We start from the raw sequence: 461373 nt of genomic DNA on the forward strand, positions 1-461373 counted from the left end.
AGGGACGGGCGATCAACATCCACCACAGCTTCCTGCCGAGCTTCAAGGGCGCCAAGCCGTACCACCAGGCGTACGAGCGCGGGGTCAAGCTCATCGGCGCCACGGCCCACTACGTGACCGCCGACCTCGACGAGGGCCCGATCATCGAGCAGGACGTCACCCGGGTCGCTCACCAGCAGGACCCGGCCTCGCTCGTGCAGGCGGGCCGCGACGTCGAGACCCGTGTGCTCTCGCGGGCCGTAGGCCTGCACGCCGAGCAGCGCGTCCTGCTCAACGGCTCCCGGACCGTCGTCTTCCCCTGAGCTGAAGGGCTGCGACGGCGCCGCGCCCACATCGTGAGAATCGGCGCCTGCATGCCCCTGTGTCGCTATAGTCGAGTAATCTACTCGGGATTAGTAACTCACTGGCTACAGCGCACAAGGCGCACGTCGAAAGGCACGACATGTTCACTCGGAAGCGGGCAACCCGCCTGATCGCCGCAACCACCGCGCTCGCCGCCGCGCTGGGGCTGTCGGCGTGCGGTGGCGCCGACGCCGACAGCTCCAGCACAACGCTGTCGCTGGTCGGCTTCGCGGTCCCCAAGGCGGGCAACAACGCCGCCCAGAAGGAGTTTGGGAAGACCGACGAGGGCAAGGGTGTCGTCTGGAAGGAGTCGTACGGCGCGTCCGGCGACCAGAGCCGCGCCGTCGCCGGCGGGCTGAAGGCCGACTACGTGCACTTCTCCGTCACACCGGACGTGACACGCCTGGTCGAGGCGGGACTGGTCGAGGACACCTGGGACGACGGCGAGCACAAGGGCATCGTGACGGACTCCGTCGTCGTGCTCGTGGTGCGCGAGGGCAACCCCAAGAACATCCAGACCTGGGACGACCTCGTGAAGCCGGGCGTCTCCATCGTCACCCCCAACCCGGGCTCGTCCGGCGCTGCACGGTGGAACATCCTCGCCGGGTGGCAGCAGGCTGCGGCAGACGGCGGCGACGCCGCCGGCACGGCGTACCTGACGAAGTTCTTCAAGAACGTCGCAGCGCTCCCGGGCTCGGGCCGCGACGCCACCGCAGCCTTCCAGGCCGGCACCGGCGACGTCCTCATCTCGTACGAGAACGAGGCGATCCTGGCCCGCCAGCAGGGCGAGAAGTTCGACTACGTCGTCCCGGACGAGACGCTGCTGATCGAGAACCCCGGCGCCGTCACCAAGAAGGCCGACCCGAAGGCGAAGGCGTTCCTCGACTTCGTGCTCAGCGAGGAGGGCCAGGAGCTGTACGTCTCGAAGGGCTTCCGTCCGATCAGCCCCGACGTGAAGGTCGGCAAGGTCAAGGGCGCGAACGATCCGTCGGACCCGTTCCCGACGCCGTCCAAGCTCTTCACCATCGACGGTGACCTCGGCGGCTGGGAAGCCATCAACACCAAGTTCTTCGACGAGAAGAACGGCGTCGTCACCAAGATCCAGCAGGAGACGGGCAAGTCGTGACCACGTCCACCCTCACGCGGGTCCGGCGCCGGGGTCCCCGGCGCCGGGCCCGCGCGGCCACGGCCCTGACCCCCGCAGCGGGGTTGGGGCTGGGCGTCGCGCTGATCTGGTTCAGCATCCTCGTGATGCTGCCCCTGTCGGCCGTCGTCCTCACCACGACGGAGGGTGGCTGGACCACCTTCGTCGAGACGATCCAGCAACCGCAGACGTGGGCCGCGATCAAGCTCACCGTCGGCGAGGCCGTCCTGGTGACCGTGACGAACGTCGTCTTCGGCACGCTCATCGCCTGGGTCCTCGTCCGAGACCACTTCTGGGGCAAGGGGATCCTCGAGGTCGTCATCGACATCCCGTTCGCCCTGCCGACCATCGTGGCGGGGTTGGTGCTCCTGAGCCTCTACGGTCCCGGCAGCCCGATCGGGATCGACGTCGCCAACACCCGCGTCGCCGTCTTCCTGGCACTGCTGTTCGTCACCACGCCGTTCGTGGTCCGGACGGTGCAGCCGGTCCTGCTCGAGCTCGACCCGGAGACCGAGCAGGCCGCCGCGTCGCTCGGCGCGAGCCGGCTCACGACCTTCCGCAAGGTCCTCCTCCCGGCGCTGACGCCGGCCATCACCGCCGGTGCGGCGCTGTCGTTCGCCCGCGCCATCAGCGAGTACGGCTCCCTGGTGCTGCTGTCGGGCAACCTCCCCATGCGCACGGAGGTCACCTCGGTACGCATCCTGACCTACATCGAGAACGGCAACATGGCGGCCGCCGCCTCCGTCGCGTCGCTGCTTCTCCTCGTGGCTCTCTTCGCGATCATCGCCCTGGACGTCATCGCACGGAGGGTGGCCCGACGATGAACGAGCGCGGTCCCGTCCGTTACGTCCTGCGCGCGATCGTCCTCGTCTATCTGACGCTGCTGATCGTGTGGCCGGTCTTCCTCGTCGGCAAGAACGCGTTCGCCGAGGGGACCGGGGCGTTCGTGGACGCCCTCACCGAGCCGACCACCGTCGACGCGTTCGAGCTGACGCTGGTCGTCGCCGCCTGGGCGGTCGTCATCAACACCGTCTTCGGCGTCCTCATCTCGGTGCTGCTCGTCCGCTACACCTTCCCCGGCCGCCGTATCCTCTCCGCGCTCATCGACCTGCCGCTCTCGGTCTCCCCGGTCGTCGTGGGGCTCGCCCTGCTGCTGGCCTACGGGGGCACCAACGGCTGGTTCGGACCGACGCTCGAGAGCTCCGGCCTCCAGGTCATCTATGCGACTCCAGGGATCATCATGGCGACGGCGTTCGTGTCGCTCCCGCTGGTGATCCGCGAGGTCGTCCCGGTGCTCACCGAGATCGGCACCGAGCAGGAGCAGGCCGCCGTCAGCCTCGGGGCCAACGCCTGGCAGACGTTCCGCCGCATCACGCTCCCGGCGATCCGCTGGGCGCTCGTGTACGGCGTCGTCCTCAGCCTCGCTCGGTCGCTCGGCGAGTTCGGGGCGGTCAAGATCGTCTCCGGCAACATCGTCGGGCAGACCCAGACCGCGACCCTCGTGGTCGAGGAGCGCTACCAGAACTTCGAGCAGACGGCCGCGTACGCCGCCTCGTTCGTGCTGGCCGCTGCCGCGGTGCTCGCCCTCATCGTCGTCACGCTCCTGCGACCGGGGCACGCCGCGGCGCCCACCATTCGGGCGTCCGCCGAGGTCGCCACCCCCCTCACCACCGAGAAGGACCCAGCATGAGCATCGAGATCGCAGGGGTCGGCCGCCGCTTCGGCGACTTCGTGGCCCTCGAGGACATCAATCTGTCGGTCCCCGCCGGGCAGCTCACCGCCCTGCTCGGGCCCAGCGGCGGCGGGAAGTCCACGCTGCTGCGGATCATCGCCGGCCTGGAGAACGCCGACAGCGGCACGGTCACGATCGAGGGCAACGACGCCACGCGACTCCCGGCCCGCAAGCGCAACGTCGGCTTCGTCTTCCAGCACTACGCCGCGTTCAAGCACATGACGGTCGCTCGCAACGTCGCGTTCGGGCTCGAGATCCGCAAGCAGCCCAAGGACCAGGTCGCCGAGCGGGTCCGCGAGATGCTCCGCCTCGTGCACCTCGAGCAGTTCGCCGACCGCTACCCGGCCCAGCTGTCGGGCGGTCAGCGCCAGCGCATGGCGCTCGCCCGTGCGCTCGCCATCGAGCCGAGCGTGCTGCTGCTCGACGAGCCGTTCGGCGCGCTGGACGCGAAGGTCCGCAAGGAGCTGCGCGACTGGCTGCGCCGCCTCCACGACGAGGTCCACGTGACGACGGTGTTCGTCACGCACGACCAGGAGGAGGCTCTGGAGGTCGCCGACCAGATCGTCGTCATCAACCAGGGCCGGATCGAGCAGATCGGGACGCCGGACGAGCTGTACGACCAGCCGGCGTCGGACTTCGTCCTGTCCTTCCTCGGCCCGGTGACAACCCTCGACGGGCGGCTCGTACGGCCGCACGACATCGAGGTCGCCGCAGGACCCGTGCCGGACTCCGTCGTCGGCACCATCACGCGGTGGACGCGGATCGGCTACGAGGTGCGGCTCGAGGTCACACCGACGAGCGGCGGCGACCCGGTCCAGGTCCAGCTCACCCGCAACGACGCGCTCCAGCGTGGGCTCGCCGAGGGGTCGACCGTCTGGCTCCGTGAGGTCGCGCCGGTCAACGGCGCCCACTCCCCCGTACCCGCGTGAGCTCCGGCGTCGGGCCCACTCTCGCGGGGGCCCGACGCCGAGGCAGCGCGGGTACGGCGGCGCCGGCTCAGTGCGAGAGCGACAGGGAGAGCCGCTCGCCGCGATACAGCCAGGCCGAGGCGACCAGGATGATCAGTCCGGCGAGCGAGAGACCCACGCCGACCCACGCGGTGGCGAGGTATCCCAGGCCGGCCGCGATCGCCGCGCCACCGAGCCAGGCGCCGAGCGCGTTCGCGGCATTGAGCGCTGAGTGGTTGAGCGCGGCGCCGAGCATCTTGGCGCTGCCCGAGACCTCCATCAGGCGCATCTGCAGCAGCAGACCGAGTGCTGCGGCGGCCGTGGACAGGAGGAAGACGCCTCCGAGCAGGAGGATCCCGTGCTGCGCGGTGTAGGCGAACAGCGCCAGCAGCAACGCCATCGCCACGAGCGTCGCGCACAGCCACGCGAACAACGCGTGGTCGGCGAGGCGGCCACCGATCTCGGTGCCCAGGATCGACCCGATGCCGTAGACGAGGAGCACCCACGGCACGAACCCCGCACTGAGGCGGGTGACGTCGGTCGTGATGGGGGCGATGTAGCTGTAGACGGCGAAGAGGCCGCCGAAGCCGACGGCTCCGACCCCGGCGGTCAGGAGCACCTGGGGCTGCCGCAGCGCCCGCAGCTCGCGGCGCACCGTCGCGGAGGTGTCACGCTGCTGCTGCGGGACGAAGGCCCCGATGAAGCCCATCGTGACCACGGCGAGGCCGACGACCACCCAGTAGGCCGAGCGCCACCCGAGCAGCTGTCCCAGGAACGTGCTCGCCGGGACGCCGATCAGGTTCGCCGCCGCGAGTCCCATCATCACCGACGCGACCGCACGGCCGCGCCGCTGCGGCGAGACCATCGAGGCGGCGATCAGCGAGGCCACTCCGAAGTAGGCGCCGTGCGGGAGGCCGGCGAGGAACCGTGCGGCGAGCAGGGTCTCGTACGACGGCGCGATCGCGGTCAGCAGGTTGCCGAGCGCGAGGGCGGCCACGAGCCCGATCGCGAGTGCCTGCTTGGGCAGCCGCGCGGTCATGGAGACGATGACCGGGGCACCGACGACCACGCCCACCGCGTACGCGGAGATGACGTGACCGGCGCTGGGGATGGACACCCCCATCCCGGAGGCGATCTCGGGCAGCAGACCCATCGTGACGTACTCGGTGGTCCCGATGGCGAAGCCGCCCAGCGCCAGCGCGAGCAGGGCGAGGAGCAGGCGGGGACGACGATCGCGCCGCTCACGCAGGACGCGCGGCGTGCGGGTACGACCAGGTGGGGAGGCGGTGAGCTGCATCCCTTCCAGAATAAGTTCGGGGAGAAAACAATTCCCGAGGTCAGGGCGTGAGGTCGCTCACTCGCTCGCGGGAGGGCTCAGAAGTCCCAGGCCGACAACACCGCGACCACCACGACGAAGGCCGCCACGAAGGCGGTCGTCCGCAGGAGGCCGGCGATGCCGCGCCGCACGGTTTCCGGTGCCATCACCACAGCATACGGCAGATCGAAGGATAAAGTTCGGATCACCGAAATCTTCTCGCCGCTACGCTGAGGCGCGTGATCGTGACCGCCCTCTCCACCGCCCACCAGGACTATCTGAAGACCATCTGGGCGATGACGGAGTGGGATGCCGAGCCGGTGACGTCCAAGGCGCTCGGCGCCAAGCTGGGCCAGCCGCCGTCGACCGTCTCGGAGACCGTGCGCCGTCTCACCGAGCGCGGACTCCTGCGCCACGCGCCGTACGGGACGATCGAGCTCAGCGAGGCCGGTCGTGCCGCGGCCGTGCAGATGGTGCGTCGCCACCGCCTCCTCGAGACCTTCCTCGTCGACTACCTCGACTACGCGTGGGACGAGGTCCACGACGAGGCGGAGATCCTCGAGCACGCCGTGTCGGACGCCTTCGTCGAACGCCTCGACGACAGGCTCGGCCGGCCCGTCCGGGACCCGCACGGTGACCCGATCCCCTCACGTGACGGGTCCGTCCCCGGACTGGGTGCCGTACGCCTGAGCGAGAGGCACGATCCGGCGACGTTCGTCGTCGCCCGCGTCTCCGACGCAGATCCCGACCTCCTGCGCCACCTCACCGGGCTCGGCGTCGTGCTCGACAGTCCCCTGGTGCTCGTGGAGCGGCGAGACTTCGCGGGGACGCTCGCTGTCGAGATCGGCGGCATCGCCACCGAGCTGGGACTGCGCGCCGCCGAGGCGATCTGGGTGCTGCCGGCCGACTGACGACCGGCGTGCCACGACCCGGGGTGCACACCGGGCGCAGGGCGAGCACAATGCGAGACGGGACTGTCAGGGGGACGTCCCGCCCACGAGGGGGGATCCATGACGCCCGATCTACGTGCTCGTCTCGGAGCCGAGGTGCTCGGCTCGTTCTGGTTGGTGCTCGGCGGTTGTGGCGCCGCCGTCCTCGGAGCGGTCTTCGTGACACCCGAGGTCGGCAACCTGGGCATCGGACACCTCGGCGTCGCGTTCGCGTTCGGCCTGACCGTCCTGACGGGCGCGTACGCCGTCGGCCACATCTCGGGGGCCCACTTCAATCCCGCGGTCACCGTCGGCCTCGCCGTGGCACGGCGCTTCCCGTGGCGTGACGTGGGTCCATACGCCGCCGCGCAGATCGTCGGCGCGTCGATCGCTGGAGCCGTCCTGCTCGCCATCGCCCGTGGGGTGGAGGGCTTCTCCGCGGTCGACAGCGGCTTCGCGACCAACGGGTACGGCGACAGGTCGCCCGGCGGGTACGCCCTGTGGTCCTGCCTGGTGTGCGAGATCGTGATGACGGCGATGTTCGTCTACATCATCCTCGGCGTGACCTCGAAGCGTGCCCCCGTCGGGTTCGCGCCGCTGGCGATCGGCCTCGGCCTGACGCTGATCCACCTGATCTCCATCCCGGTCACGAACACCTCGGTCAACCCGGCCAGGTCGCTCGGCGTGGCGTGGTTCGCCGGGGCGGACGCCCTGGCGCAGGTGTGGCTGTTCATCCTCGCGCCGTTGATCGGCGCGGCCATCGCCGGAGCCACGTTCGTCTTCATCACCGGCGTCGACCGGTCCGACGTCGACGTGGTCGGAGACTCCGACTCCTGACCTCTCTCCGCACAGCGAGCCGGGCCCGCACCCCTGACAGCAGGGAAGGGCCCCGCCTTGCTAGCGTCAGGAGCACGTACGTGCCTGTACGCCCCGCCCTTGCAAGGAGATGTCGTGAGCGCAACACCCGTGAAGGTCGCCGTCACCGGCGCCGCCGGTCAGATCGGCTACAGCCTGCTCTTCCGGATCGCCGCCGGCGATCTACTCGGCCCGGACACCCCGGTCCAGCTTCGTCTGCTCGAGATCACGCCCGCTCTCAAGGCGCTGGAGGGCGTCGTGATGGAGCTCGACGACTGCGCGTTCCCGCTGCTCGACTCCGTCGAGATCGGCGACGACGCCAACACGATCTTCGACGGCGCGAACCTCGCCCTCCTCGTCGGCGCCCGTCCGCGGGCCAAGGGCATGGAGCGGGGCGACCTCCTCGAGGCCAACGGCGCGATCTTCACCGCGCAGGGCAAGGCGCTCAACGACCACGCCGCCGACGACATCCGGATCGGCGTGACCGGCAACCCGGCCAACACCAACGCGCTCATCGCCAAGACCAACGCGCCGGACATCCCCGCCGAGCGCTTCTCTGCGCTCACCCGCCTGGACCACAACCGCGCGATCTCGCAGCTCGCCGCGAAGACCGGCGCAAAGGTCACCGACATCTCCAAGATGACGATCTGGGGCAACCACTCGGCCACCCAGTACCCAGACCTCTTCCACGCCCAGATCGCCGGCAAGAACGCCGCCGAGGTCGTCGGCGACCAGGCGTGGATCGAGAACGACTTCATCCCGACCGTCGCCAAGCGCGGCGCTGCGATCATCGAGGCCCGCGGTGCGTCCTCGGCGGCGTCGGCGGCGTCGGCGACGATCGACGCGGCGCGCGACTGGCTGCAGGGCTCGGCCGAGGGCGACTGGGTCTCGATGGCCGTCTCGTCCGACGGCTCCTACGGTGTCCCCGAGGGTCTCATCTCGTCGTTCCCCGTCGTGACTCGCAACGGTGACTGGGAGATCGTCCAGGGCCTCGACATCGACGACTTCTCGCGGGCCAAGATCGACGCCTCGGTCGCCGAGCTCGCCGAGGAGCGCGAGGCCGTCACCAAGCTCGGCCTCATCTGAGCGCAGGCACGATCTGCGAAAGCCCCGACCTCCGGCCCGTACGGGCTGGGGTCGGGGCTTTCGTCGTCCCGTCAGCGCGGTCTGCCGGCGGCCCTGTCGTCGCGGCGGCGCTTGAGGAAGATCATCGGCAGGAAGAATGCGGCGAGCGCCGTCACCAGCCACACGATCAGTGCCGCAAGAACCCAGGTCGTGACCCCGGAGATCGACAGTCCGTCGGTCGCCACCCGGGCGATGATCAGCGCGACCAGGGTCGAGACCAGCCCGATGCCGCCGAGGAAGGCCGGCGCGTTGCGCGCCGCGACCGTCGTGACGAACGGCGACAAGATCACCTGAGCGAGGGTGAACACCACGACCGCCGTCGCGAATCCGCTCGCCTCGACGTCCATGCCGGGCAGCGCCCAGGTCGCGACGAGGATGCCGACCGCGCTCGACCCCAGCGCGATGGCGGCGTTGATGAGCAGCCGGATCATGGCCGCAGCCTAGCGGCGACCGACCTCGCGTCGAGGTTTCGTGCTCAGGAGCCGATCCCGGGGGGTACGACGAAGGCGAGCGTGACGAGCCCGGATCCCAGGAACAGCATCCACGCGGTGTCGAAGACCCGGCCCCGCACCCGAAGGAGCCCGGTGCGGGGCTCGGGGAGGACGGCGCGCACGGCGCCACCGAGGACGAGCGCGCCGCCGAGCAGGATGATGCCCTGCCGCCACGCTCCGAAGGCCACGAGAGCCAGACCCACGACGACGGCCACGACCAGCGCGGCGTACATCTGCGTGCCCGCTGTGAGACCCTCCCGTCGGCTCATGCCACGCCGGCTGCGCGTTCGGAGGCCTCCACCACGTTCTGGAGGAGCATCGCCCGGGTCATCGGTCCGACACCGCCGGGGTTGGGCGAGACCCATCCGGCCACCTCGGCGACGCCCGCGTCGACGTCACCGGCGATCTTGCCCTCCGCGTCACGGCTCACGCCGACGTCCAGCACCGCCGCCCCCGGCTTGACCATGTCGGCGGTGACGATCGACGGCACACCCGCCGCCGCGACGACGATGTCGGCGCGCCGCACCTCGGCGGCGAGGTCGCGGGTGCCGGTGTGGCACAACGTGACGGTGGCGTTCTCGGAGCGTCGCGTCAGCAGGAGCCCGAGCGGGCGTCCGACGGTGACGCCGCGTCCGACCACGACGACGTGGGCGCCGGCGATCTCGACGCCACCCCAGCGCAGGAGCTCCACGATCCCGCGTGGCGTGCAGGGGAGCGGGGCGGGCTCGTTGAGCACCAGCCACCCGAGGTTGGTCGGCTGGAGCCCGTCGGCGTCCTTCGCCGGATCGATCCGTCCGATGACGGCGTTCTCGTCGATGCCCTTGGGCAGCGGCAGCTGCACGATGTATCCCGTGCACGCGGGGTCGGCGTTGAGCGTGTCGACCGCGGCGAGCACCTCGGCCTGCGTGGCGGTCGCGGGCAGGTCGACCCGGATGGACTCGATGCCCACCTGCAGGGAGTCCCGGTGCTTGCCGGCGACGTAGATCTGGCTGCCGGGGTCGTCTCCGACCAGCAGCGTGCCCAGCCCCGGTCGTACACCGCGCTTCGCGAGGGCGGTGACCCGCTCGGTGAGGTCGGCCTTGATCGCCGAGGCCGCTGCTTTGCCGTCGAGAATCTGTGCGCTCACCCGAGAAGTCTCGCATGCAAGACTTCGTGCGGGCCCCCTCGCCTCGGAACCCTCGGAGTCGGGCCGCACGCGCTCTGACGCACGGCCCGACGCGTCAGTGGAAGAAGTGGCGCGACCCGGTGACGTACATGGTGATCCCGGCGGCGTTCGCCGCCGCGACCACCTCCTCGTCACGGACCGAGCCGCCTGGCTGCACCACCGCACGGACCCCGCCGCCGATGAGGACCTGCAGCCCGTCCGCGAACGGGAAGAACGCATCCGAGGCAGCGACCGCGCCGCTCGCCCGCTGCTCACCGGCGCGCTCGACGGCGAGCCTGCAGGAGTCGACACGGTTCACCTGGCCCATCCCGACGCCGACGGCCGCACGGTCCTTCGCGAGCAGGATGGCGTTGGACTTCACCGTGCGGCACGCCTTCCACGCGAACGCCAGGTCGGCGAGCGTCGCGTCGTCGGCGGGCTCACCCGCGACGAGGGTCCAGGCCGCCGGGTCGTCGCCGGGTGCGTCGACGTGGTCGCGGGCCTGCATCAGCGCACCGCCCGAGATCAGACGCAGCTCGATCCGCTGAGCGTGCTCGTCCAGCGGGGCGACCAGGATGCGGATGTTCTTCTTGCGGGTCAGCACCTCGACCGCGCGCGGCTCGAACTCGGGCGCCACGATGACCTCGGTGAACACCTCGGCGACCTTCTCGGCCATCTCGACCGTCACCGGCCGGTTCGCCGCGATCACGCCCCCGTACGCGGACAGGGGGTCGGTCGCGTGGGCCTTCGTGTACGCGTCGAGCACGTCGTCGCCGACCGCGATGCCACACGGGTTGGCGTGCTTGATGATCGCGACCGCGGGCTCGTCGAAGTCGTTCGCGGCCCTGCGCGCCGCATCGGCGTCGACGTAGTTGTTGTAAGACATCTCCTTGCCGTGGAGCTGGGTCGCGTTCGCGATCCCCGGCCGCTCACCGTGATAGAGCGCCGCAGCCTGGTGCGGGTTCTCGCCGTAGCGCAGCACCGTCGAGAGCCCCCAGTCGCCACCGATCCACGCCGGGAACTGCTGCTCGGGCTGCGGCGCGTAGACGTTCTCGAACCACGACGCGACCGCGATGTCGTACGACGCGGTGTGGGTGAACGCCTCGGCGGCCAGCCGCGCGCGCTGGGCCAGCGTGAACCCCCCGCCGCGGACGGCGTCGAGCAGGGCGTCGTAGCGTCGCGGATCGACCACGACGGCGACCGACGGGTGGTTCTTGGCCGCCGCGCGGACCATCGACGGGCCGCCGATGTCGATCTGCTCCACCACGTCGTCAGGCGCGGCGCCCGAGGCCACCGTCTGCCGGAAGGGGTAGAGGTTGCTGACCACCAGGTCGAACGGCTCGATCTCGAGGTCGGTGAGCTGCTCGACGTGGCTGTCGAGCCGGAGGTCGGCGAGGATTCCCGCGTGGAGGCGCGGGTGCAGCGTCTTGACCCGGCCGTCGAGGGTCTCGGGGAAGCCGGTCACCTCTTCGACCCGCCTCACCGGCACGCCTGCCTCGGCGATGCGCTCGGCCGTCGACCCGGTCGAGACGATCTCGACCCCCTCGGCATGGAGGCTGCTGGCGAGCGCCTCGAGCCCCGTCTTGTCATAGACCGAGATCAGGGCCCGCTTGATCGCGCGCCTGCCGTCGTCCTGACGTGCGCCGTACGCGTCATCGCTCATCCGATGGTGACCTTTCTTCCGGCGATGGTCCAGCCTCCGCGGACCATCGCTCCGACGGCGTCGACGAGCTGACGACGCTCTGCTTCCTTGATCCGCTCGGTGAGCGTGTCTTCGGTGTCCTCGTCGAGGACCGGGACGGCGACCTGGGCGATGATCGGCCCGGTGTCGACGCCGTCGTCGACGAAGAACAGGGTGGCGCCCGCGACCTTGACCCCGTACGCGAGGGCGTCGCGCGGTCCGTGGATCCCCACGAAGCTCGGCAGCAGCGAGTTGTGGGTGTTGACGTAGCGATCGGCGAAGGCGGCGAGGAACTGCGCGCCCACCAGCTTGAGGAAGCCCGCCGACACGACGAGGTCAGGCTCGTACGAAGCCACGCTCGCGGTCAGGGCGGCGTCCCAGGCAGCCCGTTCCTCGTGGTCGCGGAGCCGGTGGACGAACGTGGCCGCACCGGCACGCTCCGCGCGGGCGAGCCCTTCGATCCCGTCGCGGTCGGCGCCCACCGCGACGACCTCGGCACCGTAGGCCGGGTCGCGGGATGCGTCGATCAGGGCCTGCAGGTTGCTGCCGGACCCGGAGACCAGCACGACGAGCCGTGCCGGACGGTCAGTCGACGGGGGTGGAGTCCGGCGTGTCTGGGACCGCGGAGGCGGCGTCGTCTGCTCCACGGCGCCCACGATAGTGCGCCGCGGCCGCGCCGACCGCGCCACCCACGGCGAGGACGACGATCGACAGCGGCACCGCGAGGCCGACGTCGGGACCGGTGTGGCCCAGCCGTCCGGGTCCGATGGCGCCGCCGGACAGGAGCAGGCCGACCGCGACGGCCGAGCCGGCGAGCGCACCCGACCCGGCACCCGCGGTGAGGACTGTACGAAGGGTGCCGACCCTCGCCCCGTCCGGTCGCGGGGCCACGGTGGAGTATCCGGCGACCGCACCGGCCAGCAGGGGCACCACGGCGAGGACCACCAGCCATTCCGGACGCGGACCGACCGGCGGCAGCGCAGCCAGGACCGGCAGGGCGGGAACGGCTCCCAGACCGCTGGAGGTGAGCGTCACCGAGGTGCCCGTACCCACGGCGTACCCGGGGCCGAGGAGGGCAGCGGCGTTCCACAGGACGAGGTTGGGCAGGACGAGCACACACACGAGGAGCAGCCCCACGCCGCCGAGGACACCAGGGTTCAAGCCGCTCCAGAGTGCGCCTGCGGCATCGAGGCGCACCACGAGGCCGCCGAGGACGAGCAGCGCCGCCACGGCGAGCACGACGGCCGCGCCGAGCATCGCGCCCCGCAGCGCAGCCCGCCCGAGCACGGGCAGCGCCAAGTACTGGCGACGGGCGACTCCCGTCCCCTGGGCACACCCGGTCGTCCCGCACAGCGCGCCCAGGAGGAAGCCCGCGAACGCGGCCCGCAGCGGCTCGACCTGCACCGCCGCCAAGGCCGACCACCACGCCACGAGGACGAGCACCACCGCGTACGCCGTCCCGCACGCCAGGCCGGCGATCACCGCCTCCCGCACCGAGGACGACACCCCGTACGCGGCGGCGAGCCGCGACACCGCGCCGTGCAGGAGCACCACGACGAGGGCGAGGAGGCCCAGAGGGATCGCGTTGATCACCGTGCTCCCGACCGCGACGCCCGTCCCGTGGGCGGCGAGCCAGCCGATCGCGCCGCCGCGCAGCGCTCCTCCGGCCGTCCCTCCCTCGCCGGAGAGCCAGACCACGACGGTCAGGCCACCGCAGAGCAGGAGGCCGATGGCTGCGGCGAGGAGGGCGCCGGTCGCGCCGGCCGCCCAACCAGGCCGCCCGACGCCGACGAGGCGTCCACGAACAGGGCCCGGTGCTGATCTCAAGGTCTCGGTCATCATCACCATCGTCCCTGTAGCCTGGGTCGCCGGGACGGAGGCACGCCGGACGCGCTGCCAGGGGGACCGCCCAAAAGACCGAGCACCTCACCCCGACGTTGGGAGATCCGAGTCATGCCGAAGGTGGAAGAGTTCGACACCTTCTACGACTCCACCAGCCGCTACGTGACCCACCTCACGTACGCCGAGAGCGGTGACCGCACGCTCACCGAAGAGGCGGTCGCCGAGGCGTACGGGAAGGCGTGGCAGAGCTGGGGCAAGCAGCGGACCCGCGACCCTCTCGCGTTCGTGCGCGGCGAGGCGTTCCGCCACGCACGCGTGGCCCGCGGCACCCGGCCGTGGCGCCGCCGGAACGAGGACGACAGCGACGTCGCCCTGATCGAGGCGCTGCAGGGACTCGGCAACCGCACCCGTCGGCTCATCATCCTCCAGACCCTGGGCGAGCTCGACCTGTCCTCCGCTGCTCGCGACCTCGCGATGACCGACACTGACGCCGTCACCGAGACCCAGCAGGCGGTCACCGAGCTCGAGCAGGCCCTGGGCCAGAGCATCGGGCAGGTCGAGAGCCGCCTCCTCGGACTGTCGGAGATCTCCGAGCGCATCCCCCTCCAACGCCCCGCCAGCATCCGCGGCAAGGCGCGCAAGCGCAGCCGCCGCCGCACCCTCGGCTCCGTCGCGGCGGCGACCGCGGCGGTGGTGGCCGCCGGGTTCGCCGTCGCACCGACCGCTCCTCTGAGCCCCGCCCACGCGCAGGAGCGCAACCGCGTCGGCGAGCGCATGGTCGAGCCGGCGCGACCCGGTGACGCGGTCACAGCGCGCTCGCTGCTCAACGCGATCGAGGTCGGCCGGATCAACCCCAAGCGCGACTGGACCACGGTCACGACGGTCGCGGACGAGTCGGCGGTGGACGACGAGGGTGAAGCCTCGGCGGAGCCCGCCGGCGAGGACGTCCGTGACACGAGTGACGACCCGCTGACCTCCTGCGCCCCGCGACGCTTCGCCACCGACCGGCCCGCCAAGACCTATCTCCGTGAGTTCGAGGCGTACGGCCAGCCGGAGCAGGCGGTGCACGTCCTCGAGGTCGCGCGCGACACCCAAGGTGCGCAGCAGGCGTTCAAGCGTCGGCTCCAGTGGTACGCCGACTGCGCGGTGCCGCGGGTCCAGATCACCTCCAGCAGCGCGACCGTGGCCGGGGCGGCGTCGCCGGTGACGATCCTGCGGCTCCAGGAGCTCACGTCTCCCACCAGGACGCTCACCATCGGTCTGATGCAGACCGGCGTCGTCAACACGATGCTGATGCACCGCGCCGACGGCTCGGCCGCTCCGTCGATGGCGGCGTTCGGCCAGACGCTCGTCGAGGGCATGCGGCTCGCGTGCGCCGCGTCGGGCGGTCCCTGCACGACGTCGACGAAGGTCGTCGGGGCACCGCTCCCCCGGACGTCGTCCAACCCCGGCTTCCTCGCCGCCGTCGACCTGCCTCCGGTGGGTGCCCAGTCGCAGCCGTGGGCGGGCACCGAGCCCAAGGCACCCAGCGACAACCCCGCCGCCACCATGTGCGACCGCGCCAACTTCCTCACGCGCGGCGTCGTCAAGGCGCGTGGTCGGATGTACGTCGTCCCGAACGACAAGGCTGCGCCGCGAACCTTCGGTATCGGCCAGTCGATCGCCACCTTCCGGACGCCGGCTCGAGCACGCGCCTTCGTCAAGAGCCTCGAGAAGCGCATCGCGAAGTGCGAGGACCGCAACCAGGCGGCCACGATCTCCGCCGGCAAGCCGATCCGTGGCGCCGGCTACACCGGCAAGACCTGGCGGATGTCGTTCGAGACCGGCCGCAAGTCGGTGATCAGCTATCGCCTCGCGCTCGTCGTCCGGGGCGCCACGGTCACCGAGGTCGCGCAGTCGGGCAACAAGCGGGCCGACCTGAGCGCCGGGCAGTTCTCCCAGATTGCCGATCGCGCCGGCCAGCGCCTCGCCCACTGGCGCTGACCGGCGTCGAGCCGCGTCCCCGCTAGGCCATGGCGGGCACGGGGTCGGCGATGGCCGCGTCCACGAGATCCTGGTCGACAGCCGTGGCGGCCAGCAGTCCCGCCGAGATGGCCGTGACGACCGAGGCCAGCGGCATCGGCAACGAGGCGAGGTGCGCGAGGTCACCGGCGGCATAGATCCCGTCGCGACTCGTGCGACCCAGCTCGTCGGTCCGGATGCAGCCCGACGGCAGCATGTCCAGGCCCAGCTGCTCGGCGAACGGCGCGGCCTGGGCGAAGGAACCCGTGGTGACGAACATCCCGCCGATCTCCTCGGCCGGCCCGTCGGCGAACGACACCACCGCCCCGTCGCCGCGACGCTGGACGCCGGAGATCGGCTCCTCCCGCACGTGCACCCCGTTCCTCGCGAGGAGCTCACGGGTCTCCCCCTCGAGGTCCTCGCCGTCGGCGAGCACCGTGATGCGGTCGGCGATCCGCGCGAGCAGCATGCTCACACGGCCTGCGTGGGGACCGCTTCCGAGGATGGCGACGTGGCGCCCCTTGAGCTCGTACCCGTGGCAGTAGGGGCACTGGGCGACGATGTCGCCCCACAGCTCCGCCAGCCCTGGGGTGTCGGGCAGCGTGTCACGCAGCCCGGTGGCGAGGATGACGTTCTTCGCGCGCACGCGCAGCGGGCCACCGTCGGGCGCGGCATCCACGCGAACGCTAAAGACATCTCCCTCGGGGACGACCTCCGTCACCTTCGCCTCGCACGTCTCCACCGTGTCGTACGCGGCGAGCTCCGCGCGAGCCGCCGTACGGAAGTCCTCGGGCGAGGTCCCGTCGCGGGTGACGGCGTTGTGCATGTGCCGCGCCGAGGCGTTGCGGTACTCGCTGGAGTCGAACGCGACCACGTCACGCCGCATCCTGCCCAACGTCAACGCGGCCTGGAGTCCTGCCGGGCCTCCGCCGATCACGACGGCGTCGTAGGTCTTGTCCGGTGCGATGGTCATGGTGTCCTCTCATGCTCTGGGTTGATTGAGGTACCCAGCATGTGACTTCATGTCAACATGAAGTCAACCTCCGACGAAGTGACATGGTCCGTGGGCGACCTGGCGGCCAGGTTCGACCTCCCGACGAACGTCCTCCGGCACTGGGAGTCGGTCGGCCTGCTCGCGCCAGGCCGAGACGCGGGCGGCCGACGCCGTTATGACGACAGCGACGTCGTCCGTGTCGCCGTCATCCTCCGCAGCAAGGCCGCGGGCATGTCTCTCGACCAGATCCGAGCACTCCTGGACGGGCAGTCCGCCGGACGGCACAGCGTCCTCGAGGCGCACATCGCCGATCTGGACCGGCGGATGGCCGAGATGGTCCGGTCCCGCGAGATGACCGCCCACGCGCTGGAGTGCCGGGCGCACGACATCACCTCGTGCCCGAACTTCCGGTCCACCCTCGACGACGTCCTCCAGGGCGGCGAGTGGAACGCCGAGGGCCCGGACCACACGTGATGCCGTACGCAGAGGCGCCCCGACCGGAAACCCGGTCGGGGCGCCTCGTACGTGCCGCGCTGGCGCGGCCGTCGGGCCTGCGTCAGAGAGCCTTGAGGATCTCGCGCATGAGCTCGGCGGTCTCGGACGGCGTCTTGCCGACCTTGACACCGGCGGCCTCGAGGGCCTCCTTCTTGGCCTCGGCGGTGCCCGAGGAGCCCGAGACGATGGCGCCGGCGTGGCCCATCGTCTTGCCCTCCGGGGCAGTGAAGCCTGCCACGTAGCCGACGACCGGCTTGGTGACGTGCTCCTTGATGTACGCCGCGGCCCGCTCCTCGGCGTCGCCACCGATCTCGCCGATCATCACGATCGCCAGGGTCTCGGGGTCGTTCTCGAACGCCTCGAGCGCGTCGATGTGCGTCGTCCCGACGATCGGGTCGCCGCCGATGCCGATGGCGGTCGAGAAGCCGTGGTCCGACAGCTCGTACATCATCTGGTACGTCAGCGTGCCCGACTTCGACACGAGGCCGACCGGGCCCTTGCCCGCGATCGTGTGCGGAGTGATGCCGGCCAGCGACTCGCCCGGCGTGATGATGCCCGGGCAGTTCGGCCCGATCATCCGGGTCTGCTTGCCCTCGAGGTACGACCAGACCTCGGCCGTGTCCTGGACCGGCACACCCTCGGTGATGACGACCAGCAGACCGATGCCCGCGTCGATCGCCTCGACGCAGGCGTCCTTGGTGAAGGCCGGCGGCACGAACACGACCGACACGTCGGCGCCGGTCTCGGCCATCGCCTCCTTGACGGTCCCGAAGACGGGCAGCTCGACCTCAGCGCCGCCCTTCTTGTGGGTCACCGTGGTGCCCGCCTTGCGGGCGTTCACACCTCCGACGATGTTCGACCCGGCGTCGATCATCAGCGCGGTGTGCTTGGCACCCATCCCGCCGGTGATGCCCTGGACGATGATCTTGGAGTCTTTGTTCAGGTAGATCGACATGTCCTCGACCCCTCTCAGGCGTTCGCCAGCTCGGCGGCCTTGTCGGCCGCGCCGTCCATGGTGTCGACCAGGGTGACCAGCGGGTGGTTGCGCTGGTCGAGGATCTGCCGACCGAGCTCGACGTTGTTGCCGTCGAGGCGGACGACGAGCGGCTTGGTCGCCGCGTCGCCGAGCAGATCGAGTGCACCCACGATGCCGTTGGCGACCTCGTCACAGGCGGTGATGCCGCCGAAGACGTTGACGAACACCGACCGGACGTCGGGGTCGCCGAGGATCACGTCGAGACCGTTCGCCATCACCTCGGCGTTCGCGCCGCCGCCGATGTCGAGGAAGTTCGCGGGCTTCACGCCGCCGTGCTTCTCACCGGCGTACGCGACGACGTCCAGGGTCGACATGACCAGGCCCGCACCGTTGCCGATGATCCCCACCTGGCCGTCGAGCTTGACGTAGTTGAGGTTGAGCGCCTTGGCCTTCGCCTCGAGCGGGTTCTCCGCGCTCTTGTCGACGAAGGTCTCATGATCGGGGTGGCGGAAGTCGGCGTTGTCGTCGAGCGAGACCTTGCCGTCGAGCGCCTCGAGCTTGTCGCCGGCCAGACGCGCGAGCGGGTTGACCTCGACCAGAGTGGCGTCCTCCTCGACGAAGACCTTCCACAGCGCCTCGATCAGCGTCACGGCCTGCTCGAAGATCGGCTCGGGGAAGGCTGCCTCGGTCGCGATCGCGCGGGCCGTCGCCTCGTCGATGCCGGTGCCCGGGTCGATCGGGATCTGCTTGACGGCGTCGGGGTTGGTCTTCGCGACCTCTTCGATCTCGACACCACCCTCGACCGACGCGATGCAGAGGTACTGCCGGTTGGCGCGGTCGAGCAGGAAGGAGAAGTAGTACTCGTCCTCGATGCTGGCGGCGGGCGCGACCAGGACCCGGTTGACCGTCAGGCCCTTGATCTCCATGCCGAGGATGTCGCTGGCGCGGTCGAAGGCCTCCTGCGGCGTCTTGGCGAGCTTGACGCCGCCGGCCTTTCCGCGGCCACCGGCCTTGACCTGGGCCTTGACGACGACTGCGCCACCCAGGTCTTCGGCGCCCTTGCGCGCCTCTTCAGGGGTGTTCGCCACGACGCCGAGCGTCACGGGAACCCCATGCTTGGCGAAGAGCTCCTTCGCTTGGTACTCCATCAGATCCACGGTGATGCCGTCCTTTTGGTACAGGTGCGCTGCCGTACAACCTTCGCGACTTTAGCCCCGTGAGCCTCGTCACAACCGGACGGGGTGCGCGGACTAGGATCCGCGCATGGCAGGTGACAGCGCTCCTCTCAGTGTGCCTTCTGCCGGCGTGACGCTCGCCGTGCACCGGTCGGGCACCCGTACGGGACCCACCGTTGTCCTCTTGCACGGCTACCCCGACGACCACCACGTCTGGGACCGGGTGGTTCCCCTGCTCGACGATCACGACGTCGTGACCTACGACTCCCGCGGCGCCGGCGAGTCCTCGGCACCGAGCGCCCGAGCGGGTTATCGGGTGGAGCGGCTGGTCGACGACCTCGTCGCCGTCCTCGACGCCGTCCGCCCCGACGGCGGCGCCGTCCATCTCGTCGGTCACGACTGGGGCTCGGTGCAGCTGTGGGCCGCGGTGTTCGCCGCGGGCGACGACCCCCGACTTCACGGACGGATCGCGTCGTTCGTGTCCATCAGCGGGCCGGACCTGCGGCTGTACGGCGCGTACCTCCGTACCTCCGCGCGCGAACACCGCTGGCGGCGCCTCGCGGGACAGCTCGCGAAGTCGTCCTACATCCTCGCGTTCCAGGTGCCCGTCATCCCCGAGCTCGTCGTACGCGCGGCACCAGATCGAGTGCGACAGGCACTGGCGCGCTCGCAAGGGCTCGAGGAGGACCACTGGCCGGACTCGTTCGGGACGACGGCGGCCAACGGGCTCAACCTCTATCGCGCCAACGCCTTCCGGTCGGCGTCGTCACCGCTCCCCGAGCCGACGGACATCCCGGTGACGCTGGTGATCCCGGTTGAGGACGACTTCCTCTCGCCGTCCTTGTACGACGGGCTGTCGCACTACGTACGGCACCTGTCCCGGCACGAGGTCAGCGCCGGTCACTGGGTGCCCTGGACCCGGCCGGAGGCGGTCGCCTCCACGGTGCGGGAGACGGTGTCGGCAGCGCCCGGCACGAACTGAGATCGAGGTCATAGACGGGCCGTCCCTCCCCCGCCACGACAGGGATCCAGAGGCTGACCTTGACCAGTCGCCCAAGATGCAGGACAGTGGTCCGGTTGTCACTCTTCGGTAACGGGGGCGCTTCCGTTAGGGTCAACATCCAGGCAGTCCACAGTGGAGGTTGAGTACGTGACGTCGCGCCCCGCGCCCAAGCGCCGCGCCGAGAAGCCCAAGAGGGGCATCTCGCGACCGTCAGACTCCACCACCCCCAACGCCTCCGCCGCCACGAGCGGACGCAGGGTCGCAGGCCGTACGGCCTCCCCCGCCGGCGAGGCGACGCGATCTCCCCAGATCCACCCGACGCCGCTTCCCGCGTCGGCCGTCGAGACCACGCTCATCCGGACCGAGATCACCGCGGTCCGCACCGAGGTCGCCTCCCAGGCGGAGGTCAGCCGCCCGCAGCCTGCGCTTCCTCAGCTCCCGAGCGCGATCGACTCCTCTGCCGGCTCGTCCGCGACGCCCCCCGCGCGTGACCAACCTTCCGCACCGGGCCGCCGGGCCCGGCGTTCCGAGCCCGAGGTCGCGCAGAGCGCCCCGCGTGAGAGCGCCCCGCGTGAGAGCGCCCCGACCGGCTCCACTACTGCGTCGTCCTACCGCGGCAAGCGCGCCGCAGAGCTCCCCCCGATCCCGGCCGAGTCCACGGCCACGATCGATGCGGTCTCCGAGCACACCACGATCACCGAGCGACGCTCCGGCGAGATGCGCACCGCTCGCCGTGCCACTCCTCCTGGCTCCCGCTCCGCCCACACGCGCACCCGTCGCTTCCCCGGGCTCCCGACGCCGGCTGTGATCGGTGCCGCCGCCCTGGTGGTTGCCGGTTTCGGCGCGGTGGCCATGTCGTCGGCCAAGCCGCCGGTCATGGAGACCGCCGACTTCAAGGCGCTGTCCGCCGACGTCTCGGGTGGCGCGGCCGCCAAGCGGTACGACCCCAACAACGTCGACGTGACCCGTGACTTCGACCGGGCGTTGATCGCCAAGCAGGCGGAGCAGCAGGCCGCTCAGCGCAGCACCGCTCTCTCGCAGCTGGCCGACAAGACAGAGGCCCGCTCGCAGGAGATCAAGAAGAAGCAGTGGGTCCTCCCGCTGACGGGCTACCGCCTGACCGCACGCTTCGGCCAGTCCAGCTCGCTCTGGTCGACGACCCACACCGGGCTCGACTTCGCGGCCCCCTCAGGCACGCCGCTGGTCGCGATCGCCCGCGGCACGGTGACCAGCACCGGCTTCGACGGGGCGTACGGCAACAAGACCGTGCTGACCCTCGAGGACGGCACCCAGATCTGGTACTGCCACCAGTCGTCGGTCAAGGCCAGCGTGGGCGACTCGGTCGCGCCGGGCAACGTGATCGGCTATGTCGGCTCGACCGGCAACGTGACAGGCCCGCACCTCCACCTCGAGGTCCGGCCCACCCCGGACACGCCGGTCGACCCGATGACCGCCCTGCGCGAACACAACGTCTTCCCCTAACCCGTCGCGGGTCAGTGTCTGGCCTTCGCGGGTCAGTGTCTGGCCTTCGCGGGTCACTCTCTAATCGCTCGCGGGTCACCCTCTAGGCCTCGCGGGTCACTCGCCCTACCGCTGGCGGGATCACCTCCCCGATCGGTACGGCGGGCGGGGCCGGGCGCCAGAAAGTGAACCACGGAGTCGAGAAAGCGACCCGCGGGCAGCAGGGAGTGACCCGCGAGTGCCAGAAAGTGACCCGCGGGCGGCAGGAAGTGACCCGCGAGCGCCAGAAGGTGACCCGGGGTCAGATCTTCTCGACGGGGGCGTAGCGCAGCAGGAGCCGCTTGACGCCCTCGGACCCGAAGTCCACCGACGCCACGGCACGGTCACCCGCACCCTCGACCGCCACCACCGTCCCCAGACCGAACGTGTCGTGTGAGACACGGTCGCCCGGTGACAGGTTCGGAACGTCACGCTTGGCCTTGCTCGCCTTGTCAGCCGTCGCCGAACGCAACGGGGCCGCGGAGGTCCGGCGCGGCAGGTAGCCGCCGGACCACGTGGTCGTGTCGGCCTGGGTGCGCTTCCAGTCGACGAGGTCCTCGGGGATCTCGTCGAGGAAGCGCGACGGCGGGTTGTGCGAGGGCGCGCCCCAGGCGGAGCGTACGAGCGCCCGGGTGACGTAGAGCCGCTGCTCGGCCCGGGTGAGCCCGACGTAGGCGATCCGGCGCTCCTCCTCGAGCTCCTTGGGATCACCCAACGACCGCATGTGCGGGAAGATCGACTCCTCGAGCCCGGTCAGGAACACGACTGGGAACTCCAGCCCCTTGGCCGTGTGCAGCGTCATCAAGGTGACCATGCCGTCGCCGGAGTCCGGGATCGAGTCGGCGTCGGCGACGAGCGAGACGCGCTCGAGGAACGCGGCCACGGAACCCGGCTGCAGGACGTCGTCGTCGGCGGTCTCTGCGTCACCGTCTCCCGCATCGGCGGTGAGCGTCGCGGCGTCGGAGACGAACTCGCGCGCGACGGCCACCAGCTCGGAGAGGTTCTCGACGCGAGCCTCGTCCTGCGGATCGGTGCTGTTCTCGAGCTCATCGAGGTAGCCGGAGCGGGCCAGCGTCGCCTCGAGAACCACGTCGACCGGCTCGCCCGACGCCGCCATCTCCTGCAGGCCGGTGATCGTCTCGACGAAGCCGGCGATCTGCTTGAGCGACCGCGTCGCGATGCCGGGTGCCTCCTCCGCACGCTGCAACGCCTCCCAGAACGTGATGCGGAGACGGTCGGCGTACGCCCCGACCACGGCCTCTGCCCGGTCTCCGATGCCGCGCTTGGGGGTGTTGAGGATGCGACGCAGCGAGACCGCGTCGGCCGGGTTGACCAGCACCCGGAGGTAGGCGATCGCGTCCTTGATCTCCTTGCGCTCGTAGAAGCGCACCCCGCCGACGACCCGGTAGGGCAGGCCGACGCGGATGAAGACCTCCTCGAACACGCGCGACTGTGCGTTGGTCCGATAGAAGACGGCGACATCGCTGGGCTTGGCCAGCCCTTCGTCGGTCAGCCTGTCCACCTCGTCGGCGACGAACTGCGCCTCGGCGTGCTCGTCGTCGGCGACGTAGCCGATGATGGCCTCGCCCTTGCCCTGCGCGGACCACAGGTTCTTTTTCTTGCGGCCCTCGTTGCGGGAGATGACGGCATTGGCCGCGTCGAGGATCGACTGCGTCGAGCGGTAGTTCTGCTCGAGCATGATCGTCGTCGCTGTCGGGAAGTCGGCCTCGAACTCGAGGATGTTGCGGATGTTGGCCCCGCGGAAGGCGTAGATCGACTGATCGGAGTCGCCCACCACCAGCAGGTCGGAGTCGGGCTCGGTGCACAGCTCGCGGATGAGGACGTACTGGGCGTGGTTGGTGTCCTGGTACTCGTCGACGAGCACATGACGGAACCGGCGCCGATAGACGTCGGCGACGTCGGGGAACGCCTGGAACAGGTGAACCGTGGTCATGATGAGGTCGTCGAAGTCCATGGCGTTGGACGCCCGTAGACGCTCTTGGTAGGCCACGTAGGCCGTGGCGTAGGCGCGCTCGGTGTCGTTGTGCGCCTTGGATGACGCCTGCTCGTGGTCGACGAGCTCGTTCTTGAGGTTGGAGACCCAGTTGAGCACTCCACGCGGCGGGAACCGCTTGGGGTCGAGCTCGAGGTCTCGGCAGACCTGGGTCATGAGGCGCTTGGAGTCGGCCGCGTCGTAGATCGTGAACGTCGACGAGTAGCCGAAGCGCTGGGCCTCCTTGCGGAGGATGCGTACGCAGGCCGAGTGGAACGTCGACACCCACATCAGCCGCGCGCGCCCGCCGACGAGGTCGGCGACGCGCTCGCGCATCTCGGCAGCGGCCTTGTTGGTGAAGGTGATCGCGAGGATCGACCCCGGGTGGACGTGGTGCTGCGAGATCATCCAGGCGATGCGCCGCGTCAGGACACGGGTCTTGCCCGAGCCTGCGCCGGCGACGACCAGGAGCGGGCCGCCCGCGTGGGTGACGGCCGCGCGCTGGGGGTCGTTGAGCCCCTCGAGCAGCGCGTCTGCCTTCGCCGCGCGGCGCGCCTCGATCTCCTCGTCGCTCGGACCGTCGTGGCCGCCTCCGCCAGGGCTGCCGAGAGCGGGGGTCGTACGGGCGTCGCCGGGTCGCGAGCCGCCCGGCAGGCGGTCTGAGGGCACGGGAAACGGGAGGCTCATCGTGCTCCCCAGCCTACGGGGACCGACGGACATGATCGCGCCGGGCGTACTGGAACAAGCTGACCCACTGTTCACCAGTGGCGGCCTACTCTTGACAAGGGGGGTCACTGCGAGCTAAGGAGGCGCCGACGTGCGCATCGTCATTGATCCCGACGTGGGTGAACCCCCGTACGAGCAGGTACGCCGCCAGATCGCGTCGCAGGCAGCCGACGGCACGCTGGGTCCGGGGGCACGTATCCCGACAGTGCGTGCGCTCGCCCACGATCTCGGCCTCGCGGTGAACACCGTGGCGAAGGCCTACCGCGCACTGGAGGCCGAAGGCGTCGTCGAGACGCTGGGGCGCCGCGGGACGTTCGTCCGTACGTCGGTGATGACAGCCGACGTCTCACGTGCCGCTGCCGCGGCGGCCGACGCCTACGTCAGCGAGCTTCGCCGCCTGGGCCTGGCTCGCACCGAAGGCGTCAGGATGGTCGAGGACCGCTGGCTCTGACGCCCACCGAGTCTGCGCTCAGGCACCCACGTAGTCCGCGAGGTGCTTGCCGGTGAGGGTCGACCGGTCGACGACGAGATCAGCGGGGGTGCCCTCGAAGACGACCCTGCCTCCGTCGTGGCCTGCTCCCGGACCGAGATCGATGATCCAGTCCGCGTGGGCCATCACGGCCTGGTGGTGCTCGATGACCACCACCGACCTCCCGGAGTCCACCAGCCGGTCGAGCAGCGCGAGCAGTTGCTCGACGTCGGCGAGGTGGAGACCGGTGGTCGGCTCGTCGAGGACGTAGACGTCCCCCTTCTCGGCCATCTGCGCCGCCAGCTTGAGCCGTTGCCGCTCTCCGCCCGACAGGGTCGTCAGCGGCTGCCCGAGGCTGAGGTAGCCGAGCCCGACGTCGACCAGCCGGTGGAGGATCTTGTGCGCAGCCGGTGTCCGTGCGTCACCGTCGCTGAAGAACGCCTCGGCATCGGTCACCGACATCGCCAGCACCTCGGCGATGTTGCGGCCACCGAAGGTGTACTCGAGGACCGATCCCTGGAAGCGCCGGCCCTCGCACTCCTCGCAGGTCGACTCGACGGTCGCCATCACCCCGAGCTCGGTGAAGATCACTCCTGCGCCCTTGCAGGCCGGGCACGCACCCTCCGAGTTGGAGCTGAACAGTGCCGGCTTCACGCCGTTGGCCTTGGCGAAGGCCTTGCGGATCGGCTCCAGCAGACCCGTGTACGTCGCGGGGTTGCTGCGTCGCGAACCCTTGATGGCGCCCTGGTCGACGACGACCACGCCGTCGCGCTCGGCGATCGAGCCGTGGATCAGCGAGCTCTTGCCCGAGCCGGCGACGCCGGTGACGACGCACAGCACGCCCAGCGGCACGTCGACGTCCACGTCTTGCAGGTTGTGCATCGACGCGCCACGGATCTCGAGCGCCGCGGTGGACGTGCGGACCTCCTCCTTGAGCCTCGCGCGGTCGTCGAGGTGGCGCCCGGTGGTCGTGTCGCTCTCCCGGAGACCCTCGATGGTGCCCTCGTAGCAGATCGTGCCCCCGTCGGCCCCCGCGCCGGGACCGAGATCGACCACGTGGTCGGCGATCGCGATCGTCTCGGGCTTGTGCTCGACGACGAGCACGGTGTTGCCCTTGTCGCGCAGCTGGAGGAGCAGCTGGTTCATCCGCTCGATGTCGTGCGGGTGGAGCCCGATGGTGGGCTCGTCGAAGACGTACGTGACGTCGGTGAGGGACGAGCCGAGGTGGCGGATCATCTTGGTCCGCTGCGCCTCGCCGCCCGACAGCGTGCCGGCGGGACGCTCGAGGCTCAGGTATCCCAGGCCGATCTCCTGGAACGCGACGAGCAGGTGCTGGAGGCCGCGGACGAGGGGGGCGACTCCCGGCTCGTCGAGGTCGCGCATCCACGCCGCGAGGTCGCTGATCTGCATCCGGCAGAGGTCGGCGATGTTCTTGCCCCGGATCGTCGAGGAGAGCGCTTCCTTGCTCAGCCGGGTGCCGTCGCAGTCGGGGCAGGTGGTGAACGTGATCGCGCGCTCCACGAATCGACGCACGTGCGGCTGCATGGCGTCGACGTCCTTCGAGAGCATCGACTTCTGGATCTTGGGGATCAGGCCCTCGTACGTGAGGTTGATGCCTTCGACCTTGATCTTGGTCGGCTCCGCGTAGAGGAGCTGCTGGAGCTCCTTCTTGGTGAATTTCGCGATCGGCTTGTCCATCGGGATCCCGGCGCCGCTGAAGATGCGGCCGTACCAGCCGTCCATGCTGTATCCCGGGACGGTCAGCGCGCCCTCCTCAAGACTCTTCGACTCGTCGTACAACGCGGTCAGGTCGAAGTCGCTGGTCACTCCCATCCCCTCGCAGCGCGCACACATGCCGCCCTGGTAGACCGCACCGCGGACGACCGTCTTCTCCTCCTTGCCGCCCTTCTCGGTCTTCATCACGCCGCTCGCCGTACGGGTCGGGACGTTGAAGGCGAAGGCCGTCGGCGGCCCGATGTGCGGCGTGCCGATCCTGCTGAAGAGGATCCGCAGCATCGCGTTGGCGTCGGTGGCGGTGCCGACCGTGGAGCGCGGGTTCGCCCCCATGCGCTCCTGATCGACGATGATCGCCGTGGTGAGCCCTTCCAGATGGTCCACCTCGGGACGCGCGAGCGACGGCATGAAGCCCTGGACGAACGCCGAGTACGTCTCGTTGATCATCCGCTGAGACTCCGCGGCGATCGTGGCGAAGACCAGCGAGCTCTTGCCGGAGCCGGAGACCCCGGTGAACGCTGTGAGTCGGCGCTTGGGGATCTCGATGCTCACGTCTTTGAGGTTGTTCTCGCGCGCGCCCTGCACGCGGATCAGGTCGTGGCGGTCCGCCGCGTGGTCGGAGTCGGCCTGGGGAGGAGGAGCGGGGTGGCGGGCGGTGTCCATGGCCGCCACGCTAGCGGCGAGCGAGCTCCCGTCGCTTCTTCATTCCTGACCTCCGAGCGGGCCGTCAGCGCGGCGTCTCCGTGTGCCCATCGTCGTGCGGCTCATCCTTGTGCTCCCGCCACGGGCGCTCGAACGGCAACCGCCAGGCGTTCGGCGCGATCAGCTGGTGGATCGCGTTCGGCCCCCACGAACCCGGCGGGTAGACCCTGACCGGCGACGGGTGGTCGATGAGCTGTTGCGAGAGACCCCACAGCTGCTCGATGCCGTCGGCGGTTGTAAACAGCGTGTGGTCGCCGCGCATCGCGTCGTAGATGAGCCGCTCGTACGCCTCGAGGGCCGACACCGCGCCGGGGTCCTCGTGGAACGAGAACTGCATCGAGTACTTGTCCATCCGCATGCCGTGCCCGGGCTTCTTGCCGTAGAACGACAGCGACAGCCGCGCGCGGTCCGCGAGGTCGAACGTCAGGTGGTCCGGGCCCTGCGCACCCACACCCGACCCCTCGGGGAACATGCTCTTGGGCGGCTCCCGGAACGCGATCGAGATGATCCGCGCGCCTTCGGCGAGCTTCTTGCCCGTACGGAGGTAGAACGGCACTCCCGCCCACCGCCAGTTGTCGATCCAGCACCGCAGCGCGATGAACGTCTCCGTCTCGGAGTCGTCCGACACGGCCGGCTCCTCGCGGTAGCCCGCGTACTGGCCGCGGACGACGTCGGCGGGCTCGATGGGCAGCATCGACCGGAAGACCTTGTTCTTCTCCTCGGTGATCGCGTGCGGGGTGAGTGCCGTCGGCGGCTCCATGGCGACGAAGCCGAGCACCTGGAAGAGGTGGGTCACGACCATGTCCCGATAGGCGCCGGTCTCCTCGTAGAACCCGATCCGCCCACCGAGCCCCAGTGTCTCCGGCACGTCGATCTGGACGTGTTCGATGTGGTTGCGGTTCCAGATCGGCTCGAACAGGCCGTTGGCGAAGCGGAACGCCAGGATGTTCTGCGCCGCCTCCTTGCCGAGGAAGTGGTCGATACGAAAGATCTGGTCCTCGCGGAACACCTCGTGGAGCGCCGCGTTCAGACGCCGGGCCGACGCGAGGTCGGTGCCGAAGGGCTTCTCCATGATGATCCGCGAGCGCGGCGCCAGGCCGGCCTCGTCGATCTCGTGCACGACCGACAGCGCGGCCTTGGGCGGAACGCTCAGGTAGTGCAGGACCTGCGGCTCGCCGCTGACCTCGGACTCGGCCTTGCGAACGACGGCGGCAAGCCCGTCTGCGCCCTCGTCACCAGGCGCCCAGCGGAGCATGCCGGCGAACTCGGCCCATGCCTCGTCGGTGGGTGCCGGCGTGCTGAACTCGTCGACCGCGTCACGCGTCAGCGTGCGGAACTTGTCGAGGTCCATGTCGTCGAGCGACGTGCCGACGATCCGGGCGTCCTGGAGCAGGCCGGCCTGCCAGAGGTGGAGCAACCCTGGAAGCAGCTTGCGCCGTGCCAGGTCCCCCGTCGCCCCGAACAGAACAATGACGTACGACTGCGACTCCATGCGCCTCAGCGTAGTGCGCGCCCGCGGATCTCGATGGTGGAGCGACCGCAACGAGGGGCGACCGGGGAGTCTCGTGACCGCCGTCACAGCCAAGCGGGGTTGCCGACCAACCTACGGTTGCGTAGGTTGTTGGTGCACGGCCGTTCACTGAACCCTCGGAGGCCCCATGGGAATCGTCCGCAAGGCGCTCGCCTCGCGTCCGATCGCTGCCCTGACCTCGCCCCACACCATCGACCACTATCTCGACCAGATCCACCCCATGCTTGTGGTGCAGCACGTCCGCGCCCGGGTCGTCGAGGTGATCCACGAGACCGGTGTCGCCAGCACGGTCGTGCTCCGACCCAACGGCGTCTGGGAGGGCTTCGCGCCCGGGCAGCACGTCGAGTTCGGCGTGGAGGTCGACGGCAAGCGCCGCGTGCGCGTCTTCTCGGTCTCCAGCTCGGCCCGCCGCAAGGACGGGCTCTTCAGCGTCTCCGTCAAGGCGCACCCGGACGGCTACGTCTCCCAGTACCTGCATCACGAGCTGGCCCCGGGGACCCTGGTGCACCTGTCTCAGGCCGCCGGCGAGTTCGTGCTGCCCGAGACCGTCCCAGAGGACCTGCTGCTGCTCTCCGGCGGCAGCGGGATCACACCCGTCATGTCGATGCTGCGGACGCTCCGCGACGACGGCCACACGGGACGCGTCACCTTCCTCCACTACGCCCGCAGCCGCGAGGACGAGATGTTCTCCGCCGAGCTCGACGAGCTCGCCGCCACGTACGACGCGGTGCGCGTGGTCCGCGTCTACACCCGTGTCCCCGAGCCCGACGCCGAGCTGACCGGGCGGTTCGACCTCGTCCATCTCAAGCATCTCGACGTCGACCCCACCACCACTCTCACCTACGTGTGCGGGCCTGCCGGGCTCATCGCGTCGGTGCGGGACGCGTACGACGAGATCGGCGCCGCAGCGCAGCTGCGCCAGGAATACTTCAAGGTCCCGACGGTCGATCTCTCCGCAGCAGACGCGACCGGGACCCTCACCTTCGACGACAGCGGCATCGACGCCGCCAACTCCGGCGCGACCATCCTCGAGCAGGCCGAGAAGGCCGGGCTCACGCCCGACTTCGGCTGCCGCATGGGCGTCTGCAACACCTGCGCCATCAAGAAGAACCACGGTGCCGTCCGCCATGTCATCTCGGGCGAGGTCACCGCCAACACCGACGAGACCGTCAAGATCTGCGTCCAGGTCCCCGTCGGCGACGTCAACGTCGCCCTCTGAGAGGTAACCCATGTCCCACTACCGCAAGAAGCGCGCCCCGATCGAGCCGCTCAGCGCCAGCAACCACAACCAGGCGCCCGTCCCCCTCGTCGGCGAGGACGCCTCGACCCGCGCCACCATCGGGCTGGACCTGATGACGTACGAGCAGCTCGAGGAGTTCGGCAAGGAGCTCGACAAGGTGCGCCAGCGCGTCCTGGACGACCTCGGCCAGAAGGACGCCGACTACATCCGCCGCGTGATCAAGGCACAGCGCGTGTGCGACGTCGTCGGCCGCGTCGGCGTCTTCATGCCGTTCTTCCCGCCCGCCTTCGTCGGCGGCATCGCGAGCCTCGGCATCTCCAAGATCCTCGAGAACATGGAGATCGGGCACAACGTGATGCACGGCCAGTACGACTGGATGAACGACCCGGTCGTCGACGGCAAGAAGTACGAGTGGGACAACGTGGCGCCGGCCCAGGACTGGAAGCACGGCCACAACTACATCCACCACACCTACACCAACATCCACGGCATGGACCGGGACATCGGCTACAACCTGTTCCGGATCGACGACGAGCAGCCTTGGTACCCGAGCCACCGGTTCAACCTGCCGCTGGCGTCGCTCCTCATGCTCTTCTTCGAGTGGGGCGTGATGTACCACGGCATCGAGCTGGACGAGTACCTCGGTGGCCGCATGAGCAAGGCTGAGTTCACCGCCCGCAAGAAGCGTGCGCTTCAGAAGGTGCGTCGTCAGGTCGTCAAGGACTACGTCGCCTTCCCGCTCGCCTCGGTCGCGCTCGTGCCGTTCACCGCCTGGTGGGTCCCGCTGGCCGTGCTCGGCGGCAACGTCGCCGCCAACATCATCCGCAACGTGTGGACGTTCATCATCATCTTCTGCGGGCACTTCCCCGCCGAGGTGGAGACGTTCACCGAGGAGGAGGCCCAGAACGAGACGCGCGGCCAGTGGTACCTCCGCCAGCTGCTCGGCTCGGCGAACATCACCGGCTCCAAGCTCTTCCACGTGATGTCGGGCAACCTGTCCTACCAGATCGAGCACCACCTCTTCCCCGACATCCCGGCACGCCGCTATCCCGAGGTCGCGAAGGACGTGCGCCGACTCGTCGAGAAGTACAACCTGCACTACAACACCGGTCGTCTCTCGAAGCAGATCGGCAGCGTCGCCCGTCAGCTCGCCGCGCTCGGCAAGAAGCCGTCCGACCCGTACAAGGTCGGCAACTCGCCGGAGTCGAAGGCGCTACGTCGCGAGAAGCGCGAGGCCGAGAAGGCCGCACGCGAGGCGCTGGCAACGGCCGCCTGACCGTACGGATCGTACCGAGCGACGATGCGTTCCGACCACACGCTGGTCGGAACGCATCGTCGTCTCAGGCGACGTCTCGTACGACGACGTCGGGACGGAGGTCGAGGCGGCGGAGCAGCTGCGCGTTGAGGGCGACGACCACCGTGGACGCCGACATCAGGATCGCTCCGACCGACATCGGGAGCACGAACCCGACCGGCGCCAGGACACCCGCGGCGAGCGGCACCGAGATCAGGTTGTAGCCCGCGGCCCACCAGAGGTTCTGCTTCATCTTGCGGTACGTCGCCCGCGACAGCGCGATCACCGAGAGGACCGAGCGCGGGTCTGAGCTCGCCAGGATGACGCCGGCAGAGGCGATCGCGACGTCGGTGCCGGCGCCGATCGCGATCCCGACGTCGGCCTGGGCGAGTGCCGGTGCGTCGTTGACGCCGTCGCCGACCATCGCGACCTTGAGTCCCTCTCCTTGCAGCTCGGAGACTTTGGCAGCCTTGTCCTCGGGGCGGACACCGGCGTAGACACGGTCGATGCCCAGCTCGTCGGCGACCGCCCGCGCCACCGCCTCGGCGTCACCGGTGATCATCACGACCTGCACCCCGATCGCGTGCAGGGCGTCCACGGCCTGCCGCGACTCCTCGCGCACCTCGTCAGCGAGCGCGAGCGCACCGGCCACCTCTCCGTCGACGAGGACGTGGAGGATGATCGCGCCCCTCGTCCGCCACGCCTCGGCCACACCGAGCTCGCGCCCGCCTTCCTGCTCGAGGAGCGCAGGCCCTCCGACCTGCACCCGCCTGCCGTCGACCACCGCGGTCACGCCCACGGCCGGCGACGAGCTGAACCCGCCCGAGACGCCCACCGTCAGACCCCGGGCGCGAGCAGCGGCCGTGATCGCCCTCGCGAGCGGGTGCTCGCTGTCGGACTCCGCCGCGGCGGCGAGCGCGAGCACCTCGTCCGGGCTGCGCCCGCCGGTGGTCTCGACGGCCGTCACGGTGGGCTCGCCCTTGGTCAGGGTGCCGGTCTTGTCGAACAGCACCGCGTCGACGGTGCGCATGCTCTCGAGGGCGAGCCGGTCCTTGACGAGGACGCCGCCGCGGGCCGCGCGCTCGGTCGCGATGGACACGACCAGCGGGATGGCGAGCCCGAGGGCGTGCGGACAGGCGATGACCAGGACCGTGATGGTGCGGACGACCGCCTCGTCGGGCTCACCGATCAGTGACCACACCAGTGCCGTGATCAGAGCAGCACCCAGCGCGAACCAGAACAGCCACGCGGCAGCGGTGTCGGCGAGGCGTTGGGCTCGCGACGACGAGCTCTGCGCCTCGGTGACCAGCCGTTGGATGCCCGCGAGCGCGGTCTGGTCGCCGACGGCGGTGACCTCGATCCGCAGACCGGAGTCGGTGGCAACCGTCCCCGCGACCACGGGATCCCCGACGCCGCGCGGGACCGGCCGCGACTCCCCCGTCACCATCGACTCGTCGATGTCGGCGGCGCCCTCCACGATGCGTCCGTCCGCGGGGACGCTGCCACCGGGGCGTACGACGACCAGGTCGCCGACCCGCAACCGGGATGGCGCGACGGTCACGATCTGGTCGCCCTCGACACGCTCTGCCTCGTCCGGCAGGAGCGCCGCCAGCGAGTCGAGCGCGGAGGTCGTCTGCGCGAGCGAGCGCATCTCGATCCAGTGACCGAGCAGCATGATGACGATCAGCAGCGCGAGCTCCCACCAGAAGTCAAGCTGGTGGTGGAGGATCCCGAGACTCGCACCCCACGACGACACGAACGCGACGGTGATCGCGAGCCCGATGAGCAGCATCATGCCCGGCTGGCGTGCACGGATCTCGCTCACGGCGCCGCTCAGGAACGGCTGGCCGCCCCAGGCGTACATCACGGTGCCGATCAGCGGAGAGACCCAGCCGACCCAGGTCGCGTCAGGAAGGTCGTAGCCGACGATGTCCGCGAACATGCCGGAGAAGCCCACGACGGGCACGGCGATGACGAGCATGATCCAGAACAGACGACGGAACTGACCGACGTGGTCGCCGTGGCCCGCGTGCCCCTCGCCCGCCATCTCGTGACCCTCGTGGCCCGCCATGTCCGGGTCGTGGGCGTGACCTGCGTGTCTGCCGTGCACGTGTTCCGTGGGCATCCCCGGCCCGTGGTGATGACCGCTCATGCCACCGACAGTATACCCCTAGGGGGTATCTGCCAACCGGCCGAGAACCAACGTGGCCACCCGCTCGAGCTCGGGAGTGAGCGCGCTCTCCGGGACCGTCACCTGCTGGTCGCCGTACGTGAACGTGTAGGTGAACCGGTCGGCGCCCCGCGGATCGGCGTCGCGGATGGGCAGCGCCGTGAAGTTGACCTGCTGGAGAATCGACGCCACTTCGGCCCCGAGAGGCCCCTCGTCGGCGTCGACCGCGGCCTCGCGCACCACGCCGGTGAAGCCGCCCGTGCGCGACACCACGATCCGCCCCGAGCGACGGGCCGGAGCGCCCGCATCCGCGGCATCGAGACCCGGGGTGACACCGACCTCCTCCCACGCCGCGCTCACGGCGTCGGCCTCCTCCTCGCCGTAGAGGTCCCCCGCCGCGGCGACCGTCGCGGCAGCGAACTCGCCGAACCCGCTGTCACGTCCGACCGCATCCCCGGTCAGCGCGGCGTACCAGATCCTCCCGGTGCGCTCCCACGTGTAGCCGCCCAGGCGCAGCGCCGCGAGGGTGAACGCCTTGTTGGGGATGCCGGAGTTGATGTGCACGCCACCGTTGTCGGCCGTGGTCTCGACGTAGTCGCGCATGGACCCGACCTGCGGGTCCCTGCCCAGCAGCGGGTCGTCGTACGCCGTGCCGGGCTCGCGCATCGAGCGGAGCGCGACGGCGTTGATGCTCGGCTTGAAGAGGCCCTCGCCGATCAACCAGTCGGCCTGCTCGGCGGTCTGGTCGAACTGGCGCTGGAGCGCCATGGCCGCGAAGCAGTCGGACACCGACTCGTTGAGCGCACCGGACTGACCCGAGTAGCGCAGGTCCGCGGTGAACTGCGTGACGCCGTGGGTGAACTCGTGGAAGAGCACGTCAGGCGGTTTGGTGAACCGCTCGAACACCTCGCCGTCCCCGTCGCCGAACACCAGCTGGTCACCGTCCCAGAAGGCGTTGTCGTAGGCCCGCCCGAAGTGGACCGTGACGGTGACGGTGCTGCCGGCGTCATCGATGCCACTGCGTCCGTAGACGGTGGAGAACAGCTCGTGCACGATGCCGGTGCTGTCGTACGCCTCGTCGACCGCCTGGTCGCCCGTCGGCGGGTCGGCGTCACCGCGGACCTTGTCGCCCGGCAGGCTCGTCCCACCCCCGGCGCTGTAGATCGTCTTGGTCCCGTCCGCGTCGGGCGGCTGCGCGACCGACGGTGACGTCGTCGCGCGCCGCTCCCTCAGCCGCTCGTCGAGCCCGCGGGTGCGGCCGAACCAGTCGGCGGCGTGGCCGTGGCCGACATCGGCGAGCCGGTCGAGGAGGTACGGCGGCACGAACTGGCATCCCATGCGTCCTGTCTACCGTGCGGCACCGACACCGGCGACACGGTCGAGCACCGCCCAAGGGCGCTGTCCGGGGCGCCTCAGATCAGGCGGCGGTCGTTGGCCCACCGGGTGAGCTCGTGACGGCTCGACAGCTGGAGCTTGCGCAGCACGGACGACACGTGGGTCTCGACGGTCTTCACGGAGATGAAGAGCTCCTTGGCGACCTCCTTGTAGGCGTAGCCACGGGCGATCAGGCGCATCACCTCACGTTCGCGCTCGGTGAGCCGGTCGAGGTCGGAGTCGACCTGCGCGACCTCGATCGTCCCCGCGAACGCGTCGAGCACGAATCCCGCCAGCCGCGGCGAGAAGACCGCGTCGCCACCGGCCACCCGACGGATCGCGTCCACCAGCTCGTCGCCCGTGATGTTCTTGGTGACGTAGCCCCGGGCGCCCGCGCGGATCACCCCGATGACGTCCTCGGCGGCGTCGCTCACCGACAGGGCGAGGAACTTCGTGTCCGGGTAGCGGGTCGCGACCCGGCGGAGGACCTCCGCACCGCCGCCTCCCGGGAGGTGGACGTCGAGCAGGACCACGTCGGGACGGTACGACTCCACCGCACGCACCGCCTCGTCGACGTCCCCGGCCTCCGCCACGATCCGGACCGTGCTGCCGAGCTCGGCCCGCACACCCGTCCGGAACATCGCGTGGTCGTCGACGAGCAGGACGCCGAGGTCCCTCAAGCCGCCGGTCTGCGTCGGGGTGCTCACGCGTCTCCTCCTCCGTCCGCGCCGTTGCGCGCAGCCTCGTGTGCGCCGTTGGGCGCCTTGTCTCGTACGAGGGGCAGCGCGAGTCGAACCTCCGTGCCCTCCCCTGGTCCTGAGCGTACGACGGCCGTGCCGCCGTGCCTGTGCATGCGCGCCACCAACGAGCGGCGGATGCCCAACCGGTCCTCCGGGATCGCCGACGGCTCGAACCCGACGCCGCGATCGCGCACGAAGACCTCCGCCGCCGCACTCCCGACCTCGACGTAGACGTCGATTCGGTCGGCACCGGAGTGCTTCGCCGCGTTCGTCATGGCCTCGCGCGCAGCCGCACGCAGCGCCTCCACGTCGACGTCCGGATCGAGGTCACCGACCCCGACGACCTCGATCGGCACCCGATAGGTCGTCTCGATCTCGGCGGCGTCGGCGACCAGGCCGGCCCGTAGCGTGGAGCCGTCGTCGCCGGCCGGCTCGCCGTACAGCCAGTCGCGCAGCTCCCGCTCCTGACGCCGGGCGAGCGTCGCGACCTGCGCCGGGTCGTTCGCGTTCTTCTGCAGCAGCGCCAGGGTCTGAAGGACGGAGTCGTGGAGGTGGGCCGCCACGTCGGCCCGCTCCTGCGACCGCACGCGCTCGCGTCGCTCGGCGGCGAGATCACTGACCAGGCGTACGATCCACGGCCCGAGCAGCAGGCCGGCGCCGGCGACGGCGACGACCAGCGCCGCGAGCAGCTGGGCGGCCGACCCCAGACCGCCCCCGAGCTGCGCCACGAACACGCCGTAGGCGATGAGCACCAGCAGGGCGCCGGCCGCCATCCTCAGCACGGCGGCCCATCCCGACGTCACCCTGACCCAGCGGCGCAACAACCGGTCGTCGGCCTGGCGCCAGATGAGCGCGAAGCCGGCGATCGCCAGGACAGCGGGGAAGACGAGGCTCGAGACCCTGTCGCTGCCCAGGACGAACCACGCCACGCCGACACCGAGCACGACGAGCGCGGTGGTCTGCAGGGTCATCCTGTTCGACGGCGGTGTCGCCTCGTCCTCGTCGAGCCGCAGCCCGCGGCGGGTCGCACTGGCCAGCCCGGGCGAGCCATCGGCGCTCCCCAGCGGGACGAAGACCCAGAAGGCGACGTACGCCAGGACGCCGGCGAGCTGGAACAGCGTGCCCACGACGAACGCGAGCCGCACCCACAGGACAGGGACGCCGAGGTGGTCGGCGAGTCCCTGCGCCACCCCGCCGAGAACGCGGGGGCTCGCGGATCGAGAGAGCCGTCTCACCGGTGTCGCACTGAGGGTCACGCTGTCGATCGTCACACGCGGGGCTGGTCTCGGACCAGCCGGATCGACCCCTGAGCGACCCTGGGGCGGTGTGGCGCGGACCGGGTGCGGACCAGGGGTCTCACCCATACTCCAAGTGACAGAAGCCGAGCAGGATGGAGCCATGGACGACACGACCTCACGCCCCGAGGACCCGGTGACACCACCGGCGAGCCTCGGGACCGGCTCGAGCACCGCGCCCGAGGGCACGGCCCGACCACCGACCACCGGTTCGCTGACCGACATCCGGCGCACCGAGAGCGGACGCATGGTGGCCGGGGTGTGCGCGGGCATCGGGCGGACGCTCGGGATCGACCCGGTCATCCCGCGCATCCTGTTCGCGGTCTTCACCCTCGTGGGGTTCGGTGGTGTCATCGCCTACGTCGCCTCATGGATCCTGATTCCGGACGAGCGGACGGGCGAGAGCTATCTCAAGCGATGGTTGGGACTGGGCGACAGCGAGCCCCAAATCCGTCTCGTCGGTCTCGGGGCCGCGGGGCTGATCGCGGTCACGTGGACCTGGGGCTGGGGATGGCAGATCGGCCCGCTGTGGGTCGCGGCGCTGGTCGTCATCGCGTGGGTCGGCTACCGCGAGTACCAGGAGCGGCGGGACTCCGGCACCTCCTCGGTCACGCCGCCGCCGAACGTGCCGCCTCCGCCGGCGCCCTCGTACGCTCCTCCGCCGTGGGCGCCGACCGCTCCGGCGCCGGTGACCGCGACGCCCTTCGCGCCGACCGGAGCCCCGTCGTACGCCGCCGTGCCTCCTGTGCCGCCGGGACCACCCGGACCAGCGTGGGGTTCCGCTCCTCAACCCGCCCCGGTGAAGCCGCCCAAGCGGCCGAACCCGCGGCACGACCGCGGGACGCTGACCGTCATCACCCTCTCGGCGATGCTCATCGTCACCGGTGTCACGCTCGTCGCCACCCAGGGCGACCTCGCGCCGTCGGTCTACGCCGCGGCGGCGACGGGCACACTCGCGCTGGGCATGCTGATCGGCACGGTGTTCGGCAACGCTCGTCCGTTGATCCTGCCGGCCATCCTCGCCGTCATGGTCCTCGCTGTCTCCACCGTCATCCCACGCCTGGACGCCGGCCGGATCGAGACCGTGCCGACCAGCGCGGCGGACCTGAGGTCCGGCTACGCGGTCGGGACGGGCGAGGTCGTGGTGGACCTGCGGCAGGTCTCCGACCCCGCGGCCCTGGACGGGCGCCGGCTCGAGCTGGAGGTCGGTCTGGGTGGCGTCAGGGTGTACGTCCCCGCCACCCTCGACATCGACCTCGACGCCTCCGTCGGCGCCGGCTCGATCACAGCCCTCGGCTACCAGCGCGGCGGCGTGCAGACGTCGCTGGACGTGCGCGACGACACCTCGCTCCCCGACCTCATCCTCAGCATCGACGTCTCCCTCGGTGACGTGGAGGTGATCCGCTCATGAAGCGTCATCCGTTGGACGCCGTCACCCTCGTCGCGCTCGCGTTCGTGCTCGTCGCGGGCGCCCTGTGGGGCATGTGGTACGCAGGTTGGGAGCCGGCCACCCTCGCGGTGGCGGCCCCCCTGCTCCTTGTCGCCCTCGGCACGGTCGGGCTCGTCGCGACGCTGATCGCCGCGCGCCAGGCGGGTCGGCGGCAGCGCGAGCAGCGCACCGCGGTGGCGCCACCGACGACTCTGGACCCCACGCCGGGCGCTGCCGAGCAGCCGGACGACGACGACCCGGCCGAGAACACCGACACCGTCCCTGCCGACACACTCACCTTGGAGGACCTCACGCGGTCCTCCGACGACCGAGAGGACCCCCGATGAACCGTTCCAAGCAGCTCGCCCGCACGACCCACGACAAGTGGATCGGAGGAGTGTGCGGAGGACTGGCCCGCTATCTGGGCGTCGACCCGACCGTCGTCCGGCTGGGGTTCGTCGTCCTGACGCTGCTCGGACTGGGATCCATGATCCTCGTCTACCTCGTCGCCTGGCTCCTCATGCCCGCCGACGCCTGAGCCACCACCACCCCCTGAGGGGCGCGCGGGTCGGGAGGACGGTGGCGGGCCCTCACCGCGAGCGCGGGCGCTCGAACAGCCGCGACATCACGATCGCGCTGCGTGTCCGCTCGACCCGCGCGTGCTCCCGCATCCGCTCCACGACCTGCTCGATCTCGGTCATGCTCGTCGCCATCACGTGCACGATCGCGTCGGCGTGGCCGGCCACCGTCCACGCGCCGACGATCTGCGGGATGGCCGCGAGGTTGCGCTTGAGCTCGGCCACGGAGACGTTGCCGTCGTAGTAGATCTCGACGTACGCCTCGGTGGTCCAGCCCAGCGCCGCCGGGTCGGTGAGGGCGGTGAACCCGGTGATCTGGCCGCGGGCCCGCATCAGGTCGACCCGACGCTTGACCGCGGGCGCCGACAGCCCGACACCTGACCCGATCTCGGCGTAGGTCGCCCGCCCGTCGCGCATCAGGTGCCCGATGATCTCCCGGTCGACAGCGTCCATCGGTCGGGCCTCCTCGGTGTCGCGCGCGCCCTCGTGCCGCCCAGCCTAGAGCCCGCGGCGCAGTCACGGCCCCTACCCGCCCTCACAGGCACCCCACGTGGTCGCTAGCTCTGCCAGGACTTCCACAGGGCCGCATACGACCCTCCGCGGGCTACCAGCTCGTCGTGGCTGCCGAGCTCGGTGATCGCGCCGTCCTCGACGACGGCGACGCGGTCGGCATCGTGCGCGGTGTAGAGGCGGTGCGCGATGGCGACCACGGTGCGTCCCTCGAGCACCGCGCTCAACGAGCGCTCGAGGGCGCGGGCAGCGCGCGGGTCGATCAGCGACGTGGCCTCGTCGAGCACGAGCGTGTGGGGATCGGTCAGGACGACGCGCGCCAGCGCCAGGTGCTGCGCCTGGGCGTCGGTGAGCCGGTGCCCACCGGATCCGACCATCGTGTCGAGGCCGTGCGGCAGCTGCGCGACCCAGTCGCGCGCACCGACGGCGTCCAACGCCGCCCACAGCCGGTCGTCGGCGGCCGTACCCCCGTCCTCCAGGGCAAGCTGGAGGTTGTCACGCACGGTGCCGACAAAGACGTGGTGCTCCTGCGTCAGCAGCGCCACCCGGCGCCGGAGGTCGTCGAGCTCGAGCTCGGTGACCCCCACCCCGCCGACCGTGACCGCGCCGCTCGTCGGACCCTGGATGCCCGCGATCAGGCGGCCGATCGTCGACTTCCCCGCGCCCGACGGGCCCACGACGGCGAGCCGCTCGCCCGCCGCCAGCTCGAGGTCCACCCCGTGGAGCACCTCTCGGCCCTCGATGTAGGAGAACCGGACGTCGTCGAGCTCGATCTCCTCGCCTGCAGGGGTGCGACCGGTCGGAACCCGGTCGTCCGGGACCTCCGCCACGCCCAGCAGGCGCGCGAGCGACGTCGCACCCACCTGGAGGGTGTCCATCCAGCTGATGATGCGGTCGACCGGGTCGATGAGGAACCGGACGTACAGGACCGCCGCCGTCATCTGGGCCAGCGTGATCGACCCCTGCGCCATCAGCCATCCCCCGACGAGCAGGGTCGCGACGACGGGCACCAGATAGCCGATCTCGACCGCGGGGAAGAACACCGAGCGGAGGTTGCGGGTGTAGGACTCGGCCGCGTACGACTCCGCGATGTCGGCGTCGATGCGTTCGCTGCGCTGCGCGCCCAGCCCGAGGGCCTCGACGGTGCGAGCACCCTCGACGGTCTCGGCGAGCGTGGTGTTGATCCGCGAGTACGAGGCGTGCTCGCGGATGTAGCCGGCGCGCGCACGCGCGAGGTACCAGCGGGAGGCCATCCAGATGACGGGCACGCCCAGCACGAGCGGGACGGCGACCCAGCCGCCGACGAGCAGCGCTGCGACGATCGTGCACGCCGCCGTCACGAGAGCGACGACGGTCTCCGGCACCGCGAAGCGCACGGACCATCCGAGCGTGTCGACGTCACGCGACGTCCGGGTGAGGAGGTCGCCCGTCCCGGCGCTCTCGACGACACCGATCGGCAGGCCGAGCGCCTCGTCGACGAAGTCCTCGCGCAGCCGGGCCAGGACGGTCTCGCCGAAGACGGCCGAGCGCAGTCGCGCCCACCGGGTGAGCACGGTCTGCGCCAGCAGGCACACCGCGACGAAGATCGCGATCCGGTCGATGGTGCCGTAGCCGCCCTTGTCGGTCGCGGCCTCGACGAGGTCGCCGATCAACCACGGCACCACGAGGCCGGCGCCGGCTGCCGCACCGTGCAGCACGACGATCACGACGAGGTCGCGGCGGTGGTCGCGACCGATCCGGCGCAGGTAGGAGCGGAAGACTCGGCTGCCGGCGATGGGCAGGGCATCATGCAACGTCCTCGGCCTCCTCTCGGGTCACGACCTGGCGGTAGGCACGGTCGGTGGACATCAGGTGGTGGTGCTGGCCCCTCGCGACGACGCGCCCTCCGGTGAGGAACACGACCTCGTCGGCGACGTCGAGGACGAGCGGGCTGCTCGTGACGACGACCGTGGTCCGTCCGGCGCGGTGGCGTCTCAGCCGCTGGGCGATTCGCGCCTCGGTGTGCGAGTCCACCGCCGAGGTGGGCTCCACGAGGACGAGCACGTCGGCGTCGGTCAGCAGTGCTCGTGCGAGCACGATGCGCTGGCGCTGACCGCCGGACAGGGACCGCCCGCGCTCGGCCAGCTCACCGTCGAGCCCGTCGTCCAGCGCCTCCAGGACGTCGTCGGCCGAGGCGGTCGTCAGGGCGTGCGCGACCTCCTCGTCCGAGGTCGCACGGCCGGCGTCCAGGGCGTCTCGGAGGCGCCCGCTGAAGAGGGCGGACGCGGTGTCGCTGACGACGACCCGGCGCCGGAGCTCGTCCCGACCGACCGCACCCAGCGGCACGTCGCCGTAGGTGACGGCGTCGGCGTCGTCGCGTCCCGGCTGGACGTAGCCTCCGAGCCGGTCCGCCAGCGCCACGGCGTCTCGCGGGTCGTCGCTGACGACGGCGGTCAAGAGGCCCTTGCTCGCCACGAACGAGGTCGAAGCGTCGACAAGGTCGCCGTCGGGCGGGCTGACCGGGTCAGCGGGGTCGGAGACGCTCGGGACGATGCGGAGGATGCGGATGACGTGCCGCGCCGAGACGTGGCCGCGGATGATCTTGTTGGCGGCCTCGGTGAAGGTACGCAACGGCAGCAGCAGGAACGTCGCGTAGCCGTAGAAGGCCACGAGGTCGCCCGTACTGATCTCCCCGGACGCGGCGTAGCGCGCGCCGAGCCAGACGACGAGCACCACGAACGCCCCGGGGAGCAGGACCTGGAGCGCGTCGAGCACCGACTGCACCCGCGCCACCTGGACGCCGGCTCTGCGGACGTCCTGCGACGCGGCGCGGTAGCGGCGGTCGAACATCGCCTCCCCGCCGATCCCGCGAAGCACCCGCAGGCCGGCGACGATGTCGCTGGCGAGCGTGTTGAGCTCCCCCTGGAGAGCACGGGCGTGCTGGTTGCGTCGGTTCAGACGGCGCAGCAGCGGGCCGGTGGCGAGCATCAGGACCGGGACACCGATCAGCACCACGAGGCCCAACGTCGTCGATGAGCGGAGCAGGATCACCGCGACGACGAGATAAGCGACGATCGCGCCGGCGAAGCGACCCGCGACGTCCACGTAGTTGCCGAGGTTCGCGAGGTCGGTCGCACCCACGGAGACGACCTCGCCGTGAGCGACCCGGCGGTTCAGCTCCGAACCGAGCCGGCCGGAGTGCCCGCTGACCAGCTGGACGTTGCGGTAGGCCGCATCCAGCCACATCTGGACCGAGAGCCGGTGACGGATGATCCCGGCGGCCGCCCCGATCGCACCCACGAGCAGCAGGAGCGCTGACCAGAGCACCAGACCCCGCCCGAACCCGTGCTCCACCACCGCGTCGATCGCCGCGCCGATGACGGCGGGCACCGACGCCTGGGCGACCATCCAGGTGATCCCGAACGTGACCGCGCCGACGAGCGTCCAGCCCTGGACACGCAGGATCCACGCCATGTAGCGGGCCGCCGAACGGAGGTCCGGTGTGCCTGGGTCGTCCAGCGGGAGGCTCTTCACAACGGTCAAGCCTAAGCACCGTGTCGGAGGCGCCGCGATCGAATATCGACCGTCCGGACGGTATGTGATCCTGGTCTCCTCAGCGAAGCAACGAGTCGCCGGTAAAGTGTGTGTCGGTGTGCCGGGAAGTCTGGTCGGCGTCGTCTCGACCACCCCAGAAGGAGCACCGTTGTCCCAGAACACCGTCCTCGGTCGCGGCTCATGGCCTGAGGCCTCGCGCATCGCCGCGCTGCTACGGCAGGAGACCGTCGGCGGCTTCCTCCTGATCGGCGCCGCCGCGGTCGCGATCGTGCTCGCCAACAGCGGACTCGGCGACGCCTACACGACGCTGCGTGACACCCGGATCGGCCCCGAGTCGCTGCACCTGGACCTGAGCCTCGGCACGTGGGCGGCCGACGGCTTGCTGGCCATCTTCTTCTTCGTCGCCGGGCTCGAGCTCAAGCGCGAGCTCGTCGCCGGCGACCTGCGCGACCCGCGTCGAGCGGCGATCCCGATCCTCGCTGCCGTCGGTGGCATGGTCGTGCCGGCACTGATCTTCGTGGCCGTCAACCTCAGCACGGGGGGCACGGCGCTGCGCGGCTGGGCGATCCCCACGGCGACGGACATCGCGTTCGCCCTGGCCGTCCTGGCCGTCCTGGGGTCCTTCCTGCCGACGGCGCTGCGGACCTTCCTGCTCACCCTCGCCATCGTCGACGACCTGCTGGCGATCGTCATCATCGCGTTCTTCTACACCGACCAGCTCGCGGTGGGGTGGTTCGCCGCCGCCCTCGTGCCGATCGGGATCTTCGCGGTGCTGGTGCAGCGACGGGTGCGCTCGGGCTGGATCCTCATCCCCCTCGCGCTGCTCGCGTGGGGCCTCGTCCACGCCTCAGGGGTGCACGCCACGGTCGCGGGCGTCATCCTCGGATTCACCGTGCCGGTGGCGCGCAGAAAGGCAGCGGGCGGCCCGGAGGCCGGCCCAGGGCTCGCCGAGCACTTCGAGCACGTCTGGCGACCGATCTCGGCAGGCATCGCCGTGCCGATCTTCGCGTTCTTCGCCGCCGGTGTCGACGTCGGCGGAGTCAGCGGGCTCCTCGACGCCAACCGCAGCACGATCACGTACGGAATCGTCCTCGGCCTGGTGGTCGGCAAGACGCTCGGCATCGTGGGGGCCACCTGGCTGATGGCGAGGTTCACGCACGCACGCCTCGACCCGTCGCTCGGGTGGATCGACGTCGTCGGCGTCGGGATGCTCGGAGGGATCGGGTTCACCGTCTCTCTGCTGATCGGCGACCTCGCATACGGTCTCGCCTCGACGTACGACGAGTACGTGAAGATCGGGGTGCTCGAGGGCTCTGTCCTCGCCGCGCTGCTCGCCACGGTCGTGCTGCGGCTGCGCAACCTCCGCTACCGTCGGATCAGTGAGGACGAGGCGCGTGACGACGACCGTGACGGCGTGCCCGACGTCTACCAGCGCGACGACGAGGCGTAGTCGCCGTTGCCCGAGGACGCGCGGTCGTTAAGCGATTGACCGCCCCTCCGACCGGGGACACACTCGCCAGATGCTGCCCGTGATCCATCCCGTCCTGCCGCCTTCCTCCGCCACCTCCCCCGAGGCCTGGGCGCTGCTGGGGGTCGAGCGTGTGCGGGTGGCGAGCGACGACGCGCTTCACGGCCACCACGACCTGACGCCGGGCTTCGCCCAGATGGCGTCGATCCTGGCCGACCGCACGTACCGCCCACAGCACCGGATCGTGGCCGTCTGCGACGACCTCCGTACGCCGGAGTCCGTGGTCGGCCACGCGTCGGTCCGGCTGCCCCAGGTCGGCGAGACCGACGTCGTGCACCTCGACCTCGGGGTCGACCCCGCCTGGCGTCGGCGCGGGATCGGGACGGCGCTCGCCGCCGTCCTCGCAGAGAGGGTCCGGGAGACGGGACGCACGGTGGTCAAGGCCGAGACGTCGTACGGACGGGTCATCGACACCGGCGCCGAGACGCTGGCCGCGACGACGGGCGTGGGCAGCGTCCCCGCCGACGATCCTGCGACCCGCTTCGCCGTCCGGTACGGGTTCACGCTCGAGCAGGTGGAGCGGCAGTCCACGCTCCCGTTGCCGGTCGGCCACGAGCACCTGGCCGGTCTGTCCCGGACGGCGGCCGCGGCCGCCGGCGACGCCTACCGCCTCCACACGTGGGTCGACGAGATCCCCGAGGCGTGGGAGGTCCAGTACGCCCGGCTCCTGACGCGCATGTCGACGGCCACACCGTCCGGCGGGATGGAGCAGGTGGAGGATCCCTGGGACGTCGCACGGCTCCGCGAGGCGACGGCACGACGGCAGGCGACCGGGGACCTGGCGCTCGTCGTCGCGGCCGAGCACGTCCCGACGGGGGAGCTCGCCGCCTACACCGTCGTCGAGTTCACCGACTCACGACCCGAGTCGGTGATCCAGGACGACACGCTTGTGCTGCCGGAGCACCGCGGACACCGCCTCGGGATGCTGGTCAAGTGCCGTCTGCTGGAGACGCTGGCGTCCGTACGCCCGCAGGCGCGGCGCATCCACACGTGGAACGCCGAGGAGAACACGCACATGCTGGCCATCAACGTCGCGCTCGGCTACCGCCCGGCCAGCGTCAGCGGGCAGTGGCAGCTCCGGCTGACGGACTCCTAGCGCTGGTTGTCGATCTCGGGGGATCCTGTTCGTTGTCCGGGTGAGGGCCCCGACCCGCGGGGCCGACCGAAGGAGAGACCGATGAGCGAGCGCTACCTCTTCATCCTGTTCGACGACGAGGCCACGTGGGCCGAGGCGTCCCCCGAGGAGTGGGAACGCGAGATGGCTGCCCACGACCGATTCTCCAAGGCGGTCGCGGCCGCCGGTGGTGTCGACCACGGGGGCGAGGCGCTGCAGCCGACGACGACCGCGACGACCGTGCGCAACGGGCCCGAGCCGGTCGTCACCGACGGACCGTTCGTCGAGTCGAAGGAGGCGTTCGGCGGCTACTACCTGATCGAGTGCGACGGGCTCGACACCGCGCTCGCGCTCGCGAAGCAGTGCCCCAGCGCGGTCGTCGAGGTGCGGCCGATCCTCGATCTCGGCGGGGAGTGACGGCCCACGTCGCCTGAGACGACACCCGTGACGGTCGACGAGGCCGTCGCCGCGCTGCACCGGGAGCACTGGGGCCGCGTGGTGGCGGCCACGGTCCGCACCGCCGGCGACATCGACACCGCCGAGGACTGCGCACAGCACGCGTTCGAGCGGGCGCTGCAGACCTGGGTGCGCGTCCCGTCGAGCCCGGTCGGGTGGCTCGTCCGGACCGCACGCAACCACGCGCTCGACCTGCACCGCCGGACGGGATCGCTGCGGCAGCGGATGCCCGACCTCGCGCTGCGAGAGGAGTCGCGCCACGCCGACGCCGCGGCCGCCCGCTGGAACGACGAGCTCCTCCGTCTCGTCTTCACGTGCTGCCACCCGTCGCTGTCCGAGGCCGACCGGGTGCTGCTGACGCTGCGGGTGGTCTGCGGGATCCCCACACCGACCGCGGCCTCCCTCCTCCTGATCCGTCCGTCGACCGCGGCGGCTCGGATCACGCGAGCGAAGCGCAAGATCACCGCGGCCGGGATCCGGTACGCCGTCCCGGCCGCGAACGACCTTCCCGAGCGGCTCGGCGCCGTGCTCGAGGTCGTCCACCTGGTGGCCACCGCGGCGCACGAACGACCGCGCGACCCGCAGACCGACGCGCTCGAGGTGGCGTCACGCTCGCTCGCGACGAGCCTCGGCGAGATCTTCCCCGACGAGCCGGAGGTCCTGGGGTTGCTGGGCCTGGTGCTGTTCACGCAGGCGCGCACGTGGGCCCGTCGCGAGGCCGACGTGGTCCTCCTGGACGGTCAGGACCGCGGATCGTGGGACGTGCGGCTGATGGCGGGTGGCCGGGAGGCGACCACCCGAGCGATCGAGCGGGCACTGGCTCGCGACGGCCGTGCAGGGCGGTACGCGCTCCAGGCGGCCATCGCCGGCGTGCACGCCGACGCGGCCAGCGTCGACACGACCGACTGGCCCGCCCTGCTGCGGCTGTACGACCGGCTGGTCGAGGAGTGGCCGACCCCGGTCGTCCGCCTCAACCGCGCGGTCGCGGTGTCGTACGTCGAGGGTCCCGAGGCCGCGCTCACGGCGCTCGAGCCTGTCATCGGCGACCCGAGCCTGCGCGAGTACGCCTACCTCCCCGCCGTGCAGGCGCGACTGCTCGCCGACGTCGGGCGACGCGAGGAGGCGGCCGACGCCTACCGCCGTGCAATCGCGGTCGCCGGCGACGATGGCCAGCGTCGGTTGCTCACGTCACGCCTGGACGCGCTCAGACCCTGACGCCGACGTCGTGGAGGTGGTGCGCGGCATCGTGGAGGAAATAGCGTGAGAAGGTCGTGATCGTGAACGACGCCCCGTCGCTCCGCCGACCCGTACGCGTCCACTGGTCCGCCGGGACCGCGTCGAAGGCCGCAGCCACGAGCGCCGCCTCGCGGGCGAGCTGCTCGGACACGGCGCCGGGGTCCTGCTCGGAGTACCTTTCGGCGTTCGCGGTCGCGTCCTGGTCCCAGTTCGGATAGGTCGGGCCGTCCTCGTCGAGCATCAGGCCGAGGCGGTGGCGGTACAGCGCGAAGACGTCACGGACGTGGCAGGCGTACTCCAACGGCGACCAGGTGCTCGCGTCCGGCCGGTCGCGCACGTCGGGGCGCTCGAGCACCGCCGGCCATCGTGCGGCGAGCGCACGCACGTGCGCGCCGACCTCGCCGTCGCTGATCGCGGCCGGATCGAAACCGCACTCCGGGCACACCTTCCGCGCCGTCCAGGTCCAGTCCTTCGTGTCGGGGACGATGGCCACGGCTCACTCCCACTCGATCGTGCCGGGCGGCTTGCTGGTGATGTCGACGACCACCCGGTTGACCTCGCGGACCTCGTTGGTGATCCGGGTGGAGATGCGCTCGAGGAGCTCGTACGGGAGACGACTCCAGTCGGCCGTCATCGCGTCCTCGCTGCTCACGGGACGCAGCACGACCGGGTGTCCGTACGTCCGTCCGTCGCCCTGGACCCCGACCGAGCGGACGTCGGCCAGCAGCACCACCGGGAACTGCCACACGTCGCGGTCGAGACCGGCGGCGGTGAGCTCCTCCCGGGCGATGGCATCGGCCTCGCGCACGATCTCGAGACGCTCCTCGTCGACGGCGCCCACGATCCGGATCGCGAGCCCCGGCCCCGGGAACGGGTGGCGCCAGACCATCGCCGGCGGCAGACCGAGCTGCTCGCCGACCTGCCGGACCTCGTCCTTGAACAGCGTGCGCAGCGGCTCGATCAGGCTGAACTCGAGGTCCTCGGGGAGGCCACCGACGTTGTGGTGACTCTTGATGTTGGCGGCGCCCTCGCCCCCGCCGGACTCGACCACGTCCGGATAGAGCGTGCCCTGCACGAGGAACCTGACCGGCGTGCCAGGGGTCTCGAGGATCTCGCGCTCGGCGGCCTCGAAGGTCCGGATGAACTCGCGGCCGATGATCTTGCGCTTCTCCTCGGGGTCGGTGACGCCCGTGAGGTGGCCGAGGAACTGCTCGCGGGCGTCGACGACCTTGAGGTTGACGTCGGTCGCGTCCACGTAGTCGCGGACCACCTGGTCTCGCTCGCCCTTGCGGAGGAGCCCGTGGTCGACGAAGACACAGGTGAGCTGGTCACCGATCGCGCGCTGCACGAGTGCGGCGGCGACCGACGAGTCCACACCGCCGGACAACGCGCAGATGACGCGGGCGTCGCCGACCTGCTCCCGGATCCGGTCCACCTGCTCGTCGACGATGTTGACCATGGTCCAGGTCTGCCGACAACCGGCGATCTGGACCAGGAAGCGCTCCAGCACCTGCTGACCATGCTCGGTGTGCAGGACCTCGGGATGCCACTGCACCCCGGCCAGCCCACGGTCGACGTCCTCGAACGCCGCGACGGCCGCGCGGGGTGACGACGCGGTGACCGCGAAGCCCTCCGGCGCGGCGACGACCTCGTCCCCGTGCGACATCCACGCCCGGAGCTGGTCGGGCAGCCCGGCCAGGAGCACACCGTGATCACCGACCGTGACGTCGGTGCGGCCGTACTCACGCTGGCCGGTGCTCGCGACCGTCCCTCCGAGGACCTGGGCCATCGCCTGGAAGCCGTAGCAGATGCCGAAGACCGCGGTGCCCGTGCCGAAGAGCGCCGGGTCCAGGCGCGGCGCGCCCTCCTCGTACACCGACGACGGGCCCCCCGAGAGGATGATCGCCTTCGGCTTCTTGGCGAGCATGTCCTCGACCGGCATCGTGTGGGGCACGATCTCGGAGTAGACCTTCGCCTCCCGCACGCGTCGGGCGATCAGCTGCGCGTACTGGGCGCCGAAGTCGACGACGAGGACCAGGTCGTGCTCAGGAATCTCGGTCACACCTCGATCCTATCGAGCGCCGTCAGCTAGCTGACGCCGACGATGGGAAGACGCAGCGCCGCAGGGGCGTCGACCGGCACGACGGGGTTCTTCGGCGCCACGGGCTCGAGGCGCGCGTAGGGCTCGCCCGTCGCCGGACGCGGGTCCGGCTGGTCCCTGTTGGGCCAGAACGCCATCGCCCGCTCGGCCTGGGCCGTGATCGTCAGCGACGGGTTCACGCCCAGGTTCGCCGAGATCGCGGCGCCGTCGACGACGTGGAGGCCGTCGTAGCCGTACAGCCGGTGGTACGGGTCGATCACCCCGGTGGCCGGGGAGTCGCCGATCACGCAGCCCCCGATGAAGTGCGCGGTGAGCGGGATGTTGAACGGCTCACCGATCGTGCCTCCGGGCCAGCCGTCGATCTTGTCGGCCGTACGGCGCACGGCCTCGTTGGCCTTCGGGATCCACGAGGGGTTCGGGTCGCCCGCCCCCTGGGCCGAGGTCAGCCGCAGGCGTCCGGTGATCCGGCTCCGCTTCATGGAGGTCGTGATCGAGTTGTCGAGCGACTGCATGGCCAGCAGGATGATCACCCGCTCCGACCAGTGCTTGAAGTCGTACAGCTCCCTGACGTTGCGCTTCTGCGCCCACAGCTCCTTGAGCCAGGCCTGCCAGCGCGGCCTCTCCCCGTCGCCGTCGGTGAGCACCGTCTGGAGCAGCGACATCGCGTTGGAGCCCTTGCCGAAACGGACCGGCTCGATGTGGGTGACCTCGTCGGGGTGGAACGAGGAGGTGATCGCGACGCCGGTGGAGTAGTCCACGTCCCGGCTGCCGGCGATCGCCCCGAGCAGCGACTCCGAGTTGGTCCGGGTGAGGACCCCGAGCCTCGACGAGATCCGCGGGAGGACGCCTCGGCTGCGCATCCTGTGCAGGAGCTTCTGGGTGCCCAGCGAGCCGGCGGCGAACACGACCTGGTCTGCGGTGAAGCGGCGGGCGACCTTGCGGCGCCGGTCCGTACGCCGCGTGTCGACCGTGTAGCCGCCACCGGGGCGCGGGCGGACCTCCGTCACGGTGGTCAGCTCGTGGACGCGCGCGCCGGCCTGCTCGGCGAGATAGAGGTAGTTCTTGACCAGCGTGTTCTTGGCGTTGTGGCGGCACCCCGTCATGCACTCGCCGCACTGGATGCATCCGGCCCGATCAGGGCCTGCACCACCGAAATAGGGGTCGGCGACGGTCTCACCGGGGCCCCCGAAGAAGACGCCGACCGGTGTGGGGTGGAACGTGTCGGCGGCGCCCATCTCCTCGGCGACCTCCCGCATGACCTCGTCGGCAGGAGAGGTGACCGGGTACGTCGTCACACCGAGCATCCGCTTGGCCTGGTCGTAGAAGGGCGCGAGCTCCGCCTTCCAGTCGGTGATGTGACCCCAGGCAGGGTCGCGATAGAAGGGCTCGAACGGCTCGTAGAGGGTGTTGGCGTAGACCAGCGAGCCGCCGCCGACACCCGCGCCGGACATGATCATCACGTCCTTCAGGAGGTTGATGCGCTGGATGCCGTAGCAGCCGACCTCGGGCGCGAAGAGGTAGCGCCGGAGGTTCCACGAGTTGTCCGCGAAGTCCTCGTCGCGGAACCGCGCCCCGGCCTCGAGGACCCCGACGCGGTAGCCCTTCTCGGTCAGTCGCAGTGCGGTCACGCTCCCGCCGAACCCCGAGCCGATCACCAGGACGTCGTAGTGCTGCGGTGCGGTGTCGTTCACAGCGTCAGCGTAAGACCGCGTTCACGCTATTGCTACCCCTGGGTAACGAATATGTCATCGCGGATGTCGTATCCCCTCCGACGCGGCGTGACGGTCGGTGTCAGGCCCGGCCGGCCTTCTTCAGGACGCGCAGCGCCGCGGTGATCGTCGTCTGGAAGGCCGCATCGCTCACCATCCGGGGAGCCGAGAGGGGCAGCAGCCGCTGGTTGGCGACCGCCTGCGTCTCGGTGTAGCGGAGGATCCCCTCCGCACCGTGCCGACGGCCGATGCCCGACTCCCGCATCCCGCCCATCGGCGCCTCCAGCGAGGCGAAGGTGGCGGCGAACCCCTCGTTGATGTTCACGCTGCCTGCCTTGATCCGGCGAGCAAGCTCGCGACCCCGCGCGACGTCACGTGTGTAGATCGCGGCGTTGAGGCCGTACGACCCGGCGTTGGCGCGGTCGATGGCCTCACCCTCGCTGCCGAAGCGGTAGAGCGAGACGACCGGGCCGAAGGTCTCGTCGGCGAAGCAGTCCATCGCCGGGCTCACACCCTCGAGCAGCGTGGGCTCGTAGAAGTACGGACCGACCTCGGGGCGCGGCCTCCCGCCGGTGAGGACGCGGGCTCCCTTGGACACGGCGTCGGCGACGTGGGCGGACACCGTGTCCAGCTGCCGCTGCGAGACCAGCGAGCCCATGTCTCCGTCGTAGTCCAGCGACGCCGACATCGTCATGCGGCCGATCCGCTTGACGAGCTTGGCGACGAAACGGTCATAGACCGCGTCCGCGACGAACAACCGCTCGACCGACACGCAGAGCTGGCCGGCGGAGGAGAAGCACGCACGGACCGCGCCCTCGACGGCGCGGTCGAGGTTGGCATCGGCGAGGACCAGCATCGGGTTCTTGCCACCCAGCTCGAGCGAGGTCGAGACGAGCCGCTCGGCCGCCTGCGCCGCGACACGCCTGCCGGTCGCGGTCGAACCGGTGAAGCAGACGTGGTCCGCCCGCTCGACGATCGCGCCGCCGATCACGGGGCCGGGCCCGTTGACGACCTGCCACAGGCTCGCGGGGAAGCCGACCTCGCGGAACAGCTCGATCGCGGCCAAGGCGGAGAGAGGTGTCTGGCCGTCGGGCTTGTGGACCACCGCGTTGCCTGCCGCGACGGCAGGGATCCCGTCCGAGATCGCCAGCGTGAGCGGATAGTTCCAGGGAGAGATGATCCCGACGACGCCCTTGGGGACCCGGTTGATCCGCGTCTGGGTGAAGAGCGGGTAGACCCCGGGGACGCGACGCGTCGTGAGGTGCCGCGCGAGGGTGCGACCGTAGTAGCGAGCGGTGAGCGCCACGTGCAGGACCTCGTCGAAGGCGTGCTTGCGCGCCTTCCCCGACTCCCACTGCACGAGGTCCATGAGGTCGTCGGCGTGGTCGAGAACCGCGTCATGGAGGTCGAGGAGCAGCGCCGACCGGTGGGACAGGTCGGTCCGCGACCACGGGTCCTGCGCCGCCCGGGCAGCCGCGAACGCGTCCTCGACGTCACCGGTGTCCGAGACGGGGAGCGTAGCGATCGGCTGCCCGGTGAAGGGCGCGTACGTCGTCTCCGCCTCGCCCGACGTGGCGCGCAGCCCTGCGGTCAGACGACGGACGAGGGCCGGGTCGACGGCGAACGCGGCTGTCGCGTCGTGCTCGGGGTCGGCGGGGAGGCGCCCGTGCTCCGGAGCGCTGGGGTCGCGTCGTGACATGCGGTCACTGTAGAGGGGGCACCACACCAGTGCTACCCCCCGGTAACGAGTCCGCCACCGGCAGTGTCACGAACGCCGGGCGTCGGCGCTACTGGACGACGACCTCGACCCGCTGGAACTCCTTGAGCTCGGTGTAGCCGGTCGTCGCCATCGCCCGGCGGAGCGCGCCGACGAGGTTCATCGTGCCGTCCGGCGCGGTCGACGGCCCGAAGAGCACCGACTCGAACGAGCCGACGGTGCCGAGGTTGATGCGCTGGCCGCGCGGCAGGTCGGGGTGCCACGCCTCGGCGCCCCAGTGGAACCCGCGTCCGGGCGCCTCGGCCGCCCGCGCGAACGGCGAGCCCACCATGACCGCGTCCGCTCCGCAGGCGATCGCCTTCGCAAGGTCGCCGCTGTGGCCGACCGAGCCGTCGGCGATGACGTGCACGTAGCGGCCGCCCGACTCGTCGAGGTAGTCACGTCGTGCCGCGGCGACGTCGGCGAGCGCGCTCGCCATCGGCACGGCGACTCCGAGCACCTGGCGGGTGGTGTGCGTCGCTCCCCCGCCGAAGCCGACCAGGACCCCCGCGGCGCCGGTGCGCATCAGGTGGAGGGCGGCCTGGTGCGTGGCGCAGCCGCCGACGACGACCGGCACGTCGAGCTCGTAGATGAACTCCTTGAGGTTGAGCGGCTCGGTCTGCCCCGAGACGTGCTCGGCCGACACCGTGGTCCCCCGGATGACGAACAGGTCGACGCCCGAGTCGACGACCGTCTGCGCGAACTGCTTGGTCCGCTGGGGCGAGAGCGCACCGGCGACGGTCACGCCGGCATCGCGGATCTGCTTCAGCCGCTCGTGGATCAGCTCGGCCTTGATCGGCTCCTGGTAGATGCGCTGGAGCCGGACCGTCGCCTCACGCGACTCGAGGTGGGAGACCTCCTCGAGCAGCGGCAGCGGGTCGTCGTAGCGAGTCCAGAGCCCCTCGAGGTCGATGACGCCCAGACCACCGAGCTTGCCGAGCATGATCGCCGTCTCCGGCGACATCACGGAGTCCATCGGCGCGGCGACCACGGGGATCTCGAACCGGTAGGCGTCGATCTGCCAGGCCGTCGAGACCTCCTCGGGATCACGAGTCCGGCGACTCGGGACGATCGCGATGTCGTCGAACGCGTATGCCCTGCGGCCGCGCTTGGCGGCGCCGATCTCGATGTCCATCCCCGCATTCTAGTGAGGCGGGGCGAACACCGAGGACTGCGTCACAGCCTGGCGTAGTTCGGGGCCTCGACGGTCATCTGGATGTCGTGGGGGTGACTCTCCTTGAGACCCGCTGACGTGATCCGGACGAACTGCCCGCGGTCCTGCAGCTCCGGGACGGTGTGGGCACCGACGTAGAACATCGACTGGTGAAGCCCGCCGACGAGCTGGCGTACGACAGCGCCGAGCTGGCCGCGGTAGGCCACCTGGCCCTCGATGCCCTCGGGGACGAGCTGGTCGTCGGAGGTGACGTCGGCCTGGAAGTAGCGGTCCTTGGAGTAGGACTTCTTGCCCCGCGACGACATCGCGCCCAGCGACCCCATGCCGCGGTAGCTCTTGTACTGCTTGCCGTTGACGAAGATGAGCGAGCCGGGGCTCTCCTCCGTACCGGCCAGGAGCGAGCCCACCATCACCGTGTCCGCACCGGCCACGAGAGCCTTGGCGATGTCGCCGGAGTACTGGAGGCCACCGTCACCGATCAACGGCACTCCCGCCGGCTTGGTGGCGCGGGACGCCTCGTAGATGGCGGTCACCTGCGGCACGCCGACGCCGGCCACGACACGTGTCGTGCAGATGGAGCCGGGTCCGACACCGACCTTGACGGCGTCGACGCCGGCGTCGACGAGCGCCTTCGCGCCGGCGTACGTCGCGATGTTGCCGCCGATGATCTGGACGTGCGAGGTCGCGGGATCACGCTTGAGGCGCTGGATCATGTCCAGCAGCGCCTGGGCGTGGCCGTGGGCGGTGTCGACGACGAGGACGTCGACACCGGCCTCGATCAGCGCGGTCGCGCGATCCCAGGCGTCACCGAAGAAGCCGACCGCGGCACCGACCAGCAGCCTGCCCTGCGCGTCCTTGCTGGCGTCGGGGAACTGCTCGGACTTCACGAAGTCCTTCACCGTGATGAGGCCGCGCAGGTGGCCGCCCTCGTCGACGAGCGGGAGGCGCTCCTTCTTGTGGGAGCGGAGCAGCTCAGCTGCCGCCTCGCGGTCGATGCCGACCGGGCCGGTGATGAGCGGCATCGGCGTCATGACCTCGCCGACCGTCTTGTGGGACCACTCCGCCAGGGGGACGAAGCGCAGGTCGCGGTTGGTGACGATGCCGAGGAGCGTGTCGTCGGCATCGACGACCGGGAGGCCGGAGACGCGGTACTGGCCACAGATCTCGTCGAGCTCCTCCAGCGTCGCCTTCTCGGTGATGGTGATCGGGTTGGGGATGACGCCGGTCTGCGTGCGCTTGACGAGGTCGACCTGGTAGGCCTGGTCCTCCACGGACAGGTTGCGGTGCAGGATGCCGATGCCACCCTCGCGCGCCATCGCGATGGCCATGCGCGCCTCGGTCACGGTGTCCATCGCCGCGGAGATCAAGGGGATGCGGAGAGAGATGTCTCGGGTCAACCGCGACGTGGTGTCGACCTCGCTCGGGACGACGTCGGTCTCGCCAGGGAGCAGCAGGACGTCGTCGTAGGTGAGGCCCAGCGGTGCGAACTTCTCCGGCACACCCGCGGCGTTGAGATCCATGACGTCCTTCCCTCGAGCATCCGACGTCCCCATCCTACGAGGACCCCTGTCGACACATCCAACGACGGATGGGCGCAGCTGCTTCCACGGCCGCGTGCGGCGGCCGTCACGTCCGGCGAGGACCGTCGAGGAGCGTCAGCGCACGACGTACGACGGGCGCCACGACGACGACCTGTCGGCCCACTGGTCGCCCGAACGATCACGGTCCCGGTCGCGGTCCCCGTCACGATCACCGTCCCAGGCGCCGCCGCGATCACGGTCCCAGGCGCCGTCACGGTCACGGTCCCAGTCCCGATCACGGGTCCCGTCGTCGGCGGGAGCGGGCGCGGTCGTCACCACCCCTGGGACGGGCGACGGCGCAGGAGTCGCCGGCTGCTCGGCCCGGGGCGAGTCCGCACGGCTCCGTCCGTCCCGCGCGGGAACGGGGTGAGATGCCTCGCCCTTGTGAGCAGACGAGAGCGCCTCGGCGCCGGAACGCCCGGTGTGCACTTCTGAACCTGTGACCGCCGGCGCCGACAGGTTGGGGCGCTCATGCCTCTTGGCCGTCCGCGGTGTCGCGACCTCCTCACCCAGCCCGACCGCGCGTCCGACGACGTAGGTGAGCGGCGCAACGGGGCTGCCGGCGACCGCCTGGCTGACGCCCATGGCGAGCAGGACGACGACGCCCACACCAAGCTCGGTGGCGCGGCGGACGCCCGGCGCGGGTCGAGTCGCGCGACCGCGGTGGGCGCGGCGGCGGTCGACCGGGCGCACGCGACGGGCACCCACAGGCCCCACCCGCCAGCCGGCCCGGCCCGGCGCCCTCGACACGGCGGTCAGCCGGTCAGCGGCGGGGTCCCCGGCGCCGGGGAGCGCGGCCATGACGTCGGTGCGCCAAGCGGCCAGTCCGTCGAGGAGGGGGTCGCCCGTGGCCCGACCGGCGATCAGGTCGTCGAGGAGACGGTCGTCGTGCGCGACCGGATCGACGCCGGTCACGCCGAGACCTCCCCGCGCGTCACCTGGCGGTTGCGGTGGAGGTCGCGCAGCCGCTGAAGGGCACGGTGCTGCGCGATCCGTACGGCGCCGGGCGTCATCCCCATCGCGGTGCCCACCTCGTTGGCGGTCAGTCCCATCGCGACCCGGAGGACGAGCACCTCGTGCAGTCGGCCCGGAAGGCAGTCGAGCAGGTCGAGGACATCTTGGGACTCGAGGCGTCCGAGCACCTCGCTCTCGGCCGAGGCGACGCCCGAGTCCGGGACGACGTCGACGAGAACCTGGCGCGAGCGGTAGGCGCTGCGCTGGGCGTCGGCCACCTTGCGGCTGCCGATGGCGTACACGAACGCCTCGAAGGGAAGACCCTGGTGCTCGAAGGTGGGGAGTGCCTGGAAGACGGCGATGCAGATCTCCTGGGCGACGTCCTCGGCCAGCTGCGCACCGTCGCGGTATCCGCCGAGGCGGGCACGGCAGTAGCGGTGCGACACGGTGCGCACGTCGCGCATGAGGGCATCCATGACGTCGGCATCATCGAGGGCTCGCAGCGCCAGCTCGGCGAGGTCTGGCTCACCGGAGGGTGGGCGGGGAAGCATCCGGGGATCCTTCGGGGGCTCAGGAGCATCAGGACGGGTCAGCACCGGTGGTGCCACGCCCACCGTCCCACGTCGCCGGGCGACACGCCAGACCGGATGCACAACGACGAAGGCCCGCCCCTCACGGGACGGGCCTTCGTCGTGGGAGTGCGCTCGGATCAGCTCTCGTCGTCGGCCGGCTTCTCGACCACCAGCGTCTCGGTGGTGAGCAGCATGGCGGCGATGGAGCCCGCGTTGGCCAGCGCGGAGCGCGTGACCTTGACCGGGTCGAGGACGCCCTGGGCGACCAGGTCGCCGTACTCGCCGGTCGCGGCGTTGTAGCCCTGGCCGCTCTCGCGGACCTTGGCGACCACGACGTAGCCGTTCTCGCCACCGTTCTCGGCGATCCAGCGCAGCGGCTCGACGGCCGACTTGCGGACGATCGCGACGCCGACGGCCTCGTCACCGGTGAGCCCGAGGTCGTCCTCGAGCACCGACACGGCGGTCACGAGAGCGGAGCCGCCACCGGCGACGATGCCCTCCTCGATCGCCGCACGGGTCGCCGAGACGGCGTCCTCGATGCGGTGCTTCTTCTCCTTGAGCTCGACCTCGGTCGCGGCACCCACCTGGATGACGCAGACGCCGCCGGCGAGCTTCGCGAGGCGCTCCTGAAGCTTCTCGCGGTCCCAGTCGGAGTCGGTCGAGTCGATCTCGGCCTTGATCTGGTTGACGCGGGCGGAGACCTCGTCGTCCTTGCCGGCACCGTCGATGATCGTGGTGTCGTCCTTGGTGACGACGACGCGACGCGCCGTGCCGAGGTCGTCGAGCCCGATCTGGTCGAGCTTCAGGCCGAGGTCGGGGGTGACGACCTGGGCGCCGGTGAGGACCGCGATGTCCTGCAGCATCGCCTTGCGGCGATCACCGAACGCCGGCGCCTTGACGGCGACCGAGGTGAACGTGCCGCGGATCTTGTTGACGACCAGCGTCGAGAGCGCCTCGCCGTCGACGTCCTCGGCGATGATCAGGAGCGACTTGCCCGCCTGGACGACCTTCTCCAGCAGCGGGAGGAGGTCGGCGACGGACGAGATCTTGCCCTGGTTCACGAGGATGTACGGCTCGTCGAGGACGGCCTCCATCCGCTCGGTGTCGGTCACCATGTAGGGCGAGAGGTAGCCCTTGTCGAACTGCATGCCCTCGGTGAACTCGAGGCCGGTGCCCATCGTGTTGGACTCCTCGACGGTGATGACACCGTCCTTGCCGACCTTGTCGAAGGCGTCGGCGATCAGGCCACCGATGTGGGCGTCACGCGCCGAGATGTTGGCGACGTGCGACATGTCCTGCTTGTCGTCGACGTCACGGGCCAGCTCGAGGAGCCGCTCTGAGACAGCGGCGACGGCCTTGTCGATGCCGCGCTTGAGGGCGATCGGGTTGGTGCCCGCCGCCACGGCGCGCAGGCCCTCGTGGACCATCGCCTGAGCGAGCACGGTCGCCGTGGTGGTGCCGTCACCGGCGATGTCGTTGGTCTTGGTGGCAACTTCCTTGGCGAGCTGGGCGCCGAGGTTCTCGAACGGGTCGTCGAGCTCGATCTCACGGGCGACGGTCACGCCGTCGTTCGTGATCGTCGGCGCACCCCACTTGGAGTCGAGGACGACGTAGCGACCCTTGGGGCCGAGCGTCACCTTCACGGTGTCGGCCAGAATGTCGACGCCACGCTCGAGTGACCGACGAGCAGTCTCGTCGAACTCAAGAATCTTGGGCATGGGGATCCTTCTCTGTGGTGTCGGACCCGTCGAGACACCGCGGGCCCATGTGCTGCGGACGAGTGCTTTCGCCCCAGCGGTCTCGGACCGCCGGGGCGAGCACGTCGCTACTTCTCGATGACCGCGAGGACGTCGCGCGCCGACAGGATGAGGAACTCCTCGCCGTCGTACTTCACCTCGGTGCCGCCGTACTTGCTGAAGACGACGACGTCGCCGACCTTGACGTCGACGGGGATGCGCTCGTCGCCGTCCTCGTTGAAGCGGCCCGGGCCCACGGCCAGGACGGAGCCCTCGGTGGGCTTCTCCTTGGCGGTGTCCGGGATGACCAGGCCCGAGGCGGTGGTCTGCTCCGCCTCGAGAATCTTGACGACGATACGGTCCTCGAGCGGCTTGATGGTGACCGACACTTGTCGACCTCCCCTTTCGTGTTACCCCGTGAGCGGGCGTTCGCCCGTACGACGGGACTGGGACTGTGGGTCCTTCGAGGTGCTCGCACGCACGCCGTCGCGGGAGCCGTACGCGGTGCACCGTTAGCACCCAGGATACGAGAGTGCTAACTCCAACCTAGAGCCGGGTTAGCACTCGGTCAAGCAGAGTGCCAGCGCCCGTGAGCCCGGCCTCCGGGCCCGTGCTGCGAGACTTGCCCCCATGGAGGTCGAGACGTTCGAACGACTCCTCGACGCCGAGGGACAGCAGGTCCTCCGCGAGGCCGAGGCCACGTACGGGAGCGTCGACGAGCTGACACTGGTCACCCGGCTGCGCCGGCAGGGCCACTCCCCCGAGCTGGTCGCGGCGGCGACGAGTCAAGTGGCGCTGCGGCGCCGGGCGGCCACCAAGCTCGGCGCCGACGCCGCGAACATGTACTTCACCCCGGACGCGCTCGAGCAGGCGACGCGCCTGCGGGTCGCCGCTCATCGCGCCGAGCGGCTGAGCGCCACCGGCGCCCGCACGCTGGTCGACCTGGGGTGCGGGATCGGCGCCGACCTCGCGGCGTTCGCCCGCGCGGGACTGTCGGTCCACGGCGTGGAGCGCGATCCGCTCCGGGCCGCGATGGCGCGGGCGAACCTCGCTGCCCTGCGGCTCGACGGCACCGTCGGCGTCGCGGACCTGACGGCGGTCGACCTGACCCCGTACGACGCGGCGTTCGTCGATCCGGCACGGCGGGACGGGCGCGGTCGGACGTTCGACCTCGACGCGTTCAGCCCTCCGTGGTCGTTCGTGGTGGGGGTGCTCGCCGATCGCGGCCTGGCCAAGGTGCTCCCGGGCATCGCCCACGATCTGGTTCCCGACGGTGTCGAGGCGGAGTGGGTCAGCGACCGTGGGGACCTCGTCGAAGCCTGCCTCTGGGGACCCGCGTACGCCGGGGCGACGCGGCGGGCCACCGTCATCGGGACCCACGCCACGGCCACGCTGACCGACGCGGACGCGCCCACCGAGGTCCACGTCGCCGCCCCGGGTGACTGGCTCTACGAGCCCGACGACGCGGTGATCCGCGCAGGTCTCGTGACCGCGGTCGCTGTCCTCACCGACGGCTGGCTCGTGGATCCGCACATCGCCTACGTCTCGAGCGCCACGCACGTGGCGACGCCGTACGCCCGGGCCTTCCGTGTCCTGGAGGAGCTCCCGTACCGGGAGAAGCAGCTGCGGGCGGCGTTGCGCGAGCGCGACGTCGGCACGCTGACCGTCAAGAAGCGGGGCGTCTCGGTGGTCCCTGAGGTGCTGGTCAGACGGTTGCGGCTGGCCGGCTCGGAGACCGCCACCGTCGTCCTCACCCGCGTGGCGGGAGAGGGCCGGGCCTACCTCGTCGAGCCGGTCCTCCGCACAGACGCACCGGTGGCGGGACCCTGAGGTCCCGCCACCGGCGTTCGTGCTTCAGTGCCGCTCAGCGGCTCCTGCTCAGCGACCCAGGTGACCCAGGATCTTGCAGGCGAGCCACTTGAGCCACTTGATGGGCTCGCGCAGCGGGTTGGGCATCGGACCGCACTTGTCGGCCGGCGGCTGCGTGACCTTGGTGACGGTCACGGTGACAGTGCCGGTCGCCTCCGCCTGGCCGTCGGAGACGGTGTAGGTGAAGGTGTCGGTGCCGGAGAATCCGGCCCTCGGGGTGTAGGTGACGTTGGCGCCCGTACCCGTCACGGTGCCGTTGGCCGGCGTGCCGTAGGTGTAGGTCAGGGTGTCGCCGTCGGCGTCCGCACCGCGCAGCGCGATGTTGACGGCCCTGTCCTGGTTGGTCGTCGCCGTCACGTTGCCCGCGGTGGGCGGCGTGTTCGGCGGGATGACGACCTCGTTGACCGTCACGGTGACCGTGCCGGTGGCCTCCTCCTCGCCGTCGGAGACGGTGTAGGTGAAGGTGTCGGTGCCGAAGAAGCCGGCGTTCGGGGTGTAGGTGACGTCGGCGCCCGTACCCGTCACGGTGCCGTTGGCCGGCGTCCCGTAGGTGTAGGTCAGGGTGTCGCCCTCGTCGGCATCAGCGCCCTCGAGCGTGATGTCGACCGCCTCGTCCTGGTTGGTCTCCGCCGTCACGTCGCCCGCTGTGGGCGGCGTGTTGTCCGGCGGGTCGATGACCTCGGTGACCGTCACGGTGACCGTTCCGGTCGCGGTGCCGCCGTTGCCGTCGTCCACGGTGTAGGTGAAGGTGTCGGTGCCGAAGAAGCCCTCGTTGGGCGTGTAGGTGACGTCGGCGCCCTCACCGGTCACGGTGCCGTTGGCCGGCGTCCCGTAGGTGTAGGTCAGGGTGTCGCCCTCGTCGGCATCAGCGCCCTCGAGCGTGATGTCGACCGCCGAGCCCTCCCTGGTCTCCGCCGTCACGTTGCCCGCGGTCGGCGGGACGTTCGTCGGCGGGTCGGCAGTGACGGACACGGTGATCGTCGCGGTGTCGGTGCCGCCGTTGCCGTCGTCCACCGTGAAGGTGAACGTGTCGTCGCCGGCGAAGCCCTCGTCCGACGTGTAGGTGACGTTCGGGCCCTCGCCGGACACCGTGCCGTTCTCGGGCTGGGTGTAGGTGTAGGTCAGCTCGTCGTCGTCGGGGTCAGAAGCCGACAGGGTGATGTCCACCGGGTCGCCACTCTGGACCGCCGCCGTGCCGTCGTTCGCCGTCGGCGCCTGGTTGGGCGGCTCGCCGACGTTGACGGTGACCGTCCCGGTAGCCGTCGCCTCACCGTCGGAGACGGTGTAGGTGAAGGTGTCGGTGCCGGAGAAGCCCTCGTCGGGCGTGTAGGTGACGTCGGCGCCCTCACCGGTCACGGTGCCGTTGGCCGGCTCTCCGTAGGTGTAGGTCAGCTCGTCGCCCTCGTCGGCATCGGCACCCGCGAGCGTGATGTCGACCGGCGCACCGAAGTCCGTGGAGGCCGTCACGTTGCCCGCGGTGGGCGGCGTGTTCGGCGGCGGATCCGCCTCGATCCCGAACGAGCCGAAGGTGTCGTCGCTGGCAGCGGGCAAGGTGCACGCCATCGTGACGGCGCCCTCGCCGCCCACCAGCTCACCGGCGGCGTTGCGCAGCGATGCGATGACGTTGAACGCCCGCGGCATGTGGATGGTGCCCGTGGTCGGCAGCTCGAGGCCGGGGTACTCCGCCGTCGTGGGGACCGGGATCGCGGGCACGTCGCCCTCGGTCGGGATCTGCCACGGCGGGGTCGACGTCGCCGGGACGGGTGACCACGGCGCGGCGAGGTTGGCGATCGGGTACACGAACGGGTCGGTGATCCCCGGAACCGTGATGTTGATGCTCGCGTCGTTGGAGAAGCCGCTGGCCGATCGCGCACCGAGCAGGCCGTACGTCGCCGAGCGCAGCGGCTCAGGCAGCGTCAACGTGATCTGGGTCTTGCGAGCCGGGATCGTGTCGCCGGGTGCGACAACATCCGGGATCACCACCCTGGCGTTGACACCCACGGAGAAGTCACCGAGCGCGAGCCCTGCCGCGACGACGTTGCACGTGTAGGTGAAGTCCTTGTTGAGCTCGACGTCGTCCGCACTGGCCGGCGCCGCCCCGAGAGCCGTCGCGCTCACGGCGATGCCGGCGACCAAGGCCCCGGATGCTGCGAGCGACAACGGCCTTCGGGCCGTTGGATTTCTGAAAATGGACAAGATGATCCCCTCCAGATCGACGGTCCGCCCTTGTAAGCGTCCGTTTGTCCGATACCCAGTAACTGAGTGTTACGGTTCAGTAACCTACGCAGGTGTAACCACAAGTTGCAATAGGTGGGACGCAAGAAATGTGTTCTTGCCCACATCGAGGGGAGGGCCGGGCCCGTTCAGGCGACGATCTGCGTGACCGGCATCGAGGAGTCCGCGGCCAGGTCGAGCGAGCTCGGCGCGGCGCCCTTGGCGACCAGGGCCGAGCCGAGCGCCGCCACCATCGCGCCGTTGTCGGTGCAGAGCACCGGCGGCGGGATCCGTACGTCGATCCCGGCCGCCTCGGCGCGCTCCAGCACGTAGTGGCGCAGGCGGCCGTTGGCCGCGACACCCCCGCCGAGGACCAGGTGCTCGGCCCCGTGATCGACGCACGCGCGGACCGTCTTGGCAGAGAGGACGTCGCACACCGCGTCCTGGAAGGAGGCCGCGACGTCGGGGACCGAGATCGACCGGCCCATGCGCTCCTCGTGCCCGACGTGCCGCGCGACCGCGCTCTTGAGGCCCGAGAACGAGAAGTCATAGCGGTGCTTGTCCATGTCGCGTCCACCGGTCAGGCCGCGAGGGAACGCGATCGCCGTGGGGTCGCCGTCGCGGGCGGCGCGGTCGATCTCCGGACCACCGGGATACGGAAGGCCCAGCAGACGGGCGACCTTGTCGAAGGCCTCCCCCGCGGCGTCGTCGATCGTCTCGCCGAGCATCCGGACCGAGCTGGTCACGTCGTCGACGAGCAGGAGGTTGGTGTGGCCGCCGGAGACGAGCAGGGCGGCGGTCGGCTCCGGGAGCTCACCGTGCTTGAGCCGATCGACGCAGACGTGGGCGACCAGGTGGTTGATGCCGTACAGCGGCTTGTCGTAGGCGATCGCGAGCGCCTTCGCGGCGGCGATCCCGACGAGGAGCGCGCCGGTCAGTCCGGGCCCGCTGGTGACGGCGATCGCGTCGACGTCGGCGACGGAGACGCCCGCGTCGGCCTGGGCCTTCTCGAGCATCGGGACGAACGCCTCGAGGTGCGCGCGGCTCGCGACCTCCGGGACCACTCCACCAAAGCGGACGTGCTCCTCGACGCTGGAGGCGACGGCGTTGGCGAGAAGCTCGGTCCCGCGGACGATGCCGACCCCGGTCTCGTCGCAGGACGACTCGATCCCCAGGACGAGAGGGCCGTCGGCGTGGGTGGTCGCAGTGCTCACGTCCCCATGGTGCCAGGGTGGGGTCATGGACCGTACGGACACTCCATCCACCGTCGACGAGCGCACCACAGCGCTCACCCTCCTCCGCTACGTCAGGGAGACCGCCCTCGCGAAGGCCGAGGGCCTCCCCGAGGACCTCGCGCACGCCACACCGCTGGCTACCTCGCCGCTGATGTCGATCGCCAACGTGATCAACCACCTGCGCTGGAACGAGCACTACTGGGTCGAGGTGGTCGTCGCGGGCGGCGAGGACCGTGCCCCCTGGTCGGACGAGCACCCCGACGGCGAGTTCGAGATCGCCGCACAGATGACGCTGGACGACATCCTCACCGGCTACCGCCAGCAGATCGCCGCCTGCGACGCGATCCTCGCCGAGCGCGACCTGGACGACCTGACGGCGAAGCCGCGGCGCGACTTCCAGCCGAACGTACGCTGGGTCGTCGCGCACCTCGTCGAGGAGACCGCGCGCCACAACGGGCATCTCGACATCTTGCGGGAGCTCGCCGACGGAGAGGTGGGTGACTGAATGCGGATGCGTCCGCTGGGCCGAAGCGGCCTGATGGTGTCAGTGGTCGGGATCGGGTGCAACGCGTTCGGGTCGCGCGTCGACGAAGCCGGTACGAAGGAGGTCGTGCACGCGGCCGTCGACGCCGGCGTCACGCTCTTCGACACCGCCGACACCTACGGGACCGGCGCGAGCGAGGTCCTGCTCGGACGGGCGTTGGGTGCTCGGCGTGGGGACGTCGTCCTCGCCACCAAAGGCGGCATGGACATGGGCGGCGCCAACGGTCCCGACTGGGGCGCCCGCGCGTCGCGCCGCTATCTGCGCCGTGCGCTCGAGGCGAGCCTCACCCGCCTCGGGACCGACTACGTCGACCTCTACCAGCTCCACACGCCCGACCGCGTCACGCCGGTCGAGGAGACGCTGAGCGTCATGGACGACTTCGTGCGGGAGGGCAAGGTCCGCTACGCCGGGTGCTCGAACTTCACGGCGTGGGAGCTGGTGGACGCCGACTGGACCGCGCGCACGGCGGGGACCACGGCCTTCGTGTCGGCCCAGAACGAGTACTCGCTGTACAACCGCGCGGCCGAGGCCGAGCTGGTCCCGGCGTGCGAGGCGCTCGACGTCGGCCTGCTGCCGTACTTCCCCCTCGCGTACGGTCTTCTGACCGGCAAGTACGCCCGCGGCCAGGCCGCTCCCGAAGGCTCGCGTCTCGCGGCCGACAACCAGGCCGCACGCCTGGCTAACGCCGACTGGGACCGCGTCGAGGCACTCGAGGCGTACGCCCGCGACCGTGGCCGGAGCATGCTGGAGGTCGCGATCGGAGGACTCGCGGCCCAGCCCGCCGTCGCGAGCGTCATCGCCGGCGTCACGCGGGTCGAGCAGGTCCACGCCAACGTCGCCGCCGCGGAGTGGGAGCCGACCGACGACGACCTCGAGGCGCTGGACGCGACCCGGCGCCCGCCGAGCGCTGGTCCTATACGTCGTTCGCGCCTCGGCCGGAGGCGCGACGTCGGTAGCGTGACCACCATGGCGGCAGAGACGGCGGACGTACGCTCACGCTTCCCCGTGGACGACGACGCGCTCAGCGCTCTGCACGCGCGCGCGTTCGGCACCCGAGGATCCACGACCTCGTCCTGGAGCCGGCGGCTGGCGCGTCACAGCATCGCCTGGGTCGGCGCCTTCGACGGCCCCCGCCTCGTGGGTTTCGTGCACGCGGTGGGGGACGGGGGCGCGCATGCCTTCCTTCTCGACACCGTCGTGGATCCCTCGTGGCAGCGGCGCGGGATCGGCCTCGCGATCGTCGACCGGATCCAGGACGACGTCGCCGCGGCGGGAGTCACCTGGCTGCACGTCGACTTCGAGCCGCACCTCGCCGGCTTCTACGCCGCGTGCGGCTTTCGCGACACGTCCGCGGGCCTGATGCGACTCGGTCAGCCAGCGGCCTTCTGAGCCTTCTCGGCCTTCCGTGCCGCGCGAGCCGCACGCTCCTCGGCATCGAGGCGCGCCGCCTCCTCGAGCGTGGGCGCGGAACCCCCGAGCCGCGCCGGCGCCCACCACTGACCCTCGAGGGGCTCGGGGTAGGCCGCGATCGCCTCGTCGAGGAGCCTCTCGAGGGACTCTTTGAGGGCCTTCGTCTCGGCAACGGGATCTGCACCGGTGGGGTGCTGGGGCTCGCCGACGTTGATGACGATCGGCAGGCCCCACGGGAGCGAGGGCTTGTGGCCCTTGGTCGTGATGCGCTGCGTCCCGAAGAGCACCATCGGGATCAGCGGCACGCCCGCCTGCGCGGCGATGCGCGCAGCGCCGGACTTGACCTCCTTGATCTCGAACGACTGGCTGATGGTGGCCTCGGGGAAGATCCCGACGAGCTCACCACGACGGCAGTAGTCGACGGCCGCCTCCAGGGACTCCGCACCCGACGAGCGGTCGACCGGGATGTGGTGCATCGATCGGAGGACCGGGCCACCGACCGGGTGGTCGAAGGCCTCCTTCTTGGCCATGAAGCGCACCAGCCGGCCGCGACGCGCGGCGGGGAAGCCGTCGAGCACGAAGTCGGCGTACCCGACGTGGTTGGACGCGATGACGGCCCCGCCCTCGCGGGGGATGTTCTCGGTGCCCAGCATCTGGATCTTCCAGCCGCGCAGCTTGAAGAGGGTCTTGGCCGTCGCCACGACGGGCGGGTACGTGATGTCGCGCATCCCGCAACCCTACCGACCTACGGTCGCGTAGGTTAGTGGTGGCTCGGATGCGGCGCCTCGTCCCGGATCAGCTGCGCCACCAGCTCCGGCTCCTCGAGGCCGGGCAGGTGCGCCACCGCCGGCAGGACACGACCCGGGCCCTGGCCGATGCGACGAGCGGTCTCCTCGTAGAACGGGAGGTCGCACGGCAGGTCGTGCTCACCCCACGTGGTCAGCACCGGCACGGTCAGCTCGCTGAGCCGCGTCCAGGCGTCGAGCCCCGCGTCTCCCGCCGACTCGGGAGCGGCGACGTCGAGGATGGTTCGATTCATGGCCTCGAACAGCGTCCGAGGTGGGCCGCCGACCCTCCCCTCGGCCGTCCCCGGGCCGTCGAGCCACAGGTGCGTGAGCGCACGGATCCGAGCGTCGACACTCAGGGACGGATCATCAGCGCGGTCGATGAGGGGGCCTGAGGCTGGATCTGGTTGCCAGTCGAACGGAGTGTCCTCGTCGGTCATGCCCGACACGCCGGCGCCGACGAGCAAGACCCCTGTGACGCGATCCGGGTGCAGCAGGGCCGCGTCGAGCGCGACGGCCCCGCCCATGGAGTTGCCGACGAGGAAGACCTGCTCGAGCGCCAGGTCGTCGAGGACCTCGATCAGGTCCGCCACGTGCGTGAAGGTCGAGGTCGGATCGGCGGCGGGACTCGCCCCGTAGCCCCGTCTGTCGTAAGCGACGACATCGAGACCGTCGTCGACGAGCGCGTCCGCCACCGCTGCCCACGATCGACTGTCCGCCACACCGGCATGCAGGAGCACGACGGCGGGGCCCTCCGCCGGCCAACGGGTCACGGCCAGTCGTCCACCGTCTGCGGTCGAGAGCACGTGCTGCTGCCTATCCATGACGCCCGAACGTACCGGAGGAGGGGCGCCTCAGCGATCCCTCAGCGACCCTCGGCGTAGGCGTCGATCTCCACCTCGACGAGATGGTCGGGATGCATCAGCCGGTTGACCTCGAGCATCGTCGACACCGGCGGCGTGGAGCCGAAGAGCTCCCGGTGGGCGCGGCCCACCTCGTCGGCATCGGTGATGTCGATGACGTACATGCGGGTCCGCACCACGTGCTGGGCGTCGAGCCCGCACTTGCGCAGCGAGTCCATCGCGATCCCGAACGCCACCATGGTCTGCACGTACGGGTCGTTGACCCCGATCACGGTCCCGTTGACGGTCGCCGTGGTGCCGGCGATCGCGACGTGCGGTCCGTACGAGACCGCGCGCACGTATCCGTACCGTTCCTCCCACGGTGTTCCCGACGGCAGCCGGTACATCAGCCATCCCTTCGGGGCACCACGCGGCGTTCCATGACGACGGCGTCCGCGCCCGAGCGGTAGTAGTTCGGCCTCGTCGCGATCGCGGCGAAGCCCCCTGCCTCGTACAGCCCGGTCGCCGCGACGTTGTCGGATGCCACCTCGAGCAGCACCCGCTCCACGCCTCGTCGCTCGGACTCCCCCAGCAGCGCCGCCAGAAGCCGGCGCCCTACCCCCGTCCTGCGCCGCCCGGGCAGCACCGCGATCCGGACCACGTCCGCGGTGTCCCCGGCGACGACCAGGCTGCCGTAGCCGATCACGGCGCCGGCTTCCTCGGCCACGACCACGTGCCGGCTCGCGCCGTCGAGCTCGTCGGCGACCTGCTCCTTCGACCACGCCTCACGACCGAACGCAGCGTCCTCCAGCGAGGTCAACGCGTCCAGGTCGCCTGGCATCCCAGGGCGGATCACGCCGACGCGCGCTTGCGCTGGACCGCCGGAGCGGCATCGGGACGCCGCAGGTAGAGCGGCTCGGTGCCCACCTCGACCGCCGTCCCCGCTGCCACCATGCCGGCGAGCACCCCGGCATCGGGGTCGGCGGGTCCGTCGACGCGAGCGAGGACCTCGGCGTACAGGTCCGCTCCTCGTCCGAGCACCGGCATCGTCGACGGCAGGCGTGCCGCGAGGTCGGCGGGCCGCATCACGTCGGCATCACCGACGCGCTCACCGCGCGGCGTGTACTCCGCCCAGTAGACCTCCTTGCGACGGGCGTCAGTGGCGACGACGAACGCGTCCTCGACCGCACCTGCGGCGACCGCCTCGGCGGCGATGACGTCGAGCGAACAGACACCGTGCAGCCGCGCGTGCAGCGACACCGCCAACGTCCGCGCCGTCACCACACCGACCCGCAGGCCGGTGAACGGCCCGGGCCCGACGCCGACGGCGACATCGGTCACGTCGCGGCGGTCGACGCCCGCCCGAGCGAGGACGGCGGCGATCGCCGGCGCCAGCATCTCGCCGTGACTCATCGCGCCGGGGCGCGAGTCGGAGGCGAGCACAGTGGTCCCGTCGTGGAGGGCGACCGAGGTCGCCGGTGCGGCGGTGTCGAGGGCGAGGATCAGCATCGGGGCACAGGTTACGCCAGGCGTGGTGACGCTCACAGTGGTCTCGGCTCTTCGAGACCGCGGGCCTGCGCCGAGTGCGCGACCGCGCCGGGACCGAGCAGCGTCGACCGCAGCGGGACCCTCGCCCACCGCACCCCGTGCGGCTTGACCGTGACGAGGCGTACGTCGTGGTCGTCGACGTCCGCACGCTCGGGCGCCTCGGCGCCCAGCGGGTCGAGGACCGTCGCCGCGCGCCGCTCCAGCCGTACCTCGAGCCAGGAGTCGCTGAGGTCCTCGGCCATCCCTGCGCCCCACTCGACGACGGTCACCGAGTCCTCCGTGGCGGTGTCGAGGTCGAGGTCGTCGAGCTCGAGCGCACCGCCGAGCCGATAGGCGTCGACGTGGACGAGCGGTGGGCCCCCGGCCAGGTTCGGATGCGTACGGGCGAGGACGAAGGTCGGTGACGTGACCGGACCGCGCACGCCGAGGCCCTCCCCGATCCCCTGGGTGAGCGTGGTCTTGCCCGCACCGAGACCGCCGGACATCACCACGACGTCACCCGCCTGCAGCAACGAGGCGAGCCGGACTCCGAAGGCGTGCGCGTCCTCGGCGGTGGGGAGCTCGCGCGCGAGCCACAGCGTCTTGCCGAACTCGATCGTCGTGCCGTGCTGCCGGACCGGGAAGTAGCGTCGGCGCGTCCAGAACGTGACGTTCTCCGGGAGCTCCTCGCGCACGTCGAGCCAGACGCCGTCCAGACCGCGCTCCTCGGCGGTGTCCTCGGCGACGCCGACCATCGCCGAGGCGACGCCGCGGTCCTGGTGGTCCGGGTCGACCGACACACGACGGAAGCCGAGCAGGCCCGGCCGCGACGTGTCGTAGAGCATGGCGCCGATCGGCTTGCCCCGGCGCTCGACGAGCAGTCCGCCACCCTCGGCGAGGGCCTCACGGACCGACTCCACGCTCTCGGTCAACGCGGTCGACGGCGGGTCGAGCACGGGCCGGGCGCCGAACGAACGACGGATCACCGCGAGCACGTCGGCAGCACGCTCCGGCGGGGCGTCGAAGACGTTCAGGGCGTGGAAGTTGGGCAGCGTGGAGCCGGTCATGCGGGCCAGCCCTCCCCGCTCCGTACGGCCGGCTCGGCCGATCCCCACAGCCCTTCGATGGCAGCGGTGACCTCCTCGTGGCGCTCGAGCATCATCATGTGGCCGGCACCCTCGTACGCGATGAGCTCGGACCCGTCGATCATCTCTGCCAGCCGGCGCGAGTGGCGGAACGGCGTCAGCCGGTCCTTGGTCCCGCCCATGACGAGCGTGCGTCGCCCCGGCAGCACGTCGAGGGCGTCGTACAGGTCCAGGTCGACGAAGTTGCCGGCGAAGTCCCACAGTGCCCGGTCCCGGGACCGGGCGATCATCTCGTCCGTCATGTCGGCGTACTTGGCAGACGACGTCGGTCCGATGGCGAAGGCGCGGGTGACGGGGTACGAGTCGAGGCGGCGGGCCGCCGCCACGAGCGGCCCGAGGCGCGGGAGCCACGGGTGCAGGAGGGCCAGCGGGTCCTTGGGACGGACCAGGTCGCCGGCGCTGGTGCCCATGAGGACGACACCGACGACGCGGTCCCGGACGACGTCGCCGTACTGGGCGGCGAACGACATCACGGTCATCGCGCCCATCGAGTGACCCACGAGGATCAGGGGACCCTCCGGCGCGACGGCGTCGATCACGGACTTGAGGTCGTCGCCGAGCTGGTCGAGCGTGCAGCTCTCCGGCGACCCGTCTCCTGAGCTGCCGTGCTCACGCTGGTCCCAGAGCACCATCCGCGCCTGCCCGCGCAGCGCGGCGCGCTGGTAGTGCCAGCAGTCCAGGTCGAGGACCCAGCCGTGGCAGAAGACGATGGTGGGCCGGTCGCCCGCCTCCAGGTCGTCGGGCTCCTCTACCTCGACGTGGAGAGGGACGCCGTCGGTCGCGGGCACGGTCACCGCCGGGACGTGCAGCGTCCCGAACTCCATCGCGTCACCTCGGCGGGAGCGACGACGCACCCGCTGGCGGTCGGTCGCGACGCGGGCGGCAGCAGCCGTGGCACCGGCCGCCGCGACCGTCCCTGCGGCCACCGCCGCGTACGCCCCCACCTTGCGCCAGTCCATGCGTTGCTCCTCCTCTGTGGCAGCGACGACCGACTCCGAGCGGCGTCGCGGCACGTCAGTGTGCCGGTCGCGGGGAGCCTGCGTAGCGCCGGACGATCCTGCCTCCAAGCCTAGTGACGACCTCGTAGCCGATCGTGCCCGCCGCCACCGCCCAGTCCTCGGCGAGCGGCTCGCCCCGGTCTCCGGGGCCGAACAGGACGACCTCGTCACCGCGCTGCGCCTCGAGGTCGCCGAGGTCGAGCACGATCTGGTCCATGCAGACCCGGCCGGCGATCCTCACGCGGTGGCCGCCGACCCAGGCCGCCGCCTTGCTGGACGCGGCCCGCAGGATGCCGTCGCCGTAGCCCAGCGGGACGAGACCGAGCGTCGTCTCGCGCTTCGTGACGAAGGTGTGCCCGTACGACACGCCGGTGCCTGGCGGCACCCGGCGGACCAGGGAGAGCGCGGTCCGCAGCGTCATGACGGGCGTCAGACCCAGGTCGGCAGGCGCTCCGATCGCCGGGCCAGGGCTCAGTCCGTACGAGGCGATGCCGACGCGCACCAGGTCGTGGTGGGTGCTCGGCCGTGTCAGCGTCGCCGCGGAGTTCGCGAGATGGCGCAGCTGCGGCTCCACTCCGAGCGACGCCAGCTCGGCGACCGCGGCGGCGAACGCATGCTCCTGGGCACCGTTGACCGGGCTCGCCGGCTCGTCGGCGCAGGCCAGGTGCGAGAAGATCCCGACGATCTCGAGCCGTCCCGAGCGTTGGGCGTCGCGGGCCGCCTCGAACAGCGCGGTCAGCTCCTCGCCGCGTACGCCACCCCTGGCCATGCCGGTGTCGACCTTGAGGTGCACACGGGGTCGCTCCGTGGCGCCCGCCTCGAGGACGGCATCGAGCTGGGAGACCGATCCGGCGGCGACATCGACCCGGGCGTCGATCGCCGGAGCGAGGTCCGCCCCCGCCGGCGAGAGCCAGGCCAGCACGGGTCCGGTGTCACCGCCTCGCCGCAGGACCAACGCCTCCTCGACCGTGGCGACGCCGAGCCACTCCGCACCGGCTTCGCGAGCCGCGCCCGCGATCTCGACCGCGCCGTGCCCGTACGCATCCGCCTTGACCACCGCCATCTGGAGGGCGTCAGGCGCCGCCGTACGGAGGACCGCGAGGTTGCCCCGGTAGGCGTCGAGGTCGACGACCGCCTCCGCCGGGGCGGTCACCGGTCCCTCCAGTCGCGTACCTGCGACTCGTCGAGGAGGCCGTTGCGCCACGCCGTGATCACCGCGGGAACGGCGTCGGCGACCTGCCCGGCGGTCACCGGGCCGCCGGCCGACGCAGTGACCGCCGCGACACCGTGCACGAAGGCCGCGAGCGAGCCCGCGTCTCGGGGGTGCGCCCCCGCGGCGAGGAACGACCCGGCAAGGCCGGCGAGGACGTCGCCGGCACCGGCGGTGGCCAGCCACGGCGTCCCGGTGAGGTTCACCCGCGTGGGTGAGCCCGGGTAGGCGACGAGGGTGCGTGCGCCCTTGAGCAGCACGGTCGCGCCCCAGCGCTCCGCCGCGCGGGTCGCGTGTCCGAGCGGGTCGGCCTCGACCGCCGACCGCTCGACGTCGAGCATCCGTGCGAGCTCACCGGCGTGCGGGGTCAGGAGGGCCGGGACGGCGAGGCGGTCGGGGAGGTGCTGGAGCGCGTCCGCGTCGACCACGACCGGGACCTCGTCCTCGAGCGCCATCCGCAGCCGCTCGGACGCGTCGTCACCTCCGCCCGAGCCGACGACCCACGCCTGGACGCGGCCGCGCTCGGCCGCGTCGGTGTGGGCGACGACCTCCGGGCACCGGTCGACCACCCGGGCGGCCAGCGCCGGCTCGCCGACGAACCGCACCATCCCCGCGACACCGGCCAGCGCGCCGCGGACGCACAGCTGCGCGGCGCCGGCGTACGCCGACGACCCGGCAGCGACACCGACGACGCCGCGCGCGTACTTCTGCGTCGGCGAGGTCCGCCGCTGGTCCAGGGTCGGGGCGAGGACGGCCATCAGCAGCCGGTTGTCGGAGGCCTCCAGCGCCTCGACGGACGGCGCCGGGAGGTAGGGGCCGAGGCCGATGTCGACCAGCCGGGGCAGCGCTCCGTGCACGGCCCAGCGCGCCGCGGGGTCCACCAGCAGCGCGTTCTTGTAGGTCCCGAAGGTGCACGTCGCGTCGGCGGCGAGGAACGACTCCGGCACGGTGGCGCCGTCCACGTCGACACCGCTCGGCACGTCGACCGCGATGACGAACGGCCGCTCGGCCTCCAGGATCGCCCGCCAGCCGTCGACGGGCGGCCGGAGCCCCGGCGAGCCGCCGATCCCGACGACACCGTCGACGACCACCGTGAAGCCCGTCGGCGAGTCGACCAGGCGACACCCCGCAGCCTGCGCGGCACGTGCCCCGTCGACGTGCACCCGGGCCGGGTCGGCGAACGCGACCGCGACGATGCGCTCACCCGCCAGCTCGGCGGCGGCGTACAACGCGTCTCCGCCGTTGTCTCCGGTGCCGACCAGGAAGACGACGGGTCTCGGTCCGGGAGCGACCTCCCGGACGTACGCCGCGAGGCCGGCCGCCGCCCAGCGCATGAGCGAGCCCGGTGGGACTCGCGCCATGAGGGCGGCCTCGGCGGCGCGGACGTCGGCGACGGTGTGTGCGTGCAGCATGTCAACCCTCTCCCACGACGAACGCGGTGGCGACCGGCCCGTCGTGGGCGATCGACAGGTGCCACCGAACCACACCGAGCTCCGCGGCGCGAGCGCCGGCAGCGCCGGTCACCGTCAGCGTCGGTCGTCCGGACGCGGAACGCCCGACCTCGGCGTCGTGCCAGGAGAGCCCGCTTGGCGAGCCCAGCGCCTTGGCCAGCGCCTCCTTGGCGGCGAAGCGCCCCGCGAGCACCACCGGCGCACCGGTCCGCTCGCCGGGTGCGAAGAGCCGCTCACGCAGCGCCGGAGTCTGCTCCAGCGCGGCGACGAATCGCTCGACGTCGACCACGTCGACGCCGATCCCGACGATCACTCGACCGTGACGGACTTCGCCAGGTTGCGCGGCTGGTCGACGTCGTGGCCGAGCAGCGTGGCGAGCTCGGCGGCGAAGATCTGCAGCGGGACGACGGCCAGCACCGGCTGCAGCAGCGTCGGCGCCTTCGGGAGCCGGATGAGGACGTCGGCGTACGGGTCGACCGACGTGTCGCCGTCCTCGACCAGCACCACCGTCCGCGCACCGCGCGCCCGGATCTCCTGGATGTTGCTGATGACCTTGTCGTGGAGCTGGTCGCGGCCCTTGGGCGGCACCACGACGAAGACCGGCAGCCCTGGCTCGATCACGGCGATCGGGCCGTGCTTGAGCTCGCCTGCCGCGAAGCCCTCGGCGTGGAGGTACGCGAGCTCCTTGAGCTTGAGGGCGCCCTCGAGCGCGACCGGGTAGCCCACGTGGCGCCCCAGGAACAGGAACGTGCGCTGGCCGGCGAGCTCGCGGGCGAGGTCGCGGACCACGTCGGCCCGCTCGAGGACGGCCTCGATCCCGGCGGGGAGCTTCTCCAGCTCCGCGACCGTCGAGGCGATCTCGTCGCCGAACTTGGTGCCGCGGACCTGCGCGAGATAGAGGCCGAGGACGTAGCAGGCGATCAGCTGGGTGAGGAAGCCCTTGGTGGAGGCCACCGCGATCTCGGGGCCGGCATGGGTGTAGATGACGGCGTCGGACTCGCGCGGGATGGTCGACCCGTTGGTGTTGCAGATGGCGAGGACCTTCGAGCCCTGCTGCCGTGCGTGCCGGATCGCCTGGAGGGTGTCGGCGGTCTCGCCCGACTGGCTGATCGCGATCACGAGGGTCGACTGGCCGACGATCGGGTCGCGGTAGCGGAACTCCGATGCGAGCTCGACCTCGCACGGGATCCGCGTCCAGTGCTCGATCGCGTACTTGGCAACCATCCCGGCGTACGACGCCGTCCCGCACCCGATGATCAGGATCCGGTCGACGTGACGGAGCTCGTCGTCGGACAGGCGCATCTCGTCGAGGATCAGGCGCCCCTGGGAGTCGTGGCGACCGAGGAGGGTGTCGGCGACCGCCTTGGGCTGCTCGTCGATCTCCTTGAGCATGAACCAGTCGTAGCCGCCCTTCTCGGCGGCGGAGATGTCCCAGTCGACGTGGTACTCGGTGACCTTCGACGGGGCACCCTCGAAGTCGATGACGTCGATGCCCTCGCGGGTGATGGTCACGACCTGGTCCTGCCCGAGCTCGACGGCGTCTCGGGTGTAGTCGATGAACGCGGAGACGTCGGAGGCCAGGAAGTTCTCGCCGTCTCCTCGGCCGGCCACCAGCGGCGAGTTGCGGCGGGCTCCGACCACGCGGTCGGGGTCGGCGCCGTCGGCGACGACCAGGGTGAACGCGCCCTCGAGGCGCAGGCACACCCGGCGCACCGCCTCGGTGAGGTCGACGGCTCCCTTGAGCAGCTCGCGGTCGACCAGGTGGGTGACCGTCTCGGTGTCGGTCTCGGACTGCAGCTCGACGCCCTCCGCCTCGAGCTCGGCCCGCAGCTCCGCGAAGTTCTCGATGATGCCGTTGTGGACCACGGCGACCCGGTGGTCCTCGGAGACGTGCGGGTGCGCGTTGCGGTCGCTCGGCGGCCCGTGCGTGGCCCAACGGGTGTGCCCGATGCCGGTGGTCGACTCCGGCAACGGGTGCTCGGCGAGCTCCGCGTCCAGGTTGGCCAGCTTGCCGACCTTCTTCGCGGAGACGATCGAACCGTCCCTCACGAGCGCGACGCCGGTCGAGTCGTAGCCCCGGTACTCGAGACGGCGCAGACCCCCGAGGACGACGTCCAAGGCGGACCGTTCACCGACATAACCCACGATTCCACACATGAGCAACAGGGTACCGACCCCGCTGACGAGGTCGGCCGCCACAATGGGGTCCATGTCGCTCACGCAGCCGGGTTCCGGGGACACCTCGCCGTACGTCGAGCTCGAGCGCGGCGCGTGGGCCGCCCTCGCGGGCGAGGCGCCGCAGCCGCTGTCGCAGCGCGAGATCGACGAGGTCCGAGGCCTCGGGGATGAGCTGGATCTCGAGGAGGTCCGCAAGGTCTACGTGCCGCTGACGCAGCTGATCAGCATGCGCATCGGCTACGCGGGCGAGCTCTACCGGTCCACCGAGGCGTTCCTGCGCCGCCCGCAGCCGCAGCGCACGCCGTACGTGATCGGCATCGCGGGATCGGTCGCGGTCGGCAAGTCGACGACCGCCCGGCTGCTGCGCGAGCTGCTCGCCAAGAGCCCGGGCCACAGCAACGTGTCGCTCGTCACCACCGACGGGTTCCTGCTCCCCAACGCCGAGCTGGAGCGCCGCGGTCTGCTCGAGCGCAAGGGGTTCCCCGAGTCGTACGACCGCAAGGCCCTGCTGCGCTTCGTCATGGCCGTCAAGTCCGGGCGTGAGACGGTCGAGGCCCCGGTCTACTCGCACCTCTCGTACGACGTCACCGACGAGGTCGTCACGCTGAACCGGCCCGACGTGGTCCTCATCGAGGGCCTCAACGTCCTGCAGCCCGCGCGAGTCCGGGGCGACGGCCGACCGGGGCTCGCGATCAGCGACTTCTTCGACTTCTCGGTGTACGTCGACGCGGCCCGCAAGGACATCCGCCGGTGGTACATCGAGCGCTTCCTGCGCCTGCGCGAGACCGCGTTCCGCGACCCCGACTCGTACTTCGTGCGCTACGGCGCTCTGGACGCCGAGCAGGCGACCGCGCAGGCCTCGCTGCTGTGGGACTCGATCAACGGCCCGAACCTCAAGGAGAACATCGAGCCGACCCGCGGGCGCGCCACGCTGGTGCTGCGCAAGGACGCCGACCACTCCGTGCGATGGGTCCGTCTGCGCAAGCTCTGACCCGCACCTCGCGCTGTGATGGCACTCACCCCTAGGGTGTGCGCCATGGACTCCGCGCTCAGCACGGTCGGGCTTCCGATCGCCCTCGGCATCATCATGCTCGGTCTCGGCCTCTCGCTGACCCTCGACGACTTCCGGCGCGTCGGCCGGCACCCCCGTGCCGTCGTGGTCGCGCTGGCCTGCCAGCTCCTCCTGCTCCCCGCAGTGTGCTTCGGCCTCGTCCTGCTCTTCGACCTCCCTCCGCTGCTCGCGATCGGCATGATGCTCCTCGCCGCATCGCCGGGCGGCACCAGCGCCAACCTCTACAGCCACCTCTTCCGCGGAGACGTCGCGCTCAACGTGACGCTGACCGCGATCAACTCGATCATCGCGATCGTCTCGCTGCCTCTGATCACGAACCTCGCCATCGCCTACTTCGACACCGACAGCTCGGTCTCGCTGCAGTTCACCAAGGTCCTGGAGGTCTTCGCGATCGTTCTCCTCCCGGTCGCTCTCGGCATGGCGATCCGTTCGGCACGGCCCGCTTTCGCCGCGCGGATGGACAAGCCCGTCAGGATCGCCTCGGCCGTGATCCTCGGCGTCCTCGTGCTCGGGATCCTCATCGACCAGCGTGACAACGTCGTGGAGTACGCCGCGCAGGTCGGCGCCGTCGCCACCCTCTTCTGCGTGGTGAGCCTCGCGGTCGGCTACCTCGTCCCCCGGTGGGCGGGCGTGACCGAGCGCCAGGCCGTCGCGTCGTCGTTCGAGATCGGCGTCCACAACGCGACGCTGGCGATCTACGTCGCGGTCGAGATCCTCGACGAGACGGAGATCTCGATCCCGGGCGCGGTCTACGGCCTGATCATGTTCTTCATCGCGGCCGCCTGGGGACTCGTGCTCACGCGCTACCTGGTCCGTACCGACGAGCGCGTCCCCGCCGACGCCTGAGGGTCAGACGTCGCACCGGAACTCGCCGGTCATCGACGCCAGCCGGAAGCCCATCGCCTCGTTGACGGCGATCATGGGCGCGTTGTCGGCCGCGTTCCACGTGTGCAGGAGCTCACGCGGCGCCAGGTCGTCGGCCGCGGCGAGGAGGTTGCGCACCTTCATCGCGAGTCCGAGGCGGTGCCCGCGGTGCTCGGGCAGCACGAGGGTGTCCCACTGGTAGGCGTTCACCGGGTCCGAGCCCGGCACGACGATCTGGCTGTGCCCCGCCAGCACGCCGTCCGGGGCGACCGCCACGGTCGTCCACAGGACCCTCCCCTGGGCTGCGAGCTCGGCCTCCTCCTGGCGCACCCGCTCGGGCGGGAAGTCCTCCGCCTCCCACCCCATGTCACCCGCGGGCGCCTCGACCGCCATCACGCTGCGCATCGCCGCGTACGGGACCACGAGGTCGTCCGGCACGGGTCCGCGCCAGGTGCGCAGCTCGTACCCCGCGTGGTGACCGGCGGCCTTCTCGGCCAGCCGAGGGAGCTCGTCGCGGTCCGGAGGCAGGTCGAGGACGCGTTGCGCCTCGATGAGACCGAGCCGGAACCCGTGCGCACGAAGCAGCTCGGCGTCCGGGCCCTCGTCGTCGCCAGGCGGCCACTTCGCCGAGCACTCCAGCCGCCTGCGGCCGAGCAGCCGTACCCGGTCCTTGAGGTGCTCGATGAAGGGACCGACCGATCCGCGGTGCTCGGGGGCGGTCGCCAACGCCACCCACGCCGTCTCCAGGTTGTCGCGCAGCGGGACCTCCAGCTGGCAGGTCGCGACGACCTCACCGTCGTCGAGGCGGGCCCACAGGAACGCCCGTGCCGTCCACGGGTCGTCCGTCCGCGCCGCCACCGTCAGCTCCGGCAGCGTCCAGGCCGTGCCGTACGGCTGCGTCGCGGCGACGCGTACCTCGTGCTCGTGGAACGCGGCCAGCCCGGCGTCGTCGGCGGGGTCGAGCTCCTCGATCTGCATGCCGTCACGGTAGGTCGGGACAGCCCCAGGCCGCACCCGGGTTTCGCCCGAGCGTCCCGCCTCGTCCGCGATGTGTGCAGCTGGTCAAGGAATCCGGGCGAGATTCTTGGACGAACCGCACACACCGCGGACGGGACGGGGCCGCACGGGACGGGACCGGACGCGACGAGTCGGGGATGGGTCAGAGGGCGAGCGCGGAGCCGACGACGGTCGCCAGGCGCTGCGCGACGGTCTCGGCATGGCTGGCGGTGCTCGCCTCGACCATCACGCGTACGAGCGGCTCGGTGCCCGAGGGGCGCAGCAGGACTCGACCCGTCCCGCCCAGCTCGTCGGTAGCCTCGGCGACGGCCGCCGCCACGACGGGATCGGTGCCGGCACGGCCCTTGTCGACGCCGGAGACGTTGACGAGCACCTGCGGGAGCCGGTGCATCACCGCACCGAGGTCGGCGAGCGAGCGGCCCGTGCCGACCATCCGGCTGGACACCGCGAGAGCGGTGAGGACACCGTCGCCGGTGGTCGCGTGGTCGCTCATGATGACGTGCCCCGACTGCTCGCCGCCCAGGTTGAACCCCCGGCCGCGCATCGCCTCGAGCACGTAGCGGTCTCCCACGGCAGTCTGCACGACCGTCACGCCCGCGGCCTCCATCGCCTGGACGAAGCCGAGATTGGACATGACCGTCGCCACGACCGTGTCGTCGACGAGACGGCCGTCCTCCTTCAGCGCGAGCGCGAGGATGGCGAGGATCTGGTCACCGTCGACGAGCACACCGTCGGCCGACACCGCGAGGCATCGGTCGGCGTCTCCGTCGAAGGCGAACCCCGCGTCGGCGCCGGTCTCGAGCACCACTCGCTGCAGGTCCTCCGGGTGCGTGGACCCGCACCCGGCGTTGATGTTGAGACCGTCGGGCTCGGCGTGGATGGCGATGACCTCGGCCCCGAGCTCGCGGAACGCCGCCGGCCCCACCTCGCAGGCCGCGCCGTTCGCGCAGTCGAGCACGACGCGCATCCCGTCGAGGCGTCGGTCGACCGCGCCGACCAGGTGCCGCTCGTACGTGCGCAGAGCGGTCGGGCTGTCGCCGATCCGGCCCACCGCGGCTCCGGTCGGACGCTTCCAGGGCTGCTGGAGGGTGCGCTCGATCGCGTCCTCGATGGCGTCGTCGAGCTTGAGCCCGCCGCGGGCCAGGAACTTGATGCCGTTGTCGGGCATCGGGTTGTGGCTCGCGGAGATCATCACGCCCATGTCGGCGGCGAGCGCCGACGTCAGGTACGCCGTACCAGGTGTGGGGACGACACCGAGACGGTGCACGTCCACCCCCGCAGACGCGAGACCCGCGACCACCGCGGCCTCGAGAAACTCTCCCGAGGCGCGAGGATCGCGGGCCACGACTGCGGTCGGCCGTTGGTCGGCGAAAGCTCCGGCCTCCCCCAGCACGTGGGCTGCTGCCACGGCGAGGTCGACCGCGAGCTCTGCCGTGAGATCTTCGTTCGCGATCCCACGGACGCCGTCGGTTCCGAAGATCCGACCCACGGCTCGGCCGTCAGCGCTTGCTGTACTGAGGCGCCTTGCGGGCCTTCTTGAGGCCGGCCTTCTTGCGCTCCTTGGCGCGGGCGTCACGCGTGAGGAGCCCGTCCTTCTTGAGCGTCGCGCGGTTCGACTCCTCGTCGACGGCGTTCAGCGCACGGGCGACGCCGAGACGGAGGGCGCCGGCCTGGCCGGTCATGCCACCGCCGGAGACGCGGGCGACGACGTCGAAGCTCTCGCCGAGACCGGTTGCGGCGAAGGCCTCCTTGGCAATCTGCTGGTGCAGCTTGTTGGGGAGGTACTCCTCGAGCGACTTGCCGTTGACGGTCCACGAGCCGGTGCCGGGAACGATACGGACGCGAGCGACGGCCTCCTTGCGGCGACCGGTCGCCGCCGAGGGGGCGATGATCGACGAGCGGGCCGCCGACTCCGCGCTCGGGACGCTCTCCGAGGTGTACGAGACACCCTCGGTGTTGGCCGTGAACTCGTCGGTCGTTTCGACGGTCTCGGTGCTGGACTCAGCCACGTTGATCCTCACTGCTTCCTGGGCCTACTGGGCGATCTGGGTGATCTCGAAGGTCTGCGGCTGCTGAGCGGCGTGCGGGTGCTCGGGGCCGGCGTAGACCTTCAGCTTGCTCATGAGCGATCGGCCGAGGCGGTTCTTGGGCATCATGCCCCAGACGGCCTTCTCGACGGCCTTGCGCGCGTCCTTCTCGAGCAGGTCGCCGTAGGCGATCTGCTTGAGGCCACCCGGGTATCCGCTGTGGCGGTACGCGAGCTTGTCCTGGCGCTTGTTGCCGGAGAGGGCGACCTTCTCCGCGTTGACGATGATGACGAAGTCACCGTTGTCAATGTGGGGGGCGAACGTCGGCTTGTGCTTGCCGCGAAGCAGGGTCGCGGTCTGGACGGCGAGACGCCCAAGCACCACGTCAGATGCGTCGATGACGTGCCACTTGCGGTCGACGTCACCAGGCTTCGGGCTGTACGTGCGCACGCTAGATCTACCTTCGTATGGATGGGGTCTGACGATGCGCCGAGATGGACGCAGCAAGGCCGCGGCGGATCAAGGCACAACGACGTACAACGATAACGTGCCGGGGCGGGCTCGGTCAAAACGGGCTGCCCACGGGGTGCGTCGTACGCCTGACGCACCGATTTGATGATACCCCCGGCGGCCAAGGGAGCCGGAGGCGGTGGGCCTCGGCGTCCCGGACAGCGGACCCCCGGATTCACGTTCCACTGCAGGAGGCAATAAGTTGGAGTGGGTCCGAACACCCCAGGGGACCCCTGACTCGAGCGGCGCATCGACCCAGCGTGCGCACGCCACGGCACAAGGAGACCTCCTCGTGACAGACGCCACGCCTTCGGCTGACGGCCAGACCCTGACCGTCCGCGACGACCGGACGGGCAAGGACTACGTGCTCCCGATCGTCGACGGGACCATCCGCGCGAGCGACCTCGGCAAGATCCGGGTCAACGACGACGAGCCCGGCATCGCGTCGTACGACCCCGGGTTCACCAACACCGCCTCGACCCGCTCGGCCGTCACGTTCATCGACGGCGAGAAGGGCATCCTCGAGTACCGCGGCTACCCCATCGAGCAGCTCGCGGAGAAGTCGAACTTCCTCGAGGTCGCCTACCTGCTCATCCACGGCGACCTGCCCTCCAAGGAGCAGTACGACGCCTGGGTGCACGAGATCACCTTCCACACCTTCGTGCACGAGAACATCAAGTCGCTCATGCAGGGCTTCCGCTACGACGCCCACCCGATGGGCATGCTGCTGTCGGCGGTGGGCGGTCTCTCGACCTTCTACCCCGAGGCCCGCAACATCCAGGACCCCGAGGTCCGGCACCTGCAGATCGTCCGGATGATCGCCAAGATGCCGACGCTCGGCGCCTGGTCGTTCCGGCACGCGCAGGGCAAGCCCTACGTCTACCCCGACAACGACCTCTCGTACGCCGAGAACTTCCTCGCGATGCTCTTCAAGATGAGCGAGCCGAAGTACGAGGCGGACCCGCGGCTGGCCAAGGCGCTCGAGGTCCTCTTCATCCTGCACGCCGATCACGAGCAGAACGCCTCGACCAACGCGGTCCGGTCGGTCGGCTCCACCCAGGTCGACCCGTACTCCGCCGTCTCGGCCGGCATCGCGGCTCTCTACGGCCCGCTTCACGGCGGCGCCAACGAGGCGGTCCTGCGGATGCTCAAGCGGATCAAGACGAAGGACAACGTCCCGGCGTTCATCGAGGGCGTCAAGGCCGGCAACGAACGCCTGATGGGCTTCGGCCACCGCGTCTACAAGAACTACGACCCGCGCGCCACGATCATCAAGAAGGCGTGCGACGACGTCTTCGAGGTGACGGGCGTCAACCCCTACCTGGAGGTCGCGCAGGAGCTCGAGAAGATCGCGCTCGAGGACGAGTACTTCGTCAAGCGCAAGCTCTATCCCAACGTCGACTTCTACTCCGGCCTCATCTACGAGGCGCTGCAGTTCCCGCCGGAGATGTTCACGGTGATGTTCGCCATCCCGCGTACGGCCGGCTGGCTCGCGCAGTGGGTGGAGCTGGTGGACGACAAGGAGCAGAAGATCGCCCGGCCGAAGCAGATCTACACCGGCGAACGCGGGCTCACCTTCCCCTCGAGCACCGAGCGCTGGGGCTGAGCAGCACCCACGTCACCCGACGGGCCCGTCCACACCGTGGGCGGGCCCGTCGCCGTCTCCGGGCCCCCTACAGTGGCCGCAGCCGCCACGAGAGGAACACCCCGATGCCCGCTCCCGCCACGCCTCCGTTCACCAGCCGTCAGCTCCTGCTGCGGGAGCGCCCGAAGGGTTACCCCGACGAGAACACGTGGGAGACGGTGACGACGGAGGTCCCCGCGCCCGGCCCCGGAGAGATCGTCGTACGGGTCGACCACGTCTCGCTCGACCCGGCGATGCGCGGGTGGCTGAACGACGTCCGGTCGTACATCCCTCCGGTGGGCCTCGGCGAGGTCATGCGTGCCGGAGCGACCGGCACGGTCGTGGCTTCGAAGCACCCCGACTTCGAGGTGGGCGACGCGGTCATGGGGATGTTCGGCGTGACCGAGTACGCCCTCTCCGACGGCCGCGGCGTCACCACGATCGACCTGTCCGTCGCGGGAGCCCCGACGTGGCTCGGCGCACTAGGTCTGCCCGGGATGACCGCGTACTTCGGTCTCACCGACGTCGGCCGCCTCCAGCCGGGCGAGACGGTTCTCGTCTCGGGTGCCGCCGGGGCCGTGGGCAGCGTCGCGGGCCAGATCGCCAAGGCGATGGGCTGCACGGTGGTCGGCATCGCCGGTGGCCCCGACAAGTGCGCGTGGCTGACGTCGATCGGCTTCGACGCCGCCATCGACTACAAGGACGAGAACGTCCTCGAGCGTCTGCGGGAGGTGGCGCCCCAGGGAGTGGACGTCTTCTTCGACAACGTCGGCGGTGACATCCTGGACGCCGGCCTCGCCAACCTCCGCCGTCACGCGCGGGTGGTCCTCTGCGGCGCGATCTCGGCGTACAACGCGACGTCCCTGCCCGCCGGCCCACGCCGGTACCTGTCGCTGCTGGTCTTCCGGGCGTCCATGACCGGCTTCGTCGTCTTCGACTACGAGGACCGTTATCCGGAGGCGATCGACACGATCGCCTCCTGGATCTCCGACGGCTCGGTGGTCGCCCGCGAGACTGTGGTCGAGGGCGGTGTGGAGGCGTTCCACGAGACGTGGCTCGGACTCTTCGAGGGCTCCAACACGGGCAAGCTCGTCCTCGCGCTCACCGGGGACGGACGGGGTGTCACGGCCGTTTGACGCGATCGGTAGGTTGAGCAGGTGCGTTGGAGACTGGACCTGGCCTACGACGGTGGCGCTTACCGCGGCTGGGCCTCGCAACCCGGCCTTCCGTCGGTGCAGCAGACCATCGAGGACGCGCTGACGCTGGTGCTCCGGCTCGACCGGCCCGCGAGGCTGACCGTCGCCGGCCGTACGGACACCGGCGTCCACGCACGCGGTCAGGTCGCTCACGTCGACCTTCCCGACGAGCTCGAGATGGACGAGGCGCACCTGCTCCGCCGTCTCGACCGCGTGCTCCCCGACGACATCGTGGTGCGGGCCGCACGGGTCGCGCCCGACGGGTTCGACGCACGCTTCTCCGCGCTGCGCCGGCGCTACGTCTACCGGATCTGGGACGGCGTGACCGGCCCCGACCCGCTCCACCGCAACCACGTCGTCCACCACCACCGTCCGCTCGACGTGTCGCTGATGAACGACGCCGCGGTCGGCGTGCTGGGCGAGCAGGACTTCGCCGCGTTCTGCCGTCGGCGGGAGGGGGCGAGCACCATCCGCAGCCTCATGCAGCTCACCACCCGGCGCACCGACTCGTCGATCGTCGAGACGACGGTGGTCGCTGACGCCTTCTGCCACTCGATGGTCCGGTCGCTGATGGGCGCGCTCACGGCGGTCGGCGAAGGCCGCCACGAGCCGGCGTGGATGGTGCGGGTGCTCAAGGCACGGACCCGGGACTCGCGGGTGAAGGTGATGCCGTCGCTCGGGCTCACGCTCGAGGAGGTCGTCTACCCGGCGGAGTCCCGGCTCGCCGCCCGCGCACAGGAGACGCGTACCTTCCGAGGTCCGCTCGAGAGCCCCGAGGATGACTGAGCACTACTTCGACAGCGATCCGACCGGCCCCGAGGGTCGGCGCGACGTGACGGCGGAGATCTGGGGTCGCAGCCTCACGTTCACGACGGCCGCCGGCGTCTTCGCGCGAGGGGGTCTCGACAAGGCGACGGCGGTGCTGCTGAGCAGCTCGGAGCCGCCCCGTGAGGCGCGGACGGTGCTGGACCTCGGGTGCGGCTGGGGTCCGATCGCGGTCGCGGTCGCGGTCACGGTGCCGGCCGCCACGGTGCACGCGGTCGACACCAACGCTCGCGCGCGCGATCTCACCCGGTCCAACGCCGAGCGTGCCGGAGTCGGGTCGCGGGTCGTCGTGGCGGCGCCGGACGAGGTCCCTGCGTCCCTGGTCTTCGACGAGATCTGGTCGAACCCTCCGATCCGGATCGGCAAGGCCGCGCTGCACGAGCTCCTCCTGCAGTGGCTCCCCCGGCTCGCACCTGATGGCGTCGCCCGCCTGGTGGTGGGCAAGAACCTCGGTGCCGACTCGCTCCAGCGGTGGCTGACCGACCAGGGCTGGCCCACCGAGAGGGTCGCCAGCGCGAAGGGCTTCCGCGTCCTGCACGTACGCCGGGGGTGACGGCGCCTCAGGCGACCGTGCCCGCGTGCCGGCGAAGCTCCCGGCGGGCCAGGGTGCGCTTGTGGACCTCGTCCGGCCCGTCGGCGATGCGCAGCGTCCGCAGGTGGGCGTAGAACGACGCAAGAGGGACGTCCTCGGTGACCCCCGCCGCGCCGTGGACCTGGATCGCACGATCGACGATCTTGAGCGCCATGTTCGGGGCGTCGACCTTGATCGCGGCGATCTCGGTACGGGCGGCCCTGTTGCCCGACTCGTCCATCACGTAGGCCGCCTTGAGCGTGAGGAGGCGACTCTTCTCGATCTCGATCCGCGCCTCCGCGATCCAGTCCTGGATGTTCGACCGTTCGGCGACGGGGGCCCCGAAGGTCTCCCGTGCCAGTGCGCGGGTGCACATCAGCTCGAGTGCTCGCTCGGCCATCCCGATCGCCCGCATGCAGTGGTGGATCCGGCCGGGACCGAGACGTGCCTGGCTGATCGCGAACCCCTCGCCCTCTCCGGCCAGCACGTCGGCGGCCGGGACCCGGACGTCCTCGAAGACGAGCTCGGCGTGACCCTCTCGGTCCTGGTAGCCGAAGACCGGGAGGTTGCGCAGCACCGTGATCCCAGGTGCGTCGAGGGGGACGACCATCATCGACTGCTGACGGTGGGTCGCCGCCGTCGGATCGGTCTTGCCCATCACGATCAGGACCCGGCAGTTGCGGTGCATCGCGTTGGAGGCGAACCACTTGCGGCCGTTGAGGACGTACTCGTCGCCGTCGCGCTCCATCCGCATCTCGACGTTGGTGGCGTCGGAGCTGGCGACGGCAGGCTCCGTCATGGCGAAGGCGGACCGGATGGTGCCGTCGAGGAGGGGCCGCAGGTAGGTCTTCTTGTGCTCCTCGCTCCCGAACAGCGTCAGGACCTCCATGTTGCCGGTGTCGGGCGCCGCGCAGTTGCAGGCCTCCGGCGCGAGGTGCGGGCTCCTGCCCATGATCTCGGCGAGCGGCGCGTACTCGAAGTTGGAGAGTCCGGGTCCCCACTCGGGGTGCGGGTGGAAGAGGTTCCACAACCCGCGGCGCTGGGCCTCCGCCTTGAGGTCCTCGATGACCTGCGGGTGGTGGTGGGGATCACCGGCCTCGCGCATCTGGGCGGCATAGACGGCCTCTGCCGGATAGACGTGGCTGTCCATGAAGGCCAGGAGCTCCTCCTGATATCTGGCGCTGCGCTCGGTGGTCTCGAACAGGGACATGCGTCCTCCTGGTTGGTCAGGGTCGGGGGTCGAGCAGCTGGGCCTGGTAGCGCCGCATCCCGCGGATCCATCGGTCGTAGTCGGCGCTCTTCTGGCGGTACATCGCGAGCACCTGAGGGTGCGGGAGGATCAGGAACTCCTCGGCACGGACGGCACGGACCACGTCGTCGGCGACGGTGTCCGGATCGAGGACCTCGCCGGCCGAGGTCACCGCGCGGGTGGCCGCCTCGCCGAGGCGGTCACCGGACCGCTCCCCCGCACGCAGCAACGCCGTCTCGACGCCCATGGGGCAGAGGCAGCTGACACCGATGCCCCGGTCGCCGTAGGTGACCGACAGCCACTCGGCGAACCCGACTGCGGCGTGCTTGGTCACCGCGTACGCCGCGGAGCCGATCTGCGTGAGCAGCCCCGCCGCCGACGCCGTGCTGACGAAGTAGCCTCGTCCGCGCTCGAGCCAGCGCGGGACCAGCAAATCGGCGGCACGCACGTGAGCGCGCAGGTTGACGTCCAGGGCCACGTCCCACGCCGCCTCACCGCCGAGGCCGTGCCCACCGGAGACGCCTGCGTTCGCGGCGTAGAGGTCAACCGGACCGTAGGCCTCCTCGGCACGCGCCAGGAGCTCGTCGATCTGAGCGGGGTCGGCGACGTCGGCAGCGTGGGCGATCGCGGACCCGGGGCGTACGGCCTCGACCTCTGCAGCGGCCGCCTCCGCGGCGGCGCTGTCCAGGTCGGCCACGACGACGCGCGCGCCCTCGGCCGCGAAGCGTCGAGCCAGTGCGCTGCCGATCCCTCCGCCGCCACCTGTGACGACAGCGACCGCACCGTGCAGCTCCATCCGGTCCTCCTCCGTCGGGGGCTTCTGTATACTTGAATCCGATCTCAACTTCAAGTCGAAGCTGTCGGCCGGGGCGTCGGCACGGAAGGACGGGGATGACGCGACCGATCCCGGTCGACGGCGACGCGACCGACGGCACGACCCGCGAGCCACCGCGTACGGCGCGTGGAGCTCGGACGCGGGCCGCCCTCGTCGCGGCGGCGCGACGGGTCTTCGAGCGCGACGGCTACCTCGAGGCCCGCCTCGCCGACATCACGACAGAGGCCGGGACTGCTGCGGGGTCGTTCTACACGTACTTCACCGGCAAGGAGGAGATCTTCGCCGCGGTGCTCGAGGAGGTGAAGGAGGAGATGCTCCATCCTGACCTCCGCGACGTCTCCCGCACCGAGGACCCTGTGGCCGTGATCGCCGCCGCCAACCGCGCCTATCTCGAGTCGTACCAGCGCAACGCGCAGCTGATGCGGCTCCTGGAGCAGGTCTCGACCATCGACGACCGGTTCGCCGACGTACGGCGGCAGCGCGCGCGGGCCTTCACCGCGCGCAACGCCCGCAGCGTCCGCGCGCTCCAGGAGCGCGGCCTCGCCGATCCCGAGCTCGATGCCGACCTGGCGGCCGCCGCGCTGTCGTCGATGGTGTCGCGGACCGCGTACAACGCCTTCGTGGTGGGAGCAGAGCGTGACGTCGAGAGGCTCGCGCACACGTTGACCCGGCTCTGGGTCAACGCGCTGGGGATCCCCGAGCGTCTTCGGGCGGCCGGACCGCACCCCTGATCCCGCGCCGCGGGCCTGTGGACGACGCAGGCGGGGCGTGGTCGAGATCGGGCAGGCTGCTCGCATGACGGACACCCATGCATCCCTTCACGACCCGATCCGAGGCCAGGCCGACCTCCGTGCCCGGTGGAGCACGCTGGTGGGCGAGCTCGGCTTCTCCCGCCGAGCCCTCTGGTTCGCGTTCGTGGACCCTGACCGCCGCATGCACCCGCGTCTGGCCGAGGTCGCCGACGTCCCGCCGGCGGCCGAGCCGGAGCAGGTCACCGAGATCGTCGGGGCGATCAAGCAGGTCGTGGACGAGCTCGAGCCGGGGACGACGGTCGCCTTCCTGCTCAGCCGGCCGGGACCCGGCGGCATGAACGACGCAGATCGGACCTGGGCTCGTGCGCTCGCCACGTCGGCGCGCTACCTGCGTGTGCCGGTCGAGACGACACACCTGGCCACCGACACCGAGCTCGTCGCCTTCGCGCCGGACGACCTCGCGGCGTGAGGACCTCTCAGGCGGTCCCGATCAGCGTCCCGGCGACCGCAGCCGGGGTGAGATAGAGCAGCGGGAACGGCAGGTGCGCGTAGGCGCCGGCCCGTACGACGGTGACGATCGCGCCGAGGAAGTAGACGACGAGACCTCCGGCAGCCAGCACGCCGATGGGCGGGACGACCAGCCCCACCAGGAGGCCGAGCGCGCCGAGGAGCTTGGCGGTGGCCAGCCAGGGCCACCAGGACCTCGGCACGCCGTAGTCGGCGAAGTTGTCGACGACCCAGCCCTGGCGCGTGTAGGTGGCGACGGCGGAGAAGCCGACCCAGGCGGCTGCGAGGATGACGACGGCGGTCGAGACGATGCCCATGAGAAGTCCTCTCGTGACAGGACCACGCCGGTGAGCGTGGCCACTCTACGAGACAGACACGCCCCGGCGCCTCGGTGTGACAGCCGGTCCCCGGTGTGACAGACGGCGCTGCCGCCGGTCGCCGGCGATCCCCTCAGCCCTCCAGTCGCCCCAGGTCCACCCGTGACAGACGGTGCGGGTCGGCCAGGACGTCGATCGCGACGATCCGACCGCCCGTGACCGTGAACGCCATGACCACCTGGAGCCGGCCGCGCGGAGCGACCACGACGCCGGGGACCCCGTTGACGAGGACACGGCGGGTGAACGGAGAGAGGCGACTGGTCGCGGCGGCCTGCCCGGCGACCTCCTCGGCGCCGTGGAGCACGACGGTGGACTGCGGCCGACCGCTTCCGCCGTCCGAGCGCAGGATGACGTCCGGGTGCAGAACGGCGATCAAGCCGTCGAGATCCCCCTCTCGCGATGCGGCGAAGAAGGCGTCGACCACCTCCCGCTGGCGCGCCAGGTCGGGATCCGGCGCTGGCGCCTGCCCCTGGACCCGACGCCGCGCCCGGCTCGCGAGCTGGCGAGTGGCTTCCGGGCTGCGGTCGAGGACGGCGGCGATCTCGGCGAAGGCGACCCCGAACACGTCGTGCAGGACGAAGGCGACGCGCTCAGCCGGGCTGAGTCCCTCCAGCACCACCAGCAGCGCCAGTCCGACGCCCTCGGCGAGCAGCGCCGAGTCCTCCGGCCCCGGACCCGAGTCGGGACTGACGATGGGGTCGGGCACATGGACCAAGGACTGCTCACGCCGGCTCCGCCGTGTCCGCAGCGCGTTCAGGCAGACCCGCGCGACGACCGTCCTCAGCCAGGCCGCCGGGTTCTCCACGTCACCGGCCTCGGCCCGACTGACCCGCAGCCACGCCTCCTGCAGCGCGTCGTCGGCGTCGTCGGCGGACCCGAGCATCCGGAAGGCGATCGACCTCAGCCGGGATCGGTCCTCCTCGAACCGTGCGAGGAGCTCATCGTGGTCGTTCGCGCTCATCCCTCTCCTCGTAGGTCCTGCCCCCATGACACACGGCGGAGCCCGGACGTGACAGCTCAGCGGTCGCGCAGGACCCGACCCTCGTCCCAGACCGGCTCGTCGCTCTCGTAGACGTCACCGTCGGCGCCGAACACGAGGAACCGGTCGAACCGCCGCGCGAACCACCGGTCGTGGGTCACCGCGAGGACCGTCCCGTCGAACGCCTCGAGCCCGTCCTCCAACGCCTCGGCCGACTCGACGTCGAGGTTGTCGGTCGGCTCGTCGAGCAGCAGGAGGGTCGCTCCCGACAGCTCCAGGAGCAAGATCTGGAACCGCGCCTGCTGACCGCCCGACAAAGAGTCGAACGCCTGCTCGGCGGAGCGGGCCAGCCCGTAGCGGTCGAGCTTGCGCGCGGCCTCCTCCCGACCCATCCCTCGCCGACCGATCCCGCGCGCATCGACGTCGCCACGGTGCAGGATCTCGAGCAGGGTGCGACCGACCAGCTCGGGATGGTGGTGGGTCTGCACGAACCACCCGGGCCGGACCCTCGCCCCGAGCTTGGCGAGCCCGCGGTGCGCGACCGGCTCGACCACCTGGTCCCCGACCGGCTCGTGCTCCACGTCCGGCCGGGTGCCTCCGGCGGCGAGCAGGCGGAGGAAGTGCGACTTGCCCGACCCGTTGGAGCCGAGGACCGCGACGCGCTCGCCGTACCAGACCTCGAGGTCGAACGGACGCATGAGTCCGGTGAGCTCCAGGCTCTCGGCGACGACCGCCCGCTTGCCCGTACGGCCTCCGGTGAGCCGCATGACGACGTTCTGGTCGTGGGGCACCACCTCGGGCGGGCCCGCCTCCTCGAACCTGCGCAGCCGCGTCTGCGCCGCCCGGTAGCGCGCGGCCATGTCGGAGTTGTAGGCGGCCTTGGTCTTGTACATGATCACCAGCTCGCGGAGCTTCTGGTGCTCCTCGTCCCACCGCCGGTGCTGCTCCTCCAGCTTCGCGAACCGAGCGGCGCGGGCCTCGTGGTACGTCGCGAAGCCGCCGGGGTGGGTCCAGGCCGTGCTTCCGGTGGCACCGACCTCGAGGGTGACCACCCGCGTGGCGGTGTTGGCCAGCAGGGCTCGGTCGTGGCTGACGTACAGCACAGTCTTCTGCGTGGCGGTGAGCTGCTCCTCGAGCCACTGCTTGCCGGGCACGTCGAGATAGTTGTCGGGCTCGTCGAGCAGGAGCACCTCGTCGGGGCCGCGGAGGAGGCCCTCGAGCACCAGCCGCTTCTGCTCTCCGCCCGACATCGTGGAGAGGTCCCGCCACATCGCCCGCTCGTAGGAGATCCCCAGCGCGGCCGTGCAGCACGCGTCCCAGGTGACCTCGAGGTCGTAGCCGCCCGCGTCCCCGTACTCCGCCAGAGCGGTGGCGTAGCGCAGCTGTGTCGGCTCGTCGTCGCGCTCCATCAGGACGAGCTCGACCTCGTCCACCCGCGCGGCCGCTGCCCGAATGCGAGGCGGAGCGATCGAGAGGAGCAGCTCGCGCACCGTCTCGAGGTGGGAGCCGTCGGGGTGACGTGTCACCATCTGCCTCATCACGCCGAGGCCGCCGCTGCGGCTGACCGACCCACCGTGCGGCGAGATCTCACCGGTGATGATCCTCAGCAGCGTGGTCTTCCCCGCGCCGTTGGCGCCGACGAGGGCGACGATCGCGCCGTCGCCGACGCGGAAGCTGACGTCGTCCAGCAGCACCCTCCCGTCGGGGAGGTCGTACCGGATCCCGGACAGCTCTGCGTGGCCCACAGCCCTAGTCTCCGCCCTCGGTCAACGCCGTTTCGACGCGCCCCGTCCCACCTGACGAGGAGCTGGCGAGAAGCGGTCCCGCGCACCCTCGTCATCGAGTACGATCCGGCGAGCGGTTCCCCGACGTACGGGCGGGCCAGACCCGACGTACGGAGCAGGCGTGACCGTCTTCCTGATCCTCGGCCTCGCCGGCCTCGCGCTTCTCGCCGTCTCGCTCGTCGTCGGCGAAGTGCTCGACGGAGCTCTCGACGTGCTGCCCGGGGACGCCTTCTCGACCGCCGTCGTCGGCGGCTTCGTCTCCGCCTTCGGGTTCGGGGCTGCCGCCGCGGACGGCGCCGGTGTCCCCCTCCTGCCCGCTCTGCTCGCCGGCGGCGGGTGCGGTGTCGTCGTCGCGTGGTCCGCGGCCTGGTTGACCGGCCTGGTCCGCGGTGGGAGCAGCGACGCCACTCCCTCGACCGGCGACAGCATCGGCCGCAGCGGGCGGGTGGTGTCCGGCATCCCCGACGACGGTTACGGCACGGTCCGCGTCGCGGTCGGCGGGCACGTGCTCCAGCTCAACGCCCGTGCCGACAGAGCCCTCGACGCCGGCACCGAGGTGCACGTGACCGGCGTCCTCTCCCCCACTGCCGTCAGGGTCGCCCCGGTGTGGGACGACCTCCCCTGATCCCCACCCGAAAGGCTCCCCCGTGCTGATCCCTATCGCCGGCATCGCCGTCCTCGTCCTCCTGCTCCTCTTCCTGGTCACGAGCCGCTACAAGGTCGCCGGGCCCAACCAGGCCTTCATCGTCACCGGCCGCAAGGGCAAGGCGGTCCTCAACCCGGAGACCGGCGCCCTCACCACCGACCTGTCAGGCCAGAAGGTGATCCTCGGCGGCGGCACCTTCGTCGTCCCGTTCGTGCAGAAGCTCGCGACGATGGACCTCTCGAGCCGTCGCATCTCGGTGCAGATCCGTGGTGCGGTGTCGGGACAGGGCATCAAGCTGAACGTCGAGGGTGTCGCGATCGTCAAGGTGGGCGGCAACGCCGACCAGATCCGGCTCGCGGCCCAGCGCTTCCAGTCGCAGCAGGCCGACATCGAGCCCTTCACGCAGGAGGTCCTCGCCGGCGCGCTCCGCTCCATCGTCGGCGGTCTGACGGTCGAGCAGATCATCCGCGACCGGGCCGCGTTCGCCCAGCGCGTGGCCGACGAGTCCGAGAACTCCCTGACCGGCCAGGGTCTGATCCTCGACACGTTCCAGATCCAGGACGTCACCGACGACGGCAGCTATCTCGCCGACCTCGGCCGCCCCGAAGCCGCCCGTAACCGGCAGACCGCGGCGATCGCCGAGGCCGCGGCTCGCCAGGCCGCGGAGCAGGCGAGCCTGAAGGCCGAGGAGGAGATCGCCATCGCGCAGCGCACGCTGGCGCTCAAGCAGGCGGAGATCAAGGCCGAGACCGACGCTGCCTCCGCAAACGCGGCGTCGGCCGGTCCGCTGGCCCAGGCCGATCGTGACCAGGCCGTGCTCGTCGAGCAGGAGAAGGTCGCCGTCAGGCAGGCAGCCCTGACCGAGCGGCAGCTGGAGACGCAGGTCCGCAAGCCGGCCGATGCGGCCCGGTACAAGGTCGAGCAGGAGGCCGAGGCGCGCCGCTCCTCGGACATCGCGGCGGCAGAGGCCCGCAAAGCCGCCACCATCGCCGCCGCGGAGGCCAAGGCGGAGGAGGCGCGTCTGACCGGTGAGGGGGAGAAGTCACGCCGTACGGCCATCGCGGAGGCCGAGGCGATCGAGGGCGCTCGTCGTGGTGAGGCCGAGAAGGCCCGACGCGTGGCGGAGGCCGAGGCCACCCGCGCCGAGGGTGAGGCTCAGGCCTCCGCCACGCTCGCCGTCGGCCACGCCGAGGCCGAGGCGATGGACAAGCGCGCGGCGGCGTTCGCAAGCTACAACGACGCGGCGGTCCTCCAGATGCTCATCGAGGTGCTCCCGCAGATCGCCAAGGAGGTCGCGGCACCGATCAGTGCGATCGACCAGCTCACGGTGATCTCGACCGAGGGCGCCGGGGCTCTGCCGAGGCAGGTCAACGACAACATCGTCCAGACCTTGCAGATGCTCAAGACCTCGACCGGGCTCGACCTCGAGAGCCTCCTCCACCGGTCGGTGGACAGGGCCGCGAACGGCATGGGCGTCACCACCGGCAAGAACGGCGACAGCTGAGCCGTCCCGGCCGTCAGGGTCGGCGACGCAGCCGGTAGAAGCGGGGCGTCGTCGACCGGAGCGGTCGCGGCATCCCCGACACGTCGGCCAGGCAGCTGCCGGTGAGCTCCCACGCGGGGAGCGCCCGGGCCAGATCGCGCTCGTCGGCCCCTCTCGGCAGGAGGGGTCGGCGGCCGGGGGCGAAGGCCAGCAGCAGGAACGAGGCGGTCGGTGACGCGACCGCCGTCATCGCGGTCCCGTACGCCGCGCGGGCCTCGTCACCGAGTCCGTGGAAGCAGCCGATGTCCACGAAGAGCTCGACCGGGCCTGGGAGCTCGACGTCGACCAGCGCCGTGACGTCCGCGCAGACGAAGCGGGCGTGCTCGGCGCCGTCCCGGGCCCGGGCACGATCGATGGCCCTCTGCACGTCGTCGACGCCCACCGCGGTCCACCCACGGCGTCCGAGCTCGATCGTGTGGCTCCCGCTGCCGCAGCCGACGTCGAGGGCGCACCCCCAAGGCTGCGGGCGCGACTCCTCCTCGGTGAGCAGCCCGGCCAGCTGGTCGGCGCCTCCGTCACCCGCGGCCTCCCACGGCCTGACCCCGCACCGGTACGCGATCTGGTATCCCCTCGACATCCGACTCCCCCACTTTCGTTCTAGTGCGACTAGAACTAATCTCCTCTAGAGTGGACCCGATGAGCGAGCACGTCAAGCGGTCTCCCGGATCCCGTCCGTACGACGCATCTCGGCGTCGTCAGCGCGCCGACGAGAACCGCCTCGCGATGCTGCGGTCCGCGCACCGGATGTTCGTCGAGCGCGGCTACGCCCGCACGACGATGGCGGCGATCGCCGCCGACGCCGGGGTGAGCACGGACCTCGTCTACAAGACCTTCGGCACCAAGCACCGCCTCGTCGTCGAGGTGCTCAACTACGACGCCACCAGCGAGGTCGACAGTCCGCCCGTGCTGGAGCAGGCGCGCCCCCAGGAGGTCAGGGCAGAGAAGGACCAGCGCACCCAGATCAGGATGTTCGCTGACGACATCGCCCAACGCACACGCCGGGTCCGACCCATCGACGACGTCATCCGGTCCGCGGGCGAGGTCGACCCAGACCTCGCCACGCAACGGGCCCAGGATCAACGCACGCGCCTGAGCAACCTCCAGGCGCTCGTCGGATGGGTGGCTGCCAACGGCGCGCTCCGAGAAGGCCTGGAGGAGGAGGACGCCGCGGCCACCGTGTGGGCTCTGACCGGCCCTGACATGCACAGGCTCCTCGTCGATGAGCTCGGCTGGGAGCACCAGCGCTATGCGGACTGGATCAGGGACACGCTGACCGCTGTGCTGCTCCCGCCCCCTGCCGACCGCACGACCTAGCCCAGCGCCTCCGCCAAGAGCTCCAGGGTCCGCTCACGAGGGACGGAACGACGCGGATCGGCGCCCTGCCTCGCGGAGGCCACCGGGTGCACCATCACCTCGTCCACCTCGAACTCCGCTGCCAGGGCCTGCAGTCGCTGGGCCGCCTGCTCGGGGTCGCCGACGATGTTGCGCGCCAGGCCGTCCTGCACCATCGCCTCCTGCGGCGGGGTGAGAGGGGACTTCTCGGCGTCCTCGACGAGATCGAGAGCGGCGAGGGGAGCGCCCGTCATCAGCCGTGCCATCGACTGCAGGTTCGGGAGCGCGAGCGCCACGGCCTCGTCGTACGTCTCGGCGACGACGGCGTTGACGGTCAAGAAGGTCGTCGGCTCAGGTGTGCGCTCGCTCGGGCGGAACTCCGCACGGTAGGTCGCCAGGGCCTCTGCGGTGCCCTTGCCCGAGAAGTGGTGGGCGAACACGTAGGGAAGGCCCTTGGCGGCGGCGAGGTGGGCGGAGTACATCGACGAGCCGAGCAACCACTGTCGCGGAACCGAGGTCGCGGCCGGCGTCGCCTTCAGGAGGTACTGCCGTCCCTGGAGCGGCACGCGGACGCCCACCTGGGAGTCCATCAGCGCCATGACGTCGTCGAGGTACTGGGGGAACTGCTCGATGTCGGTGTTGTCGCGACCCGCGGCGCCACGGAGCATCCAGGACGTGACCTGGTCCGAGCCCGGCGCGCGCCCGATGCCCAGGTCGATACGTCCAGGATGGGCCGCCTCGAGGAGCGCGAACTGCTCGGCTACGGCGAGCGGGGCGTGGTTCGGAAGCATCACACCTCCGGAGCCGACGCGGATGCGCTCCGTCTGGGCAGCGACGTGGGCGATCAGCACCGGCGGCGACGACGCCGCGACAGCCGGCATGTTGTGGTGCTCCGCGAGCCAGTAGCGCGTGTAGCCGAGATTGTCGGCAGCCTGCGCCAGCGCCACGGTGGCGGCGAGAGCGTCTCCGGTCGACTGGTCGGTGCGGACGGGGACGAGGTCGAGGACCGAGAGCTTGAGCGGCATACCTGGTTCCAACGCCGACGGAGGCGTCGCTCATTCCCTCGCGTACGGCTTGCCTGCGACGTCCTACCGGGCGGCGGACGTGGACCGTCCCCGCCACCACTGCCAGATCAGGGTCACGATCAGCGCGCTGACGAACGAGCCGACCAGACCCGAGACGAAGGCCATCGGCCAGTCGATGCCGCACGCACCGCGGCCGAGGATGAGCTGGGCGACCGCGCCCTGGAGTGCACGAAGGCCGGCCCCCGCTCCTCTCGGAGCAGGTGCCGGCCTGCGTGCGTGCTCGACCGGTGAAGGTCAGGCCTTCTCGGTGGTGCCTTCGGCGTCGGTGCCCTCGGCGTCGGTGCCCTCGACCTCGTCGGCCGAAGCCTCGGGAGCCTCGTCGGCCGGCGCCTCGTCGGCAGCGGCGATCTGGTCCTCGACCTCGTCGGCGTTGTCGGCGACCGGGGCGGTCTCTGCCTTCGTGGACTTCTTGGGCGTCTTCGTCGTGACGGAGAAGTCCTTCTCCTCCACGAGCTCGATCACGGCCATGGGGGCGTTGTCGCCCTTGCGCGGCCCGATCTTGGTGATGCGCGTGTAGCCGCCGGGGCGCGTCGTGTACTTCGGCGCGACCTCGGTGAAGAGCACGTGCAGGATCTGCTTGTCACGGATCACCTTGACGACCTGGCGCCGGTTGGCGACCGTGTCGACCTTGGCGCGCGTGATCAGCGACTCCGCGTACGGACGAAGGCGTCGGGCCTTCGCCTCGGTGGTGGTGATGCGGCCGTGCTCGAACAGGCTCTGTGCGAGATTGGCGAGGATGAGGCGCTGGTGCGCCGGGCTCCCGCCGAACCGCGGACCCTTGGTGGGCGTGGGCATTGCTGTGTCTCCTGGGATGTCGTGCGGAGATCAGTGCTGAGCGTCGGCTCAGTACTGCTCGTCCTCCGCGAAGCTCTCGTCGTCGTCGTAGCTGTCGACCACCGCGGACGGGTCGAACCCGGCAGGGCTGTCCTTGAGGCCCAGGCCCATCTCTGCGAGCTTGGCCTTCACCTCGTCGATGGACTTCGAACCGAAGTTGCGGATGTCCAGCAGGTCCTGCTCGCTGCGCGAGATGAGCTCACCCACGGTGTGGATGCCCTCGCGCTTGAGGCAGTTGTACGAGCGCACCGTGAGGTGGAGGTCCTCCACCGGGAGCGCCAGGTCGGCGGCGAGCGCCTCGTCGACGGGCGACGGGCCGATGTCGATGCCCTCGGCCTCGACGTTCAGCTCGCGGGCGAGACCGAACAGCTCGACGAGCGTCTTGCCGGCCGACGCCATGGCGTCGCGCGGCAGGATCGAGCGCTTGGTCTCCACGTCGATGATGAGCTTGTCGAAGTCGGTGCGCTGCTCGACACGAGTCGCCTCGACCTTGTACGTGACCTTGAGGACCGGGCTGTAGATCGAGTCGATCGGCATGCGCCCGATCTCCTCGTCGCCGGTCTTGTTCTGGACTGCCGACACGTAACCGCGTCCGCGCTCGACCACCAGCTCCACCTCGATCTTGCCCTTGTCGTTCAGGGTCGCGATCTTGAGGTCCGGGTTGTGCACCTCGACGCCGGCCGGAGGCGCGATGTCGGCTGCGGTGACGTCGCCGGGGCCCTGCTTGCGCAGGTACATGACGACGGGCTCGTCGTGCTCCGAGCTGACCACGATGTTCTTGAGGTTGAGGATGATCTCGGTGACGTCCTCGGTCACGCCGGGGATCGTCGAGAACTCGTGCAGGACACCGTCGATCTTGATCGAGGTGACTGCTGCACCCGGGATCGACGACAGGAGCGTACGGCGCAGCGAGTTGCCGAGGGTGTAGCCGAAGCCGGGCTCGAGGGGCTCGATGACGAACCGCGAACGGAACTCGTCGACGACGTCCTCTGACAGGGTGGGCCGCTGTGCAATGAGCATTTTCTGGTTTCCTTTCCGCGTCGCCCGCTATTTGACGGACACGGTCTGTGGAGGTGGTGGGGCTGCCCGGGACCGGCCCGGGCAGCCGTGTGAGCGGATCAGATCTTGGAGTAGTACTCCACGATCAGCTGCTCGGAGATCGGCACGACGATCTGCTCGCGCACCGGCGGCTGGTGGACCAGGATGCGGCCCTTCTCCGGGACGGCGGTGAGCCATCCCGGAACCGTGGTGGCGTCGAACGTCTCGCGGGCCACGATGAACGGCGTGGTCTCGAGCGACTTCGGCCGCACGTCGATGATGTCGTGCTTGCTGACCTGGAACGACGGGATGTCGGTCTTGTGGCCGTTGACCAGGAAGTGGCCGTGGGTCACGAGCTGGCGAGCGTGACGTCGGGTCCGCGCGAAACCGGCGCGGTACACGACGTTGTCGAGACGGCACTCGAGGATCTGGAGGAGGTTGTCGCCGGTCTTGCCCGGACGACGGTTTGCCTCCTCGTAGTAGTTGCGGAACTGCCGCTCGAGCACGCCGTAGGTGTAACGCGCCTTCTGCTTCTCCTGAAGCTGGGTGCGGTACTCGCTCTCCTTGACACGGGCGCGGCCGTGCTGGCCGGGCGGGTACGGACGACGCTCGAACGCGGCGTCACCGCCGACGAGGTCCACGCCCAGGCGGCGAGACTTCTTGGTCAGGGGTCCGGTGTAACGGGCCATCTGTGTTCTCCTCTCCGATCCGGGCGATCAGACGCGGCGGCGCTTGGGAGGCCGCACGCCGTTGTGGGGGCTGGGGGTGACGTCCTGGATGGTGCCGACCTCGAGGCCGACCGCACCCAGCGAACGGATCGCCGTCTCGCGGCCCGAACCGGGGCCCTTCACGAAGACGTCGATCTTCTTCATCCCGTGCTCCATCGCCCGACGCCCGGCGGCCTCGGCGGCCATCTGCGCGGCGTACGGAGTGGACTTGCGCGAGCCCTTGAAGCCGACGGTGCCGGCCGAGGCCCACGAGATCACCGCTCCGGTGGGATCGGTGATCGTGACGATCGTGTTGTTGAACGTGCTCTTGATGTGGGCCTGGCCCGCGGCGACGTTCTTCTTCTCCTTGCGGCGCACCTTCTTGGCGCCTGTGCCCTTCGGAGGCATTACTTACCCTTCTTCTTTGCGCCGGAAACGGTGCGCTTCGGACCCTTGCGGGTGCGAGCGTTCGTCTTGGTCCGCTGCCCGCGCACGGGGAGCCCGGCGCGGTGGCGGCGGCCCTGGTAGCTGCCGATCTCGATCTTGCGACGGATGTCGGCGGCCACTTCGCGGCGAAGGTCGCCCTCGACCTGGAACTGACCCTCGATCGCGTCACGGAGCGAGACCAGCTGGTCCTCGCTCAGCTCGTGGACGCGCAGGTCGGGGCTGATGCCGGTCTGCTCGAGCAGCTGCTGACTGCGGGTACGGCCGATGCCGTAGATGTAGGTGAGACCGATCACCACGCGCTTGTCGCGCGGGAGATCGACACCGATGAGGCGTGCCATCAGGCGGTTTCCTTCCACTGCGGAGGTGTGGTCGTGACGCGTCCTGGCTGCCTCAGCCAGGCCCCGGCCTCCGGTCCGGGGGAAGCACCTCGTCGTCGACGGGGTGAGCGGTCACGTGTGGGTGGCGGGCTGGTCAGCCCTGCCGCTGCTTGTGGCGCGGGTTCTCGCAGATCACCATGACACGGCCATGGCGACGGATGACCTTGCACTTCTCGCAGATCGGCTTGACGCTCGGTTGAACCTTCATCGAGCTCTCTTATCTTGAACGGACGGATGGTTGCGCGGCGCGCGACGACGACGCCCTCGCGGGCGGCTCCCGGTGCGGGTCACTTGTACCGGTAGACGATCCGGCCTCGGGTGAGGTCGTACGGGGACAGCTCCACCACTACGCGGTCCTCGGGGAGGATCCGGATGTAGTGCTGGCGCATCTTGCCGCTGATATGGGCTAGAACCTTGTGGCCATTGGTCAGCTCGACCCGGAACATCGCGTTCGGCAGGGCCTCGATGACCGAGCCCTCGAGCTCGATGACGCCTTCCTTCTTCGGCATGTCCTCCGCAATCTGTCGCACGTCTCTCGGATCGGCCGAAGGCATGCGGATACGCAGACCTCGGCCGACTGTCCATAGTACGGTGCTCCGTGGCGGTCGGACAAATCAGCCCCCCTCGACGAGAGGAAGGGCGCCGTCAGTCGCTCTCGGGGCCGCCGTACGGGACGCCCAGCTCGGCGAGCCGGGCCTTGCCGCCGTCGAGGGCGCTGAGCACCCAGGCGCCGGTGTCGGTGAGCGTGAACGTGTGCTCGAAGTGGGCCGACCACCCGCTGTCGTCGGTCACGACGGTCCAGTCGTCCTCGAGCGTCGTCGTGTCGATCGTGCCTTCGGTCAGCATCGGCTCCACCGCGAGGACCAGCCCCTTGACCAGCTTGGCGCCGTGGCCCGGTCGGCCGAAGTTGGGGACGTTGGGCGGCATGTGCATGGCCGTGCCGATCCCGTGACCGACGTAGTCCTCGACGATCCCGTACGACGCACCGGCGGGTTGGCTGCGGACGTACGTCTCGACCGCGTGGCCGATGTCGCTGACCCTGCCGCCGAGCCGTGCCGCGGCGATGCCGCGCCACAAGGACTCCTCGCACACGCGCATCAGCTCGCGCCGGCTCGCCGAGACCTCCCCCACCGCGACGGTGACCGCCGCGTCGGAGTGCCAGCCGTCGAGCACGCACCCGCAGTCGATCGAGACGAGGTCGCCCTCCTCGATCACGCGGCCGCCCGGGATGCCGTGGACGACCTCGTCGTTGACCGACGTGCAGATCGTCGCCGGAAAGCCGTGGTAGCCCTTGAAGTTCGGCTTGGCCCCACGGCTGTGGATGTGCTCCTCCGCGATCGCGTCGAGGTCGGCCGTGGTCATGCCCGGCCGGACCGACTCACGCAGGAGCGCGAGCGTCTCGCCCACGATCACGCCCGCCCGCCGCATCACGGCGACCTGGTCAGGCGTCTTGATCTCCAGGCCGCTGCCGAACAGACCCATGGCTCCTTAGTCCTGCGGCAGGGCGTCGAGGATGCGGCCCTGGACCTCGTCCACGGCGCCGAGCCCGTCGACCCGCACCAGCAGACCGCGGTCGGCGTAGAGGGCGAGCAGCGGCGACGTCTGCGCCTCGTACACCTCTTGGCGGTGCCGGACGACGTCCTCGGTGTCGTCGGTGCGGCCCGAGGTCTCCGCGCGCTTCAGCAGGCGCGCGATGAGCTCCTCACGCTCCACCACCAGCTCGACGACGGCATCGAGCTTCTCTCCCAGTTCGGCCAGGATCCCGTCGAGCGTGTGGACCTGGTCGACCGTCCGCGGATAGCCGTCGAGGAGGAAGCCGGCGTGCGCGTCGTCCCACGTGAGCCGGTCGCGCACCATCGCGTTGGTGACCTCGTCGGGGACGTACTCGCCCTTGTCCATGTACGTCTTCGCCACGACGCCGAGCTCCGTGCCCTCGGAGACGTTCGCGCGGAAGATGTCGCCCGTCGAGATCTGCGGGATCCCGAGCTTTTCCGCGAGGAGAGTCGCCTGGGTGCCCTTGCCTGCCCCCGGAGGACCCATGAACAAGAGACGCATCACTTGAGGAACCCTTCGTAGTTGCGCTGCTGCAGCTGGCTCTCGATCTGCTTCACCGTGTCGAGACCGACGCCGACGATGATCAGGAGCGTCGTGCCACCGAACGGGAAGTTCTGGTTGGCGTCGACGAGCAGGAAGGCCAGGAGCGGGATGAGCGCGACGAGACCGAGGTACAGCGAGCCGGGGAAGGTGATGCGCGAGAGCACGTAGCCGAGGTACTGCTCGGTCGGACGTCCGGCACGGATGCCGGGGATGAAGCCGCCGTACTTCTTCATGTTGTCGGCGACCTCCTTCGGGTTGAAGGTGATCGACACGTAGAAGTACGTGAAGAACACGATCAGCAGGAAGAAGGTGAGCATGTAGACCGGGTGGTCGCCGCGGACGAAGTTGTCGTTGATCCAGTTCGCCCAGCCCTTGCCCTGGTTGAACTGTGCGGCCAGCGCCGGGAGATAGAGCAGGCTCGAGGCGAAGATGACCGGGATGACGCCGGCCTGGTTGACCTTCAGCGGGATGTAGGTCGACGAGCCGCCGAACATCTTGCGTCCGACCATCCGGCGGGCGTACTGCACCGGGATCCGGCGCTGGGCCTGCTCGATGAAGATGACGGCCGCCATGACGGCGAGACCGACGGCGACCACGACGGCGAAGACGCCCCAGCCGCGCTGCTCCTTGATGAGCCACATCGTGCCCGGGAAGGTCGCGACGATCTGGGTGAAGATCAGCAGCGACATGCCGTTGCCGACACCACGGTCGCTGATGAGCTCGCCGAACCACATGATCATCGCCGTACCGGCGACCATGACCAGGACGATCAGCAGGAAGAGACCGACCGAGTCGGTGTCGGTCAGGAGGTCGCGGTTGCACTGGTTGCCGAAGAGGGCTCCGGAACGGGCCATCGCGACGATGCCGGCGCCCTGGAGGACCGCGAGACCCAGGGTGAGGTAGCGGGTGTACTGGGTGATCTTGGCCTGGCCGGACTGACCCTCCTTCTTGAGGGTCTCCAGCCGTGGGATCACCACCGTCAACAGCTGAAGGATGATGCTCGCGGTGATGTAGGGCATGATGCCCAGCGCGAACACGGTCAGCTGGAGGAGAGCTCCACCCGAGAAGACGTTGAGCAGGTTGAACAGGCTGTTGGCGTTCTCACCTGAGGTAGCAGCGTTGAGGCAGAACTGAACGTTCTCCACGTCCACTCCCGGAGCGGGGAGGACGGATCCCATCCGGAACAGCACGAGGATGAACAAGACGAACAAGATCTTCTTGCGTAGATCAGGCGTCTTGAACGCGTTGACGAAAGCGCTGAGCACCGGGTCCTCCTATGGACAACGGCGACGGTGTCCCGTGCGGGTGGAGTGCGGAATGGGGGCCTTGAAGCGAAACATGGCGACTCTAACAGTCGCTCGGTGAGCGACTGTCAGAGACCGCCATGTCCCATACGACTCGGTACGACTCAGCGCTCGGTGACCGAGCCGCCAGCCGCTTCGATCTTGCTCTTGGCCGACGCCGAGAACTTGTCGGCAGTCACCTGGACCGCGACGTCGATCTCGCCGTTGCCCAGGATCTTGACGGGCTGGCCCTTGCGGACCGCACCCTTGTCGACGAGTGCGGCGACGTCCACCGTGCCGCCCTCGGGGAAGAGCTCGCCGAGGCGGGTCAGGTTCACGACCTGGTACGCCACCTTGAACGGGCTCTTGAACCCACCCAGCTTCGGGAGGCGCATGTGGATCGGGACCTGGCCGCCCTCGAAGCCGACGGGCACCTGGTAGCGGGCACTCGTGCCCTTGGTGCCGCGGCCCGCGGTCTTGCCCTTGCTTCCCTCACCGCGACCCACACGGGTCTTCGCGGTCTTCGCGCCCGGTGCGGGGCGGAGGTGGTGCAGCTTGAGCGTCATGTCAGTTCCTCCCCTCAGTCCACATTCTTGACGTCGACGAGGTGAGGAACCGTTGCGATCATCCCGCGGATCTCGGGACGGTCCTCCTTGACGACGACGTCGCCGATGCGCTTGAGACCGAGCGTGCGCAAGGTCTGGCGCTGGTTGTTCGTACGCCCGATGCCCGAGCGCACCTGGGTCACCTGCAGCTTCGACATCATGCACCTGCCTGGGCCGGCGTCGACGGCTCACGCTCGGCCTTGAGCATCGCCGCCGGTGCGACGTGCTCGACCGGCAGGCCGCGGCGAGCCGCCACGTCCGCCGGGGACTCGAGCTCACGCAGCGCCTGAATGGTCGCGTGCACGATGTTGATGGCGTTCGACGAGCCGAGCGACTTGCTCAGCACGTCGTGGATGCCTGCGGCCTCGAGCACGGCGCGGACCGGACCACCGGCGATGACGCCGGTACCGGGAGCGGCCGGGCGCAGCATGACCACGCCGGCTGCCCGCTCACCCTGCACGGGGTGCGGGATGGTGCCCTGGATGCGCGGCACGCGGAAGAAGGACTTCTTTGCCTCCTCGACACCCTTCTGGATGGCAGTCGGCACCTCCTTCGCCTTGCCGTAGCCGACACCGACCATGCCGTCGCCGTCACCGACGACGACCAGGGCCGTGAAGCTGAACCGACGTCCGCCCTTGACGACCTTGGCCACGCGGTTGATGCCGACGACCTTCTCGATGTATGCGGTCTTGTCCGCCGAACCGCGATCGCGGCCCCGACGGTCCCCGCCGCCACTGCGGCGCTGGGCTCCGCTCATTCGACTGTCCTCTTCTCTCGTCTGGCTCAGAAGGCCAGGCCGCCCTCGCGGGCGCCCTCGGCCAGGGCGGAAACGCGCCCCTGGTACTTGTTTCCTGCGCGGTCGAACACGACCGCTTCGACCCCGGCGACCTTCGCGCGGTCGGCGATCAGCTCACCGACGCGACGGGCCTTGGCGGTCTTGTCTCCGTCGAGCGAGCGCAGCTCGGCCTCCATCGACGAGGCCGACGCAAGCGTACGGCCCTCCAGGTCGTTGACAACCTGAGCGACGATGTGACGGCTGGAGCGCGTGATCACCAGACGCGGACGATCCTGCGTCCCGGCGACCCGCTTGCGACCCCGCACCTGACGGCGACGACGACCAGCGACGCGCGCAGCCTCGTGCTTGCGGTGCTTGAGAGCGATAGCCATTACTTTCCAGCCTTCCCAGCCTTGCGGCGAACCTGCTCGCCGGCGTATCGCACGCCCTTGCCCTTGTAGGGCTCGGGCTTGCGCAGCTTGCGGATGTTGGCCGCAACCTCACCGACCTGCTGCTTGTCGATCCCGGTGATCGTGAGCTTCGTCGGCGACTCGACCGTGAAGGTCACGCCCTCCGGTGCCTGGAAGGCGACCGGGTGGCTGAAGCCGAGGTTGAGCTCGATCGCGGCCGGGCCCTTGGCCAGGACGCGGTATCCGACGCCGACGAGCTCGAGCTTCTTCTCGTAGCCCGTCGTGACGCCGATGACCATGTTGTTGATCAGGGTGCGTGTGAGGCCGTGGAGCGAGCGGTTCTGCCGCTCGTCGTTCGGACGCTCGACCGAGATCGCGCCGTCCTCAGCCTTGCTCGCGGTGATCGGTGCGGCCACCGTGTGCGCCAGCGTGCCCTTCGGGCCCTTGACCGTGACGACCTGCCCGTCGATCGCGATGTCGACACCGGAAGGAACCGTCACCGGCTGCTTGCCAATACGTGACATGTGTTTTCTCCTCCCGTCACCAGACGTAGGCGAGGACTTCGCCCCCGACGCCCTTGAACTTGGCCTGCTTGTCGGTCAGAAGGCCCTGGCTCGTGGAGATGATCGCCACGCCCAGTCCTCCGAGAACCTTCGGCAGGTTGGTCGACTTCGCGTAGACCCGCAGACCCGGCTTGCTGATGCGCCGGATGCCGGCGATCGCACGCTCGCGGTGCTGGCCGTACTTGAGGGTCACCGTGAGCGTCTTGCCCACGACGTCCCCGGTCGGCTCGGCCACGGAGAAGCCCGTGATGTAGCCCTCTTGCTTCAGGATCTCCGCGACGCCGGCCTTGAGCTTGCTGTAAGGCATGCTCACCTCGTCGTGGAACGCCTGGTTGCCGTTGCGGACACGCGTCAGCATGTCCGCGATCGGATCAGTCATCGTCATGAGTGTGTTTCCACTTTCCTGCCACGGTTTCCGCGCTGTCGGCGCGGACCTGCGGCGTTCAGGGTCGAGTCGGGATTACCAGCTGCTCTTCGTGATGCCCGGGAGCTCACCGCGGTGAGCCATGGTCCGCAGGCAGATCCGGCACAGGCCGAACTTGCGATAGACGGACTTCGGGCGTCCACAGCGCTGGCAGCGGGTGTAGGCGCGCACGGCGTACTTCGGCTTGCGCGCGGCCTTAACCTTCAGCGAGGTCTTCGCCATGGTCAGTTCTCCTTGAACGGGAAGCCGAGCTTGGTGAGGAGCGCGCGCCCCTCCTCGTCGTTGGTCGCCGAGGTGACGATGGTGATGTCCATGCCACGGGTCCGGTCGATCTTGTCCTGATCGATCTCGTGGAACATGACCTGCTCCGTGAGACCGAACGTGTAGTTGCCGCGTCCGTCGAACTGCTTGGGCGAGAGCCCGCGGAAGTCGCGGATACGCGGGAGGGCGATCGACAGCAGCCGATCGAGGAACTCCCACATGCGGTCGCCGCGCAGCGTGACGTGCGCACCGATCGGCATGCCCTCGCGCAGCTTGAACTGCGCGATGGACTTGCGGGCACGGGTGACCTGCGGCTTCTGGCCGGTGATCGCGGCCAGGTCGCGGATCGCGCCCTCGATCAGCTTGGAGTCACGAGCTGCCTCGCCGACGCCCATGTTGACGACGATCTTGGTCAGACCCGGGACCTGCATGACGTTCTCGAACGAGAACTCCTCGCGCAGCGCGGGGAGGATCTCCTCGCGGTAGCGCGTCTTCACGCGCGGGATGACCTTCTCTGTGGTCTCGGCGCTCATCAGATCTCCTCTCCGGTGCGCTTGGCGACGCGCACGCTGCGGTGCGCGCTGTAGGTGGAGCCGTCAGGGCGCTTCTTGGTGACCTCGTCGCGACGGTTGCCGATACGGGTGGTGACCTTCTCGCCGTCGACCTCGACCAGGAGCGCCACGTTGGACACGTGGATCGGAGCCTCCTTGGTCACGATCGAGCTGGTCGTGCCCGGCTGCAGCGCCTTCTGGTGCCGCTTGATCCGGTTCACGCCCTCGACGATCACGCGATCGACCTCGGGGAGCACGGCGATGACCTTGCCCTCGACGCCGCGGTCCTTGCCGGACAGCACGCGGACCTGGTCACCCTTCTTGATGCTCAGGCTCTTCTTCTTGGCAGTCATCACAGCACCTCCGGGGCAAGCGAGATGATGCGCATGAACCGCTTGTCGCGCAGCTCACGGCCCACGGGGCCGAAGATGCGCGTTCCACGGGGCTCACCATCATTCTTCAAGATGACTGCGGCGTTCTCGTCGAACCGGATGTAGGAGCCGTCCGGACGACGGCGCTCCTTCGCGGTGCGGACGACGACAGCCTTCACGACGTCGCCCTTCTTGACGTTCCCGCCCGGGATCGCGTCCTTGACGGTGGCGACGATGGTGTCGCCGATCCCTGCGTATCGACGACCGGAACCGCCGAGCACGCGGATGCACAAGATCTCCTTGGCACCGGTGTTGTCGGCGACCTTGAGTCGCGACTCCTGCTGGATCATCGGTTATCTCCTGTTGTCTCGCCGGTTCTCACGGGGTCTCCGCGAGCCTGACGGAACGAGTGGTTACTTGGCCTTCTCGAGGATCTCGACGAGGCGCCAACGCTTGGTCGACGACAGCGGACGGGTCTCTGCGACCAGTACGCGGTCGCCGATGCCAGCCTCGTTCGCCTCGTCGTGCGCCTTGAGCTTGCTCGTGCGGCGCATGACCTTGCCGTACAGAGCGTGCTTGACGTGGTCCTCGACGCTGACGACGACGGTCTTGTCCATCTTGTCGCTCACGACGAGGCCCTCGCGCACCTTGCGGCGGTTGCGCTCGCCTGCGGTGTTGTTGCTCATGCCTCTTCACTTTCGATGATGCCGAGCTCGCGCTCACGGACGACGGTGTAGATGCGCGCGATGTCCTTGCGCACCGTACGGAGCCGGGCGTTGTTCTCGAGCTGGCCGGTCGCGGCCTGGAAGCGCAGGTTGAACAGCTCTTCCTTGGCCTCGCCCAGCTTGTCGGCCAGGTCCTCGGCGCTCAGCGCGCGGAGGTCAGCGGTGGTGGTGGCGTTCGCCATCAGAGATCACCTGCCTCGCGGGTCACGATCTTGCACTTCATCGGGAGCTTGTGCATCGCACGTCGCAGCGCCTCACGGGCCACCGGCTCGGTCACGCCCGACAGCTCGAACATGACGCGGCCGGCCTTGACGTTGGCGATCCACCACTCCGGCGAACCCTTTCCGGAACCCATGCGGGTCTCGGCAGGCTTCTTGGTCAGCGGACGGTCGGGGTAGATGTTGATCCACACCTTGCCGCCACGCTTGATGTGACGGGTCATGGCGATACGAGCCGACTCGATCTGCCGGTTGGTCACGTAGTGACCCTCGATCGCCTGGATGCCGAAGTCACCGAACGCCAGCGACGTGCCGCCCTTGGCGGCGCCACGACGCTTGGGGTGGTGCTGCTTGCGGTGCTTGACCCTGCGCGGGATCAGCATGGTTCAGCTCTCCGTTCCGTTCGCTGCTTCCGCGGGAGCGGTAGCAGCCTCAGTGCTCGCGGGAGCCGGCTCTGCAGCCTGCTCCTGACGTGCGGGGCGCTCTGCGCGCTGTCCCTCACGTGCCGGGCGACGAGCGCCACCACGACCCGGACGCTGACGCCCACCGGGGGCGGCGGCGCGGGCAGCGGCCTGAGCCTCGCGCTCGGCACGGGTGCCGGCGACCTCGCCCTTGTAGATCCAGACCTTCACGCCGATGCGGCCGAAGGTCGTACGCGCCTCGTAGAAGCCGTAGTCGACGTCGGCACGGAGCGTGTGCAGGGGCACGCGGCCCTCGCGGTAGAACTCCGAGCGCGACATCTCCGCGCCGCCGAGACGGCCGGAGCACTGGATGCGGACACCCTTGGCACCGGCGCGCATGGTCGTCTGCAGTGCCTTGCGCATGGCGCGACGGAACTGCACACGGCCGGCGAGCTGCTCGGCAACACCCTGGGCGACCAGCTGCGCATCGAGCTCGGGGTTCTTGACCTCGAGGATGTTGAGCTGGATCTGCTTGCCCGTGAGCTTCTCGAGATCGCCGCGGATGCGGTCGGCCTCGGCGCCGCGGCGTCCGATCACGATGCCCGGACGCGCCGTGTGGATGTCCACGCGGACACGGTCACGAGTGCGCTCGATCTCGACCCGGCTGATGCCGGCGCGGTCCATGCCCTTGGTGAGCAGGCGACGGATCTTGATGTCCTCGCCGACGTAGCCCTTGTACAGCTTGTCGGCGTACCAGCGGCTCTTGTGGTCGGTGGAGATACCGAGACGGAAGCCGTGCGGGTTGATCTTCTGTCCCACTAGCGGTTCCCACCCTTCTTGTTGGCCTTGTGTGTTCGACTCAGCGCGGCGACAGCGTCACGAGGCTGCACGACGACGGTGATGTGGCTGGTGCGCTTGAGGATGCGGTTGGCCGCACCACGGGCGCGGGGGCGCCAGCGCTTCATCGTCGGGCCCTCGTCGACCCGGACGGCCGAGATGACCAGCGTCGAACGGTCGAGGCCTTCGGTGGTCTCGGCGTTCGCGACGGCGCTCGCGACCAGCTTGTAGACGTCCTGCGCCGCACCCTGCGGGGCGAACCGCAGCAGGGCCAGTGCATCGTCCACGTCGAGGCCGCGGACCATGTCGACGACCCGGCGCGCCTTCTGCGGCGTGACGCGGACGAAGCGTGCGACCGCGAAAGCACCGGGCTCGTCGCCGAGCAGGCTCTCGCGTCGGGCGCTGAGGCCCTTACGCTCCAATGTGCTCATCTGAACTCTTCCCTTGGTTGTCGCCCGCGTCAGCGGCGGCGGCTCTTTCGGTCGTCCTTGACGTGTCCGCGGAAGGTACGCGTCGGCGCGAACTCGCCCAGCTTGTGGCCGACCATCGCGTCGGTGACGAACACCGGGACGTGCTTGCGCCCGTCGTGGACGGCGATGGTGTGACCGATGAAGGACGGGAGAATCATGGAGCGACGCGACCACGTCTTGATGACGGTGTGCGTGTCGGCCTCGTTCTGAGTCTCGACCTTCTTCAGCAGGTGGCCGTCGACGAACGGTCCCTTCTTCAAACTGCGTGGCATGTCAGGCTCTTCCTCAGCGCTTTCCGGACTTGCGGCGACGGACGATCAGCTTGTCGCTGGGCTTCTTCTTGCGGGTACGGCCCTCAGGCTGGCCCCACGGCGACACCGGGTTGCGGCCACCCGAGGTCTTGCCCTCGCCACCACCGTGCGGGTGGTCGATCGGGTTCATCGCGACACCGCGGACGGTCGGGCGCTTGCCCTTCCAGCGGTTGCGGCCGGCCTTGCCCCAGTTGATGTTGGACTGCTCGGCGTTGCCGACCTCGCCGATGCTGGCGCGGCAGCGGACGTCGACGTAGCGCATCTCGCCCGAGGGGAGACGCAGCTGCGCGCGGTTGCCCTCACGGGCGACGAGCTGCACCTTGGCGCCGGCCGAGCGGCCCATCTTGGCGCCACCCCCGGGACGGAGCTCGATCGCGTGGATCGTGGTGCCGACCGGGATGTTGCGCAGCGGCAGGTTGTTGCCGGGCTTGATGTCGGCGCCGGGACCGGCCTCGACCGTCATGCCCTGCTTCAGACCCTCCGGCGCGATGATGTAGCGCTTCTCGCCGTCGATGTAGTGGAGCAGCGCGATGCGCGCGGTGCGGTTGGGGTCGTACTCGATGTGAGCGACCTTGGCCGGCACGCCGTCCTTGTCGTATCGCTTGAAGTCGATGATGCGGTAGGCACGCTTGTGACCGCCGCCCTGGTGCCGGGTGGTGATCCGGCCCTGGTTGTTGCGTCCGCCCTTCTTGGGCAGCGGACGCGTCAGCGACTTCTCGGGCGTCGTGCGCGTGATCTCACTGAAGTCGGCCACCGAGGAGCCGCGACGGCCCGGGGTGGTCGGCTTGTACTTACGGATTGCCATACGTACTCAGTCCTCGTTCGTTCAGGCGCCAGGCGCAGCGAAGATGTCGATGCTCTGACCCGGAGCGACGCTCACGATCGCGCGCTTGACATCGGCGCGCTTGCCGGTGCCGTTGCGGGTACGACGCGTCTTGCCCTTGCGGTTCTGGGTGTTCACCGCGGTGACCGTGACGCCGAAGATCTTCTCCACGGCGATCTTGATCTCGGTCTTGTTGGCATCCGGACGGACGATGAACGTGTACTTGTTCTCGTCGAGCAGCCCGTAGCTCTTCTCGCTCACGACCGGCCCGAGCAGGATGTCGCGCGGGTCCTTGTGCAGCGTGCTCACTTGTCACCGTCCTTCGCGGTAGCGACCTCGCTCAGCTTGACGGTCTCGGCGTCCCCGTTGGAGCGGAGCGCGACGAAGGCGTCGAACGCGGCCTTGGTGAAGACCACGTCGTCGCTGAGCAGGACGTCGTACGTGTTGAGCTGGTCGAGCCCGATCAGGTGGGTGCCGGCGACGTTGCGCAGGCTCTTCACCGTGGTCTGGTCGGTGCTCTCCACCACGACCAGCACACGCGGACGTGCGGTGATCTCGCGGAGCGTCGCCAGAGCGGCCCTCGTCGACGGCGCCTCGCCGCCCACGAGCGACTCGACGACGTGCAGACGGCCGTTGCGTGCCCGGTCGGAGAGGGCGCCACGGAGAGCGGCTGCCTTCATCTTCTTGGGGGTGCGCTGGTCGTAGCTGCGCGGCGTCGGTCCGTGGACCACGCCACCACCGGTGAACTGAGGTGCGCGGATCGAGCCCTGACGGGCGCGGCCGGTGCCCTTCTGGCGGTACGGCTTCCTGCCGCCGCCGGACACCTCGCCACGCGACTTGGTGTCGTGGGTGCCCTGGCGCGCTGCTGCGAGCTGGGCGACGACCACCTGGTGGATCAGGGGGATGTTGACCTGGACGTCGAAGATGTCCCGGGGGAGATCGACGTCGATGACGTTGGCGGTCACTTGACGGCTCCCTTCTTGGCGCCGGTGCGGATCATGACGATGCCGCCCTTGGGGCCGGGAACCGCACCCTTGATGAGGATGAGGCCCTTGTCGGCGTCGATGGCGTGCACCGTGAGGCTCTGCGCCGTGACACGATCGGTGCCCATGTGGCCTGCCATGCGCAGACCCTTGAACACGCGACCCGGCGTGGCGCAGCCGCCGATCGATCCCGGCTTGCGGTGGTTGCGGTGGGCACCGTGCGAGGCGCCGACACCGTGGAAGCCGTGGCGCTTCATGACGCCCGCGAAGCCCTTGCCCTTGCTGGTGCCCGTCACGTCGACGAAGTCACCGGCGGCGAAGATCTCAGGGGTGACTGCCTGCCCGACCTGGTAGTCCCCGATCGCCTCGGTGCGGATCTCCGCGAGGTGACGGCGGGGCGTGACGCTGGCCTTGTCGAAGTGACCGGCCTGCGGCTTGTTCACCTTGCGCGGGTCGATCTCGCCGAAGCCGATCTGGACGGCGCTGTAGCCGTCGGTCTCGGCGGTGCGGATCTGCGTGACGACGTTGGTGTCGGCAGCGATCACGGTGACCGGAACCACGCGGTTGTTCTCGTCCCACGTCTGGGTCATCCCGAGCTTGCGCCCGAGCAGCCCGACGGGTGCCTTCTGGTTGCTCATCAGCGATCGTTCCTCAGAGCTTGATCTCGATGTCGACGCCCGCAGGAAGGTCGAGGCGCATCAGCGAGTCGACGGTCTTCGGCGTGGGGTCGATGATGTCGATGAGGCGCTTGTGGGTGCGCATCTCGAAGTGTTCGCGGCTGTCCTTGTACTTGTGCGGCGAACGAATGACGCAGTAGACGTTCTTTTCCGTCGGCAGAGGCACCGGGCCAGCGACCGTGGCACCCGTACGCGTGACGGTGTCCACGATCTTGCGCGCCGAGGTGTCAATCACCTCGTGGTCATAGGCCTTGAGCCTGATGCGGATCTTCTGTCCCGCCATGCTCTCGCTTCGTCCTTCTCTTCGTACTGCCTCGGACTCTCCACCCCGGGATCGAGGAAGAGCGCTGCTCCCCTCCGACCCCCGAGGTCGGGCGTGTCGCGGGCTGTAGCGCGCGCGAGTCTTCACACCTCTGGAGTTGGATGGTTGGGCCCCGGACGCCGCCCACCCCGTGCGGGATGTGCCTGCTCTTCCTCGGACCAGGCGCACCAGCGCCGTTCACACCGGAGTGGAACGGCAAGGCGCGCCGAAGCAACTTTCCAAGTCTGACAGACACCACCCCTGATTGCCAAATCGGAGCAGGATCCGTCGCACTTGGACCAACTCTCACGGTAGCGAACACCACCAAACGGTCTGCCGTCGGGCGTCGCCGGCGGCCTCTGCCGTACGGGCTCGGCCGCGCGCTGTCAGCGGTGCGTGTGCTGCTCCGTGGCCGCATGGCCGGCCGACTCCAGCTGGAAGGTGGAGTGGTCCACGTCGAAGTGGTCGGAGAGACACCCCCGCAGCTCGTCGAGCACCCCGTGCCCCGCGTCGTGCTCGAGGACCTCGTCGGCGACCACGACGTGGGCCGACATGACCGGCATCCCCGAGGTGATCGTCCAGACGTGCAGGTCGTGGACGTCGAGGACCCCCCGAGCCTCCCGCATGTGAGCCCTGAGGTCGTCGAGGTCGAAGTCGCGCGGCGTCGACTCCAGGAGGACGTCGGCGACCTCGCGCAGCAGCCCGACGGCGCGCGGGAGGATCAGCGCGGCGATCGCCAACGAGGCGATCGGGTCGGCGGCGTCCCAGCCGGTCACCATGATCACGACGGCCGCCACGATCACCGCCACGGAGCCGACCGCGTCGCCGAGGACCTCCAGGTAGGCGCCCTTGACGTTGAGACTCTCCTGGGAGCCCTTGCGCAGCAGGAGGAGCCCGACCACGTTCACCGCGAGCCCGAGCACGCCCGCCGCCAGCATCCACGGCGAGTCGACATGGGGAGCGTCGTCCAGGCGGCGTACGGCCGAGACCACGACGACCGCGCACAGCGCCAGCAGCACCAGGCCGTTGACGCCCGCGGCGAGGATCTCCGAGCGGTGGTTGCCGAACGTCCGACGCGGGCTGCCGGCACGTTGCGCGACCGTCACGGCAGCGAGGGCCATCGCGAGCCCGAAGGTGTCGCTGAGCATGTGGCCGGCGTCGGCCAGCAGGGCCAGGCTCCCGGTCAGGAGAGCGGCCACGACCTCGACGACGAGGACCAGCACGGTGAGGCCCAGCACGAACGCCAGACGCGGACGGTGCTGGGCGGACGGCGTGCCGTGCGCATGGTCGTGTCCCACGCCCTCACGATACGTCGCCCGGTCCGTGGCGCGCCGTGACGCACGCCATGGGCAGAGAACAGACGACGAGGCCCCGTCCAGCTCGTCGAGCTGGGCGGGGCCTCGTCCAGAGACCGTCCCGGGGTTGCCCCGGGCTCAGATCACTTGTTGATCTTGGTGACGCGACCTGCGCCGACCGTACGACCACCCTCGCGGATCGCGAAGCGGAGACCGTCCTCCATCGCGATCGGCTGGATCAGCTGCACCGACATCTCGGTGTTGTCGCCCGGCATGACCATCTCGGTGCCCTCAGGCAGCGTGACGACGCCGGTGACGTCCGTGGTGCGGAAGTAGAACTGCGGGCGGTAGTTGTTGAAGAACGGCGTGTGACGGCCGCCCTCCTCCTTGCTCAGGATGTAGACCTGCGCCTCGAACTCCGTGTGGGGAGTCGTGGTGCCCGGAGCGATGACGACCATGCCGCGCTCGACGTCCTCGCGCTTCGTGCCACGAAGCAGGAGGCCGACGTTCTCGCCCGCCTGGCCCTCGTCGAGAAGCTTGCGGAACATCTCGATGCCCGTGACCGTGGAGGTCTGCTTCGTCTCGCGGATGCCGACGATGTCGACGGTGTCGTTGAGCTTGACGATGCCGCGCTCGATACGACCCGTGATGACGGTGCCACGACCGGTGATCGTGAAGACGTCCTCGACCGGCATGAGGAACGGCTTGTCCGTCTCACGCTCCGGCTGGGGGATGTACTCGTCGACAGCGTTCATGAGCTCGATGATCGACTCGCCCCACTTGGCGTCGCCGTTGAGCGCCGGGAAGGCCGCAACGCGGACGACCGGTGCGTTGTCACCGTCGAACTCCTGCTCGCTGAGCAGCTCGCGGACCTCGAGCTCGACGAGCTCGATGAGCTCCTCGTCGTCGACCATGTCGCACTTGTTGAGCGCCACGACCATCGCCGGCACGCCGACCTGGCGCGCGAGCAGGACGTGCTCACGCGTCTGGGGCATCGGGCCGTCGGTGGCGGCGACCACGAGGATCGCGCCGTCCATCTGTGCCGCACCCGTGATCATGTTCTTCACGTAGTCGGCGTGACCCGGGCAGTCGACGTGCGCGTAGTGACGGTTCTCGGTCTGGTACTCAACGTGAGCGATCGAGATCGTGATACCGCGCTGGCGCTCCTCAGGAGCCTTGTCGATCTGATCGAAGGCCGAGGCCTCGTTCAGGTCCGGGTACTTGTCATGCAGCACCTTGGTAATCGCCGCCGTGAGCGTCGTCTTACCGTGGTCGATGTGACCGATGGTGCCGATGTTCATGTGCGGCTTAGTCCGCTCGAACTTCGCCTTAGCCACTGAGGCTCCTCCTCGATTGAATGATGCTTTTGCGCCGTGCGGTTGAGCTGATCGAAGCCTAGGTCAGGCCCGCGATCACTCGCCCCTGGCCTTCTTGATGATCTCTTCTGCGACGTTCTTGGGAACCTCGGCGTAGGAGTCGAACTCCATGGAGTACGACGCCTGCCCCGACGTCTTCGACCGGAGGTCTCCGACGTACCCGAACATCTCGGAGAGCGGAACGAGTGCGTCCACGACCCGGTCACCGGAACGTTCCGACATCTGCTGGATCTGGCCACGGCGAGAGTTGATGTCGCCGATGACCTCGCCCAGGTAGGACTCAGGGGTGGTGACCTCGACCTTGAACATCGGCTCGAGGAGCACCGGGTCTGCCTTGCGTGCCGCTTCCTTGAACGCCATGGAACCGGCGATCTTGAAGGCGAGCTCGGACGAGTCGACGTCGTGGTACTGACCGTCGGTCAGCGTCACCTTGACGTCGACCATGGGGTAGCCGGCGAGCACGCCGAACTCCATGGCTTCCTGCGCGCCCTCGTCGACGGCGGGGATGTACTCCCGCGGGACGCGCCCACCGGTGATCTCGTTCGAGAACTCGTAGCCGCCCTCTCCACCAGCCAACGGGCCCGTGGGCTCGATGCTGATGAGGACCTTGGCGAACTGACCCGAACCACCGGTCTGCTTCTTGTGGGTGTACGAGACCTTCTCGACCTTGCGCTTGATGGTCTCGCGGTACGCGACCTGCGGCTTGCCGACGTTGGCCTCGACGCGGAACTCGCGCTTCATGCGGTCCACGAGGATGTCGAGGTGCAGCTCGCCCATGCCGGCGATGATGGTCTGCCCGGTCTCCTCGTCGGTGTGGACCGTGAACGTCGGGTCCTCCTCGGCGAGACGCTGGATCGCGACGCCGAGCTTCTCCTGGTCGCTCTTGGTCTTCGGCTCGATGGCGACCTGGATCACCGGAGCCGGGAAGGTCATCGACTCGAGCACGATCGGGTTGCTCGGCTCGGAGAGCGTCTCGCCCGTGGTGGTGTCCTTCAGACCCATCACGGCGACGATCTGGCCGGCGCCGACCGACGCGATCTCCTCACGCTTGTTGGCGTGCATCTGGTAGATCTTGCCGATCCGCTCCTTGCGGCCCTTGACGGAGTTGAGCACCTGCGTGCCCGCCGTCAGGCGACCGGAGTAGAGACGGATGTAGGTCAGCTTGCCGAGGTGGGGGTCGGCCGCGATCTTGAACGCGAGGGCCGAGAAGGGCTCCTCCTCGGTCGGCTGGCGCGTGAGCTCGGTCTCCTCGTCGCCGGCCTTGTGGCCCGCCACGGAGCCGACGTCGACCGGCGAGGGGAGGTAGTCGACGACCGCGTCGAGCAGGGGCTGGACGCCCTTGTTCTTGAACGCGGTGCCGCACAGGACCGGGACGATCTTGTCGGCCAGCGTGGCGCGACGGATCGCCGCCTTCAGCGTGTCGACGTCGATGTCCTCGCCCTCGAGGTACATCTCCATCAGGTCGTCGTCAGCGGTCGCGACCGTGTCGAGCAGCTTCTCTCGGTACTCGGCGGCCTTGTCGGCGAGCTCGGCCGGGATCTCCTCGACCGTGTAGTCCTCACCGATCTCGGTCTCGCCGCGCCACGTGAGCGCACGCATGCCGACGAGGTCGACGACGCCCAGGAAATCGGCCTCGGCGCCGATCGGGAGCTGCAGCACCGCCGGGTTGGCGTTGAGGCGCTCGACGATCGTGTCGACGCAGTAGAAGAAATCTGCGCCGGTGCGGTCGAGCTTGTTGACGAAGCACATCCGCGGCACGTGGTACTTGTTGGCCTGACGCCAGACGGTCTGCGACTGCGGCTCCACGCCGGCGACGCCGTCGAAGACCGCGACCGCGCCGTCGAGGACGCGCAGGGACCGCTCCACCTCGACGGTGAAGTCGACGTGACCGGGGGTGTCGATGATGTTGATCTGGTGGTTCTTCCACCAGCAGGTCGTCGCGGCCGACGTGATCGTGATGCCGCGCTCCTGCTCCTGCTCCATCCAGTCCATCGTGGCTGCGCCCTCGTGGACCTCACCGATCTTGTACGTGATGCCGGTGTAGAAGAGGATGCGCTCGGTCGTCGTCGTCTTGCCCGCGTCGATGTGCGCCATGATGCCGATGTTGCGCACCGTGGCGAGGTTGGTGGTGATGTCTACGGCCACCTTGGCTGACTTCCCTTGCTGTCGTGAGTCGATTCCGGAGATGGGTGCCGCCGGCCCGTGACGGGCCTACGGCACGCCGTCACCAGCGGTAGTGGGCGAAGGCCTTGTTGGCCTCGGCCATCTTGTGCGTGTCCTCACGCTTCTTGACTGCGCCGCCCAGACCGTTCGAGGCGTCGAGCAGCTCGTTCATCAGGCGCTCGGCCATGGTCTTCTCGCGACGCTCGCTGGCGAACCGGACGAGCCAGCGAAGAGCGAGGGTGTTGGCGCGTGAGGCGCGGACCTCGATCGGGACCTGGTAGGTCGCACCGCCGACACGGCGGGACTTGACCTCGAGGGTCGGCTTGACGTTGTCGAGCGCGCGCTTCAGCGTGATGACCGGGTCGGTGCCGGACTTCTCACGCGAGCCTTCGAGCGCGCTGTAGACGATGCGCTGGGCGACCTGCTTCTTGCCGTCCTCGAGGACCTTGTTGATCAGCTGCGTGACCAGGGGGCTCGAGTAGACCGGATCGGCCTCGGTGGGACGCTTCGGTGCTGGACCCTTGCGCGGCATCAGCTCTTCTCCTTCTTCGCGCCGTAGCGGCTGCGAGCCTGCTTGCGGCTCTTGACACCCTGGGTGTCCAGCGCGCCGCGGATGATCTTGTATCGCACACCCGGGAGGTCCTTCACACGGCCACCGCGAACGAGCACGATCGAGTGCTCCTGCAGGTTGTGACCCTCACCGGGAATGTAGGCCGTGACCTCGATGCCGCTGCTCAGCCGGACGCGAGCAACCTTGCGCAGCGCAGAGTTCGGCTTCTTCGGCGTCGTCGTGTACACGCGGGTGCACACTCCGCGACGCTGGGGCGAACCCTTCAGGGCGGGCGTCTTGGTCTTCGCCACCTTGTCCTGACGGCCCTTGCGGACCAACTGCTGGATCGTTGGCACTACATGCTTCTTTCTTCTGTCCGGCTCTGTCTCTGTAGCTCTCTTCGTCCCCGCCGCAGGCGTCGTCCGGCGGCGCGCTCGGGGCGTGCCGCCACCGCGTCGTGCGATGGTAGGTGTTGCTGCTCGCGGTCCTGCACCTCGTCCGCACGGCCCGGCTGCGAGGCCAGGTCGCGCGACTCGACCGACGGTGCGGCGACACGCGAATCAGTGCACACGGACACGAGTCCACGGCACAATGTCCAAGACTACCGGGTGCCTCGTGAGGGGTCAAAACGGGTTCGGGGGGCGCCCTCACCACGGCCCTCGCGCGAGGGGTGGCGGTCCAGCAGCTCGGCCAGGTGGAGGGCCTGGACGCCGGCGAGATCGTCCAGCTGGGTCCGGCACGAGAACCCGTCCGCCAGCACGACGCTCCCCTCGGGCGCCTCGCGTACGGCGGGGAGCAGCTGGTGCTCCGCGACGGCCACCGACACGTCGTAGTGACCGCGCTCGACCCCGAAGTTGCCCGCCAGACCGCAGCATCCCCCGAGCCGGGTCACCGTAGCCCCGGCTCCCTGCAGCAGCGCCGCGTCGGCCTGCCAGCCGAGAACCGAGGCGTGGTGGCAGTGCGGCTGCGCGACGATCGTCACGTCGCTCAGGTCGGGCGCGACCCATCCGGGGGTCCGGGCGAGGAGCTCGGCGAGGGTGAACACTCCCCCGGCCACCTCGACGGCGCGGGGGTCGTCGGTCAGCTCGACGGCGTCCGAGCGCAGCACGGCGAGGCAGGACGGCTCGAGGCCCACGACGGGGGTGCCGAGCGCGACGTACGGGTGCAGCGCAGCCACCGTGCGCTCGACGTTGCGGCGGGCACCGTCGAGCTGACCGGTGGAGATCCACGTGAGCCCGCAGCACACCGACTCGTCGAGCAGCCGGACCCGGTAGCCCGCCGCCTCGAGCACGCGGACAGCGGCCTGCCCGGGCGCGGTGTGGAAGTAGTTGGTGAACGAGTCGGCCCAGATCAGCACCTCAGGACGGTCCGCCCCGGAGGTGTCGTGCAGCGCGGCGGCATCGCTCCCCCGGGTCGCCGTGCCCTCCCCGCGACTCCAGCGACGGAGCGTGGTCGAGGCGAAGCGCGGGATGCTGCGCCGGGGGTCGACGCCCGCCAGCCACAGCGCGAGCGGCCGCAGGCCCGGGGTCCGGAGCAGGGCGTTCACCAGCCTCGCCACCGGCGAGGACAGGCGCGCCCAGAGCGGAAGCAGGCCCAGGGCGTAGTGGCTGCGCGGCCGGAGACGACGTCGGTAGGTCTGGTGGAGCACCTCCGCCTTGTAGGTCGCCATGTCGATCCCGGTCGGGCAGTCCCTGGCACACCCCTTGCAGGAGAGGCAGAGGTCGAGCGCCTCGTGCACCGCCGGATCCTTCCAGCCCTTGTCGACCACCCGGCCGTCGACCATCTCCTGGAGCACCCGCGCCCGGCCCCGGGTCGAGTCCTTCTCATTGCGTGTCGCCACGAACGACGGGCACATCACCCCGCCCGCCGCCGTGTTGTCGGCGATGCACTTGCCGACGCCGGTGCAGCGGTGGACCGCGGCGCCGAAGTCGCCGTCGTCGTGGACGAGCCGGAGCGCGAGGCGGTCGCGGACTCGGCCGACGCCGGTGCCGCGGAGGTCGGCGTCGAGCGGGGCGGGATCGACCAGCACACCGGGGTTGAGGAGGTCGTCGGGGTCGAAGGCCGCCTTGACCCGCCCGAAGAGCGACAGCGACTCCGGCGTGTACATCAGCGGCAGGAGCTCGGACCGAGCCCGTCCGTCTCCGTGCTCACCGGACAACGAGCCGCCATGTCGCGCGACCAGCGCGGCGGCGTCGAGCAGGAAGGCGCGGAACACCCTCGTGCCCTCGTGTTCGGGCGCGGCGAACGGGAAGTCGATGCGGACGTGGACGCATCCGTCACCGAAGTGGCCGTACGGCACACCGTCCAGGTCGTACTGGCGCAGCAGGGCCTCGAACTCGCGCAGATAGGCACCCAGCCGCGCGGGCGGGACCGCGGCGTCCTCCCAGCCGGCATAGGCCGGACGTGAGAGCGACCGTGCCGCGAGGCCGGCCCCCTCCTCCCTGATGCGCCACAGGGCGGCCTGCTCGGCGACGTCGGTGACCAGCCGCGTCGAACGGGTGCCGACACCGGCGGCGACGGCCGCGGCACGCGCCTCGAGCTCGCCCGGCGAGCCTCCGGACAGCTCGACGAACATCCATCCGGAGCCGGCCGGCAGCTCGGGGACGGACGCGGGACCGCGCTGGGCACGGACGACGTCGACGATCCGGGCGTCGAGGCCCTCGCAGGCGGTCGGGTCGTGCGGGAGGATCGCCAGCACGTCGTCGGCAGCGTCGGCCATCGTCGGGTAGCCCAGGAGCAGCAGGACACGGTACGGCGGATCGGAGACCAGGTCGACGGTCGCACCGAGGGTGACGGCGAGCGTGCCCTCGGTGCCGGCGAGGAAGGTCGCCACGTCGAACCCGTTCTCGGGCAGGAGGTGCTCCATGGAGTACCCCGACACCTGCCGCCCGAACCGCCCGAACTCGGTCCGGATCGTCGCGAGGTCGGCACCGACCACGGCGCGGAGGGCTTCCAGCGTCGGCGACGAGCCGGAGCCGCTCGAGGCGGAACCGGCCACGGGCCGGACGAGCGAGAGCCGCTCACCGCTCGCCGTGACGACGTCGAGCGCGGCGACGGTGTCGGCCGAGCGTCCGTACGCGAGGGCGCGGGACCCGCACGCGTTGTTGCCGATCATCCCGGCGATGGTGCACCGGGTGTGCGTGGACGGGTCGGGCCCGTAGCGCAGCCCTGCCCGCGCTGCCTCCCGCTGCAGCGCGGCATGGACGGTGCCGGGCTCGACCCGGGCCGTACGGGCCTCGCGATCGATCTCGAGGACACGGTTGAGGTGGCGCGTGAAGTCCATCACGATCCCCGGGCCGACCGCGTTGCCGGCGATCGACGTCCCGGCACCGCGCGAGGTGAGCGGCACCCCCGACGCACGGGCGACGTCGACGACCGCAAGGACCTCGTCGGTGGTGCGCGGCCGCACGACGACCTGGGGGACGACACGGTAGAGCGAGGCGTCGGTGCTGTAGAGCGCGCGTGCCAGGGCGGAGTCGTCGACGTCGCCGACCCCCGCGCGACGCAGAGCCGTGGCGGTGTCGAGGCCGAGCGTGGCCGCATCGACCGAGGAGGTCGTCACCACAGGCTGATCGACCGCTCGAAGATGCCCGCCACCGCCTCCTCGTCCACCGGCTTGGGCGCGGTGGCGAGGAGCCGCTGCTGCTTCATCGTCCCCTCGACGAGAGCGGGGACGTCGCCCTTGTCGAAGCCGACGGCGCCGATGCCTGCGGGGATGCCGATGTCGCGCATCAGGCGGACGAGCACCTGCGGCAGGAGGTCGGCGAGGTCGGACGGCCGGGCGGCGCCGGGCTCGAGGAGCTCGGCCGCGCGCACGTGCCGCTCGGGCGCGGCGTCGAAGGTGTAGCGGAACGCCTCGGGAGCGGTGAGCGAGACCGCCATGCCGTGCGGCACCATCGCCTCGTCCTGCGGGTAGCCCGAGGGACGGAAGTCCTTCACCTGGCCGGCGATCGGGTAGGCGTTGGCGTGCGGGATATGGACCCCGGCGTTGCCGAACCCCATGCCTGCGAACGTCGCGGCCAGCGCCATCTGCTCGCGGGCGTCGACGTCACCGCCGTCGTGCACCGCCGCGCGGAAGGACGACGCGAGCAGGCTCATCGACTTCTCGGCCCACACGTCGGAGATGGGGTTCGCTCCGCAGTACGGGACGCGCTCCGAGGCGGCCTTGCGCTCGTAGGAGGTGAACGGACGTGCGGTGTAGCTCTCGAGCGCGTGGCAGAGGATGTCCATCCCGCTGGCCGCAGTGACCTCCGGCGGCTGGGACAGCGTCAGCTGGGGGTCGATGATCGCCAGCTCCGGCCTCAGCCGCGGATGGCTGATGCCCGTCTTCACGTGCTGCGACAGGACGTCGAGCACGCAGATCGTGGTGCTCTCGCTCCCGGTGCCGGTCGTCGTCGGGAGCGCGATCAACGGGAGGAGGGCCTTGGCCGGCGCCCGGCCTGCTCCCACCGGCACGTTGATGTAGTCCATCAGCTCACCGTCGTTGGTCGTGAGCAGGTTGACCGCCTTGGCGGTGTCGATGCTCGAGCCTCCTCCGAGGGCAACCACGGCGTCGAAGGGACCGTGCGAGCGTGCGAAGTCGATCGCATCGGAGAGGCTCGCGTCGGTCGGCTCGACGTGCGAGTCGGCGTAGACGACCAGCTCCACGCCGTCGGCCGCGACCTGCTCGACGACCCGGTCGGGGACACCGGTCGCCTCGAGGCCGCGGTCGGTGACCAGCAGCGCTCGACGCACACCGAGCGACGCGAGCTCGTAGCCGAGCTCCGCGCTCGCGCCGGACCCGATCTTCAGTCTCGGGGACCCGTAGGTGAAGACAGTCTCGGGACGGGTCGGCTGGGCGAACGGCATCCGGGCTCCTGAAGGTCACGACGGCCCACAGGCGCGTCTGTACGCGTGTTGCGTAGATGACAATACGGCGTCACGGGCACTTGTCGGGCACCTGACCACGTTGCTCTAGGGTGTTCGGGGGCTTGATCTGGAGGTGGACGGATGAACCGGTCGACAGTGGCCGCTGCGCTCGCAGCGACCCTGGTCCTCGGCCTTGGCGCGTGCAGCCCGCTCGCGCCGGCACGACCCGACCCCTCTGCGACCACCCACACCAGCCTCAAGGTGGACGTGGCCCAGCACGAGAGCTTCTCCGGCACGCCCATCGTCTACTCCTTCACCGTTCCCGACGGGGCGACCCAGCTCGGACCGCTCGTGCGTCAACGAAGCCCTGAGCTGCTCGCCGCGTACGAGCCGGTCCTGGCCGAGGCTGAGCGTCGTCAGGCACTCGAGGCGGCCGCCGACGCCGTCGAGAACCAGGGCGAGACGACACCGACACCGACCGAGCCCCCCAACCCGCTCCCCACCGACGACAGCTTCGCGATCCTCTCGGAGCCGCCGGAGCCCGACACGACGACGGCGCTGCTGAGGATCGACGGCGACCCCGGCGAGGTGTTCAGCAACGTGCTCGCCCAGGTGGCCGAGGCCATGCCCGCGCTCGAGCTCGACCCTGACGCGTGGTCGCGATTCTGCACCGCGTCAGACGGCGTCTACACCGGCTGCTCGTTCGACGTGACGGGGCGCACCACCGAGGACGTCGGGGTCCGGGTCTCGGTGACCATCGACCCGGGCAACCTGCGGACGCAGCAGTCCCCCGCCGGCGCCCAGGGCAAACCGGTGATGACGTACACCGTCGTGGCCACCGATCCCCCCGACATGCGGCCGGCGTGGGAGGCGCTCGACGAGGAGACCGACACCCCGGCCGAGGGCGAGCCGCAGGTCCTGCCCGCTCCGGAGAAGGTTCCGGCGACGACCGCGCCTCTGCCGCCGGCCCCGCAGGTGGAGGGCACGTGGCCGAAGCTCCCGGTCTCGCGCCCGGTTGCCACCGGCGGCGACCTCATCACCCCGCAGTGGAAGCTGCGCGACGACTCGGCGCTGCTCCTCTCGGGCGACCGGCCCGCCTTCGCCAGCATCCTCGTCGAGCGCGGCGCCAACGCCGACGCGATCGCACGCAGCTATGTGCTGGCCTACAGCACGGCCGGCGACCCCGTCCAGGACGTCATCGAGGACCGCACCGAGATCAGCACCACCTACCGCGCCGTGACGCCGAAGAACGGCCCGACCGTCTCAGCGACGTTCACCCAGGCCGGACGCGGCAACTACATCGCGCTCTTCTACGCCCCGCCCTCGCGCGGCTGAGCGGCCGGGCTCGTCTGGGCGTTCCGCCGGGCGGCGGAACGCCCACTCCATCCGTGGGGCGAGCAGCGGCCCGACGGCACGCGCGACGCGTTCCGACATCAGCGCGGTGCCCAGGAGGGCCGCGCCGACGAGGACGATCGGCACGCAGTACGGGCCCAGCTCGGCCAGAAGGTCGAACGCGCCGACGTGGGCCAGGGCGATGATCACGAACCCGTGGAGGAAGTACGCGTTCATCGTGCGGCGGCCGAGGCCGGTCGTGACGTCGACGCGCCGCGGGATGACCGACAGGACCGCGGCGGTCAGGGCGAACCCGACCACGAGCAGGCCCGCGCGCGTCGTCAGGCCGCCCAGGGCGTCGGCCTCGAGGGGCGACTCGGCGTAGGCGTCACGCCAGTAGAGCCACGAGACGTACCAGCCCTCGTGACGCAGCTGGCACCAGGCGAACGTGCCGGCCAGGGCGAGCGCCGACACGACACGGACCAGCGGACGGCGGAGGAACGCGAAGTGCGCCGGCCGCAGGTACATCCCCGCCACGTAGAACGGCAGCAGACCGAGGATGCGGTGGATCGAGACGACGTTGCTCACCTGCCACAGTCCGGCCACCAGGCTCACGGCGATCGCGACCAGCACCGGCGCCCGCACCACCTGCCAGAGCGGGGTCGACAGTCGCCAGGCGACCAGGGCGATGAGGAACCAGGTGGACCACGCCGGGTCGAGCAGGTTGATGTCGAGGGGCTTGCCGTCCAGCACCGCGCGGAACCCGTCGAGACCGATGTTGAGGACGATGTAGGGGACGACGAGTGTCGTGACGAGCGCTCGCGTCTGCTTGGGCGAGCCTTCGTAGCGTCGCGAGACGTAGCCCGAGACGAGCACGAACGCGGGCATGTGGAAGGCGTAGATCCAGGCGTAGGTGCCCCGGGCGGCAGGGACGTCGAGGAGGTACTGCAACGCGTGCCCGGCGACCACCAGGAGCATCACCCAGTAGCGGGCGTTGTCGAGAAGAGGATCGCGCGCCGCCGGTCGGGCCGCTGCGTCGACGGAGCTGTCGGCGTCTGCTCGGGGCTGCATCAGCGTCGTAGACATCTGGCACGACGTAACCACCCGCTCCTTAACGCATCCTGAGAGGGCCCGAGAACACGCGGCGAACGGTGCACGACGTGCGAGGGCCCCCGGGAGCAGATGCTCCCGGGGGCCCTCGTCAGGACCTCGTCGATCAGCCGGAGAAGCTGCCGAAGTCGAAGTCGTCCAGCGCGACGGACTGGCCCCCGGTGTTGCCGAAGTCGTAGTCGTACGACTCGTACCCGGTCACCGCGTACGCCGCCTGGCGCGCCTCCTCGGTGGGCTCCACCCGAACGTTGCGGTACCGCTCGAGGCCGGTGCCCGCCGGGATCAGCTTGCCGATGATGATGTTCTCCTTCAGGCCACGGAGCTGGTCCGACTTGCCCTGGATCGCCGCCTCCGTGAGGACACGGGTCGTCTCCTGGAAAGACGCGGCACTCAGCCACGACTCGACCGCGAGGGAGGCCTTCGTGATGCCCATCAGCACCGGACGGCCGGATGCAGGCTGCCCGCCCTCGGCCACCACGCGACGGTTGGCCTCCTCGAACGTCGCACGGTCGTGCAGGTCACCCGGCAGCAGCTTGGTCTCGCCCTGGTCGATGACCGTGACGCGACGCAGCATCTGCCGCACGATGATCTCGATGTGCTTGTCGTGGATGGCCACGCCCTGGCTGCGGTAGACCTCCTGGACCTCGTCGACCAGGTGCTCCTGAGCCCGGCGGACGCCGAGGATGCGCAGAACCTCCTGCGGATCCGGCGTGCCGTGCGTCAGCTGCTGCCCAACCTCCACCTCGTCGCCGTCGGCGATGAGGAGACGCGAGCGCTTGGACACCGGGTACTCGTGCGGCTCAGACCCGTCGTGCGGGACGACGACGAGCTTGCGAGCCTTGTCGCTGTCGTCGATCGTCACGCGTCCGGCGGCGTCCGAGATCGGCGCGCGGCCCTTGGGCTGACGCGCCTCGAAGAGCTCGACGACACGCGGCAGACCGTGCGTGATGTCGTCACCGGCCACACCACCGGTGTGGAAGGTACGCATCGTCAGCTGGGTGCCGGGCTCACCGATCGACTGGGCCGCGATGGTGCCGACGGCCTCGCCGATGTCGACGAGCTTGCCGGTCGCCAGCGAACGGCCGTAGCACTTGGCGCAGGTGCCGGTCTTGGCGTCGCAGGTCAGCACCGTACGGACCTTGATCTCCTCGATCCCGGCCGCGACGAGCCGTGCGATCTCGGGGTCTCCGAGGTCGCCGGCGGCCTCGACAAGGACCTCACCCGTCTCCGGGTGGGTGATCTCGGTCGCCGCGTTGCGGGCGTACGCCGAGGTCTCGACGTTCTCCGCCAGCACGAGCCGGCCGTCAGGCAGACGGTCCGCGATCCGCTTGGGCAGACCACGCTCGGTGCCGCAGTCCTCCTCGCGGATGATGACGTCCTGGCTGACGTCGACCAGGCGACGCGTCAGGTAGCCGGAGTCCGCCGTACGGAGCGCGGTGTCGGCCAGGCCCTTGCGCGCGCCGTGGGTCGCGATGAAGTACTCGACGACCGACAGACCCTCGCGGTAGTTCGCCTTGATCGGGCGCGGGATGATCTCGCCCTTCGGGTTGGCCACCAGGCCTCGCATCGCGGCGATCTGACGCATCTGCATCATGTTGCCGCGAGCGCCCGACTGGATCATCATCCAGATCGGGTTGTCCTCGGTGAAGGTCTTCTCCATCTCGGCGGAGACCTCGTTGGTGGCCTGGGTCCAGATCTCGATGAGCTCGCTGCGACGCTCGTCGTCGGTGATCAGACCGCGCTGGAACTGCTTCTGGACCTTGGCGTCCTGATCCTCGTAGATGGCGAGGATCTCCTGCTTGCGGCTCGGGGTGACGACGTCCTCGATCGAGATCGTGACGCCGGACCGCGTGGCCCAGTGGAAGCCGGTGTCCTTCAGCGCGTCCAGGGACGCGGCGACCTCGACCTTGCTGTAGCGCTCGGCGAGGTCGTTGACGATCACACCGAGCTGCTTCTTGCCGACCTGGTAGTTCACGTAGGCGTAGTCGACCGGGAGCGCCTCGTTGAAGAGGACACGTCCGAGCGTGGTCTCCAGCGTCAGGGCGTCGCCGCGGCTCCAGCCCTCCGGGACCTCGACGTCGGCCGGGGGCACGACCTCGGGGAAGCGGATCTTGATCTTGCTCTGGAGCGCGATCTCGCCACGGTCGAACGCCATCCTCGCCTCGGACGCCGAGGAGAACGCGCGACCCTCGCCCGGCTGTCCGTCACGCTCGAGCGTGAGGAAGTACAGCCCGATGACCATGTCCTGCGTCGGCATGGTGACCGGACGACCGTCGGCGGGCTTGAGGATGTTGTTGGTCGACAGCATGAGGACGCGTGCCTCAGCCTGCGCCTCGGCCGACAGCGGGAGGTGGACGGCCATCTGGTCACCGTCGAAGTCGGCGTTGAAGGCCGAGCAGACGAGCGGGTGGATCTGGATGGCCTTGCCCTCGATGAGCTGCGGCTCGAACGCCTGGATGCCCAGCCGGTGCAGGGTGGGTGCACGGTTGAGCAGCACCGGGTGCTCGGAGATGACCTCTTCGAGGACGTCCCACACCTCGGCGCGCGCGCCGCGCTCGACCATGCGCTTGGCCGACTTGATGTTCTGCGCGTGGTTCAGGTCGACCAGACGCTTCATCACGAACGGCTTGAACAGCTCGATCGCCATCTGCTTGGGCAGACCGCACTGGTGCAGCTTGAGCTGCGGGCCGACGACGATGACCGAACGGCCCGAGTAGTCGACGCGCTTGCCGAGCAGGTTCTGGCGGAAGCGACCCTGCTTGCCCTTGAGCATGTCGGAGATCGACTTGAGCGGGCGGTTGCCCGGTCCGGTGACCGGCCGTCCACGACGGCCGTTGTCGAACAGCGAGTCGACGGCCTCCTGGAGCATCCGCTTCTCGTTGTTGACGATGATCTCCGGCGCGCCGAGGTCGAGCAGACGCTTGAGCCGGTTGTTGCGGTTGATGACGCGACGGTAGAGGTCGTTCAGGTCGCTGGTGGCGAAGCGGCCACCGTCGAGCTGGACCATCGGCCGCAGCTCCGGCGGGATCACCGGGACCGCGTCGAGGACCATGCCGGCGGGCCGGTTGTCTCCCGACATGAAGGCCGAGACGACCTTGAGGCGCTTGAGGGCTCGCGTCTTGCGCTGGCCCTTGCCGGTCGCGATGGTCTCCTTGAGGCTCACAGCCTCCGCCGCGAGGTCGAAGTCCTGGAGGCGCTTCTGGATCGCCTGCGCGCCCATGTAGCCCTCGAAGTACTTGCCGAAGCGGTAGGTCATCTCGCGGTAGAGCAGCTCGTCGCCCTCGAGGTCCTGGACCTTGAGGCTCTTGAAGCGGCTCCAGACCTCGTCCAGACGATCGATCTCGCGCTGGGCGCGGTCACGGATCTGCTTGACCTCGCGCTCGGCGGCGTCCTTGACCTTGCGCTTGGCGTCGGCCTTGGCGCCCTCGGCCTCCAGCGCACCGAGGTCCTCCTCGAACTTCGCCATGCGCTGCTCGATGTTGTTGTCGCGACGCGACTCGAGGTTCTTGCGCTCGACGTCGATCTTGGCCTCGAGCGAGGGCAGGTCGCGGTGACGCGCGTCCTCGTCGACGTGCGTGATCATGTACGCGGCGAAGTAGATGACCTTCTCGAGGTCCTTCGGCGCGAGGTCGAGGAGGTAGCCCAGCCGGCTGGGAACTCCCTTGAAGTACCAGATGTGGGTGACGGGAGCGGCGAGCTCGATGTGTCCCATGCGCTCACGACGCACCTTGGAGCGGGTCACCTCGACGCCGCAGCGCTCGCAGATGATGCCCTTGAAGCGGACACGCTTGTACTTGCCGCAGTAGCACTCCCAGTCCCGCGTGGGACCGAAGATCTTCTCGCAGAACAGACCGTCGCGCTCGGGCTTGAGCGTGCGGTAGTTGATCGTCTCGGGCTTCTTCACCTCACCGTGGGACCACCCACGGATCTCGTCGGCGGTGGCAAGGCCGATCTTGAGCTGATCGAAGAAGTTCACGTCGAGCACGTTGTCTTCTTTCCTTCGTGATGAAAAATCTGTGGACGAGGCCGGAGGCGGGGCGCGGACTCAGAGAGTGCCGCGCCCCGGCGACTCAGACCTCCTCGACGCTGGCGGGCTCGCGGCGCGAGAGGTCGATCCCGAGCTCTTCAGCAGCCCGGAACACGTCCTCCTCAGCGTCACGCATCTCCACCGCGGTGCCGTCGGACGAGAGGACCTCGACGTTCAGGCACAACGACTGCATCTCCTTGACGAGAACCTTGAACGACTCCGGGATGCCTGGCTCGGGGACGTTCTCGCCCTTGACGATCGCCTCGTAGACCTTCACACGTCCGAGGATGTCGTCCGACTTGATGGTCAGGAGCTCCTGCAGGGCGTAGGCCGCGCCGTACGCCTCGAGGGCCCACACCTCCATCTCGCCGAACCGCTGTCCACCGAACTGCGCCTTACCGCCGAGCGGCTGCTGCGTGATCATCGAGTACGGACCCGTCGACCGTGCGTGGATCTTGTCGTCGACGAGGTGGTGCAGCTTCAGGATGTACATGTAGCCGACCGAGATCGGTGCCGGGAACGGCTCACCCGTACGTCCGTCGAACAGCATCGCCTTGCCGTCACGGCCGACCATCCGCTCGCCGTCACGGTTCGGGAGGGTCGAGGCCAGGAGTCCCTGGATCTCGTCCTCGCGCGCACCGTCGAACACCGGGGTGGCGACGTTGGAGTCCATCGGCGAACGGTCTGCGCCGATGGAGCGCAGGCGCTCGGCCCACTCGCCCTTGCTCTCACCGATGTCCCAGCCGGTCTTCGCGACCCACCCGAGGTGGGTCTCGAGAACCTGACCGACGTTCATCCGGCCTGGCACGCCGAGCGGGTTGAGGATGATGTCGACGGCGGTGCCGTCGGGCAAGAACGGCATGTCCTCGACCGGGAGGATCTTGGAGATGACGCCCTTGTTGCCGTGGCGGCCGGCGAGCTTGTCACCGTCGGAGATCTTGCGCTTCTGCGCCACGTAGACGCGGACCAGCTGGTTCACGCCCGGGGGCAGCTCGTCGCCCTCCTCACGGTCGAAGACGCGGACGCCGATGACCGTGCCGGACTCGCCGTGCGGCACCTTGAGGGAGGTGTCGCGGACCTCGCGCGCCTTCTCGCCGAAGATCGCACGGAGCAGACGCTCCTCCGGGGTGAGCTCGGTCTCGCCCTTGGGCGTGACCTTGCCGACGAGGATGTCGCCGTTGGAGACCTCCGCGCCGATCCGGATGATGCCGCGCTCGTCGAGGTCGGCGAGCATCTCGTCGCTGACGTTCGGGATGTCGCGGGTGATCTCCTCCGGGCCCAGCTTGGTGTCACGCGCGTCGACCTCGTGCTCCTCGATGTGGATCGAGGTCAGCACGTCGTCCTGGACGACACGCTGCGAGAGGATGATCGCGTCCTCGTAGTTGTGGCCCTGCCACGGCATGAACGCCACGAGGAGGTTGGAGCCGAGCGCCATCTCGCCCTCGTCGGTGCAGGGACCGTCGGCGATCGGCGAGCCCTTCTCGAGGCGGTCGCCCTCCTTGACCAGCGGACGCTGGTTGATGCAGGTGCCCTGGTTGGAGCGGGTGAACTTCGACAGCCGGTAGGTCTTGTAGATGCCGTCGTCCTGCATGACCTCGACGAAGTCCGCGCTGACCTCGGTCACGACGCCCGGGGCCTTGGCCACCGTCACGTCACCGGCGTCGACGGCGGCACGGAACTCCATGCCGGTGCCGACGAGCGGCGCGTCGTTGCGGATCAGCGGGACCGACTGGCGCTGCATGTTGGAGCCCATGAGCGCGCGGTTGGCGTCGTCGTGCTCGAGGAACGGGATGAGCGCCGTCGCGACCGACACCATCTGGCGCGGCGAGACGTCCATGTAGTCGACCTCGTCGGCCGGGACGAGCTCGGCCTCGCCACCACGCTGGCGGACGAGCACGCGATCCTCGGCGAAGGTGCCGTCCTCGTTCAGGCGCGAGTTGGCCTGGGCGATGACGTAGCGGTCCTCGTCGCTCGCGGTGAGGTACTCGATCTCCTCGGTGACGCGGATGCCGTCGACCTTGCGGTACGGGGTCTCGACGAACCCGAACGAGTTGATGCGACCGTACGACGCCAGCGAACCGATCAGACCGATGTTGGGACCCTCGGGGGTCTCGATCGGGCACATGCGGCCGTAGTGCGACGGGTGGACGTCACGGACCTCGTAGCCGGCGCGCTCACGAGACAGACCACCCGGGCCGAGGGCCGAGAGACGACGCTTGTGCGTCAGGCCCGCGAGCGGGTTGTTCTGGTCCATGAACTGGCTCAGCTGCGACGTGCCGAAGAACTCCTTCAGCGCCGCCACGACGGGGCGGATGTTGATCAGGGTCTGGGGCGTGATGGCCTCGACGTCCTGAGTCGTCATCCGCTCGCGGACGACCCGCTCCATGCGGGCGAGACCCGTACGGAGCTGGTTCTGGATGAGCTCGCCGACGCTGCGCAGGCGGCGGTTGCCGAAGTGGTCGATGTCGTCGGCCTCGACGAACGTCGAGCCGGCCGGCATCTCGAGCTCGGTCTCGCCGGCGTGCAGCGCGACGATGTACTTGATCACCGAGACGATGTCCTCGATGGTCAGCGTCTGCTGGTCGAAGGCCTCGTCGGTGCCGAGCTTCTTGTTGATCTTGTAGCGACCGACCTTGGCGAGGTCGTAGCGCTTGGGGTTGAAGTAGTAGTTGTCCAGCAGCTGCTGGGCGGCCTCGGTCGTCGGCGGCTCGCCCGGGCGCAGCTTGCGGTAGATGTCGAGCAGCGCGTCGCTCTGGCCGGACGTGTTGTCCTTCTCCAGGGTGGCGCGGATCGAGTCGTACTGGCCGAACTGCTCGAGGATCTCCGCCTCGGACATGCCGAGGGCCTTGAGCAGGACCGTCACGCTCTGCTTGCGCTTGCGGTCGAGGCGGACGCCGACCTGGTCGCGCTTGTCGATCTCGAACTCGAGCCAGGCGCCGCGCGACGGGATCACCTTGGCGGTGTAGATGTCCTTGTCGGACGTCTTGTCGGGCGTGCGCTCGAAGTAGACGCCCGGCGAGCGGACGAGCTGGGACACGACGACCCGCTCGGTGCCGTTGATGATGAAGGTGCCCTTGTCCGTCATCAGGGGGAAGTCACCCATGAAGACGGTCTGGCTCTTGATCTCGCCGGTCTCGTTGTTCATGAACTCGGCGGTGACGAAGAGAGGCGCGGCGTACGTGACGTCACGGTCCTTGCAGTCCTCGACCGAGTTCTTGGGCGGCTCGAAGCGGTGGTCACGGAACGACAGCGACATCGTCTCGGAGAAGTCCTCGATCGGAGAGATCTCCTCGAAGATCTCCTCCAGACCGGACTTCCGGGAGACGTCGTTGCGACCGGCGGCAAGCTGCTCCTCGACCGAGGCCTTCCAGCCCTCGTCCCCGATCAGCCAGGAGAAGCTGGACGTCTGGAGCGACAGCAGCTCCGGCACCTCGAGGGGCTCAGAGATCTTGGCGAAGGAGACACGACGGGGGTTGGTTTTGGCGGAGGTGGCGGCAGTGCGCGAGGAAGCCAAGAGGGGTCCTTCCAAAGGCTCGCAGTTCCCGGTTGCGGCACCGTCCGGACCCATGCCGAACGGCCCCCGTCAAGGGGCTGTGGGCAGGAGGTAGGAGGCGCAAAGAAACAGTCTAGACGCCACAGTGGGCAGATTTCAACCCAGGGTGTCAAGCCTTTGCCGTCGATGATGAACGCATCCGGCGCTCAGGTCAAGCAGCGCGAGCATTTCGGTGTGGACGCGTCGCGCTCCGGGACTGCTCCCCCGGCGTCCTCGACCGACTGCTCGAACAGTGTGTCACCCTTGATGTGATCTGTGTTACCACGGGTCCGAGACGCCAGGAGGAGCCCGCCGTGCCCGCCGACCTCGCACCGCCGCGCCGCGAGCGCCCGGAGCTGAAGCCGACCCCCCACCTGCGGCCCGGCCGGCTGCTCGCGGGCTTCTTGACACTCGTCCTCGTGGTGGGCGGCGGATGGTTCGCCTGGAAGTACGTCGGGACCAACATCGTCGCCAAGCAGCGCCAGGGCGAGATGGCCGTCGCACTGGCCGACGACTGGTCGGGCAACCGCGGGGGCGACGCCACGACGGACACCGTCCGGATCGGCGAGGCGATGGCCGTGATGCGGATCCCGCGGTTCGGCTCCGACTTCGAGGTCCCCGTGGTCGAGGGCGTCGACGACTCAGCCCTGACCTCCGGGGTCGGTCACTTCCCCGACACCCAGCGCCCCGGGCAGCTGGGCAACTTCGCCGTCGCCGGCCACCGCATCACGAACGGGCAGCCCTTCAAGGACTTCCCCGACCTCCGGGCGGGTGACAAGGTCGTCGTCGAGACCCGGACGCACGTCTACACCTACGTCCTGGAGGGGTCCGGCACCGACACGATCGTGGACTTCAGCGACATCTGGGTGGTGCAGCCCGTGCCCGAGAAGGCCCGGCGCACCAAGAGCCAGCGGTCCCGCGCGAAGCCGACCCGAGCGATCATCACGCTGACCACGTGCTCGGAGATCTTCCACACCGACAACCGGTCGGTCGCCTTCGGCCGGTTGGTCGACTCCCGCCACGTCTGAGGTCCGGACGGGGTGAGATCGCCCCGGCTCAGGGCCTACGTCGTCGTCATCTCCGCGACCAGCCAGTCGCCGTCGACCTTCTGCATCCTCACCACGACCGACAGCGCGGCGGGCGATCCGGGCTTCCCGTCGAGCGTGCGGGACTGGTCGACGAACGCGAGCACGCGGACGCGCGAGTCCGAGCACTCCTGACCGCACTCGAGCGGGGCGATCGCACGCACCGTCGCCGTCACGTCGATCTTGCGCTGCTTGGCCGCCGAGGCGACCTGCGGTGCCAGCTGCTCGTACTCCTTGGCGAAGTCCGAGGTCATCCGCTCGGTGGCGGCCTCGAGGTCCTCGGTCACCGTCGCGTGCCGATAGCTGAGCGTCGACTCGAGCGCGGACGACGCCGCCGAGGTGGCCTTCTCGGCGGCGTCCACCCGTGCCTCGGCGTCGCCCTCGGTCTGGCGGACCGCCAGCGTCGCCACGACCGCGAAGGCCACCGCCGCGACGGCGAGCACGGCCAGGGTGGCGAGGACGATCCGGGCACGTCGTGACAGCGGGGCCCGTGGGGTCCGCGGCGCGCGTGGACGGGCCTCGGGAGCCGCCTCGACGGCGTCGCTACCACCCTCCTCGACGGACGGCTCGGGGCCCTCCACCGGCTCGTCGTGCTCGTCACCGGGCGTGGCGGGACGTCGCCGCTCCCCCGCGATCCGAGGCCGTCGGTTGCTCATGACCCGCTCCCCTGCGTCGGCGTCGGCGTCGGTGCGGCACCCGGGGCCGGCGTCGCGGCCGTCTCCACCGTCACGTTGGTGAAGCTGTCGACCAACCAGCGGTCTCCCTCACGGACCAGCGCGACACGCCAGCGGAGCCGAGGCTGACCCACCTGGACGTCCTTCGGCTCGGTCTCCACCGTGATCGCGGCGAGCACCTCGGCGCTGTCGTCGTCGATGCTCTCGATCGCCACCTGCTCGACGTTGCCCTTCGACACGATCCCCGTGTCGGCGAACTGTCCGAGCAGGTCCTTGGTCGACGCCTCGAACTGCACGGCGAGATCGTCGGTCAGCAGCGGCTTCACGCGAGCGACGTACGGGTCGAGGTCCTTGACGTCGTAGGAGTTGACGCTGGTCGCGAACTTCTCCGTCGCCGCCCGGACGTCCTGGCGGGCGGCCGCGTCGGCGTACGCCGGGATCTGCGGACCCCGCACGAGCGCGACGACGCCGACCACCACCCCGGCGACCACCACCGCCGCGAGCGCCACAGCGAGCAGGCGGGTGCGGGTCAGCGTGCGACCGCCGGTCCGAGCAGCATCCACTTCCAGGACTCCTTCCCGAGGTCCGGGGCGTCAGGGATCGTCGTCGTGCCGCCGACGTCCACCTGACCCGTCGCCACATCGTACGTACCGAGAACCTCGCTCTCGTCACGTGTCACCCCCGCGGGGCTCGTGCCCCCCTTGGCGGCGGCCGCGGACCGCGGCTGCGGCTCGGCGCACGCGAACGCACGCTGCCACGCCGTCGGGGTGCGGTCGAACGGCGTCCGCTGGCGCGACCGGGGCAGGTAGCCGGTCTCGCACGGGGCGTTCTCCGGCTGCAGCGAGAGGCTCATGCGCGCGGCGTACTGGCCGGTGCGCGAGTCCTTGGCGATGATCGAGAAGGCGCTCTCGACGCCGTACGGGGCGATGACGAGGACCCCACGGATCCCGTCGAGGCGTCCGCGCACCACGGTGTTGAGCCGGATCGCGTCACTGAGCAGCGACGCGATGTCGTCGGCGTTCTCGCTGAGGACGGTCCGGAGCGTGGCCGCGGTCGGGGCGCCCGTGTCGAGAACGGTGCGCAGGTCCTGGTCCGAGGTCCGCATGGCGGTCGAGAGGTCGCGCAGGTTCGTGGCGAACGCGCGGATGTCGTCCTGGCCGTCGACCTGGGTCTGGAGCACCGTGGTCGACTCGCGAATCAGGTCGGCGGTCATCGCGTACTTCTGGTCGGCCTTGGTGATGAACGAGCTCGTCGCGTCGATGGTGGTGCGGATGTCCTTGCCCGACCCCTCGAAGGCCGCCCCCAGCTCGGTGATGACGGTGCTGAGGTCGTCGGCGTCGACGGACGACAGCAGCCCGCTCACGTCGGTGATCAAGGTGCGGGTGTCGACCGGGACGCGGGTGCGCTCACGGGCGACCACGTCGTCCTCGCCGAGGAACGGCCCGGCGGCCCCCTCGGGCTGGAAGTCGAGGTACTGCTCGCCGACGGCGGACTTGTTGGCGACGACGACCGCGGTGTCAGCGGGGATCCGAGGCGCGTCCTCGTCGATCCGCACCTCCACGTCGACACCGTCAGCGGTCAGCCACATCTCCTTGACCCGGCCGACGCTCACGCCGCGGTACGTCACGTCGGCACCGGTGAAGATGCCGCCCGACTCGGCCATCTGGACGGTGACGGAATAGCCGCTGCCGCCGATCAGCCGGTCGAGCCGGGCATAGGTCGCCCCGACGTAGGCGATGCCCACGAGCGTGATCACGAGGAAGAGCACGAGCTGCACGCGTACGCGACGGGTGATCACGGCGCCACCACCGTCCGCGCCATCACGCCTGCGACGTCGTCACTGCGCAGGGCCGCCTTGAGCGACGCCCGCTCGGCCTCGGTCATGAGGCCGATGGTCTTCGTGAAGTCGGTGGTGAAGTCGAGGGACACGTTGGTGTAGTCGCCCATCTGGTACGCCGCCGCCTGCTCGGGGTTGTCTCCCAGCAGGCTGTCGGGGAACGGGAACGTCGGCAGCACCTCGAGCGAGCTGATCAGCGCGTCCCCTGCGGAGGCGAGGTTGTCCAGCACCGGGTTGAGCGCCTTCAGGTCTGCGACGACGGACTGCTTGGACTTGACGATGACCTCGGTGCCGACGCCGCTCAGCGTGTTGAGCGCTCCCAGCATGCGCACCAGGTTGGCCCGCTGCGCGTTCACGGTCTGGAGCGCTGCCGGCAGGTCGTCGAGGGCGTCGTCGATCGCGGACTGCTGAGTCCTGGTCGCCTTCGCGAGCGCGTCGATCTGCTCGATGGCGACGACGATCTCCTTCTTGGAGGCCTCGGCCGTGCCGACGAACTCGTCGAGGCGACGCAGGAGCGTGCGCATGTTGGCCTCTCTCCCGGTCGTGGCCGCGTTGAGCTCGCGGGCGATGACCTGGATCTTGTCCACCGCCCCGCCGTTGAGGACGAGCGAGAGTGCGCCGAGGACCTGCTCGACCTCGGGGGTGTGGCCCGAGCGCACCAGCGGGATGCGGTCACCCTCGGACAACCGGCCCTGCGCGCCCGAGGGAGGCGGGGCGAGCGACACGAACTTCTCGCCCAGGATGCTGGTCTGGCGGATCGCGGCGAGGGCATTGTCGGGGAGCTCGACGTCGCCGTTGACCTTCATCGTGACGACGGCCTGCCACCCGTCGAGCGCCACGTCGGTCACCCGGCCGACGGAGACGTCGTTGACCTTCACCGCGCTCTGCGGCACGAGGTCGAGGACGTCCTCGAACTCCACGACGACGGTGTACGGGTCGTCACCCAGGTCGGCGCCACCGGGGAGGGGAAGGTCTCCGACGCTGCCGCGTCCGCATCCTGCCGTCAGCACCAGAGCAGCCGCGAGCACCACCGCCGCCCTCGCGCGTCCGAACGTCTCACGCATCACGCCACCCCCATCAGAGCCACGAGACCGGCGTCGTCCGAGGCGTCCGCCCCACCGGCGTCGCCGGGTGCCGGCGGCTCGGCGGCCGGGGACGCGGCTCCGTCGGAGCTCGTACGCCTCGCCTGGTCGGCGAGCCACCACACCAGCTGATCAGAGAGGGCGTAGCACGTCGTCCTGTACTTCGGGTTCTGGTTGGAGGCCAGACCGCAGTAAGCCCCGACGTACACCGCTTCGGTGAGCGTGCGGTACCTGCCGTCGTCCTTGCGCAGGATGGTGGCGCGGGTGTCGAGGGTGCCCGTGGTCGGGTTGTAGGCCGTCGCCAGGTTGGACAGCGCCTTGGGCCCGCGGTCCAGGAGTGCGGCAAGGTTCTTGCGCTGGTCGGCGAGCGACTCGGTGACGTCGGCGAGCCCGTCGACGTTCTTGCGGAGGCTCGCACGGTTCTCGGCCACGTACGACTGGACCGTGCCAAGGGCCGCCGCCAGCTCTCGCAGGGCCGCCTGGAGGTCGTCGCGCTCCCCCGCCAGCACCGTCGACACGTCGGCGAGACTCGAGTTGAACGACCGCACCGAGGCGTCGTTCTGCTCGAGCGCCGAGACGAAGCGCTCGATCTTCTCCATCGACGAGAAGAGCTCGTCCTTGGACCCGTCGGCCGTCGTCGTCACCTTGGCGAGTGCGGCGATGCTGCGGCGGATCTCCTCGCCCCGGCCGTCGAGGTTGTCAGCCGACGTCTCCAGGAGCGTGCTCAGGGCTCCGTCGGCGTTCGCTCCCTGCGGACCGAGCGCCTTCGCCACCCGGTCGAGCGCCTCGTAGCTCTCGTCGAGCTCGGTCGGAGTGGCCGAGCGCTCCTGGTCGAGGTGAGCGCCGTCGGCGAGCTTGGGGCCGCCGGCGTACGCCGGCGTGAGCTGGACGAAGCGGTCCCCGACCACCGAGGGCGACACGATCACCGCGGTGACGTCGGCGGGCACCGCGTAGTCGGCGTCCCACGAGATCTTGACCCGGACGGTCGACCCGCGCGGCGTGATGGACTCGACCGTCCCGACGTCGACCCCGAGGATGCGCACGGTCGACCCCTCGTAGAGGGAGACGGTCCGGTCGAAGTCGACGGTCGCCGTCTGCTTCTCCGACCGTGGCAGCAGGATCACGACCAGGGCCGCGACGAGTGCGAGGACGAGCACCGCCGCGACGCCCTCGACGACGCGACGGGAGACCCGGGGGGCGCGCGTGACGTCGGCGCTCACAGTCCGTCCTCCAGTCCGAGGATGCTCAGCAGGTTGTAGAGGAACCCGTCGAGCCACGGTCCGTTGCCTCCGTTGCTCGCCACCATGGAGTAGAACGCCGGCAGCTGCTCGAGGGCCGACTCGATGTTCTTCTCGTTGGCCTTCAGGACCTTCACCACGCCGGCGAGACGGTCGAGCGCCGGCTTGAGGTCGGCCTTCGTGTCCGCGACGAGCTTCTGGATCTCGTCGGACATGCGGGTGACGCCGACCAGGACGTCGTGGATGGCCTGCCGGCGCTGGGTGAGCGCCTCGAACAGCACTCCCCCGTCCTCGAACAGCGACACGACCTCGGAGTTGCGGTCGGCGAGCACACCGGAGATGCCGTCGATGTTCTTGAGCAACGTCTTGATCTCGGCGTCCCGAGCGGCGAGGTTCTCCGACAGCGCGGTGACACCCCGGACCGCCTTCTGGAACTCCTCCGGCGTCTTCGACGTGACCTCTCCGAGGGTGCGCATCGCGTACGCCAGCTGGTCGGTGTCGATCTGCTGGGTCGTCTCGCTGAGGTCGGAGAACGCCTGGACGATGTCGTACGGAGGGGTCGTCCGCGAGGCGGGGATGACGCTCCCCGGCTCGAGGGTGCCGCCCCCTGCGGGCTCGAGGCTGACGTACATCGTCCCGAGCAGCGTCTTGATCCGGACCGATGCGCCTGTCGCCTTCCCGAGGCGGTCGCGCTCGTCCTTGATCCGGAACGACACGCGCACCTTGTCGCCCTCCAGCTCGAGGTCGTCGACCTCCCCGACCAGCACACCAGCCATCCGGACGTCGTCACCCTTCTTCAGGCCGCCGACCTCGGTGAACTCGGCGGCGTACGTCGGCCCGCTGCCGACCAGCGGCAGCTTGCTCGCCTGGCTGGCCACCACGAGGAACAGGGCGATCACGAGCACGCTCACCGCACCGACGACGGCGGCGTTGCGCTCGCGGAACGGCTTCATCGCACGCATCGGCTCACCCCTGGTCCCGTCACGGTCACGCGCCTGGTGGTCTTGAACGGGCGGGCGTTCTCCCACCCCGGCACCCCGCTCAACGACGGCAGCTTGCCGTCGATGCCGACGTCGCAGACGTAGAAGTTGAAGAACGAGCCGTACTGGCCGGTCCTGCCGATCCGGTCGATCTTGATCGGAAGGATCTGGAGGGTGCTGTCGAGGGCCTGGCGTGCACGCTTGGTGCCGATCTGTGCGGTGAGGTCCCGCAGGTGCGAGATGTCGGCGGTGAGGTCGGGCCTCACCGCGGTGAGGAGCCCGGCCGTCTCGTTGGTCAGCGACGCGATGTCGTCGAGCGAGCCGGTGAGGACCCCCCGGTCGTCCTTCAGCCCGGTGATGAGCTGCTGCAGGGTCGAGATCGTGCTGGACAGCTCGGCGTCGCGGGCGTTGAACGACTTGAGCACCGTCGTCAGGTTGGTGATCACCGACCCGATCAGGTCGTCACGGTCGGCGAGGGTCTGGGTCAGCGACGCGGTGTGACCGAGCAGCGACTCGACGGTGCCGCTCTCGCCCTGGAAGACCTGGATGAGCTCGTACGCCAGCTGGTTCGTGTCGTCGGGCGACAGCGCCTGGAAGAGCGGCTTGAAGCCGGCGAAGAGGACGGTGAGGTCGAGCGCGGGCTGCGTCCTCGACATCGGGATCGTGTCACCCGGCTCGAGGCGCCGGCTCGTCCCCTCGGCGCCCTCGGTGAGCGAGAGGTAGCGCTGGCCGATCATGTTGCGGTAGCGCAGCGTCGCCAGGGTGCTCTCTGTCAGGGTCACGTCGGAGTCGACGCTGAAGGTGACCTCGGCAGTCGCGTCGGAGTCGACCCGCACACCGACGACGTTGCCCACGCGCACCCCGGCGATCCGGACGTCGTCGCCCTCGACGAGGCTCGTGACGTCGGCGAAGACCGCCTTGTACTCCTTGGTGTCGAGGAACGAGACGTTGCCGATCACGACGGCGAGGATCCCGGTGAGCGTCCCGGTGACCACGAGGAACAGCAGCAGGCGGACGAGCGCTCCGCTGGTCTTGCGGTCGAGCCGGGGGTCGAGCGTACGGCGGCGTCGGCGGCGACTCATCCGAACGTCACCTCCGCCCCACGCAGCACCGGTCCGACCAGCGCCTGCGCGACGTCGGGCACGTCCTCGGCCGCCACACCCAGCGCCGGCGCGAGCACGGCATCGATCTGCTGCTCCTCGGCCTGCGAGCCGGCGGGGCTCACCCTGGCGGGTGCCACCAGCGGGGCGGCCTTGCCGAGCGGGCCGTCGATGCCCAGCTGGCGGAGCAGGGCGTTGCTCATGCCCGGAGCGGGCCGGGAGCCGTCGTACGGGGTCGAGGGCAGGGTCGAGCACGTCGGGTCGAGCGCACTCCCGCCCCCGCTGACCGGCGGGAGGTCGGCGGCGTCACGGCGGTCGTACGCCCGCGGCGAGCGCGCCGCGAACTCGACCGTGACGTGGGCCCGGTTGTCTCGGAACGCCGAGTCGATGCGCGGCTTGAGCCGGTCGACCCCCTTCAGCACGCAGCCGATGGTCGGGGCATAGTCGGCCAGCAGCTCGAGCGTCGGACGGGACTGACGCGCGAGCGTGATGAGGTCGTCGCCGGTCCGGTCGAGGAATGCGTCGGCGGTGGTCGCGAACGCTGCCGTCTCGACGAAGAGCGCCTGCAGCTGCGCCTTGCGGCCGGTCAGCGTGTTGCCGGTGACGACCGCGTTGCGCAGCGTCTGCCCGACCTCGGGCATCACGTCGGCGTAGGTCTGCGCCGTCTCGCCGAGGAGCGTGATGTCCTCGACGATCCGCGGGGCGAGCGGGGTGATCTTCTGGAGGTAGGCCTCGAGGGTCTCGAGGGATGCGCCGATCGCCTCCCCCTGGCCGTCCAACGCCTCGGCCACCGCGTTGAGCGTGTAGGAGAGGTCGGCCGGGTTGAGCGCGGTGAGGATCGGGTCCAGGTCCACCAGGAGAGTCTCGACCTCGGCCGGCAGGTCGGCCTGCGCGATGACGTCGCCGGACTCGATCGGGGTACCGGCCGAGGCCGCCACCGGTTGCAGGTCGACGAACTTCTCGCCGAACAGCGTCTTCGGCACGATGAGCGCCTCTACGTCGGAGGGGATGAGGGGCTGGTAGTCGGGGTCGATCATCAGGTGGATCGTGGCGCGTCCGGTGTCGGAGGTGATGTCGGAGACCCGGCCCACGATGACTCCGCGGAGCTTGACGTCGGCGTTGCGGTTGAGCTGCAGGCCGACGCTCTCGCTGCGGATGGTCACCGGGACGTCGCCGGAGAACTGCTTGGTGAACACCGCGTACGTCGCGTAGACCGCAAGGATCAGCAGCGCGAGCATGACGACACCCAGCGCGCGGAGGGCGCCCGGACGGTCGAGAGCAGGGGTGCGCGCCATCAGCCGGCCAGCCTCACGGTCGTCGTCGTCCCCCAGATGGCCATCGACATCATCAGGTCCACGACGTTGATCATGACGATGGACGTGCGCACCGCCCGGCCCACGGCGACGCCGACGCCGACGGGGCCGCCCGACGCGTAGTAGCCGTAGTAGCAGTGGATCAGGATGACGACGACGGCGAACACGATCACCTTCACGAACGACCACAGCACGTCCTCCGGAGGGAGGAAGAGCGTGAAGTAGTGGTCGTACGTCCCCGTGCTCTGGCCGTAGATCACCGTCACGGTCAGCCGGGTCGCGAAGTACGACGCCAGCAGGCCGACGACGTAGAGCGGGACGATCGCGACCAGACCGGCGATCACCCGCGTCGTCACGAGGTACGGCAGGGACGGCACGGCCATCACCTCGAGGGCGTCGACCTCCTCGGAGATGCGCATCGCGCCGAGCTGGGCGGTGAACCCGCAGCCGACGGTGGCCGCGAGCGCGATGCCCGCGACCAGCGGAGCGATCTCGCGGGTGTTGAAGTAGGCGGAGAAGAAGCCGGAGAACGCGCTGGTGCCGAGCTGGTCGAGGGCGGTGAACCCCTGGAGGCCGACCTCCGTGCCGGTGAAGAACGACATCGCGCTGATGACACCCACGGTGCCGCCGATGACGGCGAGCGCCCCGCGGCCGAACGTGACCTCCGAGAGGATGCGGAGGATCTCCCGCGGATAGTGCACGACCGTCCGCGGGACCCAGGCGATCACCCGCAGATAGAAGGCGAGGTGCCGCCCGAGCGCGTCCAGCCCTCCGAGGGGTCGCTGGTAGATCGCTCTCACGTCGGCCATGTCACAACGCCTTGGCCGGGACGAGCTGGAAGTAGAGCGCGCTCATCACGAAGTTCGCCATGAAGAGGAGCAGGAAGGTCACGACGACGGACTCCATCACGGCCTGCCCGACGCCTTGGGGGCCTCCGTCGGCGTTCATGCCCTTGTAGGCGGCGACGATCGCCGCGATGAAGCCGAACACGAGCGCCTTCGCCAAGCCCTGCCACAGGTCGGCGGTCTGGGCGAGCGCCGTGAAGGACGCGAGGTAGGCACCGGGCGTGCCGCCCTGGAGGACGACGTTGAAGACGTAGCCGCCGACCACGCCGACCACGCTGACCAGGCCGTTGAGGAAGACGGCGATCAGCATGCACGCGAGGACGCGCGGCACGACGAGCCGCTGGATCGGGTCGATGCCGAGCACCATCATCGCGTCGAGCTCTTCGCGGATCTTGCGCGCGCCGAGGTCCGCAGCGATCGCGGAGCCGCCGGCACCTGCGACCAGCAGCGCGGTCGCGATGGGTCCCGCCTCCCGGACCACGGCGAGGACGGCGGCGGAGCCGGTGAACGACTGGGCGCCGAACTGCTGGATGAGGCTGCCGGCCTGGAGCGCGATCACCGCACCGAACGGGATGGCGACCAGCGCCGTCGGGATGATCGTCACCGAGGCGATGAACCACGCCTGCTGGATGAACTCGCGCACCTGGAACGGCCGGCGGAAGACGCTGACCACGACGTCCGCCCCGAACGCGAAGAGCTTGCCTGCAGTCGCCAGCGGCGCCGTGATGACGGTTGCGGCACTCACACCGCACCGCCGGACCGGACCGGCTGCTGCACGCCGACCGCTCCGAGGGACGTCGCGTCGTCGAGGAAGGAGCCCGGCGGCGGCGTGACGCCGTGGGTGGCGCACCACGCGCCCGGCGGCGCCTGGGTCGGCCGCGGCCGGCCGTCGGACGGCAGCATCTGGAGCGGGATCGGGGGCAGCGGCGGAAGGGTGCTGTGGTCCTCCAGCGCCAGCTCGTCGGCGTCCTTCTCCTCGCTCATGCCGATGGGGCCGATGGTCTGGGCGTTGAGGAACTGACGCACCGCCGGCTCCTCGCTGGAGAGCAGCATCTCGCGCGGCCCGAACATCGCCAGGTGCCGGTGGAACAGCAAGCCGATGTTGTCCGGCACGGTGCGCGCCGTGTTGATGTCGTGGGTGACGATCAGGAACGTCGCCTCGATCTGGGCGTTGAGATCGACGATCAGCTGGTTGATGAAGGCCGTACGGACCGGGTCGAGACCGGAGTCGGGCTCGTCGAAGAGCACGATCTCCGGCTCGAGCACGAGGGCACGGGCGAGTCCGGCGCGCTTGCGCATGCCGCCCGAGATCTCGCCGGGGAGCTTGTCCTCGGCACCGACCAGGCCCACCATCGTCATCTTCTCCATGACGATCTCCCGGATCTCGCTCTCCGACTTGCGCGTGTGCTCGCGCAGCGGGAAGGCGACGTTGTCGAACAACGTCATGGACCCGAACATCGCGCCGTCCTGGAAGAGGACGCCGAACAGCTTGCGGATGTCGTAGAGGTCCCGCTCGGTGCACGTCGCGATGTCGGTGCCCTCGATGAAGATGTGGCCCTCGTCGGGCTTGAGGAGGCCGATGAGGGCCTTCAAGAAGACGGACTTGCCGGTGCCTGACGGTCCGAGCATGACGCTGATCTGCCCAGCGGGCAGGGTCAGCGAGACATCACGCCAGATCGTCTGCTTGCCGAAGGACTTCGTCAGGCCTTCGACGCGTACCTCGACTCCCATCGGAGCTCCTTCGGGGGGACGGGCTCCTCGACCGGCGAGGGGCCACAAAGGATCAGCAGGGGGACGTCAGGCCTTGGCGCGACGACGAGTGCGGACGGCGAGGGCGAGGCGACCTGCCGCGGCGATGCCGAGGAGGGCGATCAGGCCGACGCCGACCGGCGAACCCGTCGCGGGGAGCGCCGTGGTCGTGTACGGGGCGACGCCGGGATCGCCGTCGCCGCTCCCGGATCCGCCGGAGCCACCAGATCCGCCGGAGTCGTTGCCGGGGGCGTTCGCGGGCGGGTTGATCACCGGCGGGTCCTGGCCGGCGCCACCACCGCCGCCCGCGCCACCGCCGCCCGCGCCACCGTCGTCGCCGCCACCGTTGCCGCCGCCACCGGGCGTCCCACCGGTTCTCGGCAGCGGGCAGTCGGTCTGCTCGCAGCCCTCGCCGACGGGGATGGTGCCGATCACTCGGGCAGCCGCGGTGTCCTCGTTGCGGGTGCACGTCAGCTCGGTCTCGCTGATCGCGCCGATGACGGGCGGGTTGAGCTTGGCATTGAGCGTGAAGACCTTGGGCATCTGGACGTAGATCAGACCGTTCGAGCCCTCCGGGAAGTCAGGGACGGTGATCTGGTCGACGGTGCCCTTGGCCGGGATCAGCAGCTGGCCCGACGCCGGCACGGGAACCATCGGCGAGCTGAGGCCGCGAACCTGGGGCTCCAGCGTGTCGACGAGCTTGCCGCCGGCGGCGACACCCTGGAGCAGGACTGTGGACGTCGCCGCACCGCCGACCGTGGTCACCTCCATCTTCTCGCGGATACGGGTCACCAGCGCGGGAGGAAGGATGAGGTCGAGCTCAGCGGCCGTGGCGGGGATCGTGTCGCCCGACTGGACCGCGTCCGGGAGCGTGGTGCGCGCATTCACCAGGAACCGCTGCGGGCCGCCGAGAGAGGTGTTGATGATCTCGTTGTCGGACTCGCAGGTGTAGGCGACCTGGTTGACCGAGGCCGGCTGGGCGGCCGCGACGGGGGCCAGGGCGAGCATCGCCCCTCCCACCAGCGCTGCGGCGGCCATGAGCGCGGTCCCTCGACGTGCGGCGGCGCTGACGCGCATCCGGATCTCCTCCCAGAAGCGACCGTGTGGTCTCCGGGAGCAGCGGTGCTACTCCCGGGTAATAACCGTGACTGTAACCAGAAGTTGCATTGTGACACAACCCACAGAACCCGAACTGAGACCCTCCAGGTCGTGACCCAGGTCACGTCATGGGACCGACGTTACTCCCTGCCGAGCCCGGGATGTCGCACCTGCCCCAGGACGCGCGAACGGGCGCCCACCCCACAGGGGGGTGGACGCCCGTTCGACGAGCCTGGAGGACGTGCCTCCGTGCGCTGAGCGCAGCCTCAGAGAGCTGAGGTCACTTCAGCGTGACAGTGGCGCCGGCGCCCTCGAGGGACTCCTTGGCCTTGTCGGCGGCCTCCTTGTTGACACCCTCGAGGATCGCCTTCGGCGCACCCTCGACGAGGTCCTTGGCCTCCTTGAGACCGAGGCTCGTGAGCGCACGGACCTCCTTGATGACCTGGATCTTCTTGTCGCCGGCCGACTCGAGGACGACGTCGAACTCGTCCTTCTCCTCGACAGCGGCAGCCTCGCCGGCGCCGCCGGCGGCAGGAGCCGCGGCGACCGCGACCGGAGCGGCAGCGGTGACGTCGAAGGTGTCCTCGAACTGCTTCACGAACTCGCTGAGCTCAAGAAGGGTCATCTCCTTGAAGGCGTCGAGCAGGTCCTCGGTGCTGAGCTTCGCCATGGTTGGCGTCCTTCCTGTTGGGGACCCCGAGGGGGGGTCGGATACGTGATCGGGCCCTAGCCCTCGGAGCCCTCGGCCGCGGCCGGGGCTTCTTCGGTCTCGGCCGGAGCCGAGGGTGCGGGAGTCTCCTGCTCGACCTTGGTCTGCAGGGCTCCCACAGCACGCGCCGCCTGGGCGAGCGGTGCCTGGAACAGTGCGGCGGCCTTCGAGAGGTTCGCCTTCATGCCGCCCGCGAGTCGACCGAGGAGAACCTCGCGCGACTCGAGATCGGCAAGCTTCGTGATCTCGGCAGAGTCGAGCGCCTTCCCCTCGAGGAAGCCGCCCTTGATGACGAGCTTGTCGTTCGCCTTGGCGAAGTCACGCAGACCCTTGGCGACCTCGACCGGATCACCCTTGATGAAGGCGATGGCGGTCGGGCCGTTGAGCAGGTGGTCGACACCGTCGACACCGGCGTCGCGGGCCGCGATCTTGGTCAGCGTGTTCTTGGACACGGCGTAGTTGACGTTCTCACCGAGCGAGCGCCGCAGGTCCTGCAGCTGCTTCACGGTGAGACCGCGGTACTCGGTCAGCACAGCGCCGTTGGAGCTGCGGAACTCGTCCGCCAGCTCGGCAACCGCTGCGGCCTTGTCCGGTCGCGCCATGGTTCTCCTTCGTGTCGTACCCGCCGTGCGGCAGGCACCTGGTTCGTACGAAGGCCACCGGCGCAGCGAGCCCGGAAACGACGAACGCCCCGGCGCAGGGCACGGGGCGTGGCGCACGGTAGTGCGTCTCACTCGGTGAAACCTGCGCGGGCCGCCCGCGTGAGCGGGACCTTCGATCCGTGACACTCCCTTGCGGGCGAGTCGCGGACGACCGGCGGTCTTCGGCAACGTCCAGACTACGTGACCGAACCGCGCAGCACCAAATCGCCGGGTCAGCCGCCGAGCATCGACGACGCGTCTGTGACCTGGTCGGCCGGCGGTGCGGTGACCTCGACCTTCTTGCCCCAGTCGCTGAAGGTGATCTCGCTCTTGATCTGAGCGACGTCGAAGACGACCTTGCGCGGGAGGTCGTCCGGGCCGACCCAGTACTGGTAGGTGATCTCGTCGGGCAGCCTGGCGGCCGCCGAACCCTGGAGCTCGGTGATCTTGGAGGTGTCGAGCACCGCGTCGTAGCGCTTGGTCTCGACGCCGTCGATCATCTCGGTCTCGCCGGTGTCCTTGAGATCCTTCATGGCGCCCTTGAGCTTCTGGAGGCTCGCCGTCGGGTCCATCGACTCGCGCATCTGGTCGAAGGACCCGCCGACGGCGCCGGAGACGTCGTCGATGCCGATCTTCATCCACTTGCCGTCGGCCATCCCCTCGGCCTTGGTGTAGAGGGTGCCGTCGACCATGATGATCTTCATCGACTCCCCCGACATGTCCATCGACATGTCCATCGCGCTCTTGCGGGGGTCGCTCGCCGTCTTGACGTCCGCCTCGGCCTTCATCGTCTGACGGCCCCTGCTCATCGTCATCGTCAGCCGCGTCGTCTGGGCCTTCAGCTGGGCACCGGTGATCTCTTCGGCGAAGTTGCTCGTCGTGAGGACGGTGGCGCCGTCTCCCGCGCCGCCACCCGTCGACGACTCAGCGGCACCGGAGCCGCCGCCACCGTCGGCGGCCACGTCGGCGCTGCTTCCGCAGCCGGCGGTCAGGGCGAGAGCGAGGGCCGCGAGTGCGGTCGTCAGGGTTCGCGTGCGCATGCGTCCACGGTACCCCGCGGGACGATCATCCCGTCTTTCCTCTCCACCGGCCCTGGGAGGACGGGGAATGCAGCAGACGCCGCCTCCCTCAGGGAAGCGGCGCCTGCGGCGTCGTGCGTACGGCCTAGGAGGCCGTCACTCCTCGTCGGAGACGATGTTGCGGGTGCGGTTCGGGTCGATCGGGACGCCCGGGCCCATCGTCGTCGAGACGGTGACCTTCTTGAGGTAGCGCCCCTTCGAGCTGGCCGGCTTGAGCCGCAGGACCTCGTCGAGCGCGGCGGCGTAGTTCTCGGCCAGCGCGGTGGTGCTGAACGAGGCCTTGCCGATCACGAAGTGGAGGTTGGAGTGGCGGTCGATGCGGAACTCGATCTTGCCGCCCTTGATGTCCGAGACGGCCTTGGCGACGTTGGGCGTCACGGTGCCGGTCTTGGGGTTGGGCATCAGGTTGCGGGGGCCGAGCACACGACCCAGGCGACCGACCTTGCCCATCATGTCCGGCGTCGCGACGACGGCGTCGAAGTCGAGCCAGCCGCCCTGGATCTTCTCGACGAGGTCGTCGGAGCCCACGTAGTCGGCACCCGCCTCGCGAGCCGCGTCGGCGTTGGCGCCGGTCGCGAACACGAGGACGCGAGCGGTCTTGCCGGTGCCGTTGGGCAGGTTGACCGTGCCGCGGACCATCTGGTCGGCCTTGCGGGGATCGACGCCGAGGCGCATCGACACGTCGACGGTCGAGTCGAAGTTCTTCGACCCTGACTGCTTCACGAGCTCCATCGCCTCGAGCGGGGCGTACAGCGCGTCCTTGTCGATCTTCTTGGCGGCGTTCTCGTACGCCTTGCTGTGCTGAGACATTCTGGTTCTTCTCTCTCTACCAGTCGTGGTCGTCGGGCCCAGCTGGCCCTGCCACAGTTCGGTCGGTCGGGACGACGAGTCAGTCGACGGTGACGCCCATGGAGCGAGCGGTGCCGGCGATGATCTCCATCGCGGCGTCGATGTCGTTCGCGTTGAGGTCGGGCAGCTTGGTCTGGGCGATCTCGCGGACCTGGTCCTTGGAGATCGAGCCGACCTTGTCCGTGTGCGGGACGGACGAGCCCTTCTGCAGGCCCGCGGCCTTCTTGATCATCTCCGCAGCCGGCGGCGTCTTGGTGACGAAGGTGAACGACCGGTCCTCGTAGATCGTGATCTCGACCGGGACGATGTTGCCGCGCATGGACTCCGTCGCGGCGTTGTACGCCTTGCAGAACTCCATGATGTTGACGCCGTGCGGACCGAGCGCGGTACCGACCGGCGGGGCCGGCGTGGCGGCGCCGGCCTGGAGCTGCACCTTGACGAGGGCAGCGATCTTCTTCTTCGGAGGCATATCTCTTTTCCTTCTCGTGGTAACGGTGGGCCTGCCTCGGCCCTCCCACTGGTGGTGCTCGGGAGCACCCGTTCGAGCGGACCGGGCGCTCAGACCCGTTCGATCTGGGCGAAGCTGAGCTCGACCGGGGTCTCCCGACCGAAGATCTCGACGAGCGCCCGAACTCGCTGGGCGTCGACGTTCATCTCCGTGATCGTGGCGTGCAGGGTCGCGAACGGACCGTCCACGACCATGACCGAGTCGCCGACCGCGAAGTCGGTGAACTCGACCTTCGGCGCCTGCGCCTGCGCCGACGACGAGGCCGCTGCCGGCTGCTCGACCGCGGCCTGCGCCTCGATGGCGGGAGCGAGCATGCTCTCCACCTCGGCGAGGGTCAGCGGCACAGGCTGGTGGGCGTTGCCCACGAAGCCGGTGACGGACGGCGTGTTGCGGACCGTCGACCAGGACTCGTCGGTGAGGTCCATGCGGACCAGGACGTAGCCGGGGAGGACGGTGCGCTTGACCAGCTTGCGCTGGCCGTTCTTGATCTCGGCGACCTCTTCGGTCGGCACGACGATCTCGAAGATGTAGTCCTCCATGTGCATGGAGGTCGTGCGGTTCTCGAGGTTCGACTTCACCCTGTTCTCCATGCCGGAGTAGGTGTGAACGACGTACCAGTCGCCGAACTGGCTGTGGAGCTTCTCGCGGAACTCCGCGAGGGGGTCTGACGCGACGGCCTCGAGCTCGGGCTCGCCGTCGGTCTCCGCCTCGATGTCGGCGGCGTCCGCGGCCGCCGCGGCAGCCGCCTCCTCGTCGAGCGTGGCGTCGGCGATCAGCGCCTCTGCCTCCGGATCGACGGTGGCGCCCCGCTCGATCGCGGCGTCGGCGGCCAGGCCCTCGGTCACGTCCTCACCCTGGGCGAGGTAGGCGCCGTCGGTCGACGTCTCGGCGATCTGGTCCTCGACCTCGGGATCGATCGACGCCTCGCCCTCGAACTCGGCCTCCGCAGCCTCGGCCGGGCCCGGAATCTCGGGCTCGCCCTCGTCCTCCGAGCGGACGGCGAAGGGCTCGAAGGTCTGAGGGATGTCGGCCTCAAGCGCGTCGACGGCCGCGTCCATACCCTCCTGGATCTCCTGATCCTCGAGGTCGTTCTCGTCGAAGCTGAGCGGCGAGCGTGCGTCCTCGCCGATGAGGTCGCGGAGCTCGTCGCCCTCGTTCTCGTCGTAAGGCTGGGTCACAGCGCCTCTTTCCTCGTATCTTCTCGGCCCACGGATTCACGGCCCAGGGGCCACATCGACCCGTAGGTCAGACGAAGACCCAGAACATCAGCTTGCCGAAGCCGTAGTCCAGGCCCGCCACGATGGCCATCATGACGAGCACGAAGAAGAGCACGACGACAAAGTAGTTGGCGACCTGAGAACGGGTCGGCCAGACGACCTTGCGGAGCTCCGCGACGACCTGTCGGTAGAAGGTCACCGGAGACGTGCGGCCGGAGCGGGTGCTCTCGGACGACGCACTCGACGTCTCACTCATGTGACCGTTTCCCTTCGATCGTGGTGCCCGTCATCGGTCCGCCGTCGGGACGGACCGGGCGATTGTTGCAGGGCAGGAGGGACTTGAACCCCCAACCTTCGGTTTTGGAGACCGATGCTCTGCCAGTTGAGCTACTGCCCTTCGATGATCGCTCCCACCGCGCAGCCTTGCACTCCTGCAGCGACCGGAGGGCATGACAACACAGTGGAAACATCCACCGGTCGTCAAGTGTACGGGGTCGCCCGGCGTCGAGTCGAACCGGCTGGCACGATGACCGCATGGCCCTCGCCGACCGGACACCAGACGGGCGGGACTGACCCCGTGCCACGCTCGATCGACCGCCTCCCCAAGGCCCACCTCCACCTCCACTTCACCGGCTCCATGCGCCACCGGACGCTGGTCGAGCTCGCCGAGCGCGACGGTGTACGCCTCCCGGCCGCGCTGGTCGAGGAGTGGCCTCCGCGGCTGCGCGCGACCGACGAGAAGGGCTGGTTCCGCTTCCAGCGCCTGTACGACACGGCACGGTCGGTGCTGCGGACCCCCGACGACGTACGCCGGCTGGTGCACGAGGTCGCCGAGGACGACGCGGCCGAGGGCTCGGTGTGGACGGAGATCCAGGTGGACCCCTCCGGCTACGCGACGCTCTTCGGCGGGATCACCGCGTTCACCGACCTCGTGCTCGCCTCGGTCGAGGAGGCCAGCGCCACGTACGGCATCGGGATGGCCGTGGTCATCGCGTCGAACCGCACCCGGCACCCGCTCGACGCACGCACGCTGGCGAGGCTGGCGGGACAGTACGCGGGACGCGGCGTCGTCGGCTTCGGCCTCTCCAACGACGAGCGTCGGGGCGACACCGCGGCGTTCGCGCCGGCGTTCGCCATCGCGCGGCGCGCAGGACTGCGCAGCATGCCCCACGGCGGCGAGCTGCGCGGCGCGGCGAGCGTGACCGCCGTGCTGGAACACCTCCACCCCGACCGGATCGGGCACGGCGTGCGGTGCGTGGAGGACCCTGCGGTGCTGGCGGCCGTGGCCGAGGCGGGCATCACGCTGGAGGTGTGCCCGTCGTCCAACGTTGCTCTCGGCGTCTACGACACCTTCGAGGAGGTGCCGGTGCGTACGCTGATGCAGGCCGGTGTGGGTGTCGCTCTCGGCGCCGACGACCCGCTGCTCTTCGGATCCCGTCTGGCCGGCCAGTACGCCGCGCTCCGGGCGGCGCAGGACTTCAGCGACGAGGAGCTGGCCGAGCTCGCCCGCATGTCGCTGCGGGGTTCGTACGCCCCCGCGGGGCTCCGCGACCAGGCCCTGGCCGCGATCGACGCCTGGCTCGCCGCTCCCACGGACCAGCCCTGAGGGCGTTCGCGGCGTCCGGAGCCGGCGCCGCTCAGAGCTCGGCGCCGACGAGCACGGGCTCGTTCTGGAGGCGGACGCCGAACGCGTCCTCGACCCCGTCGCGGATCTCGCGAGCCAGCGCCAGCAGCTCGTAGCCCGTGGCGCCCCCGCGGTTGGTGAGCGCCAGCGTGTGCTTGCCCGAGACGCGTGCCGCGGTGGTGCCGTAGCCCTTGCCGAAGCCGGCGTGCTCGATCAGCCACGCGGCGCTGGTCTTGACCTGGCCGTCGGGCTGGGCGAAGCGCGGGGCGCCCGCCGGCAACGACGCGGCTTCCTCGGCCGAGAGCACCGGGTTGGTGAAGAACGACCCGGCGCTCCACGTGTCGTGGTCGTCGGGATCGAGCACCATGCCCTTGGCGGCGCGCAGCGCGAGGACGGCCTCGCGGACGTCGCGCAGCGGCACCCGCTCGCCCACCTCGACGCCGAGGGCCCGAGCCAGCTCCGCGTACCGCACCGGTCCGGCCAACGACCCCAGACGGAGCTGGAAGGTCACGTCGAGGACGACGAAGCGGTGAGGGTCCTGCTTGAAGCGGCTCGTGCGGTAGCCGAAGCCGCAGTCGTCGGCCGCGCAGGTGACGACCCGCTGCTCGACGCGGTCGTACGTCCGGACCCGGGCGATGGTCTGCGAGACCTCCTGCCCGTACGCGCCGACGTTCTGGATCGGTGTCGCGCCGACCCTTCCGGGGATGCCGGAGAGCGTCTCGACACCGACCCACTCCTCGGCGACCGCGTGGGCCACGAAGTCGTCCCACACCTCACCGGCCGCGACGGTCAAGGTCGCTCCGCTGCAGGGGTCGACGTCGGCCTCCAGGCCCTGGGTGCGCACGAGCACGACCGTGCCGTCGAAGCCCTCGTCGGCGACCACGACGTTGCTCCCGCCGCCGAGCAGCAGGACGGGCTCGCCGGCCTCGTCGAGGTCGTGCACGGTGTCGACGAGATCGTCGACGCTGGTCACCTCGACGATGTCGCGGGCCGGCCCACCGATCCGCAGCGTCGTCAGTGGGGCGAGGACGTTCAGGTCACGCATCGAGAGGGCTCCCAACATGACACCGGGGTCCGCGCCGAGAAGGCGGGACCCCAGTGGAGTGTGTGACGTGCGACGTCGCAGGCGAAGGTCAGCGGGTCTCGCGGTGGACCGTGTGACGACGCTCGTGCGGGCAGAACTTCTTGAGGTCGAGGCGATCGGGATCGTTGCGACGGTTCTTCTTGGTGATGTAGTTGCGTCGCTTGCACTCGGTGCACGCCAAGGTGATCTTGGGACGGATGTCAGAGCTCTTGCTGGCCACGAGTCTGCCTCTTCTTCGGTGGAACTGCTTCTGTCGTCTGTTCTGTAGCGGGGGCGGGACTCGAACCCGCGACACCACGATTATGAGCCGTGTGCTCTAACCACCTGAGCTACCCCGCCATACGTCCGCCCGCACCCTGCCGGGACCGAGCGGAGGGAGCGGGTGAGACTCAGAGCCCCTTTACGGAATCGAACCGTAGACCTTCTCCTTACCATGGAGACGCTCTGCCGACTGAGCTAAAGGGGCGATCGGCGAACCGGATGAAAAGATACACGGCCGCGCGCCGGAACCGAAATCCGGGGGTCCCCTCCATGACCTGAGTCGTCCCGGTGCGTGAGTTCGGTCACGTCGACGTTGGTGCGGCCTGGGACGATGGAGGCATGTTCCGGGCACGTACGGCCGCGCTGGTTGCCGCCTCGCTGGCACTCGCGGCGTGCACGGCGAGCGGCGGCTCCCCACGCGAGGACGAGGGTACGAGCGGCACCCGCACCACGAGCTCACCGTCGCCGGCCGCGCGCGGCACGACCGTCCCTGGCGCCGACTGGGCTCGGACGGACGCGGCCGCCGCGGGCTTCGACGGGGCCGCCCTGCGGGCGCTCGACCGACGACTCGAGGCCGACGGCACGTCGTGCTTCGTGGTCACCCGCGACGGGGAGGTCGTGCACGAGGCGTACTTCGGCGACAGCACCGCCGACTCCATGGGGCCCACGTTCTCCGTGACGAAGTCCTTCACGTCGTTGCTGGTCGGGATCGCGGCGGACGAGGGGTTGCTCGACCTCGACGACCGGGCGTCGGACTACGTCTCCGAGTGGAAGGGAACGCCCGCCGCGCGCGTGACGGTCCGCGACCTCCTCGCCAACGTCTCCGGCCGCCACTGGGACTTCGTGAGCGACTACCAGCAGCTGGCGCTCGCGGCCCGCGACAAGACGGCGTACGCGATCGGGCTCACCCAGGACGCGCGGCCCGGAAGGGTCTGGCGCTACAACAACGCGGCGATCCAGACCCTGGACGAGGTCCTGACGAAGGCGACGGGGACGAAGCCCGCCGCGTACGCGAGAGAGAAGCTGCTCGACCCGCTCACGATGTCGAGGACCTTCTGGGGCGAGGACCCCTCGGGCAACACCACCATGTTCTCGGGCGTGAACGCCTCCTGCCTGGACCTCGCCCGCCTCGGGCTCCTGACGATGCGCGACGGCCGGTGGGGCGCGACCCAGGTGGTCTCGGGGGACTACGTGGGGCAGGCGACGGGCAGGTCCTCCTCGCCGCTCAACGCGGCGTACGGGCTGCTGTGGTGGGTCAACCGCAAGGGACCCGTGCTCGGTGCGCTGACGGCCACCGATCCCGGCGCGGACCGCCAGGGAGGGGCGGCGACCCGCAAGGGCGGGCGCCTGGCTCCGGGAGCACCCGCCGACGCCTTCTGGGCGCTCGGGCTCGGCAAGCAGGTCGTGGCCGTCGTCCCGTCCGAGCGGATCGTCGCCGTACGGATGGGAGCCGCACCGCAGGACCCGGACGCGCTGACGCCCGGCGCGTTCACCTCCGACGTGCTCGCCGCCCTGCGCTGAGGCGTCCGCCTCACCAGGGCTGGATGCCGTCCTCGTCACGGAAGGTGCCGGTCGGGCCGCTGTCGGGCAGCGTCGCCAGCGCGAGGAAGACCGCCGCACCCTGCTCGGGCGTACGGGTCCCCTGGTGGCCGTTGAGGTCGGTCGCGACGAAGCCCGGGCACCCCGCGTTGACCAGGATCCCGGTGCCGGCGAGCTCCTTGGCGTACTGGACCGTCACGGCGTTGAGGTAGGACTTGGTCGGCGAGTAGACCGCCGAGACCGGGCCGACCGCGGCGGCTTGCGCGGTCTGCAGAGTGAGGGAGCCGACCGTGCTCGACACGTTGACGATGCGTGGCGACGTCGCCCGACGCAGCATCGGCAGCACCGCGTTGGTGACCCGGATGACGCCGACCACGTTGGTGTCGACCACCGACAGCACCTGCTCGGCGCTGACCTTGCTGGGATCCTGCGGCATGCCCCCGGTGATGGCGGCGTTGTTGACGAGTACGTCGAGCCCACCTCGCGCTTGAAGCTGCGCAGCCGCGGCCGCGACGCTGACATCGTCGGTCACGTCGAGGGGGACGCCGAACACGTCGAGCCCGTCAGCCCGAAGCTTGTCCACGGCGTCGGCGCGCCGGACCGCGTCCCGTGCGCCGACGCCGACGCGGAACCCGAGGCGGGCCAGACCCGCGGCGATCTCGTAGCCGATCCCCTTGTTGGCGCCGGTGACCAGCGCTGTTCTCTTGTTCTCGTTGCTGTTCTCGTTGCTGTTCTCGTTGCTGTTCTCTGGCATGCCTCGATCGTGTGCTCGCGACGTCGTCGATATCCAAGACCGATCCGGTCGGGGCCGATACTGCCGCGGTATGACGCCTGGTGAGCCGCGTAATCTCGACGAGGTGGAAACCCGTGAGCTTCGCTACTTCATCGCCGTCGCCGAGGAGTCGCACGTCGGTCGGGCGGCCACCCGCCTCGGGATGGCGCAGCCGCCGCTGTCGCGCGCGATCGCCCGGCTCGAGCGACGCCTGGGCGCCGACCTCTTCGTCCGTACGCCGCGCGGGGTGACCCTCACGAGCGCCGGGGAGACCCTGCTGCTCGAGGGCCGGGCCGCGCTGGCAGCCGTCGAGGCAGCGGAGCGACGCACCCGCCGAACCGTCGAGGCGAACGGCCGGGCCCCGGTGGTGCTCACCGCCAAGGCAGGCGCGTCGAGCGAGCTGATGGCCAAGCTGCTCGATGCCTACGCCGCCGAGCCCGGTGCCGTCGACGTCGACGTGGTGCTGAGCCCACCGGGGCATCAAAGCCTCATGCTGCGCGACGGGCGCGCCGATGTCGCGATCCTGCACCGACCGTTCGACGACGTGAGCGGGTTCGACGTGGACACGCTCACGGTCGAGGAGCAGGTGCTCGTCCTGCCGGCCGGCCACCCCACGAGCGCCCAGAACTCCATGACCGTCGCCGAGGCCGGCTCCATCGCCGACCTCCCGCTGCCGCGCTGGCCCGATCTCCGCGGCACCTACCCCGCCGGTCCCGGCCCTGAACTCCGCGACCTGACGCAGGTTCTGCAGCTGGTGCGGCTGGGCCGCACCGCGATCATGCTGCCCGAGTCGGCCACCGCCGGTCTCCACGACGGACTGGCTGTCGTCCCGGTCTCGGACGCCCCTCAGGTCACGACCGTCATCGCGTGGCCGCCTCACAGAACATCATCGGGCGTGGCGGGTCTGGTGCGCGCGGCGGCGCGCCTGTGAGCTGCCCGTCGTCCACCGATGTCGAGGCACGGGAACGACTCAGGCCCCCGCCTGAGGCGGGGGCCTGGGTGCCCGTGAGGGTGGCAGGTAGAGGATTCGAACCTCTGTAGGCAATGCCGGCTGATTTACAGTCAGCTCCCTTTGGCCGCTCGGGCAACCTGCCGGGGTTCGTTACTCTGTCCGAGCAACAGCACGACTTTAACGCAGCACTCCTGCGCGCCCGAAACCGGGTGACCGGGACCCCGACGGAGAGGATCACCATGGCCGCGGACTCGTCGTTCGACATCGTGAGCAAGCTCGACCACGCCGAGATCGACAACGCGATCAACCAGGCCGCGCGCGAGATCGCGACCCGATACGACTTCAAGAACACCGGGGCCTCGATCGAGAAGAGCGGGCCGACAGGTCTCGTCATCAAGGCGAACGCCGACGAGCGCGCCCTCGCCGTCCTCGACGTCCTCAAGGACAAGCTCGTCAAGCGCGGCGTGTCGCTCAAGACGCTGGAGGCCGGCGACCCCAAGCAGTCCGGCAAGGAGTCGGTGATCAACGGCACCTTCTCCGAGGGCATCAGCCAGGAGCAGGCCAAGAAGGTGTCCAAGCTGATCCGCGACGAGGGCCCGAAGGGCGTCAAGGTGCAGATCCAGGGCGAGGAGCTCCGCGTCACGAGCAAGAAGCGCGACGACCTCCAGGAGGTCATCGCGCTGGTCAAGGGCGCCGACCTCGACTTCGCCGTGCAGTTCGTCAACTACCGCTAGGTGGCTCGTGCCGGAGCCTGGCAGCCTGTCTGGTCAGGTGGTCGCGCTCCGGCACGTTCGTCGAGGCCGCCGCAGCCTCCGCGTAGAGCCTCGCCGCGGCCGTACGGTCTCCGGCGCGCTCGTGCAGCCAGGCCGCCACCGCCGCTCGCCGAGGAACCTCGGCCGGCACGGGATCCAGCGCACGGAGTCCCTCGGCGGGGCCCTGGACCTCCCCGACGGCGACCGCGCGGTTCATCGCGACCACCGGTGAGGTGGTGTGCTCGAGGAGCTCGTCGTACCACTGGAGGATCTGGGGCCAGTCGGTCTCGTCGGCGGCCGCGGCGTCGCAGTGGAGCGCGGCGATCGCCGCCTGCGCCTGGTACTCGCCGACCTGCTGACGGGCGAGGGCGGTCTGGAGGATGTCGACCCCTTCGGCGATCCGCCGCGTGTCCCACCGCGAGCGGTCCTGCTCGGCGAGCGGCACGATCGAGCCGTCCACGGCCCACCGCGCGTCGCGACGCGCATGGTGCAGCAGCATCAGCGCGAGCAGGCCGGCCACCTCCGGGTCGTCGGTCGCCCGCGCCAGCATCCTCGTGAGCCGGATCGCCTCGGCAGCCAGGTCCACCGCGCCGGTGTAGCCCTCGTTGAAGATCAGGTAGAGGACCTTCAGCACGGCGCGCAGGTCACCGCTCGGCCCGACTCCCTCCTTGGCGACCGTCCGCTTGGCCCGGCTGATCCGCTGCGCCATCGTCGCCTCGGGCACGAGGTACGCCTCGGCGATCTGCCGCGTGGTGAGCCCGCCGACCGCCCGCAGGGTGAGCGCCACCGCGGAGGCCGGCGAGAGTGACGGATGGCAGCAGAGGAAGAGCAGGCGCAGCGTGTCGTCGGTCTGCTCGGTCGGCCCCGGCGGCCGGTGGTCGACCACCCGCTCCTCCCGCGCGCGACGTGCCGACGCCGCTCGGGCCGCGTCGAGATACTTGCGCCACGCGACGGTCACCAGCCAGCCGCGCGGGTCATCGGGCCACTCCCCCGGCCAGCGGCGTACGGCCTCGATCATCGCCTCCTGCACCGCGTCCTCCCCCGACGCGAAGTCAGCGCCGCGTCGGAGGAGGACACCGAGCACCTGCGGCATCAGGTCCCGAAGAAGCCGGTCCACGACATGCCGTCCGATGAGCCGCGGCGTGCTCAGTCGGTGACCATGGGGGGCATCTCGAGGAAGGGCCGGACCTCGATCCACTCGTTGATCGGCTCCCCGCGGGGACCCGGGGCCGACGAGAGGAAGGCTGCTGCCTCGTGAGCCCGCTCGACCGAATCGACGTCGATGACCATCCAGCCGGCGATGAGGTCCTTGCTCTCGGCGAACGGTCCGTCGGTCACCGGCGGACGTCCCTCTCCGCCGTGGCGGACGAACGTGCCCTCGGGCGACAGCGCCTGACCGTCGACGTACTCGCCACGCTCACGGAGCGTGTCGGCCACGTGCTCCATGAACGCGACGTGCGCCGACACCTCGTCCGGCGTCCACTGGTCCATGGGCGCGAACTCGTGCTCCGGCTTCGGTCCGCCCCGGTAGTGCTTGAGCAGCAGGTACTTCGCCATCGTCGTCTCCCTGTTTCCATTCAACCGCGGCAGCGTTCTCGCTGCCGTCACTCCAGGGACGGAGCCGGCACGCGCTTCTCGACATGATCGCCGAGACCGGGTCAGGGAAGCGGGCCGAGAAGCAGCGTCGGAGCGACGGAGGTGGCGACGAGCGCGACGACGCCGACCACCACCACGGCGTACGCGATCGCCGTCCCCCGACCTTCGCGGACGGTGGCGCCGGACGCGGCGACCTCGCTCCGCAGCACCCGGCTCGCCGGCGCGAACGCGACCACGGCCAGCCGGAGGTAGTAGACGAGCCCCAACGCGACGTTGACGGCCATGACCGCGGCCAGCCACCCGTACCCGCTCACGATCACCGGCTGGAGCACGACGTACTTGGCGACCAGCCCGATCACCGCCGGCGGGAAGCCCGCCAGCGCGAGCAGGCCCATCAGCAGGGCCACCCCGAGAAGAGGATCACGCCGGGCGACCCCGGTGTAGTGGGCGTACGAGGTGCCGCCGAGCCGGCGTACGCCGACCGCCGCGACGGCGAAGACGGTGAGGTTGGCGACGGCGTAGACCGCGAGGTAGCGCAGCGGTGCCGTGAGCACGAGGTCCGAGCCGACGGCGACCGCGACCAGCGGTGCGAGGACGAACCCGCCCTGCGCGACGGACGACCACGCCAGCATCCCGACGATGTCGCGCTGCGCGAGCGCACCGAGGTTGCCGATCGTCATCGACAGCGCCGCCACGACGGCGATGAAGAGGTCCCACCGCGGCTGGAGGGCCACGAACGGATAGGCGAGCACCACGAGCAGAGCGGCGAGCGCGCCGCCCTTGGACACCACCGAGAGGAACGCCGCCACGGGCACCGTCGCGCCCCGGTAGGCGTCGGGGATCCACAGGTGGAAGGGGACGGCGCCGACCTTGAACACCAGGCCGATCAGCACCAGGACCACGACGGCGGTGACGACCCGCAGCGGTGCGCGCTCGGCCTGGAGACCGACCAGCACGCCCTCGTAGGTGAGGGTGCCGGTGAGCCCGTAGAGCAGCGACAGGCCCATGAGCGTCACCGCGGTCGCGGTGGCCGACGCGAGGAAGAACGTCCAGGCCGAGGAGACCGCCTCACGCCGGTCGCGCTGCATGGCGACCAGCGCGATCGATGGGAGAGAGAGGAGCTCCAGCGCCACGACGAGCGTGACGAAGTCGCTCGCCGACGCCAGGGTCAGCGCCCCCGCCGTCGCACAGAGCATGAGGAAGACCGACTCGCCCGCCGGCATCATGGCGTCGTCCTCCAGGACCTGCGCGAGGACCACGACCGCAAGGGCGGACAGCAGGATCACCCACGAGAACCCGGCGACGATCGGCCCCGTCGACCCGGTCGACGCCAACCACGAGCCGGCCGCGGCCAGCGACGCCACGGCGATCGTCCCGGCGCGTCGCCATCGGCCGCCCGGCCAGAACGCATCGACGACCAGCGCCACGATCGCCCCGGCGGCGACCAGCAGCGGCACTCCCGCCGACGACCAGTCGATGAGCTGTGAGCCGGTCATCGGACGCCTCCCAGGATGGCCGGGATGCTCGGCTCGACGACACCCATCACGATCCCGGGTGCGAGCCCGAGCAGCAGCACCGCCACCACCAGGACCGCCGCGATCCCCCGCTCGGACCCGTCGAGGTCGAGGTCGTGCTCGTGCGGCGTCGGCACGCCCTGGAGCGTACGGCGGACTATCCGTAGGAAGTAGGCGGAGGTGAGCAGGACGCCGAGCAGCGCGCCGACGAGGAGGACGGCCGCCAGTGCCGGCCCCAGCCCGGCATCACCGGCACCGGCGGAGGCCTGGTACGCCCCGCGCAGCGCCATCATCTCGCCCCAGAACCCGGCGAGACCGGGGAGACCGAGGCTGGCGAAGCAGGCGAAGCCCAGGACCACCGCAAGCGCCGGCATCCGGGCGTACAGGCCGCGCCCGAGCACCGCGATCTCCGCCGTCCCGAAGCGCCGCTTGAGGGATCCGGCGTTGAAGAACAGCAGCCCGGTCACGAGCCCGTGCGCCACGCTCGCGAACACCGCGGCGGCGACGCCGATCTCGGTCAGCGTCGCGATGCCGAGGACCACGAAGCCCATGTGCCCGACGCTGGAATAGGCGATCAGCCGCTTGAGGTCGGTCTGGCGCAGGCAGGCGAGGGCGGCGACGACGATGCCGACGACCCCGAGAGCGCCCAGCCACGGCGCCAGGTCGCGCGCGGGTCCGGGCAGGACGGAGACGAGGACACGCAGCAGCCCGTACGTCCCGAGCTTGAGGAAGACGGCCGCCAGCAGGACCGAGCCCACGGTCGGCGCCTTGGCGTGGGCGTCGGGGAGCCACAGGTGCAGCGGCCAGATCGGCGTCTTGACCGCGAGCCCCAGCGCGATCGTGCAGGCGGCGAACAGCGCCCACCCACCGTCGAGGACGTCGCCCCGCTCGGCCAGCTCCGGGATCTGCAGGGTGCCGGTCAGCGCCCAGACGGTCACGAAGCCGACGAGCATGAACGCCGAGCCGACGACCGTGTAGAGGAGGAACCGCGTCGCCGCGGTCCGGCGCCCGACCGGGTCGTGCGGGTCGCCCCAGCGGGCGATGACGAACCACATCGGGATCAGCGCGAGCTCGAAGAACACGAAGAACAGCAGGAGGTCGAGCGCCGCGAAGACGCCGACGGCCGCCGTCAGCACCACCATCACCAGGCCGACCAGACCGGGTGTCGCGTTGTCCCCCGCCGGCGGGTCGTCGACCAGCGCCCAGCACACCAGCGCCGAGATCAACGCCGTCATCAGCAGGAGAGGGAACGAGATGCCGTCCATCCCGAGGTGCAGGTGGATCCCCAGCGCACGGACCCAGACGAGGTCGATCTCGGCGGCGTAGCCGTCGCCGTCGTGGCCGATCCAGGTCACGAGGAGCAGCACCGCGACGACCAGCGACGTGGCGGTGCCGACGCGGGCGGCGACCAGGTCGGTGACCAGGCTCCGCGCGACGACCAGCAGGAGGGCCGCGACCGCGGGGACGGCGAGGGCGACCACCAGGCCGTTCATCGGACCACCACCAGCAGGGTCGCGAGGAGCACGCCGACGGCGAGCACGGTGACGTAGATCTGCGCGTTGCCCGTCTGGGTCCGGGTCAACACGCGGGAGAGCAGCACGCTCAGCCAGGCCACGGCCCGCGGGTAGAAGCCGATGACGTCACGGTCGGTGGCCACGACCAGGTCGCCCGCCTCTCGAGCGGCGACCCCCGCACCGTCGTAGCCGACGTCCCACCCGAGCTCTCGCGTGAACGCCGGCCTGGCCGGTCCGATCAGGTCGGCAGGGTCCCGCCCCGCGGCGAGCGCCTGGTACGCGAGCCACCCTGCCCCCGCGACGACCAGCGTGGTCACGAGACCCATGAGCAGGTCGAACGGCATCGCAAGACTCAGCAGCAGCGTCGCCGCCGCGAGGAGCACCAGAGGCCCGACCATGAGGGGCGGCGCCTCCCGGAGTGCTTGCGCGCGGGCCGCCCCAGCGCCGGTGACCGTCGCGCCGTCGCCTCCCATGAACGTCATCCACCAGGCGCGGAAGGCGTACACGACCGTCACCGCCGCCGTCACCAGCCCGACCGCCAGCACCACGGCCGCGACCCCCGCCGACACCGGAGACTCGTGGCCCACGGCGTGCCAGGCCGACTCGAGCACGGCGTCCTTGCTGAAGAACCCGACCGTCGGCACGACGCCGGCGAGCGCGGCGAAGCCGATCGTCCCCGTGGCGAACGTCCACGGCATGGCCCCGCGCAGTCCGCCCATGTCGCGCAGCGCCGTCGAGCCGATCACGTGGGCCACCGAGCCCGCGACGAGGAAGAGCAGCGCCTTGAACGCGCCGTGGGACAGCAGGTGGTCGATGCCGGCGTCGTAGCCGCCGACGGCGAGGGCGGCGAACATGTAGGCCAGCTGGCTCACCGTCGACCACGCGAGCACCCGCTTGAGGTCGCCCGAGGTCAGCGCCAGCAGCGCGGCGAGGAGCATCGTGACGCACGCGACCACCGCGAGGACCGTCATCGTCACCGCCGACTCCGCCATCACCGGGTACAGCCGGGCGACGAGGAAGACACCGGCCGCGACCATGGTCGCGGCATGGATGAGCGCGCTGATCGGCGTCGGGCCCGGCATCGCGTCGGCCAACCACGTGTGCAGCGGGAACTGGGCCGACTTGCCGACCACGGCGACGACGATCAGGAGTCCGATCGCGGTCAGGCCCGCAGGGGCGTCCGACGACGCCATCGCTGCGAGGACCTCGCTGATCTCGTACGTGCCGAAGGTGTGCCCGATCGCGAAGATGCCGACCAGCAGACCGAGGTCGCCGACGCGGGTGAGCAGGAACGCCTTCACCGCACCGGCCCGGGCGGGCGCGAGCTCCCAGTGGTGGCTGATCAGCAGGTACGAGCAGAGGCCCATGACCTCCCACCCGACGAGGAGCAGCCACAGGTTGTCGGCGACCACCACGGTCCCCATGGCAACGAGGAACAGCTGGATGATCGTCGTGTACGAGCGGTAGCGGGGGTCTCCGGCGAGATAGGCCACCGAGTAGACCTGCACCATCAGGCCGACCCCGGCCGCGAGCAGCAGCATCACGGCGCTCAGGTGGTCGACGTAGAACGTCACCGAAACTCCGAGCAGGTCACCGCCGTCGACCAGGGTCGTCCGCTCGCCGGCCGGCGAGCCGTACGGTCCGGTGCGATCACCCAGACGCGGGAATGCCACGATCGCGGCACAGAGCGCGAGAACCGCAGTGATCGCGACCGCCGACGACGAGTAGCGACGGGTCACAGCTCGTCACCGCCCTCGGCGAGCATGCTGGCCGGTGGCTCCTGAGCGTCGATGTCGGCGTTGCCGACCGCCCGGAAGAGCGCGAGGACGATCGCCAGCCCAAGACCGATCTCGGCGGCGGCCAGCGCGATCACGAAGAGGGTCAGCGACTGTCCCGTGTGCAGCGTGTCGGCCCACCAGGTGTCGAACGCCACGAGGTTGAGGCTGACCGCGTTGAGCATCAGCTCCACCCCGAGCAGGACCATGACGGCGTGCCGCCGGGCGAGGACGGCATAGATCCCGAGACCGAAGAGACCGCAGGAGACGGTCAGGGGCAGCATCAGCGACATCAGCGCGCCCCCTTGCGCGTCAGCACGATCGCGCCGACGAGCGCGGCGAGGAGCACCACCGACAGCACCTCGAACGGAAGCACCCAGGTCCGGAAGAGGGCGTCGCCGAGCCGCTCGGCCGTGCCGATCCGGATCTCGTCCTCGTCGATCACCTCACCGCCGAAGCCCGCCCACACGACGGCCCCGAGCCCGACCGTGACCGCCCCCGCGACCACGGCGGCCAGCGGCTGGTTGCGGGTCGCCGTCGCCGAGCCCGGACCTGAGGGCGCCCGCGTGAGCATCAGGGCGAACAGCAGCAGCACGACCACCGAGCCGATGTAGATCAGCACCTGCACCCAGGCGACCAGCTCGGCCGCCAGCAGGATGTAGAGGCCGGCGATCGCCCCGAGGGTCACCACGAGCCACAGCGCCGCGTGCACGATCTGGTCGCTGGTGACCACGAGGAACGCCGACACGAGGGTCACCACGCCCAGGGCGGCGAACACCACCGTCACCGCGGTCATGCGCCAGGCTCGGCTTCGCGCTCTGCCACCTTGTCCGCCTCGAGCCTCGCGGCCTCACGGTGGGCCGCCTTCTCCGCCACACCGATCTCCTTGGGCTGCTCCGCCGCAGGGTCGAGCGGCTGCGGCGGCGGGACGGTCCACATCCACTCGCGCAGTCGCTCCTTGTCGTGCGTCAGGTCACGGATGTCGAGCTCGGCGTACTCGAACTCGGGCGACCAGTGCAGCGCGTCGAAGGGGCAGACCTCGACGCAGATGCCGCAGTACATGCAGAGCGAGTAGTCGATGTCGAACCGGTCGAGCACGTTGAACGAGCGCTCACGCCCGCCCTCGTTGACCGGAGGCGCCGTCTCCTTGTGCGAGTCGATGTAGATGCACCACGCCGGGCACTCGCGGGCGCAGAGCATGCACGAGGTGCAGTTCTCCTCCTGCAGCGCGATCACCCCTCGGCTGCGGGGCGGCAGGGCAGGGAGCACGTCGGGGTACTGCTGGGTGACCGCCCGTCGGGTCAGGTTGTGCCACGTCACCCTCAGGCCCCGCACGAGGCCGCTCCCCGTCACCGCACGTCGCACGCCGCTCATGCCAGGACCACCACCGTCGTCAGAGCGAGCTGCCCGAGGGCGAGCGGGACCAGGATCTTCCACGCCAGCGCATTGAGCTGGTCCTCACGCATCCGCGGCCACGCGACCCGGAACCACACCACGAGGAATGCCACCACCATCGTCTTGAGAAGGACCCACAACCAGCCGAGCTCGTCCGAGGACGGTCCTCGCCACCCGCCGAGGAACAGGGTCGCCGTGAGCGCGGAGAGCACGACGATCCCGGCGTACTCGGCGAGCAGGAACATCGCGAACCGCATGCCTCCGTACTCGGTGTAGGGCCCGAGGACGAGCTCCGCGTCGGCGATCGGCATGTCGAACGGCGGCCGCTGGAGCTCGGCGAGCCCCGCGACGACGAAGACCACCAGAGCCGGCAGCTGCCACAGCAGCCAGGACCACTCCCAGGCCTGGGCGATGCCGACGAGCGACAGGGAGCCGGCCATCATCGCCGCCGACACCGCCGCGAGCACCATCGGGAGCTCATAGCTCATCAGCTGGGAGGCGGTCCGGAGCCCACCGAGCAGGGAGTACTTGTTGGCGCTCGCCCAGCCGCCCATGAGGGTGCCGAGCACGCCGATGCTCATCACCGCGAGGGCGAAGAAGAGGCCCAGGTCGAGGTCGGCTCCCACCGCGCTCGGCCCGAGCGGGATCACGAACAGCACCACCAGGTACGGGACGAGCGCGACACCGGGTGCCAGCGCGAACACCGGTCGGTCTGCGGCGCTCGGGGTCACCTCCTCCTTCTGGACGAACTTCACACCGTCGGCGACCAGCTGGGCCCATCCGTGGAAGCCACCGGCGTACATCGGTCCGACCCGCGACTGCATGTGCGCCATCGTCTTGTGCTCGAGCTGCCCGACCGCCAGCGGGAGCACGAGGAACGCAGCGAGCACGACCACGCACCGCAGCGCCACGTCGAGGACCTCAGCCATCGGTGCCACCGTCCTCGGCCGCCGGCGGAGGTGTCGCTCGGCGGGACCGGCGTGGGCGGGAAGCACCGGCCGCCGGGCCTGCGGTCGCGTGAGCGAGGGGATCGGGCGTCGGGGTGCCCGGCGGCCTCGGCCCCCACTGCTCGGGGTCCGGCACACCGGGAGGACGGGTCCGGCGACGCCCTGGCGACGACTCGGCCGCCGACACGTCGTGGTCGGACTCGCCGGGCTCCTTGGCGCCCGGCCACGGCTTGACCACCCGGGAGGCGAGCACGAACTCCTTGCGCAACGGGTGGCCCTCGAAGGCGTCAGGCAGCAGGAGCGTCTCGAGGGCGACACCGTCACGGAAGTCGATGCCGAACATCTCGTGGGTCTCGCGCTCGTGCCAGGCGGCACCGGCGTACGCGCCGACCAGGGAGTCGAGGACCGGGTCCGCGCGCGGCACGGTGGTCTGGACCAGGACGTCCCTCACCGCCGTGCGGCCGACACCGGGCGACAGCGCCACCAGGTGGCACACCACCCGCAGGCCGCCGGCGAGCTCGGGCTCGTCCGCGTACGGGCTCGGGCCACCCGCCTCGTCGACCGCGCTGAGCCAGTCGAAGTAGTGGCACCCCGCGCGGTCTCGCAGCGCGAGCACGATCGATCGCCACCACCCCGAGGGGACGGTCAGCGCGAGCCCCCCGAGCTCCTCGGTGGCGGTGACGCGGTCACCGCCGATCACCCGGCCGAGGTCGAGCACGTCGGAGGTCCAGGTCATCGGCGACTAGCCGTCCTGCTCAGGCGTGACCGGCGGCCGCAGCAGCGACGAGAGCGAGCGGCGCAGTCCTGTCCGGCCGTAGCGCTGCGCGAGGTCTTCGCCGGCGATCTTGTCCTGAAGGGTGACGATCCCCTGGAGGAGGGCCTCCGGCCGCGGCGGACAGCCGGGGACGTACACGTCGACCGGGATGATCTGGTCGACGCCCTTGGTGACGCAGTACGAGTCCCAGTAGGGGCCGCCGGAGTTGGCGCACGACCCGAAGGAGATGACGTACTTGGGGTCGGGCATCTGCGCGTAGAGCCGCTCGATCGCCGGCGCCATCTTGTCGGTCACCGTGCCCGACACGACCATGAGGTCGGCCTGCCGGGGACCGGGGGCGAAGGGGATGACCCCGAGGCGGATGAAGTCGTGACGGGCCATCGACGCCGCGATGAACTCGATCGCGCAGCACGCCAGCCCGAAGTTGAAGACCCACAGCGAGTAGCGACGCCCCCAGTTGAGCAGATAGCGCACGGGCCGAGGCGCCAGCGCGGATCCGACGCCGAGGTCGACCTCGCCCAGCCTCTCCATGGACGGGCTCTGCAGAGTCGGGCTCTGCAACGTAGGGACGCCGAGGTCGACCGCACCCTTGGTCACGTCCACGACAGCACCCCCGTGCGCCATGCATAGACGAGGCCGACGGCGATGAAGCCGAGGAACACCGCCATCTCCACCGCGGCCGCCCACCCGATGGACGCGAACACGACCGCCCACGGGAAGAGGAACACCGCGTCGACGGCGAAGATGACGTACAGGAACGCGTAGACGTAGTAGCGCACGTTGCTCTGCGCCCACCCGGTGCCGACGGGGTCCACGCCGGACTCGTACGTCAGCAGCTTGGCCGGATCGGGCAGCGCGGGACGGAACAGCCGGTTGGCCCCGAGCATGCCTGCGGCCAGAGCCACGCCGACCCCGATGATCGCGGCGACCGACGCGTACGTCACCAGGTAGTCGGGGTAGTCGGACATGCGCCTGAGTCTAGGGGGTCGCCGCCGGGCTGCGTGCGGAGCGCGACGGCTCACCGGGGTGTGTCCGCGACCGACCTCCGGACCACGGGAGAGAGCGAGCCGCCCACCCGTCACACTGGGGCGCATGTCACCCCTCCTCCGGCCGCTCGGCCTGGTCGCGTGCGCGAGCCTCGTCCTCGGCACCGTCGCTCCGGCGGTCGCCGCACCCCCGGATCTCGGCGCGCGGGACGCCGCATCCGAGACCGCGCCTCCGGCGGTGCGCGAGGCTGCACGCCCGCGCGCGGCGGGCCTGATCATCACCTACGCCGACGGCGCACGTCCGTCGGCGACGGTCTCCCGCGCGGCCGTCGAGGCAGAGGGCCCGGACACGTCCGGGACCACCACGCCGGTCGCCGAGGGCGTGGACTCGCTGGCGTTCTCCGAGCCGGTGAGCCTCGCTGCGGCGCAGGAGGCGGCCACCGAGCTCGAGGACCTCCCCGGTGTCGCGTCTGTCGAGCCCGACGTCCTGGTGACCACGGCCGCTCCGCCAGCCCTCAACGACACCGACTGGAACAAGCAGTGGGGCATCCATGAGGCGTACGGGTCGCATGCCTACACCGCATGGCCGGTCACGACCGGCCGGGTCGTCGTGGGGGTGGTCGACACCGGCCAGAGCAAGCACCCCGATCTCGACGGCAAGATGGTCTCGGGGATGGACTTCATCTCCTCGAAGCAGATCGCCCGCGACGGGCACGGCCGGGACTCCAACCCTCGCGACGAGGGCGACTGGGTCACGGGGACCGAGGGGTGTGGCGCCGCCTCCCCGAGCTCGTGGCACGGCACGCACGTGGCCGGCATCATCGGCGCCCGTGCCAACAACCGCACAGGAGTCGCGGGCAACGCACCGGGAGTCCGCATCCAGCACCTGCGCATCCTCGGGCGCTGCGGGGGCGCCACCTCCGACATCGCCTCCGCGATCACGTGGGGCTCGGGCGGCACGATTCCCAAGCTGCCGCGCAACCGGACTCCCGCGAAGGTGCTCAACCTGTCGCTGTCCGGACGTGCCGACTTCTGCCCGACCGCCCTCCGCAAGGCGATCGCCGGTGCACGGACCCGGGGCACCGTCGTCGTCGTGGCGGCCGGCAACGACTCCATGAACGCGCGGCTCTTCACGCCGGCGAACTGTCCCGGCGTCGTCACGGTGGGCGCGACGAACCGGCTCGGTCAGGCGGCCGGCGGGTTCGTCCAGACCGCGTGGGTCCCCTACCCCAACTACGGCCCCTCCCTCGACCTCTCCGCCCCCGGCGGCGACCTCGTCAAGGGCGACTCCATCCTCTCCACGGTCAACACCGGCGCCAAGGGGCCTGCCCGCCCGGGATGGGCTGAGCAGTCGGGCACGAGCATGGCGGCACCTGCAGTGTCCGCCGCCGCCGCACTGATCGCGTCGCACGGCTCCTATCCCGCCTCGACGATCGAGGGCGCGCTGCGGTGGGCGGTCAAGCCCTTCCCGCAGCTCTCCAACGGTCGAGCCAACTGCGCGCCGTCCAGGTGCGGGCGCGGCATCCTGGACGTCTCCCGTCTCTCGTTGGCGACGGCGACGCCGGTGGCGAGCGGCAGGGCGGCTCTCGGCCAGACCCTCACGACGACACGCGGCACCTGGACCAGCGCCCCGACCGCCTACAGCTATCGCTGGGTGCGCAACGGCCGCGCCATCCCCGGCGCCTACGGCACGTCGTACCGGATCAGGCCGGCCGACGGCGGGGCGCTGATCCAGTCGCAGGTCGCGGGCCGCAAGGGCGCCGGCTCCCCAGCCCTCTGGCGCAGCTCCAACGGCTTTCGCGTCCCGAAGATCGCGACCGCCGTACGCCTGAAGGCCACGCCGAAGAAGACGCGGTACGGCCGTACCGGCTCGAGGCTCGTGGCCCGGGTCTCGGTCGCCGCGGGCTCCGTCCGAGGCAAGGTCGTCTTCCGAGACGGCACCAAGAAGATCAAGGCCGTGAAGGTGAAGAACGGCAAGGCGGTGCTCAAGCTCTCGCCGAAGAAGCTCAAGCGCGGCAAGCACGCGATCACCGCCACGTACGTCGCGGCACACCCGGCCTTCAAGCGGGCGAAGTCCCGGCCGGTCACGCTGCGGGTCCGCTAGCAGGCACCGGCCGGCAGAGAGGGCGGGGACACGACCAGTGTCCCCGCCCTCTCCTACGCTCGGGCCATGAGTGAGCAGAGCACGACGCCGGACCCCATCATGCAGCGCATCGCGGTGGCGATGTCGCTCGGTCAGCGCGACGACCGAGACGGAGCGCGGGCCGCGCTGCGGGAGGTGTGGGACGAGCTGGGAGAGGACGGTGACTCGTTCCACCGGTGCGTCGTCGCGCACTTCCTCGCCGACGTCACCGCCGACGCGGAGGAGGAGCTGGTCTGGGACCTGCGTGCGCTCGCCGCAGCGCGCGAGACGAGCGACGAGCGGGCGAAGGCCCATCACGCGTCGCTGACGATCGCCGGGTTCTTCCCCTCCTTGCACCTCAACCTCGCCGACGTGCTGCGCCGGCTCGGCCGCTTCGACGAGGCGGCCGAGCACGCGGAGTCGGCCTCGGCCCGGATCGACGTGCTCCCCGAGGACGACTACGGGACCGGCCTGCACGAGGCGCTCGTCGAGGTCACGGCGATGATCGCCGCCCGCGACACCACGGCCCGGGACTCGGCGCCGGGCGCGTGAGGACGGCGCCGTCAGACGGCAGGGCTCAGGCGCGGGCGAGCGGCAAGCCTCGGTCGACCAGCTCGCCACGAAGGTCCTCGGGAGTGGTGAACGGGATGGCGTCCATCCCAGCGACCCCGGCGGCGAGGATGTTGCGCGGTGAGTCGTCGGTGAAGACGACCCCGTCGAGAGGGCGGCCGAGCCGCTCGGCCAGGACCTCGAAGATCCGAGGGTCCGGCTTCGCGCAGCCCTCCTCGCCGGACACGACGATGTCGTCGAAGGCCTCGAGCACCTCGAAGCGCGCTCGTGCATGGCCGAAGAGCTCCGCCGACCAGTTCGTCAGAGCGACCAGCGGCACCCCGGCGTCGCGGAGCTCCTGCACGATCGCGACGGACCCCTCGATCTCGCCGACGAGGGAAGCCTCGAAGTTCACGCGATAGGCGGTGATCTCGTCGGCGTAGTGCGGGAACGCTCCGCGCGCGACCCGCTCCGCCTCCTCCCACGGACGGCCCTCGTCCTGGAGGTGGTTCCACGCCAGGAAGTCGAACTCGGGATCACCGAGGAAGGCCATCGCGCGCTCGTCCCCCACGCTCGCGGCCACCGCGGGGACCGGGTCCCAGCGGACGAGGACATTGCCGATGTCGAAGACCACAGGATCAGCTGCCATGCGTCCACGCTAACGAGCCGTGCCCCACAACGAGGGTGGCGGCCGGGCGCCGATGCCCCCTAGGGTCGGGTCGTTCGGCACATCTCGGGCAGAGGGGGGCCGGGCACTCAACGAGGAGGCTCGTCCAGTGTCACGAAAGTCAATGAGGACCATCGGCGCCGCGGTCGCGATCGCGGCGCTCGGCCTCGCCGGCACAGCTCCGGCGAACGCCGTCCCCAACAACAACTCGGTCAAGAAGCTCACCAAGGCCGTCACTGTCGAAGGCGTCCTCGATCACCTCGAGGCCTTGCAGGACATCGCCGACGAGTACGGAGACCGGGCCTCTGGCCGCCCGGGCTACGACGCCTCGGTGGACTACGTCGTCTCCCAGCTCGAAGGCGCCGGCTACGACCCTGTCGTCCAGGAGTTCACCTTCGACTACAGCGAGGAGAACTCGGAGCTGGCCAGGGTGAGCCCGGACCCGCGGACGTTCGTCGACGAGAGGGACTTCCTCCGCAACAGCTTCGACACCGGCACGCCCGAAGGCACCGCGACCGGCCCGCTGGTCCCTGTCGGCGTCGTGGTGCCGGCGGCGGACCTCCCGCCGAACAGCAACACGAGTGGTTGCGAGGCGAGCGACTTCGCCGACTTCCCCGAGGGCGGCATCGCCCTGGTGCAGCGCGGCACGTGCGGGTTCACCGTGAAGGTCCTCAACGCCCAGGCGGCCGGCGCGGCCGGCGTCGTGGTGATGAACGAGGGCCAGCCGGGCCGTACCGGCCTGGTCGGCATGATCGGTGACGCGACCGGCCTGACGATCCCCGCAGTCTTCGCGACGTCGGCCGCCGGCGAGGATCTCGCGGCGACGCCTGGCGCCACCGTGACCGTCACCGTCGACTACCTGTCCGAGGAGCGGACGACCTACAACGTCGTCGCCGAGACCAAGCAGGGCGACGACGACAACACGGTGATGGTGGGCGCCCACCTCGACGGCGTCCAGGCGGGTGCCGGGATCAACGACAACGGCACCGGCAGCGCTGCGCTGCTCGAGACCGCGATCCAGATGCAGAAGGTCAAGCCCAGCAACACCGTGCGCTTCGCCTGGTGGGGAGCTGAGGAGTCCGGTCTGCTGGGGTCCGAGCACTACGTCGAGGCCCTCACCGCCGCCGAGGCCGACGACATCGCGCTCTACCTGAACTTCGACATGATCGGCTCCCCGAACTACATGTTCGGCATCTACGACGGCGACAACTCCGGTGGCACCGCTGCCCCCGGCTTCATCCCGGAGGGCTCGGCGCAGATCGAGGACGTGTTCGAGAAGTTCTACGCAGACCGCGGCATCCCCTCGCAGGACACGGAGTTCTCCGGGCGGTCCGACTACGGCCCGTTCATCGCGGTCGGCATCCCGGCGGGCGGCCTGTTCACCGGGGCGGAGGGGGTGAAGACCCCGGCGGAGGCCGAGCTGTACGGCGGCGTCGCCGGCGCGTCGTACGACCCGTGCTACCACGCCGCCTGCGACAACCTCCGGGGCGACGGCCGGGACGAGGCGCTGTACGACCAGCTCGAGGAGGACTACACGCTGGTCGGCAACGTCAACGAGTACGCGCTCGACGTGAACGCCGACGCGCTCGCCGCGGCGACGATCACGTTCGCGTTCGACACCTCGACGGTCAACGGGGTCCGCAAGCCCGGGAAGTCGCACGGCGCAGGCAAGAGCAAGGACGCGTTCAAGAACCGCTTCGCGCGGTAGGCGACGCACTGCACTGCACTGCCCGGGGCCTCACGGTCCCGGGCAGTGCTGCGTCCAGACCGGCTCCGTCGCGCGCGTGGCACAGTGGACGGACCCCGGTAGACATGCCCGGGATCTGACCTGGAACGGTGTTCCAGATTCCCTCCCCTTACTCTGGCAGGTGTGGCTAACCTGCTCACCGGGGGCACCACCTCAGAGACGACGCACAGAAGGGCCGGGCCTTGGCGAGCGAGAGCAAGCGGGTCGAAAAGCTGGACCGGGTGGTCATCCGGTTCGCCGGAGACTCCGGCGACGGGATGCAGCTGACGGGTGACCGGTTCACCCAGGAGACCGCGGCCTTCGGCAACGATCTCTCCACCCTCCCGAACTTCCCCGCGGAGATCCGCGCACCTCAGGGCACGCTGCCGGGCGTCAGCTCGTTCCAGGTCCACTTCGCCGACCACGACATCCTCACCCCCGGCGACCGGCCGGACGTCCTGGTCGCGATGAACCCCGCGGCGCTCGCGGCCAACATCGACGCGCTGCGCCCCGGCGGCATCGTCATCGTCGACAGCCACGACTTCACCAAGCGCAACCTGGCCAAGGCCGGCTACGAGGTCTCGCCGCTCGACGACGACAGCCTCGCCGACTACCAGGTGCACGCGCTGGACCTCACCGGCATGACCGTCGGCGCCGTCGCCGGCTTCGGGCTCGGACGCAAGGACGCAGCGCGCTCCAAGAACATGTTCGCGCTCGGCCTGGTCTCCTGGATGTACGGCCGCCCGACCGACTCGACGCTGGCGTACCTCGAGACCAAGTTCGCGGCCAAGCCCGCGATCCGCGACGCCAACGTCGCCGCCTTCAAGGCCGGCTGGTACTTCGGTGAGACGACCGAGGCGTTCGCGGTCTCGTACGAGATCGCCCCGGCGCGGATGGACAGCGGCCGCTACCGCAACATCACGGGCAACACCGCACTGGCGTACGGCATCGTCGCCGCGGGTCAGCGCTCCGGACTGCCCGTCTTCCTCGGCGCCTACCCCATCACGCCCGCGTCCGACATCCTGCACGAGCTGAGCAAGCACAAGGGCTTCGGCGTCACGACGTTCCAGGCCGAGGACGAGATCGCCGGGATCGGCGCCGCGCTCGGCGCCTCCTTCGGCGGCGCGCTCGGCGTCACGACCACGTCCGGCCCCGGCATCTCGCTCAAGTCCGAGACCATCGGCCTCGCGGTGATGCTCGAGCTCCCGCTGGTCATCGTCGACGTCCAGCGGGGCGGACCGTCGACCGGTCTGCCGACCAAGACCGAGCAGTCCGACCTGCTGCAGGCGATGTTCGGCCGCAACGGCGAGGCGCCGCTCCCGGTCATCGCGCCGCAGTCGGCAGCCGACTGCTTCGACGCCGCGCTCGAGGCCGCACGGATCGCCGTGACCTACCGCACGCCGGTGATGCTGCTGTCCGACGGCTACCTGGCCAACGGCTCCGAGCCGTGGATGATCCCCGACGTCGACACCCTCCCCCGGATCGAGCCGGCCTTCGCCACCGTGCCGCCCGAGGGCGAGGAGTTCCTGCCCTACGCCCGCGATCCCGAGACCCACGCCCCGTCGTGGGCGCCTCCGGGTGTCGCGGGTCTCGAGCACCGTGTCGGCGGCATCGAGAAGGCCGACGGCACCGGCAACATCTCCTACGACCCCGCCAACCACGACCGCATGGTGCGCAACCGTGCGGCCAAGGTGGCGCGCGTCGCCGACTCGATCCCGGACCTCGTCGTCGACGACCCGTCGGGCGAGGCGCGGGTCCTCGTCCTCGGCTGGGGCTCGACGTACGGGCCCATCGGCGCCGGCGTCCGCTCGGCGCGCGCTCAGGGCATCGACGTCGCCCACACCCACCTCCGCCACGTCAACCCGTTCCCGCGCAACCTCGGCGAGATCCTGCGCTCCTACGACCACGTGATCGTGCCCGAGATGAACCTCGGCCAGCTCGCGCTGCTCCTGCGCGCCGAGTTCCTGGTCGACGTCAGGGGCTACGACAAGGTGACCGGCATGCCGTTCGGCTCCGACGAGCTGGCGGAGGTCATCGCGCAGGCCGTCAAGAGCATCGACACCCACCGCCTGGAGAACCACCGATGAGCATCGACCTTCCCGCCCCGCTCCTCGCCCGCGACGGACTCGCCGGGATGCCGGCTGCCGAGGCGCGGCAGACCGGCAAGGAGTTCACCTCCGACCAGGAGGTGCGCTGGTGCCCCGGCTGCGGCGACTACGCCGTGCTCAAGGCCGTCCAGGGCTTCCTCCCCGACCTCGGACTGAAGCGCGAGAACATCGTCTTCGTCTCCGGCATCGGCTGCTCGTCGCGCTTCCCGTACTACCTCGACACCTACGGCCTCCACTCGATCCACGGCCGGGCGCCCGCGATCGCCACCGGGCTGGCGACCGCCCGCTCCGACCTCTCGGTGTGGGTCGTCACCGGCGACGGCGACGCGCTGTCGATCGGAGGCAACCACCTCATCCACGCGCTGCGCCGCAACGTCAACATGACGATCCTGCTGTTCAACAACCGGATCTACGGCCTCACGAAGGGCCAGTACTCCCCGACGTCGGAGATCGGCAAGGTCACCAAGTCCACGCCGATGGGCTCCCTCGACAACCCGTTCAACCCGATCTCCCTGGCGCTCGGCGCGGAGGCGACGTTCGTGGCGCGGACGATCGACACCGACCGCAACCACCTGACGGGCGTGCTCCGCGAGGCCGCTGCGCACCGCGGGACGTCGCTGGTCGAGATCTACCAGAACTGCCCGATCTTCAACGACGGGGCGTTCGACACGATCAAGGACCCCGAGACGCGTGACCACGCGGTCATCCCCCTGGTCCACGGCCAGCCGGTCGTCTACGGTCCGAACGGTGAGCACGGGCTCGTCCGCGATCCCGCCACCGGCGTCATCTCGGCGGTCGAGGTCACCGACGCCAACCGTGACCAGCTGCTCGTCCACGACGCCCACGCCGACGACCCGACCCTCGCGTTCGCGATCAGCCGGCTCACCGACGGCGGCCACCTCGACCGAGCACCGGTCGGGATCTTCCGGCAGGTCGAGCGCGCAACCTACGACGACCGCGCCCGTCAGCAGCTGCAGACCGCGGTCGAGTCGTCGGGACCGGGTGACCTGCAGCAGCTGCTGACCGGCAACGACACCTGGACGATCGGAACGTAACCTGCCGGAGTGACGACGACGCAGCGCTCCGAGACCGCGGAAGGCCTCGCGTACGGAGTCGGTGCGTACCTCTTGTGGGGGGTCGTCCCGCTCTACTGGCCGCTGCTGGAGCCGGCATCGGCGCTGGAGGTGCTGGCGCACCGCGTCGTGTGGTCGCTGGTCACCGTCGGCGTCCTCCTCCTCGTCACGCGGCGCTGGTCGCAAGCGCTGGCGGTGACGCGCGACCCGCGCCGCATGGCGTACGTCGTCGCCGGCGCCGTCGTCGTCGCGATCAACTGGGGGACGTTCATCTACGCGGTGAACTCCGACCACGTGGTGGAGGCGTCCCTCGGCTACTTCATCAACCCGCTGGTGACCATCGCCCTCGGTGTGGTCTTCCTCCGGGAGCGGCTGCGTCCGGTGCAGTGGTGCGCGCTCGCCCTCGCCCTCGCCGCCGTCGTCGAGCTCACCTGGGAGTACGGCCGGCTCCCCGTGATCGCCCTGACCCTCGCTCTGAGCTTCGGGGTGTACGGACTGATGAAGAAGCAGGCCGCGATCGGCGCGGTCGAGGGGCTCGCGCTGGAGACCTTCGCGCTGGCACCGGTCGCGGCGGCGTACCTCGGCTATCTCGCTGTGACGGGCGCTCTGGCCTTCGGCAGCCACGGTCTCGGGCACGCCCTCCTGCTCGCGTCGACCGGCCTGGTGACCGCCGTCCCGCTGCTGCTGTTCGGCGGCGCCGCCACGCGCCTCACCCTGACCGCGCTCGGCCTGCTGCAGTATCTCGCGCCGATCCTCCAGTTCGCCGTCGGAGTGTTCGTGTTCCACGAGGCCATGACGACGGGCCGGTGGGTCGGCTTCGCCCTGGTGTGGGCCGCGCTGGTCCTGATCACCGTCGAGGCCACGCGCCACCACCGCCGTACGCTGCGCGAGTCCGCGTCGAACCTGGTCTAGCCCGGCGCCGACGTGCCGCCGCTCAGCGGACCAGGTCGCTCGCTCGCGGCGTCGCCACCCGGGCACGGACGACGGAGCCCTCGGCGGTGCTCGTCGCCTCCACGCCGCGGCTCAGCGTCCGCACGATGTAAAGGCCGCGGCCGCGCTCGCGGCCGGCGGGCGGAGGCGTTCTGCCGTGCTCGTTCAGACGAGGGTCGCCCTGCCCGTCATCGGTCGTCTCGATCACGAGATCGCCGTCGACCATCTCCACCGACAGCACGGCGCGGGTGCGCGCCGCCGTGATCGCGTTGGCGAGGAGCTCGTCGGCGACGAGGAGCGCGTCCTCGCTGATCACGCCGTGTCCTCCCATCCACTCGCGCATCTCACGGCGGACGCGGCCGATCATCGACACGCCCTGCGGGCCGAGCTCCCAGCGGGCGCGACGCGGGAGCGCCGGCCTGGTCGCCCGGCGGACGACGAGGGCGAGGGCATCGTCGTGCCTCTCCGCCCCCTCGAGCGACCGGTCGACGAGCGCGTCGGAGAGTTCCTGCGCCGGAAGCCCGGCCACCTCGGAGGCGATGCGCTCGAGCTGCGCCATCCCGGCGATGATGTCGCGCCGCGCCTCGACCAGCCCGTCGGTGTAGAGGATGAGCGACTCCCCCTCCTCCAGGGTGGTGACCGCGACGCTGGTGCTGCCGACCCCTGGCCAGCCGATCGCTCCCCCGCTGCCGGCGACCTGCCGGACCGTTCCGTCCGGGGCGACGATGAACGCGGGCGGGTGTCCACCGGAGGCGACGCGGAGCTCGCCGGTGCTCGGGTCGAGGCGGGCGACGACGACCGTGGCGACCAGCTCCGAGTCCTGCGCGTCCAGCAGCTCGTCCGCACGGAGCACCAGGTCCTCCAGAGGAGTGCCCTCCACGGCGACGTAACGGAGCGTGTGGATCACCGTGAGTGCGTCACGGGTGGCGGTCACACCGTGGCCGAGGACGTCGACGACGGCGACGTGGAGCTCGCCGGTCGGCAGCCGGCGCCAGTCGAAGAGGTCACCCCCGGTCGGCGCCGTGGGGTCGGAGGCGACATAGGCGACGGCGATGTCGACCCCGTCCATCCCGGGAGGCTCCGGGGCCACGGCCTGCTGCAGGTGGTCGACCACCAGACGCTGTGCTGCCTGCATCTCGACGAGATGGCTGAACTGCTCGCGGAGCTCGTGGAACTCCGTCGCCGGCGTGATGTCGCGGGCGACCACGACGAGACGCGGCGCGCCGGGGCTGTCCTCGGCCGGGGTGAAGGAGCACGCGAGCTGCTGCACGCGGCCGTCGGTCGCCGTGACCACCATCTCTCTCGGGAACTCGCTCAGACTGCGCCAGTTCACGAGGTCGACCGGCCGGCCGGCGGACGTCCGGGCCTGGAGGCGCTGGAGGGCGTCACGCCGTCCGACCGCCTCCGCGGCCGAGAGACCGGTGATCCGCTCGCACGCTGGGTTCCACGTGGCGATGACGCCGGCGGCGTCGAGGGTGAAGATGCCGTCGGAGGTGCTCTGGAGGATCTGCGCGACCGAGCGTTCGCTCTGGACGACCTTGGCGATCGCCCAGCCTCGCGTGAGCGTGTGTGCGGTCTGCCGGGCCAGCGTCACCATCATCGAGACCTGGTCGCGCTCGACCGCCCTTGTCGGGCGGAGCACGTCGAACAGCGCGATCACCCCGATGTCACGCGGGCCGATCTGCATGGGCGTGGACAGGCATGACCGCCGACCGGCCTCCCGGAGCAGCCGCGCCAGCGTCGAGTTGTCGCCGGCCGACACCTGCGTCAGCTCCCCCCGTCTGGCCAGGCGCCGCTCCAGAGGGCCGACCGGCACGTCGCTCTCGTACGACCCGTCGGCCCGTGACCGGAACGCGGCGGGTCTGCCGTCGTCATCGACCACCACGAGCGACACGGCGCGTGCGCCCATGCGCTCACGGACCTCGGCGAGGAAGGGCCGCAGCGCCGTCATGGGATCGACAGGCTCGGAGAGGATGCGGATCGTCTCGCTCAGGGTCTCGACGCGGGCCCGGTCGGCGTACGCCCCGGAGTAGAGCCTCGCCGCCGCGAAGATGAGAACCAGCGGAACCGGGATGAGCAGGACCCCGATGGGGCTTCCCGCGAGGGCGAACACGAACAGCAGACCGAACAACGTGTTGACGACGAGGTGCACGACCACCGCGACGGCGAGGAAGCCCGGCTTGCGGACGACGTAGGGCCAGCTGACCGGGTCGGTGATCGCCGCCTCGACCAGGACCCACAGGGTGTTCACCACGGTGACCACGGCGACGGCGAGGACGATCACGCCGACGACCCGTGGGGTGAGGTCGGCCTGGAGGCCGACGACGTCCGCGACCACGGTGCCCACGGCAGCACCGAGGGTCCATCGAGCCATCAGCGCGAAGGTGCGCAGGCGGGGGTATGCGCCGTTGAGCAGCCCGGGGACGTGGGCGAGGGCCACCGCGGCCGCGACCACGGTGACGTCGTACCCGTAGATCAGGGGAGTGATCGTCGAGGTCATCAGCGAGAGCCGCGCCGGGTTCGCCGGACCCCTGATCTCGAGCTGGAACTGCGCCGCGGCCGCGACGGCGACCACCAGTACGGGCAGACAGGCCCACGGGAGGTTCCGGACGGAGTCGTGCTCCAGTGTCCACCAGGCGTAGGCCAGCCCGCCGACGCACAGCCACGAGAGCACCACGAACGCCCACAGGCGTGCGTACGACCTCTGCTTGCTCACATCCGACCTCCGGGCGACCGCCTGGTGCCAGTATGCGCCGTCAGGGTGCCTCAGTCCGGGGGTCAGCCCAGCCGGGTGACGACGCGGTCGCAGACACCGAGCAGTGCGGTGCGCGCCTCGCTGTCGTCGAGCTGCAGGAGGAGGCCGCGTGCGGTGTCGGCCTCGCGGCGGACCAGGAGCCGTGCGTCGTCGAGAGCGGGGTTGGTCCGGAGCAGCCCCAGCGCCTCCTCGACCTCGGCGTCGTCGGCGAGCGGACGACTCAGGAGGTCGAGCAGCCGCGCGTCCTCGGGGCGTGCCGCCTGCTGCACGAGCAGGGTCGTCAGCGTCGGAACACCCTCGCGAAGGTCGGTGCCCGGCGTCTTGCCCGACTCGTCGGTCTCGCTCGCGATGTCGATCACGTCGTCGGCGAGCTGGAAGGCCGAGCCGATCCGCTCGCCGAACTCCGTCAGCGTCGACACGACGCCCGGGTCCGCACCGCTCATCATCGCGCCGAAGCGCGCGGCGGTGGCGATCAGCGAGCCGGTCTTGTCGGCGACCACGTCGAGGTAGTGCTGGAGCGGGTCCTCGTCGTTGCGCGGCCCGATCGTCTCGTGGATCTGGCCGTGAACCAGGCGCTGGAACGTCTCGGCCTGGATGCGCACGGCGTCGGTCCCGAGCCCGGCGACCACACGGGAGGCGACGGCGAAGAGGTAGTCGCCGGTGAGGATCGCGATGGAGTTGTCCCATCGGGCGTTGGCCGAGACCGCTCCGCGACGCAGCGACGCCTCGTCCATCACGTCGTCGTGGTAGAGCGTCGCCAGGTGGGTCAGCTCGATGACGACAGCCGACGGCACGACCTCGTCCGACTCGGGATCGTCGCCGAACTCGGCGGCGAGCAGGACGACGAGCGGCCGGAACCGCTTGCCGCCCGCAGCGAGCAGGTGGCTCGCCGTCTCCCCGATGAAGCCGTCGTCGTCGTGGACGGCAGCGCTCAGCTGCTTCTCGACCTCGTCCATCCGGACGCGGACGCGTTCTTCGAGCTCGGAGTCGGACTCGGCGATGCCCCAGGCGTGTGCCGCCACGGCTGCTGCTCCCTCGATCGTGCGATAGGTCAACGGACGAACGCCCCGGCCTGCTGCACGAGATCGAGCAGCGAATCGGGAAGTACCCCCAGCACGATTGTGACAGCCACCGCGATCCCTACGACCGACCAGGTCAGCGGGCTGGGCACGGCGACCGACGGGCCGTCCCCCTGCGGGGCCGCGAAGAAGAGCAGGACGACCACCCGGACGTAGAAGAACAGCGCGATGGCGGAGGCGACGACACCGACGACCACGAGCGGCCAGGCGCCACCCTCCCAGGCCGCCGCGAAGACGGTCCACTTGCCGATGAAGCCTCCCGTCAGGGGGATCCCGGCGAAGGACAGCAAGAAGATCGTGAAGGCCACGGCCACCACCGGAGACTCCTTGCCGAGCCCCGCCCAGCGGCTGAGGTGGGTGGTCTCGCCACCGGCGTCGCGGACCAGCGTCACGACGGCGAACGCCCCGATCACGGCCGCTCCGTACGCGATCAGGTAGAAGAGCACCGCCGACACGCTCGTCACACCGTCACCGCTCACCATGCCCGCCATCGCGACGAGCAGGAAACCCGCGTGGGCGATCGAGGAGTAGGCCAGCATCCGCTTGACGTCGGTCTGGGCGATGGAGACGACGGCACCGAACAGCATCGTGACGATCGCGATCGCCCACACGGTCGGAGCCCAGTCCCACCGGGCCCCGCCGAACGCCACGAAGAAGATCCGCAGCATCGCGATGAACGCCGCCGCCTTCGTGCCCGCCGCCATGAAGGCGGTGACCGGCGTCGGCGCGCCCTGATAGACGTCGGGCGTCCACGCGTGGAACGGCACGGCCGCGACCTTGAACAGCAGGCCGACCAGGATCAGCGCCATCCCGGCGAGGAGGATCGTCTGGCCCTCGATCCGGTTGGAGACGGCGGTCGAGATCTCGGCCAGGTCGAACGAGCCGGCGTAGCCGTAGACGAGCGCGATGCCGTACAGGAAGAACGCCGAGGAGAACGCCCCCAGGAGGAAGTACTTCATCGCCGCCTCCTGGCTGAGCAGCCGGCGACGACGCGCCAGCCCGCACATCAGGTAGAGCGGGAGGCTCAGGACCTCCAGAGCGACGAACATGCCGAGGAGGTCGTTGGCCGAGGCGAAGAACATCATCCCGGCGAGCGCGAACATGGCGAGCGGGAAGACCTCGCTGTGCTCGATGCGCAACCGCGTCGCGCGGCGTTCGTCGACACTGCCCGGCGGGGTCGCAGCCTGGCTCGTGAAGACGCTCAGGCCGCCCTCCAGGCGGCGCTCGGCGAACAGCAGCACGCCGAGCAGACCGAAGAACAGGAGCATCGCCCAGGTGACGACGGCAGGCCCGTCGACGCTCAGCGCCCCCATCGCCGTCGGACCGCCCCGTGCCGTCACGTCACCCTCGACCGGCGCAAGGTCGGTCCCGACCCAGACGGTCGCGCCGAACGCGGCGACGACGCCGACGGCGGCGAGGCCCACCTGGCTGACGAAGCGGTAGGCACGCGGGACGAACGCCTCCACGAGGACACCCGCCACGGCGACGCCCAGCACGATGAGCAACGGCGAGATCGTGCCGTAGTCGATGTCGGGTGCGTCGATCGGCGACCGGGCACCCGGGAGGGCGGCCAGCATGCTCACGGCACTCACTTGGAGCTCCCCTCGGCGGTCGGGAAGGACGGGGTCTGCGGCTCGGGGTCACCGATCTGCACGTGGTCCAGCGTGTCGGAGACAGCCGGGTTGATCACGTCGAGGATCGGCTGCGGGAACAGGCCGAAGCCGATGAGCAGCACGACGACCGGCGCGATCGCGACGATCTCGCGCGGCACCATGTCGGTCACCCCGCGGTTGTCGTCGCGCAGCGGCCCCGTCATCGTCCGCTGGTACATCAGCAGGATGTAGAGCGCCGCGAGCACGATGCCCAGCGTCGCGAACACCGCGGCCGTCGGCGAGCGGGTGAACGTGCCCGCCAGCACGAGGAACTCCCCGACGAACGTCGCCAGGCCCGGCAGCGAGAGCGAGGCGAGACCGGCGATGAGGAACAGCCCGGCGGTGATCGGGGCGATCTTCTGCACCCCGCCGAAGTCGGAGATCCGTGCCGAGCCTCGCCGTTGGATGAGGAACCCGGCGATCAGGAACAGCGCCGCCGTGGAGAGCCCGTGGTTGAACATGTAGAACGTCGCGCCCGACGCCGACTGGGTGGTCAGCGCGAAGATGCCGAGCACGATGAACCCGAAGTGCGACACCGACGTGAACGCGATCAGCCTCATCAGGTGGTCCTGCCCGATCGCGAGCAAGGCTCCGTACAGGATGCTGACGACCGCCAGCGTGATCACGACAGGACTCGCCCACTCCGAGGCCTCGGGGAAGAGGCCGAGGCAGAAGCGGATCATGCCGAACGTGCCGAGCTTGTCGAGCACGCTCACCAGCAGCACCGAGGTGCCCGGGGTGGCCGCCGAGGCGGCGTCGGGCAGCCACGTGTGCAGCGGCACCATGGGCGCCTTCACCGCGAAGGCGATGAAGAAGCCCATGAAGAGCCACCTGCCCTCGACGGTGCCGATCGACAGGTCCTTCATGTCCGCCAGCAGGAACGACGGGTCGCCCTGGCTGTTGGAGAGGGCCCACATCCCGATCACCGAGGCGAGCATGAGCAGCCCGCCGGCGAGGGAGAACATCAGGAACTTCAGGGCGGCGTACGACCGCCGGGCGCCGCCGTAGCCACCGATCAGGAAATAGGCAGGGACGAGCGCGGCCTCGAACAAGACGTAGAAGAGGAACACGTCGGTCGCGGCGAAGACACCGATGACCAGCCCTTCGAGCGCGAGCATGAGGGCGAAGAACGTCCCGACGCTCCACCGAGCCCCGTCGGCGTCGTTCCAGCCCGCGATGATGACGATCGGCACGAGGATCGTGGTCATCAGGATCAGCGTCAGGCCGATCCCGTCCACGCCGACCGCGTAGTGGACGCCCAGCGCGGCGATCCACTCGTGCTGCTCGGCCAGCTGGTAGCCGGCGCCGTCGAGGTCGTACTGCGACAGGACGCCGAGGGAGACGGCCAGGGAGACCAGGGAGACGACGAGCGCCGCCCACTTCGCCAGCTCGGGACGGCTGCGCGGGAGCGCCGCCACCACCGCCGCGCCGACGAGAGGGACGACCATCAGGATCGTCAGCCAGGGGAAGGACATGTCACTCACGCGAGGTTCACCGCCAGGAGGGCCAGGACGAGGACGAGGGCGCCGCCGAAGATCTCCGCGGCGTAGGTCCGGACGAAGCCGGTCTGGAGCCGGCGCAGACCACGCGCGCCGTCACCGACGAGCTCGGCGGTGCCGTTGACGGCACCGTCGATCCCGCTCCCGTCCACGTAGACGAGGGACCGGGTGAGGTACTGGCCGGGCCGCATGAAGAGCGCCTCGTTGACGGCGTCCCCGTAGAGGTCGGCACGGCCGGCGCGGGTGAAGACCGAGACCTTCTGCGGCGCCGTGTCGGGGATCGTGCGCCGGCCGAAGAGCACGTATGCCAGCGCGATGCCGGCCGCGACGACCAGCACGATGATCGCGGTGATCACGATCGGCGGGACCGGGAGCTCGTGGTGCTCCTCCCCCGTCACCGGAGCCAGCCAGTCGACGATCCAGCTCGAGAAGAGCAGCGCGCCGCCGCCGACCGAGAGGGCGGCGAGGACGATCAGCGGGACGGTCATGATCTTCGGCGACTCGTGCGGGTGCACCCCCTCGCGCCAGCGCTTCTCACCGAAGAACGTCATGATCATGACGCGCGTCATGTAGAACGCGGTCACGCCGGCGCCGACCAGGGCCGCCAGGCCTGCCCAGAAGTTGGTGGCGAACGCCGCCTCGATGACCTTGTCCTTGGAGAAGAACCCGGAGAACCCTGGGAAGCCGATGATCGCCAGGTAGCCCATCGCGAAGGTCACGAAGGTCACGGGCATCATCGTGCGCAGCGCGCCGTAGTGCCTCATGTCGACGTCGTCGTTCATGCCGTGCATGACCGACCCGGCTCCCAGGAACATGTTGGCCTTGAAGAAGCCGTGCGTGATCAGGTGGAAGATCGCGAACGCGTATCCGGCCGGGCCGAGGCCCGCTGCCAGCATCATGTAGCCGATCTGGCTCATCGTGGAGCCGGCCAGCGCCTTCTTGATGTCGTCCTTCGCGCAGCCGATCCACGCGCCGTACAGGAGCGTCACCGCGCCGACGACGACCACCGCCGTACGGGCGACCTCCGACAGGTCGTAGATCGCCGCCGACCGCACGACGAGGTAGACGCCCGCCGTGACCATGGTCGCGGCGTGGATGAGGGCCGAGACCGGGGTCGGGCCCTCCATCGCGTCGAGCAGCCAGCTCTGCAGCGGCACCTGGGCCGACTTGCCACAGGCACCCAGCAGCAGCAGGAGGCCGAGCGCGGTCGCCACACCCTGGGAGGCGTTCGCGACGTTGAGGCCGACGTCGTGGATGTTGGTCGTGCCGAACTGCGCGAACATCAGCATGATGCCGAGCGCGAGCCCGAGGTCGCCGACACGGTTGACGACGAACGCCTTCTTGGCGGCGACGGCGGCCGAGCGCTTCTCCTGCCAGAAGCCGATCAGCAGGTACGAGGCGAGGCCGACGCCCTCCCAGCCCAGGAAGAGCACGAGGTAGTCGCCCGCGAGGACGAGCACGAGCATCGCCGCGATGAAGAGGTTGAGGAAGCCGAAGAACCGGCGCTTGCGCGGGTCGTCGGCCATGTAGCCGATCGAGTAGACGTGGATCAAGGACCCGACGCCGGTGATCAGCAGGACGAAGAGCGCGGCCAGCTGGTCGTAGTAGACGCTCATCGTCACGTCGAACCCGCCGACCTGCATCCAGGTCCACAGATCGTGCGTGATCGCCCGCTCGGCGACGTCCTGCCCGAGCAGCGCGATGAAGGCGACGAGACCGACGACGAACGAGGCGATCGCGGCCAGGGTGCCCAGCAGGTGGCCGAAGCGGTCGAGCGGACCGTGGTCGCCCGCACCGTCGCCGATGAGCAGGATCGCGGCGCTGACCGCCGGGATGGCGACCACCAGCCACAACCAGGAGAAAACGCCGTCGGCAGCGACCGGCACGACGTCCGCGTGCTCGCTCGCAGCCAGCACGACGGTGGACAAACTCGTCATTCCCGTCCCCTCAGAGCTTCAGCAGACTGGCGTCGTCGACCGAGGCCGAGCGACGGGTCCGGTAGATCGACACGATGATCGCGAGGCCGACGACGACCTCGGCCGCGGCGACCACCATCACGAAGAAGGCCGCGATCTGACCGTCGAGATTGCCGTTCGCCCGCGCGAACGTGACGAACGCGAGGTTGCACGCGTTGAGCATCAGCTCCACGCACATGAAGACGATGATCGCGTTGCGGCGGACCAGGACCCCGACGGCACCGATGGTGAACAGCAGGGCCGAGAGACCGATGAAGGGTTCGACGTTCACCGGTCGGTCACCTCGTCATCAGCAGGTCGGTCGTCAGCAGGTCGGTCTTCGGCAGGTCGGTTGTCCGTAGGGTGCGCGGCGCCGTCCTTCGGTGCCCGCGGGCCGGTCACCGAGATCGGTGCCGACTCGATGACTCCGCGCTCGGGACCGTCGGACTCCAGCTTGCGGAGCGTGACCGCGACGTCGCCGGAGAAGGCCCCGTCACGCACGACACCACGGTCGCGCAGCGTCTTCGACGTCGACGACTCGGCCGGCGAGCCGTCGGGCAGGAGGGCCGGCACGTCGACGGCGTTGTGGCGGGCGTAGACACCGGGAGTGGGCAGGTTGCCGGGGTGCTCGCCGTGCTCGGCGTAGCGCTGCATCCGCTGGAGCGCCAGCTCGCGTTGCGTCGGCTTGGGCTCGAGCCGCTCACGGTGCGCGAGCACCATCGCGCCGAGCGCCGCGGTGATGAGCAGCGCGCTCGTCGCCTCGAACACGAACACGTACCGGTTGAAGAGCAGCCGGGCCAGCCCGTGCACGTTGCCGTCGGCATTGGCGTCGCCGAGCCCGATCACGGGCCCGACGGTCGTCTGGGCGACGACGGTGACGACCAGGAACCCGAAGAGGATGCCCACCACGGCCGCGGCCAGTCGCTGCCCGGGGATCGTCTCGACCAGGGAGTCGGTCTTGTCGACGCCGACCAGCATCAGGACGAAGAGGAACAGCATCATGATCGCGCCGGTGTAGACGATGATCTGCACGACGAACAGGAACGGTGCGTCCTGCATCGCGTACATCATCGCGAGCGAGATCATCACGACCGCGAGGCACAGCGCCGAGTGCACCGCCTTGCGCGACAGCACGACGCCGAGTGCGGCCACCACCATGATCGGTGCCAGCAACCAGAAGGCGGTCACTTCTCGCCTCCCGATGAGGATCCGCCGGCCACCGTGCCGTCGGCGGCCGCCCGCGCTGCCGCGTCGCCGCGGTAGTAGTCGCGCTCGGTGTCGCCCAGACGCATCGCGTGCGGCGGCGCCTCCATCCCCGGGAGAAGCGGGGCCAGGAGGTCGGACTTCTCGTAGATCAGCGCCTCGCGGCTCGTGTCGGCCAGCTCGTACTCGTTGGTCATCGTCAGGGCGCGCGTCGGGCACGCCTCGATGCACAGCCCGCAGAGGATGCAGCGCAGATAGTTGATCTGGTAGACGCGACCGTAGCGCTCACCGGGCGAGAAGCGCTCGTCCTCGGTGTTGGAGGCACCCTCGACGAGGATCGCGTCGGCGGGACACGCCCACGCGCACAGCTCGCACCCGATGCACTTCTCGAGCCCGTCCGGCCACCGGTTGAGCTGGTGCCGGCCGTGGAAGCGCGGCGCGGTCGGCCGCTTCTCGAACGGGTACTGCACGGTGACCGGCTTCTTGAACATCGTCCGGAACGTCACGCCGAAGCCGGCGATCGGGTCCCAGAGCTGCTCCTTCAGCGTCGCCATCGCGATCAGGCCTCCTTCTCAGCCGTACGGCTGGACGACGCCCCGCTGGGGGACGGCTCCCGGCCCGGCATCGGGGGTACGGGGAATCCGCCGGCGAACGCGTCGTGCTCGGTCTCGGCGACCTCGGGCGCGCGCCGCTCGGGGATGAACTGCACGACCAGCAGCGCAGCCACGACCACGCCGGCGATGATCAGGATCATCGTCGGGTCGAGGTCGCCGTCGGTGATCAGGCGACGCATGACGCAGACCACGACGATCCAGGCCAGCGAGACCGGGATGAGGACCTTCCATCCGAACTTCATGAACTGGTCGTATCGCATCCGCGGCAGCGACCCGCGCAGCCAGATGAACAGGAAGACGAAGAGCAGCGTCTTGCCGAGGAACCACAGCACCGGCCAGTAGCCCTCGTTGGCGCCTTCGATCTGCGAGATGCCCCACGGTGCTCGCCAGCCACCGAGGAACAGCGTCGTCGCGAGCGCGGAGACGGTGACCATGTTGATGTACTCGGCGAGGAAGAAGAGCGCGAACTTCAGCGACGAGTACTCGGTGTGGAAACCTCCGACCAGCTCGCCCTCGGCCTCGGGGAGGTCGAACGGAGCGCGGTTGGTCTCACCGACCATCGCGATCATGTAGATGATGAACGACGGCAGGAGCGGGAGTGCGAACCACCCGTCCGCCGCCTGCGCGGCGACGATCTCCGACGTGGACATCGAGCCGGCGTAGATGAACACGGCGACGAGCGAGAGACCCATCGCGACCTCGTACGAGATCATCTGCGCCGAGGAGCGGACCCCACCGAGGAGTGCGTACGTCGAGCCGGACGCCCAGCCGCCCAGCACGATGCCGTACACGCCGATCGACGTGACGGCGAGGATGTAGAGCACCGCCACCGGCATGTCGGTCAGCTGCAGCGGCGTCCGGGTGTCGGTGAACGGGATCGTCACCTCGGGCCCGAACGGGATCACGGCCCACGCCAGGAAGGCCGGGATCGTCGCGATCACCGGCGCGACGAAGTAGACGACCTTGTGGGCGTGCTTGGGGAAGATCTCTTCCTTGAGCGCGAGCTTGACGCCGTCGGCGAGGCTCTGCAGCAGCCCGAACGGACCCCAGACGTTGGGCCCCACACGGTGCTGCATGCGCGCCACCACGCGACGCTCGAACCAGATGTTGAAGAGGGTGAAGACCACCAGCACGACGAAGACGCAGAGCGCCTTCAGGATGACCACCCACCACGGCTCGTTGCCGAAGAGATCGCTCACAGCTGCTCCTCCGCCGGTCGGGCGAGGTCGGTATCGGTCGGCGCGGCGCTGTCACCCGGCGCCGTCGTCGCGTCCAGCTCCACACCCTCGTCCGGTGCCGGAGTCTGGTGCGGGTGCGGCGGGCCGGACAGGGCGTCGGCACGCGAGTCGGTCGTGGACCGCTCGATCGTGACGACGTCTCCGTACGTCGCACCGAGGATCCCCAGGAGCGACAGTCCGTTGGAGTTGGCCGGCGTCCAGACGACCCCGTCGGCGATGTCGGCGAGGTCGACCGGGACCGCGACCGCGCCGCGATCGGTACGGAGGATGATCTCGTCACCGGCACGCACGCCGGTCGCACGGGCGGTGGCCGCCGACAGCAGCACCACCGAGGGACGTGCCGTCGCCTGGTAGTGCTGGTCTCCGTCCTGGCCACGACCGTCGTCGATCAACCGGCGCCAGGTGTCGAGGACGACCTCGCTCGGGTCGGTCCGCGGTGCGCGGCCCGGCAGCACCTCCGGCCTCGGTGCGCGCGCTCCGTCCCAGGCGCCCAGCTCCGCGAGCTCCGCGGCGGCGGCCTCGGCCGTACGGAAGCCGAGGTCATGTCCCGCGGCCTCGGCGATCCCGGCGAGCACCCGCGTGTCGGAGAGCGCGTGCGGAGGGGAGAACACGGCGCCGAACCGGCGCGGGCGTCCTTCCCAGGTGAGGAACGACCCAGCCTTCTCGGCGGGGGCGGCGACGGGTAGCACCACGTCGGCGCGCTCGGTCACCGCACTGGCACGCACCTCGAGGCTGACGACGAAGCCGGCTGCCTCGATGGCGTCGATGGCGGCCTGCGGGTCGGCGAGGTCGTCGACCTCGACACCGGCGACCAGCAGGCCGCCGATCTCACCGGTCAGTGCCGCCGCCAGGATCGCGTCGCCGCTGCGGCCGACTCCGCCGGGAACGGAGCCGACGCCCCAGGCCGCGGCGAGGTCGGCGCGCGCCTCGGCGTCACCGACCGGGCGTCCAACCGGGAGAAGGTTGGGCAGGCATCCTGCCTCGACGGCGCCGCGGTCGCCCGCGCGTCGCGGCACCCAGGCGAGGCGGGCACCGCGTGCGGTGGCCGCTGTCAGGGCGGAGGTGAAGGCGCCTTCGACCCGCGCCACCCGCTCACCGAGGAGGACGATCGTGCCGGCGTCGAGCCCGGCCTCGCCGAGCGCCTTCGCCTCGTCACCGGGGACGGTACGGATCAGCTGACCGCCGACCTTCTCCAGCGCGCGCGTGGCGTGGCTCGCGAGCGCGACGACCTGGGTGCCGTTCTGCCGCCACGCCTTGCGCAGCCTCAGGAAGATGGTGGCCGCCTCGTCCTCGGGCTCGAGACCCACGAGCACCACCTTGGCGGCGTGCTCGAGGTCCCGGTAGGTGACGCCGAGGCCAGAGCCCGCCACCGCGTGCGCCAGGAAGGCCGCCTCCTCGTCGGAGTGCGGACGGGCACGGAAGTCGATGTCGTTGGTGCCGAGCACCGTCCGCGCCAGCTTGGAGTAGGCGTACGCGTCCTCGACGGTCAGGCGACCGCCGGTGAGGACGCCGACGCCGGCCGTCCGGGCCGCGTCGGTGAGCCCTCGCGCAGCGGCGAGGAACGCTGCCGGCCAGGACGCCGGCTCCAGGGCCCCGGTCTCGGGGTCGCGGACCAGCGGGCGGGTGAGGCGGTCCGGCTGGCGGTCGTAGGCGAACGCGAACCGGTCCTTGTCGCTGATCCACTCCTCGTTGACCTCGGGGTCGTCGCCGGCCAGGCGACGCATCACCTTGCCGCGGCGGTGGTCGACGCGGATCGCCGCGCCGCACGCGTCGTGCTCGGCCACCGACGGCGTCGAGACGAGGTCGAACGGGCGCGAGCGGAACCGGTAGGCGCTGCTGGTCAGGGCGCCGACGGGACAGATCTGGATCGTGTTGCCGGAGAAGTAGGACGAGTAGGGCTCGTTCTCGTAGATCGCCACCTGCTGGAGCGCCCCGCGCTCGGCCATCGCGATGAACGGGTCACCCGCGATCTGCTCCGAGAAGCGCGTGCAGCGGGCGCACAGGACGCAGCGCTCCCGGTCGAGCAGGATCTGCGGCGAGATGGCGAGCGGCTTGGGGAAGGTCCGCTTGACCTCGTTGAAGCGTGTCTCGCCGCGACCGTGGCTCATCGCCTGGTTCTGCAGCGGGCACTCGCCGCCCTTGTCGCACATCGGACAGTCGAGCGGGTGGTTGATCAGGAGGAACTCCAAGATCCCCGTCTGGGCCTTGTCGGCAACCGGTGACGTGACCTGCGTCTTGACGACCATCCCCGGCGACACCGGGAGCGTGCACGACGCCTGCGGCTTGGGGAAGCCGCGCCCGTTGCCCGCGTCAGGAACGTCGACGAGGCACTGGCGGCACGCGCCCACAGGCGCCAGCAGCGGGTGGTCGCAGAAGCGCGGGATCTCGACACCGATGAGTTCGGCGGCGCGGATCAGCAGCGTGCCCTCCGGGACGCTGACCTCGACGTCGTCGATGGTCAGCGTCACGAGGTTCTCGTCGGCACGAGCAGCCTCGGTGCCGGACTCGTTGTTGTGGGTGACGGTCATGCCGACGCTCCCTTCCGCCAGGCCGTGGAGGCCTCGTATGGGAACAGGTCCCATGCCGGGGTGTGCATCCCGGCCTCGAACTCGTCGCGGAAGTGCTCGATCGCCGACGTGATCGGGCTCGTCGCCCCGTCGCCGAGCGCGCAGAACGCACGTCCGAGGATGTTGTCGCACTGGTCGAGGAGGAGCTCGATGTCGCCGTCCTGGCCCTTGCCGGCCTCGAGGCGCTCGAGCGTCTGGACCAGCCACCAGGTGCCCTCACGGCACGGCGTGCACTTGCCGCAGGACTCGTGCTTGTAGAACTCGGTCCACCGCAGGACGCAGCGGACCACCGAGGTGGTCTGGTCGAACACCTGCAGCGCCTTGGTGCCCAGCATGGAGCCGGCACCGGCGACGCCCTCGTAGTCGAGAGGGACGTCGAGGTGCTCGGCGGTCAACAGCGGTGTGGACGAGCCGCCGGGCGTCCAGAACTTCAGCTCCGAGCCCTCGCGCATGCCACCGGAGAGGTCGAGGAGCTCGCGCAGCGTGATGCCGAGCGGCGCCTCGTACTGACCGGGGCGCTTCACGTGGCCCGAGAGGGAGTAGAGCGTCATGCCCTTGGACTTCTCGGTGCCCATCGAGCCGAACCAGTCGGGTCCGTTCTCCACGATGCAGGGCACCGAGGCGATGGACTCGACGTTGTTGATCACCGTCGGCGCGGCGTAGAGGCCGGCCACCGCGGGGAAGGGCGGTCGCAGCCGCGGTTGGCCCCGGCGCCCCTCGAGGGAGTCGAGGAGCGCGGTCTCTTCACCGCAGATGTACGCGCCGGCGCCGGCGTGCACGACGACGTCGAGGTCGATGCCTGACCCGAACACGTCCGTCCCCAGGAACCCTGCCTCGTACGCCTCCTCGACCGCGGCCTGGAGGCGACGGATCACGTGCAGCACCTCGCCGCGGACGTAGATGAACGCCTTCTTGGCCCGGATCGCGTGGCAGGTGATCGCAACGCCCTCGACCAGGGTGTGCGGGCTGGCCATCATGAGCGGGATGTCCTTGCAGGTGCCCGGCTCGGACTCGTCGGCGTTGACGACGAGGTAGTGCGGCTTGTCGCCGCCCGGCTTGCTCGGGTCCTGCGGGATGAAGCTCCACTTCATGCCCGTCGGGAAGCCGGCGCCGCCGCGCCCGCGCAGGCCGGAGGCCTTCACGGTCTCGATGAGCGCGTCCGGCTCGGTCTGCAGGGCCGTACGCAGGGCGGCGTACTCGCCGTACGCGTCCAGCGTCCACGCGCGCTCGTGGTCCCACCCTCGGGTGAGGACCGGGGTGAGGGGTGCGACGCTCATTCGGTCTCCTCCGCCTCGTCGCGCTGTGCGGGTGGGGTGGTGCTGTCGTCGACCTTGGTCTCGGACTCGGCCCGCTGGGTGTCTGCCTGCTTGACGGCGGCACCGGCGTCGTCGCCGGTGGTGCCGGTCTCGCTCGGTCGCTCGCCGCTCAGCTGGTCGCCGCTCGGGCGCGCACCGTCGGGGGCTGTCCAGCCGTGCTCGTTCGCCAGCCGCAGACCGGCGAGGGACGGCTCCCCCGCGGCAGGGCCCTCGTGGGCGCGACCGTCGGGGAACCCGGCGAGCACACGCTCGGCCTCGCGCCAGCTGGTGATCTGCGCGCCCCGGGTCGCCGTGCGGGTCCTGCCCGCGCGCAGGTCGTCGACGAGCTCGACCGCGGAGTCGGGGGTCTGGTTGTCGAAGAACTCCCAGTTGACCGTCATCACCGGCGCGTAGTCGCAGGCCGCGTTGCACTCGATGTGCTCGAGCGTCACCTTGCCGTCGGCGGTCCGCTCGTCGTTGCCGACACCGAGGTGCTCGCGCAGCCGGGCGAAGATCGCGTCGCCGCCCATCACCGCGCACAGGGTGTTGGTGCAGACCCCGACGTGGTGCTCGCCGACGTCACGCCGCTTGTACATCGTGTAGAACGTCGCGACGCCGTTGACCTCCGCCGTCGAGACGTCGAGGAGCTCGGCGCACAGCTCGATCCCCTCGGCGGTCACCCGGCCCTCGACCGACTGCACCAGGTGGAGCATCGGCAGCAGGGCCGATCGCTTCTGCGGGTAGCGGGCCATGATCGCCTGAAGGTCGTCGCGCACGCGTGCGGAGTCCAGACCACTCACCGGTCCACTCCTCCCATCACGGGGTCGATGCTGGCGACGGCGACGATGACGTCGGAGAGCATGCCGCCCTCCGACATCGCCGCGGTCGCCTGCAGGTTGCTGAAGGACGGGTCGCGGAAGTGCGCACGGTACGGACGGGTGCCGCCGTCGGAGACGAGGTGGCACGCGAGCTCGCCGCGGGGGGACTCCACGCTGGTGTACACCTGGCCGGCCGGGACGCGGAAGCCCTCGGTCACCAGCTTGAAGTGGTGGATCAGCGCCTCCATCGACTCACCCATGATGTGGCGGATGTGGTCGGCCGAGTTGCCCTGGCCGTCGGGACCCACGGAGAGCTGCGACGGCCACGCGATCTTGCGGTCGCCGACCATCACCGGAGCGCCCTCCAGCCCGCGCAGGCGGGTCACGCACTGCTCGACGATCCGCAGCGACTCGTCCATCTCGTCCAGGCGGATGCGGAAGCGTCCGTACGCGTCCGGCTCGTCGCGCGTGATGACGTCGAAGTCGTACGTCTCGTAGCCGGAGTAGGGCTGCTTCTTGCGAAGGTCCCAGTCGTACCCGGTCGACCGCAGCGGCGGTCCGGTGACGCCGAGCGCCAGGCAGCCGGCCAGGTCGAGGTAGCCCACGTCCTTGAGGCGGCCCTTGAAGATCGGGTTCTGGTTGCAGAGTGCGGCGAGCTCCGGGAGCCGCTTGCGCATCAGCGCGACGAACCGGTCGACCGCGTCGAGCCCGCCTTCGGGGACGTCGACGGCGACGCCGCCGGGTCGGATGTAGGCGTGGTTCATCCGCAGGCCCGTGAACAGCTCGAAGATGTCGAGGCAGAGCTCGCGCTCACGGAACCCGACCGTCATCACGGTCAGGGCGCCGATCTCCATGCCCCCGGTCGCGATCGCGACGAGGTGCGAGGAGATCCGGTTGATCTCCATCATCATCACGCGCAGGACCTGGGACTTCTCAGGGACCTGGTCGGTGATGCCGAGGAGCTTCTCGACGGCCATCACGTAGGCGGCCTCGTTGTACATCGGGGACAGGTAGTCCATCCGGGTGCAGAACGTCACGCCCTGCGTCCAGGTCCGGTACTCCATGTTCTTCTCGATGCCGGTGTGCAGGTAGCCGATGCCGCACCGGGCCTCGGTCACCGCCTCGCCGTCGATCTCGAGGATCAGGCGCAGCACGCCGTGGGTCGACGGGTGCTGCGGACCCATGTTGACGACGATGCGCTCGGAGGCGTCGGGATCGACGCCCGCGACCACGGTGTCCCAGTCCTGACCGGTGACGGTGAAGACGCGCCCGGACGTCGTGTCCTGGCTCTGGGCGTACGGGTCGGGACCGGTCTGTGTGGTGCTCATGAGTAAGACCTCCGCTCGTCTGGCGGTGGGATGGTGGCGCCCTTGTACTCGACGGGGATGCCGCCGAGCGGGTATTCCTTGCGCTGCGGGTGACCCGGCCAGTCGTCGGGCATGAGGATCCGGGTGAGCGCGGGGTGGCCGTCGAAGATGATCCCGAAGAAGTCGTACGTCTCGCGCTCGTGCCAGTCGGCGGTCGGGTAGACCGACACGACCGACGGGACGTGCGGGTCGGCGTCGGGCACGGCGACCTCGAGGCGGATGCGCCGGTTGTGGGTCATCGACAGCAGGTGGTAGACCGCGTGCAGCTCGCGGCCGATCTCGTGCGGGTAGTGGACGCCTGAGATCCCGCTGCAGAGCTCGTAGCGCAGGGCCGCGTCGTCGCGCAGGTGCCGGGCGACCTCGAGGATGCTCTCGCGCCGCACGTGCAGGGTCAGCTCGTCGCGGTCCACCACGACGGACTCGACCGCACCCTCGCCGGCGAGCTGCTCGAGCCGGTCGGCGACCTCGTCGAACCAGCCGCCGTACGGCCGTCGCGCGGTGCCCGGCATGGCGACCGGGCGCTGCAGCCTGCCGTAGCCGGAGGTGTCGCCGGAGCCGCGGACGCCGAACATGCCCTCGCGGACCTCGACGACCTCGAGCGTGCGGGCCTCCGACGGGACGACCTCCTCACCGCCGACGGTCGTGCTGCTCGGGTCCTGGGTGCTCCCGCCGGTCATCGCAGCAGGCCCTTCATCGCCGAGGCCGGCACGGCCTCGAGAGCGACCTTCTCGTCCGAGTCGATCTGGTCGAGGCGGTGCTGGCCGAGCTTGGTCTCCTGGATCTTGGTGTGCAGCTTCATCACCGAGTCGATGAGCATCTCCGGCCGCGGCGGGCAGCCGGGAAGGTACATGTCGACGGGCACGATGTGATCGACGCCCTGCACGATCGCGTAGTTGTTGAACATCCCGCCCGAGCTCGCGCACACACCCATCGCGAGCACGTACTTCGGGTTGGCCATCTGGTCGTAGATCTGCCGCAGGACCGGCGCCATCTTCTGGCTCACGCGGCCGGCGACGATCATCAGGTCGGCCTGGCGCGGCGAGGCCCGGAAGACCTCCATGCCGAAGCGGGACGAGTCGTACTTGGGAGCACCGAACTCCATCATCTCGATCGCGCAGCAGGCCAGGCCGAAGGTGGCCGGCCAGAAGGACGCCTTGCGGAAGTAGCCCGCAAGCCCTTCCACGGTCGTCAGCAGCACTCCGCTCGGGAGCTTCTCCTCCAGGCCCATGTCAGTCCCACTCCAGTCCGCCGCGGCGCCAGACGTACACGTACGCGACGAAGACCGTCGCGATGAACAGCAGCATCTCGACGATGCCGAACCAGCCGAGAAGGTCGAACTCCACCGCGAAGGGGTAGAGGAAGATGATCTCGACGTCGAAGACGATGAAGAGCATCGCCGTGATGAAGTACTTCACCGGGATGCGGCCCCCGCCGACCGCCTGGGGGGTGGGCTCGATCCCGCACTCGTACGAGTCGAGCTTGGCGCGGTTGTAGCGCTTGGGCCCGGTCATCGGCGCGATCAGCACGGAGAACACCGCGAACGCTCCCGAGATGACGGCGAGCACCAAGATCGGCGTGTACTCGGTCACCGCATCCTCCCTTCGTGAAAATCTTCACGAGCCTGTTCACACGCTCTCACGGTCGAGTGAGATCTTGTGTTTCACGTCACTATGCCACGGCTTCGAGGCTGGTTCGACAGGGGGTGGGCGAGGTCACGGGCCGCAGCGCGACATGCTGTCCCACCTGCGATTACGTCCCACCGGCGTTGCGTAATTCAATCGCCACAGGGCGGGCGTAACGGGCGGCTCAGCCCTTGGTGGCGGTGTGGAGCGCCACGATGCCGGCGGAGAGGTTCTCCCAGCGGACGGGACCCCACCCGCTGTCGGCGATGACCTTGGCGAGGCCCAGCTGGTCCGGCCAGGCCATGATCGACTCCGCCAGGTAGACGTACGAGTCGGGGTTGGACGAGACAGCGCGTGCGGCCGGCGGGAGCGCCCGCATGAGGTACTCGAGGTAGACCTTGCGGAACGGGCCGAACGTCGGGTGGCTGAACTCGCAGACCACGAGGCGACCACCCGGCCGGGTGACGCGGAGCATCTCCTCGAGAGCGACCGCCGGCTCGTGGACGTTGCGCAGGCCGAACGAGATCGTGACCGCGTCGAACGAGTCGTCGGCGAACGGCAGCCGCATCCCGTCACCGGCGGTGAACGGAAGCTCACCGTGGTGACGCTTGCCCTCGCGGAGCATGCCGATGCTGAAGTCGCACGGCACGACGTACGCGCCGTCCTTCGCGAACGGCACCGACGACGTCCCCGTGCCGGCCGCGAGGTCGAGGACCCGGTCTCCGGGACCCGCCGCGACGAGGTCTCGCACCCGACGGCGCCAGTGGCGGTCCTGCCCCAACGACAGCACGTCGTTCGTGAGGTCGTAGCGTCGCGCGACGGCGTCGAACATCGAGGCGACCTCGTGCGGCTGCTTGTCCAGGCTGGCTCGGCTCACGCGCCTACTGTGTCACGCACCGCAGCGGTCGCCGGGGAACGGGTCGTACCCTGGCTGACGTGACCGACACCGTCGTCCCCCTGCGTGGACCCCTCCGGCTCGTGGCGCAGACGGTCTCTCTCGACCCCGCCGCGCTGGAGGACGTCCCCCTCACTCACCTGCTCCCCGCCGACGGCGCGCTGGCCTGGGTCCGCGACGGCGACGGCATCGTGGGATGGGGTGAGGCTGCCCGCATCGAGACCGCCGGCGACAAGCGCTTCGCCGAGGCCAGTCAGTGGTGGCGCGAGGTCTCCGCGCACGCCGTGGTCCGAGACCGTGTGGGTGTGCCCGGCAGCGGGCTGTTGGCCTTCGGGTCGTTCGCTTTCGCCGACGACTCCGGACGCACCCGCGGCCGTGAGCCCGGCAGCTCGGTCCTGATCGTCCCCCGGGTGGTGGTCGGTCGACGCGGCGGGACCACCTGGGTGACCACCATCCGCGAGGAGGCGCTCGCTCCGTCGGCCGACGTCGTCCCTACCGACACCCCCTCCGCCCCCGAGGACGCTGTCTTCACCGACGGGTCGACCTCCGGCACCCAGTGGGAGTCGATCGTGGCCGAGGCGGTCCGCCGTATCGAGGCCGGTCGACTCGACAAGGTCGTGCTCGCGCGCGACCTGGTCGCCGACCTCGCCGCGCCGCTCGACGTCAGAGCGCCGCTGCGTCGCCTGGCCGAGGCCTACCCCAACTGCTGGACCTTCCACGTCGACCATCTCTTCGGTGCCACGCCCGAGATGCTCGTCCGCCGTGAGCGAGGTCTCGTCACCTCCCGTGTCCTCGCCGGCACCATCCGCCGGACCGGTGACGACGCCCGCGACCTCGCGCTGGCGGGCTCGCTCGCGCGTTCGAGCAAGGACCTGGAGGAGCACGAGTACGCCGTGCGATCGGTCGCCGACGCCCTCGAGCCGTACTGCTCGTCGACCAACGTCCCCGAGACCCCGTTCGTGCTCCACCTGCCCAACGTGATGCACCTGGCGACCGACGTCGCCGGTGTCGTCGCCGACCACGAGTCGGCGAGCGCCCTCGACCTCGCCGAGGCGCTGCACCCCTCGGCGGCGGTGGGCGGGACACCGCGCTCGGTCGCGCTCGAGCTGATCGCGGAGATCGAGCATCTCGACCGTGGCCGCTACGCAGCGCCGGTCGGGTGGATCGACGCGGACGGCGACGGCGAGTGGGGCATCGCGCTGCGCTCGGCGGAGTACGACGGCGCGCGGGTGCGCCTCTTTGCGGGGTGCGGGATCGTCGCCGACTCCGACCCGGAGGCTGAGCTCGCCGAGGCGCAGGCCAAGCTCGTCCCGGTGCGCGACGCGCTCACCAGCGCCTAGGAGAACAGTCCGGCGAGGTCGTCGGCGCTGAGCTCGCCGGAGGACGAGGACGCCTCGTCGAGCACGCTGGCGACGAGCTCGGCCTTGCGGGACTTCAGCTCGACGACCTTCTCCTCGATCGTGCCCGCGGACACGAGCCGGTAGACCATCACGGGCGACTCCTGACCGATCCGGTGCACCCGGTCGACGGCCTGGGCCTCGACGGCAGGGTTCCACCAGGGGTCGAGGACGAACACGTAGTCGGCCTCGGTCAACGTGAGGCCGACTCCCCCGGCCTTCAGGCTGATCAGGAAGACCGGCTGGTCGCCTGCCTTGAACCCGTCGATCGCCCCGGCCCGGTCGCGCGTGCTTCCGTCGAGGTAGGACGTCGCGATCCCCTCGCGTTCGAGCCTGGCCTGGACCCGCCGGAGAAAGGTCGTGAACTGGCTGAACACCAGTGCGCGGTGGCCCTCTGCCGCCAGCTCGAGCACGTGCTCGACGAGGAGCTCCACCTTGGCGGAGCCGATCACGTCATAGCTCGGGTCGACCAGCCCCGGGTCGAGGCTCAGCTGACGAAGCTTGGTGAGCGCGGCGAAGATCGTCATCCGGTGCCGTCGCAGCGCCACCTCGTCGTCGCCCGCCTCCTCGAGGAGCCCCAGGATGCGCTGGCGCTCACGCTGCAGGTGGGTGTCGTAGACCTTGCGGTGCCGGGCCGACAACGTCACCTCCAAGACCTGCTCCTGCTTGGGCGGCAGGTCGGCCGCCACCAGGTCCTTGGTGCGTCTCAACAGGATCGGGCGGATGCGACGACGCAGCAGCGCCAGCAGCTCACCGTCGTCACCCTTCTCGATGGGGTTGGCGACGTCCTTCGCGAACTGAGCGGGGTGCGGGAACAGCCCGGGCGCGGTCAGCGACAGCAGCGACCACAGCTCCATGAGGTCGTTCTCGACAGGGGTGCCGGTGATGGCGAGCGAGAACGGGGCGTCGACGCGACGGACGGCCTGGTAGGTCTTGCCCCGGTGGTTCTTGACCGCCTGCGCCTCGTCGAGGATGCGCCCCGCCCAGTCGAGGGCGGCGTAGTCGTCGGCCTCGAGGCGCAGCAGCGTGTAGGACGTGACGACGACGTCGGCCCCTTCGGCGACCTCGCGCAGCGACTCCTTGCGGCGAGCGGTGGACTCGCCGACGGTACGGACGACGAGGTCGGGCGCGAACGCCGCGGCCTCGTTGGCCCAGGTGCCGACGACGCTGGTTGGCGCGACGACGAGGAACGGAGGCGCCTGGGGGTCGACCTCGCGGCGGTGCGTGATCAGGGCGAGCGTCTGCAGGGTCTTGCCGAGGCCCATGTCGTCGGCCAGGATCCCGCCGAGCTCGTGCTCGGCGAGGAACGCGAGCCAGGAGAACCCGTGCTGCTGGTAGGGGCGGAGCGTCGCCTTGAGGCCCGTCGGCGCCGCGACGTCGGGGACACCCTCGGAACCCACGAGGCGGCGCGCCATCGCGACCCAGCGCGCGGCCTGCACGTCGACGACCCCGATCTCGTCCAGCTCGTCCCACAGGTCGAAGGCCTGCGTGGCGACGCTCATCGTCGCGGCGTCACGCCGTCGGTCGCTCATCGCGCGCGCGTCCTCGATCATCCGGGCAAGCGCGTCGAGCTCGGGATGGTCGACGCTGACGTACAGGTAGGTGCCCTTGCGCTCGGTCTGGTGCAGCAGGATCTTGTCCTGGCCGGTGGCGATCGCCTCGATCACCGTCGCGAGGCCCACCTGTCGGCCACCGATCGTGACGGCGACCTCGAGATCGAGCCAGTCGGTGCGGCCCGAGGGTGCCGGGGCGGTGGTGAACTGGATCTCGGGCTTGCCCAGGACCTCCCGGAACTCGGGCTGGTGGCCGTCGGCCTGGATCTCGAACGCGGGGTTGGTGCGCAGTCCGGGCAGCACGTCCTGCGCGAACCGGACGGCGTCCATCTCGCGGAGGACGAGCTGAGGGTAGGGCGTGGGGCCGGCGGCGCCGGCGCGCAGCAGCAACGTCGCCGCGTCCTCGTCGAGGACGAGCCGGTCGAGGGCGACGCGCTCGAGGTCGGGGTCGCGCATGCCGTACGGAGCGGGCTCCTCGTCGAGCGCGAAGACCCGGACGGTCTGCCCGGTCGTCGGGTTGCGGTAGTGCCACGACCACGACAGGTGCGCCTCGTGGCCGCCCGTCCAGGTGAGCGCGAGGACGAGGTGCGGCGCGGGGGGCTCGGGGACCGCGACCGAGTCGTCGCGGGAGGTCACGTCGACCAGCCGCCGGACGCGAGGGAGGTAGGTGTGGAGGAGGTCGTCCATGCCGTCGCGCGGCACCACGACCTGCCGGCCGGTCGCGAAGAGCTCCTTGACCGCGGGCGTCGGTGCGCGGTCGAGCGGTGCGAGGACCACCGTGGCGTCCTCACCGGTCCCCTCCCACAGCGCAGCGCCGTGCTCCGGGGACCCGAGCAGCGTCACGTCCTCGGCGGGCACCCACAGACCACCCACCTCGGCACCGACGGCGAGGACGGCCCCGCCGGCCCCGTCGGCATGGGCGTCCATCGTCAGTCGTGCAGGCTGGGACGCGAGGCGTACGTCGGCGAACCCGGAGGCGACCAGCGGGAGACCCACCTCGGTGGCCTCGCGCAGCAGGCGCCACAGCGACGCCCCGAGTCCGGCGAGCGCCAGCGTGTCCTCGGAGCCGAAGCCGTAGGAGAACCGCGCGCGGTGGGTGCCGTGGATCGCGCGCAGCACGTCGAGGTGCTCGGGGACGAACCGTCCGTCCCGCGGGTCGGCGACCACGAGGTCGCGCCACCCCACGCCGGTCTTGACCCAGCTGCCGCGGCGCCCCCGCGTCACCGGGCGCAGCCGCAGCGGAGGGCGTACGGCGTCGGTCGTGGAGTGTCCGAAGCGCCACTCGGTCTGTCGTCGCGGTCCCACCTCGAGACGGAGCGCCAGCTCCTGACCGGCGCGAACGGGCCGCTGCTCGGCAGGCGAGGCGTCGTCGTCGAGGTCGGCGACGAGGTCGTCGAGGACCCGCTCCCAGCTCGGGCCGGCCACCGCGACGGTCTCGGGAGCGGTGAGCTCTCGCGAGCCCGCCTCGCGGTCGCGGGCGACGAGCACGGTCGCGACGGCGTGCTTGCACCGGTGGGCGACGGGGCACGAGCACGCCGTGTAGAGCTCGACCGGCTGTCCAGGGGCGAGGCGTGCCGAGACGACCGTCTGGTAGCTCGCCGCTCCGCTGCCGGAGACGCTGCTCTGGAGCAGGTAGCCGTCACGGTTGCGGGCCACGTCGAGGTCGATGACATAGCCGCCTCGCGCGTAGGCGCGGCCGCGCTCGATGGTGCTCTCGTCCATGTGCAGACGCAGGAGTCCCTCGTCAGCGAGGTCGTCGAGAGTCAGCACCTGTCCAGGGTAGGCGGCGCGACGGACGCTCCCCTACTCCTCCACAGCCGCGTGCGACCCCATGTGCCGCCCACAGCGGCGGGCGGGCCGTGCCCGGCGTTGACCGGGCACGGCCTCCCGCGTCACCACCGATGCTGAGGACGAACGACCAGCCCGGTGCCGCCACCGCGTCGCACCGGCTCGGCCGCCGCGATCATGCTGCCGCGCCGCCCGACCTCGATCGTCGCCGCGGCCCCGATCTCGGCCGCGGAGGTGAAGGCGTCACCCGACGGCACGAGCCGCTGGCCGTACGGCGCGAGCGCGGCGCCGTACGCCTCGATGAACGCAGGCTCCGCCGGCGTCGTCGCCGCGTTGCGGCTGGAGGCGCGCGGGGCGGCGACCGCCTCGGGCAGCGTCATGCCGAGGTCGATGCGGTTCATCAGGATCTGGAGCACGGTCGTGATGATCGTGGCGCCGCCCGGTGAGCCGAGGACGTACCTGACCTTGTCGTCCTTGCCGAGCACGATCGTCGGCGCCATCGAGGACCGCGGACGCTTGCCGGGCTCGATCCTGTTCGGGTCGGCAGGGTCGTAGACGGTCGAGAAGTCCGTCAGCTCGTTGTTCAGCAGGAACCCCCGGCCGGGCACGGTGATACCCGATCCGCCGGTCTGCTCGATCGTGAGGGTGTACGCCACCGCGTTGCCCCAGCGGTCCACGACCGACAGGTGGGTGGTCGACACGTTCTCGGTGTCGGGCTTCTCCGCCCGTGCCGCCTCGCCGCACCCGCGACCGTCGAGCGCTCCCGGCGCGACAGGTCGCACCGCGGCCTGCTGCGGGTCGATGCGGCAGGCCCTCGAGTCGGCGAACCGCTGGCTCAGGAGCGTCGAGGTGGGGACGTCGACGAACGCGGGGTCACCGACGTAGGCGTTGCGGTCGGCGAACGCGTGGGCGCTGGCCTCCAGATAGAGGTGCAGGCTCTGCGCCGTCCCCGAGCCGGCGCGGAGCCGGTAGTTCTCGAGGATGTTGAGCGCCTCCCCGACGGTGGTGCCGCCCGAGCTCGACGGTGCCATCGAGAAGACCTGGTGGCCTCGGTAGCCGACCTTGCTCGGGGCCTGGTGCCGCACCCGGTACGTCGCGAGATCGGCCGTGGTCATCGAGCCGGCGGGGGCCGGCAGGGTCGAGGCAGGGTCCTTCGGCGGCGCCTGGACCGTCTCTGCGATCTCGCTGGCCAGCGCGCCGCGGTAGAACGCCCGAGGGCCGCGCCGGGCGATCTCGGCGTACGTGCGCGCGAGGTCGGGGTTGCGGAACGTCGTGCCGACCTGCGGCGCGTCACCACCGGGCAGGAAGAGCCTCGCTGTGTCCGGGAACGCCGCGAACCGCGCCTTGTTGTCGAGGGTCTGGCTACGGAAGGTCTGGTCGACGGGGAAGCCCTTGGCGGCGACGTCGATCGCCGGGGCGAGCGCGCGGGCGAGGGATCGCGTCCCGAACCGCTCGAGGGCCGCGTCCCAGGTGGCCACCGTGCCCGGCACGCCGACGGCGACACCGGACGAGACCAGCTCGGGCGAGAAGCGGTACGGCTGCCCGGTCGCGGGATTGATGAACGCGTCGGGCGTGATGCCCGCCGGAGCGGTCTCGCGCCCGTCGATCGTGCTCACCTTGCGGCGCTTGGCGTCGTAGAAGACGAAGTAGCCACCGCCCCCGACGCCCGCGCTGTAGGGCTCGGTGACCCCCAGCGTCGCAGCCATGGCGACAGCGGCGTCAGCCGCGTTGCCTCCGCGGGCGAGCACGTCGCGTCCCACCCTGCTGGCCGTCGCGTCCACCGACGAGACCGCGCCACCGGTCCCGTACGAGGTGGGCGTCGGTGTCACCGGCGGTGCCGGTCGGCGGTGGGCCTGGGCCGGGCTGGTGCCGACGAGCAGGCTCACGCCCAGCGCAGCGACGGACAAGGTTGCAGTGACGCGCCTCACATCCATGGTGCGAAACTACGACGAGTCGGCACCTCGTGCAGATCACCGGCGCGGCGGGTCGCCGAGGTCGGCCCCGCGGCTGCCTCAGATCCGCTCGAGCGTCGGACGCTTCGGCTTCACGGTGTCGCCCGACGAGGTGCCGTTGATGCGGCGCTGCACCCACGGGACGGCGAACTCGCGGGCCCACAGCAGGTCGGCGTCCCGCTTGGCCTTCTTGGTCAGCGGGGTCACGGTGGTCAGCCGCGGCTTCTTGATCGTGTGGGAGACGCCGAGGGTGTCCAGCACGTGGATCGCCATCTGCTGGTGGCCCTGGGCCGACAGGTGGAGGCGGTCGGTGTCCCAGTAGCGGTCGTCGCGGTACTCCCTGAACCGCCAGAAGTCGACGAGGGTCGCGCGGTGCTTGTCGGCGATCTCCCGCACGATCTCGTTGTAGATCGCGACCCGGCCCCGGAGCTTGCCGAGCACTGGCGCATAGCCGAGGTCGTACGCGGTGAACACCACCACCCGGGTGCCGGTGACCGCGAGCCGGCCGATGGCGGCGTCGTACAGGTCTCCGAGGAGGTCGATGTCGACCTTGGGGCGCAGGAGGTCGTTGCCGCCGGCATAGATCGTCACGAGGTCCGGCGACAGCCGGACGGCAGGCTCGAGCTGCTCGGCGATGATGGGCTTGAGGAGCCGGCCGCGCACGGCGAGGTTGGCGTAGCCGAAGGAGTCGGTCTTCGTCGCGAGCACCTCCGCGACCCGATCGGCCCATCCGCGCAGACCGTTCGGCCGGGACTTGTCGGGGTCGCCGACGCCCTCGGTGAACGAGTCGCCGAGAGCGACGTAGCGGTGGTAGACGGGTTCGCTGGCCATGAGTCCGATTCTTGCACCGACCTTTGCGGCAGACGTGCATCTGTGCACCCCGGGCGGGTGGGGCCGCGTGGGAGGATGGAGGCATCATGCGCCTCGTCGACCATCTCCCTGCGCCCGAGGAGTCCGACGACGCCGACGTCGTCCTCGACGCGTTCGTCACGTGGGCGGAGGGCGAGGGCCTCTCGCTCTATCCGGCTCAGGAGGACGCCCTCCTCGAGCTCGCCTCCGGCGCGAACGTCGTCCTCGCCACACCGACCGGATCGGGCAAGAGCCTCGTGGCGGCCGGAGCCCAGTTCGCGGCCCTCGCGCGCGGTCAGCGCAGCTTCTACACCGCCCCGATCAAGGCGCTGGTCTCGGAGAAGTTCTTCGCGCTCGTCGACATGTTCGGCGCGGACAACGTCGGGATGATGACTGGCGACGCCACCGTCAACGGCCAGGCGCCGATCATCGCGGCGACCGCGGAGATCCTCGCCAACAAGGCCCTGCGGGAGGGCCGTGCCGCCGACGTCGGCCTCGTCGTGATGGACGAGTTCCACTTCTACGCCGAGCCCGACCGGGGCTGGGCGTGGCAGGTGCCGCTGCTCGAGCTGGCCGACGCGCAGTTCCTCCTGATGTCCGCGACGCTCGGCGACACGACCCGGTTCGAGGAGGACCTCACCCGGCGCACCGGGCGCCCGACGGCTCTGGTCGCAGGGACCGACCGCCCGGTGCCGCTCGTCTACGAGTACGTCACCACGCCCGTCCACGAGACCGTCGAGGAGCTCCTCGCGACCGGCCAGTCGCCGATCTACGTCGTGCACTTCACGCAGGCGTCGGCGATCGAGCGTGCGCAGGCGCTGTCGAGCATCAACGTGACCACGCGGGCCGAGAAGGACGCCATCGCGGCGGAGCTCGGCGAGTTCCGGTTCCAGACCGGCTTCGGCAAGACGCTCTCGCGGCTGGTGCGGATGGGCATCGGCGTGCACCACGCCGGGATGCTGCCCCGCTATCGACGGCTGGTCGAGCGACTCACCCAGAAGGGTCTGCTCAAGGTCGTGTGCGGCACCGACACCCTCGGCGTCGGCATCAACGTCCCGATCAGGACCGTCCTGTTCTCGGGCCTGTCGAAGTACGACGGTGTCCGCCAGCGTCACCTCCAGGTGCGCGAGTTCCAGCAGATCGCGGGGCGTGCGGGCCGCGCCGGCTACGACACGCTCGGCCGCGTCGTCGTGCAGGCGCCCGAGCACGAGGTCGAGAACGCCAAGATGGTCCGCAAGGCCGGTGACGACGCCAAGAAGCTGCGCCGGATCCAGCGCAAGAAGCCTCCGGAGGGCTTCGTCAACTGGTCGGAGCGGACCTTCGACAAGCTGACCACGGGCGAGCCCGAGCCGCTCGCCTCGCGGATGAAGGTCAGCCACGCCATGGTGCTCAACGTGGTCGCACGCCCCGGCGACGCGTTCGCCTCGATGCGTGCCCTGCTCGAGGACAACCACTCCGACCGGGCCGAGCAGCGTCGCATGATCAACGACGCGATCGGGATCTATCGCGCCCTCGTCGCCGGCGGGGTCGTCGAGCGGCTCGCCGAGCCCGACGCCGACGGCCGTACGGTCCGGCTGACCGTCGACCTCCAGGAGAACTTCGCGCTCAACCAGCCGCTCGCTCCGTTCGGGGTGGCCGCGCTGGAGATCCTCGACCCCGACTCCGACACCTATGCGCTCGACGTGGTGTCCGTCGTGGAGGCGATCCTCGACGACCCGCGCCCGATCATCAACGCCCAGCGCAAGGCCGCCCGCGGCGAGGCCGTGGCGGGGATGAAGGCCGAGGGCATCGAGTACGAGGAGCGGATGGAGCTGCTCGAGGAGGTCGAGCACCCTCAGCCGCTGCGCGAGGAGCTCGAGGCCGCCTACGAGACCTACCGCAAGGGTCATCCGTGGGTCGCCGACCACGAGCTGCGCCCGAAGTCGGTCGTCCGTGAGATGTGGGAGACCTCGATGACGTTCAGCGAGTACGTCTCCCGCTACCAGCTCGCACGCTCGGAGGGGCTGGTCCTGCGCTATCTCGCTGACACGTACCGCACGCTCGTGCACACCGTCCCGGAGACGTACCGCGACGACGTGCTCCGCGACATCACCGACTGGCTCGGCGAGGTCGTCCGCCAGACCGACTCCAGCCTGCTCGACGAGTGGGCGGCTCTCGCCGCCGGCGGGGGCGGCTCGGTCGACGTGACGATCGCCCACGACCCGGACGCACCGCCGCCGCCGGTGACGTCCAACGACCGGGCGTTCCGGGTGCTCGTCCGCAACGCGCTGTTCCGCCGCGTCGAGCTCATGGCGCTGCGACGCTGGAACGACCTCGGGGCGCTGGACGCCGCGGCCGGCTGGACCGCCGACCTGTGGCACGAGGCGATCGACGACTACTTCGCCGAGTACGACACGCTCGGCACCGGGCCGGACGCCCGTGGTCCCGCGATGCTCGTGGTCGACACCGACCCCGAGGGCGCGGAGACCCGTGTCTGGCACGTCCGTCAGATCCTTGAGGACCCCGAGGGCGACCGCGACTGGGCGATCTTCGCGACCGTGCACCTCGACGCGTCGGACGAGGCGGGCGAGGCCGTGGTGCAGGTCACCGACGTCGGTCCGCTCACCGAGGCAGATGCCTGAGACGGGCACCCTGCTCCGTACCGTTCCTCCGTGGCTCTCTTCTTCCTCGCCGACCCCGACATCACCCCGTCCCTGCGCGCCGGACTCCTGCGCACCTGGACCGACTCCTCCAACGCCGGTGGAGCGGTCGGATTCGTCCCCCCGGTGACCGAGGACGACGTCGAGCCGAGCCTCGACACCGTCCTCGCGTCGGTCGGGCGAGGACGGACGCGCCTCGTGGTCGGGCTCGACGGCGACGAGGTGCGAGCCGCCGGATTCCTCGAGCGCAACACCCACCGCCTCATGCAGCACTGGGTGTGGGCCAAGACTGTGATGGTCCATCCGGAGTCGCAGGGGCACGGGGCCGGCTTCGCGCTGATGCTCTCGCTCGCCGGCGTCGCGCGCAGCATGCCCGGGATCGAGGCGATCCGGCTGGCCTGCCGAGGCGGGCTCGGCCTCGAGGACTTCTACGCACGCTGTGGCTACAAGGAGGTCGGCCGGGTGCCTGACGCGATCCGCGTCGGGGTCGACGACGACCGCGACGACATCACGATGCTGCTGACCCTGTGACCATCCCGGGCGGGCAGCCGGGGCACGCCCGGCCTAGGCTCGGGCAGGTGGGAAACAGCGTCTACATCGCCTCCGTCGAGGGGTTCACCGGCAAGTCGACTGTCGCGCTCGGGGTCGTCGAGCAGCTGTCGCGACGCGTCCAGAGGGTCGGCGTCTTCCGTCCGATCGTCCGCGGCGACGTCGCGGCGACCGGCGGACGCGACTACGTGCTCGACCTGCTCGTGTCGCACGGCGCGGTCGTCACCTCCTACGAGGACGCCGTCGGCGTGACGTACGAGGAGGTGCACAACGATCCGGTCGCCGCGATGGAGCGGATCATCGACCGGCACGCCGCGGTCGCCGCGTCCTGCGACGCCGTCGTGGTGCTCGGCACCGACTACACCGACGTCGCCGCCCCGACGGAGTTCGTCTACAACGCACGCGTCGCCGCCAACCTCGCCTCACCGGTCCTGCTCGTGCTCAACGGCGCCGACCGTACCCGTGCGGACGTCAGCAGCGTCGCCGACGTCGCCGTCGCCGAGCTGGAGGCGAACCACGCCGAGCTGTTCGCCGTGATCGTCAACCGGGTGACCGACCCCGAGGTCCTGTCCGACCGCGCGACGCTGGTCGACCGTGACGTCCTCGTCTATGCCGTGCCGGACGAGCCCGTCCTGTCGTCCCCGACCGTCGCCGACCTCATGGCCGCCTGCGACGGCACCCTCGTACGCGGCGACGAGCGTCTGCTCGGACGCGAGGCCAGTGGCTTCGTCGTCGCCGCGATGACGCTGCCGAACGTGCTCGACCGGCTCTTCGAGAGTGCCGTCGTCATCGCCCCCGGCGACCGTCCCGAGATCGTGCTGGGCGTGCTCACGGCGCACGCGTCGACCGAGTTCCCCCAGATCGCTGGCATCGTGCTCAACGGCGGCATCGCGCTGCCCGAGCAGGTCGACAGGTTGCTGCGTGGGGTCGGGTCGACCATGCCGATCATCGCCACGGACCTCGGCACCCACGCGACCTCGCAGGCGTTGACGGGGCGACGCGGCCGGCTGACCCGGGAGTCACCTCGCAAGATCACGACCGCACTTGCGCTCTTCGCCGAGCACGTCGACGGCGACGCGCTCCTCGACCGGCTCGAGGTGTCGCGGACGACCGCTGTCACGCCGCTGATGTTCGAGCACGAGATCCTGGACCGCGCGACCGCCGACCGGAAACACATCGTGCTGCCGGAGGGCGACGACGAGCGCATCCTGCGGGCTGCCGACATCCTGCTGCGCCGCGGCGTCGCCGACCTCACGCTGCTCGGTGACCCGATCGCACTGACCGCGCGCGCCGCGAGCCTCGGCGTGGACCTCTCGGCCGCCGCGATCGTGGACCCGAGCGCCTCCGAGGACCTGGAGCACTTCGCCCAGGAGTACTACCGGCGCCGCAAGCACCGTGGTGTCGACCTCGACGACGCCCGGGCGACGGTCACCGACGTGTCCTACTTCGGCACGATGATGGTCGAGCTCGGCCACGCCGACGGCATGGTGTCGGGTGCGGCGCACACCACCGCTCACACGATCCGGCCGGCGCTCGAGGTCGTCAAGACGGTCCCGGGCGTCTCGACGGTCTCCTCGGTGTTCTTCATGTGCCTCGAGAACCAGGTCCTCGTCTACGGCGACTGCGCCGTCGTCGTCGACCCCGACGCGGTCCAGCTGGCGGACATCGCGATCTCGTCGGCGCGCACGGCGGCGGCGTTCGGCATCGAGCCGCGGGTCGCGATGCTGTCGTACTCCACGGGCGCCTCCGGCAGCGGGGCCGACGTCGAGAAGGTCCTCAACGCGACCGGGCTCGCTCAGGAGCGCGCCCCCGAGCTGCTCATCGAGGGGCCCATCCAGTACGACGCCGCGATCGACCTCGCGGTGGCGCGGACCAAGCTCCCCGAGTCCGACGTGGCGGGACGCGCGACCGTCTTCGTGTTCCCCGACCTCAACACGGGCAACAACACCTACAAGGCGGTGCAGCGCTCGGCGGGCGCGGTCGCGATCGGCCCCGTGCTGCAGGGCTTGCGCAAGCCGGTCAACGACCTGTCGCGCGGCGCCACGGTGCGCGACATCGTCAACACCGTGGCCATCACCGCGATCCAGGCTCAGCAGCTCGACGCAGGCTGAGCCCGGCGCGCTCTACTTCTTGGTGACCCGCAGCGCCTTGCCTCCGTGCAGGGCGGTGAGCAGCGAGACGAACGACTTCTCCTGACCCGGGGTCCGGCCGAAGGTGGTGAGCACCATCGCCGGCTTGAACCGCGGCACGGTGACCGCGTGCGAGTAGGCGAACTCCTTGAGCCCGTCCTCGCCGTGGATCCGACCGAAGCCCGACTCCCCCACACCGCCGAACGGCAGCGACGGCACGCCGGCGAACGAGGTGACGGAGTTGACCGAGGTCATCCCGGCACGGATCTTGTGGGCGATCTCGGCCGCACGCTTCTTGCCGAAGACGGCTCCGCCCAGGCCGTACGACGTCGCGTTGGCGCGGCGTACGGCCTCGTCCATCGACGGCACCGGGTTGACGACGAGCGTCGGGCCGAACGTCTCCTCGGTCACCGCGTCGGCGTCCTCGGGGACGTCGACGAGGATCGTGGGCTGGACGAACCGCTCGCCCACGGCGTCCGGCCCTCCGACAACGGCACGGCCTCCACGCGCGACCGCATCCTCGACGTGCCGCTTGATGATCGGGACCTGGCTCGGCATCGTGATCGGCCCGTACTCGGCGTCGGCGTCCGAGCCGGCCCGTACCTTGGCGGCCTGGGCCGTGATCTCGGAGACGAAGGCGTCGAAGACCTTCTCGTGGACATAGACCCGCTCGGTGCCGATGCACGTCTGGCCCGCGTTGGACATCCCGCCCCAGAGCGCCGCGTCGGCGGCCGCCGCGATGTCGGCGTCCTCGTCGACGATGAGCGCGTCCTTGCCTCCACCCTCGATCACCACCGGCGTCAGGTTCTTGGCGGCTGCCTCCATCACCTTGCGACCGGTGGCCGGAGACCCGGTGAAGGCCACCTTGTCGACCTTCGCCGACGCGAGCGCCGCGCCGGTCTCGCCCGATCCCGTCACGACCTGGAGCACCGGGTAGTCCGAGACCACCTCGGCGAACGCGTCGACGAGCCAGGTGCCGACTCCGGGGGTGTACTCCGACGGCTTGAACACGACCGTGTTGCCGGCGGCCAGCGCGTACGCGATCGAGCCCATCGGCGTGAAGACCGGGTAGTTCCACGGGCCGATGACGCCGACGACCCCGCGCGGCTTGTACTCGATGGTCGCCTTCTGGTTGACCATGAGGAGACCGGGCGAGACGGTGCGGCGCCCGAGGACCTTCTTGGCGTGGCCGGCGGCCCAGGCGATGTGGTCGATGGCGAGGCCGATCTCGAGCACCGCGTCGCCGTGCGGCTTGCCGGTCTCGGCGTGCACGAGGTCGGCGAGCTGGTGGATGCGCCGGGTGATCACGCCGTTCCAGCGGCCGAGCACCTCCTTGCGCCCGTCAAAGCCGATCTCGGTCCACCACCCGGTGGCGACCCGGGCGCGTTCGACGGCCGCGGCCACCTCGTCAGGCGTGGTGATCGGGTAGGTCCCGACCACGTCCCCTGTCGCCGGGTTCAGCGAGTCGAACGTCTGCGGCGTCGGAGCCGCCTGCTCCCCGCCCGCCCTCTTGTCGGCGCTCTTGCGTGCACGGGTGCGCTTCGGCGTCGGGCTGGTGGTCGCCATCGGATCCTCCGGGGTGTGACGTGCGGCACAGACTGTGTCTCGAAGCCTACTGTCCGGTAGCGACGGATCACAGGGCGGACCGGGCCTCCTGGGAGGTCAGTCCTCGTGAAGGTCCGCCCCTGTCGGCGGAAGAGCGACACCGAGGCGGAGGGAGGGCGGATCCTGGGTGACGTCGACCTGAAGGCCGCCGTCGACGAATACCCGCTTCGCCGCGAGCCGCTGGAGCAGATCTTTTCGATCGTGGGGAACTCTCGTGGAACCCACGCGTCGCCTCCCCAACATCACGGTGCACAGATTCGAGTCCACGTCTGACGGGTCGAGCCAGACGTCGAAGTCGTACACCACCTCACCATCATCGAGCTCGGTCGCTTCACAAGCGCGCACTACCCACTCACGATCCGTCTCCTCGACCGAGATCGGCACCTCGCTCAACGGCAGCCTCCAAAACTCCGGCGCACCCCGGAGCATCTCGACGTTTGAGGGTTCCTTCATCCAGCGAGGCTCACGTGGCGCCGATCGCAGCAGACTGAAGGTCGCCCGGACAACCTCGGCAAGGGTCCGAAGCCCCATCCGTGAGAACTCTCTACCCAGTTTCGACGGCGGCACACCCCGCTCCCAGAAGGAGGAGTAGACCTCCCACAGGTCCGAATCGAGCTCGCCGTCGACCACACTGTCGACCTCCGACCGGAGGAGGTCAAGAGACGGGTCGCCTGATTCGATACGCCGGGCCCAGGCCTGGCTGTATGCCTCGATGAAGAAGGGAGCCTGTGCAGATTCTGCACTCATGACGCCGGCCCCATGCTCATCAATCCCACCCTTGTCTGAGTGTGCTGCGGCAACGAGACGTCGTTCCGTTCAGGCCATTGTCCTCTGCACAGCAGGGGGTCGGGGTCGATCGCGCATAACGATTGCGTCCAGCTCGGACAGGTTCACGACCCGTGGCCTACTGCGGGACACCGCGGCCGGACCGCCGCAATGACACGCCCGCGCCCGCGTCCCGCAAGCCGTCGGCCAAGGTGTCGGCGTATCGCTCGGAGACGCGGATCGCGACCGCCACCCGGGTCGGCCGCTTCCGCTCCAGATCCCGGGGTAGAGGACGCAGCCGAGACTCCCCGCCGCTCGCACGGCGTACTCGGGCCGATCACCCCAGTCGTCGACGTTCACCGTGAGCGGACCCGAGGGCTGCCGCACGGGACCGACGAACCCACTCAGCACACGCACCCGTAGGCGCGGCCCAGACGACCGCGAGCAGGAGGAGGAAGATCCAGGCCGCGTCGGGAAGACGATCGCGGAGGGCCCAGACCATGACGGTCGCCGCGATAGCCGCCAGCAGCGTGATGACTCGGCTCATGTCTCAGCGATCTCAGCGATCCGGCCTCATGAGGCTCTGCTCGACGACGTCGCGCAGCCGGCGTGCTCGCTTCTCTGCGAGTCGCTCTCGACTGAGCAGGTTCACCACCGTGCCCACGAAGACCACCGCCACGAGGACGCCCCGCCAGGTCGACCCGACGTCGACCATCACCCACGCACCGAGCGACAGCGCTGCAAGCAACGTGAGGACAATCAGCTGGCTCCGACCGACAGGGAATCTTTGGGGACCCGGAGTCGCGAGCGTGCTGGCCAATTCCGCTTCTTCGACAGACTGCGGGAGCGGTCCCACCCGGGCCGCCTTCCACGCCCGCCAGTACTCCACATCCCAACATGCTCGTACTCTGCACGCTGAGCGTTGTATCTCGATCGAACAGGCATGGAGTGACCGAGCCCGATCGCATAGACAACGTAGCCTTGGTCAAAGTAGCTAAGTACGGGCCACAGCACGGCGTACGCCCACAAACCGTACGTGAGGCAGATCAGGGCACCATGAACCTCGCGGAACGCCACAACTAGTCCCTCTTCTCCGAGCGGGCACTGATCGTAGCGGCGCCAGCGGGTCCGCAGGTTCCTCTCGCGTCTGCTTCCACTACCTGGCCACCGGTCAACGGCGCACCCGATACCGCACGTGAAGCACCCGGTCACCCTGGATCACCACGTCAGGATCCTCTAACAGGTGCTGTGCGTGGACCGACCCGAAGTAGCGCTTGCCGGACCCGAGCACGACAGGCACGAGGTCCATGCGCACCTCGTCGACCAGTCCCGCGGCCAGCACCTGACCACCGACGTCACCGGCAGCGATCTCGACGACGCGGTCACCCGCAAGCTCCTGCGCCGCGGCCACTGCTGCCTCGATGCCGTCGAGGAAGTGGAACGGCGCCGCGGCGTCCCAGCCCTCGGGCGGTGGCCGGTGCGTCACGACGACCACGTGGTCGATCCCGCTGGGAGGCTGCCCGTCCCAACCGTCCGTCAGGTCGAAGACATGACGACCGGCGACGGTCACCCCGACCTCGTCCCAGTACGGGCGGACGTAGTCGAACGAAGCCCGCGACACCTTCAGAACGCCGCTGTCGTCCAACGGCACATCTCCACTGACCAGCCACTCGAAGATCGGGCCGGGATCGTCGTTCTCGGCCGCGATGAAACCGTCCACCGAGACCGACGCGTTCATGACCACTTTCCCCATGGACTCCTCCTCTGTCGGAGTCCCAAGTCTCGTGCGGCGTGAGCCCATCACTCTTGTACGAAATCACTCGGCTGGGAGCGGCCAGCCGTCCAGGACGTGGTCGGGATGATCGCGCAGGAATCGCCGTCGGACGTCGGCGTACCGGGTTGGCGTGAGTCCGGTGAACTCTCGGAACTCGCGCACGAAGTGGGCCTGGTCGAAGTAGCCGGCGCTGGCGGCAACGTCTCCCCAGTCGATCGGTGCAGCGACGTCGAGAGCCAACACCGCGGAGCTGAATCGGTAGCTGCGCGCCAGCCGCTTCGGCGTGACACCGATGACGGCCTTGAACCGCTTCGCCACGTAGGTGCCGCCGGCGCGCGCCGCCACACCGATGTCGCTGATCGGCACTGTCCCGCCTGTCGCCGCGATGGCGCTGCTCATGTCGCGGACCAGGTCAAGACCGTCGATCACCCGCAGCCGTCGCACCAGCTCCTTCTCGAGCACCATCAGCATCTCGTGCGGTGCGTCCGCGATGGTCAGCCGGTGTCGCAACTCAGCGACACCGGGCTGGCCCCAGATCTGTTCCACCGTTGCCGGTCGGTCGCACAGCTCGGCCGCGGGCACGGGAAGGAACGGCGCCAGACCCCACGGCCTGAAGTGCACGCCCACGGACCGGGTCGGGGTCGGGTAGCTGAACTCCCACGCACGCGTCGGCGTGGCGACCGCGCAGCCGTCGGCGTACTCCACGGCGTCGGCGTCGGTGCCTGCCCGGATGAGAAACGGCGCCCCGAGGTTGACGATGAGCAAGGGAGCGGGCGCCGCCGGCAGGGTCAACCGGGAGTACGGAGGGTCACCCTCCAGGTAGTAGAGGTCGTCGATCAGCCCGTCCAGCGGCGGACCGGGCACCCTGGACACGTACTCCACGCGTCCAGCATCGCCGACGCTGTCGACGCTGTCGATGAGTTCACCGGGCCTGCCGGGTCGTACGGGTATGAGAGGGCATCCCGCGACCGTGACGTCCGCCGACGGCACGCGGCTCGCCGTCACGCGGCGTGGGTCAGGCCCGCCGGTCGTGCTCGTCGACGGTGCCCTCGCGTGCTCGCGGACCGACCCCGGCCGACCTCTCGCGCAGGCACTGGCCGAGGCCTTCACGGTTCACGACTTCGACCGGCGCGGGCGCGGGCGCAGCACCGACACCGCGCCGTACGCCCCGCAGCGTGAGATCGAGGACCTGGCCTCAGTCCTCCGTGCCGCGGGTGAGGATGCCTGCCTCTTCGGGATGTCCTCCGGTTCCGTGCTCGGGCTCGAGGCGGTGGCTGCCGGTGTGCCGGTTCGACGCCTCGCCGTCTACGAGCCGCCCTACACCGGCGAGGTCGTCGGGGCCGCCAACGTGCGCCGGGCACGCAGCGAGCTCGAGGCGATCCTGGCCGACACGTCACGCGGGTTGGCGCGGTTCGGTGATGCGGTCGCCAGCCTCATGACGACCACCGGCATGCCGCAGGACATGGTCACGCTGGTACGTCACACCCCGGTCTGGGCCGAGTACGAGGCGCTGGCGCCCACCCTGGCGTACGACTTGGCCCTGCTCGGTGACGGGACCGTGCCACGATCGCGGCTCGAGGGCGTGCGTACCCCGACGCTGGTGCTCGACGGCGCTGCCAGTCCGGAGCTGCTCCGCTGTCCGTCGCGGATCGTCGCGTGCGTCGTCGGCGCTGTCGCCTACCGGTCGCTCCCGGACCAGACGCACGACGTCGATCCCGCCGTCCTGGCGCCGGTCCTGTCTGAGTTCTTCGCCGGCTAGACCGCCGCCGTCGCGGCGGCCACCCGCGCCGGCGGGAGCGTCCGCCCACGCATCAGGTCGGCCGCCTTCTCGCCGACCATGATCGCCGGCGCGTTGGTGTTGCCGCGCGGGACCATCGGCATCACCGAGGCGTCGGCGACCCTGAGCCCGTCGACCCCACGCACCCGCAGCTCGGGATCGACGACGGAGGACTCGCCGCTGCCCATCGCGCAGGTGCCGACGGGATGGAAGAGCGTCTGGCTCATGGTCCGGATGTGCTCGACGAGCTCGGTGTCGGTCGGGACCGCGCCTCGCGCCTTCGGCATCCAGAGGTCGACCAGGAACCGGGCGAGCGGGCCTGACGAGACGGTGTCCAGCACCCGCCGCACACCCGCGAGCTGGGCGTCGAGGTCGGTCTGGTCGTCGTAGTACGCCGCGTCGATCTCGGGATGCCACGTGGGGTCGGCCGAGCGCAGACGCAGCGAGCCGCGGCTCGCCACGTTGACCAGCGTCGACGCCGCCGTGAACATCTGCGCCTGCGGCTCGCGCAGCCCGTTGTCGTAGAACCCGCTCGGAGCGGCGTGGACCTGGAGGTCGGGTGCGGCGAGCCCGTCACGGCTGGAGAAGAACGCGCCCGCCTCGCCGAGGTTGGAGGCGAGAGGCCCGGTGCCCGTGGCCTTCCACCGGAGGAGGTTCGCGAGCGTGCTGGACTGCACCAGATCGGTGCTGCCGCGCGTCGTCCAGATCAGCGGGACCGCCGGATGGTCCTGCAGGTTTGCGCCGACTCCCGGCAGGTCGGCGACCACGTCGATGCCGTGCTCGCGCAGGTGCGTCGCGGGGCCGATGCCCGACAGCATGAGGAGCTGCGGGCTGTTGACGGCGCCGCCCGACAGGACGACCTCGCGCTCGGCCCGTGCGACCTGCTCCGTCCCCGCGACCGCGTACGCGACCCCGGTGGCCCTGCCGTCCTCGACGACGACGCGCGTGGCCAGCGCTCCGGTGAGGACCGTGAGGTTGGGACGGTCCATCGCGGGTTGGAGATAGGCGTCGACGACGGACCACCGACGGCCCTTGCGGCAGGTCACCTGATAGAGCCCGGCGCCCTCTTGCGAGGCACCGTTGAAGTCGTCGTTGCTCGCGAAGCCCGAGTCGACCGCCGAGTCGACCCACGCCGCGGTGAGCTCGTGGGTGAAGACGCGGTCCTCGACCCGCAGCGGCCCGTCGGTCCCGTGGTAGGGCCCAGAGAGGCGGGTGTTGCCCTCGGCCCGCACGAAGTAGGGCAGGACGTCCTCGTAGCCCCAGCCGTCGGCGCCGTACGCGTCGCGCCACGTGTCGTAGTCCAGGGCATTGCCGCGGATGTAGATCATCGCGTTCATCGAGGAGCAGCCGCCGAGGGCCTTCATCCGCGGCCAGTAGGCGCGCCGCCCGTGCAGCTGCTTCTGGGCGGTGGTCGTGTAGTTCCAGTCCCAGCGGGTCTTGAAGAGAGTCGAGAACGCCGCCGGGATCCGGATCTCGTCGGCGTCGGCCGGCGGGCCCGCCTCGAGGAGGAGCACCGTCACCGACGGGTCCTCGGTCAACCGAGCGGCCACGACCGCACCTGCGCTCCCCGCGCCCACCACCACGTAGTCGTACGACGTCATGCGCCGAAGTGTGACACACCTCATATGAGGCCGTCCCAGCCTCCGCCTGCTCCACGGGCAGCAGGGATCGACGGCCGACCGATCGGGAGAAAACATGAGGTAGTCCTCACGTAAATGTTGAGGCTTCCCTCATGTTTGGGTCATGATGAGGGCTGCCCCGACCGCGCACCACCAGGAAGGCTCGAGGGACTCGTGACGATCATCGACACCCCGACCACCCGGACGACGACGCACGACCACCGCACCCGGCTGGTCGACGCGCTCAACGACGCGACCCCGTACGCCCTCGCTTTCGGAGGTCAGGGAAGCCCGTGGCTCGAGCCGCTGAGCGACCTCCTGCGCACCTACGCGCTGGGGCCGCAGCTGCACGCGACCTGCGCGGGCGCCGAGCGCCTGCTCACGCCGGTGCTCCCCGAGCTCTCCCGCATCCCTTTGCCGTTCACCCCGCTGGAGTGGGCCGACGCGCTCGCGGTCGCCGAGTCGGCCGCCAGCGACGAGGCACCCCCCGCCCCGGACACCGACCTGCTGGCCCAGCCCGCCGTGTCCGTCCCCGGCATCCTCCTCGCCCAGCTCGCCGGCGTCGAGGCGCTGCGCCTGCAGGGTCTCGACCCCGCGACCAGCGCTCCCACCGCGGTCGTGAGCCACTCGCAGGGCGTCCTCGCCGCCGAGGCTGTGGCCGGACGAGACGCGTCCGAGGTCCTCGCCCTGGCCCGTCTGGTCGGCGCGGCCGTCCAGCTCACCGCCCAGCGCCGCGGCCTGCTCGGCGACACCATGCTCGCCGTACGGCGGGTCGACCCTGCCGAGGTCGAGCGCCTGCTCGCGGAGGTCAGCGACGTCGACGTCGACGTCGCCCTGCGCAACGGCCGCCGTTCGGTCGTCCTCAGTGGCCCGGCCGACGACCTGGTGACGATCAAGCGTCACCTCGAGCGCGAGGCGCAGACGCAGGCGTCGCTCCGCGACCGCAAGCTCACCGGCGGCACGCCGTTCTCCCCCGTCTTCGAGGTGCTGGAGCCGCGCGCCGCCTTCCACCACCACCGCCTGGCCGAGGCCGGCGACCTCGTCGCCGAGTGGGCCACCGCCTGCGGCCTCGACCCCGACTGGTCCCGTGACGTTGCCACGCGCGCCGTCATCGCCCCCGGCGACTGGGTCGGCGACCTGGAGTCTGCCCTCGACACCGGCGCGGAGTGGATCCTCGACCTCGGTCCGGGTGACCTCGCCTCGATGCTCGCCGGCTACGAGGCCACGGCGCGTGGTGTCGGCGTCGTCGCTCCCGCCACCCGGCGCGGACAGCGCACCCTCACCACGCCCGGCGCTGCCCCGCGGCGAGCCACCCCCTGGTCGGCGTACGCCCCGAAGCCGGTGACGCTGCCCGACGGCCGAACCGTGCTGGAGACCCGCTTCACGCGTCTCACCGGACGTTCTCCCATCCTGCTCGCGGGTATGACGCCGACCACCGTGGACGCTCCGATCGTCGCGGCCGCCGCCAACGCCGGATTCTGGGCCGAGCTCGCCGGAGGTGGGCAGGTCACCGAAGGCATCTTGACCGACCGCGTCGAGGAGCTCACGGGCCTCCTCGACCCGGGCCGTACCTTCGCGTTCAACGCGCTCTATCTCGACCCCTACCTCTGGAAGATGCAACTGGGTCAGCAGCGTCTCGTCCAGCGCGCGCGGGCCAACGGTGCCGCCGTCGACGCGGTCGTCGTCAGCGCCGGCATCCCCGAGCTCCCCGAGGCCGTCGCGCTGGTCGACGAGCTCCGCGAGGCCGGCATCTCCTATGTCGTCTTCAAGCCCGGCACCGTCAAGCAGATCCGCGAGGTGCTGGCGATCGCCCGTGAGGCGGCGCCGACCCCGGTCGTCGTCCACGTCGAGGGCGGCAAGGCCGGCGGCCACCACTCGTGGGAGGACCTGGACGACCTGCTCCTCACCACCTATGCGCAGCTGAGGGCCCAGGACAACGTCGTCGTCTGTGTCGGCGGCGGCATCGGCACCCCGCAGTCGGCGTCGGCCTACCTCACCGGCGCCTGGGCGCGACGCCACGGCTATCCGGCGATGCCGCTCGACGGCATCCTCGTCGGCACCGCGGCGATGGCGGCCCGCGAAGCCACCACCTCCCCGCAGGTCAAGCAGCTGCTCGTCGACACACCCGGCACCCCGGACTGGGTCGGTGCGGGCCGCGCCGTCGCCGGCATGGCGTCCGGGCGCAGCCAGCTCGGCGCCGACATCCACGAGATCGACAACGCCGCCTCGCGGGCAGGCCGCATCATCGATGAGGTCGCGGGAGACGCCGACGCCGTGGCCGCCCGGCGCGACGAGATCATCGCCGCGATCGCAGCGACCGCCAAGCCCTACTTCGGTGACGTCACGACGATGACGTACGCCGCGTGGCTCGCACGCTACGCCGAGCTCGCCGGCGCCGAGCCGGGCGAGAACGAGATCACCGGCGCCGGCGCCGAGAACTGGCTCGACGTGACGCTGCGCGACCGCTTCCACGCCATGGTGCAGCGCGCGGAGGCACGCCTCTCCGACGAGGACCACGGCGAGATCCCGACGCTGTTCGCCGACGCCGAGTCGGTCGGTGACCCGCACGCCGCGATCGGCACGCTGCTGACCGCCTACCCGCGTGCCATCGAGGTGACGCTCCACCCCGGCGACGTCCCCTTCTTCGTCGAGGTGTGCCGCCGTCCGGGGAAGCCGGTGCCGTTCGTGCCCGTCCTCGACGCCGACGTACGCCGCTGGTACCGGTCGGACTCCCTGTGGCAGGCCCATGACGCGCGCTACGGCGCCGACGCGGTCTGCGTCATCCCCGGTCCCGTCGCCGTCGGCGGGATCACCCGTGTCGACGAGCCGGTCGCCGACCTGCTGCGCCGCTTCGAGGACGAGACCGTCGACGACGTCCTGACCGCCGGTGCGCTCGAGTCGCGCGTCGCCGGGCGTCGCCGCGTCGACGCCGCCGACGACGTGCTCGGGCTGGTCCTGGCCGCGCCCGACGTGAGCTGGGCTGGCCGTACGGTCCGCAACCCTGTCCACCGTCTCGGCGTCGACTGGGTCATCGTCGACCCCTCGCGTGCCGAGCACGCCGAGACCGGAGCGGTCCTGCGCACCGACGGCCCCGACGCCGTGCTGGAGGTGCCGCTCGGCGGCACCCGCTCGCTGTCGGTCCGCATCCAGGTCGCCGACGCCGCAGACGGCGGTGCCCCGGTCGTCACCGCCGACAGCGCCGTGGCGGCGATGCGTTGCCTCCTCGAGGTCGCCGGGGGCGGCTCGTTGCCGCAGGCGCGGGACGGCGTCGCCCGTACCACCGTGCGCTGGTCGGGCGACTTCGGCTCCGACCACGCCGCCGTCACCGGCGGCGCCGTCGCTCGCAGCGGTCGCCCCGCACCCGACGCGCTGGTCGGCCTCGCCTGGCCTGCCGTCTTCGCCGTCCTCGCCGGCACCCGCGCACCGGGCTCCGACGTCGACGTCGTGGAGGGCATGCTCGACCTCGTCCATCTCGACCACGCGATCCGGCTCGCTGACGACCTTCCGCACGGCGGCGCCACGCTGAGCGTCGAGGCGCGCCTCGTCGGGGTCGAGGACGCAGGCGTCGGCCGCGTCGTGACCATCGACGTGGACGTGTGCACGGACTCCCACGAGCTCGCGACCCTGCGCGAGCGCTTCGCGATCCGCGGCCGCACCGGCGCCGCCGACCTGGGCGACCCCGTCGTCGCCGGTGGCGCGGCGCGCGGCGCCGTGACCGACACCCCGCGTCGTACGCGGGCGAAGCGGTCGGTCGTCGCCCCCACCGACATGCGGGCGTTCGCCGCGGTCACCGGTGACCACAACCCGATCCACACCAGCGTCGCCGCCGCCCGCCTGGCCGGCCTGGGCGATCCGATCGTCCACGGCATGTGGCTGTCGGCGACCGCGCAGCAGATGCTCGGTGACCGCCGCGTGGACGGCTGGACGACACGGTTCCTGGCGCCCGTCCGGCTGGGCGCGACGGTAGACCTGACGGCCGTGCGTACCGGTCTCGACGCCGGCGCGGAGATCCTCGAGATCACCGGCCGCAGCGAGGGCGAGCTCGTGCTCGCAGCCACCGCGCGCATCGCCGCGCCCCGCACGGCCTACGCGTTCCCCGGCCAGGGCATCCAGCACCCGGGCATGGGCATGGCGGGATACCGGCGCAGCAAGGCCGCGCGGGAGATCTGGGACCGCGCCGACGCCCACACCCGTACGGCGCTGGGCTTCTCCATCCTGACCGTCGTCCAGGACAACCCGACCGTGGTCGTCGCCGACGGCGTCACGCACCGGCACCCCGACGGCGTCCTGTTCCTCACGCAGTTCACCCAGGTCGCGATGGCCGTCCTCGGCTCGGCGCAGATCGCCGAGCTCCGTGAGGCCGGCGCGTTCGTCGAGGACGCGGTGCTGGCGGGCCACTCGGTCGGTGAGTACAACGCGCTGTCGGCCGTCTCGGGCGTGATCAGCCTCGAGGCCGTGATCGAGGTCGTGTTCCAGCGTGGATCGGTGATGCACGCGCTGGTCCCCCGCGACGCCGAGGGCCGGAGCGACTACCGCCTGGCCGCCATCCGCCCGAGCCAGATCGGGCTGGCGGACTCCGACGTCGCGGCGTTCGTCGAGGGTGTGTCGCAGGAGTCCGGCGAGTTCCTCGAGATCGTGAACTACAACCTCCGCGGCTCGCAGTACGCCATCGCCGGAACCGTCCGCGGCCTCGAGATCCTCGAAGAGGAGATCGCACGACGCCGCGCGGCGTTCGGCGGCAAGGCGGCGTTCATCCTCGTGCCCGGCATCGACGTACCCTTCCACTCGACCGTGCTCCGCGGTGGCGTGCCGGACTTCCGGGCCCGTCTCGAGGAGCTGCTCCCCGAGACGATCGACCCGTCGATCTTGCTCGGTCGCTATGTCCCGAACCTGGTCCCGCGGCCGTTCACGCTCGACCGGGGCTTCGTCGCCGAGGTCGCCGCGACCGTGCCGTCCGCGCCGCTGGAGGAGGTCCTCGCCGACTACGACGCATGGGCCGCCGACCCGGGCCGCCTGGCACGGCGCCTGCTCGTCGAGCTCCTGGCCTGGCAGTTCGCCAGCCCCGTGCGCTGGATCGAGACGCAGGACCTCATGTTCGGCGACCTCGGTGTCGAGCGCTTCGTGGAGGTCGGGGTCGCCAACGCACCGACCGTCGCGAATCTCGCCTCGGCGACGCTCAAGCTCCCGAGCGCACCGCACCGCTCGGTCGAGGTCGTCAACATCGAGCGCGAGCAGGCCGTCGTCTTCGCGACCGACACCGACCCGGAACCGGTGTCGGAGGAGCCGTCGGACACCGTCGAGGAGTCGGCGGCCGCGGCCGGCGCCCCCCAGACCGCCGGTGCTGCCGCGGGGCCCTCCCCCGTCGCAGCGCCGGCCCCGAGCGCCGACCGACCGGCCGACCTGTCCTTCGACGCCGCCGACGCGACGACGGTGCTGCTGGCCTGGTGGACCAAGATGCGCCTCGACCAGATCGGTGCGGCCGACTCGATCGAGTCGCTCTGCGACGGCGCGTCCTCACGGCGCAACCAGCTGCTCGTCGACCTCGGCGGCGAGCTCTCGCTGGGCGCCATCGACGGCGCCGCCGACGCGGACCTGCCGACCCTGTCGGGCCAGGTCAAGGGCCTCGCCCGGGCGTACAAGCCGTTCGGCCCGGTGCTGTCCACCGCCCTCGGCGACCACCTCGCCAAGGTCCTCGGCCCCACGGGCAAGCGCCAGTCGGCGATCACCGACCGCGTCACCGGCGTGTGGCAGCTCGGACCGGGCTGGGCCAGCCACGTGGTCGCGGAGCTCGCCCTCGCGACCCGCGAGGGCAGCAGCGTACGGGGCGGAGCCTTCGGCGAGCTCGGGGCGCCGACCAGCGCCGCGGAGCTCGACAGCGCGGTGGACGCCGCCGTCGCGGCCGTCGGCGCCCGGCATGGTGTCGCCGTCGCGATGCCGAGCGCCGGTGGCGCCGACGTCACCGTCGACGCCGCTGCCCTCGGTGAGATCACGGCGGAGATCACGGGGCCCGACGGGGTGCTCGCCTCCACCGCTCGCCACCTGCTCGGGAGGCTGGGACTGTCGAGCGCCGGCGCGGTGGCTGACGCCGGCGACCACGCGACCGACGCCGCGGTGCTGGCGCAGGTCGAGGCCGAGCTCGGCAACGACTGGGCCCGTCTGACGACCCCCGCCTTCGACGCGCGACGCGCGGTGCTGCTCGACGACCGGTGGGCCAGCGCCCGCGAGGACGTCGCGCGGATCGCCGCGGGTGACGACGTCACGGCCACGGTCGAGACCTTCGTCGGCGCCGGCGAGGACGTCGCAGCGCAGGCACGGTGGTGGGCCTCACGGACCGACGACACCGGCGTCGCCGAGCGGCTGACCATGGTCGCGGAGGCAGCGCTCGACATCACACCCGGGGACTGGGCCGACGACGTCGCCGTCGTCACCGGCGCCAGCACCGGGTCGATCGCCGCATCGGTCGTCGGTCGGCTGCTCGGTGGCGGCGCCACCGTCGTCGCGACCACGTCCCGGCTCGACCAGTCCAAGCTGCGGGCGTTCAAGGAGCTGTACCGCACGCACGCCCGCGCCGGGGCACGCCTCTGGGTCGTCCCGGCCAACCTCGCGTCCTTCGCCGACGTCGACGCGCTCGCGTCGTGGGTGAGCGAGGAGCAGACCACGTCCGCCGGTGGCGCCACCACGGTGGTCAAGGCTGCGCTGACGCCCACGCTGCTCTTCCCGTTCGCCGCGGGGCGGGTCGCCGGTGACCTCACGGAGGTCGGCTCCCGCTCCGAGGTCGACATGCGGATCCTGCTCTGGTCGGTCGAGCGGCTCATCGCCGCACTCGCCACCACGGGCCGCGCCCACGACCTCGCGTCCACGCTGCACGTGGTGCTGCCGGGCTCCCCGAACAGGGGCACCTTCGGTGGCGACGGGGCGTACGGCGAGGCGAAGGCCGCGCTCGACGCCATCACCGCGAAGTGGTCCAGCGAGGCCACCTGGAGCGACCGCGTCTCGCTCGTCCACGCGATCATCGGCTGGGTCCGCGGGACCGGGTTGATGGGGGCCAACGACCCGCTCGTCGAGGCGGTCGAGCAGGCGGGAGTCCGTACCTGGTCGACCGACGAGATGGCCGAGGCTCTGCTCGAGCGGGCGACACCGCAGGCCCGCGCTCAGGCGCGTACGGCGCCGGTGACCGTCGACCTGACCGGCGGGCTGGGCGAGGCCGACGTCGACCTCGGCGCGCTGGCCCGGGACGCGGCCGACGCGGTCGGTGCGACCGGTGTGCCGACGGAGTCCGACGACTCCGTGAGGATCGCGGCGCTCGCGCCGTCGCCGGCGCAGCTGCCTGCGCGTCCTGACGTGCCCTGGCCCAGCATCTCGGCCCGCCCCGAAGACCTCGTGGTCATCGTGGGCGCCGGCGAGCTGGGGCCGTACGGGTCGGCGCGCACGCGGTTCGAGTACGAGGTGTCCGAGGAGCTGTCGGCCGCGGGCGTGCTCGAGCTCGCCTGGTCCACCGGCCTGGTGGCCTGGGACAACGGCGGCTGGTACGACGTCGCGTCGGGCGAGCCCGTCACCGAGCCCGAGCTCCACGAGCGCTACCACGACGAAGTGGTCGAGCGGTGCGGCATCCGTCGCTACGCCGACGACGGCGCGCTCGTCGACGCCTCGACGCCCCTGCTCGCTCGGGCCTACCTCGACGAGGACCTCACGTTCTCGGTCGGCAACGAGGCCGCCGCGCGGGCGATGTATGACGCCGACCCCGGCCGTACGGTCATCGCACCGGGCTCCGACGGCGACTGGACGGTGACGCGCAGGGCGGGCACCGAGATCCGCGTCCCGCGGCGTCTCGCGCTGACCCGGACGATCGGCGGCCAGATCCCGACCGGCTTCGACCCCACCGTGTGGGGCGTCCCGGCTGAGATGCTCGAGTCGTTGGACCGGGTCGCGGTCTGGAACCTCGTCTGCACCGTGGACGCGTTCCTCTCCAGCGGGTTCAGCCCTGCCGAGCTCATGGGCTGGGTCCACCCTGCGGCGGTCGCGAGCACCCAGGGCACCGGCATGGGCGGCATGACGTCGATGCGCTCGCTCTACGTCGACACGCTGCTCGGCGAGGCCAAGCAGAACGACATCCTCCAGGAGGCGCTGCCGAACGTCATCGCGGCGCACGTCATGCAGTCGTACGTCGGTGGGTACGGGTCGATGGTCCACCCCGTCGCCGCCTGCGCCACGGCGGCGGTCTCGATGGAGGAGGGCGCTGACAAGATCCGGCTCGGCAAGGCCGACTTCGTGGTCGCGGGAGGTTTCGACGACCTGTCGACGGAAGGCATCGTCGGATTCGCCGACATGTCCGCGACCGCCGACTCCGGCGTGATGCTCGCCAAGGGCATCGACCCTCGCTACGTCAGCCGGGCCAACGACCGGCGACGCGGCGGGTTCGTCGAGTCGCAGGGGGGCGGCACGGTGCTGCTCGCCCGCGGCGACGTGGCGCTGCGGATGGGGCTGCCGGTCCTCGGTGTGGTCGCGTACGCGGGCTCCTTCGCTGACGGCGTCCACACGTCGATCCCGGCGCCGGGCCTGGGTGCGCTGGCCGCGGCCCGTGGTGGCGCGCAGTCGCCGCTGGCGCGCGGGCTCGCGACGCTCGGTCTCGCCGCGGACGACGTCGCGGTGGTGTCCAAGCACGACACCTCCACGGCAGCCAACGATCCCAATGAGTCCGAGCTGCACGAGCGGATCGCCGCGTCGCTCGGGCGCTCCGAGGGCAACCCGCTCTTCGTCCTGTCGCAGAAGGCGCTGACCGGACACTCCAAGGGCGGCGCGGCGGCGTTCCAGGCGATCGGGCTCTGCCAGGTCCTCGGCAGCCAGGTGCTGCCGCCGAACCGGAGCCTCGACTGCGTCGACGACGTGCTCGATGAGAACCCGCACCTGGTGTGGCTCCGCGACGCGCTGCCGGCGCCGGCGCCGATGCGGGCCGGGCTGGTCACGAGCCTCGGGTTCGGCCACGTCGCGGCGCTGGTCGCCATCGCGCACCCGGAGGCGTTCCTCGCGACGCTCGACGCCGACGAGCGCCAGGAGTACGAGCGGGCGTCGCGGGCGCGGGAGATCTCGGGTCGCCTGCGGCTCGTGCGGGCGATGTATGGCGGCCCTGCCCCGTACCAGCGCCCGGTCGGACGCCGCCTCGGTGACTCCGACGCGCGGGAGCGGGAGGCCTCGATCCTCCTCGACCCGCGGGCACGTCTCGGTGCGGACGGTACGTACGCGGTCGGGGTTGGGAACGCCCCCGCCGTCGTCGAACCGCCCGCACCGGGATCGGGGAACGTCGCCAGGGGGGTGGGTGACGTCGCGGACGGCGGACCGCGCACGCGATGAGCGTGCTCGGCGTCGGCGTGGACCTGGTCCACGTCCCGTCGTTCGGAGAACAGCTCGCGCAGCCGGGAACCCGGTTCGCCGAGCTGTTCACCCCCGGCGAGCGAGGTGACGCGGCGGACGGCTCGGCCGACCGTACGCGTCATCTCGCGGCGCGGTGGGCGGCCAAGGAGGCCGTCGTCAAGGCCTGGTCGGCTTCGTTGCACGGCTCCCCGCCCGTCGTCGACGAGAGCAAGGCGCTGGCCGCGATCGAGGTCGTGAAGGACCTCTGGGGGCGGCCGCAGATCGTGCTGCACTCCCCCGTACGCGAACATCTCGACGCGGCGGCCCTGCATGTGTCGCTGTCGCACGACGGCGACTACGCGATCGCGTACGTCGTCCTCACCGCCGCCTGACCTCCGCTCGCTGGTCACTCTCTGCTGCCCGCGGGTCACTGTCTGCCGCTCGCGGGTCACCGTGTGGCGGCGGTGGGTCACCGTGTGGCGGCCGCGGGTCACCGTGTGGCACCGGCGGGTGACTGTCTGCCGCTCGCGGGTCACCGCCTGGCACCGGCGGGTCACCGTGCCAGTGACCCGCGAGTGCCAGAGAGTGACCCGCGAGCCAACGAGAGCGACCCGCGAGTGCCAGAGAGTGACCCGCGAGCGGAGGAAGAGGGTGGGGTCAGCCGGACTGCTCGGCGGCGAGCAGGTACGAGCCGAGGAGTCGCTTGAGCTCGATCACGGCCTCGGCATGCTCCTGACCGTCGCGGATCGAGAAGTTGAGCATCGAGTACGCCACGTGGACGAGGACCTCGGCGACGATCTTGCGACGTGCGCGGGGAGTCTTCGGCGTGAGCGGCGCGAGCACATGGGCGACGTCGGCGGCCAGCTCACGCTCGGTCAGCGCCGCGGTCGCTCGCGTCGCGGGCGTGGACTGCACGGCGTGCCACACCGCACGGCGCGACGGGTCGGTGACCCAGAGCGCGGCGATGTGGTCCACGAGCTGGTCGAGGAGCCGGAGCCAGTCGAGGGTGGGCAGCTCGGCGGCGAGACGGGCGAGCTCCGCGCGCACTGCGACGACGTCTTGGCGGTCGAGCTCGCAGACGACGACGTACTTGTTCTGGAAGAACTGATAGATCGTGCCGATCGGGATGCCCGCGCGGTTGGCGACCTCCTCGAGCGTGAACGACTCGAAACCGACCTCCAGCAGGAGGTCGCGCGACGTCTGCAGGATCAGATCGAACTTCTTCTGACTCCGCTCCTGCGTCGGCCTCCGCCGCGGCTCGAGAATCTCGATGGTCGCGCTCACACCATCAACCCTACCGATGCGTAGGTTTCGGCGTGGGAGGCGCGACACATGATGCAAACGCGGTTTGCAGACGAACGGCGCGGCACGCCCCGTGAGGGCCGTGCCGCGCCGCGATCGTCGTCAGCGAGCCGCAGTGGCGTCCAGCGCGTCGACGAGGCCGTCACCGAAGAAGCCGTTGTAGGCCGGCGTGCCGGTGCAACGGGTGTCGGTCGGGCACGGCTTGTCGTCAGCCTGGGCACGCAGGAGCGCGACCAGCTCCGCCGGCGTCGCCTCGGGGTGCGACGCCTTCAGCAGCGCCAGCACGCCAGCGACGTGCGGCGAGGCCATCGAGGTGCCGGACTTGAGTCCCCAACCGCCGTTGAGGACGGTCGAGAGGATCCGGCTGCCCGGCGCGGTCACGTCGATCACGCCGTCGCCGTAGTTGGAGAAGGTCGACTTGGCTTCAGCCTGGTCGTTCGAGGCGACCGTCACGACACCCGGCAGCTCGGCCGGGAGGTCCTCGCAGCCCTCGTCGATCTGACGCGTCACCGGCGTCGTGTCGTTCGGGCTCGTGGTGTCGGTCGTCTTGTTGGCCAGGTCGTAGTTGGCGTTGCCGGCGGCGGCAGCGCTCACGACCCCGTTGCGCTCGGAGTACGAGACGGCGCGACGGACGGCCTCCTTGGCGGCGGCCTGGTCAGGATCGTTGCTGCACCAGAACATCCACGGGTCGATGTAGTAGCTGTTGTTGGTCACGTCGACGCCGTGCTCAGCGGCCCAGACGAAGCCGCAGACGGCGTACTCGGGGTAGATGTAGCCGTCGTCGTCGACGACCTTGATCGACGTCATCATCGAGTTCGGCGCGACCCCGACGATGCCCACACCGTTCTTGGCCGCGGCGATCGTGCCGGCGACGTGCGTGCCGTGGTCGCTGGTCGTCGGGATCCAGGCGGCGCGGCTCGTGTCCGGGACGCCGTAGGCGGTGCAGCCGACCGAGTTCTTGGCGTCCACGTTGGGCGCGAGGTCGGGGTGGGTGTCGTCGATGCCGCTGTCCAGCACGCCGACGGTGACGTCGCGGCTGCCGTCGGGCGCGACGTCGGCCTTGATCTGGGTCATGTCCCACTGCTGCGCCTCGAGCGGGTCCGCCTCCACGACCTCGGTGGCGGAAACACCCTGGCGGATCTCGAACGCGGACCGGGTGTCGGTGCTGCGCGCGAGCGAGCGAGGCTGCGGCGCCTCCTCGGCGGGCGTCTTGACCGCGGCCGTACGGGTCGCGCCGACCGACTGGACGGCGTGTCCCTTCGCGACGTCGACGACGTCCTCACGGAAGTCGGCCGACGTCGAGTGGGCGACGACGACACCGATCTGCGGCCAGGACTGGATGACCGTGCCACCGGCGTCGCGGACCGCGCGCTCGGCGAGACGGGTCTGCCCCGGGTTGGGCTTGCTGTTGACGACGTAGCTCATCAGCTCGCCGTCGGCGACGGCGACCGGCGCGGCGAGCGACGAGGCGCTCGCCGCGCTCGACGGCGCCGAGGCTCCGACTGCCGGGCCAGCGGTGAGTGCGGCGGCGACCAGGCCGATGCCGCAGAGGGTCGCGGCGGCGAGGGGCCGTCGAGATCGGCGAGGAGAGAGTGGGGATGTGGAACTGACCATGAGGTGGTGTCCTCCGCTGCTTTTCGGTCCACGATCCGGCCCGACCGCTGTGATGGGCTTGAGGCCTTCTCGGGGGAGTTGCTTGTGTGACGCAACCGTAGACCGAGGGTTCGCCCGACGCTGGTCACCGGGGTGATCCATGACACAGGGCGACCCGGGTTGACAAAAACATGAGGTACCCCTCATCTTTGTAGAAGTCCTGAGGCTTCCCTCATGTTTTAGGAGACCGAGTTGACCACGATCAACACGGAGACCGCAACCTCCGATCACCGCGCCCGTCTCGCCCGTCGTCGGCAGGAGCGTTTCCGCCGCGTCGAGCCGCGCGGACGCCGTGAATACACCGCTCGCGAGCGCGCCGAGATGCTCGTCGACGCCGGGTCGTTCGTCGAGATGACCCCGATGCGCGTCGACGGTGACGGCAAGGGTGCAGGGGTCGTGATCGGCTGGGGTCGTGTCGACGGCCGTGGGGTCGTGATCGCGAGCCACGACGCTGCTGTCGCGTCCGGCGCCATCGGCGCCGTGATGGCCGAGACGGTGCAGAAGGCTCAACGCTTCGCGATCGACCGGGGATACCCGATCGTGTACGTCAACGACTCCGGCGGCGCGCGCATCCACGACGGGATCCTGGCGCTGCACGGCTGTGGCGAGATCTTCGCCCTCAACGTCCACGCACAGCGACGCATCCCGCAGATCTCGCTGATCCTCGGCCCGTGCGCCGGCGCCGCGGCGTACTCCCCCGCCCTCACCGACTGGACGATCATGGTCCGCGAGCAGGGCCAGATGTTCCTCACCGGACCGGACATCGTGAAGGCGACCACCGGGGAGGACGCGAGCGCCGAGGACATCGGCGGCTCGCAGATGCACACCGAGACCAGCGGCGTCGCGCACCTCGAGGTCACCAACGAGGAGGAGGCGTTCCACGCGACGCGCCTGCTGCTCTCGTACCTGCCCTCCCACGTCGGCGCCCCGATGCCGGTCGTCGCCGCGCGCCGACCCGACCCGGTGGCGGCCGAGCGGCTGCCGTACGTCGTCCCGGACAAGGCGAGCGTGGTCTTCGACATGCGCGACGTGCTCGACGGCGTGCTCGACCACGGCCCGCGCCTCGAGCTCATGCCGGCGCACGCGCCGAGCATCCTCACGCTGTTCGGCCACCTCGACGGCCGGCCGGTGGGCGTGCTGGCCAACCAGCCGGCATCGCGGGGCGGAGTCCTCGACGCGAAGTCGTCGGTCAAGGCGGCACGGTTCATCGAGTTCTGCGGCCGGTTCGGGCTGCCGGTGGTGACCTTCGTGGACGTGCCCGGCTTCCTGCCCGGCACGGTCGAGGAGTCCCGCGGCGTGATCACGCACGGCGCCAAGCTGCTCAAGGCGTACGTCGAGACCACCTCGCCGCTGCTCACGGTCGTCGTCCGCAAGGCGTACGGCGGCGCCTACATCGCGATGGGCTCGCGTTCGCTCGGCGCCGACTACTCGTGGGCGTGGTCCGGGGCGGAGATCGCCGTGATGGGACCCGGCGGCGCGGTGGCGCTGCTGCACCGCCGCCGGCTGCGCGACGCGGAGGACCCGATCGCCGTGCGCGACGAGCTGGCGGCCGAGTACCGGGAGAACGTCGCTCGCCCGTACGTGGCGGCCGAGGCGGGCATCGTCGACGACGTGATCCTCCCCGAGGAGACCCGTGACCGCCTGGTCGACGCCCTGGCGACGCTGGGCTTCGAGGAGAGCGGCCGCGGCGGGGGTGCGCGTGTACGCCGCTAGGGCCGAGATCGTGGGCAACGTGTGGCGACTGGTTGCCCGGGAGGGTGACCGCGTCGCCGCCGGCGACGTGGTCGCGGTGCTCGAGACGATGAAGATGGAGATCCCGGTGCACACCGCGGAGCCGGGCACGGTCCGGCTCCGCGTCCGCGAGGGCGAGATCGTCCAGGAGGGCGACGTCATCGCGGAGATCGGCTGACGGCCTGCGCTCTCCGGCTCGTACGCGTTCACGCGGCATGGGCGGCGTGATAGGACGTGATCAGGGTCACACGACCTGCGTCCCGGCCGCCGACCGTACGAGGTGCTCGATGTTCTTCCCGCTGACCGTCCGCGACTTCCTCGACCGTGCCGTCACCGTCTATCCGGAGCGGATCGGCGTCGTGGACGAGCCGGACCAGCCTGCGCCGTCCTGGGGCGAGGTCACGTACGCCGAGCTCGGGCGTCGCGCGCGGTCGCAGGCGGCCTACCTCGACGACCTCGGGGTGCCGCAGGGCGCGCGGGTCGCGATCGTCTCGCAGAACTCCGCACGGCTGCTCGCGTCGTTCTTCGGCGTCTCCGGGTGGGGCCGCATCCTGGTCCCGATCAACTTCCGCCTCGCGCCCGCCGAGATCGCCTACATCGTCGAGCACAGCGGCGCGGAGGTGCTGATGGTCGACCCCGAGATCCGCGGGCTGCTCGACTCGGTCACGGCCGAGCACACGTTCGTGCTCGGCGAGGACGACGAGGCGATGTGGGCGACCCGGGGCGAGCCCGAGCCCTGGCAGGGTGACGAGTCTGCGACCGCGACCATCAACTACACCTCCGGGACCACCGCACGGCCCAAGGGCGTCCAGCTGACGCACCGCAACCTGTGGACCAACGCCAGCATCTTCGGCTGGCAGACGAGCATCAACGATCGTGACGTCTACCTGCACACGCTGCCGATGTTCCACGCGAACGGCTGGGGCATGCCCTACGCGGTGACCGGGATGGGCGGACGGCATGTGGTGATCCGCAAGATCGACGGGGCCGAGATCCTCCGGCGGGTGGAGCGCCACGGCGTCACGGTGATGTGCGCCGCCCCCGCCGTCGTCCAGGCCGTGCTCGACGCGGCGAAGACGTGGGACGGCGAGATCCCGGGCCGCGACCGGGTCCGCATCATCGTGGCCGGCGCCCCTCCCCCGACCCGCACCATCGAGCGGGTGCGCGGCGAGCTCGGCTGGGAGTTCATCCAGATCTACGGTCTGACCGAGACCGCGCCCCTCCTGACGATGAGCCGCATGCGCGAGGAGTGGGACGACCTCGAGCCGCTGGAGCAGGCCCGCCTCCTCGGCCGGGCCGGCGCCCCCGCCGTCGGCGTACGCGTCATGATCGACGACACCGGCGAGGTGTTGGCGCAGTCGAACCACAACCTCGAGGCCTACTGGGACAACCCCGAGTCGACGGCCGTCGCGCTGGCCGACGGCTGGTTCCACACCGGCGACGGCGGCACGATCGAGGACGGCCACCTCGTGATCGCCGACCGCAAGAAGGACGTCATCATCTCCGGCGGCGAGAACGTCACCTCGATCGAGGTGGAGGACGCGCTCATGCTGCACCCGGCAGTACGCGAGGTGGCCGTGATCGGCATCCCGGACGAGAAGTGGGGTGAGCTCGTCACCGCCCTGGTCGTCCTCGACCCCGACGCCGGCGAGGTGGGCGAGGGCGACCTGATCGCGCACACGCGGCAGCACCTCGCCGGTTACAAGTGCCCGAAGCGGATCGAGTTCCGCGAGGAGCTCGCCCGTACGGCGACCGGCAAGCTGCAGAAGTTCAAGCTGCGCGCGCCGTACTGGGAGGGCCAGCAGCGCCAGGTCCACTGACCGCCCGCGGCCGTCGGCTTGCCGGCTCGGTCGTCACCGTTGACGGCCGAGCCACCGCGCGGGGGTCGCGGCGGCGAGCAGCTCGGGCACGGTCGCGAACTTGCGGCGGGGCCGACCCTCCAGGGCACCGTTGCGCCGCTCGGCGAGGTCGATGGCCCGCATCCGCCTCACCCCGACGACGTCGCTGCGGCGCCTGCGCAGGAGGGTGCGGAAGTCGCGAGCGGAGCCGGTGGGCTCGGGCAGCCGGCCTGCCGAGACGTCCTCGATCAGCGCCGCGACCGTCTCCTGGGCGCAGGCACGGTTGGCGCCGATCCCGCCCTTCGACCCTCTCTTGATCCACCCGACGACGTACGCCCCGGGCACCGGCTGCCCGTCGCGACCGAGCACCCGCCCTCGGGCGTTCGGGACCGAGCCGGTGACCTCGTCGAACGGCAGGCCGGGCACCGGGGTGCCGCGGTAGCCGATCGAGCGGACCACGGTCCCGGCGACGATCGTCTGCTCCGACGAGTGGTCCCCGGTGGTGTCGCGGACCCGTACGGAGGTGATCGCCTCGTCACCGTCGAGCGCGACCGGCGCGGTCCAGAACGCGAGCACCACCCGCTTGCCCGGTGGCGGATCGGCCTCCCAGGCGACGTCGACGCGACCGACGTCTCGCAGCATCGCCGCCTTGCTGCCCACGGGAGCGGCGTCAACGGCTGCCGCTGTGGCGGGGTGGTCCGCCACGACGAGGTCGACGCCGTCGATCGCGCGCATGCCGACGAGCTCGGCACGCGAGTACGCAGCCTCCTCGGGTCCTCGCCGTCCGAGCACGACCACCTCTCGTACGGCACTGCGCCGCAGCGCGTCCAGGGCGTGGTCGGCGATGTCGGTGCGCGCGAGCGCCTCCGGGTCGGTGAGCAGCACGCGAGCGACGTCGAGTGCCACGTTGCCGTTGCCGACGACCACCACCCGCGGGCTCGACAGGTCGATCTCGGCCGGTGCGCGGTCGGGCTGAGCGTTGTACCAGGCGACGACCTCGGTGGCGGACACGCTGCCCGGAAGCCCTTCGCCGGGGATGCCGAGGGTCTTGTCCGTCGCTGCCCCGACCGCGTAGACGACGGCGTGGTGGTGGGCGAGGAGCTCGGCGTGCGAGACGTCCTCACCCACGGCGACGTTGAGCTGGACGCTGACGCGCGGGTGGTCGTACGTCCACGCGAACGTGTCCTCGATGCGCTTGGTCTGCGGGTGGTCCGGCGCGACGCCGGAGCGGAGCAGTCCTCCGGCGACAGGCAGCCGGTCGATCATCGTGACGGTGGCAGGGGACCCGGTGAGGAGCGCCCGGGTGGTGTAGGCGGCCGAGGGACCGGTGCCGACGACGGCGACCCGGAAGGGCCCGGAGCCCTGCGGCGGTGCGACCGGGAAGGCGAGCGCGTCCCAGGTGGCCGACTCCGGGTGCGCCTCGTAGTACTGGCGGTTGAGGTCGGCGAACACGGTGTCGGGGCCGCGGAGCAGGTCGACCGGGAGGACCGCGCCCACGGGGCACGCGTCGGCGCACGCCCCGCAGTCGATGCAGGTGTCGGGGTCGACGAAGACCATCTCCGAGAGGCCACCGACTCCCGCGGCACGCTCCTCGGGGGTGGGGTGGATGCAGTTGACCGGGCAGACCGACACGCAGGTCGCGTCGTTGCAGCAGCTCTGCGTGACCGCGTAGGCCATCGAGGGTCCTCGCTCAGATCATGTTGACGGACTGGTAGATCGGCATCGCCCGCTTGGTGAGCAGCCGGGCCTCGGCGAGGAAGTCCATGAGGTGCACGCACGACAGCCGCATCATCGCCTTGCGGTGCTGGTTGGTGCTCACCTCGGCGAGCGCTCGCTCCTTGTCCAGGCCGACGTTGGTGTAGACCTCGGGGCTGACCATCGACCTGACGATCACGAAGGCGGCACCGGCGAAGAGCAGCGCACCCCACTCACGGCGCAGGCGACCGGCTGTCCTCAGGCCCTCGAGGATCTCGGCACGGGCGAACTTCATGTGCCGTGCCTCCTCGACGACGTGGATCTTGGAGGTGGTCCGCACGATGTGGACGACGTTCTCGCCGCGCATCCAGTCGCGTTGCATGACGTCGAGGATCTCCTCCGCGATGAGGATCGGCCCGTACGCCTGCTCGGCGCCCGCGGTCGTCTTCAGGAGACGGGCGAGCTCGACGGCGGGACGGGGCGGGAGGTACTTCGGGATGCCGAGCACCTCGCAGGTCCGCGCGAACATGAGCGAGTGGCGGCACTCGTCGGCGATCTCGGTGAGGGCGAAGCGGAACTCGCTGTCGGCGGGGTTCTTGGCGTACTGGTCACGGAGGATCAGCTGCTGCAGCATCATCTCGAACCAGATGCCCGTCTGCATGATCGAGCCGACCTCGTGCCGCGTGAGGAGCACCCGCTGCTCCTCGCTCATCTCGTCCCACAGACGCGTGCCGTACAGCGTGCTCCACTCCGGGTTGAGCCCGTAGTGGTCGTCGGGGATCGGCCGGTCCCACGCGACCTCGGTGTCGGGGTCGTACGAGAGCTCGGCCGACGAGGCGAGCAGCCGCGTCGTGACGTCGCCGATGCTCGTGCGCTGCCGGGCGGTCTCGCGGAAGGCGGTCGCGGCGACGGTCATGGTGCCTCCAGGTCCGGATGATGTGACGGACCTCATGTTACATCGGCGATGTATTAATGCAACCGTGCTGCCGAGCGGAGCTGTTGGTCCGCCTCCCGGCGGTCGGCGCGCCCGACCCGGGCCTCCACGACCTGGATGCCGGCGGGTCCGTCGAGGGCCGCCTCGAGCTCATCGGACGTGGTCACGAGGCGGTGATCCACGCCCATCGCCTGGCAGAGCGTCCCGATGTCGACGCGGGTCGGCGTCCCGAAGACCCGCTCGAACGCGGAGGCGTACGGCGCGCCGCCCTGCTCCAGCGTCGAGAAGATGCTGCCGCCGTCGTCGGAGGCGACCACGATGGTGAGGTCGGGCCTCGGCTCGTCGGGGCCGATCACGAGGCCGTTGCTGTCGTGGAGGAACGTGAGGTCCCCCATGTAGGCCAGCGCGTGCGACGGTCGACGACCGAGTGCGGCACCGATCGCGGTCGAGACGACGCCGTCGATGCCGGCGAGACCCCGGTTGGCCATCACCATCCGACGCTCCCCGACCGGGTACGGCAGAGCCATGAGGTCGAGGTCGCGGATCGGGTTGGAGGAGCCGACGACCAGCAGGTCGCCCGGCTTGACCGCCCCCGAGACCGTACGCGCGACCTGCCACGGGTTGAGCTCACCGCCGTCCAGCACCGCCTTCTCGACCGCCGCCAGCGTCGCCATGTCCGCTCGGCGCCACTCCTCCAGCCACCCGGGGTCGTCGCTCCCGTCGACCCGCACGGCGGGGTACGCCGCAGCGACCCGGTTGCCGGGGTCGGGGAACGGCGAAGCCCCCACGACGACCACCTCCACGTCCGGTCGCGACAGCAGCCGGGTGATCGGACGCGACAGCGTCGGCCGGCCGAGCACGACGACGCGCTCGATCCGCTCGGCCAGCTCGGGCAGGCCCAGGAGAAGGCGGTAGGTCGCGATGGGGTGCGTGCCCGTCCGCGCTCCTGAGGACGGCTCGGCGAAGAGCGGCCAGCCGGCCTCCTCCGCGAGGAGGCGCGCCGGTGGTCCGGCGTCGTCTCCCGCCACCACGACCGTGCGCGGGCCGAGCGGCAGCACGCCCGGCAGCGGCGGCGACTCCATCATCGGCGCACGCCACGGAGCTCCGCCCGGTCGCCCGGCGAGGGCCTGCGGCAGACTCGTGGCGACGTCGTCGGGGTCCGGGAGCAGCGGCTCGCGGAACGCGACGTTCACGTGCACCGGGCCGCCGGCGGGCCGTGCCATCGGCCCCTCCCCCGTACGCCCGACCGCCGCAGCGACGACCCGGGACACCGCCGCCCGCCACGGCGCGGCGCTGTCCGGCACGACGTCCGGCGCGGCGACCTCGACGTACGCCCGCACCGCGTCACCGAAGAGCTTCACCTGGTCGGTGGTCTGGTTCGCCTCCGTACCCCGCAGCTCCGCGGGGCGGTCGGCCGTCATCGCGATCAGCGGCACGCGGGCGTGCGCCGCCTCCAGGACGGCAGGGTGCAGGTTGGCGGCCGCGGTGCCGGACGTCGTCACCACGACGACGGGGCGGTGCGACCCCTTGGCGAGGCCGAGCGCGAGGAAGCCCGCGCTCCGCTCGTCGATCCGTACGTGCAGCCGCAGCTCGCCGCGAGCGTCGGCGGCGTGCAGAGCGAGGGCCAGGGCCGCCGATCGGGAGCCCGGCGAGAGGACGACGTCACGGACCCCGGACCGGGCGAGCTCGTCGACGAGGACGCGCCCCAGCGCGGTGGACGGATTCATCGGACGCCCTCCGGGAGGATACGGATCTGCTCCAGGCGTTGGGCCCACCGGACCGCGAGGTCGGGATCGGGCTCCACCGCCAGGAACTCCGCCGACGGCTCCGGGCGGACCACGGGAAGGACACCGCCGCGCGGGACGAGCGGGTCGGCGACCACGTCGTGCTCGAGCAGGGTCACCGTGCCCAGACCGCAGGCGTACGGCAGCTCGGGGAGCGCCGCGGCGAGCGCCACCCCGGCCGCGATGCCGATCGAGGTCTCGAGCGCGCTGGAGACGACGACGGGCAGGCCGATCCGCTCGGCGATCTCCAGGCAGGCCTCGACACCGCCGAGAGGCTGCACCTTGAGGACAGCGATGTCGGCCGCCTCGAGCTGGGCCACGCGATAGGGGTCGTCGGCACGACGGATCGACTCGTCGGCGGCGATCGGCACGTGCGTGCGCCGGCGGAGGGCCGCCAGCTCCTCGACCGTGCGGCAGGGCTGCTCGGCGTACTCCAACCCGCCGGCGGCCCGGTCGAGCACCGCCAGGGCCTCGACCGCGTCGTCGAGGGACCACGCACCGTTGGCGTCGACGCGCACCGCGCCGCCGGGGCCGAGCGCGTCGCGGACCGCGGCCACCCGCGCCTCGTCGTCGGCCAGCGTCTGACCGGGCTCGGCCACCTTGACCTTCGCCGTACGGCAGCCGTGTCCCGCGCGGACCAACACCTGCGCCGCCTCGGGACTCAGTGCGGGGACCGTGCAGTTGACGGGGACGACGTCGCGCACCGCCGCGGGCCAGGGCCGGGTCGCACTCGCCAGGGCGGCGGTGTACCAGGCGTGGGAGACCACGGCGTCGTAGTCCCAGAAAGGGCTGAGCTCTGCCCAGCCCGCCGGCCCGCGGACGAGCATGCCCTCCCGCACGGTGATCCCACGGAAGCGGGTGCGCATCGGCGTCGAGTACGGGATCCAGGCCAGGTCGGGGTCACTCACGTCGCCACGGTATCGGGTGACCCACCGGGGACCGGTCAGTCCTCGTCGGCGACCGGCCGTACTACTGGTAGCCAACCTCTACGACGACGGGATCGCCTGCGAGACACCCTTGCTGCGACGCGACTTGCATGCTCGGTCTGGTCGACCGCGCCGCGGGCCTCGTCGGTCACGGTCAGGAGGTCCTCTTGGGCCGGCTTGTTTCGATTCTGGGTCCGGGGACGGCCGTACCCCGCGTGATTCATTCATTTACTCTCGTGCTCAGCAGAGGGGAGCGTGATTCACGACCATGACGACATGGGAGAGCTTCGCCGCCGAGGCGCCGGAGCTTGTCGAGGCGGTCCGGCGGTGCTTCGACATCCGCAAACACTGCACCCTGGCCACACTCCGCAAGGACGGCTCGCCACGGATCAGCGGCACCGAGGTCGAGTTCAGCGACGGCAACGTCTGGCTGGGCAGCATGCCGAACGCGGTCAAGGCTCTCGACCTCCGGCGAGACGGGCGGTTCGCCCTCCACTCGCCCTCGGTGGACCCGCCCGAGGAGGATCACTCACGGTGGACAGGAGAGGCCAAGCTCGCCGGAACCGCCGTGGAGGTGAACGACCTGGAGTCGGGCGGTTCGGGGCACCGATTCCGCCTCGATATCAGCGAGGTCGTCTTCACCCATCTCGCCAACGGCGGGTTGGAGATTCAGTCCTGGCACCCAGGCCGTGGCCTTTCGATTCGGCGGCGGTAAGCCACAAGGTTTTAGCCCAGGTGAGCGTTGACGCCGCTTGGTAGATGTGTCCCGACGCCGTCCGCGCAATAGGGTCACAGCCTGTTAGACGTCGGTCCGCTCGGCCATGATCATCTCCAACGAGGACTCACCGAAGCGCCGGACGGCTGCACGCGGTTGCTGGCCTCGCGTCACCAGGCTGTCTGAGGGCACGCGCGGAGGAGGGAGAGGAACGGTGCATCGGCGGGAAGCTCGGGGTATGGCGACCAGGGAACGCGCCCCTTCGCCTATGCGCCGCGCGGAGCACCGGGCTGGGATGAGCAGTCAGTCAGGCGGCGAGGTCCCGCCGCCGCATGAGGATCAGGGCTCCGGTGAGCGCGACAGTGGCCAGGGCGAGCAGCATGAGTTGGGCCGTGGGGCGGGTGCTGGAGGCGACACCCGCCGAGGTGTGGCCGAACATGCTGAGGTCGATGACGCGTGGAGGAACCTGGAGCTGCTTGCCGAGCAGGGTGAGTCCGCCGCCGGCGAGGAGTGGAAGCCAGGCGGACCAGGCGGCTCGCGGTGCTGCGGCGACGACGAGAGCGGTGAGACCGATGACGAGCGCTACGGCGGGCCACTGCTCGATCGACTGGCTGAAGGCGTCGCGGGCCACATGTGGACCGCCGATGAGCCCGTGACCGACCATCGCGGAGACCGTTCCACTCAGCGCGAGAGTGACCAGGGAGGCGACGGAGGCCACGACGACGTAGGCCCGCAGCAGGGCTGAGTGGGCCGCTCCGGTAGCCCGCACGTGCTCGGCCAGCCCGGCGCGCTCGTCGGCGGCCGCCTGCACGACCACGGTGACGCAGACCGCGGCCACCACCAGGGCAGTGACCGTGCCGTCGAACGCGAAATAGGCGGCGGCGGGATCGCGCCCGGAGAGCTGGGCGCCCAGGAACCCGCCGTCGATGCGACCGCTGCGCATGTTGGCGATCGCTCCGCTGCCGAGGCCGGTGAACATCGCGGCGCCAGCCGTGATCAGCAGCCCGGACCAGATGAGCCGACGGCGGTCAAGGCGCCGCACCAGTCCTGTGACGTCGGTGATCGGTAGCCGGGCGCCCGTGCGCTGCGGGAGCCGGACGAGGCTGGCACCGACCTCGGTCGAGGTGGCCAAGCGCAGGAGCAGCCAGCCGAGCACGGCAGCCTCCGCGGCTGCCGGCAGGAGCGCCAACACCCGGTCGCCGTCGAAGGGTTGCGCCAGCGCACGCAGGGACATCGGCGCCACCCACTGCAGCGCGGGCGCGTGCTCGACGTCGGCGACCGCACGCACCCCCACCGCCACCGCCACCGCCAGCCCACCCGCGGCCCGGGCGCTCCACGTGGTCGGCAGCAGTAGTGCCAGCACCCCTGTGAGGAGCCCGACCAGGAGGAAGGTGAGCGCGACCACCAGGCCGAGAACTGCTGCACCGACCACGTCCACCCCGTCGACACGGCCGGCGTATGCCGCGGTCGCCGCGAAACATGCCACCCCGAGCCCGACGCCGACCCCGACGAGCACGACCATCGCGGCGCGGGCAACGTCGCGGCGCTGGTGGCCGGTGGACAGCAGCAGTTCGAGGGAGCCGTCCTCGTCGAGGGCTCGGGTGAGCCGGACGGCAAGCAGGATCGCCATGACCGCGGCGATCATCGTCAGGAACGTGCCCAGCTCCCAGGCGAACACCTGGGCTGGGGTTCCGGCCTGGCCGAGCCGGCCATAGAGAAACAGCGTGGCTGGGTCGTGGCGCACCTGGGCCAGGGCCTCCCGGGCGGCGTCCGCATCGGCGTAGGTGGAGGCGTAGCCGGGCAGGGCGGCCGCGGCGAGGCCGCCAGTGACCAACAGCCAGGCCACCGTCCAGGTGCGGTGACGGCGCCACAGCAGGCACGCCACCCGGAGTGTCCCGCGTGTCGTACGCGATGGCGCTCGTACCCCCGGGTCCTGGGCGAGCGTGCCCGTCACCGGGCGGCCGTCGCGTAGTGGCGCAGGAACAACTCTTCCAGCGTGGCCGGCTCGCACGTGATCGAGGTCGCCCCAAGCGTCACGAGAGCAAGCAGCACCTCGTTGACCTCGCTCACCTCGACCCGCATCGAGACCCGATCACCGGTCCAGGAAACCTCGACGTCGGTGGTCGCGCCGGTTCCATCCAGGCGGCTCGCCAGCTCGCCTGGGAGCCGGTGCCGCAGGCCAAGGGGGACGACGGCACCGATGGTCGAGGAGGCGAGGTGGCGCAACTCCTCGACCCGCCCGGTCTCCACGAGCCGCCCGTCCTTGATGATCGTGACCCGCTCGCACAGGTGCTCCACCTCGCTGAGGATGTGGCTGGACAGCAGTACGGTCCGGCCCGCGTCGGCGGCCTCCCGCACACACGCGGCGAACACCTCCTCCATCAGCGGGTCCAGCCCAGAGGTCGGCTCATCGAGCACAAGCAAGTCCGTCCGGGCGGCGAAGGCCGCAACCAACATCACCTTCTGGCGATTGCCCTTGGAGTAGGTCCGCACCCGGCGCGTGGGATCGAGCGAGAACGCCTCCACCAGCCGACGTTCGGCGGCTCCGTCGTAGGCGCCGCGGAGCCCGGCGAGCGCGTCGAGCACCTCCTGACCGGTCAGGTTGGGCCACAACGACACCTCACCGGGCACATACGACGTCCGCCGGCACACCGCGCCAGGGTCCACCCCCGGGTCCAGCCCCAGCACGCGGACCCGCCCCGAGGTCCCCCGGTACAGGCCGAGCAGGATCCGGATCGCGGTGCTCTTCCCGGCGCCGTTCGGGCCCAGGAACCCATGGACCTCGCCAGCGGTCACCGAAAGGTCCAGCCCATCCAGGGCACGGAAGTCGCCGAACGTCTTGACCAGCCCCTCGACGACGACGGCCTCTTGACTGCTCACGACCTCACTCCGCACTGGTCCACCCGCTCTCGATCTCACGGGTCAGGTGGCGCTGCATGGCCGCCCCGATCCGCCGACCGCGCTCGTCGCTCGTCACCTCGAACAGCGCATAGAGGCGAGCCACGACGTCGAGATCGATCGACGCCACGATCTCGGGAGTCCGGCCGCCCACCCGCCGCTTCATCCGCGCGACGTTGGCCGCGGCGAACGCGTCGACCTCCTCATCGCTGAGCTCCGCTGCAGTCAGCGACTCCGCGAAGGCCGCCATCGCCTCCTGCATCAGCTCCGGCGTACCCGCGAACAGTGCCTCCGCCTCCGACGGCACCTCGCCGCGGAAGTAGGCCAACTCCAAGAAGTCCCGCTCTGCGTTGATCGCACGTCGGGTGCCCGCGTCGGGCGCGCGTGCCTCGAGGTCGTCGTAGAAGTCCGCGACCACGTTCGGCAGCGGTGTCAGCGCGCCACCCGCCAACACCGATTCGAGCAGCCGCGCCAGCCGCTCACGCCGATCGGCCAGTTCCACCAGCCGCGCATCCAACGTCGCCAATGCCTCACGCAGGTCACCCACCCCGGCCCCGGGATGGCTGGGCTCGGGAGCCAGAAGATCGGCGATCCGAGCCAGGCTCAGACCCGACTCGACCAGCCACCGAACCCGAATCAACCGCGCTACATGCTCCAAGCCATAGTCACGCACCCCACCCACCGTGGGCGGCACCGGGACCAGCCCACAGGCGTGGTAGTGGCGCACCGTCCGCACGCTCACTCCGGCCAGGTCTGCCGCGTCTCTCACCCGCATGCCACCAGCATGCCGCTGTGACGCTACGTCACAGCAAGTCCCGGCGAGCCCTCGCACAAGACTGCCGGGCCCGTGCGGCCCTACGGATCGGAACGAGAGATTGCGGGCGTCTGTCAGTGTGCTGCCGCACGGGTCGGCGCGGCGCTGGAGGAGAAGGTCGATCGCGACGCAGATGAGTGTGTTGTCGGTGATCCGCTCGTCGTTCACCCCGCGCGCGGTTGAGTTGGCGGACGCGCCATGAAGCCAGATCGCGGAGACGAGAGAACCGCACCGAGGACCGGTCAGTCCTCGTCGGCGACCCGGGGCATCTGACGCGTCTCGATCAGCTCCTCCGCGACCTCCCGGAGCGGGACGTCACGGCTCATCGCGGACCGTCGCAGGACGTTGAACGCCTGATAGCCCTCGAGCCCGAAACGCTCCATGAGGATGCCCTGGGCCTGCCCGATCGCGACCCGGCCCGCCAGAGCGGACCGGAAGTTCTGCTCCTTGCGCGTGGTGGCGAGCACGACGGCGATCTGGGTGGCCGCGACGTAGCCGAGCTCTCGTGCCTCCACGTCGAAGGGATCCAGCGTCTTGCCGTACAGCGTCAGCGAACCGATCGTCTCGGCGCTGGTGAACAACCGATAGCTCACCATGCTGCGGATCCCGAGCTCCTCGACCGCACGTGGCCCCCAGAGCGGCCAGCGCGGATCCGTGGCGAGGTCGGGCGAATAGATCGTGGGGACGTCCACGACCGCATCGAGCGAAGGGCCCTGCCCGAGCTCGGCCTGGAGCTCGTCACCGCGACGCGCAAGGGAGTCGCTGGCGGCGAGGGTGTCGAAGGTGTGGAGGTAGGCGATCGTGATGCCGGCTGCCACGCATCCGTCGATGTAGGAGGCGACGAACTGCACGGACTGAGCGGCTGCTGCGTCGACCGTCTCTGCCGCCGAGATGTCGCGGGCCGCTGTCGCCATATCATGAAGCGCGCCTGCGGGCCGATTGATGATCACATCTGAGTGTGTGCGCTGGGGGTCCCCTCCCGACAGCCGCGGAACGAAGGCGGCCCGGCCACTATGCGCGCTGGGGGTGAGCCGGGTCTCATCGAGCACGGGTGTCTCCCGGGTTCTCGCCGTACAGCTCGCGGTACTCCGCGGCGAACCGGCCGTGGTTGTGGAAGCCCCAGCGCGACGCCACCGCCGTCACCGTGTCACCGTCGCGCCCCGCGAGGAGGTCGCGGCGCGCGTGGTCGAGCCGCACCCGGCGCGCGTAGGCCATCGGCGTCGTCCCGAGGTGGCGCCGGAAGGCGATCTGGAGCGACCTCGGCGTGACGCGAGCGGCGTCGGCGATGTCGGCCACGCTCAGCTCGGTGTCGGCGTGCTCCTCCATGAAGGCGATGGCACGGTTCACCGCGTGCTCTGACGCGTCACGGCGGTCCTGGGCCTCGTCGCGCATCGTCTCCTCGGCGATCGAGTCGCTCCCGAACATGATCAGCGCCGTACGGGAGAGCAGACGGCCGACGGCATCGAGCGATCGCGCCGAGACGATCTCCTGGCCGTCGGCCAGGAGATCCTCGACGTAGTCGACGAGGTTGCGCCAGTGGAGCACCGCGGCGCGGTCAGCGGGTCGGTAGCGGGTGAAGCGCATCGGCGCCGTCGGTCGGTCTCCACGAAGGTCACGCGTGGCGCTGGTGATCAGGTCCCAGCGCAGGCTGATGCCGCGCACGGAGAGATCGCTCGAGCGACCGGTGCAGGCGTCGCCGGGTCCTGCGACCATGACCAGGTCCCCAGGGCCGGCCTGGTCGGTCGTGCCGCCGCGGACATACTCCGCCCAGCCTCGCCGCCCCTCCAGGATCGTGAGGTAGCCGAGCGGGTCGCAGTCATAGCTGATGTCGGCACCGAGGTCGACGTGGTCCAGCGCGAAGTCGCGGGTGTCGGCGCGCGAGAAGCCGACGTGTCGAAGATCGCCTGTCAGCCGCAGGTTGCTGCCGTAGGCGTGGTCGAGAACCTCACGGCCGAGCTCGGCATCGATCGTGCGGAGGTGGGACCGTCGTACGGGGTCGCCAAGGTCGGGCACATCAAACCTCCCAGCTTCGCCGCGACAGACCTCGCCACGGCAGATCACGCGCTGGGCACGCTTTTGAACCTCAGCTACGCCGCCAGTCTAGGGGGCGAAACCACCGATCTGTGAAGGCCCTCGGCAGATCAGCGCTTCTCGGCCAGTCGGCGGACGGCCAACCGGTCGACCTTCCCGTGCTCGAGGACGGGAATCTCCGGGACCACGACGATGCGACGCGGGGCCCAGGAACGAGGCAGCCCGGCGGCCTCCACCCCGTCGCGGAGCGCATCGAGGGCGGGTGCGACGGAGCCGGCCGCTGGCGCCACGACCGCCACCACGACCTGTCCCCACTCGTCGTCCGCGACGCCGACGGCCTCGGCTTCCGCGACCCCCTCGAGGCCACGCACGGCCTCGGCGACACGAGGGAGGGCGACGTTGACCCCACCCGAGATCACCACGTCGTCCACCCGGCCGAGGACGGTCAGCCGCCCGTCGTCGTCGAGCCGGCCCAGGTCATGAGTCCGGAGCCAGTCGCCCTGCAGCGCCTCGGCCGTGGCCCGGGGGTCGCCGTCGTACCCGTCGAAGAGGACGCCGCCGCCGATCCAGATCCGTCGATCGACGTCGATGCGCACGGCGACCCCGTCGAGCGGCACGCCGTCGTAGACGCACCCACCGGCGGTCTCGCTCATCCCGTACGTCCGGACGACCCGCACCCCGGCCTCCGCGGCCCGCGCCCGCAGGCTCGGATCGAGCGCGGCCCCGCCGACCAGGACCGCGTCCAGCCTGGCGAGGAGATCGAGCCGCCCTGCCTCCGCGAGCCGGTGGAGCTGGGTGGGGACGAGCGAGGCGTAGCGGCGCTCGCCGGTCATCGCCCCGATCGCCGCCTCCAGGCCGGAGTGCTCGGACGCCACCACCGGCGGCGTGCCCCCGAGCACCGACCGGGCGAGGACCTGGACGCCGGCGACGTACTGCGGAGGCAGGTCGAGCAGCCACTGCCCGGGCCCGCCCAGACGAGCGTGGGTGGCGCGCACCGACGCTGTCACCGCGCGACGGGAGAGCAGCACGTCCTTGGGTCGGCCGGTGGAGCCCGAGGTGCGGATGGTGAGCGGTGCGGGCTCGGCCCGCGCGGTCAGCCAGGCCTCCAGCGCCGCCTGGACCTCCCGCGCGGAGCCGGTCACCGGACGAAGGGATCGTTCCGTCACGCACCCACGCTAACCAACCCCTCGACGCGACGACGCGGCCCGGGTGGGAGGATGGGCGGTCGTGGCAACAGCATCGCAGTGGATCGAAGGCGCCCGGCCCCGCACACTCCCGGCGGCGGTGGCCCCTGTCGTCGCCGGCACCGGAGCCGCACTGTACGCCGGCGAGGCCGTCTGGTGGAAGGCCGCCGTCTGCCTGCTGCTGTCGCTCGCCCTCCAGGTCGGCGTCAACTACGCCAACGACTACTCCGACGGCGTCAAGGGCACCGACGACGACCGGGTAGGCCCGTTGCGCCTGGTCGGCTCTGGTGCGGCCGACGCTGCGGCGGTCAAGCGTGCCGCACTCGTCTGCTTCGCTGTCGGCGGCCTCCTCGGACTCCTGCTGGCGGCGACCTCAGGGTGGTGGCTGGTCCTCGTCGGCGTCGCCGCGATCGCGGCGGCGTGGTTCTACACCGGGGGCTCTCGGCCGTACGGCTACCACGCACTCGGCGAGGTGAGCGTCTTCGTCTTCTTCGGACTCGTCGCCGTGATGGGCACCACCTACGTCCAGGTGGGGGCGTTCACCTGGCCCAGCCTCGCCGCGGGGATCGGTGTGGGCGCGCTCGCGTGCGCCATCCTGGTCGCCAACAACCTGCGCGACATCCCCACGGACACCGCCACCGGCAAGCGGACCCTCGCCGTCGTGCTGGGCGACCGGGGGACGCGGATCTTCTACGTCGTCCTGCTCGTCATCGCCCTCGTCACCGTGTGGTGGCTGGCCTCGTACACGCCCTCGGCGCTCCTGGGTCTCCTCGCTTTCCCCTGGGCGCTGCGGGCCGCGACCCCGGTGGCGCGCGGCGAGCGGGGCCTGGCCCTCGTGCCCACGCTGCGCGACACCGGGATCGCCGAGCTGGTCCTCGCCGTCGGCGTGGCGGTCGGGTTGGCGATCGGAGGCTGATCCCTCCGGTCACTCCTCGTCGTCGTCGAGGAGCCCTTCCTTCTCGGCACGCGCGACGAGCTCACGGACGTTGTCGATCCGGCCGCAGTCGGCGTCGACCTGGGCGTTGCGCTCACGGGCGAACGCCTCACCGAGGTCGTGCCTCACCTTCTCGGCGACCGCCTCGCGCGCCGGGTTGAGGATCGTCAGCTCCTCCTCGGTCAGGTGGTGGTTGACCACCCGCGCGAGCTCCTCGACCGCGTCGTCGAAGGCCTGCGTGTCCGTGGCCACGAGCTCGAGCACGGCCAGCAGCGCCTGGTTGCCCTCGGCGTGCTCCTCCTCGCCGTGCTCCTCCTCGTGCGCGCCGATCGCGTCGCGGCGCCGCAGCGTCGGGTAGACCTTCTTCTCCTCCGCCTCCGCGTGGGCGACGTGCAGGGCGGCGAACGCCTTCCTGACGGCGTCACGGTCGGCGCTGGCGTCGCGGAGCTGCCGCAGGAGATCCTCGAAGCGCCGGTGGTCGTCGAGGATGAGGTCGATGACGTCGCCGGAGACGGGACGTCCGAGGTCGATGGCTGTGGTTGGCATGGCGCCAACGTAGACGGCCCGGCGCCCCCGCGCCGGTCACGAGCCCGCCCCCTGCATCTCACCGTGGAGTCACCTGGCGTTCGCCGGGGCCCGCGACCGTGTCTGCATGACCCAGACCCCGCCCGAACCCCAGCTCGGCCGCCGCACCCTCCTGCGGGGCGCGGCCGTGGTCGGAGCCGGAGCCGCCGTCCTCGGCTCCGTACCCGCCTCCGCCACCACCGCTCGCGCGACCTCCGGCTCCGCTGCCGCCCTGGTCCGTGGCGACCGCCCAGCCCTCACCCACGGCGTCCAGGCCGGTGACGTCCTGACCCGTCAGGCGACGCTCTGGTCCCGGGCCGACCGACCGTCCCGTCTCGTCGCGGAGATCGCCCGAGACCGCTCGTTCCGAAGGTCCGTGACCGTCCAGGGCCCGGTCGTCACCCCCGACACCGACTTCACGGGCCGCTTCACCGTGCGCGGGCTCCCGTCCGGCGCCGATCTCTTCTACCGCGTACGCGCGGTCGACCTCCGCGATCCCCGTCGCTCCAGCGCACCGGAGACCGGGCACCTGCGGACCGCGTCGCGCCGACGCGAGGATGTCCGGTTCCTGTGGTCCGGCGACATCGCCGGGCAGGGATGGGGGGTCAACCCTGCGTACGGCGGCTTCCGCATCGTCGACGCGATGGCGCGACGGCGCCCCGACTTCTTCCTCTGCAGCGGCGACAACGTCTACGCCGACGGCCCGCTCAGCGAGACGGTCACGCTGCCCGACGGCACGCTCTGGCGCAACGTCGTGACGGAGGAGAAGACGAAGGTCGCCGAGACCCTGGCCGAGTTCAGAGGACAGTTCCGCTACAACCTGCTCGCCGACAACTGGCGCCGGTTCCTCGCCGAGACACCGCAGGTGACGCAGTGGGACGACCATGAGGTGACCAACAACTGGTATCCCGGCGAGCTCCTGACCGACGCCCGCTACACCGAGAAGCGCGTCGACGTGCTCTCCGCGCGGGGGCGGCGGGCCTTTCACGAGTACATCCCGGTAGCACCGATCTCGCCCGACCCCGACGGACGGGTGTACCGCGTCCTGCACCTCGGCCCCCTGATCGACCTGTTCGTGCTCGACATGCGTACGCACAAGGACCCCAACACCGCCGACAAGGAGACCCTCCGCGACGGAGGCGTGCTCGGCGCGAAGCAGACACGCTGGCTGATCAGTGAGCTCGAGAGGTCGCGTGCCACCTGGAAGGTGATCGCCGCCGACCTCCCGGTCGGCCTGGTCGTGCCGGACGGGACGGAGCAGGAAGGCATCGCCCAGGGCGACCCGGGAGCACCGCTGGGGCGCGAGCTCGACATCGCTCCCGTGCTCACCGCACTGAAGCGTGCCGGCATCCGCAACCACGTGTGGCTGACGGCCGACGTCCACTACACCGCCGCGCACCACTACTCGCCCGACCGGGCGGCGTACCAGGACTTCGACCCGTTCTGGGAGTTCGTCTCGGGTCCGCTGAACGCCGGGGCGTTCGGCCCGAACGCGCTCGACGCGACCTTCGGGCCACGTGCGGAGTTCGTGGCGGCACCACCACGGGCGAATACGTCACCCGCCGAGGGGTTCCAGTTCTTCGGGGAGGTCGAGGTCGACGGCGACACGGCTGCCCTGACGGTCACGCTCCGCGACGTCGACGGTGGCGCCCTGTTCTCGAAGACGCTGGTGCCCCACCGCCGCTAGCCACAGCCGAGTGAGGTTCGTCGACGCGTGTGCTCAGACCGGCACCACCATCCGCAACGCGCCGGCACGCACGCGGACGGTGATCGGCAACGTGCCGATCTCGTCGCCGTCGATGCCGACGGGGACCGGTCCGTCGGCGGCGATCGTGACAGAACGCGTCCGCACCACGTCGACGGCATCGCGGCGCACGTGCGCACCGGTGCCTGCCTCGACCATGTAGGCGGCCATGTGGCGGCGTCCGAGGCCGTCGGTGCTCGCGACCAGCAGGTCGATGAGCCCGTCGTCGACCCGTGCCGACGGCACGATGTCCAGCCCGCGGCCGTACCGGCCGGAGTTCGCCGCGATCACGCTGTGCGCGCGTACGGTGCGGGTCCCGCCGTCGGTGGTCAGCGTGAACGTCGGTGCCCGCCACGTGAGCATGGCCAGCGGTCCGCTCGCCCGGTAGGCGACGACCGCGGGGAAGCGGCGCATGCGGTTGATCAGCCGGGTCGCTCGCGAGTCGACCCCGACGTAGACGTTGCCCAGGACCACGACGCCGTCGGCGTCGAGCACGTCGATCGGGCGCACGGGCCCGTGCAGGAGCATCTCGAGGAGCGTCGCCGGGTCCTCGGTGATCCCGAACCCTCGGGCGAAGTCGTTGCCGCGACCACCGGGGACCACCGCCATGACTCCGTCACCCCGGACGACACCACCGCCCACGTCGCGCACCATCCCGTCTCCGCCGACGGCGACCACGACGCGGCCCGCGCAGGCCGCCTCGAACGCCGCCTCACCGACGTGGTGCACGCTGGTCGTGACGACGGTCGCGACGTCGACCCCGGCCGCTCGAAGGCGCTCCTCGAGCGGGTCCCAGACCCGTTGGGAATCGCCCCGTCCCGAGATCGGGTTGACCAGCGCGGTGATCTGCCGGGTGCTCATCGCGCCACCAGGACGCCGGGGTTGAGGATCCCCGCCGGATCGAGCGTCGCCTTGACGGCACGGAGGACCTCCACACCGAGCGGCCCGATCTCCTCGGCATACGGGGCACGATGGTCGGTCCCGACCCCGTGGTGGTGGCTGATCGCTGCCCCTGCGGCGCGGATGGCGGCGTTCGCCGCCGCCTTCGCCGGGGCCCACTGGGCGAGCGGGTCGTCCGCCTGGGCGCAGGCGATCGTGAAGTAGAGGGACGCCCCGGTCTCGTACACGTGCGAGACGTGGCAGAGGACGATCGCCGGGGTGCCCTGCTCGCCGAGCGCCCCCTGCACCGCCTCGGTGACCGCAGCTTTGAGACGTGGGACGTTCGACCAGAAGGTGACCGTCTCCAGGGTCTCCACGAAGGCGCCCGCATCCAGGAGGGGGTCGCGTTGGTAGGGCCCATGGAAGCGGCCGCGCCGCCACGCCTCGCCGGATTCCAGACCGAGCGGCTCGCCACCGCACGCCTGAAGCACCGCCGTGGCACGCCCGCGGCGGACGGCGACGTCCTCCGGATCGCCCTCGTAGCCGGTGATCGCCAGGCATCCGCCCTCGCCCGGCGCGGGGCCGCCCGACGGGTCGGCGAGGTTGATCGCGGTCTCGGCCTCGTCCGAGAGCCGGAGCACGGTGGGCAACGGCCCGTCCTGGGCCAGGCGGCGCACCGCCTCCAGGCCGGCCCCGAACGACGGGAACCGCCATCCCTCGAACACGCGCTCGCGCGGCACGGGCCGGACCCGGACGGTGAGCGACGTGATCACGCCCAGGACACCCTCCGAGCCGAGGACGAGCTGACGAAGGTCGGGTCCGGATGCGGACTTCGGCGCGGTGCCGAGCTCCAGCGTCCCTCGCGGGGTGGCGAGGACCAGCCCGACGACCATCTCGTCGAAGCGCCCGTAGCCGGCCGAGGACTGGCCCGCCGACCGTGCGGCCGCGTATCCGCCGAGCGAGGCGCCCTCGTACGACTGCGGGAAGTGCCCCAGCGTGAAGCCCTCCGCCTGGAGCAGCTCCTCGGCGCGGAGTCCGCGCATCCCCGCCTGGAGCGTCGCCGTCCGCGACACGGGGTCGAGCGCCACCGGGGCGTCCAGGCGGGCCAGGTCCAGGGCCACCACCCCGGCGAAGCCTTCCCGCTCCGGAGCCAGACCGCCCACCACGGACGTCCCGCCCGAGTAGGGGACGACGGCGACGCCTGCCTCGGAACAGACCTGGAGGACGCGGACCACCTCGTCGTGAGACCCCGGCCGCACCACCAGGTCGGGCGCATCGGCGACGTCGCCCGCCCGCATGCGCAGGATGTCGGGCGTCGACCAGCCGCGGGTGTGACGCAGCCGGTCCATCTCCTCGTCGCTGACGTACGCGGCCCCGACTGCTGCCTCCAGCGCCGTACGGGCGGAGGCCGGCACCGCCGGGCCTGGCAGCACCACGTCCTCCGGGGCCACCGCGACGCTGCGGGGGCGCACCCCGAGCGCGTCGAGCGCCTCCTTGGTGGCCGGGGAGAGCCCCGTCGCGTGGGCCGGATTGCCCCACCGGTCCGGCGCGAACTCCACGACAGGCAGTGCCAGCTCCGACATGGTTCTCCGATCTCGACACCCTCGATGTCATGCTAAGTTGAACACATCATGGCGAAGCGTTTCAATGCCGGATCGGAGCTCGAGCGGCTGCGTGCCCGCCCCGCTGACTCCGGCAAGGCCATCCCCGAGGATCGCATCCTCGACGCGGCCGCGGACGCGTTGCTCGACAACGGCCTCGAGCGCGTCACGATGGCCGACATCGCCACGCGCGCCGGTGTCGCCCGCGCGACGCTCTACCGCCGCTGGGAGAACGTGCACTCAGTGATCGCCGCGCTGCTCACGCGCGAGTGGACGGCCGTCGCGACCGAGGCCGCCGACCGCGTCTTCCCGACCGGACGCGAACGCGTCGTCGCCGCGGCCGTCGCCACCATCGCGACCATCCGGGCCCATCCCCTCCACCGCGCGATCGTCGACTCCGATCCCGAGTTTCTCGTGCCCTACGTGTTCCAGCGCATGGGGAGGACCAGCACGCACATGCTGCAGGTGCTCGAGGACCTGCTCCGAGAGGGGCACCACGACGGATCGATCCGTCCCCTCGACGTCGCCCTGCAGGCGCGTACGGTCCTCCTGCTGGCGTGGTCGTTCGCGATGACCGCACCGGCGGTGACAGCGTCCGCCACCGGCAGCGGAGTCACCCTCGAGGCACTGGACGACCAGCTGGCCGAGGCGCTCGACCGCTATCTCTCCCCCGACCGCCGCGAGGACTGACGATGCACACCGCTCCTGCCTCGCTCGACGCCGCCCGTCGGGCCCGAGAGCTCGACGACCTGGCCTCGGGGGACGCTGTCGACCTGCTCGTCGTGGGTGGAGGCGTGACCGGGGCCGGGGTCGCTCTGGACGCGGCGTCGCGAGGGCTGTCGGTCGCCCTGGTCGAGAAGCACGACCTGGCCTTCGGGACCAGCCGGTGGAGCTCCAAGCTGGTCCACGGTGGGCTCCGTTATCTGGGCAGCGGTGACGTCGGTCTCGCCTACGGGAGCGCCGTCGAGCGCGGTGTGCTCATCGAGCGCACGGCACCCCACCTGGTCCAGGCGCTTCCCAACGTCTTTCCCCTGCTGGACGGTGTGAGTCGCAGGACCGCGGCGACCGTACGGGCCGGCTACCTGATCGGAGACGCCCTTCGTCAGGCGGCCGGGACGTCGAGCCGGACCCTCCCCCGCTCCCGCCGTCTGTCGGCGCTCGAGGTCCGGCGCTACGCCCCCACGATGCGTGCCGACGGCCTCCGCGGGGGCCTGGTCTTCTGGGACGGGCAGGTCGTCGACGACGCGCGGCTGGTCGTCGGCATCGCCCGGACCGCGGCCTCCCTCGGAGCACGGGTCCTGACACGGACGAGCGCGGTCGAGCTCAGCGGCACCGGAGCGGTGCTGCGTGACGAGCAGACGGGCGCCACGATGCAGGTCGACGCCCGGATGGTGGTCAACGCGGCGGGCGTCTGGGCCGGGACGCTCGCCGACGGGGTCCGTCTGCGGCCGAGCCGCGGGACCCACCTCGTCCTGCGGGCGGAGACGTTGGGCGGGCTCACCTCGGGCCTGACCATCCCGGTGCCGGGCGCCACGAACCAGTTCATCCTCGTGCTGCCGGCCTGGGACGGCCGCGTGTATGTCGGCCTGACCGACGAGGAGGTCCACGGCGACGTCCCCGACGTCCCGGTCGCCACCGAGTCCGAGATCGCGTTCCTCCTCGACACGGTGTCGCCGGCGCTCGAGCGCCCACTCACCCGCGACGACGTGGTCGGCACCTTCTCGGGCCTGCGCCCGCTCCTCGACGGAGAGGGCGGACGCACCTCCGACCTGTCGCGCCGACACGTCGTGCTCACGGCCGACGACGGCCTGGTCAGCATCGTCGGCGGCAAGCTGACGACCTACCGCCGGATGGCCGAGGACGCGGTCGACGCCGCACTCGAGGCCACGCGGCGCACCGCCGGGCCCTCACGGACCACGACGCTCCCGCTGGTGGGGGCCGCCGATCGGGTGACGCTCTCGCACATCCCCGCTCCCCAGCGGCTCGTCGCCCGGTACGGGACCGAGGCCGCCGCGGTCCTCGCCGGCGCCGAGGGAGACCCGACCCTGCTCGAGCCGATCGCCCCGCACATCGCGACCACGCCGGCCGAGCTGCGGTTCGCCGTACGCCACGAGGGCGCGCTGGACGTCGACGACCTGCTCGACCGACGGACGCGTGTCGGTCTCGTGGCGGCCGACCGAGAGATCGCGCTGCCGTTCGCCGAGGCGGCCCTGGAGGCCGACCGCTAGACGCCGCCCGCGCCGGGCGTGAACCGTCCGGTCGCGTCGTAGTCGGCCAGCACCGCCTCGTAGGGCGCCAGATCGAGTCCCTGCTGCGCTACCCAGTCGTCGTCGTAGTACGTCGACGCGTAACGGTCACCGGAGTCGCACAGCAGCGTCACGACGCTGCCCGACTCCCCCGCGGCGCGCATCCGCTCGATGACGGTCAGCGCACCCCACACGTTCGTGCCGGTCGACCCACCCACGCTTCGCCCCAGCCGCCGGGTGCACCAGCGCATCGCCGCGACCGAGGCCGCGTCGGGGACGCGCAGCATGTCGTCGATGACGCCCCCGACGAACGACGGCTCGACCCGTGGCCGGCCGATCCCCTCGATGCGCGACGGCATCCCGGTGGTGTGGTCCGACGTGTCGAGCTCCCACCCGTCGAAGAACGCGGAGTTCTCGGGGTCCGCGACCATCACCTGCGTCGGGTGCCGGCGGTAGCGGACGTAGCGGCCGATCGTCGCCGACGTCCCACCGGTCCCGGCGCCCACCACCACCCACGACGGCACGGGGTGCGGCTCCTGGCTCATCTGCGCGAAGATCGACTCGGCGATGTTGTTGTTGCCACGCCAGTCGGTGGCGCGCTCGGCGTAGGTGAACTGGTCCATGTAGTGGCCGCCGCACCGGTGGGCGAGGCTCGCCGCCTCGGCGTACACGTCGGCAGGGTCGTCCACGAAGTGGCAGCGCCCGCCGTACCACTCGATCAGAGCGATCTTGCTCTCGCTGGTGCTGCGCGGCATGACGGCGACGAACGGCAGTCCGACGAGGCCCGCGAAGTAGGCCTCGCTCACAGCGGTGGAGCCGCTGGACGCCTCGACGATCGTGGTGTCAGGGCCGATCCACCCGTTGCAGAGGGCATAGAGGAACAGCGACCGCGCGAGCCGGTGCTTGAGGGAGCCGGTCGGGTGGACCGACTCGTCCTTGAGGTACAGCTCGATGCCGGGGGAACCCGGCAGAGGGCAGACGTGGAGGTGGGTGTCGGCGCTTCGGTTGGCGTCGGCATCGACCCGCCGTACGGCTTCGTCGACCCAGGCCCGCCGCTGCGCGGACGAGCGAGGCACGGCCTCAGTCCACGTCTTCGGCGCCGCGCGCCGCCTCGAGCCGGTCGTTCATCTTGTCGGCGCGGGCCTTGAGCGACACGGCAACCTCCTCGCGGAGCCCTCCGAGCAGGAAGAACGAGGCCACCGCCGAGATCGCCAGCGCGATGAGGGCAACCCACAGCACGGTGACGTCGCTGACCTCGAGCCAGATCGACGACACGAGACCCACGACGACGAACGCGACGGCGAAGAATCCCAGTCGCGCGAGGGTGTACCGGACGAAGGCGCTCACATGTCGAGGATACCCGGGCCGCGCACTCAGCTGTCCTGCGGACCTGTCACCGGAGGCGGCGTCCCGGCGGGCGAGGACGGCAGCGCCTCTCCCTCGTCCGTCGGCGGCGCGGTGGTCGGCGCGGCCGTCGTCGGTGGCGGTGTGGTTCGGGTCGGGGTGGGCGGGGCGGTCGTGGTGGGCGGCGCGGTCGTCGGCGTCGGAGACGCGGTGGTCGGCGTCCGAGTCGGTGACGTCTCCGTCGGCCTCGTCCGCGTCGGCGTCGTCCGGGTGGGCGTCGTCCGCGTCGGCGCGGGCCTGCTGGTCTGCGTCGGAGAGGGGGAGCGCGTGCTGCTGGTCTCCGTCGGCGTCGTCCGCGTCGGCGTCGGGGTGGGGACAGGGTCGGACGGATCGTCACCGCTGGTCAGGACGAGCCCCACGGCCACTGCGGCGGCGATGAGCACCACCGCGACCGCGATCAAGGGGGCGCGGCGTGCCCAGGGCGAGGGCTCGTCGGCCGGACTGCCGGTGTCGTCGAGGGCTGAGCCACCACCGGTCGGCGGCTCGTCGCTGGCGGCCAGCGGCGCGGTCGCTCCGGCGGCAGCCGCCGGGGCCACCGCCTCGGCCGTGACGGGCTCCTGCTCGGCCGTGTCGGTGACGGGATCCGGCTCCTCCGGGTCACCCTCAGCCTGTGCCGCGGAACCGAGCGCCGCACCGGCCGCGGCACCCCCGGCAGCAGCGCCGATCACCGGGCCCGCGGCCTCCGTGGGATCGTCCGCGACCGGAAGACCGACCACCGTGTCGCTGCCTCCGGGGTCGGTGACCGTCACGCCGGCCGCGGCGAGCGCGGCCGCGACGTCTCCGCCGTCACGCACCGCCCGCAGTGCCGCCGCGGCACCCCGCGCGTCCGGCCGCTCGTCGGGGTCGCGCCGTGTCATCGCACCCAGCGCCAACGCCCAGTCGGGCCCGAGCGACTCCGGGATGCGCGGCGGACGGTGCAGCCGTGCCGACAACGTCTCGACCCGCGTGCCGGGGAACGGGTCCTCACCGGTGAGTGCCTCCAGGAGGACCAGGCCCAGGGCATAGACGTCGGCGCGCGGCCCGACCTCGTCCAGGACCGCCTGCTCGGGGCTCAGATAACGCGCCGTACCGACCAGAAGGTCGGGCGAGGTCAGACGAGTGCCCTCGAGATAGCGGGAGACCCCGAAGTCGGTGAGCTTGACCCGCGGCGCCGCGCCGCTCCGCTCGACGAGCATCACGTTGGACGGCTTCACGTCCCGGTGGAGCACACCGTTGTCGTGGATGGCCGCCAGCGCGTCGGCGAGCTGCGCTCCGATGTCGGCGACCGTCTCGGGATCCATCGGCCCGTCGACGAGCACCCGGCTGAGCGTCTTGCCGGGGACGTACTCCATCACCAGGTACGGCGCCTCACCGTCGGCCTGGACGTCGAAGACCGTGACCAGGCCGGGGTGGGAGACGCCGGCGCCGATCCTCGCCTCCATCTCGTGACGGCGCAGCGCGTCCTCGACCTCGACCCCCGCCTCGGCGCGCATCATCTTGACGGCGACGACACGACCGAGGAGCTCGTCACGCGCCCGGTACACGTCGGCCATGCCGCCACGGCCCACGAGCGCCAACAGGCGGTAACGCCCGTCGACCAGCTCACCGACCCGGCCGTTCGTCGGCTCCGACATCGACCGCGGCCCCACCTTTCATCGTCGTCGGTCGCGCTCCGACGACGCGACCTCCTCCATTGTGGCGGGTCGGAGGGCCGCCGGCCGAGTGCGACGCGGACAGAGCGTCAGAGCATCGCGATTCCCTTCGCCGGCGACACCCGCGTGGCCCGCCGTGCCGGGACCACCGAGGCGATCAGACCGGTCGCCGTCGTGGCGGCGAGCACGATCGCGACCTGGAGCCACGGCACCGAGAACGCGACGTCGTCGACGAGACCCTCGGTGAGCGCCCGGACGCCGAGCCATGCGTACGCACCTCCGAGGGTGGTTCCCAGCACGGCGCCGACTCCGGCCATGAGGAGGGCCTCGCCCGCGAGCGTGCGTCGAAGCCCGCCGCGGCTGAGGCCGAGCGCCCGCAGCAGCGCGTTCTCCCGCGAGCGCTCGAGGATCGACAGGCTCAAGGTCCCCGTCATGCCGACGACGGCGATGAGGACCGCGACGGCGAGCAGGCCGACGACGACCGCCAGCATCACGTCGAGCTGCAGGCCGATCCAGGTCCGCTGGACCATGCTTCCGGCGACGTCGGCACCGGCGGACCGGGCGACGGTCGCCGTGTCGGCCATGACCTGTTCCGCGGGCGCCCCACCCTCGCCGCGCGCCCAGACCGCGCGCGGTTCCGCTGCCACGCCCAGCTCGTCGAGCACCCCCGGTCCGACGAGGACGACCTCGCCGAGCGACCCGCCGCCGCGTGGACGGAGGTCGAGCTCGCCGAACGTCGTCCGCAGCCGGGCGCTCTCGCCGTACGAGAGGTCGAGGGCGGTCGAGAGCTCCTCACCGATGACGAGCTCTCCCGGACCCGGGACCACCGTGTCGCCGTGGACGATGCGCGCCGCCGCCGGCGACACCTCCAGCGCCAGCACACGGTGCCCGTCCATCTCGACCTCCCCTCCCGGCAGGGTGGCGACCGAGTCGACGCCGTCGACGCCATCGACGCGGTCCCCGACACCCTCGGCGAGAGGGCCCCCGGCCGCGACCACCCCGACGTCGAGCGCGTACGACGCGTCCAGGTCCCGGTCGATCGACCCGCGCAACGAGGCGGTGCCGATCACCACCATCGTGATGAGCGTGACGCCGGTGAGGAGGGAGGTCGCCGTCGAGGCGGTCCGGCGAGGGTTGCGGACGACGTTGTCCGCCGCGAGCCGGCCCGAGACACCGCTGCGTCCGACGACCGGCCCGACGAGCCGGAGGAGGGCGGGGACCAGCAACGGGGCGAGGACGACCACGCCGAGGAACGACGTCATGCCGCCGGCGAGGCCGACCGGGATCAGGTCACCGGTCCCCAGGACCAGGCCGGCGCCACCGACGGACACGAGCACCGCGCCCAGGGCCACGCGGATCCTCCCGGCGCCCCCGGAGAGTCCGGTGGTCTCGTGCGGGCGGAGGGCCTCCAGCGGTGTGAGGCGACCGATCCGGCGAGCAGGCAGGACCGTCGCCCCCACCGCGACCAGCACGCCGAGGGCGAACGGCAGGCCGACGCCGAGCGGGCTCAGCGACACCGCCCCGAAACTGATCCCGGACGTCCACGCGCGCAGGGCGGCGACGGTCGCGTGCCCGAGTCCCCAGCCGACCAGCACCCCGACCGTCGAGGCCGCCACTCCGAGGGCGAGCGACTCCAGGCGCAGCGAGCGGACGATCTGACGGCGGGTCGCGCCGACGCAGCGCAGCAGCGCGAGCTCACGGCGGCGCTGGGCGAGGACGGTCGTGATGGTGCTCGCGATGACCAGCGTCCCGACGAATGCCGAGATCGCGGCGAACACCAGGACCATCCGCTGGAGAATGTCCACGTCGTTGGTGGCCTCCGCGACCGCGGAGTCGACCCATGCCTCACGATCGGCGACCGGACGCTCGGACCTGTCTGCACCCACGGCAGACCGCAGCGCCTTCCCCGTCGCTGCCGCGGTCGTGTCGGCGACGCGCACGGACACGTCGTCGGCCGTGAGGACGTCACCGAGCCGCGAGCCGACCTGCTCCGAGACGTACACCGTCGATCCCAGCGTGCCGCCCGGGCTCGTCGTAAAGCCGGTGATCGCCACCTCCACCGGGCCGCGTTGCCCGAAGACGCGCACGGTGTCGCCCAGCGCGACGTCGTACCGCTTCGCGCTCGAAGCGGCCATGAGCGCCTCCCGCGGCCGCTGCGGAGCGACTCCGTCGGTGACCTCCTGCCACCTCAGGTCTCGGTCCGCGGCGACTGTGCCGACACTCATCAGCTGCCGGGCCGAGCGGGCCTCCACCTCCACGAAGCCGAGCCGGTTGACGACCGCCCCCTCGACGCCGTCGACGGCCCGGATCTGGTCGATGAGCCGGTCCAGGGTGCGGGAGTCGTCGGCCGACGTGTCCACGACCAGGTCGGCGCCGGCGTACTGCGCGACGACGTCCGACCTGAGCCCGTCACGCGCCGAGCCGCTCAGGGCGTTCACGGCGACCATGAAGGCCACCGACATGACGATGGCGGTGACGGCGGTGACGTAGCGCCGGGAGTGCGCCCGCAAGGACCCCCAGAGCACCGTGCGCATCAGGCGTCCAGTCCGGCGATCGCGGTGACGACGTCCTCGGCGGTGGGGCGCTCGAGCGTCCCGGCCAGCCGCCCGTCTCGCAGCAGCAGCACACGGTCGGCGTACGCGGCCGCGGTCGGCTCGTGCGTCACCATCACGACGGTCTGCGCGAGCTCGTCGACCGAGCGGCGGAGGAAGTCGAGAACCTCGGCGCTGGAGCGGCTGTCCAGGTTGCCGGTCGGCTCGTCGGCGAAGACGACGTCGGGCGAGGAGAGCAGCGCCCGCGCGATCGCGACGCGCTGCTGCTGGCCGCCGGAGAGCTCCGACGGACGGTGCGAGAGTCGGTCGGCGAGGCCGAGCACCTCGATGAGCGTGTCGAAGCGCCGCCAGTCCGGCTCGCGGCCAGCCAGATCCAGCGGGAGCAGGATGTTGTGGCGCGCGGTGAGGGTGGGGAGCAGGTTGAACGCCTGGAACACGAACCCGACGTGCTCGCGCCGGAACCTCGTGAGGGCGTTGTCGTCGAGGTCGCCGAGGCCCGTACCCGCGACCTCGACCTCCCCGGAGGTCGGCGAGTCGAGCCCGGCCAGGCAGTGCATGAGCGTGGACTTCCCCGAGCCCGACGGACCCATGATCGCGGTGAGCCGGGCGCGCTCGATGGTGAGGTCGACGCCGTCGAGAGCCCGGACCTCCGCCGGACCGCGGCCGTAGGTCTTGACGAGCCCGCGGGTCCGCGCGGCCGCCGTGTCGGTGGGGTTCTGGACGCCGCCCGGCACGGCCGAGGCGAGAGAGGAGACAGGGATCGATGACATGACGACCACGCTAGGAACCGCGGCCGTCGTGAGCGTCGACCCGCGGACCCCTCTCCGACGTGCGCGGTCATACCGCGGTCGTACGTGCCAGTGTCCTTCGGCTCAGGTGGTCGGGCGCACCAGCGCGGTGTCGTACGCGAGGACGACGAGCTGCACCCGGTCCCGGCTGCCGGTCTTGGCCAGCAGCCGCCCGATGTGAGTCTTGACGGTCGGCTCCGCGACGACGAGTCGCCTCGCGATCTCGGAGTTGGTGAGCCCTTGCGCGACGAGGACCAGCACCTCGCGCTCTCGATCGGTGAGCATGTCGAGGCGATGGTCGGGGGCGGCCTCACCGTCGGGCAGCTGGTCGGAGAACCGCTCCAGCATCCGCCGGGTCGCACTCGGCGCCACCACCGCGTCGCCGCGGTGCACGTCACGGATCGCGGCCAGCAGCACCTCCGGCGGGGCGTCCTTGAGCAGGAACGCCGACGCGCCCGCCCGCAGTCCGCTGTAGACGTACTCGTCGAGGTCGAACGTCGTGAGCACCACGACACGGGCGGTCGATCCCCGCTCGCTCAGGACACGCGTCGCGGCCACACCGTCCAGCCGCGGCATCCGGACGTCCATCAGCACCACGTCGACGCCGGTCACCGACAGCCGCTCCACGGCCTCGAGCCCGTCGGCAGCCTCGCCGACGACCTCCATGTCCGGCTGCGACTCCACCAGCATCCGGAAGCCCGCCCGGACCAGCTGCTGGTCGTCGACGAGGAACACCCGCAGCGGGCGCTCGGACGACCCCTCCTCGGGCAGCTCGCTCACCTGGTCTCCTTCCCGTACGGGATGCGGGCCTCGACCCGGAACCCGCCACTGGCCAATGGTCCGGCCACGACCGTGCCGTCGTGGATGGCGATGCGCTCCCGGATGCCGCGGATGCCGTGTCCTCCGCGCGGCGACGGTCCGGCAGCCACCGGCTGGGTGCCCCCGTCGTCCTCGACGCAGACCAGCACGTGGTCGGGGAGCACACCGACCTGGACACGCGTGCGGACGCCGGCGCCGGCGTGCTTGAGGGTGTTGGTGAGCGCCTCCTGCACCACGCGGTAGACGGTCAGTCCGGTGGTCGTGTCGACCGCGGACGGGTCTCCCGTGACCTCGGCACGGACGTCCAGCCCGCTGCGGCGCACCTGGTCGACCAGGGTCGGCACGTCGGTCGCCGTCGGCATGGGTGCCCGCTGCGTCGCGTCGGAGGCGTCGTCGTCGCGCAGGAGCCCGAGCAGGCGGCGCATCTCGGCGAGGGACTGGCGCGACGTGCGCGAGATCGTCTCGAGGGTCTCGCTCGCCGCCTCGGGCCGCGTCCTCGAGGCGTAGAGCGCGCCGTCGGCCTGGACGACGATCACCGACAGGCTGTGCGCGACGACGTCGTGCATCTCGCGGGCGATCCGTGCACGTTCGGCCGCGGCGGCGATCTGTGCCTGCTGCTCGGCGTCTCGCTCGAGCTGGCGGGCCCGCTCCTCCAGGCCGACGACGTACTCCCGCCGCGTGCGCATGTAGGCGCCGAAGGACCACGGCGCAGCGACGACGAGGCTCATGACGACGATGTTGCCGACGATGCTGGACTCGGGCGAGGACGCGTACCACTCGAGGGTCGAGAGGAGCACCCCGAGGAAGCCGACGCCGAGCCCGGCACGCCGAGCCCAGAGCGGGCCGTACGCGGCGACGGAGTAGAGCGCGACGAGGAGGGCGACGTCGGCGTAGAGCGGTTCGTCGGTCAGGACCAGCTGGCCCGCCAGCAGCAGCGACACGAGCGTGAACGACGCCACCGGGCGTGTACGGCGCCATGCCAGCGCCAGGAGGATGAGGATCTGGTAGCCCGCCTCGCCGGCGGTGCCCGCGGTGCCCAGGTTGAGCGCGAAGGGGACGAGCGGCAGGGCGAGTGCGCCGGCCAGGGCCGCGTCCACCGCGAAGGGGTGGTCACGCGTCCACGCCGTCACTCTCCTCACCTGGCCAGGGTAGGCGGCCGGAGCCGCTCGCCCATCAGACCGTGGTCTGATCCTGTCGACGGGTCAGACCAGCCGAGCGAGCACCGCCGGGTCGATGTTGGCCCCCGAGGCGATCGCCACCGTGGTCCCGGCGGTGTCACCGACCACGCCCTTGAGCACTGCCGCCGCGGCGACCGCACCGCTCGGCTCGACGACCACCCGGGCGCCGCGCACGACGGCGCCCACCGCCGCGAGGATCTCCTCCTCGGAGACCGTGACCACGTCATCGACGTAGGCCGTGATGTGGTCCCAGTTCAGCACGCCGACCGAGTCCGTGCGGAGCCCGTCGGCGACCGTCCGAGACGTGTCGGCGACCGACCAGACCCTGCGCTCCCCCGCCGCCCAGCCCTCCGCGAGGTCTGCCGCGAGCTCCGGCTCGACCGCGACCACCCGGACGTCCGGGCGCAGAGCCTTGACCGCCGCGGCGACGCCGCTCACCAGGCCGCCGCCGCTGACCGGGACGACCACCGTCGCCAGGTCGGGAACCTGCTCGACGATCTCCAGCCCGACCGTGCCCTGGCCGGCGATGACGCGCGCGTCGTCGTACGGCGGGATCAGCGCGGCACCGGTCTCCGCGGCGATCTCCTGCGCACGCGCGTGCCGCTGCGAGGGGGCGACCATGACGACGTCCGCACCCCACCGACGGGTCGCGGCGACCTTGACCTCGGGGGCGTTGTCGGGGATCACGATGGTCGCGTGGACCCCGGCGACACGGGCCGCGTACGCGACGGCCTGCGCGTGGTTGCCCGACGAGTGGGTCACGACGCCCGCACGACGCTGCGCGTCGTCGAGAAGGGCCACGGCGTTGGTGGCGCCGCGCAGCTTGAACGCTCCGGTCGGCTGGAGCCCTTCCGCCTTCACGGCCCACGGGACGCTGCCCTCCGGCGTCACGAACGGGACCACCGGCGTCCGCAGACAGGTGCCGGCGATCCTTTCGGCCGCGGCCCGGATGTCGTCGAGGCCGACCAGGGAGGATGCGATGCTCATGTCGCCAGCCTAGGGCGGCTCCTGGGCCTGCCGACGGTTCGGGCGCACCGGTACCCTGGCCGCATGGGCAAGGCGATTCCGGTCATCATCGTCGTGGCGTTCGCGGTGTACGCGCTGTTCGACGTCATCGCCACACCGCCGGACCGGGTCCGTTATCTCCCGAAGCCGCTCTGGGCGATCGTCGCGCTGGTGCCCGCCCTCGGAGTCGCGACGTGGCTCGTCTTCGGCAAGGTGCGCACCAAGCCTGCCGGCCCTCCGCGGCCCCAGCGCCCCATCGCGCGCGGCCCGGACGACGACCCCGACTTCCTCCGAGGCCTCTGAGCCCGGAGGCTACTTCGCGTACGAGTGGAGGCCGGGGAAGAAGAGGTTCACGCCGACGAAGTTGAACACGAACGTCGCGAACGCGATCAGGGCGAGGATCGCGGCGGCCCTGCCCTTCCAGCCCGCTGTGGCGCGGGCGTGGAGGTAGCCGGCGTAGGCCACCCAGGTGATGAACGCCCAGACCTCCTTCGGGTCCCACCCCCACGGACGACCCCACGCGTGCTCCGCCCAGATGGGCCCGGAGATCAGGGCCGCGAACGTCCAGACAGGGAACGAGAAGGCGGTCACGCGGTAGGCGAGCTGGTCCATCGCGGCGGCCTTGGGCAGCCGGCCGAGGTAGCCCTTGGCGCCACCCCTCGCGTCGGCGCGGGTGCGCAGCAGGTAGAGCACCGAGGCGCCGGCCCCGACGAGGAAGCCCGCGCCGGCGACCATCGCCGAGATGACGTGGATGACGAGCCAGTACGAGTCGAGAGCCGGCACGAGCGGACCGGCCGGCACGTACACCGTCATCGAAAGACCGAGCACGACCACCGAGAAGCCGAGGACGATCGGCGCCAGCCACTGGACCTGCATGAGGACGACCATCACGAGGTAGCCGGCGAGGACGACGGCGATCCCGGTGGTCGCGAACTCGTACATGTTGCCCCACGGGACCCGCTCGGCCGCCAGACCGCGCCCGATGACGCCGGCGAGGAGCACGAGGAAGCCGAGGACGGTCAGCGAGAGCGCGACACGGCCGAAGAGGTCGGAGCGTTCCTCGGCGGTCTCGGCCGCGGCGTCGGTCGTCGCCGTGGTCGTCGCGCCAGAGGCGTCCGACGACCCAGCACCCGACCCAGCCCCCGAGATCGCCGCGCCCGCGAGCGCGGGCTCGGCGGCGCGGGCCGAGCGTTCGGCCCGGACGGCCTTCGAGCCGAACGCCCACTGCGCGACCGACGCCAGCCACGCCAGCGCCAGCACCGCGGTCGCCGACGCGATCGCGGCGTTGGAGAAGTTGGCCCAGTCCTCGAGTGTCATCCCTCGTCCTCGCTCGTACGGCGCGATCCTGTCGCGCCCACCGCGGCGTCATCGGTCTCCGACGCCGCGTCGTAGTCCTTGCCAGTATGCCCCGTGCGCTCGACGAGCCGCTCCGTGAGGTCGTCGACGGTCTGCGCGACGTCGCTGCGAGGGACGCGGTCCAGCGCGGCGACCTCGACCACGGTCACACCGTCCTCGCGTCGACGAGCGCGGACCCACGTCCGTCGCGGTCTGATCGTCAGAGACAGGATCAGACCCATCACGCCGACCGAGACGCCCCACAGCGGAACCATCACGCCGGGCTGGGCGCTGAACTGGAAGCGGACGAACTGCCGGAGCTCCACGAACTCGACCGTCCCTGCGCCGTCCGGGAGCGAGACGCTCTGGCCCGGCCCGAGCATGATCCGCAACGGCTCCCCGTCGTCACCGGTGAACTGCGTGAGGTTGTCCTTGTCCAAGATGTAGACCGACTGGGTCTCGCCGTCGTCCAGCCCGAGGTCGCCGTAGTAGGCGAACAGTCCGAGCAACGGGTTCGCGGCGGCCGGGTGCGCCGAGACCGGGATGTCGTCGTCACCGGTCGAGACGGCGGTGGGGAGGAAGAAGCCCTGGAAGCCGAGCTGCTGGGGTCGCGCGTCGGCGACCTTCACCACGCCGTTGGACGTGTAGCTCGGGTCGGAGGGAAGGAACGGCACCGCGTCCTCGAACACGACGCGACCGTTGCCGTCCTTCACCCGGATCACCGGGGCATATCCCTGGCCCACGAGGTAGACCGACGCACCGTCGACCCGCAGCGGATGGTTGACCTTCAGCTCGTACGGACGCGGCTCGTCACTAGGGCGGTCGGTGACGGTCCCGGTCGCGACGAAGTCGCGTGGCGCCCCGCGCTGCGGTCCGTCGGTCTCGAACGTCGCGTCGAAGTCGTCGAGCGTCAGCGAGAAGGGCGGCAGGTCGTCGGTGTCGAACAGGCCCCCGGAGGTGAACTCGTCGAACTGGGTGAGCGTGTTGGAGAAGCCGCTGCCCTCGGTGACGATGGCGTTGCCGCGATAGCCGAGCAGGCTCATCGACGCCACGCCGACCAGCACGACCACGAGGCTGACATGGAAGACGAGGTTGCCGAGCTCCCGCAGGTAGCCGGTCTCCGCACGGACCTCGCCCTCGACGACGTCCCCGGAGGCGTCGGCGTCGGTGACCGTGTCCTTGCGGGCGCGACCCAGGGCCCCCTGGGCGGCGGCCAGGACCGTCTCGACGTCGGCGGTCGTCTCGTACGTCGCCGACGCCGGGAGCCGGGAGAAGTTCTTGGGGGCACGCGGCGGACGGGCCCGCAGCGCGGAGGCATACACGCCCACGCGCGGGATGATGCAGCCCACCAGCGACACCATCAGCAGGATGTAGATCGCGCTGAACCAGACCGACGTGTAGACGTGGAAGGCCCCCAGCGTGTCGAGCACAGGCGCCAGGTCGGGGTGACGCTCGAAGTAGGCCTGGACGGCGCGGGCGTCGACCGACCGCTGCGGCACGATCGAGCCCGGGACCGCCGCGAGCGCGAGCAGGAGCAGGAGGAACAGCGCCGTACGCATCGACGTCAGCTGTCGCCACGCCCACCGGGCCGTCTCCACGAACGAGAGCGCCGGGGCAGCGCCTCCACGGCCCTTCTTGGTCGGAGCCCGTCGATCGTCTGCCATCACACCACCGGCCTGAAGCTGCCGACCCACGAGGTCAGCTCGGTCATCAGCTGCCCCCACAGCCCTGTCACGAGGAGCACGCCGACGACGACCAGCAACCCTCCACCCACGAGGGAGATCACCCGCTGGTGCCTGCGCACCCAGGAGGTCGCCCGCGCGAAGCGGCTGAACGCCATCGCCGCCAGCAGGAACGGGATGCCCAGCCCGAGGCAGTACACGAAAGTGAGGAACGCGCCACGACCCGCCGTGCCCTCGCCGTAGGCGAGGGTGAGCACCGCGCCCAGCGCGGGCCCGATGCACGGCGTCCACCCGATCGCGAACAGCACCCCGAGCAGCGGGGCGACCGCGAGGCCGACCGACGGCACGGCGTGGATCCGGACGTCACGCTGGAGCCACGGGACGAAGCCCATGAAGCCCAGGCCCAAGACGATGACGACGACTCCCATCACGATCGCGATCGGCCGCTCGTACTCCCTGAGCTCGTAGCCGATCGAGCCGAAGAGCACCCCGTAGGAGACGAAGACGGCGCTGAAGCCGAGCACGAAGAGGACCGCGCCGGCGAGCAGTCTCCCGCGCTGCCTGGCCGACTTGCCATCTGCCGCCACCTCGGCCGCGGTCATCCCCGAGACGTAGGAGAGATAACCCGGGAGCAACGGCACGACGCACGGCGAGAAGAACGACACGAGCCCTGCCAGGAGCGCGACGGCCGTGGCGACCAGCAACGATCCGGACATGACGGCGTCTGAGGCCCATCCACCCATCAGACCGCTCCCGCTTCCTCGATGAGACCCCGCAGCGTCGACTCCGTGATCGAGCCGAGGATGCGGGCCGAGACGGTCCCGTCCGGCGCGATCACCCAGGTCGTCGGGACCGCCATCGACGGGAGGCTGTCGCGGAAGCCGAGCACGGCCTGACCGGTGCGGTCGAAGATCGAGGGGTAGCCGATATTGAAGTTCTCGTCGTAGGCCAGCGCGGCCGCGCGGGAGTCGCGGATATTGATGCCCAGGAACTGCACGTCGTCACCGGTCTCGGCGTCGAGCGCGGCGAACGCGGGCGCCTCGACCCGGCAGTCGGCGCACCACGAGCCCCAGACGTTCACGACGACTGTCTTGCCGGCGAAGTCGGACAGCGCGATCGGGTCGCCCTCGAGGGTCTCCCCGGACAGCTCCGGGGCCGGCTCGCGCTCGGCCGGCTTCGGCACGGTGATGCTGCCGTCGCCGGCCACGAAGCCACCCGTCGTCTCGTCTGCCTGCGTCGACGACGAGCAGCCGGCGAGCAGCGCCACCGCGGCGACGGAGGCGAGCAGTCGCGCAGCGAGAGGACGGATGGCGTGGGAGGTCATGCGCCGCCGACGAACTTCTTGCGCAGCTTGGCGGGGATGAGGTCACCGGCCGGCTCGTTGTAGGCGACCGCCACCGGCACGTCGCCCTCGTAGGTCACCGAGGTGACGCTCGCGAGGGAGCACTGGCGTCGGCGGGGGTCGTGGAGATAGCGGCGTCGCTCGACGGTCAGCCGTGAGACCCAGATCGGCAGCTGGTGCGAGACGATCACGGCCTCGTGCCCGCGCGCCGCGTCCCGTGCGTCCGCCATCGCGGCGAGCATCCGGGCGGCGATCTGCGTGTACGGCTCGCCCCAGGACGGCTTCGAGGGGTTGCGCAACATCCACCACGTGACGGGGTGCCGGAGGGACCCGTCACCGACGCCGAACGTCTTGCCCTCGAACCGGTTGCCCGCCTCGATGACACGCGGATCGGTGGTCACCTCGAGGCCCAGCGTCGCGGCGATGGGCTGCATCGTCTCCTGCGCGCGCTCGAGGGGCGAGGCCACCAGGTGCGTGACGTCGCCACCGTCGAAGTACTCCGCGCCCCGCTCGGCCATCTGGCGGCCAAGGTCGGAGAGGTGGTAGTCGGGGAGGCGTCCGTAAAGGACACCAGCGGGGTTGTGCACCTCGCCGTGCCGCATCAGGTGGACGATGGTGCGGTCCTGGGTCGTCATGGGGTCATTCTCGCGGGTCGTTCGAGGATTGCGGTGGGGTGGTCGCCCAGCAGGGCCGAGAAGGCACGCCGGTCAGGCCCGGAGCGCCTCGGCGGCAGCCTGGGCCGCCGGCACGAGAGCCCGCTCGACGGTGTCGAGGGCATCGTCGTCGAGGGCGTGAGAGACGAACCACGCCTCGAACGCGCTCGGCGGCAGGTAGACGCCGTTGTCGAGCATCGCGTGGAAGAACGCCCGGTACGCCGGCTGGCTCTGCGCCTGCGCGTCGGCGAAGTCGACGACGGCGTCCGTACGGCCCAGGAAGGCGCTGAAGAGGTTGCCCGCGGCCTGGACGACATGAGGCACACCGGCCGCGTCGAGGGCCTTGTCCACCAACCCCTGGAGGGTGGTCGAGACGGCGTCGAGGTGGGCGTACACGTCGTCGGTGGCCAGGCGCAGCGTCGTGAGGCCGGCCGTCGTGGCCACCGGGTTCCCCGAGAGGGTGCCCGCCTGGTAGACCGGACCCTCCGGTGCGAGCTGTCGCATGATCTCCTCGCGACCACCGAACGCCGCCGCCGGGAACCCACCACCCATGACCTTGCCGAACGTCATCAGGTCGGGGGCCCACCCTTCGTGCGCACCGTCCAGACCCCAGTGCCCGCTGCGGCTGACCCGGAAGCCGGTCATGACCTCGTCGGAGACGAACAGGGCGCCGTGGGACCGGCAGGTCTCGGCGAGGAACGCGTTGAAGCCGGGAAGCGGCGGGACGGCGCCCATGTTGCCGGGCGCAGCCTCGGTGATGACGCAGGCGATCTGCGCACCGTGCTCGGCGAAGGCCGCCGCGACGGCCTCGCGGTCGTTGTAGGGCAGCACGATCGTCTGTGCGGTCGACGCCGTGGGGATGCCAGGCGTGCCCGGGAGCCCGAACGTGACGACGCCCGAGCCCGCCTCGACCAGCAGCGCGTCGACGTGGCCGTGGTAGCAGCCGGCGAACTTCACGATCAGGTCGCGGCCGGTCCAGCCGCGGGCCAGCCGGATCGCCGACATGGTGGCTTCGGTGCCCGACGACACCATGCGCACCAGGTCGACCGGGGTACGAGCGACGATCTCCTCGGCCAGCGCGACCTCAGGCTCGCTCGGCGTGCCGAAGGAGGTCCCACGGCTCGCCGCATCGCGGACCGCCTCGATGACCTCCGGGCGCGCGTGGCCCAGGAGCATCGGCCCCCAGGAGGCCACCAGGTCGACGTAGGTGTTGCCGTCGACGTCGGTGAGGATCGCGCCGCGACCCTCGCGCATGAAGCGGGGGGTGCCCCCGACAGCGCGGAAGGCGCGGACCGGGGAGTTCACTCCACCCGGCGACACGGCACGGGCGCGATCGAACAGCTGATGGGAGATCTCGGATCCGGACACCCTGCCATTGTCCCTGACGGGCCAAGCGCGCCCGAGGCGACGAGCGGCGGCGGTCCGTGGGCTCCGCAGGTACGCGGCGGTGACCCGGCATCGCGTCTAGGGTGGAGGCTAAGGATGTGCTGAGACGGTGGCCACATCACGCCACCCTCACCTAGGGTGAGCGGTGGACGGACAGTGTCACACCAGGTTCGGGTTCCGGGCCACGAGGGAGTTGATCGGCGGCATGGGGGCAGCACGCAGAGGCCAGAAGGCCAACGGCAAGCGCACCAGCTGGTGGCAGACCACCGCTGCGCTCCTGCCCTGCGCGATGATCGCCGGCGCCTGGGGTGCTGCCGTCGCCCTTCCCAAGCAGCCCGGGCCTGTGGACAGCGCCGCCTACTCCGCGTACGCCGAGGGCTCCCCGCAGGTCCCGGTCACCGGCCCCGACCTCCAGGTCACGCCCCTCCAGGACCCTGTCGAGCAGCAGTCCTCCAGCAACGCCGTCACTCCTGCCGCGCTCGTCGGCGCTCCGTCGGACATACCCGGACCCGCGCTCGCCGCCTACCAGCGTGCCGCCAACGTCATGGCGGTCACCAAGCCGGAGTGCAAGCTGTCCTGGGAGCTCCTCGCCGCGATCGGCCGGGTCGAGTCCAACCACGGTCAGTTCGGCGGCGCAACGGTGACTAGCACCGGCGCCACCTCGCGCGCCATCATCGGCATCGCGCTCGACGGCACCAACAACACCGCACGCATCCTGGACACCGACAAGGGCGCCTGGGACGGCGACGCGAAGTGGGACCGCGCGGTCGGCCCGATGCAGTTCATCCCCTCCACGTGGTCCTCGGTCGGCGTGGACGCCGACGGCGACGGCAAGGCCGACCCCAACAACATGAACGACGCAGCGCTCGGCGCGGCGGTCTACCTCTGCGTGGGCGGCCACGACCTCAGCGTCGAGGCAGGCGCGCGCGCCGCCCTCATGTCCTACAACCGTTCGACGGCGTACGCCGACCAGGTGCTCGCGCTCGCGGCGAGGTACGGATCGTCCAGCCCCGTCTCGATTCTCCCTACCTTCCCCTACCCGAGCAGCCCGGTCGCGCCGCTCGGGCCGGTCGGACCCCGACCTCCGGCCGCCGGCGTTCCCGGTGGCCCTGGAGCCGGCGGTTCGCAGCCGACGCCGACGATCGTGGCGCTCGGGATCGAGAAGCCGCCGACGCCGAAGCCGCTCGACCCCGGCGGCATCACCTCGCCCAAGCCCGGCACGCCGACGGTTCCCACGAAGCCGCCGACCAAGCCTCCGACGGATCCCACCAAGCCTCCGACGGATCCCACCAAGCCTCCGACGGATCCCACCAAGCCTCCGACGGATCCCACGAAGCCGCCGACCACGCCGCCGACCAAGCCGCCGACCAAGCCGCCGACGGATCCCACCAAGCCGCCGACCGACCCGACCGACCCGACGACGCCTCCGACGACCGAGCCGCCCGCCACGACCGAGCCGCCCGCCACGACGGAGCCGGACCCGGAGCCGACGACGGCAGAGCTGGCCCAGGCGTTCTGCGCGACGCTCGACGTCAGTGCAGACACGCTCCAGACGTGCATCGCGGCCTACGTCGGGGCCGCTCCCAACGGCACCGAGGCGGCGAAGGCCGCCGCCCGCGCCGCCGCCGCCGTCTGACCGCGGAGGCCAGGCTCAGCGTGCGAGCCGCGCGGCGAACTCGCTCGCCCAGTAGGTGAGCACGATGTCGGCTCCGGCACGCCGGATCGACACGAGGGTCTCGGCGATCGCCGCCTCACGGTCGATCCAGCCCTGCGCGGCGGCCGCTTCGACCATCGCGTACTCGCCAGAGATGTTGTACGCCGCCACGGGCACGTCGACGGAGGCGCGCACCGAGGCGACGACGTCGAGGAAGCCCATCGCCGGCTTCACCATCACCAGGTCCGCACCCTCCGCGACGTCGAGGGCGACCTCGCGCAGGGCCTCGCGACCGTTGGCCGGGTCCTGCTGGTACGTACGCCGGTCGCCGACCAGCGTCGAGTCGACGGCCTCGCGGAACGGCCCGTAGAAGGCCGACGCGTACTTCGCTGCGTAGGCGAGCACGCCGGTGTCGGTGAAGCCTTCGGCGTCCAGCGCCCGCCGTACGACCCCGACCTGTCCGTCCATCATCCCGCTGGGTCCGAGCAGGTGGGCGCCCGCCCGAGCCTGGGCGAGCGCCATCTCGGCATAGATCTCCAGGGTCGCGTCGTTGTCCACGCGCCCCTCGGCGTCGAGCACACCGCAGTGCCCGTGGTCGGTGAATTCGTCGAGGCACAGGTCCGACATCACCACGAGCTCGTCCCCCACCTCGGAGCGCGCGTCGCGGATCGCCACGTTGAGGATCCCGTCCTCGTCGGTCGCGCCCGAGCCGGTGGCGTCCTTGCGGGTGGGAACCCCGAACAGCATGACTCCCCCGAGACCCAGCTCCGCGGCTTCGGCGACCGCCTTGCGTGCCGAGTCGCGCGTGTGCTGGACGACCCCCGGCATGCTCGAGATGGCTCGCGGCTCGGTGAGCCCTTCCGCCACGAACATCGGCAGCACCAGCTGTCGCGCCTCGACCGACGTCTCCGAGACCAGCCGGCGCATGGCCGGCGTGGTGCGGAGACGTCGGGGCCGGACGTCAGGGAACGAGCCGTCGCGATCGACCATCGTCAGCTCCGGCGGCGCGAGCCCTTGGTGCGCTGCGACGGCTTCGTGACCGGGTCGCCGGCCTCCACCATCGCCTGCCGGCGCTTGGCGCCGAAGTCGGCGAGAGCGTCGGCCAGGACCTCGGCCGACGGCGTGGGTGCCACGACGTCGACGCGCAGGCCGTGCTCCTCGGCGGTCTGTGCGGTGGCCGGGCCGATGCAGGCGATCACGGTAGTCGCGTGCGGCTTGCCTGCGATGCCGACGAGGTTGCGGACCGTCGAGCTCGACGTGAAGACGACCGCGTCGAACTTGCCGCTCTTGATCGCCTCGCGGGTCGGCGCCGGCGGCGGCGCCGCACGGACGGTGCGGTAGGCGGTCACGTCGTCGACCTCCCACCCGATCTCGACGAGCCCGGCGACCAGCGCCTCGGTGGCGATGTCGGCACGCGGCAGGAACACGCGGTTGATCGGGTCGAGCAGCTCGTCGTACGGGGGCCAGTCCTCGAGGAGGCCCCGTGCGGACTGCTCGCCGCTGGGGATCAGGTCGGGACGGATGCCCCAGGCAGCGATCGCCTCGGCGGTCTTCTCGCCGACGGCGGCGACCTTGAGTCCGGAGAACGCCCGCGCGTCGAGGCCGTACTCGTCGAACTTCTCGCGGACGGCCTTCACGGCGTTGACGCTGGTGAAGGCCACCCACTCGTAGCGGCCCTCGACGAGGCCGCGCACAGCCTTGTCCATCTGCTGCGGGTTGCGAGGCGGCTCGACGGAGATCGTGGGGACCTCTTCCGAGACGGCGCCATAGCTGCGGAGGCGGTTGGCGAGCGTGGCCGCCTGCTCCTTGGTACGAGGAACGAGCACGCGCCAGCCGAAGAGCGGCTTGGTCTCGAACCACGAGAGCGTCTCGCGCAGGTCGACGACGTCACCGATGACGGTGACCGCCGGCGGGGCCATCTTGGCGGCCTTGGCGTCGGCGGCGATCTTCTCCAGCGTGGAGACGATGGTCGTCTGCTCGGTCGTCGTGCCCACCCGTGTCATGGCCACCGGGGTCCCGGGAGCCCTCCCGGCCTCGATGAGACCGTTGGCGACGTCCTTGATGGTGTTGACCGCGCTCAGCAGGACCAGGGTCTGGTCGCCGGCGTACGGCGTCCAGTCGACCTTGGTCTCCCCCATCCGGATGATCGACACCTCGCGGTGCGTGCGGTTGGTCAGCGGCACGCCGGCGTAGGCGGGGACGGCCGAGGCCGAGGACACGCCGGGGACGATCTCGAAGGAGATGTTGGCCTTGTCGCACGCCTGGGCCTCCTCGGGCCCGGTCGCGAAGGTGAACGGGTCGCCGACCAGCAGGCGGACGACGTTCTTGCCGCCCTTCGCGTGCTTGACGACGAGCCGGCCACGGGCCGCGGGGGTCAGGACGCCGCCGTCCTCGCCGTGTCCTCCGTCGACGACCTGGGCACCCTCGGGCACCAGGGCCGCCTGGTCGGGAGACTCGGTGATGACGATGTCGGCGGCGTCGAGGAGCTCCTTGGCGCGGAGGGTGAGCAGGCCGGCATCACCCGGGCCGGCTCCGACGAAGCTCACGTGGCCGACGGGTCGCTTGACGGCGCTCGTGGCGGTGTCGTCGGCTGTCACCTCAGGCACGGCGGCCTGCTCCTCGGTCGCCTTGCGCTTGCGGGTGGCGGTGGTGGTGCTCACGTTTCTCATTCCTCGTCTGCCTCTGGGTTGACTGGCCCACGGGGGTCGGTGGTCATGGGGTCACGACCCGCATCAGCGAGTCGGCACCCTCGGCGAGCATCTCGGCAGCCAGACGCTCTCCGATCCCGACCGGGTCCTGCACGGATCCGGTCGATGACAGTCGGATGGACGGTGCGCCGGAGGGATCTCCGACGAAGGCCCGCAGCCACAGCCGGGCAGTGCCGTCGTCGTCGACGACCTCGGCCCACGCCCCCACGGGTGCCGAGCATCCCGCCTCGAGCGAGGCGAGCAGGCTGCGTTCTGCGGTGACGGCGGCGCGGGTCGCGCCGTCGTCGAGGCGGGCGAGCAGGCCGGCGACCTCGTGGTCGTCGGCGCGGCACTCGCACGCCAGGGCACCTTGGCCTGGTGCCGGAAGGACCTGCAGCGGGTCGAGCAGCTCGGTCGCCTCCTCGATCCTGCCGAGCCGGCGGAGGCCGGCGGCGGCCAGCACGACCGCGTCGAGCTCACCGGTGCGGACCTTGCCGATCCGCGTGTCGACGTTGCCGCGAAGGCCGACGACCTCGATGCCGAGGCCGAGCGCGTTGATCTGGGCGGCTCGCCGCGGGGACCCGGTCCCGACGCGGGCGCCGGGCGGGAGCTCACCGAGCGTCATGCCGTCGCGGGCGACGACCGCGTCGCGGGGGTCCACGCGCGGCGGGGTGGCCGCGAGGAGGATCCCGTCGGCCGACGACGTCGGCAGATCCTTGAGCGAGTGGACGGCGACGTCCACCTCGCGGGCGAGCAGCGCGTCGCGCAGGGCGGACACGAAGACGCCGGTGCCACCGATCTCGGTGAGGGGTCGCGAGCTCCGGTCGCCGTGGGTCGAGACGGTGACGAGCTCGGTCTCGACACCGGTCAGCTCACCGAGCCGCTCGGCGACCTGGGCCGACTGGGTGGTTGCGAGCGCGCTCGCGCGGGTCCCGACGCGCAACGTCATGCGCGGTCCTCCTTCGGCGAACCTGGCGAGGACCCCTCGGGTGCCTCGGCAGCAGGCGTGGAACGAGTCGGCTCGACTGCGCTGACCGCGTTGATCACGGCCGGGTCGAGGGCGAACAGGTCCGCGAGCGCGTTGGCGTAGGTGAGTGCGTCCGGCCGTCCCGCCATCGCCTTGATCCGGACGGTGGGCTGGTGGAGGAGCTTGTCGGCGACCCGGCGGACGGCCTGACGCAGCTCGTCGACGACCTCCGGATCGACGTCGTGGAGCCGCCCCTCGAGCCGGACGAGCTCCGCGTCGACGACCGCGGTCGCCATCGAGCGCAGCGCGACGACGGTCGGGGTCACCTTCGCCGCGTGACGAGCGGCGAGGAACGCCGCGACCTCACCGGCGACGATCCCGCGCACCGCGTCGATGTCGGCGGCGCCCTTCTCGTCGGCCAGCATCTCCTGCAGCTGGGCCAGGCCGAGGACCATCACGCCCGGGAGGGCGGCGACGTCCTCGTCGATGTCGCGCGGCAGCGCGAGGTCGATCAGGACGTACGGGCTGGTGCGCGCCGTGGTCGCCGCACGGACCTGCTCGGCCGTGATGACCGAACCGGTCGCCCCGGTGCACGACACGACGAGGTCGGCCTCGGCGAGGGCGGCGTCGAGCTCGCCCCACGGCACGGCCGTCCCCCCGACCGTGGCGGCGAGCCGCTCGGCGCCGGCGTGGGTGCGGTTGGCGATGGTCACGCTCGCGACACCCCGACGTGCGGCGGTGGTCGCCGACAGCGCCGCCATGGCACCCGCTCCGACGACGAGGACGCGCATGTCCTCCAGGCGGTGGCCCGCCTTGGCGACGAGCTCGAGCGAGGCCATCACCAGAGACGGACCGGCCCGGTCGATGTCGGTCTCCGCGTGACCTCGCTTGGCGATCCGCAGCGCCTGCTGGAAGAGGACGTTCAGCGCCGGCCCCACGGTGGCGTCGTCCTGTCCGCGCTGCAGCGCGGCCCGGACCTGACCCAGGATCTGGCTCTCGCCGACCACCATCGAGTCCAGCCCGGAGGCGACCGAGAAGAGGTGCGCGACGGCCGCGTCGTCGTAGTGCACGTAGATGTGGCGGAGCAGGTCGTTGCGGGTGAGTCCGGACTGCTCGACGAGCAGGTCGGAGATGTCCTCCACCGAGCCGTGGAAGCGCTCGGCCTCGACGTAGATCTCGACCCGGTTGCAGGTCGAGACGACCAGCGACTCGCTCACGTGATGGGCGTCGAGTGCCTGCTGCGCGACCTTCGCAACCGCGTCGCCGTCGAGCGCGACCCGCTCGAGGACCGAGACCGGCGCGCTCCGGTGGGAGACGCCCACGACGAGGACGCTCATGCCTGGACCTCCTGCGCGGGCGTGCGCTTGCGCTGCTCGTGGTACGCGAGGATCTGCAGCTCGATGGAGAGGTCGACCTTGCGGACGTCCACGCCGTCGGGGACGACGAGGACGGCAGGGGCGAAGTTGAGGATGCTCGTGACGCCCACGGCGACGAGGCGGTCCGCGACCTCCTGTGCGGCCTCGCCAGGGGTCGCGATCACGCCGATCGAGCATCCGTGCTCGGCGACCACGTCGGCGAGGTCGTCGATGTGGGCGATCGAGAGCTCGCCGTGCCTCTCACCGACGCGCGAGCGGTCGCCGTCGACCAGGGCGACGATGCTGAAGCCGCGGGAACGGAAGCCACCGTAGTTCGACAGCGCCTGACCCAGGTTGCCGATGCCGACGATGACGACGCTCCAGTCCTGGTTCACGCCGATCTCGCGGGCGATCTGGTAGCGGAGGTACTCCACGTCGTAGCCCACGCCGCGGGTGCCATAGGATCCGAGGTACGAGAGGTCCTTGCGGAGCTTCGCGGAGTTCACCCCCGCGGCCGTGGCGAGCTGCTCGGACGAGACGGTCCGCAGACCTGACTCACCGAGCCCGGTGAGCGCCCGGAGATACACCGGGAGCCGAGCAACCGTCGCCTCGGGGATGCCCGAGGCGGGACGGCCGTTGGCCTGCGCTCGCAGCTGGTTCACGTCGCTCCTGGACCGCGGTACGGATTCCGGGTGTCGCTGGGGGGTCGGATACCGGCGAACACCGGCAAACCCACTGTAAGAGTTTGTGAACGTGAGAACAAAATCGAGCGCGGTCTGGGTCGGGTGACTCGGGTCACCTGCGCCGGGGCCTCCGGCGTGCGCGCGTCAGCGCACGGAAGCGCTCAGGCCCCCAACGCCGCCCGCAGCCGCTCGGGGTCGACCCGCCAGAAGTCGTGCTGGCGGCCGTCGACGAAGGTGACCGGGATCTGCTCGCCGTAGGTGCGCATCAGCTCCGCGTCTCCGCTGATGTCGACCTCGCGCCAGGACGTCCCGGTCTCCGCGCACACCTGCGCCACGAGGGCGATCGCGTCCTCGCAGAGGTGACACCCGGGCTTGGCGTAGACGACCACCCGGGCCGGCTCCGTCGGATCAGCGCTCACTCTGCAACCCCAGGACTCCTCGCGCCTCGGCCGCCCTCAGGCGGCTCTTGGAGATCTCGCCGGTCGTGGTGTGCGGCAGCGAGTCGGTCACCACGATCTCACGCGGCACCTTGAAGCGCGCCAGCCGACCGCGGGCACGCTCGCGGAGCGCCTCGGCGAAACCGTCGGTGTCGTCGAGACGGTGCGACGGCACGACGTAGGCGCGGACGGCTTCGCCGGTCTCGCGGTCCTCGACTCCGACCACGGCCACCTCCGCAACCCCCGGCGCGTCGGCGAGCACCTCCTCGACCTCGCGGGGGAACACGTTGAAGCCCGAGACGATCACGAGCTCTCGCAGCCGGTCGACGAGGGTCAGGTCACCGTCGGCGTCCAGGATGCCGACGTCGCCGGTCGCGAACCATCCGTCCTCGTCCGGCCCGCCCGAGCCGTCCGGCCAGAACCCGCTCAGGAGGTTGGGACCGCGGAGCCAGATCTCACCCGGGTCGCCGAGCTCGGCGTCCGCGCCGTCCTTCTCGACCAGGCGCAGCTCGAGGCCCTGCAAGGGCGCGCCGACCGACCCAGGCTTGTCGACGGGCCGCCCGAGCGTCGTCGTGACGACCGGGGCCGCCTCCGTGAGCCCGTACCCCTGCTGCAGCGTGTGCCCCGTCGTCGCGGCGAACTCCTCGACGAGGTCGGGCCCGATCGGCGCGGCGCCGCTGAGCACCGTCCGCACCCCGGCGAGCGCCGCCGCGACGCCCGGCCGGCCGCTCCACGCGGCGACCACCGGAGGCGCCACGGGGACGACCGTGACCTGGTGACGCACGATCGCGTCGAGGCATCCCTGCGGGTCGAACCGGTCGAGGAGGACCGTCGTCGCTCCCTGCCGCAGCGCCTGTCCCAGGACCGCGTTCAGCGCGAAGACGTGGAACAGCGGCAGCACGGCGAGCACGACGTCGTCACGTCGGACCGGCGGCGGCTCCACGGCGGCGACCTGGTCGAGGTTGGCGAGGAGAGCGCGATGGCTCAGCACGACGATGCGCTGCTCGCTCGACGTGCCGGAGGTCGGCATCAGCAGGGCGGTCGCCTCCGGGTCCGCAGGCGCCGGCGGGAGCCCACGTGGACCAGGATGGATCTGGAGCAGGTCCGCGAAAGGACGGACCTGGGGATCAGGGTCGCTCTCGCCGGCGACGACGGTCAGCAGGCCTGCGCGGGCGAACACCGACGCCCAGTCGGGGTCGCACAGCACGAGCCGTACGCCGGTGATGGCGCACAGCGCCGTCACCTCGTCGCCCGGAGCACGGGGGTTGACGGGCACGACGACCAACCCGAGACGCAGCGCGGCGAGATAGGAGATCGGCAGCTCGAGGCGGTTGGTCATCACGATCGCGATCCGCTGCCCTGCGACGAGTCCTTGGGCGGAGATCCAGGCGGCGACCGCAGAGACCCGGTCGTCGAGACCCTCCCACGTGACCGACCGGCCGGGTCCGTAGCCCTCGACGAGCGCCGTCCCGTCGGGGTCCTGCTCCGCCTGCTGCCGGACGAGCTCCGCGACGTTCACCGTCATGGCGTCGAGTCTTGCACAGCACGATCACCATGCCCCCCTGCCCCGATCTGTACGCTCGTGCCGTGGATGCGAAGGGGCACAGACGACCGCAGAACCTCCGTGCTCGATCGATGCTGGCCGGGGAAGCCTCGGCGGCCGCGGCGGAGGTGGAGACCAGCTTCACCGTGCCTCCTGACTCGACGGCAGCGGCGTTCTTCGACGTCGACAACACGATCATGCAGGGCGCGTCGCTGTTCCATCTCGCCCGTGGCCTCTACAAGCGCAAGTTCTTCACCACCCGTGAGATCGCGGACGCCGCCTGGAAGCAGGCCTACTTCCGCTTCGCGGGGGTCGAGGATCCCGAGCACGTCGAGTCGGCGCGCGCGGCGGCGCTCGCCTTCATCGCCGGCCATGCGGTCAGCGAGCTGGAGCTGGTCGGCAACGAGATCTTCGACGAGACGATGGCGAGCAGGATCTGGCCGGGCACCCGCGCCCTGGCGCAGCGGCACCTGGACGACGGGCAGCGGGTGTGGCTCGTCACGGCGGCCCCCGTCGAGATCGCCCGGATCATCGCCCGTCGGCTGGGGCTCACGGGAGCGCTCGGGACGGTCGCGGAGTCCGTCGACGGCGTCTACACCGGTCGCCTGGTCGGCGACATGCTCCACGGTCCTGCCAAGGCCGACGCGGTGCTGGCGCTCGCTCGAGAGGAGGGTCTCGACCTCGATCGCTGCTCCGCGTACTCCGACTCGTTCAACGACCTGCCGATGCTCTCGCTCGTCGGCCACCCGTACGCGGTCAACCCTGACTCGCACCTGCGCTACCACGCACGCAAGCACGGATGGGACGTCGTCGACTACCGGACGGGGCGCAAGGCGGCCAAGGTCGGTCTCCTCGGCGTGGCGGCCGCCGGAGCGGTGACAGGTGCCGCCCTCGGCGCAGCGCGCGCCCGTCGACACTGAGACCCGCCGACTGAGACCGCCGCCCGGCCGAGGTCGATGACTCAGACGAACGGGTGCCCGCGGTCCACCAGCAGCGCATAGAGCGTCTGCTGGATGGTCTCGCGCACCTGGTCGGTGACGTTGAAGACGAGCATCGGGTCGTCGGCGGCCTCGGGGGGATAGGCGTCGGTGCGGACCGGCTCCCCGAACTCGATGATCCACTTGCTGGGCAACGGGATCAGCCCGAGCGGGCCGAGCCAGGGGAAGAACGGCGTGATCGGGAGGTACGGCAGCCCGAGCAGACGCGCGAGCGAGGGGACGTTGCCGATCATCGGGTAGATCTCCTCGGCGCCCACGATCGACACCGGCACGATCGGCACACCGGCGCGCATCGCCGCAGACACGAAACCGCCGCGTCCGAACCGCTGGAGCTTGTAGCGCTCGCTGTACGGCTTGCCGATCCCCTTGAACCCCTCTGGCCAGACGCCGACGATGTGCCCGTCGCCGAGCAGACGCTCGGCATCCTCGTTGCAGGCCAGCGTCGCGCCCATCTTGCGGGCGAGCTCACCGGCGAACGGCAGCTCGAAGACCAGGTCGGCGCCGAGCAGCCGGAGCGTGCGCTGCGCGTGGTCGTTGACGATCAGCGTCGTCATCGCGGCGTCGACCGGGATGGTGCCGGAGTGGTTCGCGACGACGAGGGCGCCGCCGTCGGAAGGGATGTGCTCCGCCCCGCGAACCTCGATGCGGAACCACTTCTCGGCCAGTGGACGGATCGCCGCCATGCCGATGGCGTGCAGCTGGGAGTCCAGCCCGAACTCGTCGACCTCGTAGTCACCGGCGATCCGCCGGCGCACCAGGGCGAGCAGCTCGGCAGCCTTCGCCTCCCAGTCCTCGCCGAGGACCGAGCGTGCGCCTTCGACCAGCGCAGACACCAGCTCGGCGAGCGGGATGCCCGGGGCCGCCTCTGCGGCGGGCTCCTGCTCGTTGTCCACGACGAGCGAGAACGTGGGCCGCTCGTGGGTGGTCGCCTCCGGAGTGGGCGTCTCCCGGTCCGGCTCCGGTGCGACGTGGAGGGGCTCCGGCTCGACCCGCGCGGGAGTCACCGTGATGACCTCGACCGGGCTGCCGATCGCGGGCACGTCCGCCTTCGGCGCGATCTGCACGGCCGGCTTCTCGACGGGTGCGGGCCGGGAGGAGGGCGCCTTCGCGGCAGGGGCCGCCTTCTTCACGGACGCCTTCTTGGCGGCGGGTGCCTTCTTGACCGGCGCTTTCTTCGCAGCCGGAGCCTTCGCGGTGGCTGTCTTCTTGGCGGCGGACGCCTTCTTGGCCGAGGCCTTCTTGGCCGGCGCCTTCTTGGCCGGCGCCTTCTTGGCCGAGGCCTTCTTCGCAGCGGTCTTCGTCACCTCCGGCGAGCCGATCGGAGGGTGCTCCTGCGGGGCGTCAGACACGGGTGCCTCCCATCGCGGACAGCACACCGGGCTCGATGGTCTCGGCGAACGCGTCCAGGGTCTGCGGAGTGGAGTAGAGCATCTCGTAGCCGAGCTCACGCTCCAGCTTGGAGCCGTCGCACACCCGGCCGTACTTGAACAGTCGTGCGAGCTCCGGCGTGAAGTCGGAGCTCATCATCCGCACCATGCGCTGGGTGACGCTGTTGAACCCCACCGACGGCAGGCGCAGCAGCGGACGTCCGAGCCGACGTGCCGCCTGGCTCAGCGCGAGGACCTGGGGTCCGACGACGTTGTAGGTGCCGGTGACGTCGCCGGTCGCGGCCAGCGAGAGGACGTTGAGCGCGTCGAACGGGTGCAGGAACTGCAACCGCGGGTCGTAGCCGAGCATCGCCGGCAGGACAGGGAGCTGGAGGTACTCGCTGAAGGGGCCGAGCACGTCGGCCGCCAGGACGTTGCCGAGCCGGAAGGTCGCGATCGTCACGTCGGGCCGACGGCGGCCGAAGCCGCGGACGTACGCCTCGATGTCGACGGCGTCCTTCGGGAAGCCGCTGCCGGCGACCGACCGGGAGGGGGTGTGCTCGGTGAACATCGCCGGGTTGCGCGCCGACGTCCCGTAGACGGCGGTCGAGGACTGGACGACGAGCCGCTCGACCGTCCGGGAGTTCTGGCACGCAGCGAGGAGCTGCATCGTGCCGATGACGTTGATCTCCTTGACCGCGCTGCGCGAGCCGAGCTGGCGCTGCGGGGCCCCGACGTTCATGTGCACCACGGTGTCGACGTCCTCGACGGCCAGGACCTTGCCGATCACCGGCGTGCGGATGTCGGCACGCACGTACTTGATCCCGTGAATGTCGCCGGGCGGCGGCTGGACGTCGAGCCCGACCACCTTGTCGATGCCTGGCGTGACCGCCAGACGACGCGCGAGCCTCGACCCGAGGTCGCGCGCGACGCCGGTCACCAGGACGACGCGACCCATCGTGGTGACCCGGGGGCTACTTGCCGAGACGACGACGCTGGACGCGTGTGCGCTTGAGCATCTTGCGGTGCTTCTTCTTCGACATGCGCTTGCGGCGCTTCTTGATGACAGAACCCACGGTTCACCTTCTCTGCTTCACACGGCCACACACGAGGCGTCCCGGACGTGGGACGACCCAGCCAAGGGTACGGGTTCGGCGGGCATCGGGGTCAAGCGGACCCGGGTTAGGTCGCGATCAGGGCATCGGGTCGAGCCCGTACAGAGGGAAGAGCGCGTTGCGGGTGGCGAGGATCTGCCGGTCCAGCCAGCTCGCCGGGTCGTACCCCTCGCGCCAGTCGCGGTAGGACGTGGACCGTCCGTCGGTCATCCGCTGGGGGGCCATGCCCCCGCTCTTGAGCGCGACGACGTGCTCACGCCATGCCGGGGGTGTGGGGGTGTCGAGCTCGATCGGACGTCCGGCGACGATCGCCATCAGGTGCGCCCACGAGCGCGGCACCACGTCGAGCACCGCGTAGCCGCCGCCTCCGAAGCCGACCCAGCGTCCTGCGCACACCTCCTCGGCGAGGTCCCGCAGCGCGAGGTACGACGCACGCTGACCGTCGACGCTCAGCATCAGGTTGGTCAGCGGGTCGTCCATGTGGGAGTCGCACCCCTGCTGGGTCACGAGCACGTCGGGCTTGAACTCTCCGACGAGCTGCGGGACGACCGCGTGGTAGGCGCGCAGCCACCCGGCGTCGGAGGTGCCCGGAGGGAGCGCGACGTTGACCGCGGTGCCGATGCCGTCGTCGGTGCCGATCTCGGTCGCGACCCCGGTGCCGGGAAAGAGCGTCTGCGGAGTCTCGTGGAGCGAGACCGTCAGGACGCGAGGGTCGTCGTAGAAGATCTGCTGGACGCCGTCGCCGTGGTGGGCGTCGACGTCGACGTAGGCGACCCGCTGCGCCCCGTTGTCGAGCAGCCACCGGATCGCGACAGCCACGTCGTTGTAGACGCAGAAGCCGCTCGCGCGGTCCGGCATGGCGTGGTGCAGACCGCCGCACACGTTGAGCGCGCGCAGGCTCTGACCGGTCCAGACGCGCCGTGCCGCCTCCACGGAGGCGCCGACGATCAGGGCGCCCGCGGTGTGCATGTCGGCAAAGGTCGGGTTGTCGTCGGTGCCGAGCCCGGCGGCGAGGTTCGGGACGGACGGGTCCGCGCTCACCGCGCGGACCGCCTCGATGTAGGCCGGTGTGTGGACGGTCGCGATGAGATCATCGTCGGCAGCCTTCGACCCCACCCGCCGAAGGTCGTCGCCGACCACCCCGAGCTCGGTCGCCAGCTCCATGGCCAGGTCGACCCGGATCGGCGCCATCGGATGGGACGGACCGAAGTTGTAGCCGGTCAGTCGGTCGTCGGAGACGACGCATGCGGTCCCGGGTCGGTCATCCATACCGTCAGCCTAGCCCCGAGCGTGACGTGGGTCTCTGCCCTGTCGCGTCCCCTTCACGACCGCGTCAGTCGCCGATCTCGCGGGAGCGGTCCCGGGCGGCCCGGGTGGCGGCGATGAAGGCAGCGCGCAGCCCGCGCTCCTCCAGCTCGCTCAACGCCGCCGCAGTGGTCCCGCCCGGCGAGGTGACGCGCTCGCGGAGCACCGCCGGGTGCTCGCCGGTCTCGGCGGCCAGCCGGGACGCTCCCACGAATGTCTGAACGGCGAGATCCGTGGCGGTCGCCCGCGGAAGTCCGAGATGGACCCCGGCCTCGACCAGCGCCTCGATCACGAGGAACGCGTACGCCGGACCGGACCCGGAGATCGCTCCGGCGGCGTCCTGGAGCCGCTCGGGGACGCGGACGACGATGCCCACGGCGCTCATGATCTCGTCCACGACGGCGAGCTGCGCGTCGTCGCAGTGCGTCCCCGCGGAGATCACGGCGACGCCGGCCCCGACCTGCGACGGCGTGTTGGGCATGACGCGGACGACCGGCGTGCCCTCGGGGAGCGCCGCCTCGAGCGCCGTCGTCGTGATCCCGACGGCGAGAGACGCGACGAGCGTGCCGGGGCGCAGGCGGGGACCGATCTGAGCCAGGACGCCGGCGACGTCGTACGGCTTGACGCCCACGAGGACGACGTCGGCCTCCGCCGCCGCCGAGAGCGCGTCGGTCACCTCGACCCCGTACGAGGCGCGCAGCGCGGCGGCGTGCTCCTCACGGCGTACCGCCAGCACGAGGTCGGCAGGACGCCAGCCGTGCGCGAGCATCCCCGAGACGATCGCCTCTCCCATCGCGCCGGCACCGACGACCGCAACTCTGCTGCCCATGGTCTGAGGATAGGGGTGACGGTCTCCGTCAGGCGCTGTGGTCGCGTGCCGGCGAGGTGGCGAGGGCGTCGAGGCCGAGGTAGCTCTGCACTGTCGGGCCGACCACGGCGACGAGCTCGTCGACCGTCATCGTGGCGAGCGGCTCCACCTCGAGGAGGTAGCGCGCGGCGACGAGGCCCACCATCTCCGCGAGCAGGAGTGCCGGCACCGCAGGTGGCGCATCCGGCCGGTGGCGCCGCAGCAGCTCCCTCACGGGACCGTCGAGGATGGCGTCGCGGACGATCGCTCCCTGGTCGGCGCTGCCGAGCCCGCTGCGAGCCATCGCGACCACGGCCTCCCGGTTGGCCGGATCGTCCCACGCCGTCAGCATCGCCCGGACGAAGGCGCTGCCGGCGTCGTCGGTCGAGGCCACCAGGACCGGGCCGAGGGCGACGACCGGGTCCACGGGAAGCGCGAGTGCGGCGCGGACGAGTCGCTGCTTGTCCTTGAAGTAGTGGTGGACGAGCGCCGGATCGACGCGGGCCCGCCGTGCGACCGCGCGGATGGACGTGCCGTCGTAGCCGCGCTGCGCGAGCTCGGCCCGTGCGGCGACGACGATCTCGCCCCGCGTGTCGGGTGCGCCCGGGCGTCTTCCTGCCATGGCGGCAGCGTAAGGCCGAGAGGGGGTCGCGAGGCGCTCTTGTTCACACTCGCGGCCCTCGCGTCGTCGGGTGTCCGCCGGGTCAGTGGTCGCCGGAGGGGACGATCGAGGCGAGGTGGAGACGGGTGAACGCCAGCGCTTCGGCCAGATCGGCCTCGCGCTCCGCCCGGTCGGCGGCCTTGCGCGTCGTCACCTCGACCACCACGTCACCGGCGTAACCCCGCTCGGCCAGCACACCGAGGAGCTCGCCCACCGGCTGCTCGCCCCGCCCGGGGACCAGGTGCTCGTCGCGTGCCGACCCCGTGCCGTCGCCGAGGTGGACGTGCGCCAGCCGCCGCCCGAGCTCGCTCGCCATCTCCACCGGGTCGCTGCCCGACGTCGCACAGTGGGAGACGTCCAGGGTGACGTGCTCGTAGCCGAAGACCACCGGATCCCAGCCGGGCGCGTACGCCTGGAACTCGCGCTTGCCCGTACGCCACGGGTACATGTTCTCGACGGCGAAGACGACCCCGGTGCTCTCCTCGAGCTCGGCGACACCGTCCTCGAACGCGCGTCCGTACTCGCGCTGCCAGCGGAACGGCGGATGCACCACGACCAGTCCGGCGCCGCAGGCGCGCGCCATCTCCGCGCTCTTCTCCAGCTTGACCCAGTGGTCGGTGCCCCAGACCCGCTGGGTGATGAGCAGGCACGGAGCGTGCACCGAGAGCACGTCGATCCCGTGCCGCTCCTGAAGCTCGACGATCGCGTCGATGTCGGCGCTCGTGGCGTCGGTGCCGACCATCACCTCGACGCCGTCGTAGCCGAGGCGCTTGGCGATCTCGAATCCCACCTCCGTCGACTCCGGATAGACCGACGACGTCGACAGCGCCACGCGGGCGGCGGGGACGGAGACGGGGTGAGCGGGGTCGTCGGTCACGGGACCAGGTTACGCGCCGAGGCCCACGGGCCCCGTCGGAGTGCGAAGGGGGTCACATGTGGTCATGGCGCTCGAGCAGGACACCCTCGCGCAGCGCCCACGGGCAGATCTCGAGAGCCGGCAGGTCGAAGAGGTCCATCACGGCGTCGGCGATGACGGCGCCGGCGACCATCTGGTGCGCGCGGTTGGCCGAGACACCGGGACGCTGGGCGATCGCGCTCACCGGCAAGGTCCGCAGCTCCTCGAGGTGGGCGGCCAGCAGGTCGCGCTCGAGGACGCGGCGCACGTACGTCCCTTCTTGGGACGGTGCCGCGCCGCACAGCCTGGCGAGCGAGCGGAACGTCTTGCTCGTCGCGACCGCGTGGTCGAACCCTCCTCCTCGACGGAGCGGACCGACGCTGGCGGCGATCTGCTGACGGACGAACAGGCGTGTCTCCTCGTACTGCGCGTCGGAGGGCACCCCGTCGGGGAAGCGGTCGCGGGTGAGGCGACCCGCGCCCAGCGGCAGGGATGCGCAGACGTCGGGAGTCTCGTCGCGGCCGGCCGCGATCTCGAGCGAGCCGCCACCGATGTCGAACACGCCGAGCCGGCCGGACGACCACCCGAACCATCGGCGGACGGCGAGGAACGTGAGGCGGGCCTCGTCCTCCCCCGGCAGCACCTCGAGCCGGACCCCGGTCTGCGCCTCGACCTTGGCGAGCACGGCGTCGGCGTTGACGGCGTCGCGGACTGCGGAGGTCGCGAAGGCGATCACCTCCGAGCACCCCTTGTCGGCCGCCACGGCACGTGCCTCGTCGACGAAGCGGACCAGCGCCTTGACCCCTCGCGGCTCCACCGCGCCCTCGGCGTCGAGGTGCTCGGCCAGCCGCAGCGGCTCCTTGTAGGTGAAGGCCGGCAACGGCGGAGCGCCCCGGTAGGCGTCGACCACCAGGAGGTGCCCGGTGTTCGAGCCGATGTCCAGGACTCCGATGCGCATGGTGGTGAGCGTACCGAGCGGCCTCGTCTCGCCGGTCTACAGTGAAGTCGTGCCCGAGGTGCTGCTCGACTTTCCCCGCGCGTGGGCGGAGTTCCCCGACCCTGCCGACGACACGCAGGTGTTCCGGTGCGACCTCACCTGGCTCACGTCGCGCTGGACCTGCATCTTCGGACGCGGGTGCCGCGGCATCTATGCCGACGCACCCGACGTGGGCTGCTGCACGCTCGGTGCGCACTTCGCCGACGACGCCGACTACCGGCGCGTCAAGAAGTACGTGAAGAAGCTCGGTCCCGACGACTGGCAGCACCACGCCGAGGGCACCGCGCAGGGGTGGACCGAGACCGACGAGGAGGGTGACCTCAAGACCCGGGCTTACGAGGGTGCGTGCATCTTCCACAACCGCGAGGGTTTCGCCGGTGGCGTCGGGTGCGCCCTCCACAAGTGGGCGCTCGACCACGAGGTGTCACCGGTGCGGACCAAGCCGGACGTGTGCTGGCAGCTTCCGATCCGCCGGCAGTTCCGGGACGTGGAGCGCGGCGACGGCACCTCGTACACGGAGGTGTCCATCGGTGAGTACACGCGGGCCGCGTGGGGTCCGGGAGGCCACGACCTCGACTGGTACTGCTCGGCCAACACCGAGGCCCACGTCGGCCTGGAGCCGGTCTATCTCTCCAACGCCGACGAGCTGACCGCGCTGATGGGCCTGGACGGGTACACCGCTCTCGTCTCGCTGTGCGAGGAGCACCTCGCCGGCGAGCACCGCAGGACCCGGCACCGCGCCGACCCGGGCGCCTGAGCGACGACCACCGTCCGGAGGACGCACCCCGGTGGCCCGACGACGATGTGCCGGGGGCCACAATGACCCATGCGCCTGGACCATCTCTCGTTCGCCGCCGGCCCTGACGGGCTGGCCGCCACCACGTCGCGGCTCGGCGAGGCGCTCGGTGCGTCGTTCGTGGACGGCGGCAACCACCCCCGCTTCGGGACCCGCAACATGGTTCTCCCCCTCCTCGGCGACCAGTACCTCGAGGTCGTGGCGGCTCTGGACCACCCGGCGTCGGACAAGGCGCCCTTCGGGCAGGCCGTACGCGCCCGCACCGACCTCGGTGGCGGCTGGCTGGGATGGGTCGTCCGTGTCGACGACATGGGCCCCGTCGAGCACCGCATGGGCCGCCACGCGGTGCCGGGCAACCGGCGTCGACCCGACGGCTTCAACCTCGAGTGGCGGCAGATCGGGGTCCGCGGGACCCAGGCCGACCCCCAGCTGCCGTTCGTGGTGTCGTGGGACGTCCCCGACTCCGAGCACCCGTCGCGCTCGGGTCCGGCGAGCGTGCAGCTGCGCTCTCTCGAGATCGCCGGGTCGCCCGACCGCGTCACCCAGTACCTCGGGGAGTCGGTCCTCCACGCGCTCACCGACGTCGACGTGCGCTGGGTGGCCCCGAACGGGTTGCCGGGCATCGTGGCGGCGACCTTCGCGACGGCCCGCGGTGAGGTCCGCATCTAGGACCGTGCGCCTCGGTTCGTGTGGTTGAACTGAGTACGACAACGGATGTCCGTAGTGATTCCGGACTACACCCTTGATCCATGAGCAGCGTTCTACGGATCTCCGGGCACCTGGGTGACACGGCCACCGTCGTGACCAGCATCGCCGTGACGGCCGTGCTCGGCGCAGTCGGAGCGCACCTCCTCATCCTCCGCAACCTCGACGCCGCCGGCTTCGAGGCCGCGGCCGTGATGTCGGCGCTCGTGGCCCTCAGCTGCTTCGCCGGCGCCCTGGCCCTGATGCGTCTGACGGGCAGGCTCCGTCCGGCGCTGTGGGGCTACCTGCCCGGTCTGGTCGCCGTCCTCGCCACCGGTCTGCTGCTCAGCGAGGGCAGCACTCGGGCGGCCGAGGGCGCCGTGTCGCCCCTGCTCGGCGCCCTGATCCTCGTGCTCCCGAGCACCTGGGTCCCGATCTACGGGGCCGTGCGCGCCCATCTCGACACGCGCCGGGAGGATGCTGCCGCGCGCTCGTGGCGCGGCCGGATCTGAGCAGCACGGTCACCGCCCGCACCGCTACGGGCGCGTCCGTGCAGGACTGTCGGTGCTCTCGCCTAACGTGTCCGTCATGGCCAAGACCACGACCCCGGTGCGGTGCACGGAGTGCGGCTGGACGAGCACCAAGTGGGTCGGCAGGTGCGGCGAGTGCCAGGCCTGGGGCACGGTCCAGGAGGTCGGTGCCCCCTCCCCTGCCACCCGCACGGCCGCGACGACGGTGACGCGCAGCGCCCTGCCGATCGGTCAGGTCGACGTCGAGAGCTCTCGCTCACAGCCGACCGGCGTCGCCGAGCTCGACCGGGTCCTCGGCGGCGGTTTCGTCCCCGGCGCCGTGGTGCTGCTCGCCGGCGAGCCCGGAGTCGGCAAGTCGACGCTGCTGCTCGAGGTGGCCGCACGCTGGGCCCGCGGTCTGGCCACGACCCTCTACGTCTCCGGCGAGGAGTCGGTCGCGCAGGTCCGGCTGCGCGCCGACCGCACCGGCGCGGTCCACGACAGCCTCTACCTCGCGAGCGAGACCGACCTCGGCGCCGTCCTCGCCCACGTCGACGAGGTCAAGCCGTCCCTCCTCGTGGTCGACTCCGTCCAGACCATCGGCTCGTCCTCGGTCGACGGCACGCCGGGTGGGGTGACGCAGGTCCGTGAGGTCACCTCGACGCTCATCCAGGTGGCCAAGTCCCGCGACATCCCGACGATCCTCGTCGGCCACGTCACCAAGGACGGATCGATCGCGGGTCCGCGCGTCCTCGAGCACCTCGTCGACGTCGTCCTGCAGTTCGAGGGAGACCGCAACTCGCGGCTGCGCCTGGTCCGGGCCGTCAAGAACCGCTACGGCCCGGTCGACGAGATCGGGTGTTTCGACCTCTCCGAGTCCGGCATCGTCGAGGTGCCCGACCCGACCGGGCTCTTCGTGTCGCGTCACCACCAACCGGTCTCCGGCACCTGCATCACCGTGACGATGGAGGGCCGTCGCCCTCTGCTCGCGGAGGTCCAGGCGCTGGTGTCGCCGACGGAGCTGCCGCAGCCACGCCGAGCGACCAGCGGTCTCGACAGCTCGCGGATGGCGATGATCCTGGCCGTCCTCTCGCGACGGTGCGGGCTGGCTCTCGGTCGCGCCGACGTCTACGCCGCGACGGTCGGCGGAGCCCGCCTGAGCGAGCCGTCGGTCGACCTCGCCGCCGCCGTCGCCGTCGCGTCGGCCGCGACGGACACCCTCGTCCCGACCGACCTGGTCGCGCTCGGCGAGGTCGGCCTCGCCGGAGAGGTGCGGCGCGTGACCCACCTGGGGCAACGCCTCCGCGAGGCAGCCCGGCTCGGATTCCGTCGTGCCGTGGTCCCGCGAGACGGCTCCGACGTGACTCCGGGCACCACGGACGTCCCGGGCCTCACCGTCCTGCCGGTCGATGACCTGGCCGGCGCGCTCCGCGCTCTCGGCATCGGCTCTCGCGACGGTTGACGCGCGGCGGCCTCGGCCTCAGGGGCCTGCCATTACACTGACGGAAGTCATTGAATCAGATCTCGCGGGGGAGCCAGGTGTCGATCAACGATCGCGCGAGCGGGACGCCCTCGATCCTCCGGGCGACGCTCGCCTCCGTCGCGCCCGGGACCGCCCTGCGCGAAGGCCTCGAGCGCATCCTGCGCGGCCGCACCGGCGCGCTGATCGTCTTCGGCCAGGACAAGGACATCGACGCCCTCTCGACCGGTGGTTTCGTTCTCGACGTCCCCTTCACGCCCACCGCCCTGCGCGAGCTGGCCAAGATGGACGGCGCGATCATCCTCGACAGGGGCGCCACCCGGATCCTCCGGGCAGGCGTGCACCTGATGCCCGACCCCTCCATCCCCACGCACGAGACGGGCACCCGGCACCGCACCGCCGACCGTGTCGCGCGCCAGACCAACGTCCCGGTGATCTCGGTCTCCGCCTCGATGCACATCATCGCCCTCTACGTCGACGGCACCCGCCGCGTGCTCGAGGAGGCCGGCGCCATCCTCGGTCGCGCCAACCAGGCGCTCGCCACCCTCGAGCGCTACAAGCTGCGGCTCGACGAGGTCTCCGGCGCGCTGTCGGCCCTCGAGATCGAGGACCTGGTGACCGTGCGCGACGTCGCCGCGGTCGCTCAGCGCCTCGAGATGGTGACCCGGATCGCCGCCGAGATCGAGGACTACGTGCTCGAGCTCGGCACGGACGGGCGCCTGCTGTCGCTCCAGCTCGACGAGCTCGTGACCGGCGTCGAGAGCGAGCGTGAGCTGATCGTGCGCGACTACGCGCCCGGCGGCCGGCGCGGCAAGCCTCCCGCCGAGATCCTCGAGGACCTCTCTCACATCGTCGCGGGCGACCTGGTCGACCTCGGCGCCGTGGCCCGGGCCCTCGGCCTCGGCACGGGTGAGCACCTCGAGTCGGCCGTGTCACCCCGCGGCTATCGGCTGCTCGCCAAGATTCCCCGTCTGCCCAACACCGTCATCGAACGGCTCGTCGACCACTTCGGCACGCTGCAGAAACTTCTCGCGGCGAGCATCGAGGACCTCCAGACCGTCGACGGCGTCGGCGAGCTGCGAGCCCGCAGCGTCCGCGAGGGCCTGTCCCGGCTCGCCGAGTCCAGCATCCTCGAACGCTACGTCTGACGCCTGCGCCTCACGGGGTGCGAGACGTGGCGGGAGCGCTCCCAGGCTTCGGCGGTGTCGCCGGCGTCGCACCCGGGTTCGGCGCCGGCTTCGCGGCCGGCGACGTCGTCGGGGCAGGAGTCGGCGTGGGAGTCGGGGGCGCCACGAGCGTGAACCGTGCGACCGCCGGCTCTCCCCCGAGGATCGCCGCGTACGCGCTGTAGGGCGCCGGCTTCGCGAAGGCGCCCTCCTCGTCGCACGTGTCGGCGTTCGCACGCCCGTCCCACGTCACATCGATCACGGTGGCCCACGTCGGGTGGACGTCGACCGTACGGCCCTGGATCTCGCCGCAGGCCTGGGTGTCCCAGACCGTGGTGTCCTTCGACTTCACGCTCAGCACGAACGTCGAGGGGTCGATGCGCACCGTGCACGGCTTCGTGGCGGTGCTCGACACGCGCAACGTCACCGGCACCGTGCCGCCGGCACGGGCGCCCTCGACGACCGACGGCGTCACGAAGACCGTCTCGGGCGGACACACACCGTCGACGGCGGCGAGGCGGACGTCCACCGCGACGTCCTTGGCCTTGCGGGGCTTGTGTGCCCGGGTCGGAGCCGTGGTGGCAGAGGGCTCCGGCCTGGCGACGGACGTCGACGTCGCTGGCGGCTCTCCGCCCGCCTTCTGGTCGTCTCCCCCGCCGATCACGCGGAGGGCGAGCCAGCCCAGCAGGAGGACGGCCGTCAGGACGACGAGCCGCCGGCGCCAGTAGACACCGGGGGGCAGCTTGCCCGAAGGGCGCATCACCGAGCTCACGCCCACCAAACTAACCGTCGCGCCCGCCGTGGCAGGATCGACTCGCCATGGTCCCTCCCACCTCCTTGACTGGGTCCGCCGTCGCGGAGCCCGACGCCGTGCACGACGCCGTCACGACCTGGTACGCCGCGCACGCCCGTGACCTGCCCTGGCGGCGCGAGACCGCCACGGCCTGGCACGTGCTCGTCTCGGAGATCATGCTCCAGCAGACACCGGTGGAGCGGGTCGTCCCCGTCTACGAGGCCTGGATCGCCCGCTGGCCGACGCCTGGGGCGCTGGCAGCCGAGCCGAGTGGCGAGGCGGTGCGTGCCTGGGGGCGCCTGGGCTATCCCCGCCGGGCGCTCCGACTCCACGCCGCAGCGGTCGCGATCGGCGAGCGCCACGACGGGGTGGTCCCCGACGACCTCGAGCAGCTCCGCGCGCTGCCCGGAGTCGGTGAGTACACCGCGGCGGCCGTCGCCGTGTTCGCCTACGGTCGCCGGCACGCCGTTCTGGACACCAACGTCCGGCGCGTCCTCGCCCGGCTCCTCGAGGGCGCGGCCCAGCCGGCGCCGTCCCTGACCATGCCCGAGCGGCTGCTCGCGGCCTCGGTCCTCCCGCCGGACGACGAGACCGCCGCGGTGTGGTCGATCGGGCTGATGGAGCTCGGTGCACTCGTCTGCACCGCCCGTACGCCGTCGTGCGCCGTCTGCCCCGTGCGCGGGGCGTGCCGGTGGTACGCGGCCGGGCGGCCGCCGTACGAGGGTCCCGCACGCCGCGGGCAGGCCTGGGCCGGCACCGACCGACAGTGCCGCGGACGGCTGCTGGCCGTGCTCCGTGAGGCCGAAGGCGCCGTCGCGGGCGCAGCACTCCGTGCGGTCTGGGACGACACCACGCAGCGCGAGCGCGCCCTCGACGGCCTCCTCGACGACGGGCTCGTGGTCACCGCAGGGCCCGACACGTACGCCCTCCCCGGCTGAGGCGCCTGCTCCGCCCGCTCCCGCAGGGGTGCAGGGACGACGAAGGACCCGCGACGGTCGTCGCGGGCCCTTCGTCGTGCGTACGTCGCCAGGATCAGCTGGCGGTGGCGGCGCCACCCTCCGTGCCGGCGTTGCCGCTGCCGGCCGTCGCCTCGAACGGCGTGTCCGGCAGCTCGGCCTTCGGCTCGCCCTTGAAGGTGAAGGTCGCGGTCGGACCCTCGCCCTCGACGTCGACCAGGACGATCTGGCCCGGACGGACCTCACCGAAGAGGAGCTTCTCGGCGAGCGTGTCCTCGATCTCGCGCTGGACCGTACGACGCAGCGGTCGAGCACCGAGGACCGGGTCGAAACCACGCCTCGCGAGCAGCTCCTTGGCGGCAGGCGTGAGCTCGAGCGCCATGTCCTTGTCCTTGAGCCGCTTCTCGACGGAGTCGAGCATCATGTCGACCATGTCGATGATCTCGTTCTGGGTCAGCGGCGGGAAGACGACGATCTCGTCGACACGGTTGAGGAACTCGGGACGGAAGTGCTGCTTGAGCTCCTCCGACACCTTGGCCTTCATCTTGTCGTACGAGCCCTGGACGTCGCTGGCCTGGCTGAAGCCGAGGTTGACGCCCTTCGCGATATCACGCGTGCCCAGGTTGGTCGTCATGATGATGACGGTGTTCTTGAAGTCGATCATCCGGCCCTGCGAGTCGGTCAGGCGACCTTCCTCGAGGATCTGCAGCAGCGAGTTGAAGATGTCCGGGTGGGCCTTCTCGACCTCGTCGAAGAGCACCACCGAGAACGGCTTGCGCCGCACCTTCTCGGTGAGCTGGCCGCCCTCCTCGTAACCGACGTAGCCCGGAGGCGAGCCGAACAGCCGCGAGACGGTGTGCTTCTCCGAGAACTCGCTCATGTCGAGCTGGATGAGCGCGTCGTCGTCGCCGAACAGGAAGTTGGCGAGCGCCTTGGACAGCCACGTCTTGCCGACACCCGAGGGTCCGGCGAAGATGAACGACCCACCGGGACGGCGCGGGTCCTTGAGGCCCGCACGCGTGCGCCGGATCGCCCGGGAGAGCGCCTTGATGGCCTCTTCCTGACCGATGACCCGCTTGTGGAGCTCGTCCTCCATGTTGAGCAGTCGGGTCGACTCCTCCTCGGAGAGCTTCACGATCGGGATGCCCGTCGCCAGGGCGAGCACCTCGGCGATGAGCTCCTCGTCGACCTCGGCGACCTCGTCCATGTCACCGGCACGCCACTGCTTCTCGCGCTCGGTCTTGGCCGTCAGGAGCTCCCGCTCCTCGTTGCGCAGCGACGCGGCGGACTCGAAGTCCTGGACGTCGATGGCGTTCTCCTTGCGACGGCGGACGTCGACGATCTTCTCGTCGAAGTCGCGCAGGTCCGGCGGAGCAGTCATCCGACGGATCCGCAGCCGGGAGCCGGCCTCGTCGACCAGGTCGATGGCCTTGTCGGGGAGGAACCGGTCGGAGACGTAGCGGTCGGCGAGCGTCGCCGCCGAGACGAGAGCCTCGTCGGTGATCGTCACGCGGTGGTGGGCCTCGTAGCGGTCACGCAGGCCCTTGAGCATCTCGATCGTGTGCGCGATCGACGGCTCCGCGACCTGGATCGGCTGGAAGCGCCGCTCGAGGGCGGCGTCCTTCTCGAAGTGCTTGCGGTACTCGTCGAGCGTCGTGGCACCGACCGTCTGCAGCTCGCCACGGGCCAGCATCGGCTTGAGGATGCTCGCCGCGTCGATCGCGCCCTCGGCCGCGCCTGCGCCGACGAGGGTGTGGATCTCGTCGATGAACAGGATGATGTCGCCGCGGGTGCGGATCTCCTTGAGAACCTTCTTGAGGCGCTCCTCGAAGTCACCGCGGTAGCGGGAGCCGGCGACGAGCGCGCCCAGGTCGAGCGTGTAGATCTGCTTGTCGCGCAGCGTCTCGGGGACGTCGCCGCGGACGATGTCCTGCGCCAGACCCTCGACGACGGTGGTCTTGCCGACGCCGGGCTCGCCGATGAGCACCGGATTGTTCTTGGTGCGGCGCGAGAGGACCTGCATCACGCGCTCGATCTCCTTCTCACGCCCGATGACCGGGTCGAGCTTGCCCTCGCGGGCAGCCTGCGTGAGGTTGCGGCCGAACTGGTCGAGGACCAGCGAGCTGCTCGGGGCAGACTCCCCCGCCGGTGCGCCGGACGCCGCGGTCTCCTTGCCCTGGTAGCCGCTCAGCAGCTGGATGACCTGCTGACGCACGCGGTTGAGGTCGGCGCCGAGCTTGACCAGGACCTGCGCGGCGACACCCTCGCCCTCGCGGATCAGGCCGAGCAGGATGTGCTCGGTGCCGATGTAGCTGTGCCCGAGCTGGAGCGCCTCGCGGAGGCTGAGCTCGAGAACCTTCTTGGCGCGCGGGGTGAAGGGGATGTGTCCGCTCGGGGCCTGCTGGCCCTGGCCGATGATCTCCTCGACCTGCTCGCGCACGGCCTCGAGCGAGATGCCGAGGTTCTCGAGCGCCTTGGCGGCGACTCCCTCACCCTCGTGGATGAGACCAAGAAGGATGTGCTCGGTGCCGATGTAGTTGTGGCTGAGCATGCGCGCCTCTTCCTGGGCGAGCACGACAACACGACGGGCGCGGTCGGTGAACCTCTCGAACATGCAACTCCCCTTGATCCGAGACCTTGTGCAAAGTCGGGTCTCTGTCCACTCCATGCTAGTGGGAGAGGACAACGGCAGTGGACCGCCTGAAAGCGGCGGTGACGCCTGAATACAAGGGATTCGGGGCCTTCGGGCTTCCCGTGTTCACGCAGGGCGAACACCCGACGCGGCGATGTTCACCCAGAGCGAACGGCGGCGCGTCCGCTCAACGGGCGGGGAAGACGAAACGTCGGTAGAGCAGCCAGCGGGTGAAGGTTCCGAGCGCGAGTCCGACAACGTTCGCTGCGACGTTGTCGGCGAGCAACGACGACAGTCCGAGGACGTACCTGCTGACTCCGAGGCACACCGCGGGAATCGCGAGGGCAACGGCATTGGCGACGACGAAGGCCGTGAGGTGCCGCCACATCGAGTCGGGGCCGGCGGCGTCGAACGTCCAGAAGCGGTTGCCGAGGTAGTTGACGATCAACCCTGCGGCCACACCGATCGTGTACGCGGTGATGGGACGGTCGCTCAGCACCGCCAGCGCGCCGCCGTGCACGAGGATGTTGAAGAGTCCCACCGTGGTGACGGTGGAGAGTCCGCCGACCATCAGGAACCTGACGGCCGCGAGCACGCTTCTCCGGCGCCTGCTGAACGTGGAGCCGGAGCCGCCGTCGAGCTGGCTGTGAGGCACTGCGTCGTTCTTGGTCCGATCCACGCCGGCCAGGATAAATCACCCGGACCGGATCGAGGCGGACAACGCGGCCGGCCCCTGCGCCCTCAACCTGCGCCCTACGTCGTCGACGGTCGAGGCGATGCCCTCGGGCAGCGTCGCCGAGACGAGGGAGTCGAGCTGCGTCCAGCGTGTAGAACGCATTCGGAGGTCCCGTACCTGGAACCTGCGGGACGGCGAATCGCCGAGAACGACCGGCGGCCGGCGCTTGAGGATCCGGTGAAGGGTGTCGAGGAGGGTGGCGATCGTGACCGGTCGACCCGAGCCGATGATCTTGATGACCGGCTCCTGCGTCCTCTCGCGGTCCGACATGAGCGCGAGAGCTCTCAGGACGACCTTGGCGCAGTCGTCGGCGAACACGTAGTCGCGGGTCGTGTCGAGTGGGACGTAGAGAGAGAGCGGCCGACGCACCAGCGAGGCCTTGACGAGCTGGGAGACCAGGCCTTGAGCCTTGGCGAGGTTCTGCCCGGGACCGTAGACGTTCGTCAGACGACCGACCATCGTCGGAAGGCCGCTGCGGCGCACGAGATCGGCGGTGATCGCCTCGATCTCGAGCTTGTGCCGCCCGTACGGCGCCAGCGGCACCTCCGGGGTGTCTTCGGTGAAGGGCGGAGCCTCACTGCCCGCGTACACACCACCGGCCGACGACGCCACGAACAACGCACGCGGCCCGTGGTCGCCCATCCGCACGAGCTCGTCGGCAAACGCCGAGAAGACGGTGGCCTCAGCAGCGAGCACGCTCTCCTGCGTGCCGACGACTCCGGCTCCGGCCACCCAGACGACAGTCCATCCACCGTCACCGGACTCGTCCGCCGCACGATGCACCCCCGACCTGAGCGCCGTGACCTGCTCGTCCGGACCGCGCGCCCAGGGCACGACGACCCCTCGGGCGCGATCGCCCGAGCGGGCGGCCGCCCGGAGAACGGCAGATCCCACCAGCCCCGAGGCGCCGATCACCCAGGTCGTCGTCATGGTGTGGCCGCTGACTGACCCTCCCGCGCTTCCCCGGGCTCGTGAGCACGCTCGGTCCGGCCGAGCGGGCCGTCCGCGGGATCACTCACGACGAGGTAGGCGGGACGCCCCATCGCCATGTTCACGGCGGCGCCGATGTACTCGGCGAGGACCCCCAGCGCGAAGAGGATCGCCCCCGAGGTCAGGAGCATGACGGTGATGAGAGAGGTCCAGCCTGCCTGGACGTCGGAGCCTGCGAGCTTCGCGATCACGAGAACGATCGCGACCGTCACGCCGAGCGCCGCGAGCAGGGCACCGAGGACGCTCACGAGGCGAAGGGCACGAGTTCCGCTCGTGACGGTCATCCGCCAGAAGTGCGAGAGCAGGGACCGGAAGCGGTATCCGGAAACGCGGTCGCCCTCGTCGCGCAGCGTGACGGGGCTCGTCACCGCCGGCCGGGCGACCCAGCCGAGCGCGACATCGAGGTAGATTCCCGCGCCGGCGTACGCGGCCACGCTGCGTCCGACCTCGCCGAGGACCAGCCTGAAGCTGTTGTACTTCGTCACCTCGGGGGTCCCGCCGACCTTCGCGATCAGCCACTTGGCCGCCCGCGAGGCGCTGTTCCGGAGCGCACCGTGGGGCGCCTGGTTGATTGGCTGGCCGTAGACGACCGTCGCCTGCTCACGAAGAGCGGTGTCGAGCATCCCTCCGATGTCGGCGGGGTCTTGCTGTCCGTCCTCGTCCATCGTGACGATCCAGTCCCCACCGGTCGACGACATCCCGGCGAGGGTGGCGGCATGCTGGCCGAAGTTGCGGCTCAGCCACACCACCCGCACCCAGGAGTGCTCGGCGGCGAGCACACGCATCACCGAGGGCGAGTCGTCGGGGCCGTTGTCGTCGACGAGGAGAACTTCTCCGATCTTCGCTGTCGCGCCACCCGGCGTCGTGAACGGCTCCGTGTACGGAGCCAGCTCGTCGATCAGCGGCCCGAGGTGGTCCTCGCCCTGGTAGACGGGGATCACGACGGACAGGTCGTGGCACGCGTCGAGCACCTCTGCTCTCTCTGGCACGTCGGGCAGTCTAGGCGACCCCGGTGCCAGAACCGCTGTCATCGACAGGCCGGCGGCGGAGATCTGCCCGAGTGCCCGCATGAACGACTATCGTGGCCGTCGCCGCCTGCAGACAAGGATCTCCAGTGACGCTCGTCCCCGCCGAGCCCGCGCCGGCACCGAAGGCGGCGCGGGCTGTGGCGCGCACATGGCGGGTCGACCCGACCACGGTGGTCCTTGTGCTTGCTGCTGCTCATGTCCTGTTGAAGCTCGCGCTCATGCCGATCGCTCTGCGGACGCCCCTGCAGGGCGACGAGACCGCCTACCACGCGGCGGCCGAGGCGCTCGCCGACGCTGTCCGCGCACTCCTCGGTGGAGACGAGGTCGCGACGTCGCAGCTGCAGGCGGCGGTGATCTATCGCGGCTGGTTCATGCCGGGGATGGCGCTGCTGCTGACGCCTCTCTACCTCGTCGCACCCGACCCCGGTCTCGAAGCAGGCCGGCTCTACGTCGGCGCGCTCACCCTGGTGGTGTTCCTCCTGGGGGTGGCGGCTGTTTCACGCCTGGCCGGCCGCAAGTACGCCGCGGCTCTGCTGGTGTTCCCCGGACTCGTGCCATTGTGGGTCCTGTTCAGCTACACCTCGTGGGGAGACCTCGCCGCGGGGCTGCTCCTCATCCCTCTGGTTGCCGTGCTCCTGCGGGCGTGGCGCCGCCTCGACCGTGGCGAGGCCGTCCGGTTGCGCGACGGCATCCTCGTGGGCCTTCTCCTCGTCTCGACCCTCTACCTCCGCTCGAGCGTGCTGCCGCTCGTAGTGGCGGTGCTCCTGCTCAGCGCGCTCACCGTCGCGTTCCGCACGCGCGGAGTCCGCCTCGCCCAGTCTCTCGCTGCCTGCGCGGTCGCCGCGGCGACGTTCGCCCTCCTCCTCTTCCCGTGGTCGTACTCGATGAGCAACGCCTTCGGCAAGGCCGTCGTCACCACGACGACCGTGCCGATATCGACGGCGTATGCGTTCGGTGACCGGGACGCGCTGTGCCTCGGCCCGTGCCCTCCCGGGAACCCGTGGTACGCGATGACCGACTTCGCCTCTGCCGAGGCGGAGAGGACCGGCCAGAACGAGCTCGACGTCCAGCAGCAGATGGCCGACCACGCGCTGCGTGACGTGACCCTCCGGTCCTACGCGACCGACGTGCTCGACAACTTCAGCCGGTACACCCTCGACCCCACCGGGTACGAGCCGCTCTTCCGCGTGAAGCGTGAGGGCGAGGCACTCGGCCTCAGTTCTCCCGGGACAGTCTCGGAGACGATCGTGTGGACAACCAGGGTCCTCTACTTCACCGTGCTCGGGCTGGCGGCATTGGGGCTCCTCCTCGTGAGGCGCGTCTCGAGAGTCCCCCAGGTCGTGGGACTCCTCGCCGGCCTGCTGGGAGGGGCACTGATGTCCCAGCCGTTCGTCCACGTCTGCTCGCCACGCTACTGGCCCGTCTTCGCGCCGCTGATGGCGCTGGCCGCCGCCGGGCTGGCCGTCCGTGCGACCCCCGCGGCATCGAGCAGGTGGCTGCGCATCCTGCAGATCGCGGTCGCGGTCGGATGGGTCGCGGTGTTTGTCGGGCTCGGCGTCGTCGCCGGATAGCCCTCGTCAGCGGGAGGCCGACACGTCGATCGAGGGCTGCTCGCTCGCGCGCCTCGACTCCGTGGGCTCGGCCGTCCGGGGTGGTGCGAGCCTGAGGTAGTTGAGCCGGGCCGCCTCGCGCCTCGACATGGTGATCGCGTCGAGGACGAGGCCTACCGCCCAGCCAAGCAGGCCGACAATGACCAGCGAAGCCGAGAGGAAGGCCGTGGGGAACCGCGGCACGAGGCCGGTGCGGGCGAACTCGAGGAGGACTGGGATGCCGAGGACCAGGGCGATTCCCAGCACCACGGTGCCAAGCAGACCGTGGAAGAGGATCGGCCGCTCGAAGCGCGTCAAGAGCAGGATTCGCCTCAGGATGTGGAAGCCGTCTCGGTACGTGCTGAGCTTGGACTCGCTGCCCTCCGGGCGGTCTCGGTAGGCGACCGGCTCCTCGGTCGTGGGGACCCGCAGCGTCACACAGTGCACGGTGAGCTCGGTCTCGATCTCGAACTCGCGCGACAGCGCGGGGAAAGACTTCACGAACCGGCGCGACAGCACGCGGCAACCGCTGAGCATGTCCGTGACCGGGACCCCGAAGAGTCTGCTCACGAGCTCGTTCAGCGCCCTGTTGCCGACCTGGTGACCCCGCCGGTACGCCGACGCGCTCGTCGTCTCACGCACCCCGAGCACATGGTCGTACGGCCCTTCGAGAAGTCGCTCGATCATCGCAGGAATTGCAGCCGCCTCGTAGGTGTCGTCGCCATCGACCAGCACGTACACGTCGGCGTCGACGTCGGCGAACGCGCGGCGGAGGACGTTGCCCTTGCCCTTGGTCTCCTCGTGGCGCACGATCGCGCCGGCCTGCCCGGCCGCTCGGTCGGTGCCGTCGGAAGACAGGTTGTCGTATACGTAGACGGCGATGCCGGGCACGGCCGCCTTCAGGTCATGCACGACCTTCGCGACGGACATCGCTTCGTTGTGGCACGGGACGATCGCCGCGATGCGCTGCTCGGGGACGCCCATGGACCAACCTTCCGCCGCCGGATGCCGTCATGAACACCATGGCATGATGGCGACCACCCTGGTACCCCTGAGGAGACGCGTGGCAGCCGACGACTTCGTCTACACCGGTAGCGACAACCTCGAGGTGATGGCGGACGCCGTCAACTACAACCGCTTCCTGCTCGACTCCGTGATCGGGCAGGTCCCCTCCCCTGAGGCTTCGGTGCTGGACTTCGGTGCGGGTGCGGGCACCTACGCCGACATGATGGCCGAGCGCGGCATCCGCCCCGACGTCCTCGAGCCCGACGCCGGGCTGCAGCGGCTTCTCACCCGAAAAGGGCACCGGGTCGTCGACCTGGCCGAGGGCGACGTACCCGCCGGCGGCTACGACGTCGTCTACACGCTCAACGTGCTCGAGCACATCAAGAACGACCAGGAGGTGTGCGAGCAGCTCGCGGAGCTCCTCAAGTCGGGCGGTCGGCTCGTCGTGTACGTGCCGGCGTTCGACGTCCTCTTCACCGCGATGGACGAGAAGGTCGGCCACTACCGCCGCTACCGCCGGCGGCAGCTGGAGCGAATCCTGAGCAACGCGGGTCTCGAGATCGTCGAGTCGCGATACTGCGATCCGGCGGGTTTCTTCGCGACGCTGGCGTACCGGTTCGCGGGCAGCTCCGGCGGGTCGATCTCGCCGCTCGGCCTGAAGGCGTACGACCGTCTCGTCTTCCCCATGAGCCGTGCCCTGCAGCGTGTGACAGGGCGTGTGTTCGGCAAGAACGTCCTCGTCGTGGCGACGCGTCGCTGAGGCTAGGCCCCAGCCGCGGGCACGATGCGATAGATGTCGTGCCGGATCTGTCCCTGCTCGTATGACCCCAGCGGCTCGAGACACCTCCGGCTCGGTGGCTTGCCGTCCGTGACCACGTAGTCCACCCATCGCTGCGCGAAGGCGTTACAGGGGTCGAGCGTCACGCGGACGACGTCCGGCCGCGGCGTGACCGGGATCGAAGGGCCCGGACCCCAGACCCACTGCACGTGCGCGAGCCGGTTCCAGACGTCCTCGTACCGTCCCTGCGGATCGATTCGGTCCCACATCACGCGTGAGGGGTAGGTCTGGACCCCGCTGTAGCCGGGGACGCCCGCCTCGAAGACCATGCCCATCGACGCCGGGGTCCCCACGCCGACCCACGTGCCCTGCGGGTCCTTCTCCGCGGTCTCGACCACGGCCCTTCCCGCCGCCGTGTCGGTCCTCAGGTCGAAGACCCCGCGATACCACGGGTTGACGCCCGCGCCGACCGCGAGCGTCGCCACGAGGAGCGCCGCGGCTCCGATCGCCACGAACCGCCGGGCGAACGCGACGACGGCCACCGTCAGCGGGACGAGGACCGCGACCGCGACCGCCGACCCGACGGCGGGAGCTGCCGCGGCGTCGAGGCGCTGCCACACCCAGCCGGTCGACGCCACGACGACGGCGCCACTGGCCAGAGCCACCCACCAGGGAGACCGGCGACCCAGCCCTTCCAGGCGCTCGACGAGCACGACGATGCTGACCACCAGCAGCGGCAGGTAGGCCGCCCTCAGCCTCACGAACTGCGTCCTGTCGAGGAGGAGCACCCGCGCGAGGTCGTCCCAGCCCGGCACGAAGAGGAAGACGAGCACGAGAACGTTGACCGCCGCCAGGGATATGACCAGCCAGTCGACGACCCGGCCGTCGCGATAGCGCGTCCAGCCGACCCACAGGAGCGGCACCATCAGATAGAGCCCGACGAGGAACGGGACGGAGGCCGTCGACTCGTTCGTGCCGAGCCCTTCGAACCCACCGCCGAGGAGCGCTCGCTGGAACGGCCCGCTCAGCAGGCCGACGAGGTAGTCGGTGTCCGCGGCACCCGTCGGGGTGAGGCGCTGACCTGGATAAACGGTGTCCAGCAGCGCCTGCACGGTCTCCCGGCGCGTCCACACCCATACCGCCAGCACGGATGCGGCAAGCGTCCCGCCGACGGCCAGCGGAACGAGACGGAGCAGGACGTCCTTGCCTGCTACGTGGTCGATCCTCCACCGGCAGAGCAGGAACCCGACGGCGAAAGCGGCCGTCGGGTAGGTCACGGCGAGGATGAACGGGAGATAGATGCTCATGCCCAGCATGACGGCTGTGTACGCCGCCACCGCCGCTGGGACCACGACGCCCGTGCGCGTCGCCGATCGCTGACCCCACACGATGGCGGCCATCGTCACGAACGCGAAGGAGACCGCGAGAGTCATGATCGGCATCCACCACCACTGCACCAGTGGCTGGAACATCACCACGAGGGCGAGCACCGGCCCCAGGAGCGCCCGCGTCGGCAGCATGGTGACGACGAAGGCGTGGACCGATGAGAGCAAGAAGAGCGCGGGGAGCCACCACCGCCAAGCCATGCCGTGGTCGACCCCGAAGACCAACGATCCCCACATCTGCGGTCGGAAGACGGTGGACCAGTCCCATGCCGGCGCGTCGTTCATCACCGTCGCGTCCATGCCGCCCGGGAACACGTGGTTGACCGGAGGAAACCCCTGCGCGGTCTGCGACACGAGCCAGCTCCCCTGCACGAGCCACTCGTCGCTGCGGATCGGACGGGGGGTCCCGGCCAGGAGATTCGGGTCGGCGCCGTCCCCGAAGGCCCTCCACCAGGCCCCGGAAGACGTCCCCGAGATCTCCAGCACCACCGCGAGGACGAAGAGCAGGACAAGGAGGGACGGGAACCACAGGACGACCCACGTCCGGGGAAGGCCGTCGGGACGACTCGCCGTGCGGCTGGCCCAGCCTTCGTGACCACGGTGGGCGAGAACGGATAGTCTCGCGGCCTGGACACCACCACTGGTCTGTTCGGTCACGGGCTCGATCGTAGCGGCGCAGGGCACCTCGAAACCGCTGCACGAACGCGGAGGGGGAGCGTGAGGAAGTGATGTCGATCGATGTGAGCGTGGTCGTCCCCACGTACAACACCGGAGCCAAGCTTGATGCGCTCCTGGCCTCGCTGGAGGCGCAAACGCTTCCCACCGACCGGTTCGAGGTCGTCGTCGTGGACGACGGCTCGACCGACGGCACCTGGGCGAGGCTGCAGGAGCGGAGCGCCGTCACCCCGAATCTCCGGGTCGATCGCATCGCGAACTCCGGCTGGCCCGGCCGACCGCGCAACCTCGGCACGGATCTCGCCCGCGGACGTTTCGTGTTCTACTCCGACCATGACGACGAGCTCTTCCCGGAGGCGCTCACCCGGATGGTGGAGCTCGGTGACAGGGCAGGAGCCGACGTGGTCATCGGGAAGGAGGTCCGGTCCGGCGCGCCCACGATCGGCGCAGAGGCCTTCTTCGCCGACCGCGAGCGGGCCGACCTGTTCGATGACGACGTGCTCGCGATCCTCACGCCCCACAAGCTCTTCCGGACCGCGTTCCTGCGCGAGCACGGCATCCGGTTCCCGGAGGGACGGCGGCGGCTGGAGGATCACGTCTTCCTGGCGGAGGTCTACACCCGCACCGACCGCATCTCCGTGCTCGCGAGCTATCCGTGCTACCGATGGATCATCTATCCCGACGGCAGCAACAACTCCGACAACCTCGGTGACCTCGACGTCTACTTCTCCAGCCTCACCGACGTCTTCGACGTGCTCGACGGAGCGGCGATAGGCCAGGAGCAGCGCGACAGGCTGACGCAGTTCTGGTACGCGACCCGGATGCTGAAACGGCTAGGGCCGTACTGGATCGATCGGTGGGCGCCTGCGTACCGCGACGAGGCGATTGCCGCCGTCCATCGGCTCACGAGCGAACGGATCCCGGCACGCCTGGACGCGGGTCTCCCTCCCGTGCTCACCCGCCGGGCGGCGCTGCTGCGAGCCGGAGACCGGGCCGGCATCGTCGCGCAGGCCGGGGCCGACCGCGGTGTCCACCTCCGGACCGACGACGTGACGACCCGATGGGAGGCCGGGTGTCTGACGATCGCCGTGCGCGGCACCCTCGTCGACGGAGAGGGGGCTCCGCTGCGACTCGTCGCGCGGGACGATGCCGTCTATCTGGTCGACGACGAGGCGCGGCGGTTCGACATCGCTCCGTACCTCGGAGAAGGCGACGTGCGACTCTTCCTGCGCCGTCCCAAGACCGGCGTCGAGTGGTACGTCGACGCGCCGCTCCCCCTGCGACCGGTCGAGCGCGACGGCGCGCTCGTCCTCGAGGCGTCGGGCGCGTTCTCGTTCGATCCGACTGACGCCGCGTTCGGGTCCCCCCTCGACGCGGGACGCTGGGTCGTGTCCCTCCACGCACGGGCTCTCGGCTACGCCAGCAGGACCCGGCTGGTCGCCCCGGCGCCGGGCCCTGCCCTTGTCGACGGGGTCGCGGTGCGGACGCGCACCGACGACGAGGGCTGTCTGTTCGTCGGCGTCGGCTCCGCCGCCGGTGCCCTGGCCGACGCAGGAGCCTCGTTGCGGGTCACGGGCCGCGGTCACCGCACCCGGCTGGTCTCCGTCCTCCACCGGATGCACGTGCGCCACCCCGAGCGGGCGGCTCTCGGGTTTCGTGTCGGTGAGGACGACGTGCGCGTGACCATGATCTCTGGGCGGCCGCTCGGGGTGGAGGCCATGCTCCACCTCCCAGCAGGGCGGTATCCGATGCGCCTGACACTCGGCGCCGCGACAGGTCCTTCGCTCGGGACCGTCTACGTCGGTCACGGCTGGGGTCGGGTCACGACCCGCGCTCCGCTTCGGGTCAGGGCTGCGGCACGACTCCGTCGACGTACAGCGCCTTGACTCGATCCGTCACCCGCCGAGAGCTGCCGTCGTCGAGGTGGTCGAAGAAGAGGCGTCGTCGCCACGCGTAGTCCTCGTCCTCGGCCAGCGTCCGCGGGTCGAACATCGTCTCGAGCGCGGACGAGAGCGCCCGGAAGTCGCGGCAAACGGGGCCGGGAAGGACCTGTTCCAGGTCGTAGAAGAATCCGCGCTCCGACCCGGCGTACCGCTCGTAGTCGTAGGCGAAGCTGATCACGGGCTTGCCGGTGAGGAGGAAGTCGACCACGCAGCTGGAGTAGTCCGTGACCAGCCCGTCGGCCACCCGGTAGAGGACCTCGAGGTCAGGGTATCGGCGCGACGAGAGGTTGAGCGGCTCGAGCGGGCTCAGCATCCGCGAGTAGGTGTGCGCGCGGTCCGCGAGGTGCTCGCGGACCCCGATCACGACGCCTTCTTGCTCGCACCAGTCGCGCAACCACGCGATCTCGTCGTCCGAGAACGCGTAGTAGGCCTTCTCCTGGTCGTTCTTGAACGTCGGGAGGAACATGACCAGACGCCGGCCTGCGGCTTCGCGACGAAGTCGGTCCATGGCGGCACGCATGTCGTCGGGGAGTCGGTGTTCGTCGCGCACGATGAAGTCGTTGCGCGGGAGGCCGGTGATCCACATCTGGTTGAGGTCGAGAGGCGAGAACGCTGCCTTCATCGCCAGGGCGTCGATCCGCGACGACGTGATGACGGCGGTGGAGCCGAGGTTGTGCCGCACGATCGACGCACGCTGCTCGCCGAGGGCGACCGAGGCGGTCCCGAACCGCTTGAGCGGGATCCCGTGCCAGAGGTTCACGAACGTGTGGCGCTTCAGCGACAAGGGGTACGGGACATTGATCCTGGGCGCGTGCTTGACGAAGATGTGGCCCGCCCGGAGGACGTGCCACTGCCCCTCCGGGCTGTGCAGCGGGACGACGACCACGTTCTCACCCTCCGCGACGACCCGGCGCGAGCGCGTCAGGACGATCTTCTTGATCGAGGGGTCGTCGCGCACCTGTTCGAAGACCGCCCGCTCATTGCTGGCGAAGGTGTGGTCGTAGGCGCAGACCGGGAACGCCCACCAGTGGTCGTATGTCGGCGTCCGGCCGTCGGCCTGCCGCATCTCAAGCCGGGTGAGCGGCTGCGGCCGGTGGACGGTACCGTCCGGCATCGTGCGCACCGCGAACGACCGACGGATCCTGTCGTCGGCGGCGACCCGCAGAAGGTTGCGCTCGAACATGTCGACGGGCGCGTCCGGGACGAGCTCGCCGACGAGTCGCTTCCAGTCCGCGACATCGGGCATGTCCAACGGGTTCTCGGCCATCAGCTTGCGTTTGAGCAGCGGGAAGCCGTCGCGGACGAGGCCGAGGTAGTCGGGCGTGTAGAGCGGGTGGTAGGGCGCCAGCACGTCGACGAAGGCGTCGATGGCGTACCCGAGCAGAGCCAGGTGGTAGGTCAAGCCGATCTCGTACTTCAGGGTGACCGACGACTTCCTCGGCTGCCGGCAGACGTCGTCCATCCACCGACGGAACTCTGGATCGTCGACGACCTGCTTTCGCAGCGCGAGGAACTCAGCACCGAGGTGAAGGCGGTCGAGCATCCGCCACGCGGGCGCGGCCCATTGCGCGACCACGTCGTCGAGCGGGACCGGTCCTGCCGCGCCGTACTCCTCCGCGTAGCCGCGCTCTGTAGCCAAAAGGCCCCAGACCTGGGCGTCGGACGCGTCGCGGCGCGCGAGCACCTCGTCGAGGGGGCGGAGGAGATAGCTGCTGTCGTTGACCAGCAGCACGTCGTCGTAGGCCGCGAGGGCGTCCCAGCCGACGAGCTCGCGCGCGAGCAGGGCGTAGGAGCCCATGTCGTACATCCCGTGCGGACGCGCCCACGCTCCGACGGTGACGTCGCGCAGCCTCGCCATCTCCTCGTCGGAGACCACCGCGTCGGCGAGGAGGTAGACGTCGCAGTGCCGGCTCAGCTCACGTAGGTAGGCGACGACGTAGTCGTCGACGAGGGCGTCGACGTCGTAGGCCGCGAACAGGCACACCCGACGAGCGGGGCGGCCGTCGTCACGTGGCACCGGCACCCGTGGCACCGCCCGCTCCGGCAGGGCTGCCGCGCCGGCGTGACGCCCGACGAGCAGATAGTGGAGATAGGGGTTGACCGCCTCCGACCCCGGGTCGAGATAGGTCCGCCAGTAGGACCAGACGTCGAACCCCACCTCGGGGTTGTCGAGCGTGCGCCACCCGACGCGGCAGAAGTGGTCGACAGCGTCCCGCTCCGGGTCGAGCGTGCCGCGCCGGGCGGCGCGGTAGCCAGCCTCGTCGAAGGCGCCGGCCACGGTCACGACGGCGACCGCGCACTCCAGGAGGACCGCGTCCGGCGGTTCACCCTCGAGCGGGTGGTCCGCCGTCGGGACCGCATCGACGGGTCGGAGCCCGCCCTCGAGCGCGGTCACGAGGATCTCGTGGGCCTTCGCCGTCTCGTCGGTCCGGGCCGCGTCCCATTCGGCGGCGAGGCTGGCCCACGCGCGGGTGAACTCACTTCCGGTCAGCACCGCGCCTCCAAGGACGTCCGACGAACGTGATGGACGAAGCGCGCGGCGTTCGAGGCGTCGACATAGCGGCGGAACAGACTCCTCGCCCGGATGTAACGGTGCAGGACCGCTCCGTCTGAGAATGCTCCGTCAAGAGCCTCGCAGACGCCCGCGACACTGGCGCGGATCTCCGACGGCATCACGCGCTCCACGTCGACCAGGTAGTCGTCGGCATCGTCACTGGCAAGGACAGGCACGACCGGTCGGCCTGTGACCGTGAAGTCGAGGGCGGCCCCCGCACGCTCGGCCAGCAGCGCGGAGGCCTCGCGGTAGAGCACCGACACGTGTCCGAAGTGCCTTCGTCCCACGTCAAGGGCTGCCGTGCCCAGAGCCTCCCATCGGCGACGGTCGGAGTCGTCGTCGAGGTGGCGGATCCCGACCACAGCGTCGTGGGCCTCGCACCAGCGCCGCAACCCCGCCAGGTCGTCGGACCATAGGCGGTGCGGCCCGGCCCGCCGTCGCTCGGGCACGAGGAGCAGGAGCCTTCGCCCCGCAACGAGGGCCCGAAGCTCTCCCAGCTCGCGCGCCAGGTCGGCCGGGAGGCGGTCCTCCGGCATCAGTACGAAGTCGTCTGCCGGGAGCCCGGTCGCCACCCCGCCCCCGTACGGCGCCGGATGGAGGACGGCCGCCATCACCGTCCGGTCGAAGTCGGAGGCAGCGACATACCCCGTGAGCGGCGAGACCACGTCCTCGGTCGACCGCACCGGCCGGCGGGTCGTCGTGGCACTCCGCCGGGCCACGTCGATGCCGTCGCGCACAGCCAGCACCCGATGAGAGGCGTCCAGGCGAACGCCGAGGCCAGGGCCGGGCCGGCCCGCGACGAGGACCACTCCGGCGCGCATCAGGAGGTCCTGCCCCGCACGGCTGGTCACCGGTGCCACCACGACGTTGTCGCCCTCCAGGTCGATCCGACGAGAGCGGGTGAGGATGATCTTCTTGATCGAGGGATCGTCGCGAACCTCCTCGAAGATCGCCCGGGCGTTGGGTGGGAGGTGTCCGTCGTCGGGCGAGACGGCGAACGCCCACCAGTGGTCGAAGGTCGGGCTGGAACGGTCCGCCCGACGGAACTCACGCCGGTCGCGCGCAGTCGGCACGCTCACCGAGCCATCCGGCAGGGTCACGATCGCGAAGCTGCGCTGGAGTTGGTCGTCCGGCGCGGTCCGGAGCAGGTTGCGCTCCATCACGTCGACGGGCGCGTCCGGGACCGCGGCCCTGATCCGCGCCTTCCAGTCCCGCAGATCCGGCGTGTCGTAGTGGTTCTGGTATAGAAAGTACTTCTTGAGGAGGGGGAAGCCCCGGCCGAGCAGTCGGAAGTACTGGTTGGTGAAGACGGGCTGGAACGGGTAGAGCGCGTCGATGAAGGTGTCGCCGTCGTAGCCCGAGGCGATCAGGTGCTGGGTGAGCCCGATCTCGTACTTGTGCACGATCGCGGCCTTGCCGCGCTGCCGGTGCACGGAGCCGAGGATGCGGCGGAAGCCAGCGTCACGGATCACGGGCTGCCGGTAGGCGAGGAAGTAGGAGCCGATGTGGAAGTCGAACTCGGGCTCCTGCATGTAGCCGGCGAGCAGCTCACGGCGCACGCGCTCCATCGGGATGGGTTCCACCGTCACGTCCTGCACGGCCTCGGCTGTACGCGCCACGCCCTTGGTGGCCTGGAGCCCCCACCAGTCGCACATCCGCTGCGACATCTGGGCGAAGACCTCGTCGAGTGGGCGGAGAAGGTAGCAGCTGTCGTTGACCAGCAGCACCTCGTCGTAGCCCTCGAGCCGCTCCCATCCGACGAGGTCGCGTGCCAGCATGCTGTAGGAGCCGAAGTCGTACGCCCCGTGCCGCACGGCCCACGCCCCGACAGTGATGTCCGCCAGCTTCGCGAGCTCGGCCTCGTCGATGTGACAGTCGGCGAGGAGATAGACGTCGGCGAAGCGGGCCAGCTCGCGGACGTAGGCGATCAGCGACTCGTCGAGGAGGCCGTCGGCGTCGTAGGCGGCGAAGAGGCACGCGCGACGGACCTCCCTCTCGACCGGCAGCACCGTGCCGGGTCGTGGTGGGACCCACTCGGCGCGGACGCTGAGCCCTTGGGCTCGGCCCGTCAGGATGTAGTGCACCAGGGGGTTCACGCCCTCGCGTGCGGGGTCCAGGTGCGTACTCCAGTAGTGCCAGGTGTCGAAGGCGGCGCTGGGCTGCTTCGCCTCGCGCCAACCGAACCGGCAGAAGTGGAGCAGCAGGTCGTCGAGGCGCTCGGCGACGCTCGGCCAGGCGCTCGCGTAGAAGTCGCGGTCGAAGAGTCCCGACTCCGCCACGAGAGCCACCTCACGGAGGAGCTGCGGGTCGTCGGCCGCCGGGGGTTCGTCCTCCCGCGTCTCGACCGACCGCTCGAGGAAAGGGCCACCCTGCATTGCCCCGAGGGCTGCGTCAGGGGAGAGGCCGAGCCGGGCGCCGACGGTCAAGAAGTGGTCGATCGCCTCCTCGACGCTCGCGAAGTCGTCACCGACCTGGGAGCGGTACCACGCGATGTCGAACCACCCGGACGCCCTCAGGAACCGACGTCGGGGCTCTGTCATGTCGAGGTCCGTCCGGGTGGAGGACGTCGTCATGAGCGACCGTCGCCTCCACCTCGCAGAACGCGCTTCACCCGGCGCGGGAGCCTCCGCCACCGGGAGCCGCGGCCCTTCATCCGCTCGACCTGCGCCGCGAGGCGGTCGCCTCGGGCCCTTGCCTTGGCACGCTGCTCCTTGACGGTGCTGAGCTCCTCTGCCCACCGCTCCTGCTCCACACGGAGCTGGGCCAGCTCCAGCCGGCACTGTCGCAGTTCCTCGTGGAGTCGCAGCTCCGACTCCGTCCGGATTTCACCCAACGCCGGTCCTCTCTTCCCGGCTCCGCACGCGGCTCCCCGCCACGGAGCCGTAGTGGAGCTCCGCTAGCCGCGGTCAGAGCGCTGAAAGGCTACCAGAGGAGCACGCGTCGGCTCGGCGACCGAAGAGGCCGGCCGGATCGGCGCCGGTCGGTATTGTTCCGCCTAAGTCGAACGTTCGAGGAGGGTCATGCCCAGCGGGCTCAGCAGCAGGGTGCGCCGCGCGGCCGGCCGGGGCCGACGCCGAGCCCGTGACTGGCGGGAAAGTCAGGCGCGGCCGAGCACCGACGCGGCGGCGCTCCTCGCCTCGGGGCTTTTCGACCCGTGGTACTACAGCCTCCAGGTCCACCAGCGGCTCGGGGCGGCCCGTGCGGCCGAGCACTTTCTCCGCGCCGGCGCTCACGACGGGATGCTGGCCAACCCGCTGACCGACTTCTTCGCGACCGGGCTGCCACCGGCCCGGGTGGTGTCCGACCTCCTCGACGGCACCGCACGCACATATCCGGTGCGCGACTTCTTCGACGACCTCCTCGACGCACCCGCCGCCGCGCACCATCCCGGGGGTCCGGTCGGCCTCTATCTCCAGCACGCCCATGAGGGCGCCCCTGTGCCGGCGCTCGGGCCCCGCTCATGGCCGCGGTTCCGCGAGCAGCGCACCCGGCAGTCGCGAGCGCTTCGCCTGGTCCTCGACTCCGGCCTCTTCGATCGTGACCACTACGAGCGTCAGACGGGCGACACGTTCCTCAGCGACCGCCAGGCTGTCTGGCACTACCTGGAGGTGGGAGAGCTCCAGCGCCTGGCCCCCAACCCGCTCTTCGAACCCGAGTGGTACCGCCGCTGCGCTGACGTCCGCGTCGTCGGTTCGTTCGCCCACTTCCTGCGCAACGGGCAGGCCGCGGGGTCGGCCGGTCCCCACTTCGACGCCGCGACCTATCTCGCACGTTCTCCCGAGGCGGCCGACCACCCTTCGGGTCCTCTCGGACACTTCCTCGCCGTAGCGCGTGGCGACACACCGACCGTGCCCGGTCCGGACGACGGTGTTGAGCCGACCACCTGGTCCAGGCTCAGCACGGTGGTGCGTAAAGGCGCGGAGGAGTTCGGAGCGCAGCGGCGGCTGACGGCTCCGCCGCCCACGCGTTGGGGCCGCTGGCACCTCACGACCGCCACGCCGGCTGAGGGCAGGGGCGACGTGAGCGTCGCAATCCTCACTGACGCCCGGGCGTGGTGCAACGACTCGCGTGTGAACCTTCAGAGCGTGCTCGACCAGCGTCACCGGCGCTGGATGCTGCGTATCGCGATCGAGGCCGACGGCAGCGCACCTCCGGAGCTTCGGTCGGCTGCCGCCGACGACCCGCGGATCGTGCTCGTACCGACGTCGGGCGAGACGTGGGTGCAGCGCGCTCGCGAGCTGGTCTCGACGGTAGAGGAGCCGTGGGTCAGCCGCTGGCAGCCCCAGGAGCAGTGGTCGCCCTACGCGCTCAGCGGGCTGTTGTCAGCGGTCTCCCCCGGCACCGGGGCATATGCCGCAGCGGTCGACACGGCCGGTGCCGACCCCGTGTGGACGTGCGAGCTGCCCGATCGCGAGTCGATGCTCTGGCAGCCGTTCAGATCGCTGTCCGCGACGCTGCTGCCGACCGAGGTCCTGCGGGAGACCGCGCCGCGCGACGAGGCGCTGGACGCCTACGAGTGGGACGTCCTCCTGCAGCTCGAGGCCCCGCTGACCTACGTGCCGTTCGTGGCGGTACGCGGCGAGGACCTGGGAGCGCTGCCCCTCCCGGCCGGCCTGACACGATCCGACGAGCACGTCGTGCGAGCCCGCCGCATCCTCGACTGGCCCGCGCTGGTCGCCGGGCTCGGCGACCGGGTGCCCGGACGTGTCTCCGCGCTCGTGCCGACGTTCGAGGACTGGCGGTTCACCCGGCACGCCGTGGCACTCGCGACGCGCGCCGACGCCGACATCGAGGCCGTGGTGGTGGACAACGGCTCTCGGCGCGACGTCACCAGCGTCCTGACGGCCACCTTCGCCGGTGACGACCACGTGAAGATCCTTCGCGCCCCGTGCAACACCAACTTCGCTACCGGCTCCAACCTCGCCTTCGCGGGCTCGACCGGCGAGCACGTCGTCTTCCTCAACAACGACACAGAGCCTCGAGAAGGGTGGTTGCCGCCGCTCCTGGCGGCCCTCGGCGACCCCGACGTCATCGGCGCCCAGCCGCTCCTGCTCTATCCGGACGACTCGATCCAGACCGCGGGGACCGTCTTCTACGGCGCCTATGCCGCGCCGGGACATCTGCTCGTGTCCCACCCGGCGAGCGACTTCCCGTCCGCCGCCGACCTCGGGTTCACGGCGATCACCGCCGCGTGCATGGCGCTGAGGGCTGCTGCCGTTGCCGAGGCCGAGGGCTTCGACCCCGCGTTCGTCAACGGGTTCGAGGACGTCGACTTCTGCCTCAGTCTCGTGGAGTCGCACGGTGGACGCTTCGTCGTCGTCCCGGAGTCACGGGTGGCGCACCACGAGAGCAAGTCACCGGGACGGTTCGCGCGGAGCGAGTCCAACCGACTCAGGTTTCTCGAGCGGTGGGGCAGGCGCCTCCCGGAGCCGCAGACGGATCTCTGGAGAGCCGCGGGCTTCGAGGTGGTGAGCCTCCGCGTGCCGGGCGGTCTCCCGAAGAGCCACCGGCGGACCAGCGTCGTTCCGCACGTGGTCCGCCCCCCCGTCCTGGTGGACTCGGGTCCCGCCCACGGGCTTCCGCGGCTGCGCTGGGCGCTCAAGATCGCCGCCCCTGGTGGACCGGAGGGAGACGCTACGAGCGACGCGGTCCTCGCCGACGCGCTGGCCCGAGCTCTCCGGTCATGGGGCCAAGAGGTGGTGATCGACCGTCGTGGTGCGCACGAGCGTCCACTCTCGGACTACCTCGACGACGTGACGTTGACCCTGCGCGGTGAGGCCCCTACCGCGCCGGTCCTGGGAGCGACCAACCTCCTGTGGGTCGTCAGTCACGCCGACGAGGTAGACCCCCACGAGCTCACCATCGGTTTCGACCGGGTCTACGCGGAGGATCCCGCCTGGGCCGAGGCCATGGAGGCACAGAGCGGCTGCAAGATCCGTACGCTCGATACTGCCGAGGCCTCGCTCGCGGCCGAGGCGAGGACGCTGCTCACCGATGTCCTCGACGCCCGCGGCGTCGACCACGACCTCGGGTGAGGCGTCGGTCAGGGGCGCCGCCCGCGCAGGCCGAGCGCGCGCAAAGCGCGCCCCGCGGCTGCCGAGGCACGGTACGCGCGGGAGCGCCGCAGAGCACGTAGCTCGCGCTTGGTCCTCTTCAGGACCTCCTTCTGCGCCCGGGACCGATCGCGGAGTGAGACGATCCTCTCGCGCTGGCGCGCGATCGTGTCGCGGTGACGGACGACCTGCGCGTGCTCGGCCGTCACCTCCGCTCGCTTCAGGTCGATGAAGTCGCGCAGCGACTTCTCGCGTTCCAGCTGGACGTCGTAGAGGTTGTGCAGGCGACGCCCGAGTGGCCAGTCCCAGACGTCACGGTCGAAGAGCTGGGTCCGGAGGGTCTCGCGACACCGCTCGTGCGCGTCGGGACCCGTGTGGTTCGTCGTGATCGCGACTTGGAGCGCCGCCTCCTCATCCAGGATGCGTGCGACGCCGGCCTCGTCGACCTGCCGACCCACGAGGTCCATCAGGCAGATGAACAGCTCGCCCATCGTCCGTGCCGGCGCCCACATCTCCGGCGGCGTGTCCGCGAGGAGGGACTTGGCGAACCAGAAGAGCCCGCGCTCGATCACCCGGTCTGCGGATCCGGTGGCGTGGAACTCCTCGTCGATGATCTGGAGCTCACCGCTGCCCGCGACGATGATGTTGTTCGGGATCGCGTCCAACGACACGGCACCGTCGTGACTGAGGGACTCGACGAGGTGCCGCCACCGCTCCAGCAGCTCTCGCCGACCGCCCTCGTCGTGCTCGGCGAAGACCTCGACGAACGACCGGCCGAAGCGGAACGGCCACGTCGTCATCCCATGGGAGATCAGCTCGCCGGGCTCTGCGCTGTACTCCCGCTCCACCAGCACCTCGTCGTCCACGACGCGGACGCTGGTGGTCGCCGCGTACTCGCGCCGGCGGTTCACGGAGAAGTAGCGCGCCAGGCGGTCGTCCGCCCACAGGGTGGGAGGCCGGTCCGTGGCGCCGACCACGAGGAACGAGTTGGCGAAGTGTCCGCTCAACCCGGCGCGCGACAGCTGCGCCCACACGCGCCGCTCGCTGGCGAGCGGGACCCGTCGGGTGCCTGCGTAGCGGCTTGGGAAGGTCGGCAGGTCCTCGAGCAGGCTCGGGACGGTCGCGGCGATCCGATCAGTCTCCATCACCACCCGGGTGTGCTTGTAGTCCGGGAAGACACCGAACAGCCGTGGCGTGAACCCGGCCCCCGAGACCAGCTCGGCGAGCGCGGGCGCACTGAACGTGCGCGCGGGCGTCCCTCGGGGGTAGTCCTCGATCGAGTCGTACATCCTCCGGCTGTGGTCCTCGGCGGTCCCGGTGAGGTACTTCACGCCCAGCTTGTTCTCGATCGCGAGCACCAGGGCCCCGCCGGGGACGAGCCGCGATCGCGCCTCCCGCAGAAAGGCGAGGTAGGGCTCGGGGTCGGGCGCGCCGGCCCCGACGTACTCGAGCACCCCGACCACGACGACCAGGTCATAGGCGGCCTCGCACGGGATGTCCTCGACGTTGCCCGCGAAGACCTCGACGTTGTCGAGGTCGCGGGTGCGCTCGCGACCGACCCGCGCTCGACCCAGCACGGGCTCGACGGAGTCCACGAGGGCAGCTGTCTCCCCGAGGTAGCGGGTGATCGGACCGCAGCCCGCTCCCACTTCGAGGACGCGCGCGTCGGACGGGATGTCCAGCGAGCGCAGGACGTTCGCCCGCGCGGGGTGGGTGTGGTACTGCTCGGCCCAGCTCTCGGCCGCTTCGAGCATCTCGGTGCTGGAGGAGGTGATGTCGGTGGCGTTCCGGACGATCTCCAGGACGCGCTCCTCGGCGCCGTCACGGTAGGGGATGTCGGGATTCGCCCGGAGCAGACGGACACGCTCGAGGGTCCGGAGGTCACGGGACCGGATGGGGGACGACATGGGCGCCACGGTGCTGATCATCTCCAGGACGTCGGGGGCCACGACGGACTGCGAGCCACGGTCTGCCGAGACTACGCGCCCAGCGTGGGTCCGGGGACCGCCCTTGTCAATGCGTCCCTGGCGACCTGATGCTCCCAGCCGTCACGGGAGCGCGTCAGTCACGTGCGCGCCACGCAGCCCCGCAGTTCGACCACGGCTTCAGCACGCCCCGTACTGGTCGAGGGGCGAGGGTAAACCTCACGGCGACGGCTACGCCTCTGAGCGTGTGCTCAACGCAGTCTTCGGGGACGATGCGGCCGGCCGCTGAAGCCGGAACGGGCGTCATCGGAGTCGCGCTGGATGACGGTGGTCTCCAAGGGGCGCGGACCCTCGGCGCGGACGGCTTGCGACGGCTCGGCGCGACCGTCCCCCCGACGGAACAACCAATCACAGCGAGGTTCGACGAAGGGGCGGAGACACGACCGCACCGGACGGGATGCCAGAACGACCGTCATGAGGACGCACCCACCGACGACGATGGCCAGGCCCAGCGGGCTCTCCAGCCTCTCGTCCAGGGGGCTCGCAGCGAAGACCCTCAGGACGAGTCCGTGCAGGAGGAAGGGGTACATCGAGGCAGCGCCGACCGCGGTGAGAACGGGCGTCGCCCGGCGGGGAAGGACTGCGACGAAGGCCGCAGTGAGGCTCAGCCCGGCCCCGATGACGACCAGACGCGTCAGCGTCGCCTCACCGACAGCCATGTCGAAGGCGGAGTAAGGCGCGATGTAGGCCAGCCAGCCGATCATCCCCTGATCCCGCGCGAACATTCCGAGCGGTACGAGGACAACGGCGAGCACCACTGCTCCGGCCACCTTGCCAGCTCTCGGCGGAACCCGGTTGGGCGCGCCCCGACCCAGGCACAGCCCGATGACGAAGAACGGCAGCATCCCGAACGTGCGGTTCAGCGAGAGAAGGAGCCCCAGGTCGGACGCGGCGCCACCCAAGACGGAGATCACCAGCGAGGTCCCGATCGCCACGGAGGGGCGAAGCTGAGCGAACATCGGCGCCATGAGGCGCCATGCCAGCAAGGAGAGGAGGAACCACAGCTGATAGAGCGGGGTCAGAAGCTGGTTCGCCGAGTACTCGACCGTGTCGTCGCCGAGTGCCCGGAACGACACCAGGTACAGGAGCTGGAACACGACATAGGGGATGACGAGGCTGCGGATCAGGCTGCTCGCCCGCCGTCCGACGAGGGTACGGGCAGTGAGCATGCCGCACAACAGGACGAAGGCGGGCATGTGAAACAGATAGATCGTGAAGTAGACGTCCCACGCGCCGGGCGCCGCAAGCACCTGCCCCACTCCGTGCCCGACGACCACCAGGACGATCAACGCGCCCTTGACGTTGTCGAGATAGGGGTCCCGTGTCGCTCCAGAAGCAGTCGACGGCGAAGAGACGTGGGATGAGTGGGACACGACGCTCAACTGTGCCATACCGCCGGGTCTGCTCCCGGGCCGACGTCAGCCGCGTCGGAAGACGGTCGCTCGCTTCTGCAGCCGCAGGTCTTCGCGCGAGAACCCCGGGAGCAGGCCCTCCCACATCCGAGCGACTTCTTGCTCGTCGTTGCGGATCATGTCGTCGAGCACGACGGAGACGCGTTCCGCGAACCGTTCCTGCAGCATGGGCACAGCGGGGAACCGGGCATGAACGCCGGTTGCGGCCGGCGGACCGTCCACGAGGAGCAGACCGACATCGGTCAACGTCGCGAGCGCCTCGGGGTCGTACCATCGCCCCCGATAACCGGCGACCTCGATCTCGGTCAACGGTGCGAGCCGAACCTCCGCGATGTCACCGAGCCCATGTCTGGCGAGGACCGCGCGAGTCTGCTCCGCGAAGCTCTCGTGATGCTCCAGCGCGACCACCTTGCAGTCCAGACCGAAGTGACGGATGGCCAGGCCGAACCAGAGCGTCGAGACACCGCTTCCACACTCGACCACCAGGGAGGGTCGTCGTGAGACCAGCTCGTCGACGACCACCTCGACGAGATCCGGCGAGGCGGCCCAGCCGCCCATGGCGGGAACCCTGCCCTCTACCGGGAGCAGCGAGAAGAGGTGTATCGCCGACTGGATCTGCGCGAGCTGCGCGGAGTTCTCGACCGTTCGTTTGCTGACGTCCTTGCTCAATCCGGTGTCGAGCGCCCGGACAGCCGTCGCCGTGCGGGACTGACCCGCCTCGAGCCGTCGCACCGCAACTCGGATCTCCTGCCACTCCTCCGCGTTGCGAGTGCGCTCGACCTCCAGCTCGTCAACGAGCTCGCGGTGCTGTTCGACGAGGTTCCCGAGCGCTGTGTGAACCGCGCGGCGATGGCCTGCTGCCGCAGCAGCTGCCCGCTGGACCACCCACAGGACGAGAACCAGACCGAAGACGGCCCCGACGAACGCCAGGGACGCCAAGACACCGGCACCGGCACCGCCGACGGCAGCAAGCCAGCCTACGAGGATCGCGGCGAGGAGGAAGAGCACCGCACCGGCGGCGGCGACGCCTCGACGACCGCCCAAGCGCCTGGCGATCGTCCGGAGCGCACGCGACACACGGGCACCACGTGAACGCTCGACCGCGTCCCGCCGACGCTCGGCCTTCGCACGCGCTGCCTTCTCACGCTTGAGGCGTTCGCGGACGCGCTGGACGCGCTCGCGCTGGACGGACAGCCGCTCGTTCTTCTCCTCGAGCCTGTTGCTCAGATCGGCGACGACCGCTCGGAGCTTCGCCACGGCATCGGGCTCGCGGCCCGCCTTGTGGCGCGGGTCGCTCGACAGCAGCTGTGCCCACAAGTCGTCGAGCTCGGTGGCGGCGCGGTCGGATCGGACCGACAGTGCCACGACCGGCACGTCGCCGAGCCACCCGATGTCGTCGACCCCGAGGGGCGCGAACGAACGCAGGTCGCTCGCCAGACGGGCGACATCGACGAGGAGCTGGACGTCGGGATCATCCACGGCACGCGCGACCGCGCCACCGACGATGTCGGAGGAGAGATCACCGGACAACAGGACCTGCGACTGCACTCCGTCGCTTCGAGGAATCTCGCCCTCGGCGACGAGGATGTCCTCGCAGCTGTCCCGGAGATCGCGGATGCTCCTGCCCGGGTCGTCCGAGACAACGACGAGCCGCCCCTGGACGTGGATGCCGCTTCTGCCCTCCACGGGTCCTCCTGGTCTCCGACGTGCTGGCCCCAGCCAGGCCTCGGATAGCATTGCACGGGCTCCGATCCGGGCCTGACCGGCCCGCCTCGAAAGCCCAGGGGAACCCTTGACTCAGCACGACGTCCGCCATCAGCCGACGGTGTCCGTCATCGTCCCGAGCTATCTCGGGGCCGACGTCCTGCCGATCAGCCTCGGATCGCTCGCACGCCAGACCCTCGATCCTCGCGCCTTCGAGGTCGTCGTGGTGCTCAACGGCCCGGAGGACGAGTCACGCCGCGTCATCGACGACATCCGGACGGCCAGCCCAGCGCTGCGCTTGCGCATCGTGTCCACCTCGACCCCGGGCGCCGGAAATGCGCGCAACCTTGGCCTGGATGCGGCAGCCGGCCGTTTCGTGACGTTCGTTGATGCCGACGACGAGGTGACTCCGGGCTATCTGAAGGTGCTGATCGACCATGCCGAACCCGGGGTCGTGCCCGTCGCCTCAGTCGCGGACGTCACCGATGAACGGGCGGCACCCTCGTTCGAAAACTACCTCTCGAACCGCCTCGTCGCCCGCGCCGGCGAGGTGGCGGACCCCACGACGATCCCTTCCTCGCTGGGATTCGTCGCCGGCAAGCTCACCCCGACGGCAGTGGCCCGGGCGGGCCGGTTCGACACCTCGCTCCGCAGCGGAGAAGACGTCCTCTACTGGTTCGACGTCTTCGAAGCCACTCCGTTCCGCATCAAGCCTGTCGCCCTCGACGCGGACGGCGTCTATCTCCGCCACATCGTCGCGAACTCGGTGTCCCGACAGGCGAGCTCGTACGACTTCTCGGTGACCCAGCGCCTCGACGTCGTCGAGCGACTCTGGTCGCGCCAGGCTCTGGATCCCCGAAGCCGCAAGCTTCGATCGTCCTTCACTGCCGGTCAGGTGTCACACGTGAACGCCTATCTGCGTCTCGACCCGGCGGACCACCCGAAGGTCCTTGCCGACATCCGTGCCCGCGGCCTGGAGGACGCGATCCCTTGGCGCCGCCTCAACGACGGCCTTGCCCGTGACCTCGCCATCCTCTACTCGTTCCTGCCGTACGCCGACACGAGCGCGCTCGTGGCCGCACGCCGCATCCGCGATCGCGGAATCGTCGTCGACGTCGTGTCCAACACCATGGGAGCGGACAAGCCCATCGACTGGGCCGCGGGCGTCATCGCGCGGGAGCAGCTGGACCAGACGTTCGAGGTCGACGCCCGCACGGCGGCCTTCGAGTGGGGTCCGCTGAAGGCGTTCACCCGCCGTGCGCTTGCCAAGGTTGCCGAGTGGGAGAAGGAGAAGGGTCTCTACCGCAGCGTCTACAGCCGGACGATGTGGCCCGGCTCGAACCTGGTCGCGGCCGTCCTGAAGCTGCGGAGGCCCGATCTCCGATGGATCGCCGAGTTCTCCGATCCGCAGCTCTTCAACGCCTACGGGCAGCGCCGGGTCGGGCGGGCGAAGGAGGACGGGTTGTGGCGTGAGCTGACCGACGGGTTGGCCGCCGCTGGGATCGACGCTCCTGCCGACCGCAACATTCCCCATCTCGTGGAGCTCCTCGCGTACGCGCTGGCCGACGAGATCGTCTTCACCAACGAGCACCAGCGCTCGTTCATGCTCGGCTATCTCCCAGAGCAGCAGCTCGTCGAGCGCGTGCTGGAGCGATCGGTCGTCTCCCACCACCCGACCCTCCCCAAGTCCTTCTACCACCGGGTCGAAGGCGAGTACGAGATCGAGCCGGACGTGCTCAACATCGCCTACTTCGGCGCCTTCTACGCGACTCGTGGTCTCACAGAGGTCGTGGACGCCTTGAAGGCGCTCGAGCCCAACGAGCGCGCGATGGTGCGCCTTCACGTCTTCACGGGCGACCCGGAGACGTTGGCAAAGGAGCTTGCTGTTCATGGGCTGACAGACATCGTGGTCGCAAACCCGTACGTCTCGTACTTCGCGTTCCTCGAGCTGACCACGCGCATGGACGTTCTTCTCGTCAACGATGCCAAGACGCGGGACCACTACGACGTCAATCCGTTCCTGCCGTCGAAATGGTCCGACTACGCAGGGAGCGGCAGCGACGTGTGGGCGGTTGTCGAGGAGGGCAGCATCTTGTCGACGATGCCGACGACGTACCGCTCACCTCTCGGCGACGCGGCTGCCGCCGTTGCCGAGGTGCGACGCATGCTCGCGGATCGCGGGCTCGGGCGCGAGGAGACCAACCCGCAGTAGCGCGCGCCGCCCGCTGCTACTCGTCAGCGGCTGGAGCGCGGTACCTCCGTGTGGACCCCTCGATCGAATCGACGACGCGCTCCCGGCACCGCCCGTCGCGCACTGGGAACGTGGCAGCGATGCGGTCGAGATAGACACGGTCGGGCTCCGGTCCGCGGTCGACGATGTCGACAGCGGCGGCAACCGCGTCAGCGGCGGTCTCGGTCACCGGGCCGAAGCCGTCGCGCCCGTAGTCGAAGTAGCCGGCGCGCCCGACGTGCCCACCCTGCGTCATGCGCTCACGATCGAACTGGAAGTAGACGACCGGCCGGTCGAGGTAGGCGGCGTTGAAGGCGACCGACGAGTAGTCGGTGAGCAGGACGGCAGACCGTGCGAACAGCTCACGTACGTCACGGCCCTCGAAGCTCACGACCTCGACGTGCGACGGAAGGTCGAGCTTGCCCGCCAGCACGTCCATGTTGGGGTGGGGCAGGAAGGCCACCTTGAGACCGTGCCGGGCTGCGGCATCAGCGAGCTCCGTCGAGCGCAACACCTCGAGCCACTCGTGGACGTACTGCGTCTCCTCGATTCCTTCGACAAGCTCGCGCCGCTGGGACCCGCGCTTGAGCGGCGGAACCAACCACACGCGCCATGTGGGGCAGATCAGCATCACGTCGCGCTGGTCCGGCCCGAAACGTTGGCCCTGCTCGTACAGCAGATCGAAGCGAGGCAGCCCCGTCAGCTTGGTCTCACGCTCGGTGTAGATGTAGGGAGTGTCGTCGCCGACGATCGAGTCGTGCTCCTGCTGGGTGCTCGTGACGAACACGTCGAGCGGTCGATGATTGAGCCAGCTCGAGAGGTCGTCCTTGATCACGCCGTGCTGAAGGAAGGTGAAGCGGTACGAGGGTGGCGCGAGCGAGGTGATCGCGGGTGGCCGGCACACGGCGATATCGGCGTGCGACGACACCAGGTGCTGACAGTTGAGCATCAACAGCTTCCAGAGCAGAGAGCCGTGCGCGACGACTCTGCGCCCGTGAGCTCGCCGGAGCCGCCTCCAGTCCGGTGTTCCTCGCTGGACGACGAACTTCGCGTCGATGTCTTTTCGGTTCTCGCGCAGGTAGCGAAAGAGGTGCTCGGCGCTGTCGTCGGCGTTGTGGATCCGATCCATCAGCACCCAGGAACGCCGCAGACGCCGGCTGACCGGCCGGCTTCGGGCGACGCGGAGGAGGAGCCGGTCACGCCAGCCCGCACTGCTCGCACCGGCGGCTTTCCGGCGGGGCCGGAGCGCCTGGCGGAGACGTGCGGGAGACAGCGTCCTGGCGGGGACCGGAGGCTGCGTGAACCTCAGCTCGCGCACGCGGCCATCGACGACCAGCCGCAGGGCGTGCGATGCGGGCACCCAATGGATACGCTCGCGCAGCAGCGGGCGACCGTGGAAGTAGAGAGCCCGCACCTTCGTGTACGCGGGAGCAGTGACCTCACCACCGGAGAGCACCATGTCTTCGGGGGCGTCCCCGGTGAACCGGTAGACGACGCGCACGAGACCCTGCCGGGAGTCGAGATGCTCGACGAGAGCGTACGGCGACACCCACGGCTCGTCGCGGTAGGCGTGCAGGAGAACGTCACGGGCAGCGCCCCGCAACGGAACGACCGAGAAGGCTTCCACGATCTCAGGATCGAGATAACGGACGATCCGTCGCATCAATTCGTGAAACTCGTCCGCCACAGCGGCCGGAGCGACCACCTTCGACCCCGAGTCCTCGGCAGCGAAGTAGTAGCTGAGCTCGTACAGGACGAAGTTCTGCAGCCACTCCGGAACGTGGCCCAGCTCGCGCTCGGCGGTCTCCAGCACGTCGAGGTAACCATGACGGAGCACGGCTGTGAATCGACCAGGATGGCGGTAGGAACCCTGCAAGGTCGAGCTCTGGTCGCTGCGTTTGCGGTACTGGTAACGCGCGGTCGCCAGGAATGCCACGGTGGGCTCGGGCGCCAGCAGCAGGTAGCGGCTGCTGAAGTGGCCGTCCTCGAAGTTCGGTCGGATCCGGTGGTCGAACCGCAGGTCGTGCTTCCGGATCCGGTCGAGGCGATAGAAGGCTGCCGGTGCGCTGCCGTGGAAGTGATCCGGGAACGTGGTCAGCGCCCGCGCGCGATCACCGGCCACGAAATGGCGGCGTAGCGGGTGCTTGTCCGTGAGCTCCTTCGTGGAGTCGTTGAGCAGGAGACGGTTGGTCGCCACCATGTCGATGTCGTCGCGCCCGTCGAGGAACTCGACGACGCTGCGTATGTAGCCGGGCTCGAGGATGTCGTCAGGGTCGGGGAACGTGACCCACTCTCCGACGGCGGCCTCGAGACCGGCGTTGCGGGCGGCGCCCTGGCCGGCGTTCGGCTGGGTCAGGACACGCACCGTCCCCGGGCGTCGGCCCTCCCACGCCCGCAGCGCCTCGAGGGTCTCGTCGCTCGACCCGTCGTCGACGACGACCACCTCGATCAGTCCAGGGTTCTCCTCGATCTGCCTGTCGATGGAGTCGATGAACTCGGGGAGGTAGCGCGCCACGTTGTAGGCGGCGGAGACCATCGAGAACCGTGGTCGCGGTGATTCGGCCACTCAGGCACGACCTTCCATCGGATTTCACAGCAGGGGACCGGCACCGGGCCGGACGAGTGTCGAGGATACCGACCCGGTCACGCACCTCCGGCATCGGCGCCGTGGAGCGCGCCGATCCGAGGGCGCCCCCCTGGCCGCCGTCAGAGCCGTTCGACGCGTGGGTCGTCGATGGCCCCACGCAGGTCCAGGAACCGGCGCGACGCGCCTGCCAACGCTGGCAGATCGAAGCCGGAGTGCTTCTGCACGAGCACCACGACGTCGGCTGCTTGTGCAGCAGCCAGCAGATCGTCGCTCCCGACGTGGCGTACTCCGTCGACCTCCCAGTCGTCGACGTACAGGTCGTGATAGCTCACTGACGCCCCTTGGGCGAGAAGCTGCTCCGCGAGGGGCTTCGCAGGGGTTTCACGCTGGTCGGCGATGTCCGGCTTGTAGGTGATGCCGAGGAGAAGGACCTCAGCCCCTCGCAGGGCGATCGCGTCCTCGTTGAGCAAGGTCTGGATGCGCTGGACCACGTACCGGGGCATCCCGGCGTTGATCTCCTGGGCGAGCTCGACGAAGCGGAACGGGTAGCCGAGCTGCTCCTTCACACGGTGCGACAGGTAGTTCGGATCGATCGGGATGCAGTGACCACCGACGCCGGGACCGGGTCGAAAGGCCTGGAAGCCGAACGGCTTGGTCTCAGCCAGGTCGATGACGTTCCAGAAGTCGATGCCGAGCTCGTGGGAGAACCGTGCCATCTCGTTGACGAGCGCAATGTTGACGTGACGGTAGGTGTTCTCCAGCAGCTTCGCCATCTCGGCCTCGCGGGTCCCTCTGGCGGAGACCACGCGTTCGACGAGCTGTCCGTAGAACTCCGTCGCCTGCTTCCCACACCGTTCTGTGAGCCCACCCACGACCTTCGGTGTGTTGGCGATGGTGAACGTCTGGTTGCCAGGATCGACCCGCTCGGGCGAGAAGGCGAGGGCGAAGTCCTCGCCGGCAGTGAGACCCGACCCCTCTTCGAGGACGGGGCGCAGGACTTCCTCGGTCGTGCCTGGGTACGTCGTCGACTCGAGAACCACCAGCGTGCCCTGCGTCAGGTGCTGGGCGATCGAGCGCCCAGCGGCGAGCACGGCGCCGAGATCAGGCCCGCCCGCCGGTCCGAGGGGTGTGGGAACACAGATGACTACCGTGTCGGCTGACGCGACCACGGAGCTGTCCGTGGTGGCGCGAAAACCGCCGTCGAGCATCTCGGAGATCTCGGCATCGCTCAGGTCGTCGACGTGCGAGACACCGGCGGTGAGTCCGCCGACGACCCGGTCCGACGTATCGAGTCCGACGACGTCCAACCCGTTGCGTACAGCCTGCTGCGCCAGGGGCAGGCCGACGTAGCCCATGCCCACGATGACTAGAGTGGTCAACTCAAACCTCATTCCCTGTTTTCGCGCCCAAGTCTGACACAGGGTGCCACCCTGACCTCACGTCCAGCCCAGAAGGAACCATGTCCGACCTCGTCATGCACATCACAGGTGCTCGGCCGAACTTCCCCAAGGCTGCCCCGGTCGTCGCCGCTCTCTCCGACCGCGGGGTCGCGCAGAAGCTCGTCCACACCGGTCAGCACTACGACGACAACATGTCGGCCGTGTTCTTCCGTGAGCTCGGGCTCCCCCAACCCGACGTCAATCTCGGGGTCGGGTCAGGATCCCACGCGTCCCAGACGGCGGCGATCATGACCGCTCTCGAAGCGGTGGTCCTGGAGGATCGCCCTGCCCTCGTCATGGTCTACGGCGACGTCAACTCCACCCTTGCGGCCGCGCTCGTCGCGTCGAAGCTCGGTATCGCCGTCGCGCACGTCGAGGCTGGTCTACGGTCCTTCGACTGGACGATGCCCGAAGAGATCAACAGGGTGGTGACCGACCGGCTCGCCGACCGGCTGTACGCCACGAGTGCCGACGCCGTCGCGCACCTCGGCAACGAGGGTGTCCATGCGGACAAGATCCGATTCGTCGGCAATCCGATGATCGACACGCTCCTGGCGCACCGGGATCGGTTCGACGGCTCGCGCGTACGCGACGAGCTCGGCCTCACCGACCGGTACGCCGTCGCAACTCTCCACCGCCCGGGCAACGTGGACGATCCGGCTGCGCTTGCTCCGCTGGTGCAGGCACTCTCGGCAGTGGCCGACGAGGTTGACATCGTGCTCCCGGTCCACCCTCGCGGAGCTGCGCGGCTGGAGCAGTCGGGGCTTCTGGCCCATCCCGGTATCCACGCCACCGATCCCGTCGCCTACACCGAGTTCCTCGGCCTGGTCGCGGATTCCGCCCTCGTCATCACCGACTCCGGCGGCATCCAGGAGGAGACGACGGTGCTCGGCGTTCCCTGCCTCACGCTTCGCCCGAATACCGAGCGGCCCGTCACCATCACCGACGGAACCAACCAGCTCGTGACCGCTGCGTCCCTGCCCGAGACTGCCGCGAAGGTACTTGCCGAAGGCCGTCCCGTCACGTGGCCCGTTCCTCCGCTGTGGGATGGCCACGCCGGTGAACGCATCGCACGCGACGTCGTCGCTCTTCTCGGCTGAGAGCCGGGAGACGCCTCCCCGCCGCGGCCGGCGGCCCACCGCCGAGGCGATCCCGGCCGAACGTCAGTGGGCGGCGTCGTACGCCGACCGGACCTCCTCGCTCACGCGACCCCGCTCGGACACCTCGTAGCCGTTCTCGCGCGCCCAGGCGCGGATCTCGGACGCACTGCCCGCTCCACCGCTGCGGCGGCGTCCCGAGCCGCTCGCCGCCGGCCTGCGGCGACCGCCCCGTGCCTTGCGCGCCTCGGCCACGTAGGGCGCGAATGCGTCGCGGAGCTTCTGTGCATTCTTTGCGGAGAGGTCGATCTCGTACATCACACCGTCGAGACCGAACGAAACAGTCTCGTCCGCGTCACCACCGTCAATATCGTCCACCAGGATTACTTGAATCTTCTGAGCCATGCCTGGCAATATACGCGCTCGCAAGAATTGCCGACAATCCGCGATCGCCTCGCCCGAAAAGGCAAATCAGGACTCGCGCGAGGCCGGGAACAGAATTGCCTCGCGAATTCCGACGCCCATCAAGAGCATCACGAGCCGGTCGACACCGAGCCCCATTCCGCCCGCCGGCGGCATCCCGAACTCGAGCGCGCGCAGGAAGTCCTCGTCGACGTCCATCGCCTCCGGGTCACCGGCGGCTGCCAACGCCGCCTGCTCGGTGAGCAGCTCGCGCTGCAGCACCGGGTCGTTCAGCTCCGAGTAGGCGGGCGCGAGCTCGACACCGTTGATGATGAGGTCGAACGCCTCGGCCAGACCCGGCTTGCTCCGGTGGGGCTTGGCGAGCGGCCGCACCGACTGCGGGTAGTCGGCCACGAACGTCGGCTGGACGAGGGTGTGCTCCACGAGCTTCTCGAACAGCTCCAGGACGATCTCGCCGGCGCCCCAGCCGTCCCGGAGGGCCACGTCGTGCTCCGCAGCGAGCTTGCGCAAGGTGTCGGCGTCGGTCTCGAGCGTGACGTCGGTCCCGACGGCCTCCGCGACGAGCTCGTGGATGCTGGCCCACCGCCACTCCGCCTCGAGATCGATCTCGGTCCCGTCCCTGCCGGCGACGACCGTACGACCGAGCGCGCGGGCGGCATCGCGGACGAGGTCACGAAGGAGGTCGGCCATGGTGTGGTAGTCACCGTAGGCCTGATAGGCCTCCAACATCGCGAACTCGACGTTGTGGGTGTTGTCGACGCCTTCGTTGCGGAATGTCTTGGCGATCTCGTAAACGCGGTCGACCCCGCCGACCAGTGCTCGCTTGAGGTGGAGCTCCAGAGCGATTCGGAGAAGCATCTCCTGGTCGAACGCATTCATGTGGGTCTTGAAAGGGCGTGCGGCAGCACCACCGTTGGTGAACTGCAGGACCGGCGTGTCGACCTCGATGAAGCCACGTGTGTCGAGGGTGCGCCTCAGCGACTGGAGGACCGTCGCCTTCGCGCGCACCACCTCGCGCGCCTGCGGACGGACGACGAGATCGACGTAGCGCTGGGTCGCCCGGAGCTCCTCTGACAAGGGGTTGTGCTCGTTGGGCAGCGGGCGGAGCGTCTTGGCGGCGATCTGCCACGACCTGACCTGGATCGAGAGCTCACCGCGCCGACTGGTGATGACCTCGCCCTCGACGGCGAGGTGGTCGCCGATGTCGACGAGCGACTTGAACTGTCCGAGCGACTCCTCGCCGAGGTCGGCCAGCGACAGCATCGCCTGGATCTCGGCGCCGTTGCCCTCGCGGAGCCGGACGAAGCACAGCTTGCCCGTGTTGCGGAGGAAGATGACCCGTCCGGCAGTGGCTACCTCGATCCCGGTGTGGGCGTCGGGCCCGAGCTCGTCGGCGTCGGAAGCAGCCCGGATCTGGGTGATCGTGTGCGTGTACGGGACGGTCAACGGGTACGGCGCGACGCCCGCATCGATGAGACTCTGACGCTTCTCCAAGCGCACGCGCATCTGCTCGGGGATGGCGTTGTCGTGCAGGGGCGAGCCGGCGTCCGTCATGCGCACCAGAGTAGTAGCAGAGCATCCGGCGGCTGTTCCTGCCTTCTGGCCCGCCGCTGTCGTTCTCACTTCCGGAGGTACGAGGAGCCTCGGGACCCTATCGTCGAGAGATGCGCCTGCGACGGATCGGGATGATCGTCACCGTGCTGATGGCGGGATCGCTCCTGGTCGTGCCACCTCCGGCCGCAGGCTCGGCGGGGGTCCTGACCCGCATCGTCCCCGCTCCGGCCGCCGAGCCGGCCCGGCCGACCCTCGGTGAACGCACGGTCCTGCGTGGCCGCTTGTCCACCGCCCGCCGCACAGCCCTGCTCCAGCAACGACGGTCGAACCGTTGGCGCACCGTCGCGCGCGACGTGACGGGAGCGCGCGGCAGGTACAGGTTCTGGGTCACCGCCTCGCGGGCACCCCTGCGGGTCGTCGCTCCACGTCACGCCGGTCGCGGCCTTCCCCGGGCGAAGACCCGGGCGTTCCGACTGGCCGTCCGGCGGCAGGTGGTGGCGATAGCAGCCAGACGGGTCGTGGCGAGAGGGAGAGCCGTGACCGCCAGCGCGACCACGAGACCGCGGCGTCCCGGACGCAGGCTGACGCTCGTGGCGACCGACGCCCGTGGACCGCGTCTGCGGTTCGCCCTCCGTGCGGGCGCACGCGGCGTTGCGCGCACGACGGTACGGTTCCCCCGGTCCGGGCGGTGGTTGCTTCGCGTACGGGCACACCGCCACCGGGGCGCCGCAGCGCGGAGCGCGTCGCGTCGGGTCCGTGTGGTCCCTCGGCCACGCCCCGCAGTGATCGCTCACCGGGGCGGGGCGTCAGCGAGCCCGGAGAACACCGTCCCGGCCATCGCGGGCGCCCTCGCGTCGGGTGTCGACGCCATCGAGGCCGACGTCCGTCGCTCCGCAGACGGCGTCCTGATCCTCGCCCACGACGAGACGTTCGCGCGGACGACGAACGTTGCCGTTGTCTTTCCTGCGCGCGCCTCGGCTCCTGTCGGTTCCTTCACCTGGGAGGAGATTCGCCGGTTGCGGGCCACGGGACCCCGCGCCGGCCGCGCCGTGGTCCGGATCGCCTCGCTGGAAGACCTCTTCCGTACGACGTCCCGCAGCGCCGTCCGCATGGTTCTCGACATCAAGCGACCTGACCTCTATCCCAGGATCGAGCACCAGGTCGTCAGTGCCGCTCGCAGACACGGCCTGGTGGATGCCGGGGCCCACGACAGAGTGCGCTTCGACAGCTTCGACTGGGCGGCGGCGCGCCGTCTCCGCGCCGCATCCCCCGACGCCGAGGTCGGCCTGCTGTCACGGCACGCGCCCCCGACCGACCTGAGGCCCTACGCGTGGGCCGACGTCTGGGCCGTCCACGCCCGCTTCGTCACGTCGTCGCTGGTGGCTCGGGCGCGCCGCGTGGGGAGCACGGTCGACGTCTGGACCGTCAACGATCGGGCAGCCGCCCTCCGTTTCGCCGATCTCGGCGTCGGCGGCATCATCACCGATGAGCCTGCGACGGTCCTGCGCCTCGTCCGATGACGGCTCAGGCGTTGCGTCCGGCGACGATCCGCAGGCCGATGAGCGTGAGGTCCGGCTCGTGCGCGGTCACCCTCGCGCACTCGCCGAGGACGACGTCGGCGTGGGTGCCCGTCGCCACCACGGCCACGTCGTCAGTCCCCAGCGCGCGCACCATCCGCGTCACGATCCCGTCGACGAGACCGGCGAAGCCGAAGACCATGCCCGACTGGATGGCCTCGACGGTGTTCTTGGCGACGACTCCGCGTGGGCGGACCAGCTCGACGGAGCGCAGCTGCGCGCCGCGCCGGGCGAGCGCCTCGAGAGAGATGCCGATGCCGGCGGAGATCGCGCCCCCGACGTAGCGACCCTGGGCGTCCACCACGTCGAACGTCGTCGCGGTGCCGAGGTCGACGACGATGCTGGGCCGGTCGGGATAGAGAACGCCTGCCGCGGCGGCGTTGACGATGCGGTCCGCTCCCACCTCGCGGGGGTTGTCCATGAGGATGGCGACTCCCGTGCGGGTGCCGGGCTCGATGATGGAGACGGCACAGTCGGCGTAGTCGCGCTCCAGGAGAAGGCGCAGCTCGTGCAGGACGGCGGGCACGGTGCAGGCCAGAGCAACAGCGTCCACCCGCCCGAGATCACGCTGGGCGAGCATGCCCCGCAGGAGCAGCTGCCACTCGTCGGCCGTCCGCGTGTCCAGCGTCGCCACGCGCCAGCGCGCCGTCAACCGGTCCCCATCGAAGACTCCGATGACCGTCTGGCTGTTGCGCACGTCGAGACACAGCAGGCTCACGGCACCATCATGGCGCAGCCGTCCCTCAGCCCGTGGGTGCGACGAGGTCGCCGCGGACCGTGTCCGACCCCGGGACCGGCTCGGCGGGATCCGACCCCGTGCCGAGGACCCGGTTGTCGGTGTCGACGAACACGACGCGAGGAGCCAGCTCACGCGCCTCGGCATCGGTGACCTGCGCGTACGCGATGAGGATGACGAGGTCGCCGGGGTGGACGAGGCGGGCGGCGGCGCCGTTGATCCCGATCACGCCCGAGCCGCGCTCGCCCGCGATCGTGTACGTCTCCAGGCGCGCACCGTTGTCGATGTCGACGATGTGGACCAGCTCGCCGGGCAGGATGTCTGACGCCTCGAGAAGGTCGGCGTCGACGGTGACCGACCCGACGTAGTGCAGGTCGGCCTGGGTCACCGTCGCGCGGTGGATCTTGGACTTCATCATCGTCCGCAGCATCAGGAGTCCTCCTCCGCGCCGAGCGAGACGGCGACGTTGTCGATCAGACGGGTGGACCCGACTCGGGCGGCGACAAGCAGCCGCGCCTCCTGGCCGGGAACGGGTTCGCCCAGGTCGGGCGAGCGCAGGGTGAGGTAGTCGACATCCACGCCGTCGACCTCGCCCAAGGTCTTGCGTGCGGACTCGAGCACGGCGACCGCGCCGGACGGCCCTGCGTCCACTCCGGCCTGGAGCGCGCGCGAGAGCATGACCGCGCGCTCTCGCTGGACGGCGTCGAGGTAGCGATTGCGTGACGAGAGGGCGAGCCCGTCGTCCTCTCGGACGGTCGGGCAGCCCACCACCCGGACCGGGAGGCACAGCGTACGTGCGGCCTGGCGGATCAGGACGAGCTGCTGGAAGTCCTTCTCGCCGAACAGCGCGACGTCTGGGCGGGTGAGGCCGAAGAGCTTGGTGACCACGGTGAGGACACCACGGAAGTGGGTCGGGCGTACGGCGCCCTCCAGCTCGCTGCCGAGGGGCCCCGGGTCGACCGTGACACCGTCGGAGTCGGGGCCGGCGGGATACATCTCGGCGACGGCAGGGTGAAAGACGACGTCGACGCCGACGTCCGACAGCCGCGCGAGGTCGGCCTCCCAGGTGCGGGGGTAACGGTCGAGGTCCTCCCCCGCGCCGAACTGGGTCGGGTTCACGAAGACCGAGACCACCACGACGTCGGCAAGCTCGCGTGCGCGGGAGACGAGCGCCAGGTGACCGTCGTGGAGGGCGCCCATCGTCGGGACGAGGGCCACGGAGCGGCCCTCCGAGCGGGCGGGCGCGAGCGCGGCGTCGAGGGCGCCACTCGTCGTGGCGACCAGAGGTGTGCTCATGCGTCGGTCCGCGAGCCCTCGTCGGTGACGAGCGTGGCGAGGACGTCCCACTCGGACTCACGCAGCACCTGGCGGATGGCGAGCGCGCCGCGCCGGTCGAGGCGCCCGTCGGCGACCGCGTGCACCGAGGTCGCACGCGCCATCGCGACGTACGTGTCGAGGACCGGGATGGGCTGGTCGTGGAGCGCCGCCACGTGGGAGCGCACGGTCTCGACGTCGCCCCGCACGACGGGCCCGGTGAGCGCCGCGTCCTCGTAGAGGAGGGCGTTCTCGAGGGCGGCGGTCAGGAGCGGCCGCAGCACGCTCGCCGGGTCGTCGACCCCGGTCCGGCGCAGGATCTGCATGGCTTGCGAGACGATCGTGACCAGGTGGTTGGACCCGTGGGCCAGTGCCGCGTGGTAGGTCGTACGGTCCTCGTCCCGGATCCAGATCGCCCGGCCGCCGAGATCGGCGACGAGGGCCTCGGCGACCTCCCGCTCGCCCGGACCGGCGGTGAGCCCGAAGACGGAGCCGTCCAGCCGCTCGAGGTCGATGTCGGTGCCGGTGAAGGTCATCGCCGGGTGCATGGCGACGGGGCGCGCGCCGACGTGCGCGGCAGCCGCCAGCACTCCGAGACCGTGACGACCGCTGGTGTGCACGACGACCTGTCCTGGACGGAGGTGTCCGTCCAGCGCGAGCTCGGCGACCAGCGCGGAGAGCGAGTCGTCGGGGACCGCGAGCAGGAGGACGTCAACGCGCGCGGCCACCTCCGCGGGCGTCAGCACGTCCACACCAGGAAGGAGGGTGTCGATGCGGGTGCGGGAAGCGGCGGACCGTCCGCTGACTGCGACGATCTCGTGGCCGGCCTCGCGCAGCCGGGCGGCAAGAACCGCTCCGACGCGACCTGCACCGACCACGCCTACGGCGTGGAGCGACGTCATCGACGTGCCTTTCGTTCCAGTCCCCTCGGGGTACCAGACAAACGGACTCGTTCAGTCTACGTGCGCGAAACCTCGCCGTAACCCGCTTGTGGCGCGCCTCACACCCGCGTCCCTCAGCGGCGTCGGTCGAGAAGACCCGCCTTCACCAACGCCTTCCGGTAGTACGGCGCCATGGTGCGGGCGTAGGTCATCGTGATGTGGTTGCTGTCCCGGTAGACGTTCGCGCCCCCGATCACGACGGGACAGGTGTCCTCGTCGCAGAACCAACGGGTCATGTCGAGGTGCACCGCACGCTTCTTCTTGCCGATCTTCTTCACGGCCTCCCCGTACGGGTCGAAGTTGTCGGTGACCGCCTCCTTGCGGGAGAGCGCGCACGACTCCGCTCCTGCGGCGCCGACCTCGCCCAGGCAGAGGTTCGGGTTGTCCTCGGGCAGCCGACCGCCCTCGGGGTTGTCGCGCACCGCGACGATCGGCACCCGTGCGGCCCGCGCCGGTCGCCACACGTCGAGGAGGCCCTGGACCCGCTCCTCCTGCGAGGCGCGCTGGCTGGAGGCCCGGTTCGTGGTGACGATGAAGTCGAAGCGGTCGGCGTCCTTCGCGAGAAGGTCGGCGAGGTTCGACTTGAGAGCGGCGCAGGCTTTCTTGCGCCCCTGCGTGTTGCCCGCGGCCGGCGGGACGGTCGACCAGGCGCAGCCGGGCGAGGAGAACATCTCCGCGGTGAGCACGCCCTGCTCGATGAGGATCTCGAACATCGGCATCATCGCCCGGGCGTGGGAGTCGCCGATGACCGCGATGTGCGGCACCCCTCGGCGGGGGGTCCCGAACGGACATCCCTCGAACGTCGCGCCGCGCAGGTGCTTGGCGCAGCGCTCGTAGGTCGCGTGCTCGGTCTTCACCTCGGAGGGGTCCGGGATGATGGCGTCCTCGAGAGAGGGGTCGGGGCACACATCGGACTTCGCAGGATCGCGCGACGCGGCCCCGAAGCACCCGCCGTGCTGGGTGAGCAGCGCGTCGGCTGCGGCGGCACGCGCCTCGTTGTCGCGCTCCACCACCGACCAGCCGGCGAAGCAACCGACCACCAACGCCCCCGCCGTCGCCGCGGTCAGACCGAACGTCACCGAGGACCGGCGCAGGCCGAACTTCCGACCGGTGCGCACCGGGTCCTCGACCCAGACCTTCGTCGCCCAGGCGAGCAGGAGGGTCGCCAGGGCGATCGCCAGCTTGTCGAGCATGCCGAGGTCGGAGCCGGTGGCGTACGGAAGGATGACGATCAGCGGCCAGTGCCACAGGTAGATGGAGTACGACACGTCGCCGACGAACTGGGCCGGGCGCCACGCGAGGGCGCGCGTGGGCGACCAGCCGACCTCCGGATGGCCAGCCCACAGCAAGGCGCAGGTGCCGAGGACGACCCAGACCGCGGCCGTACCCGGCATCGGCGTCTCCTCCGTCATCCGTAGGGCGCACACCACCAGGAGGAGCAGACCCGCCCATGAGATCGCGGCACGGATGTGACGGCGTCCGGCCAGGACGGGGACGAACGCGAGCATCGCTCCCGCGCCGAACTCCCAGGCACGCGTGGTCGTGACGAAGTAGGAGCGGGCCGGGTCCGCGGCGGTGAGGTAGAGCGAGTAGGCGAAGGACGCGAGCGTGACGGCGCCGAGGACGCCTCCTACGGCGAGCCTCTGTCGCCGTACGCCCAGGCTCGGCGCCAGCACCGGCGCGAGCCAGAGGCCGGCAAGGACGAGCAGCGGCCAGACGAGGTAGAACTGCTCCTCCGCCGACAGCGTCCAGTAGTGCTGCGCCGGCGAGGCGACGTTGTCGGCGGCGAGGTAGTCGACGGCGTCGTGGGCGAGCGCCCAGTTCTCGACGTAGAGCGCGGCGGCACCGATCTCCCGGGCGAACTGCTGCCACAGCATCCGCGGCACCCAGACGACGACGGCGACGAGGGATGCCGCGAGGACGAGGTAGGCCGCGGGGAGCAGCCTCCGCGCACGGCGGGCCCAGAAAGCTCCCAGCGCGATGGTGCCGGTCCGGTCGGACTCACGCAGGATGTGCGCCGTGATCAGGTATCCCGAGATCACGAAGAAGACGTCGACGCCCAGGTAGCCACCCGGGAGCCGGTTGGGCCACAGGTGGAACACGACCACCAGACCGACCGCGATCGCGCGGAGACCTTGGATCTCGGGCCTGACCGGGGTGGCCTGGGGCACAGATGCCCCGACCGCGGGGCGAGCACGGCGGCTCTCGACGGTCGACGACATCGCCGACGATGCTAGCCGTTTCGGTGCGGCCTCGGACAACCGCCGTCGGAGAGCTCCGCCCTCGCGTCGGCGAACACGGCTTACGGTCGCCGCGCGCGAAACGCGCGGGTACGACGGAGCCGGGACGCCGCTCGCCGCCAGGGGGTGCGCTCGAGCCGTGCCACACGTGACCGCAGCCGAGCGACCTCCTCCTTGCGGGCCACGAGGCGTTCCTCCGCCTCGTCGAGCTGTGCCGACCGAGCACGGAGGTCGCGCTCGAGGGTGGCCCGTGCGCCTCTCTCGATCTCACCCACCATCTGTGCCGAAGCAACCCCCTCGTCGGCGACGACGATCTTGTGCAGCTCGGCAAGGAACCGCTGGTAGTAGTCGGTGGGATAGTGCACGTAGAACGGCCCCCACGGGTGCTCGTCGTAGGTGGGGAACACCTCGTCGGTGAGATCGATGGCAGCCGCACCCAGGACCTCGACAGCACGCGCGTCCATCCGTCTCCAGAGGGCGTTGGCTGCCTCGACGTCGATCTTGTGGAGCCGCCGCTCCTTGCGGTGCCGACCACGCAGAGGGACGGGCCGCGTCCGGTCGGGAAGGTCCAGCCATGCAGTGTGGTGGCCGTGGTGGACGACGACCTTCGACCGTGGCAGGTGATCGCGCACGAACGCGGCGAACCGGTCGAGTGCCTCCGACCAGAGGGCGAAGTAACGGTCCGGGTCCTCGCGGCCCTTCACCTGCTCGAGCCGCCCGGCGACGCGAAGCCTGTCGTAGAGGTCGGTGTGCCTGACCTTCCAACGGTTGTCGGTCACATAGCGACCGTCGTCGAGGCGCACACACCCGAAGTGGGCGTCACCGAAGAAGTCGACGATGAGGTACTCGGGTTGCAGTCGGACGACCCTGTCGAGGAACTCCTTGCTGAACTCCGTACGAACGTTCCACAGGTCGTACTCCGACATGGCCCTGGTCGGTTGCCACTCCTCCAGGACAGGTTCCGACATGAGGCTGATGAGCGACATCTGGTTCTGAAGCAGCTCGCACCGGTACGTGTCCTTGTATCCGGGGTTGAACCGCGAGTTGAAGCAGTCCCGCGTGATACAGCTGCCGAAGACGGCGACGGTCCTCGGTTCGACGCGCGGCATGCGGTCCATACGTACAAGAGCCTCTTCGTCGGTCGTGGGTCGCGCCGAACCCACGTCTTCGGGCGGCAGATGTCACACCACGGGCGATCGTACATCCGCGGACGACTACGCTGGAGCCGCTCTCGTCGAGAAGTCAGAGGAGGAACCGCAAGGTGGAAGCACTCGTGCCGTCGCTGCACGCCATCATTCCTGCAGGCGGATCCGGGACCCGACTGTGGCCGGTCTCCCGGGCGGGTCACCCGAAGTTCCTCCTCGACCTGACGGGCGCCGGCCGAAGCCTCCTCCAGCAGACCTACGACCGGCTCGTGCCGCTGGTCGGCACCGACGGGCTGCATGTCATCACGGGTGTCCGGCACGCGGAGGCCGTCCGCAGCCAGCTCCCGGACCTTGCCGTCGACCACGTCGTCGCCGAGCCCTCGCCTCGTGACTCGATGCCCGCGATCGCGCTGATGACCGCCCTGGTCCACCGTCGCGACCCCCGAGCCGTGGTGGCGTCCTTCGCCAGCGACCATCTGGTCGAGGACGTCGACACGTTCCACGGCGCGGTCCGGCAGGCTGCCGAGGTGGCGCGCGAAGGCTATCTCGTCACGATCGGCATCGACCCGCACGAGCCGTCGACGGCGTACGGCTACATCGAGGCGGCCGAGCCCCTGCAGGGGATCGCTGGCGCGCCCGACGCCCTCACCGTCCGCCGGTTCGTCGAGAAGCCACCCGCCGACCTCGCTCGTGAGTACGTCGCCAGCGGTCGTTACCGGTGGAACGCCGGAATGTTCGTCGTGCGGGCGGACGTGCTCCTCGACCACCTCGGTCGCGAGCAGCCCCGCCTGCAGCAAGGCGTGCTCGCGATCGCCGAGGCCTGGGACGGGCCGAATCGAGACCAGGTCCTCGCCGAGATCTGGCCGAGCCTCACCAAGATCGCCATCGACCACGCCATCGCCGAGCCTGTGGCCGCTGCAGGAGGTGTCGCGGTCGTCCCTGCGTCCTTCGGCTGGAGCGACATCGGCGACTTCGCCGCCGTCGCTGATGCGGTGCTCACCGGCGACGGCGACCTCGGGATCGTCGGGGATCCTCACGTCGTCGCGGCCGTCGACAGCAGCGGGATCGTGGTGACGTCGGGACGGACCGTCTCGGTGCTCGGGATCGAGGACGTCGTCGTGGTCGACACCCCTGACGCCCTCCTGGTGACGACCATGGGCCGAGCCCAGCAGGTGAAGGCGCTCGTCGACCACTGGCGAGACGCAGGACGCGAGGACCTCCTCTGAGCGCCCGTCGTTCCCGGCTGGTCGCGCCGGTCCGCCGACTCGCCCGAGCAGCACGGGCTCGGTCACGTCGCCGTACCCCGGTGCTCAGCGTGGTGATCCCGGTCTACAACGTCGCGCCCTACCTCGAGGAGTGCCTCGAGAGCGTGCTGGGGCAACGGCTGCGCGAGATCGAGGTCATCGCGGTCGATGACGGCTCGACCGACGGGTCGACCGAGATCCTCGAGCGCTTCGCCCGGCGCGACGCCCGTCTCACCGTCGTTCGCCAGCACAACACAGGGCAGGGACCAGCACGCAACCGTGGCGTGGCGATCGCCCGCGGCACCTTCCTCACCTTCCTCGACGCCGACGACACGCTTCCGCCGGCGGCATACCAGCACGCGGTGCAGACGCTGCGCCGTACAGGCTCTGACTTCGCTGTCGGCGACGTGCAGCGCGTCCGCAACGACTCCCGTTCGGCGCCGCCGTGGGCCGACGTCGTGCACGAGCGGGACCGGCTCGGCATCACGATCGACGACTTCCCCGATGCGCTTCAGGACGTCATCGCGTGCAACCGGGTGTTCCGACGGCGGTTCTGGGTGGAGACGGTCGGCGGCTTCGAGGGACGCGGGGCCTACGAGGACCACGTACCGATGGTCGCCGCGTACGTCCGGGCAGATCGCTTCGACGTGCTCAAGCGGGTCACCTACTACTGGCGCGTCCGCGAGAACCGCACGTCGACCGGTCAGCAGAAGCACGAGCTCGCCAACCTGCGTGACCGGGTCGCGGTGAAAGCGCAGGCCCAGGAGCTCTTGGAGACCGAGGCGTCGGAGACCGTCTTCTCCACCTGGCTCGGACGGGTCCTCGACCTGGACCTCCCCCCGTACGTGAAGCACGCCCTGATCGCCGACGACGAGTACCGTGCGGTGCTCTCCGCCGCGTACCGCCGTCACATCACCATGGCTACGCCCCACGCGTGGCGGTCGGTCCGCGTCTTCCACAAGCTGCGTGCCTGGCACGCCGCGATCGGGCGTTGGGACATCGTGGAGGTGATCCAGCAGCACGTCCGTGACTACGGCCGCCCTCCGCGCGCCGTCGTGCGCGACGGCACCGTGGTGGCTGACCTCGAGATCGTGGGGGCCCTCGACCCGGACACGCCGCACGAGCTCTTCGAGCTGTCCGACAGCGAGACCGCGCTCGACGCACGGCTCCTGCGCGCGTCGTGGGACGACCCGCAGAGCCTGCGCCTCCGCGGATGGGCCACCGTGCGCGCCGTCGGCCACGGCGGGCCCGCTCACCGGCTGATGCTGACGCTGCGGCGGTCGGACGGCGGAGAGACCGTCGTCCTGTCCCCGGTTCCCGTCGACGAGCCGCGGGCGAACGCGGCCATCGCCGAGCCCGAGGCCGATCACGCGCCGGCAGGGTTCGAGGTCGTCGTCCCGGTGGGACGACTGCTCCCCGGCCAGGCGAGCAGTCGCGCGACCGCCCGCTGGGTGCTCGAGGCCGAGGTCTCGATCGAGCGTGTGACAAGGCGAGGCGTGTTCTCGGGACCGGTCGGTGGCGGCTCAGCCGCGTCCCAGTCCCTCACGTACGTCGATACGGGCCAGCACCGCGTGACTCCCTCGTGGGCGGCCCGCGACGGGTTCGTCATCGAGGTCGCGCCGGCGCCTCGGGGCGAGGGTGGCGAGTCATCTCCTGGAGGCCCCTCCGTCGACGACGTTCGGACCGGCGACGGAGAGGTCGCGGTGACCCTGGTCGGCCTCCCCGAGGACACCGAAGCGAGCGTCGTGCTCGTCGGTGAACGCCTCTCGGTCGCCTCGCAGGGCCGCACGGACGGTGGGCCCGCGAACGAGGTCGTCCTCCCCCTGCGTGCTGCCGCGCTGGGCGGCCCCGTGCGGGCGCTCCCGTCCGGTTCGTACGCGTTACGCCTCGCCGACTCCACCCCGGTGGGCGCCACCTCAGCCTTCCGTACCCGCCTTCCGCTGGAGCAGACGACCGAGGACGGCGCCGTCCGGTGGACCTTCTCCCGGACGGGCGAGATCCGGTTGACCGTGATGTCGGGGCTCGGACCGACCGAGCGCAGCCGTTGGGCCCGCAGGCAGGTGGTCCACTCCTTCGAGCGCTCGGTCGAGCCGGCTGTCGAGCAGGTCCTTGTCCACGCCCGACGTGGGCTCTCAGGCGGCGGCCCCGCTGCCGCGATCGGCCGGGCCGTCGCCGAGCTCCGTCCCGACCTTGATCTCGTGTGGTCCACGGTGGACCGCTCGGTCGCCGTGCCCGACGGCACACGACAGGTGATCGTCGGCAGCATGGAGTGGGCGCGCGAGGTCCGGCGATCACGGCTCGTCGTGGCCGACGGTCCCCTCGATGTCCTCCAGCCCCCCTCCGGCCGCCGCTGGATGAACCTGGCCGCCGTCCAGCCGCTCACGTCGCAGGGTCGCGCCCGGTGGTCCGCCGAGGGGTGGTCGGCCGCGCGCGTGCGAGAGGAGCAACGTCGGCTCGGACGATGGGCGGTGATGGCCGCCGCAGGCGAGCATGCGAAGGCCGTGATCGGCTCGGACCTCGGCTTCGGCGGGGAGATCGCCGTCGTGGGTGACCCGTCGACCGACCTGCTCGTGAACGCCGATCGGGCAGCTGCGCGCCGCGTTCGCGAGCGACTACGCCTGGATGCCGACGCGTTCGTCGTCCTGTACGCGCCGGCCGACCGCCCCGACGACGCGACCGGGGCACGCACGGGCCGGCTCACGCGGCTGCTCGACGTGCGGGCGCTCCAGGCCTCCCTCGGTCCGTCCGCGGTGATCCTCGTCCGCGGCGGCGACGCCGTCGCGCAGGGCGGCGAGCGTGTCCTCGGCGTCCCCGGGGTGCTCGACGTCACCGACTACCCCGAGGAGGCGGGGCTCCTCCTCGCCGCAGACGCCGCCGTCCTCGACTACACGCCGATGCGGGTGGCCTGGGCGCTCACCGGCCGGCCGGCCGTCCTCCACCAACCCGACCGCGAGACCTACACGTCCCTGCACCCGCCGCTCGAGGGATGGGAGGAGACCGAGACCGGTCCCGTGGTCACGACCACCGGCGAGGTCGCCGACGCTCTCAAGGACCCTTCGGACCTCATGGCCGACTACGCATCCTCGGTGGAGCGGGTCAACGCGACGTTCAACGCGCTCGCGGACGGACGTGCTGCTGCGCGAGGCGCGGCCGTCCTGCTCGACGAGCGGTAGGACCGCCACAGCAGTGGCGGCAGAGTCACGTGCCGACCCTAGTCAGCGACCCGCGTCAGCCAGATCGACGAGGTCCCCGGGCCGATCAGGTCGATGGACTCGACGCCCTCGAGCTCTGCGGCGAAGCGGGCCAGGAAGTCGGTCCACAGGTGCACCGCGAAGTGCGTGTTGTACATGAGGAACGCACGCAGGAAGTAGGCCTCGTTCCACGAGCGGTTCTGCTCCACGAGCCAGCTGGTCGGATAGTCGAACGGGTACGAGATGTCGTGCAGATGAATCCTCACACCGACTGCGAGCCGGGGAAGGATCTCGAAGATCTCGGTGAGGACGTCGCTGCCTGCCTTCGCCAGATGTGTCGAGTCGATGAAGAGCACGTCACCCGGCTGGAGCTGGTCGAACACCCGGAGATCGACGGCCTGGACCTGCGTTGGGATGATCGTGCAGCTCGCGCGGTCGCCTTCGCGGAGGATCGACTCCAGCCGCTCGGGATGCGGGTCGATGAACGTCAGCTCGATCGGGTCGTCCCGCCGCCACTCGTCGTTGATGTCCAGCAGGACCGCCGAGCTGAAGCCGGAGCCGATCTCGATGTATCGGCGCGGACTCGCGGCGCCGATCGCGCCCGCGAGCAGGCGTGCGCTCTGGGTGCCGAACATCGAGTTTGCATGGTATCGGCGATTGTCGCCGCCCTCTCCTGCCCTCCACCGACGCACGTGCGGTAGCCAGGTGCTCCAGACGTCAGCCTGAGCGCGGAGGTCGAGGTCGATCCCAAGGATGTCTGCGCGCCCTTCGAGGTTGCTGCCGCGATTTCGCAGCTGCCGGACATCGACGATAGGAGAGTAGTAGTGCCCGGGTGGGACGAAAAGGGGGGCACCCGACTCGTTGGGCGGCCCAGCAGGTGGCTGCTCCGGCCGGGTCGGCGCGCCTGCTCTCCGGGATCCGGCAGGTCGACGCCCGAGGAGCAGATCCAGCGTCGATCGCATCAACGCCCTGGCCGCCTCGTCGCGCGGCGGTGGTAGTCGATCTGCGACGGCCGCTGCGGCCTGGCGGCGCAGGCCTCGGACGCTTCCTGTGGTCAACATCTGCGAACGTTAGCGTCCGAGAGGGGGGACGGTCGAGGGCCCGATAGCCGCCGCTCACGGTTCCCAGCGAGCTCCAGACGCGATTCCGAGCCCGGCAGGATCTGCTGCCTTGCGCCACCAGCGTGCCTGTCTCGCTTCGACGTCCCGCATCACGGACGCCCAGTCGCCCGGTCTCGCCACGATCGTCGACACGATCCTGCGCAGCTCGTCGGCGGGAACTGCGACGTGACCCGGACCCCAGGACCGCTCGATCGTCCAGAGGCGCCGCCGGTCCACCTCAGCTTCCATGAAGGGCTCCATGTGCTTGACGCGGTGGTTGTCGCCCGTGTTCTGGATGTACAGCGCCTGGTTGCGGGCCTCGCGGTACACCGGGCGAAGATCGGAGGCGAACATCTCGAGCGCATCGGCGACCCGCCCCTCGTCGCTCGCGCCCCAGCACGTGCGCGCGTAGCGCTCGACATGGGCACGGGTGTAGTTCGCGATGACTGTCTGGGGGTTGACGGCGACCGAGAGCACGTCGTCGTGAGGTGCGCCGTAGAAGAGGGCGGCGAACCCTCCGCCCGAACCACCGAAGTAGAGGCGCCGGCTCCCACCGGCCGCGCGGTGGAGGTGGTCGAGGAGCCGGGGCAGCTCGTGCTGGAGGTCGAGCGTGTCCGTGCCCGCGTACCACGCGAGGGTGAGCGCCTCGTGACGGTACAGCGCAGGATCTGCGACGAGGATCCTGTTGACGGGCGAGTCCCCGTGGAGACTTCCGCCGGTGAAGTACGGCAGCGTCACACCGGTCGTGGTGATGGCCGCATGGAAGCTGACGATCGTCGTGGCTGCCCCGCGCGGGTCGTAGAGCAGGTCGATGACAGTGTCGGCGGCACGCACGGCCAAGATGCCGGCCGGCGGACGGGGATCCGAGATCAGTGCCTCGATCGAGGGGTAGTCGTGAACGGGTTGCCGCCACCTCGTAGGATCCCGGCGCGCCGGAAGTCCGCTCGCCGTTCGTAGGTCCACGGACGAAACCCTAGCGGCACGGTCACGAGGTGGTCACCGGCCCCCGGCCCGGCGATCAGGGGCACACAAGCCGGCCGACGGACGATCAGCCGCGAGCCAACGCCGTCATGAGCGGCCGTTCGAGCACCGGCGCGAGCGTTCGCGCGTAGGTCGCCGTGAGGTGCGAGCCGTCGAAGTACACGACAACACCCCCGACCGCGCCGTCGCAGCGCTCCGGCTGGCAGATCCGGTCGTTCAGGTTCGCGAGGACGATGCCGCGGTCGTCGAGGTCGTGGACGGCGTCGAGGACCGGCTCGGAAGGCTCCCACTCGTGACGGGGCGCGGAGCACCGGGTCAGGTCGGCGGCGTTCTCGGCCAGGCAGTCCGGGATGATCATCCCTGGAGCGGGGGTGTCTCGGATGACCACGACCGGCACTCCGGACGCCCTCACGGTGGACAGGATCGTCTCGTAGCCTCGACGGTAGTCGTCCTGACTGCCTGCGATGTCCTGTCCGACCACGGGGACCGAGATCCGGTTGGTGTAGACCACCAGGTCATGGTCGCCGGAGGCGATCCGCCGCGTGACCCGTCCCACCCATGCCGAGCACCGCGCCGACTTGGCGGCGGTGTCGAACTGTTGCGGGGTGTCGGCCAGACCGCACTGAGAGGCCAGGTAGGTCGTGATTCGCCATCCCCGCGTGCGCGCAACCTCCTGGAGGGCTGGCAGCCACTGTCCGGCGTGGGAGTTGCCGGTGAGGACGACCGAGGTCTTCGCGTCCGGATCGCCGAACTCGCACACCGTCACAGGGAACCGTGGTGCGCTCGCCCAGCAGTCCTTCCCGCCAGACACCTCCTCGTACGCCTCCGACTTGTCCTTGAGCGCCTGTGCGGGCGCGGGGACGACCTCGCCGTCGGTCGTGCGGGGGCAGTCTGCCCCGGGAGCGAGCGCGGAGGCTCCGAAGCACGGATCGTCGTCGGCGATGGCCGCCGCCAGGGCGTCTCGTGCGGTGGCCTCCCTTCGATCGACCTCGACGAGCTGGACCGCGGTCATCGCGACGACGACGGCCATCCCGACAAGTCCGAGTGCGTAGGGCTTGCGAAGCGGCCTCCCCCACTCGGGACTGCGGAACCGATCCTCGACATGACGTTTCGTGAGGTCGGCCAGGACCAGGGACGCTGCCAGGATCGCCAGCTTGTCCAGCAGCCCGAGGTCCGATCCCGTGGCGTACGGCAGGAGGACGATGAGCGGCCAGTGCCAGAGGTAGACCGAGTACGACACGTCACCCAGCCACTGGACCGGCCTCGTGGCCATCATTCCCGCCGGCGAGCCGGGCGCGGTCGGAGCGTTGGCAGCGATCACAGCGGCAGCGCCCAGCACCGGCAGCGCGGCCTGCCATCCCGGGAACGGGGTCGCGGCGGAGTACACGAATGCCGTCCAGACGATCGCCGCCAGACCGAGCCAGACGAGGACGACGCGCGCGGTCGCCGGCCAGGCGACAGCCTCCACGGTTCGGCCACGGCCGAACCCGTTCTTGCCGACGAGGACCGCCAGCAACCCTCCGACGCCGAGCTCCCACACGCGGGTCGGCGTGACGAAGTAGGCGCGGGCCGGCTCGGTGACGGTCTGCTGGACCGAGTAGACGAAGGAGGCGGCAACCACGACGCCGAGCCCCAGGGCGACGACGGCCGTGGACGATCGGCGAATCCTCGCTGCCGACGCAACCAGCACGAGGATGAGCAGAGGCCACGCGATGTAGAACTGCTCTTCGACCGACAGCGACCAGAAGTGCTGGACCGGCGAGGGCGAGTTCTCGGCTGCCAGGTAGTCCACCGCGTCCGACGCGAGGACCCAGTTGACGACGTACAACGCGGCAGCGCCCGCCTGTTTGGCCGTCGCTGCCCACTGCGTCTCCGGTGCGAGCAGCCGGGACGCGACCAGCGTGACGGCGAGGACCAGGAGCGAGGCCGGGAGGAGCCGGCGGATCCGCCGCGACCAGAACACTGCGAGGTCGCGGCCGCCCCGAGGGGGTCTGCCGAGAAGGTGCGACGTGATGAGGAAGCCGGAGATGACGAAGAAGACGTCGACGCCGGCGAATCCACCGGTGAGCCGGTTGGGCCACAGGTGGTAGATCAGCACCAGAGAGACGGCGACCGCCCGCAGCGCCTGGATGTCGGCGCGGGTTCCCGACGCTGCGGGTTCGTCGCGCGCCCGCGGGGAGCGCTCGACCAACGACCTGCTGCTCACGTCGTTCGTACCTCGGGGTCTCGTCGGACTGCGGGTGTCCCGGTCGATGATAGGTGTCGCCTCAACGTTCGTCGTACAAGGCATCCACCACGCGAGCTGCGGCTCGACCGTCGTCGAGCGGGTTGTACGCAGCCCGCCACGCGGCGTATCGCGCTGCGAACTGGGTCTGCGTCGTCTCCAGGTCGCGCAGGACCCTGACGACCGCGGCCGTGCTCCGGACAACCGGTCCGGGACCTGACTCCTCGAGGTCGAGGTAGGTCCCGCGACGGCGGTCGCGATAGTCGTCGAGGTCCGGGGCGAGGAAGACCAGTGGCTTCCCGGTCACCGAGTAGTCGAACATGATCGATGAGTAGTCGGTCACGGCGACGTCGGCAGCCAGGAACAGGTCGTTGATCTCGGGGTACCCGGTGACGTCGAGGACGTCCCGGCCACCGATGCGAGTCGCCCAGCCGGAGATGTTCATGTGGCCGCGGACCAGCACGGTCACCTTCCGTCCGAGCCCGCGCACGACCTCGTCGGTGTCCAGGAACTGGTCCATCACGCGGTTGCCGTCCCGCCACGTCGGCACGTAGAGGACGACGAGCCGGTCGTCCTCGATCCCGAGCGCGCGCCGCACCCGCGCGACCTCGGCAGCGTCGGCACCCGCGAGGGCGTCGTTGCGGGGATAGCCGAGCTGGACGATCGGTCCGTCGTAGCCCCAGACCCGGCCGAACACGTCGGCACTGTGCGGATTGCCGGCGAGCAGGGCGTCCCACCGGGCGACGCTCGCCGCGGTGGCTGCACTCCCCTGCCGGTCCTGGCCGAAGCCGGGGCGGTCGCTGCCGAGCCGCTTGAAGGGCGTCCCGTGCCAGGTCTGGACCACCGTCTGGCCGGAGCGCCGGCGCAGCCCGTACGGGAGACCGGCGTTGAACGTGAGGAACCGTGCCTGGGCGAGGACTTCCCACCACTCGCGTGAGCCTCGGAGGACTCCCCGACCGCCCTCAGGGACCGCGACCGAGAGGTCGGCGACACCCCACACCAGCTCGAGGTCCGAACCACGTCGGCGCAGCTCGTCGTGGATCGCCCGTGCGCTGTCGGTGGCGCTGGTCCCGTAGTAGCACTCGAAGTAGGCCAGGCGACGCGGTTGCGAGGTCGAGGTCGCGTAGCGGTGTTCCAGCACCGCCTGCGCTCGATCACTACGCTCGTCGTCAGCCAGCGGCGCCGCGGACTCGATCAGCATCCGGTCGCCCTGTCCGCGCAGCACGCGCACGCGAAGCACGTCGGACCCCGCCCAGACCCCCACCGGCTCGAGCAGGTCCTCGGCGAGCTCGACCGGCACCTCTTCCTTCCCCGACACCACCCACAGCTGGTAACGGCCCGCCGGGAGCGGGATGTTTGTCCCGAGCCAACCGCACACGGACGTCGGAATCGTGAGGACGGTCTCCCCGCTTCGTGCTGCAAGGTCGACCTGGACGCGACCACGGGGTCCGCGCACCTCGAGGACCGCGTCCGCCGGCAGACCTTCGACGCGGCCGACGATCGTGACGCGAGACGCCGTCACGTCGAGCTCGGACACCGCCAGAACGGCCCCACATCTGATCTCGGTGACTCCCGACGCCCTGGACGCGACTCGCAGCCCGCCGTCCGCGATCGCCGCGGCCCGCTGCTCAGCACGCCGGAGGACACGGGCAGTCGACCCGTCGGGCAGCGTGGCCACCAGAACCTGTCGTGCCGACGGGGCTTCCTCCACCGTGATCCTGGCGCGCACGACTCCCTTCTCGACGACCGACTCGATCCGCCGGAGCACGGACCCGGGCGCCTCGCCCAGCAGCGCGAGACCGTCCGCAGACCGAGCCTCGACCTCGACGACCAAGGCCCCTGCGTCTCCCTCGACACGCGCAAGAGCTGCGGTGACCGACGCACGGACGAGCACGAGTCCGTCCGTCTTGGACCAGGTGAGCCTCGTGTTGCTTCCCTCCGCCACTCCTGACGCGCGGAGGTGTCGCGCCGGCGCGCCGGGTGGACGGGTCGCGAACGGTCGGCGGACCAGTCGGCCACCCTCCCGCGCGACGACGTCGACGACGATCCGTCCACGGCGCCACGTGCCAAGGTCAAGCTCGGCCTCGAACACGGCGTTTGCATGCGAAGACCGCTTGTCGCCCGGATGGAGATCGGCGATCTCGTCGTGGACGCGGGTCACGGCAGCGGTGGCCACGACCTCGCCACCGGCGCCTACGGCGAGGAGTGAGTCCACCGCCAACGCGTCGGCGCCCTCGACGTACGCCCAGCCACGGACGGCGATGGTGCCCGCCCGCGCCCAGGAAGCGCGCTCCAGCACGACCACGGCATCGGTCTCGGCACGCGGTGGCGCGGCAGGCGCAGAGCGTCGCAACCGCGACACTGCGCGGTGGAGCACGCTTCTCACCGTCGTCGGTCCTGCGACTCCAGCAGTCCCAGCAGGTAGGCGCCGTAGCCGCTCTTGACCAGCGGCTCGGCCCGCTCGCGCAGCTCCTCGTCGCCGAGGAACCCCATCCGCCAGGCGACCTCCTCGGGGCAGCCGATCTTGAGGCCCTGGCGGCTCTCGATCGTGCGGACGTAGTTGCTGGCGTCGTTGAGCGAGTCGAACGTGCCGGTGTCGAGCCAGGCGGTGCCGCGCGGCAGGACCTCCACCTGCAGACGCCCCTGCTCGAGGTAGATGCGGTTGAGGTCGGTGATCTCCAGCTCCCCCCGGTCGGAGGGTCGCAGACTCGCCGCGTACTCGACCACGTCGTTGTCGTAGAAATAGAGCCCGGGGACGGCGTAGCTGCTCTTGGGCGTCGCCGGCTTCTCCTCCAGCGAGACCGCGCGGCCGTCCGCGTCGAACTCGACCACGCCGTAGGCACTCGGGTCGCTCACCTGGTAACCGAAGACGGCAGCACCGTCGAGGTCGTGGAACCGTCCCAGCTGGGTCCCGAGACCGGCGCCGTAGAAAATGTTGTCACCGAGCACGAGGCCGACCCGATCGTCACCGACGTGGTCGGCTCCCAAGACGAACGCCTGCGCGAGCCCTTCCGGCCGCGGCTGCACCACGTACGACAGGGCCACACCGAAGCGTGAGCCGTCGCCCAGCAAGCGGTGGAACTGCGGCGCTTCGTCCGGTGTCGTGATCACGAGGATGTCCCGGATCCCCGCGAGGATGAGGGTCGACAGCGGATAGAAGATCATCGGCTTGTCGTAGACGGGGACGAGCTGCTTGCTCGTGCCCAGGGTGATCGGATGGAGTCGCGATCCGGTTCCCCCGGCCAGGATGATGCCTCGCATGCGGACATCGTAGGGCGCGTCGTCGCTCAAGCACCCCGTCATCGCCGACATTTTCGGGCACGATGACCCCATGACCGGCGACGCGCTCGACGAGATCGGCCGGCGGCGGGGGGCGCGCCAGTCGTCGGACGGCCACGACTACCTGACCGCGTACGAGGCGGCGCTCACCCGGGCGGGGACTCCCTCGGTGATCGTGCTCGTGCTCGCTGACGGCGCCCTCACCACCGCCTGCACGTTCGGCGAGCGTTGGCCGGAGGCGGAGGTGCACGTGCTCCACCCACGCAGCGCAGGCGAGGTCGTCGGCGTCGCGACAGGTCAGGATCGGCCGGCGAACGTCCACGTCCATGCGTTCACCGGCCCCCGCGAACGGCGCGACCTTCAGGCTGTGCTCCCGCGACCCGACCTGCTCGTCGAGGCGTTCGTCTCGGAGACCGCCTCCAAGATCGCCGCACTGCGTCAGATGCACGGCTACGTGCGGGCCGGTGGCATCTACGCGGTGGAGGGTATCGACCGGGCCCCCGGGGACCGGTCCGAGTCCGACGCGGGCCCGTCGGTCCGTGCGGTGATCGAGGACGTGGTCGCACGCGTCGAGCGACGGCTGCCCAAACGTGGGTGGGCGACCTGGCAAGACACCGTCGCGCGGACGCTCGCCGCGGTCACGTACCACCGGGACCTGGCGTTGCTGACCAAGAGCGAGCCCTTGCTCCGGATGCTCCGGACGGCCGAGACCGAGCCGCTGCTGACGGCGCGCTACGGCGACGACAGTCCGGTGGAGACCCTCCTCACCCACGACCGGTACACGTTCACCTCGCGGGCGAGCATCACCTCCGTGGGCGAGGGGCCTGCGGTGCTCGAGGGCGAGCTGACGGTCCCCACGCGCCAGCTGCGCGCGTACGCCGACGTCGTGACCTACCCTCGTCAGCTCGTCTCGTACGGGGACTTCTGGCTGCCCGACACCTTCCGGCACCAGCAGGCGGCCCACCTCGGTCACCACGGGCTGATCCGGTCCGGAGACCGTCTGACGTACATGCGCCCGCGCTGGCGACCCGCCCTGCGGCGACGCTGGGACGGCGGACCGCTGTTCTACCTCGACAGCGAGTTCGCGGGGCACTTCGGCCACGTGACCACCGAGGTGGTCTCCCGGTTGTGGGGCTGGGACGAGGCCCGCGCCAGGCACCCCGAGCTCCGTCCGCTGATGAGCCTGCGGCCCGGCCAGACCGACGTCCCGGCGTTCGCTCGCGAGATCCTGGCGGGGTTCGGGATCGACCCCGACTCCCTCGTCGTCCAGTCCGGCGACGAGGCCCTCGAGGTGCCTCTGCTGCTCGCCGCCGATCCGCAGTTCGAGAACCCGCGCTACGCCGACCTCGCCCTCGGGGACACCTGGCGGCGCATCGCCGACGGTCTCGGGGAGGTCGTCTCCCCGGTCGCGGCAGAGAAGGTGTTCATCTCCCGAGGTGGCCGGCGCGCGTGCCTGCAGGGCCCGCGGGTCGAACGGTTCTTCCGGCGGCGCGGCTTCGCGGTCGTCCGCCCGGAGCACTACTCGTACGGGGAGCAGGTGCGGCTGTTCCAGCAGGCGCGGATCATCGCCGGGTACGGCGGAAGTGGACTCTTCACGATGATGCACGCGCCGCAGGCGCGTGTCGTGATCATCTCCGGGGACGGCTACGTCGCTCAGAACGAGGCCCTGATCGCCGCCGTGAACGGCAACGACCTGCACTACTTCTGGGGTCAGACCGAGAGGAGACCCCCGGACCCGCGCAAGCGCAAGACGGTGTTCGCCGACGACTTCTCCTTCGACCTGCGCCGTCATGCCCGGGCCCTCCGGCAGCTGGCGCACTGAGCGTCCGCAGCGCGTCGTCAGCCGCGGAGAGCCCCCGGTAGCCTGACCCTCGTGCGCGCCAACCCCCTGAGCCTGCCCGACGGCACGTACGTCTCCGTCGCGAGCGCCGTCCGCCCCGACAAGGGCGGACGCACCGCCGTCCTGCTCATGCGTGCCAGTGCGCTGGCCGACGCCGGTGCCCGCAGCGTCATCGCCACCATCGCCGACGTCCCGGAGCAGGACGACTTCCGGGACCAGCTCGTCGCCCGCGGTTCGCTCTCGCCGGCGGTCGAGGTCGTCAACATCTTCACCGACCTCCGTGACCGCGACCCGGCGACGTTCGGGTCCGGCAGCGGCATCCCGACGGCACCGCCGGCGGACCTGGTGATGACCGAGGAGACCCGTGCCGACGGCACGCCGTACCAGCAGGTCTGGCGCCGGCCGGACGACCCGGCGACCGCTGAGCCGGCTGTGGTGGACCACCTTCGCTCCGACGGTTCGCTCTTCCTTCGCTGGTCCTCCTACGCCGGCACCACGATCGAGCTCGTGGACCACGACGGTCGTGCCGTCCGCCGCTTCTCCTACCGGGGTCCGTTCGTGCGGTGGTGGCTGAGGAGACTCGTCGGCGACGGGGACGGCTTCGTCATCACCGACTCACGGCGCCTGCTCCCCATGCTTTTCGGTCTTCCCTCGCCACGGATGCACCTGGTCGCGGCGTTCCACAACCCGCACGTCGAGCGGGAGGGCCGCTGGGACGGATCGCTGAAGGGCCCGTACGCCCCGGCGTTGGAGCGCCTGGCCGACCTGGACGGCCTCGTCCTCCTCACCGAGCGGCAACGAGACGAGGTCGCCTTGCGCTGCGGGCGCACCGACAACCTCTTCGTCGTCCCCAACCCGGTCGCTCCCCCGACGTTGCCCGACCCGCTGCCCCCGAGAGACCCCAAGCGTCTCGTCGTCGTCGGCCGTCTGGAGGCGCAGAAGCGCGTGGGGCACGCTCTCAAGGCCGTCTCGCTCGCCCTGCGGACCGATCCCGACCTGAGGCTCGACGTCTATGGCGACGGCACCGGCCGTCACCGGCTGGAGAAGCAGGCCCACGACCTCGGCATCGCCCACGCCGTCACCTTCCACGGGTACGACCCGGGCGCGCGTGACCGCACGCTGACGGCCGGGGCGTTCTTGGTGACCAGCCGGCACGAGGGCTATCCCCTCGCCACCCTCGAGGCGATGAGCCGGGGGTGCCCGGTGATCAGCTACGACATCAAGTTCGGGCCCCGTGAGCAGATCGACGACGGGGTGGACGGCTTCCTCATCGCCGACGGTGACGTCGCGGCGTTCGCCGACCGGATCCTCGCGCTCACGTCCGACCGCGACCGCTCCTCGGCGATGAGCCGAGCGGCGTTCGCCAAGGCCGCCGAGCACACGCCGCAGAGGTTCGCCGAGGACTGGGCCGCGGTCTTCCGGACGGTCAAGGCGCAGGACGCACGCCGCGTGCACCTGACGGCGGCGGCTCTGCACCGTACGGGGCTGCGCGACGGCTCCTTCTCCGGCCACCTGCTGCTGCGGGCGGGCCGGCGCAGGCTCGACCCGCACGAGCTCACGGTCTCGCTCGACGTGATCGGCGAGGAGACCGGCGACGTGGTCTCGTTCCCCGTCTCCGTGCGACCGGCGGCGCTCGGGTCCTGGCGCGGACGCGCACGGCTGGCGGCCCGCGTGGACGACGCCCGCGTCGCGTCCACCCTCGGGGACCAGCCGGTGCGTGCGCGGGTGATGGTCGTCTGGCGCAACGCGGCCTGGCAGTCGCCGATCGAGGTCGTGAGCCCTGTTCGAGACGAAGAGCTTCGACTCGGTCGCAGCGACGATCGGCGTGACTAGACTGCTCGGGTGTCTACGATCCTCGTCACCGGCGGCGCCGGATTCATCGGGTCCAACTTCGTCCACCACCTGGTGGATAACACCGACCACTCGGTGACCGTCCTCGACGCGTTGACGTACGCCGCGAGCCGCGGGTCGATCGACATGCTGCCTGAGGACCGGGTCTCGCTCGTGGTCGGTGACATCGCCGATGCCGACACGGTCGACCCGCTGGTCGCCGACCACGACGCGGTCGTCCACTTCGCCGCCGAGTCGCACAACGACAACTCGCTGGACGACCCGAGCCCGTTCGTGCGCACGAACCTCGTCGGCACCTTCACGCTCCTCGAGGCGGTCCGCCGCCACGGGACGCGGTTCCACCACGTCTCCACCGACGAGGTCTACGGCGACCTCGAGCTCGACGACCCCGCGCGGTTCACCGAGTCCACCCCGTACAACCCGTCGAGCCCCTACTCGTCGACCAAGGCGGGCTCCGACCTCCTGGTGCGCGCCTGGGTGCGCTCGTTCGGCGTCGAGGCGACGATCAGCAACTGCTCCAACAACTACGGACCGTTCCAGCACATCGAGAAGTTCATCCCGCGCCAGATCACGAACGTCCTCGACGGCCGGCGGCCCCGGCTCTACGGTCAGGGCGCCAACGTCCGCGACTGGATCCACGCCGCCGACCACTCGAGCGCGGTCCGGACGATCCTCGAGCGCGGCCGGATCGGCGAGACCTACCTGATCGGCGCCGACGGCGAGAAGAACAACCGCGAGGTCGTCGAGACCATCCTGGACATCATGGGGCTCCCGACCGACGCGTACGACCTCGTCACGGACCGTCCGGGTCACGACATGCGCTATGCGATCGACTCGACCAAGCTGCGCACCGAGCTGGGGTGGGCGCCGCAGTTCACCGACTTTCGGTCGGGGCTGGCGGCGACGATCGGCTGGTACCGCGACAACGAGACCTGGTGGCGTCCCAAGAAGGAGGCCGTCGAGGCACGGTACGCGGAGGCGGGTCAGTGACGACCGACCTCACGGTCCGAGCAACCGCCATCGACGGTCTCCTCGTCCTCGACCTTCCTCTGCACGGCGACAGCCGCGGGTGGTTCAAGGAGAACTGGCAGCGCGAGAAGATGACCGCGCTGGGGCTTCCCGACTTCGAGCCCGTCCAGAACAACGTCTCGTACAACGCGACCGCCGGCGCCACCCGCGGCATCCACGCCGAGCCGTGGGACAAGCTCGTCTCGCTGATGACCGGCAGGGCGTTCGGCGCCTGGGTCGACCTGCGACCGGGCGCCGACTTCGGGACGACCGTCACCGTCGACCTGCACCCCGGCGTAGCGGTCTTCGTCCCGCGCGGAGTCGGCAACTCCTACCAGGCGCTCGAGGACGGCACGACCTACGCGTACCTCGTGAACGAGCACTGGCGACCCGACGTCGTCTACACGGCGGTCGCGCTCGACGACCCGGCGCTGGGCATCGACTGGCCGATCCCGATCAGCGAGGCGGAGGTCTCCGACAAGGACCGCGCCAACCCGCTGCTGGCCGACGTCACGCCGATGGAGCCGCGTCGCGCGCTGATCCTCGGCGGGTACGGCCAGCTGGGTCGCGCGCTGCGAGCGGCGCTTCCCGACGCGGACGCCGTCGACCTCGACACCTTCGACATGACCGACCCTGCGGCGTACGCGGGGGTCGACTGGGCGCGGTACGACACGGTCGTCAACGCCGCTGCCTACACCGCGGTCGACGCCGCCGAGACCAGCGACGGTCGCAGGGCTGCATGGGCCGCCAACGTGACCGCGCTGACCCACCTCGCGCGAGTGGCGCGGCGCCACCGGCTCACGGTGGTCCACATCTCCAGCGACTACGTCTTCGACGGCACCCACGAGAGCCACGACGAGGAGGAGCCCTTCTCCCCGCTGGGCGTCTACGGACAGACCAAGGCGGCGGGCGACGCGGTGATCGCCACCCTCGACCGCCACTACGTCGTCCGTACCAGCTGGGTGATCGGTGACGGCGGAAACTTCGTCCGTACGATGGCGCGCCTGGCCAAGGATGGGGTCAGCCCGTCGGTCGTCGACGACCAGGTCGGCAGGCTCACCTTCACCGACGACCTCGCCCGCGGCATCGTCCACCTGCTGCGCACGCGCCCGGGGTACGGGACCTACAACCTGAGCGGCGGCGGCGCTCCGATGTCCTGGTACGACGTCGCCCGTGAGGTCTTCGCTCGCTGCGGACGCGACCCCGGCGACGTCACGCCGAGCTCCACGGAGGCGTACGGCAAGGACAAGGACCTCGCCCCCCGTCCGCGGCACTCGGTGCTCGACCTCGCCAAGATCGAGTCGACGGGGTTCGTCCCGACGCCGGTGTCGACCTCTCTGGACGACTACCTCGGCTGAGCGAGCATCCCTCGATCGACCGTGGCGCTGATTACAGTGGTCTCCAGTCCGAGCCAGCACCACGGAACGGGGCAGACGTGAGCAGACCTGCGACGTCGTTCGCCGCTAGACGCATCAAGCCGCTGCTCGGAGACCGCATCTGGGCGAGGTTGCGAGACTTGAGGTGGGGTCGACGCGTCGCGCCGCCACGCTCCCCGTCGCGCCCGCAGCGCCTGTCCGAGATGGACCTCACACAGCTGGCCCAGCACTTCCGTACGGACAAGTGGGGGACCCACCGCTACACGCCGCACTACGAGCGCCACTTCGCGCCGTTCCGACACCGCAGGATCAACGTGCTCGAGGTCGGGATCGGCGGCTACGCCCGTGAGGGCCGCGGCGGTCAGTCGCTACGGATGTGGAAGCACTTCTTCCGCGACGCTCAGATCGTCGGGCTCGACATCGAGGACAAGTCGTTCGTCGACCGCCCCCGCATCACGACCTACCGTGGCAGCCAGACCGACCCGGGGGTGCTTCAGCGCATCCTCGACGAGGTGGGCGAGCTGACGATCGTGATCGACGACGGCAGCCACCGGCCCGAGCACGTCCGCGCCACCTTCGCCTACCTGTTCCCGCGGTTGGCCGACGGCGGCCTCTACGCCATCGAAGACACGCAGACATCCTACTGGCCCGAGCGTGGCGGGAGCGACGACCTCGACGACCCGACCACGACGATGGCGCTGGTGAAGTCGCTCGTCGACGGCCTCAACCACGAGGAGTTCGTGGACGAGACGTACGAGCCCAGCTACACCGATCTCCACGTGGTGGCGGTGCACTGCTACCACAACCTCGTGATCATCGAGAAGGGCGACAACCGCGAAGGCACCCGTCGTCGCTCGATCCTCAGGTCGAGGTACGCCGACCTCCCGGCTGCGGATCGTCCACCGATCGACAACGCATCGTCCCAAGGGGTGTCCGACGGCGAGCAGGTCCCGTAGCGTACGAGCAGTCCATCCCACAGCACGCAGAAGCCGAGCGACGATGAAACAGAGCGAGATCGCCAAGCTCGCATCGATCGAGGACAAGCACTGGTGGTTCCGCGAGCGGCGCGCACTCATCGCGTCGTTCATCGCGGACATCCCGGCCGGGCGCGCCCTCGACATCGGTGCCGCCGCAGGCGGTAACACCCGCACCTTGCAGCAGGAGGGGTGGGAGTCGGTCGCGCTCGAGTACGACGACTCAGCGGTCGAGCTCGCCCGCGCACGCGGGCTGGACGTCGTGCAGGGCGACGCCCGTGACCTTCCGTTCGAGGACGATGAGTTCGACGCCGTCGTCGCCTACGACGTGCTCGAGCACATCGCGGAGCACGACGTCGTGGTCGCAGAGATCGCACGGGTGGTACGCCCGGGCGGCAAGGTGTTCATTGCCGTGCCGGCCGATCCGGCGCTGTGGAGCGCCCACGACGAGGCGGTCGGCCACGTCCGTCGCTACACGAGGGAATCCCTCGTGGCTCTCTTCGACAGGCCAGAGTTCACGCTCGACCTCGTCAAGTCGTGGAACGTCCTGCTCCGCCCGGCGATCCGGCTGGCCCGGCGCGACAGCGAGGGAAGCGACATCGAGCCCATGGCCGCGCCCGTCAACGCGGCGCTCGGGGCTGTCATCAAGCTCGAGCGACACCTCCCGCTCGGCAGAAGAAAGGGTGTCTCCCTCCTTCTGAACGCGACCGTCTGTCGGCCGTCCATCACGGCGCCCCGGGCGACACCGTCGATCAACGGCCGTAGCTGAGCGCGGCCCCCTCGACCGGGCGGAGCCGGGAGTCGACGGCCCATTCGGCGGGAACGACGCCGCGGTCGGGTCCCGCCTGCAGGTGCAGCGCCTCCCGCAGCCCGAGCCGGTAGGCCCCCGCTCGCTCGAGCGTGGTCGCGGCGAAGCCGGTGGTCCGCATCGTCGCGAGGTCGAGCACCAGGACGTCGACCTCGAACGCGTCGAAGTCGAAGGTGTGGGCGCCGTAGGCAACGCGGCGCAGCTCGGTCGAACGGCGCGTGTCCGACATCAGGCGGAGCGCGGCCGCCTCGATCATGCCGAAGCCGCTCGTACGGCCTCGTCTGACGGCGGTGGGGGCGGCGAAGGCATGCCCTCCGAGGTCGAGGTCGAACAGACCACCGGGGTCGCGGTGGACGACGGCCCCTGGAGGCAGGAGCACCGCGCGGTCGACATCGGGCAGCAGCTCACCGAGCGCGAGGACGTCGTGGACCGTCGCGCCGTCGGTCTCGACCGTCCGGATCGCGAGCGACGGAGAGGCGAGCGGCCGGAGCGTCTCCAGGTCGACCCCGCTGACCCCCGTGCCGAGCAGCGTCACCCGCAGCGGTCGCTGCGCGTGCTCGGCGAGACCGATCAGCAGGTCACACACCTGCGAGGTCGTCGTGGCGGCGTCGTCCGCTCCCACCGGGACCACGATCTCGTCGACAGCCGACGCCCTGTCCTCGTCGTGGGCAGTCTCGGCACCGACGACGGTCCCGCCGACGACCGAGGGCGTCGCGAACCCTCCGTCCGCCGTCGGCACCAGAGCGGCCCGCCGAGCCTCCGCCTCTCGCACGCGGTCGGCGGTGAGCGTCCGCCACAGCGCGTACACGTCGCTCTCCCCCGCACCGGTGAGGATCGCCGTCGTCATCTGCTCGAGGAGGTCGGTGATCTGGGTCCGGATCGCGTCGAACTCCTGGTCGTCGATCCCGGCCAGCCCTTCGAACCGCGGGTCGGACAGGTTCTTGGGGACGAAGTCGACCTCGAGGCCGAGCGAGCGCGCGGGCAGATAGGCGTGCAGCCTCGATGTCACCAGGGACCGGTGGGTGCTCCGGTAGGTGTCCAGGAGGGTCGCCGCATCGCGCAGGTTGTCCGCGAACGACGTCGTACGGATGGTGTCGCGGCTGTGCTTGTAGACGGTGCCGTTCCTGGGGACGTCCTCGGCGGGGACGTCGACGTAGGCGACCGGCGCTCGGCGGCCCGGCCTCTTGTCCTGGTCCGGGAAGACGGCGCTCACCGTCGTCGTCAGGCATCCCGAGAAGAACGCCGGCACCCCCATGGACAGAAGGAGGTCGACCGTCGTCCAGTCGCGGCAGCCGATGGGGCCGTACTGGCGGAGGTAGTCGACGGCCTCCGGGGTCATCAGGTCGCGCTTGTTGCAGTGGAACGAGACGAACAGCGGGAGAAGGTTGCGGTGGAACGGGAACCCGTAGCGCACGTCGAACAGCGCGTGCATGTACCAGCCGAACGCCAGGGTCCACGTGCCCGGCGGGATCTCCGCGTACGCGGACGCGTCACGGGGAGCGGCGATCACCTTCACCTGCACCGCCGTGCCGTCGACGCGCAGCCGCTCGGGGACGCGCTCCTGCAGCTCCGTCAACGCCTCGGCGAGCTCCTTGTCGCCGCCGAAGGTCGCCCCGGAGTGCCGGACCAGGTGGCCGAGGGACGCGAGGCTCTGGACGTGGTCGCCGATGTTGGCCGAGGCGCGACGACGGCCGGGGTGCGCATAGGTCAGGACGGCGAACGACACGGCGCCCGTCCCGACAGCAGGGGCGCTCGCGGACGTCGGCGCACTCTCGATCCAGTCGCGCATCCAGTCGCGGGCCTCACGCGTCCGCTCGCCGACGACGTCACGTGACGACACCTCGGCGTCGAGCCTGCGGAACAGGGCACGCGCGAGGTCGCTCTCGCCCAGCGCGTAGACCGGCCCGAGGGCCTCGTACCAGGCCCGCGGCTTGAGCTCGAAGCCCGGATCGTCGGCGAGCGCGCGCAGGTCGGCCAGGACCCGCTCGCGATCGTGGACGAGCCCCGACCGGACGTAGGCCGTCATCGCACGACGGGCCCACACCTGCGGCGGCACGCCGTCGAAGCGCTCCCACGCCAGGCCGCTGAGACCGGCCTCGTACGCCTCGACCGCCTCCGTGGCCAGATGCCTCGCCTCGGGAGCGGCCTTCGGGGTGCTCAACGGGATCGCCTGGGTCGGCCGCCCGCGCCCTGCGCGTCGGCCGAGCACAGCGCGCACCGGGTGGGTCAGGCGGGACGCACGCCGCGGCGTGGTGGGCATCGATTCTCCTCGGGTAGGGCCTCGCACAGCGTAGATGACCCGCCGCGAGCATCCGCCGCTACGGTCGCGACGACCAGATCGCTCCCCGGCGGCTGCACGCCCGGCTACCATGTCGCGATGACACCCGGTGTCGCGCCGAACGCCGTGGCGCCCGAGGCCCCGGCCCTCCCGCACGGCACCTATCTCTCCGTCGCCCGCAGCATCCGACTGGGCAAGGGGGGCCGCACCGCAGCGCTGCTGATGCGCGCCCGCTTGCTGGGCGAGGTCGGAGGGCGCCGCTCGCTGGTGGTGACCTACGACGCCTACCCGGGTTATGACGAGGTCCGCGAGGTGCTGGTCGCCAGAGGACTCCTCCAGCACGCGTCGCACCTCGTGAACCTCTTCGAGGACTACCGCTGCCGTTCGTCCGCCGACCTCGGGACCGGCACCGACCCGCTCCTCCCCCTCGCCGGTACCCGATCCGACGACGAGGAGCGCCCCGACGGATCACCCGGCACCCGGACCCACCTCACCGAGGGCGGCACGGTCGAGGCGGTCGACCACCTCCGGCCCGACGGCACGGTCTTCCTTCGTGAGCTCGTCGACCCCGCGGGGACGGCGTTCCTCCTCGTCGACCACCAGGAACGTGTCGTACGTCGCTGGAGGCGACGGCCCGCGATGGTGCGCGCGTGGCTGCGGGAGCTCGTACCCGACGGCGACGTCTTCGTCGTGACGGACAGCCGCTTCACCGTCCGGATCATCCGGGAGCTGACGCAGCGGCGCTTCCACGTCCTCGAGGTGGTGCACAACCCGCACACGGTGCCGGACTTCCGGTGGGACCGCCCGCTGCAGCCGACCTTCCGGGGTGTCTTCGACCGTCTCGCCGAGCTCGACGGACTCGTTCTCCTCACCGAGCGCCAGCGCCAGGACGTCGCCCTCGCCTTCGGGCCCACCAACAACCTGTTCACCGTGCCCAATCCCGTCTGGCCAGCCACGGACACGACCGGAGCCCTTCGCGCGCGGGACCGCTTCGTCGTCCTCGGAAGGCTCGCGGCGCAGAAGCGGGTCACGCACGCCCTCGACGCCTTCGCGCTGGCCCGGCGTTCGGTGGGCACGGCGACCCTGAGCGTGTACGGCGACGGCGACCTCCGCCCCGCGCTCGAGGAGCACGCCCGCAGGCTCGGCGTGCTCGACCACGCCACCTTCCACGGCCACGACCCGGGCGCTCGCGACACCCTGGAGACCGCGACCGCGCTCCTGGTCACCAGCATCCACGAGGGATATCCCCTCGGGACGCTGGAGGCGATGAGCCGGGGATGCCCCGTCATCGGTTACGACGTCCCCTACGGCATGCGAGAGCAGATCCAAGACGGCGAGAACGGATTCCTGGTCGAGGCCGGCGACGTCGGTGCGATGGCTGCACGGATGGTGACACTGGCAGGCGACCCCGGACTCGTCGTGCGGATGAGCCGCGCCGCCCGGCAGCGCGCCGCAGAGCACGCTCCCGAGCGCACGCTGTCAGCCTGGGCGACAGTGTTCGCGCGCGTTCGCGACCAGAGGGCGTCTCGGACGAGGATCACGGCGTCCACGTTGAGCCGCGCGAGTCTCGACGTGCGCCGACGGCTCCGTCCAGGCGGTCCGCGCCTCGGGCTGGACGCCGCGGTCACGCTCACCGGCACCGGCCCTGATCCGGGCCCGCGGACGGTCGAGGCCTTCCTCGACGTCGCCGCCGGCACCGGCGGTGTCGTACGGACTCCGCTGCGCGTGTCCGTCACCCGGGACGGCATCCGTACCCGCGGGAAGGTCTCGCTGCGCTCGCTCCAGGACTCCCTCGGCGATGAGGTCGTCCGCGCACGGCTGGTCGTCGTGTGGCAGAACTCCGCGCGGGTGCTCAACCTGGCAGAAGGAAAGGCCGGGCAGCTGCGGGTCTCCGCCTGAGCTCGGTACGACCGACCCGCTACTCCCGGACCAGGTGCAGCTTCGCCCGCTCCTCGCGGCGCCAGCCGGAGCGCCCGGCGAAGTACTCCTCGACCGCCTTCCGGCACCCCGACCAGGCGTAGTAGTCGTCGAGCACGATCCGCCCGCCACTGACGATCAACGGTGCGAGGCGCTCGAGGCACGTCATCGTCGACTCGTACCAGTCGCCGTCGAGGTGGGCCAGCACGACGGGCTCGTCGAGGTCGATCGTGTCGGCGAACAGACCCTTCACCAGCGAGACGGATGTCGTCTCGACGGGGACGCCGTGGCGCTCGAACGAGTCCCGTACCTCCTCGTACAGCCCGTCCCGGTATCCGTAGTACGTCGATCCGCCGACACCGCTCGCGCCGCCGGCGACGATCGTCTCGTAACGCTGGTGGACATCGGCACCATCGGCGTCCGTGGGTGGCGGGATCATGCCGAAGACGTCGTAGACGTGCATCGGGCGAGCGGGCGCCTTGGCCGCTGCCATCACGATCGCCGACCCGCCACGGGCGGTCCCCGCCTCGACGACCGCCCCCGAGAGGCCGGAGCGCTCGGCCTCGAGCACGGCCAGGGCGAGGGTGCGCAGATAGGTCGCGCTCAGATAGCTGAGGCCCTCACTCCGTACGCCGGTGATGACCTTCTCGACCTCGTCGGGGACGACGAGCCCACCTCGAGCCGCGTCGAGCTGGGCACGCACCTCTGCGAGGTCTCGCTCGGTCCGGCGCAGCGTGCGCCGCGTCTGCCTGAGACGAGTCCGGAGCTGGTCCTCGGTCTGGGTGCCCGCGGACGCGCCACGGAGCCACCTCGTCGGTCTGAGTCGATTCATGCGCACAGCCGACATCGAACACCATCGGCACCCCTGACTGCTAGCGTCGCGGCGTGATCGCGTGGCGGGAGGCCTGGCAGGAGGCGTTGTACGGGCCCGGCGGCTTCTATCGCCGCGAGCACCCGGTCGACCACTTCCGCACCTCGGTGCACGCCTCCGACGCCTTTGCCGCAGCGGTGCTGGCCTACGTACGCCGTGCCGGCCTGAGGGCGGTGGTCGATGCTGGCGCGGGCCGCGGCGAGCTCCTGCGGACCCTCGACGCCGCCGCGCCGGGTGAGCTGGAGCTTCACGGCGTCGACCTCCGCCCCCGCCCGGACGACCTCCCGCCGACCATCGGCTGGAGCTCTGAGGTCCCCGACGGCGTCGACGGCCTGCTGATCGCCAACGAGCTGCTGGACAACCTCCCGTGCGACGTGGTCGAGCGCGACGACGACGGGTCCCTGCGGGTGGTGATGGTCGACCCGGCGACCGGCGAGGAGGAGCTCGGCCCGCTCGTGCGCGCCCCGGACACCGTGGCGTGGCTCGACCGTTGGTGGCCGTGCCCCGACCCGGGTGAGCGCGCCGAGGTGGGCCTGTCGCGGGAGGCGTGGTGGCGGGACGCGGTCGGCAGGGTGGTCCGAGGAGCGGCGATCGCGATCGACTACGGCCACCGCGCCGACGACCGTCCTCCGTTCGGCAGCCTGCGGGCCTACCGCAGCGGCGCGGAGGTCGACGTGGTCCCCGACGGCACCCGCGACGTGACGGCACACGTCGCTGTCGATGCCCTCGCGGACGCCGTGGGCGGCACCCTGCGTCGTCAGCGAGATGTGCTGCGCGACCTGGGTCTCGTCGGCGCACGTCCTCCGCTCGCGCTCGCCTCCACCGACCCGCACGCCTATCTCGCCGCGCTGGCGGCGGCCTCGGAGGCCGCCGAGCTCACGGCGGCCGGCGGTCTCGGTGACTTCTGGTGGATCGTGACCGAGGTCCCCTGACCGGACGACCCCGGAGCCCCGTCACTCGCGGCGGCGCACGTCCAGCGTTCCGTCGGCGTACGCCTTGCGCAGCACCTTCTTGTCGAACTTGCCGACCGAGGTCCGGGGTACGGCCTCGATGAACGTCCACGCCTCAGGCAGCTGCCATGCCGCGAAGGACCCCGCGAGGTGGTCTCGCAGCGCCTCGGGAGTCACGTCGGCGCCCGCGCGGACCACGACCGTCGCGAGGGGGCGTTCCTGCCACTTCTCGTCGGGGATCCCCACGACCGCGGCCTCGACGACGTCCGGGTGGGCCATCAGCGCGTTCTCGAGGTCGACCGACGAGATCCACTCACCGCCCGACTTGATCACGTCCTTCGCGCGGTCGGTCAAGGTGATGTAGCCGCGTGGATCGATCGTCCCGACGTCACCGGTGCGGAGCCAGCCGTCGGAAAACTTCTCGGGGTCGTCGTCAAGGTAGTAGGAGCCGGTGATCCACGGGCCACGCACCTCGACCTCTCCGACCGCCTCGCCGTCGTGCGGCAGCTCCTCTCCACCGTCGCCGACGAGCCGCGCCTCGACGCCGCCCAGGAGCCGACCCTGGCCGGCGCGGAAGCGCCACGCCTCTTCCTCGTCCACGCCGAGCGGCGGCTTCCCGGAGGTGGCGACGGGAGAGGTCTCCGTCATGCCCCACGCCTGCTGGATGCGCACGCCGTGGCGGTCCCAGAGCGCGCGCTGCAACGACTCCGGGACGGCGGAGCCGCCGCAGAGGACGGTGCGCAGCGAGGTCAGGTCGGAGGGGTGCTCGTCGATCCGGCCGAGGATGTCGTTGAAGACCGTCGGCACGCCGCCCGCGAGGGTCGGGCGCGTCTCCTCGATGAGGCGTACGAGCGGCTCGGCCTGGAGCCAGCGGTCGGGCATCACCAGCGACGCGCCGACCAGCACGGCGGCGTACGGGAGGCCCCATGCGTTGGCGTGGAACATGGGGACGATCGGGAGCACGCGATCCTCCGGGCCCATCCCGGCGTTGTCGCCCATCGCGATCGACATCGAGTGCAGGTACGCCGAGCGGTGGCTGTAGACGACGCCCTTGGGGTGGCCGGTGGTCCCGCTCGTGTAGCACATCGCGGCGGCGTCGTGCTCGTCCACCGACGGCCACGCGAAGTCGTCGTCGGGGGCAGCGGCGAGCTCGTCCTCATAGCGCAGGACCGTCCTGCCCGACGCCTCCAGCGGGCTGAGGTCGGCCTCCGCGGCCTCCGGCCCGGCCACCAGGACGTGGGTGACGGTCTTCATCTGCGGGAGCACCGCCGCGAACGGCGCGACGAGCGAGGCGTCCACGACGACCACCGCATCCTCCGCGTGGTTGACGACGTAGGCGACCTGCTCGGGGAACAACCGGATGTTGACGGTGTGCAGGACCGCGCCCATGGCCGGCACCGCGAGATAGCACTCGAGGTGCTCGGCGTTGTTCCACATGAAGGTGCCGACACGCTGGTCACCAGTCACCCCGAGCCCTCGCAGCACCTGCGCCAGGCGCGTTGCTCGGCGGCCGATCTCGCCGTACGTGCGGGTCCGGGTGCCGTCGGGGGTGGCGGTGACGACGGTGGCGTCGGCGTACGCGGTCGTGCCGTACCGCATGAGGCGGCCGAGGCTGAGGGGGACGTCCTGCATGGTGCTGCGCATTCGGGGCCTCCGAACGAATGTGGCGTGGCTCACACAGTGTGCCGGAGGTTCCCGTTTTCGTCATCGGCTAGCAGGGACAAGCCCCACTTGTCTGGACTTTTCACAGACTGGAGTTGCCGAGTCGGTGACGGACCCTCACGGTGGGGGAACACGTGGCCGCCGCGGGGGCTCGACGTCTTCGGCGAACGGTGGCCTCAGGCGAAAGGACGATCCCTTGCGCTCCACCTCCCCACCCCGACCTTGGCCCACGATCCTCGCGACCGCCGCAGGCATCGCACTCGCAGCCTCCGCGCTCGTCGGCAGCGGCACGTCAGCCGGTGCCGGACAGCGCGACGACGGTCTGGAGGCGGCCCTCGCCGCGGCGGCCGAGGACGCCCCGGCCGCGCTGCAGACGCCGTTCGAGCAGTCCGGCGGCGCGACCTGGACGACCCACCCGCAGTCCCTGGCGTTCTACCGCCAGCTCGACGCCTCCTCCCGACGCGTCACGGTCGGCACCATCGGCCGTACGACGCAGGGCCGCCCGCTCCAGCTCGTCTCGATCGGCTCTCCCGCGCCGAAGGCGCAGGCCGAGGCGGCCGGTGGCTCGGTCGCGATGTTCGTCTGCTCGGTTCACGGCAACGAGCCCTCAGGCCGCGAAGCCTGCATGAAGCTCGCCCGCGACCTCGCTACGAGCACCGACGCCACGGTGACCCGGTTCCTCGCCCGGACCACGGTGCTCATCGTCAACGCCAACCCCGACGGATGGGTGGCCAACACCCGCGGCAACGCCGACGGCGTCGACGTCAACCGTGACTACCTCGAGCTGTCGACGCCGGAGGGCCGGGCGATCACGAAGGTGATCCGCGACTGGAACCCCGACGTCCTCAACGACCTCCACGAGTACGGTCCCAACCAGTACTACCGGACCGACCTGCTCCACCTCTGGCCGCGCAACCGCAACGTCGACGACCAGGTCCACTCGCTCAGCAAGGAGATGAGCGAGGAGTACTCCGCCGCCCAGGCGCGCAGCGAGGGCTTCACCGCCGGGATCTACGGCCAGTACGTCAAGGACGGCGAGCCGTTCCTCCAGGTGGCCGGAGACGAGCAGGTCCGGATCCTCCGCAACTACGCGGGGCTGGTGAACGTCGTGGGCATGCTCAGCGAGACCGCGACCCGTCCGCTCAACGACGAGGAGGCGGCCGACGTCCGCGTCCTCAACAACCGCCGGGTCGACACCAACTACGCGAGCGCGCTCGGGTCGACGCAGATGGTCGCCGAGAACCGCGCGACGCTGGCGCGGGAGACCGCGGCCGCCGCCGAGCGGCAGCGCGAGCTCGGCGCGACGCAGGGCGGGGTCGTCTATTTCGGGGGCCAGGACGACATGCTGCCGACCGATCCCGACCAGGTCGAGCCTGAGCCGATGTGCGCCTACCAGATCACCGAGGCGACCTTCCAGGACCTGCGCCGGACGCTGCGTCTGCATGACCTGAAGGCGACCCGCAACGCCGATGGTCGAGTGGTGAGCCTCGCGCAGGCGAACCGCGCGCTCGTGCCGCTGATGTTCGACACGCGGTCGGAGTACCGCCTCGCCGAGGGGACGCCGCTCGAGACCTGCTGACGCCGTCACCCACCGCAGGACTCGCAGCTGCGACCGCCATCTGGTCGCAGCTGCGAGTCCTCTGTCATCGGACGGGCTGCCGGAGCGTCAACGGACCCGGAGCACCGCGCGCGCCGACGAGCCGGTGAAGGCGGACGAGCCGCCGTACACGATGCGCAGCGTGTGCTTGCCGCGCTTCTTCAGCCGGGGCAGCGTCACGGTCACCGCGCCGCGCCTGGCCGCCGTGAGCGTCGCTCTGCCGACCCGCTTCTTGCCGTCGAAGACGGTGACCGTGCCGGTGGGACGGATCGTCGTGCCGCGGCCGGTGACGGTCACCGTCACCTTCGCCCGCTGCTTGCGGGTCACCTTCTTCTTGGACAGTCGGACCTTCGCGTCCGTGCCCGCCTTCGTGATCCGCACGGCGGTGCGTGCCGCCGCCGTCGTCGGCGAGAAGTCGGCACGGTACGACGCGATGATCTGGTGCGTCCCGACCGCGAGTCCTGCTGGGACGGCCACCGTCGCCGCACCCCGTGACAGACGCACGGTGCCCAGCGACCGGCTGCCCGCCGTCAGCGCCACGGTCCCCGCCGCGTAGGTCGCGCCACGAGCGACCGACACCCCCACCCGTGCGGCCCGTCCGTACGTCGTGACCGCAGGCGTGACCGTCATCCGGGCAGTAGCCGCGAAGGGTGTCGCCGAGTAGTAGACGGTCCAGATCAGCGGGCCGAGGTCGGCACCGGCGGCGACCCCGAGAACCCGCGCACCCGCCACGGTGGCGCGCGTCTCGCCGATCGCCTGGGACCAGGTGGGCTCCCCGCCGCCGGACAGGCCCGCGACGGACGCCAACGCGATGCCCTTCTCTGTCCTCGCGGTCTGGCCCGGGTGACGGTAGGTCACGTCAGCGCGCAGCTCACCGGTCATGCCCTGGGTCACCCACTCGAGGTCGGAGACCACGACCTCCCGGCGCGGGCTGGCCAGCCGGACGACGCCACCGGCCTGGATCCTCGCCGGGTACGCCTTGCGCATGTCCGTGATCGGGAATCGGAACCGGTCGGTGAACCTCGGATCGCGCACCGCTCCGCCCGAGAGCGTGACGCTGCCGCCCTCGGCTGCCACCGTGGCTCGAAGGGTGTCGCTGACGCCCCACACGAAGGCGGAGTTGGGCCGGTCGTACGGCGCCCCTGCCGGCGCCGGGCCGGGATAGCGCAGCTCCTGCCGGACCACGACGGAGCCGCTGCCGGTGACGGGGCCACCGGTGGTCGGCGTGAACGTCGCGGTGACCACCCCGGTGCCGACCGTCAACGGGCCTGGCACGCTGCCGGCGTAGACCGCGTCCGAACCCTCGACCGGCTCGAGCGTGACCGTCTTGCCGTCGAAGGCCGCTGTCATCGTGCCCGTGGTGACGTCACCGGTCACGGTGAACGAGACCCAAAGGCTGCTGTCGGCCCACGCCTCGGTCCAGCCGTTGTAGCTGAGGGTGCTCTGCTCGGCCTTGGCCGGCGAAGCCGCCAGGACTCCGGCGGCGAGCAGGACGGCGACGAGGGCCGCGACCAGGCGCCTCGCGTCGAACGAACCCCCGCTCCGACCGTTCCGAGGGCTGGGAGCGTTCAGGTGAAGGGTCGGCACGGGTCTCCTCGGTGTCGTGGCGCGCCGCCGCGCGCGGGCACATCATTGCACCGCGCGGGTCAACCCGTCTCCTCTCGCCTGCAGTCACGGCGCCGCTAGGCTGAGCGGCATGCCGAGCGACGAGGTCTCCCCTCCCCGCACGCTGACCGTCGGCGTCGGTGCGGGCTCGGCGGGCTTCGGGCACGAGCGCGGCGGCGGCGTCGACCTCGGCACCACCGACATGGTCCTCAACGTGGGCCCCCAGCATCCCGCCACCCACGGTGTCCTGCGGCTGCGCCTGACGCTGGACGGTGAGCGCATCGTGCACTGCGAGCCGATCGTCGGCTACATGCACCGTGGGGCCGAGAAGCTCTTCGAGGTCCGGGACTACCGGCAGATCATCGTCCTGGCCAACCGTCACGACTGGCTCTCCGCCTTCTCCAACGAGGTGGGCGTCGTCCTCGGCGTCGAGCGGATGCTGGGCCTCGAGGTCCCCGAGCGCGCGACCTGGGCACGCATGCTGCTCTCCGAGCTCAACCGAGTCCTCAACCACCTCATGTTCATCGGTTCGTACCCCCTCGAGATCGGTGCGATCACGCCGATCTTCTACGCCTTCCGCGAGCGAGAGACGATCCAGGAGGTCATGGAGGAGCTCTCGGGCGGGCGCATGCACTACATGTTCAACCGCGTGGGCGGCCTCAAGGAGGACCTCCCCGCCGGCTGGCTCGGTCGCGTCGGCGCTGCGACCGCGGCCGTGCGCAGCCGCCTCGGGCAGATCGAGGACATGTTGCTCGGCAACGAGATCTTCGTCGCCCGCACCCGAGGGGTCGGTGTGCTGTCGCCCGAGCTCGTCCAGGCGTACGGCGTCTCCGGGCCGATCGCCCGCGCGTCGGGTGTCGACTTCGACCTTCGACGTGACCAGCCCTATCTCGCGTACGACGAGCTCGTCGCCGACAAGACGCTGCGGGTGGTCACCCGTCACGAGGGTGACAGCTATGCACGGTTCGCATGCCTCCTCGAGCAGGTGCGGGTGTCGCTCGACCTCGCCGACGCCTGCGTGGCCCGGTTGCGCGACCTGCCGCAGGGGCCCGTCAACGTCAAGCTCCCCAAGATCCTCAAGGTCCCGGAGGGCTCGACCTACACGTGGACCGAGAACCCGCTCGGCATCAACGGCTACTACCTGGTCTCACGGGGAGAGAAGACACCGTGGCGCCTGAAGATGAGGACGGCGTCCTTCAACAACATCGCGGTGCTGCCCGAGATCGTACGCGGCTGCGTCGTCGCGGACCTGATCGCGATCCTCGGCTCCATGTTCTTCGTGGTGGGCGACATCGACAAGTGACGCCGGGCGGTGTGCCCGACGCCACGGCGGGTCGATCTGCCGACTCCCGCCGCGCGCTCTAGGGTCGGTGCGTGGGAGACGTGTGGGCGGTGAGCGACATCCACGGGCACCGTGACGCGCTGGTGGAGGTCCTGAGGTCTGCCGACCTGATCGACGAGGACGAGCACTGGTCGGGCGGCGACGCTCGGCTGTGGTTCCTCGGCGACTACGTCGACCGTGGGCCGGACGGCATCGGGGTGATCGACCTCGCGCGCCGCCTCGAGGGTGAGGCGGCCGACGCGGGCGGCTCTGCCTCGGCAGTCCTCGGCAACCACGAGATCCTCATGCTCGGCATGCACCGCTACGGGCCGACGCCGGTCCCCAGCGACGGCCGCTACAGCTTCGAGGCCAACTGGATCGGCAACGGCGGTGTCGTCAGCGACCTCGAGCGTCTCGACCAGGACCGGATCGACTGGCTCACGACGCTGCCGGTGATCGCCACCGACGCCGACCACCTGCTCCTGCACTCCGACACGACGGCCTATCTGCTGTGGGGCGACTCCGTCGACGAGGTCAACGCCGCTGTGCGCGCAGAGCTGGAGATGCCCGATCTCGACACCTGGTGGGAGATGTGGCGCAGGTTGACGACGCGCTACGCGTTCGCTCGAGAGGACGGCGTCGCGGCTGCGGAGCAGATGCTGGGCGCGCTCGGTGGCCGACGCATCGTCCACGGGCACACCATCGGCGCGCTGGTGCGGGGCGGGCCGGTGACGCCCGAGGACGAGCCCGTGCTCTATGCGGACGGGCTCGTCCTCGACATCGACGGCGGGATCTATCTCGGCGGTCCGTGCCAGCTCGTCCGGCTCGACGAGCCTGATCTCCCCGGACCTCGCAGCTAGCCGAGCAGGCCCTCGTCCTCGAGGAACTTCTTGGCGACGTCGGCGGGCTTCTCGCGGTCGACGTCGACCGCGGTGTTCAGGTCGGCCAGCTTGTCCGTCGTCAGCTGGGCCGACAGCTCGTTGAGGGCATCGGCGGCACCCTTGTTGTCGGCGAGCCACGTGGTGTTGACCGCCGGGATCAGGTTCTGGGCGGGCTGGAGACCCTTGTCGTCCTCCAGGAGGACGAGACCGTCGTCCTCGAGCGAGCCGTCGGTCGTCGCGACCTGCACGAGCTGGACCTCGCCGTTGGCGGCGGCGTCCTTGCCCTCGCGGGTGCCGAAGCCGAGCGGGAGGACCTCCGTGATGTCGATCCCGTAGACCTCCTTGAGCCCCTTGGCACAGTCCTGCCGGTCCTTGCAGTCGGGAGCCGCGGCGAGCTTGATGGGCTGCTTGGTGGCAGCGAGGTCGGACAACGTCGTGACCGAGTTCTTGTCGGCGAACTCCTTGGTGACGGCGTACGCGTTCTGGTCGGTCGCCTCGGCCGGCTCCAGCAGCGTCACGCCCGCGCCCTCGGCGAGCACGCTCACCTTGTCGAGGGAGTCCTCGACGTTGTTGCTGGTGACAGGCGTCGACCCGGCGCCGTTGGCCTGGTCGTTGAGGTAGTCGCCGATGCCGGAGAGGTATTCGGGGACGACCTGCACCTTGTTGTCGGCCAGCTGCGCCATGTAGATGTCGCGGGTGTCGACGAGCTTCTGAGTCACGTCGTAGCCCTCGTTCTCGAGCACCTGGGTGTAGAGCTCGGCGAGGATCTGCATCTCGGTGAAGTTCTGACCGGAGAGGGTCACCGATCCCTGGGAGCCGTCACCTCCACCGTTGTCGTCGTCTCCGCAGGCGGACAGCGAGACCAGCGCTGCGGCACAGACCAGGGCGGCGGCAGAGCGTCGGAGGCGCCGCAGTGTCGTGCTCTTCATCGGGGTTCCTTCCGTCACGACTCGGCGGCCGTGCTGTCTCGGGATCGGGCTGTCATCTCCGGCATCTGGACAAGACCATCATGGCGGGAACCGGTGACACGACGCATCGGGTCGACGCGACGCTCGACGACGGCGGCGAGTCCCTCGAGCACGAGGGCGCCGCCCGCGACGAGGATGGCGCCCGCGATGACGTAGTCGTAGGAGTTGTTGCTGAAGCCGTAGGTGATCACGTTGCCCAGGCCCGGCCCTGCCACGAGGGCCGCGATGGTGGCGGTCGCCCACAGCTGCACGAGCGCGAGACGCACCCCGTTGGCCACCATCTGCGACGCGAGCGGGAGCTCGATGCGACGGAAGACCTGCCACTCGCTCATGCCGGTCCCCCGGGCAGCCTCGACGATCTCGGCGTCCACCTCGCGGACGCCGACGTACGAGTTGGTGATCACCGGCGGCAGCCCGAACAGCACGAGCGCGATCAGCGTGGCCAGCCCGGCGCGTCCGTACGGCCCGAGCGTGGTGGTCCCGATCGGTCCAAGCGCCAGGAGCCCGAGCACCGCGAAGACGGGGACCGCGCGTCCGACGTTGGACACGTTGATGGCGAACGTGCCGCCCCGGCCGCGGTGACCCAGCCAGAGGGCGAGCGGGAGACCGACGACGAGGACGAGGACCAGCGCCGTCACCGTGAGCAGGACCTGCTCGACCAGCTGGGTCCACAGGCCGTCGCCGCCCTTCCAGCTCTCCGGGTCCAGGAGGAGGTCGATCGCACCGGCGAGCTCGTTCATGCGGCGGCCCCTCGCGTCCACGGCGTCACCAGACGGGCAAAGGCGACGATGACGAGGTCGAGGAGCACGGCCAGGACGACGCACAGGACGCTGGTCGTCAGCACCTGCGCCTTGAAGCTGTCGTCGATGCCGTTCGCGAGCATGTTGCCGAGTCCGCCGTAGGCCACGATCGTGCCGAGGGTCACCAGGGCGACGGTGGAGACGGTGGCGACGCGAAGGCCGGCCATCACGATCGGCAGCGCGAGCGGCGCCTCGATCCGCGTCAGCAGCCGGAGTCTCCCGTACCCGAGGCCCGTCGCCGCCTCCACCACCTCGTCCGGCACGCTGTCCAGCCCGGCGAGCACGTTGCGCACGAGGATGGACAGCGAGTAGAGCGCGAGCCCGATCACGACCGTCGTCGGGGTCAGACCGGTCGCCTGCGCAAGGATCGAGAACATCGCCAGCGACGGGATGGTGTAGACGAGCGTGGTGCTGCCGAGGAGCAGCGAGCGTGCCTTCGGACGGTTGCGGGCAGCCAGCGACAGCGCGACCGCGAGCACCAGTCCGAGCACCACCGAGGTGACCGTGAGGAGCACGTGCTGGACGGTCGCCTCCCACAGCTCCGGCGCGTAGCGGCTCACGTACTCGGGGCAGATCCACGAGTTGACCGTCCGCGTGTAGCAAGGGGGGTCGGCGGCGAGCACGGCGACGTTGCTCGCGTCGGCGACTAGGCTCACGTCATGCAACCTACCGAGGATGCGATGATCGTGCTCGAGCACGTCGGCAAGCAGTATCCCGACGGGTCGGTCGCCGTCGGCGACCTCTCCCTCACCATCCCCCGAGGGGCGCTCGTCGCCCTGGTCGGGCCGTCGGGGTGCGGCAAGTCCACCACGCTCAAGATGGTCAACCGCCTCATCGAGCCCACGTCGGGCCGCATCCTGGTCGACGGCGAGGACGTGCTGAAGGCGGATCCCGTGGAGCTGCGCCGCGGCATCGGCTACGTCATCCAGCAGGTGGGGCTCTTTCCGCACCAGACGATCCGCGAGAACGTCGCCACGGTGCCGACGCTGCTGCGCTGGAACCGCAGCCGGGCGCGAGCGCGCGCCCACGAGCTGCTCGACCTCGTCGGTCTAGACCCGTCGACGTACGCCGACCGCTATCCGCACCAGCTGTCGGGCGGCCAGCGTCAGCGGGTGGGCGTAGCGCGCGCCCTCGCAGCCGATCCGCCGGTCCTCCTCATGGACGAGCCGTTCGGCGCGGTCGACCCGATCGTCCGCGAGCGGCTGCAGGACGAGTTCCTGCGTCTGCAGCACGACCTGGGCAAGACGGTCTTGTTCGTCACCCACGACATCGACGAAGCCGTGCGCCTCGGCGACCGCGTCGCGGTGCTCGCCGGCGGAGGAGACCTCCGCCAGTACGACTCACCCGCCGCGGTGCTCGGCAAGCCCGCCGACGACTTCGTCGCCGAGTTCGTCGGCGCCGACCGCGGGCTACGCAGGCTCGCGGTCACGCCGATCGATGTCGCCGACCTCGAGGACGCCCCGTTGGTGCGCGAGGACGCGACGGTCGCCGACGCGCGGCGGGTCGCCGAGGCGGCCGGGGTGTCCTCGGCGCTCGTGGTCGACGACGCGGAGCGGCTCGTCGGCTGGGCGCCCTCGGACCACCTCGAGGGCTCGAGCGACCTCCGGGTACGACCGATGAAGGCTTCGGTCCACCGCTCGGCGACACTCAAGGACGCGTGGTCGGTGATGCTCCGCTACGACGCCGGATGGGTGGCGGTGCTCGACGACGACCGGCGGCTGCTGGGCGTGCTCACCCCCGACTCCTTGCACGCGGCGCTGCGCCGCTCGGTGCGGGTGACCGAGCCGGTCTGACGAGGCAGCGAGAGCCGGTCAGGCTTCCTTGGCCTCGGGCAACGTCGCCTCGTCCGCCGGAGCGACGTGCTCCGCGTCGTCGGCCGCCTGCGCGCGAGCGGCGGCAGTCGCCTCCCAGCTGAGCAGGTCGACGATGGTGGGGACGTCGGCGCCGTCCCACAGCGTCATGGTCGAGGGCGCCGGCTCCTCGAGCTCTCCGCGCAGCGCCTCCACCTCACGCTGCAGGAGCTTGCGCTGAGCGTCGGTCTCCTCGGTGCGCGCCTCGGCGAGCCGAAGGGTGCCGTTGAGCTCCGCGATCCGCTTGGTCGTGATCGAGAGGGTCTCGTTGACCGCCTCGACGAACTCCATGTTCTCGCGGGTGCGGTCGATGGTGATGTCACGGTAGGCCTGAGCCTGCTCGGCGCGGTCCTTGAACCACTCGCGGCGCGTCTCCATCACCTCGTCGGCGACCACGCGCGCGGCCACCGCTCCGACGACGACCGCCGTGATCGCCGCCGCGATCAGTGTCCCCTGCGAGGCTGTCACCACCGCAACCGCAACGAACGCGGCAGAGGCCGTGAGGAACATGCTTGCGACGAGGATGCGCGTGGAGCGCTGACGGCGGCGATCGTGGGACATGGCAGAACAGTACGCTACGACTACGCCTCCGCAGGCGACCGACACCGCCGCGACGAGAGCGGTCTCAGGCCTGGGCCGGAGCGTCCTCGTCGTCGTCGTCCTTGGGCACCTCGCAGGCACGCTCGAGCGTGAGCGCCGCGGCCAGCGCGAGGAGTGCCGCCACGGCGGCTGCGGCGGAGTGGACGACGCGCTCACGGGGCAGCGCCAGCTCCATGTCGCCGGCGAAGGACAGCGCGAAACCGACGTAGTAGCCGGCGATCAACGCGGTCACGATCGCCGACGCCTTGGCCAGGGCGAGCAGCCGCAGGGCGCGTGTCGGGTGCATCGTGCGGCGCTCGCGGTGCAGCGACTGGAAGGTCGTCCAGGCGAGGAACGCGAGCGCGCCGGCGAGGAAGAGCATCGTGCCGGCGGCGACCCACGACACCGTGGGCGCAGGCTCGCCACGCCACTCGACGAACGGCCGTAACCCTCGCCCGACCGCGAGACCGACGACTCCCAGGACGGCGAGCTGGACCGGCGACGACCGGCGGAGCGGGCGAGAAGGCATCGGCGTCAGAGGAGGATCTCGAGGTCCTCGCGCCGCCTCACGCCGGAGGTGTCGAGGCCCTGGGCGAGGTCGACGACGAAGCCCTTGCCGGGGATCTCACCCTCGAGGTCGAGCTCGAGCCACGGCATCAGCACGAACGCGCGCTCGTGGGCCCGCGGGTGCGGGAGCGTCAGACGCTCGTCCTTCGCGACACGGTCACCGACCACGATGAGGTCGACGTCGAGCGTGCGAGGTGCGTTCTTCTCACCGCGCTCGCGGCCGAACGCGTCCTCGATCGCGAGGCAGCGGTCGAGCAGCGTGTGCACGGTGAGGGTGGTGTCGATGAGCACGACGAGGTTGAGGAAGTTGCGCGAGCCCTCGGGCGCGTCGACGGGCTCGGTCTCGTACACCGACGACACGGAGACGATGGTGACGCCGGGGGTGTCCGCGAGCGCCGCGACGGCGCCCTGCACGCTGTTGAGCCGCTCTCCCAGATTTGACCCGACAGCGATCACGGCCTGCCGGATCGGGCGCATGCCTCCGGTCATCGTGTCGGCATCAGGCATGTGCGGGTTGGGCGTCTCGGTCACGTACGGCTCCGCTCTATCGTCACGGCGACATCGGAGAACGTCACCGCTATCGGTGCATCGGGCTTGTGGACCGTGACGCTCGCCCACCGCACCGGCTCGAAGCCGAAGCAGATCCGCAGGATCCGGAGCGCGAGCGTCTCGATCAGGTCCACCGGGTCCGACGCGATGGCGTCCGCGACCCGTTCCGACAACGTACCGTAGTGAACCGACGCGGCTAAGTCCCCGGTCTCCCCCGCGGGCGAGAGATCGAGCGCGAGCACGACGTCGACGACGAACCGCTGCCCGTGCTCGCGCTCGTGCGGCAGCACTCCGTGGTAGCCGTACGCCTCGATGCCCGTGACGGTGATCCGGTCCAGGTCTGGCGGCATGGTCATCCCTCCATCAACGGGCCCGAGTGGTGCGACCACAGCTTCCACCCGACCGGTGTCTCGACCAGCACGTCGGTCGCGACGCCGCGCCCTCCCGCGAAGACCGTGGGCGCCTCGCCCGCCGCCTCCGACAGGACGTTCTCGGTGCAGGAGACGACGGCCACGCTGCCGCGTCGGAGAACGCTGACGTCGGTGAGGATGAACTGGATGTAGCCCACGTTGGCCATGAGCATCGCGAACGAACGCACGATCGTGGGTGTGCCGAGGATCGCCTCCGCCCCCGGGTGGACGCACACGGTCTCGTCGCCGGGCAGCCACAGCGACGTCATGAGGTCCAGGTCGCCGTGCTCGATCGCGTCGTAGAAGGCCTGGTGCGTGCGGAGCACGGGGTCGGGCTGGTCAGCCACGGCGCCACCGTTCTGCGACGCGGACCGCGTCGGCGTTGTCGGGAACCTCATGGACACGGATCGCCCAGGCGCCGGCGGCCGCTGCCAGCGCCGTGACAGCCAGGGTGGCGGCCTCGCGGTGCAGCGGGTCTCGCAGGACGCCGTCGGGCTCGGCGAGCAGCTCGCCCAGGAACCGCTTGCGGCTCGCGGCCACGAGGAGCGGGTAGCCCAGCTCGGCGAAGGCGGCGAGGTGGGACAGGACGGTCCAGTTCTGGTCCCCCCGCTTGGAGAAGCCGATGCCGGGGTCGACGACGACCTGCTCCGGGCGCACGCCGGCGGCGAGCGCGGCCTCGACCGAACGGCGCAGCTCGGCGACCACGTCGGGGACGAGGTCGGCGTACGCCGTCGCGTCCTCGTCCTGCATCCGCGCCGAGTGACCTCGCCAGTGCATGACGACGTACGGAACACCCGTACGGGCCGCGACCTGGAGGATGTCCGGGTCGGCGAGGCCGCCGGACACGTCGTTGATGATGCGCGCGCCGGCAGCGACCGCACGCTCGGCGACCTCGGCGCGCATGGTGTCGACGGAGACCACCACACCGCGCTCGGACAACGCCCGCACGACCGGCTCGACACGGGCCAGCTCGGTGGCGGCGTCGACGCGCTGTGCTCCGGGGCGGGTCGACTCGCCACCGACGTCGACGATGTCGGCGCCGGACTCCACGAGGGCGATGCCGCGGCGGACCGCGTCCTCGGCGTCGAGCCACCGCCCACCGTCGGAGAAGGAGTCGGGCGTCACGTTGACCACGCCCATCACCTGGCATCGGCCGGCATCGGGCAGCAGCGGCACGGCACGTCGCTCGAACATCAGCCGCCCTTGATGAGCGCCATCGCCTCGGCCCGGGTCGCCGGATCACGCAGCTGACCGCGCACCGCGCTGGTGACCGTCTTGGCTCCGGGCTTGCGGACCCCACGCATCGTCATGCAGAGGTGCTCCGCCTCGAGCTGCACGATCACCCCGAGGGGACGCAAGGTGTTGGTGAGTGCGTCGGCGATCTGTGTGGTCAGCCGCTCCTGCACCTGCGGGCGACGGGCGAAGATGTCGACGAGGCGGGCGAGCTTGGACAGCCCGACCACGCGCCCGTCGCTGGCGGGGATGTAGCCGATGTGCGCGACACCGGTGAACGGAACCAGGTGGTGCTCGCACATCGACCACAGCTCGATGTCCTTCACCAGGATGAGCTCCTCGTGGTCGACCGCGAAGGTGCGTGACAGCACCTCCGCCGGGTCGTGCCGCATGCCGGCAAAGATCTCCTCGTACGCCCGGGCGACCCGCGCGGGTGTGTCCTGGAGCCCGTCTCGGCCAGGATCCTCACCGATCGCGATCAGCAGCTCGCGGACCGCCGCCTCGGCCCGCGCCGCGTCGAACGTCGGGAGCGACCTCGTCGGCTCGTCGCCGCCGGACTCCGCCACCTCAGCGGTCTCCGGGAGACGGCGGCTCGGGAGTGCCTCCCGTCGGGTCGGCACCCGGGCCGTGGATGTCGGTCCCACCCTGACCCGGGGCGAGCACGATCGTGCCCTCCTCCGAGTCACGCTCCGGCTCGTGGCCGTTGATCTCCTTGGGCGAGATCACCGGTGGGAGCGTGGAGGGCTTGCGCGTCTCCGAGCCGGTCCAGGGAGGACGCGGCGGACGACGACGCAGCGGCTCGAAGATGCGCGCGACCGACTCCTTGTCGAGCGTCTCGCGCTCGAGGAGCTCGAGGACCAGGGCGTCGAGCACGTCGCGGTTGTCGGCGAGGATGTCGAACGCCTCCTGGTGGGCGAACGAGATGAACTTGGTCACCTCTTCGTCGACGATCGCCGCAAGCTCCTCGGAGTAGTTGCGCGAGTGCCCGATGTCGCGACCGAGGAACGGCTCGGAGTTGTTCTCGCCGAGACGGACCGCGCCGATCCGCTCGGTCATGCCGTACTGCGTCACCATCGCGCGGGCGAGGTTCGTCGCCTTCTCGATGTCGTTGGCCGCACCGGTGGTCGGATTGTGGAAGACGAGCTCCTCGGCGGCACGGCCGCCCATCATGTACGCGAGCGCGTCGAGCATCTCTGCCCGCGTCTGGCTGTACTTGTCCTCGTCCGGCAGCACCATCGTGTAACCCAGGGCACGGCCACGCGGAAGGATCGTGATCTTGTGCACCGGGTCGCTGCCGGGGAGTGCCGCGGCGACGAGAGCGTGCCCGCCCTCGTGGTAGGCGGTGATCTTGCGCTCGTGCTCGCTCATCAGGCGGGTGCGCTTCTGCGGACCGGCGACGACCCGGTCGATCGCCTCGTCGAGCGTCGCGTTGTCGATCAGGGCGTCGGACTGGCGCGCGGTGAGCAGAGCCGCCTCGTTGAGCACGTTGGCGAGGTCGGCGCCGGAGAAGCCGGGCGTGCGTCGCGCGACGGACTGGAGGTCGACGTCGGCAGCCAGCGGCTTGCCGCGGGAGTGCACCGTGAGGATCTGCAGACGGCCCTTGAGGTCGGGGGCCTCGACGGCGATCTGGCGGTCGAAGCGTCCGGGGCGCAGGAGCGCGGGATCGAGCACGTCGGGACGGTTGGTCGCCGCGATGAGGATGACGCCACCCCGCACGTCGAAGCCGTCCATCTCGACCAGAAGCTGGTTGAGGGTCTGCTCGCGCTCGTCGTGACCGCCGCCGAGACCGGCACCACGGTGACGACCGACGGCGTCGATCTCGTCGATGAAGACGATCGCGGGAGCATTCTCCTTGGCCTGCTCGAACAGGTCGCGGACACGGCTCGCGCCGACGCCGACGAACATCTCGACGAAGTCGGAGCCGGAGATCGAGTAGAACGGCACCGCCGCCTCGCCGGCCACGGCACGCGCGAGGAGCGTCTTGCCGGTGCCGGGCGGACCGTAGAGGAGGACGCCCTTGGGGATCTTGGCGCCGACCGCCTGGAACTTCTGCGGGTCGGAGAGGAACTCCTTGATCTCGCCGAGCTCCTCCACCGCCTCGTCGGCCCCGGCGACGTCGGCGAAGGTCGTCTGAGGCGTGTCCTTGGCGATGAGCTTGGCCTTGGACTTGCCGAACTGCATCACGCGGCCGCCGCCGCCCTGCATGGAGTTCATCAGGAAGATGAAGAGGAGGAAGATCAGCGCGAACGGGAGCAGGAGGCCCAGCAGGTTGCCGAGGAAGCTCGGCTTGGGGATCTGCACGTCGTACGTCTTCATCTCCTTGTCGGAGACGCTCTGGTCGGCGAGCTTGCGCAGCTGGTTGCCCTGGTTGCCGAGCCAGTTGGCGCGCACCTTCTTGTCGTCGTCGAGCGTGGCACGGATCTCGTTGTCACCGGCCCCGACGAACGTGGCCTCCGAGACCTTGCCCTGCTCGAAGTAACGGACCATGGTCGCGGTCTTGACCTCTTGGTAGCCGTTGTTCGACGACACGATCTGGAGCAGCGCGAGCACCGCGATGACACTGATGATGATCCAGAGCCACGGGCCCTTGAAGATGCGTTTGACGTCCATGATCCGAGGCCGCGCCTCGCTCCTCCTGCGTAGGGATGCGTACGGTGAACGACGTTACACGCCTCGACCACGGCGGCCGGACGACTCGTGTCCCCAGGTGCTTCAACGATCGGCACCCTGGCTCATGTTCCCAGAACGGCCGATCACGTGTCCCGGACTACCCCGCACACGGGGCGAGGAGGTGCGTCAGGAGGAGTAGACGTGCGGCGCCAGGGTGGCGATGTCGCGCAGGTTGCGGTAGCGCTCGTCGTAGTCCAGGCCGTATCCCACGACGAAGGCGTTGGGGATGTCGAACCCGACGTACTTCACGTCGACGGCCATCTTCAGGGCCTCCGGCTTGCGCAGCAGGGTGCAGATCTCCACCGACGCCGGCTTGCGCGAGCGCAGGTTGGAGGTGAGCCACGACAGGGTCAGACCGGAGTCGATGATGTCCTCCACGATCAGCACGTGGCGGTCGGTGAGATCGGTGTCGAGGTCCTTGAGGATCCGGACGACGCCCGACGACGTCGTGCCCGAGCCGTACGAGGAGACGGCCATCCAGTCCATCTCGACGTCGCGGTCGAGAGCCCGCGCGAGGTCGGCCATGACCATCACTGCGCCCTTGAGGACGCCGACGAGGAGCAGCTGCTGCCCCTCGTAGTCGCGCGTCACCTCGGCGGCGAGCTCACGAAGCCGGGCCTGGATGTCGGCCTCGGAGATGAAGGTCTGGTCGAGCGCGAGGTCGCCCTCGATCTGCGATGCGTCCACGTGACCAGCGTGACACAGACGGCTCAGCCGCAGGTGCTCGGCCTCCGGAACTCCAGGGCGCCTGCGGCGCGGATCACAGCGACCCCGCCCGGCAGCGCCGGGCCGCCCTGGCCCCGCCACCGCGTCACGAGACCCTCGACGTCGGCGACGTGGGCGGCCGTGAGGTCTCCCGCCGGGCAGCCGGCGTCGATGGCGACAGCGCGCAGGACGCGAGTCCGCATCGCCCGGGGCAGCGCGGCCAGGCCGGCGACGTCCAGACCGCCGTCGGGCCGCGAGACCTCCTGACGTGCGTGGACGGCCAGACCGTCGAGCAGATCGGCGTCGTCACGGAGCAGGTCGGCGCTGCGCGCCAGCGCCCCGCTGATGCCGGGGCCGAGGGCCTGCTCGACGACCGGCAGCACGTCGTGCCGCACGCGCACCCGGGCGTACCGCTCGTCCTCGTTGTGCGGGTCGTCCCACCAGGTCAGCCCCGAGGCACGGCAGACCGCCTCGGTGTCGGCGCGCGTGAGCGTGAGGAGCGGACGCCGCCACGGGTCGCTGCGGGGCGCCATGCCCGCCAGCGACCGAGCGCCGGACCCTCGGGCGAGCCCGAGCAGCACGGTCTCGGCCTGGTCGTCACGCGTGTGCGCCAGCAGGACGGCTGCGCACCCGTGCCGGTGCGCAGACGATGCGAGCGCAGCACGGCGCGCGGACCGGGCGGCGGACTCCTGCCCACCGGAGCGACCCACCTCGACCGCCTCCACGTCCGCCTCCAGCCCGAGCTGCCTTACGACGTCCGCGGCGTCGCGAGCCACGCTCGCCGAACCCTCCTGAAGCCCGTGGTCGACGACCAGAGCACGCGCGCAGAGGCCTCGACGGGGCGCGACGAACGCGGTCAGCGCCGCCAGCGCGAGCGAGTCGGCTCCCCCCGACACCCCGAGGAGGACCCCCGTGCCCGGGGCGAGGTCGTCGAGAGCACCGGCGACCGCACGTCGTCCGCGGGCGACCGCCGGGTCGAGCCGACCCTTCCCGCGCGGCGCGCCCTCCACGGGGACGCCCTCAGCCGTGGACCCGCGCGACCCAGAGATCGGGCTTCTCGATCTCGGCCGCGGACGGGAGGTTCTCGGGCGCCGCCCACACCGCGTCGAAGCCGTCGCGCCCGACCTGCTTCTCGACCGTACGGACGAACGCGGCGCCGTCGCGGTACTGACGCATCTTGGCGTCGAGCCCGAGGACCTGGCGCACGATGCGGTCCAGCGGCCCACCGCTCCCGCGCCGCTTCTCGAAGCGCTTGCGGATCTGCGCGACCGAGGGGATCACCGACGGGCCGACGCCGTCCATGACGACGTCGGCGTGTCCCTCGAGCAGCGACATGACGCCGGTCACCTTGTCCACCACTTCACGCTGCTGGTCGTTCTGGAGCACCTCGATCAAGGAGACGCGCTCGCCCTTGACCATCCGGCCGGCCGCCTTGCCGAGCTCGCCGAGCGACCGCGAGACACCCTCGGGGTCCATGTCGGTGGCGTCGACGAGCTGGTCGATCAGCCCCTGGACGTGCGCACGCATCCACGGCACGGCGGTGAACTGGACCCGGTGGGTCTCCTCGTGCAGGCACACCCACAGGCGGAAGTCGTGCGGGTCGACGTCAAGCTCGCGCTCGACGTGGACGACGTTGGGCGCCACCAGGAGGAGGCGGCCGCCGACCGGCACCCCGTCGGCGCCGGCGGGAGCGGTGAAGAACGGGTCGAACTGACCGAGGACCTTGGTGGAGAGGAACGCGAGCGCGGCCCCGAGCTCGGCCCCGGTGATCCGAGAGCCCACGGAGCGACCGATCCGGCCTGGCGTCTGCCCGCGGTCGGCCGCCGCACGCGACGCCTTCGTCAGCATCGGAGCGAGCACGACCTCGAAGGACGCGACGTTGGCCGCGATCCATCCCGGCCGGTCGACGACCAGGATCGGGGCGCTGGCCGCGGTCGCGGACAGCCCTGTGAACTCCCGGACCGAACCCTCCGAGCGGGCCGCCCCCTCACGCAGCTCGGCGACGGCGTCAGCTGCCTCGGCGCCGGCGACCTCCGGGCCCGTACGCGTCATGCGTACGGCCGTGGCGAGCGCGAAGTCCCAGTCGATCATGCTCTGCGTCATGCGCCGAGCCTACGCGGCTGTCCTCACTCACGAAGGGAGACGTTTTGTGACAGTGTGATCCAGGTAACACCGACTGCGTACCGACGACGCCCTGCCGACCCCAGGAGAGATGCCATGAGCACCGTCGACCGCGAGCCTGGTTCGAACACCACCGACGTGGACCAGGCATTCCTCGGGAGCGCCACCTACCGCAGTCTCGGCGAGCAACGCCTGTCACCGCAGGAGGAGCGGTTCGAGAAGGCGCGACGCACCTCCGGTCTCGCGCTCGCGCCGCTCGCCACGATCGTCATGCTGCTGATCCCGTTCGACCTCCCCGACCAGCAGCACAAGCTGGCCGCGGTCCTCGTCGGCGTCGTGATCCTGTGGGTCACCGAGGCGGTCCCGATCCCGGTCGGTGGCTTCATCGGCATCGCCGCGATCGTGCTGATCGGCGTCGTCCCGGCTGACGACGCGCTGGCGCCGTTCGGTTCGTCGACCGTCTTCACGTTCATCGGTGCCTTCATCCTCGCCCAGGCGATGCTCAAGCACGGGCTGGCGAAGCGGTTCGCGATGTTCGTGCTCAACCTGCCCGGCGTGGGGACCTCCACGACGCGGGTCATCATCGCGTTCGGCGCCATCACCTGTCTGCTCTCGGCCTTCGTCTCCAACACCGCCACGGTGGCGATGCTGCTCCCGACGGCCATCGGCATCCTGACCGTCATCGCGAAGCTCATGCAGTCCCAAGGCATCGTCGAGGAGGACTTCGATCCCCTGCGGCTCCGGGTCGGCGCGGCGCTGATGCTGATGCTGGCCTACGGCGCGAGCGTCGGTGGGCTGCTGACCCCGGTCGGGTCCCCGCCCAACCTCATCGGCCGCGGCCTGATCGAGGAGGCGACCGGGGAGACCATCGCGTTCCTCGACTGGATGCTGCTCGCGATCCCGGTCTGCGCCCTGATGTTCGTCGCGCTGGCCGTCGTCCTCCTCCTGGTGAACCGGCCCGAGATCAAGCGCCTGGAGGGCGTCGACGAGTGGGTCCGCGCCGAGAAGGCCGAGCTCGGTCCCCTCTCGCGCGCGGAGAAGAACACCCTCCTCGCCTTTGTCGTCACCGTCTCGCTGTGGATCCTGCCGGGCATCGTGGCGCTGGTGGCCGGCACCGAGTCGGGGACGTACGAGACAGTCTCCGACCGCCTCGACGAGGGCGTCGTCGCGGTGCTGGGCGCCTCGCTGCTGTTCCTGCTGCCCACCGACTGGGCCAACCGTGAGTTCACCCTCCGCTGGAGCGACGCCACCAAGATCGACTGGGGCACCGTCGTCCTCTTCGGCACCGGCATCATCTTCGGATCGCTGCTCGCCTCGACCGGCCTGGCCGAGACGATCGGCAACGGGGCCTACAACTGGCTGGGTCTGAGCAGCGCGGTCCTCCTCACCGCCTTCGCGGTGGTGCTCGCGATCGCGGTCTCGGAGACCACGAGCAACACGGCGTCGGCGGCGGTCGTGGTCCCGATCATCATTCCGATCGCGATGGCCGCCGACGTGAACCCGTTCGTCCCCGCGCTGGCGGCGACGTTCGCGGCGTCGTTCGGCTTCATGCTCCCGGTGTCGACGCCGCAGAACGCGATCGTCTACGGCTCCGGCGTGGTCCCGATCACGCGGATGATCCGTTCGGGCATCTCGTTCGACGTCATCGGCGCGATCCTCATCATCGTCATCCTGCCGTTGATGATCTCGGTGCTCGGGCTGGGCACCTGAGCCGACGATGACGCAGCAGATCGCGGTGATCCCGGGCGACGGGATCGGGCCGGAGGTCATCAGCGCCACCCGCACGGCGCTCGACGCGGTCGCACGGTCGCACGGGCTGGACCTCGCGTACGACACCTTCGACTGGTCGTGCCGCCGCCATCTGGAGCAGGGCGCGATGATGCCCGCGGACGGGCTGGACCTGCTCCGCCCGTACGACGCGATCCTGCTGGGCGCCGTCGGGTGGCCCGGTGTCCCCGACCACGTGTCGCTGTGGGGGTTGCTCATCCCGATCCGGCGGACCTTCCGGCAGTACGTGAACCTGCGCCCGGTGGCGGTGCTCGACGGCGTCGACAGTCCGCTGCGCGACGTCCGCGCCGGTGACGTCGACCTGGTGGTGGTCCGCGAGAACGTCGAGGGCGAGTACAGCGAGATCGGTGGCCGGCTCAACCGGGGCTTCCCCGACGAGATGGCGGTGCAGGAGTCGGTGTTCACGCGTGCGGGCGTGACGCGCGTCGTGGACTATGCCTTCGAGCTTGCCCGTGCCCGCAGCGGCTACCTCACGTCGGCGACCAAGAGCAACGGCATCGTGCACACGCTCCCGTTCTGGGACGAGGTGGTGGCCGAACGTGCCGAACGGTTCGGCGACGTGCGCTGGGATGCCGAGCACATCGACGCGCTCGCCGCGAAGCTCGTGCTCGAGCCCGGGCGGTTCGACGTGATCGTGGGCTCCAACCTCTTCGGCGACATCCTCAGCGACCTCGCGGCCGCGGTGGCAGGCAGCATCGGCGTCGCGCCGTCGGCGAACCTCGACCCGACCCGGACGTTCCCCTCGATGTTCGAGCCGGTGCACGGCTCGGCTCCCGACATCGCGGGCCGGGGAGTCGCCGACCCGGTCGGCGCTCTGTGGTCCGCGGCGATGATGCTCGACCACCTCGGTCACGAGGAAGCCGGGGCCGACCTCCTGGCCGCGGTGCGATCCACGGTCCGCTCGCCCGCGACCCGGACACCGGACCTCGGCGGGACGGCGCGCACGACCGAGGTCGCCGACGCGGTCGCCGCGGCGGTCAGCCGCTAGCGCAGGTGCAGGCCGACAGCCGGGCGGTGATCCGGTCCAGGGTCGTGCGCGCGTCGAGCGTCTTCGGGACCGGGACCCGGTCGGTCATCAGGACGAACCCGACGGGAGTGCCGTCACGCGTCGTCGTCGTGCCCGCCAGGCTGTGGACGCCGCTCAGCGTGCCGGTCTTGGCGCGGACGGCACCGAGCGCGGGCTCCGTCCCGGTCGCGGTGAACCGCGCGGCGAGGGAGCCGTTGAAACCGGCGACGGGATAGCGGTCGAACAGCTCCGAGCCCGAGGTGACCACCGCGAGCATCGACGCGAGGGTGACCCGGTTGCCGCGTGCGAGGCCGCTGCCGTCGTAGACGGTGTTGCCCTGCCACGGGATCCCCAGACCGCTCAGCACGGACTCGACCGCCTTCACGCCTCCCGCGAAGCTCGCCGGCTGGTCCTCGGCGAGCGCGATGTGGCGCAGCAGGACCTCGGCCGCCTGGTTGTCGCTGTTCTCGATGACCGACTGGACGATCTGTGCCACCGTCGCGCTGGTGATGGCAGCGAGCTCCTCCGACTCCACCGGCCGTGCTGCCTTCGCGACCGTCGAGACGGCGATGCCGCGGGCCCTCAGCTGCCGGGCGAAGACCTGCGCCGCCTGACGGTCCGGCTTGGCGCTGCGTCGCCATCCGTCCATGCCCTGATCGACCCACAGGGCGCTGACCGGGGTGGTGACGAACGAGGTGATGTAGGTCGGCTCCCACGCCGGACTGACCGCCGGGCCGGTGAAGAGCGACGGGTCATACCCCAGCGAGACCTCCGTGACGCCGTCGGCCTTCAGCGCGGCGGCGGTCCGGCGGGCGAGCTGGGCGAGTGACGCCTGCTGCGGGTACGACCCACGGGCCTCGGGGCCGGACGTAGCGGTCAGGTAGGGGTCGCCGCCACCGACCAGGACGATGCGGGCGGGTGCCGGCGACGGTGCGTCGGTCGCCGGCGGGGCGGCGGTGCCGGGGGTGACCGACCCTCCGGTGCCGGTGCCGGTCGTGTCGTGCAGGACCGTCGTGCGGAAGCGGTGCTCGGCGCCGATCGACGTCACCGCCGCCAACGCGGTGAAGAGCTTCAGCGTCGACGCGGGCGCGAAGGTGCCGGTGCCCGAGGACCACACCTGCTTGCCCGTCGACAGGTCGGAGACGGCGAACCCGACGTGAGAGCCGAGCGCCTTGCGTCCGAGGAGCGGGCCGACCGCCTTCTGGACCGCGGCGGCGTCCAGCCCGGGGTCCGGTGCGGCAGCGAGGACCGGTCGGAGGGCGGGCGCGGGCGGGGTGTCGGGGACCGCGGCCCGCTCCGGCTGGCGGGCCTCGCAGGTGCCGTCCTCGCAGACCCACCGGTCGAGGTAGCCCAGGCCGTACGCCGCGACTCCGCCACCGGCGATCAGCAGCACCACCGCGAGCAGCAGGTAGGGCCACGCACGGCCGGCCTCGGAAGTGCGCGATCGCATGCGGACGAGCCTATCCGGCGGGGGCGAACGTCAGTGGCATCCCGGCGTGCACCAGCCGCCAGTGCGCGTGCGTCGAGGCGTACGCCGCACCCGCCGCGAGATAGCGCTCCACCAGCGTCCGCAGGGAGTCGCAGACCTCGTGGACGACCGGCGCCTCGGCGACGTCGGGGTACGCCGCCGCACCCGAGGCGCGGTATCGGCTCACCACCACGTGCAGCGGCTGGTCGTCGGCGAGGGACGCGCCGTCGTACGACAGCCCCGTGATCCTCCGGCCGACGGGCCGCGCGAGGTCGATGTCGTAGGTCACCGGTGCGTCGATCCCGTAGGCGACGTCGTAGTCGAAGTCCGGCGTCCCCAGCGGCGTACGAGGGGTGGGCGCGTTCGTGAGCGTGTCGGGGTCGTGATCCCCGGCGGTCGTCACGCCGTGGAAGAAGGCGGCGGCGTGCTCGAGGTGCGCCCTCAGGCGCCGTCCGTCCAGGGCGACCACCACGATGCCGCTGTCGAAGGTGCAGAGCGCCGCCACCTGACGGCGGCGTACCGGGCCGACCGCGATGGATGCGTGGCGGCTCGTGGGGCTCACGAGGCTGATGAGGGGCACGTCGGCATCTGCTCGGCGACGGGCGCCCTCGGCCTGGGCGCGGGCGACGAGCGCGAGTGCGTCGGTGGCTCGATAGCGCGCCGGCTCGGCATCGACGGCTGTGACCGCGTGCCCGACGATCTGCGCGCCCAGGGCCCGGACGTGGGTGTGCTGCGGCTCGACCAGCGAGACCACGGCCGGGTCCTCGGGGGATCGCGCGGTGTCGACGAGGCGTGCCCGCGAGTCCAGGACACGCCAGCGACCGCCTCGGACGGTGAGGTCGAGCTCGACGACGGCGACGCGCATCCCCCAGCAGAGCGGCTCGGTCAGCACCACCGTACGGCCGTCCGGCCCGCGTTCGCGGTGTTCGGCGACCTCGACGTGCGCGTGCCCCGCCACGATCACGTCGATCCCCGAGACCTCGCGGGCCAGCGCGACGGCGGCGTTCTCGCGGGTCGCCTGCTCGACGATGCCGGAGTGGACGACGGCGACGACGACGTCCGCACCACGCCCGCGCACATCGTCGACCAACGGTCCGGCAGCGGTCACGAGGTCGTCGAACCGGAGCTGCGCCGCGACGTCGCGGTTCCACGTCGTCACCTGGGGAGTCGTGAGACCGATGATCCCGACGCGGACCACCGCGCCGCCCGCGAGCGGGACGTCCCGGACCAGGCCTCCCTCGAAGGCGGGGACCCCGGTCGCGGCGTCGCGGACGTTGCCGGCGAGGAGCGGCGCGTCGAGCTGCTCGCGCAACCTGGCGAGCGCGGCGACACCGTAGTCGAGCTCGTGGTTGCCCAGCGTCACGGCGTCGTAGCGGAGGTAGTTCATCGTCGCGGCCATCGGGTGGAGCGGCGGGTCGTCGTCGCGGAGGCGGCCGGAGTAGTGGTGCGCGAGCGCACTCCCCTCGAGCAGGTCGCCCGCGTCCACGAGCAGGGCGCCAGGGGCGTCCGCGCGGATGCGCTCGACGACCGAGGCGACCCGAGCGAGTCCGATGCCGTTGCCGTAGACGTCGGCGTACGGGGCGTCGGTGCCGTAGTCGAAATCGCGCACCTGCCCGTGCAGGTCGGTCGTCGCGACCACGGTGAGACGTGCGGTCACGGCCGGCACGTGGTGTTGCCCACGTCACAGTCGATCACCCGGTGTCCTGCCGTCTTGCGCACGTACGAGACACTAGACACGCCGTGCGTGTCGGGTCGGACCGGCCCGGACACCCGCGCACGAGCCGGTCGCCGAGAACCAATGGAGGAACAGTGCTGGAATTCGACGTCACGGTCGAGATCCCCAAGGGCGTACGCAACAAGTACGAGGTCGATCACAAGACCGGGCGGATCCGGCTGGACCGCACCCTGTTCACCTCCACGCAGTATCCGGCCGACTACGGCTTCATCGAGAACACCCTCGGCCAGGACACCGACCCGCTCGACGCACTCGTCCTGCTCTCCGCGCCGACGTTCCCCGGCTGCCTGATCCGCTGCCGCGCGATCGGCATGTTCCGGATGACCGACGAGGCCGGTGGCGACGACAAGGTCCTCTGCGTACCCGTCGGCGATCCCCGCCAGGAGCACCTGCAGGACATCCGTCACGTCCCCGAGTTCGACCGGCTGGAGATCCAGCACTTCTTCGAGGTCTACAAGGACCTCGAGCCCGGCAAGTCCGTCGAGGGCGCCGAGTGGGTCGGCCGTCGCGAGGCGGAGCTGGAGGTGGAGGCGTCGTTCAAGCGCGTCCACGAGCAGCCTGCCCACGACGAGGACGGCGAGCACTGATCGTCCGCTGAGACTGCACGGAGGCCGCTGATCCCTGACGGGGTCGGCGGCCTTCGTCGTTCTCGCGACCGGTGCGGCGGGAGAGTGTCTGCCGCCCGACCTCAGCGGATGCGGGCGGCGAGGTCCGGCCCGGTCCAGGAGTAGACCGACACGACCTGCACGCTCTTGCCCGGTCGCGGCGCCTCGACCATCCAGCCGTCGCCGAGGTAGAGCGCGACGTGGTGGATGGAGTCGGGGCCTCCGCGACTCCAGAAGAGCAGGTCGCCGCGGCGCGCGTCGGACAGCGCGATCGGCGTCGACGACGCGTACTGGGCGCCGCTGAAGTGCGGCAGGCTCTTGCCCGCGGCCTGCCAGGCTCGCATCGTCAGACCCGAGCAGTCCCAGACGTTCGGGCCGGCGCCCGCCCACACGTAGGGCTCACCGACCTGGGCGAGCGCGAACTGGACCGCGGCCTCCACGCCCTTCGCCCGCTTGGGGGGCGTGGCTCCTGGCTGCGGCGCGGGCGCCGGGCCTGGCGCGGGCGCCGGGACGGCCGCGGGCGGCTCGTCGACGGTCGGCGGCAGCGAGGGGGCAGCAGCGGGTGGACGGTTGGCCTGCTCCTGAGCGGCCTGGGCCAGCTTCTCCAGCGCCCGCTGGCGCTTGCTGGCCACGGTGACGGAGATGCCTTCGGCGTGTGCGAGCTCGCGGATGAGCTGGTCGCGGTCGCGCTGGAGCGATGCCCGCGCCGCCGCGGCGGCGGCCACGGCCTTCTGGGCCTCCTGCTTCGCCGCCCTCGCGGCGTCGGCGGCGGTCTCGCGCGCGGCGACGGCGACGTCTGCGCGGCGCTTCAGCGCGATGGCGACCGCCTGCTTGGACTCGTACGTCGCGAGCGCGGCACGACTCGCGTCCCCGACGGAGTCGTACGCCGCGAGCTGGTGCAGCAGCGAGCTCGGCCCGTCGTCGGAGAAGAAGCTGCGGAGCCGGTTGTACGGCGCGCGTGCGGCGATCCCACCCACGGCCTGCCGCTCGACGGCGAGACGCTCCTGCTCGGCGGCCGTGGCGGCGGTCCTGGCGGCAGCCTGCGCGGCCTTCGCGGCGTGCTCGGCCTTCCTGAGGGCGTACTGGGCGCCGTTGTCCTTCTCTGCCGCCTCGGCCGCTCGCACCGCCAGGTCGTCGACCCGCTTGGTCGCCGCGGCGATGCGCGCCCGGATCGCCGCCACCTGGTCGCCCTTGGCGACGACGTTCTGCTGGGCCTGCGCGACGGCCTCCGCGCTCGGGACCTCGTCGGCGTGGACGGCGGAGACGCCGGTCAGCGTCAAGGCGCCGGCGGCGAGCAGCGGCGCCGTACGGCGCCAGCGCAGTCGCCTCGGCGACACCGCGCGTCCCTCGTGCCCGAGCCCCACGTCGTCCCCCTGATGCGTTCTCGCAGACCAGCGTCGTCGCAGGTCAGCGACAGTTGCCGACCGTGCTGCGCACTCTACGTCAGAGCCTCGCTCACCACGGCTTTTGCTGCATCTTGGACCTCGGCCAGGTGCTCGGGTCCCCGGAAGGACTCTGCATAGATCTTGTAGACGTCCTCCGTGCCCGAGGGTCGGGCCGCGAACCACGACTGCTCCGTCTCCACCTTGATGCCGCCGATTGCCGCATCGTTGCCGGGCGCGTGGGAGAGCACGCGTGTGATCGGGTCTCCGGCGACCTCAGACGCGGTGATCGCGTCCGGATCGAGGGCAGCGAGACGCTTCTTCTCCTCGCGGGTCGCCGGAGAGTCGACCCGGGCGTAGGCCGGGTCACCGTGACGCGCGGTCAGTCCGGCGTAGTGCTGGCTCGCGCTCCGCCCTGTCACGGCCTGGATCTCGGCGGCTAGCAGGGCGAGCACGATGCCGTCCTTGTCCGTCGTCCACACCGAGCCGTCCTTGCGCAGGAACGACGCGCCTGCGCTCTCCTCGCCACCGAAGACGGCTGACCCCGCCAGCAGCGGGTCGACGAACCACTTGAAGCCGACCGGCACCTCGTACAGCGCCCGTCCCGCGTCCGCGACGACGCGGTCGATCATGCGGGAGGAGACCACGGTCTTGCCGACCGCGGCCGCGGCGTCCCAGTCACGGTGCTCGGTGAGGTAGGCGACGGCGACCGCCAGGTAGTGGTTGGGGTTCATCAGGCCGGCGTCGGGGGTGACGATGCCGTGCCGGTCGGCGTCCGCGTCGTTGCCGGTCGCCACGTCGAAGCGCTCGCGCTGTGCGACCAGTGACGCCATCGCGTGCGGCGAGGAGCAGTCCATCCGGATCTTGCCGTCGTGGTCGAGCGTCATGAACCCCCACTGCGGGTCCACGCTGGAGTTGACCACCACGAGATCGAGCCCGTACTCCTCGCCGATCCGCCCCCAGTAGCCGACCGAGGCACCGCCGAGCGGGTCGGCTCCGATCCGTACGCCGGCCGAGGCGATCGCCTCCAGGTCGACGATCGATCCGAGGTCGTTGACGTAGTGGGTCAGGAAGTCGTATGTCTCGACCCGGTCGCGGGTCTCGTCGGTGCTGGCGCGCCTCACCCCGCGGAGCCCGTCGCGGAGGAGCTCGTTGGCACGGTCCTGGATCCAGCCGGTGATGTCGGACCCGGCCGGGCCGCCGTGGGGCGGGTTGTACTTGAAGCCACCGTCGCGCGGCGGGTTGTGCGACGGCGTGACGACGATGCCGTCGACCTGCCCGTGAGCTCCGAGACCGTTGAGCCGCAGGATCGCGTGCGACACCGCCGGCGTCGGGGTGAAGCCGTTCTCGGCGTCGACGAGGGTGACCACGTCGTTGCCGATCAGCACCTCGAGCGCGGTCTGCCACGCCGGGTGCGAGAGGGCGTGGGTGTCCCTGCCGACCAGGATCGGGCCAGCGATGCCCGCGCGCGCGCGGTGCTCGACGATCGCCTGCGTCGTGGCCAGGATGTGGGCCTCGTTGAAGGCGCCGTCGAGACTCGACCCGCGATGCCCGCTGGTGCCGAACGACACCTGCTGCGCCGGGTCGTCGGGGTCGGGGGTCCGGTCGTAGTACGCCGTGGCGAGCGCGTCGAGATCGACCAGGTCCTTCGGCTCTGCCGGCGAGCCGGCGCGTGGATCCACCATGCGGCTCAGCCTAGAGGTGAGGGCAGGCCCCGGTCTCAGTCACGCGATCGGCCGATGGCCTCGACGCCCAGACCATCCATTTCCTCCAGTGGGAGGAGCGACAGGGCCACTCACGAACCGCTTGGGGAAAAGCGCGGTCCGCGCCGGCCGCGCCAGCGCAGCGACACGTCCGCGCCCACCGCCCGCAGACTGGCCGCGAGCGTGCTCGCCGTCTCCTCGGAGATGCGGATCGCGACCGCGACGCGGGTCCGGCCATTCCGCTCGAGAATCCTCGGGTGCAGATCGCAGCCGAGGCGCCGCGCCTCCTGCACGACCTCCTCCGGCCGATCACCCCAGTCGTCGACATACACCGTGACCGGCCCCGCAGGCTGCGGGGCCTGGCCGACGACCCCTTCCAGAACCCGTGCCCCCGCTCGCGCCACCCAGAAGACGGCCGACACCAGGAGGAAGGTCCACACCATGTCAGGTAGGCGGTCGCGCCCGACCCAGAGCAGCGCCGTCCACACAAGCGCGATCACCAGAGAGCTGGAGCGACTCACGTGTATTTCCCGTCGGTCACCCCGTCTTCGATGACCGACGTACCGACGGCGGCGGCCCCGAGGACACCCGACCCGGCGAGGAGCGCGGCGACGACACCGAGGACGACGCGACAGCGCAGTGCGCTCGGGAGGTGGGCGATCACGGCGTGACTGTAGCGGTCTCCGCCGGTCCGGCGGACGACGAAGCCGCTACTTGCTCGCCCCCTGGGACACCGAGAGGCGAACGCCGCCATCCCCTGCGACAAGACGTAGTTGTCCCGATTGGTGTTGAGAGCGACCGGCAGCAAGAACTGGTTCCACAGGCCCAGGAAGTTGAAGATCGCCACCGAGGCCATGCCCGGCCTGGCCATCGGCAGGCAGCATCACCTGGAAGAACGTCCGCCACTTCCGTCGTACGCCGTGGCGAGCGTGTCGAGATCGACCAGCTCCTTCGGCTCTCCCGGCGAGCCGGCCCGTGGATCCACCACGCGGCCCAGCCTAGGTGTGGAGGACCTCCGCGTCCGGTGTGTGCAGCGGGCCGGTCGGGAGCAGCCGGGACTCGTCCGTCCAGGCCAGGACCCACCCGCCCTCGTGGACGCGCCCGGCGATCCGCAGGGTGTCGCCGAGACGAGGAGGTGCGTCGGACCCGACCTTCGTCGCCCACTGGTGGGTCACGTCACCGACCGCCACGCTGACGAGGGCCTCGTCCGGCTTCGCCAGCCGTGCCCAGTCGACCACCACCGCGTCGACGACGCCGTCGCGGCCGCGCAGGAGCGAGGGCAGGGCACGCGGCGTGAACCCGAGCGCGAGCCGGACCGCGCCGACCCAGATGCCAAAGAGCAGCCCGAAGAACAGCGACGCTCGCGGGACGCGGGTGACCCAGTCGACGCCCCGCTGCCAGACCGCGTACTCGGCGTCGGGGAGCTCGGCGGCAAGGACGGCCCGATCCTGACCGGGAAACACGACGACCTCGACCTTCTCGTTGAGGTCTGGAGCCACCTCGCTGACCGGGAACTCCGGCCTCCACAGCGACACGACGCGCCCGCCGGCCAGGCGCGCGTGCTCGTCGTCGGCGACCGAGAAGGTGATCCCCGCCCCCGACCCCGAGTCGGCGGAACCGAGGTAGGTGGCCGTCGCCCGGGGCTCCGTCACTGCCAGGCGCTCCGCTCGCACCTGCATCCAGACGCTGTGGTGGAACCCGACGGCGGCGGCGCCGAGGGCACCCGACCCGGCGAGGAGCGCGGCGACGACACCGAGGACGACGCGACGGCGCAATGCGCTCGGGAGGTGGGCGATCACGGCGTGACTGTAGCGGTCTCCGCCGGTCCGGCGGACGACGAAGCCGCTACTTGCTTGCCCCCTGGGACACCGACCCCTGGAGCTGGCGCTGGAAGATCACGTACACGATCAGCACCGGGACGATGGTGATCACCACCGCCGCGAACAGCCGGCCGTAGTCGGTGTTGTAGCCCGCCCGCGAGGCGAACGCCGCCATCCCCTGCGACAGGACGTAGTTGTCCCGGTTGGTGTTGAGCGCGACCGGCAGCAGGAACTGGTTCCACAGCCCGAGGAAGTTGAAGATCGCCACCGACGCGATGCCCGGCTTGGCCATCGGGAGCATGACCTGGAAGAACTTCCGCCACTCCCCCGCACCGTCGATCTCCGCCGCCTCGGCGATCTCCTCGGGCAGCACCCGGAAGAACGGGTAGAGGAAGAAGACGGTGAACGGGAGGGCGAAGGCGACGTAGGTGATGATCAGCCCCGGCAGCGTGTTGAGGACACCGAAGCCCTTGAGCACGAAGAACAGCGGCACGATCGCGAGGAACACCGGGAACGTCAGCCCGGCCAGCATCATGTAGTAGATCAGGCGGTTGCCGGGGAAGGTGTAGCGCGCGAGCACGTAGGCGCACATCGACCCGAGCAGCATGACGAGCACCAGTGCCGTGCCGACCACCACGACGGTGTTGAGGAAGTAGCGGCCGATGCCCTCCGACGTCCAGGCCGAGACGTAGTTGTCGAAGCTCCAGGTCGCGGGCCAGGAGAACGGGGAGGAGAAGATCTCGTTGCTGGTCTTGAACGACGAGAGCAGCGTCCACAGCAGCGGGACGATGACCAGCAACGCCCAGAAGCCCAGCACGATGTGGGCGAGCGACGAGACCGCGCGATCGGCCTTGCGGCCGGGCGCGCCGCCCGCCGGGGCGGCGACCTCTCGCACGGACTCCTGTCGTGACGGCTCGGTGCTCGTCGTCATCGCCGTACCCCTTCCTGTCGGCCGCCCGCGAGGCGGTTCACGGTGAAGACGAGCGCCGCGAAGACGAGGGTCGCGATCGCCATGACCACACCCATCGCGCTCGCGAGCCCGAACTGGCCCTTCTCGAACGCGGTGAGAAGCAGTCGCTGCGGCATGACCAGCGTCGAGTTCTCCGGGCCACCGCCCGGGTTGAGCGCCGCCATGTAGACGAAGGCGTCGAGCGCGAGGATGCCTAGATAGATGTACGCCGTCTGGACGTTGTCCCGGATCAGGGGCAGCGTCACCGACAACGCCGTACGCAGGCGACCCGCGCCGTCGATCCGGGCGGCGTCGTACAGCTCGCCGGGCACGCTCTTGATCGCCGCGACGAACAGCACCATGTAGAACCCGACGAAGCCCCAGATGATGACGAACATCGACGCGGGCATCGCCGTACGCGCGTCACCGAGCCAGGGGTACGAGGCGAACCCGTCCAGCCCGATCCCGGTCAGCACACCGTTGAGCAACCCGTTGGACGGGTCGAACATCTGCAGCCAGATGAGCCCGATGACGATCGCCGGGATCGTGTACGGGAAGAACGAGATGACGCGGTAGAAGCTGGACCCCCTCAGGCCCCGGGTTGCTCCGTACGACGAGCCGCCGACCGTGATCATCGTGGCCAGCGCGAACGCCAGCACGACGGTCACGAACGGCACGACGATCGCCAGGTAGACGTTGTTGCGCAGCGACGTCATGAAGATGTCGTCATCGAGCAGCTTCTGGTAGTTCTCCAGGCCGATGAAATTCATGTCGGGCGTGAAGCCGGACCAGTCGGTCAGGGAGTACCAGAACGCCTGTACGAAGGGCCACACCACGAACACCGAGAAGATCGCCAGCGGCAGCACGAGGAACACCAGCACGAAGCTGATGCGGTCGAACGTCCAGGGCCGCCGCTTCTTCTTGCGCGGCTTCTCGGTGTCCGCGATGGGGGCCAGAGGGGACTCGATCACGTGACGGGGATCTTCTTGATCGAGTCGTCCTCACGGACCTTGTCCGTGATGTCCTGCAGACGCGAGGTCAGCTCCTTCACGCTCGACTTGCCCGCGAGGAAGCTGTTCCAGACGACGAGCTGGTCGACGTTGGTGCCGTAGAGGTCGACGAACGTCCAGGTGAAGACGTTCGGGCCCGCCGCCTTGAGCATGTCGGTCTGAGACACGAGGGCGGTCGACCCGAAGCCGTCGGCCGGAACGGTGTCCTTGACGATGGTCGGCGCCAGCTTGGTCTTGGCGAAGTTGGTCGCCGCCTCCTTCGAGAGCATCGTCCGCAACAGCTCCTTGCCGCCGGGGACGTTCTTGCCCTTCGACGGCACCTGGAACGGCTCACCTGCCGCAGCGTGCAAGGCCTCCCACGGCATCGCCGAGCTGTCGTCGACGACCATCTCGGGGAAGCCCTTCATGTCGAAGCCGGCCTTCGTCTGGTCCTTCATCTCGTTCTCGATCCAGGACCCGGACGGGTAGAGCAGCGCGTCCTGGTTGTTGCTCCACTGCGCCTGGGCGGCCGTGAACTGCGTGCCCGCACCGCCGGGCTTCATGTAGCCGCGGTCCACGATCGTGCCCATGGCCTCGAAGACCGCCTGCACCGCCGGCTTCGACCAGCAGTTGGCCTCGAGGTTCTCCAGCGCCAGCCGGACCTCGTCGCCGCCCTGCTTGATCGCCGACCCGATCGCCATCGTCTGGTAGTAGGTCGCCGCCTCCTTGCCCCACAGGAAGAGGTACTTGCCGGCCTTCTTCGCCTCCGCGCCGAGCGCGATGGCCTCGTCCCACGTCTTCGGAGGCGTCCACCCGTTCTTCTCGAACAGGCTCGAGGAGTACCAGACGGCGTACACGGTCATCACGTAGTTGAGCGCGGCGAACTTGCCGTCGAACGTGCCGGGCGCCTCGATGCCCTCGTACAGGGTGTCCCGGATCTTCGTCCCCTCGAGGTTCTCCGCGTCCAGGACGTCGGAGAGGTCCTCCACCTGGTCGAGGATCGTGGCGAAGCCGATCGAGTTCTCGCCGGAGTTGTCGATCAGGTCGGGCGGGTCGCCGGCGACGAAGCGCGGCTGCAGCTCCTGGGAGATCTCGGTGGTCGGCGAGACCTTGACCGTCGATCCCTTGTGGTTCTTCTGCATGATCGTCGCCGCGAAGGCGACGTAGTCGGTGCCGTAGCCGCCGTCGAAGATCACCGCGTCGGTGGTCGAGTCGGCGGCCATCCCGAACGGGTTGTCCTCGCTCTTCTTGCCGCCCTTGGTGGAGCTGTCGTTGTCGGAGTCGTTGCTGCTCCCGGCGCAGGCGGCCAGCGCGCTGCTCAGCGGCAGCACCGCCGCCGCGGCCAACGCGCCCCGTAGCAGGGTGCGCCGGTCGACCGTCTTCTTCTCGATACTCATCTGGAGTGCCTTCCCTGTGGTGGTGTGGTGTCAGGCATGGCGCCGGAGCCGGTCGCCGTACTGGTCCTCGAGCTGGTGGTTGTGGTCGTCGCCGCCGGGGATGTTGGCGGAGAGGTAGATGGGCGGCACCGAACCGGCTGCCGCGAGGCGCTCGGAGACGCCGATCGTCAGCAGCTGCGCGATGAACGCGGCGGTCAGGGACGAGACCGCGCCGACGCCGATGTCGCCGTCGAGCGTCAGTGTGGTGTCTCCGTACGGGGCGAGGTTGTCGATCACGACGTCGGCGACCTCGCAGAGGCGCTTGCCGCTCGGGTGCTTGGGGGTGACGCGTGAGGTGTGCTCGATGCTCGTCACCGCGATGACAGGGTTGCCGTGCTCCTTTGCCAGCAGGGCGAGGCCGACGATCGACCCGTTGACGCCGGAGTTGGAGGCGATGACGAAGACGTCGTTCGGATCTGCCTTCGTGATCTCCCACAGCTCCTCGACGACCGACGGGTCACGCTCGAGCTTCGGGTCGCTCAGGACCGAGACGTCCTGGCTGCCGAACAGGGCGACGTCACGCAGGGCGAGGTTGGCCGTGGGGATCAGGCCACCGGCACGGCCGGCGATCTCCATCGCGAACGCCTGCGAGTGGCCGGTGCCGAAGGCCTGCACGATCCCGCCGGCCTGGAGCGCGGTCGTGATCAGCTCGATCGCCGGGTCCAGCCCGCCGTCGTCGGCCAGCCTCGCGAGCTGCTCGAGCCGGCTCGTGGTCTCGTGCAGGAACTGCTGGGAGGTGTCAGACATGCGTCTCGCTTCCGGTGCTGTCGGAGGTCGGGCGGGCGGATCGGGCAGATCGGGCGGCTCGGGACCTGATGGACCGGCGGTGCGGGAGCACCGCCATCGCGGAGGCTGCGAGCTTGGTCGTCGTCCGCGCGAAGTCCTGCTGGGCGACGAGCAGGTAGATCAGGTCGAGGAGGAAGAGCTGCGAGTGCTTGGCGGAGAGGTCATCGGGCTGGAGATACTCCTCCGGGGCCGCGGCGACGACGTGCTCGTGGGCGACGCTGGCCAGCGGGGAGTCGGGGTTGTTGGTGAGGGCGACCGCGTACGCGCCCGACGAGTGCGCCTGGGCAAGCATCTGGATGGTCTCGAGGGTGCGTCCGGTGTTGGAGATCCCGATGGCGACGCTGTGCTCGTCCTGGATCGAGGCGCTCGCCAGGCCCGCGTGCACCTCGGACCAGGCGTGGACGTTGATCCCGATCCGGTAGAGGCGCGACTGCAGCTCGTCGGCCATCAGCCCGCTGCCACCGATCCCGTAGATGTCGAGGTGCTGGCAGCCTGCGATCGCGGTGGCGATGCGATCGATCTGGGGGAGGTCCACCGAGCTGGCGGTCGCCTGGACCGAGCGGGTGTGCGCGTGCAGGAGGGAGTGGAGGATGTCGTGGGAGGAGTCCTCGGGGTCGAACGCCCGCCCGATGTCGGTATGCCACGAGGCTTGGACGTCGCCCCGTCCCACGTCGGCCGCCACCCCCACCCGCAGCGGCACGTAGCCGGAGTAGCCGATCAGCCGGCAGAACCTGGTGACTGTCGCGGGCGAGGTGCCGGCGCGGGCAGCGAGCTCGGTGATGGAGAGCTCGAGCGGCGCGGTGGGCTGCTCGAGGAGGAGCGCGGCGATCTTTGCCATGGCGCTCGACATCTGCGGGCGTCTAGCCTGGATCCGCTCGGCCACTCCGAGCGCGCTCGGCATCCCTGGCGCGGTGTCTGTGCGAGCGTCCATGCCTGCTCTCCGTGAAAATCCATCTCAGAGACTTGGAAATCGGTTGAAAACTATTCCCACCAGGCGTGTGTGGTCAATGTCACATGCGGTTTCGGATCGATAACGATGTCTGTCGTGCTCGCTGTCGATGCCGGAGGAACCTCCACGCGCGCCGTCGTGGTGGACATGTCCGGACGGTCCCTGGGCTATGGCCGGTCCGGCGGCGGCAACCCTGTCTCGTCCGGCCGCGCCGCGGCCGCTGAGTCCCTGGCGGAGGCGGTCGGCGGGGCTCTGGGCACCGCCGGTGTCGCGGCGTCCTCGGTCTCGTCGGTGACGATCGCGATGGCCGGGGCGGCGACCCACCTGCCTCCCGCCGACCCGAGCAACGACGCGATCGGGGACGCGCTCGGGGCCTGCGGAGTGGTCGCACCGTTCGCCCTCCGCTCCGACCTCCTGGCGATGTTCTGCGCAGGGACCCCCGACCTCGACGGCTACGCGATGGTCGCCGGCACCGGCGCCGCCGCGATCCGCGTCAGAGGCGGACAGGTCGAGCGTGCTGTCGACGGCATGGGGTGGTTGCTCGGTGACTCGGGGTCCGGGTTCTGGATCGGCCACGCGGTCGCCCGCGCGGTCGTCGCCGACGTCGACGGCCGCGGCCCCTCGACCCCGATGACGCCGGCGCTGCTCGGGATGCTCGACCTCACCCCGACGGAGACGACCAGGACCGTCCCGCGCGCACCTGCGCTCCAGCAGCTCGTCGACGTCGTGTACGCGATGCGACCGGTGCGGCTCGCCCAGTTCGCCCCGCTGGCCTTCGCCTATCCCCGGGACCCGATCGCCCGGCAGATCGTGGACGAGGCTGTCGGCGCCCTCGCGAGGACCATCACCGCCGCGGTCGTCCCGGACGTCGACGGTCCGCTCGTCCTCGGTGGCAGCGTGCTGCTCCGGCAGGAGGAGGTCTCGACCGCGGTCGAGAAGACATGGCGCGCGCGCGGTCGTACGGGTGCCGCCCACCTGGTCGAGGACGGCACCGCGGGTGCGGCCGTCCTCGCCCTCCGCGACGGCGGCACCGTGGTCGACGGTGAGGTGTTCGGGCGCCTGGCCAGCAGTCTTGCCGCGTTACGCTGACGCGCCGCTGCCCGCGTCCAGCGGCTTAAGCAGCGCGAGGAACGTGCGCCCCGGCACGGCGCCGACCGTCCGGGCGTAGAAGTCGACCGGTCCCACCCAGGCGATCTCGCACGAGGTGCGTCCGGCGTCGACGTAGTCCGACAGGCACGCACGCAGGAGTGCGGACCCGATGCCCCTGCCCCGTGCCGCAGGCGAGGAGCCCATCGGCCCGAACCACCCGGCGCGGTTGGTGTCGTACGCGGCGAAGCCGAGGTAGGCGCCGTCCTCGACCGCCACGAAGCAGCTGACGGGCTGCCGCAGCAGCGCCGCCCCCGCCTCCGCCGCCCACGTCTCGCCCCAGGTCTCGCGCATCCACGCCTCGAACGCCGGCCACTCCTCGAGTCTCAGCCGACGCAGCGGGACCGACGCGGGGGTGGCCGCACGGACGAGGTCGACGTGGGTGGCGAGATCGACGTCCAGGTTGGTCGCCGGTGGCCCGTCTGGCGGCTCGTAACCGCACGCGGCGAAGAACGCGGTCGTGCCCCCGTCCGCGGTGTCGACGCCCGGCCACCAGTACGCGGGGGCGCTCCCGCCCGCCTGGATGCCGGTCGCGCCACGCGCGGCCGCAGCCTCCTCGAGCGCGGTCATGAGCAGGCGACCCACCCCGGAGCGCCGGTGCCCCTCCCCCACGACGACCACCGTCACGTACGCACGGACCGTCCCGTCGTGCTCGGCGACACTGCCGAAGGCTCCCCCGACGACCTCACCGCCGCGCTCGGCGACGAACGCCAGACGCTGGTCGTCGAGGGCTCCCCACAGGAGGTGCTCCAGACCGCCGGTGTCATCGCCCGCGTCGTCGGGGAGGCCTGCGCACAGCAGGTCGAGGACGGCGGTGCGGTCGTCGGCGGCCGCGGGGCGGACGGTGGTCGTCATGGACGCCGACCCTAGGCGCTGGGGCTCCGGGCCGTCAGCCCAGCAGCGCGCGGCGCAGCGTCCCGAGGCCGACGCTGCCCATCGCGAGCGCCCTCGAGTGGAACTCCTTGAGGTCGGCCACGCCGGGGCCGCCGTGTTGGTCGACCCAGGCCTCGCGGAGCTGCTCCCAGAGACGCTGACCGACCTTGTAGGACGGTGCCTGCCCCGGCCAGCCCAGATAGCGGTCGACCTCGAAGCGGACGAACGCCTCGTCCATGTTGACGTGCTCGAGCATGAACGGGAGCGCGTCGTCGCCGGTCCACCGTCCGCTCCTGTCGGGCTTCGGCAGGCCGAGGTGGACGCCGATGTCGACGACAACCCGCGCCGCGCGCATCCGCTGACCGTCGAGCATCCCGAACCGGTCCGCCGGGTCGTCGAGATAGCCGAGGTCGGCCATCAGCCGCTCGGCGTAGAGCGCCCACCCCTCGCCGTGCCCGCTGTTCCAGTTCAGGCGCCGCCAGCCGTTCAGCTCGGCGCTGTTGTAGGTCGCGAGACCCACCTGGAGGTGATGGCCGGGGACGCCCTCGTGGTAGACGGTCGTCAGCTCGCGCCAGGCGTCGAACTCGGTGACGCCCTCGGGCACCGCCCACCACATCCGCCCCGGCCGCGTGAAGTCCTCGGTCGGGCCGGTGTAGTAGATGCCGCCGTCGTGCGTCGGAGCGAGGCAGCACTCGAGGCGGCGCAGCGGCTCGGGGATGTCGAAGTGGGTGGCACCGAGCTCGGCGACGGCGCGGTCGCTGGTCGTCTGCATCCAGGCCTGGAGGGCGTCGGTGCCCTTCAGGCGTCTGTCCGTGTCGGACTCGAGGTGGGCGACGGCCTCGATGACGCTCGCCCCGGGAAGGATCCGGTCGGCCAGCGCCTCCTGCTCGGCCACCATCCGGGCGAGCTCCTCAACCCCCCAGGCGTAGGTCTCCTCGAGGTCGACCTCGACGCCGATGAAGCCGCGGGAGGCGAGGGCGTACCGCTCGCGTCCTACGCCGTCGGCGGTCGGCGCCGCCGGGGCCAGCTCGTCGTCGAGGAACCGGGCGAGCCCGGCGTACGCCTCCGCCGCGGCACGCGCGCCGCGCTCCAGGTCGGCCGTCAGCGAGTCGGGCGCGGTCGACGATTCGACCAGGCGCGCGAAGTAGCCGTCCGGCGCCGCGTGGCCGCGCGCCTGCTCGGCGACCGCCCACGCCTGCCGTACGGCCGGCATGGTGCCCGCCGCGATGCCGGCACGGAGGGAGGCGACGTAGCCGTCGATCGCCGCGGGGACGTTCGCGAGGCGCTTGGCGACGTGGTCCCAGTCAGCCTCGGTCGCCGTCGGCATCAGGTCGAAGATCTCGCGGACGGCCTGCGCGGGGGAGGCGATGACGTTGAGGTTGCGCTGCCACTCCCCGGCATCGTGACGCTCGACCTCGAGCTCGAGGGTGCGGACGAGCTCGTCGCGGGTGATCTCGTCGGTCGCGTCGCGCACTTCCGTCGTACGGACCTGCGCGAGCGTGCGGCGCGCCGCATCGACGTGGGCCTCGGCCCCCTCCGGCGAGAGATCGGTGTAGTCGCCTTCGCGACCGGGTCGGCCCAGCTCGACGTGGAGCTCGGGGTTGAGACCGAGGAGCTCGTCCAACCATGAGTCGGCGAGCTGGTCCATCGGTGTTGCGGTCCGAGAGAGGGAAGAACTCATGGAACGAACGTACCTACCGCCCCGTGCGGGGGCCGTGCGGGTGGCCCGGCGCAACGTCGCCGGGTCGGCGCCGCCGGACACGCGGCACCCCTAGCCTGACCAGCATGAGTCCGCAGCTGCGTCCCGCACGCGTGGAGGACGCGTCGATGCTGGCGAAGATCTGGCACGAGGGTTGGGGCGACGGCCATCTCGGCCAGGTCCCGGACGCGCTGGTGGCGGCACGGACCTCGGCATCGTTCGAGGAGCGCACGCTCGCCCGGATCGCCGACATGACGGTCGCCGTGGTCGACGACACGGTGGCGGGGTTCGTGATCGTGGACGGTGACGAGGTCGAGCAGGTCTACGTCGACCGCGCGTACCGGGGCCGCGTCGTCGCCCCTGTGCTGCTCGCGGAGGCCGAGCGGCAGGTCGCCGCAGCCGGTCACACCCGCTCGTGGCTCGCGGTTGCCCCCGGCAACCTGCGGGCGCGACGCTTCTACGAGCGGTCCGGGTGGGTCGACGCCGGCGGCTTCACGTACGAGGCAGAGGTCGCCGGGGGCCGGTTCCCCGTGCCGTGCCGCCGGTACGAGAAGCAGGTCGCACAGAGCACGCCACCCAGCGCCGCGCCGACGGCGTAACACAGCAGATCCGGTGCCCAGAACGTCGTCCCCAGCACGAGACGTGCCGCGGGCACGCGTTCGGCCATCGCCGCCGGCACGCCGGTGAGCTGGAAGAGCTCGACGGCGACGCACACCGCGAAGCCGACGAGCGTCGCCACGAGAGGCGACGTCCGCGGCCGGACAGCCACGACGACCAGGACGACGACGGTCGCGTAGAGCGTGTCCCCGAGCGGCCCGGCAAGCGGTGCGGGCGCGACGGCCCGCGCGGACAGTCCGGCCGCGACCACACCGAGGACGGCGACCGAGATCGCAATGCGGGAGCTCATCGCGTCAGGACGCAGTCGCCGCAGTAGCCGCCGCCCGGCACGCGGTAGTAGAGGCAGCACGACCGCCGGACAAAGGTGCCGCGGACGACGTCGCCGGTGCCGGCGTACGGAGGTCGGCCGAGCGTGGCGAGGGCGAACGCGGTGGCCGCGGGCACGAGGTCGGGCCGGCTCGCCCGCAGGCCCGCGACCGCTCCGAACAGCGCGGAGGACACGTTGCCCCAGAGGATCGTGCGTGAGAGTCCGAAGCCGGTGGCGAAGCGGTCCACGAGGAAGGAGAGGGCCTCGTCGAGTCCCCCCGGCTGGCCGGCGGGCTCGACCGCAAGCGGCCAGGGTCCCGTCTCGAACGGCCGCCACCACATCGTGTCCAGCGCCAGCGGCGGGGCCGCCACCCCGAGTGCCGCCGCGCCGACGACCGGGGACAGCAGCCGGGAGAACAGCCCGAGCGACACCGTCGATGCCGCCACCCGCTCCTCGACCTCACCACCGGCGAGCCCGGCCAGGGACGCGCGGGTGTGCGCGGTCCGCTCCTCCAGCGGCCCCGGCTGCAGCAGATCCTCGAACGGACGCCATCCCGCGGCGGCAGGGTCGGCGGGCGCCGGGTCGAGCGAGAAGTACGGCCCGAGCGAGGCCAGCGCCGGACACCAGTTGTCCCCCGTCACTCGGGGACGCGCAGGAGCGTGACGGCGAAGTCGGCGTCGTCGTCGTACGGCACGAGGTCCCACGTCGCGAACCGTTGCTCGACGACGAGACTGACCGCAGCGGCGTCGACGTCCAGGTCCGCAGGCCCGTACGGCCGGTCGGTCCGGAAGCCGAGCACGATCCGGCCACCGGGGCGGACGTGCACCCGCAGGCGTTCGAGCACGGCGCGCTCCGACCCGGGGGCGAGGAAGATCATCACGTTGCCCGCGCACACGGCGAGGTCGAACGGGTCGCCGGGGAGGTCCAGCGTGGCGAGGTCGGCGACCCGCCAGTCCGGACCGGGATGGTCCTCCTCTGCGGCCGCGATGAGTGCGGGGTCGACGTCGACGCCCACCACGTCGTGGCCGGCGGCGTGCAGACGCGCCGCGATCCGCCCAGGACCGCAGCCGGCGTCCAGGATCCGAGCACCCGGCGGGACCAGCGCGTTCACGAGACGGGCCTCACCGCCGAGATCCACACCCTCGCGCTCCATGGTGCGGAAGCGATCGATGTACCACTGGGAGTGCCCGTCGGAGGTGTCGGTGAACCAGCGTGGCGTCGAGGTCATGCCCTCATCCTGCCGCCGTGTCCGCCGTCACCCCACCCCGCCCGGTGTGACGAGCGCGAGGGCGGGTGGCGCGCCGCAGTCCCGTCATCACCACGGACGTGCCCGCGTCGGAGGTCGTCCCCGTGCAGTCCCGCCTACGATCGCGTCGCATGGACTCCTGCGACGACGCCTTCGTGACCGCAGCGCACCTCGCCCTCGACCTCGTGACGCGGCCCGAGGTCGCGAGCCGTTGGGACGCGCGGAGCGCGCTGCCCGAGATGACGGTCGGGATGCTGGCCTGCCACCTCGGGAGGCAGAGTGCGCGTGCCGCCGAGGTCCTCGTGATGGACTCACCAGACGCTCCGCTGCGCGACGCCGGTGAGCACTACCGGCGCGCCGCCTGGGTGCGCACGACGGATCTCAGCGATCCGGCGCACGACCGGAGCACCGACGCGGACGAGGCGTCGCAGGGGTTCGCAGCGATGCGGGACCGGTGCAGCGACACCGTCAGCGCCGTAGGCCGGCTGTTGCGGGACGGCGGCGCGGCGGAGGTCGTCGCGATCCCGTGGCAGGGCTGGAGTCTGCGGCGCCCCGACTTCCTGCTCACGCGGATGGTCGAGATCGTCGTGCACGCCGACGACCTCGCTCGGAGCATCGACGTGCCGACGCCGCCGTTCCCCGACGACGTCTACCTGCCCGTCCTCCACCTGCTGGCCGAGCGAGCGACCGAGCGGCACGGCCAGGCCGCGATCATCAGCGCTCTCACGCGCCGCGAGCGGATGCCGGACACGGTCAGCGCGTTCTGAGCTCGGCGGTCGTCGCGGCGCTGGGTGGTTGACCTCAGTCCGCGTCCGGGGGGAGCAGCAGCGAGCGGATCGTGGCGGTGAACGCATGCACGTCCAGGCCCGGGTCGAGCGACCGCTGCGCGCCGAGGCCGATGCCGAGGCTCAGGAGGACGAGCGCGACCTGGTCGGCCGGCAGCGCGAGGCGCATCCCGGTGCGGTGCTGGAGCTCCACGAGCAGCGAGGCGATGGAGGCGCGGATCTGCCGGTGCCGGGTCGCGAGCTCGGTGGCGACGAACGGGCTGGTCCGCACGACCGCCGCGAACTCGACCTCGAGCGCCGTCCAGCGCGGTTGTCCGAGACGCACCTTCAGCCATCCCTCGAGGGCGTGCAGTGCGTCCTCGTACGCCGTGGCGATGCTGAGTGCCTCGACGACCTCGGCCACCATCTCGCGGTGGATCTCGTCGAGGACGGCGAGCCCGAGCTCCTCCTTGCTCTTGAAGTTCGAGTAGACCGCGCCCTTGGAGAACCCGGCCTCGACGGCAACCCGGTCGAGGCTCGTGGCGGCGAAGCCGTCGTGGAGGAAGAGGGATCGTGCGGTGCCGACCAGTGCCTCACGCGTCTGCGCCTGGCGTTCTGCTCGTGTGGGCATCGACCTCTCCTGCCGGGAAAGAATGTGACATCAAGAGTGTTGCATCCCTCTCGGATACCATTAGTATCTGAGTCGTGATCACCCAAGATATCGTCATCGTCGGCTCCGGCTTCTCCGGTATGGGCATGGCCATGAAGCTCGAGGAGGCCGGTCGCGACGACTTCGTGATCCTCGAGAAGGCCGACGAGGTCGGGGGCACCTGGCGCGACAACACCTACCCGGGGTGCGAGTGCGACGTCCCGAGCCACATGTACTCGTTCTCGTACGAGCTCAACCCGCGCTGGTCGAAGTCGTTCTCCGGCCAGGCCGAGATCTGGGACTACATGCGCAAGGTCGCCGACGAGCGCGGCATCCGCAAGCGCATCCACTTCGGCAAGGAGGTCGTCGGAGCGCACTGGGACGACGACCGCCGCCGCTGGCAGATCCACACCGCCGACGGCGACGTGTACGACGCGCGCGTCCTCGTCTCCGGCATGGGCGGGCTCCACATCCCCAACGTGCCGTACATCGACGGTGCCGAGACCTTCGCCGGTGCACGCTTCCACTCCGCCGAGTGGGACCACGACCTCGACCTCCGTGGCAAGCGGATCGCCGTGATCGGCACCGGGGCGAGCGCCGTCCAGTTCGTGCCCATCATCGCCGAGCAGGCCTCGCACCTCACCCTGTTCCAGCGCACCGCTCCGTGGGTGCTGCCCAAGCGCGACAAGCCGATCAGCCCGCGCAAGCAGGCGTTCCTGCAGAAGGTCCCGGGCGCGAACCGCGCCTACCGCGACGCGCTCTACTGGGCGCTGGAGTCCCGCGCGATCACGTTCAACGGACACGTGCCCGCCATCTTGCGGATCGCCGAGCGTGTCGTCGCGGCGCACATCGCCCGGCAGGTCCCGGACCCGGCCCTGCGAGAGAAGCTCACCCCCGACTACCGGCTGGGATGCAAGCGCGTCCTCCAGTCGAACGACTACTACCGGACCTTCAACCGCGACGACGTCACGCTCGAGACGACCGGCATCGCCCGGATCGTGCCGGAGGGTGTCGTCGACCTCGCGGGCACGCTGCACGAGGCCGACGTGATCGTCTACGGCACCGGCTTCCACGTCGTCGACGCCTACGACCACCTCGACATCCGCGGACGCGGCGGCGTACAGCTGTCGGACCAGTTCGCCGAGGGCGGCGTGGAGACCTACCTCGGCATCAACGTCAACAACTTCCCCAACCTGTTCCTGATGCTCGGCCCCAACACGGCCCTCGGTCACAACTCCGTGGTGTTCATGATCGAGCAGCAGGCGAAGTACATCGTTCGCTCCCTCAGCACGATGGACAGGCTGCGGGCCGACGCCATGGAGCCGACCCGGCTCGCGCAGGACGCGTACAACGCCGACATCCAGGCCCGAGTCACGAAGGGCATCTGGACCCAGGGCGGCTGCACCAGCTGGTATCTCGACTCCCAGGGCAACAACCGCACGATCTGGCCGAAGTTCACCTTCCAGTACTGGTGGGAGACCCGGACGGTCCGCGAGCAGGACTACGTGTTCGCGCGGGCGCGCCGAGACGAGCCGGTCGCGGCATGAGCCTGCCCCCCGGCCCGCGCTGGCCGGCCTCGGTCCAGACGGTGGCCTTCCTCGGGTTCCGGACGCCGTTCATGCGGATGCTCGTACGGCGCTACGGGCCGGCGTACACGATCCGCATCCATCCCGGCCCTCGTACGATCGCGACGATCAGCGCGCCGGAGCACATCAAGCAGGTCTTCGCCGGCGACCCCCGCGACCTCCATGCCGGCGAGGGAAACCAGGTGCTGCGTCCGGTGATGGGCGAGCACTCGGTCCTGCTCACCGACGAGGCCGAGCACATGCGCGCCCGCAAGCTCCTCATGCCGGCCTTCAACGGCGCGTCCCTGCGGGGCTACCGCGGTCTCGTCGAGTCGCTCGCCAAGGAGGAGGTCGACCGCTGGCACGACGGCGAGCGCCTCGTGACCCACGAGCGCATGAACGCCCTCACGCTCGAGGTGATCCTCCAGGTGGTCTTCGGCGTCACCGACGAGAAGACGCTCGGCGCCCTGCGCCCCCGCATCCGCCGGATGGTCGAGATCGGACCGACGATGTTCGTCGGCTGGATCTTCCCGAGGCTGAGGTCACTCGGGCCTTGGAAGCGCTACTTCGACAACCAGGCGGCGGTCGACCGCATCCTGTACGCCGAGATCGCCGCGCGCCGCCAGGTGTCGGACCTCGATGCGCGCACCGACGTGCTGTCGCGCCTCCTCCAGGTCGGCGTCGAGGGAGACCTGGCACCCCTCACCGACGCCGAGCTGCGAGACCAGCTCGTCACCCTCCTCCTCGCCGGCCACGAGACGACCGCGTCGGCGCTCTCGTGGACGCTGTACGAGCTGGGCGCCAACCCCGACGTCCAGGACGAGGCGCTCCGCGCCGCCGACACCGGTGACGACGCGTTCGTGGAGGCCTGCCTCAAAGAAGCGATGCGGCGGCACCCCGTGATCGACTCGGTGGCCCGGCGTCTGACCACACCGCAGCGGGTCGGGCCGTGGGACCTGCCGGCCGGCACGGTCGTCTCGCCGTCGATCGCGGGCGCCCACTTCACCTACGCCAGCTTCCCTGAGCCTGCACGCTTCCGGCCGCGCCGGTTCCTCGACGACGACATCGCGCCCGGCACGTGGATCCCGTTCGGGGGCGGCGTGCGACGCTGCCTCGGAGCCGGCTTCTCGCTGATGGAAGGGACGGCGGTGCTCAAGGAGATCCTGACGCGCTACCGCGTGAGCGTGGACGCGGAGGAGGTCTCCGTGGTCCGCAACATCACCCACGTCCCCGAGCACGGTGCCGTCGTCACCCTCCACGCCCGCTCCTCCTGACGACTAAGCGCCCGCTTAGGTAGGCTCCGGTCATGCGTGCAGTGCAGATCACATCCCTGGAAGGCCCCTCCGCCGTCGAGGTCGTCGACATCGACGCTCCCGAGCCGGGTCCGGAGCAGATCGTCATCGACGTCAAGGCGTCGGGCGTGTCCTTCCCCGAGGTCCTCCAGACCCGCGGCCTCTACCAGCTCAAGCCCCCGCTCCCCTTCGTGCCAGGCTCGGAGGTCGCCGGGGAAGTCGTGTCGGCACCGTCCGGCTCGGGCTTCTCCACCGGTGACCGCGTCGCCGCCTTCCCGATGCTCGGCGGCTTCGCCGAGCGAGCGGTGTCCGGCGTCGACATGACGTTCCACCTCCCGGACAACGTCTCGTACGAGGAGGGAGCGGGCGTCCCGCTCAACTACCTCACCGCGCACTTCGCGCTGCTCAAGCGCGGGCACCTGCGCAACGGCGAGTCCGTCCTGGTGCAGGGCGCGGCCGGCGGCGTCGGCACGGCATCGATCCAGGTCGCGAAGGCGTACGGCGCCGGCCAGGTCATCGCGGTCACCTCCACCGATGCCAAGGGGGAGGTCGCCGTGGCCGCGGGGGCAGACTCGTACGTGCTGGCCGACGGCTTCAAGGAGGCGGTGAAGGACCTGACCGGCGGGCACGGCGTGGACCTCGTCATCGACCCGGTCGGCGGCGACCGGTTCACCGACTCCCTGCGCAGCCTCAAGGACGACGGCCGCCTCCTCGTCATCGGCTTCACCGCCGGCGACATCCCTGAGGTGAAGGTCAACCGGCTTCTCCTCAACAACATCGACATCCGCGGCGTCGGATGGGGGGCGTACGTGATGAAGCGCCCCGGCTACGTCGCTGCGCAGTGGCAGGAGCTCGTACCGCACCTCGAGTCCGGCGCCCTCGCGCCCCCGATCGGCGGGCGCTTCCCGCTCGAGGACGCGGCCCGCGCCCTCGAGATGATCGACGCGCGCGAGGCGCTCGGCAAGGTCGTCCTCGTCCCGTGACAGACGGCTCCATCTAGCCCGCGAGCGGGGTCACTCGGTGCGGCCCTTGAGGATCTCGTCCTCGATGGTCCCACCGAGTCCCTCGCTCGCCGGGTCGTAGCCGTGGAGGCCGCCGGTCACCGCGTACTCCTCCTCCGGCGAGAGGACGAGGCGGTGGCGTCCCCAGACCGCGAAGATCGCCAGCATCACGACGTAGATGACGACGATGGCGACGACGGCCGGACGGTAGTCCGGGTTGAGCAGCACGCCCACGAACGTCACCGCGGCGATCACGGCGGCGACGATTGCGCCGGTCCGCCCGACCGGGCTGACGTACGGGCGTACGGCGTTGGGGAACTTCCGCCGCAGCAGCAGGAACGCGACCATCTGGAGGAAGTAGGCGAGCACCGCGCCCCAGACGGCGATGTTGAGCACGATGTCGCCGGCGGCGTCGCCCACGAGGTCGACGACGAAGAGCGCCACCAGGCCGATGACGGCACCGGCGACCAGCGCCACCCACGGCGTCTGACGTGAGCCGGTGAGCGAGAGGAACTTGGGGTAGTAGCCGGCCCGCGACAGGGAGAACATGTTGCGGCCGTACGCGAACATGATGCCCTGCAGGCTCGCCAGCAGGCCGATCAGCGCGAACGCCGACAAGAGCGCAGCCAGGTCGGCCGACAGGAACGCGCGGAAGCCGTCCAGCAGCGGCTCGTCGGAGTCGCGGATCGCTTCCGACCCGGTGACGGCCGGGTTGAGGAAGAGCACCAGGCCGCCGGTCGCGACGAGCGTCACCAGGCCCCCGATCCCAGCGCGGGGGATGTCCTTCTGCGGGTCGTGGGCCTCCTCCGCCGCCAGCGGCAGCTCCTCGATCCCCAGGAAGAACCACATCGCGAACGGCAACGCATAGAGGACGCCCTCCCAGCCGAACGGCAGGAAGTCGGAGTTGCCGTCCTCCGGTGCGATGTCGAGGAGGTTGCCGACGTCGACCGCCCCGTTGGCGAACGCGAGGACGGCGAACAGGACGAGGACACCGATGGAGATGATCGAGACCACGATCGCGAACCTGAACGAGATCTCCGCGCCGACCGAGTTGAGCGCGATGAACACGGCATAGAGGAAGATCCACCAGACCCACATGGTGTCGCTCAGGTCGAGCCCGATCAGCTCGGCGGTGATCGCGTTGGCGTAGCCGGCCGAGAAGAGCACGATCACGCCGGTGGTGAAGACGTACTCGATGGTCTCCGCCAGCCCGGTGACGAAGCCGCCCCACGGACCCATCGCCGCCCGGGAGAACGAGTAGGCGCCCCCGGTGTGCGGCATCGCGGCCGACATCTCGCCGATCGAGAACAGCATCCCGAAGTACATGACGACGATGATGATGCTGGCGACGAGCAGCCCGCCCCACCCTGCGGCGTCGAGGCCGAAGTTCCAGCCCGAGAAGTCGCCGGAGACCACGGCGCCCACGCCGATGCCCCACAGCCCCCAGAAGCCGGCCGAGCGCTTGAGCTGGCGCTTCTCGAAGTAGCCGTCCTGGGCGTGGGAGTAGGTCGCTCCCGACGCCGAGAGCTTGTCACCGGACATCGCTGTCTCCTGTCGGGAGGGCCGTTGCTTGGACCGAGGTTAGACCCGTCAATGGTCGCTTGGACATACCTTTGGCTGGCCAAATTCTGGTCGAGCACCATGAGATCGCAGCATTTGACGGGTCCCAATGGTCGGCCGGGCGTGATTGACTGAGCAGACGCCGGGCCGAGGAGGAGACCATGGGTGTGTCGTCGGGAAACCTGACGCTGGAGGAGCTGCGCAACGACGTCCGCACCGGTGACATCGACACGGTGATCGTCGCGTTCGGTGACATGCAGGGACGGCTCACCGGCAAACGGGTGTCGGCACGACTCTTCCTCGAGGAGGTCGCCGAACACGGCGCCGAGTGCTGCAACTACCTGCTCGCTGTCGACGTCGACATGAACACGGTCGACGGCTACGCGATGTCGAGCTGGGAGACCGGCTACGGCGACATGGTGATGCGTCCGGACCTCCCCACGCTCCGGCGCGTCCCGTGGCTCGCCTCGACCGCACTGGTCATCGCGGACCTCGAGGACCACAGCCGCGGCGCCGTCGCACCGTCACCACGCGCCGTCCTCCAGGAGCAGATCGCCCGACTCGCCGAGCGGGGCCTCGTCCCGTACGCCGGCACCGAGCTCGAGTTCATGGTCTTCGACACCGGCTACCGCGACGCGTGGGCCAAGGGCTACCGCGACCTCGCTCGCGCCAGCGACTACAACGTCGACTACGCGATGCACGCCTCGACCCGGATGGAGCCGCTGCTGCAGGACATCCGTCGCGGCATGGACGGGGCGGGGATGTACTCGGAGGGCGTCAAGGGTGAGTGCAACCTCGGCCAGCAGGAGATCGCCTTCCGCTACGCCGACGCGCTCACCACCTGCGACAACCACACGATCTACAAGAACGGCGCCAAGGAGATCGCCGATCAGCACGGCAAGAGCCTCACCTTCATGGCGAAGTTCGACGAGCGCGAGGGCAACTCGTGCCACATCCACCTCTCGCTGCGCGGAGACGACGGCACGGCGGTCTTCGCCGACGACAGCGGTCCGGAGGGGATGTCGGAGACGTTCCGTCACTTCCTCGCCGGCCAGCTCGCGACGATGCGCGAGCTGACGATGTTCTACGCGCCCCACATCAACTCCTACAAGCGCTTCGCCGAAGGCAGCTTCGCGCCCACCGCGGTCGCCTGGGGGCTGGACAACCGAACCTGCGCGCTCCGCGTGGTCGGCCACGGGCACGGGATGCGCATGGAGTGCCGGGCGCCCGGCGGTGACGTCAACCCCTACCTCGCCGTGGCGGCGCTGATCGCCGGTGGCCTCCACGGCATGGACGCCGGCCTCGAGCTGGCGGACCCCCTCACCGGCAACGCCTACACCAGTGAGGCCGAGCACCTCCCGACCACGCTGCGCGAGGCGGCGGCGCTGCTGGCGGAGTCCAAGGTGGCCCGGGACGCGTTCGGCGACGACGTCGTCGACCACTACCTCAACAACGCGCGGGTCGAGCAGACGGCGTTCGACGCCGCGGTCACCGACTGGGAGCGGGTGCGTGGCTTTGAGCGGCTCTGAGGTCCGACCCGTCATCGGCCTCACCACGTATCTCGAGCAGTCGGTCACCGGCGTGTGGGACGTGCAGGCGTCGTTCCTCCCTCGGATCTACGTCGACGGTGTGACGGCTGCCGGCGGGGTCGCCGCCCTCCTCCCGCCCCAGCCGCCCGAGGGCGCCGAGCAGATGCTCGACCGCCTCGACGGGCTCGTCCTCACCGGCGGCAAGGACCTCGACCCCGCGTCGTACGGACAACGGCCGCACCCGCTCACCGACGAGCCCCGGCACGACCGCGACGCGTGGGAGCGCGCGCTGCTCGACGGCGCGCTCGCCCGCGACCTTCCCGTCCTCGGCATCTGCCGAGGCGCGCAGGTGCTCAACGTGGCCCTCGGGGGCACGCTGCACCAGCACCTTCCCGACGTCGTCGGGCACCCGCGCCACCAGCTCGGCGACGCGACCTTCTCGACGACCTCCGCGACGGTCGTGGCAGGCACGAGGCTGGCGACCATCGTCGGCGACGCCGTCGACGGCCAGTGCTACCACCATCAGGGCCTCGACCGGCTCGGTGACGGTCTCGTCGCCGCCGCCCGGGCCGACGACGGCACGGTGGAAGCCGTCGAGATGCCGGCGGCGACGTTCGTGGTCGCCGTCCAGTGGCACCCCGAGGAGACGCTCGACGACCTTCGGCTGTTCGCGGCGCTGGTCGGCGCGGCCGCCGACCGGAGCGGCGTGCGCACATGACCACCACCGAGGTCTACAACCCCGCCGACGGCTCGGTCCTCGCCACGGTCGAGCTGGCGGACGCCGAGGCGGTCGATGCTGCCGTCGCTCGCGCCCGCTCGGCGCAGCGGACGTGGTCGCGCCTCGCACCCGCCGCGCGGGCCGACGGGCTCCGTGCGTTCGCCACCGTCGTACGCGCCCACGTCACCGAGCTGGCCGCCCTCGAGGTCGCCAACAGCGGCCACCCCGTCGGACAGGCACGCTGGGAGGCGGGGCACGTCGCCGACGTCCTCACCTACTATGCCGCCGCGCCCGAGCGGCTCTTCGGGCGTCAGATCCCGGTCGCCGGCGGCATCGACCTGACCTTCGCCGACCCGATCGGTGTCGTCGCCGTGATCACCCCGTGGAACTTCCCGATGACGATCGCGTCGTGGGGGTTCGCACCGGCGCTCGCGGCCGGCAACGCGGTGCTCGTCAAGCCGGCGGAGTGGACACCACTCACGACGATCCGGCTCGGTGAGCTCGCGACCGAGTCGGGGCTCCCCGACGGGCTCCTGCAGGTGCTGCCCGGCTCGGGCGCGGTCGTCGGCGAGCGCCTCGTGACCCACCCCGGTGTCGGCAAGGTGGTCTTCACCGGCTCCACCGTGACGGGTGCCCGCGTGATGGCCGCCGCCGCGCCGACCGTGACCGCCGTGATGCTGGAGCTCGGCGGCAAGAGCGCCAACATCGTCTTCGCCGACGCCGATCTCGAACGCGCCGCGGCCACCGCCCCGTACGGCGTGTTCGACAATGCCGGCCAGGACTGCTGCGCCCGGAGCCGGATCCTCGTCGAGGAGTCGGCGTACGACCGGTTCATGGAGCTGCTCGAGCCCGCGGTCGCCGCGGTCCGCGTCGGTGATCCTGCCGACGAGGAGACCGAGATGGGTCCGCTGGTGTCGCGGCCGCACTGGGAGAAGGTCGCCTCGTACGTCCCCGACGACGCGCCGGTCGCCTTCCGCGGCTCGGCGCCGGACGGGCCGGGCAACTGGTTCGCCCCGACGGTGCTCACACCTGAGTCGCGCACCGACCCCACCGTCGTCGAGGAGATCTTCGGTCCGGTCGTCACCGTGCAACGGTTCCGCGACGAAGCCGACGCGATCACGCTCGCGAACGCCACCGCGTACGGCCTGTCGGGGTCCCTCTGGACCCGCGACCTCTCGCGCGGCGTACGGGTCGCCCGGGCGGTCGAGGCCGGCAACCTCTCGGTCAACTCGCACGCCTCGGTCCGCTACACCACCCCGTTCGGCGGCTTCAAGCAGTCGGGGATCGGACGCGAGCTGGGTCCGGACGCCCCGTTCGCGTTCACGGAGACCAAGAACGTCTTCATCGCCGTCGCCGACGGCCCAGCACCGGAGGAGTCCGCATGAGCCCGCTCGACCTGACACAGAGACTCGCCGGCAGGGTCGCGGTCGTCACCGGCGGCGCGAGCGGGATCGGTCTCGCCGCCGCCGGCCGGCTGGCCGCCGAGGGTGCCCGCGTCGTCGTGGGCGACGTGGACCACACCGCGGGCAAGGAGGCGGCCGCGTCGGTCGGGGGCCTCTTCGTCCCCGTCGACGTCGCCGACGAAGCACAGGTGGACGCGCTCTTCGACGCGGCGGCCGACGCGTACGGCGCGGTCGACGTCGCGTTCAACAACGCCGGCATCTCGCCGCCCGAGGACGACCTGATCGAGGTCACCGACCTCGACGCGTGGAAGCGCGTCCAAGACGTGAACCTGACGTCGGTCTTCCTCTCGTGCCGGGCGGCACTGCGCCACATGGTGCCCGCGGGCCGGGGGTCGATCGTCAACACAGCCTCGTTCGTCGCCGTGATGGGGTCGGCCACCTCGCAGATCTCCTACACCGCCTCCAAGGGAGGAGTCCTCGCCCTGTCCCGCGAGCTGGGCGTGCAGTACGCGCGCCAGGGCATCCGGGTCAACGCGCTCTGCCCCGGCCCGGTCAACACGCCGCTGCTGCAGGAGCTGTTCGCCGCCGACCCCGCGCGCGCGGCCCGCCGGCTCGTGCACGTGCCCGCAGGCAGGTTCGCCGAGCCGGCGGAGATCGCGGCGGCGGTGGCGTTCCTGGCCAGCGACGACGCGTCGTTCGTCACCGCGACCACGTTCATGGTCGACGGCGGCATCAGCTCGGCGTACGTCACGCCCCTCTGACAGCGCCCTCGTGAGCGAGCCGGGATAAGGTCGCGGCGATGAGCACCGCACCGTCCGACGGGGCCGAGGACGGCGGCGTGGAGGACGCGCTGCTGCGCCCCGTGCGCACCGGCAACGCGTTCGAGGACACCGTCTCGCGCCTCCTCCAGACGGTGCGTCTCGGCGTCGTCGCGCCGGGTGACTCGCTGCCGGCGGAGCGCGACCTCGCGCTGCGGCTCGGCGTCAGCCGCGACACGGTCCGCGAGGCGATCCGGTCGTTGACCGACGCCGGCTACCTCGTACGGCGCCGCGGCCGCTACGGCGGCACGTTCGTCGTCGACGAGCTGCCGCGCGGCACCGGTCGCGAGTCGCCGGCCATCTCCGCGGGCGAGCTCGACGACGTCCTCCGGCTGCGCGAGATCCTCGAGGTCGGTGCCGTACGGATGGCTGCCGGCCGGACCCTCACCTCGACCGAGCGCGAGGCGTTGTGGTCACGTCTGCAGGACGTGCGCGGCTCGTCGCCCGCGGACTACCGGCGCCTCGACTCGCGGCTGCACCTCACCCTCGCGGAGCTCGCCGGCTCGCCGTCCCTGCTCCCGCTGGTGGCCGACGCCCGGACGCGTGTCAACGTCCTGCTCGACGACATCCCGTTGCTCCCCCGCAACATCGCCCACTCCGACGAGCAGCACGAGACCATCGTGATCGCCGTCCTGGCGGGGGACGCGGACCGCGCGGCGGCCGCGATGGACGAGCACCTGGCCGGGTCCGCGGCGTTGTTGCGCGGGTTCTTGAGCTAACCCTCGAGCGGGCCGCGGGAGCGTGGCGACCGTCCGTGCAGCCACCACTCGAACGTCGACGTGACGGCGGGCAGCACCGCGTAGGTCATGATCGGGGTCGCGACGAGGGTCGTCAGCAGGGTGCGGGCGACGATGTGGAGGTCTGGCCACAGGAGGTGCAGCACCGTGCCCAGCAGCAGCGACAGCGGGAAGAAACCGACCCAGATCAGCGTCGCCTGCTTCCATCGGGGCGGTGGTGCCGGCAGCGGCCTGAGGTCCTCGACGTCGTAGTCCTGAGGCGGGTCGAACCAGCCCTCGATGCCCGTGCGGCGCTCCGCGTGCTGGTCCTCGACGATGTCCTTGCCGGCGTCGAGCCACCAGCGGCGCTGCGGAGACGCCTCCCAGTGCGCGAGGCTGTCGGCGTCGGCGAACCGATAGAGCATGTGCCACTCGTCGGACACCACGCTGGGCCGCATCCACCCCGTGCCGAGGAAGCCCTCGAACCGCTCGGCGAGCGCCGAGCCGGCATGCACCCACGCGACGACCTGGTCGACCGTCGACGGGTCGATCCGGCGGGTGATCGCCACGGTCACCGGCGCGCCGGACACGGTCGTCTCTGCTGTCACTTCCCCGAGCGTACGGGCGAAAAAGGCGCCTCCGGCCCACTCGTGACCGGTCTCACCGCGGGGTCGTCCGCGCTCCGGGCACCGAACGTCGGCGTACGGCCGAACGACGCACGCCGCGCCGCCCGTCTCAGGGTGAGCAGCACGGCCGGGCCGATCACCACGATCGCGACGGCGTTCGTGATCGCACGGCCGGTGTCCCACGAGCCGCTCGACGTGAGCAGGGTGAACCAGAAGAAGCGCCCGAGGTTCTCGGCCAGCGACGCGCCGGGGACGAACGCGAGGCCCTGCTCCCCGCTCGTGTCGACCCCGGCGAGGAACGGCCAGAACCACAGGTTGAGCAGCGCCCCGTAGAAGTACGCGGAGAACACGCCGTACGCGGCGAGCATCGCGATCTCCCAGCGCCCGGTGACCCTCCTCGGCAGCAGGCCGGCGCCCATCCCGAGCCACGCCGCGCACATCATCTGGAACGGCAGCCACGGCCCGACGCCCGCGGTCAGCAGGGCCGAGGCGAACAACGACGTGCACCCGAGCAGGAAGCCGAAGCCGGGCCCGAAGACCCGTCCGGCGAGGACGAGCAGGAAGAAGACCAGGTCGAGCCCGGCCGTCCCTGCACTCAGCGCTCGCATCCCGCACTGCATCGCCGAGAGGACGCCGAGCATCGCCAGCGCCTTGGCGTCCATCCCACCTTCGGACAGCTCGGCGAGCACGATGAGGAGGAGCAGGGGCAGGAGCAGGACGAAGTACATCGGGCTCTGGGCGTCCTGCTGACCCGACCCCGGCTCGAACAGCAGCGGCCAGCCGAACATCGCGAGGCCGGCGACGGAGACGAGGACGAGCACCGCGGTCGAGCGCGGCCGGAGCGCGACGGCGGTCACGACCGGTCCTCCAACGCTTCGCGCACGTCGCGGAGCGTGAGCCACGGCTGCCCGAGGACCTTCGCGACCTGCGGCGCGAAGGCGGGCGACGTCGCGAGCACCTGCCGTACGTCCCCTGAGGCGATCAGCTCGCCCTGAGCCATCACCGCCGCCCGGTCGGCGACCTCCGCGACGAACTCGACGTCGTGGGTCGCCACCAGCACCGCACCTCCCTCGCGAGCGAGACCGCGCAGCACCTCGGCGAGGGCCGCCTTCGCCGTGTAGTCCAGGCCACGCGTCGGCTCGTCGAGAAGGACCACCTGCGGCGCCGCGGTGAGCTGCACGGCGAGGACGAGCGCGAGCTTCTGGCCCTCGGAGAGGTCGCGCGGGTTCGTGGCCGGGTCGATCGGCCCGGCCAGGCGGGTGAGCAACGCGGCACAGGTGCCTTCGGCGGTGTCCGCCTCGGCGTCGGATGCTGCACACTCGGCGGCGACCGACTCGAGGTAGAGGAGGTCGCTCGCGGTCTGCGGGACGAGGCCGACCCGACGGCGCGCGTCCTTGCGGGAGAGTGTCGCCGGGTCGTCGCCGAGGACGCGGACGTCTCCCCCGTGCCGCTCGCCCGATCCCTGGAGCGCCCAGAGGAGCGTCGACTTGCCCGATCCGTTGCGGCCCATCAGCGCCGTGACCGACCCGGCGGGGAGGTCGAGGTCGACCTTCCGTACGGCGTGCAGCGGGCCGTACCGCACCGCGACCCGGCGAGCAGTCAGCAGCCCTCCGTCCCATCCGCGTTGACGGGACGACGTGGGCGGGGACGCGTCGGAGAGAGCCTTGCGCAGCGTCGTCGAGGCACGGCGCGCCTCGCGGACGGTCAACGGCAGCGGCTCCCACCCCGCGAACCGGCCGAGGTCCACCAACGGGGGGACGACAGGGCTCGTGGCCAGCACGGACGCCGGGGCCCCCGCGACGACGGAGCCGTCCGTCCCGACGTACGCCACGACGTCGGCGAACGGGACCACCCGCTCGAGCCGGTGCTCGGCGAGGACGACCGTGGTCCCCAGGTCGTGCACCAGCCGGGCCAGCGTCGCGAGCACGTCCTCCGCCGACGTCGGGTCGAGCGCGGACGTCGGCTCGTCGAGCACCAGCACGGGCGGGTGCATCGTGAGGACCGACCCGATCGCGACCCGCTGCTGCTGCCCGCCCGAGAGCGACCGGAGGGAACGCCCCCGCAGGTCGGCGATGCCGAGCAGGTCCAGCGTCTCCTCGACACGCCGCCGCATCGCCTGCGGGTCGACCCCGAGCTGCTCCATCCCGTACGCAAGCTCCTCCTCCACCGTGTCGGTGACGAAGCCGGCGAGCGGGTCCTGTCCGACCCATCCCACGGTGGCAGCGAGCTCGCGCGGCTGATGGTCCTGCGTCCGGAGCCCGCCGACCGTGACCGTGCCCTCGAGGTGACCACCGGTGAAGTACGGCACGAGCCCGTTGAGCAGCCCGAGGAGGCTCGACTTGCCGGCGCCGGTCGGCCCCGTGACGACGACCAGCTCACCCTCCTCGACGTGCAGGTCGACGTCGCGGAGGACCGGCCGGGCCGCGCCGTCGTACGAGAACGTCACGCCCTCGATCGCGATCACGCCGCCACTCCCTCGGCTGCAGGCACGGCCGCCGTCGCATGCAGGGCGGCGTACGGCGAGGTGGGCTCCGGCGTCACCACGGCAGGCAGCGCGGCGACGACGAGCCCGGCGAGGGTGAGCGCGTCGAGCTCGTACGACCCGAAGAACGCTGCCGCGGCCACGACGCCGCAGCCGGCCGTGAACCACTCCCACCCGTGCCACGGGTCGGGCCGGTAGCGGGTGTGCCCGACCGTGCGCCCCGACAACCAGAACCCGACCCCGGCGACCGCGAAGCCGCTCACCAGCACCGGCGCCGCGAGCAGCCGCGGCGCCGTGAGGTCCGCCGTCGCGTACACGCCGACGCAGACACCCATCAGCCCGACGAGCAGGAGGGCGCCGCTGAGGGTACGGCTGCCGCGGCTCGCGGAGCCCTTGCGTCCGTAGCCGCGCGCGTCCATCGAGGCCGCGAGCCGCATCGACCGCTCGAGAGCGTCCTCCATCACGGGGATCACCACGGCGCGCAGCGCTCGCGTGTTGCGGCCGGTGTCACCGCGCAGGCGGCGCGCTCGCCGTACGCGTCCGATGCTCTCCGCCAGCTGAGGGAAGAGCGTCAGGGCGACCACGACCGCCGCCCCGACCTCGTACAGCGCCGGCGGGAGCGACTTCAGCAGCCGGCGGGGGTTGGCCAGAGAGTTGGCGGCGCCGACGCAGATGATGAGCGCCGCCAGCTGCAGCCCGACCGCGAACGACCGCTGCAGCGACTCCCAGGTCACCGGTCCGAGCAGCCGGATCCCGTCCGCCCACGACGGCAGCGGCACCTGCGGCAGGTCGAGGACCACGGTCCCGGTCGACGCTCCCCCGAGAAGAACGCCGAACAGGACCCGGATCACGACCACCACCGCCCCCAGCCAGAGGTAGAGCCGGAACGACATCGCCCACGGCGCGACCGGCCGCCGCGCCGCGACCATCAGCGCGGCGACGCCGATGACCAGCCCGAGGAGGAGGACGTCGAACGTGCGGCTGGCCGCGACGGCGAGCCCGAGCGCCCACACCCACCAGGCTCCGGGGTGCAGGTCGCGCCGGGCGCGACGCTCGGGCACGGCTCAGGCGTCTTCGCTGCGACGACGCCGCACGAGCGCGAACCCGGTGGCGACGGCGAGCAGGACCGCGACGCCGAGGCCGATCCAGACGATCGAGCCGCCATCCTCAGCGGAATCGGCGTCATCCGCGTCGTCGGCCGTGTCGCTCGCTGCGGCCGTCGGCGGGTTCGCCGGGTCGAAGTCCGGCATCGGGGCCGAGTCGACCGGCTGGTTGAGCTGGTAGCGCCACCCCTCGAAGCCGCCCGGCACCGCCTTGGTGGTGTCGGCACCGGCCTGCGCATAGGCCCAGTCGCCGTCGGCCGGGGCGGCGTAGTAGGACCAGTAGGCGCCGCCGGGCGGGAACTGCTGGCACTTCTCGACGTAGTCCCGTCCACCGACGTCGAGCGTGTCGTCGGCCGCGGGCTGCCCGTCGATGCGGCACGCCCCCGTCATCCCGCTGGCGGTGACGGGCGTCATCTCGAAGCCGGCGGCCTCCAGGGCCTGCATGCCGGTCATCCCGTCGGAGTCCTCGGCGCAGCCGACCTCGACGTCGCCCCCGAGATCGGTGAAGTCGACGACGACGGTCGTGCCGTCGGCATCGGGGCAGGGACCATCGGCGGCGTGGGCGGGGAGTGCGGTCGCCGTGAGCGGCAGGGCCGCGGCGATGAGTAGGGCGGTGGCGGCAGCGCGCATACGCATGACGCATCCTTCCTGCTGCGACGGGCACAGGCCCGTTTTCCTCGGCAGCGTCAGGAGGTGGCTCCAGGTCACGGTTCGGACCCGGAGTGGCAGCAGGTGCTCCGGCTCGCCTCGGATGAGGCCTACGGTTGCGGGTCAGCGCCGGACTTCGACCGGCTTCCCCTGATGCCGCCCTCAGGGTAGCCCACCCCGTGGGGGCCTGCCGCCGCCGTCGGTCTGCGCGATGATGCTGCCGTGTTCGAAGGCTTCCAGACCAGTGTCGTCCACCTCGACGACAGCGAGGTCTTCGTACGCCACGGCGGCTCCGGGCCTGCGGTCGTCCTCCTGCACGGGCATCCGCGGACGTCCTCCACCTGGCACCGGGTGGCGCCAGGTCTGGTCGAGCGCGGGTTCACCGTCGTCTGCCCGGACCTCCGCGGGTACGGTCGTTCCCGCGGACCCGCGCCGACTCCCGACCACGCCGCTCACTCCAAGCGCGCGATGGCCGCCGACATCCTGGGAGCAGTGCGGCGGCTCGGGATCGAGCGTTTCCACCTCGCGGGGCACGACCGTGGCAGCTACGTCGCGTTCCGGCTGGCGATGGACGACCCCCAGGTCGTGGACCGGCTCGCCCTGCTGGACTGCATCCCGATCAGCGAGCACCTGCGACGGATCACGCCCGGCTTCGCGACGCGGTGGTTCCACTGGTTCTTCTTCGCCCAGCCCGAGACGCCCGAGCGAGTGATCAACGCCGACCCCGACAGCTGGTACGCGGGACGACCCGAGGATCTCGGCGACGAGAACTATGCGGAGTTCCGCGCGGCGACCCGCGACCCGGACGTGGTGCGGGCGATGCTCGAGGACTATCGAGCAGGTCTGACCGTCGACCGCCGTGACGAGGAGGAGGACCGCGACGCGGGTCGGCGCCTCCGTCCCCCGCTGCTCGTCGCGTGGTCCGCCGGTGAGGACCTCGACGACCTGGGCGGCGACCCGGTGGAGGTCTGGAAGACCTGGGCCGAGGACGTCCGGGGCGGCGCGGTCATCGACTCGTCCCACCACATGGCCGAGGAGGCACCCGAGCAGCTGGTCGACGTGCTGGCGGCGTTCTTCGGCGCCGACGGGTGATCGAGCGGTACCCCGAGCCACGTCGGCTCTGGCGGCCGCTCCCGCGGCTCCGGTAGAACTCCTTCATGTCGCTGGTCCGCCCTCGCACGTCCGCCCTGCTCGCGATGGCCGCGGCGGTGTGGATCCTCGTCGACGTCGTCCGGGTCTGGGCGCCGTCGCTGATCACGATCTTCGGTCAGGCCGCCACCACGCCTCCCGAGCTCATGGGGGCGTACGCGCTCGGATGCGTGGTGGTCGCGGTGGTCGTCGTCGGGCTCACCGCGCGGCGCGCAGCGGGGGTCACCCTCGTGGCCGCGCTCGCCGTCGCGGTCGTCGCCCGGGCCGGTCTCCAGCTCGGCGACGGCGGCCGCGCTCAGCTGGTCCTCGCCTCGGTGGGACTCGTCGCCTCCCTCGTGTGGCTCGCGCTCGCGGTCGCGCGGTACGGCGACGTGGCCGTGGTCGGCACCGTGACCGGCCTGGCGATCTCGGTGACGACCCATGCGGCGCTCGGCACGTGGGGTGCGGTCTGGCGGGGCGACGCCTGGGGATGGGCGCTGCTCGTCGTGCAGGTGGCGCTGGCCTGCCTCGGCACGTACGGCGCTCGCAACCGTGAGCCGTCGCCCGCCGCCGGGCGTCGGTTCGCCTGGTTGCTGATGCCCGGTGTGCTGCTCGCGGGGATCGTCGTCGCCGATGCCGGCCGAGCGAGCGCGGTCGCCGGCACGGTCGGGCTGGCGGTGCTCGCGGCGGCGGGGGTGCTGGCCGTGGCCCTCGCCGGCACCCGCCCTTCCCCGGCGGCAACATGGGTCGCGGCAGCGGCGCTGGTCGCCTCCGTGGCGCTCGTCCTCCTCGTCACCGTCCAGCGGGACGGCGTCCCGGCCACGAGTCCACCGTGGGTGGTCGTCGCGTACGCCGTCGGGCTGCCGGCGCTCGCGACGCTCTGGGCCGCGTCGTCCCAGGGCACGCCGGCGTCCCCGTCGGCGGTCGGGTGGGGCGCGCTGGTCTGGGTCGTGCTGCTGTTCATCTACTACGCCGGCTACGACCTCGGCTATCGCGCCGATCTGGTGGTGGTCGCCACGGCGGCAGCGGTCGGTGTCGCCGCGGCGACGACCAGCGCCTCGCGCGCCCCGGACGCCCGCGACCGGCGACCGCGCACTCCGGTCCTCGTCCTCGCCGCCGTGGCCTCCGTGCTGGCCGCGGCGCTCGGCCCGGCGGTCACCGTGCGTCCGCTGGATGGCGGCGGTCCGACCGACGGTGCGCCCGGTGCCGCACGTGTCACGGCGTACAACCTGCGCATGGGGTACGGCATGGACGGGACCTTCCGTCCGGACCGCGTCGCCGAGGTGCTGAAGGAGGCCGACGTGGCACTCCTCAGCGAGGTCGACCGTGGCTGGTACCTCAACGGCGGCCAGGACCAGCTGGCGATCCTCGCCAGGCTCCTCGACCGGGACAGCGTCTTCGCCCCCGCCGCCGACCCGGTGTGGGGCGACGCCGTGCTCAGCCGCTTCCCGATCGACGAGGCCGTAGGCACGCCGCTGCCGTCGTACGGTGCGGTCACCGGCGCCCAGGCGCTCTCGGTCCGGCTCGACGTCTCCGGCGTGCCGACGTGGTTCGTCTCCACGCACCTCCAACCTCACGACGGCGACGAGGGTGTCCGTGAGCAGACCGGCGATCTGGCCGACGCCCTCCGGGACCGTCTGGACGACGGCTTCTCGCTGGTCCTCGGCGGCGATCTCAACACCCAGCCCGGCAGCGCCGCGTACGAGATGCTCCTCGACGTCGGCCTCGTCGACGGGCTCGGCGGCGCCGGGCCGACCTCGCCGGCAGACCGACCGACCGCGCGGATCGACCATCTCCTCGTCACCGGGGACCTGACGGCCACCGACCCCGCCGTGGGGACGAGCCAGGCGTCCGACCACCTCCCCGTCCTCGTGACCGTCTCACCGTCGGACACCACCGGCACACCGGGCGTACGGTGACCGGATGAGCGCTCGAGGAGTCCTGCGCGGAGCGGTGGTCGGCGCCCTCGCATCGGTGCCCGCGTCGTACGTCAAAGCGGTGACGGAACCCGGCCTCCAACGGGCCGCCGAGCGGCTGCTCCCGCCTGAGCCGTGGCAGAAGCGGCTGGTCGGTGCAGACCCCGCGGGGCGACCCGAGAACATGCCCCCGGCTGTGGTCGCCGCGGAGGTCGACGAGCTGCGGGGTGGCCCGGGCCTCGACACCGACGAGAAGATCCGGGCCAGCCGGACGATCCACTACGCGTTCGGCGCTGTGACGGGCACGGCGTACGGAGCGGCCGCGGCGTCGCTGCCATGGGTCGCCCGCGGCGGAGGGGCTCCGGCTGGGCTCGCGCTCTACGCGCTGACCCACGGCACCGCGCTCCCGGTGCTCGAGATCCAGGAGCCCCCGTGGGACCTCCCGCGCTCCGCGGTCCTCTGGGAGGCCGCGAGCCATGTCGTGTTCGGGCTGACGTTGGAGGTCTCCCGCCGGGTGGTCGACCGCCTCCTGCCCTAGCGGCGGCGCCACGGCAAGCCGGGTCAGCGCACCAGGCTCCACTGCACGACGGCCCGCCGCGGCGTCCACGCGAGCGAGTCTGCGGGGAGGACCTCCTCGACGCCGATCCGCACGAGCTCGCCGTCGTGCGCCCGGAAGAGCTCGAGCAGCGCCGCCTCCTCATCGAGGGACGCCGCCTGGACGACCAGCCGACCCCCGGGGCGTACGGCACTTCGCACCGCGTCGAGGATCGGGGCGTCGGCGGCCCCACCGCCGACGAACACCGCGTCGGGGGCGTCGAGACCGTCGAGCGCGGCAGGTGCCGCGCCCTCGACGATCCGCAGCTCAGGAACGCCGAGGTCGGCCGCGCTCTCCTTGACCGCGACGGCCTCGTCAGCCCCGACCACGACCACCGCGGCGGCGAGGGGCTCGCTGCGCAGCCACTCGATCGCGACCGAGGCGGCACCGGCACCCAGCGCCCACAGGAGGTCACCACCCGCAGGAGCCAGGCGCGACAGGGCCGCAGCACGCGCATCGCGGCCGATCGGGGCGATCTCCGATCCGAACGCGGCCTCGGGAAGCCCCGGCACGCTCGACATCGCAGAACGGCGCGACCCGTCCGCGACGCACTCCAGGCAGATGACGTTGACCTCCGCCGAGACTCGGTCGCGCCACGCGGCGGCCGTGGCCTCGGTACGGGACTCCGCGAGGCCACCCAGGTCGCTGAGGACGGTCATGGCGGTCTCGCCGTACCCCTGCGTGACGAGCAGCGCCGCGACCGACGCGGGGGTGCCGCCGTCCGACGACAGCACGATGAGCTTGCGGCCCGGGGCGAGGTGCGGGAGCAGGCGGCGGACGTCGCGCCCGTGCAGCGACACCAGCGAGGTCTCGTCGAACGACCACCGCATCCGCGCCCGGGCGAGAGACTCCGACGAGACGGTCGGGATCACGTCGACGTCGTCGGCGCCGACGAGGTTCACCAGTGGGGTCGCGATGCCCGCGACGAGCGGGTCTCCGGCGGCCAGGACCACGATGCGCTTGCCGTCGTGCTCCTCCAGCAGACCCGGGAGCGCCTCCTCGACCGGCCACGGCCACTCGACCCTGGCCTGCCACCACGACCAGGGGACGGAGTCGAGATGCCTCTTGTCGCCCATGACGACCTCGGCCTCCCGGACGAGGCGCCGCGACTCCATCGCGAGCCCGTCCCAGCCGTCCGCACCGATGCCTACGACCGTGATCCGCTGCATGGACGCAGACGCTATCCGTCATCGGGGTCCTGACCCAAGCCCGCCCCGCGCATCGGGGAGGATCGGCAGCCACGGCGTCCCGGAATGTCCGCGATGCGGCGGATCAGGAGGCACCTGCCGACCCGCGCCTACGATCGTGGCCCTGGGAGGCGCCGCCGGCGCCACCCCCTCGCAGCGCCGAGAGGATGGTCTGGCCGATGGCACGTGACGCAGGTTTCCGGACGACCCTTCCCGTCTCCGGTCGCCGTGTCCTCGTGGTCGGCGGAGGGTCCACCGCGCTCGGCCGGATCGCGGCGCTGCGCGACGCGGGCGCCGCGATCACGGTGATCGCCCCCGAGGTCGTCCAGTCCGTCCAGGACCTCGCCGAGCGAGGGCTGCTGCGCTGGGACTCCCGGGCGTACGACACCGCGGACGTCTCCGATCACGACCTCGTCGTCCCCGCCACGGGCGATCCGGGTCTCGACGCACGGGTCGCCGGGGACGCACGGGCTTTCGGCCGGTGGTGCACCATCCCCGACGCGGTGCCCGGGCCCGGCTCCGACACTGGCTCCGACACCGACGCGGCGCGGCCCCGAGCAGGAGGCGGGTCCGTGACCCTCGTCGGCGGCGGCCCGGGCGATCCAGGGCTGATCACGGTCGCCGGCCTGGAGGCGGTCCGCACCGCCGACGTCGTCGTGACCGACCGCCTCGCCCCTTTGGGGGTGCTCCACGGCCTGGACGTCGAGGTGATCGACGTCGGCAAGATCCCTCGGGGTCGCTCAACCCCGCAGGAGGCGATCAACCGGATCCTCGTCGAGCACGCCCGGGCCGGTCGGCGCGTGGTGCGCCTCAAGGGCGGTGACAGCTTCGTCTTCGGGCGTGGAGGCGAGGAGATGGAGGCGTGCACGGCGGCCGGCATCCCCGTCGTCGTCGTGCCGGGGGTGACGTCGGCCATCGCGGGGCCGGCGCTGGCCGGGATCCCGGTGACCCACCGCGGCCTCACCCAGGGGTTCACGGTGGTCTCGGGCCACGTGCCTCCCGGTGATCCCCGCTCGACGGTCGACTGGGGAGCACTCGCGCGCACCGGGACCGACATCGTCCTGCTCATGGCGGTCGCGACCCTTCCCGCGATCACGCAGACGTTCGTCGCCGAAGGGCTGGACCCGGCGACGCCGGCGGTCACGATCGCCGACGCCGCGCTCCCGACCCAGCGCGTCGTCCGAGGCGACGTCGCCACCATCGCCTCGCGGGTGGCCGAGGCCGGCATCGGCGCACCGGCGGTCACGATCGTCGGACGCGTCGCGGGCTTCGCTCCCTCCGTTTGACCTCCTCGCCGGCGGGGTATCGGGTCTGCGACGAAGGGAGCAGCGCGTGCGCGTGGTGGTGACAGGGGCAAGTGGCAACGTCGGCAGTGCGCTGCTCAGAGAGCTGGGCAGCCGGGGGCACGACATCGTTGCGGTCGCGCGCCGGGTTCCCGAGGCCACCGAGACCGAGCAGGGCTCGATCGAGTGGCACGCCGCGGACGTCGCCGACGACCGCCTCGACGCCGTGCTCGAGGGGTGCGACGCGTTCGTCCATCTGGCGTGGATGTTCCAGCCGACCCACGATCCCGACACGACGTGGGAGGCGAACGCCGTCGGGACTCGGCGGGTCCTCCAGAGCGCCGCACGGAGCCGGGTCCCGGTCGTGGTGGTCGCCTCGTCGGTCGGCGCGTACTCGCCCGCCGTCGACGACCACCCGGTCGACGAGGGTTGGCCGACCGACGGCCCCTCGCCTGCGGCGTACTGCCGGGAGAAGGCCTATGTCGAGCGGCTGCTGGACGCGTTCGAGGCTCAGCGGCCCGACGTCCGGGTCGTACGGATGCGCCCGGCGTTCGTCTTCCAGCGCTCGGCAGGGTCCGAGCAGCGACGCATCTTCGGCGCTCCCGCACTCCGCCCCTGGATGCTCGAGCGCCGCATCCTGCCCGTCGTCCCGATCCCTCGCGGGCTCCGGCTGCAGGCGGTCCACGCGGGCGACCTTGCGCGGGCGTACGCGGAGGCGGTCGAGCGGCCGGTCCACGGCGCCTTCAACATCGCGGCCGCCGATGTCCTGGGCCAGGACGAGCTGGGACGGATCCTCGACGCACGGACGTTCGAGGTCCCGGCGCGCCTCACTCGGGCGGTCGTCGAAGGAGCGTGGCGAGCCCGGCTCGTCGGCGCTCCGGGCGACCTCTTCGACGCCCTGCTGCGCCTCCCGGTGATGTCGACGGCACGGGCCCGGGCCGAGCTCGGCTGGGAACCGCAGCACAGCGCGGCGGACGCGCTCTCGGCCATGGTGGTCGGTGCTCGCGAGGGCGCGGGATCCGGGCTGCCACCGCTGCAGCCCGACTCCCGCTTCCCCTGAGCCGTCGTCAGGACCTAGCCGTCGTCAGGACGTCGTGTCCCTCCCGGTCGGCTCGCCGACGAGAGGGAGCCTCTTCATGACCCGCGGGTCTCCCGCATCGGCGAAGTAGTCCCCCGCGATGGTCTCGTCGTGCCCGTTGTCGACCTTGCCGGCACGCAGCGCCACCGTGATCAGGGCAGCGACGAGCACGTTGATCGCGAAGGCGGTCAACGCGATGTATCCGAGCGTCCCGATCACGGGGATGTCGGCCAGCGAGCCGCCGAAGTGGCCGCCCGTGGTCGGGTTGACCACGTTGTACGCCGTGATCGTCCCGTACACCATGCCCACGGCCCACCCGAGCAGCAGACCCCAGCGGTGGAACCACCTCGTGTAGAGGCTGAATACGATCGCGGGCAGGGTCTGCAAGATCCAGATGCCGCCCAGCAGCTGGAAGTTGATCGCGTTCTGCCGGTCGAGCGTGAGCACGAAGACGAGCGCGAACAGCTTGACGACCAGCGACGACAGCTTGGAGACCTGCGCCTCCTGCTTCGGCGTCGCGTCCGGCTTGATGAACTCCTTGTAGACGTTGCGGGTGAACGTGTTCGCCGCCGCGATCGACATGATCGCCGCCGGCACCAGTGCCCCGATCGCGATCGCCGCCCAGGCGACGCCGGCGAACCACGCCGGGAACATGTCCTCGAACAGCTGGGGGATCACCAGCTGGGCGTTCGGCTCGCCGTCGAGTCCGATCGGCTGCGTCCCGGCGGCGATCGCGACCCACCCCAGCAGCGCGAGCAGACCGAGGATGAACGAGTACGCCGGCAGGATCGACGCGTTGCGCCTGATCGTGTTGCGGCTCTGGCTCGACAGGGTGGCAGTGATGGAGTGCGGATACATGAACAGCGCCAGCGCCGAGCCGAGGGCGAGCGTCGCGTAGGCCCAGTGGGCGTCGATCCCGGTCGGGATGAACGAGCCGGTCGGCGCGCCCGTCGCCGGGTTCGGGGTGCTCATCTTGTCCTGGGCGGCGCCGAAGATCGCGTCCCAGCCACCGACCTTGGTGGGGAGGTAGATGATCGCGACGATGATGACGAGATAGATGAGCGTGTCCTTCACGAACGCGATCACCGCCGGCGCCCGCAGACCCGAGGAGTAGGTGTACGCCGCGAGCAGGGCGAACGCGATGAACAGCGGCGCGTCCTTCGCGACCCAGTTGGAGCCGCCGCCGAGGCCGGCCACCTCGAGGACCGCCTGGATGCCGACCAGCTGGAGCGCGATGTAGGGCATCGTCGCGAGGAAGCCGGTGATCGCGACGGCCAGCGAGAGCTCGCGACTGCTGTAGCGACCGCGGACGAAGTCGGCCGGCGTGACGTATCCGTGCCGGTGGCTCACCGACCACAGCCGCGCCATGAACACGAAGATGATCGGATAGAGCACGATCGTGTACGGCACGGCGAAGAAGCCGGCGACGGCTCCGGTGGCGAACATCGCGGCGGGCACGGCGACGAACGTGTAGGCCGTGTAGAGGTCGCCGCCGAGCAGGAACCACGTCACCCACGTGCCGAACTTGCGTCCGCCGAGTCCCCACTCGTCGAGCGACTCCATCGACGGCGGGCGTCGCCACCGCGACGCGTAGAACCCCATCACCGTGACGAGCGCGAAGAGCAGGATCAGGACGGTCAGGCCGACCCCGTTGACGTTGCTCACCGGTCACCCTCCGCTCGATCGCTGTCCGTCTGCTCGTCGGGATGGTGCTCGTCGCGATGGTGCATAGGGCGGTGCGGCCGCGCGACCAGCACGATCCGGTACGAGGTGTAGGTCAGGGCGGCGGTGATGAAGACCCAGAGGAACTGGTACCAGAAGAAGAACGGCCACGGTCCGAGCTTCGGCTCGATGCGGGCGTACGAGTCGACCCACAGCAAGGCGATCACGGGGATGGCGAGCAGCACGGTGGCCAGGACCAGCAGCGGCTTGTTGGCCGGTGGCGTCGTCTCGTGCAGGGTGGGATCGTCGGCAGTCGGCGGAGGTCCGGAGGTCATCGGCAACCCTTTCGCGTCACGGCCCTGGGCGGGCCCGAGGTCTGCGTCGCGCGGGGAGGTCGTCGTCACCCCGTGTGACCGCGCTCACACGCTGCCAGTGGCGTCCGCACCGGTCCACGGGGACACGGCTCCTGTCGGTGAGCGGTCGGTATGTCGCGACGGACGGTCGCCACTGGTCGCCCGGCGGCACAGGATTAGGGTGAGGAGACCTCTCACCACCCGCTCGGAAGGGCCTCTCGATGACTCAACCGCAGGTCGGCCAGGGCCGGGTCGCCCCGCCGTCGGCGGACGTACGGCGCCGCGCGGAGGAGCGTCTCGCTGGTCTCGCGACGCCCGCGGGAGCACTCGGGCGGCTGGGTGAGTGCGCGGTGTGGCTGGCGTCCGTGCAAGGGCAGTGTCCGCCTCGACCGCCGAGCAACGTCCGCGTCGTCGTGTTCGCCGGCGACCACGGCGTCACCCGTCACGGGGTCTCGGCCTACCCGTCGGAGATCACCGCTCTGATGGTTCGGCAGTTCCTCTCCGGCGGCGCTGGAGTGGCGGTCCTGGCCCGAGCTCACGGGGCCACCTTGCGGGTGCTCGACATCGCCGTCGACGTCGACGCGACCGCGTTCCCGGCCGAGGTGACGGCGCACAAGGTTCGCCGGAGCTCGGGCGCCATCCACCTCGAGGACGCGCTCGCTCCGGCGGAGACGGCCGCGGCCCTCGCGGCCGGGGTCGCCGTCGCCGTCGAGGAGGTCGCGGCCGGTGCCGACCTCCTTGTCGCCGGCGACATGGGGATCGGCAACACCACGCCCTCTGCGGCCCTGGTCGCGGCGTCTCTGGGCCTGAGCGCGGCCGAGGTGACGGGCCGCGGCTCGGGCGTCGACGGGGAAGCCCTCGCACGCAAGGAGGCCGTGGTCGCTCAGGCGCTCGAGCGCGCGGGCGACCGCACGGCCGACCCGATCGACCGTCTGACCGCGCTCGGGTCGGCCGACCTGGCCGCCCAGGTCGGGTTCCTCACCGAAGCCGCGCGCCGAGGAGTCCCGATCCTCCTCGACGGGGTGATCTCGGTGGCGTGCGCCCTGGTGGCCGAGGACCTCGCCCCTGGGTCGGCGGCGTGGTTCGCGGCCGGTCACCGTTCGCCGGAGCCCGCGCAGGCGTCGGCGCTGTCCAAGCTCGGGCTGGAGCCTCTGCTCGACCTCGGCATGCGGCTGGGCGAGGGCAGTGGCGCCGTCGCCGCACTCCCCGTCCTCCGTTCTGCGGCCTCGCTGCTGTCCGAGGTGTCGCTGCTCGCCGACGTGCTCGGCCCGCAGGACGCCTGACATCGCCGTGATGGGCGACCGACCGGCTCGGGGTGTCCTCACCGACGCCGCGCTCCTGGCGGCCGGGACGTTCACCACCATCCGGGTGGCGGCGCCGTCGGTCGTCGACCGCCCCCGCGCACGCGTCGCGATGCTGCTGGCACCGCTGGCGGCGCTGCCGCTCAGCGCGGCCGCCGCGGTCGTCGTCGCCCTCGGCTCCGCGGCCGGGCTCCCGGCGCTGATCACCGGCGCGCTCGCGGTGACCGCGATCGCCCTCGGCACCCGCGCCCTCCACCTCGACGGTCTCGCCGACACCGTCGACGGGCTTGCTGCCCCGTACGACCGTTCCCGTCGGCTCGCGATCATGAAGTCCGGCGACGTCGGGCCGGCGGGGGTGGTCGCACTCGTCGTCGTCCTGCTCATCCAGGCGGCGGGTCTGGGCACCGTCGCTAGCCGTCCGTACGGGTGGCTCCTCGTCGGCGTCCTGGTGTGCGTCTCTCGCGCGGCGGTTGTCGCCCCCTGCGCCTCGCCGGTACCGCCCGCGACGACCGGCGGGCTCGGTGCCGCGGTGGCCCGCTCGGTGCCCCTGCCTGCCGCTGTCGGCGTCGCCGTGGTCGCCGCCGCGGCGGTCGGCCTCGCGTCCGCGGCCGGCGCCGCACCGTGGTGGCAGGGAGCGGCGGCCGTCGTCGTCGCCGCAGCGGTCGTCGTGATCCTCGTCCGCCGAGCGGTCGCACTGCTCGGCGGCATCACCGGCGATGTCGTCGGCGCCTGCGTCGAGGTCGCGCTCACCGTGCTGTGCGTCGTGGTCGCCGCGGCCTGAGCCGGCGTGCGGCCGTCGGTCAGAGGTGGAGCACGCGCCCCGCGACGACGAGCGCCACCTCGGCGGACGCCTCGGCCAGCCGCTGGTTGGTCATCCCGAGGACGTCGCGGAAGATGCGGCCCGACCGGTGGTCCGGCACCACGCCGAACCCGACCTCGTTGGTCACCGCGACGCTCAGCCGATCGCGCGCGAGCCACGCCTGGGCCAGGCTCTCGATCCGCTTCTCGGCCTCGGGGCGCCACTGGTCCTCCGGAACCTCCCACGCCCCGAGCTCGTCCAGCACGGCCGTCACCCAGGTGCCGATGCAGTCGACCAGGACGGGCGTCTCGGCACCCCTGAGCGCACCCGCGACGTCGACGGTCTCGATCGTCGTCCAGCCCTCGGGCCGACGCCGCTGGTGCTGGAGGATCCGCGCCTGCCAGTCGAGGTCGCTGCCGTCCGGGATGGGTCCCGGCGCGATGTAGGTGACGTGCTGCTGGCGCGCCAGCAGCGACTCCGCGTACCGCGACTTGCCGGAGCGTACGCCTCCGGTGACCAGCACTCTGCGGCTCATGTCCGCCCCTCTCACCCCGTGAAGGCCGTCCTGGCTCCAGCTCTCCTGCGAGCCTCGCACGGTGCAGGCCCGACCGCCTCACCGGGTCTCACGTGGCGGCTGTCCTGGCCGGCGCAGGCCACGAGGGCTCCCGCCGTCGTACGGTCGACCCATGCACCGGGTGGTCCTCTCGCTGGCGACGACGGTGGTCGCGCTCACCGCATGCTCCTCGGCGGCAGACCGCGTCGACGACGTCTCCTCAAACCCCACCCCGGCCCCCGCGTCACTGGCCCCGCCCGCACGCGCGACGCTGCCCGGGGGCTGGTTCGCCGAGCCGCTTCCGGGCCGGACACGACCGGCGTCCGTGGAGGCGGCCGGTGACCGCCTCGTGGTCGGCGGGTCGGTCGGCAGTGGAGACGGTGCACGTCCGCGCCTGCTGGCGCACGAGGGATCGGTCTGGGCAGACGTCCCGCTGGAGCCTGCCACGGGGTACGGCCGCATCGCGTCCCTGGTCCACCTCGCCGTCGCTCCCGACGGTGGCGTCGTCGCCCTCGGCAACGCGACGGGAGGCGCGCACCTGATGCCGCGCTGGACGGCGTGGTCGGGGACGCTCGACGGCGTCGCGGAGGTGGCTCAGGTCTTCGAGACCTTCGGCGGTCCGTCGGCCGGAGGGCTCGCCGGGGTCACGGCCGCTCCTGTCGACGCTGTCGTCGGGAGCTGGGCGACGTCGCCGTCGCGCCTGTCCCCCGCCGTGTGGCGCGAGGACGGCGGCCGATGGGTTCGGCGTACCGACATCGGTCCCTTCTCCAGCGCCGGCGACGTCCAGGCCCTGCCGACGGCCGTCGGCGCGACCGGGTCCGCGGTCGTGGTCGTCGGCACCGAGACCGTGACCGACGACGACGGCACCCGTCAGACCGCGGCCGCGTGGACCACACCGGACCTGCGGACGTGGCGACGGCTCGCGCTGGGCACATCCGACGGTCCTTCCAGCGGAGCCGTCGACGTCGCGTGCGCCGGTGACGCCTGCCTCGTCGCGGGATGGGTCGGCGACCGGCTCGCCGGGTGGCATCGGTGCCGAGGACGTCCGCCGCATCCGGCTGCCTGCGGTCCGGGTCGAGCCGTACGTCGCACAGCCGCGCGCCGCGTACGACGGCAGCTGCGCGGCGATCGCGGTCGGAGCAGAGTCCCGTACGGCCCTGGTCTCGGCCGACACCGCACGCTGGGCCGCCACCGACCTGCCGCAGCCGCACGTGTCGCACCTGGCGATGACACGCGGGCGACTGTTCGTGCTGACGCCTGACGGGGCGACCGCGCTGGTCTCGCACGCCGAGGCCTGCGACCTCCGATGATCGCCGGGCCGCCTCGCTCCGACGGAGGTCAGCAGACCGAGGCCGCCAGCGGGACGAGCGTCTCCGCGCACCCGGCGTCGAGCTTCAGGGTTGCCAGGTCGTCCCCGCGGGTCGCCCCCCGGTTCACGATCACCACGGGCTTCCCGGCCTTCGCCGCCTGCCGGACGAAGCGCAGCCCGGACATCACCTGCAGCGACGACCCGACGACGAGAACCGCGTCCGCGGCGTCGACCAGCGCGCGGCAGCGCTCCACGCGCGGCTTCGGGACGCTCTCGCCGAAGAAGACCACGTCCGGCTTCAGGATGCCGCCGCACCTCAGGCACGGGGCGACCCGGAACGTGCTGGTCTCCTCCAGCACCGCGTCGCCGTCGGGTGCGATCGCGTACGCGCCGTCGCCGTAGCCGGGGTTCAGGACGTCGAGCCGTTCGTGCAGCTCGGCGCGCGGCGAACGGGCGCCGCAGCCCAGGCAGACGACGTCGGCGATCCGCCCGTGCAGGGCGACGAGCTCGCGCTGGCCGGCGGCCTCGTGCAGCCCGTCGACGTTCTGGGTGATCACCGCTGAGACCATGCCGGCCTGCTCCAAGGCGACCAGCGCGTGGTGGCCGGCGTTCGGCTCGGCACCGGTCATGTGCCGCCAGCCGATGTGGGCCCGGGCCCAGTAGCGCTGCTGCGCCTGCGGGCTGGCCACGAACTCCTGGTACGTCATCGGCTGACGCGGCGCCGAGCCCGGTCCGCGGTAGTCCGGGATGCCGGAGTCGGTGCTGATGCCAGCGCCGGTCAACGCGACCACGCGCCGCCCGTCGAGCAGGGCACGCACCTCGTCGAGCGCCGGCTGCTCAGTGACGATGTCCACGCTTCCAGCGTACGAGGGACCCGGCGACGCGACGGCGTCTACGCTGGCCAGCGTGAACAGCCGGGTCGCGTGGAGCAAGGGTGTGGTGGTCCCCGCTGCGCTCGGGGTGCTGTGCGCGACGGTCGGGCTGCTGACGTGGGCGGGCGCCGGCGCGGACGCGCGTGTGGGTGCGGCCAGCGTGAGCGCGTACGACCCACCGTCCACGGCTGCGGCCACGGCCTCCACGACCGCTCCTCTCCTCGCGACCTCGTCGCTCGACTCGGGCGTCGGGAGGCTCGGATCGGGCCTCGACCGCGGATGGGTGTCGGCGGAGGCCGGTCGGACCGGGATCGCGGCCAGGGCGGTGACCGCCTATGCGAGAGCCGCCCTGCGGCTCGAGGAGGAGGATCCCGGTTGTCGCCTGGGGTGGACGACGCTGGCCGGCATCGGCTGGGTCGAGTCGCAGCACGGCACCATCGACGGCAACACGCTGCTCGCCGACGGGACCACCCGGCGACCGATCCACGGTCCGGCGCTCGACGGCACCGGCGGCGTCTCCGCGCTCGCGGCCTCGGCCGACGACACCGCCGCCCACGGCAACCCGGCCTGGGACCACGCCGTCGGCCCGATGCAGTTCATCGGGAGCACGTGGCGACGGTGGGGCTCCGACGGCGACGGCGACGGCGTGGCAGACCGTGCGGACCTCGACGACGCCGCGTACGCCGCCGGCCGTTATCTGTGCGCCAACGGCGACGACCTCACCACGGGGTCCGGGTGGACCGCCGCGGTGAGGTCGTACAACCACTCCGACGCCTACGTTGCCGCGGTGCTGGCCGCGGCCGACTCCTACGGCGCCTGAGCGCCGACGGGCTCCGACTCAGTCCGCTCTCCGAGGCGCTTGGCGAGCGCGTCGCCCTCGATGTCGAGGTCCGGGATGATCTTGTCCAGCCAGGCGGGAAGCCACCAGGCGGAGCGGCCGGCGATCGCCATGAAGGCCGGGATCAGCGTCATCCGGACCAGGAACGCGTCGGCGAGGATGCCGAAGGCGAGTCCGAAGCCGATCGGCTTGATCATCGCCTCGTCGCTGATGATGAAGCTGCCGAAGACCGAGATCATGATGATCGCCGCGGCGGTCACCACGCGGGCGCTGTGGCTGAACCCGTTGACGACGGCGCGCTGGGCGTCCTTGCTGTGGACGTAGTCCTCCCGCATCCGCGACACCAGGAACACCTGGTAGTCCATGGCGAGCCCGAACAGGATGCCCACCATGAGCAGCGGCAGGATGCTGATGATCGGCCCTGGCGTGTCCACACCGAACACGTCGGCCAGCCAGCCCCACTGGAAGACCGCCACGGTCGCGCCCAGCGCCATCCCGATGGTGAGGAGGAAGCCCAGGACCGCCGACAGCGGCACCAGGATCGAGCGGAACACCAGGATCAGCAGCACGAACGCCAGGCCCACCACCAGCGTCAGATAGACGGGCAGGGCGTCGGCCAGCTTCTCCGACACGTCCACCGAGACGGCCGTCTGACCGCTGACCAGCACGTCGGCACCCGTCTCGCCCTTCACGTCCTGCACGGCGTCACGGATCTCGCCGACCAGGTCCTGGGTCTCCTGGTCTGCGGGGCCGCTCTTGGGGACGACGGTGATCGTGGCGAGGTCGGTGTCCGGCATCGGCTGGCCGGGCACGACCGCGGCCACGTCGGTGTCGATGCCCTCGACGGCCTTCGTCGTCTCCGCCACCGCGGCCTCGGGATCGTCGGCCTTCGCGGTGTCGACGACCACGAGGAGCGGTCCGTTCGACCCCGCCCCGAACCCCTCGGCGATGAGGTCGTACGCCTTGCGCTGGGTCGTCCCGACCGAGGCGGTGCCGTCGTCGGGCAGGGACTCCTCCAGCGAGAGGACGGGGATCGAGGCGACGAGCGCGACGGCCACACCGAGCACGGCGGCGACGGCCTTGCGCCGGGTGACGAGTCCGGCCCAGCGCTGGCCCATGGCCGGCTTGCCCGAGTGGTCGTCCGCCTCGGGGTCGTGCTGCCGCAGACCCGGGATCTTGCCCTTGATGATGCGGCGCTTGGAGAAGCCGAAGAGGGCCGGCAGCAGGGTCAGGGCGATGAGCACCGCGATCGCGACCGTGGCCGCGGCGGCGAGTCCCATCTCGGTGAGGATCGAGATGTTGACGACCGACAGTCCGACGAGGGCGATGACGACCGTCAGCCCGGCGAAGACGACCGCGCTGCCGGCGGTGCCGACCGCACGCCCGGAGGCCTCCTCCGGATCGCGTCCGACCATCACCTCGTGCCGGTACCGGGACACGATGAAGAGCGCGTAGTCGATGCCGACCGCGAGCCCGAGCATGGTGGCGAGGATGGGCGTGGTCGAGCCCAGCGACATGAAGCCGGTCAGGGTGGTGATCCCCGCGACGCCGATGCCGACGCCGATCAGCGCGGTCAGCAGCGGCATGCCGGCCGCGATCAGCGAGCCGAACGTGATGATCAGGACGATCAGCGCGACGACGACGCCGATGATCTCCGAGCTCCCGGTCTCGGGGATCTGGGTCAGCGCGTCACCGCCCACCTCGACGGTCATGCCGGCGTCGCGTCCGGCCTCGGGCGCCTCCTCGAGCGCGGAGACCTGCGCCTCCGAGAGGTCGATGGCCTGCGACTCGTAGGTGACGGTCGTGTAGGCCATCGTCTCGTCCGGCGAGACCTGCTTGGCCTGGAACGGGTCGACAGCGTTGACGACCCCCTTGTCCGCGGCCATCGACGACACCGTGTCGGTGATGACGCCGGCGAACTCGGGGTCGGTGACCTTCGAGCCCTCGGGGGCCTTGAAGACGATGCGCGCGGTGGCGCCGTCGGCGGCGGCCTGGGGGTTGCGCTCCTTCATGAGGTCGAACGCCTGGACCGACTCCAGACCCGGCATCGAGAAGTTGTCCGAGGTCTTGCCCGACAGCGTCGCCGCACCGGTCCCCGCGAGCAGCAGGACGGCCAGCCACGCGACGAGGACACTCTTGCGGTGGCGGAACGCCCACCGACCGAGGCGGTAGAGGTACCAGGACACGGTGTCTCCTGTGGTTCGTGCGCCAGTGGGCGCGTGGGAGGGATCAGGGAGAGGGGGACGTGACGCCGAGCGCGGGGAGCAGCACGGCGTCGAGGAACCGGGTGACGTACGCGAGGTCGGACGGCTCTCCGTCGATGACCTCTCGCAGCAGGGCCGGCCCCGTCATGGTGACGACGACGAACGGGAGCGCCGGGTTGTCGGCCGCGACCTCCCCGCGTGCGACGGCACGCTCGAGGAGGACACCGATCTCGGCGCTCCGGCTGGCGACGATGCGCTCGCGGAGCGACTCGGCCAGCTCCGGGTGCGTCTTGCAGGCGTGGATGACCGCGACGACGAGGCCGATCTCGGTATCCTCGGCGTGACCGTGGTCGCAGGCCAGGGCCAGGAGGTCCCCGCGCAGACTGCCGGTGTCGGGCAGCTCGGACGCATCCGGTGCCAGGGCACCGATGGCGCTGGTGACCAGCGCCTCCTTGCTGCCCCACTGGCGATACAACGTCGCCTTGCTGGAGCGCGTCATGTCCGCGACACCGTCCATCGTGAGCTTGTCGTAGCCCACGTCGGCGAGCAGGCGCAGCACAGCCGCGTACAGCTCGTCGGTACGTTCGGGCGTCAGACGGCTCATGCAGAGACCTCGCAGACCAGTGGACGAGACATGACGTGACAGCGAAACGAAACCGTTTCGTATCGATCGTAGGCCGCGACACCTGAGAACGAACATCGCCGACAGGTGTGCTCGCTCACACCCCGTCGGTCGCCGCCAGCACCCAGGTAGCGTCGGGGGCATGGCAGACCTCGGCACGGCCCTCCGCTCCCTCCTCGACGGCCCGTACGCGCAGGCGCGCGAGTCGACACGCGACCTGCTCGCGAGCACCGGCGTCCTCACCGACCCGAGCCACCGCGTGGAGGAGCAACGGACCCAGACCCGCGAGGCGCTCCTCGCGCTGGCCAAGAGCGGCATCCCGGCCGCCGGGTTCGCCAAGGACCACGGCGGCACGGGAGATCCCGGCGCCTCGATCGTCGGGTTCGAGATGCTGGTGTACGCCGATGTCTCGCTGATGGTGAAGGCGGGAGTCCAGTGGGGTCTGTTCGGCGGCGCCGTCGAGAACCTCGGCACCCAGCGCCACCACGACACGTACCTTCCCCGCATCATCGACGGCGACCTCCTCGGCTGCTTCGCGATGACCGAGACCGGCCACGGGAGCGACGTCCAGAGCCTCGAGACGACAGCGACGTACGACGCCGCCACGGGTGAGTTCATCATCGACTCGCCGACCGCGACGGCGCGCAAGGACTACATCGGCGGCGCCGCCCACGACGCGACGCTGGCCGCGGTCTTCGCGCAGCTGGTCACCGCGGGCCCGGGCGAGGAGGCGCACTCGCGCGGGGTCCACTGCCTTCTCGTGCCGCTGCGGGACGACGAAGGCCGAGACCTCCCCGGTGTCACCACCTCCGACTGCGGGGTCAAGGGCGGCCTCAACGGCGTCGACAACGGCCGGATCGTGTTCGACCAGGTCCGAGTGCCGCGCGAGAACCTGCTCGACCGCTACGCGAGCGTGGCCGAGGACGGCACCTACTCCTCCCCCATCGAGAACCCCAACCGCCGCTTCTTCACGATGCTCGGCACCCTGATCCGCGGACGTGTCAGCATCGCGGGCGCCAGCGGCGCGGCCGCCCGCCAGGCGCTGGCGATCGCGGTCCGCTACGCCCTGCGCCGTCGGCAGTTCGGCGCACCGGGCGCCGCTGCGGGCGAGCCGCAGGAGGTGCTGCTGATGGACTACCGCACCCACCAGCGCCGGCTGCTGCCCGCGCTCGCCCGGGCGTACGCCCTCCAGACCGCTCAGAACGGCCTCGTGGAGACCCTCTCGAACATCCAGGGCGGCGGCGCCGTGGCCGACCCCACCGCGCAGCGCGACCTCGAGGCACTCGCCGCCGGGGTCAAGGCGTACGCCTCCTGGCACGCCACCGAGACGATCCAAGAGTGCCGCGAGGCGTGCGGCGGCGCCGGCTACATGGCCGCGAACCGCCTCACCACCCTCAAGGCCGACACCGACGTGTTCACCACCTTCGAGGGTGACAACACCGTGCTCATGCAGCTGGTCGGCAAGGAGCTGCTCACCGGCTACGCCGACGACGTGCGCGGGCTCGACCCCCTCGGCATGGCGAGCTTCGCGGTCTCCAACGCCGCCGAGGTCGTGCTCGAGCGCACCCCGGTGGCACCGCTGGTGGCGCGGCTGCGCGACGCGACGCGCCGTGAGGGCGACGAGCCCGACCTGCTCGACCGCGGCACCCAGATCTCGCTGCTCACCGACCGCGAGGAGCACCTGCTCGACACGCTCGCCCGCCGCATGCAGGCCGCCCGCAAGCTGTCCGGCGCGGAGGCTTTCGCCGCCGTCAACCGGGCGCAGGACCACCTGGTCCACCTCGGCCGCGCCCACGTCGAGCGGGTGGTGCTCGAGTCGTTCGTGGCTGCCGTGTGCGAGGTCGAGGACGACGAGCTCCGGTCGGTCCTCGACGCCGTCTGCGACCTCTACGCACTGAGCGTGGTGGAGGCCGACAAGGCATGGTTCCTGGAGCACCGGAGGCTGTCGGTCGGGCGCGCCAAGAACGTGACGGCCTCGGTCAACGCGCTCTGCGAGCGGCTGCGGCCCCACGCCGCCGACCTGGTCGATGCGTTCGGGATCCCGGAGAACCTCCTCGACGTCGAGATGCTGCGCTAGGCAGAGCCCGACGAGGCCTCGAAGTCGGCGCTGACCTCGGCGCCGACCTCGATGTCGTCCGGACGCAGCTCCATGCCGCCGTACGACTCCGGCCCGGCAGCCGCTCGCATCGCTGTCGCCTCGCCGAAGGCCGACACCGGCCCGACGTGTGGACGCAGGCCGTGCTCGTACAGCGCGATGAGCTGGACGGGCCCGAGGCCGAGAGCGCCGGCGTAGGCCTGAGCGCGGACCACCGCGTCGCGCGCCGCGTCCGCACGGACCGTCGCGACGGCGGCGTCGCGACGCACCTCGGTGAGTGCCCACTCCACACCGTCGACGGCGACGCCGTCGAGCAGCGCGACCTCGCCCACCCATCGCGAGAGGGCATCGAAGTCACGGAACGTCACCCGTATGCCAGCGCTCGCGCGGAAGCGTCGGACCTTCGTCTCGTCCTCCTGCGCGCTCGGCTTGATCCACTCGTCGTAGATCCACGCCGAGACCTGGTCGGCCCCCCACCACGTCGCCGAACCCGAGGTGACGTGCTGCTTGGCCTGTCCGACGAGAGTGCCGTGAGTGCGCGCAGCGGCGGCCACGACGTCGTCGCGGCGCGCTCCCGCGAACGACACGGTGAGCCGGACGGTCCCACGCTCGGCGGCGATGGTCTGGACGGCGCGTCCCATCACGGTGATCTTGGGCATGGCCGCACCCTAGCCGCCACCGGACCGCTCAGGCGTCGGCGTCAGACAGGGTCGGCGTCGCTGAGGATCCGCTGGAACAGGACGTGGTCCTGCCACGCCCCGGCGATGAAGAGGTAGTCCGGCGCCACGCCGATCGCCGAGAAGCCGTTGCGGCGGAGCACCTGCTGCGAGCCGGCGTTGTGCAGCAGCGTCGCGGCCTGGAGGCGGTGCAGCCCCTCGGCGCGCGCATGGTCGCAGACCGCCGCGACCGCCCGGGTCATCAACCCTCGACCGGTGTGCTCGCCGTCGGTCCAGTAGCCGAGATGACCGTTGCCGAAGACCACGCGCACGATGTCGTTGACGTTGACCGACGCCACCACGGCGTCCGCCCCGTCCACGACGACCGCGGTGATGCTCTCGCCCCTGGCGTCGGACGCCACGCGGGAGTGGAGTCGTCGCGCCTGCTCGTCCACGGCGAAGAACCCGTCGCCTCTCACCGGCTCCCACGGAGCCAGGTGCGCACGGTTGCGCAGGTAGGCCGCCGCCAGTGCCGGAGCGTCGTCGGGCGTCACCGACCGGAGCAGATAACCGTCACCGAGCGCGACGCGCAGCTCGGTCGCCGCACCCGTCACGAGCGAGGGTCGACGGAGCCGGCGGAAGACTCCACCTGCTGGTCGGCCTCGGCGTCGGCCTGGGCCGTCTCCTTGAGCACCTGCTCGGACGCATCCCCTTCGGGCGCCGTCTCCTCAGTGGACTGCGTCTCAGAGGCCTGCGTCTCGGTCAGGGCGCCCGCCGGCGTGCTCAGGACCGCTCCGGGCGGAGCGACGCGAGCGATGACCGGCGGGGTCTCGCCGACGATGGCGTTGTGGCCACCGCGCCAGAAGATGTAGCGGGACCCCAGGTTGATCATCGTCGCCAGGCGGTTGCGCCCGCCGAGCAGGAAGTACAGGTGGACGACGATCCAGGTCACCCACGCGAAGAAGCCGGTCAGCTTGCCGAAGGGCCGCAGCTCCGCGACGGCCGAGCTGCGGCCGATCGTCGCCATCGTGCCCTTGTCGAGGTACGAGAAGGGCTTGTGCTCCTTGCCCTTCAGACGCGCACGGATGTCCTTCGCGGCGTACTTGCCGCCCTGCAGCGCCGGCTGGGCGAGCTGCGGCAGCGCGCGGTCCCCGTCCTCCACCGCGATGTCGCCCACGGCGTAGACGTTCTCCAGGCCCTGCACGCGCAGGTGGTCGTCGACCATGATCCGACGTCCGCGGCCGAGCGGGACGCCCCAGTTCGCGATGACGGGGTGGGTGGTGATGCCGGAGCCCCAGATGACCATGTCGGCGGGGATGAACTCCCCGTCGTTCACGATCACGCCGTCGGGCCTGACCTCCTTCACCGAGGTCTCGAGCCGCAGGTCGACCCCGCGCTTCTCCAGCGACCGGCGAGCGTAGTTGCGCAGCTTGGGCGCGAACGGCCCGAGCACGTGGGGCGCCATCTCCACCAGCGTGATGTGGACGCGCTCCGTGTCGATCTCGGGATAGGTGACCGGCATGTCGTGGTTGCGCATCTCCGCCAGCGCCCCGGCCGTCTCGACGCCGGTCGGACCGCCGCCGACGACGACGGCCCGGAACTCGGTGTCGCGGCCGTTGACCGCCGCGTCCTCGAGGATCGCGAACATCCGGTCACGCACGGCGAGAGCGTGCGAACGGCGGTAGAGCGGCAGCGAGTACTCCTCGGCACCCGGGATGCCGAAGAAGTTGGCGGTCGTGCCGGAGGCGATGATCAGGTAGTCGTACGACAGCGTCAGGCCGCCGTCGAGGTTGATGGTGCGCGTCGAGTGCTCCATCGACGTGACGGTGCCCTTCAAGAAGCGCACGTTGTCCTGCTTGGAGCGGATCGAACGCAGGAACCACGTGATGTCGCCGGGGTTCAGGGTCGAGGTCGCGACCTGGTAGAGCAGGGGCTGGAACGTGTTGTAGGTGTGCCGGTCGACGAGCGTCACGTCGACGTCGGCGCGCTTGAGCGCCCGCACTGCAGACACTCCGCCGAAGCCACCGCCCACGACCACCACGTGCGGCCGGTTCCGGGGCATGATCTGCGAGTCTCCCATGACTTTCAGCGTACGCCGCGGATGTGAGACCCGTATATGAGGTCGAAGCGGCGACCGGCGGGGCGTGACGTGTCTCACCTCCCTACGATTGGCACATGAGTGATCACTACGACGTCGTCGTCCTCGGCGCCGGACCGGGCGGTTACGTCGCCGCGATCCGCGCCGCACAGCTCGGCAAGTCCGTGGCTGTCATCGAGCCCAAGTACTGGGGAGGTGTCTGCCTCAACGTCGGGTGCATCCCCAGCAAGTCCCTCCTGCGCAACGCCGAGCTCGCGCACATCATCCAGCACGAGGCCGAGTCCGTCTTCGGTATCGGCGTCGGTGACGTCACGCTCGACTACGGCAAGGCGTACTCCCGCAGCCGCGAGGTCGCCGACGGGCGCGTCAAGGGCGTCCACTTCCTCATGAAGAAGAACAAGATCGCCGAGATCCACGGCACGGGCACCTTCACCGGCCCCAAGGCGATCGAGGTGGCGCTCAACGACGGTGGCTCGCAGGAGGTCACCTTCGACGCGTGCATCATCGCCACCGGCTCGACGACCCGCCTGCTCCCCGGCACTCAGCTCTCCGAGCGCGTGGTGACGTACGAGGAGCAGATCCTGGCCGACGACCTGCCGGGATCGATCATCATCGCCGGTGCCGGCGCGATCGGTGTCGAGTTCGCGTACGTCCTCAACTCGTACGGCGTGAAGGTGACGATCGTCGAGTTCCTCGACCGCGCCGTCCCCAACGAGGACGCCGACGTGTCCAAGGAGCTCGCCCGCGGCTACAAGAAGCTCGGGATCGAGATCCTCACCTCCACCCGCGTCGACGCGATCGACGACTCGGGCGACAAGGTCAAGGTGACCGTCACCCGCAACCCCGAGGGCAACGCCAAGGAGGAGGTCCTCGAGGCCGACAAGGTCCTCCAGGCCATCGGCTTCGCCCCCCGCAGCGAGGGCATCGGCCTCGACAAGGCCGGCGTCAAGGTCTCCGACCGTGGCGCGATCGAGATCGACGACTACATGCGGACGAACGTCGACGGCATCTACGCGATCGGCGACGTCACCGCCAAGCTGATGCTGGCCCACGTCGCCGAGGCCCAGGGCATCGTGGCGGCGGAGACGATCGGCGGCGTCGAGACGTTCCCGCTCGACTACGCGATGATGCCGCGCGCGACGTTCTGCCACCCGCAGATCGCGTCGTTCGGCTACACCGAGGCCCAGGCCAAGGAGCTCGGGTTCGACGTCAAGGTCGACAAGTTCCCGTTCACCGCCAACGGGAAGGCGCCCGGCCTGGCCGACACGGCGGGCTTCGTGAAGCTGGTGACCGACACGACCTACAAGGAGCTGCTCGGGGCACACCTCGTCGGCCCTGAGGTCACGGAGATGCTGGGCGAGCTGACGCTGGCCCAGCGCTGGGACCTGACCGCGGACGAGGTGGCACGCAACGTCCACGCCCACCCCACGCTGTCCGAGGCGGTGCAGGAGGCCGTCCACGGCGCAGCGGGGCACATGATCAACCTCTGACCTCGACGCCAGAGCGCCGAAGCCCCCTCCCGCACCAGCGGGAGGGGGCTTCGGCGTTCAGACCAGAGCGGTCAGTGCTTGCCGTGGCCGTGGCCGTGGCCGTGGCCGTGGCCGTGGCCGTGCCCGTTGCCGTGGCCTCGCGAGTACGAAGGCTGCGACTGCGGGTTGAACTCGTCGTACTTGTAGCCCTTGGCACCCGCCAGGCGACGATCCTTCACCTGGAAGACGTCGAAGCCCTTCTGGATGTCGCTGGAGTAGATGTAGCCGTTGTAGTAGTACGCCGACCACGATCCACCGAGGATCAGACGATCAGCGGAGAGCGGGCCGCGGTCGAACCACGCCAGCTCCTTCGGGTTGGCCGAGTCGGTGAAGTCCCACACCGAGATGCCGCCCTGGTACCAGGCCTGGACCATGATGTCCTTGCCCTTGATCGGGATCAGGGACCCGTTGTGCGCCACGCAGTTCTCGGTGTTGGCCTGGGTCCGCGGGATCTTGAAGTAGCTCTTGAACACCAGCTGGTTGCCGCGCTCGATGTCGTAGATCGCGTCCGCGCCCTTGGTCTGGCCGACGGTCGGGTTGCAGGTCGGGCCGCCACCGCCGCCGAGCTCGTCGGTGAAGACGACCTTGCTGCCCTCGTTGTTGAACGTCGCCGAGTGCCAGAACGCGAAGTTGGTGGTGTCGCGGACCTGCTCGATCACCTTCGGGTTCGCACGGTCCTTGATGTCGAAGAGGACGCCGTCACCCATGCAGGCGCCTGCGGCGATGTCCTTCGACGGGTATGCCGTGATGTCGTGGCAGCCCGACGTGGTCGACGAGTAGTTGCCCGGCGGGTTGCCGCCGTCAGGGAAGACGACCGGCTCGGACACGACCGCCGCGGCGGCCGGGTTCTTCACCGGGATCTTGACGACCGAGACCAGGTCGTGGGGCGGCTGGCAGTCGGGGAACGCCACGTTGGGCGAGTAGGACGAGACGTAGACGAAGAGGTCCTTCTTGTTCTTCGACGGCGCCAGCGTGTGCGTGTGCGAACCACACTTGGTCTCGACCGAAGCGACGTACTTCGGGGCCGTGGGCCGGCTGATGTCGAAGATCTTCAGGCCCTCCCACGACTCCTTCACCGTCGCGGGCTGGGTCGTGTTGTCGCACGAGTCGTTGCTGCGGCTGGAGTCGGTGCTGAGGATCAGCAGGTTGCCGCTCACCGAGATGTCGTTCTGGGAGCCGGGGCAGAGCACCTGGGTGACCTGCTTGGGCCTGCTGCCCTTCTTGATGTCATAGACCGTGAAGCCGTTGTAGTTGCCGGCGAAGGCGTAGTTGCCCTGGAACGCCAGGTCGGTCTGGAAGGCTTCCTCCGGCGCGAAGGCCCCGTTCTTGGGGATGTTCGCGAGCAGCCTCATGTTGGGGCTGGAGGCGGTCTCGCCGACGCCGAGCTCGGTGGAGCTGTCGTCGACGGCGGCCAGCCGCTGGGCGGCCACGGGAGCCGGCGAGCTGCCGTCGTCGGGGACGCCGGCCGAAGGGCCGGCACCAGCGAGGGAGGCGAGGACGAGCGCGCTTGCGCCCGCGGAGACGGTAATTGCGCGGGTGAGACGTGATCGTTTCAATGGGTTCATGGTGAGAACCCCTTCTCGTGAGGTTCCCAGCAGCATTGCGCCATTAGCAGAATTCCGCAACGCTTCAGACATCACCACTTCCGAAGGGACGTTCGTCCGTTGACCTCACGCTCACGCCGCCCGGTCGCTCTCACGCTCGTCGGTCTCGTCCTGACCGCTGGAGCGCTCACCGCCTGCTCGGAGGACGGCGAGGCGGGAGGCGAGGAGACGAGCCCACCGCCGGCCCAGGGCACCGTGCTGCAGCCGGGTCGCCCTGGCGAGCCCAACGCCTCCGTCGCCCCCGAGGACTACCCGAAGGCCGCGAAGCAGAACGAGGCGGACGTCGACTTCATCACGATGATGATCACCCACCACCTCCAGGCGCTGGAGATGACCGAGCTGGCGAAGACCCGGGCGGAGCACGCGAGCGTGCGCAGCCTCTCCGACCGCATCTCGGCGTCCCAGGGCCCGGAGATCCACGCGATGGTGGCGTGGCTGGAGGCTCGAGGACTTCCGGTGCCCGAGGGTGCCGAGGGCCACGGAGGCCACGGTGACCACGGACCGACGACCCAGGCTCCCGACATGGCCTACGGGATGCTGACCGACGACGAGATGAAGGCCTTGGCAGGCGCCGACGGCAACGCGTTCGACCAGCTCTTCCTGCGCGGCATGATCGAGCACCACTCGGGCGCGGTGGCCATGGCCGAGACGGCCCAGGCCGAGGGATCCGACCTGGTCGTCAGCGAGATCGCCGCCGATGTCGCGTCAGGGCAGGGCGCGGAGATCGCACGGATGCAGGTGCTGCTCGACCAGGTCGCCTGACGCCGGCTAGCGACGGGCCGCCCGAAACCAGTCCGACACCTCGCGGCGCCAGACCAGGACGACGCAGGCGACCTCGGCCAGCAGCCACACGAGCCCCAACGGCGCGGTCAGCACGGACGCGACCATGCCGAGGGCGGCGACCACGGTGAAGACGATCCGCGTCGCGGGGCGGCGCGACAGCATCGCCAGTGCGGACACCGCCCCGGCGACCGCGAGGAGCGCCAGAGCGAGGGAGAGCCAGAACATCGTCCGGGCCAGCTCGGCGGCCGTCATGCCGAGCTGGCCGAGGATGTCGGAGTCGGCGATCATGGGCTGCTCGGCGATGAGGTCGGCGTACTGCCCCGGCGACGCGAGATAGAGCAGGACGTTGAGGCCGAACACCGCGGCAGCCAGACCAGACAGCGCCGCGGCGACGACCACGGCCGTCACCAGCGGGCGCGGCCGGCCCGGGACCGGCATCCGACCGTACGGCGCAGGGTTGGCGCCCGGTCCGTACTGCGCCGACTGCGGCGAGAACGGCTGCGAGACCGCCTCGGGTCCAGACGCGTACGGACGCGCAGCAGGTGCCGGCTGACCGCCCGACGCCGCCGGGTCGGGCGCGCGCACGGAGGGCGGCGGCGCCTGGGTCTGCGACGTGGGCAGCACAGGCGTCGGAGGGCCCGGAGGGTCCACAGGCCGACGTTGCTGCGACGTGGTCTCGGCGGGAGCCTCTCCGGCGAACCAGGCACGACTCTCTCTGCCCCACAGGAACACGACCACCATCACCCCGAGGAGCGCCGGGACGATGCCCGCTGCCCCGGCGACGAGGAAGGCGAGGCTCGAGAGCACGGCGAGGACGGTCAGACCGATCCGCGCACCGCGGTGACGCTTGGCCGTCCAGATCGCCAAGACGATCGCCGCCGCGGACAGCGCTCCGGCGCCCATGAGCACGCCGCGCAGCCATCCGAGCGCCTGGTCGACCGAGATCGCACCGTCGGCCGGTCCTGCCGCGAGCGCGTCCTCGATCTGCTCGCGGACCTCGATCGAGCCCCAGTTCGACAACGTCGACACGATGCTGACCAGCACGATCGCGGAGGCGACACCCGCCGCCAGGCAGGCCATCGTCACCTTCTGGGGACGTGCTGTCGTCGCGTTGGCCATGGGGCTATCCCATCACGCGGCCGTCAGCGCACCAGCAGGCGGTGAGCCCGCCGTCACCTGAGGCGGTGACGGCGGGCTCACTCGGCGTGTCAGGCCGCCGCGACGCGCAGGCCCTCGCGCGACGGGTCGAGGTCGACCACGACCTCGTCCCCGTCGCGGACCTCGCCCGCGAGCAGCTCCCGTGCGAGCGTGTCCCCGATCGCCTGCTGGATCAGGCGACGAAGCGGACGAGCGCCGTAGGTCGGGTCGAACCCGGTGAGTGCCAGCCACTCCTTGGCCGCGTCGGTCACCGTGAGCCGGATCCGCCGGGTCTCCAGCCGCTTCGCGAGGGCCTCGACCTGCAGGTCGACGATCCGCGTGAGGTCCTCGACCGACAGCGCGTCGAACATGACGACCTCGTCGAGGCGGTTGAGGAACTCCGGACGGAACGACGCTCGTACGATCTCCATGACCTTGTCCCGCTTGGCGGCCTCGTCGAGCGCCGGGTCTGCCAGGTAGACCGAGCCGAGGTTCGACGTGAGGATCAGGATCACGTTGCGGAAGTCGACCGTACGACCCTGCCCGTCGGTCAGACGCCCGTCGTCGAGCACCTGGAGCAGGATGTCGAAGACCTCCGGGTGAGCCTTCTCGACCTCGTCCAGCAGCACGACCGAGTACGGGCGCCGACGCACAGCCTCGGTCAGCTGACCGCCCTCGTCGTAGCCGACGTAGCCCGGGGGCGCACCGACCAGACGCGAGACCGAGTGCTTCTCGGAGTACTCGCTCATGTCGATGCGGACCATCGCCCGCTCGTCGTCGAACAAGAACTCCGCCAGCGCCTTGGCAAGCTCCGTCTTGCCGACGCCGGTCGGGCCGAGGAACAGGAACGAGCCGGTGGGCCGGTTCGGATCGGCGATGCCAGCGCGTGAACGGCGCACGGCGTCGGAGACAGCCTTGACCGCATCGGACTGGCCGATCAGCCGGTGACCGAGCTCCTCCTCCATACGGAGCAGCTTGCCGGTCTCCCCCTCGAGCAGGCGGCCCGTCGGGATCCCGGTCCACGACGCGATGACCTCGGCGATCTCGTCGGGGCCGACCTCGTCGTTGACCATCTTGTCCTCGGGCTCGGCCTCCTCGTCGGCCACGGCCTCCTCGAGCTGCCTCTCCAGGCCGGGGATCTCGCCGTAGTTCAGCCGCGCGGCGGTCTCGAGGTCGCCGGCGTTCTGCGCGCGCTCGGCCTCGCGCCGCTTCTCGTCGATCTGCTTCTTGATCTCACCGACCTCGTTGAGACCCGAGCGCTCACGCTCCCACCGGGCCTCGAGCGCCCGCAGCTGCTCCTCGGAGTCGGCGAGGTCGGCACGAAGCTTCTCGAGCCGCTCGCGGCTTCCCTCGTCGGTCTCCTTCGCGAGGTGCAGCTCCTCCATCTTCATCCGGTCGACCGAACGCCGCAGCGTGTCGATCTCGACGGGGTTGGAGTCGATCTCCATCCGCAGCCGGCTGCTGGCCTCGTCGACGAGGTCGATCGCCTTGTCGGGCAGCTGCCGCCCGGAGATGTAGCGGTCGGACAGCGCGGCCGCCGCGACGAGTGCCGCGTCGGAGATCTCGACCTTGTGGTGCGCCTCGTAGGTCTCCTTGAGACCCCGCAGGATCGCGATCGTGTCCTCGACACTCGGCTCGTCGACCAGCACGGGCTGGAAGCGGCGCTCCAGCGCGGGGTCCTTCTCGATGTTCTCGCGGTACTCGTCGAGGGTGGTGGCACCGACCAGACGCAGCTCGCCGCGGGCCAGCATCGGCTTCAGCATGTTGCCGGCGTCCATGGAGGAGTCACCGGTCGCGCCGGCACCGACGACCGTGTGGAGCTCGTCGATGAAGGTGATGATCTGTCCATCGGAGTCCTTGATCTCCTGCAAGACGGCCTTCAGCCGCTCCTCGAACTCGCCGCGGTACTTCGCGCCGGCGACCATCGCGCCCAGGTCGAGCGACACCAGCCGCCGTCCCTGAAGCGAGCTCGGGACGTCGCCGGCGACGATGCGCTGGGCGAGGCCCTCGACGACGGCGGTCTTGCCGACGCCGGGCTCGCCGATGAGGACCGGGTTGTTCTTGGTGCGCCGCGTGAGCACCTGGACAGTGCGCCGGATCTCGGCGTCGCGGCCGATGACGGGGTCGAGCTTGCCCTCACGCGCCGCAGCGGTGAGGTCGACGCCGTACTTCTCCAGCGCCTGGTAGGTGTCCTCGGCGTCCTGGCTCGTCACCCGCGCAGAGCCTCGTACGGTCTGGAACGCGCCGCGCAGCGCGTCGGCGGTCGCCCCGACACCGTCGAGGATCTCGCGGGCCTTCGACTGGACGGTCGCGAGGCCGACCATCAGATGCTCCGTCGAGACGTACTCGTCACCGAGCTCGCTGGCGAGGTCCTGGGCCCGCTGCAGCACCTCGAGGGTGGCGCGGGCATATCCGGGGGAGGCCACGCTCTGGCCTGCAGCCGACGGCAGCGTCTTGACGGCCTCGTCGGTGCGGGCCCGCGCGACGGCAGGATCGGCTCCCGCAGCCTGGAGCAGCGGCACGGCGGTGCCGCCGTCGGCGTCGAGCAGCGCGTCGAGCAGGTGCAGCGGGTCGACCGCCGGGTTGCCGGCGGCGGCCGCAGCCTGGATCGCCGCGGCGAGCGCCTGCTGGCTGCGGGTCGTGAGTTTGGAAGCGTCCATGTGGGTCCTCTGGTCTGTCAGTTCAACGGTTACCAGGTTCAACGCGTCGAGAGTTGAGTCGATTCCACTCAACTCTGTCCCTTTCTAACATGCCCTGCCCGCGTCCGCGTGATGAAGGGTTGCGGTCGGTTCTGGGCGCGCAGAGCGACCGCAACCCTTCACAACGCGGACGGGGCGAGCTCAGCAGCCGCCGAGGGCCTCACGCACGGTGCGGGTGTAGACCTTGGCGCCTCGCGCGTTGGGATGCACCCGGTCCGAGGCGAGGAGCGAATAACGCCCCGCGACGGCTCCGTGCCAGTCCGCGAGCCTCACGGACCGATGGTCGGCGGCCACACGGCGCACCGCCGAGAGCGCGCTGCGCTGCCACGGGCGCCCGGGCACGTACGGAGCCACCAGGATGACCTGGCGCCCGGCCAGCCGTCGCGTGACCAGGCGTTCGAGGTCGCGGCGGTCGACGAACCCGTTGGTGCCCGTCCCGATCACGACGACCGGCCCGAGGACGCCGCGTGACGCGGCACGGCGTACGGCAGCAGCGACGTCGTCGTACTGCCAGCCGACCTTCGCCGTCGCGTCGAGCCTCGGCATCGCCGACACCAGCTGCGGCGCGGCGGCGACGAGGACCGAGTCGCCGAACGCACTGACCCGTACGGACCTGCCCACCGTCCGGCACGTCGCGGCAGGGGCGGAGGGCTTCGTCCGTGAGGGCTTCTCCGCCGCGGGCCGCGGCGCCTCGGCGAGAACCCGCTCTCCCGTCGAGAGGCTGGCCTGCAGCGGGCTCCGGTCCGGCGCGGTGGCGACCGCGCCGGCAGCGACCGCGACGACGACGCCAGCCGTCGCCGTCACGAGCACCCAGCGGCGCCGCGGCCGGCGCCGGTCCTCCGCAAGGCGGTAGGCGGGCGCAGCCCACCGCCGCAGCGTGAACGCGATGCCGTCGCTGCGCATGGGCATCTCGACGAACCGGTACGACACGGCGGCGACGCCCACCGCGACCAGCGCGGCGAGCCCACCCGCCAAGGGCGACCACTCCGGAGGAGCGACCCGGGTGGCGAGCACGATCAGCGGCCAGTGCCAGAGATAGATCCCGTACGACCGGGCGCCGAGCCAACGCAACGGCGCGACAGCCAGCGCACTGGCGAGCGGAGTCCGGTTGACCGCGGACAGCACCAGCGCGGCGCTCGCCACGCTGACGACGAGCAGGCCACCGGTGTAGGGGACCGCGCTCGACCACGACACCGTCCCCGCGTAGGCCAGCAGGATGGCGAGGCCGAACACGCCGCAGGCCGTGATCCCTAGCCGGCTCTCGAACGTCGCCGAGGCCCGGTCGGACCGCAGCAGGTGCGGCGCCCGGCTCAGTGCGAGCGCCGCGCCGACGAGCAGACCGAAGACGTGGGTGTCGGTCCCGACGTAGGCCCGGGTCGGGTCGTCGGGGGTGTAGAGGACGGCCATCCACACCGCCGACGCCACCGCGAGGATCGTCGCCACACGGACGAACCGGGCCCGCGAGAGGACGAGGATGCCGAGCGCCAGCACGACGGGCCACACGACGTAGAACTGCTCCTCGATCCCGAGCGACCACAGGTGGTTGAGCACGGGAGGCTCTCCCCGCTCCGCGTACGCCTGCCCCTGGGCGACCTGGAACCAGTTCGAGGACCAGGTCAGGCCGCCGAGCACCTGCCACCTCAGACCGGCTGCGGTGTCACGGCCGACCAGCACCGTCAGCGCGGCGACGACCACGATCATCACGGTGGCTGCCGGAACGAGCCGGCGGACGCGCCGGACCCAGAACGACGGCAGGTCGAACCTGCGGGTGCGGTCGGCGTCCTCGAGCAGCACGGCCGTGATGAGGAACCCGCTGAGGACGAAGAACACGTCGACCCCGACGTATCCGCCGGGCATCTGCGCGGGCGCGACGTGATAGGCGACCACGAGGACGACGGCCAGCGCCCGGAGACCGTCGAGGCCGGGCGCCGTCGGCCGGCGCGCCGTGGGCCGGCGCGGGAGGTTGCGGCCGCCCGTCCCGGTCCGGCGCCCGGCGGCCTCCGGGCGCCGTAAGCCCTCGCTCGCTCGCTCGAGCGGACGTGACGCTTCCCTACCCCCGAGATGCAGCACCACGCCTCAGCCCAACCTCACCAGCTGGACGCGGCACGAGGGCGCGGAGCCGGGGTTCACCGGGAGCCGGTCGACGGTGAACGGGGTGTCCACCCCGGTCGAGACCTTGGGGATGACGATCCGCCGCGCCGCCGCCCGGGTCGAACCGGGCGAGGCGACGATCACGGTCAGCCGGTAGTCGGCCGTGCTCGCCGAGTTGACGATGACGCCCTGCGCTGTCCACACCTTCGGGTCGGCGGTCGCCACGCACCGCAGCGACAGGAGGTCCTCGGGGGCTGCCCGCGTCTTGGAAGCGGGCGTCGGAGCCGACGAGGACGCCGTGGCGGACGGGTCCGCAGCGACAGGCTGCGCCCCGCCGCCCGAGCACCCTGGCAGGCAGGCGACCGCTGCCAGGGCAGCGGCGACGAGGAAGGGCTGAGACCGGCGCATAGCGCCATGACACCACGATCGGCGGCCCTCACCAGGGAGGCACGTCCGGGACCGTCCAACCCGGTCCGCACCGGACGTCGCTCAGCGTCGCGTACGGCGGATGAGGAACGGCTGGGCGTCGAAGCGCACAGGAAGATTGCGTACGCGCGGAGCGTCGGAGTCGCGCTCCTCCAGCTCGGTCTCGAGCTCGACGACCCGAGCCTGCAGGGCGAGCACCTGGTTCTCGAGCTCGAGGACGCGCTTGACGCCCTCGAGCCCGAGACCCTCGGCCGTGAGCCGCGCGACCGAGCGGAGGAGCTCGATGTCGCGCAGCGAGTAGCGCCGCCCGCCACCACCGGTCCGGGCGGGCCTCACCAGCCCGAGCCGGTCGTACGCCCGCAGGGTCTGCGGGTGGAGCCCCGAGAGCTCCGCCGCCACGCTGATCACGAAGACCTTGGCCTCCGGGCCGGGCGGGACGAAGTCACCCTGGGAACGGCTCATCAGACACCTCCGGAGAAGAGCTGCGCGCGCGGGTCGTCTCCTTCACGAGCGTTGCGCAACGACTCGACCGCGGTCCGAGCATCGTCGGTCAGGGACGACGGCACCTGAACCTCCACCGTCACCAGCAGGTCGGCCTTGGTGCCGTCCTTGCGAGGAGCGCCCTTGCCACGCGCACGGAACGTGCGGCCGTTCGGGGTGCCCGCCGGCACCTTGATGCGGACCGGCGCTCCGCCGAGCGTCGGGACGGCGATCTCGGCACCCAGCACGGCCTCGTCGAACGCCACCGGCACGGTGATGGTGAGGTTGTCGCCCTTGCGGCCGAACAGACGGTGCGGCTTGACGTGGACGGAGACGTAGAGGTCGCCGGAGGGACCGCCGTTCTCGCCCTTCGCGCCCTTGCCCTTGAGTCGGATGCGCTGCCCGTCCTTGACGCCCGCGGGGATGCGGACCTGCATCGTGCGCGTCGACGCCGCACGGCCCGACCCGTGGCAGGTCTCGCACGGATCCTCGACCACGAGGCCGCGTCCGCGGCAGACGTCGCACGGCTCGGTCATCGCGAACAGGCCACCCGAGGCGCTGGTCTGCATCCCGCTGCCCTCGCAGCGGGGACAGACCCGGGGCACGGTGCCGGCCTTGGCTCCGGTGCCACGACACGTGGGGCAGGGCTCGTCGCTGGTCGTCCGCAGCGGCACGGTGACGCCGGCGATCGCGTCGTCGAACGACAGCGTCGCCTCGGTCTCGACGTCGGCCCCGCGACGGGCCGGCGCCGACCGGGTGCGGGTGGTCCCACCCCCGCCGAACATCCCGCCCAGCAGGTCCGAGAAGTCGAACCCGCCGGTCGTCGTCGTACCGCCGGGATAGCCGAACCCACCTCCCGAGCCCGCACGACCGAAGCCGCCGACCCCGGAGGAGAACATCGCCCGCTGCTCGTCGTACTCCTTGCGCTTGTCCGCGTTGGAGAGCACGCCGTACGCCTCGGAGATCTCCTTGAACTTCTCCTCGGCAGCCTTGTCACCGGGCTTGGCGTCGGGGTGGTGGTCCCGTGCGAGCTTGCGGTACGCCTTCTTGATGTCGGACGCGCTCGCGTCCTTCGAGACTCCCAGGACCTTGTAGAAGTCCTTCTCGAACCACTCGTTGTTCACGAGACCACCTCCTCACACCTCGTCGTACGGATCACTCGGTCGCCGGCTGCGACGCGTCCTCGTCGGCCTCGGCCACCGGGGTGTCGTCGTGCTCGACCACGGAGACCCGCGCCGGCCGGAGGACCTTGTCACCGATCCGGTAGCCCACCTGCATGATCGCGTCGACGGTCGGCTCCCCCTCGGGGGCGTCGGCGTCGAGACGGTGCATGAGCGCCTCGTGGAGCATCGGGTCGAACACGTCTCCGGGCGCTCCGAACGGCTCCAGCCCATGAGCGCTGGTGGCCTGGACCAACGAGTCGGCGACGGCCTTGAAGCCGCCCTCGAGCTCGCCGTGGTCACGGGCACGCCCGATGTCGTCGAGGACCGGGAGGAAGGAGACGAGGACCGCCGCGGTGGCGTTCAGTCTCTGCGCCTCACGGTCACGGTCGACCCGCCGCTTGTAGTTGACGTACTCGGCCTGCAGACGCTGGAGATCGGCCGTGCGCTCGGCGAGCTGACGGGCGAGGTCGCCCTCGCCACCCTCCCGGCTTGCGCCGGCCACCTCCGGCTGCGCGTCCGCGGGCCCGGGGGCCGGAGCAGGGGTCTCCTGCTCCGGCTCCACGGTCTCCTCGAACTCGTTCGTCACTTGTTCTCACCCTCGTCGTCGACGATCTCGGCCTCGACGACGTCGTCGTCCTCGGCCTGGGCCTGAGCCTGGGCCTGACCCTCGCCCGAGCCGGCCGCGTTGGCCTGGGCGGCCGCGGCCTCGTACATCGCCGTGCCCATCTTCTGGCTCGACTCGCCCAGCTTGGCGATGGCGGCCTTGATGGCGTCGATGTCGTCGCCGTTGAGCGACTCCTTGAGCGCGTCGACGTCGGCCTGGACCTCGGACTTCACGTCGTCGGAGACCTTGTCGCCGTTCTCGGAGAGGAACGTCGTGGTCGAGTGCACGAGCGTCTCGCCCTGGTTGCGGACCTCGACGGCCTCGCGGGCCTTGCGGTCCTCCTCGGCGTACTTCTCGGCGTCGCGCACCATCCGGTCGATGTCCTCCTTGGAGAGGGCGGACCCGCCGGTGATGGTCATCGACTGCTCCTTGCCGGTGCCACGGTCCTTGGCGGAGACGTTGACGATGCCGTTGGCATCGATGTCGAAGGTGACCTCGATCTGCGGCACGCCACGCGGGGCCGGCGCGATGCCCGTCAGCTCGAACGTGCCGAGCATCTGGTTGTGCGCCGCGATCTCGCGCTCGCCCTGGTAGACCTGGATCGCGACCGACGGCTGGTTGTCGTCGGCTGTCGTGAAGACCTCCGAGCGCCGGGTCGGGATCGTGGTGTTGCGCTCGATGAGCTTGGTCATCACGCCGCCCTTGGTCTCGATCCCGAGGCTGAGCGGAGTGACGTCCAGGAGCAGCACGTCCTTGACCTCGCCCTTGAGGACACCGGCCTGCAGGCTCGCGCCCACAGCGACGACCTCGTCAGGGTTGACGCCCTTGTTGGGCTCCTTGCCGCCGAGCAGCTCGCGCACCAGGTCGGAGACGGCCGGCATGCGGGTGGAGCCGCCGACGAGGACGACGTGGTCGATGTCAGCGACCTTGATGCTCGCGTCCTTGATGACGTGCTCGAAGGGCGCACGGGTGCGCTGGAGCAGGTCGGCGGTGATCTTCTGGAACTCCGCACGGGTCAGCGTCTCGTCGAGGAACACGGGGTTCTTCTCGGCGTCGACGGTGATGTACGGCAGGTTGATCGACGTCGACTGCGAGCTCGAGAGCTCGATCTTGGCGCGCTCGGCGGCCTCACGGACACGCGGCATCGCCATCTTGTCCTTGGTGAGGTCGAGGCCGGTGCTGGACTTGAACCGGTCGACGATCCAGTCGACGATCTTCTGGTCCCAGTCGTCGCCGCCGAGGTGGTTGTCACCGCTGGTCGCCTTGACCTCGATGACGCCGTCACCGATCTCGAGCAGGGACACGTCGAACGTGCCGCCACCGAGGTCGAAGACGAGGATGGTCTGGTCGTCACCCTTGTCGAGCCCGTACGCCAGCGCGGCGGCAGTCGGCTCGTTGATGATCCGGCTCACCGTGAGGCCGGCGATCTCGCCCGCCTCCTTGGTGGCCTGACGCTGGGCGTCGTTGAAGTACGCCGGGACGGTGATCACCGCGTCGGTGACCGGCTCGCCCAGGTAGGCCTCGGCATCGCGCTTGAGCTTCTGCAGCACGAACGCGGAGATCTGCTGGGGCGTGAAGGACTTGTCGTCGATCTTGACCGACCAGTCGGTGCCCATGTGGCGCTTGACGGACCGGATCGTCCGGTCGACGTTGGTGACGCCCTGGCGCTTGGCGACCTCACCGGTCAGCACCTCGCCGTTCTTGGCGAAGGCGACCACGGACGGGGTCGTGCGTGCACCCTCGGCGTTCGCGATGACGGTGGGTTCTCCACCTTCCAGCACGGCGACGACAGAGTTGGTCGTGCC

Annotated in this window: 408 protein-coding genes, 4 tRNA genes, 2 pseudogenes and 1 riboswitch (2 of these 415 cut by a window edge); of the genes and pseudogenes, 120 read left to right on the forward strand and 294 right to left on the reverse strand. The window is 70.7% G+C overall.

Translation table 11 applies throughout. The features are described 5' to 3' along the window. The 5 genes from purU to KV102_RS03090 form a co-directional block, all read left to right on the forward strand. On the forward strand, positions 1 to 302 hold the final stretch of the coding sequence (gene purU, locus KV102_RS03070; protein WP_220345275.1) for a formyltetrahydrofolate deformylase. 562 nt of this gene lie to the left of the window's left edge; the window shows 302 of its 864 coding nt (coding positions 563-864); its start codon lies beyond the left edge, outside the window; it ends in the stop codon at positions 300 to 302. A gap of 140 nt (positions 303 to 442) precedes the next feature. Further along, positions 443 to 1468, forward strand: a complete 1026-nt coding sequence (locus KV102_RS03075; RefSeq protein ID WP_220341958.1) for a sulfate ABC transporter substrate-binding protein — start codon at positions 443 to 445, stop codon at positions 1466 to 1468. Next, a complete protein-coding gene (gene cysT, locus KV102_RS03080; RefSeq protein WP_220345276.1) occupies positions 1465 to 2310 on the forward strand; it encodes a sulfate ABC transporter permease subunit CysT in 846 nt (281 codons plus the stop codon). Before KV102_RS03075 ends, cysT begins: the two co-directional genes overlap by 4 nt. Next, a complete protein-coding gene (locus KV102_RS03085) occupies positions 2307 to 3176 on the forward strand; it encodes a sulfate ABC transporter permease (protein WP_220341960.1) in 870 nt (289 codons plus the stop codon). The genes cysT and KV102_RS03085 overlap by 4 nt, the downstream gene beginning before the upstream one ends. Next, positions 3173 to 4147, forward strand: a complete 975-nt coding sequence (locus KV102_RS03090; RefSeq protein WP_220341961.1) for a sulfate/molybdate ABC transporter ATP-binding protein — start codon at positions 3173 to 3175, stop codon at positions 4145 to 4147. The genes KV102_RS03085 and KV102_RS03090 overlap by 4 nt, the downstream gene beginning before the upstream one ends. 67 nt (positions 4148 to 4214) lie before the next feature. Here KV102_RS03090 and KV102_RS03095 read toward each other — a convergent pair whose 3' ends face one another. Continuing rightward, on the reverse strand, positions 4215 to 5462 hold the full coding sequence (locus KV102_RS03095; RefSeq protein ID WP_220341962.1) for an MFS transporter: 1248 nt from the start codon (positions 5460 to 5462) through the stop codon (positions 4215 to 4217). Between the two features lie 257 nt (positions 5463 to 5719). On the opposite strand from KV102_RS03095, the gene KV102_RS03100 reads away from it, so the two are divergent. From KV102_RS03100 to KV102_RS03110, 3 genes are all read left to right on the forward strand, one after another. After that, positions 5720 to 6391, forward strand: a complete 672-nt coding sequence (locus tag KV102_RS03100) for a metal-dependent transcriptional regulator (RefSeq protein WP_301022037.1) — start codon at positions 5720 to 5722, stop codon at positions 6389 to 6391. Positions 6392 to 6490: 99 nt separating this feature from the next. Continuing rightward, positions 6491 to 7246 (forward strand): aquaporin Z, encoded by a 756-nt coding sequence (gene aqpZ, locus KV102_RS03105; protein WP_220341963.1) that lies wholly within the window; start codon positions 6491 to 6493, stop codon positions 7244 to 7246. A gap of 114 nt (positions 7247 to 7360) precedes the next feature. After that, the gene (locus KV102_RS03110; RefSeq protein WP_220341964.1) at positions 7361 to 8350 is read left to right on the forward strand and encodes a malate dehydrogenase; all 990 of its coding nucleotides are present in this window, start codon (positions 7361 to 7363) and stop codon (positions 8348 to 8350) included. Positions 8351 to 8421: 71 nt separating this feature from the next. Here the strand turns inward: KV102_RS03110 and KV102_RS03115 are convergent, their stop codons facing one another. The 6 genes from KV102_RS03115 to KV102_RS03140 form a co-directional block, all read right to left on the reverse strand. After that, entirely contained in the window at positions 8422 to 8820 is a 399-nt protein-coding gene (locus KV102_RS03115; protein WP_220345277.1) for a phage holin family protein, read from the reverse strand. Between the two features lie 44 nt (positions 8821 to 8864). Continuing rightward, positions 8865 to 9149, reverse strand: a complete 285-nt coding sequence (locus tag KV102_RS03120; RefSeq protein WP_220341966.1) for a DUF3017 domain-containing protein — start codon at positions 9147 to 9149, stop codon at positions 8865 to 8867. After that, positions 9146 to 10006, reverse strand: coding sequence for a bifunctional methylenetetrahydrofolate dehydrogenase/methenyltetrahydrofolate cyclohydrolase (locus KV102_RS03125; RefSeq protein ID WP_220341967.1), 861 nt, complete (start codon positions 10004 to 10006; stop codon positions 9146 to 9148). Before KV102_RS03125 ends, KV102_RS03120 begins: the two co-directional genes overlap by 4 nt. A 94-nt stretch (positions 10007 to 10100) precedes the next feature. Further along, positions 10101 to 11687: a bifunctional phosphoribosylaminoimidazolecarboxamide formyltransferase/IMP cyclohydrolase gene (gene purH / locus KV102_RS03130; protein WP_220345278.1), complete on the reverse strand. Its 1587-nt coding sequence runs from the start codon at positions 11685 to 11687 to the stop codon at positions 10101 to 10103. Continuing rightward, on the reverse strand, positions 11684 to 12271 hold the full coding sequence (gene purN / locus KV102_RS03135) for a phosphoribosylglycinamide formyltransferase (protein ID WP_220345279.1): 588 nt from the start codon (positions 12269 to 12271) through the stop codon (positions 11684 to 11686). The genes purH and purN overlap by 4 nt, the downstream gene beginning before the upstream one ends. Before the next feature lie 19 nt (positions 12272 to 12290). Further along, the gene (locus KV102_RS03140; RefSeq protein WP_220345280.1) at positions 12291 to 13544 is read right to left on the reverse strand and encodes a DUF6350 family protein; all 1254 of its coding nucleotides are present in this window, start codon (positions 13542 to 13544) and stop codon (positions 12291 to 12293) included. A 114-nt stretch (positions 13545 to 13658) separates the two neighbouring features. Between KV102_RS03140 and KV102_RS03145 the strand changes: the two genes are divergently transcribed. Further along, positions 13659 to 15530, forward strand: a complete 1872-nt coding sequence (locus KV102_RS03145; RefSeq protein WP_220345281.1) for a sensor domain-containing protein — start codon at positions 13659 to 13661, stop codon at positions 15528 to 15530. Positions 15531 to 15552: 22 nt separating this feature from the next. Here the strand turns inward: KV102_RS03145 and KV102_RS03150 are convergent, their stop codons facing one another. Continuing rightward, on the reverse strand, positions 15553 to 16521 hold the full coding sequence (locus KV102_RS03150) for an NAD(P)/FAD-dependent oxidoreductase (protein ID WP_220345282.1): 969 nt from the start codon (positions 16519 to 16521) through the stop codon (positions 15553 to 15555). Between the two features lie 78 nt (positions 16522 to 16599). On the opposite strand from KV102_RS03150, the gene KV102_RS03155 reads away from it, so the two are divergent. Next, complete coding sequence (locus tag KV102_RS03155; RefSeq protein ID WP_308290213.1) at positions 16600 to 17016, forward strand: MerR family transcriptional regulator; 417 nt, start codon at positions 16600 to 16602, stop codon at positions 17014 to 17016. Positions 17017 to 17098: 82 nt separating this feature from the next. On the opposite strand, the gene sucD is transcribed toward KV102_RS03155, so the two are convergent. Continuing rightward, complete coding sequence (gene sucD / locus KV102_RS03160) at positions 17099 to 17992, reverse strand: succinate--CoA ligase subunit alpha (RefSeq protein ID WP_220341974.1); 894 nt, start codon at positions 17990 to 17992, stop codon at positions 17099 to 17101. A gap of 14 nt (positions 17993 to 18006) precedes the next feature. Beyond that, on the reverse strand, positions 18007 to 19170 hold the full coding sequence (gene sucC / locus KV102_RS03165; protein ID WP_220345284.1) for an ADP-forming succinate--CoA ligase subunit beta: 1164 nt from the start codon (positions 19168 to 19170) through the stop codon (positions 18007 to 18009). Between the two features lie 106 nt (positions 19171 to 19276). On the opposite strand from sucC, the gene KV102_RS03170 reads away from it, so the two are divergent. Further along, positions 19277 to 20170, forward strand: a complete 894-nt coding sequence (locus KV102_RS03170; RefSeq protein WP_220345285.1) for an alpha/beta fold hydrolase — start codon at positions 19277 to 19279, stop codon at positions 20168 to 20170. A gap of 168 nt (positions 20171 to 20338) precedes the next feature. Beyond that, the gene (locus KV102_RS19460) at positions 20339 to 21673 is read left to right on the forward strand and encodes a M23 family metallopeptidase (RefSeq protein ID WP_220341977.1); all 1335 of its coding nucleotides are present in this window, start codon (positions 20339 to 20341) and stop codon (positions 21671 to 21673) included. Between the two features lie 280 nt (positions 21674 to 21953). On the opposite strand, the gene pcrA is transcribed toward KV102_RS19460, so the two are convergent. Beyond that, a complete protein-coding gene (pcrA, locus tag KV102_RS03180) occupies positions 21954 to 24371 on the reverse strand; it encodes a DNA helicase PcrA (RefSeq protein ID WP_220345286.1) in 2418 nt (805 codons plus the stop codon). Positions 24372 to 24501: 130 nt separating this feature from the next. Here pcrA and KV102_RS03185 point away from each other — a divergent pair, with 130 nt between their 5' ends. Further along, positions 24502 to 24861, forward strand: coding sequence for a GntR family transcriptional regulator (locus KV102_RS03185; RefSeq protein ID WP_220341979.1), 360 nt, complete (start codon positions 24502 to 24504; stop codon positions 24859 to 24861). An 18-nt stretch (positions 24862 to 24879) separates the two neighbouring features. Here the strand turns inward: KV102_RS03185 and KV102_RS03190 are convergent, their stop codons facing one another. Together KV102_RS03190 and zwf are read right to left on the reverse strand one after the other, a co-directional pair. Further along, positions 24880 to 27276 (reverse strand): excinuclease ABC subunit UvrA, encoded by a 2397-nt coding sequence (locus tag KV102_RS03190; RefSeq protein ID WP_220345287.1) that lies wholly within the window; start codon positions 27274 to 27276, stop codon positions 24880 to 24882. A 64-nt stretch (positions 27277 to 27340) separates the two neighbouring features. Next, positions 27341 to 28807 (reverse strand): glucose-6-phosphate dehydrogenase, encoded by a 1467-nt coding sequence (gene zwf / locus KV102_RS03195; RefSeq protein WP_220341981.1) that lies wholly within the window; start codon positions 28805 to 28807, stop codon positions 27341 to 27343. 166 nt (positions 28808 to 28973) lie between these two features. Here zwf and KV102_RS03200 point away from each other — a divergent pair, with 166 nt between their 5' ends. After that, complete coding sequence (locus tag KV102_RS03200) at positions 28974 to 30065, forward strand: ferredoxin reductase (protein ID WP_220345288.1); 1092 nt, start codon at positions 28974 to 28976, stop codon at positions 30063 to 30065. Positions 30066 to 30075: 10 nt separating this feature from the next. After that, on the forward strand, positions 30076 to 31362 hold the full coding sequence (locus KV102_RS03205) for a fatty acid desaturase (protein WP_220345289.1): 1287 nt from the start codon (positions 30076 to 30078) through the stop codon (positions 31360 to 31362). A 64-nt stretch (positions 31363 to 31426) separates the two neighbouring features. Here KV102_RS03205 and KV102_RS03210 read toward each other — a convergent pair whose 3' ends face one another. The 4 genes from KV102_RS03210 to KV102_RS03225 form a co-directional block, all read right to left on the reverse strand. Further along, positions 31427 to 33451: a heavy metal translocating P-type ATPase gene (locus KV102_RS03210; RefSeq protein ID WP_255560551.1), complete on the reverse strand. Its 2025-nt coding sequence runs from the start codon at positions 33449 to 33451 to the stop codon at positions 31427 to 31429. 99 nt (positions 33452 to 33550) lie between these two features. After that, positions 33551 to 34888, reverse strand: a complete 1338-nt coding sequence (locus KV102_RS03215; RefSeq protein ID WP_220345291.1) for a protealysin inhibitor emfourin — start codon at positions 34886 to 34888, stop codon at positions 33551 to 33553. Between the two features lie 74 nt (positions 34889 to 34962). Further along, positions 34963 to 35631, reverse strand: a complete 669-nt coding sequence (locus KV102_RS03220; RefSeq protein ID WP_308290214.1) for a response regulator transcription factor — start codon at positions 35629 to 35631, stop codon at positions 34963 to 34965. Further along, complete coding sequence (locus KV102_RS03225) at positions 35628 to 36920, reverse strand: PspC domain-containing protein (RefSeq protein WP_308290215.1); 1293 nt, start codon at positions 36918 to 36920, stop codon at positions 35628 to 35630. The genes KV102_RS03220 and KV102_RS03225 overlap by 4 nt, the downstream gene beginning before the upstream one ends. 142 nt (positions 36921 to 37062) lie before the next feature. Here KV102_RS03225 and KV102_RS03230 point away from each other — a divergent pair, with 142 nt between their 5' ends. The 3 genes from KV102_RS03230 to KV102_RS03240 are packed head-to-tail and all read left to right on the forward strand — an operon-like array spanning position 37063 to position 38926. Next, positions 37063 to 38370 carry a PspC domain-containing protein gene (locus tag KV102_RS03230; RefSeq protein WP_220345293.1) on the forward strand — a complete coding sequence of 436 codons (1308 nt, stop codon included), beginning with the start codon at positions 37063 to 37065 and terminating at the stop codon, positions 38368 to 38370. Continuing rightward, positions 38367 to 38735: a hypothetical protein gene (locus tag KV102_RS03235; RefSeq protein WP_220341988.1), complete on the forward strand. Its 369-nt coding sequence runs from the start codon at positions 38367 to 38369 to the stop codon at positions 38733 to 38735. Before KV102_RS03230 ends, KV102_RS03235 begins: the two co-directional genes overlap by 4 nt. Beyond that, on the forward strand, positions 38732 to 38926 hold the full coding sequence (locus KV102_RS03240) for a PspC domain-containing protein (RefSeq protein ID WP_220341989.1): 195 nt from the start codon (positions 38732 to 38734) through the stop codon (positions 38924 to 38926). Before KV102_RS03235 ends, KV102_RS03240 begins: the two co-directional genes overlap by 4 nt. A 52-nt stretch (positions 38927 to 38978) precedes the next feature. Here the strand turns inward: KV102_RS03240 and KV102_RS03245 are convergent, their stop codons facing one another. The 3 genes from KV102_RS03245 to KV102_RS03255 form a co-directional block, all read right to left on the reverse strand. Then, the gene (locus KV102_RS03245; protein WP_220341990.1) at positions 38979 to 39419 is read right to left on the reverse strand and encodes an Lrp/AsnC family transcriptional regulator; all 441 of its coding nucleotides are present in this window, start codon (positions 39417 to 39419) and stop codon (positions 38979 to 38981) included. A 104-nt stretch (positions 39420 to 39523) separates the two neighbouring features. After that, positions 39524 to 41269, reverse strand: a complete 1746-nt coding sequence (locus KV102_RS03250) for an ABC transporter ATP-binding protein (protein ID WP_220345294.1) — start codon at positions 41267 to 41269, stop codon at positions 39524 to 39526. Beyond that, complete coding sequence (locus KV102_RS03255) at positions 41262 to 42989, reverse strand: ABC transporter ATP-binding protein (RefSeq protein WP_220345295.1); 1728 nt, start codon at positions 42987 to 42989, stop codon at positions 41262 to 41264. Before KV102_RS03255 ends, KV102_RS03250 begins: the two co-directional genes overlap by 8 nt. A 169-nt stretch (positions 42990 to 43158) precedes the next feature. On the opposite strand from KV102_RS03255, the gene nhaA reads away from it, so the two are divergent. The 4 genes from nhaA to KV102_RS03275 all read left to right on the forward strand — a co-directional run bounded on the left by nhaA (position 43159) and on the right by KV102_RS03275 (position 47323). Beyond that, positions 43159 to 44460 (forward strand): Na+/H+ antiporter NhaA, encoded by a 1302-nt coding sequence (gene nhaA, locus KV102_RS03260; protein WP_220345296.1) that lies wholly within the window; start codon positions 43159 to 43161, stop codon positions 44458 to 44460. Positions 44461 to 44530: 70 nt separating this feature from the next. After that, entirely contained in the window at positions 44531 to 45634 is a 1104-nt protein-coding gene (locus tag KV102_RS03265) for a GNAT family N-acetyltransferase (RefSeq protein ID WP_220345297.1), read from the forward strand. An 81-nt stretch (positions 45635 to 45715) separates the two neighbouring features. Beyond that, positions 45716 to 46069 carry a YciI family protein gene (locus KV102_RS03270; protein WP_220341995.1) on the forward strand — a complete coding sequence of 118 codons (354 nt, stop codon included), beginning with the start codon at positions 45716 to 45718 and terminating at the stop codon, positions 46067 to 46069. 27 nt (positions 46070 to 46096) lie between these two features. Further along, entirely contained in the window at positions 46097 to 47323 is a 1227-nt protein-coding gene (locus KV102_RS03275) for an RNA polymerase sigma factor (RefSeq protein ID WP_220345298.1), read from the forward strand. On the opposite strand, the gene KV102_RS03280 is transcribed toward KV102_RS03275, so the two are convergent. The 10 genes from KV102_RS03280 to groES form a co-directional block, all read right to left on the reverse strand. Continuing rightward, positions 47313 to 47837, reverse strand: a complete 525-nt coding sequence (locus KV102_RS03280; protein WP_220345299.1) for a DinB family protein — start codon at positions 47835 to 47837, stop codon at positions 47313 to 47315. The two genes, KV102_RS03275 and KV102_RS03280, sit on opposite strands and share 11 nt — an antisense overlap. A gap of 3 nt (positions 47838 to 47840) precedes the next feature. Continuing rightward, entirely contained in the window at positions 47841 to 49397 is a 1557-nt protein-coding gene (gene guaA / locus KV102_RS03285; RefSeq protein WP_374197351.1) for a glutamine-hydrolyzing GMP synthase, read from the reverse strand. Between the two features lie 35 nt (positions 49398 to 49432). Further along, a complete protein-coding gene (locus tag KV102_RS03290) occupies positions 49433 to 51136 on the reverse strand; it encodes a GMC family oxidoreductase N-terminal domain-containing protein (protein WP_220345301.1) in 1704 nt (567 codons plus the stop codon). 100 nt (positions 51137 to 51236) lie between these two features. Continuing rightward, positions 51237 to 52853, reverse strand: coding sequence for a succinic semialdehyde dehydrogenase (locus tag KV102_RS03295; protein WP_220345302.1), 1617 nt, complete (start codon positions 52851 to 52853; stop codon positions 51237 to 51239). Positions 52854 to 52941: 88 nt separating this feature from the next. Beyond that, positions 52942 to 54045, reverse strand: a complete 1104-nt coding sequence (locus KV102_RS03300; RefSeq protein ID WP_220342001.1) for a GuaB3 family IMP dehydrogenase-related protein — start codon at positions 54043 to 54045, stop codon at positions 52942 to 52944. A gap of 41 nt (positions 54046 to 54086) precedes the next feature. Further along, positions 54087 to 55604 (reverse strand): IMP dehydrogenase, encoded by a 1518-nt coding sequence (gene guaB / locus KV102_RS03305; RefSeq protein WP_220345303.1) that lies wholly within the window; start codon positions 55602 to 55604, stop codon positions 54087 to 54089. A 135-nt stretch (positions 55605 to 55739) separates the two neighbouring features. After that, the gene (locus KV102_RS03310) at positions 55740 to 56579 is read right to left on the reverse strand and encodes a hypothetical protein (RefSeq protein WP_220345304.1); all 840 of its coding nucleotides are present in this window, start codon (positions 56577 to 56579) and stop codon (positions 55740 to 55742) included. After that, positions 56576 to 57169, reverse strand: coding sequence for a sigma-70 family RNA polymerase sigma factor (locus KV102_RS03315; protein ID WP_255559063.1), 594 nt, complete (start codon positions 57167 to 57169; stop codon positions 56576 to 56578). Before KV102_RS03315 ends, KV102_RS03310 begins: the two co-directional genes overlap by 4 nt. Before the next feature lie 158 nt (positions 57170 to 57327). Beyond that, positions 57328 to 58908 carry a chaperonin GroEL gene (gene groL / locus KV102_RS03320; RefSeq protein WP_220342004.1) on the reverse strand — a complete coding sequence of 527 codons (1581 nt, stop codon included), beginning with the start codon at positions 58906 to 58908 and terminating at the stop codon, positions 57328 to 57330. 107 nt (positions 58909 to 59015) lie between these two features. Then, positions 59016 to 59315, reverse strand: coding sequence for a co-chaperone GroES (groES, locus tag KV102_RS03325; protein WP_149770274.1), 300 nt, complete (start codon positions 59313 to 59315; stop codon positions 59016 to 59018). 241 nt (positions 59316 to 59556) lie between these two features. Here groES and KV102_RS03330 point away from each other — a divergent pair, with 241 nt between their 5' ends. Further along, a complete protein-coding gene (locus tag KV102_RS03330) occupies positions 59557 to 60756 on the forward strand; it encodes a class I SAM-dependent methyltransferase (RefSeq protein ID WP_220342005.1) in 1200 nt (399 codons plus the stop codon). A 48-nt stretch (positions 60757 to 60804) separates the two neighbouring features. On the opposite strand, the gene KV102_RS03335 is transcribed toward KV102_RS03330, so the two are convergent. Together KV102_RS03335 and tsaD are read right to left on the reverse strand one after the other, a co-directional pair. After that, positions 60805 to 62931 (reverse strand): Ig-like domain-containing protein, encoded by a 2127-nt coding sequence (locus KV102_RS03335; RefSeq protein ID WP_220345305.1) that lies wholly within the window; start codon positions 62929 to 62931, stop codon positions 60805 to 60807. Between the two features lie 227 nt (positions 62932 to 63158). Continuing rightward, on the reverse strand, positions 63159 to 64223 hold the full coding sequence (tsaD, locus tag KV102_RS03340) for a tRNA (adenosine(37)-N6)-threonylcarbamoyltransferase complex transferase subunit TsaD (protein ID WP_308290216.1): 1065 nt from the start codon (positions 64221 to 64223) through the stop codon (positions 63159 to 63161). 25 nt (positions 64224 to 64248) lie between these two features. Between tsaD and KV102_RS03345 the strand changes: the two genes are divergently transcribed. Continuing rightward, entirely contained in the window at positions 64249 to 64749 is a 501-nt protein-coding gene (locus KV102_RS03345) for a DinB family protein (protein ID WP_255559062.1), read from the forward strand. Between the two features lie 33 nt (positions 64750 to 64782). Continuing rightward, positions 64783 to 66177: an aldo/keto reductase gene (locus KV102_RS03350; protein WP_255560552.1), complete on the forward strand. Its 1395-nt coding sequence runs from the start codon at positions 64783 to 64785 to the stop codon at positions 66175 to 66177. On the opposite strand, the gene KV102_RS03355 is transcribed toward KV102_RS03350, so the two are convergent. From KV102_RS03355 to glmS, 11 genes are read right to left on the reverse strand one after another with little or no spacing between them, the layout of a single operon-like run. After that, positions 66159 to 66926: a 1-acyl-sn-glycerol-3-phosphate acyltransferase gene (locus KV102_RS03355; RefSeq protein WP_220345308.1), complete on the reverse strand. Its 768-nt coding sequence runs from the start codon at positions 66924 to 66926 to the stop codon at positions 66159 to 66161. The two genes, KV102_RS03350 and KV102_RS03355, sit on opposite strands and share 19 nt — an antisense overlap. A gap of 32 nt (positions 66927 to 66958) precedes the next feature. Continuing rightward, positions 66959 to 67807, reverse strand: a complete 849-nt coding sequence (locus KV102_RS03360; protein WP_220345309.1) for an alpha/beta fold hydrolase — start codon at positions 67805 to 67807, stop codon at positions 66959 to 66961. Positions 67808 to 67848: 41 nt separating this feature from the next. After that, positions 67849 to 68232, reverse strand: coding sequence for a Rid family hydrolase (locus tag KV102_RS03365; protein ID WP_220342013.1), 384 nt, complete (start codon positions 68230 to 68232; stop codon positions 67849 to 67851). Next, complete coding sequence (gene rimI / locus KV102_RS03370) at positions 68232 to 68666, reverse strand: ribosomal protein S18-alanine N-acetyltransferase (protein ID WP_220342014.1); 435 nt, start codon at positions 68664 to 68666, stop codon at positions 68232 to 68234. Before rimI ends, KV102_RS03365 begins: the two co-directional genes overlap by 1 nt. Before the next feature lie 11 nt (positions 68667 to 68677). Further along, positions 68678 to 69334: a tRNA (adenosine(37)-N6)-threonylcarbamoyltransferase complex dimerization subunit type 1 TsaB gene (tsaB, locus tag KV102_RS03375; protein WP_220342015.1), complete on the reverse strand. Its 657-nt coding sequence runs from the start codon at positions 69332 to 69334 to the stop codon at positions 68678 to 68680. A 32-nt stretch (positions 69335 to 69366) separates the two neighbouring features. After that, positions 69367 to 70419: a tRNA (adenosine(37)-N6)-threonylcarbamoyltransferase complex ATPase subunit type 1 TsaE gene (tsaE, locus tag KV102_RS19465; protein WP_220342016.1), complete on the reverse strand. Its 1053-nt coding sequence runs from the start codon at positions 70417 to 70419 to the stop codon at positions 69367 to 69369. Continuing rightward, a complete protein-coding gene (locus KV102_RS03385; RefSeq protein ID WP_220345310.1) occupies positions 70416 to 71456 on the reverse strand; it encodes an alpha/beta fold hydrolase in 1041 nt (346 codons plus the stop codon). Before KV102_RS03385 ends, tsaE begins: the two co-directional genes overlap by 4 nt. A gap of 55 nt (positions 71457 to 71511) precedes the next feature. Then, positions 71512 to 72648 carry an alanine racemase gene (alr, locus tag KV102_RS03390; RefSeq protein ID WP_308290217.1) on the reverse strand — a complete coding sequence of 379 codons (1137 nt, stop codon included), beginning with the start codon at positions 72646 to 72648 and terminating at the stop codon, positions 71512 to 71514. Continuing rightward, on the reverse strand, positions 72645 to 74117 hold the full coding sequence (locus KV102_RS03395) for a bifunctional ADP-dependent NAD(P)H-hydrate dehydratase/NAD(P)H-hydrate epimerase (RefSeq protein ID WP_220342018.1): 1473 nt from the start codon (positions 74115 to 74117) through the stop codon (positions 72645 to 72647). The genes alr and KV102_RS03395 overlap by 4 nt, the downstream gene beginning before the upstream one ends. 1 nt (position 74118) lies before the next feature. After that, the gene (locus tag KV102_RS03400; RefSeq protein ID WP_220345311.1) at positions 74119 to 74469 is read right to left on the reverse strand and encodes a holo-ACP synthase; all 351 of its coding nucleotides are present in this window, start codon (positions 74467 to 74469) and stop codon (positions 74119 to 74121) included. Then, on the reverse strand, positions 74466 to 76313 hold the full coding sequence (gene glmS / locus KV102_RS03405) for a glutamine--fructose-6-phosphate transaminase (isomerizing) (protein ID WP_220342020.1): 1848 nt from the start codon (positions 76311 to 76313) through the stop codon (positions 74466 to 74468). Before glmS ends, KV102_RS03400 begins: the two co-directional genes overlap by 4 nt. A gap of 43 nt (positions 76314 to 76356) precedes the next feature. On the opposite strand from glmS, the gene coaA reads away from it, so the two are divergent. Beyond that, positions 76357 to 77325 (forward strand): type I pantothenate kinase, encoded by a 969-nt coding sequence (gene coaA, locus KV102_RS03410; protein WP_220342533.1) that lies wholly within the window; start codon positions 76357 to 76359, stop codon positions 77323 to 77325. A gap of 45 nt (positions 77326 to 77370) precedes the next feature. Continuing rightward, entirely contained in the window at positions 77371 to 78252 is an 882-nt protein-coding gene (locus KV102_RS03415; RefSeq protein WP_220342021.1) for a bile acid:sodium symporter family protein, read from the forward strand. A 3-nt stretch (positions 78253 to 78255) separates the two neighbouring features. On the opposite strand, the gene KV102_RS03420 is transcribed toward KV102_RS03415, so the two are convergent. The 4 genes from KV102_RS03420 to rplM all read right to left on the reverse strand — a co-directional run bounded on the left by KV102_RS03420 (position 78256) and on the right by rplM (position 81764). Beyond that, a complete protein-coding gene (locus KV102_RS03420) occupies positions 78256 to 79248 on the reverse strand; it encodes a GNAT family N-acetyltransferase (protein WP_220345312.1) in 993 nt (330 codons plus the stop codon). Between the two features lie 181 nt (positions 79249 to 79429). Then, a complete protein-coding gene (glmM, locus tag KV102_RS03425) occupies positions 79430 to 80776 on the reverse strand; it encodes a phosphoglucosamine mutase (protein ID WP_220342023.1) in 1347 nt (448 codons plus the stop codon). A 10-nt stretch (positions 80777 to 80786) separates the two neighbouring features. Then, positions 80787 to 81296, reverse strand: coding sequence for a 30S ribosomal protein S9 (rpsI, locus tag KV102_RS03430; RefSeq protein WP_220342024.1), 510 nt, complete (start codon positions 81294 to 81296; stop codon positions 80787 to 80789). A gap of 24 nt (positions 81297 to 81320) precedes the next feature. After that, entirely contained in the window at positions 81321 to 81764 is a 444-nt protein-coding gene (rplM, locus tag KV102_RS03435; RefSeq protein WP_220342025.1) for a 50S ribosomal protein L13, read from the reverse strand. Between the two features lie 352 nt (positions 81765 to 82116). Here rplM and KV102_RS03440 point away from each other — a divergent pair, with 352 nt between their 5' ends. From KV102_RS03440 to KV102_RS03455, 4 genes are all read left to right on the forward strand, one after another. After that, on the forward strand, positions 82117 to 83430 hold the full coding sequence (locus tag KV102_RS03440) for a citrate synthase (RefSeq protein ID WP_220342026.1): 1314 nt from the start codon (positions 82117 to 82119) through the stop codon (positions 83428 to 83430). A 104-nt stretch (positions 83431 to 83534) separates the two neighbouring features. Further along, a complete protein-coding gene (locus tag KV102_RS03445) occupies positions 83535 to 84584 on the forward strand; it encodes an NADP-dependent oxidoreductase (RefSeq protein ID WP_220345313.1) in 1050 nt (349 codons plus the stop codon). Positions 84585 to 84605: 21 nt separating this feature from the next. Then, the gene (truA, locus tag KV102_RS03450; protein ID WP_220345314.1) at positions 84606 to 85430 is read left to right on the forward strand and encodes a tRNA pseudouridine(38-40) synthase TruA; all 825 of its coding nucleotides are present in this window, start codon (positions 84606 to 84608) and stop codon (positions 85428 to 85430) included. Then, complete coding sequence (locus KV102_RS03455; RefSeq protein ID WP_220345315.1) at positions 85423 to 86022, forward strand: class I SAM-dependent methyltransferase; 600 nt, start codon at positions 85423 to 85425, stop codon at positions 86020 to 86022. Before truA ends, KV102_RS03455 begins: the two co-directional genes overlap by 8 nt. Positions 86023 to 86029: 7 nt before the next feature. Here the strand turns inward: KV102_RS03455 and KV102_RS03460 are convergent, their stop codons facing one another. Together KV102_RS03460 and KV102_RS03465 are read right to left on the reverse strand one after the other, a co-directional pair. Then, entirely contained in the window at positions 86030 to 87250 is a 1221-nt protein-coding gene (locus tag KV102_RS03460) for an acyl-CoA dehydrogenase family protein (RefSeq protein ID WP_220342030.1), read from the reverse strand. 16 nt (positions 87251 to 87266) lie between these two features. Continuing rightward, positions 87267 to 88085, reverse strand: a complete 819-nt coding sequence (locus tag KV102_RS03465; protein ID WP_220342031.1) for an SDR family oxidoreductase — start codon at positions 88083 to 88085, stop codon at positions 87267 to 87269. Between the two features lie 95 nt (positions 88086 to 88180). Between KV102_RS03465 and KV102_RS03470 the strand changes: the two genes are divergently transcribed. Both KV102_RS03470 and KV102_RS03475 read left to right on the forward strand, forming a co-directional pair. Next, complete coding sequence (locus KV102_RS03470; RefSeq protein WP_220342032.1) at positions 88181 to 88855, forward strand: TetR/AcrR family transcriptional regulator; 675 nt, start codon at positions 88181 to 88183, stop codon at positions 88853 to 88855. A 64-nt stretch (positions 88856 to 88919) separates the two neighbouring features. Further along, positions 88920 to 89345, forward strand: coding sequence for a hypothetical protein (locus KV102_RS03475; RefSeq protein WP_220345316.1), 426 nt, complete (start codon positions 88920 to 88922; stop codon positions 89343 to 89345). A 7-nt stretch (positions 89346 to 89352) separates the two neighbouring features. Here KV102_RS03475 and KV102_RS03480 read toward each other — a convergent pair whose 3' ends face one another. The 3 genes from KV102_RS03480 to KV102_RS03490 form a co-directional block, all read right to left on the reverse strand. Next, positions 89353 to 89700 carry a DoxX family protein gene (locus KV102_RS03480; RefSeq protein WP_220342034.1) on the reverse strand — a complete coding sequence of 116 codons (348 nt, stop codon included), beginning with the start codon at positions 89698 to 89700 and terminating at the stop codon, positions 89353 to 89355. 133 nt (positions 89701 to 89833) lie between these two features. Further along, positions 89834 to 90721, reverse strand: coding sequence for an RNA polymerase sigma factor SigJ (sigJ, locus tag KV102_RS03485; RefSeq protein WP_220342035.1), 888 nt, complete (start codon positions 90719 to 90721; stop codon positions 89834 to 89836). 56 nt (positions 90722 to 90777) lie between these two features. Then, complete coding sequence (locus KV102_RS03490; RefSeq protein ID WP_220345317.1) at positions 90778 to 92484, reverse strand: ABC-F family ATP-binding cassette domain-containing protein; 1707 nt, start codon at positions 92482 to 92484, stop codon at positions 90778 to 90780. Positions 92485 to 92644: 160 nt separating this feature from the next. Here KV102_RS03490 and KV102_RS03495 point away from each other — a divergent pair, with 160 nt between their 5' ends. After that, complete coding sequence (locus tag KV102_RS03495) at positions 92645 to 93148, forward strand: hypothetical protein (RefSeq protein WP_220345318.1); 504 nt, start codon at positions 92645 to 92647, stop codon at positions 93146 to 93148. A 22-nt stretch (positions 93149 to 93170) separates the two neighbouring features. Next, positions 93171 to 94673, forward strand: coding sequence for a flotillin family protein (locus tag KV102_RS03500; protein ID WP_220342038.1), 1503 nt, complete (start codon positions 93171 to 93173; stop codon positions 94671 to 94673). 13 nt (positions 94674 to 94686) lie between these two features. Here KV102_RS03500 and KV102_RS03505 read toward each other — a convergent pair whose 3' ends face one another. Beyond that, positions 94687 to 95289: a class I SAM-dependent methyltransferase gene (locus KV102_RS03505; protein ID WP_220345319.1), complete on the reverse strand. Its 603-nt coding sequence runs from the start codon at positions 95287 to 95289 to the stop codon at positions 94687 to 94689. 59 nt (positions 95290 to 95348) lie between these two features. Here KV102_RS03505 and KV102_RS03510 point away from each other — a divergent pair, with 59 nt between their 5' ends. Continuing rightward, positions 95349 to 96026 (forward strand): TetR/AcrR family transcriptional regulator, encoded by a 678-nt coding sequence (locus KV102_RS03510; RefSeq protein WP_220345320.1) that lies wholly within the window; start codon positions 95349 to 95351, stop codon positions 96024 to 96026. Here KV102_RS03510 and KV102_RS03515 read toward each other — a convergent pair. From KV102_RS03515 to KV102_RS03705, 39 genes are all read right to left on the reverse strand, one after another. After that, a complete protein-coding gene (locus KV102_RS03515) occupies positions 96023 to 97069 on the reverse strand; it encodes an LLM class flavin-dependent oxidoreductase (protein WP_220345321.1) in 1047 nt (348 codons plus the stop codon). The two genes, KV102_RS03510 and KV102_RS03515, sit on opposite strands and share 4 nt — an antisense overlap. A gap of 294 nt (positions 97070 to 97363) precedes the next feature. After that, positions 97364 to 97924 carry a 50S ribosomal protein L17 gene (gene rplQ / locus KV102_RS03520; protein WP_220342042.1) on the reverse strand — a complete coding sequence of 187 codons (561 nt, stop codon included), beginning with the start codon at positions 97922 to 97924 and terminating at the stop codon, positions 97364 to 97366. 48 nt (positions 97925 to 97972) lie between these two features. Beyond that, positions 97973 to 98983 carry a DNA-directed RNA polymerase subunit alpha gene (locus tag KV102_RS03525; protein WP_220342043.1) on the reverse strand — a complete coding sequence of 337 codons (1011 nt, stop codon included), beginning with the start codon at positions 98981 to 98983 and terminating at the stop codon, positions 97973 to 97975. Positions 98984 to 99081: 98 nt separating this feature from the next. Next, positions 99082 to 99690, reverse strand: a complete 609-nt coding sequence (rpsD, locus tag KV102_RS03530; RefSeq protein ID WP_220342044.1) for a 30S ribosomal protein S4 — start codon at positions 99688 to 99690, stop codon at positions 99082 to 99084. Between the two features lie 27 nt (positions 99691 to 99717). Next, entirely contained in the window at positions 99718 to 100116 is a 399-nt protein-coding gene (rpsK, locus tag KV102_RS03535; protein WP_139087808.1) for a 30S ribosomal protein S11, read from the reverse strand. Beyond that, on the reverse strand, positions 100116 to 100493 hold the full coding sequence (rpsM, locus tag KV102_RS03540) for a 30S ribosomal protein S13 (RefSeq protein ID WP_220342045.1): 378 nt from the start codon (positions 100491 to 100493) through the stop codon (positions 100116 to 100118). Before rpsM ends, rpsK begins: the two co-directional genes overlap by 1 nt. 133 nt (positions 100494 to 100626) lie before the next feature. Further along, positions 100627 to 100740, reverse strand: a complete 114-nt coding sequence (gene rpmJ / locus KV102_RS03545) for a 50S ribosomal protein L36 (RefSeq protein WP_167005642.1) — start codon at positions 100738 to 100740, stop codon at positions 100627 to 100629. Positions 100741 to 100819: 79 nt separating this feature from the next. Beyond that, a complete protein-coding gene (infA, locus tag KV102_RS03550; RefSeq protein ID WP_039345467.1) occupies positions 100820 to 101041 on the reverse strand; it encodes a translation initiation factor IF-1 in 222 nt (73 codons plus the stop codon). 136 nt (positions 101042 to 101177) lie between these two features. After that, on the reverse strand, positions 101178 to 102014 hold the full coding sequence (gene map / locus KV102_RS03555) for a type I methionyl aminopeptidase (RefSeq protein WP_220345322.1): 837 nt from the start codon (positions 102012 to 102014) through the stop codon (positions 101178 to 101180). Between the two features lie 6 nt (positions 102015 to 102020). Then, positions 102021 to 102587, reverse strand: coding sequence for an adenylate kinase (locus tag KV102_RS03560; RefSeq protein ID WP_220345323.1), 567 nt, complete (start codon positions 102585 to 102587; stop codon positions 102021 to 102023). Beyond that, positions 102587 to 103894, reverse strand: coding sequence for a preprotein translocase subunit SecY (gene secY, locus KV102_RS03565; RefSeq protein WP_220342048.1), 1308 nt, complete (start codon positions 103892 to 103894; stop codon positions 102587 to 102589). The genes KV102_RS03560 and secY overlap by 1 nt, the downstream gene beginning before the upstream one ends. Positions 103895 to 104037: 143 nt before the next feature. After that, positions 104038 to 104478, reverse strand: coding sequence for a 50S ribosomal protein L15 (gene rplO / locus KV102_RS03570; RefSeq protein ID WP_220342049.1), 441 nt, complete (start codon positions 104476 to 104478; stop codon positions 104038 to 104040). Between the two features lie 14 nt (positions 104479 to 104492). After that, positions 104493 to 104675, reverse strand: coding sequence for a 50S ribosomal protein L30 (gene rpmD, locus KV102_RS03575; RefSeq protein ID WP_220342050.1), 183 nt, complete (start codon positions 104673 to 104675; stop codon positions 104493 to 104495). Beyond that, complete coding sequence (gene rpsE / locus KV102_RS03580) at positions 104675 to 105274, reverse strand: 30S ribosomal protein S5 (RefSeq protein WP_220342051.1); 600 nt, start codon at positions 105272 to 105274, stop codon at positions 104675 to 104677. The genes rpmD and rpsE overlap by 1 nt, the downstream gene beginning before the upstream one ends. 26 nt (positions 105275 to 105300) lie before the next feature. After that, positions 105301 to 105684: a 50S ribosomal protein L18 gene (rplR, locus tag KV102_RS03585; RefSeq protein WP_220342052.1), complete on the reverse strand. Its 384-nt coding sequence runs from the start codon at positions 105682 to 105684 to the stop codon at positions 105301 to 105303. Then, complete coding sequence (gene rplF, locus KV102_RS03590; RefSeq protein ID WP_220342053.1) at positions 105684 to 106226, reverse strand: 50S ribosomal protein L6; 543 nt, start codon at positions 106224 to 106226, stop codon at positions 105684 to 105686. The genes rplR and rplF overlap by 1 nt, the downstream gene beginning before the upstream one ends. Before the next feature lie 16 nt (positions 106227 to 106242). Next, the gene (gene rpsH / locus KV102_RS03595; protein ID WP_220342054.1) at positions 106243 to 106650 is read right to left on the reverse strand and encodes a 30S ribosomal protein S8; all 408 of its coding nucleotides are present in this window, start codon (positions 106648 to 106650) and stop codon (positions 106243 to 106245) included. A gap of 75 nt (positions 106651 to 106725) precedes the next feature. Continuing rightward, positions 106726 to 106911: a type Z 30S ribosomal protein S14 gene (locus KV102_RS03600; RefSeq protein ID WP_220342055.1), complete on the reverse strand. Its 186-nt coding sequence runs from the start codon at positions 106909 to 106911 to the stop codon at positions 106726 to 106728. A 2-nt stretch (positions 106912 to 106913) separates the two neighbouring features. Beyond that, on the reverse strand, positions 106914 to 107483 hold the full coding sequence (gene rplE, locus KV102_RS03605) for a 50S ribosomal protein L5 (protein WP_220342056.1): 570 nt from the start codon (positions 107481 to 107483) through the stop codon (positions 106914 to 106916). Further along, positions 107483 to 107854, reverse strand: coding sequence for a 50S ribosomal protein L24 (rplX, locus tag KV102_RS03610; RefSeq protein WP_220342057.1), 372 nt, complete (start codon positions 107852 to 107854; stop codon positions 107483 to 107485). The genes rplE and rplX overlap by 1 nt, the downstream gene beginning before the upstream one ends. After that, the gene (gene rplN / locus KV102_RS03615) at positions 107854 to 108222 is read right to left on the reverse strand and encodes a 50S ribosomal protein L14 (protein ID WP_139087795.1); all 369 of its coding nucleotides are present in this window, start codon (positions 108220 to 108222) and stop codon (positions 107854 to 107856) included. The genes rplX and rplN overlap by 1 nt, the downstream gene beginning before the upstream one ends. A gap of 63 nt (positions 108223 to 108285) precedes the next feature. Continuing rightward, a complete protein-coding gene (rpsQ, locus tag KV102_RS03620; RefSeq protein ID WP_220342058.1) occupies positions 108286 to 108558 on the reverse strand; it encodes a 30S ribosomal protein S17 in 273 nt (90 codons plus the stop codon). Beyond that, a complete protein-coding gene (gene rpmC, locus KV102_RS03625) occupies positions 108555 to 108779 on the reverse strand; it encodes a 50S ribosomal protein L29 (RefSeq protein ID WP_220342059.1) in 225 nt (74 codons plus the stop codon). Before rpmC ends, rpsQ begins: the two co-directional genes overlap by 4 nt. Continuing rightward, positions 108779 to 109198, reverse strand: coding sequence for a 50S ribosomal protein L16 (rplP, locus tag KV102_RS03630; RefSeq protein ID WP_220342060.1), 420 nt, complete (start codon positions 109196 to 109198; stop codon positions 108779 to 108781). Before rplP ends, rpmC begins: the two co-directional genes overlap by 1 nt. 3 nt (positions 109199 to 109201) lie before the next feature. Continuing rightward, positions 109202 to 110035, reverse strand: coding sequence for a 30S ribosomal protein S3 (gene rpsC, locus KV102_RS03635; RefSeq protein ID WP_220342061.1), 834 nt, complete (start codon positions 110033 to 110035; stop codon positions 109202 to 109204). Beyond that, complete coding sequence (gene rplV, locus KV102_RS03640; protein WP_220342062.1) at positions 110035 to 110484, reverse strand: 50S ribosomal protein L22; 450 nt, start codon at positions 110482 to 110484, stop codon at positions 110035 to 110037. The genes rpsC and rplV overlap by 1 nt, the downstream gene beginning before the upstream one ends. Before the next feature lie 29 nt (positions 110485 to 110513). After that, a complete protein-coding gene (gene rpsS / locus KV102_RS03645; protein ID WP_139087789.1) occupies positions 110514 to 110795 on the reverse strand; it encodes a 30S ribosomal protein S19 in 282 nt (93 codons plus the stop codon). Between the two features lie 13 nt (positions 110796 to 110808). Further along, positions 110809 to 111639: a 50S ribosomal protein L2 gene (rplB, locus tag KV102_RS03650; protein WP_220342063.1), complete on the reverse strand. Its 831-nt coding sequence runs from the start codon at positions 111637 to 111639 to the stop codon at positions 110809 to 110811. A gap of 21 nt (positions 111640 to 111660) precedes the next feature. Further along, positions 111661 to 111966 (reverse strand): 50S ribosomal protein L23, encoded by a 306-nt coding sequence (gene rplW / locus KV102_RS03655; protein ID WP_220342064.1) that lies wholly within the window; start codon positions 111964 to 111966, stop codon positions 111661 to 111663. Continuing rightward, positions 111963 to 112622: a 50S ribosomal protein L4 gene (gene rplD / locus KV102_RS03660; RefSeq protein WP_220342065.1), complete on the reverse strand. Its 660-nt coding sequence runs from the start codon at positions 112620 to 112622 to the stop codon at positions 111963 to 111965. The genes rplW and rplD overlap by 4 nt, the downstream gene beginning before the upstream one ends. Then, complete coding sequence (gene rplC / locus KV102_RS03665; protein ID WP_220342066.1) at positions 112619 to 113278, reverse strand: 50S ribosomal protein L3; 660 nt, start codon at positions 113276 to 113278, stop codon at positions 112619 to 112621. The genes rplD and rplC overlap by 4 nt, the downstream gene beginning before the upstream one ends. A gap of 13 nt (positions 113279 to 113291) precedes the next feature. Beyond that, positions 113292 to 113600, reverse strand: a complete 309-nt coding sequence (rpsJ, locus tag KV102_RS03670; RefSeq protein ID WP_039345402.1) for a 30S ribosomal protein S10 — start codon at positions 113598 to 113600, stop codon at positions 113292 to 113294. A 404-nt stretch (positions 113601 to 114004) separates the two neighbouring features. Continuing rightward, complete coding sequence (locus tag KV102_RS03675; RefSeq protein WP_220342067.1) at positions 114005 to 114916, reverse strand: cation diffusion facilitator family transporter; 912 nt, start codon at positions 114914 to 114916, stop codon at positions 114005 to 114007. Between the two features lie 140 nt (positions 114917 to 115056). Then, the gene (gene tuf / locus KV102_RS03680) at positions 115057 to 116250 is read right to left on the reverse strand and encodes an elongation factor Tu (protein WP_220342068.1); all 1194 of its coding nucleotides are present in this window, start codon (positions 116248 to 116250) and stop codon (positions 115057 to 115059) included. 75 nt (positions 116251 to 116325) lie between these two features. After that, complete coding sequence (gene fusA / locus KV102_RS03685) at positions 116326 to 118434, reverse strand: elongation factor G (protein ID WP_220342069.1); 2109 nt, start codon at positions 118432 to 118434, stop codon at positions 116326 to 116328. 79 nt (positions 118435 to 118513) lie between these two features. Beyond that, positions 118514 to 118984: a 30S ribosomal protein S7 gene (rpsG, locus tag KV102_RS03690; RefSeq protein WP_220342070.1), complete on the reverse strand. Its 471-nt coding sequence runs from the start codon at positions 118982 to 118984 to the stop codon at positions 118514 to 118516. Then, on the reverse strand, positions 118984 to 119358 hold the full coding sequence (gene rpsL, locus KV102_RS03695) for a 30S ribosomal protein S12 (RefSeq protein WP_139087780.1): 375 nt from the start codon (positions 119356 to 119358) through the stop codon (positions 118984 to 118986). The genes rpsG and rpsL overlap by 1 nt, the downstream gene beginning before the upstream one ends. Positions 119359 to 119603: 245 nt before the next feature. After that, positions 119604 to 122567 (reverse strand): FAD-binding and (Fe-S)-binding domain-containing protein, encoded by a 2964-nt coding sequence (locus KV102_RS03700; protein ID WP_374197337.1) that lies wholly within the window; start codon positions 122565 to 122567, stop codon positions 119604 to 119606. Beyond that, positions 122561 to 123850 carry a hydroxyacid-oxoacid transhydrogenase gene (locus KV102_RS03705; RefSeq protein WP_220342072.1) on the reverse strand — a complete coding sequence of 430 codons (1290 nt, stop codon included), beginning with the start codon at positions 123848 to 123850 and terminating at the stop codon, positions 122561 to 122563. Before KV102_RS03705 ends, KV102_RS03700 begins: the two co-directional genes overlap by 7 nt. Positions 123851 to 123991: 141 nt before the next feature. Here KV102_RS03705 and KV102_RS03710 point away from each other — a divergent pair, with 141 nt between their 5' ends. After that, positions 123992 to 125185, forward strand: a complete 1194-nt coding sequence (locus tag KV102_RS03710) for a hypothetical protein (RefSeq protein ID WP_220345325.1) — start codon at positions 123992 to 123994, stop codon at positions 125183 to 125185. On the opposite strand, the gene KV102_RS03715 is transcribed toward KV102_RS03710, so the two are convergent. From KV102_RS03715 to rpoB, 3 genes are all read right to left on the reverse strand, one after another. Then, positions 125114 to 126268 carry an acyltransferase family protein gene (locus KV102_RS03715; RefSeq protein WP_220345326.1) on the reverse strand — a complete coding sequence of 385 codons (1155 nt, stop codon included), beginning with the start codon at positions 126266 to 126268 and terminating at the stop codon, positions 125114 to 125116. The genes KV102_RS03710 and KV102_RS03715 overlap by 72 nt on opposite strands. 130 nt (positions 126269 to 126398) lie before the next feature. Beyond that, on the reverse strand, positions 126399 to 130277 hold the full coding sequence (locus KV102_RS03720) for a DNA-directed RNA polymerase subunit beta' (protein ID WP_220342075.1): 3879 nt from the start codon (positions 130275 to 130277) through the stop codon (positions 126399 to 126401). An 85-nt stretch (positions 130278 to 130362) separates the two neighbouring features. Beyond that, complete coding sequence (gene rpoB, locus KV102_RS03725) at positions 130363 to 133833, reverse strand: DNA-directed RNA polymerase subunit beta (RefSeq protein ID WP_255560553.1); 3471 nt, start codon at positions 133831 to 133833, stop codon at positions 130363 to 130365. A gap of 332 nt (positions 133834 to 134165) precedes the next feature. Between rpoB and KV102_RS03730 the strand changes: the two genes are divergently transcribed. Then, the gene (locus KV102_RS03730) at positions 134166 to 134879 is read left to right on the forward strand and encodes a class E sortase (protein ID WP_308290218.1); all 714 of its coding nucleotides are present in this window, start codon (positions 134166 to 134168) and stop codon (positions 134877 to 134879) included. Between the two features lie 35 nt (positions 134880 to 134914). On the opposite strand, the gene KV102_RS03735 is transcribed toward KV102_RS03730, so the two are convergent. The 20 genes from KV102_RS03735 to KV102_RS03830 form a co-directional block, all read right to left on the reverse strand. Then, the gene (locus KV102_RS03735; RefSeq protein WP_220345328.1) at positions 134915 to 135592 is read right to left on the reverse strand and encodes a hypothetical protein; all 678 of its coding nucleotides are present in this window, start codon (positions 135590 to 135592) and stop codon (positions 134915 to 134917) included. Beyond that, complete coding sequence (locus KV102_RS03740; protein ID WP_220342079.1) at positions 135589 to 136173, reverse strand: hypothetical protein; 585 nt, start codon at positions 136171 to 136173, stop codon at positions 135589 to 135591. Before KV102_RS03740 ends, KV102_RS03735 begins: the two co-directional genes overlap by 4 nt. Beyond that, positions 136140 to 137408 carry an MCE family protein gene (locus KV102_RS03745; protein ID WP_220345329.1) on the reverse strand — a complete coding sequence of 423 codons (1269 nt, stop codon included), beginning with the start codon at positions 137406 to 137408 and terminating at the stop codon, positions 136140 to 136142. Before KV102_RS03745 ends, KV102_RS03740 begins: the two co-directional genes overlap by 34 nt. Continuing rightward, complete coding sequence (locus tag KV102_RS03750) at positions 137405 to 138511, reverse strand: MCE family protein (RefSeq protein WP_220342081.1); 1107 nt, start codon at positions 138509 to 138511, stop codon at positions 137405 to 137407. The genes KV102_RS03745 and KV102_RS03750 overlap by 4 nt, the downstream gene beginning before the upstream one ends. Further along, positions 138511 to 139749 carry an MCE family protein gene (locus KV102_RS03755; RefSeq protein ID WP_220345330.1) on the reverse strand — a complete coding sequence of 413 codons (1239 nt, stop codon included), beginning with the start codon at positions 139747 to 139749 and terminating at the stop codon, positions 138511 to 138513. Before KV102_RS03755 ends, KV102_RS03750 begins: the two co-directional genes overlap by 1 nt. Beyond that, positions 139746 to 140729 (reverse strand): MCE family protein, encoded by a 984-nt coding sequence (locus KV102_RS03760; protein WP_220342083.1) that lies wholly within the window; start codon positions 140727 to 140729, stop codon positions 139746 to 139748. The genes KV102_RS03755 and KV102_RS03760 overlap by 4 nt, the downstream gene beginning before the upstream one ends. Then, entirely contained in the window at positions 140717 to 141829 is a 1113-nt protein-coding gene (locus KV102_RS03765) for an MCE family protein (protein ID WP_220345331.1), read from the reverse strand. Before KV102_RS03765 ends, KV102_RS03760 begins: the two co-directional genes overlap by 13 nt. Further along, positions 141826 to 143142: an MCE family protein gene (locus KV102_RS03770; protein ID WP_220345332.1), complete on the reverse strand. Its 1317-nt coding sequence runs from the start codon at positions 143140 to 143142 to the stop codon at positions 141826 to 141828. The genes KV102_RS03765 and KV102_RS03770 overlap by 4 nt, the downstream gene beginning before the upstream one ends. After that, entirely contained in the window at positions 143142 to 143969 is an 828-nt protein-coding gene (locus tag KV102_RS03775; protein ID WP_220342086.1) for an ABC transporter permease, read from the reverse strand. Before KV102_RS03775 ends, KV102_RS03770 begins: the two co-directional genes overlap by 1 nt. Position 143970: 1 nt before the next feature. Continuing rightward, positions 143971 to 144750, reverse strand: coding sequence for an ABC transporter permease (locus tag KV102_RS03780; protein ID WP_301021467.1), 780 nt, complete (start codon positions 144748 to 144750; stop codon positions 143971 to 143973). Further along, entirely contained in the window at positions 144747 to 145736 is a 990-nt protein-coding gene (locus tag KV102_RS03785) for an ABC transporter ATP-binding protein (protein ID WP_220342087.1), read from the reverse strand. Before KV102_RS03785 ends, KV102_RS03780 begins: the two co-directional genes overlap by 4 nt. A gap of 66 nt (positions 145737 to 145802) precedes the next feature. Continuing rightward, positions 145803 to 146831, reverse strand: a complete 1029-nt coding sequence (locus tag KV102_RS03790; RefSeq protein ID WP_220342088.1) for a DUF6801 domain-containing protein — start codon at positions 146829 to 146831, stop codon at positions 145803 to 145805. A 301-nt stretch (positions 146832 to 147132) separates the two neighbouring features. After that, positions 147133 to 147522 (reverse strand): 50S ribosomal protein L7/L12, encoded by a 390-nt coding sequence (gene rplL, locus KV102_RS03795; protein WP_220342089.1) that lies wholly within the window; start codon positions 147520 to 147522, stop codon positions 147133 to 147135. A 56-nt stretch (positions 147523 to 147578) separates the two neighbouring features. Further along, on the reverse strand, positions 147579 to 148163 hold the full coding sequence (gene rplJ, locus KV102_RS03800) for a 50S ribosomal protein L10 (protein ID WP_220342090.1): 585 nt from the start codon (positions 148161 to 148163) through the stop codon (positions 147579 to 147581). A gap of 272 nt (positions 148164 to 148435) precedes the next feature. Then, positions 148436 to 149242: a DUF6612 family protein gene (locus KV102_RS03805; protein WP_220342091.1), complete on the reverse strand. Its 807-nt coding sequence runs from the start codon at positions 149240 to 149242 to the stop codon at positions 148436 to 148438. 135 nt (positions 149243 to 149377) lie between these two features. After that, a complete protein-coding gene (gene rplA / locus KV102_RS03810) occupies positions 149378 to 150091 on the reverse strand; it encodes a 50S ribosomal protein L1 (protein ID WP_220342092.1) in 714 nt (237 codons plus the stop codon). A gap of 79 nt (positions 150092 to 150170) precedes the next feature. Continuing rightward, positions 150171 to 150599 carry a 50S ribosomal protein L11 gene (rplK, locus tag KV102_RS03815; RefSeq protein WP_220342093.1) on the reverse strand — a complete coding sequence of 143 codons (429 nt, stop codon included), beginning with the start codon at positions 150597 to 150599 and terminating at the stop codon, positions 150171 to 150173. A gap of 89 nt (positions 150600 to 150688) precedes the next feature. After that, a complete protein-coding gene (nusG, locus tag KV102_RS19470; protein ID WP_374106975.1) occupies positions 150689 to 151483 on the reverse strand; it encodes a transcription termination/antitermination protein NusG in 795 nt (264 codons plus the stop codon). A 400-nt stretch (positions 151484 to 151883) separates the two neighbouring features. After that, positions 151884 to 152111, reverse strand: coding sequence for a preprotein translocase subunit SecE (gene secE / locus KV102_RS03825; protein WP_220342094.1), 228 nt, complete (start codon positions 152109 to 152111; stop codon positions 151884 to 151886). Positions 152112 to 152179: 68 nt separating this feature from the next. Continuing rightward, positions 152180 to 152252, reverse strand: a tRNA-Trp gene (locus KV102_RS03830). 180 nt (positions 152253 to 152432) lie between these two features. Between KV102_RS03830 and KV102_RS03835 the strand changes: the two genes are divergently transcribed. Beyond that, on the forward strand, positions 152433 to 153461 hold the full coding sequence (locus KV102_RS03835) for an adenosine deaminase (RefSeq protein ID WP_308289303.1): 1029 nt from the start codon (positions 152433 to 152435) through the stop codon (positions 153459 to 153461). 31 nt (positions 153462 to 153492) lie between these two features. Here KV102_RS03835 and KV102_RS03840 read toward each other — a convergent pair whose 3' ends face one another. From KV102_RS03840 to KV102_RS03855, 4 genes are all read right to left on the reverse strand, one after another. Further along, entirely contained in the window at positions 153493 to 154524 is a 1032-nt protein-coding gene (locus tag KV102_RS03840; RefSeq protein WP_255560554.1) for a UDP-N-acetylmuramate dehydrogenase, read from the reverse strand. Between the two features lie 88 nt (positions 154525 to 154612). Further along, positions 154613 to 154783 (reverse strand): 50S ribosomal protein L33, encoded by a 171-nt coding sequence (rpmG, locus tag KV102_RS03845; RefSeq protein WP_139088538.1) that lies wholly within the window; start codon positions 154781 to 154783, stop codon positions 154613 to 154615. Positions 154784 to 154828: 45 nt separating this feature from the next. Next, positions 154829 to 154902: transfer RNA gene (locus KV102_RS03850), tRNA-Met, on the reverse strand. Positions 154903 to 154956: 54 nt separating this feature from the next. After that, positions 154957 to 155029 (reverse strand) — tRNA-Thr (locus KV102_RS03855). A 134-nt stretch (positions 155030 to 155163) separates the two neighbouring features. Here KV102_RS03855 and KV102_RS03860 point away from each other — a divergent pair. Next, positions 155164 to 156345, forward strand: coding sequence for a serine hydrolase (locus KV102_RS03860; RefSeq protein WP_220345335.1), 1182 nt, complete (start codon positions 155164 to 155166; stop codon positions 156343 to 156345). Positions 156346 to 156355: 10 nt separating this feature from the next. Here KV102_RS03860 and KV102_RS03865 read toward each other — a convergent pair whose 3' ends face one another. Next, the gene (locus tag KV102_RS03865) at positions 156356 to 157117 is read right to left on the reverse strand and encodes an SDR family NAD(P)-dependent oxidoreductase (protein ID WP_220345336.1); all 762 of its coding nucleotides are present in this window, start codon (positions 157115 to 157117) and stop codon (positions 156356 to 156358) included. 103 nt (positions 157118 to 157220) lie between these two features. Here KV102_RS03865 and KV102_RS03870 point away from each other — a divergent pair, with 103 nt between their 5' ends. Continuing rightward, positions 157221 to 158066, forward strand: coding sequence for a LysR family transcriptional regulator (locus KV102_RS03870; protein ID WP_220345337.1), 846 nt, complete (start codon positions 157221 to 157223; stop codon positions 158064 to 158066). An 81-nt stretch (positions 158067 to 158147) separates the two neighbouring features. On the opposite strand, the gene KV102_RS03875 is transcribed toward KV102_RS03870, so the two are convergent. Further along, positions 158148 to 158229 (reverse strand) — tRNA-Tyr (locus tag KV102_RS03875). A gap of 97 nt (positions 158230 to 158326) precedes the next feature. On the opposite strand from KV102_RS03875, the gene KV102_RS03880 reads away from it, so the two are divergent. Then, on the forward strand, positions 158327 to 158821 hold the full coding sequence (locus tag KV102_RS03880; RefSeq protein ID WP_220342100.1) for a YajQ family cyclic di-GMP-binding protein: 495 nt from the start codon (positions 158327 to 158329) through the stop codon (positions 158819 to 158821). On the opposite strand, the gene KV102_RS03885 is transcribed toward KV102_RS03880, so the two are convergent. From KV102_RS03885 to KV102_RS03940, 12 genes are all read right to left on the reverse strand, one after another. After that, positions 158808 to 159956: an RNA polymerase sigma factor gene (locus KV102_RS03885; protein WP_220345338.1), complete on the reverse strand. Its 1149-nt coding sequence runs from the start codon at positions 159954 to 159956 to the stop codon at positions 158808 to 158810. The genes KV102_RS03880 and KV102_RS03885 overlap by 14 nt on opposite strands. Positions 159957 to 159985: 29 nt before the next feature. Then, positions 159986 to 160396 carry a YciI family protein gene (locus KV102_RS03890; protein ID WP_220345339.1) on the reverse strand — a complete coding sequence of 137 codons (411 nt, stop codon included), beginning with the start codon at positions 160394 to 160396 and terminating at the stop codon, positions 159986 to 159988. Positions 160397 to 160497: 101 nt separating this feature from the next. Further along, entirely contained in the window at positions 160498 to 161931 is a 1434-nt protein-coding gene (locus KV102_RS03895; RefSeq protein ID WP_220345340.1) for an NADH-quinone oxidoreductase subunit N, read from the reverse strand. Next, a complete protein-coding gene (locus KV102_RS03900; protein WP_220345341.1) occupies positions 161928 to 163442 on the reverse strand; it encodes a NuoM family protein in 1515 nt (504 codons plus the stop codon). Before KV102_RS03900 ends, KV102_RS03895 begins: the two co-directional genes overlap by 4 nt. Then, positions 163439 to 165202 (reverse strand): proton-conducting transporter membrane subunit, encoded by a 1764-nt coding sequence (locus tag KV102_RS03905; RefSeq protein WP_220345342.1) that lies wholly within the window; start codon positions 165200 to 165202, stop codon positions 163439 to 163441. The genes KV102_RS03900 and KV102_RS03905 overlap by 4 nt, the downstream gene beginning before the upstream one ends. After that, positions 165199 to 165531 carry an NADH-quinone oxidoreductase subunit NuoK gene (nuoK, locus tag KV102_RS03910; protein ID WP_220345343.1) on the reverse strand — a complete coding sequence of 111 codons (333 nt, stop codon included), beginning with the start codon at positions 165529 to 165531 and terminating at the stop codon, positions 165199 to 165201. The genes KV102_RS03905 and nuoK (KV102_RS03910) overlap by 4 nt, the downstream gene beginning before the upstream one ends. Next, a complete protein-coding gene (locus KV102_RS03915) occupies positions 165531 to 166034 on the reverse strand; it encodes an NADH-quinone oxidoreductase subunit J (RefSeq protein WP_220345344.1) in 504 nt (167 codons plus the stop codon). The genes nuoK (KV102_RS03910) and KV102_RS03915 overlap by 1 nt, the downstream gene beginning before the upstream one ends. Continuing rightward, complete coding sequence (locus KV102_RS19710; protein WP_220342107.1) at positions 166031 to 166612, reverse strand: NADH-quinone oxidoreductase subunit I; 582 nt, start codon at positions 166610 to 166612, stop codon at positions 166031 to 166033. The genes KV102_RS03915 and KV102_RS19710 overlap by 4 nt, the downstream gene beginning before the upstream one ends. Beyond that, positions 166609 to 167562 carry an NADH-quinone oxidoreductase subunit NuoH gene (gene nuoH, locus KV102_RS03925; protein ID WP_220342108.1) on the reverse strand — a complete coding sequence of 318 codons (954 nt, stop codon included), beginning with the start codon at positions 167560 to 167562 and terminating at the stop codon, positions 166609 to 166611. Before nuoH (KV102_RS03925) ends, KV102_RS19710 begins: the two co-directional genes overlap by 4 nt. Beyond that, a complete protein-coding gene (locus KV102_RS03930) occupies positions 167555 to 168316 on the reverse strand; it encodes an NADH-quinone oxidoreductase subunit C (RefSeq protein WP_220342109.1) in 762 nt (253 codons plus the stop codon). The genes nuoH (KV102_RS03925) and KV102_RS03930 overlap by 8 nt, the downstream gene beginning before the upstream one ends. A 6-nt stretch (positions 168317 to 168322) precedes the next feature. After that, complete coding sequence (locus tag KV102_RS03935) at positions 168323 to 168958, reverse strand: NADH-quinone oxidoreductase subunit B (protein ID WP_374197338.1); 636 nt, start codon at positions 168956 to 168958, stop codon at positions 168323 to 168325. Continuing rightward, positions 168949 to 169323 carry an NADH-quinone oxidoreductase subunit A gene (locus KV102_RS03940; RefSeq protein ID WP_220342110.1) on the reverse strand — a complete coding sequence of 125 codons (375 nt, stop codon included), beginning with the start codon at positions 169321 to 169323 and terminating at the stop codon, positions 168949 to 168951. The genes KV102_RS03935 and KV102_RS03940 overlap by 10 nt, the downstream gene beginning before the upstream one ends. A gap of 124 nt (positions 169324 to 169447) precedes the next feature. Between KV102_RS03940 and KV102_RS03945 the strand changes: the two genes are divergently transcribed. Next, a complete protein-coding gene (locus KV102_RS03945; protein ID WP_220345345.1) occupies positions 169448 to 171445 on the forward strand; it encodes a S8 family serine peptidase in 1998 nt (665 codons plus the stop codon). 66 nt (positions 171446 to 171511) lie between these two features. Next, positions 171512 to 172015, forward strand: a complete 504-nt coding sequence (locus KV102_RS03950; protein WP_220345346.1) for a hypothetical protein — start codon at positions 171512 to 171514, stop codon at positions 172013 to 172015. Between the two features lie 25 nt (positions 172016 to 172040). Here KV102_RS03950 and KV102_RS03955 read toward each other — a convergent pair whose 3' ends face one another. Next, positions 172041 to 172661 (reverse strand): HAD family phosphatase, encoded by a 621-nt coding sequence (locus KV102_RS03955; protein ID WP_220345347.1) that lies wholly within the window; start codon positions 172659 to 172661, stop codon positions 172041 to 172043. 142 nt (positions 172662 to 172803) lie between these two features. Here KV102_RS03955 and KV102_RS03960 point away from each other — a divergent pair, with 142 nt between their 5' ends. The 4 genes from KV102_RS03960 (at position 172804) to rarD (ending at position 178498) form a co-directional block, all read left to right on the forward strand. After that, positions 172804 to 174387: a M20/M25/M40 family metallo-hydrolase gene (locus tag KV102_RS03960; protein WP_220345348.1), complete on the forward strand. Its 1584-nt coding sequence runs from the start codon at positions 172804 to 172806 to the stop codon at positions 174385 to 174387. A gap of 221 nt (positions 174388 to 174608) precedes the next feature. Continuing rightward, positions 174609 to 176492 (forward strand): 2-oxoacid:acceptor oxidoreductase subunit alpha, encoded by a 1884-nt coding sequence (locus KV102_RS03965; RefSeq protein WP_255559057.1) that lies wholly within the window; start codon positions 174609 to 174611, stop codon positions 176490 to 176492. Then, the gene (locus KV102_RS03970) at positions 176489 to 177568 is read left to right on the forward strand and encodes a 2-oxoacid:ferredoxin oxidoreductase subunit beta (RefSeq protein ID WP_220345349.1); all 1080 of its coding nucleotides are present in this window, start codon (positions 176489 to 176491) and stop codon (positions 177566 to 177568) included. The genes KV102_RS03965 and KV102_RS03970 overlap by 4 nt, the downstream gene beginning before the upstream one ends. Before the next feature lie 9 nt (positions 177569 to 177577). Continuing rightward, positions 177578 to 178498 carry an EamA family transporter RarD gene (gene rarD / locus KV102_RS03975; protein ID WP_220345350.1) on the forward strand — a complete coding sequence of 307 codons (921 nt, stop codon included), beginning with the start codon at positions 177578 to 177580 and terminating at the stop codon, positions 178496 to 178498. 22 nt (positions 178499 to 178520) lie between these two features. Here the strand turns inward: rarD and KV102_RS03980 are convergent, their stop codons facing one another. From KV102_RS03980 to KV102_RS04060, 17 genes are all read right to left on the reverse strand, one after another. Next, a complete protein-coding gene (locus KV102_RS03980; protein WP_220345351.1) occupies positions 178521 to 181232 on the reverse strand; it encodes a SpoIIE family protein phosphatase in 2712 nt (903 codons plus the stop codon). Positions 181233 to 181294: 62 nt separating this feature from the next. Then, positions 181295 to 182293 (reverse strand): polyprenyl synthetase family protein, encoded by a 999-nt coding sequence (locus tag KV102_RS03985; RefSeq protein ID WP_301021451.1) that lies wholly within the window; start codon positions 182291 to 182293, stop codon positions 181295 to 181297. Positions 182294 to 182322: 29 nt separating this feature from the next. Beyond that, positions 182323 to 183927, reverse strand: a complete 1605-nt coding sequence (nuoN, locus tag KV102_RS03990; RefSeq protein WP_220342540.1) for an NADH-quinone oxidoreductase subunit NuoN — start codon at positions 183925 to 183927, stop codon at positions 182323 to 182325. A gap of 11 nt (positions 183928 to 183938) precedes the next feature. Continuing rightward, a complete protein-coding gene (locus KV102_RS03995; protein WP_220342118.1) occupies positions 183939 to 185477 on the reverse strand; it encodes an NADH-quinone oxidoreductase subunit M in 1539 nt (512 codons plus the stop codon). A 5-nt stretch (positions 185478 to 185482) separates the two neighbouring features. Continuing rightward, positions 185483 to 187438, reverse strand: a complete 1956-nt coding sequence (gene nuoL / locus KV102_RS04000) for an NADH-quinone oxidoreductase subunit L (RefSeq protein WP_220342119.1) — start codon at positions 187436 to 187438, stop codon at positions 185483 to 185485. 10 nt (positions 187439 to 187448) lie between these two features. Further along, positions 187449 to 187748 carry an NADH-quinone oxidoreductase subunit NuoK gene (gene nuoK, locus KV102_RS04005; protein ID WP_220342120.1) on the reverse strand — a complete coding sequence of 100 codons (300 nt, stop codon included), beginning with the start codon at positions 187746 to 187748 and terminating at the stop codon, positions 187449 to 187451. After that, a complete protein-coding gene (locus KV102_RS04010; protein ID WP_255560698.1) occupies positions 187745 to 188614 on the reverse strand; it encodes an NADH-quinone oxidoreductase subunit J in 870 nt (289 codons plus the stop codon). Before KV102_RS04010 ends, nuoK (KV102_RS04005) begins: the two co-directional genes overlap by 4 nt. 26 nt (positions 188615 to 188640) lie before the next feature. Beyond that, positions 188641 to 189213, reverse strand: a complete 573-nt coding sequence (gene nuoI / locus KV102_RS04015; protein WP_220342122.1) for an NADH-quinone oxidoreductase subunit NuoI — start codon at positions 189211 to 189213, stop codon at positions 188641 to 188643. 5 nt (positions 189214 to 189218) lie between these two features. Then, complete coding sequence (gene nuoH, locus KV102_RS04020) at positions 189219 to 190472, reverse strand: NADH-quinone oxidoreductase subunit NuoH (protein WP_220345353.1); 1254 nt, start codon at positions 190470 to 190472, stop codon at positions 189219 to 189221. Beyond that, a complete protein-coding gene (locus tag KV102_RS04025; protein WP_220345354.1) occupies positions 190469 to 193039 on the reverse strand; it encodes an NADH-quinone oxidoreductase subunit G in 2571 nt (856 codons plus the stop codon). Before KV102_RS04025 ends, nuoH (KV102_RS04020) begins: the two co-directional genes overlap by 4 nt. Continuing rightward, positions 193036 to 194355, reverse strand: a complete 1320-nt coding sequence (gene nuoF / locus KV102_RS04030; RefSeq protein ID WP_220342125.1) for an NADH-quinone oxidoreductase subunit NuoF — start codon at positions 194353 to 194355, stop codon at positions 193036 to 193038. Before nuoF ends, KV102_RS04025 begins: the two co-directional genes overlap by 4 nt. Beyond that, positions 194352 to 195125 carry an NADH-quinone oxidoreductase subunit NuoE gene (nuoE, locus tag KV102_RS04035; RefSeq protein WP_374197352.1) on the reverse strand — a complete coding sequence of 258 codons (774 nt, stop codon included), beginning with the start codon at positions 195123 to 195125 and terminating at the stop codon, positions 194352 to 194354. The genes nuoF and nuoE overlap by 4 nt, the downstream gene beginning before the upstream one ends. Positions 195126 to 195169: 44 nt before the next feature. Continuing rightward, the gene (locus tag KV102_RS04040; RefSeq protein WP_220342126.1) at positions 195170 to 196519 is read right to left on the reverse strand and encodes an NADH-quinone oxidoreductase subunit D; all 1350 of its coding nucleotides are present in this window, start codon (positions 196517 to 196519) and stop codon (positions 195170 to 195172) included. Continuing rightward, positions 196516 to 197235 (reverse strand): NADH-quinone oxidoreductase subunit C, encoded by a 720-nt coding sequence (locus tag KV102_RS04045; protein WP_220345355.1) that lies wholly within the window; start codon positions 197233 to 197235, stop codon positions 196516 to 196518. The genes KV102_RS04040 and KV102_RS04045 overlap by 4 nt, the downstream gene beginning before the upstream one ends. After that, positions 197232 to 197786, reverse strand: a complete 555-nt coding sequence (locus KV102_RS04050) for an NADH-quinone oxidoreductase subunit B family protein (RefSeq protein WP_220342128.1) — start codon at positions 197784 to 197786, stop codon at positions 197232 to 197234. The genes KV102_RS04045 and KV102_RS04050 overlap by 4 nt, the downstream gene beginning before the upstream one ends. 1 nt (position 197787) lies before the next feature. Next, positions 197788 to 198147 carry an NADH-quinone oxidoreductase subunit A gene (locus KV102_RS04055; RefSeq protein WP_220342129.1) on the reverse strand — a complete coding sequence of 120 codons (360 nt, stop codon included), beginning with the start codon at positions 198145 to 198147 and terminating at the stop codon, positions 197788 to 197790. 217 nt (positions 198148 to 198364) lie between these two features. Beyond that, complete coding sequence (locus KV102_RS04060; RefSeq protein WP_220342130.1) at positions 198365 to 199057, reverse strand: demethylmenaquinone methyltransferase; 693 nt, start codon at positions 199055 to 199057, stop codon at positions 198365 to 198367. A gap of 50 nt (positions 199058 to 199107) precedes the next feature. Between KV102_RS04060 and KV102_RS04065 the strand changes: the two genes are divergently transcribed. Continuing rightward, positions 199108 to 200415, forward strand: coding sequence for an isochorismate synthase MenF (locus KV102_RS04065; protein ID WP_374197353.1), 1308 nt, complete (start codon positions 199108 to 199110; stop codon positions 200413 to 200415). Here KV102_RS04065 and KV102_RS04070 read toward each other — a convergent pair. The 3 genes from KV102_RS04070 to KV102_RS04080 all read right to left on the reverse strand — a co-directional run bounded on the left by KV102_RS04070 (position 200412) and on the right by KV102_RS04080 (position 206596). Continuing rightward, positions 200412 to 203795, reverse strand: coding sequence for a DEAD/DEAH box helicase (locus tag KV102_RS04070; RefSeq protein ID WP_220345356.1), 3384 nt, complete (start codon positions 203793 to 203795; stop codon positions 200412 to 200414). The genes KV102_RS04065 and KV102_RS04070 overlap by 4 nt on opposite strands. Before the next feature lie 122 nt (positions 203796 to 203917). After that, positions 203918 to 205747, reverse strand: coding sequence for a gamma-glutamyltransferase (gene ggt / locus KV102_RS04075; protein ID WP_220345357.1), 1830 nt, complete (start codon positions 205745 to 205747; stop codon positions 203918 to 203920). Between the two features lie 78 nt (positions 205748 to 205825). Continuing rightward, on the reverse strand, positions 205826 to 206596 hold the full coding sequence (locus KV102_RS04080) for an SGNH/GDSL hydrolase family protein (protein WP_220342133.1): 771 nt from the start codon (positions 206594 to 206596) through the stop codon (positions 205826 to 205828). Positions 206597 to 206682: 86 nt separating this feature from the next. On the opposite strand from KV102_RS04080, the gene KV102_RS04085 reads away from it, so the two are divergent. The 3 genes from KV102_RS04085 to pta are packed head-to-tail and all read left to right on the forward strand — an operon-like array spanning position 206683 to position 211913. Further along, positions 206683 to 209235: an RNA helicase gene (locus tag KV102_RS04085; RefSeq protein WP_220345358.1), complete on the forward strand. Its 2553-nt coding sequence runs from the start codon at positions 206683 to 206685 to the stop codon at positions 209233 to 209235. 30 nt (positions 209236 to 209265) lie between these two features. After that, positions 209266 to 209784, forward strand: a complete 519-nt coding sequence (locus KV102_RS04090; RefSeq protein WP_220345359.1) for a GNAT family N-acetyltransferase — start codon at positions 209266 to 209268, stop codon at positions 209782 to 209784. A 47-nt stretch (positions 209785 to 209831) separates the two neighbouring features. Then, a complete protein-coding gene (gene pta / locus KV102_RS04095; RefSeq protein ID WP_220345360.1) occupies positions 209832 to 211913 on the forward strand; it encodes a phosphate acetyltransferase in 2082 nt (693 codons plus the stop codon). A 12-nt stretch (positions 211914 to 211925) separates the two neighbouring features. Here the strand turns inward: pta and KV102_RS04100 are convergent, their stop codons facing one another. The 6 genes from KV102_RS04100 to KV102_RS04125 form a co-directional block, all read right to left on the reverse strand. After that, positions 211926 to 213497: an aldehyde dehydrogenase family protein gene (locus KV102_RS04100; protein ID WP_220345361.1), complete on the reverse strand. Its 1572-nt coding sequence runs from the start codon at positions 213495 to 213497 to the stop codon at positions 211926 to 211928. Between the two features lie 96 nt (positions 213498 to 213593). Then, positions 213594 to 214283 (reverse strand): hypothetical protein, encoded by a 690-nt coding sequence (locus tag KV102_RS04105; protein ID WP_220345362.1) that lies wholly within the window; start codon positions 214281 to 214283, stop codon positions 213594 to 213596. Between the two features lie 355 nt (positions 214284 to 214638). Continuing rightward, positions 214639 to 214848: a hypothetical protein gene (locus tag KV102_RS04110; protein ID WP_220345363.1), complete on the reverse strand. Its 210-nt coding sequence runs from the start codon at positions 214846 to 214848 to the stop codon at positions 214639 to 214641. A 12-nt stretch (positions 214849 to 214860) separates the two neighbouring features. Further along, positions 214861 to 215049: a hypothetical protein gene (locus tag KV102_RS04115; RefSeq protein WP_220345364.1), complete on the reverse strand. Its 189-nt coding sequence runs from the start codon at positions 215047 to 215049 to the stop codon at positions 214861 to 214863. Between the two features lie 423 nt (positions 215050 to 215472). Continuing rightward, entirely contained in the window at positions 215473 to 216054 is a 582-nt protein-coding gene (locus KV102_RS04120) for a dihydrofolate reductase family protein (protein ID WP_220345365.1), read from the reverse strand. 63 nt (positions 216055 to 216117) lie between these two features. Next, positions 216118 to 216957 (reverse strand): helix-turn-helix domain-containing protein, encoded by an 840-nt coding sequence (locus tag KV102_RS04125; protein ID WP_308290219.1) that lies wholly within the window; start codon positions 216955 to 216957, stop codon positions 216118 to 216120. Positions 216958 to 217045: 88 nt separating this feature from the next. Between KV102_RS04125 and KV102_RS04130 the strand changes: the two genes are divergently transcribed. Beyond that, on the forward strand, positions 217046 to 217834 hold the full coding sequence (locus tag KV102_RS04130) for an alpha/beta fold hydrolase (protein WP_220345366.1): 789 nt from the start codon (positions 217046 to 217048) through the stop codon (positions 217832 to 217834). On the opposite strand, the gene KV102_RS04135 is transcribed toward KV102_RS04130, so the two are convergent. Further along, positions 217831 to 219453 carry a GMC family oxidoreductase gene (locus KV102_RS04135; protein ID WP_220345367.1) on the reverse strand — a complete coding sequence of 541 codons (1623 nt, stop codon included), beginning with the start codon at positions 219451 to 219453 and terminating at the stop codon, positions 217831 to 217833. The two genes, KV102_RS04130 and KV102_RS04135, sit on opposite strands and share 4 nt — an antisense overlap. Before the next feature lie 192 nt (positions 219454 to 219645). Between KV102_RS04135 and KV102_RS04140 the strand changes: the two genes are divergently transcribed. Beyond that, positions 219646 to 228819, forward strand: a complete 9174-nt coding sequence (locus tag KV102_RS04140; protein ID WP_308290221.1) for a polyketide synthase — start codon at positions 219646 to 219648, stop codon at positions 228817 to 228819. After that, positions 228816 to 229211, forward strand: a complete 396-nt coding sequence (locus KV102_RS04145) for a holo-ACP synthase (protein ID WP_220345369.1) — start codon at positions 228816 to 228818, stop codon at positions 229209 to 229211. The genes KV102_RS04140 and KV102_RS04145 overlap by 4 nt, the downstream gene beginning before the upstream one ends. A 265-nt stretch (positions 229212 to 229476) precedes the next feature. Here KV102_RS04145 and KV102_RS04150 read toward each other — a convergent pair whose 3' ends face one another. After that, a complete protein-coding gene (locus tag KV102_RS04150) occupies positions 229477 to 230103 on the reverse strand; it encodes a TetR/AcrR family transcriptional regulator (RefSeq protein WP_220345370.1) in 627 nt (208 codons plus the stop codon). A 120-nt stretch (positions 230104 to 230223) separates the two neighbouring features. Beyond that, on the reverse strand, positions 230224 to 231735 hold the full coding sequence (locus KV102_RS04155; RefSeq protein ID WP_220345371.1) for a S8 family serine peptidase: 1512 nt from the start codon (positions 231733 to 231735) through the stop codon (positions 230224 to 230226). A gap of 231 nt (positions 231736 to 231966) precedes the next feature. Between KV102_RS04155 and KV102_RS04160 the strand changes: the two genes are divergently transcribed. The 3 genes from KV102_RS04160 (at position 231967) to KV102_RS04170 (ending at position 235325) form a co-directional block, all read left to right on the forward strand. Further along, the gene (locus KV102_RS04160; RefSeq protein ID WP_220342152.1) at positions 231967 to 233487 is read left to right on the forward strand and encodes an acyl-CoA carboxylase subunit beta; all 1521 of its coding nucleotides are present in this window, start codon (positions 231967 to 231969) and stop codon (positions 233485 to 233487) included. A 10-nt stretch (positions 233488 to 233497) separates the two neighbouring features. Continuing rightward, positions 233498 to 233683 (forward strand): biotin/lipoyl-binding carrier protein, encoded by a 186-nt coding sequence (locus KV102_RS04165; protein WP_308289295.1) that lies wholly within the window; start codon positions 233498 to 233500, stop codon positions 233681 to 233683. A 109-nt stretch (positions 233684 to 233792) separates the two neighbouring features. Next, entirely contained in the window at positions 233793 to 235325 is a 1533-nt protein-coding gene (locus KV102_RS04170) for an AMP-binding protein (protein ID WP_220345372.1), read from the forward strand. A 33-nt stretch (positions 235326 to 235358) separates the two neighbouring features. Here the strand turns inward: KV102_RS04170 and KV102_RS04175 are convergent, their stop codons facing one another. The 4 genes from KV102_RS04175 to KV102_RS04190 are packed head-to-tail and all read right to left on the reverse strand — an operon-like array spanning position 235359 to position 240622. Then, on the reverse strand, positions 235359 to 237020 hold the full coding sequence (locus tag KV102_RS04175) for a 4Fe-4S binding protein (RefSeq protein ID WP_220345373.1): 1662 nt from the start codon (positions 237018 to 237020) through the stop codon (positions 235359 to 235361). Between the two features lie 13 nt (positions 237021 to 237033). After that, positions 237034 to 237954 carry a diiron oxygenase gene (locus KV102_RS04180; RefSeq protein ID WP_220342156.1) on the reverse strand — a complete coding sequence of 307 codons (921 nt, stop codon included), beginning with the start codon at positions 237952 to 237954 and terminating at the stop codon, positions 237034 to 237036. Positions 237955 to 238007: 53 nt separating this feature from the next. Continuing rightward, positions 238008 to 239699, reverse strand: a complete 1692-nt coding sequence (gene menD, locus KV102_RS04185) for a 2-succinyl-5-enolpyruvyl-6-hydroxy-3-cyclohexene-1-carboxylic-acid synthase (protein WP_220345374.1) — start codon at positions 239697 to 239699, stop codon at positions 238008 to 238010. Beyond that, a complete protein-coding gene (locus tag KV102_RS04190; RefSeq protein ID WP_220346251.1) occupies positions 239696 to 240622 on the reverse strand; it encodes an o-succinylbenzoate synthase in 927 nt (308 codons plus the stop codon). The genes menD and KV102_RS04190 overlap by 4 nt, the downstream gene beginning before the upstream one ends. A gap of 328 nt (positions 240623 to 240950) precedes the next feature. Between KV102_RS04190 and KV102_RS04195 the strand changes: the two genes are divergently transcribed. Then, a complete protein-coding gene (locus KV102_RS04195) occupies positions 240951 to 241397 on the forward strand; it encodes a pyridoxamine 5'-phosphate oxidase family protein (protein ID WP_220342158.1) in 447 nt (148 codons plus the stop codon). A gap of 307 nt (positions 241398 to 241704) precedes the next feature. On the opposite strand, the gene KV102_RS04200 is transcribed toward KV102_RS04195, so the two are convergent. The 6 genes from KV102_RS04200 to KV102_RS04225 all read right to left on the reverse strand — a co-directional run bounded on the left by KV102_RS04200 (position 241705) and on the right by KV102_RS04225 (position 248306). Then, positions 241705 to 243351 carry an ABC transporter permease subunit gene (locus KV102_RS04200; RefSeq protein WP_220345375.1) on the reverse strand — a complete coding sequence of 549 codons (1647 nt, stop codon included), beginning with the start codon at positions 243349 to 243351 and terminating at the stop codon, positions 241705 to 241707. Continuing rightward, on the reverse strand, positions 243348 to 244292 hold the full coding sequence (locus KV102_RS04205; protein ID WP_308290222.1) for an ABC transporter ATP-binding protein: 945 nt from the start codon (positions 244290 to 244292) through the stop codon (positions 243348 to 243350). The genes KV102_RS04200 and KV102_RS04205 overlap by 4 nt, the downstream gene beginning before the upstream one ends. Then, a complete protein-coding gene (locus KV102_RS04210) occupies positions 244282 to 245070 on the reverse strand; it encodes a MerR family transcriptional regulator (protein ID WP_220342160.1) in 789 nt (262 codons plus the stop codon). Before KV102_RS04210 ends, KV102_RS04205 begins: the two co-directional genes overlap by 11 nt. A 281-nt stretch (positions 245071 to 245351) precedes the next feature. Beyond that, a complete protein-coding gene (locus KV102_RS04215; protein ID WP_220342161.1) occupies positions 245352 to 246023 on the reverse strand; it encodes a GAF and ANTAR domain-containing protein in 672 nt (223 codons plus the stop codon). 124 nt (positions 246024 to 246147) lie between these two features. Beyond that, positions 246148 to 247122 (reverse strand): AraC family transcriptional regulator, encoded by a 975-nt coding sequence (locus KV102_RS19475; RefSeq protein WP_220345376.1) that lies wholly within the window; start codon positions 247120 to 247122, stop codon positions 246148 to 246150. 128 nt (positions 247123 to 247250) lie between these two features. Continuing rightward, positions 247251 to 248306 carry an AMP-binding protein gene (locus KV102_RS04225; protein WP_220345377.1) on the reverse strand — a complete coding sequence of 352 codons (1056 nt, stop codon included), beginning with the start codon at positions 248304 to 248306 and terminating at the stop codon, positions 247251 to 247253. A gap of 61 nt (positions 248307 to 248367) precedes the next feature. Here KV102_RS04225 and KV102_RS04230 point away from each other — a divergent pair, with 61 nt between their 5' ends. Further along, positions 248368 to 249240 carry a 1,4-dihydroxy-2-naphthoate polyprenyltransferase gene (locus KV102_RS04230; RefSeq protein WP_220345378.1) on the forward strand — a complete coding sequence of 291 codons (873 nt, stop codon included), beginning with the start codon at positions 248368 to 248370 and terminating at the stop codon, positions 249238 to 249240. Positions 249241 to 249249: 9 nt separating this feature from the next. Here KV102_RS04230 and KV102_RS04235 read toward each other — a convergent pair whose 3' ends face one another. Continuing rightward, a complete protein-coding gene (locus KV102_RS04235; RefSeq protein WP_220342164.1) occupies positions 249250 to 249804 on the reverse strand; it encodes a hemerythrin domain-containing protein in 555 nt (184 codons plus the stop codon). Between the two features lie 106 nt (positions 249805 to 249910). Here KV102_RS04235 and KV102_RS04240 point away from each other — a divergent pair, with 106 nt between their 5' ends. Next, on the forward strand, positions 249911 to 251509 hold the full coding sequence (locus tag KV102_RS04240; RefSeq protein WP_220345379.1) for an alkaline phosphatase: 1599 nt from the start codon (positions 249911 to 249913) through the stop codon (positions 251507 to 251509). A 33-nt stretch (positions 251510 to 251542) separates the two neighbouring features. Here KV102_RS04240 and KV102_RS04245 read toward each other — a convergent pair whose 3' ends face one another. Next, entirely contained in the window at positions 251543 to 252427 is an 885-nt protein-coding gene (locus KV102_RS04245) for a diacylglycerol kinase family protein (protein WP_220345380.1), read from the reverse strand. Beyond that, complete coding sequence (locus KV102_RS04250; RefSeq protein WP_220345381.1) at positions 252424 to 254028, reverse strand: FAD-binding oxidoreductase; 1605 nt, start codon at positions 254026 to 254028, stop codon at positions 252424 to 252426. The genes KV102_RS04245 and KV102_RS04250 overlap by 4 nt, the downstream gene beginning before the upstream one ends. Before the next feature lie 48 nt (positions 254029 to 254076). Between KV102_RS04250 and KV102_RS04255 the strand changes: the two genes are divergently transcribed. Both KV102_RS04255 and KV102_RS04260 read left to right on the forward strand, forming a co-directional pair. Then, positions 254077 to 254736 (forward strand): TetR/AcrR family transcriptional regulator, encoded by a 660-nt coding sequence (locus tag KV102_RS04255; protein WP_220345382.1) that lies wholly within the window; start codon positions 254077 to 254079, stop codon positions 254734 to 254736. Positions 254737 to 254738: 2 nt separating this feature from the next. Continuing rightward, the gene (locus KV102_RS04260; RefSeq protein WP_220342169.1) at positions 254739 to 256274 is read left to right on the forward strand and encodes a glycerol-3-phosphate dehydrogenase/oxidase; all 1536 of its coding nucleotides are present in this window, start codon (positions 254739 to 254741) and stop codon (positions 256272 to 256274) included. Here KV102_RS04260 and KV102_RS04265 read toward each other — a convergent pair. From KV102_RS04265 to KV102_RS04300, 8 genes are all read right to left on the reverse strand, one after another. Then, positions 256271 to 257368, reverse strand: coding sequence for a PLP-dependent cysteine synthase family protein (locus KV102_RS04265; protein WP_220345383.1), 1098 nt, complete (start codon positions 257366 to 257368; stop codon positions 256271 to 256273). The two genes, KV102_RS04260 and KV102_RS04265, sit on opposite strands and share 4 nt — an antisense overlap. Before the next feature lie 4 nt (positions 257369 to 257372). Then, positions 257373 to 257639 carry a DUF4229 domain-containing protein gene (locus KV102_RS04270; protein ID WP_220342171.1) on the reverse strand — a complete coding sequence of 89 codons (267 nt, stop codon included), beginning with the start codon at positions 257637 to 257639 and terminating at the stop codon, positions 257373 to 257375. A 26-nt stretch (positions 257640 to 257665) separates the two neighbouring features. After that, positions 257666 to 259309: a serine/threonine-protein kinase gene (locus KV102_RS04275; protein ID WP_220345384.1), complete on the reverse strand. Its 1644-nt coding sequence runs from the start codon at positions 259307 to 259309 to the stop codon at positions 257666 to 257668. Positions 259310 to 259416: 107 nt separating this feature from the next. Next, complete coding sequence (locus KV102_RS04280; protein WP_220345385.1) at positions 259417 to 261861, reverse strand: ABC transporter permease; 2445 nt, start codon at positions 261859 to 261861, stop codon at positions 259417 to 259419. Next, complete coding sequence (locus tag KV102_RS04285) at positions 261861 to 262649, reverse strand: ABC transporter ATP-binding protein (RefSeq protein ID WP_220345386.1); 789 nt, start codon at positions 262647 to 262649, stop codon at positions 261861 to 261863. The genes KV102_RS04280 and KV102_RS04285 overlap by 1 nt, the downstream gene beginning before the upstream one ends. Before the next feature lie 102 nt (positions 262650 to 262751). Then, a complete protein-coding gene (locus KV102_RS04290) occupies positions 262752 to 263447 on the reverse strand; it encodes a response regulator (RefSeq protein ID WP_374197339.1) in 696 nt (231 codons plus the stop codon). Continuing rightward, complete coding sequence (locus KV102_RS19480; protein WP_220345387.1) at positions 263444 to 264625, reverse strand: histidine kinase; 1182 nt, start codon at positions 264623 to 264625, stop codon at positions 263444 to 263446. The genes KV102_RS04290 and KV102_RS19480 overlap by 4 nt, the downstream gene beginning before the upstream one ends. A 63-nt stretch (positions 264626 to 264688) precedes the next feature. Then, positions 264689 to 265651 carry a threonine/serine dehydratase gene (locus KV102_RS04300; RefSeq protein WP_220345388.1) on the reverse strand — a complete coding sequence of 321 codons (963 nt, stop codon included), beginning with the start codon at positions 265649 to 265651 and terminating at the stop codon, positions 264689 to 264691. 63 nt (positions 265652 to 265714) lie between these two features. On the opposite strand from KV102_RS04300, the gene KV102_RS04305 reads away from it, so the two are divergent. After that, complete coding sequence (locus KV102_RS04305) at positions 265715 to 265972, forward strand: PLDc N-terminal domain-containing protein (RefSeq protein WP_220345389.1); 258 nt, start codon at positions 265715 to 265717, stop codon at positions 265970 to 265972. 9 nt (positions 265973 to 265981) lie between these two features. On the opposite strand, the gene ccsB is transcribed toward KV102_RS04305, so the two are convergent. The 6 genes from ccsB to hemL all read right to left on the reverse strand — a co-directional run bounded on the left by ccsB (position 265982) and on the right by hemL (position 272049). Further along, positions 265982 to 266986 (reverse strand): c-type cytochrome biogenesis protein CcsB, encoded by a 1005-nt coding sequence (gene ccsB, locus KV102_RS04310; RefSeq protein WP_220345390.1) that lies wholly within the window; start codon positions 266984 to 266986, stop codon positions 265982 to 265984. Further along, positions 266983 to 268668 (reverse strand): cytochrome c biogenesis protein ResB, encoded by a 1686-nt coding sequence (locus tag KV102_RS04315; RefSeq protein ID WP_220345391.1) that lies wholly within the window; start codon positions 268666 to 268668, stop codon positions 266983 to 266985. Before KV102_RS04315 ends, ccsB begins: the two co-directional genes overlap by 4 nt. Beyond that, positions 268668 to 269402 carry a cytochrome c biogenesis CcdA family protein gene (locus KV102_RS04320; protein WP_374197340.1) on the reverse strand — a complete coding sequence of 245 codons (735 nt, stop codon included), beginning with the start codon at positions 269400 to 269402 and terminating at the stop codon, positions 268668 to 268670. Before KV102_RS04320 ends, KV102_RS04315 begins: the two co-directional genes overlap by 1 nt. Positions 269403 to 269428: 26 nt before the next feature. Further along, entirely contained in the window at positions 269429 to 270010 is a 582-nt protein-coding gene (locus KV102_RS04325; protein WP_220345393.1) for a TlpA disulfide reductase family protein, read from the reverse strand. Next, positions 270007 to 270663 (reverse strand): histidine phosphatase family protein, encoded by a 657-nt coding sequence (locus KV102_RS04330; RefSeq protein ID WP_220345394.1) that lies wholly within the window; start codon positions 270661 to 270663, stop codon positions 270007 to 270009. Before KV102_RS04330 ends, KV102_RS04325 begins: the two co-directional genes overlap by 4 nt. 72 nt (positions 270664 to 270735) lie before the next feature. Next, on the reverse strand, positions 270736 to 272049 hold the full coding sequence (hemL, locus tag KV102_RS04335) for a glutamate-1-semialdehyde 2,1-aminomutase (protein WP_220342183.1): 1314 nt from the start codon (positions 272047 to 272049) through the stop codon (positions 270736 to 270738). 562 nt (positions 272050 to 272611) lie between these two features. On the opposite strand from hemL, the pseudogene KV102_RS19715 reads away from it, so the two are divergent. Together KV102_RS19715 and KV102_RS19720 are read left to right on the forward strand one after the other, a co-directional pair. After that, positions 272612 to 272953, forward strand: a pseudogene (locus KV102_RS19715) (lytic transglycosylase domain-containing protein); the annotation flags it as partial. Then, complete coding sequence (locus KV102_RS19720) at positions 272863 to 273762, forward strand: hypothetical protein (RefSeq protein ID WP_374197354.1); 900 nt, start codon at positions 272863 to 272865, stop codon at positions 273760 to 273762. The pseudogene KV102_RS19715 and the gene KV102_RS19720, both read left to right, overlap by 91 nt. Here KV102_RS19720 and hemB read toward each other — a convergent pair. The 7 genes from hemB to KV102_RS04380 form a co-directional block, all read right to left on the reverse strand. Next, positions 273719 to 274711 (reverse strand): porphobilinogen synthase, encoded by a 993-nt coding sequence (gene hemB, locus KV102_RS04350; protein WP_220342184.1) that lies wholly within the window; start codon positions 274709 to 274711, stop codon positions 273719 to 273721. The two genes, KV102_RS19720 and hemB, sit on opposite strands and share 44 nt — an antisense overlap. Positions 274712 to 274713: 2 nt before the next feature. Further along, on the reverse strand, positions 274714 to 276390 hold the full coding sequence (locus tag KV102_RS04355; RefSeq protein ID WP_220342185.1) for a uroporphyrinogen-III synthase: 1677 nt from the start codon (positions 276388 to 276390) through the stop codon (positions 274714 to 274716). 43 nt (positions 276391 to 276433) lie between these two features. Further along, positions 276434 to 277357 carry a hydroxymethylbilane synthase gene (hemC, locus tag KV102_RS04360; protein WP_220342186.1) on the reverse strand — a complete coding sequence of 308 codons (924 nt, stop codon included), beginning with the start codon at positions 277355 to 277357 and terminating at the stop codon, positions 276434 to 276436. Continuing rightward, positions 277354 to 278712 carry a glutamyl-tRNA reductase gene (locus KV102_RS04365; protein ID WP_220342187.1) on the reverse strand — a complete coding sequence of 453 codons (1359 nt, stop codon included), beginning with the start codon at positions 278710 to 278712 and terminating at the stop codon, positions 277354 to 277356. Before KV102_RS04365 ends, hemC begins: the two co-directional genes overlap by 4 nt. Further along, on the reverse strand, positions 278709 to 279392 hold the full coding sequence (locus tag KV102_RS04370) for a redox-sensing transcriptional repressor Rex (RefSeq protein ID WP_374197341.1): 684 nt from the start codon (positions 279390 to 279392) through the stop codon (positions 278709 to 278711). Before KV102_RS04370 ends, KV102_RS04365 begins: the two co-directional genes overlap by 4 nt. 182 nt (positions 279393 to 279574) lie before the next feature. Next, positions 279575 to 279832 (reverse strand): glutaredoxin family protein, encoded by a 258-nt coding sequence (locus tag KV102_RS04375; protein ID WP_301022533.1) that lies wholly within the window; start codon positions 279830 to 279832, stop codon positions 279575 to 279577. Next, on the reverse strand, positions 279822 to 281375 hold the full coding sequence (locus tag KV102_RS04380; RefSeq protein ID WP_220342188.1) for an AMP-binding protein: 1554 nt from the start codon (positions 281373 to 281375) through the stop codon (positions 279822 to 279824). The genes KV102_RS04375 and KV102_RS04380 overlap by 11 nt, the downstream gene beginning before the upstream one ends. A 62-nt stretch (positions 281376 to 281437) precedes the next feature. Here KV102_RS04380 and KV102_RS04385 point away from each other — a divergent pair, with 62 nt between their 5' ends. Next, a complete protein-coding gene (locus KV102_RS04385) occupies positions 281438 to 282313 on the forward strand; it encodes an HAD family hydrolase (protein ID WP_374197342.1) in 876 nt (291 codons plus the stop codon). Positions 282314 to 282354: 41 nt separating this feature from the next. Here the strand turns inward: KV102_RS04385 and KV102_RS19485 are convergent, their stop codons facing one another. From KV102_RS19485 to KV102_RS04425, 8 genes are all read right to left on the reverse strand, one after another. After that, the gene (locus KV102_RS19485) at positions 282355 to 283740 is read right to left on the reverse strand and encodes a 1-acyl-sn-glycerol-3-phosphate acyltransferase (RefSeq protein ID WP_308290223.1); all 1386 of its coding nucleotides are present in this window, start codon (positions 283738 to 283740) and stop codon (positions 282355 to 282357) included. Continuing rightward, positions 283733 to 284716 (reverse strand): NAD-dependent epimerase/dehydratase family protein, encoded by a 984-nt coding sequence (locus KV102_RS04395; RefSeq protein ID WP_220342190.1) that lies wholly within the window; start codon positions 284714 to 284716, stop codon positions 283733 to 283735. Before KV102_RS04395 ends, KV102_RS19485 begins: the two co-directional genes overlap by 8 nt. A 16-nt stretch (positions 284717 to 284732) precedes the next feature. After that, a complete protein-coding gene (locus tag KV102_RS04400) occupies positions 284733 to 284834 on the reverse strand; it encodes a 30S ribosomal protein bS22 (protein ID WP_019143756.1) in 102 nt (33 codons plus the stop codon). Positions 284835 to 284951: 117 nt separating this feature from the next. Continuing rightward, positions 284952 to 286142 carry an acetoin utilization protein AcuC gene (locus KV102_RS04405; RefSeq protein WP_220342191.1) on the reverse strand — a complete coding sequence of 397 codons (1191 nt, stop codon included), beginning with the start codon at positions 286140 to 286142 and terminating at the stop codon, positions 284952 to 284954. Positions 286143 to 286206: 64 nt separating this feature from the next. Continuing rightward, positions 286207 to 287007, reverse strand: coding sequence for a pyrroline-5-carboxylate reductase (proC, locus tag KV102_RS04410; RefSeq protein WP_220345395.1), 801 nt, complete (start codon positions 287005 to 287007; stop codon positions 286207 to 286209). A 28-nt stretch (positions 287008 to 287035) separates the two neighbouring features. Next, entirely contained in the window at positions 287036 to 287647 is a 612-nt protein-coding gene (locus tag KV102_RS04415; RefSeq protein ID WP_220342193.1) for a TetR family transcriptional regulator, read from the reverse strand. Positions 287648 to 287729: 82 nt separating this feature from the next. Then, the gene (locus tag KV102_RS04420; protein ID WP_220342194.1) at positions 287730 to 288563 is read right to left on the reverse strand and encodes a sugar phosphate isomerase/epimerase; all 834 of its coding nucleotides are present in this window, start codon (positions 288561 to 288563) and stop codon (positions 287730 to 287732) included. 52 nt (positions 288564 to 288615) lie between these two features. Then, positions 288616 to 289539 carry a Ppx/GppA phosphatase family protein gene (locus tag KV102_RS04425; RefSeq protein ID WP_220342195.1) on the reverse strand — a complete coding sequence of 308 codons (924 nt, stop codon included), beginning with the start codon at positions 289537 to 289539 and terminating at the stop codon, positions 288616 to 288618. Positions 289540 to 289588: 49 nt separating this feature from the next. Here KV102_RS04425 and KV102_RS04430 point away from each other — a divergent pair, with 49 nt between their 5' ends. The 5 genes from KV102_RS04430 (at position 289589) to disA (ending at position 294195) form a co-directional block, all read left to right on the forward strand. Beyond that, positions 289589 to 290335 (forward strand): hypothetical protein, encoded by a 747-nt coding sequence (locus KV102_RS04430; protein ID WP_220345396.1) that lies wholly within the window; start codon positions 289589 to 289591, stop codon positions 290333 to 290335. A 69-nt stretch (positions 290336 to 290404) separates the two neighbouring features. Then, entirely contained in the window at positions 290405 to 291043 is a 639-nt protein-coding gene (locus KV102_RS04435) for a VOC family protein (RefSeq protein WP_220342197.1), read from the forward strand. A gap of 80 nt (positions 291044 to 291123) precedes the next feature. Next, positions 291124 to 291570, forward strand: a complete 447-nt coding sequence (locus KV102_RS04440) for a hypothetical protein (protein WP_220345397.1) — start codon at positions 291124 to 291126, stop codon at positions 291568 to 291570. Positions 291571 to 291646: 76 nt separating this feature from the next. Further along, positions 291647 to 293029 carry a DNA repair protein RadA gene (radA, locus tag KV102_RS04445; protein WP_220345398.1) on the forward strand — a complete coding sequence of 461 codons (1383 nt, stop codon included), beginning with the start codon at positions 291647 to 291649 and terminating at the stop codon, positions 293027 to 293029. A 77-nt stretch (positions 293030 to 293106) separates the two neighbouring features. Beyond that, complete coding sequence (gene disA / locus KV102_RS04450; protein WP_301022040.1) at positions 293107 to 294195, forward strand: DNA integrity scanning diadenylate cyclase DisA; 1089 nt, start codon at positions 293107 to 293109, stop codon at positions 294193 to 294195. Between the two features lie 10 nt (positions 294196 to 294205). Here the strand turns inward: disA and KV102_RS04455 are convergent, their stop codons facing one another. Next, positions 294206 to 294985: a hypothetical protein gene (locus tag KV102_RS04455; RefSeq protein WP_220345399.1), complete on the reverse strand. Its 780-nt coding sequence runs from the start codon at positions 294983 to 294985 to the stop codon at positions 294206 to 294208. A gap of 47 nt (positions 294986 to 295032) precedes the next feature. On the opposite strand from KV102_RS04455, the gene KV102_RS04460 reads away from it, so the two are divergent. Beyond that, complete coding sequence (locus KV102_RS04460; RefSeq protein ID WP_220345400.1) at positions 295033 to 295944, forward strand: A/G-specific adenine glycosylase; 912 nt, start codon at positions 295033 to 295035, stop codon at positions 295942 to 295944. Positions 295945 to 296038: 94 nt separating this feature from the next. Here the strand turns inward: KV102_RS04460 and KV102_RS04465 are convergent, their stop codons facing one another. The 4 genes from KV102_RS04465 to KV102_RS04480 form a co-directional block, all read right to left on the reverse strand. Next, positions 296039 to 298576: an ATP-dependent Clp protease ATP-binding subunit gene (locus KV102_RS04465; protein ID WP_220345401.1), complete on the reverse strand. Its 2538-nt coding sequence runs from the start codon at positions 298574 to 298576 to the stop codon at positions 296039 to 296041. Positions 298577 to 298781: 205 nt separating this feature from the next. Further along, the gene (locus KV102_RS04470) at positions 298782 to 299273 is read right to left on the reverse strand and encodes a GtrA family protein (protein ID WP_220345402.1); all 492 of its coding nucleotides are present in this window, start codon (positions 299271 to 299273) and stop codon (positions 298782 to 298784) included. Positions 299274 to 299288: 15 nt separating this feature from the next. Next, positions 299289 to 300260 carry an NAD(P)-dependent oxidoreductase gene (locus KV102_RS04475; protein ID WP_220345403.1) on the reverse strand — a complete coding sequence of 324 codons (972 nt, stop codon included), beginning with the start codon at positions 300258 to 300260 and terminating at the stop codon, positions 299289 to 299291. Next, complete coding sequence (locus tag KV102_RS04480) at positions 300257 to 301309, reverse strand: glycosyltransferase (protein ID WP_308290224.1); 1053 nt, start codon at positions 301307 to 301309, stop codon at positions 300257 to 300259. Before KV102_RS04480 ends, KV102_RS04475 begins: the two co-directional genes overlap by 4 nt. 125 nt (positions 301310 to 301434) lie before the next feature. On the opposite strand from KV102_RS04480, the gene KV102_RS04485 reads away from it, so the two are divergent. Beyond that, positions 301435 to 302919: a hypothetical protein gene (locus KV102_RS04485; protein ID WP_220345404.1), complete on the forward strand. Its 1485-nt coding sequence runs from the start codon at positions 301435 to 301437 to the stop codon at positions 302917 to 302919. A 6-nt stretch (positions 302920 to 302925) separates the two neighbouring features. Here the strand turns inward: KV102_RS04485 and KV102_RS04490 are convergent, their stop codons facing one another. Continuing rightward, positions 302926 to 303921 carry a glycosyltransferase gene (locus KV102_RS04490; RefSeq protein ID WP_220345405.1) on the reverse strand — a complete coding sequence of 332 codons (996 nt, stop codon included), beginning with the start codon at positions 303919 to 303921 and terminating at the stop codon, positions 302926 to 302928. A 46-nt stretch (positions 303922 to 303967) separates the two neighbouring features. Between KV102_RS04490 and KV102_RS04495 the strand changes: the two genes are divergently transcribed. Further along, positions 303968 to 304702 (forward strand): bifunctional 2-polyprenyl-6-hydroxyphenol methylase/3-demethylubiquinol 3-O-methyltransferase UbiG, encoded by a 735-nt coding sequence (locus KV102_RS04495; protein ID WP_220345406.1) that lies wholly within the window; start codon positions 303968 to 303970, stop codon positions 304700 to 304702. 2 nt (positions 304703 to 304704) lie between these two features. Here the strand turns inward: KV102_RS04495 and KV102_RS04500 are convergent, their stop codons facing one another. Then, complete coding sequence (locus KV102_RS04500) at positions 304705 to 306762, reverse strand: hypothetical protein (RefSeq protein WP_220345407.1); 2058 nt, start codon at positions 306760 to 306762, stop codon at positions 304705 to 304707. A gap of 71 nt (positions 306763 to 306833) precedes the next feature. Between KV102_RS04500 and KV102_RS04505 the strand changes: the two genes are divergently transcribed. Beyond that, positions 306834 to 308666 (forward strand): glycosyltransferase family 2 protein, encoded by a 1833-nt coding sequence (locus KV102_RS04505; protein WP_220345408.1) that lies wholly within the window; start codon positions 306834 to 306836, stop codon positions 308664 to 308666. Here KV102_RS04505 and KV102_RS04510 read toward each other — a convergent pair. Genes KV102_RS04510 through KV102_RS04520 form a run of 3 tightly spaced genes read right to left on the reverse strand, consistent with a single transcriptional unit; the run spans position 308626 to position 314110 of the window. Next, on the reverse strand, positions 308626 to 311217 hold the full coding sequence (locus KV102_RS04510; protein ID WP_220345409.1) for a CDP-glycerol glycerophosphotransferase family protein: 2592 nt from the start codon (positions 311215 to 311217) through the stop codon (positions 308626 to 308628). The two genes, KV102_RS04505 and KV102_RS04510, sit on opposite strands and share 41 nt — an antisense overlap. Next, positions 311211 to 313850 carry a rhamnan synthesis F family protein gene (locus KV102_RS04515; protein WP_220345410.1) on the reverse strand — a complete coding sequence of 880 codons (2640 nt, stop codon included), beginning with the start codon at positions 313848 to 313850 and terminating at the stop codon, positions 311211 to 311213. The genes KV102_RS04510 and KV102_RS04515 overlap by 7 nt, the downstream gene beginning before the upstream one ends. Then, complete coding sequence (locus KV102_RS04520; protein WP_220345411.1) at positions 313847 to 314110, reverse strand: hypothetical protein; 264 nt, start codon at positions 314108 to 314110, stop codon at positions 313847 to 313849. The genes KV102_RS04515 and KV102_RS04520 overlap by 4 nt, the downstream gene beginning before the upstream one ends. Positions 314111 to 314297: 187 nt before the next feature. Between KV102_RS04520 and KV102_RS04525 the strand changes: the two genes are divergently transcribed. Next, positions 314298 to 317312, forward strand: a complete 3015-nt coding sequence (locus KV102_RS04525; protein WP_220345412.1) for a glycosyltransferase — start codon at positions 314298 to 314300, stop codon at positions 317310 to 317312. A gap of 8 nt (positions 317313 to 317320) precedes the next feature. On the opposite strand, the gene KV102_RS04530 is transcribed toward KV102_RS04525, so the two are convergent. From KV102_RS04530 to KV102_RS19490, 3 genes are all read right to left on the reverse strand, one after another. Continuing rightward, positions 317321 to 319237 carry a class I SAM-dependent methyltransferase gene (locus KV102_RS04530; RefSeq protein WP_220345413.1) on the reverse strand — a complete coding sequence of 639 codons (1917 nt, stop codon included), beginning with the start codon at positions 319235 to 319237 and terminating at the stop codon, positions 317321 to 317323. Positions 319238 to 319506: 269 nt separating this feature from the next. Further along, complete coding sequence (locus KV102_RS04535) at positions 319507 to 320688, reverse strand: acyltransferase family protein (RefSeq protein ID WP_220345414.1); 1182 nt, start codon at positions 320686 to 320688, stop codon at positions 319507 to 319509. Between the two features lie 45 nt (positions 320689 to 320733). Then, complete coding sequence (locus tag KV102_RS19490) at positions 320734 to 322413, reverse strand: class I SAM-dependent methyltransferase (protein ID WP_220345415.1); 1680 nt, start codon at positions 322411 to 322413, stop codon at positions 320734 to 320736. A gap of 106 nt (positions 322414 to 322519) precedes the next feature. On the opposite strand from KV102_RS19490, the gene KV102_RS04545 reads away from it, so the two are divergent. Beyond that, a complete protein-coding gene (locus tag KV102_RS04545) occupies positions 322520 to 324643 on the forward strand; it encodes a glycosyltransferase (protein WP_220345416.1) in 2124 nt (707 codons plus the stop codon). 16 nt (positions 324644 to 324659) lie between these two features. Here the strand turns inward: KV102_RS04545 and KV102_RS04550 are convergent, their stop codons facing one another. Together KV102_RS04550 and KV102_RS04555 are read right to left on the reverse strand one after the other, a co-directional pair. After that, complete coding sequence (locus tag KV102_RS04550) at positions 324660 to 327227, reverse strand: CDP-glycerol glycerophosphotransferase family protein (RefSeq protein WP_220345417.1); 2568 nt, start codon at positions 327225 to 327227, stop codon at positions 324660 to 324662. 140 nt (positions 327228 to 327367) lie between these two features. Beyond that, the gene (locus KV102_RS04555; RefSeq protein ID WP_255560559.1) at positions 327368 to 328627 is read right to left on the reverse strand and encodes a nucleotide sugar dehydrogenase; all 1260 of its coding nucleotides are present in this window, start codon (positions 328625 to 328627) and stop codon (positions 327368 to 327370) included. 80 nt (positions 328628 to 328707) lie between these two features. On the opposite strand from KV102_RS04555, the gene wecB reads away from it, so the two are divergent. Further along, positions 328708 to 329787 carry a non-hydrolyzing UDP-N-acetylglucosamine 2-epimerase gene (gene wecB, locus KV102_RS04560; RefSeq protein ID WP_220345419.1) on the forward strand — a complete coding sequence of 360 codons (1080 nt, stop codon included), beginning with the start codon at positions 328708 to 328710 and terminating at the stop codon, positions 329785 to 329787. A gap of 63 nt (positions 329788 to 329850) precedes the next feature. On the opposite strand, the gene KV102_RS04565 is transcribed toward wecB, so the two are convergent. Next, a complete protein-coding gene (locus KV102_RS04565) occupies positions 329851 to 330189 on the reverse strand; it encodes an Lsr2 family protein (protein WP_220345420.1) in 339 nt (112 codons plus the stop codon). Positions 330190 to 330255: 66 nt separating this feature from the next. Continuing rightward, entirely contained in the window at positions 330256 to 331713 is a 1458-nt protein-coding gene (lysS, locus tag KV102_RS04570; RefSeq protein WP_220346255.1) for a lysine--tRNA ligase, read from the reverse strand. A gap of 158 nt (positions 331714 to 331871) precedes the next feature. Here lysS and KV102_RS04575 point away from each other — a divergent pair, with 158 nt between their 5' ends. Next, complete coding sequence (locus KV102_RS04575) at positions 331872 to 333281, forward strand: glycerophosphodiester phosphodiesterase family protein (RefSeq protein ID WP_220345421.1); 1410 nt, start codon at positions 331872 to 331874, stop codon at positions 333279 to 333281. Between the two features lie 4 nt (positions 333282 to 333285). Here KV102_RS04575 and KV102_RS04580 read toward each other — a convergent pair whose 3' ends face one another. The 6 genes from KV102_RS04580 to KV102_RS04605 form a co-directional block, all read right to left on the reverse strand. Then, on the reverse strand, positions 333286 to 334056 hold the full coding sequence (locus tag KV102_RS04580; RefSeq protein WP_220342206.1) for a type III pantothenate kinase: 771 nt from the start codon (positions 334054 to 334056) through the stop codon (positions 333286 to 333288). A 25-nt stretch (positions 334057 to 334081) separates the two neighbouring features. Next, positions 334082 to 334504 carry an aspartate 1-decarboxylase gene (gene panD, locus KV102_RS04585; protein ID WP_220342207.1) on the reverse strand — a complete coding sequence of 141 codons (423 nt, stop codon included), beginning with the start codon at positions 334502 to 334504 and terminating at the stop codon, positions 334082 to 334084. Then, positions 334504 to 335370, reverse strand: a complete 867-nt coding sequence (gene panC, locus KV102_RS04590; RefSeq protein ID WP_220345422.1) for a pantoate--beta-alanine ligase — start codon at positions 335368 to 335370, stop codon at positions 334504 to 334506. Before panC ends, panD begins: the two co-directional genes overlap by 1 nt. After that, complete coding sequence (locus KV102_RS04595) at positions 335367 to 336290, reverse strand: Rossmann-like and DUF2520 domain-containing protein (RefSeq protein WP_220342209.1); 924 nt, start codon at positions 336288 to 336290, stop codon at positions 335367 to 335369. Before KV102_RS04595 ends, panC begins: the two co-directional genes overlap by 4 nt. A 113-nt stretch (positions 336291 to 336403) precedes the next feature. Further along, the gene (locus KV102_RS04600; RefSeq protein WP_220345423.1) at positions 336404 to 338551 is read right to left on the reverse strand and encodes an acyltransferase family protein; all 2148 of its coding nucleotides are present in this window, start codon (positions 338549 to 338551) and stop codon (positions 336404 to 336406) included. An 80-nt stretch (positions 338552 to 338631) separates the two neighbouring features. After that, the gene (locus KV102_RS04605; RefSeq protein ID WP_220345424.1) at positions 338632 to 339687 is read right to left on the reverse strand and encodes a DUF6270 domain-containing protein; all 1056 of its coding nucleotides are present in this window, start codon (positions 339685 to 339687) and stop codon (positions 338632 to 338634) included. A gap of 143 nt (positions 339688 to 339830) precedes the next feature. Between KV102_RS04605 and KV102_RS04610 the strand changes: the two genes are divergently transcribed. Together KV102_RS04610 and KV102_RS04615 are read left to right on the forward strand one after the other, a co-directional pair. Beyond that, entirely contained in the window at positions 339831 to 340940 is a 1110-nt protein-coding gene (locus KV102_RS04610) for a mannose-1-phosphate guanylyltransferase (RefSeq protein ID WP_308290225.1), read from the forward strand. An 80-nt stretch (positions 340941 to 341020) separates the two neighbouring features. After that, positions 341021 to 344131 (forward strand): glycosyltransferase, encoded by a 3111-nt coding sequence (locus tag KV102_RS04615; protein WP_220345425.1) that lies wholly within the window; start codon positions 341021 to 341023, stop codon positions 344129 to 344131. A gap of 38 nt (positions 344132 to 344169) precedes the next feature. Here the strand turns inward: KV102_RS04615 and KV102_RS04620 are convergent, their stop codons facing one another. The 5 genes from KV102_RS04620 to rfbA all read right to left on the reverse strand — a co-directional run bounded on the left by KV102_RS04620 (position 344170) and on the right by rfbA (position 351715). After that, entirely contained in the window at positions 344170 to 344784 is a 615-nt protein-coding gene (locus KV102_RS04620; protein WP_220345426.1) for a class I SAM-dependent methyltransferase, read from the reverse strand. Between the two features lie 480 nt (positions 344785 to 345264). After that, positions 345265 to 346212 (reverse strand): hypothetical protein, encoded by a 948-nt coding sequence (locus KV102_RS04625; RefSeq protein WP_220345427.1) that lies wholly within the window; start codon positions 346210 to 346212, stop codon positions 345265 to 345267. An 85-nt stretch (positions 346213 to 346297) separates the two neighbouring features. Continuing rightward, positions 346298 to 348436, reverse strand: a complete 2139-nt coding sequence (locus KV102_RS04630; protein ID WP_220345428.1) for an acyltransferase family protein — start codon at positions 348434 to 348436, stop codon at positions 346298 to 346300. A 61-nt stretch (positions 348437 to 348497) separates the two neighbouring features. Continuing rightward, entirely contained in the window at positions 348498 to 350831 is a 2334-nt protein-coding gene (locus KV102_RS19495) for a CDP-glycerol glycerophosphotransferase family protein (RefSeq protein ID WP_220345429.1), read from the reverse strand. 5 nt (positions 350832 to 350836) lie between these two features. Further along, entirely contained in the window at positions 350837 to 351715 is an 879-nt protein-coding gene (rfbA, locus tag KV102_RS04640) for a glucose-1-phosphate thymidylyltransferase RfbA (protein ID WP_220345430.1), read from the reverse strand. A 70-nt stretch (positions 351716 to 351785) separates the two neighbouring features. Between rfbA and KV102_RS04645 the strand changes: the two genes are divergently transcribed. The 6 genes from KV102_RS04645 to KV102_RS04670 all read left to right on the forward strand — a co-directional run bounded on the left by KV102_RS04645 (position 351786) and on the right by KV102_RS04670 (position 359551). Further along, positions 351786 to 353555 carry a DUF563 domain-containing protein gene (locus KV102_RS04645; RefSeq protein ID WP_220345431.1) on the forward strand — a complete coding sequence of 590 codons (1770 nt, stop codon included), beginning with the start codon at positions 351786 to 351788 and terminating at the stop codon, positions 353553 to 353555. 51 nt (positions 353556 to 353606) lie between these two features. Beyond that, on the forward strand, positions 353607 to 355406 hold the full coding sequence (locus KV102_RS04650) for a glycosyltransferase (RefSeq protein WP_220345432.1): 1800 nt from the start codon (positions 353607 to 353609) through the stop codon (positions 355404 to 355406). A gap of 9 nt (positions 355407 to 355415) precedes the next feature. Further along, complete coding sequence (rfbB, locus tag KV102_RS04655; RefSeq protein ID WP_220345433.1) at positions 355416 to 356414, forward strand: dTDP-glucose 4,6-dehydratase; 999 nt, start codon at positions 355416 to 355418, stop codon at positions 356412 to 356414. Beyond that, positions 356411 to 357790 carry a bifunctional dTDP-4-dehydrorhamnose 3,5-epimerase family protein/NAD(P)-dependent oxidoreductase gene (locus KV102_RS04660; protein ID WP_220345434.1) on the forward strand — a complete coding sequence of 460 codons (1380 nt, stop codon included), beginning with the start codon at positions 356411 to 356413 and terminating at the stop codon, positions 357788 to 357790. The genes rfbB and KV102_RS04660 overlap by 4 nt, the downstream gene beginning before the upstream one ends. Before the next feature lie 77 nt (positions 357791 to 357867). Then, positions 357868 to 358764, forward strand: coding sequence for a hypothetical protein (locus KV102_RS04665; protein WP_220345435.1), 897 nt, complete (start codon positions 357868 to 357870; stop codon positions 358762 to 358764). A 43-nt stretch (positions 358765 to 358807) separates the two neighbouring features. Next, entirely contained in the window at positions 358808 to 359551 is a 744-nt protein-coding gene (locus KV102_RS04670) for a bifunctional 2-polyprenyl-6-hydroxyphenol methylase/3-demethylubiquinol 3-O-methyltransferase UbiG (protein ID WP_220345436.1), read from the forward strand. Here KV102_RS04670 and KV102_RS04675 read toward each other — a convergent pair. Beyond that, complete coding sequence (locus KV102_RS04675; protein WP_220345437.1) at positions 359535 to 361850, reverse strand: polysaccharide pyruvyl transferase family protein; 2316 nt, start codon at positions 361848 to 361850, stop codon at positions 359535 to 359537. The genes KV102_RS04670 and KV102_RS04675 overlap by 17 nt on opposite strands. Positions 361851 to 361967: 117 nt before the next feature. Between KV102_RS04675 and KV102_RS04680 the strand changes: the two genes are divergently transcribed. After that, entirely contained in the window at positions 361968 to 363767 is a 1800-nt protein-coding gene (locus KV102_RS04680; RefSeq protein ID WP_220345438.1) for a glycosyltransferase, read from the forward strand. A 19-nt stretch (positions 363768 to 363786) separates the two neighbouring features. Here the strand turns inward: KV102_RS04680 and KV102_RS04685 are convergent, their stop codons facing one another. After that, positions 363787 to 364617, reverse strand: coding sequence for a TylF/MycF family methyltransferase (locus KV102_RS04685; RefSeq protein WP_220345439.1), 831 nt, complete (start codon positions 364615 to 364617; stop codon positions 363787 to 363789). Positions 364618 to 364670: 53 nt separating this feature from the next. On the opposite strand from KV102_RS04685, the gene KV102_RS04690 reads away from it, so the two are divergent. Next, the gene (locus KV102_RS04690; RefSeq protein ID WP_220345440.1) at positions 364671 to 365588 is read left to right on the forward strand and encodes an SAM-dependent methyltransferase; all 918 of its coding nucleotides are present in this window, start codon (positions 364671 to 364673) and stop codon (positions 365586 to 365588) included. 21 nt (positions 365589 to 365609) lie between these two features. Here the strand turns inward: KV102_RS04690 and KV102_RS04695 are convergent, their stop codons facing one another. Beyond that, positions 365610 to 367250 carry a long-chain fatty acid--CoA ligase gene (locus KV102_RS04695; RefSeq protein ID WP_220345441.1) on the reverse strand — a complete coding sequence of 547 codons (1641 nt, stop codon included), beginning with the start codon at positions 367248 to 367250 and terminating at the stop codon, positions 365610 to 365612. 214 nt (positions 367251 to 367464) lie between these two features. On the opposite strand from KV102_RS04695, the gene KV102_RS04700 reads away from it, so the two are divergent. Further along, complete coding sequence (locus KV102_RS04700) at positions 367465 to 368847, forward strand: M14 family zinc carboxypeptidase (protein ID WP_220345442.1); 1383 nt, start codon at positions 367465 to 367467, stop codon at positions 368845 to 368847. Positions 368848 to 368934: 87 nt separating this feature from the next. Here the strand turns inward: KV102_RS04700 and KV102_RS19500 are convergent, their stop codons facing one another. Beyond that, a complete protein-coding gene (locus tag KV102_RS19500) occupies positions 368935 to 370452 on the reverse strand; it encodes an Ig-like domain repeat protein (protein WP_220345443.1) in 1518 nt (505 codons plus the stop codon). Positions 370453 to 370561: 109 nt separating this feature from the next. Here KV102_RS19500 and KV102_RS04710 point away from each other — a divergent pair, with 109 nt between their 5' ends. After that, positions 370562 to 371773 carry an NADH-quinone oxidoreductase subunit D gene (locus tag KV102_RS04710; protein ID WP_220342248.1) on the forward strand — a complete coding sequence of 404 codons (1212 nt, stop codon included), beginning with the start codon at positions 370562 to 370564 and terminating at the stop codon, positions 371771 to 371773. Positions 371774 to 371844: 71 nt separating this feature from the next. After that, on the forward strand, positions 371845 to 372651 hold the full coding sequence (locus KV102_RS04715) for a metallophosphoesterase (RefSeq protein ID WP_220345444.1): 807 nt from the start codon (positions 371845 to 371847) through the stop codon (positions 372649 to 372651). On the opposite strand, the gene KV102_RS04720 is transcribed toward KV102_RS04715, so the two are convergent. The 3 genes from KV102_RS04720 to KV102_RS04730 are packed head-to-tail and all read right to left on the reverse strand — an operon-like array spanning position 372648 to position 375096. After that, positions 372648 to 373601: an ABC transporter substrate-binding protein gene (locus KV102_RS04720; protein WP_220342250.1), complete on the reverse strand. Its 954-nt coding sequence runs from the start codon at positions 373599 to 373601 to the stop codon at positions 372648 to 372650. The two genes, KV102_RS04715 and KV102_RS04720, sit on opposite strands and share 4 nt — an antisense overlap. A gap of 14 nt (positions 373602 to 373615) precedes the next feature. Beyond that, on the reverse strand, positions 373616 to 374380 hold the full coding sequence (locus KV102_RS04725; RefSeq protein WP_220342251.1) for an ABC transporter permease: 765 nt from the start codon (positions 374378 to 374380) through the stop codon (positions 373616 to 373618). After that, positions 374377 to 375096, reverse strand: coding sequence for an ABC transporter permease (locus KV102_RS04730; protein WP_308290226.1), 720 nt, complete (start codon positions 375094 to 375096; stop codon positions 374377 to 374379). The genes KV102_RS04725 and KV102_RS04730 overlap by 4 nt, the downstream gene beginning before the upstream one ends. A gap of 3 nt (positions 375097 to 375099) precedes the next feature. On the opposite strand from KV102_RS04730, the gene KV102_RS04735 reads away from it, so the two are divergent. Next, on the forward strand, positions 375100 to 376233 hold the full coding sequence (locus KV102_RS04735) for a betaine/proline/choline family ABC transporter ATP-binding protein (RefSeq protein ID WP_374197343.1): 1134 nt from the start codon (positions 375100 to 375102) through the stop codon (positions 376231 to 376233). An 18-nt stretch (positions 376234 to 376251) separates the two neighbouring features. Here KV102_RS04735 and KV102_RS04740 read toward each other — a convergent pair whose 3' ends face one another. The 11 genes from KV102_RS04740 to KV102_RS04790 form a co-directional block, all read right to left on the reverse strand. Next, a complete protein-coding gene (locus tag KV102_RS04740; RefSeq protein ID WP_220345445.1) occupies positions 376252 to 376851 on the reverse strand; it encodes a hypothetical protein in 600 nt (199 codons plus the stop codon). 64 nt (positions 376852 to 376915) lie between these two features. After that, positions 376916 to 377398 (reverse strand): DUF3180 domain-containing protein, encoded by a 483-nt coding sequence (locus tag KV102_RS04745; RefSeq protein WP_220345446.1) that lies wholly within the window; start codon positions 377396 to 377398, stop codon positions 376916 to 376918. 5 nt (positions 377399 to 377403) lie between these two features. Further along, a complete protein-coding gene (gene folK / locus KV102_RS04750) occupies positions 377404 to 377967 on the reverse strand; it encodes a 2-amino-4-hydroxy-6-hydroxymethyldihydropteridine diphosphokinase (RefSeq protein WP_220342254.1) in 564 nt (187 codons plus the stop codon). Next, positions 377964 to 378341, reverse strand: coding sequence for a dihydroneopterin aldolase (gene folB, locus KV102_RS04755; RefSeq protein WP_220342255.1), 378 nt, complete (start codon positions 378339 to 378341; stop codon positions 377964 to 377966). The genes folK and folB overlap by 4 nt, the downstream gene beginning before the upstream one ends. After that, a complete protein-coding gene (locus tag KV102_RS04760) occupies positions 378338 to 378742 on the reverse strand; it encodes a nuclear transport factor 2 family protein (RefSeq protein WP_301022113.1) in 405 nt (134 codons plus the stop codon). Before KV102_RS04760 ends, folB begins: the two co-directional genes overlap by 4 nt. Next, positions 378735 to 379589: a dihydropteroate synthase gene (folP, locus tag KV102_RS04765; RefSeq protein WP_255560563.1), complete on the reverse strand. Its 855-nt coding sequence runs from the start codon at positions 379587 to 379589 to the stop codon at positions 378735 to 378737. Before folP ends, KV102_RS04760 begins: the two co-directional genes overlap by 8 nt. Continuing rightward, positions 379589 to 380194 carry a GTP cyclohydrolase I FolE gene (folE, locus tag KV102_RS04770; RefSeq protein WP_220342257.1) on the reverse strand — a complete coding sequence of 202 codons (606 nt, stop codon included), beginning with the start codon at positions 380192 to 380194 and terminating at the stop codon, positions 379589 to 379591. The genes folP and folE overlap by 1 nt, the downstream gene beginning before the upstream one ends. Position 380195: 1 nt before the next feature. Continuing rightward, a complete protein-coding gene (ftsH, locus tag KV102_RS04775) occupies positions 380196 to 382238 on the reverse strand; it encodes an ATP-dependent zinc metalloprotease FtsH (protein WP_220342258.1) in 2043 nt (680 codons plus the stop codon). Positions 382239 to 382424: 186 nt separating this feature from the next. Next, the gene (hpt, locus tag KV102_RS04780; protein ID WP_220342259.1) at positions 382425 to 382985 is read right to left on the reverse strand and encodes a hypoxanthine phosphoribosyltransferase; all 561 of its coding nucleotides are present in this window, start codon (positions 382983 to 382985) and stop codon (positions 382425 to 382427) included. 23 nt (positions 382986 to 383008) lie between these two features. Beyond that, on the reverse strand, positions 383009 to 384013 hold the full coding sequence (gene tilS / locus KV102_RS19505) for a tRNA lysidine(34) synthetase TilS (protein WP_220345448.1): 1005 nt from the start codon (positions 384011 to 384013) through the stop codon (positions 383009 to 383011). A 10-nt stretch (positions 384014 to 384023) separates the two neighbouring features. Beyond that, positions 384024 to 385106: a zinc-dependent metalloprotease gene (locus KV102_RS04790; RefSeq protein ID WP_255558998.1), complete on the reverse strand. Its 1083-nt coding sequence runs from the start codon at positions 385104 to 385106 to the stop codon at positions 384024 to 384026. 114 nt (positions 385107 to 385220) lie between these two features. Between KV102_RS04790 and KV102_RS04795 the strand changes: the two genes are divergently transcribed. Both KV102_RS04795 and KV102_RS04800 read left to right on the forward strand, forming a co-directional pair. Further along, complete coding sequence (locus KV102_RS04795) at positions 385221 to 386834, forward strand: DASS family sodium-coupled anion symporter (protein ID WP_220342261.1); 1614 nt, start codon at positions 385221 to 385223, stop codon at positions 386832 to 386834. Positions 386835 to 386841: 7 nt separating this feature from the next. Beyond that, on the forward strand, positions 386842 to 387900 hold the full coding sequence (locus tag KV102_RS04800) for a tartrate dehydrogenase (protein ID WP_220345449.1): 1059 nt from the start codon (positions 386842 to 386844) through the stop codon (positions 387898 to 387900). Here KV102_RS04800 and dacB read toward each other — a convergent pair. Next, on the reverse strand, positions 387890 to 389368 hold the full coding sequence (dacB, locus tag KV102_RS04805) for a D-alanyl-D-alanine carboxypeptidase/D-alanyl-D-alanine-endopeptidase (protein WP_220345450.1): 1479 nt from the start codon (positions 389366 to 389368) through the stop codon (positions 387890 to 387892). The two genes, KV102_RS04800 and dacB, sit on opposite strands and share 11 nt — an antisense overlap. Before the next feature lie 10 nt (positions 389369 to 389378). Further along, positions 389379 to 391043: a bifunctional UDP-sugar hydrolase/5'-nucleotidase gene (locus KV102_RS19510; RefSeq protein WP_220345451.1), complete on the reverse strand. Its 1665-nt coding sequence runs from the start codon at positions 391041 to 391043 to the stop codon at positions 389379 to 389381. A gap of 155 nt (positions 391044 to 391198) precedes the next feature. Here KV102_RS19510 and KV102_RS04815 point away from each other — a divergent pair, with 155 nt between their 5' ends. Further along, positions 391199 to 391708 carry an inorganic diphosphatase gene (locus KV102_RS04815; protein ID WP_220342560.1) on the forward strand — a complete coding sequence of 170 codons (510 nt, stop codon included), beginning with the start codon at positions 391199 to 391201 and terminating at the stop codon, positions 391706 to 391708. Between the two features lie 101 nt (positions 391709 to 391809). Here the strand turns inward: KV102_RS04815 and KV102_RS04820 are convergent, their stop codons facing one another. From KV102_RS04820 to KV102_RS04865, 10 genes are all read right to left on the reverse strand, one after another. Next, positions 391810 to 393090 (reverse strand): C40 family peptidase, encoded by a 1281-nt coding sequence (locus tag KV102_RS04820; protein ID WP_220345452.1) that lies wholly within the window; start codon positions 393088 to 393090, stop codon positions 391810 to 391812. 74 nt (positions 393091 to 393164) lie between these two features. Beyond that, on the reverse strand, positions 393165 to 394793 hold the full coding sequence (gene pgm, locus KV102_RS04825) for a phosphoglucomutase (alpha-D-glucose-1,6-bisphosphate-dependent) (protein ID WP_220345453.1): 1629 nt from the start codon (positions 394791 to 394793) through the stop codon (positions 393165 to 393167). Positions 394794 to 394903: 110 nt separating this feature from the next. Next, positions 394904 to 395332 carry a hypothetical protein gene (locus KV102_RS04830; RefSeq protein WP_220345454.1) on the reverse strand — a complete coding sequence of 143 codons (429 nt, stop codon included), beginning with the start codon at positions 395330 to 395332 and terminating at the stop codon, positions 394904 to 394906. Then, a complete protein-coding gene (locus KV102_RS19515) occupies positions 395329 to 395682 on the reverse strand; it encodes a hypothetical protein (protein WP_308290227.1) in 354 nt (117 codons plus the stop codon). Before KV102_RS19515 ends, KV102_RS04830 begins: the two co-directional genes overlap by 4 nt. A 127-nt stretch (positions 395683 to 395809) precedes the next feature. Beyond that, a complete protein-coding gene (locus KV102_RS04840) occupies positions 395810 to 396610 on the reverse strand; it encodes a hypothetical protein (RefSeq protein ID WP_220345455.1) in 801 nt (266 codons plus the stop codon). Positions 396611 to 396656: 46 nt separating this feature from the next. Beyond that, positions 396657 to 397562: a carbohydrate ABC transporter permease gene (locus tag KV102_RS04845; RefSeq protein ID WP_220342269.1), complete on the reverse strand. Its 906-nt coding sequence runs from the start codon at positions 397560 to 397562 to the stop codon at positions 396657 to 396659. Beyond that, positions 397559 to 398551: a carbohydrate ABC transporter permease gene (locus KV102_RS04850; RefSeq protein WP_220345456.1), complete on the reverse strand. Its 993-nt coding sequence runs from the start codon at positions 398549 to 398551 to the stop codon at positions 397559 to 397561. Before KV102_RS04850 ends, KV102_RS04845 begins: the two co-directional genes overlap by 4 nt. Beyond that, positions 398548 to 399966 (reverse strand): N-acetylglucosamine/diacetylchitobiose ABC transporter substrate-binding protein, encoded by a 1419-nt coding sequence (ngcE, locus tag KV102_RS04855; protein ID WP_220342271.1) that lies wholly within the window; start codon positions 399964 to 399966, stop codon positions 398548 to 398550. The genes KV102_RS04850 and ngcE overlap by 4 nt, the downstream gene beginning before the upstream one ends. Positions 399967 to 399996: 30 nt before the next feature. After that, positions 399997 to 400752, reverse strand: coding sequence for a sugar isomerase domain-containing protein (locus tag KV102_RS04860; protein WP_220345457.1), 756 nt, complete (start codon positions 400750 to 400752; stop codon positions 399997 to 399999). Next, a complete protein-coding gene (locus tag KV102_RS04865) occupies positions 400745 to 401722 on the reverse strand; it encodes a MurR/RpiR family transcriptional regulator (protein WP_220342273.1) in 978 nt (325 codons plus the stop codon). Before KV102_RS04865 ends, KV102_RS04860 begins: the two co-directional genes overlap by 8 nt. Positions 401723 to 401827: 105 nt before the next feature. Here KV102_RS04865 and KV102_RS04870 point away from each other — a divergent pair, with 105 nt between their 5' ends. Continuing rightward, positions 401828 to 402829 carry an N-acetylglucosamine kinase gene (locus KV102_RS04870; protein WP_220345458.1) on the forward strand — a complete coding sequence of 334 codons (1002 nt, stop codon included), beginning with the start codon at positions 401828 to 401830 and terminating at the stop codon, positions 402827 to 402829. On the opposite strand, the gene KV102_RS04875 is transcribed toward KV102_RS04870, so the two are convergent. Both KV102_RS04875 and KV102_RS04880 read right to left on the reverse strand, forming a co-directional pair. Continuing rightward, entirely contained in the window at positions 402821 to 403741 is a 921-nt protein-coding gene (locus tag KV102_RS04875) for a GNAT family N-acetyltransferase (protein ID WP_220345459.1), read from the reverse strand. The genes KV102_RS04870 and KV102_RS04875 overlap by 9 nt on opposite strands. 34 nt (positions 403742 to 403775) lie before the next feature. Further along, positions 403776 to 405440, reverse strand: a complete 1665-nt coding sequence (locus KV102_RS04880) for a DUF885 domain-containing protein (RefSeq protein ID WP_220345460.1) — start codon at positions 405438 to 405440, stop codon at positions 403776 to 403778. 104 nt (positions 405441 to 405544) lie between these two features. On the opposite strand from KV102_RS04880, the gene KV102_RS04885 reads away from it, so the two are divergent. Next, a complete protein-coding gene (locus KV102_RS04885) occupies positions 405545 to 406057 on the forward strand; it encodes a GNAT family N-acetyltransferase (RefSeq protein ID WP_220345461.1) in 513 nt (170 codons plus the stop codon). A 44-nt stretch (positions 406058 to 406101) separates the two neighbouring features. Here KV102_RS04885 and KV102_RS19725 read toward each other — a convergent pair. The 3 genes and pseudogenes from KV102_RS19725 to KV102_RS04895 all read right to left on the reverse strand — a co-directional run. Continuing rightward, positions 406102 to 406365, reverse strand: a pseudogene (locus KV102_RS19725) (DUF2809 domain-containing protein); the annotation flags it as partial. After that, the gene (locus KV102_RS04890; protein WP_220345462.1) at positions 406362 to 407024 is read right to left on the reverse strand and encodes a (2Fe-2S)-binding protein; all 663 of its coding nucleotides are present in this window, start codon (positions 407022 to 407024) and stop codon (positions 406362 to 406364) included. The pseudogene KV102_RS19725 and the gene KV102_RS04890, both read right to left, overlap by 4 nt. Continuing rightward, entirely contained in the window at positions 407021 to 407611 is a 591-nt protein-coding gene (locus tag KV102_RS04895) for a bifunctional 2-polyprenyl-6-hydroxyphenol methylase/3-demethylubiquinol 3-O-methyltransferase UbiG (RefSeq protein WP_220345463.1), read from the reverse strand. Before KV102_RS04895 ends, KV102_RS04890 begins: the two co-directional genes overlap by 4 nt. A gap of 149 nt (positions 407612 to 407760) precedes the next feature. On the opposite strand from KV102_RS04895, the gene KV102_RS04900 reads away from it, so the two are divergent. Continuing rightward, on the forward strand, positions 407761 to 408396 hold the full coding sequence (locus KV102_RS04900; protein ID WP_220345464.1) for a maleylpyruvate isomerase N-terminal domain-containing protein: 636 nt from the start codon (positions 407761 to 407763) through the stop codon (positions 408394 to 408396). Positions 408397 to 408430: 34 nt separating this feature from the next. On the opposite strand, the gene KV102_RS04905 is transcribed toward KV102_RS04900, so the two are convergent. Next, positions 408431 to 409024, reverse strand: a complete 594-nt coding sequence (locus KV102_RS04905; protein WP_220342281.1) for a TetR/AcrR family transcriptional regulator — start codon at positions 409022 to 409024, stop codon at positions 408431 to 408433. A gap of 74 nt (positions 409025 to 409098) precedes the next feature. On the opposite strand from KV102_RS04905, the gene KV102_RS04910 reads away from it, so the two are divergent. From KV102_RS04910 to KV102_RS04920, 3 genes are read left to right on the forward strand one after another with little or no spacing between them, the layout of a single operon-like run. Continuing rightward, positions 409099 to 410589: an NAD(P)/FAD-dependent oxidoreductase gene (locus KV102_RS04910; RefSeq protein WP_220342282.1), complete on the forward strand. Its 1491-nt coding sequence runs from the start codon at positions 409099 to 409101 to the stop codon at positions 410587 to 410589. Next, positions 410586 to 411881, forward strand: a complete 1296-nt coding sequence (locus KV102_RS04915; RefSeq protein ID WP_220342283.1) for a cytochrome P450 — start codon at positions 410586 to 410588, stop codon at positions 411879 to 411881. Before KV102_RS04910 ends, KV102_RS04915 begins: the two co-directional genes overlap by 4 nt. Before the next feature lie 32 nt (positions 411882 to 411913). Beyond that, positions 411914 to 412882: an NADPH:quinone oxidoreductase family protein gene (locus KV102_RS04920; protein ID WP_220342284.1), complete on the forward strand. Its 969-nt coding sequence runs from the start codon at positions 411914 to 411916 to the stop codon at positions 412880 to 412882. A gap of 30 nt (positions 412883 to 412912) precedes the next feature. Here the strand turns inward: KV102_RS04920 and KV102_RS04925 are convergent, their stop codons facing one another. Continuing rightward, complete coding sequence (locus KV102_RS04925) at positions 412913 to 414442, reverse strand: amino acid permease (RefSeq protein WP_220342285.1); 1530 nt, start codon at positions 414440 to 414442, stop codon at positions 412913 to 412915. Between the two features lie 179 nt (positions 414443 to 414621). On the opposite strand from KV102_RS04925, the gene KV102_RS04930 reads away from it, so the two are divergent. The 5 genes from KV102_RS04930 to KV102_RS04950 are packed head-to-tail and all read left to right on the forward strand — an operon-like array spanning position 414622 to position 419647. Then, on the forward strand, positions 414622 to 415989 hold the full coding sequence (locus KV102_RS04930) for a glutamine synthetase family protein (RefSeq protein ID WP_220342286.1): 1368 nt from the start codon (positions 414622 to 414624) through the stop codon (positions 415987 to 415989). Continuing rightward, positions 415976 to 416707, forward strand: a complete 732-nt coding sequence (locus KV102_RS04935) for a gamma-glutamyl-gamma-aminobutyrate hydrolase family protein (protein ID WP_255559029.1) — start codon at positions 415976 to 415978, stop codon at positions 416705 to 416707. Before KV102_RS04930 ends, KV102_RS04935 begins: the two co-directional genes overlap by 14 nt. After that, positions 416704 to 418092 carry an aldehyde dehydrogenase gene (locus KV102_RS04940; RefSeq protein WP_220345465.1) on the forward strand — a complete coding sequence of 463 codons (1389 nt, stop codon included), beginning with the start codon at positions 416704 to 416706 and terminating at the stop codon, positions 418090 to 418092. Before KV102_RS04935 ends, KV102_RS04940 begins: the two co-directional genes overlap by 4 nt. A gap of 11 nt (positions 418093 to 418103) precedes the next feature. Then, positions 418104 to 418871: a 3-oxoacyl-ACP reductase gene (locus tag KV102_RS04945; RefSeq protein ID WP_308290309.1), complete on the forward strand. Its 768-nt coding sequence runs from the start codon at positions 418104 to 418106 to the stop codon at positions 418869 to 418871. Between the two features lie 38 nt (positions 418872 to 418909). Then, positions 418910 to 419647, forward strand: a complete 738-nt coding sequence (locus KV102_RS04950; RefSeq protein WP_220345467.1) for a FadR/GntR family transcriptional regulator — start codon at positions 418910 to 418912, stop codon at positions 419645 to 419647. On the opposite strand, the gene KV102_RS04955 is transcribed toward KV102_RS04950, so the two are convergent. The 5 genes from KV102_RS04955 to KV102_RS04975 are packed head-to-tail and all read right to left on the reverse strand — an operon-like array spanning position 419644 to position 424491. Beyond that, complete coding sequence (locus KV102_RS04955; RefSeq protein ID WP_308290228.1) at positions 419644 to 420252, reverse strand: antibiotic biosynthesis monooxygenase; 609 nt, start codon at positions 420250 to 420252, stop codon at positions 419644 to 419646. The two genes, KV102_RS04950 and KV102_RS04955, sit on opposite strands and share 4 nt — an antisense overlap. Next, positions 420249 to 421127 (reverse strand): ECF transporter S component, encoded by an 879-nt coding sequence (locus tag KV102_RS04960; RefSeq protein WP_308290229.1) that lies wholly within the window; start codon positions 421125 to 421127, stop codon positions 420249 to 420251. Before KV102_RS04960 ends, KV102_RS04955 begins: the two co-directional genes overlap by 4 nt. Further along, positions 421124 to 422734 (reverse strand): ABC transporter ATP-binding protein, encoded by a 1611-nt coding sequence (locus tag KV102_RS04965; RefSeq protein ID WP_220345468.1) that lies wholly within the window; start codon positions 422732 to 422734, stop codon positions 421124 to 421126. Before KV102_RS04965 ends, KV102_RS04960 begins: the two co-directional genes overlap by 4 nt. Continuing rightward, positions 422731 to 423813: an energy-coupling factor transporter transmembrane component T gene (locus KV102_RS04970; RefSeq protein WP_220345469.1), complete on the reverse strand. Its 1083-nt coding sequence runs from the start codon at positions 423811 to 423813 to the stop codon at positions 422731 to 422733. Before KV102_RS04970 ends, KV102_RS04965 begins: the two co-directional genes overlap by 4 nt. 3 nt (positions 423814 to 423816) lie before the next feature. Next, on the reverse strand, positions 423817 to 424491 hold the full coding sequence (locus KV102_RS04975) for a hypothetical protein (RefSeq protein ID WP_220345470.1): 675 nt from the start codon (positions 424489 to 424491) through the stop codon (positions 423817 to 423819). A gap of 73 nt (positions 424492 to 424564) precedes the next feature. Next, a riboswitch (cobalamin riboswitch) is annotated at positions 424565 to 424679 on the reverse strand. 46 nt (positions 424680 to 424725) lie between these two features. Between KV102_RS04975 and KV102_RS04980 the strand changes: the two genes are divergently transcribed. From KV102_RS04980 to KV102_RS04990, 3 genes are all read left to right on the forward strand, one after another. Then, positions 424726 to 425595, forward strand: a complete 870-nt coding sequence (locus KV102_RS04980; protein ID WP_220345471.1) for an alpha/beta fold hydrolase — start codon at positions 424726 to 424728, stop codon at positions 425593 to 425595. A gap of 65 nt (positions 425596 to 425660) precedes the next feature. Next, the gene (locus KV102_RS04985) at positions 425661 to 427550 is read left to right on the forward strand and encodes an endonuclease/exonuclease/phosphatase family protein (RefSeq protein WP_220345472.1); all 1890 of its coding nucleotides are present in this window, start codon (positions 425661 to 425663) and stop codon (positions 427548 to 427550) included. 4 nt (positions 427551 to 427554) lie between these two features. Further along, on the forward strand, positions 427555 to 428085 hold the full coding sequence (locus KV102_RS04990; RefSeq protein ID WP_220345473.1) for a DUF1440 domain-containing protein: 531 nt from the start codon (positions 427555 to 427557) through the stop codon (positions 428083 to 428085). 23 nt (positions 428086 to 428108) lie between these two features. Here the strand turns inward: KV102_RS04990 and cbiE are convergent, their stop codons facing one another. Next, positions 428109 to 429311 carry a precorrin-6y C5,15-methyltransferase (decarboxylating) subunit CbiE gene (gene cbiE, locus KV102_RS04995; RefSeq protein WP_220345474.1) on the reverse strand — a complete coding sequence of 401 codons (1203 nt, stop codon included), beginning with the start codon at positions 429309 to 429311 and terminating at the stop codon, positions 428109 to 428111. Between the two features lie 197 nt (positions 429312 to 429508). On the opposite strand from cbiE, the gene cobA reads away from it, so the two are divergent. Beyond that, positions 429509 to 430615 (forward strand): uroporphyrinogen-III C-methyltransferase, encoded by a 1107-nt coding sequence (gene cobA, locus KV102_RS05000; RefSeq protein ID WP_220345475.1) that lies wholly within the window; start codon positions 429509 to 429511, stop codon positions 430613 to 430615. 46 nt (positions 430616 to 430661) lie between these two features. Continuing rightward, on the forward strand, positions 430662 to 431672 hold the full coding sequence (locus KV102_RS05005; RefSeq protein WP_301022365.1) for an NAD-dependent epimerase/dehydratase family protein: 1011 nt from the start codon (positions 430662 to 430664) through the stop codon (positions 431670 to 431672). A 24-nt stretch (positions 431673 to 431696) separates the two neighbouring features. Here the strand turns inward: KV102_RS05005 and mctP are convergent, their stop codons facing one another. After that, positions 431697 to 433355 carry a monocarboxylate uptake permease MctP gene (gene mctP, locus KV102_RS05010; RefSeq protein WP_301022366.1) on the reverse strand — a complete coding sequence of 553 codons (1659 nt, stop codon included), beginning with the start codon at positions 433353 to 433355 and terminating at the stop codon, positions 431697 to 431699. Further along, positions 433352 to 433687, reverse strand: coding sequence for a DUF3311 domain-containing protein (locus tag KV102_RS05015; RefSeq protein ID WP_220342299.1), 336 nt, complete (start codon positions 433685 to 433687; stop codon positions 433352 to 433354). Before KV102_RS05015 ends, mctP begins: the two co-directional genes overlap by 4 nt. A gap of 239 nt (positions 433688 to 433926) precedes the next feature. Here KV102_RS05015 and cobT point away from each other — a divergent pair, with 239 nt between their 5' ends. Beyond that, the gene (gene cobT / locus KV102_RS05020; RefSeq protein ID WP_220342300.1) at positions 433927 to 434988 is read left to right on the forward strand and encodes a nicotinate-nucleotide--dimethylbenzimidazole phosphoribosyltransferase; all 1062 of its coding nucleotides are present in this window, start codon (positions 433927 to 433929) and stop codon (positions 434986 to 434988) included. 10 nt (positions 434989 to 434998) lie between these two features. Further along, complete coding sequence (locus KV102_RS05025) at positions 434999 to 435787, forward strand: adenosylcobinamide-GDP ribazoletransferase (protein ID WP_220345476.1); 789 nt, start codon at positions 434999 to 435001, stop codon at positions 435785 to 435787. Positions 435788 to 435806: 19 nt separating this feature from the next. Here the strand turns inward: KV102_RS05025 and KV102_RS05030 are convergent, their stop codons facing one another. Continuing rightward, a complete protein-coding gene (locus tag KV102_RS05030; protein WP_220345477.1) occupies positions 435807 to 436340 on the reverse strand; it encodes a bifunctional adenosylcobinamide kinase/adenosylcobinamide-phosphate guanylyltransferase in 534 nt (177 codons plus the stop codon). A 151-nt stretch (positions 436341 to 436491) separates the two neighbouring features. Between KV102_RS05030 and KV102_RS05035 the strand changes: the two genes are divergently transcribed. Then, complete coding sequence (locus KV102_RS05035) at positions 436492 to 437619, forward strand: hypothetical protein (protein WP_220345478.1); 1128 nt, start codon at positions 436492 to 436494, stop codon at positions 437617 to 437619. A gap of 77 nt (positions 437620 to 437696) precedes the next feature. On the opposite strand, the gene KV102_RS05040 is transcribed toward KV102_RS05035, so the two are convergent. Then, positions 437697 to 438521 carry an NAD-dependent protein deacetylase gene (locus tag KV102_RS05040; protein WP_220345479.1) on the reverse strand — a complete coding sequence of 275 codons (825 nt, stop codon included), beginning with the start codon at positions 438519 to 438521 and terminating at the stop codon, positions 437697 to 437699. Positions 438522 to 438573: 52 nt separating this feature from the next. On the opposite strand from KV102_RS05040, the gene KV102_RS05045 reads away from it, so the two are divergent. Continuing rightward, positions 438574 to 439359, forward strand: a complete 786-nt coding sequence (locus tag KV102_RS05045; protein WP_308290230.1) for a lytic murein transglycosylase — start codon at positions 438574 to 438576, stop codon at positions 439357 to 439359. Here the strand turns inward: KV102_RS05045 and KV102_RS05050 are convergent. After that, entirely contained in the window at positions 439347 to 441563 is a 2217-nt protein-coding gene (locus tag KV102_RS05050) for an MMPL family transporter (protein ID WP_220345481.1), read from the reverse strand. The two genes, KV102_RS05045 and KV102_RS05050, sit on opposite strands and share 13 nt — an antisense overlap. Positions 441564 to 441606: 43 nt before the next feature. Further along, a complete protein-coding gene (locus KV102_RS05055; protein WP_220342307.1) occupies positions 441607 to 442185 on the reverse strand; it encodes a TetR/AcrR family transcriptional regulator in 579 nt (192 codons plus the stop codon). A gap of 160 nt (positions 442186 to 442345) precedes the next feature. On the opposite strand from KV102_RS05055, the gene KV102_RS05060 reads away from it, so the two are divergent. After that, positions 442346 to 444280, forward strand: a complete 1935-nt coding sequence (locus KV102_RS05060) for an acyl-CoA dehydrogenase (RefSeq protein ID WP_220345482.1) — start codon at positions 442346 to 442348, stop codon at positions 444278 to 444280. Here KV102_RS05060 and KV102_RS05065 read toward each other — a convergent pair. From KV102_RS05065 to KV102_RS05075, 3 genes are read right to left on the reverse strand one after another with little or no spacing between them, the layout of a single operon-like run. Next, positions 444277 to 444957: an SIMPL domain-containing protein gene (locus KV102_RS05065; RefSeq protein WP_220345483.1), complete on the reverse strand. Its 681-nt coding sequence runs from the start codon at positions 444955 to 444957 to the stop codon at positions 444277 to 444279. The genes KV102_RS05060 and KV102_RS05065 overlap by 4 nt on opposite strands. A 41-nt stretch (positions 444958 to 444998) precedes the next feature. Beyond that, a complete protein-coding gene (locus KV102_RS05070; protein WP_220345484.1) occupies positions 444999 to 445568 on the reverse strand; it encodes a GNAT family N-acetyltransferase in 570 nt (189 codons plus the stop codon). Next, complete coding sequence (locus tag KV102_RS05075; RefSeq protein WP_220342311.1) at positions 445565 to 447034, reverse strand: NAD(P)/FAD-dependent oxidoreductase; 1470 nt, start codon at positions 447032 to 447034, stop codon at positions 445565 to 445567. Before KV102_RS05075 ends, KV102_RS05070 begins: the two co-directional genes overlap by 4 nt. Positions 447035 to 447129: 95 nt before the next feature. Between KV102_RS05075 and lpdA the strand changes: the two genes are divergently transcribed. Further along, positions 447130 to 448542, forward strand: a complete 1413-nt coding sequence (gene lpdA, locus KV102_RS05080) for a dihydrolipoyl dehydrogenase (RefSeq protein WP_220342312.1) — start codon at positions 447130 to 447132, stop codon at positions 448540 to 448542. 71 nt (positions 448543 to 448613) lie between these two features. On the opposite strand, the gene KV102_RS05085 is transcribed toward lpdA, so the two are convergent. After that, complete coding sequence (locus KV102_RS05085; RefSeq protein ID WP_220345485.1) at positions 448614 to 450137, reverse strand: LVIVD repeat-containing protein; 1524 nt, start codon at positions 450135 to 450137, stop codon at positions 448614 to 448616. A 108-nt stretch (positions 450138 to 450245) separates the two neighbouring features. Here KV102_RS05085 and KV102_RS05090 point away from each other — a divergent pair, with 108 nt between their 5' ends. Continuing rightward, a complete protein-coding gene (locus KV102_RS05090) occupies positions 450246 to 450947 on the forward strand; it encodes a DUF305 domain-containing protein (protein WP_220342314.1) in 702 nt (233 codons plus the stop codon). A 6-nt stretch (positions 450948 to 450953) separates the two neighbouring features. Here KV102_RS05090 and KV102_RS05095 read toward each other — a convergent pair whose 3' ends face one another. The 8 genes from KV102_RS05095 to dnaK form a co-directional block, all read right to left on the reverse strand. Then, positions 450954 to 452087 (reverse strand): hypothetical protein, encoded by a 1134-nt coding sequence (locus KV102_RS05095; protein WP_220345486.1) that lies wholly within the window; start codon positions 452085 to 452087, stop codon positions 450954 to 450956. Positions 452088 to 452176: 89 nt separating this feature from the next. Beyond that, a complete protein-coding gene (clpB, locus tag KV102_RS05100; protein WP_220345487.1) occupies positions 452177 to 454765 on the reverse strand; it encodes an ATP-dependent chaperone ClpB in 2589 nt (862 codons plus the stop codon). Between the two features lie 180 nt (positions 454766 to 454945). Then, a complete protein-coding gene (locus KV102_RS05105) occupies positions 454946 to 456877 on the reverse strand; it encodes an acyltransferase family protein (protein WP_220345488.1) in 1932 nt (643 codons plus the stop codon). Positions 456878 to 456880: 3 nt separating this feature from the next. Next, complete coding sequence (locus KV102_RS05110) at positions 456881 to 457303, reverse strand: hypothetical protein (RefSeq protein WP_220342318.1); 423 nt, start codon at positions 457301 to 457303, stop codon at positions 456881 to 456883. Positions 457304 to 457384: 81 nt separating this feature from the next. Continuing rightward, positions 457385 to 457783, reverse strand: coding sequence for a heat shock protein transcriptional repressor HspR (locus KV102_RS05115; RefSeq protein ID WP_220342319.1), 399 nt, complete (start codon positions 457781 to 457783; stop codon positions 457385 to 457387). After that, positions 457783 to 458925, reverse strand: a complete 1143-nt coding sequence (gene dnaJ, locus KV102_RS05120) for a molecular chaperone DnaJ (protein ID WP_220345489.1) — start codon at positions 458923 to 458925, stop codon at positions 457783 to 457785. The genes KV102_RS05115 and dnaJ overlap by 1 nt, the downstream gene beginning before the upstream one ends. 31 nt (positions 458926 to 458956) lie before the next feature. Continuing rightward, positions 458957 to 459550, reverse strand: a complete 594-nt coding sequence (grpE, locus tag KV102_RS05125; RefSeq protein WP_220345490.1) for a nucleotide exchange factor GrpE — start codon at positions 459548 to 459550, stop codon at positions 458957 to 458959. Further along, a protein-coding gene (gene dnaK / locus KV102_RS05130; protein WP_220345491.1) for a molecular chaperone DnaK crosses the window boundary here: on the reverse strand, positions 459547 to 461373 show its 3' portion. The gene runs 27 nt beyond the window's last position; only the last 1827 of its 1854 coding nucleotides appear in the window; its start codon lies off the right edge, out of view; its stop codon occupies positions 459547 to 459549. Before dnaK ends, grpE begins: the two co-directional genes overlap by 4 nt.

The organism is Mumia sp. zg.B53 (assembly GCF_019550935.1).
Lineage (GTDB): Bacteria > Actinomycetota > Actinomycetes > Propionibacteriales > Nocardioidaceae > Mumia.

What these genes read in the sequence shown, in the direction of transcription:
- KV102_RS04895 (WP_220345463.1), bottom strand. Translation starts at nt 407,611, where the DNA reads ATGACCTCGACGCCACGCTGGTTCACCGACACCTCCGACGGGCACTCC.
- KV102_RS04120 (WP_220345365.1), bottom strand. Translation starts at nt 216,054, where the DNA reads ATGGGGAAAGTGGTCATGAACGCGTCGGTCTCGGTGGACGGTTTCATC.
- KV102_RS04460 (WP_220345400.1), top strand. Translation starts at nt 295,033, where the DNA reads ATGGTCCCTCCCACCTCCTTGACTGGGTCCGCCGTCGCGGAGCCCGAC.
- KV102_RS04940 (WP_220345465.1), top strand. Translation starts at nt 416,704, where the DNA reads ATGACCACCACCGAGGTCTACAACCCCGCCGACGGCTCGGTCCTCGCC.
- KV102_RS03090 (WP_220341961.1), top strand. Translation starts at nt 3,173, where the DNA reads ATGAGCATCGAGATCGCAGGGGTCGGCCGCCGCTTCGGCGACTTCGTG.
- nuoK (WP_220345343.1), bottom strand. Translation starts at nt 165,531, where the DNA reads ATGTCGCTGATGCTGCCCCTGACCGTCTCCTGCGGTCTCTTCGGTCTC.
- KV102_RS04845 (WP_220342269.1), bottom strand. Translation starts at nt 397,562, where the DNA reads ATGACGACGAGCACCGAGCCGTCACGACAGGAGTCCGTGCGAGAGGTC.
- rplB (WP_220342063.1), bottom strand. Translation starts at nt 111,639, where the DNA reads ATGGCAATCCGTAAGTACAAGCCGACCACCCCGGGCCGTCGCGGCTCC.
- KV102_RS03455 (WP_220345315.1), top strand. Translation starts at nt 85,423, where the DNA reads ATGACTGAGCACTACTTCGACAGCGATCCGACCGGCCCCGAGGGTCGG.
- nuoE (WP_374197352.1), bottom strand. Translation starts at nt 195,125, where the DNA reads ATGGCCCGCTACCCGCAGAAGCGATCGGCCCTGCTGCCGATGCTCCAC.
- rplE (WP_220342056.1), bottom strand. Translation starts at nt 107,483, where the DNA reads ATGAGCGCCGAGACCACAGAGAAGGTCATCCCGCGCGTGAAGACGCGC.
- purH (WP_220345278.1), bottom strand. Translation starts at nt 11,687, where the DNA reads ATGAGCGATGACGCGTACGGCGCACGTCAGGACGACGGCAGGCGCGCG.
- KV102_RS03600 (WP_220342055.1), bottom strand. Translation starts at nt 106,911, where the DNA reads ATGGCGAAGACCTCGCTGAAGGTTAAGGCCGCGCGCAAGCCGAAGTAC.
- KV102_RS03230 (WP_220345293.1), top strand. Translation starts at nt 37,063, where the DNA reads ATGGACGACACGACCTCACGCCCCGAGGACCCGGTGACACCACCGGCG.
- nuoI (WP_220342122.1), bottom strand. Translation starts at nt 189,213, where the DNA reads ATGGCGACGCTGAAGGAGCAGCTCTGGGACCCGATCGCCGGCTTCGGC.
- KV102_RS04515 (WP_220345410.1), bottom strand. Translation starts at nt 313,850, where the DNA reads ATGACGACGTCCTCCACCCGGACGGACCTCGACATGACAGAGCCCCGA.
- KV102_RS03750 (WP_220342081.1), bottom strand. Translation starts at nt 138,511, where the DNA reads ATGCGTGAGACGTTCGGACGCGCGAGGGCGGCGGTGGTGCTCGCGGCT.
- KV102_RS03505 (WP_220345319.1), bottom strand. Translation starts at nt 95,289, where the DNA reads ATGTCGAGGGGATACCAGATCGCGTACCGGTGCGGGGTCAGGCCGTGG.
- KV102_RS04190 (WP_220346251.1), bottom strand. Translation starts at nt 240,622, where the DNA reads ATGCGCACCCGCTTCCGTGGGATCACCGTGCGGGAGGGCATGCTCGTC.
- KV102_RS04180 (WP_220342156.1), bottom strand. Translation starts at nt 237,954, where the DNA reads ATGACCGTCGCCGCGACCGCCTTCCGCGAGACCGCCCGGCAGCGCACG.
- KV102_RS04405 (WP_220342191.1), bottom strand. Translation starts at nt 286,142, where the DNA reads ATGGATGACCGACCCGGGACCGCATGCGTCGTCTCCGACGACCGACTG.
- panC (WP_220345422.1), bottom strand. Translation starts at nt 335,370, where the DNA reads ATGAGCACACCTCTGGTCGCCACGACGAGTGGCGCCCTCGACGCCGCG.
- KV102_RS04695 (WP_220345441.1), bottom strand. Translation starts at nt 367,250, where the DNA reads ATGCGCAGCACCATGCAGGACGTCCCCCTCAGCCTCGGCCGCCTCATG.
- KV102_RS04710 (WP_220342248.1), top strand. Translation starts at nt 370,562, where the DNA reads ATGCCGAGCGACGAGGTCTCCCCTCCCCGCACGCTGACCGTCGGCGTC.
- KV102_RS05030 (WP_220345477.1), bottom strand. Translation starts at nt 436,340, where the DNA reads ATGAGCCGCAGAGTGCTGGTCACCGGAGGCGTACGCTCCGGCAAGTCG.
- KV102_RS04505 (WP_220345408.1), top strand. Translation starts at nt 306,834, where the DNA reads ATGTCGATCGATGTGAGCGTGGTCGTCCCCACGTACAACACCGGAGCC.
- KV102_RS04595 (WP_220342209.1), bottom strand. Translation starts at nt 336,290, where the DNA reads ATGACGTCGCTCCACGCCGTAGGCGTGGTCGGTGCAGGTCGCGTCGGA.
- rplX (WP_220342057.1), bottom strand. Translation starts at nt 107,854, where the DNA reads ATGACTGCCAAGAAGAAGAGCCTGAGCATCAAGAAGGGTGACCAGGTC.
- KV102_RS03785 (WP_220342087.1), bottom strand. Translation starts at nt 145,736, where the DNA reads ATGGGAGTCGAGGTACGCGTCGAAGGCCTGACGAAGTCCTTCGGCAAG.
- hemB (WP_220342184.1), bottom strand. Translation starts at nt 274,711, where the DNA reads ATGGTCGATCGCGACGGCTCGTTCCCTGACGTCCGGCCCCGACGTCTC.
- KV102_RS05035 (WP_220345478.1), top strand. Translation starts at nt 436,492, where the DNA reads ATGCACCGGGTGGTCCTCTCGCTGGCGACGACGGTGGTCGCGCTCACC.
- KV102_RS05025 (WP_220345476.1), top strand. Translation starts at nt 434,999, where the DNA reads ATGGGCGACCGACCGGCTCGGGGTGTCCTCACCGACGCCGCGCTCCTG.
- KV102_RS03735 (WP_220345328.1), bottom strand. Translation starts at nt 135,592, where the DNA reads ATGAGCAACCGACGGCCTCGGATCGCGGGGGAGCGGCGACGTCCCGCC.
- aqpZ (WP_220341963.1), top strand. Translation starts at nt 6,491, where the DNA reads ATGACGCCCGATCTACGTGCTCGTCTCGGAGCCGAGGTGCTCGGCTCG.
- rpsD (WP_220342044.1), bottom strand. Translation starts at nt 99,690, where the DNA reads ATGGCCCGTTACACCGGACCCCTGACCAAGAAGTCTCGCCGCCTGGGC.
- proC (WP_220345395.1), bottom strand. Translation starts at nt 287,007, where the DNA reads ATGGGCAGCAGAGTTGCGGTCGTCGGTGCCGGCGCGATGGGAGAGGCG.
- KV102_RS03765 (WP_220345331.1), bottom strand. Translation starts at nt 141,829, where the DNA reads ATGAGTCGCCGCCGACGCCGCCGTACGCTCGACCCCCGGCTCGACCGC.
- KV102_RS04100 (WP_220345361.1), bottom strand. Translation starts at nt 213,497, where the DNA reads ATGGCGACCACCAGCCCGACGCCGAAGCGCACCCGTGCACGCAAGAGC.
- KV102_RS04305 (WP_220345389.1), top strand. Translation starts at nt 265,715, where the DNA reads ATGGGCAAGGCGATTCCGGTCATCATCGTCGTGGCGTTCGCGGTGTAC.
- KV102_RS03840 (WP_255560554.1), bottom strand. Translation starts at nt 154,524, where the DNA reads ATGCGTGACCTGAACGTCCTCGCCCCACTGACGACGCTGCGGATCGGT.
- KV102_RS04950 (WP_220345467.1), top strand. Translation starts at nt 418,910, where the DNA reads ATGAGCACCGCACCGTCCGACGGGGCCGAGGACGGCGGCGTGGAGGAC.
- rpmD (WP_220342050.1), bottom strand. Translation starts at nt 104,675, where the DNA reads ATGTCGAAGCTGCAGGTGACCCAGGTGCGCTCGGGCATCGGGCGTACG.
- KV102_RS04990 (WP_220345473.1), top strand. Translation starts at nt 427,555, where the DNA reads ATGAGCGCTCGAGGAGTCCTGCGCGGAGCGGTGGTCGGCGCCCTCGCA.
- KV102_RS04795 (WP_220342261.1), top strand. Translation starts at nt 385,221, where the DNA reads ATGAGCACCGTCGACCGCGAGCCTGGTTCGAACACCACCGACGTGGAC.
- KV102_RS04720 (WP_220342250.1), bottom strand. Translation starts at nt 373,601, where the DNA reads ATGAAGAGCACGACACTGCGGCGCCTCCGACGCTCTGCCGCCGCCCTG.
- KV102_RS04235 (WP_220342164.1), bottom strand. Translation starts at nt 249,804, where the DNA reads ATGCCAACCACAGCCATCGACCTCGGACGTCCCGTCTCCGGCGACGTC.
- KV102_RS03200 (WP_220345288.1), top strand. Translation starts at nt 28,974, where the DNA reads ATGGGAATCGTCCGCAAGGCGCTCGCCTCGCGTCCGATCGCTGCCCTG.
- KV102_RS03960 (WP_220345348.1), top strand. Translation starts at nt 172,804, where the DNA reads ATGAGGACCATCGGCGCCGCGGTCGCGATCGCGGCGCTCGGCCTCGCC.
- KV102_RS03075 (WP_220341958.1), top strand. Translation starts at nt 443, where the DNA reads ATGTTCACTCGGAAGCGGGCAACCCGCCTGATCGCCGCAACCACCGCG.
- rplQ (WP_220342042.1), bottom strand. Translation starts at nt 97,924, where the DNA reads ATGCCCACGCCCACCAAGGGTCCGCGGTTCGGCGGGAGCCCGGCGCAC.
- KV102_RS03205 (WP_220345289.1), top strand. Translation starts at nt 30,076, where the DNA reads ATGTCCCACTACCGCAAGAAGCGCGCCCCGATCGAGCCGCTCAGCGCC.
- KV102_RS03215 (WP_220345291.1), bottom strand. Translation starts at nt 34,888, where the DNA reads ATGGGATGCCAGTTCGTGCCGCCGTACCTCCTCGACCGGCTCGCCGAT.
- KV102_RS03240 (WP_220341989.1), top strand. Translation starts at nt 38,732, where the DNA reads ATGAACCGTTCCAAGCAGCTCGCCCGCACGACCCACGACAAGTGGATC.
- KV102_RS05065 (WP_220345483.1), bottom strand. Translation starts at nt 444,957, where the DNA reads ATGCCCAAGATCACCGTGATGGGACGCGCCGTCCAGACCATCGCCGCC.
- KV102_RS04105 (WP_220345362.1), bottom strand. Translation starts at nt 214,283, where the DNA reads ATGAGTGCAGAATCTGCACAGGCTCCCTTCTTCATCGAGGCATACAGC.
- KV102_RS04080 (WP_220342133.1), bottom strand. Translation starts at nt 206,596, where the DNA reads ATGGCCAGCGAACCCGTCTACCACCGCTACGTCGCTCTCGGCGACTCG.
- KV102_RS04870 (WP_220345458.1), top strand. Translation starts at nt 401,828, where the DNA reads ATGTCTGTCGTGCTCGCTGTCGATGCCGGAGGAACCTCCACGCGCGCC.
- KV102_RS03190 (WP_220345287.1), bottom strand. Translation starts at nt 27,276, where the DNA reads ATGGACACCGCCCGCCACCCCGCTCCTCCTCCCCAGGCCGACTCCGAC.
- folB (WP_220342255.1), bottom strand. Translation starts at nt 378,341, where the DNA reads ATGACCATGCCGCCAGACCTGGACCGGATCACCGTCACGGGCATCGAG.
- KV102_RS04790 (WP_255558998.1), bottom strand. Translation starts at nt 385,106, where the DNA reads ATGACGCAGAGCATGATCGACTGGGACTTCGCGCTCGCCACGGCCGTA.
- KV102_RS04250 (WP_220345381.1), bottom strand. Translation starts at nt 254,028, where the DNA reads ATGTCGGAGCTGGCACTGCCTGTCGTGGAGTTCGCGCCGGACCGGTGG.
- KV102_RS04925 (WP_220342285.1), bottom strand. Translation starts at nt 414,442, where the DNA reads ATGTCCGGTGACAAGCTCTCGGCGTCGGGAGCGACCTACTCCCACGCC.
- KV102_RS04800 (WP_220345449.1), top strand. Translation starts at nt 386,842, where the DNA reads ATGACGCAGCAGATCGCGGTGATCCCGGGCGACGGGATCGGGCCGGAG.
- rpmC (WP_220342059.1), bottom strand. Translation starts at nt 108,779, where the DNA reads ATGGCGAACGCCACCACCACCGCTGACCTCCGCGCGCTGAGCGCCGAG.
- lysS (WP_220346255.1), bottom strand. Translation starts at nt 331,713, where the DNA reads ATGCGCGTGCGCTTGGAGAAGCGTCAGAGTCTCATCGATGCGGGCGTC.
- KV102_RS04365 (WP_220342187.1), bottom strand. Translation starts at nt 278,712, where the DNA reads ATGAGCGTCCTCGTCGTGGGCGTCTCCCACCGGAGCGCGCCGGTCTCG.
- KV102_RS04425 (WP_220342195.1), bottom strand. Translation starts at nt 289,539, where the DNA reads ATGCGCATCGGAGTCCTGGACATCGGCTCGAACACCGGGCACCTCCTG.
- KV102_RS03705 (WP_220342072.1), bottom strand. Translation starts at nt 123,850, where the DNA reads ATGCCGTTCGCCCAGCCGACCCGTCCCGAGACTGTCTTCACCTACGGG.
- KV102_RS04985 (WP_220345472.1), top strand. Translation starts at nt 425,661, where the DNA reads ATGTCGCTGGTCCGCCCTCGCACGTCCGCCCTGCTCGCGATGGCCGCG.
- KV102_RS03710 (WP_220345325.1), top strand. Translation starts at nt 123,992, where the DNA reads ATGAACCGGTCGACAGTGGCCGCTGCGCTCGCAGCGACCCTGGTCCTC.
- rimI (WP_220342014.1), bottom strand. Translation starts at nt 68,666, where the DNA reads ATGCCAGGCGACCTGGACGCGTTGACCTCGCTGGAGGACGCTGCGTTC.
- KV102_RS05115 (WP_220342319.1), bottom strand. Translation starts at nt 457,783, where the DNA reads ATGAGCCGTTCCCAGGGTGACTTCGTCCCGCCCGGCCCGGAGGCCAAG.
- KV102_RS03915 (WP_220345344.1), bottom strand. Translation starts at nt 166,034, where the DNA reads ATGACCGCGGTGACGGTGGTGTTCGCCGCCCTGGGCGTGGTGACCCTC.
- KV102_RS04465 (WP_220345401.1), bottom strand. Translation starts at nt 298,576, where the DNA reads ATGTTCGAGAGGTTCACCGACCGCGCCCGTCGTGTTGTCGTGCTCGCC.
- KV102_RS03895 (WP_220345340.1), bottom strand. Translation starts at nt 161,931, where the DNA reads ATGACCGGCTCACAGCTCATCGACTGGTCGTCGGCGGGAGTGCCGCTG.
- KV102_RS04195 (WP_220342158.1), top strand. Translation starts at nt 240,951, where the DNA reads ATGACGACATGGGAGAGCTTCGCCGCCGAGGCGCCGGAGCTTGTCGAG.
- KV102_RS03460 (WP_220342030.1), bottom strand. Translation starts at nt 87,250, where the DNA reads ATGTCCCTGTTCGAGACCACCGAGCGCAGCGCCAGATATCAGGAGGAG.
- KV102_RS05075 (WP_220342311.1), bottom strand. Translation starts at nt 447,034, where the DNA reads ATGGGAGACTCGCAGATCATGCCCCGGAACCGGCCGCACGTGGTGGTC.
- KV102_RS03120 (WP_220341966.1), bottom strand. Translation starts at nt 9,149, where the DNA reads ATGAGCCGACGGGAGGGTCTCACAGCGGGCACGCAGATGTACGCCGCG.
- nuoH (WP_220342108.1), bottom strand. Translation starts at nt 167,562, where the DNA reads ATGGCTGAGGTCCTCGACGTGGCGCTGCGGTGCGTGGTCGTGCTCGCT.
- map (WP_220345322.1), bottom strand. Translation starts at nt 102,014, where the DNA reads ATGGGTCTGTTCGGCAGCGGCCTGGAGATCAAGACGCCTGACCAGGTC.
- coaA (WP_220342533.1), top strand. Translation starts at nt 76,357, where the DNA reads ATGGGGTCCATGTCGCTCACGCAGCCGGGTTCCGGGGACACCTCGCCG.
- KV102_RS04320 (WP_374197340.1), bottom strand. Translation starts at nt 269,402, where the DNA reads ATGTCCGGATCGTTGCTGGTCGCCACGGCCGTCGCGCTCCTGGCAGGG.
- KV102_RS03445 (WP_220345313.1), top strand. Translation starts at nt 83,535, where the DNA reads ATGCCCGCTCCCGCCACGCCTCCGTTCACCAGCCGTCAGCTCCTGCTG.
- KV102_RS03315 (WP_255559063.1), bottom strand. Translation starts at nt 57,169, where the DNA reads ATGCTTCCCCGCCCACCCTCCGGTGAGCCAGACCTCGCCGAGCTGGCG.
- KV102_RS04915 (WP_220342283.1), top strand. Translation starts at nt 410,586, where the DNA reads ATGAGCCTGCCCCCCGGCCCGCGCTGGCCGGCCTCGGTCCAGACGGTG.
- rplF (WP_220342053.1), bottom strand. Translation starts at nt 106,226, where the DNA reads ATGTCACGTATTGGCAAGCAGCCGGTGACGGTTCCTTCCGGTGTCGAC.
- KV102_RS04325 (WP_220345393.1), bottom strand. Translation starts at nt 270,010, where the DNA reads ATGACCTCCCACGCCATCCGTCCTCTCGCTGCGCGACTGCTCGCCTCC.
- KV102_RS05015 (WP_220342299.1), bottom strand. Translation starts at nt 433,687, where the DNA reads ATGACCTCCGGACCTCCGCCGACTGCCGACGATCCCACCCTGCACGAG.
- KV102_RS04620 (WP_220345426.1), bottom strand. Translation starts at nt 344,784, where the DNA reads ATGTTCGGCACCCAGAGCGCACGCCTGCTCGCGGGCGCGATCGGCGCC.
- KV102_RS04255 (WP_220345382.1), top strand. Translation starts at nt 254,077, where the DNA reads ATGGCGAAGCGTTTCAATGCCGGATCGGAGCTCGAGCGGCTGCGTGCC.
- KV102_RS04240 (WP_220345379.1), top strand. Translation starts at nt 249,911, where the DNA reads ATGACCCAGACCCCGCCCGAACCCCAGCTCGGCCGCCGCACCCTCCTG.
- KV102_RS04670 (WP_220345436.1), top strand. Translation starts at nt 358,808, where the DNA reads ATGAAACAGAGCGAGATCGCCAAGCTCGCATCGATCGAGGACAAGCAC.
- KV102_RS03355 (WP_220345308.1), bottom strand. Translation starts at nt 66,926, where the DNA reads ATGCGCGACATCACGTACCCGCCCGTCGTGGCGACGGCCAAGACCCTC.
- KV102_RS03525 (WP_220342043.1), bottom strand. Translation starts at nt 98,983, where the DNA reads ATGCTCATTGCACAGCGGCCCACCCTGTCAGAGGACGTCGTCGACGAG.
- cobA (WP_220345475.1), top strand. Translation starts at nt 429,509, where the DNA reads ATGGCACGTGACGCAGGTTTCCGGACGACCCTTCCCGTCTCCGGTCGC.
- secE (WP_220342094.1), bottom strand. Translation starts at nt 152,111, where the DNA reads ATGAGTGAGACGTCGAGTGCGTCGTCCGAGAGCACCCGCTCCGGCCGC.
- rplL (WP_220342089.1), bottom strand. Translation starts at nt 147,522, where the DNA reads ATGGCGAAGCTCAGCACCGAGGACCTGCTCGACGCCTTCAAGGAGATG.
- rpsE (WP_220342051.1), bottom strand. Translation starts at nt 105,274, where the DNA reads ATGAGCGGAGCCCAGCGCCGCAGTGGCGGCGGGGACCGTCGGGGCCGC.
- KV102_RS04440 (WP_220345397.1), top strand. Translation starts at nt 291,124, where the DNA reads ATGAGCAGCGTTCTACGGATCTCCGGGCACCTGGGTGACACGGCCACC.
- KV102_RS04685 (WP_220345439.1), bottom strand. Translation starts at nt 364,617, where the DNA reads ATGAATCGACTCAGACCGACGAGGTGGCTCCGTGGCGCGTCCGCGGGC.
- sucD (WP_220341974.1), bottom strand. Translation starts at nt 17,992, where the DNA reads ATGTCGATCTACCTGAACAAAGACTCCAAGATCATCGTCCAGGGCATC.
- rplA (WP_220342092.1), bottom strand. Translation starts at nt 150,091, where the DNA reads ATGTCTCAGCACAGCAAGGCGTACGAGAACGCCGCCAAGAAGATCGAC.
- KV102_RS03970 (WP_220345349.1), top strand. Translation starts at nt 176,489, where the DNA reads ATGAGCATCGACCTTCCCGCCCCGCTCCTCGCCCGCGACGGACTCGCC.
- rplK (WP_220342093.1), bottom strand. Translation starts at nt 150,599, where the DNA reads ATGCCTCCGAAGAAGAAGATCGCTGCCCTCGTCAAGGTGCAGCTCCAG.
- KV102_RS03930 (WP_220342109.1), bottom strand. Translation starts at nt 168,316, where the DNA reads ATGACCTGGACCTCCGACGTGCTCGACCTCGGCCGGGTGATCGGCGGT.
- KV102_RS19515 (WP_308290227.1), bottom strand. Translation starts at nt 395,682, where the DNA reads ATGGCCAGGCCGGGCATGGCCTCGGTGGCGATCTTCAACTTCCTGGGC.
- KV102_RS04865 (WP_220342273.1), bottom strand. Translation starts at nt 401,722, where the DNA reads ATGGACGCTCGCACAGACACCGCGCCAGGGATGCCGAGCGCGCTCGGA.
- KV102_RS04175 (WP_220345373.1), bottom strand. Translation starts at nt 237,020, where the DNA reads ATGGCCTACGCGGTCACGCAGAGCTGCTGCAACGACGCGACCTGCGTG.
- rfbA (WP_220345430.1), bottom strand. Translation starts at nt 351,715, where the DNA reads ATGCGAGGCATCATCCTGGCCGGGGGAACCGGATCGCGACTCCATCCG.
- dacB (WP_220345450.1), bottom strand. Translation starts at nt 389,368, where the DNA reads ATGCGATCGCGCACTTCCGAGGCCGGCCGTGCGTGGCCCTACCTGCTG.
- KV102_RS05060 (WP_220345482.1), top strand. Translation starts at nt 442,346, where the DNA reads ATGGCAGACCTCGGCACGGCCCTCCGCTCCCTCCTCGACGGCCCGTAC.
- hemC (WP_220342186.1), bottom strand. Translation starts at nt 277,357, where the DNA reads ATGACGTTGCGCGTCGGGACCCGCGCGAGCGCGCTCGCAACCACCCAG.
- KV102_RS04490 (WP_220345405.1), bottom strand. Translation starts at nt 303,921, where the DNA reads ATGGGCGTCCCCGAGCAGCGCATCGCGGCGATCGTCCCGTGCCACAAC.
- KV102_RS04530 (WP_220345413.1), bottom strand. Translation starts at nt 319,237, where the DNA reads ATGTCGTCCCCCATCCGGTCCCGTGACCTCCGGACCCTCGAGCGTGTC.
- KV102_RS04330 (WP_220345394.1), bottom strand. Translation starts at nt 270,663, where the DNA reads ATGACGACCCAGGACCGCACCATCGTCCACCTGATGCGGCACGGCGAG.
- KV102_RS04860 (WP_220345457.1), bottom strand. Translation starts at nt 400,752, where the DNA reads ATGTCTGACACCTCCCAGCAGTTCCTGCACGAGACCACGAGCCGGCTC.
- KV102_RS03770 (WP_220345332.1), bottom strand. Translation starts at nt 143,142, where the DNA reads ATGGCGCGCACCCCTGCTCTCGACCGTCCGGGCGCCCTCCGCGCGCTG.
- nuoL (WP_220342119.1), bottom strand. Translation starts at nt 187,438, where the DNA reads ATGACGAGTTTGTCCACCGTCGTGCTGGCTGCGAGCGAGCACGCGGAC.
- KV102_RS03085 (WP_220341960.1), top strand. Translation starts at nt 2,307, where the DNA reads ATGAACGAGCGCGGTCCCGTCCGTTACGTCCTGCGCGCGATCGTCCTC.
- KV102_RS05095 (WP_220345486.1), bottom strand. Translation starts at nt 452,087, where the DNA reads ATGGCCAACGCGACGACAGCACGTCCCCAGAAGGTGACGATGGCCTGC.
- KV102_RS04215 (WP_220342161.1), bottom strand. Translation starts at nt 246,023, where the DNA reads ATGGCGACAGCGGCCCGCGACATCTCGGCGGCAGAGACGGTCGACGCA.
- rplP (WP_220342060.1), bottom strand. Translation starts at nt 109,198, where the DNA reads ATGCTGATCCCGCGCAGGGTCAAGCACCGCAAGCAGCACCACCCCAAG.
- KV102_RS04735 (WP_374197343.1), top strand. Translation starts at nt 375,100, where the DNA reads ATGCAACCTACCGAGGATGCGATGATCGTGCTCGAGCACGTCGGCAAG.
- KV102_RS03170 (WP_220345285.1), top strand. Translation starts at nt 19,277, where the DNA reads ATGGCAGGTGACAGCGCTCCTCTCAGTGTGCCTTCTGCCGGCGTGACG.
- KV102_RS04575 (WP_220345421.1), top strand. Translation starts at nt 331,872, where the DNA reads ATGCGCCTGCGACGGATCGGGATGATCGTCACCGTGCTGATGGCGGGA.
- KV102_RS04415 (WP_220342193.1), bottom strand. Translation starts at nt 287,647, where the DNA reads ATGGCAGGAAGACGCCCGGGCGCACCCGACACGCGGGGCGAGATCGTC.
- KV102_RS04905 (WP_220342281.1), bottom strand. Translation starts at nt 409,024, where the DNA reads ATGCCCACACGAGCAGAACGCCAGGCGCAGACGCGTGAGGCACTGGTC.
- KV102_RS03420 (WP_220345312.1), bottom strand. Translation starts at nt 79,248, where the DNA reads ATGCAGATCGAGGAGCTCGACCCCGCCGACGACGCCGGGCTGGCCGCG.
- KV102_RS03115 (WP_220345277.1), bottom strand. Translation starts at nt 8,820, where the DNA reads ATGATCCGGCTGCTCATCAACGCCGCCATCGCGCTGGGGTCGAGCGCG.
- KV102_RS04110 (WP_220345363.1), bottom strand. Translation starts at nt 214,848, where the DNA reads ATGAGCCGAGTCATCACGCTGCTGGCGGCTATCGCGGCGACCGTCATG.
- cobT (WP_220342300.1), top strand. Translation starts at nt 433,927, where the DNA reads ATGACTCAACCGCAGGTCGGCCAGGGCCGGGTCGCCCCGCCGTCGGCG.
- KV102_RS04285 (WP_220345386.1), bottom strand. Translation starts at nt 262,649, where the DNA reads ATGTCATCGATCCCTGTCTCCTCTCTCGCCTCGGCCGTGCCGGGCGGC.
- rplR (WP_220342052.1), bottom strand. Translation starts at nt 105,684, where the DNA reads ATGGCTATCGCTCTCAAGCACCGCAAGCACGAGGCTGCGCGCGTCGCT.
- KV102_RS04380 (WP_220342188.1), bottom strand. Translation starts at nt 281,375, where the DNA reads ATGACGGTGAACGTCGCGGAGCTCGTCCGGCAGCAGGCGGAGCAGGAC.
- KV102_RS04245 (WP_220345380.1), bottom strand. Translation starts at nt 252,427, where the DNA reads ATGAGCACCCGGCAGATCACCGCGCTGGTCAACCCGATCTCGGGACGG.
- KV102_RS03360 (WP_220345309.1), bottom strand. Translation starts at nt 67,807, where the DNA reads ATGGATAGGCAGCAGCACGTGCTCTCGACCGCAGACGGTGGACGACTG.
- KV102_RS19710 (WP_220342107.1), bottom strand. Translation starts at nt 166,612, where the DNA reads ATGAGCGGCGTGCGACGTGCGGTGACGGGGAGCGGCCTCGTGCGGGGC.
- KV102_RS03790 (WP_220342088.1), bottom strand. Translation starts at nt 146,831, where the DNA reads ATGCGCGTCAGCGCCGCCGCACGTCGAGGGACCGCGCTCATGGCCGCC.
- KV102_RS03350 (WP_255560552.1), top strand. Translation starts at nt 64,783, where the DNA reads ATGGTGTCAGTGGTCGGGATCGGGTGCAACGCGTTCGGGTCGCGCGTC.
- KV102_RS03470 (WP_220342032.1), top strand. Translation starts at nt 88,181, where the DNA reads ATGACGCGACCGATCCCGGTCGACGGCGACGCGACCGACGGCACGACC.
- KV102_RS04210 (WP_220342160.1), bottom strand. Translation starts at nt 245,070, where the DNA reads ATGCGGGTGAGAGACGCGGCAGACCTGGCCGGAGTGAGCGTGCGGACG.
- KV102_RS03475 (WP_220345316.1), top strand. Translation starts at nt 88,920, where the DNA reads ATGACGGACACCCATGCATCCCTTCACGACCCGATCCGAGGCCAGGCC.
- KV102_RS03775 (WP_220342086.1), bottom strand. Translation starts at nt 143,969, where the DNA reads ATGGCCGACGTGAGAGCGATCTACCAGCGACCCCTCGGAGGGCTGGAC.
- KV102_RS03235 (WP_220341988.1), top strand. Translation starts at nt 38,367, where the DNA reads ATGAAGCGTCATCCGTTGGACGCCGTCACCCTCGTCGCGCTCGCGTTC.
- infA (WP_039345467.1), bottom strand. Translation starts at nt 101,041, where the DNA reads ATGCCGAAGAAGGAAGGCGTCATCGAGCTCGAGGGCTCGGTCATCGAG.
- KV102_RS03890 (WP_220345339.1), bottom strand. Translation starts at nt 160,396, where the DNA reads ATGGCGAAGTACCTGCTGCTCAAGCACTACCGGGGCGGACCGAAGCCG.
- KV102_RS03715 (WP_220345326.1), bottom strand. Translation starts at nt 126,268, where the DNA reads ATGTCTACGACGCTGATGCAGCCCCGAGCAGACGCCGACAGCTCCGTC.
- tsaE (WP_220342016.1), bottom strand. Translation starts at nt 70,419, where the DNA reads ATGACCGGCTCCACGCTGCCCAACTTCCACGCCCTGAACGTCTTCGAC.
- KV102_RS03270 (WP_220341995.1), top strand. Translation starts at nt 45,716, where the DNA reads ATGAGCGAGCGCTACCTCTTCATCCTGTTCGACGACGAGGCCACGTGG.
- KV102_RS03995 (WP_220342118.1), bottom strand. Translation starts at nt 185,477, where the DNA reads ATGTCCTTCCCCTGGCTGACGATCCTGATGGTCGTCCCTCTCGTCGGC.
- ggt (WP_220345357.1), bottom strand. Translation starts at nt 205,747, where the DNA reads ATGGATGTGAGGCGCGTCACTGCAACCTTGTCCGTCGCTGCGCTGGGC.
- KV102_RS04025 (WP_220345354.1), bottom strand. Translation starts at nt 193,039, where the DNA reads ATGACCGTCACCCACAACAACGAGTCCGGCACCGAGGCTGCTCGTGCC.
- KV102_RS04395 (WP_220342190.1), bottom strand. Translation starts at nt 284,716, where the DNA reads ATGGGTCGCGTCGTCCTGGTGACCGGCGTCGCGCGCGACCTCGGGTCG.
- KV102_RS04275 (WP_220345384.1), bottom strand. Translation starts at nt 259,309, where the DNA reads ATGTCGGAGCCGACGAACGGCCGGGTCGGTGAGCTGGTCGACGGGCGT.
- KV102_RS04355 (WP_220342185.1), bottom strand. Translation starts at nt 276,390, where the DNA reads ATGAGAAACGTGAGCACCACCACCGCCACCCGCAAGCGCAAGGCGACC.
- KV102_RS03210 (WP_255560551.1), bottom strand. Translation starts at nt 33,451, where the DNA reads ATGGCGGGCCACGAGGGTCACGAGATGGCGGGCGAGGGGCACGCGGGC.
- KV102_RS03510 (WP_220345320.1), top strand. Translation starts at nt 95,349, where the DNA reads ATGAGCGAGCACGTCAAGCGGTCTCCCGGATCCCGTCCGTACGACGCA.
- menD (WP_220345374.1), bottom strand. Translation starts at nt 239,699, where the DNA reads ATGAATCCGTCCACCGCGCTGGGGCGCGTCCTCGTCGACGAGCTCGCC.
- KV102_RS03095 (WP_220341962.1), bottom strand. Translation starts at nt 5,462, where the DNA reads ATGCAGCTCACCGCCTCCCCACCTGGTCGTACCCGCACGCCGCGCGTC.
- ngcE (WP_220342271.1), bottom strand. Translation starts at nt 399,966, where the DNA reads ATGAGTATCGAGAAGAAGACGGTCGACCGGCGCACCCTGCTACGGGGC.
- KV102_RS03300 (WP_220342001.1), bottom strand. Translation starts at nt 54,045, where the DNA reads ATGGACATCGAGATCGGCGCCGCCAAGCGCGGCCGCAGGGCATACGCG.
- KV102_RS04045 (WP_220345355.1), bottom strand. Translation starts at nt 197,235, where the DNA reads ATGACCGGCGGGAGCACCCAGGACCCGAGCAGCACGACCGTCGGCGGT.
- zwf (WP_220341981.1), bottom strand. Translation starts at nt 28,807, where the DNA reads ATGGAGTCGCAGTCGTACGTCATTGTTCTGTTCGGGGCGACGGGGGAC.
- pgm (WP_220345453.1), bottom strand. Translation starts at nt 394,793, where the DNA reads ATGGTGGATCCACGCGCCGGCTCGCCGGCAGAGCCGAAGGACCTGGTC.
- pcrA (WP_220345286.1), bottom strand. Translation starts at nt 24,371, where the DNA reads ATGAGCCTCCCGTTTCCCGTGCCCTCAGACCGCCTGCCGGGCGGCTCG.
- rpmJ (WP_167005642.1), bottom strand. Translation starts at nt 100,740, where the DNA reads ATGAAGGTTCAACCGAGCGTCAAGCCGATCTGCGAGAAGTGCAAGGTC.
- rpsS (WP_139087789.1), bottom strand. Translation starts at nt 110,795, where the DNA reads ATGCCACGCAGTTTGAAGAAGGGACCGTTCGTCGACGGCCACCTGCTG.
- rplN (WP_139087795.1), bottom strand. Translation starts at nt 108,222, where the DNA reads ATGATCCAGCAGGAGTCGCGACTCAAGGTCGCCGACAACACCGGTGCC.
- KV102_RS04930 (WP_220342286.1), top strand. Translation starts at nt 414,622, where the DNA reads ATGGGTGTGTCGTCGGGAAACCTGACGCTGGAGGAGCTGCGCAACGAC.
- radA (WP_220345398.1), top strand. Translation starts at nt 291,647, where the DNA reads ATGGCCAAGACCACGACCCCGGTGCGGTGCACGGAGTGCGGCTGGACG.
- KV102_RS04040 (WP_220342126.1), bottom strand. Translation starts at nt 196,519, where the DNA reads ATGAGCACCACACAGACCGGTCCCGACCCGTACGCCCAGAGCCAGGAC.
- groL (WP_220342004.1), bottom strand. Translation starts at nt 58,908, where the DNA reads ATGCCCAAGATTCTTGAGTTCGACGAGACTGCTCGTCGGTCACTCGAG.
- rpsK (WP_139087808.1), bottom strand. Translation starts at nt 100,116, where the DNA reads ATGCCTCCGAAGGGCACAGGCGCCAAGAAGGTGCGCCGCAAGGAGAAG.
- KV102_RS05110 (WP_220342318.1), bottom strand. Translation starts at nt 457,303, where the DNA reads ATGCGCCGGTCTCAGCCCTTCCTCGTCGCCGCTGCCCTGGCAGCGGTC.
- KV102_RS03385 (WP_220345310.1), bottom strand. Translation starts at nt 71,456, where the DNA reads ATGGACTGGCGCAAGGTGGGGGCGTACGCGGCGGTGGCCGCAGGGACG.
- KV102_RS03860 (WP_220345335.1), top strand. Translation starts at nt 155,164, where the DNA reads ATGTTCCGGGCACGTACGGCCGCGCTGGTTGCCGCCTCGCTGGCACTC.
- ftsH (WP_220342258.1), bottom strand. Translation starts at nt 382,238, where the DNA reads ATGGACGTCAAACGCATCTTCAAGGGCCCGTGGCTCTGGATCATCATC.
- KV102_RS04875 (WP_220345459.1), bottom strand. Translation starts at nt 403,741, where the DNA reads ATGACGACCACCGTCCGCCCCGCGGCCGCCGACGACCGCACCGCCGTC.
- KV102_RS04745 (WP_220345446.1), bottom strand. Translation starts at nt 377,398, where the DNA reads ATGCCTTCTCGCCCGCTCCGCCGGTCGTCGCCGGTCCAGCTCGCCGTC.
- KV102_RS04600 (WP_220345423.1), bottom strand. Translation starts at nt 338,551, where the DNA reads ATGTCGTCGACCGTCGAGAGCCGCCGTGCTCGCCCCGCGGTCGGGGCA.
- guaB (WP_220345303.1), bottom strand. Translation starts at nt 55,604, where the DNA reads ATGGATCTCAACGCCGCGGGTGTGCCGGAGAAGTTCGCACCGCTGGGC.
- rpsM (WP_220342045.1), bottom strand. Translation starts at nt 100,493, where the DNA reads ATGGCACGCCTCATCGGTGTCGATCTCCCGCGCGACAAGCGCGTGGTG.
- KV102_RS03805 (WP_220342091.1), bottom strand. Translation starts at nt 149,242, where the DNA reads ATGCGCACGCGAACCCTGACGACCGCACTCGCGGCCCTCGCTCTCGCC.
- KV102_RS04885 (WP_220345461.1), top strand. Translation starts at nt 405,545, where the DNA reads ATGAGTCCGCAGCTGCGTCCCGCACGCGTGGAGGACGCGTCGATGCTG.
- KV102_RS04280 (WP_220345385.1), bottom strand. Translation starts at nt 261,861, where the DNA reads ATGCGCACGGTGCTCTGGGGGTCCTTGCGGGCGCACTCCCGGCGCTAC.
- KV102_RS04880 (WP_220345460.1), bottom strand. Translation starts at nt 405,440, where the DNA reads ATGAGTTCTTCCCTCTCTCGGACCGCAACACCGATGGACCAGCTCGCC.
- KV102_RS03955 (WP_220345347.1), bottom strand. Translation starts at nt 172,661, where the DNA reads ATGGCAGCTGATCCTGTGGTCTTCGACATCGGCAATGTCCTCGTCCGC.
- KV102_RS04900 (WP_220345464.1), top strand. Translation starts at nt 407,761, where the DNA reads ATGGACTCCTGCGACGACGCCTTCGTGACCGCAGCGCACCTCGCCCTC.
- ccsB (WP_220345390.1), bottom strand. Translation starts at nt 266,986, where the DNA reads ATGACACTCGAGGACTGGGCCAACTTCTCCAACGCCGCGATCGCGTCG.
- KV102_RS03150 (WP_220345282.1), bottom strand. Translation starts at nt 16,521, where the DNA reads ATGACCATCGCACCGGACAAGACCTACGACGCCGTCGTGATCGGCGGA.
- cbiE (WP_220345474.1), bottom strand. Translation starts at nt 429,311, where the DNA reads ATGCAGCGGATCACGGTCGTAGGCATCGGTGCGGACGGCTGGGACGGG.
- KV102_RS04155 (WP_220345371.1), bottom strand. Translation starts at nt 231,735, where the DNA reads ATGGTCAGTTCCACATCCCCACTCTCTCCTCGCCGATCTCGACGGCCC.
- rpsQ (WP_220342058.1), bottom strand. Translation starts at nt 108,558, where the DNA reads ATGAGCAACAACACCGCAGGCGAGCGCAACCGCCGCAAGGTGCGCGAG.
- KV102_RS04170 (WP_220345372.1), top strand. Translation starts at nt 233,793, where the DNA reads ATGTTCTTCCCGCTGACCGTCCGCGACTTCCTCGACCGTGCCGTCACC.
- KV102_RS04565 (WP_220345420.1), bottom strand. Translation starts at nt 330,189, where the DNA reads ATGGCTCAGAAGATTCAAGTAATCCTGGTGGACGATATTGACGGTGGT.
- KV102_RS03560 (WP_220345323.1), bottom strand. Translation starts at nt 102,587, where the DNA reads ATGCGTCTCTTGTTCATGGGTCCTCCGGGGGCAGGCAAGGGCACCCAG.
- KV102_RS03940 (WP_220342110.1), bottom strand. Translation starts at nt 169,323, where the DNA reads ATGTCCGACTACCCCGACTACCTGGTGACGTACGCGTCGGTCGCCGCG.
- KV102_RS03330 (WP_220342005.1), top strand. Translation starts at nt 59,557, where the DNA reads ATGGAGGTCGAGACGTTCGAACGACTCCTCGACGCCGAGGGACAGCAG.
- KV102_RS03245 (WP_220341990.1), bottom strand. Translation starts at nt 39,419, where the DNA reads ATGGACGCTGTCGACCGGGAGATCATCGGGCACCTGATGCGCGACGGG.
- wecB (WP_220345419.1), top strand. Translation starts at nt 328,708, where the DNA reads ATGTCCGACCTCGTCATGCACATCACAGGTGCTCGGCCGAACTTCCCC.
- KV102_RS04645 (WP_220345431.1), top strand. Translation starts at nt 351,786, where the DNA reads ATGACCGGCGACGCGCTCGACGAGATCGGCCGGCGGCGGGGGGCGCGC.
- KV102_RS04605 (WP_220345424.1), bottom strand. Translation starts at nt 339,687, where the DNA reads ATGGACCGCATGCCGCGCGTCGAACCGAGGACCGTCGCCGTCTTCGGC.
- nuoN (WP_220342540.1), bottom strand. Translation starts at nt 183,927, where the DNA reads ATGCTGGCCGCCCTCCCGGGTGCCCGGTCGCCGATCGACGCACCCGAC.
- KV102_RS03950 (WP_220345346.1), top strand. Translation starts at nt 171,512, where the DNA reads ATGAGTGAGCAGAGCACGACGCCGGACCCCATCATGCAGCGCATCGCG.
- rplJ (WP_220342090.1), bottom strand. Translation starts at nt 148,163, where the DNA reads ATGGCGCGACCGGACAAGGCCGCAGCGGTTGCCGAGCTGGCGGACGAG.
- KV102_RS03295 (WP_220345302.1), bottom strand. Translation starts at nt 52,853, where the DNA reads ATGTCACGACGCGACCCCAGCGCTCCGGAGCACGGGCGCCTCCCCGCC.
- KV102_RS04675 (WP_220345437.1), bottom strand. Translation starts at nt 361,850, where the DNA reads ATGCCCACCACGCCGCGGCGTGCGTCCCGCCTGACCCACCCGGTGCGC.
- KV102_RS03515 (WP_220345321.1), bottom strand. Translation starts at nt 97,069, where the DNA reads ATGCCGCTCAAGCTCTCGGTCCTCGACCTCGTCCCCGTCCGCACCGAC.
- rpsJ (WP_039345402.1), bottom strand. Translation starts at nt 113,600, where the DNA reads ATGGCGGGACAGAAGATCCGCATCAGGCTCAAGGCCTATGACCACGAG.
- KV102_RS04680 (WP_220345438.1), top strand. Translation starts at nt 361,968, where the DNA reads ATGACACCCGGTGTCGCGCCGAACGCCGTGGCGCCCGAGGCCCCGGCC.
- KV102_RS04315 (WP_220345391.1), bottom strand. Translation starts at nt 268,668, where the DNA reads ATGGCAGACGATCGACGGGCTCCGACCAAGAAGGGCCGTGGAGGCGCT.
- rplO (WP_220342049.1), bottom strand. Translation starts at nt 104,478, where the DNA reads ATGACGCTCAAGCTGCACCACCTCCGCCCCGCACCGGGCGCGAAGACC.
- nuoF (WP_220342125.1), bottom strand. Translation starts at nt 194,355, where the DNA reads ATGAGCGTCGCACCCCTCACCCCGGTCCTCACCCGAGGGTGGGACCAC.
- KV102_RS04975 (WP_220345470.1), bottom strand. Translation starts at nt 424,491, where the DNA reads ATGCGTATGCGCGCTGCCGCCACCGCCCTACTCATCGCCGCGGCCCTG.
- glmS (WP_220342020.1), bottom strand. Translation starts at nt 76,313, where the DNA reads ATGTGTGGAATCGTGGGTTATGTCGGTGAACGGTCCGCCTTGGACGTC.
- KV102_RS03760 (WP_220342083.1), bottom strand. Translation starts at nt 140,729, where the DNA reads ATGCGTGCGATGAAGCCGTTCCGCGAGCGCAACGCCGCCGTCGTCGGT.
- KV102_RS05055 (WP_220342307.1), bottom strand. Translation starts at nt 442,185, where the DNA reads ATGAGCCGTCTGACGCCCGAACGTACCGACGAGCTGTACGCGGCTGTG.
- panD (WP_220342207.1), bottom strand. Translation starts at nt 334,504, where the DNA reads ATGCTGCGGACGATGATGAAGTCCAAGATCCACCGCGCGACGGTGACC.
- KV102_RS04300 (WP_220345388.1), bottom strand. Translation starts at nt 265,651, where the DNA reads ATGAGCATCGCATCCTCCCTGGTCGGCCTCGACGACATCCGGGCCGCG.
- KV102_RS03415 (WP_220342021.1), top strand. Translation starts at nt 77,371, where the DNA reads ATGGACTCCGCGCTCAGCACGGTCGGGCTTCCGATCGCCCTCGGCATC.
- folP (WP_255560563.1), bottom strand. Translation starts at nt 379,589, where the DNA reads ATGTTCGAGCGACGTGCCGTGCCGCTGCTGCCCGATGCCGGCCGATGC.
- KV102_RS03145 (WP_220345281.1), top strand. Translation starts at nt 13,659, where the DNA reads ATGCCGAAGGTGGAAGAGTTCGACACCTTCTACGACTCCACCAGCCGC.
- KV102_RS04145 (WP_220345369.1), top strand. Translation starts at nt 228,816, where the DNA reads ATGAGCGTGCTCGGCGTCGGCGTGGACCTGGTCCACGTCCCGTCGTTC.
- KV102_RS04010 (WP_255560698.1), bottom strand. Translation starts at nt 188,614, where the DNA reads ATGGTGGTGGCCGCACTCGGCGTCGTGCTGTCGCGCAAGGCGGTGCAC.
- KV102_RS04050 (WP_220342128.1), bottom strand. Translation starts at nt 197,786, where the DNA reads ATGGGCCTGGAGGAGAAGCTCCCGAGCGGAGTGCTGCTGACGACCGTG.
- KV102_RS03395 (WP_220342018.1), bottom strand. Translation starts at nt 74,117, where the DNA reads ATGCTGCACGCACACACCGTCGCCGACGTCCGCGCCGCCGAGGCCGCC.
- rpsH (WP_220342054.1), bottom strand. Translation starts at nt 106,650, where the DNA reads ATGACGATGACTGATCCGATCGCGGACATGCTGACGCGTGTCCGCAAC.
- rpsG (WP_220342070.1), bottom strand. Translation starts at nt 118,984, where the DNA reads ATGCCGCGCAAGGGTCCAGCACCGAAGCGTCCCACCGAGGCCGATCCG.
- KV102_RS03265 (WP_220345297.1), top strand. Translation starts at nt 44,531, where the DNA reads ATGCTGCCCGTGATCCATCCCGTCCTGCCGCCTTCCTCCGCCACCTCC.
- KV102_RS04475 (WP_220345403.1), bottom strand. Translation starts at nt 300,260, where the DNA reads ATGACGACGACCTGGGTGATCGGCGCCTCGGGGCTGGTGGGATCTGCC.
- KV102_RS03345 (WP_255559062.1), top strand. Translation starts at nt 64,249, where the DNA reads ATGGACCGTACGGACACTCCATCCACCGTCGACGAGCGCACCACAGCG.
- KV102_RS04495 (WP_220345406.1), top strand. Translation starts at nt 303,968, where the DNA reads ATGGCGACCACCCTGGTACCCCTGAGGAGACGCGTGGCAGCCGACGAC.
- KV102_RS04085 (WP_220345358.1), top strand. Translation starts at nt 206,683, where the DNA reads ATGCGCCTCGTCGACCATCTCCCTGCGCCCGAGGAGTCCGACGACGCC.
- KV102_RS04135 (WP_220345367.1), bottom strand. Translation starts at nt 219,453, where the DNA reads ATGACGTCGTACGACTACGTGGTGGTGGGCGCGGGGAGCGCAGGTGCG.
- KV102_RS04920 (WP_220342284.1), top strand. Translation starts at nt 411,914, where the DNA reads ATGCGTGCAGTGCAGATCACATCCCTGGAAGGCCCCTCCGCCGTCGAG.
- KV102_RS03900 (WP_220345341.1), bottom strand. Translation starts at nt 163,442, where the DNA reads ATGAACGGCCTGGTGGTCGCCCTCGCCGTCCCCGCGGTCGCGGCCCTC.
- KV102_RS04260 (WP_220342169.1), top strand. Translation starts at nt 254,739, where the DNA reads ATGCACACCGCTCCTGCCTCGCTCGACGCCGCCCGTCGGGCCCGAGAG.
- KV102_RS03945 (WP_220345345.1), top strand. Translation starts at nt 169,448, where the DNA reads ATGTCACCCCTCCTCCGGCCGCTCGGCCTGGTCGCGTGCGCGAGCCTC.
- KV102_RS04740 (WP_220345445.1), bottom strand. Translation starts at nt 376,851, where the DNA reads ATGTCCCACGATCGCCGCCGTCAGCGCTCCACGCGCATCCTCGTCGCA.
- KV102_RS03480 (WP_220342034.1), bottom strand. Translation starts at nt 89,700, where the DNA reads ATGGGCATCGTCTCGACCGCCGTCGTCATCCTCGCAGCCGCCTGGGTC.
- KV102_RS03880 (WP_220342100.1), top strand. Translation starts at nt 158,327, where the DNA reads ATGGCCGCGGACTCGTCGTTCGACATCGTGAGCAAGCTCGACCACGCC.
- KV102_RS03865 (WP_220345336.1), bottom strand. Translation starts at nt 157,117, where the DNA reads ATGCCAGAGAACAGCAACGAGAACAGCAACGAGAACAGCAACGAGAAC.
- KV102_RS03140 (WP_220345280.1), bottom strand. Translation starts at nt 13,544, where the DNA reads ATGACCGAGACCTTGAGATCAGCACCGGGCCCTGTTCGTGGACGCCTC.
- rplC (WP_220342066.1), bottom strand. Translation starts at nt 113,278, where the DNA reads ATGAGCAACCAGAAGGCACCCGTCGGGCTGCTCGGGCGCAAGCTCGGG.
- KV102_RS04435 (WP_220342197.1), top strand. Translation starts at nt 290,405, where the DNA reads ATGCGCCTGGACCATCTCTCGTTCGCCGCCGGCCCTGACGGGCTGGCC.
- KV102_RS03465 (WP_220342031.1), bottom strand. Translation starts at nt 88,085, where the DNA reads ATGGAGCTGCACGGTGCGGTCGCTGTCGTCACAGGTGGCGGCGGAGGG.
- lpdA (WP_220342312.1), top strand. Translation starts at nt 447,130, where the DNA reads ATGAGTGATCACTACGACGTCGTCGTCCTCGGCGCCGGACCGGGCGGT.
- tsaB (WP_220342015.1), bottom strand. Translation starts at nt 69,334, where the DNA reads ATGCTGATCCTCGCCCTCGACACCGCCGCACCGGCGACCTCGGTCGCC.
- sigJ (WP_220342035.1), bottom strand. Translation starts at nt 90,721, where the DNA reads ATGAGCGCGAACGACCACGATGAGCTCCTCGCACGGTTCGAGGAGGAC.
- clpB (WP_220345487.1), bottom strand. Translation starts at nt 454,765, where the DNA reads ATGGACGCTTCCAAACTCACGACCCGCAGCCAGCAGGCGCTCGCCGCG.
- rplV (WP_220342062.1), bottom strand. Translation starts at nt 110,484, where the DNA reads ATGAGCACATTGGAGCGTAAGGGCCTCAGCGCCCGACGCGAGAGCCTG.
- KV102_RS03365 (WP_220342013.1), bottom strand. Translation starts at nt 68,232, where the DNA reads ATGTACCGGCTGCCGTCGGGAACACCGTGGGAGGAACGGTACGGATAC.
- KV102_RS04725 (WP_220342251.1), bottom strand. Translation starts at nt 374,380, where the DNA reads ATGAACGAGCTCGCCGGTGCGATCGACCTCCTCCTGGACCCGGAGAGC.
- KV102_RS04525 (WP_220345412.1), top strand. Translation starts at nt 314,298, where the DNA reads ATGCCCAGCGGGCTCAGCAGCAGGGTGCGCCGCGCGGCCGGCCGGGGC.